Raw genomic sequence first — 461,373 nt, 5'->3', positions numbered from 1 at the left:
TGGCACGGTGAAATGGATATGTCGATTGCAATCCGTACTTGTGTTATCCGAGATAAAAAAGTCTATGTACAGGCTGGAGCAGGTCTGGTTGCGGACTCAAATCCTGAATCTGAATGGAATGAAACGCAAATAAAAGCTCGCGCAGTGATCAAAGCGGTTGAATTATCATCAAACGGATTGATTTTATGAGTTTTTAGCGGTTTTTTTAAAAAAACCGCTTGCATCGTTTGGAAGTTTTGCTAAACTGCACACCGTTCCGATACGAAACGTACGAAACACTAAGAAGAGCCGGCATAGCTCAGTTGGTAGAGCAACTGACTTGTAATCAGTAGGTCCACAGTTCGAATCCGTGTGCCGGCACCATCTTAAAGGTGTGTAGTTGTGAAGTAAAGAACAACACTGAAATAAGTGTGATATGGTGAGATTCCCGAGCGGTCAAAGGGGGCGGACTGTAACTCCGCTACGAAAGTTTCGAAGGTTCGAATCCTTCTCTCACCACCATTAACTTCGATTGAAGTGGTATATATACCAACACAGTGCGGGAGTAGCTCAGTTGGTAGAGCGGCAGCCTTCCAAGCTGCATGTCGCGAGTTCGATCCTCGTCTCCCGCTCCATCGAAGGATAATCGCTCTTATAGCTCAGTGGTAGAGCACTCCCTTGGTAAGGGAGAGGTCTCGAGTTCAAATCTCGATAAGAGCTCCAGATACAGTTTAGTAGGTTTTCTACAAAGATTTAAAAAGCAGGCTTATTAGTCTGCTTTTCAAGTATTGGGTGTTTGATTTTTTTTGGCGATATGTCGATGCTGGGTTTTTGCTCAGAATTGTGTTCGACGTAAACGAGGACTATAAACATGGCTAAGGCTAAGTTTGAACGTAATAAGCCACACGTAAACGTGGGCACAATCGGTCACGTTGACCATGGTAAAACAACTTTAACTGCTGCGATTGCAACTATTTGTGCAAAAACTTACGGCGGTGAAGCGAAAGATTACTCACAAATCGACTCAGCACCTGAAGAAAAAGCACGTGGTATTACAATTAATACTTCACACGTAGAATACGATTCACCAATTCGTCACTACGCGCACGTTGACTGCCCGGGCCACGCCGATTACGTTAAAAACATGATTACTGGTGCTGCTCAGATGGACGGCGCGATCCTTGTGTGTGCTGCGACTGACGGTCCAATGCCACAAACTCGTGAACACATCCTTCTTTCTCGTCAGGTTGGTGTACCTTACATCATCGTATTCTTGAACAAGTGTGACCTTGTTGATGATGAAGAATTACTTGAATTAGTAGAAATGGAAGTTCGTGAACTTCTTTCTACTTATGACTTCCCAGGTGATGACACTCCAGTTATCCGTGGTTCTGCGCTTAAAGCGTTGGAAGGTGATGCTGGTCAATATGGCGAGCCTTCAGTTCTTGCTCTTGTTGAAGCGCTTGACTCTTACATCCCAGAACCAGAACGTGCTATCGACAAAGCATTCTTAATGCCAATCGAAGACGTATTCTCAATTTCTGGTCGTGGTACTGTAGTAACAGGCCGTGTAGAAGCTGGTATCGTTAAAGTTGGTGAAGAAGTAGAGATCGTTGGTATTAAAGATACAGTTAAAACAACTGTAACTGGCGTAGAAATGTTCCGTAAACTTCTTGACGAAGGCCGTGCAGGTGAGAACTGTGGTATCTTACTTCGTGGTACTAAGCGTGAAGACGTACAACGTGGTCAAGTACTTGCTAAACCAGGTACAATCAAGCCGCACACTAAATTCGACGCAGAAGTATACGTACTTTCTAAAGAAGAAGGTGGTCGTCACACTCCATTCTTAAATGGTTACCGTCCACAGTTCTACTTCCGTACAACTGACGTAACTGGTGCAATCCAATTACAAGACGGCGTTGAAATGGTTATGCCAGGCGACAACGTTGAAATGTCAGTAGAATTAATCCACCCAATCGCAATGGACCCAGGTCTACGTTTTGCGATCCGTGAAGGTGGTCGTACTGTAGGTGCTGGTGTTGTTGCGAAAGTAACTGCATAAGCATATTATAGTGACGGATTACGTCTCAGGTTGAGGGCTTTGGCTCTCAACTTGCATTATAGGTCAGTAGTTCAATTGGTAGAGCGTCGGTCTCCAAAACCGAATGTTGGGGGTTCGAGTCCCTCCTGACCTGCCATATTTTGAAATAAAAAGCTTGATGCTGGCTTAGTTGTTCATATAATAAGTCGCGAGTTCTACGACGAGTACAAAAATGTCGAATGATAAATCGCGTGACGCATTGAGCGACGCGCCAATTCCTCAAAGAAATAATTCTGCTGAAGTTGTTCGTTCTGGTTCGCCTCTAGACATTGTTCTATGGGTGATTGCAATAGCATTGTTGCTTTTAGCTACCATGGTGAATCAGCACTTACCAGCGTATTGGGCGCCTGCAAATAATGTTTGGGTGCGCGTTGGGGCAATTTTTGCTTGTATCGTTGTGGCTTTAGGTTTATTATACGCCACCCATCAAGGTAAAGGCTTCGTTCGTTTGCTAAAAGATGCACGAGTCGAATTGCGTCGAGTAACTTGGCCAACAAAACAAGAAACAGTCACTACTTCGTGGCAGGTTCTATTGGTTGTAGTTGTGGCATCACTGGTTTTATGGTGCTTTGACTATGGTTTGGGTTGGTTAATTAAGTTGATTATCGGGTAAAAGAGCTATGAAACGTTGGTACATTATTCATGCCTACTCTGGCTATGAAAAACAAGTGTTGCGTTCACTTACAGAACGAATCCAGCGTAGCGCTGTTGCTGATAGCTTTGGTGATGTCCTTGTTCCTACCGAAGAAGTGGTGGAAATGAAGGATGGTAAGAAACGTAAATCTGAGCGTAAATTCTTTCCTGGCTATGTGTTAGTCGAAATGGAAATGAATGATGATACTTGGCATATTGTTAAAGAATGTCCAAAGGTTCTAGGTTTTATCGGTGGTACACCTGAAAAACCAGCACCAATCACTCAGCGTGAAGCAGATGCGATTCTTGCGCGTGTACGTAATACTGGTGAAGCACCACGTCCTAAAACGATGTTTGAGCCAGGTGAAGAATTACTTGTTATTGACGGTCCATTCACAGACTTTAAAGGTGTGGTGGAAGAAGTTCAATACGATAAGTCACGTTTAACGTTGACGATTAATGTATTTAATCGACCAACTCAGGTTGAACTCGAATTTCGCCAAGTCGAAAAAACGATTTAATCTTAATTGGTTGAAAAGCGCCCGATTTTATCGGGCATTGTTGTTGTAACAGTAGTGTTGCGTAAAGATTGGGGAGCCTAGCGGCGTTTGTACCCAGAGGTATTTTAAAATGGCTAAGAAGATTGACGGCTATATCAAGCTGCAAGTTCCAGCTGGTAAAGCAAATCCATCTCCACCAATTGGTCCTGCGTTAGGTCAACGTGGTGTAAACATCATGGCATTCTGTAAAGAATTCAATGCTGCTACACAAAAAGTTGAACCAGGTCTTCCAATTCCTGTAGTGATTACTGTGTACAACGACAAGTCGTTCACATTCATCATGAAAACTCCTCCAGCTTCTATTCTTCTTAAGAAAGCAGCTGGTATTCAAAAGGGTTCATCTGTACCAAACAAAACTAAAGTTGGTAAGTTGACTCGTGCTCAGTTAGAAGAAATTGCGACTACTAAAGAGCCAGATTTAACTGGTGCTGATTTAGACGCACGTGTTCGTACCATCGCTGGTTCTGCACGTTCTATGGGCTTGGAAGTGGAGCTATAAGACATGGCAAAGTTAACTAAACGTCAAAAAGCCATTGCTGCTGCTGTTGAAGCAAACAAAGTTTACACTTTGGAAGAAGCGGTACAAGTTCTTAACAGCCTACCTGCTGCAAAGTTCAAAGAATCTTTGGACGTAGCTGTAAACTTGGGTGTAGATCCACGTAAATCTGATCAGGTTGTTCGTGGCGCAACTACATTACCTGCAGGTACTGGTAAAACTGTACGTGTAGCTGTATTTGCTCAAGGCGCTCAAGCAGAAGCTGCTAAAGAAGCTGGTGCTGATGTTGTAGGTTTTGATGACCTTGCTGAAAGCATCCAAGGTGGAAACCTTGACTTTGATGTTGTAATCGCTGCTCCTGACGCTATGCGTGTTGTTGGTAAGCTCGGTACAATTCTTGGTCCACGTGGTTTAATGCCAAACCCTAAAGTTGGTACTGTAACTCCTGATGTAGCGAATGCTGTTAAAAACGCTAAATCTGGTCAGGCTCGTTACCGTGTAGACAAAGCGGGTATTATCCATGCTGCGATCGGTCAATTAGGCTTTGATGCTGCTGCTATCCGTCAAAACGTTGAAACCTTAGTTGCTGACTTGAAAAAGTTAAAACCTGCGACTTCTAAAGGTGTATACATCAAAAAGATCACTTTGAGCTCAACTATGGGTCCTGGTCTTACTGTGGATGTAAACAACGTTTCTAACTAAGTTTAGACTTAGTAAAGAATTTTAAAGTCCTGATAGAGGACAGAGCCTAAATAGAAATATTTTTCTATTAGGTTGGGGGAGGCTAAAGCCTTATCCCTTACTCATCAGGCGGACTTTGAATTGATAAATGAGAATTTATCAGCGTCAAAGACCTCAGGCGAGAAGATGTTGTTTTCGAATAGCACTTTTCTTAATAAAACAGCCTGCGTAGACGCGGTGGTGTGATTTGTTCCTCCTCCGCGTGTAAGTCGAAAGGCTTACGAATTGGGAGTGTGCCCAGTGGGTACATAAATCACCTTAGGAGGTTTTACAATGGCTCTTCTTATTGAAGACAAAAAACAGATCGTTGCGGAAGTAAGTGAAGTTGCTTCTAAGGCGTTTGCAGCCGTTGTTGCTGACTACCAAGGCTTAAGCGTAGAGCAATTAACAACACTTCGTGTTGAAGCTCGTAAGTTAGGTGTTTCTACACGTATTGTACGTAACACTTTGGCTAAACGCGCACTTCAAGATACTCAATTCAATATCTTGAACGACAACCTTGTTGGTCCAACAATTCTAGGTTTTTCAACTTCTGAAGATGACATGGGTGCAGCTGCACGTTTGTTCGAAGAATTTGCTAAAACTAACAAAGCATTTGAGTTAAAAGCTGCTGCATTTGACGGCAAAGTTTATCAAGGTGCTGACGTTAGCGTAATTGCAAACCTTCCGAACCAAGAGAAAGCTCTTACTATGCTTGCCTCTGTCCTTCAAGCTCCTATTTCGAAATTGGGTCGCCTTATTACAGCGCTCAAAGAGAAAAACGAGTCAGAAGCTGCTTAATCAATTTTACACACCATTCAATATCCATTTGGAGTTATTCTCATGGCTTTAACTAACGAAGAAATCTTAAACGCAGTTGCTGAAAAAACTGTTCTTGAACTTGTTGAATTAATTTCTGCTTTCGAAGAGAAATTCAACGTTTCAGCTGCAGCTGTTGCTGTTGCTGCTCCAGCTGGTGGCGCTGCTGCTGCTGCTGAAGAACAATCTGAATTCAACGTTGAGTTGACTTCTTTCGGTGCTAACAAAGTAGCTGTAATTAAAGCAGTTCGTGAAGCAACTGGCCTTGGTCTTAAAGAAGCTAAAGACCTAGTTGAAGGCGCTCCTCAAGTTCTTAAAGAAGGCGTTTCTAAAGAAGAAGGCGAAGAACTTAAGAAGAAACTTGAAGAAGCTGGTGCTACAGTTACACTTAAGTAATTGTAAAAGGAGTCGGTTTTTAAATCGGCTCCATAAAATGGCTGATGGCTCTTGGGTCATCAGCCTTTTTGCGTTACAATAATCGGCTCGATTTTTGTAAGTTTTGTTTGATTTTTGAGAAAATCAAAATAAAACAAGAAATTTCAAATGTTTACCAATATTTTTCTTTTTTAAAAATATTGTTAAGCGTTTTTATACCACTAAAAATTGCAGCATTTGTAAACAGTGGTGGCCATATCGGCCTGCGTAATTCCTTCTGAGCCCGTTCTGCAGGCGGGCTTAGTTTACTTTCCGAGGACTCCAGATGGCATACTCATATACCGAAAAGAAACGGATCCGTAAGAATTTTGGTAAATTGCCCCAAGTAATGGATGCACCGTACTTACTATCGATTCAGGTCGATTCGTACAGAACATTCTTGCAAGATGGCAAAACTCCAAAAAACCGCGAAGATATCGGTCTCCAAGCCGCATTTCGTTCAGTTTTTCCTATCGAAAGTTATTCTGGCAATGCTGCTTTAGAATTTGTTGAGTATAGCCTTGGTAAACCTGAGTTCGATGTACGCGAATGTATTCTTCGTGGTTCGACTTATGCGGCACCAATGCGCGTTAAAATTCGTTTGATTATTAAAGATCGCGAAACTAAATCAATTAAAGACGTACGAGAACAAGAAGTCTATATGGGTGAAATTCCACTCATGACTGAAAACGGTACATTTGTCATTAATGGTACTGAGCGTGTAATCGTATCTCAATTACATCGTTCACCAGGCGTTTTCTTTGATCACGATAAAGGTAAAACCCACTCAAGTGGTAAAGTGTTGTATTCAGCACGTATCATTCCTTACCGTGGTTCATGGTTAGACTTTGAATTTGATGCGAAAGACTTAGTTTACGTACGTATTGACCGTCGTCGTAAATTACTTGCTACTGTTGTATTACGTGCACTAGGTTATAACAACGAACAAATCTTGAATTTGTTCTATGAAAAAGTACCTGTGTATCTTGATATGGGCAGTTACCAGATTGACCTAGTCCCTGAACGTTTACGTGGGGAAATGGCGCAATTTGATATTGCTGACAATGACGGTAAGGTTATTGTTGAGCAAGGTAAACGTATTAATGCTCGTCACGTACGTCAAATGGAAGCTGCTGGTTTAACAAAACTTTCAGTTCCAGATGAATACTTATATGAGCGTATTACTGCTGAAAATATTACTTTACGTGATGGTGAAGTAATTGCTGCTAACACTTTGTTAAGCCATGAAGTTATGGTGAAACTAGCAGAAGGTGGTGTTAAACAGTTCAATATCTTGTTTACGAACGATATTGACCGTGGTTCGTTTGTTGCTGACACATTACGTGCAGATACAACAGCTGGCCGTGAAGAAGCATTAGTTGAAATTTATAAAGTAATGCGTCCAGGCGAGCCGCCAACAAAAGAAGCTGCTGAAAACTTATTCAATAACTTATTCTTCTCTTCTGAGCGTTATGACTTATCTCCAGTAGGTCGTATGAAGTTCAACCGTCGTTTGGGGCGTCCATACGAAGTTGGTACTGACCAGAAGTCACGTGAAGTAGAAGGTATTTTATCGCACGAAGATATCATTGATGTATTACGTACATTAGTTGAAATCCGTAACGGTAAAGGTGAAGTCGACGATATCGATCACTTGGGTAACCGTCGTGTACGTTCTGTTGGTGAAATGACTGAGAACCAATTCCGTGTTGGTTTGGTTCGTGTTGAACGTGCTGTTAAAGAGCGTTTAAGCCAAGCAGAAACAGATAACTTGTCTCCGCAAGATCTAATTAACGCTAAACCAGTTGCAGCTGCAATCAAAGAATTCTTTGGTTCAAGCCAGTTATCTCAGTTCATGGACCAAAACAACCCATTATCTGAGATTACGCACAAGCGTCGTGTATCAGCGCTTGGGCCTGGTGGTTTAACACGTGAACGTGCGGGCTTTGAGGTACGTGACGTACATCAAACTCACTATGGTCGTGTATGTCCAATTGAAACGCCGGAAGGTCCAAACATTGGTTTGATCAACTCGCTTTCTGTGTATGCAAAAGCAAATGACTTCGGTTTCTTGGAAACACCTTACCGTAAAGTGGTAGATGGTCGAGTAACTGATGCAGTTGAATACCTATCTGCGATTGAAGAAGTGGGCACTGTTATTGCACAGGCCGATTCTGCAGTAGATAAAGATGGCAACTTAACAGAAGAGTTTGTTTCTGTTCGTCATCAAGGTGAATTCGTACGTATGCCACCAGAAAAAGTGACGCATATGGACGTTTCTGCTCAGCAGGTTGTATCTGTTGCTGCATCTCTTATTCCATTCCTTGAACACGATGACGCGAACCGTGCGCTTATGGGTTCAAACATGCAACGTCAGGCAGTTCCTACTCTACGTGCGGATAAACCGCTTGTAGGTACAGGTATGGAAGCAAACGTTGCACGTGACTCTGGTGTGTGTGTGATCGCAAACCGTGGTGGTGCAATTGAATACGTAGACGCTTCTCGTATCGTTATTCGTGTAAACGAAGATGAAATGATTGCTGGTGAGGCTGGTGTAGATATCTACAACCTCATTAAATATACGCGTTCTAACCAGAACACTTGTATCAACCAAAATATTATCGTGAATTTAGGCGACAAAGTTGCTCGCGGTGATATCTTGGCAGACGGTCCGTCTACAGATATGGGCGAGCTTGCGCTTGGTCAAAACATGCGTGTTGCTTTCATGACTTGGAACGGCTACAACTATGAAGACTCGATCTTATTATCTGAGCGAGTACTTCAAGAAGACCGTTTAACTTCTATTCATATTCAAGAATTATCTTGTGTAGCGCGTGATACTAAGTTAGGTGCAGAAGAAATTACTGCCGATATTCCTAACGTTGGTGAAGCTGCACTTTCTAAACTTGATGAATCAGGTATCGTTTATATCGGTGCTGAAGTTACAGCAGGCGACATCCTTGTTGGTAAAGTAACCCCTAAAGGTGAAACTCAGTTAACTCCTGAAGAAAAATTGCTTCGCGCAATCTTTGGTGAGAAAGCAGCTGATGTTAAAGATTCATCTTTACGTGTTCCATCTGGTACAAAAGGTACAGTTATCGATGTTCAAGTCTTCACTCGTGATGGCTTAGAGAAAGATGATCGTGCATTAGCTATCGAAAAAGCACAGCTTGATGCTTACCGTAAAGACTTGAAAGAAGAATACAAGATCTTTGAAGAAGCAGCTCGTGAGCGTGTAATTCGTTTGCTTAAAGGCCAAGAGTCTAATGGCGGTGGTTCAACTAAACGTGGTGACAAACTCGTTGAAGAAGTGTTATCAGGTTTAGAGCTTGTTGATTTACTTGAAATCCAACCAGCAGATGAAGCAATTGCTGAGCGTTTAACTCAAATTCAAGTGTTCTTAAAAGAAAAGAGCGCAGAAATTGATGAGAAATTCGCTGAGAAGAAACGTAAGCTTGCAACAGGTGATGAATTAACAACTGGTGTATTGAAAGTTGTTAAAGTTTACTTAGCTGTTAAACGTCGTATTCAGCCTGGTGATAAGATGGCTGGTCGTCACGGTAACAAAGGTGTTGTATCTAACATCCTACCTGTTGAGGACATGCCACACGATGCTAATGGTGTGCCAGTAGATATCGTATTGAACCCGCTGGGTGTACCATCTCGTATGAACGTGGGTCAGATTCTTGAGACTCACTTAGGGATGGCGGCTAAAGGGCTTGGTGATAAAATCGAGAAAATGTTGAAAGAACAACGTACAGTTTTAGAACTGCGTGAATTCTTAGACAAGATTTATAACAAAGTCGGTGGTGAGCAAGAAGATCTTGATAGCTTAACTGATGATGAAATCTTAGCACTTTCAGGCAACTTGCGTGCTGGTGTGCCTTTAGCTACTCCTGTATTCGATGGTGCTGAAGAAAGTCAAATTAAAGACTTACTTGAGTTAGCTGGTATTTCACGTACAGGTCAAACAGTATTGTATGATGGCCGTACAGGTGAACAGTTTGATCGTCCTGTAACTGTAGGTTACATGTACATGCTCAAATTGAACCACTTGGTTGACGACAAGATGCATGCGCGTTCAACTGGTTCTTACTCTCTTGTTACACAGCAACCGCTTGGTGGTAAAGCACAATTCGGTGGTCAACGTTTCGGTGAGATGGAGGTCTGGGCACTTGAAGCTTACGGCGCAGCATATACTCTCCAAGAGATGTTAACTGTTAAGTCGGATGACGTTGAAGGTCGTACACGCATCTATAAGAATATTGTAGATGGTAACCATTATATGGATCCGGGTATGCCTGAATCGTTCAACGTATTGACCAAAGAGATCCGTTCTTTAGGTATCAACATTGAACTGAAAAATGGTGATTAAGTCTTAAGACTCACGATTTTTTAGGTAAAAACAATATTTGTGACCCAGTCGGGTAAGCGTTGCTTCCCGACACACGGAGAAAAAAATTGAAAGACTTGCTCGATATCATGCGTAAGAAAACGGACTCAGATGGTCATGCACCAATTGAGTTTGACCGTATCCGTATTGGTCTTGCGTCACCAGAAATGATTAAGTCATGGTCTCATGGTGAAGTTAAAAAACCTGAGACAATTAACTACCGTACTTTTAAACCAGAACGTGACGGTTTGTTCTGTGCCAAAATCTTTGGTCCAGTAAAAGATTACGAATGCTTGTGTGGTAAATACAAGCGTATGAAATACAAAGGCGTCATTTGTGAAAAATGTGGCGTTGAAGTAACTACAGCGAAAGTTCGTCGTGAACGTATGGGTCACATTGAGCTTGCTTCTCCAGTTGCACATATCTGGTTCTTAAAATCGTTACCGAGCCGTATCGGTTTATTACTTGATATGACACTACGTGATATCGAACGTGTATTGTATTTCGAATCATACGTTGTAACTGACCCTGGTATGACTCCGTTTGAAAAGTATCAACTTTTAACAGACGAAGAATACTTCAATGCACTTGAAGAGCACGGTGATGAATTCACTGCGAAAATGGGTGCAGAAGCGGTTCAGGACTTGTTGAAAGATATCGATCTTGAAGCTGAAATCGCACGTTTACGTGAAGAAATCCCTCAAACAACTTCTGAAACGAAGTTGAAAAAGGCGTCTAAGCGCTTGAAATTGATGGAAGCATTCAAAGATTCAAACAACAAGCCAGAATGGATGGTGATGAATGTACTTCCTGTACTTCCACCTGACTTACGTCCATTAGTTCCACTTGAAGGTGGTCGTTTTGCGACTTCTGACTTGAACGATTTATATCGTCGTGTCATTAATCGTAACAACCGTTTGAAGCGTCTTCTTGACCTTGCTGCTCCAGATATCATCGTACGTAACGAAAAACGTATGTTACAAGAGTCTGTAGACGCATTGCTTGATAACGGTCGTCGTGGTCGTGCGATTACTGGTTCTAACAAACGTCCATTAAAATCTTTGGCAGATATGATCAAAGGTAAACAAGGTCGTTTCCGTCAGAACTTATTAGGTAAGCGTGTTGACTATTCTGGTCGTTCGGTAATTACTGTAGGTCCTACTTTACGTCTTCACCAATGTGGTCTTCCGAAGAAAATGGCACTTGAATTATTCAAGCCATTTATTTTCGCGAAGCTACAAGCTTCGGGTCAGGCGACTACCATTAAAGCTGCGAAGAAAATGGTTGAGCGTGAAACTCCGGAAGTTTGGGACGTTCTTGCTTCTGTAATTCGTCAACATCCAGTCATGTTGAACCGTGCGCCAACACTTCACCGTTTAGGTCTTCAAGCATTTGAACCTATTCTTATTGAAGGTAAGGCAATCCGTCTTCACCCACTCGTTTGTGCTGCGTTTAACGCCGACTTCGATGGTGACCAAATGGCGGTACACGTTCCATTGACACTTGAAGCACAGTTAGAAGCTCGTGCATTGATGATGTCAACAAACAACATCTTGTCACCAGCAAACGGTGAGCCGATCATCGTTCCTTCTCAGGACGTTGTCTTGGGTCTTTACTACATCACTCGTGATGCTGTAAATGCCAAAGGTGAAGGCATGGTGTTTGCGGATACTCACGAAGTAAACCGTGCGCTTGCTACTGGTCAGGTTGCGATCCATGCACGTGTTAAAGTACGTGTACATCAGACTGTGATCAATGAAAATGGTGAACGTGAACACGAAACTATTATTGTTGATACAACTCCTGGTCGTTGTTTGCTTTGGGAAATTGTTCCACAAGGCTTAAGCTTTGACATGATCAACCTTGAGATGACTAAAAAGAACATCTCTAAATTGATCAACTCTTGCTACCGTAAACTTGGTTTGAAAGATACAGTTATCTTTGCTGACCAATTAATGTACTTGGGCTTCCGTCAAGCGACTCGTTCAGGTGTATCTGTAGGTATGGAAGACATGCTCATTCCACCTACTAAGCACACTATTATTGATAAAGCAGAAACAGAAGTTCGTGAAATCGAACAACAGTTCGAACAAGGTTTCGTAACTGCTGGTGAGCGTTATAACAAAGTTGTCGATATCTGGGCGCGTACAAACGACCAAGTTGCGAAAGCAATGATGGATAACTTGTCTTATACACTTGTGAAAAACAAACAAGGTGAAGACGAGAAGCAAAAATCATTCAACAGCATCTATATGATGTCTGACTCTGGTGCCCGTGGTAGTGCGGCACAGATTCGTCAGCTTGCTGGTATGCGTGGTTTGATGGCAAAACCGGATGGCTCGATTATTGAGACTCCGATTAAAGCGAACTTCCGTGAAGGTTTAACAGTACTTCAGTACTTTATTTCAACACACGGTGCGCGTAAAGGTTTGGCCGATACAGCATTGAAAACTGCGAACTCTGGTTACTTGACTCGTCGTCTTGTAGACGTAGCGCAAGACTTGGTAATTACTGAACCTGACTGTGGTACAGCGGGTGGTTTAGTAATGACTCCATTCATTCAAGGTGGTGATGTCATCGAGCCATTACGTGACCGCGTATTAGGTCGTGTAACTGCTGAAGATGTACGTCGTGCATCTGATGATGAAGTTGTATTACCTCGTGGTACGTTAATTGACGAGAAAATCGCAGCTCAGCTTGAAGAAGCTGGTGTCGATGAAGTTAAAGTACGCTCTGTAATCGCATGTGAATCAACATTCGGTGTGTGTGCTCGTTGTTATGGTCGTGACCTTGCACGTGGTCACTTGGTGAACCCAGGTGAATCAGTAGGTGTAATGGCTGCACAATCAATTGGTGAGCCAGGTACACAGTTAACGATGCGTACGTTCCACGTTGGTGGTGCTGCGAGCCGAACTTCTGCTGCAAACAGTGTTCAAGTACGTAACAAAGGTACTGTACGTTTCCATAATGTGAAAACTGTACAACATGCAAAAGGCCATTTGGTTTCAGTTTCACGTTCAGGTGAAATTGGTATTGCCGATGATTTAGGTCGTGAGCGCGAGCGTTATAAACTTCCTTACGGTGCAAGCATCTTGTTGAAAGATGGTGAAGCTGTAGAAGCTGGCGGTATCGTAGCGACTTGGGATCCGCATACACATCCATTGGTAACAGAAGTTGCTGGTAAAGCGCGTTTCAGCCAAATCGCTGATGGCGTAACTGCAACATCGAAAACTGATGATGCAACTGGTATGACTACTGTTGAAATCTTGCCTGTAACAGCTCGTCCTGCTTCTGGTAAAGATTTACGTCCTGCAATCGTGTTGGATACAACAGATGGCGGCGAACAGTTCTACTTCTTGCCACAAAACACAATCGTAACTGTCCGTGATGGCGAAACGATCGGTGTGGGTGACGTTATTGGTCGTGTACCACAAGAAACATCACGTACTCGTGATATTACCGGTGGTCTTCCACGTGTAGCTGACTTGTTCGAAGCGCGTAAGCCAAAAGAGCATGCAATTCTTGCTGAAGTATCAGGTGTTGTAAGCTTTGGTAAAGAAACTAAAGGTAAAAACCGTTTAGTGATTACTCCTGATGATGGTTCTGAGATTTACGAAGAGTTGATTCCAAAATGGCGTCAAATCAACGTGTTCGAGGGCGAGCATGTGAACCGTGGTGAGACTATTTCTGATGGTCCACAAAACCCACATGACATCTTGCGTTTGAAAGGTGAAGTTGCGTTAACTAACTACATCGTGAACGAAGTACAAGACGTTTACCGTCTCCAAGGTGTAAAAATCAACGATAAGCACATTGAAGTTATCGTACGTCAAATGTTGCGTAAAGTTGATATCACTGATGGCGGTGATACAAGCTTCATTAAAGGCGAGCAAGTGGATTACATCCGCGTTGTTCAAGAGAACCAAGCTGTCTTGGCTCAGAACAAATTCCCTGCGAAGTTTGAACGTCAATTAATGGGTATTACTAAAGCATCGCTTTCTACTGACTCATTCATCTCTGCTGCATCGTTCCAGGAAACAACTCGTGTGTTAACTGAAGCGGCTGTAACAGGTAAAGAAGATGATTTACGTGGCTTGAAAGAAAACGTTGTAGTAGGTCGCTTGATCCCAGCAGGTACTGGTCTTGCATACCACTTAGAACGTCGTCGTCAAGAAGCAGAAGCTGCGGAACATGAGCTTCATAATGACTTCAGCGAAGTAGACCAAGCATTCAGCCAAGCATTAAACTCAGAACAATTCTAAGTTTAAACTGGCACTAGAAAAGGCACCTCAGGGTGCCTTTTTTATTGATCTTTATTTTTAACAATAAAAAGTTGTCATTACATAAACATATTAAAGAGTCATTAATTTATTACTTAAGCGGGATAAAAACTTCACAAAAATATATTAGGCTACCCGCTTATGAAGACTGGAGTATATCTAATGAAAAAAATGATGATGATTGTTAGTGTTGGCCTGATGTCAACAACTTTATTCGTTGGTTGCCAAAATGCTAGTCCAGAAAGTAAACGTATTGGTTCGGCAGCGATTGGTGGCGGTGCAGGCGGTGCGGTAGGGAAACATGTAGGCGGTAATATTGGTGCTGGCTTGGGAGCGGCACTCGGCGCAGGTGTTGCAGCTAACGCAAAAGGATCTAGCAGTAAAACAGTACGTAACAGTGCAATTGGTGCAGGTTTAGGTGCTGTTTTAGGTGGAGCTATCATCGGCGGCGATACTGGTGCTGCTACAGGTGGAGCACTTGGTGGTAGTGCAGGCGCGGCTTATGAAGAGAAGAAAGGAAAATACTAAAAGTATCCTTAATAAGATTTAAATTAAAGAAGCCTTTATATGAATAGAGGCTTCTTTTTTATAATTAAAATTTGGACGAATAAATAAAAAGAAGAGCTTTACAAAATATCTATCGATTAGGACAGACGAATAACACAATCTGATCAAATTCCTCATAAAAGAGGACTATTCTTTTCATTAGGACAAGTAGTAGTGAGTACGGTCATGAAAAAAACAATTGGATTAGTTTCTGCTTTAATGTTGTCTACACTTATGTTCACAGGCTGTCAAAATATGAGCCCATCTGACCAGCGTATTGGTGCAGCGGCAGCAGGTGGAGCACTTGGTGGTGGCTTAGGTAACCATGTCGGTGGTGGTATTGGTGCAGGTTTAGGTGCAGCAGTCGGTGCTGGTGTCGGTTCTAATACCCAAGGTGGTAGTAAACAAACAACGACCAAGAGCGCAATTGGTGCTGGTATTGGTTCTGTCGTAGGTAAAGCATTGATTGGTGGTGACTCTGGTGCTGCTATTGGTGGTGCAATCGGTGGTGGTGCTGGTGCAGCAATTGAAGAGAAAAAATAAAAGGTTTGCAGATTTATAAAATAAGCGCTAATAAGCGCTTATTTTTATTGAGGGAAAGGCTTAGCTTTTTTACGTCTGATATAAAGTGTTTTTTGAACCTCTGCAATTCTTACCCCGGATTCATCAAAGATATTTAGATGATAGGTTCTTAAAACAGGTGCGTAGTTTTCGGCAAGTTCACGAATTTGTTCAATTTCGGCTAAATCGACTCGAATATCTGCATGTACAGTACTGCGGCCAGGCGAAAGAAAATTAATTTCAGCAGCTTTATCCCAAACAATATATTTTGATCCGAGATGATGCATAAGAATCATCATATAAAATGGGTCAACCATTGAATAAAGACTTCCACCAAAATGTGTACCGACTAAATTTTGGTTTTTCCAAGTCAGCGGCATCTTTACACGCACATGGCAAAGTTCTAAATTCATGATTTCAATATAAATCCCTGCACCACGATAAGGGGGATAGTGATTAAATAGAAATTTTGAAATCGTAGGATTGTTCTGAAGTCTTCTTAAAATAGCCATAATAGTCAATTTTTTTTATTGCAACAGTATTCATACTAGATAAGTATCATCTTTTTTATATTGATGGCAATGCTCTATCCGACTAACGACATGATCGATTGAAAAACAAGATAGGAAATGATTATGCAGCCAAAAGTTCATACAGTAACAACAAGTGATCAACAAACGCTTTATGCTAAAGCATGGGGTGATGAAAAAAATATTCCCTTAGTCTTAGTACATGGCTATCCAGACAATCAAGAAGTATGGGAATCAATCATTGAGCATTTGATCAATGACTTCTACATTGTTACTTACGATGTGCGTGGAGCAGGTTTGTCATCTATACCAAAACGTATACGTGATTATCGTTTAGAGCGTTTATCTTTAGATTTACAAGAAGTGGTAGATGAGTTGTTACCGAATCGCCAATTCCATATGGCTGCACATGATTGGGGTTCTATTCAGTCTTGGGAATCGGTCACCGAGCCTAAGTTCAAAGGACGTTTATTATCATACACCACCATTTCTGGGCCGTGTCTTGATCATGCCGCTTTATTTTTGCGTGATAAATTTAAATCTTCGCCAGCCCAAATCTTAAAAATATTAACCAAATCTTGGTATATCGGGGCATTTCATCTTCCACTGCTCGCACCCACAGTATGGTCTCTTTTTAGTCCAGAAAAATGGGGTAAAATTCTTACTCAATTAGAAAGAAAAAATAATTTACCTTTAAATAATAATATTAATGCTGATGGTAAATATGGCATTAATTTATATCGTGCCAATTTTATTCCTCGCTTAACTGGCCCACGTCAACGTTATGCACAGTGCCCAGTAAAAGCAGTTATTTTAAAATATGATACGTTTGTGAGCCCTGAATACATCACTGAGGCTATGCCACAGTGGGTTGAAAATTTTGAATATGTAGAGCTTGAGGCAAATCACTGGGCCATTCTGAGTGAGCCTGAGAAAATAGCAACCCATGTTCGTGAATTTATTAAAGCTCAAGCTTAAGAATAGAATGACTGCATAAAACTGTTAATTCGGCGATATTTTCGGCTTCATAGATATGAATCTGCTAGAATATCGCCTTTTGTTTTGCTCTGAACTTATTCATGAATGCTGTCGTTATTGCGATTGCAGTGATGTTCTTATTATCACTGGCGCGCGTTTCTGTCGTACTGACTTTAGTGGTTTCTGCCATTGTGGGCGGGCTCGTAGCAGGTTTAAGCCTTTCTCAAACCGTTGAAGCTTTTAACGCTGGTCTTGGTGATGGTGCTGAAGTTGCACTTGCCTATGCAGTGTTAGGAGCATTTGCTCTGGCACTTTCAAAATCTGGATTACCTGATTTACTTGCCCATAAGCTGATTGGTTTATTGGGAATGGAAGCTGGAAAAAGCCGTCAGACTAAAGTGAAATATCTACTTTTAGGTATTTTATTAATTTCTGCTATTTTCTCTCAAAACCTTATTCCAGTTCATATTGCTTTTATTCCTGTATTGGTTCCGCCTCTATTAAAGGTAATGAACCATCTAAAATTAGACCGCCGAGCAGCAGCTTGTGTGCTTACGCTAGGGTTAGTAGGTACTTATATCTTTCTTCCAGTTGGATTCGGTGCAATTTTCCTTGAACAGATTTTAATGGGAAATATTAACAAGATTGGCGCGGCGTACGGCTTACATGTTGATCGGGCAATGATGCCAATTGGCATGGCTATTCCTGTTTTAGGTATGGTGTTAGGCACCTTGGTTGCGGTATTTATTAGTTATCGTAAACCAAGAATTTATGTCGATCGTGCAATTACCCCTGTGGCTACGATTGATTTAGATAAGCCTCTTCGCGCAACGACCCAAGTTGAAACAGCAGACTTAAAAGCAGACGCGGAAGAGCTAAAGCATGAAGCAGAGCAAGCACCAGTTATTGCAAAGAAAACGATCTTGATGGCATTACTTGCAATTGGCTTGACGCTTGCCGCGCAGCTGTATTCAGGTTCAATGATTTTGGGTGGTTTAGTCGGTTTTGCTGTTCTATCTACTGCCGGAATTTTCAAATGGCAAGATGCAGATGATGTCTTTGTACAAGGCATGCGAATGATGGCTTTAGTCGGTTTCATCATGATTTCTGCTGCCGGTTTCGCCTCGGTTATGACTCATACTGGTGATATTAATCAGTTAGTAAATGGGGTAGTCGAGATTATCGGAGATAACCGTGCACTTGCTGCTTTCTTAATGCTTTGTATTGGCTTATTTGTGACAATTGGTATTGGTTCATCTTTCTCAAGTGTTCCTGTATTAGCGGTTATTTATGTGCCTTTATGTGTGCAATTTGGTTTCTCTCCATTAGCAACGATTGCACTTATTGGTACAGCAGCAGCATTAGGTGATGCTGGATCACCAGCTTCTGACTCAACTTTAGGACCAACAGCTGGTTTGGGAGTAGATGGTCAACATGACCATATTTGGGATACAGTCGTCCCTACCTTTATTCACTTTAATATTCCGCTATTAATTTTTGGCTGGATTGCTGCCATGGTTTTATAGTTTTTTATAAAATATTAAAATATAAACCTTCTTAATCATAATCTTTAGATTTAAATTAAGAAGGTTTTTTATTGCTTAAATAAAACATGTATTTTAAATAAATTATATTAAAATACTCAGAATTGAAAGTATATTAAAATAGTTGGTAATATAAAATAATCTTGATTAATATGGTTGGAATTAAAGTCTATTAAAACGGTTGGTTAATATATAATTTTATTTAAAACAGTTATTTAAAAATAAATAATAAAATAATTTTATAATGAGTATTGCATGGTTTTAAAATAAATGTTTATTATAAATATAAATAAGGTTGGAGATATTAAAGTGCTCAAAAAAGCTTTGGTTATTGCATTAATGGGGGTTTCTTCTTTTACTTTTGCCGGTAACTGGCAAGTGAAATTTGGTGGCAGTTTTATTGCTCCCTCAGAAGATACAACAACACCTTTAGGTGTAGTAAAAGCAGATCAAGAATATGCATTTACACCATCGGTAGAATACTTTTTTGGTCAATCTCCATTTTCAGCAGAGTTATTATTAGCAACACCAGTTAATCATGATGTTTTGTTAGATGGTAAAAATGCGGCACGTATTAAACAGTTACCACCAACGATTACTGCTAAATATCATTTTAAAAACTCAACTCGTTTTACCCCATATATTGGTATCGGTGCAACAGCATTTATTCCTTGGGACGAGCAGGGTGTTGCAGACAAAGTAAAAGAAGATTTTGGTGTAGCAGGCCAAGTCGGTTTTAATTTCCAACCTGCTGATGCTAAAAACTGGGGTGTATTTGTAGACGTACGTTATGCTGATTTAAGTCCTGAAGTTACTTTAACAAATGGCGCTAAATTTGATCTAGATATTAATCCTTTTGTTTACACTCTAGGTTATAGCTATAAATTCTAAGCATAATAATAAATAGAAAAATATAATAATAAACCTAGACTCAGGCACCTCACATATATTTTATGTGAGGTTTTTTATACACTTTATTTGCACTAAAAAAAGCATAAAACAGACAGTTTTATACATATTTACTGCAAGTTTTTTTCTAAACTAATTTCTATTCATTACAAACATGGGAAGAAAAACATGAATAACAAATTAGCCATTTGTTTCGCACTTCTGAGCGGTATTGCTTTTACACAAAGTTCACAAGCTGCGAGTTTTTCGTGTGATGCTGCAAAAACGAAAACGGAAAAAAGTATTTGTAAAAATCGATCTTTAAATGATGCTGATGTAAAAATGGCAACAACGTATCAAATTGTCCTGCATGCTTTACCTATGGGTGGACGTGATAGTCAGAAAGATGCTCAATACCAATGGTTGAAAAAGCGAAATGCTTGTGCGGCTAGCGTAAGTTGTATTAGCAATGCTTATCAACAACGCCAAAAACAGTTAGACACGATATTGCAAGATAGAGTGTTAAGCCACGGTCCATTTTAATTAGAGTAAAAATTTTTAATATTCAGGATTGAAAAATTCTAGAAGTACTCCATTCATAAAGCATTCGAGAACAAACAGCTTCAAAATTTAAGGAGTGATTTATGAGTGAACAAGCATCACAAAATTATAGTTTCCAAGCAGAAGTTGCCCAGCTTTTACATTTAGTGACGCATTCTCTCTATTCTAACCCTGAGATTTTCTTACGTGAGCTTATCTCTAATGCATCAGATGCATGTGATAAGTTGCGTTTTGAAGGAATTAATCATCCTGAATATTATGAAAATGATCCGGACTTGCATGTACGAATCAGCTTAAATAAAGAAGATAAAACCTTAACAATTTCTGATAACGGTATTGGTTTAAGCCAACAAGAAGCAATTGATAACTTAGGTACGATTGCGAAGTCAGGTACTAAAGATTTCATGTCAAAATTGACGGGCGATCAAAAAGCAGATGCTCAATTGATCGGTCAATTTGGTGTTGGTTTTTATTCAGGCTTTATTGTTGCCGATAAAATTACGGTTGAATCACGCCGTGCGGGTCTAGATGCATCTGAAGGGGTGCGCTGGATTAGTGGCGGTACAGGTGAGTTTGAAGTTCAGCAAATTGATAAGGCTTCACGTGGTACCGACATTATTCTTCACTTACGTGATGATGCGCTTGATTATCTAGAGTCTTATAAAGTTAAGCAGATCGTTAATAAATACTCTGACCACATTAGCTTGCCAATTGAAATGCAAAAAGAAGTTTGGCAGGAAGAAGAGGTTGCTGAAGGGGAAGAGCCTAAAGGCGGCCAAATGGTCAAAACTGACGAGTGGGAAGCAATTAACTCGGCAAGTGCATTATGGACACGTAACAAGAGTGAAGTTACGGAAGAGCAATATGTTGAGTTCTATAAAAACTTAACGCATGACTTTGAAGCACCATTGGCTTGGGCACATAACCGTGTTGAAGGTAGTACTGAATATACGCAATTACTTTATATTCCAAGTAAAGCGCCACATGACATTTTTACGCGCGAAGCAAAAGCGGGAATTAAGCTATATGTAAAACGCGTCTTTATTATGGATGATGCGGATAATTTAATTCCAAACTATTTACGCTTTGTTCAAGGTGTTGTGGATAGTGCGGATTTACCGCTTAATGTTAGCCGTGAGTTGTTGCAAGAAAGTCGTGATGTCAAAACAATTCGTGAAGGTAATGCGCGCCGTGTATTAACTTTGCTTGATGGTTTAGCTAAATCAGAAGATGAAAAAGACCAAGAAAAATTCAAGACATTCTACAGTGAGTTTGGCTCAGTAATTAAAGAAGGCTTGGGTGAAGACTTTGGTAACCGCGAACGTATTTTAAAATTATTACGTTATGCGACATCGACAAATGATGAAGTTACGACTTCTTTTGCTGATTATAAGGCACGCATGAAAGAGGGCCAAAAAGCCATCTACTATGTGACTGCTGATAGCTTAGCGGCAGCGAAAAACTCACCACAGCTAGAGTTGTTCAAGAAAAAAGGCATTGAAGTATTATTAATGGCAGAGCGTGTTGACGAGTGGGCAATGAATTTTGTTCATGAGTTTGACGGTACGCCATTAAAGAATGTATCTAAAGGCGCGGTTGATTTAGGCGACTTGCAAGATGCGGAAGAGAAAAAAGCACTTGAGGAAGCAGCTGAACAGTTTAAGCCTGTTGTTGAGAAATTAAGTGACTCATTGAAGGCTAAAACTAAAGAAGTACGTGTAACGACGCGTCTAGTTGATTCTCCTGCGTGTTTAGTAACGAGCGAAGGTGAGTTATCTCCTCAACTCATTCGTATGCTGAAACAAGCAGGGCAAGCGGTGCCGGAAATTAAACCGATTTTAGAAATTAACCCTGAGCATCCTTTAGTGAAGAAACTTGATGGGTCAGAGCAGTTTGATGATTTGGCAAACGTGATTTTCGATCAGGCTGTCATTGCTGAAGGTGGTTTACCCGAAGACCCTGCTGCTTATGTAAAACGTATTAATAGCTTATTGCTGAAGTAATTTAGCTTAAAAAAAAGCCTCTGAATGTTCAGGGGCTTTTTTGTGGATAAAGAAAGAGTTATCCACAACTTGATGATATTTGGCTAAAAATTAGCTTCTAGATTCATTTGGACACTAAGCTGATGCTTAGAGTCATCATCAAGATGGTTAAAAAAATTAAGATCATTTTGCATAAAAATCCAATCTCTCCATATTGGTTGTCGCCATGAAATGTAGGGACCCCAACTATTGAGTCGGATATCATTTTTGGTGTAAATGCCACCGCTATACACACCGTAAGTCAGACTATTATCTTTTACAAATTCAAATTGCTGGAAAGTCCAGTTACCCCAGTTGTAATCTTCATTTTCACCCTTATTCACATTAAATTTGTTAGCAAAAAGGGTATTGTCTTGCATTTTCTGCGTTAAGTTTAGGGTAGTTTCAGAGTAATTTCGGCTAGTAGAGCCGTAACGAAAGATTTGTTCTGTATCAAAGCTAATGTTATGTCTCAAATTCCATTTCTTCTTTGCTAAAAATTGTACGTAGATATCACTATCTGAATTTGAGCCTAAATCAAGGTCATTTTCAAAAGGCATCCAAGTTGAAATGGTGGCCCAGCTCGCACTCAGTGGATTTGTGACCGAAACCTGGGTTGAGGAGTTCTTCTTCTTTCTTTTACCCAAAGCTTTATAAGTTTTTTCAGGCTGAGTCGCACGTTTCCATAACGTATCATTTCCGAATACAGCCATAAGCTCTTGAATTAAAGGAGCCTCAGATAAGCTATTATTTGGCTCTACTTCACAAGGAGAGAGTGAAAGTGATTGTTTTTTTACTTGAGCGAAACTTGTAGAAGAATAGGGGTAACGCCGTGACCTTTTATGTTTTAAAGAGTGATAAAAAAATTGAGAATGGGGAAGTAAAGCCAATACACCCAAACTATAAATACAAATGAAGATAGCCGATCTATTTTGAAATGAAAAAGAAGAAAATTGATTCATTTTTAAAGAGAAGGAATCAAAAATAAAAAATCAGAACAGTACTTTAGAAGGCTAAGCTTAAAATTTTATTTAAAAGTATTTTATGATTCATCACCTTGGATGAGGTTCCAAGGTGACGTTGGCTAGCTTAAAAAAGTGCTTCTAAGCGTAAGAAGGTGCTGACAAAATGATTGCGATCTTCGCGGTGGTCATTAAAGTAATTTACATCGCCTTGTACAAAGAACCATTCACGTAAAACGGGTTGACGCCATGAAACAAACGGACCCCAACTGTTTAAGCGTAAGTCATTGTCGTTGTAATAACCGCTTGTATAAATACCATAATTAAAACGGTTATTGGCAAAGAAACTGTGCTCACGGAAAGTTCTGTTTTCCCAAGCTAAATCATCGTCTTGATCATCAGCATAAGTTAAGCTGAACTGATTCGATAAAAACGGTTGATTTGGTCTGGCATGTGTAAGTTCAAGATTGGTACGTAAATAGTTTTCGCTGTCTATTCCATAACGATAAATTTGCTCAGCATAGAACTTAAAATCATTACGGAGTTGCCAATCTCTTGATGCTTTTAAACGAACATAAATATCGTCCCCAGAACGAATACCTAAGTCTGCATCGGTTTCAAAAGGCAGTTTTTTAGAGAAATTTGACCAACGTAAAGCAATCGAGCTGTTGTCATCTCGAGTTCGTTTACCATCTAATTTTTTGTTTGGATCTTGATTCGGGTTCTGATTAATATTGGCTGGACTGTTATTAAATTCATCATCTAAAGAGTCATCACCAAATACCACACTTAGACGTTTTTCTAGTGTAGGGAGCTTAATCTTACCGCGAATTCTGGGCTTAATTTCAAAGTTGTCGTATTCATTCCAATAGTTGTCGACCATTACCCGAATGGTTGCTGTTGCCGGTTTTTGTGGATCGACGTCGCCAAACCAATCATCAATTTTTTCAGAAGTACGATCGGCCCAATTACGAATTTTCTTTTGTTTACGGTCAACCCAAGTTTGATCTTCTGTTTGTTCGGTAGGTGGAACAATAGGTTGATTAGACTGCTCTGGAAAAATGGTTGGAGTTGCGTCCACCCAACGCGGTATTTTATCTAATACATTTTCATCTGTAGAGGCTTCGGTTTGTACTCCAGCTGAGGTATTCCCTACTTGTTGGTTTACAGAAGAAGAGGTGGTCTCTGCATGAGTGATGCATACTGAACCAAATCCAATTGTTAAAAGTGCAAAAAGCTGCCGGTACGGCATTACATGAAATGTTTTCATATCTATCTTTATGTTTTGTTGTTGTTTCCACTTTTGTTGATTTTTCTAATAAAATCAAGAGGGCGACACAAAAGTTAAGTAAATTTAACTTTTTTTACATATTTGAAATAAAGGAAAAAGTTTAAGCTATTAGCCATTATTTTTAGCCAAAAAAAATCCCCCATTACTGGAGGATGATAGATCAAGGAAACTTCAAATTCCGATCATTAAACACATAAAAAACAGAACATTACAGCGCGAATATTCTAAGCGGCAATAATAAACTGATTTTTGGCAATTGGGTAGTTCTTTTTTTAGAACGCTCTATTGCTAAAATGATGATAAAACATACGATTTGATCACATTTTTAAATGTGTTCATTTATTTCTGTGGAATATCACATGATTCATCAGTACAAACAGCTGCATCATCTTGCTCAACTTCTTCAGTATTTGCCTTGATTTGCGCTTTTTCTAAGACTTGTAAAAAGACTTCACGAGGTTGAGCGCCAGCAAGAGCAATTCTTTGATCAAATACAAAAAATGGTACACCAGTTACATTGAGCTGTTCACGTGCAATTTTTTCATCATGGCGGACAAAGTCAGCTAGTTCATTAGTATCTAATACATACTCAACTTCGGCATTATCAAGGCCAATACGTGATGCAATTTCTTCTACAACTTCACGCTCGCCAATTGCGAGGCCTTCAGTCATATAAGCATGAAAAAACGCTTCTTTAGCTTCATTACCTAAACCTTTGCTTTGAGCAAGGTGAATAATGCGGTGTGCATTGAAACTATTGCCCGAGTTCGCCTTTTGCCATTGGAAATCAATACCTTCAGAGGCAGCCATGGCCGCAATATTGCGTTCCATTTCTTCCATCTCTTCATAGGTACGGCCATATTTTTGAGCCAAACGTTCAGTATTTGAAGTGTCATGTTTTGCTGGCGCGTCAGGATCCAATTCAAAACTATGCCAGTGGATTTCAAGCTCAATACCGGCTTCAGCAGCTACATGTTCAAGACGTTTTTTGCCGATATAACAGAAAGGGCAAACTACATCAGACCAGACATCAACACGCATGGGAGAATCTCATAAATTTTAATTACCCATCATAATAGGGATGATGGATCAGGATTTAAAGCTTTGAGTAGCGAATACAGTGTTGCGTATTGTGAAATAAATGGCATATAAAGAAGAATAAGCTCTATTTTATAACTATAAAGAGCAAAACTATAAGAATGGAAATAGGAGGTGTGTATGCGCCGAGTTTTGATTGCGATTGCAAGTCTGATTGTTATCACAAGTATTATTTTTTTCACCTATCAACATATCAAACAGCAGCAGGCCAAAGACAGTAGTCAAATGTTTGATGTCGTCATGACTGAAAAAATGAATCAGCTTTATGAACAAGCGCAAGATTGGTCTAAACCTGTCCAGCTCGATATTCATGATAAACGTTTGGCAGGACACTATAAGCAAATTTCAGAATTTCTATTAAGTTATTGGATTCAAAATATTAACGCACGAAATGCATATTTAAGAGAACTCAAAGCAGCCAAATGGGACACTTTTTTAAATGTGGACCGGTTAGATCTTGATAAAAAGCAAAAATTTGTAGAAACCGAAAAGATGCTAGCTGATGTTCGTACAGCTTCGAATCAGTATCAAACTGAATATGAAAAAATTCATAAAACTTTCTTAGCCAAGGTTCAAGAATTATCTGTTGATGCAGAGATGAGGCAACTGCTCGAAATGAAATTGGGAACTCAGCAAAAAGCAGATCAAGACCATGCAATTTTTATCATTGAACTACAAATTTTGGATAAAGCGGAACAAATGTTTAAGCTTCTAAAAAATTATGAGTGGCAAAAGAAAGATCAGATGATTCTTTTTCATGAAAATGCTCAGGTCAAAAAGTTTAATGGGCTTTATCAAGACGTTCTGAAGCTGAATGCAAAAATTGAAAAAATTAAGAAAAGAAATGTAGCTTCACTCGAAGGAGATTTAAAAGAATAAGCAGAGTATGAGCATCAAGAATTATAGTTTGGTGTTCTCGGCTTTTCCTTTGGTTAAAAAAGATTGTAATAAACTTTGAGAAGTTTGTAGTTTGTTTAACTGCTCAGACACGTGCATGAGTTCAGTTTGTAGTTTTTCTTGAACTACTGAACACAGTGTAAATACACGTTCATCTAAATCAAAACAAGGTAGCAAGACCTGAATATCTTTTAAGTGCATGCCTGCATCATTTAATATTTTAATTTTCTTAATGTTTTCAATATCTTTTTGCGTATAGCTTCGATAGTTATTGCTCGCTCGATGAGGCTTTATAAGCCCTAAACTCTCGTAATAACGCAGCATTCGAGGGCTTACTTTTGTGAGCTCTGAAACTTTAGCTAAGTTCATAAAATGAGGTTGACCTTAACAGTGGTGTCATAGTTTAGCATGTTTTTATCTTTCAAAATGGTACTTGTTCCATGATGAGAAAACTCATTTTATTGGTGTTATTCGGACTAATAGCATTTGTTGCAAATGCCAAAACACTTGAACTTCAGGAGAAGAACATGCGTCAAATATTTGTGCTTCACGGTTACTCTGCTTCTATCGATGATCATTGGTTTCTAGATTTAAAACATCAAATAGAAGATGAACATACGACTGTTACCTTAATTCCATTTCCAGATTCTGAGAACCCTGATGTAGAGGCATGGCAGAAAGTTTTAGATCAACAGATCCCGAGTGTGGATGAAAATACCTATTTTGTTGCGCACAGTTTAGGGGTAATTACGTTACTGCACTTTTTGCAAAGACATCAGTATCAAAATATTGGAGGAATGATTTTAGTATCCGGATTCTCTGGTTTCATTTCAGATTCTTCTGTACTTAATAGTTATATAACGAAGAGTAAAGTCGATACAAATGACTTTAAGGGTATAAAGAAAAAGCTGGTGTATTTGTCCGATAATGATGATTTAGTTCCGCCAAAATTGACGATTGAATTGGCGAAAGAAATTGATGCGCCGTACATTACCGTTCCTAATGGCGGACACTTTTTAGGTAGAGAAGGTTATACGAAATTTCCGCAATTAGTTGATTCTTTAAAAGAGATGTTAGAGAGCAAATAAAATTTATAAGATAAATCGCACTCTATAATCTGAACACTTTTGTTCAAGTTGTAGAGTGTTTTATTAGAATACGGTTTTAATAAATAGAAGAACCCTACTATTACATTAAAAAATTTAATTATATTTACCGTTTATCTGAGCATTACTGAATCAAATTCGACTTTGTTGTAGCCTATTTATAGATACTTTTAATTTAATCATCATCTTTTAATTGGAATAGGATGACTGATTTTTGGAGCAAGTTATGAACTTTCTAAAACAATCAGCCTTCATTGCTGCATTTGCTTTTATGGGTTTACCGACTGTTCAAGCAGAAGAGGTGGCTACCTTACCTACAATTCGCGTTATGGCTGAATCTGAGCTACGTGAAGAGGTGGGCTTTGTACCTTTCCAAGAAGATAAAAAAGTGCGTCAGGCGCTACAACATCATGAGTATAAAACTCATTACGATATACAGAATGCTTTAGTCCCTGAAGGCATGACGACAGTAGATTATCAGCCAGTTATGGCACAGCCTGATTTATCTCAACTTTCTCCGTTCCTACAACAATACATTTTAGCGGTAGCGGGTGGGATACAGTCTTCTGATCCAACCAATGGTATTTTCGAAATGTTAAGACCATTGAACATTAACCGAAGTAACGTTGGTGCTTATCGTGATGGTACGATGAAAGTGAATATTGATGACCTCATAAATTTACGGAAGCAAATCGAAAGTGGATTAGCCGGCCGATAAAAAAATCCCCGCACTGAGCGGGGATTTTTTATCTTGGTGTTAATTAAACACGTTCGATCACTGTTGCAATACCTTGACCAAGGCCGATACACATGGTCGCAAGACCAATTTGAGTATCTTGTTGTTCCATTACGTTTAACAACGTAGTGGTGATACGTGCACCAGAACAGCCTAGTGGGTGACCAAGAGCAATCGCACCACCATTTAAGTTCACGATGTCTTGTTTGTCATAAAGACCTAAGCCTTTAAGAACAGACAAACCTTGTGCAGCAAATGCTTCATTTAACTCAACAGTCTGGATATCGGCAATTGATAAGCCAGCACGTTTAAGCGCTTTTTGAGTTGCTGGAACTGGACCGTAACCCATGATTGCTGCATCACAGCCTGCAACCGCCATAGAGCGGATCACGGCACGTGGTTTTAAACCTAATGCTTGTGCGCGTTCAGCAGACATAAGTAACATAGCAGAAGCACCATCAGATAAAGCTGAAGATGTAGCAGCAGTTACAGTACCGCCTTTAGGGTCAAATACAGGACGTAATGCTTTGAACGCTTCAAGGTTTGCATCTGGACGAATTACTTCGTCGATGTCGCAAAGGATTTTGAAGCCATTTGCATCGTGACCTTCAACACCAACGATTTCGTTTTTGAAACGGCCTTCTTGAGTTGCAGCCCAAGCACGGCGGTGAGATTCAACACCAAAAGCGTCTTGTTCTTCACGGCTAATGCCATTCATGCGACCTAACATTTCAGCAGTTAAGCCCATCATGTTAGATGCTTTTGCATAGTGTTTAGATGCTTCTGGGTTTAAGTCGATGCCGTGCATCATACCTACGTGACCCATGTGCTCTACACCACCAATAATGAAGATATCACCTTGGTTTGTTGCGATCTGTGCAGCAGCAGTATGAAGTGCTTGCATAGAAGAACCACAAAGACGGTTTACCGTTTGACCAGCAACAGTTTTTGGTAAGTCAGCCAATAAGCCGATGTTACGGCCAATGTTCATACCTTGTTCTAAAGTCTGGTTTACACAGCCCCAGATCAGGTCTTCAACTTCGTTTACATCAAACTGGTTACGAGCAACGAGTGCACGAACCAATTCAGCAGATAAGCTGTCAGCACGTACATTACGGAACATACCGTTTTTGGTTTTACCCATTGCAGAACGTACGCCATCAACGATGACAACGTCACGTGGATTTAAAGTAGCCATTCACGTTGCTCCTTAACCGTAGAATTTTTTGTTGTTAGCAGCCATGTCGCGCAACATTTGTGGCGCTTCATAAGCCTTACCTAAGTGTGCATATTTGTCGCAAAGTGCAACGTATTCAGCAACACCTGTTTGGTCGATATAACGACATGGACCACCACGGAATGGAGGGAAACCTACACCCATAATCATTGCCATGTCTGCTTCAGCAGCAGTAGCAACGATGTTGTCTTCTAAGCAACGAACTGTTTCGTTACAGAAAGCCAGCATCATGCGGTCAATGATTTCTTGGTTATCAAACTCGCGTTTTTCACCAGTAACGAAAGGAGCAATGATTTCATATGCTGTTGGATCAACAGTTTTTGCTTTCTTGCCTTTCTTATCGAGTTCGTATTTGTAGAAACCAACGTCATTCTTTTGACCAAGACGTTTAGCTTCGTACATTGCTTGGATTGAACCTTTGTAGTCTGGCTTCATACGGTCTGGGAAACCTTCAGCCATGACTTCTGCACCATGTACACCCGTGTCGATACCTACAACGTCGATGAGGTAAGCAGGACCCATTGGCCAGCCAAACTTAGACATTACATTGTCAACTTGTTGGAAGTCTGCGCCATCTTTTACAAGAAGGTCGAACGCACCAAAGTAAGGGAACAATACACGGTTAACCAAGAATCCTGGGCAGTCGTTTACAACGATCGGTGTTTTACCCATTTTTTGAGCAAGAACAACTGTAGTTGCAATCGCTTCTTCAGAAGTCTTTTCACCACGAATGACTTCTACAAGCGGCATCATGTGAACTGGGTTGAAGAAGTGCATACCAACGAAGTTTTCAGGACGTTGTAATGCTTTTGCTAAACGCGTGATTGAAATCGTAGAAGTATTAGAAGCAATAATCGTATTCTCACGAACATTCTTCTCAGTATCCGCAAGTACCATTTCTTTAACTTTTGGATTTTCTGTAACTGCTTCGATCACGATATCAACTTCTTTAAACTCATCGTAGCTTAAAGTAGGACGGATACGTGCAAGCGTTTCACCCATTTGCGCAGGTTTCATTTTCTTGCGTTCAACTTGCTTAGTTAACAAGCTGTTTGCTTCTTTCATACCTAGAGCAAGTTGTGGGTTACCAATATCTTTCATGATAATTGGTGTGCCTTTGCTTGCTGCTTGGTAAGCAATACCACCACCCATGATACCAGCGCCGAGTACAGCCGCTTGGTTTACAGGGTGAGCACCTTTTTCATGTTTTTTAGCAGTTTTCTTAACCACTTGGTCATTGAGGAATAAACCGATCAATGCACCAGCTTGTGGAGTAATAGCAGCTTTTGCAAAGCCTTCAGCTTCAGCTTTTAACGCTTCATCACGCGCAAGGCTTGCACCTGCTTGTAATGAATCAAGTAATAATTTTGGAGCAGGGTATTGAGCAGGATTTGCTTTAGCAAGTACTGCACCTTTTGCAGTATTGAACGCCATCATTTGTTCAAGTGGGTTCAATTTTACCGCTTCAAGCTTTTCTTGACGTTTTGCTTTCCAGTTTAAACGACCAGAAATTGCTTGCTTAACCAAGTCAGTCGCAGCTTCAATTAGTTTATCAGCAGCTACAACCGCATCTACAGCACCATCTTTTAGCGCAGCAGCCGGTTTCTTAGGAGCAGCCATCGCCATCCATTCAACTGCGTTGTCGATACCGATCAAACGGCTTAAACGTACGCTACCACCGAAACCTGGATAAATACCAAGTTTAATTTCCGGTAAGCCCACTTGTGCAGCTTCTGACATCACACGATAGTCACAAACTAAACACATTTCAAAACCGCCACCTAACGCCATACCGTTAATAGCAGCAACTTTTGGAATTTCTAAATCTTCAAAGCTATTGAAGATTTCGTGAACAGGCATAAGCCAGTCAACAATCGCTTTTTCGCCTTGTGCGAAGTTTTCACCAAATTCGGTAATGTCTGCCCCAACAATAAATGTTGATTTGCCCGAGGTAACAACTAAGCCTTTAATATCATTATTTGCTTTTACCGCAGCAATAGCAGCTTGGAAATCTTCAATTGTTGCACGGTTAAATTTATTGACCGACTCACCTTGTAAGTCAAAGCGGAATTCTGCAATTCCGTCCGAAAGCATTTGGACGGTAATGGCATTGCCAGCGTGGATCATGCCTGATCTCCTTAGTTTTGGAGGACTTCTAAGTTGATGTTATGAAGCGTGTGTACAGCTTCGGTACACATTTATGCTTCGCTAATCTTACGATAACTATATCTAAAAAAAACCTGACAAGTTGTATCAAGCCGTGACGCAAGGGTCATCTTATTTACTATTCAATTCATCTATATGAAATGCATAAAGGAAATCATAAAGATAGGAGTTAACTTAAGGCATTTGTTTTAATTTAATTTTTTCTTTATCAGGCATTCAAGTTATTAAATTTTTATAGCAAAACCATTCAGTTTTAAAAGTTAATTTTTTGTCAAAAATGTCAATTGTGAATAGGCTAGACTGTAAATCACAGTATAAATATTGATGAATTTTAAACCCCTTGAAGTTAGGGAAAAATACAGTATGTTTTAAATTTTTATTGAAACAATGCTGACTATTATTTGACTTAATTTTTTTACATTCGCTTTTTATAAGTCAATTTTGTTAAAATTTGCGCCAATTAAATAAACTTCCGGTTTCTCTCTCCTTAAACATAAGGCGAAGTTGCCCCTAATCTTTTGAAAGAGTAGCAATATGATTAAGTGGATCATATTAGCGATTTTTGTGATATCAGCATTGTATATCCAACATCGCGGCAAAGTGCGTCACTCGTTTTATCGTCAATTTTTTGACCATTCAACCTTGCTCGCACCGATTAACTTTTTAATGTACATCTTTTCAAAGGTGCCGAATCAACCTTATATCGATACACAGCATTTTAACGATTTAAAAGTGCTGGATGAGAATTGGGAAATGATTCGAGATGAAGCGAAAGCTTTATATGACCAAGGTGGGATTAAAGCCTCAAGTACTTACAATGACTTAGGTTTTAACTCATTCTTTAAAACAGGTTGGAAGCGTTTTTACCTCAAATGGTATGAATCGAGTCATCCGTCTGCTGCTGAGCTTTGCCCAAAAACTACAGCACTTCTTAAAACATTGCCGACAATTAAAGCAGCAATGTTTACCGAGCTTGCACCTGACAGCCGTTTGGTAAGACACCGTGATCCATATGCAGGTTCTTTGCGTTATCACTTAGGTCTAATTACACCAAATGATGACCGTTGTTTTATTGATGTCGATGGTGAAAGATACTCTTGGCGTGATGGTCAAAGTGTCGTGTTTGACGAAACTTATATTCACTATGCTGAAAATAAGACCGATCAAAACCGCATTATTTTCTTTGCAGACGTTGAACGTCCAATGAAAGTGAAATGGATGGAACGTTTCAACCATTGGTTTGGTCGCAAAGTCATGACTGCGGCAAGTTCACCGAATGAGACAGGTGACCAAACAGGCGGTTTAAATAAAGCTTTTGGTTATGTCTATCAAATTCGTATTAAAGCCAAGGCTTTAAAAGCTAAAAACCGTAAGTTGTATTACTTCTTAAAATGGGCCCTCATGCTTGGAATTTTCTTCCTGATTTTTGTTCGACCATACGTGTTTTAATTAAAGCGCCCGAAAGGGCGTTTTTTTATTGCATAGAGCAATTAAACACTTTTGTGACTCACTTCACAGTGATGGCAATTTGTTACAACTATTAAAAACCAATAGGCAATTTTGATTCTACAATGGCGCGGTTTTTTCGAAGACTGGTTAGCGGAAGTAGGTTTTAAAATGGCTCATGCTCATCACGCAGCTCATGCATATGTTCACCATATCAAAGTGAGAAAAGAAAATAGTTCTCAAGGCGATTTAAAAACTAAAGCGATGTTAAGCAAAGCGGCTTCGAAGACTGAAAAATCTAAACGATCTAAAAGCAAAAGCCATAAATCTGAAGATCAAAATATTAATTTGCATAACTTCTCAAGTAAGCTTGAAAGTATATCTGCCAATCATAGTAAAGAGAAATGCGCCAAAAATATTCGTATTGCTCTACAAGCGGCAGGGGCAGATGTATCAAAGCATCCTGTAGCTGCTTCCGACTGGGGACATACGCTGGAAAAAAACGGTTATAAAAAAATTAAACCTGCTTTTAATCGTCCACAAGAAGGCGATATTTATATTATTGAGCGAACAAGTGGTCATACTTATGGTCATATTGCAGGTTACACAGGCAATGGCTGGTTCTCGGATTTCCGTCAAAAAACCTATGCGGTCTATAAAGAAAAAGACGTGAAATATAGTTACTATCGTCTCGATTCTTAAGCGAGTACGACATAGTTTGTCGGGCCATATCCAAATCTGTTTCCAAATTTATGTTCTGGCACAGTAAAGCACTTGAAAAGTAGAAGTGAAAACATCACATTAGGTATTCAGTATTAAGCCATGCATGCCAATAGTGAATCAAAACGCTCGTCCCCATATTGAAAAAATTTTAGCCAACATGACCCAACTTCCAGGTGTTTACAAAATGCTAGGGAAGGAGGGCGAATTGTTATATGTCGGCAAAGCAAAAAACCTAAAAAATCGGGTGTCGAGTTATTTTGTTAAAAAGATTGAGCATCCTAAAACTCAAGCTTTAGTTGCACGAATTTATGATATTGAAACTTTGGTTACTCGTTCAGAAACTGAAGCTTTACTCCTAGAACAAAACTTAATTAAACAATATCGCCCGCCGTATAACATTATGCTGCGGGACGATAAGTCATATGTCTATATTTTTGTTTCGGCCGATAAGCCTTATCCTCGGCTTGCTAGTGGCCGCGGCAAAGGGAAGCACCAAATTGGTAAGTTTTTTGGGCCTTACCCAAGTGCTTATAGCGCACGTGATACATTACTGGTTTTGCAAAAACTTTTTAATGTACGTCAGTGTGAAAATAGCTATTTCTCACAGCGCAAGCGCCCATGTTTGCAATACCAGATCAAGCGGTGTTCAGCTCCTTGTGTAGGTCTGATTTCGCCCGAAGATTATAAAGAAGACGTTAATAATAGTATTCGCTTTTTGCAAGGTGATACCAAAGAGCTTAATCAAGAGCTCATTGCAAAAATGGAACAAGCGGCGGCTGAGCTCGAATTTGAAAAAGCTGTTTTTTACCGTGATCGTTTATCTTTATTGCGTGAAGTACAAGCCCTACAAGCCGTATTTAAGGTCAAAGGCGAAGCAGATATTCTGGCAATTGCATATCAAGCAGGCGTGACATGCGTGCAAATTATGTATGTACGCAATGGGCGAATGCTAGGTGGAAAAAGTTATTTCCCAGACATGCTAGGTGATGATCTTGGGCAAATGCTCAGTGACTTTATAGCGAACTTTTACTTTCAGGTTGCAGATGAAGTACCCAATGAACTCATTGTGAACATCGCATTGCCTGACTGTAAAGAATTAGAAGAAGCATTGGCGCAGCAGTTTGGGAAAAAAGTTCAGATTAAGAGTAATGTTCGAGAAACTCGTGCCGAGTGGCTAGAGTTAGCTGAAATGAACGTTCAGCATGCCATTAAAGGGCAGTTGAGTAATCATTTAGAACTTAATGAACGTTTCCATCAGTTAGAGCAAGTGGTGGGAAGACCTGTCGATCGTATTGAATGTTTTGATATTAGTCATACTATGGGTGAAGCTCCAATTGCTTCATGTGTCGTGTTTGACCAAGGCGGAGCGCGTAAGCGTGACTACCGCCAATTCGCGATTCAAGACATCACGGCAGGCGATGACTATGCTGCTATGCGACAAGCTTTAACACGCCGTTATAAAAAGGCCATATTGCCTGATTTACTGTTGATTGATGGTGGTAAAGGTCAACTCCATATGGCAATGGAAGTTATGCAAGAGCTTGGACTAGATGCTTTTATGGTGGGTGTATCCAAAGGTGAAGGGCGTAAACCCGGACTTGAAACTCTGCATTTTACTGATGGCACGAAAATCCAGTTACCAGAAGACCATAAAGCATTGCATTTAATTCAACAGGTGCGTGATGAGGCCCATCGTTTTGCGATTACTAAACATCGTGCTAAACGTGATAAACGCCGTAGTACCTCAGTTCTGGAAGCAATTCCAGGATTAGGACCAAAGCGTCGTCGAGATTTATTAACTCATTTTGGTGGGATTCAAGGTGTTTTAAAAGCATCTGAAAAAGAGCTCACTCTTGTGCCCGGTTTTGGTGAGATGATGGCGAGAACGATTTATAAAATTCTGCATGAATAAAGCTACGTTTCTATACTGAGTGACCAAATAGTTGGTATATAAGTAGAAGAATGACCATTCACATTCCCTTTAAAATGATGAAAGATGTTTCATCAAGAGTCAGAGTGCTTTAGGGAAGTGAATGTCATTACTGCAATTATTTGAAGAAATAAAACAAAAGGAATGGATTGAAATACCTGAAGGGTGGTTACAAGGGCGAACCGTTTTTGGTGGTCTTGTCGCTGGATTACTCATGCAAAAAGCCTGCTGCAATATTCAAGATCCAAATAAAAGATTATTAAGCTGTAATATTACTTTTGTGGGGCCTGTACAGCAGGGGCCTGCTAAATTGACTATTGAAATTTTAAGGGAAGGTAAGTCGGTCACTACGCTTGAAACCCGTTTATGGCAAGATGGGGCGGTACAAACCATTTTGGTTGCGAGCTTTGGTGTACCTCGTGCATCGAGTATTAATGTGCGGCAAGAACCTAGAGTTCCAGTTTATGCACCACCAGAAGATTTACAACCTATTCCTTTTGCTAGACAAATGCCAGAATGCTATCAACATTTTGATGTATGCTGGGCAGAAGGTCACTATCCTGTTACAGGAAGTCAGTATGCTGACTTTGGAGGATGGTCAAGGTTTTCTCCAGAGAAGCATGAAAATCGTCAAATGACTTTGCCAGATTTAATTGTTTTGATGGATATTTGGCCACCTGGTGTATTGCCGATGTTTAAGCAAGTTGCTCCTGCAAGTTCTTTAACTTGGCACATTACCTATGTCCATCCGTTTCAACATCAATTGTATGACTGGTTTAAATATAAAGTGGTAACTGAATATGCGGGTGAAGGTTATTCCACAGAAGCTGCCCATCTTTGGGACCAAAATGATCATTTAATTGCAATTTTACGGCAAACTGTTACGGTATTTACTTGAGCAGTCCACTTCCTCGATTCATATATTTCGTATAAAGTGGCTGTTACAGATAGATACAATATTGAAGAAAGTATTTTTGTCTGTTACAAGATGCTTGAAGACTTAATTGGCGGTGTTTATGACCACAGGGCGAATCCTGAATATCCCAAATATCCTAACGTTGGCGCGTATCGCGCTTATTCCTGTATTTTTGGTGATTGCGTATTGGCCGCCTGCAATGGGTATTGGTGAGCACGAAGGAAGTATGAGTCGTCATATTATCTTGACGGCTATTTTTGTGTTTGCTGCTATTACCGATTGGTTTGATGGCTATTTGGCACGAACTTTAAACCAGACTTCAGCATTTGGCCGTTTCTTAGATCCAGTTGCAGATAAGCTCATGGTGGCGGCTGCACTGATTGTTTTAGTACAGTGGAACCCAACCATTTCAATGGCTTTTGCAGCAATTGTGATTATTTCACGAGAAATTACAGTTTCTGCTTTACGTGAATGGATGGCTGAACTGGGTGCACGCACCAGTGTGGCAGTATCGACTGTAGGTAAATATAAAACAGCCTTTCAGATGATTGCCATTAGTGTGTTCTTACTCAATTGGGAACCTTTAGAAATGCTTGCCTATGCTTTGTTATATACAGCGGTCATTTTAACTTTATGGTCTATGTTTATTTATCTCAAAGCAGCTTGGCCTTATTTAAAGCAACCTTAAGTGCATATTGAATGATGAAGCCTTTCTACAATGAAAGGCTTTTTTATTTTTGAAGAGTGCAAGAATCGGGTCGTCACAAGACTTTGGCTACTTTAATGTAAGATATAAGTGCTAAGGAGGTGACACATGCAAATGCTTTCTTCTCGGCAATTTGCTGTAATTGCCACTGTAATTGAATATTTATATGAACATCTGGACCAGCAACCCAGTCTGGAGGATGTTGCGAGTCATATGAATTTAAGTTCAGGTTATATCCAACGTCAGTTTCAGGAATGGGTAGGGATCAGCCCTAAAAAATTCGTTCAATATATAAGTTTGCAGCAGGCCAAATATTATCTGTTGCAACAACGGAGTTTATTAGAAACTGCGTTAAATACGGGTTTATCTGGTACTGGTCGTTTACATGATCTGTTTATTCAGCTTGAAGGGATGACACCCGGTGAATATAAACAGCAGGGCGAAGGCGTTATTCTTAATTATTCGGTTGAGACAAGCCCATTTGGTGAGTTGTTGGTGGTCAGTAGTGAAAAAGGCATATGTTCTATTCGATTTATCGAAACTCACGAGAATATTGAACATCTCATTCAACAGTCTTTTCCGAAAGCTCAATTAAAAAATCAGTCACCGATTTGGCATCAACAAATTGCAAAGTGGTTTGAACAGGATTTTTCAGAACACTTACAGCAAAAACTTCCTCTTAATTTGGCTGGCACCCCATTTCAGCTACAAGTATGGGAAGCTTTGCTCACCATTCCAGAAGGGCAACTTCGGACTTACCAAGATATTGCAGAGCAAATTGGCAAGCCTAAAGCAGTTAGAGCCGTTGCTACCGCAATTGGACAAAATCCGATTGCATATTTGATTCCTTGCCATCGAGTGATCCGCGCAACAGGAATGGTCGGAGAATATCATTGGCAAAAAGGGCGTAAATTGGCATTGTTAGCTTGGGAGATGTCAAAGCAACACGGAGAAACTGTATGACCTTGGATTTATTTTCTCCAGAGCCTTGTGAGAATTTATTACCCTACGATGGTGAAGTTCAGGACTATGGTTGTATTTTAAGCCCTGAAGAAGCTGAACAATATTTTCACTATCTTTATCAACACCTCGCGTGGAAACATGACGAGGCTAAGTTGTATGGCAAGCACTTTATTACAGCTCGAAAAGTTGCATGGTATGGAGATGACTACTATCAATATAAATATTCGGGTGTCGCACGTGATTCTTTACCTTGGGACAAAGCACTTGCCAAACTAAAACAACAGGTAGAACAAATACTTTCAGAAAAATTTAATTCTTGTTTGGCAAATCTTTATGAAGATGGGACTCAAGGAATGGCTTGGCATAGTGACTCAGATGTGTCTTTGGCAAGAACAACCACAATCGCTTCTTTAAGCTTTGGTGCTACCCGAAAATTTTCTTTTAGACATATTCAAAGTAAAGAGAAAGTTGAATTGTGGCTACAGCCAGGCCAACTCATTGTGATGCGTGGTGAGACTCAACAATATTGGCAACACCGTTTAAATCGCTCAACAAAGATTTTACAACCGCGTATTAACCTTACTTTTCGGCAATTTCAGTTTTTATAACCTTCCTTAAAAAAGCGGGCAAGAAAAAAGCTCATGATGGCAGCATGAGCTTATTCCTCTGAGGGGGATGCTTCTATTGATGAGCTGCTGATGAAAAGAATCACCAATAGGAGCTAAAATCATAATATGAGAATATTGTGATATATTCAATGTTTTAAAGTGTAAGAAAAGTTTAAATTATCATAAGATGGAGTTTTAGATTTCACCTTTTTCAGATAATTCCATAAAACGTTGTTCAATAAGTGCTGCATTTTCTTGCAAAATTTCAATGAGCTTTTCAACATTTAAAAAATCAAAACGATTCTTAGAGGCGACTAAAGTCAAAGCTAAAGGTACTTCTTTGGTTGAAAATCGAACAGGAACGGCAAGACCTGAAACATTCGGATCAATCTCACCTTGTGAGAAATAGAACCCTTGTTTTTTAATTTTACGCATACGCTGAATAAAGCTTGGTTCATCTTCAGCAAAGCCTGATTGTTTTAATTCTTGCTGATAACGGTGGTAGTAGTCCTGCATTCGTTGTTTACTTAAATGCGAAACCATTGTTTTTGGAGATGATCCAACGTAAATCGGTCTTGGGCAACCTCGGCCATATGAAAGTAATTCAGTGTCTTTAAATATTTCATGATGTATGTCAATGCAATAGTCATCATTTAAATAAGTAAGCAAACAGCACAGTTCGGTACGTTCTACAATATTTCGCATAAACGGTGTGCTGATCTGAACCAGTGGGTCGGTTGTTCTAGAGATATAGTCAAGAACTGCAATTTTTGAGCCTAAGGTATAATCGCCAGAGGTCCCATTAATACGCTTTAATAGATCAGCCGATACTAGCTCTTTGAGGTAACGGTAACTCGTTGGTTTGGACAAGCCAAGTTCTTCGCAAATAATATCGACATTAATGATTGGACGCGAAACCGAAAATAGGTCCAGTACAGTTAAAATTTTGCCAAAACTTGAAATTGCCATAGTGTCTTGTTCGTATCCTTTAACAACGAGTCATCTTTGAGTTTTTATAACAGAAAAAAAGAAGATTTGTCTCAATTCTAAAATAAATGCTTGATGTGAGTATTTTACTCTGACAAAGAGAAAACTTCTCTGGGCTTATACATCATATACGATAATTAAAAAATATATCAAATTATCAAATAGAGATATTTTAGTTGACTAAAACACTTTATTTTGAAAAAATTGCCAAACAAAATATCTAATCGAGAAATTGGTCTGTTCTGGGCAGGTTTCTTGATACCTCTTCTTTCCAAAGCTTGGCCGTTTAAATAGCGCCCAAACTGAAATCATCTCGGCCAATCAGGCGAGATGTGGAAAAATCATTGTATTGAAGGATGCTCCTCATATCATTTGCTTTTAAGCAAATGGCAAAGTTGTGTTGTCTTTAGAAAGGCAATCAAACATTGAAGGGCATGCTCATCAGTTCAAATCTGTATTTGAGATGAGTTCATGTTATTAAAGCAAATACTGGCGTTCCGCCCGAGTAGGCTTGATCTGATCTTTGCCTTAAAAACATTTATTGCCGGAATGTTGGCACTATTTGTTTCTTTTGAATTAGATCTAATTAACCCGATGTGGTCGATTGGTACAGTCCTGATTATTGCCAATCCATATTCAGGAATGGTTTCCTCTAAATGTGTCTACCGAGTGGTAGGGACGATTGGTGGGGCTGTAATTGCCTTAACGCTAACGCCACATCTAATTAATACACCTTGGATATTTACCGTGGTGTTGTCGTTGTGGGTGGGGTTTGCGCTTTATGTGTCGCTACTCGATCGTACTCCACGTAGTTATGCTTTTATGCTGGCGGGTTATTCGACAGCCATGATCGTCTTCAATGCAATTACCTATATTGATCAATACAATATATTTGATATTGCTTTAGCTCGGGTCATAGAAATCTCGATTGGTGTAATTTCAAGTGCCGTGGTGTCTGCCACGATTCTTCCAATGCATATTGGTTCGGCAATTAAACAGCGGGTGATCAAAACCCTCAAAGATACAGAAAATCTGTTTGCTAATTTATTAACTACAGATTCGCAGCAAAACAATACTCAGCTTCTGGCTGCCATCACTCGTGACACCACCGATATTCATGCCTTGGCAGTACATTTGAGCTATGAAAAGGGCGAACTGCATGGTATGACCAAACCATTGCAAGAAATGCTTCATCAAATCTCAATGGTGGTGGCTAATCTGGTCGCTTTATCTGAGCGTATTAAGCAGCTTCAAGAACTTCGGTTTATCGAGACTCATGCAGATAAATTGCAGCAGCTTTCAGCTCATGTTGTTCAGTTTTTAGAGCAAAAAGATCTAATTGTTGATGAAAATATTTTGCAGTTGCCTGCTGAGTTTGAAAGCGACTTCACAAGTTTGATGGAGTCGGCTTCTACACATCAACAAGTTTTGGTTGCAGCTATGAAAATGGATGTGCGCCATTTCATTAGCAATGTGTTAGCCGTTAAAGTTTTGTGGCAGCGAATTCAGCAAGGTAATAAAGAAATTCCTGACAACATTACTCCAATGACCACCAAATATCCAAGTTTACACCGTGACCATGGTGTGGCGATACGTGGTGGTATTAGTGCAGTCCTTATTACTTTTATTGTGACTGGCGTCTGGATTGTGTCGGGGTGGAAAGCTGGATTTATGATGGCACAAATGGGTGCAGTAACGGCTTGTATTTTAACGGCCTTAGATAACCCGGTGCCAGTTTTGCGTATTTTTATCTGGGGCAGTATTGCTTCAGCAGTTTTAGTCTTCGTTTATGCATTTGGTATTTTCCCGCATGTCACCACATTTTGGGAACTTGGACTGGTTTTGTTGCCAATGTTCTTATTCGCAGTGTCGATGATGGCCAACCAAATGCTGATGCCGGTAGGTATGGTATTGGGTATTAATACCATGATGGGACTAAACTTGCACAATGCTTATAGCATGGATGCAGTGTCTTATCTTGATAGTTCATTCGCCATGATCTTAGGTGTTTTAGTATCTTTGATTGTCATTGACGTTGTTCGTGCCATGTCACCAGACACGAGTGCAAGCCGTATTTTAGCATTGCATTATCGTGCTATGCGACAAGCGATTTATCTACCGTATGGCCTAGATTTTAAAGTTCATCTACGCAGTATGCTGGATCGAATTGGGATTCTAAACAGCAAAATGGTGCAGTCCAACGAGATTAAAACCTCAATTCAACAAGCATTGATTGAGTCGAGTAGTATTGTCGATTTAAGCCGACTGCAAGAGTTAGCTAATCAGTTCCCTCAAACATCCGAACTCACTCAGCATATTGGTGATTTGCAACAAAATCTGGATGAGCTGTTTAGAGCCAAAGAAAATGACAGAAACGATACAACAGCCTTAGTAGAGAAAATCTACCGAGCGTTATTTGAATTAAAACAGCTTGCTTCCAATGTTGAAGATATGACTATGCGACAAAGATTACTCATTTCACTGAACAATATTGCTTATAGCATGTGTCATGTTTCATCAGATCAAATGAGTGAAAACAGCACCCTGAGAGGAGCCCCAGCAAATGGGTGAGTTTAATGTTTATGGTATTTATGTGCCTTCTTTGCTCGTTCAAGCACTCTTGGCATATATCTGTTTCCGAGGGTTAAGCCCTTTGACAAACAAGTTGATTGCAAAAGGCTGGATTGCTTTACCTAGTATTTTCAATTTGTGTTTTTACCTGTTACTACTTTTGGTAATACATCAAATTTTTGTTGGGGTCGGTGCGTAGAGATGTTTGCGAAATTAAAGATTGAGTTAGGTGAGTGAAATGAATCAGGTGGATTTGAAAAAAGTCATCCGTCCAGTAATTTTGATTGTCGCATTAATGGTGGCGGTCTATACCATTGTGCATTTGTGGAATTACTATAATGCGGCGCCGTGGACACGCGATGGTCGAGTTCGTGGTGACGTTATTCAAGTATCTTCGGATGTCGCAGGGCTTGTTACAGAAGTATTGGTTCAAGATAACCAGACTGTGAAAAAAGGTCAGGTGCTCTTTAAAATCGATGTTTCCCGCCGAGCTTTAGATGTAGAACAGGCAAAATCTGATTTAGCAAAAGCAAATGCAGCCTTTGCCCAAGCGCAAGCTGGTTTAGCACAAGCAAAAGCGAACCTAATTAAATCTGATACGAATATTAAATTAGCCGAGAAAAACGCAAGCCGCTATTCAAATCTTATGGATGGCGCCATTTCTAAACAAGAACAAGATCAAGTTTTCGCAACACGTGATCAATCCCATGCTGAACATGAGCAACTCCAAGCTGCCATTCAGCAAGCAGAAGCAACTGTTAAACAACAACAGGCTCTCATTGAGGCGGCTACGAGTAATTTGCATTTGGCCGAGCTTAATATGCATCGTGCTGCGGTGATTGCCCCAGCTGATGGTACTTTATCTAACTTTGATATGCGCCCAGGTAACTATGTTCAGGTCGGACAAGCTGTTGCAGCACTACTTGACCGTAAACAACTCTATGTGGTGGGTTATTTTGAAGAGACTAAATTAAACCGTATTCATGTAGGTGATCAGGCCAGTGTACAGTTAATGGGTGATAGCCAGAAAATTAAAGGCCATGTACAAGGTATTGCATCGGGTATTGAAGATCGTGAACGCTCAAGCAGCTCTAAACTTCTTGCTAATGTAAATCCAACGTTTAGCTGGGTTCGTTTAGCGCAGCGTGTGCCTGTGAAAATCGTATTAGATGAAACACCGAAAAACCAGCTTGCTTTCGTCTCTGGACGTACGGCAACTGTACATATTATCGAGAAATAAAAAGAGAAGTAGAAAAGGAAGGCTTTAGCCTTCCTTTTTTATTTTTACGGTGTTAAACCGACCGGATTTCGATACCAACTCTGGATGAGCAATGCTGCTGCAAAACTATCTGCCGAGAGTTTTTTGGCTCGACCTTGCTCTTGGTAGAAGCCTAGTTCTTCTCGTGCTTCACGTGTAGTTAAACGCTCATCTACCATCAACGTTTCTATGTTGGTTTGATGGCGTAAACGTCTTGCAAATTTGCGGGCACGTGTAGAGAGCTCTGACTCGCTATCATCCATATTTAAAGGCAAACCAACCAAAAATAAATCAGGTTGCCATTCTTTCACGATTTTTAATAGCTGATCCCAGTTTGGAATACCATCTTTCATCACAAAAAGAGGGAGGGGATTGGCACTTTCAATTGAAGACTGGCCAATCGCCATTCCCATTTTTTGAGTACCAAAGTCAAAAGCCATAATCGATTTTGATGGTGTCTCGGTCATTAAGCGTGTCCGATTTCAGAAGCTAACCACGCACGATCTACACCGATTTTTTTATAAGCTGCATCCCAACGGTCGTCGTAAGGTAGGTTAAAAATTAGATCCATATCGGCATCACAAATCAGCCAATCACCACGCGTAATCTCATCTTCTAACTGATTTTTGCTCCAGCTCGCATAGCCTAGAGCAATCTGATATCGACCGACGCCTTCATTATGGGCAATCGCATCCAGAATATCTTTACTGGTGGTAATACAAACATTTTCACCTACAGCAATAGATGAATGCCATGTTGGTTGTCCGGTATGAAGAACAAATCCAGCTTCGGGACGTAATGGGCCACCTTGTAAAACCGCATGTGGGTTTACATTGTCTGCTTCAATGTCGAGATCATTGAGTAATTCTTTAATTTGGATACCGGAAGGACGATTAATAATAATGCCTTGAGCACCTTCTTCATCATGACGGGCAAGATAAATTACAGTGTTTGCAAAAAAGTCATCTGCCATTTCTGGCGGGGCAATCAGACAACGGTGAGTCAGATATTGTTTGGTCACCTAAGCGGTTCTCCCTCAAAAAATGTCATTAGAGGGCCTCTCGACCCTTTTATCTATATAGGTTCTTTTTATCAACATACAAGAGTTAATCGGATTTCGCCAATCTTTTTCACTCATTTTCTTTATTAATTTGAAGAAGCCTGAAATTTAAGTTGGCGTAATTGTTTTGCATGTTGCAAGGTTGTTTCATTAATTTCAACACCGCCTGACATACGTGCTAACTCGAAAATGATTTGATTTTCGTCTAGTTCCACAATTGTACTGCTGGCTGGGTCAGTTTGTTGTTTCTTCACTAATAAATGCTGATCAGACTGTGCTGCAACTTGTGCTTGGTGCGTAATACATAAGAGCTGAACATGTTGGGCTAAATCGGCAAGTAAACGTCCCACAACTTCTGCGGTTCCACCACTAATCCCGACATCAATTTCATCAAACACCAACACTTCTGCTTCGGTTTTTTCAGCATTCATGACTTGCATAACTAATGCAATACGTGAAAGTTCTCCACCTGAAGCGACGCGTGCTAGTGGTTGTGGTGGAATACCTTTGTTGGCCGTAAATAGAAGCTGAATAAAACTTAAGCCTTCAGCGGTAGGTTGCTCTAATGGCTCAAACTTAAACTCGAAGTGTGCCTCCGGTAGTGCTAAAGGTTTAACCTGTTCAGTTAATTGTTTAGCAAGCGGAGCAGCAGCTTCACGACGAATATGGTCTAAATGCTGAGCTTTCTCTAAGAACTCTTCATGCGACTTTTCAACTTGTTCTGCCAATGTTTCTGGATCTTCAAGCTGATGTAGTTGCTCAAGCTCACTCTGCCAAGCTTCATATTCTTCTTTAAGTGTTTCCGGTTGAGTGCGGTATTTACGAGCCAAACGATGGAAAACTTCAAGTTTAGAGTTAAGTTCTTCCATTCGTTCAGGGTCAAAGCTTTGACGATCAATAAATTGACGCAAGTTTGCTGTTGCATCATCTATTTCACTTTGAGCATTGAGTAAAGAATTATAAATCTCAGAAAGTTGTTCGCTACGCCCCGCGTGAGACTCTAGACGGCGAATAATCGAAGACATTTCTTGAGTAATATTCTGCTCAGCTTCATCTAAAACATTTAAGCTATAGCTACAGTCTTGCATGATATGTTCATGATGACTTAGCCGATCAAACTCTTGCTCAATTTCTTTATAGTCGGTTTGAATGACCTCTTCGAGTTCTTCAATTTGATGTTCTAAAGTACCAATGCGTTGTAGACGAGTTGCTTGTGCATCTAGAGCCGCTTGGTGCAAACGAATGGTACGTTGCCATGTGCTGTAAGCTTCACGTACATCATTTGCTTCAGCATAAAAATTGTTATAACGGTCTAACCAATGCTTTGGATAAGGCGGTTCAAGAAGTTGTTGCTGACTATGTTGACTATAGAGTTGAACCAGCAAGCGTCCTAACTCTTTAAGTTCAGATAGGCTACTTGGACGTCCATTGACCCAAGCTTTGCTGCGTCCAGTTGCAAAAATAACACGACGTAAATGAATTTCCCCAGAATCATCATCTAGCTCGTGGTCTTGGAGCCATTTTGCTTCAGGACTATTATTTTGATAGGTAAAAACAGCGGTAATATCCGCTTTGTCCGAACCATAACGGACATAATTTGTATCTGTACGTTCCCCGAGGCAGGCAGAGAGTGCATCCAGTAATAATGATTTTCCGGCACCTGTTTCGCCTGTTAGAACATTAAATCCTTGTTCTATATCAATAGCCAAATGATCAGCTAATGCAAAATTAATTAAAGTTAAATGTGTGAGCATAAACGCATCCAACGCGCCAAATTATGGGTTAAAGATAGAGAAGTTTTGAATTTGCTACAAGTGATCTATTATTCTAACTGAAATTATAGAACAGCAAGATTGCGGATATTTACAATGAAAAAAACATTAAGCTTACCGAAACCACCAATAGGGATGATGAACCGCCATAAAAAAAACAACCCTGCGGAAATGAATAAAATTTTAAATCAGCATTTTAATGCATTTAAACAAGCCGCAGCACAAGGGAATTATGCCAAAGCTTATCAACATGTTAAACAAGCTGTTAGCTTAGTTCCTAAGCATCCAGGTGCCTTGTCAGATTTAGCTTATACCGAATTACGCTTAGGCCGTTATAACGATGCCTATCAACATTATTTACAAGCGATTCAGGCCAGTGGAGCTAACGTAAATACGAACTTATATGATGGACTTACAGAAGTTTGCCACCATTTAAATAAAAAAGAAGAAACGATTAAATTTGGGCGCTTGGCAATTGCAACTAAAAAAGAATTAGCGAAGAGCGAACCTATCTTATCGATTCCGGATCATGCACCACCTGAGTTTAGTGCAAATCCTCAAGAGAATATTATTGCTTTTTCATTATTTGGAGCGAACCCCCGTTATTGTGAAACCTCTATTTTAAATACTCAGCTTGCCAAACAGATTTATCCAGAATGGACATGTCGATTTTATGTCGATGAAAGTGTGCCAGTACTTGTACAACAGCGCTTAAAAGAGAAAGGTGCACAAGTCATCCAAGTTACAGATTCTCAGAAACAACTATCTGGCCTGTTTTGGCGCTTTTTGGTGATGGATGACCCGACAATTAAGCGTTTTTTGATACGAGATGCCGACTCTATTGTGTCGCATCGTGAAAAAGCGGCTGTAGATGCATGGCTCAAAAGTGATAAATGGTTTCACTTGATGCGAGATAATTATTCTCATACTGAGTTGGTTTTGGCTGGAATGTGGGCCGGATGTACGGGGATTTTTCATAATATTGAAGCACATATCAGAGATTATGTTGCCACCGGACGTTATCTGGATAACCGGGTGATGGATCAGCATTATTTGCGTTACTGTATTTGGCCGACCTTAAAACAAAGTGTGCTGATACACGACAGTCAGCAATTTGATCCGGAGGCTATCGATTTTCCAGCTTATGATCTGGCGTTAATGCAAAACGACAGTGAAAGTTTTCATGTAGGGATGAATGACGGTTCACCGGTAATTGCTACAGCAGTTGCTCATCCAACCGCGCAGAAAGTGTGTTGGATACTCCTAGATGAAAATCAGGTCGAAGTTTGCAGATACGATGCAATTGTGTCTACTAGTCGAAATATTGAGATTAACTTACCTCATGCTTTTGCCAAAAAAATTCAGGCAGAGCAGTGGAAATTACAAGTCTATCCGTATGAAAACTGATTGATTAGTTATTTAGGCACAATTAAACTACATTCATCATAATTTATATAAATACGGCATTATCTGGAGAGTGTGCATGAGTTCAACCCAATTTGATCATGTAACGGTCATCAAAAAATCAAACGTTTATTTTGGCGGAGCTTGTATTAGCCATACCGTGCAATTTGAAGATGGAACTAAAAAAACATTAGGTGTTATTTTGCCGACTGAGCAGGCTTTAACTTTTGAGACGCATGTTCCTGAGCGTATGGAAATTATTTCAGGCGAATGTCGCGTAACGATTGCGGACAGCACTGAAAGTGAGTTGTTCCGTGCAGGCCAATCATTTTATGTGCCTGGTAATAGTCTTTTTAAAATCGAAACTGATGAAGTCCTCGATTATGTGTGCCATTTAGAAGGCTAAGAAATTCCTATTCAAATCGGGTACACTATGTCCAAAGAAATCCTGTGAAGTTGGCTTTGCAGGATTTTTATTTTTTTGCTCAAACGTTGTTAGAGGTCATGCATGGCAAAACCGGAATATTATTATGGCGTTCATTCAGTGGAGTCATTGTTAGAACTTGAGCCGGAACGTGTGCTAACCCTGTTTACTTTAAAAGGACGGGATGACCAGCGTTTGCAAAAGATTTTGCAATTGGCAGAGCCTTTTGGAATCAGTGTACAAAAAGCAAGCCGTGATAGTCTCGAAAAGCTCGCAGGTCTACCATTTCATCAAGGTGTAGTTGCAGCAGTACGTCCGCATCCGACTTTAAATGAAAAAGATCTAGATCAGATTTTAGCTGAAACCCCAGATGCATTGTTATTGGCACTAGATCAGGTGACAGACCCGCACAACTTAGGGGCCTGCATTCGTACAGCCGCTGCAATGGGCGTGCAAGCAGTGATTGTGCCTCGTGATCGTTCGGCAAGCTTAACTCCCACAGCGCGTAAAGTTGCAGCGGGTGGAGCCGAAAAAGTTAAATTCATTCAAGTCACAAACTTGGCTCGTACATTAGCCCATTTGAAAGAGACGACTCATACGCGTGTGATTGGTACTATGCTTGATGAAAGTGCAATGCCAATTCAAAAATGTGACTTCTCCGGCCCAGTTGTGATTGTTATGGGAGCCGAAGATACAGGTTTGCGCCCAATTACACAGGCACAGTGTGACCATAAAGTTTATATTCCGATGTCTGGAAATTTACAAAGCCTCAATGTGAGCGTGGCAACGGGTATGGCACTTTATGAGGCTTGTCGTCAGCGTTCTGAGGTATAATCTAGCTGCCTTTCTAGTTTCTAAGCAGTCTTGATATGTCTCCCCGTAAGCAAGGTTATTTTTTTGTATTGGTGACCATGTGCATTTGGGGCGGGTTTACACTTTTTGCCCGTTTAAATGCACAGTGGCACATCAGTGCCTGGGACATTGCTGCACTGCGCTTTGCTATTGCTTTCCTAATTTTGATGCCTATTCTGATCTATAAGAAAGATCTCGCTTTTTTATGGAGTAAGCACGCCGTTATTTTGGCGCTCATTGGCGGGGTCATTTATTGTCTTACCGTCTACACAGCGTTTCTCTACGCGCCTGCTGCGCACGCTGCAATTTTTTTAAATGGTTGTATTCCTATTTGTACTGCAATTGCGGCATACATTTTATTTAGGCAACCATTTGATAAACATACATGGATTAGTCTGGCCATTATGATCACTGCCTTGGCTCTCATGAGCGTTTTGATGTTGCAAGGTAATGCTTCTGCTTTTGGCGTGGGGGATTTACTTCTTTTTATTAGTGCGATTTGGTGGGGCATTTTCACTGTATTACTTAAACAGTGGAAACTTTCCGCATGGCACTCTATGGCAAGTGTAGCGATTTGGTCTGCAATTATTTACTTACCCATCTATGCTTTATTTTTACCTAAACATTTCATGGAAGTCAGTCCTGTTCATCTAGCGATACAAGGCATTTTCCACGGTGTATTTGTCGTGATTATTGCGACATTAACCTATGTTGCAGCTATCCAAAGACTTGGTGCTTTCAAAACGGGAAGTATTGTTACTTTAGCGCCGTTTATTGCTGCCATTTTAGCTGTACCTTTACTTGGCGAGTCATTAAGCCCATCGATTGTTGTGGGCTTGGTCGGAATGGGAATTGGTGCCTTACAACCTTGGCGCTGGTTTCGACAAGATAGCTTGGCGCAAAAGATTCAGCAGCAAAATAAGCAAGATTAGTTTGTACGTTTCAAATAGCTTTGATGTAAAGGCTCTAATTGCTGATATAAATGCTCGAGTAGTCCGTCATTAAACACAATGTCATTGGCAAGTTCACGTTTGCGCTCGCGTGGCATTTGTGCGGCAATAATTTTCTGAATTTGTTCTTGGTTTTGCCCATCGCGTTGGCTTGCACGCTGTATTTGAGTTTGTTCACTCGCATCAACTAATAAGGTGTGGTTAACCAGCTCATGCTGGTTGGTTTCAAAAAGTAGTGGTGAAACTAAAATCACATACGGGCTTTTAGGGTTTTGTAGCTGTTGAATAATAGATTGGCGAATGGCTGGATGTGTGATTTTCTCAAGGGTCTGTCTTGCTTCAGGGTTTTGAAAAATATATTCACGTAAGGCACGACGGTCTAGATTGCCGTCGGATTGAAGCACCCAATCTCCAAAAGTTTGTTGAATTTTTTGAAGGGCAGGTTGGCCTTTTTCAACCACTTCGCGAGCAACAATGTCGGCATCGACGACTTGGATTCCTTGGGATTCAAACCATTGTGTTGCTGCAGATTTTCCACTGCCAATTCCACCTGTGATTCCCAGAATAAAAGCCATCTTAACCTCCCAAATAAATTTTCATAATCTGGTCACCCCATAAAAAGGCAACCCAACCCGCAATGGCAATATAGGGCCCAAAAGCAAAGGGCTGATTGTCATTACGTAACTTTAATAAAATGATGCCAATAATTGCACCTAGTAAAGATGACAATAGCACAATTAATGGCAGCATCAATGGCCCCATCCATGCGCCTAAGGCAGCAAGCAATTTAAAGTCGCCGTAGCCCATACCTTCTTTGCCTGTAATCACTTTAAATAAGTAATAAACAATCCAAAGGCATAAAAAACCGATTAAATATCCCCAAATAGCTGAGTTAGGCGAGGTATAAATATTAAAGGTGTTAATGCCTAAGCCGAGTGCAGCCAAAGGCAAGGTAAAACGGTCGGGGAGCAGCTGAGTATCAAAGTCTATAAATGTCAAAGCAATTAAGGTCCAAGTGAGTACTAACCCCCAAAGCATTTGTAGGGTTGGGCCAAACACCATGACGACTACCAATGAACATAGCATGGTGAGTAGTTCAACCGCTGGATAACGAATGCTAATAGGATGCTGGCAATGACCACATTTTCCTCTTAACATCAACCAGCTTATGACAGGAATATTTTGATACCAATGGATAGGTTGATGGCACTCTGGACATGATGAAGCAGGTTTACTTAATGTTAGTTTTTCATGCTCAATGATGGGTTGCTCAGGATTAAGCAACATTTGACATTCTTGCTGCCAATCTTGTTCCATCATTTTTGGGGTGCGATAAATCACCACATTCAAGAAGCTACCAATACATAGGCTCACGAGTGCAACTGCAATATAGAGTGCAGATAAGTTTTGAATAAAATACGCAATGATGTCTTGCATTATACAACTGAACCCATTTGGAAAATTGGAAGATACATAGCAATCACTAAACCGCCCACGAGCACCCCTAAAATTGCCATGATTAAAGGTTCCATCATAGAAGTTAAACCATCAACGGCATTATCCACTTCATTTTCATAGTAAGTGGCCACTTTATCGAGCATGCTGTCTAGTGCACCAGATTCTTCACCAATTGCGACCATTTGTATAGCCATCGATGGAAAACGATTTGAAACACGCATTGCAAATTGAAGTTGTTGGCCTGTGGCGACATCTTCACGAATTTTCATGACGGCTTGTTCATAAATAATATTGTTAGTAGCACCAGCAGTTGATTCAAGCGCATCAATGAGCGGGACACCTGCGGCAAACGTGGTGGCTAAAGTACGGCTATAGCGGGCAATAATCGCCTTATAAACCAGATCACCAAAGATAGGCAGTTTCAGGGTAAGTTTATCTAAGCCATCACGAAACTTTTTACTACGCTTTTTAGCTTCGAGAAATGCAGCAATAATTGTCCCAATCGCAATAATCATAATGAACCAGTATTCCTGCATCCATTTCGACATATTCACAACCATTTGGGTGAATGCAGGTAAATCTGCGCCAAAAGAAGAAAACAGATCTTGGAAGACGGGAACTACTTTAACCATCAAAATAATAGTAACAACCACAGCAACTACAATAACCGTTGCAGGATATTTCATAGCTTTTTTGATTTTCTGCTTAAGCAATTCACTTTTTTCTTTGTAAATTGCCACGCGGTCCAACATGGTTTCAAGTGCACCAGATTGTTCACCAGACTCTACAAGAGAACAAAACAAGTTATCGAAGTGTTGAGGATACTTTCTTAAAGCTGAAGCAAAGGTACTACCACCTTCAACTTCTCCTTTAATACCGAGTACTACCTCGCGCATAGCTGGGTTTTCTAGACCTTCTGCTACAATTTCAAAGCCTTGTACCAGTGGAACCCCGGCTTTCATCATTGTTGCAAGTTGACGGGTGAAAATCGTGATATCGAGTGTCGATACTTTCTTCTTGAATAAACCTTCAAGAATATTTTTACGCTTTTCCCGAATGTTACGGACAGTTACCCCTTGTTTGCGTAGGGTGACTTTGGCTAAGGCCATATTCTTAGCCGGAAGTTCTCCCTTAATTTTTACGCCCTTACGGTCAACCCCTTCATAAGCAAAAGTCGGCATCATTTGTGCCTTTTTGACAGTCATGAATTATCCTTATTTTTAAATTGTCTTTTATTCACTGGTCACGCGGTTGACTTCTTGTAAAGAAGTAACACCTTGCATGACTTTCTTTAATCCTGAACGACGCAGATTATTAAACCCCAGTTTTTCAGAAGCAGCAGCGATTTCTAAAGCATTGCCATCTTCCATAATAATCTTGGAAATTTCAGGTGTAACTTTCATTACCTCATAAATACCTACTCGACCTTTATAGCCTTCACGACACTCAGTACAACCGATAGGTTGGAAAACTTGAAAATCGGGATGAGTCAGATCTTGTTTGGTAAAGCCCATTTCTAATAGGCTCTGTTTAGGAATGTCAGCAGGTATTTTACACTGTGGGCATAGCCGACGTGCTAAACGCTGTGCAATAACCAAGTTGACTGATGTTGCGATATTAAAGGATGGAACACCCATATTGCGTAGGCGAGTCAATGTTTCTGGAGCACTATTGGTATGCAGTGTGGACATGACCATGTGACCAGTTTGTGCAGCCTTAATCGCAATTTCAGCCGTTTCTAAATCACGAATCTCACCGACCATAATAATGTCCGGATCTTGACGTAAAAATGATTTAAGTGCAGCAGAAAAAGTTAGACCTACTTTCGGGTTGACGTTAACCTGATTAATTCCTTCAAGGTTAATTTCAACTGGATCTTCGGCGGTGGAAATATTCGAACTTTCAGTATTTAAAATATTTAAGCCCGTATATAAAGATACCGTTTTACCGGAACCTGTAGGACCTGTAATTAAAAGCATGCCTTGTGGTTTATCCAGTGCTTCTAAAAAAAGAGCTTTCTGATCTTCTTCATATCCTAAAGCATCAATTCCGAGCATCGCGCTAGATGGATCGAGAATACGCAGAACCAGTTTTTCGCCAAACAAGGTTGGAAGTGAGTTCACACGAAAATCGATTGCTTTAGTTTTTGAGAGCTTAAGTTTGATACGACCATCTTGAGGCACCCGTTTTTCGGAAATGTCCATTTGAGACATGACTTTCAAACGTGAAGCTAAACGGTTAGCCAACTGTAAAGGCGGATTTGCAATCTGCCGTAATACACCATCGACTCGGTAACGAACCCGATATGATTTCTCATAGGGTTCAAAATGTAAGTCTGAAGCTCCCATACGAATCGCATCTATGAGTAATTTATTAATATATTTAACAATAGGTGCTTCATCGCCTTGAGGTGTTTCTTCCTCCTCTTCTTGTGAAGATGGAGCTTCAAGGTCTACATCAAGATCAAACTCTTCATCACTAAACTCGAAACTGCTTTCTTCGGTAAATTGCTGCGTCAGAATTTTCTCAAGCTTATGGTGCTCGACAATAACTGGCTCAACCATCAGCTTGCTATTGAAGCGAATCGCATCAATTGCTTCAATATTACTCGGATTGCTGGTCGCGACATATAAAATCTGTCCTCTTTGTATAAGAGGCAAGACCCGATGTTTTAAAATCAGTTTCTGGTCAACCAAATTTTTAGGAATTTGGCTGGTATCGTAAACATCCAGATCAAAATATGGTTCAGCAAATTCAATAGAAATAGTTTCAGCTAATAAAGAAGGGGAGAGATGAACCTCTTCAATTAGGTACGCAACCGTATCCCGTTTAGCTCTTTTTGCTGCATCTAACGCTGTTTGCATGGTCGCTGCCGACACATGTTTTTCTTCGACTAATCGTCGAAAAAACCCCGAAAATTTTGGAGATGTATGTATGACTGACATCTGCCTACCTATGCTCATATGTTTATAATTGGTATATAAAAAATTATACTTTTGTTATCTAAAATTACTACCTGAGAAAATGATGCTCTGGTCTTGGTCCATTCGCCAAAGCTTGAACTAGTCGAAGTTTTTATTCATTAATTTTTGAAAGATGATTCTTTAGATTCAATAAACTTTTATAACTGTTTTCAATGAGTAGAAAAGATATGGGTAAAGCCGTTAAAGAAAAGTATCTGAAATTTGTATAAATGCGTGTAGAATGTGCTGCATTTTTGATGAAAGGTGAGCCGTATGTCGGGTTCGACGATTACGCCTTGGGTAGTTGGCAACTGGAAAATGAACCCAATGCGTGCCAATGCCAAACAACTTATAGAAGAATTTAAACAACTATTGCAACAAGACCAAATTGCAGATGAAAACTGCCATGTAGGGGTTGCTCCGGTTTCTATTGCACTTGCAATGGTACAAACACAATTGCAAGATGCTGCAAGAACAGTATATACAGTTGCACAAGACGTATCACGTGTAGCAGGTACTGGTGCTTATACTGGCGAAGTCAGTGCAGAATTATTAAAAGATAGCCAAATTAACTTTGTATTGGTGGGTCATTCTGAACGCCGTGATATTTTTGGTGACAACGTTGAAATCTTGAAGGCGAAACTCCAAAATGCTTTAAATGCAGGCTTGACTGCCATTTATTGTGTTGGTGAAAGCCTCGAACAACGTGAACAAGGTTTGGCAGAGCAAGTTGTATTGCAACAAATTTGTGATATTGCTCCTGTAGTTACTGCTGAGCAGTGGCAAAAGCAAATTGTGATTGCCTATGAGCCAATCTGGGCAATTGGAACAGGTAAAACTGCTTCTCCACAAGATGCACAGGCAATGCATGCTAAGATTCGTGAAGGTTTAAGTCAGATTACCTCAGCGGGTTCAGACATTGCGATTTTATATGGCGGTAGTGTAAAAGCTGAAAATGCAGTCGAATTGGCAGCATGTCCAGATATTAATGGTGCGTTGGTAGGTGGTGCTTCACTAAATGCAGCATCTTTTTATCAAATTGTACAAGCCTTTGCACAAAGTAAATAACGAGGATAGGGTATGCACTCTTTTGTACTGATCGTACATATTATTTTAGCGGTACTGATGATTGCCTTGATTCTAGTGCAACACGGTAAAGGTGCTGATGCTGGTGCTTCTTTCGGCGGTGGCGGAGCTGCAACTGTATTCGGTGCGTCGGGTTCAGGTAACTTTCTTACTCGCCTTACTGCAGTTTTAACAGCCTTGTTTTTTGTGACGAGTTTAACTCTTGCTGTTTTTGCAAAAAAACAGACCACGGATGCATATAGCTTGAAAACTGTACAAACTACAGCACCTGTTCAAACGACATCGCCTGAAACTTCACCAAATGCACCAAAATCGAGTCAATAATTCGAAATAAGGCTTTCCTTTTGCAGTTGGAAGGACTAGAATGCGTCCCACAAGCTGCGGTGGTGGTGGAATTGGTAGACACGCTACCTTGAGGTGGTAGTGCCTTCGGGCGTGGGGGTTCAAGTCCCCCCTTCCGCACCAACTTTGAACCAGAAAGTTGAGTGCAAGCAGTTTATTGATGCGGGATGGAGCAGTCTGGTAGCTCGTCGGGCTCATAACCCGAAGGTCGTTGGTTCAAATCCAGCTCCCGCTACCAATTTGATTAAGGTGCAACTTAATCAAGCTAATATTGGATAAGTTTACATTGACTTTTTTCGATATTTGTATATAATTTTTGCACGTTGATGCGGGATGGAGCAGTCTGGTAGCTCGTCGGGCTCATAACCCGAAGGTCGTTGGTTCAAATCCAGCTCCCGCTACCAAGTTTCTTAAAAGAGGCTCACAGACAGGTGGGCCTTTTTGCACAGTGGACTATTGTTTTCTGTGCTAAATAGGGGCGATTAACGCCCTTTTTTATTGGTTATCGTATCGCTATCGTGTAGTGTCGACATCAATTGGTCAAATAGTCATGCTTCACTATAGTAGGTCTGTGTCGGTTAAAACAACCGATTGAATCGCACGAGAATGACGAGAGTAAATGAAATTATCAAATAAATCCCAAGCATTGCATGACTTAATTGTTCCTGCAGTGGAAGCATGTGGTGTAGACCTTTGGGGAATCGAGTTTCTTCCACAAGGTAAGCGTTCATTATTGCGTATTTATATCGATAAAGCGGTAAGTGAAGATGCTGAGCCAGTACTTAATGAAGATGGTGAAGTAGAACAAGGCCGTGGTATTGGTGTACAAGATTGTGTACGTGTAACACAACAAGTTGGCGCAATGTTGGATGTTCATGATCCAATTTCAGGTGAGTATTCATTAGAAGTTTCTTCACCGGGCTGGGATCGTCCTTTTTTCCAACTAGAACAGTTACAAGGCTACATCGGACAACAAATTGCTTTGCGTCTAATTGCAGCAGTAGAAAACCGTCGTAAATTTCAAGCAAAACTTATCGCAGTAGACCTTGAAAATGAAGAAATTCAGGTTGAAGTTGATGGGAAGCATGTGCTTGTAATCGACAGCAACAATATCGATAAAGCAAACTTGATCTATCAAGATTAAATTTATTAAATTTTATAAGAAATCGGTAGGTGACTTATGGGCCGCGAAATTCTTACCGTTGTTGAAACGGTTAGTAATGAAAAAGGTGTTAGTCGTGAAGCGATCTTCGAGGCTTTAGAACAAGCTCTAGTTGCTGCAACGAAGAAAAGATTTTACGAAGGTACGCATGCTGAAGAAGCTCAGCTTCGTGTAGAAATTGATCGTAAAACTGGTGATTACCGTACGTTCCGTCAATGGACTGTGGTCGCAGATGAAGATCATGAAATGCCAGCTTGCCAAGATGCAATTTCTGACGTTGATCCAGCTAAATGGTCAATTGGTGATGTACGTGAACTCGAAGTAGAATCTATTGAGTTTGGTCGTATCGCTGCACAAATTGCCAAGCAAGTTATCGTACAAAAAATTCGTGAAGCTGAGCGTGCTTTAGTTGCTGATGCATACGAGTCTAAAGTGGGTGAGTTAATTTACGGTGAAGTGAAAAAACAAACCAAAGATGGCTTCATTATCGACTTAGGCGACAACGCAGAAGCTTATCTTGCACGCGAAGAGATGATTCCAAAAGAAATTCTTCGTCCAAAACAACGTGTAAACGCTATTTTATATAATGTTAACCGTGAAGGTCGTGGCGCTCAGTTGTTGTTATCACGCGCTAAGCCTGAAATGTTAATCGCTTTAATGAAAAAAGAAATTCCTGAAATTTCTGAAGAAATTATTGAAATTAAAGCAGCGGCACGTCAACCGGGCGTTCGTGCTAAAATTGCAGTGAAAACAAATGATCACCGTATTGACCCTGTAGGTGCATGTATTGGTATGCGTGGTACGCGTATTCAAGCTGTACAACAAGAGTTGAATGGTGAACGTATTGATGTAGTGGTCTGGTCTGATGATCCGGCTCAATACATTGCTAGTGCATTAGAACCAGCGGATGTTTCAGGCATCGTGCTTGATGAAGATGCAAGAAGTGCCGACATTATTTTTGCAACCAGCGATCAATTAGCTCGCGCGATTGGCTCTCAAGGTCAAAACGTTCGCTTAGCTTCTGATTTAACTGGCTACAAACTCGACATGATGCTTGAAGAAGAGTATCGTGCTCGTCAGCAAAATGAAGCTCAGCAATATCTCGACATGTTTGTATCACGTCTCGATATTGAAGAAGATTTAGCAATGGCATTGGTGGAAATGGGCTTCACTTCTTTAGAAGAGATTGCTTATGTTCCTGCTGAAACTTTTGACGAAATTGAGCTTGATGCTGAATTGGTTGAGTTATTGCAAAGTCGTGCAAAAGAAGCAGCCCTTACTGATGCTTTGAAACAGCAAGAAAATATTCAAGAACCGAGCGCAGACCTTCTCACTATGGAAGGCATGACTTCTGAGATCGCTTACTCGCTTGCCGCTCGCGGTATTATTACTGTCGACGATTTGGCAGATCAGGCTACTGACGATATCTCTGATATTGAAGGTCTTGGTCATGAAAAAGCAGGTCAATTGATCATGAAAGCTCGCGAATCATGGTTTAACTAGGAGATGAAATATGACGGACAAGTCGATTAAAGAGTTAGCTCTCAGTGTAGGACGTCCTGTTGAGAAGCTCCTAGAACAGGCTCGTGAAGCAGGTTTGCCTCAACGTACAGCAGACGACATTATTACCACTGAACAACAGGATACTTTGGTCAATCATTTGAAAAAAGTTCATGGTCAGGAAAGTGGTAACACAGGAAAAATTGCGTTGAAACGTAAAACAACCAGTACCGCTAAAGTTGCAAGTACTTCAGGTAAAGCAAAAACAATTAACGTAGAAGTACGTAAAAAACAGGTTTTTGCTAAACCAAACCCTGAACAAATTGCAGCAGAAGCTAAAGCACGTGCAGAAGCAGAAGCGAAAGCACGTGTAGAACAGCAAACGCGTGAAACTGCCGAGCAAAAAGCGCGTCTTCAAACAGAGCAAAAAGCAAAAGCAACTTTAGATGCTATGCGTGCTGCTCATCAACAAGATAGTGCTGCACAGACAGCTCCAAAAGCTGCTGTTGTAGTGAAAAAGCGTGGTGGTGGCACAGTAAAACCTGCACCAAAACCAGCTGAAACTCCAGAACAGAAAAGAGCTCGTGAAGAGCAGTCAGCTCAGTTAAAAGCAACTGAAGAAGCTGCACGTCGTAAAGCGGCTGAAGAAGCTCAGCAACGTACACTTGAACAAATGCGCAAAATGGCGTCTAAGTATTCAAATGACGATGCTACTACGACAATTCGTGTGATTGATGATTCTCCACTTGCTTCAGGTCTAGTTGGCCAAGCTTATGAAGATTCATTTAAGCAAGAAGACCGTGAAATTAAACGCGGTGGCGCAACCACTAACCCACGTGCTGGTAAGAAAGGTGGTCGTCGTGGTCAAGAAGAGCAAAGCTTTGTTAACCATAACAAACGTGGTTTAAAATCAAGCCAGGCGAATAAGCATGGATTTGAAAAGCCAGTTAAAAAGCAAGTTTATGATGTAGAAATCGGTTCAAGCATTGTTGTTGCCGATCTTGCTCAAAAAATGGCAATTAAAGTACGTGAAGTTATCAAAACACTTATGAAAATGGGTGAATTGGTTAACCAAGATCAAGCTATTGATCAAGACACAGCGGCACTTGTTGTAGAAGAAATGGGCCACAACCCTGTTTTAGTTTCTGATACACAAGCGGAAGATAACTTGCTTGAAGCGGCTGAAGAAGCTCGTGGTGAGCAAACAACTCGTCCGCCAGTTGTTACCATTATGGGTCACGTTGACCATGGTAAAACATCATTACTTGACCGTATCCGTCGTTCGAAAGTGGCGGCTGGTGAAGCAGGTGGTATTACCCAGCATATTGGTGCATATCACGTTGAGACAGACAAAGGGATTATTACATTCCTTGATACACCAGGACATGCGGCATTTACTTCAATGCGTGCACGTGGTGCTAAAGCAACAGATATCGTTGTATTAGTTGTTGCAGCTGATGATGGTGTAATGCCACAAACTGCAGAAGCAATTGATCATGCTCGCGCAGCAGGAACTCCAATTATTGTTGCAATCAACAAAATGGATAAAGAATCTGCTGATCCAGACCGTGTGTTAAATGAATTAACAACGAAACAAATCGTTCCAGAAGAATGGGGTGGTGATGTTCCGATTGCTAAGGTTTCTGCACACAGCGGACAAGGTATTGATGAACTCCTTGATTTAATTCTTATTCAATCAGAATTGATGGAATTAAAAGCATCTGCTGAAGGTGCTGCGCAAGGTGTTGTTATTGAAGCACGTGTTGATAAAGGCCGTGGTGCGGTAACTTCTATTCTTGTTCAAAACGGTACATTAAACATTGGTGACCTTGTTCTTGCAGGTTCGTCTTATGGTCGTGTCCGTGCAATGTCTGATGAAAATGGTAAGCCAATTAAATCAGCAGGCCCATCTATTCCTGTAGAAATTCTGGGTCTTCCAGATGCTCCAATGGCAGGTGATGAAGTTCTTGTTGTAAATGACGAGAAGAAAGCGCGTGAAGTTGCCGATGCTCGTGCTGACCGTGAGCGTCAAAAACGTATTGATCGTCAAAGCGCAATGCGTCTTGAAAATATCATGTCGTCAATGGGCAAAAAAGATGTTCCTACAGTGAACGTTGTTTTGAAAACAGACGTACGTGGTACTTTAGAAGCATTGAATGCAGCTCTACATGAATTATCTACTGATGAAGTAAAAGTTCGTGTAATTAGTTCGGGTGTTGGTGCGATTACTGAGTCTGATGTGATTCTTGCTGAATCTTCAGAAGCTGTATTGTTAGGCTTTAACGTTCGTGCCGATACGACTGCTCGTCAGCGAAGTGACCAAGATGGTATCGATATTCGTTACTACAGCATCATTTATGAATTAATTGATGATGTGAAAGATGCTATGAGCGGTAAACTTGCTCCTGAACATCGTGAAACAATCTTGGGTGTTGCGGAAGTACGTGAAGTATTCCACTCAAGTAAGTTTGGTGCAGCAGCAGGTTGTATGGTACTTGAAGGCACATTACATCGTAATAAACCGATTCGCGTATTACGTGATGATGTTGTAATTTTCCAAGGTGAGCTTGAATCTCTTCGTCGTTATAAAGACGTTGTTGAAGAAGTTCGCGCAGGAATGGAATGTGGCCTTGCAGTTAAAGGTTATAAAGACATCAAACCACAAGATAAGATCGAAGTGTATGATGTTCAATTGATTAAACGGAGTCTTTAATGGCGGGTAGCCAACGCTTAAAGCGCATGGCGGATTCAGTACAACGTGAGTTGTCTGAGCTAATCCGTCAAGAGCTTAAAGATCCTCGCTTAGGTGGTCTAGTGACCATCTCTGCGGTGAAAGTCAGTGCGGATATGGGTTATGCTGAAGTTTATGTCACTGTTATGGGACGTGAACTAGGTGATGAGCAAAGTGAAGCTGCAAATAAAGAAACTTTAGATGTACTCAATAAAGCATCTGGTTTCTTGCGTCATGAATTGAGCCGTCGCATCAAGACTCGTATTACGCCTCGCTTGCGTTTCCATTACGATAAGACGAATGCATATGGTAACTATATGTTTGGTCTAATCGAAAAAGCGGTACAAGATTTACCAGAACGTAAGTCAGATGACGAAGAGTAATTAGAACTCAAAAATAAAAAAGCCACCTTCGGGTGGCTTTTTTATTGGCTCAATTTTTTATTCTTTAGGAGGTTCCATTGGCGGTTTATTTTGTGAGAAGCGTTGACCAATTTTGTAACGGTCCCAAGGGAGTGGGCGTTCAATTGCCTCAGGTACTTCACCACTCAGTGAGCGTAAACGTAAATGTAGCGCAGCTTGAGCGATCAAATTGGCTGAAACCGGTGCGGTAATAAAAGCTAGAAGGGTAATAAGTAATTCGGCGAAGCCAAAGCGACCTTGGAAAGCAAAAAAAATCATTGAAGCAATCAGGAAGCTTCCTAAGCCGAGCGTACTCGATTTAGTGGGTGCATGTAAGCGCATGAATAAGTCTGGTAAACGGACCATACCGATTGAGCCAACTAACATGAAGAAGGCACCGAAAACCAGAAAGACCGAAACAATAATTTCCATTGTAAATTGCATTTTGACCTCTCCTTAATCGATAACATGACCAGTTGTGAAGTAACGTGCTAAGGCGGCTGTAGATACGAAACCTAACATTGCAACCAGTAGAGCTCCTTCGAATAGTGAGGTCGTCATCCAATAAATGCCTAATACAACAATGAGACATGTTGCATTGAGGAAAAGCGTATCGAGTGCTAAAAGTCGGTCTACAATTGATGGGCCCATGACCAGTCTGAAAAGGCAAAGTAACATCGAGATTGTAATCGCAATCAAGCTAATACCTAGGGCATAGGGTAGGATTGTCATGCACTTGCCTCCGTTTTACTTTTGACATCAAAAATTTCCATCAGAGGAATTTCATAACGTTCTTTGATGTCTTGAATATCAGATTCGGTATTATCCGTGCTTAAAGCGTGAACCAGAATATCCCCGCGTTCCTGATCGATACCCGCAGAAACCGTACCTGGTGTTGTGGTAATGATCATCGCCAGTAAAGTATTGACCTGCTCATGTTCTGTTTCTAAAGGTACGCGATACCATTTAGGGTGTAAATTTTTAGTAGGTCCTAAAACAAGTTTCGCGACTTTAAAGTTAGAAATGACAATATCCCAAAGAACCACGAAGCATAGTTTAATCGCAGGTTTCCAGTGAATATGCGGTGTGCGTGTAATAAACGGTTTAACTAAACGAGGAATAATCAAGCCTAAAAGCATAGCAGTCAAAAGATCGCTTGCATCAAGACTATGCGCCAACATCAACCAAAATAAAATGATGAGAACGGAAACAAATGGATGTGGAAACCAGCGTTCAAGCAAATGTGATAACTGCATTGTTATGGCTCCATAGGTTTCAATTGACTTTCATCAACAATGGTAGGCGTTTGAAGTTTGTCCTGTTGCTGAATCTGCCGTTGTTTATATTCAGAAATATGCTCCCCATTGAGCGTATCTTTGGAAATAATATCTGGAACAAGATAAGCATTATGATCTTCAACCTCACCGCCGTATTTGGTTTCCGGTAAGTAAGCTGGATCATATGGCTGCACACTGATCACTTCGCCGTTTTTATCTACTTTAAGAATAGAGTGTTGGTAAAGCGCATGGTCTTGGATCTGCTCTGCGGTACTTAATGTGTAATGCTGAATTGGTGCAGCAAAGACAACATAAGCGATTAAACCAGCCAGTAATAGATAAATGACTTGATCATTACGTGGTGGTGCGCGTTCCGGTAAAGCACGATAAAGAATATAAGCAGGATGGATTGGGTCTTCCTCTGGAGGAGAGGCGCGCCAGAATAAGATAAAACCAACACGTGTAAGAGCAATAATACTTAATAAGCTCACAACAAGCACAACACCAATAATCCAACCTTGATAGCTAGCTTCAACTGTTGCTTGTAGGATAAATACTTTTCCAAGAAAACCACTAAAAGGTGGTAAACCTGCAAGCATCATAGCAATCAAGAAGTAAGTCAGCATAGCCGCTTTTTCTTGTTTGATTCTTGGGGCAACTTTTAAATGATCTTTAAAATCTCCACGTTGTGAAGTGATCCATCCACAAAATAAATAAAAAGCTGCTCCAATCAATGTACTGTGCACTAAGTAATATAAAGCCCCAGACCATGCCTGTGTATTAGACATGGCGATTGCTGTGAGCAAAGTACCAATTGAAGAAAGGACCATAAAGCCGACAAAGCGTCGTAAACGATCTGCCCCAATTGCGGCAATCACACCATAGAGTGAAGTAATTAAGCCAATAGGCAATAACCAGCTTTTTAAGATTTCTTGACTAAGTGCATCGTCAAATACTGTTCCATTTACACGTAAAATAGAATAGATCCCGACTTTGGTCATAATGGTGAAAATGGCAGCTACAGGTGTGCTCGCAACAGCATAAGTTTTTGGTAGCCAAAAACCGACAGGAAGCATCGCTGCTTTAATACCGAAAACAACAAAAAGAAGTAGGGCGCCCGCGACGGCTAATTTATGTTGATCCGCTTCAAGTGTCGGTATAAGGCGTGATACATCCGCCATATTGAGGCTACCCACACTGCCATAAATCATACCAAGCCCAATTAAGAAGAGGGCAGAGGCTAAAAGATTGATAATGACATAGTGAACGCCCAGCTGAAAACGAGGTTTGCCTTGCCCATGTAAAAGCAAAACATAGGATGCCATTAGCAGGATTTCAAAAAAGACGAAAAGGTTAAATAAGTCGCCTGTGAGGAATGCTCCACAGATCCCCATTAATAGGAAATGTACCATGGCATGAAAATAGCGACCACGGGTGTCCCAGTTATCACTTGCATACCATAAAACTGGTACTGCTAATGCGTAGGTCAATACCAACATAAAAGCCGAAAGGCGATCGAGTACAAGGACAATACCAAACGGTGCTGACCATTCACTGAGTTGATAAACAGTAATTTGACCTGTGCTGGCGTAGCTTAGATAAACAATTGCGGTAATTAATCCGGCAATTGCTGAGACAAGGCTAATGCCACGGCGCCATGGCTGACGCCAGTCATCTTTTAAAGCGCCTGCCCCAGGGTTGCCTAAGAGTAATAAGATAAAAGCAGTAAATGCTGGGATGAGAATGCTAAAAATAGGCGTGTGTTGTTGCCAAAAAGATAAAAAATCAAACATCACGGCTCATCCTCACGCGGGTCGTATGTTGGGGAAGCATCTTCTTTAGCATCAACATGATCACTACCTGATTCATAACGGCTACGCAGTGCCAGTTGTACAATAAAAGCGGTGGTTGCAAAACCGATCACAATGGCGGTTAATACGAGTGCTTGAGGAAGTGGATCGGTTATTTTTGTTGTTTCAGTTAAAATTGCTGGTGAGCTAATTTGTAATCGACCCATAGCGAATAAAAATAGGTTTACTGCGTAACCGATTACAGCCAATCCAAGCACAACCGGGAAGGTACGAGCACGTAAAATCAGATAAATACCTGTGGCAACAAGTAAACCAATAGCAGAAGCCAATAAGAATTCTAAACTGATCATGATGATTCCTCCCGATGTGGTACAGGACCGGACATACTCGAATGACGAGAGTCGCCTAATACAGAGATGAGCAACATTGTTGCGCCTACAACGGTGATATAAACACCCAAGTCAAAACTTGCAGCTGAAGCTAGATGTAGTTTGCCTAGGATTGGTAATTCAACATAGACATGAGCGCTAGTGAGGAACGGACGTAACCAGAACCATGCTGCTACACCAGTAAGACCTGCAATCGTTAATCCTGAGCCAATCCAGACTTCATACAGACGTCCTGACTTCGCTTTTAACAGTTGTTCCGCTTGATCTTGACCTAGTGCAATATATTGGATGATTAATGCCATTGAGGTGATAAGACCAGCAATGAAGCCACCGCCTGGATAGTTATGTCCTCGCATAAAGATATAGACACTGACGACAAGTGCTAGTGGTAATACCCAAGAGGCCGTAATACGGAACATAAGCGGAGATGGATTAAAACGGTAGGTAAGACCTTGGGTCATGGTTGTACCGTGTACACGCATACCATCCATTAAACAAAGTGCACCAATCGCAGCGATTCCTAATACTGTAATTTCACCAAAGGTATCGAAACCACGGAAGTCAACTAAAATGACATTTACAATATTTGAGCCACCACCAAGTGGTAAAGATTGTTGGGCAAAGAACCAAGAAATCGAATTATGATCACGGGTTAAAATGAGCCAAGCAATCCAGCCAATTCCTAAACCTCCAACAATGGCTAAAGCAGCATCTCTTAAACGTCTAGAGCGAAGAGATTCATACGGCGTAAGCTGTGGGAGTAAAGATAAACTCATTAATAAAAGAACAGTGGTTACTACATCTACCGTAATTTGAGTCAGTGCTAAATCTGGTGCTGACATGGTGACGAAAACCATGGTTACCACTAGGCCAATTGCACCACTAATGAGTACTGCCTTAATACGTTCATGGTGGAACCAGAGCATCATCCAGCAACCTGAGAATAAAGTCAGCCAAAGAATGACAGCAATCCATGGAGCATGGGTGAGTTCGCGTGTACCTGTGCTCAGCCCTTGATTGAGTAAAGGCATGGTGACCATGATGACGCTAAAAGCAATGATCCAGAACAAATAACTTTGCAATGAACCATTTTCAGTTTTTTGTTTGATTTTTCGGCTAGTAAGCAGCAGATGTTTTAAAAATAAATCAAATAAGATGCGGCCTTGTAATTTTCCTAGACGTGGGTCAAGGTCAATTTTACGAATCATACCGTCTTTTGCTAAAGCAAAATAGAAGAGCGTACCGCCAACCAAAGCAATAATACTCATCACCAGAGGAGCGTTAAATCCATGCCAAATTGCAAGGTGTGTACCTGCAAATTCTGGTTGCATTAAGCTTGCTCTCGTTACGCTATTTACCAAAGGCTCTACCAATAAAGAAGGTAGAATACCGACCAAGATACACAGCACAGCAAGAAGAATAGCAGGAGCACGCATACCGATTGGTGGCTCATGTGCATCTTTATTTGGCACTTGTTTACCAATTGGACCGTCAAAGAACACGCCATGCACTAAGCGAATTGAGTAACTTACTGCGAAGATACCAGCCAGAGTTGCAATAATGCTGGCAAAGATCATCGTTGAACCTGAAAGATTTGCCAATAGCTCGGTAAAGAACATCTCTTTTGAGATAAAGCCATTGGTGAGTGGTACACCTGCCATAGAGGCAGCGGTAATCATAGTGAGTGTGGCAGTGAAAGGAAGTAATTGCCAAATACCACTAAGTTTTCGAAGATCACGTGTGCCAGTTTCATGATCAATAATCCCTGCAAGCATAAACAGCGCTGCTTTAAATGTTGCATGGTTAATAATATGGAAAATAGCAGCAGCAACTGCTAAAGGGGAACCGATACCGAGTAAACAAACAATAAGCCCTAAATGACTAATGGTCGAATAGGCTAACAGTCCTTTTAAATCTTCTTTGAAAATGGCAAAACACGCTGCCATACAGAGTGTAAATAGGCCGACAAATGTAACGATATTATGATAAAGCGCAGCGCCTATAAAAATTGGAAGTAAGCGGGCAAGTAGAAAAATTCCCGCTTTTACCATAGTCGCAGAGTGCAGATAAGCAGACACTGGCGTTGGTGCAGCCATTGCGTTAGGTAACCAAAAATGGAATGGAAACTGAGCACTTTTCGTAAATGCGCCAAGTAAAATCAGCAATAACATTGGAGTAAAAAGTGTGTGGGCTTGGATCGCATCTTTCATGCCCATGATTTCACTAATTTCATAGGTTCCGGTAATTTGTCCTAATAGAACAAATCCACCTAGCATTGCTAAACCACCCATCCCTGTAATCGTGAGTGCCATGCGAGAGCCACGTTGAGCAGCCTCATAATGACTCCAATAACCCACTAACAAGAAAGATGAAATACTGGTGAGCTCCCAAAAGACTAATAAAATAATAAGATTATTAGAGAGCGAAATTCCCAGCATTGCTGCCATAAACAGCATGAGTAATGTATAGAGTTTACTTAAAGAATTTTTAGGGCCGAGATAATAATAGGCGTATATATAAATGAGTGTACCGATACCGGTAATAAGTAAGGAGAATAATAAACCAAGAGCATCGAGTCTGAAGCTTAGATTAATCCCTAATTGAGGTAGCCAATCCCAGCTTTGTTGAATGCTTGCACCACCAAGCACAGTTTTAGCTTGAGTCAGTAATAATCCGAAACTGGTTAAACTGACTCCAATTGCCCCTAAAGCCGTTACTCCACGCGAGAACCGTTGAAGCAATGAAACAAGGGTGGTGCCTAATATTAACGGTAATAAGATAATTATCGGTAGCACACTCGTATCCATATGTGATTTAGGTCGAAACCTAAAGGTGAAATTTTAATTTCAGAATAGATAGGAATTCAAAGAGAGTTCCAAAGCTTATTATTCCGAAAACCCAACCAAATTAGAAAATAAAGCGAGAAACAAGTTGTATTGCGCAACTTGAAGAATAAAAACGCAAAATGAAATTTATTGTACACTAAAAAAGCATTGAAAATCTGATGTTATTACATGTAGTAACAACATCTAGTTATTTTAATGCCTAAAAAACCTTACTCCACCATATATTTTGTGAGAGCAGTTTTTTGATTATAAAAAGACAGTCTAGGGATTATAAAATTCAAACCGAAGAGCTTTCTTCTGGGGTATCTCCCGCATGAATCATCTTTAATAATTCATTTTTTTGTTGTTCATTTAAACCCTGAATCTGCTGAAATAAAATTTCAATCTGTGCTGGTGCTGGCGTCGGATCTATTAAGCTTAAAGGCTGTGCATCTATATGTGGTGTTAATGGCTCGCTTCTTTGAAGTAAGATATAGATATGTTCAAGCTGTTGTTTGGTGGTGTTTAAATCAAGATGGCTAATTTTACCGTGCTCCAATTTTAGACATTGATAGGTTGAAGCATGTTCGAGTAACTCTTCACGACTTCCTGTTGCAATAATTTGTAGGCGTGGGAATGCTTGATGAAGTCGATTTAAGATCTCAGAGCAATGCGTTGAATCGAGCTGTGCATCAATCTGGTCAATGAGTAAAACGCCGTCTCCTTCAAGGCAAGGGTTTAAACTTAATGGATTGAGTAAACAGAGTCTGCGGGCTATATCGCCTACTAAAGCAATCCAAGTTTTTGTTGTATTTGAAAGCTGCTGAAAAGGTAAGGTTTGACCTTCATAATCAACCATAAGTTGCAACCGCGGCTGATATTGCAAATAGATATCTTTAAGCTCAGGTAAAACTATATTTAATGCGTTCTTGAGGGCGTAGAGATTGGGTGAAGTAAGCTGTTTAGGTTGCCCAGATAATTCTTTTTGAAGCTCATTTAATAATTCTGTGTGATCTTGCTGATCTGATTGCTTAGACCTAATCCGTTGTACGAGGTGAGCGGCTTGCGCATTTTCGATATCGCTGATTTCTCGTAACCATTCAAAAAAGCGCGTAAACGTTGTGAACGGTACTGGGCTAATGTCGTAGGCTGAAATAGCTTGGGTAATACCAGGCAAATTTTTATTCAAAAGATTGACTTCATTTACAAATCGCTCGGCTGGGTAGTAAGCGATTAAGGGAAGTCCTTGCAGTGGATCTTTTTTGGTCACTTGTTGATAAAGCGCCATGGTTTGATCAAGTTGCTGAGTTTCAACTTGACTCATTCCGATACCACTTGCATTTAAGGTTTTAAAAAGTTTCCAGCTACACAGCGAAGAGTCTACCTGCTGAGCAGAGGTACTTTCTGGTAAATGGCCAATTTCAGAAGGAATTTGGATGGTCACTTCGATTTTTGATTGGAGGCGCGACTGAGTAATGTCTTGATCAGGAGTGACAATTCCCGGACTGCGTAAATCTTTAAGACGAGCAGGCAACCAAGTTAAAGCATGGTAAGTATGTTTGAGCAACATACTTTTACCAGTTGCCTGCTCACCTAAAATTAAGGTGATTGGCTGTTTTTCATAATGAAAGTGTATTTTAAGGTCGTGAAACAGAGCAATATGTTTAAATTGGACAGATTCAAGTTTCATAGGCTCACCTAAGTATGAGCGCTTCAACCAACCGACTGACGAAGACTTAAAGGCGCCCTTAGTTTTAATTGTTGTATCAGATCATAAAGATGATGGATATTTAGACTTACTTTAGCACGAGTACAGGCAACGTACAGTAGTCTTAATTCTTCATCGGTAATCTTGTGCTCTAACCCATTAATTTTAAATTGATAGTCATCTTCAATATGAACGCGGTTCCATTCTAACCCTTTCGCTTTATGGGCTGTAGAGATGACATAGTCAGCTTGCTCAAGTGGTGTAATCTTTGCAAGTGCTTTTTTTAGTGGGTCTGTGCCATGATCATCGACCAGTTTTACTAATGGCTTAATGTCACTACCTTCATTGGTTTCACAGTATTCATGGACATCATGCCACGAATTAAACCATGCTAGTTCAGGCACATCCGTAACCCGTTTTCCTTGCTTTAAGAGGCTTGCAGCGTCTACAAAACGGTTTAGTTTTTGATGATCAGCTTGCAGACTCACTTTATCACCGTGAACTAAACCTGCTAATAAAAGCTCCATTGCCCGAGCATTGGTACGGCATAAAATCGCATCACGCATTTTGGTGTGTGGTTTATTTACGACGCTCGATTTCTGATTTGGATTGCCAAGTAGGGGAACAGTTTCATTTAAACCGCCCAACAATGCATTGGCAACATCGGCAATCGTTTCACCAAAACGAAAAGAAGTAGTGAGGCGAGACTCTGGCAGTGGCAATTGTTGCATCGCATTAATCGCACCACGCCACGCATAGATTTGCTGATGTGCATCGCCTACATAGATGACCTGAGTATTTTTCTGACGAAGCAAAATGCCTAACATTAAAGGGTCAGCATCTTGTGCTTCATCAAATAGTACATAATCGGCTGGGATGTTAGGTTCAGATAATGCCCAAAGTTTGAGGTAAATATCGTGACCAATTCCTGCCTGATGATTGGGATCGATTGACTCTAACCAACGACGTTCAACAGCAGGATAAAGATGGGTTTGAAGTGCAGTAATATCATCTGGATGTAACCAGTTTGGCGCCTGAATATGTCGAGGCGCGGGATATTGCGAACTGGTTGAACAGAAATAGCTCACTGCATTGGCGACAAGGCTCGCTAGGCGACTTGGCATCAAGACGTATTTTTCATAACGTCCACCCATCATGCGCCGTAAGGTAATCGGTTCTAGTCGATATTCTTTTGCGATAAAGCTTGGGCTTAAGCGAGGCAAGCGTAATTTATCAGTTACGCCACGCGGCACACTGCGAAACGCGAGTGAGTGAAAAGTACGGCAATCTACATTGCGATGAAATTTGTTTTGCGCTTCACCAGCAATAGCTTTGTTAAAAGCCAAATACATTCCACGCCTTTCAGGCATGGCATCACTAATCATTTGTAATGTAGTAGTTTTACCTGTACCCGCATAGGCAATCACTTTAAATGATTGCCCAAGACGTGCGTTATCTATGGCAATGGCTTGCTCATAGGTGGCTTTAGGTTTTTCGATATTCGACACTGAGTGATTTTAAACCTTGTTGCGGTTAGCTTTTTCAACTAAACCAGATAAACCCTGACGACGAGCTAATTCGTCAATAATAAGTTGTGGATTAAGATCGAAATAACCCAACATGACAATGCTATGGAACCACAAATCGGCAGTTTCATAAATCAAGTCATTTAAATTGCTTTCTGTATTTTGAGCAGCGTAGTCTTTGGCAGCGATAATCGTTTCTACGCTTTCTTCGCCGACTTTTTCTAAGATTTTATTGATGCCTTTTTTGTAGAGGCTTGCTACATATGAAGTATCAGCTTCTGCTTGCTTACGCTCTTGCATCAATTGCCCTAAGTGAGCAAGTACATCAACTTGTTCTGTCGTGTGAGCATGATCGTGGCTTTCAGTTTTGGCTTTGTCACCATAAATTGCATTAGGATCTTTTAATTGTGCATCGATAATTTCCCAGCCCTGTGGGGTAAGTTTACGGTAGAAACAAGACTCACGACCTGTATGGCACGCGATACCGCCGTGTTGTTCAACCTGTAACACAATGACGTCAGCATCACAGTCTAAACGAATTTCATGGACAGTTTGAAAGTGACCTGATTCTTCACCCTTGTGCCAAAGTTTTTGACGAGAGCGAGAGAAATAAACTGCCTGATTTTTTTCTGCTGTGAGCGCAAGTGATTCACGGTTCATCCACGCCACCATCAAAATACGTCCGGTTTGATGATGTTGAGCAATGGCAGGGATAAGACCTTGTTCGTTAAATTTTACTTCATCGAGCCATTGCGTGTTATTCATGAGGAATCACCAAAGAAATATGAACTATAAATTGATTTCAATCAGATGCTAAAAAATAGCTTGTATAGTGTACGGCATCAACGTCAGTTTTAGGAAAAATTCTTTGTCCTTTTTGTCTTTGTCAGCGTAATGAGTAGCTGGAATACGATTACTTTTAAAAGTCAGACAGAGATTCACTTTTTAAATTAAAAACACTGTTTTCTTTAGGCAATTGAGCTACTCGATCATAATCAAGTTGTTGAAATGGGCCAGTCTTTAAGCCTGAAATCGTGATCGCCATTTCTTTTCGAAAATAAGGGATTTGATACATCCAAGGGAAAACTAAATCTCTTAAACCTCCAGCCCACCAATGGTCAGATTGATAAAGTGGTGTTAGTAAACGACTGAGAAATTGATAAAACTGGGTAGATGAACGGCGAAGCTGGTGATAATGCTGCCAGAGTAGGGACCAATCAATATTTTGGTTCTTTTGAGCTTGTTGCAATGATTGAGAAAAAGCCCAAGCATCCAATAATGCCATATTAGCCCCTTGTCCTAATTGAGGGCTCATCGCATGAGCTGCATCTCCAATCACCCCAATTCGACCTTGGCCAAATTGACTCATGACTACATCACGGTAGTTTGCAGATAACCATTTAGGTTGCGTTTGACTGTTATATAAAATTTCTTTCAGCCATTCTGCAACTTTGGGCCAACGTTCTGAAACTTGCTTTAACCAAGTTTGTTTAGCCTGTTCATCTTGCAAAAAGCTTTGTAATTGTGGTGTAGGCAAGCTCCAAAAAACACTTGAAAAACGCTGATTAGGTTCAGTTGGAATTGCTCCTGTAGGAAGAATTCCCATCATAATTTTCGAGCGATCATAAAATTGATGCAGAATTTCAGAATCGAGCACTTGGCACTCAGGCACGATACTCCATGCCGCACCCCACGGGTAGGCTTGATCGACCTTTACCCATGCTTTAGGTCTTAATTGACTACGTGCACCGTTGGCAATAAGTACAGCATCAAAGCGAGCCTCAAACTTATGGTTTTGATGCATGCTGAATAGCCGAACTTCATTGGTATGTTCTTCAAAGCTTTCAACAGAGTGGTTCATACGCCAAGTAATTTGGTTTGAATATTCACTCAGCTTTTGTGTGAGCACATGACATAAAGTGGCACGGTGTATACCTAAACCATAAAGATTTGCCGATGCTTCATGATAATGACTGTTCACTAAAAGACGCTTATCTGGAAGTTGTCCTTCTAAGCCTGTGACTCTTGCACCTAATGTTAAGGCTTTATCGAGCACACCTAAATGTTCAAATACGGCTAAGCCCGCGGGTTGTAGCAATAAACCGGCACCGACCGGAGATAACTCATCAACTTGTTCAAAAATCGTAACGTTATTGCCTTCACGGGCAAGTAAAATCGCTGTGGCTAAACCTGCTGTACCAGCACCGATAATGGCAAAATGAGGCGTTTTCATTGTTTATTCTTTTGAAGCATTTATAGCTTCAATTTAGCAATGAACGAATAGTTGAGCTATAAATTTTTTAAAATTAAAGTTTTTCCATAAAAAAATCCCTCGCACTGGCAAGGGATTTAAAACTTATTTCAAGATGCGCCAAAGTGCTAATAAACTACTCAGTACAATGAGAATAATCGAGATAAACCAAGGGCTAATAATCGCAATGGTCAGTAAAATCAACATGCTACTACCGAACATCCAGCTACGGCGTTGTTGATGTTCCATTTGCAAACGAAGTTGTTGAATTTCACGTAACTGACGATCTTGCCAAGCAGACTGATTTTTTAAACCATTTAAGCTATCAATAATTAAACTTGGGAAATCTTGAGCACCTAAAAGCAGGTCAGGTAACTGCTGGCCGAGCTCTTTTACATTTTTGACTGGGTTCATGTTGGATTTAACCCATTCTGTCAAAATTGGTTTTGCCAATTTCCAGATGTCGAGCTGCGGATAAAGGTCAGTACCTAAGCCTTCTACATGCACTAAAGTTTTGAGTAGCAGCATGAGTTGTGGCGGAATTTCTAAATGGAAGCGTCGAGCAATATCCATAACTTGAATTAAGATACCCGCAAAATCAAGCTGATCCATTGGTTTAGACACCATTGGCCCAACAGTGCGGCGCATTTCACGTGCTAATGCGTCTTGATCTGTACCCGGTGGAATCCAGCCAGCTTGATGCACAATTTGAATAAGCTGCATAAAGTTGCTGTTCATCACAGCCAGCAACATGCGAGCAACTGTCATTTGGTCGTGTTTAGATAGCTCACCCATAATCGCACAGTCCAGTGCAATAAAGCGTGGATTGCTTGGGTTAATGGTTTCTACAAAGACGTTACCGGGGTGCATGTCGGCATGGAAAAAGTTATCGCGGAAGACTTGCGTAAAGAAAATGGTTAATCCTTTTTCTGCAAGTTGTGCGCGGTCCATGCCTAGACGGTCAAAGGTTGCTGTGTCTGAAATAGGCACACCTGTAATACGCTCAGCCACCATGACATCTTTTGTGTCCATGTACACTTCAGGCACATACATCATGGTTGAGCCAGTAAAGTAATGACGCATACGACGGGTGTTATCTGCCTCAATACTCAAGTCCAGCTCATTTAAAATGATCTGGCGGTAGTCTTGAATAATTTCGGTGAGATGCAATGCACGAGCAGCTTCAAGGCGGCTTTCTAGTGTGTTGCCTAACCATGCCAAAATTTCAAAATCTTGCAAAATTTGATTGCGAATGTCAGGGCGAGTCACTTTAACCACAACTTCGCGACCATCATGCAATGCAGCAGTATGAACTTGGGCAATTGATGCGGCAGCTAATGGCTGATCATCAAAGCGAGCAAACAATGTATTTACGTCAGCTTTTAACGAATCTTGAATACGCTGTTTGGCAACCTCTCCATCAAAAGGCTTTACTTGATCTTGAAGTAAAACCAGCTGAGCGAGTACCTCAGGTGGAATCAAGTCACGACGAGTAGAGAGTAATTGACCGAGCTTGATTGCAAGTGGTCCCATATCTTCTAAAGCTTCTTTGAGCTTTAAAGGGTTTTTACGTTCACGGCTCGACCATGCAGCTGGATGCATTTTAATAATATTTAATGCATGCTGAGCTTTAACTGGTAATTCATCCGCAGGGAACAACGTATCGAGTCTATAGTGCGCTGCAATACGCCAAAGTTCGAGTAAACGTGAAACGTGCGGAATCATATACAGTCTTACCTAGTCTTGAGAGGGTTGTAGTTGTGCATTGAGTTGCTGCAATCTTGCTTCTAGACGGTCAATGTCTTGATTAAGTTTGCGAGTGGCTTGAGTTAAGTCGTCCATTTCCCAGCGAGGGGCAAATAGGCCGCTATCTTCTTTTAATGCGTCTTCTGCAAAAAATAGATGACTTTGAAGAGAGCGTTTTAAATGTTTTGGTGCAAGTTGAATCTTGCCAATCTCGTGGGCGAGTTGAGGACCTACCCATCTAGATAAATGCGCAGCTAAATCGGGTTCAGCTTGCTGCATAATCTTTTGAATATCCTGTAGCAGGTGGTAGTCACCTTGCAATGGAATATTGCCAATCTGGTCTGGATCGCTGTCTAATAATTTAATCAGTTCAACGACATCTTTAACATGCAAAGTTGCAGTTGCTTCAGAAATTTTGAATTGGGCATCAAAAGGGCGCTGTTCAAAAATAGAAGGTTTTTCGCTGTGTCCTGTTGCAGTAGGTTCAAGACGTACTTTTTCTTGATCAAAGAATACATCGACAGAAAGCTGCGGACTATCAATTACAACACGCAACATTTTGCCCTGTAACTGATTAAGCTGAATGCGTGTAACCGCATCCAGATCGATCAGATGATGAATGATACGTTCGACTGCACCGAGTGCCAGAATCGACCACATATCGTTATCCCTTACAGTTTAAAGCCACGGTGAACGGCAACAATACCAGCAGTAAGGTTGTGATAGTCACAGTTCTGGAAGCCAGCATTTTCCATCATACCTTTTAAAGTACGTTGGTCTGGATGCATACGAATTGATTCAGCTAAATATTTATAACTTTCTGAATCATTGGCAACCAATTTACCCATAATCGGTAAAGCGGTGAATGAGTAGAGGTCATAAAGTTTTGAAAATGGCTCAAATACAGGCTTAGAAAACTCAAGAATGAGTAAACGACCACCTGGTTTTAATACACGGAACATAGACGCAAGTGCTGCATCTTTATCTGTCACGTTACGTAAGCCAAAACTAATGGTGACAAGGTCAAAGCTGTTGTCTGCAAAAGGCTCTAAAGTTTCTGCATTGGCAAGAACGAAATCAACATTGGTACAGCCCGCATCAATTAAACGGTCACGGCCAACATTAAGCATAGATTCGTTAATGTCCGAAAGTACGACATGGCCTTGTGGACCAACTTCACGGCTAAATACTTTTGCTAAGTCGCCTGTACCACCCGCAATATCCAACACGTGTTGACCACGGCGAACACCAGACATGTTAATTGCAAAACGCTTCCACAAACGGTGAATACCAAATGACATCAAGTCATTCATCAAGTCATATTTGCTTGCAACCGAGTGGAAAACTTCTGCTACTTTTTGTGCTTTATCTTCAGTTCTAACAGTTGAGTAACCAAAGTGTGTTGTTTCACCAACGTTGCCAGTATTACCAGCACCACGTGGTAAATTATATTTCGGTACAGAACCGTTAACAGGCGTATCTGTTAAGGTTTGCTGTAAAGTTTGTTGTTGCCCTTGAGGTGTACCTTGCGGTAAAGGTGAGCTTAGGAATGGGCTAACTTTGTCTGAACTTTGTGCCTGCTCAGTTGGAGATGTTGGCTTTTGGTTTTCGTTAGACATATTGTCTCTCCTAGACTCAAACTCAAGTGAAACGGAATAAGTTCTGCATGATGACAGATTTTGTCTATTTTTACAGGCATCATCATGCAAATATAATGAATAAAATCTCAACTTCGCGAGGTTGAGTTTTTCTATGTGCCGACCTTATCACACTCTAAACGGATTCGGATGCCCTGAATGTACATTTTCAATAATCTGGCGTTCTTTTTCAGTAAAAGTCTTAATAAAGGTCTCGGCTGATTTTAACGGTTTCATCGCACTAAAACCATCTTGAATGAAATCATACATCAATTCGAAGTGATATTTTTGGGCAATACCTTTACACATTTTAAAAGCAGTAAACATCATAAATGAGCGCATGTACTTATCGAGTGCTGCTCCTAAATCATCAAGGAGGGCAAGCTGTTGATAACGCGCTTCTGCTTGATCGAGCTTGATTAAGGTCAAACGCATAATCTCATCAGTGAGTGCGGTATCTGCCGGATAGTCCTCAAGAAGTTGCATTGCTACTTGCTCATCAAGTCGAGTGGCAAGTACAGCCAAACTTACCGATTTAGTGCCTGTTTTAATTGCATTTTCAGGTAAAACTTTTTCGGCTTTATGCGCATATTTCAAGAGGCGTTCAATTTGAGCTGCCAAGGCATCAAACTCTGGACCGCCATATAAACGATTTAAAAAATACTCTGACATGAGCTTGTGCGCTGGCAAATTAAAAAAGTCGTGATGCGTATCTTTCATCCGCTCTTTTAGCCATGTTTGTACATCTTGCAAACGTTGGGCAAGCACAGGATTATCGTGATAATTAAATGTTTTATATTGTTGTAAAAGATCATCAAAAGCAGCGAGTTTAGACATTTAAGGCTCTAATATTGGGCTATTTGCAAAAAATCATAAAAGGCATTGTAACCTTGTACTATGGCGAGTAGATGTAAAAAAAATGATTCATGCGTCAATTCTCAGGCAGATTTTTGTCGCAATGACATAATTTGTATAGCAATTCATCAATTAACCGCATAAGTTAAAGATCATCGAAATTAAACAATAAAAGATTAGAGCTGTGGATTATGAGTGAACAACAACCAAAATTTGAGATTCGTGATGAAGAACAGCTTTCAGTCGACTTGATTGAAGCACAATATGCGTTAAAAGAAAGCCGGGGAAAACCCAACGCTAAAAGCACACTCATTTTAATGAGTGGTATTGAACTGGCTGGAAAAGGCGAAGCCGTTAAGCAACTTCGTGAATGGCTAGATCCACGATATTTAAGAGTTAAAGCAGACGCGCCACGTGTGCTGACGGACAATGAGGCATTTTGGCAATCTTACTCAGCGTTTATTCCGACTGAAGGACAAATTGTGGTGATGTTCGGCAACTGGTATAGCGATTTATTAGTCACCGCGACACATGTTTCCGAACCTTTAGATGAAGCGCGCTTTGATGAATACATTGAAAATATGCGGGCATTTGAGCAAGATTTAAAAAATAACTATGTCGATGTTGTTAAAGTCTGGTTTGATCTTTCATGGAAGTCACTACAAAAACGTTTAGACAAAATAGACCCGTCAGAGCAACATTGGCATAAGCTTCATGGCCTAGACTGGCGTAATAAAAAACAATATGACACTTTGCAAAAGTTACGCCGTCGCTTTACCGACGATTGGTACATTATTGATGGTGAAGATGAAAAACAGCGTGATCAGTTTTTTGCTCAATACCTTTTACAACATATGCGTCAACTTCCAGAGCATGAAACCGAAGTTAAAGGAAAATGGCAGCAGGCTAAAATTCCAGAGAGTTTATTAAAACCTTCTAATGAACCACTTGAAAAAGCTGATTATAAAAAAGAGCTCGATAAACTGAGTAAGAAAATTGCTGATGCCATGCGTTTTGATAAACGCAATGTCGTGATTGCTTTTGAAGGTATGGATGCCGCCGGTAAAGGCGGGGCCATTAAGCGAATTGTTAAAAACTTAGACCCACGTGAATACGATATTCATTGTATTGGTGCACCTGAACGCTTTGAAGCTCGGCATCCTTACTTATGGCGCTTTTGGAACCGCATTAATGAAGCCGAAAAAATTACGATTTTTGACCGGACATGGTATGGGCGCGTACTCGTTGAACGTGTTGAAGGTTTTGCTTCGCCTTTAGAATGGCAGCGTGCTTATGATGAAATTAACCGCTTTGAAAAGGATTTATTTGATAGTCAAACGGTTGTAGTAAAAATTTGGCTGGCGATTAGTAAAGACGAACAAGAGCAGCGTTTTAAGGCCAGAGAAGAGACACCGCATAAACGTTTTAAAATTACCGCAGAAGATTGGCGTAATCGTGATAAGTGGGACGAGTATTTAAAAGCCGCCGCAGATATGTTTGAGCGGACCAGTACTGACTACGCACCTTGGTATATCGTCGCAACTGACGATAAATATACGGCGCGTCTGGAAGTATTAAGAGCAGTTTTAAAACAGCTGAGAGCAGATTAAGCTCTCAGCTAAAATACACATATTAATTTACAATTGTGCCACGGCTTTTTTGCTGAATACGTTTTGCAAGGTTATAACTGTCATTCAGATGAGTTTCTGCTATTTTTTTCATCATGAAATAACCTAAACTTGCTGCTACAATTTGTCCGCCTAGCGGTATAAATTTAGTTACCTGTTTTGTTACGATTTTGCCCAAAAAGCCGTTAAATGTTTTTTTAACAGTAGTACGTGCGACTACAAAACCTGAAAATTCAAAACCGCGTTTACGTAACTCGTCCCAATGAATGGTTTTAGTTTTTGGGTCATAAACGCTCACGTGTTCAGGTGCTAAACCAAAACGGGAATTGATATCTGGAATCAGGTGCGACAAAATTCCCAAATCTACCGCCACGTCAAAAAAAGGAATCGGTACAATTGCCGCTCCGGCTGAGACGTAAGCTCTTTTTTTGATGAGATCATGGCACTCATCGCGAATTTGTTCCAGATTTAGGCTAGGATCAATATAGTCAGGAATCTTGTCAATTTTCATAATGTCTACCTGTATAAGTTCTTGATGGCGTCATTCAAACCAAGTGAAAGTGACACCTTAAGTTAAATTATGCTGTGTTTAAACCAACGTGACATAGTCAGATTCAGTTGTATAGTAATGAATGTTTATGATTTTGTGCATAAATTATGCAAGCAGGATATGAAATAAATGGGGATCCATGTTATTCAAAGTCAACGTATTGATGTGTTGTTGCAAGGTGTATTGGCGTCTACATCTCAAGCTTCAACGCATCCATTACAGGTTTTGAAAACCCAACATTTTATTGTTCCAAGTCCTGCGGTCGAGCAGTGGCTGATACAAAAACTTGCAGAACAGCAAGGCATGAGTGCCAATTACCAGTTTCACCAACGGGTACGAGGTTTCCAATGGTTTGCCTATCAGCAAGTTTTAACTGCGCATAAAGAGCAGGTCCGTAAAGCGAACATCCCGCGTTTGATTTTTAAATGGCGGGTGCATCAGGCTTTACACGAATTTATTCAACCTGACACGATGAGCATCGACACGTCGCATCCATTACATTCTATTGTTCAGCGTATTTATGACAGCGCAGATCGACTCGAACAAGGCATAGATAAACAATTAAAAAAACAAAAAATGTTGTACTGGGTCGCTGAGCAGGTTGCCGATCTATTCAGCAACTATATGATTTATCGTGGACAGTGCCAGCGAGGTTGTGAAAATAGTTGCACCTGTCCGGAAAACTGGTTGTCTGCTTGGGGGCAGGGCCGATCACTAGATATTGAAAAATATATTGTACAAAAAGATGAAGAAGTGACTGCTTTTGCATTGCATCAAACGCAAGAGCTAGAACGTTGGCAGCGTTGGTTATGGCAACAACATTTTCATGATGACTTTTTGCAGATGCAGCAAATCGATGAGTTGTTTTGGCAAGAATTAGATCATCCGGACCGTAGTAAGCGTGCTATTTCAAGATTACCTAATCAAGTGGTGATCTTTACGTTGTTAGATTTACCGCCTAGCCAATTACAGTTTTTGCGCCGTTTAGGACAATACGTTGATGTGCTGATTTTGCATTATAACCCTTCACAAGAATATTGGGCCGATAGTGTCGATCCACTGTGGAAGCAACGTTATGACTTAGGGGTGAAAGAGCGGTTTATTGCGAAAAATCCGAAGGCTACAGACGCTGAAATTAGTGAGTTTTTTAATAAATTCACACTCAACTTTAATGCTGAAGCGCGTGAGTCTAGACATCCGCTTTTAACCAGATTGGGTAAGCAAGCCCGCGACCACTTTTCGCTATTATCAAATTTGTCTACGGGCGAAGAAGGTAAATGGGTGGATGCTTTTGTAGATGATTTTCCAGAAAGTTTACTCGGTAAAGTTCAGTCAGATATTTTACATTTGGTAGAACCGCAAGCGAAACAATATGAGCTTGCCCCAGATGATGACTCGATTCAGATTCATGTTTGTCATTCGACTTTACGTCAGCTTGAAGTATTAAAAGAGCAATTAATCTGTTGGTTGGCTAAACCGCATGAGCAGCCGCGCCGTCCAAACGATATTCTAGTTTTAGTTCCTAATTTGGCTGATATTGAGCCTCTAATTCGAAGTGTATTTCCCGCTACTGCTACTGAACAGGGTGTGCATTTGCCTGTGAAAATCGCAGGTGTTGCATCACTCGATGCACTTAATGCATGGCGTGCCGTAATTGGACGTATTCAACTGATGCAGGGGCGTTTTAGCTTTGATGATTTTGCTGACTGGTTAAGTTTGCATGCGACCCAGCAACGTTATGAACTTGAGTATGTTCAGGTTGAGCGAATTTTAAATTTACTTGCCGATGCGGGCTTTAAACGAGGGCTAGATGCAGAGCATCTCAAACGTAGTTTGTGTGAAGGGGATGATGATTATCGATATAGCTTTAAATTTGCCTTGGAGCGATTGGCCCTTGGCATTGCTGTGCCTGTACATGCAACGTTCAATCAGGTCTTGAGTTATGCCAAAGTTCAGCCCAGTGATTTTGAGTTGATTGGTACACTTATTGAGATTTATCAAGATTTGAATGAGCGCCGTGATTGGTTAACTCTACATGAACAAGGGAAAGTCTATACGGTTGAATATTGGCTTCAAGTGCTAGGCAAAGATATTGTTGAGTTTGAGCAGGTCGGTGTTGCAGCTTTAAAAGCTGTGCGGGAAATTGTTAAAAAACAAGAACGAATGTTGACACTCGCAAGCTATTACGCCGAGACAGAAACAGGAACTTTGCGCAAAATTACCTTGCCTCTGCCTTATATTATTGAAGAAATTCAACGGACTTTAGAAAGTCAAAGTGCACAAGCTGAACCGACAGGGCAGATTACCTTCGCCCAAATTGGACATATTCGACCGTTACCTTATCGCTTAAAGGTCATGTTAAATCTTGATGCAGGGCAATTTCCAAACCGTGATACCCACGTTCCATTTGATTTAATGGATGCACTACGCCAACAGTTAGGTGACCGATCTCGACTTGAAGATGATCAAGGCGCTTTTTTAGATGCTTTATTATTAGCCCAAGAAAATTTATGGCTGTTTTATAACGGCTTTGATGTGAACGATGGCGAAGTGCGTGAACCTTCAAGTATTCTTCAAGAGTTCCGTGAGCATCTTGCCTTAATTGTGAAAGCTGAAAATGATGCACCTGAAAATATAGTTGTTGAAGGGATTGAGATTCCTTCACAATTAAAACAACTCTATCACTTCCATGATTTACAGCCTTTTGACCCGAAAGGATTTACTGTAGAGAAACGTGTTATTCGTTATCAAGATCACTGGTTTAAAGTCGCTACACAAATTCAGCAAGTCTCAGGAAACCGTCAGCCTTGGGCGAACACGACCTATCCGCTACAAATACCTGACATCTTGGTTTTAGAAAGCCAGCAGTGGATACAAGATGTGACATTCCCAGCACGGTTATATTTGAAAACTTTAGGGGTAGAAAACTTAGGAAGTGTCGGAGTGCTCGACCAAAATGAACCTTTATTATTAGATGGTTTAGGGCGCTATACAATTCGATATTTTTTACAGCAATCTGAACAGCAAGCACAACCTGAAGTATTAATTGATCAGTTACCTGTAGGCAAAGTCAAATATAGCGCATGGCAACAAGGTGTGTTTGAGCAAGAATGTTTACTTGAACGCCTTCACCATTATGCACCAGCAGTGACACCAACGACTCAGCGTATTTGGCGAATTGCTAAACAGCTTCATATGAATATTACAGTTCCGAAGTCTGAAACTCGGGATTGGGTGAGTATGGAACCTTCAAGCGCTCGGGCAAAAAGACGCGCTAAAGTCTGGTTAGAATATCTGCTCTGGTTAGCTTACTTAAATGAGGGAAGTGCCGGGGCTGAAAAACGCCGTATTGTGGTTTTTAGTGATCAAACTGTGATTTGTAGTGGGGTTAGTTCTGAGCAAGCTCGGCAATATTTACAACCATGGTTTAAAATCTGGCGCCATGCACAGCAACAACCTTTGGTTCTACCAGCAGCCTTATTATTAAAGCCACTAGAAAAAGCTAAAGCATATCAGTGGGAAACAACAAATCAGACAGAAAAAGCAAAACTGGATGAGAAGAGCTATACAGAGCTGTTAAAATACTGGAATGAGACAGGGTCATTTACCACAATGGATATGACTCAAAATGAAGCTTGCAAGTTGCATCAAGACTGGAGCTTTATTTTGCAAGAACAAGATGCGCAAGCTTTGCTTCAACATGCTTGTGATGAGTTTGCGTATGATTTGTATCATCCGGTTTTTCAATTTCAACATTCGGAGTAAGGCATGAACTCAAGAGTACAGGTGTCTTATCAACCTATTATTGATATTGAATTTAGTGGCTTACACTTAATTGAAGCTTCGGCAGGTACAGGAAAAACCTATACCTTATCAAGTTTGATGGTCCGTATCTTTCTTGAAAAATACTTGCCTAGACAAGTCATTGCGACCACGTTTACCCGTGCTGCCGCTGCCGAGTTAAAAAGCCGTATTCGTGCACGTTTGGTTGAAACGTATCGTTATTTAGATGCCAAGCGTAGTTTTACAGAACAAGAATTACTTACGCAGGCAGAGCAAGAACCTGACTTATTACTCCAGCATATTCTAAAGCATTTTGCGACGCGTATTGCCTATGCGTGTGAACGTTTAAAACTGGTTATAGATCAATTAGACGAGTTATTTGTCGGGACACTCGATAGCTTTAGCCAAAAACTATTACGTGAGTTTGCTTTTGAGAGTGGCAAAATTGAACGCGCTCAAATTACCGATGATGCCAAAACTTATAGTCGGCAACTGATCCATGATGTACTGCGTGAATGGATACAGTCTCAACCTCAAACCGTGATTGATGCGTTGTATTTGGCAGGTGAGCTTAAGAGTGTTGATAGTTTTGTTAAACTGGTCGAAGACTCACTTAATTTTAGTTCGGCTCATTTTAAACTTCCCGAAAAACCAACCATTCAATTTGAACAACTTGCCCAGCTCAAACAATTAGCGACAGAAATTGATATCAGCCTTTTAGAAGCATATTACTTGCTTGATGGCGAACACTATAAACATGTGAGCGGGACAGTATTTAGAAATGGGACATTTAATAAACTATTTAGTGAATGTTTACCGCAGCTACTACAAGTTCTAAAGCAAAGTGACATTATTTTAGTTTTTGACGGGTCATTAGCCGCACAACGAGAACTTATTTTTAAGTTTTTAGGTCAACTTGCCGATCAAAAAGTTTTTAAGAAATGTCCTGCTGAAATCTCAGAGGGTTTCTATCAGCATCCCTGTATTCAGCAAATTCAGAAGCTCTTTGGTGTGCTGAAAAATTACGCCGAGCAGTTCGACCAGCTTCATATTTATTTAAAAGCCTATTTATGTGTAGAGGTTAAAAAACGCTTACCACAGGTTTTACAAAATAAAGGTGAAACTACTTTTTCTCAGCAAATTCGTACACTTTCTGAAGCTTTAAAAGGTGAGCAGGGGCAACGTTTTGCTGTATTTGTGCAGGCTCGATATCCCTTAATTTTAGTTGATGAATTTCAGGATACCAACCAAGATCAAGACGACATGCTGGCGAGCATTTGGCGCCATCCAGAGCGCTATAAAAAAGGTTGCATGATTATGGTGGGTGACCGTAAACAGGCGATTTACGGTTTCCGCGGTGGGGATATGCTCACCTTCTTAAATGCCTATAAAGATATTCAAGCCAAACATGGTCGTGAGTATAAGCTAATTCATAACCATCGTTCTGTTGCTGATCTGGTTGAAGTGGTCGATGCCTTATTTCAAAGGCAAATCGACTTTGGTGAAGAAGTTCAATATGACCCAATTCGAGCAGGAACTCGGCCTCATCCTGTATTGATTGAGCAGAACAATCATAATCCTCACCCTTTACGCTGGTTGATGCTCAAAGATAAAGAAACAGAGGCTCAGCAAGTTGCATGGAAGATTCGAGATCTACTTAACCAGTCACATGCTGGACAACTATATTTTCAAAAAGATGCTCAGACTCAAACCTTAAACGAAGATGATATTGCGGTATTGTCTCGTAATCATGATGGGCTGGATAAAGTTCAATTTGAGCTAGAACGTTTAGGAATTCGTGTTAACAGGCCATCAAAACGAAGTGTTTTCGATTGCTCGATTGCTCAAGACGTGGGGGCTTTGCTGACCGCCATACTTCATCCTTACGATGAGGCAAAAGTGAAGCGAGCTTTAATTAGCCGTCTATTTGCCATGGATTTAAAACAACTCTTGCAACTTGAGCAGACAGCCGAAGGGTTAAGCCAGTTTATGACTGGTTTTGACACGATTAGAGAGTTGTGGTCCGCTCAAGGCTTTTTAGTGGCATGGCAACAATGCCTCATCCAGTTTGATATATGGCAAAATTTGGTTGCAGCTCAAAGTAAAGATAATGAACGGGTTGTGGTGAACTTGCGTCATTTAACTGAAATTTTGAGTCAGCACAGTGAAAAATACTCAGGTGCTCAGAACCTTTATCACTGGTATCTCAAACAGTTACGTTCTCCTCTTGATCGTGATTGGGAATTAGAACGTAAATTATCGAGCGAAGCTGGTGTTCAGCTCATGACCATTCACCAGTCAAAAGGGCTGGAATTTAAGATTGTATTTTTATTAGGTGCAGATAAGCCCTTTCGAGAAAATAATAAAACACTTAATTTTTCAACCCAAGATATTGTCAAACCAGACTCAAACCAGACTTTGACTCAACGTGTCGTTGCGATTGCTGACAAAACTTATTTGAATGAGATTGAACTTAAGCAACATGAAGAGCGAGCACTCGCTGAACAAAATCGTCTTTGGTATGTCGCTTTAACGCGAGCAAGCCATCGCGTCTATGCTGTTTTACAAGATAGTGATGGTAAATCGGTATCAGGCCTCGCATTTTGGAAAAATAGAGCTGAACCTTTTCAACACCGTTGCTGTACGGATGAAATGGTTTTGGAACAGATTCCACAAGCAATTCATTTAGCCAAGCAAACCAGTGTTATTGAAATACAAGCAAAACGGTTTCCTGAACAACGTTTTTATTCGAGAGGGAAAACCAGTTTCAGTTACTTGGCACAGCATTTAAAACATAAGGCTGGCACAGATTTATTGGCCAGCCAGAGCAATGATGCTGTATTGGCAGAAGATGAGTTGGACTTAATTCATACTGCTGAAGCAATCAGTGCTCAGCCGATTGACTGGATCAAGAGTAACTTTCCTAGAGGAACACTTGCCGGTAATTTCTTGCATGAAATATTTGAACATATTGATTTTCAATGTTCAGATGACTGGGTCATAGAAATACGACGTCGTTTTAAAAATGACTATAGTAGCCTTTGGCAAGATTTACTCAGTAAATATAACGAGAGCTTCCCAGAAGAGGAAGATGCAGAAAATCTGCTTTACCAGTCAGTTGCAGAGTGGTTAAAAGATATTTTGCGAACACCGCTTTCTCAAGGCTTTCAATTAAACCAGCTCCAACAAGATCAGTATTTGTCAGAGTTTCCTTTTTATTTGGCACTCTCAGATCGGGTTTTAGCGATGACACGTATTCAGCAGCTTTTCGCTGAATATGGTTTGAATATGCCGGAGTTACTTGAGGCTCGATCAGCGCGTTACCTCAACGGTTCTATCGATTTGGTTTATTTTGATGGTCAGCGTTACCACATTGCCGATTATAAAAGTAATTACTTAGGGGATGATCTTGCAGATTATCGTAGCGACAGCATTGCCCAAAGCATGTCTTTAGCAAGTTACTGGCTACAAGCAGGTTTATATCTCGTTGCATTACATCGTTATTTGCAAGTCAAAATGCAGAATTACCAAATTGAACAACATTTGGGTGGGGCAACTTATCTTTATTTACGTGGTATGAATGGTGAAGCGGAGCAGGGGTACTATTATTGGGAACCTAGCGTCGAGTTTATTCTTCGTCTTGATGCCATTTTGGGGTATTTTGCTGAGGATAAAATAGCATGAAAAATGCTGATAAAATGCGTAATTTGAAGATTAACAAATACTTGACATGTGGATAAGCCTGTCTATAACCATGTGGACAAGCGTGTGGAAAACTAGGTGGATAAGTGTGTGGACAATCTAAATAGCTCTGAACAGGCCGATTTAAGCTGGTTAACAACGTGGAGTAACTTCTTAAATCAGGCTCCATTTACTGAACAATCGCAAGTGTCAGAAGCCACTTCTTACTTGCAGCAGCTTATTGAAGCGAGCTTGCAAGGCGATAGCTGTATCGATGTCAGTTCTGAGCAAATTGCCGCACTTGGTCAGCTTGTTATATCTGCTGATCAAGCAACTTCAAAAGTTGCGCCGTGCGTCTACGATGAGCAGGGGTTGGCATTATACCGATATTGGCACCTAGAGCAACGACTTGCAGAACAAATTTGTCGATTAAAGCAACAATTAATTCAACCCGTAGCTTGTGAAGACTATCTGGACCTACTCACCGATCCTCATCAACAGGCAGCTTTACAGATGGTTGCTCGGCAAAGCTTGAGTATTATTACGGGTGGGCCGGGTACAGGTAAGACTTATACACTGGCACGTATTATTGCTGTGCTGAGTCAGGCAATTCCGCATATTCGTGTGGCGATGGCCGCTCCAACGGGTAAAGCAGCACAGCGAATGCAAGAAGCTTTACAGAACTCGTTTAACGACCCTAAATTGCTTGAGTCTGGATTAGTTAGTGAAGAGCTAAGGAATCAGGGAACACAAACGATTCACCGATTATTAGGGATGGGACATAGCCAAACACCACGGTTTAATCAAAAACAGCCTTTGCCCTATGACGTAATTGTCGTGGATGAAGCTTCTATGCTGGATTTAAATCTAGCAACGTTATTATTTGAAGCTGTGCCCGAGTCTTGTCGAATTATCTTATTAGGAGATGCAAATCAGCTCGCTTCTGTTGATGTTGGGGCGGTTCTTGCAGATTTGCAGCAAATACAGGCATTGGCTGACAACAGAGTACAATTACAAACCAGTCGCCGTTTCGCTGAAGGGGCACTGATTGGGCAAGTTGCTAAATTTATTCAGGCGCAAACCCATCAACAAGATCATGTAGAAGTTTTGCAGAGATTTGAAGTTGATATTATTCAAGCCGCAGAATTAAAACCTATACTTCTACAAACAGATATGCCCGATGTGGTTCAGCTTGAATATTTACCAGAAGGGAATCAATTAGACCTAGATGTCTATTATCAAAAGCTCATGCTCGGTTTCCAAGGGTATGTACAAAGTCTAAAGAACTATTTACAAGAAGAGCGCTCGATTGAACAGGTTCAAAATGTAGTAAAAGCATTTGATGACTACCGTATTTTAACAGCTGTTCGTCATGGTCCGTTTGGGTTGCAGCAGTTAAACCAATATGCCCAGCGTTGGATACAGCAACAGTTATCAATCGTGACTGTCGGAGGGTGGTATGTGGGCCGTCCAGTAATGATGACTTATAACGATTATCAACTCGGTATTTCAAATGGAGACATTGGTTTGTGCTTTGAGCACAGAACTCAGCCACAGCAGTTTGAAGTATATTTTCCAAGTTTGAATAAATGGGTCGCTGCAAATCGATTGCCTAAAAGCATTCAAAGTGCTTTTGCCCTAACAATTCATAAATCGCAAGGGTCTGAATTTACACATACTGCTGTTGTTCTTGATCAGGCTGCAAAGAACTTATTAAGCCAAGAGCTTATTTACACTGCGATTACACGAGCTAAGAAAGTAGTCAGTCTTTTAGTTGACCAAGAGGCTTTAATACAGGCATTTACAGTTCGTACTACAAGAAAAAGTGGGTTAGTTCAAAAAGTTAATCGGTTAGTTCGTTAAGCCAAACTTAATATTTTTACACTTGTAAGAAAAAGCTTACATAGATTCGAGATATTTGCTGCTAGAGTACATCCCGTGTTTTTGAGATTATAAACGCACAACGAGCTTGGCAAGGAATGTCGGGCAAAATCGCACAATAATAACAACTTAAGTCGAGAGACTGCGAACTTACAATGAAGTAGGTGTATAAAGAGGAAACTTACAGCCGCTAAGCCTTGTAGTTTTGGGAGAGACTACAGGGCTTTTTTATATTCTAAATTTCACGGCCTTTCAAAAAGTATGACAAAACTTCGCTTTTAGCGTCATCTGCACGATGTTTTCTTGTAAAGATTTAAATCAATAATATCAATATATTTTTCTGTAATATGTTTTTAAAACAGGCATTTTTCCTGTGAATTGTTAAGTTAAATGTTATACAGAACTGTACGTTAAATGTTAAAAGGAGCCATTTGCCAAATATTAGACAGACCTGTACGTTTTTACTTACATGATGATAAGAAAAATACTACTTTTCTTCATAATTGGATATGTCACAATACATCACATAAGGAAATAGAAACAAAAACAACGGAAGTGAGTTAAAACAACAAGAAGGATGTGACTAGCATCTCACCAACGACAATAAAAACAGTAATAACACGATAAACAAAAACTACAGCGCCAAAAACCCAAGCAGAAATGCTTGGGTTTTTTATTTGCTTCTACACTAAGTCAGTCTCATGAGAGTCGCTACCAAATAAAGAACGGCGTTGATCTCTCGATATACGCGGACATTGTGCTGAGATTTGATAGAGAACTTTAGCTAAAGCAGGCAGGTGAGTACCCACTACAGATTTACCTGTTGTTAATAGGGAAACACTGATATCTCTTTCAGGGTCAGCCCAGCATAAGATATTAGAAAACCCTAAATGGCCAAATGCTTGTCCTGTCATTGGACCAAAAAGGCCGACAGGGTTGCTGCCTAACATTGGTCCTAAAGCATAGCGCATTGGAATTAATAACGTACGGTCAATATTAACGCCAGTAGTGGGAAGAGTCGCTCTGAAAATAGTTTTTTCACTGAAGATTTGCTGACCGCCATAGCTTCCACCACTTAAAAGCATTTCAAAGAAGCGGCCAGCTTGTTCTGCACTGGTGTAGATATTGCCGGCTGGGCAAATAGTGTCCATAAAGCGACTATCGTTCGTCACATCAACTGCAAGTTGCAAACCGCCACCTAAAACATGATTCAGATAATGATCGGTACCAAGGCGAGGGTGCAGACCTGTTGCACAGTTTAAGGCGACTTCTGAACGATATTCTGGTTTCAATCCATAGTTGAAATAAGGCATTCCCATCGGCTTTTCGATAGTTTGATGTACAAATTCACGTAAGTCTTGCCCAGTCACCCGTTCAATGACTTCTCCTAAAATGTAACCTGCCGTAACCGCATGATAGGCAAGATGATTGCCAGCGGGAGAAACAGGTCGAGCAGCATATAAACGTTTTAAAATTTCGTCTTTATCAAATAATAATTCTGGGGTGACATCGCCTTCAATATAGGGAATACCACCGCGATGTGCCAATAAATGAAAGATCGTTGCACGGCGCTTACCATTGACACCATATTCTGGAATGTAATAACTCACGGGGTCGAGCAAATTGATTTCACCTTTTTCATCTAATAGATGAATCAACATGGCTGTGATCATCTTCGATGCTGAAAATAGGCAAACAGGGGTATCTGGGGTTGCAATCAGCGCATTTTCTTGAAGACCTGCCGGAGAGTTCCCTTGGGCATATCCAATGCTTCTATTGAGCAAAATTTTACCTTGCCTGCGTAAACAGAAGGTAATGAGTGGATAGTTTCCGGTTTTATACAGTGCTTCTATACTTTTCCAGATTTTTTGAATCTGATGCTCACTCATTCCACCCTGTTCAGCAGCAACTTCGTCTTTTTGTCGAATGACTTGCTCAATATTGTCCGGTACTGGACAAGTGTTGGTTGAAAAAATTTTCACACGTCCCTCGCGCTTCTTTCTTTTTATTCAAGGCTAGTGTGCAGGGTTAAGGACCTGATGTCAGTGTCTAAAATGACAAGTTACTGAAAACTATTTTGCAATCCACCTATAGATACCTTAAAATAGGCGACTTGCTGTAGTGATGCACGGCAGTCAGTTGCCTCAACTGATTCATATCGTTTACTTTTTTAAGCATCTCGGAGAAATCGAATGGCTTTAACTAATGCAGACCGCGCAGAGATCATTGCTAAATTTGCTCGCGCTGAAAATGACACTGGTTCACCAGAAGTACAAGTAGCTTTATTGACTGCTCAAATCAATGATTTACAAGGTCACTTCAAAGCTCACAAACACGACCACCACAGCCGTCGTGGTTTGATCCGTATGGTTAACCAACGTCGTAAATTGCTCGACTACTTAAATGGTAAAGACCACGGTCGTTACACTGCTTTGATCGGTGCTTTAGGTTTACGTCGTTAATTCGATTTTCACTTTGTTTTCGCTATTTCGCATGTCGCAATGCTTTATCGCTGAAAAGAGAGTTTCACTTAATGTTAGGTTAAGTGATTTTTAGAAGGGGCGCTTGTGCGCTCCTTCTTTGCGTTTAACTTTTTTAAATAATTGATCTAGTGTGATGGCTTCTAAGCTTTGTCATTTATCTACCAATCGGTGTAGTCTGAATGCCAAACCTTAGGGGTCTCACTAGAATAAAATTAGGAAAATACAATACATGTCAATGTTTAATATCGTTCGTAAAGAATTCCAATTCGGTCAACATCAAGTCGTTTTAGAAACGGGTCGCGTTGCACGTCAAGCAAACACAGTTTTAATCACTATGGGTGGCGTAACTGTTTTAGTTGCAGTTGTTGCTCAACCTAAAGCAAAAGCGGGTCAAGACTTTTTCCCGTTAACAGTTAACTATCAAGAAAAACAATATGCAGCTGGTCGTATCCCTGGTGGTTACGGTAAGCGTGAAGGCCGTGCTTCTGAAGCTGAAACGTTAATTTCACGTCTTATTGACCGTCCAATTCGTCCGTTGTTCCCAGAAGGTTACTTCAACGAAATTCAAGTAACAGCAACTGTTGTTTCTTCTGACAAAACTATGGATGCTGACATTGCAGCAATGCTTGGTACATCAGCAGCATTGTCTATTGCCGGTACTCCTTTCCGTGGCCCAATTGGTGGTGCACGTGTTGGTTTAATCAACGGTGAATATGTTCTTAACCCGAACTTCGAACAGTTAAAAGAAAGTGACCTTGACCTTGTGGTTGCAGGTACAGAATCTGCTGTATTGATGGTTGAATCTGAAGCGAAAGAACTTTCAGAAGACCAAATGCTTGGTGCTGTGCTATTCGGTCATGACGAAATGCAAATTGCAATTCAAGCGATTAAAGAATTTGCTGCCGCTGCTGGTGCTGTTGAATCAACTTGGGTTGCTCCAACTAAAAACGAAGCGCTTCTTGAGCAATTAAAAGCAGCTTTCGAAGCTAAAATTTCTGAAGCATATACAATTGCGGTTAAACAAGACCGTTATGCAGCACTTGATGCACTTTATGCAGAAGCTGTAGCTCAGTTCGTTCCAGAAAATGACGAAACTGGTATTGCTGATGAAGTAAATGAATTATTCGAAGACCTTAAATACCGTACAGTACGTGACAACATCTTGTCAGGTAAGCCACGTATTGATGGTCGTGATACAAAAACTGTTCGTGGTATCGATGTTCAAGTTGGCGTATTAGACCGTGCACACGGTTCTGCATTATTTACACGTGGTGAAACTCAGGCGTTGGTAACAACAACTTTGGGTAATACACGTGATGCGTTAATGGTTGATACCCTTGCTGGTACTAAAACTGATAACTTCATGTTGCACTATAACTTCCCTGCATACTCTGTAGGTGAAACGGGCCGTGAATCTGGTCCTAAGCGTCGTGAAATTGGTCACGGTCGTTTAGCGCGTCGTGGTGTTCAAGCTGTTCTTCCTGCTGCTGACCGCTTCCCGTACGTGATTCGTATTGTATCTGATATTACTGAATCTAACGGTTCATCTTCAATGGCTTCTGTATGTGGTGCTTCATTATCACTTATGGATGCAGGTGTTCCGCTTAAAGCACCAGTTGCTGGTATTGCAATGGGCTTAGTGAAAGAAGGCGAGCGTTTCGCAGTACTTTCTGACATCTTGGGTGATGAAGATCACTTAGGTGATATGGACTTTAAAGTAGCAGGTTCTGCAAACGGTATTACTGCACTTCAAATGGACATCAAGATTGAAGGTATTACCGAAGAAATCATGGAAGTTGCATTAAACCAAGCATTTGCTGGTCGTATGCACATCCTCAATGAAATGAACAAAGTCATTTCACGTGCTCGTGCTGAAATCAGTGCTCATGCACCGACGTTTGAAGTAATTAACATTAACCCAGACAAGATCCGTGACGTTATTGGTAAAGGCGGCGCGACTATCCGTCAAATTACCGAAGAAACTAAAGCTGCAATTGATATCGAAGACAACGGTACAGTACGCGTATTTGGTGAAACTAAAGCTGCTGCTAAAGCTGCAATTGCTAAGATTCAAGCGATTACTGCTGAAGTTGAACCAGGTAAGATCTATGACGGTAAAGTAATCCGTATTGTAGAATTCGGTGCGTTTGTAAACATCATGCCGGGTACTGATGGTCTTCTTCACATTTCGCAAATTTCAAATGAACGTATTGCGAACGTAACTGATGTTCTTAAAGAAGGTCAGGAAGTGAAAGTACAGGTTGCTGATGTTGATAATCGTGGTCGTATCAAATTGACTATGAAAGACATTGAACAAGCATAATTGTTCTAGTGACATGAAAAAGTCCGCTTGATGCGGACTTTTTTTATGGCATGATGCAAGTAATACAAAAACAGATCATTGTGGTATGCAGGTTTATTACTTTTATCGCCATCAAGCTGACGGCTATGTCTTTTTAAGCCGTGAACAGCATAGTGAACATGTTCTGGAGTTTTTTTGGATTGATAGTGTCAGAACGGATGTGGTGAACCATAACGAAGAATGGCAACAAAAGATTCAACAGCTTTCAGGCGTGGTGATTAATGAATTTCATATGCGGGATATTGCCAATATTGAACATCCCTGTGCATTTGATACCCTTGAAGAATATGACCTGCTCATTTTTAAAAAGCTGGTTACACCTGATGATGAAATTAAACATGCTGAATCCCAAGATAGTGTTTTTGGATTAGCGACGACACCCATCAGTTTTATCTTGACGCCTGATGTACTGATTAGCGTGCGTGAGCAGGGCAATAAGTCGATTGAAAACTACATTCAACGTCTCGAAAATATTTTATGTAAAACTTTAGAAGAGCAAAATAAGACCCGTAAACTGCCAAATTCACCAGTCGATTTATCGTTGCGACTTTTAAATAGTATGGTAGATGGCTATCTTGATATTCGCTCACCATTGACCAGAAGGGTTGAGCATTGGCAGCAACAATTACTGCAGGGAAATCGCCGTTTCAAACAATGGCACCAACTATTTCATGAAAATATGGCCTTTCAACAGGTTGAAAATTTATGCGAAGAGCAAATCGAAACCTTACAAGAATTCCGAGATGAAATTGTAGAAAATTACCATCATGTAGTTGGTAGTCATATTCGTAATTCTCAAGATATTTTATTGGTCCGATTAAATGATTTGATGAGTCATGTTGAGCGTATCCAAAAACATACTTTGCGATTACGCAGCGCAATTCAATCAGCAATTGATTTGCATTTTTCAGCGATTGCAAACCAGACCAATGAAAACATGCGGATTTTGGCAATTATCACCGCAGTTTTTGCACCGCTTACCCTTTTAACAGGTATTTATGGAATGAACTTTGAGTTTATTCCTGGTCTTAAATCGCCAGTTGGTTTCTGGATAATGTTAGGGGTGATGCTACTGAGCACGATTTTGCTTTTGTACTATTTTTATCGACAACATCTAGTTGGGCGTGGTGAAAAAAGTGTGATTGATTTATTGGCTCAACAGCATCGTCAAAATCGGATGAATTTGTTTTGGTTTTTGGAATATGAACCGATTAAGCAGACTTTGAAGGAAGTGGAGAAGATTACTCGGTTAAAGTAATAGGAATTTTCAAAAATCAGTAAATTTGAGTTGTTAGTACTGCCTCAAATTTAAGGATGAATTAGATGTTTTTTGTATAGGCTTATCCTTACTTTTGACTGGGCAAAAGTAACAAAACCCTTTATTGGACTGACGGTACATCCATGTTACCGCAGTCCAAAAGGCGGCATCCCTGCCACCCATCACCTTAGTTTATGCATGTTTGAATGGTTATTTAGAAGAATAAAACTCAATGAAAATGCTTCAACTGTTTTCTAAGTTGTTGTACTTCATCAATCAAATCTAACATTACCGCAACTGCTGCTAAACTTGCGTCAAAGTCACGTTGCAGACGATAAGCTTTACGAGCACGTGCGACATCTTCGCCCATAAACTGATGTGCTTCAGGTGTGTTCTCGACTGATAAAATATCATATTCAATAAGCTGAAGAATCCAGTCAGGACTTTGGCCACAAGCTTGAGCAAATTGTTGTAGGTCAAATGTAGATTGTTCATCAACGACCTCTGCACTAAAGGTATGGCCGTCATATACAATTTCTCGATAGTGAATGGTTGTCATGATCTTGCTCCCTAATGAGATGAACGAGGTTCGAATGAAGCAAAGGCTTCTGCCAATTGCTGATACGCTTCTTTTTCTTTTTCAGAATTTGCAGGGGGGAATACAATATTTAAAATTAAATACAGATGCCCTGGCGTTTTATTTGGTATCCCTTTGTCTTTTAAACGTAGCTGTTGTCCTTGTTTTGCATTTTTAGGTAAATTGACATTTAAAGGCCCTGCTGGTGTTTTTACTTCAATACCTTGGCCTAATGCTGCTTCCCATGGAGTTACATCTACAGTCAAATACACATCACTGCCTTCGACATGAACACGGTCTGTATCTTTATACTGGATCTCAATATAAAGATCGCCGTTTGCACCACCGTTGATCCCACTTTGGCCTTGTCCAGTTAAGCGGATTTGCTGACCTTCTTTCATACCTTTTGGTATTTTGACTTGAAGTGTTTTGCGTTGAACTTCAGGCTCGCCATAAGCATTCATGGTTGGGATTTGCAGGGTAATCTGTTGGGTTGATCCGTGATAGGCAATATCAAGATCAACCTCTATGCTGGCATGTTGATCTTCACCGCGATAACTACGTTGTTGTCTTTGATATTGTTGTTGCCCACCGCCAAAGCCTGCACCAAAGCGACCAAATAAATCTTCAAAACCGCTAAAGTCTGCTTGCTCACCACCTGTAAAGCCTTGACGATAAAACTGTGCTCCATCAAAGCCTCCTTGTGCAGCACCTTGACCAAAATTATTAAAACCTTGAGGGTGATCTAACATCTGGTCATATTCGGCTTTTTTATCAGCATTACTTAATGTGTCATAAGCAACATTAATCGCCTGCATCTTTTCTTCTGCATCTTTTTCTTTGCTGATGTCTGGATGATATTTACGGGCTAATTTTCGATAAGCTTTTTTAATTTCATCAGCAGAGGCTTTGCGTGTAACCCCTAATTCTTCATAATAATTTTTTGCCATAATGTTTTATCACGATGGTGTTGTTTATTTCATTATGAAACGATTTTTAGAGGTTTCAATAAGCTAGATTGTATAAGAGTTGTTCTATTACGAAATGAAATTAATAGGAAGAGGTATAGACAAATTAGCCCATACCTCTAATGAATTAGATAAAGCTCTGATACAAGCCATAAAGGGCAATCAGTAAAAGTAATACACCACATAGACCTAATATTTTGGGATATAAATGACTGTTAGAAAGACGGCGGAAAAAGATATAAACCAAAGATAAAGTGAGGAAGTCTAAAGCAATCCATGTCAGGGTAAGTATGGTTAAACTTAAATTTAACTGAGGGGTAATAGAGACGAATTGCGGAAAGAAAGCTGAGAAAAAGATAATATCTTTAGGGTTCGAAATACCGACGAGAAAGCCTTTTTTAAAGCCGCCATTTTGTGCGGAAACGGTTTGTATTGCTTCAGGGTGAGGAGCCTGAATCACTTCTTTGAGAATACTAAAACCCAAATAACCAATATATAGACAACCTAAAATCCGAATGATATTGAGATAACTATCATTAACACTCAGCACTCCTTTTAATACGAGTACTGAAATAAAAATTAAAATAAGCGAGGCTAAGTTCGTACCAAAAATTGTTTCAAGTGCTTTTTTATAGCCTCCTTTGAGTCCAGCGCTTGCAACTAAAATCATGACAGGACCAGGGGTCGCAATCATAATAACTACGCTAAAAATAAAGAGAAAATAATCAAAATAATTCATGGTATTTAGGCATCTTATTTATTGGGTTATAAAGTAGCCTTATATTATCCTATTTAAAATAACATATTGAAAATTATCATCAAAAAATACAGCTAAATAAAAAGGCGGTGTAACCGCCTTTTTATAAAGTTAAAATATTAACTTAAATGTTCACCAAATAATGCTAAAGCTTCTTCAGCGGTAAATGTGTATTGCGTATTACAGAACTGACAGTCCATACGAATCGGGTTCTGTTCTTCTAGGGTTTCATGAACAGCATCTACACCAATTTGAATCAGCGCATTTGCACAACGTTCTTTTGAACATGTACAACCAAATTTTAATGCTTCAATTTCTGGTAAACGAACTTCTTCTTCGTTATATAAACGATATAAGATTTCGTTGGCATCTAAATTGGTAAGCTCTTCAGCTTTTAATGTTTCAGTTAACATCGTCAAACGTGGCCATAAATCTTCATCGACCAAGTTTTGCTCTTCTTCATCATGACGTGGTAAGAGTTGAATCAGTAAACCACCAGAACGCTTATCTGTACTTGCCAACACAATGCGCGTTGGAATTTGTGCAGACAAATCGTAATACTGCATCAAGCAACCCGCTAAAGTCACTTGATCAAGCGGTACAATCCCTTGATAACGTTCGCCAAACTCCGGTTCAATATTAATAAATAAAACTGGGTTAACGAGAGCGCCAAGAACTGTACTGCTGTCTGTTGCTTCAGCAAAGCGAGGGTCGGTTTCATAGTCCGCTAGAGCACGAACCTCCCCTAAATGGTTACATTCAGCCATCGCCCATTTGAAGGTGCCGCTAGCCTGGATTTGCAAGCTGATACGGCCTTTGATTTTTAGTGTACTTGCAAGTAATGCAGTCGCACTCAACATTTCACCTAGCAGAATTTTAACAGCAGGCATATAGTCACGTTGAGCTAAGATAGTTTGTAGGGCTTCTTCTAGATGAACTACTTCTCCACGTACTGGAAAGTTCTCTATATAAAAGCGTTGGCGTAAATCAGACATAATATTCTCCAGGGCCCTAAGCAGAGTATAACTATTTCGTTTTAATCAAGCTTAGGAAATGCAGCGAAGCCGCAAGCCGGACAGGGGGCAGCTTTGTGCCCATTGTCCAATTATTTAGGCAATGTGAATAAGTCCTTAATATAGCCATTTTCTGAAATCTCAAGTTATTCTAGATGATCTCTTGTAATGTCGATGCGATTTGGTTGTAAATGACGCTTTAAATTAACATCATGTTTTGATGTAGCTTGTTGCTGCGCATCACTTTCAAACAAATGTTCAAGCTCGGCTAAGGCATTACGATGTGTTTCAAAAATCTTCTGTTCATCAGTATAAATACTTTGCTGCTGTATGAGCAATTTCTCATCATAATCCCGAAAGATTTCGATATTGTTATAGGCTTGTTCATCAGAGATACCGAGTTCTCGCAAGGCACGATAAGCCATTCCTAATGAAGATAAATACGTCTCACGCCAAATATATTCAACACCTAAATCTCTTAAAAGATGGACATGATGGCGGTCACGCGCGCGAGCTAATAGCTTTAAGTGGGGATAATTTAATCTAAGATGACGCGCGACATTCATGGAGTCTTCAACATCATCAATCGCTAAAATAAATACCTTTGCTTTTTCAATACCGGCAGAACGCAGTAAATCCGGTTGGGTCACATCGCCATAATAGAGCTTACCGCCGTATCGACGAACGAAGTCCACTTGCTGAAGATTGTTATCGATGGCAGTAAAACCTAAATGTTGCAGGCGAGCAATACGCGCGATAATTTGTCCAAATCGTCCAAAACCAGCAATGATAATCGGGTTATCCTGCTGAGGAATTTCATCGTACTCAGGTGGACGTTCTTTATTAAATAGAGGAATGACCTGAGTTGCCATAATCCAGTAAATCACTGGGGTAAGGACCATCGACAACGTTACAATAAGGGTCACTGGCTCTAATAGAGCCTGAGTTAAAATCTTCTCACTTTTTGCAAGACTCAAAATGACAAAAGCAAATTCACCACCTTGAGCTAAACAAGTCCCAAGAAGCAGACTATTGTTCCAACTGTATTTTTTATAGCGAGCAATCGCAGTCAATATCAGCGTTTTGATGAGTAATAAACCGACTGCGCCACCAATAATAAGCAATGGCATATCAATCAGTAGTGACAGCTGGGTGGTCATACCCACAGTCATAAAGAATAAGCCAAGTAGTAAACCTTTAAACGGTGCAATACTTGCTTCAACTTCGTGACGGAACTCTGAATCTGCTAATAATACGCCTGTGAGGAAAGCGCCTAATGTGGTGCTAATTCCTAATGTATCCATCAGCAAGACAACAGCAAGAATAATAAATAATCCTACTGCTGTAATAAGTTCAGTCGCTCCACTTTTAGCAACAAAGCGAAAGAAGGGACGCATTACATAGCGGCTAAACAGAAACAGGCCAGTAAAGGTTGCAATAATAGCTGCAAAATAAGCGACGCCATGATGGGTTGATTCTGTTCCTGCCAAGAGTGGAATGATGGCAAGTAAGGGAATAGCTGCTATATCTTGAAAGAGTAAAATGGAAAAAGACTGCTGACCATAAGTCGTATTGAGTTGCTGTTTTTCAGTCAGAAGCTGTAATACAAAAGCGGTAGAAGACAGCGCAAGGGCAAAACCAATCACAAAGCTGACAGAAAGCTGCTGTTGAAACAGTAATAGTATGATCAACATAAGAATGCCCCCGCTAATGAGGACTTGTAGACTTCCCATCACAAAAATAGAGTCACGCATTTCCCACAAACGTTGTGGGCGTAACTCTAAGCCGATTAAGAACATCAATAAGATGACACCGAATTCGGCAAGTTCCATAATCGCTTCCGGGTCATGTGCAATATTTAAAACACTAGGACCCAGAAGTATTCCTGTAAATAAATAACCTAAAACTGTTGCTATCCCTAGGCGTTTGCCAAGAGGGACTAAAATCAGAGAAGCTCCAAGAAAAATTGTTGCTTGCAGTAGGAATGACATTCATTGCCTCGAATGTATTAGTCTCTTTTAAGTTTAAAGCCAAAAAGGCTTCTTCACACCATGATATTCAAATCATCTAATTAAATTCTTGCGGATCAACATCAATTGATAGTCTGAGTTGATGCTGACGCGGTGCATTAACCAATTGTGACCACCATTGTCTTAAGTAAAAATGTAGGCGAGCACGGTCAGCAGATAAAATTACCATGTGGGCACGGTAGCGTCCTGCTTTACGCTCCATAGGGGCTGGAATTGGTCCCCAAATATCAACAATGTCACCTGCAATTTGGCGTAATTGTTCCGCCGCTTCATTTAAGAAATGTAAGGTGTAGTCGCGATCTTTGGACTCTGCACGTATCAGTACGGCATAACGATAAGGCGGCAGCAATGCGACTTTACGTTCTGCAAGCGTCTGTTTGGCAACCGCCCGATAATCTTTTTCAATGAGAGTCGTTAGTAAAGGGTGATCGGGTCTTAGGGTTTGTAAATAAACATGGCCTTTATGTTCGCCACGGCCTGCACGTCCAGCGACTTGTACAATCAACTGCGCAGTACGTTCTGGCGCACGAATATCGACACTCAGTAAGCCCGCATCAATATCTAAAATAGCAACTAAGGTGACGTGTGGAAAATGATGGCCTTTTGCCAACATTTGAGTGCCGAGCAAAATTGTTGGTTTGTTTTGATGAATACGGTCATAGATTTTTTGCCAGCTACCCACACGACTTGTGCTGTCACGGTCAACTCGAATTACTTCATGTTCGGGAAATAATTCTTGTAAGTGTTCTTCGACCTTAGCTGTCCCTGCTCCTAGGGTTTTTAAACTCTTTTGCTGACATTCAGGGCAATGGTCTGGCAAGCGATGAACGGTACCACAGTGGTGGCAATGTAAGTAAGAATAAGGCTGAGTATGTAAAGTAAAATGCGCATCGCAATGTGGACAATTTGCTTGCCAGCCACAGCTTTCACACACCAGTACAGGTGCATAGCCACGACGGTTTAAAAAGATTAAAACCTGTTCTTTTCTGGCTAGGGTATTTTTAATCTGTTCGATTAAAGGTTGGCTAATGCCATGCTGTTTTTTGACAATTTTAAGGTCAATCAAATGCATTTTAGGTAAGAGCGCATGGCCTGCACGTTGGTTAAGTTGCAGTGCAGTTAATTTGCCAGTTTCGACCAAATAATAACTATCGATGCTCGGTGTTGCTGAACCTAAAATAACAGGGCAGTTTTGCAAGTGACCTCGATAAAGTGCGACATCACGTGCATGGTAGCGGAAGCCTTCTTGCTGTTTATAAGACAGATCATGTTCTTCATCTAAAATGATTAAACCTAAACGTGGCAGTGGTGTATAGATCGCAGAGCGTGTCCCTAAAATAATAGATGCTTTACCAGTTTGTGCCTGTTGCCATGCTTGTAAACGTTTAGAGTCATTTAAGCCAGAGTGCAAGAGAGCAATATCACAATTAAAACGAGACTTAAACCGAGAAATGGTTTGAGGGGTTAAACCAATTTCAGGAACCAAAACCAATACTTGCTTACCTTGCTTTAGCACTTCGTGCATGATGTGCAGATAAACTTCAGTTTTACCACTTCCAGTTAAACCATCTAACAAGAAGGCTTGGTACTGATGTTGCGCGTTTATGACGTGCTGGGTTGCCTTCTTTTGGTCTTCATTGAGTGTGAGCGGCATTTGTGCCAATTGAACAGGTGCGGGGCTAAAGTCGTGCGGTTCAAGTGTGCAATCTACTAGCCCTTTCTTTTGAAGCGCTTTAAGGGTAGCCGTTTCTACACCACTTAAATTGAGAATATTTTCTGTAGTTCCGGCAGGGTGTAACTTTAAAATCTGATAAGCATCTTGTTGCTTTACCGAGCGTTTAAGAAGTGCTTCAACATTATCGCAGGGTGTGATTTTCCAAAGATGAAACAAAACATCCATCGGTTTGCCCTGACGCAATAATGCAGGTAGGGCGGTTTGCATGACCTCACCAATTGGAAATTGGTAATACTGGGCTGACCATGTCAATAAACTTAAAACTTGTTCATCTAAAATAGGCTCATCATCTAAAAGTTCAGAAATGGCTTTAAGTTGAAAGGTGCCTGTAAATGGTTCATTTGGGTTCACTTTTTCAGTAATGATACCAATCAGGTTTTGGCGTCCAAATGAAATAGCGACGCGTGAGCCTACGCGGGCCCGTTCATATTGTGCTTGGGTGAGTGTATAGTCAAAAGTGTCGTACAGATGCACAGGTACGGCTACACGCACACGATAAACAACTGAATCAGGCTTTGGCGTTATGGTCATAGAGGCTCATTTCGTCAATTTTAAAAAACGGCATAGCGTCGTGAAGAGGACTTGGGTATTCTACACAGGCTATAGAACGAATATGAATGATTGCGTAGCATAGATGCAACAGCAGCGACTATTATTTTTGGAAAATTAGAACATTACCATGCCTGCATATCAATTTACTGCCATTGATGCTTCAGGGAAGCAGCAAAAAGGGGTGCTTGAGGGAGACTCAGCGCGCCAGATTCGCCAACAATTACGCGATAAAGCATGGACTCCCATTAGTGTCGATCCTGTTGAACAAAAAGATAAACATCAGAGTCAGGGGTTATTCCAAAAAAAGTTTAGTGCTTATGATTTGGCGCTCATGACCAGACAACTTTCCGTTTTGGTTGCAGCTGCTATTCCACTTGAGGAAGCCCTACGCGCAGTGAGTAGGCAAAGCGAAAAAACACATGTACAAAATCTTTTATTATCTGTGCGTTCCCGAGTCTTAGAAGGCCATTCACTCGCACAAGGTATGCAACAATCTGGACGGTTTCCAGACCTTTATATTGCTACGGTTGCTGCGGGGGAGCGTTCGGGGCATTTAGATCTCATTTTAGATCAGCTCTCGGATTACACTGAAAACCGCTTTGCCATGCAAAAGAAAGTTCAAGGCGCCATGATTTATCCCATCATTTTAATGCTGATGTCTTTTGGTATTGTGATGGGCTTAATGACTTATGTGGTGCCAGAGATTGTAAAAACTTTTGATCAAAATAAAGATGCTCTCCCGTGGATTACCGTCGCTTTAATGAAAGCCAGCGATTTTATTCGACATGCTTGGGTGTTTATTATTCTTTTTACAGTGGTGGGTGTTATCGCATTCGTTCGGTTTTTAAAAACCACTGCTGGACATTATGCTTTTGATCGATTAACACTCAAATTGCCATTATTCGGTAAACTGTCACGTGGTATTAATGCTGCACGCTTTGCTAGTACCTTATCTATTTTGACCCGTTCAGGTGTCCCTTTGGTCGATGCCTTAAAAATTGGTGCGGCAGTAACCAATAACTGGGTTATCCGCGATTCAATTGTCCACGCGGCTGAGCGTGTGACAGAGGGCGGTAACTTAGGTACACAGCTTGAGCGCAGTGGTTATTTCCCACCAATGATGGTACAAATGATTCGTAGTGGTGAGGCATCAGGCGAACTGGACCGCATGTTAGAACGAGCATCGACCATGCAAGACCGTGAGGTGACGACATTTATTTCCACCTTACTGGCATTACTTGAACCGCTTATGCTGGTTTTAATGGCAAGCATTGTACTGGTTATTGTAATCGCGGTTATGCTGCCAATCGTAAATATGAACAATATGATTTAATAACTTTGATATTAGAGATAATGATGAAAGTAAAAAATATTCAAAGCGAAACACCGATGGAACAACATAGTGAATCTGCGGTTTCAAATCAGTTTGAGCCAATGTGCCATTCCGAGCAGAGTTCTCCATCTTGCGTTCGGACAAAGCTTCGCTTTGTTAATCCTCACTCAGGCTTTACCCTCATTGAAGTGATGGTCGTGATTGTAATTTTAGGCGTGTTAGCTGCTTTAATCGTACCAAATGTCATGGGGCGTAGTGAAAAAGCTAAAATTGATACGACTCAAATTGCATTAAAGGGTGTGGCGGGTGCTTTAGATCAGTACAAGCTTGATAACGGCCATTTCCCAACTATGCAAGAAGGTGGGCTAGATGCTTTGGTTAACCAACCTGCTACAGCGAAAAACTGGATGCCGGGTGGTTATGTAAAAGGTGGTTATCCTAAAGACAGCTGGAAAAATGATATTCAATATGTCATTCCTGGGGCAGATGGGCGAGCTTTTGATTTGTACTCATTTGGAGCAGATGGCAAAGAAGGGGGTGAGGGTAATGATGCAGATATTTATTACCAACCTTAATTAAAATGTAATGGAGATTATCAATTCAGTTAAACAGTTAAAATGATAATACGAATTGATAATCTCTCTCAATCAGGAAAATATAATAAATAATTGAAAATTATAAAATTAAATTAATATTAATATTTGAGATTTATAATAAGAATTATTCCCATATTTAATAGTTACAAGAAAGTTAAAATGTTGAGGAAAATAAGCTATATATTTAAATAAAAGCTTTGCATAATAAATAAAAAGCACTTTATTCAATTAAAAGGAGAGATTAAATGAAAGCATTTCTCATATTAGATGAACTGACTCAGTTTCATTGGGTAATGCTCAAGTCTGTCCTATTGATTTTGGGTTTATTGCCGATTGCTGAAGTTTCATTAAAGTTATGGATGAGTACCGAGGGAAGTAGTCAAATCATGATTGGCTTCTTTGCATTAAGTATTGTGAGCGCATGGTTAATGGTGAGCTTCTTTACCGCATTAAAAGCGAGTGTTTGGCAAGCTAAACAAATATCTACTCAATATGAGCAATTACTTTTTAAAGCTTACCGTTATGTACCCATGGTCTTTTTATCGAGTTTAGTTGCTTATTTATCTTTGCAGTTATCGATCGCTTTTTAATGATAATTTAAAACTAAATTTTTAAATAAAACGTAGACTGAAGATCTACGTTTTATTTTTTAACTGGACTTAAAAATAGGGTGTTTCTTCATTTGTACATATTATATGCTTCAAATCAGCAATTTAAGAAAATGAGAAATATGAAATGGATCAAATCGAGTGGAATGATTTTTTAAAAGTAGAGCTTCGCGTTGGTAAAATTATTCAAGCTGAGGTTTTTGAAAAGGCGCGTAAACCTGCTTATATTTTGCATGTAGATTTTGGTGAAGAATTGGGTGTACGTAAATCAAGTGCGCAGATTACTAAGCTCTATCAGCCACAAGATTTGGTGGGTAAATTAGTTGTTGCCGTAGTGAATTTCCCTAAAAAACAAATCGGACCTATCCAGTCGGAATGTTTAGTGACAGGGTTTCATAATGCAGATGGTGATGTAGCACTTTGTATCCCAGAGTTTGAAGTACCTCTGGGTACAAAGTTATTGTGATTTAGCGGCGGGATTTAAAAGAAACGTCAACTTTACGTGGACGATATACCCAGCCTAGAACGAGCAGTAATACTGCAAATCCTAACACTGGATAATCACCTAAACGGTTATAAAGCGTTTGACCTTGCATAGCAGGTAAGTCACCTCTTAAGACAAACTCTTTATCGATTGGTGCTTGTTCAGTGATATGACCATTTTGATCAATAAACGCTGTTACACCAGTGTTGGTTGCACGAATAAACCAACGGCCATTTTCTTTCGCGCGCATTTGCACCATTTGCAAATGTTGCCATGGGCCCGCAGTACCCGTGAACCAAGCATCATTCGAGACAGTAACTAAGAAGTCACTGTCCTCTGCATTACGTCTTGTTAGGTTCGGATAAGCCACTTCATAACAAATTGCAGCAGCAAGTGCATGCCCTTTAATTAAGAGGGGTTTCTGGTCACTCTCACCACGTGTAAAACCGCTCATGCTAATATCATTTTGCATGGCTGGTAATACCCACGAGAGTAAACCTGAAAGAGGAATATATTCACCAAATGGAACAAGACGCTGCTTTTTATAGAGTCCACTTGAGTCACTGCCAGAAGCCATAATACTGTTGTAATACAGCGGGCTACCAACTTGATGTGATTTTTCGAAATCCCAATAAGGAATGCCAGTTACCCAAGCTGTATGGTTCTTTTTCGCTTGTGCATCCATTGCATCCAAAAATGGTTCAATATCAGTTTGGAAAAGTGGAATTGAAGACTCAGGCCATACAATCAGGTCACGACCCCATTCAGATTGAGTTAAACCAGCATAAATTTCTAATGTTCTAACTTGATATTCAGTTAACCATTTTAAATCTTGTGGAATATTACCTTGAATGAGTGAAACGCTAAGCGGTTTGGCATCTTTAGGTTTTACAAACTGTATGTATGATGCTCCCCATGCACCTAAAATCAATAGGGCAGATGGGATAATCCAGAAAATACGCTTGCGTAGAACTTCAACTAAAGCACATGCTAATACAATGACCACGAAGGAAATTGCATAAATACCAAATAGCGGTGCATAACCATCGAGTAAACGCTCGGTAAAAGCATAACCTACAAACAGCCATGGGAAACCTGTAAATACCCAAGTTTTTGCCCACTCGAAAACAATCCAAAGCGGCGCAAAAGTTAGTGGTGTTTCAGGGAAGAATCGTCGGTAAACCCATGTCTGAAATGCCGTAAATAAGCCCATCACAAGGGCCATAACAGCAATCATACACACGCTTAGAAAAGCATTGGTATCGCCATATACATGGATGGAAGTATAGAGCCAGAAAGCGCCTACAAACCATAAACCAAAGCCGTAGCTCCAACCAATAGCAAAGGCTTGTTTAGCTGAGCGCTTATGTAGTGTTGCATAGAGTAGGGCCGGAGATAAAATTGCCAACCACCACCAATAATAAGGTGCCAGTGAAAAACTGAATACGGCACCTGAAAATAAAGCAATGAGTAAAGGAAAAATTAAAGGAAGCTGTTTTTGTTGTTGCGAAGAATCTAACAGCTTTTCAAAGTATGCTCTCATTGACGTACAGCTCGAATCAGATGAATAGTGCGGGCATCTGCTTCAACGATTGTAAATAACCAATTTCCAAGCTCAACAGTTTGACCTTGTAAATCACTTACCAGACCAATCTCTTGAAGCAATAAACCGCCGACAGTTTCTACTTCATCGTCAGAAAAATCAGCATCTAAAACAGTATTGAAATGTTCGATTGGTGTAAGTGCTTGCACCATCCATGCATTTGCTACCGTATGGTCATTGTCAGGAACAATGTACTGAGCATCTTCATCAACCGTGTCGTGCTCATCTTCAATTTCGCCAACGATCTCTTCAAGAATATCTTCAAGCGTAACAAGACCTGCTGTTGAGCCATATTCATCAATCACAATCGCAATGTGAGTTTGAGTATGTTTCAACATACGTAAGACCTGATCGGAACGTGCACTTTCAGGAACAAATAAAGGTTGGCGCATAAGAACTCGAATATCAACTTTGGTATTCGGCTCAGTTAGAAACGGCAACAAATCTTTTGCGAGCAAAATCCCGACAACATTGTCAGGCTGATCGGCAGAGAAGACTGGAAAGCGTGAGTGAGCAGACTCAACCAGTACATCAAGAATATCAAGTAATTGATCATCTTCTTGCAAACTGATCATTGCTGTTCGTGGCGTCATGACTTCACGAATTTTTGTAGCTGGAAGGTCAAGAACGCCTTCAAGCATAGCAACGGTATCTGGTTCTAAAAAGCGGCGTGAATTTTGGACTAATTTTAATAATTCATCACGGGTTTCTGGCGCTGTACCTAACCATTTTCGTAAGCCTCGCATTCCCCACGACGGACTTGGTTCCTCTTGCATGATCTTTCCTAAAGACTCAATGTATCAAATGAATATACAGATCATACCGAAGAAAAGATGCTTATGCATCTATAAAACAAGCTAAAAGACAAAACGTATATTGTTATGTAAAAGCCAGTTACAGTTAACAGCTCAGTAATTTGTTTATGCTAAAATGTGAAAATTCTATTTGTTCGAGTTTGTTATGTCAGAGCAACCCATTTCACCTACTGTACAACTCAATACGCGTGGATTACGTTGTCCGGAACCTGTGATGATGTTGCATCAAGCCATCCGCAAATCTAAATCTGGGGATGTGGTTGAAGTGTTCGCAACAGATAATTCGACTTCGTGGGATATTCCTAAATTTTGTATGCATTTAGGCCATGAGTTGCTTTTGCAAGAAGAACGCTTAGATGAAAACGGTCATAAAGAATTTCATTACTTAGTAAAGAAAGGGTAAGGTTTTCTAGATTAAAAAAGCCCCGAATAATCGGGGCTTTTTACTATTACATATTAGGATATGAGACACGACTAGCAAAGCAACGCTTTGCCGTGTCGCAAGGAATTACATATTAGGATAATTCGGACCACCACCACCTTCAGGCGTTACCCATGTGATGTTCTGAGATGGGTCTTTAATATCACAAGTCTTACAGTGAACACAGTTCGCTGCGTTAATCTGGAAACGTTTAGAGCCATCATCATTTTCCATGATTTCGTAAACACCAGCAGGACAATAGCGCTGTGCAGGCTCATCCCATTTCGGTAAGTTTACATTCACTGGAATTGAAGGATCTGTAAGCTTCAAGTGAGCTGGCTGGTTTTCTTCATGTACAGTGTTTGAGATAAACACAGAAGATAAACGGTCAAATGTAAGCTTGCCATCTGGTTTTGGATAGTTTGGCTTAAAGCTGGTTGCATCAACAGTTTTCAATGCAGCGAAGTCTTGCTTCAAGTCATGTAAAGTGAATGGTACTTTAAAGACATTCTGGTCGATAAAGTTAAATGCACCACCCATCCATTGACCAAATTTATGCATTGCTGGGCCAAAGTTACGAGAGTTATAAAGCTCTTCTTTTAACCAGCTGTTGTTAAATTTTTCAGTGTATGAAGTCAATTCTTTAACGAATAAATCTTCGCCTTCAGTAACACGTGCAATCGCAAGATCACCGCCTTTTTCTACACCGGCAGCAATGGCTTCAAATACAGCTTCACCACATAACATGCCTGATTTCATGGCAGTGTGTGAGCCTTTGATTTTTGCAAAGTTTAAGAAACCTGCATCATCACCAATTAAGCATCCACCTGGGAAAGTTAGTTTAGGCAATGAGTTGAAACCGCCTTTCACTACCGCACGTGCGCCGTAAGAAATACGCTTACCACCTTCTAAATACTGTTTAATCAGTGGGTGAGTTTTCCAGCGCTGCATTTCCATAAATGGATACATGTGTGGATTTTCATAAGATAAGTCCACGATCATACCCAAAGTCACTTGGTTGTTTTCAGCGTGATATAACCACCAACCACCAGAAGAAGCTGTTTCCGCTAAAGGCCAGCCTGCACCGTGCATCACTAAGCCCGGCTTATGTTTTGCTGGATCAATTTCCCAAAGCTCTTTAATCCCGATACCGTAATGTTGAGGATCAGCATCTTTATCAAGGTTGTATTTCGCAATCAGGCGTTTACCTAAGTGACCACGGCAACCTTCAGCAAAGAGGGTATATTTAGCGTGAAGTTCATAACCTGGGGTAAAGTTATGCGTTGGTTCGCCGTCTTTACCAACACCCATGTCGCCAGTTTGAATCCCTTTCACAGTACCGTCTTCATGGTAAAGCACTTCAGATGCAGCAAAGCCAGGGAAGATCGAAACTTCTAGCTCTTCAGCTTTTTGACCTAACCAACGAACCACGTTACCTAACGAGATAACGTAGTTACCGTCGTTGTGCATGGTTTTAGGAACCATCCAGTGTGGTACTTCTTTTGATGTGGTGTCTGAAAGTAAGAAGAATGTTTTGTCTTCAGTTACAGGTACGTTTAAAGGCGCGCCTTCATCTTTCCAGTTCGGGAAAAGTTCATTGATGGCACGTGGCTCAAGCACAGCACCAGACAAGATATGCGCACCTACTTCAGAGCCTTTTTCAACTACACAAACAGAAAGATCGGGTAAGTTTTTTTCAATCGCTAATTGACGGATCTTAATCGCAGCAGACAGACCGGCAGGTCCTGCACCTACGATGACAACGTCAAACTCCATCGATTCACGTTCGATGTGTTCCATGTAGGACTCCTCAATACTTAAAGGTGGCAACCGTCATATTCAGAAAATTCGGTGCTGCCGTGAGTGTTTTAATCCATAGGCGCAAATATGCTATTGTGCCTTTTATCGTTTGGGCTAGTATAGTTTTAAACCATGATCTAGCCAATTGGCTGAGTCGTAACATTTTTTCGTCAGCAAGGCATAAACTATGGTAAATCAAAATAATTCACCATCGGATATGGGAAAAATACCGTTATCTGATGATAAAAACTTAATGAACATTGCACAATACTTAAAAGGTGTACAGCAAAGTCACAAAAGGTCAATTCCACCTTTAGAGCAGTGGCATCCAAAGCATTGCGGCAAAATGGATTTGACGGTGAAATCCAATGGAGAATGGTGGCACGAAGGTCAATTAATCAAGCGCCAAGCTCTATTAGATCTGTTTACCAAAGTCCTATGGAAAGAAGAGGGTAAATTCTACCTGAAAACCCCTGTAGAACAAATTGAAATCGAAGTTGAAGATGAACCTTTATTAGTCAATCAGGCAGATCAGGTCGAAATTTCAGGTGAGCAGTTTTTACAACTGACCACTACCAATCAAGATGTGATTTTAGTTGATGCAGAACATCCAATTTTTATGCGGGAATATGCAGGGGAGTTACGTCCTTATGTGCATGTGCGTTTTGGAATTAATGCGCTGATTCAACGTCAGGCTTTCTATCATTTGGTGAACTATGGAACCCTGATTGAAAACGATAAAGGTGAAACCATTTTAGAGCTAAAAAGTGGTAATTTGCTCTTGCAATTAGGCACTTGAGGTTTAAGCTTTAGGGAGTGAAATTTTCTGACACTTCAGTACAGCTATGACCGCCATACAACCTTTATTTTCCGAGCTAGAACCTATGCCTAAAGCATCAGCCGATGCCCCAATTGGTATTTTTGATTCGGGAATTGGAGGAATGTCAGTTGCAGCAGAAATTGCCAAATATTTGCCAAACGAACGTATTGTGTATTATGCCGATACTGCCTATGTTCCTTATGGTCCACGCTCTGATGAAGAAATCAGGGAACTCACGGCTCGAGCAGTCGATTGGCTATATCGTCAAGGCTGTAAAATTGCAGTCGTAGCCTGCAATACAGCTTCCGCTTTTAGCCTTGATCATTTACGTGAGCATTATGGAGAACACTTTCCAATTGTGGGATTGGTTCCAGCATTAAAACCTGCTGTATTACAGACACGTTCTAAAGTGGTTGCTGTGTTGGCGACACCTGCAACTTTTCGGGGCCAACTCATTAAAGATGTGGTCGAGAAGTTTGCGGTTCCGGCAGGTGTTAAAGTGATGACTTTAACCAGCCTTGAACTTGTTCCTTGTGTCGAGGCAGGTCAGCAAATGGGTGAGACATGTTTAAAGGCATTAAAAGAAGTTTTACAGCCTGCTGCTGAGCAAGGTGCCGACTATTTAGTGCTCGGTTGCACGCATTATCCTTTCTTAAATCAAGCAATTCATCATCTTTTTGATAACCAATTCACACTGGTTGATTCTGGGTTGGCAGTTGCCCGACAAACAGCCCGTATTTTAATAAAAAATGAGTTATTATGTGACCAAATAGGTCAGAATGTTGCACGTATTGAATGTTATGTCAGCGGTAATAATGCTGAGGCACTGCAACCTGTTTTACAACATATGATTCCACAAGAGTTAACTTGGACACTTCATAATCTGAACTGATCGTTTAGCATCATTTAGAAAATAGTGTTTTTTAGATTTATTATTTTATTTGGGGCGGTTCATGATCTTGGCTGTTATTAAGTCACGGACAGGTCATGGGGCGAAAGGGTATTGTTATGCTCGATACACGCTATCAGATTTTTATTTCAACATCCGGCCGCGACATGCAGCCAGAGCGGATGGTTTTGTCTCAAACCTTGGTCGGGATGGGTTTCTTTGCTTGGGGACTGGAACATCGAACACCCCTCACCACTACACTTGCACGTCGACAAATTGATGAATGTGATTATGTAATCCTGCTTTTAGGAAGTCAGTATGGAGAACAGTCGATTTCTGGGGTGAGTTATTTATCTTTAGAATATGAATATGCATTAAGTCAGGCTAAACCCATTATTGTGTTGATGCATGAGCAACCTGAAAGTCGTGAAATACATTTACAAGAAACCCATCCACAGCTTAAAGATAAATTTCTCGCATTTAGAAAAAAGTTATTACTTGATGCGAATCATATTTTTTACTTTAAAAGCCTTCGTGACTTAGAGCTAGCTGTCCGTTTAAATATGCCTTTACTGATTGAACAACATATGGGGCAAGGTTGGATTCCTGCTCATCAAGCTCAACACTTAGAAGATGAAATTAAGCTATTAAAAAGTAAAATTTTGCAGTTAGAGCAACAGTTGGTAGAGTCATCAGCTCAAGTCAATGAAGTTGCTCCTCAAGATGTTTTTGCATTTGAATATCAAATTCAAGCATTTCAGGATGGCAACTTTAAAGAGCTTAAACGACAGAGGCAAATGACGTGGTCTCAGTTACTAAGCATATTGGCAAAGCAGTTTGAAACACCGATGCCAGAAGAGAGCTTTGGAACTTGTCTCAATGAATATCTCAATCATGCTGGGCTAGAAGATGCTCGTCAGGAGCTACCAAGGGCACATGCTGTTGCCTGTGCTCAGATTAACCATAAGGCATTGTTCCGGATTAAAAAGCAAATGCGATCGCAAGGCTGGATTGTTCCAACTCAAACTGAACAATCCTATAACTTATGGAAAGTTACAGCTAGAGCTCAAAAGATATTACTTAGCTATAAATGGAGCCATCGGGGTACTCGATTAAAAGCTTAGAGCGATTCAATTTATATATAACAATAAAAGCTGTTACATTAATGTCATAAGATGAACTGAAAGGCATTTACACATGTCGTTTGAACAAAAACCGAAAGTTACTGTCATTTTAGCGAATTTAGGTACACCGGATGAGGCGACTGTGCCTGCGGTGCGCCGTTTTTTAAAGCAGTTTTTATCTGATTCACGCGTGATTGAAATACCAAAATTTATTTGGTGGATTATTTTAAATCTGTTTGTTTTACCTTTTCGACCGAAAAGAGTAGCGCATGCCTATGCTTCGGTATGGTCAGCAGACTCGCCAATGCGTGAAATTGTGTTTGAACAAACCAAACGTGTGCAGGCTTATTTACAGCAAGAAAATAATCAGTTTGATTTAACCGTGATACCAGCAATGACCTATGGTAATCCGGGTATTGATGCAGTATTAGAAAAACTGGCGTCTAACCCGCAAGAGCATGTCATTCTACTGCCTTTGTTTCCTCAATATTCTGCGACTTCTACAGCGCCGTTATACGATGCGTTTGCGAAGTGGATTCCGGCCCAGCGAAACTTGCCGGGTCTAACGATTATTAAAGACTATTATCAACATCCCATGTTTATTCAGGCATTGGCAGAAAGTGTTTTAGCTTACCAAGAGCAACATGGGAAACCTGAAAAACTGTTGATGTCATTTCATGGTATTCCACAGCCTTATGCAGATAAAGGCGACCCTTATGCAGATCGTTGTCGTATTACCGCAAAGTTAGTCGCTGAAGCTTTGCATTTAAAAGATGATGAATGGGCAATTAGTTTCCAATCACGCTTTGGAAAACAAGAGTGGGTTAAACCTTATACTGATCAGCTTTTACAAGATTGGGCGAAGCAGGGTGTTAAGTCTGTTCAGGTATTAAGCCCAGCTTTTTCTGCCGACTGTTTAGAGACACTTGAAGAATTAGCCATTCAAAATGCTGAGTTGTTTCAAGAGGCGGGCGGTGGTAGCTATGCTTATATTCCTGCTTTAAATAGCGATCAAGCTCACATTGATTTGCTTGCAGGGTTAGTTCAGGCTAATCTTGATGCCCTTACTTATACCTTAGCCCACCGTTAATTGCGTTTTAGCCAGAGGTCCTTATGCTGCAAGTCAAAATTGTTCCAGTTACTGCATTTGCCCAAAACTGTTCCCTTGTTTGGGACAGTGAAACCAAAGAAGCAGTTTTGATTGATGCGGGTGGTGACGCTTCGGTTTTGAAAGAAGAAGTAGAAGCCTTAGGTTTAAAAGTGAAAGCTCTTTGGCTCACTCACGGACATTTAGACCATGCTGGAGCGGTAGGAGAGCTTGCTAAAGAATGGAATGTTCCTGTTATTGGGCCGCATAAAGAAGATCAGTTCTGGCTAGACATGATTCAAGAAGTTTCAGCACGTTATGGCTTTCCAATTCCACAGCCAGTAAAAGTCGATCAATGGCTTGAAGGCGGTGAAGTGCTAAAACTGGGTGAAGATGAGTTTGAGGTGCGTTTTGCGCCAGGTCATACACCAGGACATGTCATTTTTTATAATAAAAACCATGGTTTACTTTGGACAGGTGATGTCCTGTTTAAAGGATCGATTGGAAGAACAGACTTCCCGCGTGGAAACCATGAACAACTGATTGAATCGATTAAACGTGAGTGTTTTAGTTTGCCAGATGATACTCAGTTTATTTCAGGACATGGTCCGATGAGTACCATTGGCTATGAAAAACAATTTAACCCATTTGTCGCGGGCAAAGCAGGTTAATCCTCGTAATCATCTTCATTTTGACTACCCTTGTCATGCTGAGGCGCATCTTGGGTAGGCAGTTTATATTCATCGTTTGCCCACGCCCCTAAATCAATTAATTTACAGCGCTCTGAACAAAACGGACGAAATTCATTACCTTCCCAAACACTTGGTTCACCACAATGTGGGCAGGGGAATGTACGTGGCATAAAGCAATATCCTCAAAGTGAAGAGAAATAGATTAGGCAAAAGTCAGGTGACTTGTTAGACTTATGCCGATTTTTATTTAGTTTGATGTGATTATGCAGATTCGTCAATTTCAAGCACAACGTATGCAAGCGCCTCGCGATTTTACCCCAATTGAAAATACCCCGATTTGTGTAGAAATTGGAGCAGGCAAGGGTAAACATGCTTTGCTATTTAGCGGGCAACAGCCACAGCACACGTTGTATGCAATTGAACGAACCCGAGAAAAATTCTTGGCAATGCAAAAACAGCATGGTCTGGAACCAAGAGATAACTTAATCCCTGTGCATGCAGATGCTTTACCGTGGGTGGTACATGCTTTGTACCCCGCCCAAGTTGAACATTTCTTTATTCTCTACCCAAACCCAGAACCGCATAATCCAGCACAGCGCTGGTTGAATATGCCATTTTTTGAGTTCTTAATCTCACGCTTGCAAACAGGTGGAACCATTACTCTGGCAAGTAATATCCCTGAATATATTGAAGAAGCAGAACAACAATTAATTAATGTCTGGAAACTGCCTTATCAAAAAGAAAAAATTGCTCAAACATCTGCACGTACTCATTTTGAAATTAAGTATTTAGAACGTGGCGAGCTTTGCCAGCAGCTCATTATGACCAAGCCTGAAGGTTATAAAACTCGATTTGATGCGTTTGCACCACTGCAAGGGCAAACACATGGCGAATAAGCGGGTTGCCATTATCGGTGCTGGTCCGGCTGGTTTAATGGCGGCTGAGGTACTGAGTCAGTATGCTTATGAAATTGATGTCTATGAACAAAAGCCTTCAGCGGCACGTAAGTTTCTGATGGCAGGTAAAACTGGGTTAAACATCTCGCACGCCGAACCTTTAGCACAGTTCATTGAACGTTATGATCATGCAGAATGGCTTAAACCTTGGGTGGAAAAATGGGATGCAGTCTGGATTCAAAGCTGGATGAAAAATCTGGGAATAGAATCCTACGTTGGCACCTCAGGTCGCATTTTTCCTGTCGAAATGAAAGCGGCTCCTCTATTACGTGCTTGGCTAAAACGTTTGGCAGAACAGCAAGTTAAATTCTTTTATCGTCATCGTTGTATTAATTTACAAGGTACAACAGTAACTTTAGAAAGTCAGAATAATCAAAGCAGCGAGACTTTTACCCAGCAATACGATGCAGTCGTGTTGGCTTGCGGGGCGGTGTCGTGGTCACAATTGGGTAGTGATGGCGCTTGGCAACAATGGATAGATCAATCCAATATTGAACCTTTTCAAGCGAGTAATGCCGGGGTATTGCACGCTTGGTCTACTTTTATGGAAAGCTGTTTTGGTGAACCTTTAAAGCGTATCAATGCGTGGGTTGAGCCTAGCCAAGTTACACATGGCGATATTGTGATTACTCACTATGGGTTAGAAAGTGGTGTTATTTATAAACTGGGACGTGTCTTACGAGAACAGCAAAAACAAGGAAAAAGCTTAAATCTGTTTTTAGATCTATTGCCTGATGTAGAGCTTTCACAGTTAATTAAAAAATTGCAGGCTAGCAAAAAACAATCGCTCACTAATATCTGGCGTAAAGCTGGCTTAGATACAGCTAAGATTAACTTAGTCAGAGAAGTGGTTGATAAAGCACTATGGAACCAACCCAATGTTATGGCTCAGCAAATCAAAGCACTTCAAATTAAGCTAGAAGGGTTTAGACCTATTGAGGAAGCGATTAGCTGTGCTGGTGGTGTTAAGCAGAATGCATTAACTGAAAACTTAGAGTTTAAACAAACTTCAGGGGTATTTTGCTGTGGCGAAATGCTGGATTGGGATGCTCCTACAGGCGGATATTTGCTTACAGCATGCTTTGCTACAGGGCGAGCGGCTGGTGAAGGCGTACATTCATTCCTAGAGAAATAACGGCTTGATTTGGTGCTATGTTTGATATGTGAAAAGTGGTAATTTTGAACAATCAATAAAAATAGGATTTACGAGATCATGTCTCAAGCATCACCAGTCTATCAGGGAAGTTGTTTATGTCAGGGTATTCGCTATGAAATTAAAGGCGATATCGGAGATATTATTCAATGTCATTGTCAACGCTGCCGAAAAGCCAATGGAACAGCATTTGCCACGAATGCTCCTGTTAAAAGTACAGATTTTAAAATTACCCAAGGTGAAGACCTAGTCAAAAAATTTGCGGTGAATGGTGTGTACCGCTGGTTCTGTAGCGAGTGTGGTTCACCGCTTATTAGCTCGCGTGATGCGCAGCCTGAATTGTATCGTTTAAGAATTGGGACGCTTGATACACCGCTCGATCAAAAGCCGACAATGCATATTTTTGCTGCCTCTAAGGCAGAGTGGGAATGTATTCAGGATGATTTACCGCAATATGATGAACGCCCATGATTTTAAAAAGTATGTTTTAATCAAATTTTAGATGATTTAATATACTTAAAACGGGGAGATGGCATTCCTCCTCTGAAAAACCGCCGGATTGGCTAATGATGCCTACGTTACCCTCATGTATTTATATCGCTGGGTACGTAGGTTATTGCGTACTCTGCTTATTTTTGGAGTACGCTGTGTCATATTTCCCTTCATTATTTTTTGCTCTTTTAGCGTCTATCTAAAGGGGTGGTCTTATGTATTACTCTCTACTTTCAATTGCTTTAGGTTCGGTTCTAGGGGCATGGTTGCGTTGGTTTTTAGGTTTAAAACTCAACCCAATTTATCCACAAATTCCACTTGGTACTGTCACTGTTAATTTAGTCGGTGGCTTTATTATTGGTTTTGCGATTGCCTATTTTTCTCAAAGTGATTTAAGTCCTAACTATAAACTTTTTGTGATTACTGGTTTTTGTGGTGCTTTAACTACCTTTTCAACGTTCTCCATTGAGATTGTGACTTTATTACAAAGTGGCAAATTGGGAATGGCGATGTTGGGGATTTCTATTCATTTGATTGGATCGTTAATTTTTACGTGTTTGGGGTTGGCGACTTATTATTGGGTAGCAGGACATTGAGTGTTTGTTTTGGTTGAAATGTTTACTGCTGAGTCTTTTCAATAAAGTTTTATGTCTGGGTTAGCCGTCGGCTCGACCTACTTTTGTTTTGGCAAAAGTAGGCAAAACCATTTTCATCAACAGAACCTGTTATCTGTTTACAATTATCAGATATGTCGCAAAAACATTATATTGCTGATTTGAGTCAGGCTGTTGATGACTTCCCGAGTATCGAATATAAGAGATAGATCAAATAATTTAATTAATAATTAGTCATTTACTATCGTGATAGACGGCATGGATGCCGTCGTTTCGCTGTGCTACATGGATGTAGCATCAGCGGAACAAAGGTTTTTGTCACTTTTGCCCTCAAAAGTGAGGCATTGCCTATTAACAGACTTTAGAAAATCTCATAATTTGAGGCTGTGCTAAAAAAATGATTAAGCTTTTTCAGTTAAAGCCTGACCTTCAAACTTCACGCCATCCCAACCATTTTGCATAAACTGACGAATGTTTTGATGATCAGTTCCCTCAGGGGTCGCCAATACAGATGCGTAGTGTTCTGCAAACAAACTCAAAGTTTGTGCTTGGTCTAAACCTTGTAACTTAGCAAAAGAGAAAACTTTCGCACTGCCTTGATTTTCAGTTGCAGCGTTATGCTGTGCGCCATTTTGAAAAGCTGTTGGAGTATGTTGGTAACGTGCTTCAATATGAGCTAAAACGTCTGAAAATTTTGCTGTGCCTGCTTGTAATTGGGCAAGTAACTCTTGTGCCATTATCTTAAATTTCCTATCAAATGAGGGTTTAAGCATAGCATCGAATAGCAACTTTGAAAGCTCGAAGAATACAAAAAAATAATGAGTTGTGGGAAAAATAAGAAGCGTTTTTAGACAAGTTGTGGATAAGTTCTCTTTTATACACAGTTTAAAAATGATCGAAAAAATGCATATAAAAAAAGAAGCCTAAGTGGAGGAGATAGTCTTAGGCTTCCAATGATTTAAGTGTATTAGTCAAATCTTAACGTAAGATTAACTCTTACGATTAAAGCGAGCGAAGCGTTTATTAAAGCTTGCTACGCGGCCTTCGTTACTTGCTTGACGTACTTCACCTGTGTAGAAAGGGTGAGATGCACTTGAAATATCAAGGGTTACATAAGGATAGACTTTTCCTTGATATTCTTTGGTTTGTTTAGGCTGAAGAGTACTACCAATTAAGAAATACACGTCTGCATTGGTGTCATGAAATAACACTTGTTGATAAGCAGGATGAATATCTTTACGCATGAGAGATTGTCCTAAATTATTTTTGATTAAAGAAATGTTATAACATAACAATTAAAAAGTCAATGTAACCCCTAAAAGGCTACATTGATCAGTAAATTAAGTTAGTTGGAAGCAGGAATAAGCTCTTCAAATAAATCGTTCAGATTGTCATGTACTTTTAAGTGAATCAGATTCCAGTAATGCCCTGAAATGGTTCTGTTAACCATTAAAGTATCTGGAGATGGTTTAAATACATCCCAATACTTCAAAGATTTTTTCACAAGTAACATGCCATCATGGTGCGATGAGTTCTCGGCAAAATCATAAGTGGTGGTAAGCGGGCGTAATAACACTTCAATCCAGAGTTTATATAGATCAGTCGGGAATTTACCTTTTTCAGAAATTGAATGTAGCTCAAGTAACTCAGTTTCAATCAAATCAATATTTTCATGGCGAGCTGCATTTACTAAACGTTTAAAGCTATACACAATTTCATTTGAAAGTGTTTTAACACTGCCATAGTCATAAATAATGACACTACCGTCTTGGCGGAAGGCAAAGTTACCCGGGTGAGGGTCACAGTGAAAACGTTTTAAAAAGAACATTTCCTGACCTAAAGCACGAATCAGGCGACGTCCAATCGTATTGCGAATTTCAATAGGCCATGCACTGGCAGTTTCAATACTGTCACCTTGTTCGAGACTCAAAGTTAAAATACGCCGCGAAGAATAATCTTTATAAACGGTCGGGATGATGATTTTGTCATCTAACTGGCTATGAAAGGTTTTAAAAACTTCAAGGTTTTGAGCCTCGATTTCATAGTTAAGCTCTGCCGAAAGACTATCTTGAATTTCTGCAAAAAGCTGATCTTGTAGTTTTTTATCAATTTTAAGTACGCCCATTAAACGCAGTGCCAAACGTACTTGTTTTAAGTCACTTTCACAGGCTTCATCAACACCCGGATATTGAACCTTAACTACAACTTGCTCACCGCTAGGCAGCACAGCTTTATGAACTTGGCCAATTGAAGCAGCTGCAAAAGGTTCTTGATCAAAAGATTTAAAGGCAACATTCAGCGGTTTTCCAAGTTCACGTTCAACTTGTTGCTGAATGGCAGCAAAAGGCATGGCTGGGGCTTGGCGTTGTAGTTTTGAAATTGCTTTAGCGACTTCGGGCGGGAAAATATCTTTATATTGCGACGCAATTTGACCGACTTTCATGACGGCACCTTTCATTTCGCCTAAGGTGTCGGCAATTTGCAAACCAATATCCTGAAATAGCTTGGTTTTTGAAGCCAGCTTTTGTTCTTCGTCTGCGGTCAAGTTTCGAATCGAGTTAGAAACGGTTTTCGTTGCAATGCTCGCGGTCATTCCTGCAAGTTTCATAAATCTTTTGCCGGGTGAACTTGCATTCTTTGCCATATCTTCGATACCTCATTGACTACAACATAATATTGCCTAGTTTTGATCATAGGTGACTAAGCTTAAAAAGCCTATATGAAATTGTTTATCTCATGTAAGAAAATTTTCGAAAAACAAAATGTTATTTTTATAGTAAAAAATATGAAAAGCTTTTGAAAATTCATTTCATAAACAAAGCTTTAATATCTATAAAGGGGCTGTTTTTTTGGTGCTAATGTGAATGGCAGGTTAAATAAGAAATAGAGACAATAAAAGTTATGACAAGTTTAAGTTCAGCCCATGGGCGGTCTCAGGCGGTTCCTTTATCTGTGTTTGAGCAGTCAAAAGATGCGCATATTATTCGTTCTGATGAAGAAGCAATTGAGGTTGCCAAACTTCTTGCCCAGGAGTTTGCACAAGAAGCATCTGAGCGAGACAGAGAGCGCCGTTTACCCTTAAATGAAATTCAACAGTTCTCACAAAGTGGTTTATGGGCCATTACGGTCCCTAAGCAATTTGGTGGCGCACAAGTTAAATATCGAACCTTGGCTGAGGTCATCAAAACAATTGCGAGCGTTGATCCATCTCTTGCACAACTGCCTCAAAATCATTTGGCTTTTATTGAACATTTACGTCTTGATGCGAAACCTGAACAACAACAGTTCTTCTTTAATTTGGTGCTAAGAGGAATTCGTTTTGGTAATGCCTTTTCGGAAAAACATAGCAAAACGGTTGCTGACCTCACTACGACCTTACGAAAGACCGAGCATGGTTATGAAATTAATGGGAAGAAATTCTTTGCAACAGGCGCTTTACTGGCACATTGGGTTCCAATTGTCGCTGTAAATGAACAGGGGCAGCCTTATGCGGCGCTAGTTCCTCGGGAAACTTCAGGGGTGAATATTATTAATGACTGGTCTGGTTTTGGGCAACGAACCACGGCTAGTGGTACGGTAGAGTTAAATCAAGTTCCCGTACGTGAAGAATATCTAATTCCGATTTATCAGGCTTTTGAACGTCCTACTCCAGCAGGTGCAATTTCACAATTTATTCAAGCTGCTGTCGATGCAGGTATTGCACGTGGCGCAATTGAAGAAACAATTCACTATGTCAAAAATCATAGTCGTGCATGGGTCGATTCAGGTTTGGAAAAAGCGAGTGATGACCCTTACACAATTGCAAATATTGGTGATTTAAAAATAAAACTGCGTGCAGCAGAAGCGGTATTAGATTTAGCAGGAGATGCGATTGATCAGGCAATTGCCGACACAACAGAAGAGCATGTAAACCAAGCGACATTATTGGTTGCTGAAGCAAAAGTCTTAACCACAGAAATTGCGATTTTAGCAGCGAATAAGCTTTTTGAGTTGTCTGGAACACGATCGACCTTGTCAGAGCTTAATCTGGACCGCCATTGGCGTAATGCTCGCACTCACACCTTGCATGATCCAGTGCGTTGGAAATATCACATTGTCGGTAATTATTACCTCAATGGCATCTATCCACCTCGTCATGCATGGAGCTAAAGTGAAGAAAAAATAAGATTAGGAGAATAAAGATGACAGTTACCCAAATTGAATTAGAAGAATTGTCTGTCGGCGCCGATTATGAAAAGGTCGCAAGTAGATTTCGTCCAGTTTTTGAAAAAATTGCTCAAGGTGCAATTCAACGTGAAAAAGAACGAATCTTGCCTTTTGAACCGATTCAGTGGTTAAAAGAACTCAAATTAGGTGCAGTACGGGTACCGCGTAAATATGGTGGAGATGGGGTGTCATTGCCGCAACTTTTCCAGCTTCTAGCAGAATTGGCGCAAGCAGACTCGAATATTGTGCAAGCTTTACGTGGACACTTCGCTTTTGTTGAAGACCGTTTAGTTGCCCATAAAGAGCATTCGCAGGAGGTTTGGTTTCAGCGTTTTGTGCAAGGTGATTTAGTCGGAAATGCATGGACAGAAATTGGAAATGTACAAATTGGTGATGTCGTTACACGAGTAACCAAAGATGCTTCGGGTAACTTGGTGGTGAATGGTGAAAAGTACTATTCGACAGGAAGTATTTTTGCTGACTGGATCGATTTATTTGCCTACGATGAAGTGAATGACCGTCATGTAATTGCTGCTATTTATCGTCATGAATCAGGTGTGAGCGTGATTGATGATTGGGATGGCTTTGGTCAAAAGACAACGGGCAGTGGCACTTTAAAAGTGCATCAGGTTCACTTGCCAGCTTCGCACCTCATTCCATTTGATCAACGTTTTAAATATCAAACTGCTTTTTATCAGGTTGTCCACCTTGCAACTTTAACAGGGATTGCGCATGCCGCAGTCGAAACTTTTAGCCAAGAAATACGAGAGCGAAAGCGTATTTTTAGTCATGGTAATGGTGACCTTGTTCGTCATGATCCACAAGTTTTACAGGTGGTGGGTAAAGCCTCTGCTCAAGCCTATGCAAGTTTAGCAATTACGATTAAAACGGCGGAAGCATTACAAAAGGCTTATGAAAGCTACTTTAGCGACTTAGAAGTAAAAGAGTATCAGTTTAATGTGGATGCAGAGCTTGAGTCAGCCCAAGGGCAGGTGGTGATTTCTAATTTAGTACTGGATTTAACCAGCCAGTTATTTAATGCTTTAGGTGCATCAGCAAGTAGTCAGGTTAAACAACTCGACCGTTTCTGGCGTAACGCACGCACGGTATCTTCGCATAATCCACTCATCTATAAAGAAAAGGTGATTGGAGATTGGGAAGTAAACCGTACCGATTTACCTTTTGTCTGGCAAATTGGAGCAAGCCCGCGGGCCAAGTCTGCATAAAATAAAAAAAAGCCGATGAATAATCGGCTTTTTTATTAGGTTTTGCTTAAACGTTTGGTATTCAAATAAAGCCTTGAAAGTAATAAAACACAAGCAATACTTAAACCAATAATTAAACCTAGCCACACGCCAGCTACACCCCAATGGGTATAACGTGCTAAATAAAGTCCGATAGGGAAAGCAATTACCCAGTACGCCATGAGTGTAATCCACATCGGTGCTTGCGTATCTTGCATACCTCTTAAACAGCCTGCCGCGCTGACTTGTAATGCATCCATTAACTGATAAGCCATGGCAAACCAGAGTAAATACATCGCAACAGGGAATACGGTTAAGTCTTGAGTGTACACCGAGACAATTTGTTCACGACCTAAGGCAATAAAAGACATAGTCAATAAAGCAAAAAATATGGCTGTGCTTAGACCAATCTTTTGTACTTGGTACATGGAAGCCCAATTTTTTTCACCATAATACGTTCCCACACGAATGGTTAAGGCTATGGCAAGTGAAAGTGGAATCATAAACAGCACTGAAGTCACTGAAATTGCAACTTGATGCGCTGCAATAAAGACTTCACCCAATGGACTAAGCACCAATGCGCCTGTACTGAAAATACTCACTTCAAAGAACACGGCTAAACCGATTGGTAGGCCAAGCTGTAAAATTCTTTTAACCCAAGTCAGGTTAATTTTATCGAATCTGCTAAAAATAGAGGTATTTCGATAAGCCGAAGCTTTATAAATATAGCCAGCTAACGTAATCAGCATGAGCCACTGTAAAATGGATGTTGCAAAACCGCAGCCTGCGCTACCTAAAGCAGGTATTGGCCCCAACCCATGCATAAAAATCATGTTAAGAGGGATTAAAACTACTAAGGCCAGTAAGCTAATTACCGTTACAGGACGTGGATGGCCTAATGCCTCCGAATAACCGCGTAGAGCTGCATACATGGTCACTGCTGGCATACCCAAGCCAATGGCATGTAAAAATAAACTTGCTTTAGGTTGTAAGCTTTCAGGAACACCAAACACATGCAAGAAAAATGGCATAAGCTGCAAAATGAGCATTGCCAGTACACCTAAAATGACAGCAACCCACAATGATTGACGAACAATGACAGGAATTTGTTCTGTATTTCTTGCACCCTTTGCTTCAGCGACCAATGGTGTGGTTGCAATCATGATGCCACTGAACAGGAGCATGACTGGAATCCATAAACCGACCCCTACAGCAATTGCAGCTAAATCGGTTGCAGATAAATGCCCAGCCATAATAGTGTCAATTAACCCGAATCCTGCTTGAGCAAACTGGGTAATTAAAATCGGTAGCATTAAGTGGAAGAGTTGTTTTAGTTCAGACCGAAAAGATGTGACATTCGACACAAAAGGTACTCTTTTTAAATATAAAAATGAAGCTAACGTTGCAAAGTAAGTACCACACCAACAAAGATGATGACTCCACCAAGAAACCGTTGCCATGTAACAGGTGTTTTTTCTGTACCTAACCAGCCAAAATGATCAAGTAACATAGAAATAACGATTTGCCCAAAAACGACTAGCCCTGTAAAGGTTAAAAAACCAAGTTTAGGTGCAGTATAAATGCTCATGCTAATTGCATAAACCCCAAGGAATCCTCCTGTCCAAAGAAGCCATGGAATATTGGATATTTCACTTAAACTAGGTTTCTCGGCACTTTGAAAGAAAACCATAACTGCTAAAACAATAGTACCGATGAAAAATGATAATAATGCCGCTTGTAATGGTGAATGTAACTGCTCACGAAGCTGAGCATTAATTGCGGTTTGAAAAGCCATGGCAACACCGATTCCCAAGGCTAAGGGTAAAAATAGGAAAAGTTGACTAGAGAATTTCATCATTTTTATCAATATTTAAGATTATTTAAATTTAGTCTAAAGCAATTAAGGTATGTTTTCATAAGCCCATTGATGCAGTCATGTTAAAATAGAAATATTGTGTAAATTGGACCTGCTCCTTGGCCGTATTAAACCCTGCTTCTATTCCTTTATCTTTATATATTCATATGCCTTGGTGTGTGCGTAAATGTCCATATTGCGACTTTAACTCGCATGCGGTGCCTGATGGTGCGCTTTCGTCAGAGCTTGAGCAAACTTATTTAAAAGCATTGGTGGCCGACTTTGAAACTCAAATCGAGATGGCACAAGGGCGTTCAATTCACAGTGTATTTATTGGTGGCGGAACACCTTCACTCATTTCTGCCAAAGGCTATGCATGGCTGTTTGAACAGCTTAAGTCACGGCTTAACTTTGAAGATGGCTGTGAAATTACCTTAGAGGCTAACCCGGGAACACTAGAACATGACCCGTTTGCAGGCTATTTAGACGCGGGCATTAATCGTTTATCCATTGGCGTACAAACTTTTAATACTGATCACTTGCAAAAGCTTGGACGTATTCATTCAGCAAACAATGCTATGGATGCAATTGAGCAAGCAAGACAAGCAGGCTTTAAGCGAGTTAATGTCGATTTGATGCATGGCTTGCCAGAACAAACACTCGAGCAAGCACTTTATGATTTAAAAGTCGCTGTAGAGCAGGGGGCGACACATATCAGTTGGTATCAACTCACCATTGAGCCAAATACGGTATTTTTCCGTACTCAACCTGTTTTACCTCAGGATGAAGTGCTAGAAGACATTCAAGAGCAAGGTGAAGCTTATCTAAAAGCCAATGGTTTTATAAACTATGAAGTATCGGCTTGGCGTAAAGAGCAGCCTTCAGCCCATAATTTGAATTATTGGGAGTTTGGGGATTATCTTGCGATTGGGGCAGGTGCACATGGCAAAGTGACACGACCGGATGGTGTGTATCGTTTCCAAAAGACTCGTTTGCCAAAAGACTATTTAGCTAAGGTTCCAGCTGAACATTTGCAAATGAAAAAGATTGAGGCAGAAGAGCTACCTTTTGAGTTTATGATGAATGCTTTACGTCTAAATGATGGTGTAAAAGCTGAGTTATATGAACAGCGTACGGGCTTAAGCCTAGATCATTTAAATGAGGTACTCACTTCACTACGAGCTAGAAAGCTTTTGGTAGAGGATAGTTCTCGTTTAGCTTGTACAGAGCAAGGACATATTTTCTTGAACTCCGTGCTTGAAGAGTTTTTATAATAAAACAAAGTAAAAGCCGCATTATCAAATGCGGCTTTTTGATTTTAGCGAGTAGTATAGCCACCATTTGCAAAAATCGTCTGACCCGTAATCCACCAACCATCGGTTACCAAAAAGCGGACTAAAGGTTCGATATCTTCAATTTTGGTAAGTCCACCTAAAGCTGAAGCTGATTTATGGTAAGCGACTGCTTCGGCAGATTCCTGACCATAAAAGAACGGTGTATCCATTGGGCCAGGTGCAACAGCAGTCACAGAAATCTGGCGATTACCAAATTCTTTTGATGCAGCGCGAGTGTAATGTTCAACAGGCGCTTTTAAACCTTCATAGGTTGAATAGAGCCCAGTGTAGGCTGCAAGAAGAGAAGTCACGATTGAACAGATCTTTCCGCTGTCATTTAAATGACGTCCAGCGGATTGAATAAAATAAATAGGCAATTTTTGAGTTGATATCGCTCATGCTATCAAACTCTTGTTCTGTGGTAGCTAAAAACGATTTTTTTAAAACCTTTCCAACGGTATTAATCGCAATGTCTATTCCATCAAAATGCTGTTTAGTGTCTAAGAAGAGCTTTTCGATATTATTAATATCCGTTAGGTCTGCTTGAATTAAAACAGCATCTGCACCCAATGCTTTAACTTCTGCGAGCGTTTGCTCTGCATCTGCCTGAGTTTCAGCACTGTTGTAGTGAATTGCAATTTTTGCACCTTGCTCTGCAAACTTACGGCTAATGAGTCCACCTAAGTTTTTTGCACCGCCTGTAATCAATACAACTTTATTTTTAAGGGTATGAGTTGTCATGATGATTGTTCCTATGATGACTTGTTTTAATGTGTTTTAGTCTAGATTGGAGGTAATTTTTGATCAATTATGCTAGTTTGGTTTAACTATTCAGAAAATACGAACAATTAAATGGATCGGTTGCAACAATTTTTTATTTTTACAGAAGTCGCTAAACGACAAAGCTTTAGTGAAGTGGCAAATCAGCTTGATTTACCTCGCTCTACAGTGACGAGTGCCATTCAACAGCTAGAAACTCACTATGGAGTACGCTTATTTCATCGGACTACGCGTAAAGTCAGCCTTACTCAAGATGGACAAAGAATATTGCCCGAATGCCAAAACCTGTTATTTGATTATGAACAGCTCGAACAGTTAATACAGACACAAAAGCAGCATTATCGTGGCACGCTAAAAATTTCAATGCCCAGTCGAATCGTGCATCAAGTGATTATTCCTGAACTTCCCGATTTTTATAGCCGCTATCCAGATATTCATTTACAACTTCATAGCTCTGATGACATGACTGACTTAATTGAGAAAGGAATTGATTGTGTTGTTCGGGTAGGGCAGCTAGAGAGTAGTAGTTTAATTGCAAAATTTGTTGGTAACTTGATTATGGTGAACTGTGCAAGTGCTGACTATCTAGACCAATATGGCATTCCTGAACAATTAGAAGATCTATCTCAGCACAAACTTATTAACTATGCAGGAGCGTTAGGAGAGAAACAGGGCGTATTTTTATATCAAAATGGAACTGTGATGATGGATAGTGCTTTAAGCGTAAATAATACGGAAGCCTATATTGCAGCAGCTAGTGCAGGTTTAGGAATTATTCAACTTCCATATTACGATGTTCAGGACAAAATTGAGCAGGGAACTTTAGTTGAAGTGTTGAGTACCTACACGGCTCAATCATTACCACTTAATATTCTATATCCGAACCGAAGTTATATTCCTAAACGTTTGGAAATCTTTATGGAATGGGTTCGAGATGTTCTTTATAAGAAATGTATCGTCATCTTTTAGTCATAAAACTAAAATACATTAACAATAAAAAAAGCCTCTCGAACTGAGAGGCTTTTTAGAATTTGGTGGGTCGTCCGCGACTCGAACGCGGGACCAACGGATTAAAAGTCCGCTGCTCTACCAACTGAGCTAACGACCCAAATAGGTTCAAAACAGATAAGTGGTGGGTCGTCCGCGACTCGAACGCGGGACCAACGGATTAAAAGTCCGCTGCTCTACCAACTGAGCTAACGACCCGTATCGTTTTGATGTCGCGTATTTTAGCAAGTTATTCAACTAACACAAGAGGAAATTTAAAAACATTTGCATGATTGCCTATAAAAAGCACGATTTCCTCTTATTTAGCTAAAAAATGAACTAAAAACGGTATTTATACGCCTGAATGTTGTCAAAAATTTCACTTGTGATGTCACAGTAACTGCTTTCACCAGGCAATAATGCAAGTAAACGTTCAGAAGTTTTGCTTGGATTAAACGCATCTTCCTTCAATTTGTTCTTTTGGTACTTAAAAGTACCTGTGGTTTCAACTTTAGCTTGTATACGTAAAAACACTGGTACCGCGTAAGTAGGTAAGCATTTTTTAAATACAGTCACCATTTCTGTTAAATCAGTGTCATTTAACTCGGCACCATCAGCTAGTGTGATTGCTGCCATACCTGCACGACCATTAGTATTTGGAATTTCTACGCCATAGACGACAGCTTCAGCGATCTTGTCATATTCACACACCATGTTTTCAACTTCGGTGGTAGATACATTTTCGCCTTTCCAGCGGAAGGTATCACCTAAGCGGTCAACAAACTGAGCATGACGGAAACCAATATTACGAACAAGATCACCTGTGTTGAAATATGAGTCACCTTTTTTAAAGACATCTTGCATAATCACAGATTTATTCTTTTCTGGGTCGGTATAACCGTCAAATGGAGAGCGACTGGTAATTTTTCCTACCAATAAACCGACTTCGCCTGCTTTAACTTTCTTACACCAGCCATTCTTATCGCGTATCGGTTCGTTTTTCTCTTTATCAAACTCAATGATAGCGTATGGCGTAGGGGAGAAGCCTACTGTGTTGTCAAAGTTGAAAATATTACTAAAGCCAACGTTGCCTTCACTTGAAGCATAAAGCTCTAGAACTTCCTGGACACCAAAACGTTGTTTGAATTTATCCCAGATGTTTGGACGCATACCATTACCAATCATTTTGGTTACACGGTGAGCACGGTCAAGCTCTGTAGTTGGAGCATCCATCAAGTAACGGCAAAGTTCACCTACGTAGCCGATTGCAGACGCATTAAACTTCTGTACATCTTTCCAGAATGCACTGGTTGAATATTTACGACGGATGGCAAGGGTAGCGCTTCCTGCAATCACACCACACCAGCAAACAACCACGCCTGTTGCATGATATAGCGGCAAAGTGACATACATCACATCATCTGGACCAAGATTTAAAATATGGCCGTAAGTACCGTAGGCGAGTGTCCAACGACTATGTTTAAAAATAACTGCTTTTGGTAAGCCCGTTGTACCCGAAGTATAAATATAAAACAGACCATCATTTCCATGAACAGAATGTGTGGTCGATGGATTGAATTTCGGGAATTGATCAATTTCTATTGCAAGATTGGCATAACCTTGAGGCGCAGTTCCCGCATCTTGACGCGTTGCCTGATCTGCAAACCAATGAAAACGGTCTTGAGGAACGTTTAAGTCTTGACGAATTTCATCAATTGCAGCACGGACTTCTTCACCTGCAATCACTGCAATTGGTTTTACAAGATTGATGCTATGAGCGAGGACTTTACCGACTTGAGATGTGTTCACAAGCGCAATAGTCACCCCAATTTTAGCTAAACCCACAATAGTAGCAATGAGCTCTGAACGGTTCTCAACCATTACGGCAATCACGTCACCTTTACGTGCGCCGAGAGATAAATAATAGTGAGAAATCTGGTTAGCCCATTCATTTAAAGCTTCGTATGAGTAACTTTGATCTTCAAATAATAAAGCAGTACCTTTTGGATTTCGCTTAACAGCTTTCTCAAAAGCTACGCCTAATCCAGTTGGTGTATTTGCTGTTCTTAAATAAGCCTGTTTAAGACCATTCAGGATATGGGGTACTTTGGGAATAAAGCTAGGAAGTCTAGTGGCAACATCCCCAAGCGTAATGATATCGGTCTGTGTTGTCTGGCTCATATCAATCCTATTTATTTTTCGATCAATCCAAAAAAGGTTGCGTTGGCAAAAGTACAGTATTTTTCATGGTTCACCATGCTTTTAAAACTTTTCTTCTAGTGCAATCAACCTAATTGGTTAAAAATAACAAAAAAAACCTAGTCATCGAAATGACTAGGTTTATTTAAATTAGCTGCAATTGAGCAAATGATTTACTCAGCTACAGGATTTGCTTTCTTTGGTGGACGGCCACGAGGGCGACGAGGACGACTTGGTTTGTCCTTATCAGCTTTAGAATCTTCTGACTCACTTTCCGCAGGAGCTTCAGTTGGCTCTACAGCCTGTTCTGTAGCTGCTTTGGCTTTTGCAGTTGCTTTTGGCTGTTTCGCAACCGGAGCTTCAACTACAGTTGTCGCTGGTGTTTCTTCTACGCTAGCTGCAGCCTCAGTTTCCTGATCAAGCTCAAGCGGTTGCTGTTTTGATTCAACAGGCGCTTGTGTTTCAGCAGTAGGAGCAACAACAGTTTCTTCTACAGTCGACGCTACAGGAGCAGCTTCTTCTGGTGCAGAATGTTGTTGCTTAACTTGCTCAAAAGCCTGTTCAGCAGCAAGTTTCGCTAAACGACGACGCTCACGCGGATCATTAGCAACACGCGGTGTTGCCTCTTTTGGTGGCGTTAACGGAAGTACTGGCGCAGGTTCTGCTTCTTGTGAAGGCTTGTTGCTTGGAAGCTCAGCATCACGAGTAACAGGCTTTTTATCTTCAGTTTCAGCTGCGACTTCGGTTACTAGAGTACTTGCATATTGCTCTGCAAATTTCTGCAATGCACGATTGAATGTTGGAACTAAACCAAACTGTTCAATCAATACTGTACAGTCTTCACCGTAAACATGACGGATCAAGCTACCAATCGTATATTGCGCCAACGTTGGAATTTGCGATGGGGCAATTGATGGTGTAACAGCTTTAGCTCGTTTTGCGTTGCGTTGTTCACGGCGACGCATACGAGGATCATTACTCGCACGTTGAATTTGCGGTTGAGTTTTCTCAACCTTTGGTTGAGGAGCTTCTGCTTCAGCAGTTACTGTCTCTTCCACAGCAGCAACAGGCGCTGGAGCTGGCTCTTGAACAACTTCAACAACAGGTGCTTTTTCAGTACGTTCAAGAGGTTGCTCAGGCGTTAAAGCAATAATTTCGCTTTGTGCTTGATCAAGATTGATGACTAAGGCTGTATTCATGACTTCATGCTGTGGAGCATCAATCAAATCAACCTTAATTTGTTTTTCATCAACAACTGCTGGTGCTGGCGTATTTTGATTTTCATTTAATACGCTTGGATCGCGGTGGCGATTCGGACGGTTTGGACGTTGTTGATTATTACGGTCACGACGTGGCACAGCATGCTCAGCTTGTTGACCATCATTTTGATGTTGGGCATGTGGCTGATCTTGTTGTTGACGCTTTTGTTGACGTTTTAATTCACGTTGCTCTTGGCGTGATAACTGTACAACCTCTTCATGAACCTGCTGTTGTTGTGGTTCTTGATTATGGTGGTGCTGATGTTGTTCACGTTGCTCTTTGTGCTTACGTTTTTTGTTGTTTGGACGCTGCTGTTGTACTTTATCGTCTTTCTCAACATTCTCACGTGCTTCCTGTTTAACAGGAGATTGAGAAATATAAGCATTGTTAGATGGAGCCGAAGTAACTTCAGCAACTGCTGGTGCTGTAACCTGGCCAAACTGTCCACGGCTAACAGCGCCTGTATTCACCATTTGTTCAATTGCCGCAGCAGCATTTTGTGCTGAGCGAGATTGATCAACTGTTTGAGCTTGTTTTTGAACAAAAAGATTTTCTAACCATGCACATGGGCTTGCTGCTTTTTGAGTGCTTGCCTGAGCAACAGCAGGTTGAGCTGCTTGATTTACTTTCTTTTGGTTAGCTGCGTTGTTGGCAGCAGGGGTTGCATGAGTATGGCCATGATCAGCTTCTTCTAAATGCCATTCAGAAGATTCATAACCTAACTCTTTTTCACTTGAACGAGTTGCTTCAGTACGTTCGTAGCTAGATGGTGCAAATCCATCTGGATTGTACTGAATTTCGTAGTGAGGTGTTTCTAAGTGTGGGTGAGGTAAAACAGTCACACGAACACTAGAAGTTTGTTCTAAATAAACAAGGCTATGACGTTTTTCATTGAGTAAAAACGCTGCAATTTCAACAGGTACTTCTACTTGTACTTCACCATGACGTTCACGAAGCGCGATCTCTTCTACTTTACGCATAATAGAAAGTGAAAGTGAGCGTAAGTCACGAACCATGCCTGTACCATGACAGCGAGGGCACACATAACCTGTTGCTTCTTCAAGAGATGGACGTAAACGTTGACGGCTCATTTCCATTAAGCCAAAACGAGAGAGTTGGCCAAACTGAATACGTGCGCGATCGCTTTGTGTTGCTTCACGAAGTTTTGCTTCAACCATGCGTTGGTTGCGCTCTTTAGTCATATCGATGAAGTCGATTACAACTAAACCACCAATGTCACGAAGACGAAGTTGGCGAGCAATTTCTTCTGCTGCTTCTAAGTTCGTGTTTAGTGCAGTTTCTTCAACGTCATGTCCACGAGTCGATTTCGCAGAGTTAATGTCGATTGAAACTAAAGCTTCGGTCTGGTCAATCACGATTGAACCGCCAGAAGGAAGTTTTACTTCACGTTCATAAGCAGTTTGAATTTGGCTTTCAATACCAAAATGAGCAAACAATGGCTCGTTTAAAGTATAAGTTTTGAGTTTGTCTAATTGACGTGGCATCACTGCTTTAACAAAGTTATAAGCTTCGTTATAAGCCTGTTCGCTATCAATTAAAATTTCTGCAACATCATCACGTAAATAATCGCGGATAGCACGAGTAACAACGCCAGCTTCTTGATGAACCAGCATTGGAGATGGACCAGAGCTCGCTGTGCCTTGGATTTGTGTCCAAAGGTCAAGCAAATGCTGTAAGTCTAACTGTAATTCTTCTTGGGTACGGCCAATACCAGCGGTACGTACAATAACGCTCATACCACGCGGTAAATTTAAAGAAGCTAGAATTTCTTTTAGCTCTTCACGTACAGAACCTGAAATTTGACGACTAATACCGCCGCCTTTCGGGTTGTTTGGCATAAGAACCAAATAACGTCCTGCAAGTGAAATAAAGGTAGAAAGGGCAGCGCCTTTATTGCCACGTTCTTCTTTTTCGACTTGAACAAGTAATTCAGTACCTTCAGTGATAAGTTCACGAATGTTTGAAGTTTGTCGTGGGTCTGCTTGGAAATAACTGTTAGCAATTTCGCGCATAGACAAGAAGCCTTGACGGCCTGCGCCGTATTCAACAAAAACAGCTTCTAAAGATGGTTCTACGCGGGTTACATGGCCTTTATAGATATTGGATTTTTTCTGTTCTCGGGTACGATTCTCTAAATCAAAATCGTAAAGACGATTACCAGTGATAAGTGCAACGCGGACTTCTTCTGCGTGAGTTGCATTAATCAACATACGTTTCATGGGTGTGACACCTAATAGTGACCCACACAAACATATCGCACAAACTTAAAGGTTCTGAACGAACATCGAACATGACGGATCATTTCCCAGATCTCAAAATATTTGTGGTCTGAGTCATCTGTTACCGGCTACATTTAGCCTTAGCTTCGATTCTCGTCTGTGATGTAGGCAATACTGCTTCAACCTTTAAATCAGACTTCCTTAGTGCTTCACTGGCGGGTGAGCGGTGCATTGGTTAATGACTTTCACTGTCATTGGGCGCGAAGTGACTTCTTTTTGGAAGTTTGATACGGAATGCTCATCGTATCGGTGCTTTCGGCAGTTCCAATGCATCAACGCTTTAGCCTGAAGGCAACATTAAGGAGCGATTTGTCTGATGTGTATCAGTTTACGTTCCATAACCAACTAGAGTTGGTAACATATTTTTTTGAACAAACTGAATTAAACGCAACAGTTTGTCATTTTGCCGATATAATAAGCCTTCGGCGTCGGCATAATTCTTTAGGACCAATCCGAGCTGGTGATGAAAGCATCATTTTGATTGAGGTTTCAATCAGGGAAATTCCCTATTAGATGTTCACTTACGGCGGTATCCGTGCGCTGACTATATCAAACCTTGCAGCATCTGCCTATGGGCTAAGCTTAGATTTCTTGTGAAAAAACTAAGCTAATCGGTCATTTATTAATCAAATTTAGCAAAATTTCAGGTTTAAATATCAGTATGAATTCTACACAGCAATGGCAAAGTGTCACTTGGTTTGAGGTGGATGAACATCAAGCAGGACAGCGAATTGATAATTTCCTGTTTTCGCGTTTAAAGGGTGTACCTAAGAGTCGTATTTATCGTTTGATTCGTGAAGGTCAGGTTCGAGTAAATAAAAAACGTATTAAAGCTGAGACCAAATTAGAGATTGGAGATCAGATTCGTGTTGCACCTATTCGCTATGAACAAAAGGATGAAACAGCCGCTCCTGTGAGTGACAGTGTAGCACAAGGCCTACTCAGCCGTGTGGTCTATGAAGATGAAGGTCTGTTAGTCATCAATAAACCATCAGGTATTGCCGTACATGGTGGTAGTGGTGTGGCGTATGGTTTGATTGAGGCTCTACGTGCAGCAACAGGTAAAAAATACTTAGAACTAATTCACCGTATTGACCGTGATACTTCTGGTCTGGTCATGATTAGCAAGAAACGTAGTACTTTAAAGCTGCTACAAGATATGTTGCGTGAGCACAAAATTCGTAAGACTTATGCAGCAATTGTAAAAGGTCAGGTGAGTCTGGATAAACAACTCATTGATGCTCCTTTATTTCGTTATGAGTTAGCCAATGGCGAGCGTCGTGTACGTGTATCTAAAGAAGGTAAACCGAGTAAAACGGAATGGGTGGTTGCAGAGCGCTTTAAAAATGCGACTTTGGTTCATGCCTCACCTTTGTCAGGCCGTACCCATCAGATCCGTGTACATGGTTTAAGTATTGGACATCCGTTGTTGGGTGATGATAAATATGGACACACCACTGAGTACGCAGGTCCGCAAGCACGGCGTTTATGTTTACACGCGATGCGTTTAGATATTCCAGGTTATCCACCGATTGAAGCGCCGTTACCAGAAGACATGACCCAGTTATTAAAGGCTTTGAGAGTAGCAAAATGAGTCTGAAAACCGAATTAGTTATTTTTGACTGGGATGGAACTTTATATAACTCTGTTGGCCAGATTGTTGCTAGCTTACAACATGCAGCAGAGCAACATGAATTACCTCTAAGTGATGAAGCAGCAAAAAGTATTATTGGGTTAGGCTTGCCAGAGGTGATGCAGACCTTATTTCCAGAAGCGCCGGAGTTGCATGAATCGATCTTAAAAGCATATGGCGATCACTATATTGCTAATTCTACGGATGATGCATGGTTTGACGGTGTTGCTGAGCTATTACATGACTTAAAAGCGCAAGGTTTAAAACTTGCTGTAGCAACGGGTAAAAACCGTCGTGGTTTAGACCGTGTGATTGCAAAAACACAGAGTACTCATCTTTTTGACGTTACTCGAGCAGCCAATGAAACCCGTTCGAAACCAGATCCACTGATGTTGCAAGAAATTTTGACTGTAACAGGAGTGAGTGTTGAACAGGCGGTCATGATTGGTGACAGTAGTTATGACCTTGAGATGGCACAGCGTTTGGGTATGCCGCGTATCGGGGTAGGCTATGGGGTGCATTCGGTTGAAGTTCTGCAAAAGTTTCAACCTTTAACGATTGCTAAAGATGTACAGGAGCTTCATCGCTTTTTAAGAGAATATGCGCAATTATCTACTGTAGATGTCGCTTAATTTAAAAGATTTCAAAGAGGGAATGTGTTCCCTCTTAATCTAAGTTAAATAACAAAATAATAAGAAGAGAAAAAATGAGCCGTTCAATTCGCCTATTAAATCTTTTACAACAGCTTCGTGAAGCCCGTTACCCCATCACAGCGCAAGTCTTGGCTGAGCGCCTAGAAATTAGCGTTCGAAGTGTCTATCGAGATATTGATAGCTTACGTGAGCAAGGTGTAAGAATTGAGGCATCGGCAGGCCTTGGGTTTCAGCTTAAAGAAGACATTTTATTGCCGCCCATAACATTTAATGAAGATGAGGCAGAAGCTTTATTTTTAGCTTTAGAATGGTTGAAAGAAGTTCCTGATCAATCACTAAAATCTGCTGCGGTTTCAATTTATTCAAAACTTTATGCAGTCTTACCTAAACATCGAAAATATTTGCTTGATGATATGACCTTAGGGGTTGCCCATTATTGGTATCCTGTTGATGAAACGCTGGTAGCGCAAGTGCGTATAGCCATTCGTAATCAAGTAAAAATAAAAGTAGATTATTGTGATGAGCAAAACCGTTTGAGTGAACGTTCGCTTTGGCCTTTTGCTTTGGGATATTTAAACGGTAAAGTGGTACTCGCTGCTTGGTGTGAATTACGTCAGGCATTCCGCCACTTTCGAATCGATCGGATTCATCAGCTTCATATTAGCCAAGATAGTTATCCCGAATTTAAAAAGCTTCTGTTCCAAAAATGGTGGAAACAGGAAATGCAAAACGCTACTGACAAAAATTGACAAAGCCCAATTGTAAACTAGGAACTACGATAAACAAGGAGTGATAAGAATGAGCCTTAAACTTTATACTAACAAAGAGTCGCGTGGTGTCGTTATTGACTGGCTTTTAGTCGAGCTCGGTGTTGAATGTGAACGAATTGAAGTTGCATACAAGACCGAAATGAAATCCCCTGAATATCTAAAACTTAATCCTTTTGGAAAAGTGCCGGTATTGGTAGATGGCGATGTGGTTATTTATGAGTTAGGCGCAATCTGTGCTTATTTAGCTGATAAGTTTTCTGAAAAAGGTTTGGCACCTGCTTTAGATGATCCAAAACGCGGTTTGTACTATCGTTGGTTATTTGTGATGGCAGGTCCTTGGGAAGCTGCTGGTGTTGATAAAGCTTTAGGAATAGAAGTATCGCCTGATCAAAAGATGTTTGTTGGCTATGGCGATTACAATGATGCTTATCAAGCTTTAGTGCAAGGTTTGAGTGAAGCGAACCCGTATGTATGTGGCGAACAATTTACCGCAGCAGATGTAAGTGTTGGCGCCATGCTTTTATGGCAATTAAAAATGAAAACGATTGAATCACATCCGGCTATTACACGTTATGTTGAAACGATTAAACAGCGTGAAGGCTTAAAACAAAGCACTATGGGCCAACTGTTGTAAACGTACTATTCTTAAAAGTCACCCAAAAGGGTGGCTTTTTGTTGTTTGAATAAAGGTTTTAGTTGGTAAGAAAACCCGCAGCCACATTAATACAGATCGCTAAAATGGTAGTATTAAATCCAAAAGACAACACTGCGTGAAATAAGTTTAAAAGGCGCATATGTTTGGTGGTAATTGATACATCGGCAGTTTGTGCAGATGTACCAATAATATAACTAAAATATAGAAAATCAGGATAAGTGGGGTGTTGTGTTCCCGGGAAATCTAACCCTCCATTTTCCTCATTTCTAGACAAAGCCATATAAAAATCATGGGCATAATGTAAGGCAAAAACGGTATGCATAAAAAGCCATGCAGAAACAATGGTGAGTAAAGCTAAAGCCACATGACCTAACTTTGCAGAACTGTCAGAAGGGAGTTGTGATAGTTGAATTAGAATCGCAACCAGACACATGGTTAAGGCCAATAAAACTATCAACATAATGACCCATTTGCTTTCATCTTGTTTTTTAGCTTGCTGTTGCATTTGTGAATGATCGGCACTTTTCATGAGTTGCCAAACATGGAGTAAATAAATGCTAACCGAAGCATTCCAACTGACTAATAAAATAGTTGACCATTTCCATGAAGTTAACCATGTCAAAATACTAGCTGTAATCACTCCCATCAATAAAGCAATAAAGAAATGAGGGCGGTTTTGTACACTACGTCCAAGATGTTGAAATATACCAACCATTTTTTCCTTATCTCCTTTTATTACGTAATACATATATTATTTTTTATTGAATGGTGAAAATAATATCCAGTTTTATATAGATTTTATTTCACTTTCTTTCACTTATATATTATGAGATGTGTGCTTTTACTCAAATGGTAAAATAGAACAATAATCAAGATTAGACTGTTTATAAAAAGTATAAAATAAATAGAATGAATATTTATTTATACTTTTTTATAAAGATAGCCTTATTAATAATGAAATTATTTTTGATAATTAAGCGTGATTTAAGTTTTTATCGAGATGAAATACTTTAGTGAGTTGATCAATAAATTTTTGCACGCCTATAGATTGTGAGTTTTTACGGTAATTTACAAATAAATCAAGTGTCGGCAACTCAACGTCAAGTGGACGAACGACCGTATTTTTGATTCCTAAAGGTGCCACGTAGGCGGGTAAAATTGTACAACCTAATCCAGAGCCAAGAGAGTTAATATTGAAGAGCATACTGTCTGCTTTTTGAACAATATTGAGGTCGATATTGTGAGTCTTAGCGAAGTCTAAAATCGTGTTGTGTAATGTTTGTGATTGTTCGGCAGCGGGAATAATAAAATCAATGCCTTGTAAAGCATGTACGGGAATTCTTTCGTATTGAGCAAGCGGATGATTTTTAGGAAGCAAGAAAATTAAGGGTTCAGTTAAAACAAATTGGCTTTGGATTTCATCACTATCTGTGTTTTCACGGGTAAATGTAATGTCTAATTCACCTTTTTTTAAGGCTTTAAGCTGTTCGGTATTGTTTAAGTTAGATAATTCAATAGTAAGGTCGGGGTGTTGTAGTCGTAGATTAGGAAGAACGTAAGGGAAAATTTTCATTTCTGCGATGGGGACGAAACCGATACGTAAGAGTTGCTGTTTCGCCTTTGAAACCTGCCGTGCCATAGCAACCGCTTTTTCGGCTTGAGCGAGGGTGAGCCGAGCATGCTCTAAAAATACTTCACCTTCTTCGGTTAACTCAACTTTGCGTTTTGTGCGGTTTAAAAGTCGTACACCGACATCTTCTTCTAAATCTTTAATTTGCTGGCTAAGGGAGGGTTGTGCAGTGAAAAGTTTAAGAGCGGCTTTACTAAAATTTAATTCTTCAGCAACGGTAATGAAATATCGGAGATGGCGTAGTTCCATAAGACTAATCCAAAAAATGTCTTACTATGATTTAAGTGAAGTATAAAGCATAAATAGATATAGCGTGAAGGTGCTTTAGGTATTTATAAAATAAATGGAATTTTAATTTTCATTAAAGATTTAATATAGGGGACTAGGCTTTAATAATTCATAAAATATATTATTGATTAGTCAACAAATACATTATCTTTACTTAATCAAAGAATTTTTTAAATGTTTTGAATATTCATTTAAGAAATTCTCATAATATGCAAAAACGAGAATAATATAATATTTTTATAACTTGTAGGCCGTCTAAATCTACTGAACTGTAATTGTTACTAAATATATTATTTTTTGTTGAGTAAACTAATTCAAAGTTAAAAAATGGAAGCGATAAAAAGGAAACAGTACGGTTCTATGGTGGCTTTAGGCATTCTCTAATTGTTATGTTATACAATAGGTCTTAATAAGAATGGTAATTACTGACGCATAAACCCAACACATCTATGTATTTTTTATGGCACTCTAATTCGACTTAGGTTGGCTGTGTCCACGGTAAAAAGGATATTTATATGATAAATAAGTGTAAGTGCCATAGCTTAATTTCTTTTAATCGTTAAGATAGAAACCTGAACACATCCATTCTGCTGATGCTAAAACATAGAAAAGCCCATGAAAGACAAGCCGACATTAACATATCAATTGCCGACTCAGTCCTGTTGGACGCATACATGGATAAAACCTCCTTTTTGTCATCCCGAGTCTGGGCATGAAACGGATACACGTTTTTATAATCAACAGGCTAAATCACCTGCACGTGGTTCAAAAGAGTTATTGCGTTGGTTAGTTACGCGTGAGTCTTTTACATGGAAAGTAGATATTCAAAGTGAATATGAAACCCGCATAAATACGGCTGTAGCATTGCCACAAAATCGACCTCAAGCAGATTTAGATGATTGGCAAGTTTGGTTTGTTGGGCATGCAACTGTGCTGATTCAGATCGGACCTTATAACTTTATTACTGACCCAGTGTGGTGTGATTATGCTAGTCCCTCCCAAGGACGTGGACCGCGCCGTGTATGCCCTGCAGGTTTTGCACTAGAGCAATTACCGACAATTCATGGTGTTCTACTCAGCCATAATCATTATGATCATATGGATTTGGCTACGCTTGAATGGCTACACAAAAAATTCGCAATGCCAATTTACACTGGACTCGGGAATGGGTTTTACCTACCAAAAGAATTTCATGTGATTGAAATGGATTGGTGGCAAGAAATTCCCTATCACGAATTAAGAATAATCTATACACCTGCACAGCATGGTTCAGGTCGTGGTTTACGTGACCAGAATAAAGCACTCTGGGGTGGCTTTTCGGTTGTAGCTAAAACAGGCCATTGTTTCTTTGCGGGTGATACCGGTTATGCGGGGCACTTTAAGCAAATTCATGCTCGTTATGGTGCACCACGTGTAGCCTTACTTCCAATAGGTGCGTATGAGCCTCGTGAATTGATGAGCTATGTACATATGAATCCACAAGATGCGCTACATGCACACTTTGATTTACAAGCTCATCGTTCTGTTGCGATTCATTATCGGACTTTCCAGTTGACTGATGAAGACCGAGAAGATCCAGAGCATGCTCTAGGTCAAGCAATTAAAGCCTCTTCAAAGCTTGCTAATCCTTTTTATTGCATTCGGGAAGGGCATAAACTGACTGTCTAAAACTTAATATTTGATATGAAAAAAGCCAGTTCAATTTGAACTGGCTTTTTATTATTTTGACAAAATTATGCTAAGTCAAAACGGTCAAGATTCATAACTTTAGTCCATGCAGCAACAAAGTCTTGAACAAATTTTTCTTTACCATCTGCTTGAGCATAAACTTCGGCCAATGCACGTAAGATTGAGTTTGAACCGAAGACTAAATCATTACGTGTTGCAGTAAATTTGACTGCGCCTGTTTTACGGTCTTTGCCTTCAAATACTTCGCTTGTTGAATCAACAGGTGCCCATACAGTGGACATGTCGAGTAAGTTTGTAAAGAAGTCTGTGCTGAGTACACCAACTTGCTGAGTGAATACACCGTGTTGTGAACCATCCCAGTTAGTGCCCAGTACACGTAAACCACCAATCAATGCTGTTAACTCTGGTGCAGTCAAAGTCAATTTTTGTGCTTTATCAATTAATAATGCCTCAGTTGATGCGCTGACGCCGTCTTTTTTCCAGTTTCTAAAACCATCGGCAAGGCCGAGAAGTAATTGGAAAGATTCGACATCAGTTTGACTTTGTAATGCATCAACACGACCTGCGGCAAATGGAACGCTAATATTGAAACCTGCCGCTTGAGCAGCTTGCTCTACGCCAACGTTACCTGCAAGCACAATTAAGTCAGCTAATGACAGTTGAGTTGAGGCTTTGAGTTCTTCAATTTTAGTTAAAGTCTCAACAGCTTTTTTGTTTACTTCCCATTCACGTTGTGGCGATAAAGCAATACGTGCGCCGTTTGCACCGCCACGCTTGTCTCCACCACGGAAAGTTGACGCTGAAGCCCAGCCAAGAGAAACCAACTCACCAGCAGATAGCCCTAGTGCAACGATTTTTGCTTTTGCATCATCAATGCTAGCAGAAGACGGAATCGTGTTAGCAGCCGGTAATGGGTCTTGCCAAATTAAATCTTCAGCCGGAACTTCAGGACCTAAATAACGTGCTTTTGGTCCCATATCACGGTGAGTTAATTTGTACCACGCACGGGCAAAAGCATTGGCAAAGGCTTGTGGATCGTTAAGGAAACGACGAGAGATCTTTTCAAACTCAGGATCAAAACGTAAGGTCAAATCTGTAGTAAGCATTGTTGGCTTACGTTTAACTGATGGGTCGAATGGATCTGGGATGATTGCCTCAGCATCTGCTGCTACCCATTGAATTGCACCAGCAGGGGAGCGTTCTTGTACCCACTCGTATTTGAATAGGTTTTCAAAGAAGTAGTTGCTCCATTGGGTTGGCGTTTGTGACCAAATGACTTCTAAGCCTGAAGTGATCGCATCTTTACCAACACCAGTACCAAAACTGTTTGACCAACCAAAGCCCATTTGTTCAATTGACGCTCCCTCAGGATCAGCCTGAACATGGTCAGCAGAGCCAGCACCGTGGGTTTTACCTAAGGTATGACCGCCTGCGATCAAGGCAACAATTTCTTCATCATCCATTGCCATATTGCCGAAAGTCGCGCGAATAAATGGCGCAGCTGATTTTGGATCACCGCTGGCTTGTGGACCTTCAGGGTTTACATAGATTAGACCCATTTCAGTTGCAGCGAGATTACTGCCTTCTAAAGCTTCTGAGTTACGATGAGCTAACCATTCTTTCTCATCACCCCAGTTTACGTCGTTGTCTGGTTCCCAAACATCTTCACGGCCTGCGCCAAAACCGAAGGTGCGGAAGCCCGAAGACTCAAGTGCGATGTTTCCAGCAAGAATAAATAAATCTGCCCACGATATTTTTTGACCGTATTTTTGTTTAACTGGCCATAATAAGCGGCGTGCTTTATCTAGGCTTGCATTGTCAGGCCAACTATTTAAAGGTGCAAACCGTTGTTGACCACGACCAGCACCACCACGGCCATCACCCATACGATAGGTGCCGGCAGCGTGCCATGCTAAACGGATAAATAAGCCTGTATAATTTCCCCAATCGGCTGGCCACCAATCTTGAGAATCGGTTAACACATTTTTGATATCAGCTTTGAGTGCATAATAGTCGAGTTTTTTAAACTCTTTACGGTAATCAAAATCTTTACTGAGTGGATTAGAGCGTTCTGAATGTTGATTCAGTAAATCAACGCGTAGTTGTTTTGGCCACCAGTGTAAACTAGGCGTGCCACCACCGACCGTTACCTCTGGTTTTGATTTATGGCCTGAAAAAGGACATTTTGATTCGTCTGACATGGTTATATTCTCTCTGGGTAATAATTATTGAGCTCTTAGTAAAAATGTTAGGGCTCATTTTCCTGGACTTCTGGTTTAAAAACTCATGTTTATCAAATAAAGAAATGAGTGAACAAATGGTGAGAGAAATTGTTTGAAAAGTCTTTTCACTAAGATGTCAGCCCATTATTTTTTATTTAATAATGCATCAGATTCCTTTAATTGTTATTCCTCCAATTTACTGCATGAAGGTTAAAAAACAAGAGGAAGAATAAGATGAAACCTGTGAATAACGATGCATAGAATTACCTCTTCGATTGTTGGAACAACGTAAGATCTTTTAATAACGCTCTTTAAATATACTAGGAGTCGGAGTCTTATTTTTCAAATGGATTAAACTGTCAATATTGATTTGAAAAACCGATTATATGTTTGTTTAAAAGGTTTGAACGGGATAAATATTGAAAAAGAAATTTTTTATATTTAGTTGTAGTAGAAGCTATCTTAAACAAAATAAAGGAGAGCATTGCTCCCCTTTATCGTTTATATATTAAACATTTACGATTCGATTCGATTTGACCATATCAGCTAGGCCATGCGTTTTAAAGTAGTACTCAAGCCAGCTTTTTACAATGAGTGGATTATTCATTTTCATGACATCATCCAGTAACTTTTGTGCATCTGTCATCGGAACATGACAAATTGCTTTTCGTACTCGCAAAATGTTACTCGAACTCATTGAAAGGGTATTAAAGCCCATCGCCATGAGCAAAATTGCCGATAATGGATCACCCGCCATCTCACCACAAATACTGATAGGTTTTTTATATTCATGGCATTCTTTAACTAAGCGAGTTAGCGCACGTAGAATGGATGGATGGAAGTGTGAGTAAACGTTGGCCACATGTGGATTATTACGGTCAACCGCAAGTAAATACTGTGTTAAGTCATTTGAACCGACCGAGAAGAAATCGACGAGTTCAGCAAACTCATCAATTTGTAGCAGTACGCTTGGAACCTCAACCATAATGCCAATTTTCGGCTTGGTAATTTTAACTTGCTCTTCTTCTTGCACCGCAATCCAGTCACGTTCAAGCAAATAAAGTACTTCTTCGACTTCACTCACTGTAGTGACCATTGGTAATAAAATATGCAGATTATTTAAACCAATGCTGGCTTTGAGCATGGCGCGAATTTGTGAAGAAAAAATCTCAGGATGATCAAGAGTGAAACGAATACCACGCCAGCCTAATGCCGAGTTTTCTTCTTCAATACTGAAATACGGCAAGTCTTTATCTGCACCGATATCTAGAGTTCGCATCACCACTGGTTTGTTGGCAAAGTGACTCAACTGTTGACGATAGATTGCACGTTGTTCTTCTTCACCCGGGAAACGTTCCCGTAACATGAAGGGAATTTCACTTCGGTATAGACCTACACCTTGAGCACCGCGTTGTACACCACGTACTACGTCAATCATGAGGCCCGTATTTACATAAAGCTGAACAGACACACCATCTGGAGTAATCGCTTCTTTGGTCTCATATTGTTTGAGATCTTTTGCAATCTGTTCATCTTCTTTTTGAATTTCTTTATAACGTTGGCGTAAACGACGTGGAGGATTAACGAAAACACGGCCCTGATAGGCATCCACGATCATTTCCGCATCATCAAGTGTATTAACAGGCAGTTCGGTTACACCAACTACGGTTGGAATACCTAAGGCACGAGCCACAATCACCATATGTGAGTTGGCTGCACCTTCTGATGTCACAATCGCTGCGATATTATCTACCGGTAGTTCTACGAGCGCAGCAGTACTAATTTCTTCGCCAATTAAAATACTATCTGGGCTGAGTTCACGGTGGCTAGAGTCTTCTTCTTGTAAACACGCTAAAATACGCCGACCTAAATCTTTAAGGTCAGAAACTCGTTCACGAAGATAATCATCTTCCATTTGTGCAAATAGGGCAGTGTGCTTTTCAATGACACGACGTACTGCACCTTGTGCCCAATGTCCATCACGGATGAGTTCTTTAATTTCTGCTGGTAAAGCATTTTCATCTAGCATTCTTAAGAAAACACTAAATAAAGCGCGCTCTTCAGCCATTAAAGAATCATGCATTTTTTCATCCAAAGAGCGAATCTCTGAACGAACTGATGAAATGGCTTGATCTAAAATTCGAAGTTCATCACTAATATCTTCTGCTTCACGATCGGGTACAGAACCCAAATCAGCAGGTGGATATAAAATAATAGCGCGACCTAAAGCAACACCGCCTGCACCTGAAGCACCTTGGAAGGTTTTATAAGCAGGGCCATTACTTGGTTTGCGAAATACATCAATATTTCCAACTGCATGAGCATGAGCAATTACGCCAGAAAGCTGAGCACAGAGCGTAACTAAAAAGGACTCGGCTGCTTCGCTAAAATCTTGAGGAAGTTTGTTTTGGACAACCAAAACACCCATAACCTTTCGGCGATACATGACAGGTACGCCAAGGAATGAGTTATAAATTTCTTCGCCTGTTTCAGGTAAATACAAGAAACGCTCATGTTTTGGTGCATTGTCAAGGTTAACAATTTCTTCACGCTGCCCGACCAGACCGACCAAGCCTTCACCAAGTTGCAAAGATACGTGGCCTACAGATTCTGGATTTAAGCCTTTAGAGGCCATCAATACATAGCGCTGGTTGCGTTCATCGAGTAAATAAATAGAGCAAACATCCACTTTCATGGCTTCAGCAACCTGATTGACCATGATGTCTAACGATTCATGCAAACTGACGGACGCATTAACCTCTTGGACAATGCGCCGTAGAGTGTCGAGTTGCATGTTTGACATGGATGTATACTCCAGTATTTTTTTAGACTATGAATGTATTTATAACAGCACTTTTAATAAAAATCATTTGCTAGATAAATGATTTTTAGGGTAATTGTTGCATCGGCAACTGTGTACACAACTCCACCATGGCTTTACGATAAACATCACGCTTGAAGTTCACCACTTGGCCAAGAGGATACCAATAGCTGACCCACTGCCATTCATCGAATTCGGGCGGGTCGGAGAGGTTTAACTGAATATTTTTTGCAGGCGCAGTTAACTTCAGTAAAAACCATTTTTGTTTCTGTCCGATACATACGGGGTCAGAGTCTGACCGAATGTACCGATGTGGCAAACGATAACGCAGCCATCCTTTGGTTTGCGCAATAATCTGGACATGTTCGGGCAATAAGCCGATTTCTTCTCTCAGTTCTCGAAAAAGTGCCTGTTCAGGGGTTTCTCCAAACTGGATGCCTCCTTGTGGAAATTGCCAAGCATTGTGACCAATGCGCTTTGCCCATAAAACCTGTCCATCATCGTTTGCCAAAATGATCCCGACATTCGGTCGGAAACCTTCTGAATCGATCATTTGGCTACCTAAATATTGTCTATATCGTTGACTTTAATCGCGGGGACAAACACTTTTTTATGTCCAGCTCGAAAAGATCAAAGTAAAATGTTTAAATTGCTACGATCTTAACGAATTTCTATCGACTAGCGGAGATAGATTTACATTTTTTTTCTTAAATTTCAGTTTAAACGAGAATTTTCATGAAACTGGCGTTGTTTGATTTAGACCATACCTTGTTAAATACCGATTCAGACCATTCTTGGGGTGAATTTTTAGTCAATGAAGGTTTGGTTGATCCGGTTCATCATCGTCAGATGAATGATAAATTTTATGAAGATTACAAAGCAGGGCAACTTGACCCATATGCTTATAATGAATTCGTTTTTGGCTTTTTAACCCAGCATGACAATAATTACTTAACAGAACTCCACCAATTGTTCATGCAAAAAGTGATTCGCCCGCAAATGCGTCCAAAAGGTTTTGCTGCAATCAAAAAACATCAGGATTTAGGGCATACGATTGTCGGAATTACTGCAACAAGTGATTTTATTACTGCACCAATTTTCCGTGAATTTGGGATTACTGAAATTTTAGCGACCAATGCTGAAGTGGCTGACGGAAAATATACTGGGAAAGTTGCTGGTTTAGCGTGTTATCAAAAAGGCAAGCTTGCACGTCTAGATGCGTGGTTGGAAGGTCGTAGCGTGTCTGAGTCTTGGGCTTATTCCGATTCAATCAATGACCGTTTTTTACTTGAATATGCAACGCATGCAATTGCTGTAAATCCTGATGATCGCCTTGAAAAACTGGCTCAAGAAAATAAATGGGAAATTCAGGACTGGTCAATTTCACAGGCATGATATTCCTCAAGATTTGAATCGCTTTTGCAGCATTGAGAGCAAGGGCGATTGAAATCGGTCATGATGATGAGTGAGGATATGATGGATAATCAGAATGAGACCGAAGAAAAGAAAACCCGTAGAGGTAACTTTTTTGAACAAATAGGTGAAGAACTGATTAATGGTTTCCTCACAGTTCTTGGTGAAGTTTTTATTTACATTGTTTTTCTATTATTTTCAGGTACTTTGATTGGCATCATTGTTGCCGCAATTTTCTTTGGTTGGGGCATACTATTTTTGCTGCTGCCTTTTGCTTTTTTGATTTATATCCTTTTTTAAAAATATATTCGTTAATTCAATTATTCCTTATTCCTGCATCATTTTAATCAGTTCCTGCATGGCTCTAGATTGAGTACGTGCAGGATGCCACACCATGCCTAATTGACGATTCATCTCAACATTTAAATCAAGCTGCTGCATATCTTGATTCAGCAAAGTTTTTGGTAAAACTGACCAACCTAAACCAATCGACACCAACATGCGAATAGACTCAAGAGGGTTATTGCTCATGGTGATTTTTGGTTTGAGCCCTTGTTTTTCAAACTCAGCTAAAGTGATTTGAGCAGTGTAAGTTTGTGCAGCTGGTAATAAGCTTGGATATTCAATTAAATCTTGTAAGGTGAGATTCTTTTTTTGAGCCAGTGGATGAAATGGAGCGGCAACAAAGACTAAAGGATCATTCCAGATTGTAATGTAGTTAAGACGCTCATCACCTGAAGGTGGAAGCGTTAAAAATGCTAGCTCTAAATCACCAGCAAGTACTTGTTCATGCGCTTGCTCTGAATCAACAAAATGTACATCTAAGGTGACTTGAGGAAATTGCTGAACAAAGTGTTTAAGTGGTGCAGGTAAATGATGCAAACCAATATGATGACTCGTACCGACTTTTAAGCGGCCTTGCACCTGAGTTTGTTCATGGCTAAGCGTATGGTGAATATCACCCAGCTCATTGAGCCAGTTTTTAACTTTAGGTAATAATGAGTGTGCAGCATGGGTTGCTTGAACACCTCGGCCTGCGGACTCAAAGAGTTTTACGCCAAAATATTCTTCTAAGCTATGAATCCGTTTGGTAACAGCAGGTTGAGTAATAAATAACTGATCTGCTGCCACAGAGATAGACCCTGTTTCCATAACTTTTACAAAAGCTTCAAAGGCTGCAAGATTCATAATACAACTCAACTTGGAATAGAAAAATCGAGAGGCTAAAGTTGCCAAGCCAAAATCGTATCATGCTTGCAGCGAATCGAGTGAGAAAGTTGTGAATTACCGCACTAATCTTAGTCTAAGCCGCTGTTTCTTTTTCAGCTAAGGCTGATACGTGGCGATCTTTAGCTGCCCATACTTTTTCATGGAAGAAAAAGGCAAAAGCTTGTACGGTTGGTTCAAGCATACTTAATGTTAAAGCCATCCAGATATTACCTGTTACAAAGTATGCGACTAGCATCGCTACACTAATATGCATAATGTAATAGCTTAAGGTTTTCTTTAAGGTACGTTGATTATTTATAACGAATTTTTGAATATTAGCCATGATCATTCTCTTTAGCCACTTTAGATATTTTTAGTATAGAGAGTAGAGTATAAGATTAAAAATTGATTATGCAAATGATAATCATTAACAAAAGCGATTTATTAAATATGATGTATCTCAAAAGGATTATGATTAATTCCAAAAAGTTTTCTAATTTATAAAAATGATAAATTAGATTTATGTGAAACTCTGGCTATAATCGAAGAAAGATTAGAATTACCCAGTCCAATGGAGCAAGACGACATGGCAGGCAAAACTTTATATGACAAATTGTGGGATGACCACGTTGTTTCACAGCGTGATGATGGCTCATGTTTACTTTATATTGACCGTCATTTATTGCATGAAGTGACTAGTCCACAAGCATTTGAAGGTTTGCAACTTGCGGGTCGTCAACCATGGCGTTTAAGTGCAAACGTTGCGACACCGGACCACAACGTTCCAACATCTAAAAAAGAACGTGACCAAGGTATTGCCGGTATTGAAGATGATACATCTCGTATTCAAGTTCAAACCTTAGATGACAACTGTAAAGCTTTCAATATCGTTGAATTTAGCATCAATGATATTCGTCAAGGTATTGTGCATGTGGTTGGACCCGAACAGGGCTTAACCTTGCCGGGCATGACAGTTGTATGTGGTGATTCACATACAGCAACTCACGGTGCTTTCGGTTGCTTGGCGCATGGTATTGGAACATCTGAAGTTGAACATGTGTTAGCAACACAATGTTTGATCCAGAAAAAATCTAAAAATATGTTAGTACGTGTAGATGGCGTATTGGGCAAGGGTGTAACGCCAAAAGATGTGGTGTTAGCAATCATTGCTAAAATTGGTACTGCTGGTGGTACAGGCTATGCAATCGAGTTCGGTGGTCAAGTGTTCCGTGATATGTCGATTGAAGGACGTATGACGGTATGTAACATGGCAATTGAAGCCGGTGCCCGTGTTGGTATGGTTGCAGTTGATGACAAAACTATTGAATATGTGAAAGGCCGTAGCTACGCACCAAAAGGCGAGCAATGGGAACAAGCCGTTGCTTACTGGAACACATTGCATTCAGATGACGATGCTGTGTTTGATGCCGTAGTTGAGTTAAATGGCGCGGAAATCGAACCACAAGTATCTTGGGGAACTTCACCTGAGATGGTTATTCCGGTCACTGAAGCTGTACCAACTTTAGAACAAGCGAAAGATGATGTTCAGCGTAATGACTGGACACGTGCTTATCAATATATGGGTTTAAATGCAGGACAGGCATTAGGTGATATTCAACTTGATCGTGTCTTTATCGGTTCTTGTACCAACTCTCGTATTGAAGATATCCGTGCTGCAGCTGAGGTAGTTAAGGGCCGTAAGGTAGCTTCTACCATTAAGCAAGCTATGATTGTTCCGGGGTCTGGTTTAGTTAAACAACAGGCAGAAAAAGAAGGCTTAGATAAAATCTTCTTGGAAGCTGGCTTTGAATGGCGTGAACCAGGTTGTTCAATGTGTTTAGCAATGAATGCAGATAAGTTACAACCGGGCGAACACTGTGCATCGACCTCTAATCGTAACTTTGAAGGCCGTCAAGGCAATGGCGGTCGCACTCACTTAGTGAGCCCGGCAATGGCGGCAGCGGCTGCAATCGCTGGTCACTTCGTTGATGTTCGTTCATTTTAATTCGGTCTGGAGCAAACCATGAAAGCTTATACAGTTGAACAAGGTATCGTTGCACCATTAGATCGTGCCAATGTTGATACAGATTTAATTATTCCAAAACAGTTTTTGAAATCAATCAAACGTACAGGTTTTGGCGACAACTTATTTGACGAGCTTCGTTATTTAGACGAAGGTTATCCGGGACAAGACAATTCAATACGTCCAAAAAATCCGGATTTCGTTTTAAATCAGCCTCGCTATCAAGGCGCAACCGTTTTAATTGCTCGTACTAACTTTGGTTGTGGTTCAAGCCGTGAGCACGCGCCTTGGGCATTAAACGAATATGGTTTCCGTACTGTTATTGCGCCAAGCTTTGCTGATATTTTCTTTAATAACTGTTTCAAAAATGGCATGTTACCTGTCATTTTGTCAGAAGAAATTGTTGATCAGTTATTTAAAGAATGCGCTGCCAATGATGGATATCAATTAACAATTGATTTAGCAGCTCAAGAAGTACGTACGCCAACAGGTGGAGCTTTTAAATTTGAAGTTGATCCATTTCGTAAGCATTGCCTGTTAAATGGTTTGGATGATATTGGTTTAACTCTTCAAAATGCGGATGCAATTCGCGCCTATGAAGAAAAAACTAAACAAGTTCGTCCTTGGGTATTCCAAGAGTTAAATTAACCTTTTGGTACATTTTAAACATAGCCATGGCGTAGCGTTCAAACTCTTGCTAACATGCTAAAGCATAAAAACACCTTAGAATTATGCACTAGATGAGGATTGGGCTTGAACAATGAAGAGGAACGTTACTCATAGCTTTTTGTTGAGCCTGTGCGCAATAACACTCAGTGCTTGTCAAAGCACTTACAATGTAGTGGATACTGTCCGTATTAAGCAGGCTGAACAAGAAAATTTGGGGCAGAATGCAGCAATATATTGTTCGGGCGCGAAGAGTTGTGAATTTGAACGACTAAATGATATTACTGTAGTAGATGCGCAAACACGAAGAATTAGTAATCAGGCAATTCATCAAGGAATTGTGAGATTACAAGGTTCAGTGCTTAGCGAAACTAACAGCTTATATTTATCTGTGCCTGCTAAACAATATGAAGTGGTGATCCGTTTCTATCCGATTTCTCCAGATCGGGCTGAAACAATTCATGTTATTCACCAATTTAATGCCAACCATCGCTATACATTTAAAATGTACCGAGACAAAACTAACCGTTCGGGTAGTTTGCTGAATGTTTCTGTACCAGATCCATTATGTGTTGACTTAGAACAAGATGAGCATGTAGTTCGCCGTTTTTGTCGACCATTTGATGTTACAACGGGACTAGGTGAATTCCTCGAACAGAAAAAACTAACACCGCGGTAGTTGTAACGCTGCTTGTCTTTGGAAAATGGAAAAAGTTCATGTCTAAACAGATTTTAATTTTAGCTGGTGATGGTATTGGTCCTGAAATTGTTGGGGCGGCAGAAAAAGTATTAAATACAGTAAATGAAAAATTTAATTTATCGTTAACTTGGGAACATGGCTTACTAGGCGGCGCGGCAATTGATGCACATGGCGAACCCTATCCAGCTGTAACGAGTGAACAGGCAAAAAAAGCAGATGCAATTTTATTGGGTGCGGTAGGCGGACCAAAATGGGACACCATTGAGCGCTCTATTCGTCCTGAACGTGGTCTGTTAAAAATTCGTAGTGAACTTAACTTGTTTGCTAACTTGCGCCCAGCGATTTTATATCCACAATTAGCAGATGCTTCTAGCTTAAAACCTGAAATTGTTGCGGGCTTGGATATTTTAATTGTTCGTGAATTGACTGGCGGGATCTATTTCGGTCAGCCACGTGGTATTCGTGAACTCGAAAACGGTGAGAAACAAGGCTATAACACTGACGTTTATTCTGAAAGTGAAATTAAACGCATTGCAAAAGTGGCTTTTGAACTTGCAGGATTACGTGGTGGTAAGGTTTGTTCGGTAGATAAAGCCAACGTTTTAGAAGTAACAGAGCTTTGGAAGCAAACAGTTACTGACTTACACCAAGCGAATTATTCAAACATTCAGCTTTCACATATGTATGTTGATAATGCTGCAATGCAACTTGTGCGTGCGCCTAAACAGTTTGACGTAATCGTAACGGGTAACTTATTTGGCGATATTTTATCTGATGAAGCAGCAATGCTTACAGGTTCAATCGGTATGTTGCCATCTGCATCATTGGATGAAAATGGCAAAGGTATGTATGAGCCTTGCCATGGTTCTGCACCTGATATCGCGGGTCAGAATGTGGCGAACCCATTGGCAACAATTCTTTCAGTTGCAATGATGCTTCGCTATACATTCCGTGAAGAAGCTGCTGCAAAAGCAATTGAAGATGCAGTAGGTCAAGTACTTGATCAAGGCTTACGTACAGCGGATATTATGTCTGAAGGCATGACAAAAGTTGGTACAGCTGAGATGGGTGAGGCAGTTGTCGCTGCTCTTGCTTAAAAGCTTTTTATAAAAAACGCAGCTCAACGCTGCGTTTTTTTGTGCCTATGTTTTAGCAGGCTTTACCTTCATATTGAATAGACTCGGCAATATCATTCTTAAGCTGAAAAATAACTTTGCAGTTGAAATTCAAATCATAAGAATTGCCACTCAAATTACCTGATTGTATGGGAACAGAACCGCCTCTCATATCGACATTACTCACCATAGGGATTGGGATGCTTAACGGACGTAAAATCGTATAGATGAGCTGGTTGGATGTTTTTTGTGGAGTGCTAGCGACTTGAAAACCAAGACTACGTAAATTGATATCTTGTTGAATGCTAGCCGATGATTTGCCTAGAAAGCCCTTTAAATATTCCTGTAAATCTACAGATTGGTGTAGGTGGCTAGCACAACCGTTAAGATAAATCATTATGAAAGTCAGTAAGCCAATTTGGCATCGGGTATATATGTTCATTTTTCTCACTATATAAAATTATATTTATTATTAAAGAACAATAGGTTGTATTTACAAACTTGTAAAGTAAAAAAGGAGGATTATGATAAATGGAAGGTAAATTTGTCTTTCGATTTATCATTACATTCGTACCACTTTAAAAATAATTTCATAGAAAACTTAAGGAAGAAAAAGATAAGAAAAATAGTTTTTGCTTTTTTATGCAGCTTTGGAATGACTTCGGTCTATGCAGATAATTGTGATAGTGCCCGCAATACTTACGATGATATCTACTGTACAAATAAAATTTATGCGAGCGCTGATGCAGATTTGAATAAGAATTATCAAGCATTGCGCGTAAAGTTAAACACCGCGCAGAAAAATATTCTTAAGAAGTCTCAACTTGCATGGATACGTCAACGTGATGCCGAGTGTACAGATTCAAATAGGAATAGCGTAGACGTGCAATGTCGTTTACAGACAAAGCAGGAAAGAAACCATTGGCTGCAAGAAAGATTGCGTGAATGCCAAACGGTAGGATGTAAAACCAGTCGCTTAAATGAATAAATGACGCAATAAAAAAGCCACATCATAAAGTGGCTTTTTTGCATTCACTAATTAGCGAGCACGGTACGTAATACGACCTTTAGTTAAGTCATATGGAGTCATTTCGACTTTTACACTGTCGCCAGTAAGAATACGAATATAGTGTTTACGCATTTTACCAGAAATGTGTGCAATAACTTCGTGACCGTTTTCAAGACGTACACGGAACATCGTATTAGGAAGCGTTTCGGTGACAACGCCTTCGAACTCAATGAGTTCCTCTTTATTGGCCATAGCCTACCTGATGATCAAATTGGAAAGGCGCAAATTATAGTCAATTTTTTTAAAAAAAACAAGATAGACACACTTCTGCTAAAGCATCTGGTTAAACTATGACTAATCAAAAAAGATGTAATTTTTTTCACAAAAGCTGAGTAATTCTGTTGTCAGTTTGGTCAATCAACGCTAATCTAAAATCATAGTTATTAGGGACTGTTAATTGCATAAAGGTCAACAGCCCTAAATATCAATGAAGTATCTACATGGAAGGGCACTGCGTGGGTCAGCTAACAGATGCATCAGTTGTATTACGCTTTGGCTATCAAGCGATTCGTCGTGCGGGATTGCCAACAGAAGAAATATTAACCAAAGCGGGAGTTGCTTTAAATCAGGTCGATACCAATGCACGTACACCGTTAAGTGCACAGTATGCCTTTTGGACTGCCGCTCAGGAAGTCAGTAAAGATCCAGACATCGGTCTGCATTTAGGTGAGCATTTGCCTTTGTATCGAGGGCAGGTGATTGAACATCTATTTATTAGTAGTGAAACCTTTGGTGAAGGCTTAAAACGAGCTTTAGCTTATCAACGACTCATTAGTGATGCATTTGATGCAAAACTGGTAGTTGAAGAAGGACGTTGTTATTTAACCAATGGCGAACAGATTGGCGCTGACAATCTAGTCAACCGTCATTTTTCCGAATGTGCAATTTCAGGCATACTTAGATTCTTTAAATTCATTACCGAAGGACAATTTCATCCTATCTTCATCGATTTTAATTTTAGTGAAGGTGCTTCTGAGGATGAATATTTCCGTGTATTCGGCTGCCCAGTTAGCTTAGGTCAGAAAGAGACACGTTTATATTTTGACCCTGCTATTTTAGATTTCCAGCTTTGGCAAGCAGAGCCTGAGTTGTTGCAATTGCATGAGCAGCTCGCAATTGAAAAATTGCAGGAACTGGCCCGTTATGATTTGGTGGGTGAAGTTCGCCGTGCGATCGGTTCAACACTGGAAAGCGGAGAAACTACGTTGGAAACGGTGGCTGCTCAGTTGAATATTACTCCGCGTCGCTTACGTACTCAGCTCAGTGAAGCAAATACCAGTTTTCAACAAATACTTTCTGACTATCGTTGCCGTTTGGCTAAAAAGCTTTTGGCAAATACCAACGAGAGTGTTGAGCGTATTGTGTATTTAACTGGTTTCTCTGAACCAAGTACGTTCTATCGTGCTTTTAAACGTTGGACAAATGAGACACCAGTTGAGTACCGTAAGCGTAAACAACACCGGTAGAAACAACATACAGCATTGGGCTAAGCTTACTCAGGTAAGTTTAGCCAATGTGGCCCAAGCGGTGGCTGCGGTAAATCAAACTGCTCAGGATAATTACACTGAATAAAATAAAGACCATCGGGTGGGGCAGTTACACCAGCTGCTTTACGATCCTGTGCCGCAAACATCGCATCGATATGATCAATTTCATACATACCTTGACCAATTTCGAGTAAGCAACCGACAATATTGCGTACCATATGATGTAAAAAACCATCTGCTTGAATATCTAGAACCAAATAGCGTCCATGTTCAAATAAACGGCAATGCGTTACATGTCGTACAGGCTGGTTTGACTGACATGCTGCTGCGCGAAAAGTTTCAAAGTTATGCGTTCCTTCAAACTTACTGGCAGCTTCAATCATCTTTTTCACATCTAGCTTTTGGTAAATGTGAGTAACTTGTTTGTGTAATAGTGCTGGGCGATGGGGCGCGTTATAGATGATATAGCGGTAACGTCGTGCAGTCGCTTTAAAACGCGCATGAAAACTTTCATCCATCAGTTTAATCCACTGAATGGAAATATCTTTAGGCAATTGGCTGTTTGCCCCTCTTAACCATCCTGTTTCTGGACGAATAGCGTTCGTATCAAAGTGTGCCACCATATTTGTTGCATGTACTCCAGCGTCAGTACGACCCGCACCGTGAAGTGCAATAGGCTCATCTGCAATTTTGCTAAGTACACGCTCAATCGTTTCCTGAACGCTGGCAACGCCTGGCTGTTGTGTTTGCCAACCTCGGTATTGAACTCCGCTAAATTCAATACCGACCGCATAACGTTGCATGGCTTTACCTCTGTTTAATGCAAATTTTCGTTCCAATGACTTAGCCATTGTTCTGGAGTTGGGTATTTTAAATAGATTTGAAGTGCTTTTGCATAGAGATCTGCATGACTATTAGCATCACTAATGACGATTTTTGCAGTTTTCGCCCATGCACTAATCGCATAACGTTGATCAATACCACCAAAAGTTACTTGGGTTGCCAAAATTGGAACACAACCATGAGCATACAGTTCATCTAATGTTGCGAGTAATTCTTGGTTTACCGCAATATTACCCGTACCAAAACCTTGTAACACTAAAAAGTGCGGAGGGGCTGGAAGTAAGTGACGTAATTGCTGAACTAAGTACTCTGTTGCAATCGGTTGCATCATCCAGTTTAAAATCTGGAATGAAGCTGCTCGTTCAATTTGGGTGTCTTGTACGATCAATTCATTTTGCTGGGGCGCAAACTCAACTTCACTACTTAAGCCTGAAAAAGCATCGAGTTCAGTCGTATGCGTTTTTAATGCAGTTTGTGCGTGGAATACTTGATGGTGGAATGCGAGATAAGCACCCACAGGTAGAGAAATCACTTGTTCTAATGCAAGGTATAAGTTCTCAATTGCATCAGTAAATTCACGAGTATTGTCACCTTGAATATTAAGTAACGGGTATTGGCTACCAGTAATTACAATATGACAGCTTTGGCCTAAAAAGCGGGCTAGGGTTGCAGCTGCATAACTGAGCGTGTCTGTACCATGAATAACAACGAAATGTTGATAACCTTCAAGTTGTAGTTGTTGTATGCGTTGAATTAGACGTAACCAATCAGGTGCTGTACATGCACTGCTATCAACAATATTGGGCGCAGCGAAGCAGTCAACTGTTAAGTGTGGGGGAATTACTTTTTCAAGTTGAGGTAGGAATTGGTCATAAGGCATAGGAGCTAAAGGTTCACCAATGCAACCAAAAGTACCACCCATATAAAATAAGGCTATTTTTTTCATATTTTTGCAGGCATAAAAAAGCAGTCATCTCTGACTGCTTATGGTAAATCGAACAGTTCTAAGAAGCTATGCGATTAAGTAGGTTTTTCGCGCGTTGTTGTTGTTCTGTGTTGAATTTTTGCTCATTACTTGCCAATAACGCTTGAGCTGCTGGATAAGCACCTAACTTGATGTATTGCTCTGCAAGTTTTAGATCAAGTTCATTTTCATCTAACTGTTTTAATTCTGGAAAAGCTTCTAAAAGAGGGTCTTGAGTTTGAGCTGGAGTAGTCTCTTCACCTAATAAATTTATATGATTTTGAGTGTCAATCTCTGATGTTGTGATTAAGGTAGGTTCATCTAAAGAAAACTCAAGAGGTGCTATTGAAATTGGTTCTAATGGAGCTTGTTCTACCAATTTAAGCTCATCTAACGATGAGGTCTGCTCATGAGTTTTTAGCTCCGAATTTGCAGGATTTAATTCAAGATTAAAATCCAAAACATTCGTATTGTTCTCTTGGTGTGCTGGTATTTCTACTACTTGAGCTTTTTCCTCAGGTTCATGCAGTGGTGCTAAATCAAAAGAAAAATCTAAGTCAGCCAAATCATTTGTTTGTTGAGATGATGGTAACTCCGATTCTTGGGTCGGTTGGCTGCCACTTTCTGTAGTCGTGGTTTGTTCGAATGAAAAGTTAAACTCTAAAGGTTCAACTTCAACAGCAGGTTCTTGCTTTACAGGGGTATAGTCTTGCTGCAAGTCATCAAAAGAAGCTTCAGAAGAACTTGCTGTTAACTGGTCAAACTGAGCTGTTGTGTCAGCTTTATTTTTTGGCTCTTGGGATATTTGAGCTTGAGGAAAATCGATGGCATCAGGTTGTCTTGAGGACTCATACTCTTTTTGTTTGGCTTCTGCTTGAATGGCTATTTCATTGAGTGACAAACTGCGAATATGGCCAATCAGTTGAGTTATTGCAAACTCATCTTTTTGTGCAATATGAATCTCAAGCAGCAATAAATAAAGTTCATGTTGTGTATTATCTTTTTTTAGCGCCTGATTGACTTGAGCTTCAGCTGCTGAGAATTGTCTTTCTTGAATAAGTAGCTGAATTTTTTGACGTACAGCATCCGGAACAGGGCTGCTTTGTGGAGTAGAGGGAATGAGTTCTTCAACCACATTGACTTTACTTTTTTCACGCGAGTTTTTACTTGTTTTAGAGTTCGCTTTTTTATTGGTTTTTCTACTTACCGTTTTAGGGGAGTTAGCCTCTTGCTTCTGGCTATTTTCGCGTTTTTTTAAAATGACAGCGACCACGAGCAATATGATGAACGGAATCACATATAACATTACTTTCCCCTTAAAAAATAAATATTTGCAATATAAAGCGAGCTAACTCTAATTTTAACTTAATGTTTTTGCTTATGAGTCTGTTGCTGTGCTTGTAACTGCTGTTGTAACTCTGCCAAACGTGCATTCAAAATTTGAATACGTTGGTCTTTTAAACGTAAAGTTTGATTTAGTTTGGTTACATTCCTTTGTAATGTAACGGTTTTTTCTCGTGTTGTCATAACTTTTACTGCTAACTCAGTATTGTTTTGACCCTGTTGTGTGCTCTTCTTAGCAGTTCCATGTGTAGAATTTTGGCTGTTTTCAGCCACAATACTCATTTCAGCTTGCTGTAAACGATATTTTGCCTTGCTAGAAGTTGATTTTGCAGTGTGTGCTATGTCTGTTTTTGGCTTGTTTTGCTGAGGTTTAGCAGGAGAGTGTGCTAGATTAAGCGCAATTCCTTGACGTAAACGATTTACATCACCCTGAATAAAAGCATGTCTGTTTTGAGCTTGAATATCATGCATGACTTTCGCAACAGGTTGTTTAGTTTTTGCTGCGATACGATTAGCAATGCTCCATAAAGACTCGTTGCGCTGTACTACATATTTACCTGATGTTGCTGGGCCTTTGTAGGGACTTAGAGTCTGTTTCTTGGCAGGGTTTTGGTTAAGCGTCTTTTGAGGCGTAGATTTCTTTTGCGCTGTTAGTTTGTTGACTGGAGTTTTTGGTGAATTGTTTGTGGCTGTTTTGGCGCTGGTTGGTTTAATCTGATTTACTGATGCTACCTGATCAGAAGTAGTATTTGCTGTAACTTGTTGAGCAACCTGACTAGAAGAGTTTTCGCTGGATGTATTGGATGAGTTGGTATTTATAGCTGGAGCAGTTCCAGAGCTAATGTTAAGGCTATGTTCACCATTCGAATCAGTTGTCGCTGGAGCCGAAGTTGTTGATGTATAACGGGTACTTTCTGGCAGATTTAGAGCAATATCTTTTTCATTAACAATAAACTGAGGTGATAAAGTACTTTCGTTATTTTCATTCTTTTTTATAGAAGAAGGTTTAATTACGGTTTTAATATGCTGTAAACGGGTGGCAGAGCCTTCGCTAATTTTTACTACAATATTCAGTTCAGGATCAATCACAGGGCGAGATGAGGTAATAACAATAACTCCTGAGCCTTGGCCATTTTGGCGTGTATAAAAATTAAGATTTCCGGGCGGCTGATGAGTCACTCCTAACGCGCTTAAATCTTCAGGAGTTGCCAAACTGACTTGTAAAGTAGCGTTGGGATCAGCTTGTTGGAAATTCATTTCGGCATATAACAAATCGCCAGGTGCGGACTGTATTTGTATAGGGTCTAATGTAATCGCATAAATAGAAGGCGAAGACATAATGGTGAAAATGGCAATTTTTAATTTGTTATAAACAGTCATCTCAATCCATGACCTAATAAGTCGTAAAGTCGTTCAAAATTATACAATAATGAAATGTAAATAAATTGTAAAATTTTCACAAACCAGTTACGAAAAAGCCGATCTAATGTGATCGGCTTTTTATTTTGACTGAATAATTCAAATCAAATTATGAGCTTTTATATTCAACTAAGATACGTAACATACGACGTAAAGGCTCAGCAGCACCCCAGAGTAACTGATCACCCACTGTAAATGCACCTAGATATTCTTTACCCATGTTGAGTTTACGTAGACGACCTACAGGCACAGTTAAAGTACCAGTTACAGCAACAGGTGTAAGGTCGGTCATAGACGCTTCACGAGTGTTTGGTACAACTTTCGCCCATTGGTTTGAAGTACGAATCATGTCTTCAATTTCATCAAGTGGTACATCTTTTTTCAACTTGATTGTAAGTGCTTGAGAGTGACAACGCATTGCACCAATACGAACACAGTGACCGTCAATAGGAACAATTTGTGAGTTACCCAAGATCTTGTTGGTTTCAACTTGACCTTTCCACTCTTCTTTTGATTGACCGTTTTCAAGTTGTTTATCAATGTAAGGAATCAATGAACCCGCTAATGGCACACCAAAGTTAGCAGATGGGAAACCTTCACCACGTTGTAACTCAGCAACTTGACGATCAATATCCAAAATTGCAGATTTAGGATCATCTAACAATGTTTTGGTATTGTTATATAAGTAGCCCATACCAGTAATTAGCTCACGCATGTTTTGTGCGCCAGCGCCTGATGCTGCTTGATAAGTCATAGCAGTCATCCACTCCACCAAATTATTTTGGAAAAGTGAACCTACACCCATCAACATAAGTGATACTGTACAGTTGCCACCTACGAAAGTTTTGGTGCCGTTAACCAAGCCGTCTTTAATCACGTTAAGGTTTACTGGGTCAAGAACGATGATTGCATCATCTGACATACGTAAAGTAGAGGCTGCATCAATCCAGTAGCCATCCCAACCAGTTGCTTTTAACTGTGGGAAAACTTCAGACGTATAGTCACCACCTTGACAGGTAATAATGACATCCATTTGCTTCAGACTATTAATGTCTGTAGCTTCCATAAGTGCTGGGGCAGTCTTACCACCAAATGAAGGAGCTTCACCACCTGCATTACTGGTAGAGAAATAGAATGGCTCAATATGAGCAAAATCATTCTCTTCAACCATACGTTGCATAAGGACGGAACCGACCATCCCGCGCCAACCGACCAGACCTACTTTCATGTCATTTTGCCTCGGTGCGTTAAAATTGTTAGGGGGAGTTGAGTGTATCAAAAGTGTCCACAACTGCAAGCGTTACAGAAACAAAACACCATCTTTATTGAGTAGAATATCTTGTTTATGTTACATACAAAATTGATAAAGATGACAAAAACTTTAAAAAACAAATCATCTTAAAAGAGAAAATTCAATGATTTATATCGAAGTTCTAGCTGGTCTGGTGATTTGGTTGAGTTTCTGGTCACTTATTCCTCGTGATGAGTGGTGGTTTCGTGGTGCCGATTTTCCTCGTTTGCAGATTCTATTTGTTGGTTTGTTAGCCTTTATTGGAATGCTGTTTTGGCCTACCGAATGGAACCTCTGGCGTGAAATAGTTCTGGCTTTGCTTATTGCCGCCCTTGCTTACCAACTTAAAATGGTTTTGCCCTATACCTTGTTTTGGAAAAAACAGGTTAAACAGGTGAGGCCGTCTCAATTAGATCCGCAAAAGCAGATTTCATTAATCGTATCAAATGTTCTTACTCCTAATGATAAATATCATTTACTTCTTGAGCATATCCAGACATTAAAACCTGATTTATTACTTACACTGGAAAGTGATAAGACATGGGAGAATGCTTTAAAAGAGATTGAAGGCGACTATCCTTATCGTGTTCCTGTGCCTTTAGATAACCTCTACGGCATGCATTTGTATAGTCGTTTACCTTTATCAAATACCGAAGTTAAATTTATTCTCAGTGATGAAATTCCCTCTATTCATACCACTGTGTCTTTACGATCCGGTATGCCGGTTCAACTCTATTGTTTACATCCGAAACCACCTAGTCCGACTGAGGCGAAAGATTCGACTTTACGTGATGCAGAACTTTTAATTGTAGGTGACCAAATTAAAGATCTTGATGAAAGTTGTATAGTGATGGGGGATTTAAACGATGTAGCATGGTCGCGTACTACGCGTCTATTTCAGCGAATTAGTGGATTACTTGATCCGCGAGTTGGCCGACATTTCATTAATACTTTTCATGCAGACTATCCGTTACTGCGTTGGTCTTTAGACCATATTTTCCATAGTACTGATTTTGGTTTGGTTAAAATGCAGCGTTTGCCTCATATCGGATCTGATCATTTCCCTGTCTATGTGGTTTTGCAGACTGGACGAATATTTGAACTTATTCAAGAAGAGCTTGAGCAAACTCAAAATGATGAAGAGGAGGCGCAAAGTGCCATCCAAGAAGGGATTGCCAAAGCAGAAGCAGAAGAGAAAATAGTGACTGATAAAATTGCACAGCCTTATAAATAAAAAGAATATAAAAATCGATGTAAGCAATATCGTACAAAGATTTGAGTCTAGGGCGAATAGGCAGATAGTTATAAAAACCTTATTCTATATTCATCGGCACATGGAAACGGGAATGGATAGTCCCACGTAAGGATACACGAAGCTGATATGGAATAGCATCACGGATCAGATGTTGGAACGGACACGATAAAAATAATTATTAACCTGAAAGCACAACCTCATTTACCCGAGTTTTGCAGGACGCAGAACTCGGGTTGATATTTTTATATACCTTATTTAATTCTGTGTAAATAAAATAAAAAATTTTGAGCTCATCTTAATTTTTAAAGCTATCTCATACTAGGTAAATACTCACATTTTTTGATAAAAATTTGTGCAATTTTTAATGAAAAAAGATACAAAATTTTTTTTTATTAAGCTTCTGTTTTTATAGATTATTGATGAATAAATATAGGCTTTGATCTATTTAAGGATAAATTGGGGTTGTTTAATTAATAAATCTCAATAGAATGTGCCGATCGTTGACATGTTGGATCGTCAACAGGCATTGTTGTTTATCTCGCCGGATCGGCGAGTTGTGATTTGTTTGTGCATTTAAATTTCTGTTTGGAAATTACTGTACATATTGAGGTTTCACTCTTAGTTAGTGGTCTTCTCCCTCTCATATTTGATACTTTGCGGTGCATAAGGATTGTCTTATGAAGAATTTTAAATTTAGCCTTGCATGGCAAATTTTAATTGCTTTAATCCTAGGGATAGTTGTCGGGGCTGTTTTACATAACCAGCCTGAAATCAAAGACAGTATTGTGAATAATGTTCTTAACCCATTGGGTAAGATCTTTATTAGCCTGATTAAAATGATTGTTATTCCAATCGTTTTCTCTACCTTAATTTTAGGTATTGCAGGTGTTGGCAGTACGAAAAGTTTAGGGCGACTTGGTTTTAAAACCATTCTCTATTTTGAAATTATTACGACTATTGCTATTTTGGTTGGCTTGGTTGCAGCAAATATCTTCCATCCGGGCTCAGGCATTGATATGTCTCAGTTGGTACAGTCGGATATTTCTCAGTACAAGCATACAACTGAAGAAGTTCAGTCTCAGTCACATGGTCTTATTCAAACAATATTATCGCTTATCCCAACGAACATTATTAGTTCGATGGCACATGGCGAAATGTTACCTGTGATTTTCTTTGCTGTGCTATTTGGTATCGGTTTATCTTCTTTACCAGCAACGACAAAAGACCCATTATTGAACGTGTTTCATGCAGTTTCAGAAACGATGTTCCGCGTAACGCATATCATTATGAAGTATGCGCCTGTGGGGGTGTTTGGTTTAATCGCTGTAACTGTTGCAAACTTCGGTTTTGCTTCACTTATCCCTTTAGGCAAATTAGTCGTGTTGGTATACGGTGCGATTTTATTCTTTGCTTTAGTGGTGCTTGGTTTAACTGCAAAAATGTTCGGTATCAATATCTTTATCTTGTTTAAGATTTTGAAAGATGAATTGATTTTAGCTTATTCAACTGCAAGCTCGGAAACAGTTTTACCGCGTATTATGCAAAAAATGGAAGCTTACGGTGCGCCAAAAGCGATTTCCAGTTTTGTGATTCCAACAGGTTATTCATTTAACCTTGATGGTTCTACGCTGTACCAAAGTATCGCAGCAATCTTTATTGCACAGCTTTACGGTATTGAAATGTCAATCAGCCAACAAGTTATTTTGGTTGTAACATTAATGATTACTTCTAAAGGTATTGCTGGTGTTCCTGGCGTATCATTTGTTGTGTTATTAGCGACATTAGGTAGTGTGGGTATTCCTGTTGAAGGCTTAGCATTTATTGCTGGTGTTGACCGTATTATGGATATGGCTCGTACTGCGCTGAACGTTGTCGGTAACGCGCTTGCTGTACTTGTAATCAGTAAATGGGAAAAGCAATACGACTCTGAAAAAGCTGCTGCTTATGAAGCATCTCTTAAATAAGAGAGAAGTTTTTTAGTCGAAAAAAACCCGCGAAGATCGCGGGTTTTTTATTGGGTTATTTTAAAACGCGTTGGTAGAGTTCTAGTGTTTGGTCACACATGTCTTTTAAGCTAAACATCGTGACAGGAGCAACGACTTGCGGTTGTTCAATATGTTTTTTTACAGTCTCTATTAAAGCTTTTTCATTTTCTGCTTCAACAAGACCTTGCGGATAGACGTTCGATAAAATCTCGGCAACACCTCCACGGTTCCAGCCAATCACTGGCGTACCGACTGAAAGCGCTTCTAATGCTGTTCTACCGAATGTTTCTGCCTGATTGGATAGAGAGAGCACAATATCGCTAAAAGCCAGCCATTCGCGAATATCAGAGCGATGGCCTACAAAGGTGATTTTATCAGTAAGTCCTTTGCTTTGAATGGTGCTTTGCAGTTCGTTTAAGTAAGCTTGCTTTTTGGCATCAGCCCCACCGACAACAACTGCATGTAGCTGAGGATATTGCGTCTGAAGTTGCTGCATCAGTTCAATTAAACTTTCATGTCCTTTTAAACGCGTAATACGACCAGGTAAGCAAAGTAAAAACTTATTTTCAAGCTCAGGGAAATCATTAAAAACTTGATTGAACCATTGTGCTGAAGGTTGGTAATTATGCGGAAAAGCGGTAGGGTCAATGCCTCGATAAATCCGCACAATATCTTGTGGTGGGCAGTTTTTATAATGGTCAGTGATGTACTTAACCACACTGTCAGAAACAGCAATGACTTTTTCAGCTTGAGTCATAATCGCACTATAACGATTAACTGAATAAAAGCCATGTACCGTGCTAATGAGGTGAGGGCGTTTGTTTGCTGGTATTTTTCTCAAAGCGAAGTGAGTAAGCCAAGCTGGTACACGAGAGCGTACATGTACAATATCGGGTTGATGCTGTTCAATCAGCTGACGTAATGGACGGATTTGCCATAAGCTCGACAATGATTTTTTATGGATAGGCAGTGTTAAATGAATAGAACCTTCAGCTTCGAGCTGGGACACTAGACGTCCGCCATTTGAAACAACCAAAGATTGATGGCCTTGTGCAACCAGTGCACGTGCAATTTCTAGTGTGCCGCGTTCTACGCCACCGCTATTAAGTTCAGGGAGAAGTTGCATCACTTTCATTGTTTTTTGCCTTATACGTACATAAAAGATGGATCATCCACAGATACATCATCTCAAACTAAATCATTATCCAGAGTTTACTATCGTGATAGCGACATGGATGTCGCTGTTGCGCTGTGTTACAAGGATGTAACATCAGCGGAACAAAGGATTTTTGCTTACTTTTTATCCCTAAAAAGTAAGGTCTGCCTATTCGAAATTATTTGAATATCACTATAAATCGAGGCTGTGCCTATTACTAATCTAAAATTATTACAGCCTTATCTTAATAAATTTCCTCATATCCCTCAGGACGTGTTTTAAAGCGACGATGGAACCACATATATTGAGTTGGTGCGATACGAAGCTGATTTTCAATAATCTTATTCACACGTGTTGCATCATCAACTTCATCTTCACTTGGCATATTGTCGACCGCAGGTTCAATCAAGATATGATATTTAGGGTTTTGTACATCGCCTTGACGATAAAAATATAAAGGAACTGCGACTGCCTTCGAGATTTTTAATAAACGTCGGTGAGCAGTCACTGTAGCAGCTGGTACACCAAAAAATGGTGCCATAACGCCTTGCTTGAGTCCGAAGTCTTGATCAGGGCTATACCAAATTGCATCACCATCTTTAAGATGACGAATTAAACCACGCATATCATCATGATCGATTTGTGCTTTATAAATGGTGCCACGGCAACGATAAATCAGCATATCGAGCAATGGGTTGTTTTGAGGTCGATAGACGACATCTGGCTCGAAATATTGAGCGCACACATAACCCCCTGCATCAAGAAGCGTACTATGAGTTCCCAATAATAAAACGCCTTTGCCCTGAGCTTGAGCATTGGTAATGTGTTCTAAACCTTCAATGGTGACACGGTTTTTAAACCAGTAAGGCTTATACCATGCATTTAATGTCTCAAAAATACCAAGCATCATATCTACAAAAACTTGCTTAGCTTGTTGCTGTACTTTTTCGGCTGACCATTCGGGAAAGCAGACTTCTAAATTACGAATAGTCGTTTTTCGGCGAGATTTTAAATATTTCCAAGCAAGATTTGCTAAGCCATGAGCCAGACGCCATTGAATTGCCCATGGCAAAATAGCCAAAAGCATTAAAAAAACAATGGCAATCCAAATACCCCAATATTTAGGCAATAAAAAGGACCATTGAAATTCACCGGGCGTATAAGTCTGCTTTTGGCTCATAGCGATATAAAGAATTCAAAATTAAAACTGGCAAAAGTGTATCACGAACTGAATTTATCGTCGTAATACACTGTTGAATTGAGCGGTTAAGATGAAGAAGTAAAGCGCGGTTATCGACGATTTTCTAAAAGAATGCGAACTGCAAGTCCAGCTAACACTGTTCCCATAAGCCAGCGTTGTATATTTGCCCAAAGAGGCTTCTGTTGAAGAAAAAGAGCAATGCTACCCGCAGAAAGCACAATCAGCGCATTTACTGAAACGCTGACAAAAATTTGAATAGTGCCGAGTTGAATAGATTGCCATAAAATACTGCCTTGTTGTGGGTGAATAAACTGTGGCAATAACGATAGATACATAATCGCAATTTTAGGATTAAGTAGATTTGTAGCAAAACCCATTAAAAATAGTTTAGCTGGAGAATCTACTGATAACTGCTTTACATCAAAAATAGGGGATGCATTAGGGCGTAGAGCTTTCCATGCTAACCAGAGTAAATAAATGGCTCCGGCAATGCGTATAGTGTCATAAGCATAAGGGACTGCGATAATAAGCGCTGTGATCCCGAAAGAAGCGCAAAGCATATAAAATATGAAGCCAACGCCGACACCAGCAAGTGAAATAAATCCCGCCGTTTTTCCTTGGCAAATTGAACGAGAAATAAGGTAAATCATGTTTGGGCCAGGGGTAAGCACCATCGCCAAGCAGATTAATCCGAATGCTAAAATTTGAGAAAGATCTAGCATGAAAAACTACTCGAATATTATTATATGGGTAGATATAACATAATTATTTTTATAAGTCTTATATTCAAACAGAGCGATATTTTAAACGATTAAGCCTAACCAAATTTAATCACTCATCACGTGTTTTTTATAGATTTTTGTGCTTTCAAAATTTATATATTCTAAAAAAAGCCCCCTTAATTTCAGGAGGCTTTTTTGTTATTTAACTCGTAGGAAAGAACGCAAATTAATTTCCTTTGCTCATTTGTTCAAGTTCATCCCAACGTTCTAATTTTTCAAGTAATACTTCTTCAATTTCTGCTAGGCGTTGACTTGCTTTAGTTGCTTCATCGGCATTACTGACAAACCATGAACCATCTGCAAGTTTGTCAGATAGCTCTGCTTGTTCAATTTCGAGTTTTTCGATTTCCGCAGGAAGTTGCTCAAGTTCACGTTGGTCTTTATAACTCAGTTTGACCTTTTTAACGTTACTTTGTGCTGCGGCTTTTTCAGCTTCGGCTTTTGCCTGAGCTTTTTTAACGTCAGACTTTTGGTCTACGACTTTATCATCTGGACGTTGCTGTAAATAGTCTTGGTAGCCACCAATGTACTCTGCAATATTGCCTTTACCATCAAAGACCCAAGTTGATGTTACGACGTTGTCCATAAATGCACGGTCATGCGAAATGAGCAACAAAGTGCCTTTATATTCAGAAAGCATCTCTTCAAGAAGCTCTAGAGTCACCATATCCAAGTCATTGGTTGGTTCGTCCATCACAATCAGGTTCGATGGTTTAAGCAGTAATTTAGCAAGCAAGATACGGTTACGCTCACCACCAGAAAGAGCTTTTACCGGTGTGCGTGCGCGTTCAGGTGAGAACAAGAAATCTTGTAAATAGCTGTAGATATGACGGCGGTTACCATTTACATCAACAAAGTCAGAACCTTCTGAAACGTTTGCCATTACTGTTTTTTCAAGGTCTAAGGCATTACGTAATTGATCAAAATAAGCAACTTCTAACTGTGTACCTGTCTTAACAGAGCCACCGTGCTCGATTTCACCTAAAATGGCTTTAATTAAGGTGGTTTTACCGACACCGTTATCACCTACTAGGCCAATACGGTCACCACGCATGACAAGTATAGAGAAATCTTTAATAAGCGGTTTATCATCATAAGATACGCTTAAGTGCTCAATATCAAATACCAATTTACCAGAGCGATTTGCTTCTTGAGTCGCCATGCTCACTTTGCCTTGTTGTGAACGGCGGGCTTTCGATTCTTCACGTAAAGCTTTTAAGGCACGCACACGACCTTCATTACGGGTACGGCGAGCTTTAATCCCTTGGCGAATCCAAGCTTCTTCTTCAGCTAATTTTTTATCAAATAAAGCATTTTGTTTCTCTTCTGCTTCCATTTGCTGAGCTTTAAGCTCCAAATAGCGTGAATAGTTACCTTCATAGCCACGTAAGATGCCACGATCAAGTTCAACAATACGAGTTGCAATACTGTCTACAAAAGAGCGGTCATGCGAAATAAATAGAAGTGTTAAATTATTTTGATCGAGTAGGAATTTTTCTAACCATTCAATACTTTCAACATCTAGATGGTTCGTCGGTTCGTCTAGAAGTAATACGTCCGGTTGTGTCAAAAGAGCACGAGCGAGTAAAACACGGCGTTTACGTCCACCTGAAAGATCTGCCAAATCCGCATTTGGGTCGAGTCCCATTTTACTTAATAGGGCATTGACCTTATTTTCGAGTGCCCAGCCGTCTAGTTGGTCGAGCTTGTGCTGTAGGTTCCCCATACGGTCACACGCTTCCATGTCGCCAAGCATACAAGCATCAGTTGCTTCATGATAAGCTCTGAGTACTTCGGCAGCTTCTCCTGCACCATCAGCCACAATGTCAGCAACTTTGCCAGAATCCATTGGAACGTCTTGGGCTAACATTGAAACTGTTAAACCATTTTGAATGGAAACTTCACCAGAATCTGGTAATAGGCTTCCCTCGATCAGTTTAAGTAAAGTAGACTTACCTTCACCATTACGACCAATTAAACAGACTCGTTCGCCACGTTCTAGATTAAAGTTCGCGCCATCGAGCAGGGCAGGTCCGCCAAAAGCAAGTTGGACATCCCTTAGGGTAATATAGGCCATAATGTTTTCCAGAATCTCAAATGAGGATTTAAATGACTAAACCACCATATCATGATGATCAAGCGTCATTTTCCGCACCCATTGAAGATTTGCAAGTGCGAATTACATTTTTGGATGATTTAGTTGAACAATTAAATCAACAACTCGCTATTCAGACTCAGGAAATAGCTGATTTGAAAAAACAAATGCAATTTCTTTATCAACGTGTGGAATCTTCGGATTTATCAGAAGGTATTGCACCTTTTGATCCATTAACGAATAAACCTCCTCACTATTAATAAAAAGGCAAGTTCGATACTTGCCTTTTTATTTGGGAATATTATTAATTTTGCTTAAAAACCCTGTAAGACAATTTTCCCTTTTGTTGTACCACTTTCAATTTGCTGATGAACTCGTTTTAAATTTTCAGCATTAATAGGGCTTAAAACCTCCGTCACGGTCGTCTTAATTTTCCCTTTATCCACTAGCTTGCTGACCTCATTTAATAGTTCACTTTGTTTTGCCATATCTTCGGTGTGGTACATTGAACGTGTGAACATAAATTCCCAATGCACAGATACGGACTTCGATTTAAACGGTTTAATATCTAACTGTTCTGGATCATCAATAAGTCCGAAACGGCCTTGTGGTGCAATCAACTCTACGATATCTGTTAAATGTCGGTCTGTTTGAGTAGTCGAGAACACATATAAAGGTGCCGTTAAATCTAATTGCTTGATTTGGGCTGCTAAAGGCTCACGATGATCTAGTACATGGTCAGCACCAAGTTGTTTTACCCATTCTTGAGTTTCTGGGCGGGAAGCTGTCGCAATAATTGTTAAGTTAGTTAACTGTTTAAGAAGCTGAATAGTGATTGAACCTACACCACCCGCTCCACCAATGACTAATATTGATGTTTTTTCTGGTGCGTTCTTTGGAACTTGCAGGCGATCAAATAGCATTTCCCACGCTGTGATTGCAGTTAAAGGGAGAGCTGCCGCCTCGGTTGCTTCTAAAGTTTTTGGTTTATGACCCACAATGCGTTCATCAACAAGCTGTAATTCACTATTACTGCCTTGGCGATTAAGAGCACCTGCATACCAAACAACATCGCCAATCTTAAATTGAGTAACTTTGTCTCCAATCGCTTCAACAATACCTACTGCGTCCCAGCCAAGCGTTTTCCACTGATTATTCTCAGGGCTTACATTCTTGCGGATTTTAGTATCGACCGGATTTACTGAAACAGCTTGGACACGAACAAGTAGATCATGGTCTTCTGCAACGGGAGTGTCGAGTTCAATATCCACGAGTGCCTCTGGTGATGTAATAGGCCCCGCTTTTTGATATGCCACAGCTTTCATAATGATGATTCCTCTTGTTGAGAGTTTGATCATAACGTAAGCTTTAAAAGAGTGACTACAGACAAATAACGCTCATAGTGTCAAAAAGGATACTGTAAAATGGCAAAAGCAAGACATTCAAGTTTTGACTGTTCCCCGGGATGTGCCGTTGAGGCCGCGATTAGCTTGATTGATGGAAAATGGAAATGCGTCATTCTTTGGCATTTATTTAATGAAGGTACCTTAAGATTTAACGAAATTCGAAAGCGTGTTCCGAGCATTACTCAAAGAATGCTGACAAATCAGCTACGTGAATTGGAGCAAGATGGCATTATTCATCGAGAAGTCTATCCTCAGGTACCGCCTAAAGTGGAATACTGCCTGACTGATTTGGGACAAAGTCTTGAGAAAATTCTATTTGCTTTAAAACAGTGGGGTGATGCTCACATTGACCAATTTGGAAAGCTGACACTTATTGATGGCCATTCGAATCCTTAATGATATTTGAGTCAGCTCATCGCAATTTATGCTGTGAAATCTCGATATTTTGAGCCTTGCCATCTTATCGGGCATTATTTTTATGTTGAAACTTGCGTTTTCTGGTCAGCTTATGCAACTCTAATAAAAGAGATTAATAGGTTTTGCTATGGACAATATGGGAATTTGGGTTACCGTTATCATTGTTCTTTTCGTACTAGGCTCCATTTTTGGTTTAAGAGTGAGCCCACGTGAAAAGGCACTTGGTATTATGCGTGATAAAGCTCGTAAAATGGGTTTACACCCACGTGTAATCGTTGCACCTGAATGGACACATGTCCCAATGGCGACTGAAAAGCGTGCCAGCATGGTTGCTTATTATAGTGTATTGATTCCCGATGCTCGTTTATCTTTAATGCGTGCTCGCGTTATAGACGGCAAATTAAAAGTGGTTCAGGGCGATGAGAAATTTAATGATTCTCCCATTGCATTAAAAGGGATTTATGCTATTGATATGCAGGCAAACTGTGTAGGGCTTTATTGGGATGAGGAATCAGACCTGAGAGCAACACAATTAGATGAGATGAAGGCTTATCTGTTGAACTTGGCTAAAGCCTGATTTTTAAATTTATTGGTATAGGAATAACATTTTATATGGCGAATACCTCGCGCTCTGCATCTCAAAGCACAGCATCTACTGCACCTGCTGCACATAAACGTGCCTTAGTGATTGTGGAGTCGCCTGCCAAAGCGAAAACCATCAATAAATATCTGGGTTCGCAATACATTGTAAAGTCTTCTGTAGGTCACGTACGTGATTTGCCAACAGGTGGCAGCAAATCAACTGAGAAAAAGCCGGCTGCCCGGACGAAACTCACTGAAGCAGAAAAAGAACAAAAAGCTAGTCAGGCTTTAGTTAATCGTATGGGGGTTGATCCTGAACATGGTTGGGAAGCTCATTACGAAGTTCTGCCAGGTAAGGAAAATGTTGTTGCTGAACTAAAGAAACTCGCCAAAGATGCTGATGCAATCTATCTCGCAACGGACTTGGATAGAGAAGGGGAAGCTATTGCTTGGCATCTAAGAGAAGTTATTGGTGGTGACGACAGTCGTTATCACCGCGTGGTATTTAACGAAATTACTAAAAATGCCATTCAAGAAGCATTTAAACAGCCAACACGTCTAGATTTAAACCGAGTTAACGCTCAGCAAGCACGTCGTTTCTTAGACCGTGTTGTTGGCTTTATGGTTTCGCCATTACTTTGGGAAAAGATTGCCCGTGGTTTGTCAGCTGGTCGTGTGCAGTCTGTAGCGGTGAAACTGGTTGTAGAGCGTGAAAGAGAAATTCGTGCTTTTATTCCAGAAGAATACTGGCAAGTTTTTGCAGACACGCAAGCCAAGAAAGATGACATTCGTCTTGAAGCAGTTAAGCAAGCTGGTAAAACCCTTAAACTGAAAAATAAAGCTGAAACTGATGCTCTATTAGATGTTTTAAAAGGTGCTGAATATAAAGTTGCACAGCGTGAAGATAAACCGACTAAGGTGAATCCAAGTGCACCTTATATCACTTCAACGTTGCAACAGGCTGCAAGTACTCGTTTAGGTTTTTCTGTAAAGAAAACCATGATGCTGGCGCAGCGTTTATATGAAGCAGGTTTTATTACCTATATGCGTACTGACTCAACGTTTTTGAGTGATGACGCAGTAAGCATGGTACGTGCTCATATTGAAAGCCAATTTGGTGAGAAGTATTTACCTGCGAAGCCAAACCGCTATGGTAACAAAGCGGGTGCTCAAGAAGCCCATGAAGCAATTCGTCCGTCAAATGTTGCGCTTACAGGTGATCAACTTGCGGGTGTGGAGCGTGATGCTCAACGTTTGTATGATTTGATTTGGCGTCAGTTTGTTGCATGTCAAATGACTCCAGCAGAATATTTATCTTCAACTTTAACGGTTGAAGCTGCAAATGTTGAATTAAAAGCAAAAGGCCGTACGCTTGTATTTGATGGCTTTACACGAGTTCGTGGTGCCAATAAGTCTGATGACGATATTATTTTGCCTGCAATTAAAGTTGGTGAAATCTTAAAATTAGAAAAGTTAGACCCAAGTCAGCACTTTACTAAACCTCCTGCACGTTTTACTGAGGCTTCTTTGGTTAAAGAACTCGAAAAACGTAGTATTGGTCGTCCTTCGACTTATGCAGCGATTATTTCTACGATTCAAGAACGTGGCTACGTTAAGTTAGAAAACCGTCGTCTTTTCGCCGAAAAAATGGGTGAAATTGTGACGGATCGTCTGGATGAAAGTTTCAATAACTTGATGAACTATGCATTTACGGCGGACCTTGAAGGACAGCTCGATAAAGTTGCAACAGGTGAGCGTAACTGGAAAGAGTTACTAGATACATTCTATGGTGACTTTAAAAAACGTCTTACCAATGCTCAAGGCGAGCATGGAATGCGTCGTAACCAGCCGGTTGAAGTACCAGCTGTACATTGTCCCGAATGTTCACGTCCAATGCAGATTCGTACAGGTACAACAGGCGTATTCTTAGGTTGCTCTGGCTATAACTTACCGCCTAAAGAGCGTTGTAAAGGTACTTTGAATTTAACACCTGTTGAGTCCTTAGCGGCCCTATCTGATGATGATGGTGCTGAAACCGCAGACTTGATGTCAAAACATCGCTGTGCGAAATGTGGCACAGCCATGGACAGCTATGTTATTGATGGTGGTCGTAAACTGCACGTATGTGGTAACAACCCTGACTGTGATGGTTTTGAGCTTGAAGAAGGTGAGTTCAAGATTAAAGGCTACGATGGTCCAACCATTCCGTGTGATAAATGTGATGGTGAGATGCAGCTTAAAACTGGTCGTTTTGGCCCGTATTTCGCTTGTACAAGCTGTGACAATACTCGTAAAGTCTTGAAAAGTGGTCAACCTGCGCCTCCACGTGTAGAACCGATCAAGATGGAACATTTACGCTCAACGAAGCATGATGACTATTTTGTGTTGCGTGATGGTGCGGCAGGCTTATTCTTGGCTGCAAGTAAATTCCCGAAAATTCGTGAAACTCGTGCGCCAAAAGTTGCGGAATTACGTAGCGTTGCAGCCCAGCTTGATCCTAAATATCAATTTATTTTACAAGCACCAGATGTAGACCCTGAAGGCAATCCGACAGTTGTGAAATTCAGTCGTAAGAATCAATCACAATATGTTGGCTCGGAAACCCCAGAAGGCAAACAAACTAAATGGAGCCTAATTTATCAAAATGGTAAATGGGTTGAAGGCTAATTAAGTCCACAATAAAAAATGCTAGCTCAGCTAGCATTTTTTATATCTAAAACAATAAAAGAAAATTTTAATTTTATGGGGAAAAAGAATGTGGAAAAACATTCGAGTTTTATGTTTGTTAATTATTTTATTGATTGTTGCTGTTCAGGCATGGCGAGATCAAAACCAAGATTGGGATCAACCTATTGTTGTCGTTTTACATCCTATTAACGCCGATGGTTTACAGACATCACAGAGCTATATCCATCAATTGCAAAACACTGATTTTGAAAAAATAAAAACCTATTTAGAGCAGTGGTCACAACATTATCGTGGTCAATCAGGGAACTTTATAATTCGTTTAGGGCAACCGTTACAACAACGACCTCCTGAGGTTCCTCAGAATGGCAATATCTTTCATGTAATGTGGTGGAGTTTAAAGTTTCGTTTTTATGCATGGCGGTATCAACAACCTGAAGATAAGGGGGCATCACTCAAACTTTACTTAAATTATTACGACCCAAATTATCAAAAAGTTTTGATCCATTCGACTGCTTTAGAAAAAGGTCGTATTGGTAGTGTGAATTTATTTGCGTCCAAAACACAAGCCTCACAAAATCAGGTCGTGATTGTTCATGAGCTATTACATGGCTTTGGAGCACAAGACAAATATGATTTACAAACAGGACAACCACTTTATCCTTTAGGTTATGCGCAACCTGAAAAAGTGCCTTTATATCCACAAATTGACGCTGAAATTATGGGTGGTCGAACACCGTTATCTGAGCAGAGCAGTAAAATGCCGAATGGTTTACATGAAACAATCATAGGTTTACCTACAGCCCAAGAAATTGGCTGGGTGAAATAAAACTGTGGATAAATACTGCTTTATCCACATCAATTGTTAAGAAACGATGCAGATTTTATACAGACAAAAAATGTGAAGTGCATCACTATTATTGGGTAGATGAAATTCTAATACCTGATAATAAGAGTAGCCATGATGAAAACTGTCGGTAATGATTTGGTACGTAATCAGTTACATGCTGATCGTAAGTGGTATTTGATATTAGGCTTTGTGCTTATTGGCTTTGGTCTGATTTTATTTAGTTCATTACCATTTGCGACCTTTTCTGTCGTTTTTTTATTTGGAATACTCATGATGGTCGGAGGTGTTTTACATCTTGTCGCGGCTATGAGTGTTTTTAAAGGTGCTAGTCGATGGTTATGGGCACTTTTTGGCATACTTTATTTAATGGCTGGTTATTACGCTTTTTCTACTCCTGTCACCACAGCAGTGGTTTTGACGAGTTTATTATCTATAGCACTGATTATTGCCGGGGCTATACGTACAGTAAATGCGATTTTACTTAAGCCAATTACTGGATGGGGCTGGACCCTATTTTCAGGGTTATTAACGCTCGCTACCGGTATTTTAATTTTAGTTTCCAAAGATTCGCCTTTTTGGGTGTTAGGAATGTTCCTTGCTATTGATATCTTATTTCAAGGAATTAATTTTCTAGGTTTGGCTTCAGCGATTAAGCATCTGCCATCTAGTTCAAAAACAGTATCTTAAATAAAAATACTGTATCAAAGAGTACTTTAGGTGCTCTTTTTTGTTTTTAGGATGGCAGACGCATCTGTTGCCTCGGTCTGTTAAACTATGTCTTGGTGTTTTAGCGATATGTGTTATGAGTCTTGCAAAATTAATTAATGAACTGAATGCTCAGCAAAAAAAAGCAGCCACGACGACTGCTCAGAACTGTTTAGTTTTGGCGGGTGCTGGTTGTGGCAAGACAAAGACTATTGTTGCTCGTGCCGCTTATTTAATTGATCAAGGCTTGCCAGCAAACCAAATCCAGATTTTAACTTTTACTCGACGTGCTGCGAGTGAAATTGTTGCAAGAGTCGAGCAGCATGTAGGAGCACATGCAAAAGGCTTAAGAGCTTCGACTTTTCATACTTTTTGTATGTATTTGCTGCGCCGTAACCCACAAGCTTTTGGTTTAAATCAATTTAGTATTATTGATCGTGATGATCAGTTGCTGATGTTTCGCTTATTAAGAGGTAAAGACAAAGATAACGTTTTACCTAAAGCGGCAGAGCTGTGCGATTTGTATTCTTTTGCTCGAAATACTCAAACCAAACTTTCTGAAGCACTGCTTAAGCAACTTCCAGAAGCCTACGAGCACAAGGCACAAATTGCTGAGTTGATGAAAACTTATGAGCAACGTAAGAAAGAGCGTAATTTTTTAGATTACGACGATATCTTGTCGATTGTGGCGGTGCATTTACAAAACTCAGAAGCGCTCACCAATTGGGTGGCAGGCTTCTGTCAGGCATTGCTAGTTGATGAAATGCAAGATACAAACCCTTTGCAATGGGCTTTGTTGCAACCCTTAATTGGTAAAGTGAAGTTATTTTGTGTGGGTGATGATGCGCAGTCCATTTATGGCTTTCGTGGCGCCGACTTTGAAAATATTCATTCTTTTAAAGAGCGAATACCTGATGCAGAAGTACTTACACTGGCTTTAAATTACCGCTCGACCCAAGAAATTCTAGATTTATCGAACTGGCTGTTGGCACATAGCCCAATTGATTATCAAAAACAGCTACAAGCACATCGTGGCCAAGGGCAAAAGCCACAGCTACATTTGTTTGGTAATGAGTTTGAAGAAGCAAACTGGATTGCACAAGATTTAATAACGCGCCATCAACAAGGTGCAAACTGGCATGACCATATGGTTTTGGTACGTTCTGGCTATAGTGCCCGATATCTAGAAGGGGCTTTTATTGCTGCTGAAATACCTTATCGCTTTATTGGTGGAGTAAAACTTCTTGAGTCGGCCCATGTAAAAGATGTACTAAGCCTGCTACGTATTGTGAGCAACCCTCACGATGATTTGGCTTGGATGCGGTTTTTAACCTTATGGGATGGAATTGGTGATGTTGGAGCGAGTAAGTTAGCCCAAGAGCTAATGGGAATTGCTGATGTTGAAGAACGCTGTCAACGACTTGAACGCCATGGCAAGGTCCCTTTACAAGCAATTTTAATTTTAAAACAGTTAGATGTACTACAGCAGCATGTTGAAGCAAGTATTGGCTTAGCTCTTGATGCTTTAGGCGAGCAGCTAGAGCAAAATTATAAAACTAAAGACTGGTCACGCCGTTTAAAAGACTTTGATTTGGTTAAGCAACTTGCGCGTAAGCATGCATCGTTGGGTGAATTCCTTGAAGAATATGTGCTTGAACCTATTTCAGTTTCTGAAATTGAAAAAGCTGCTGATCAAGATTTAGTGACTCTAATTACGATTCATTCAGCTAAGGGGGCCGAACAGAAAGTTTGTTATGTACCTCATGTATCACCAAATCAATATCCTTATGCAAGAGCACAGGGTGATTTTGCTGATGTTGAGGAAGAACGCCGTGTGCTGTATGTGGCCTTAACACGTGCTGAAAATGAATTAATCTTGACGAAACAAAATCTTAATACGTGGTCACAAGACACGTATGACGAGCAAGGTCGTAAAGTCGAGAGTTATTTCTTAAATGATTTACCTACACATTTAGTTCAAGCAAAGATACATAGACAAGTACCTCAGCAATTTACTAAAAAACAATGGAACAGATCTCCTGCAGTAAATTTAGGTTTTGGTATCGATCTGGACTAAACTACTGTATAAGACGCTGTGATTACTTAAATGTATATTGGCCCTCCCTTTTATTGCCAATTAAGGTTAGAAAATGAAGATATTAGTTCGTAATTTAGATCGTGCTGTAAGTGAAGCTGAAGTTTTAGAGTTGTTTAAGGCATATGGTAAAGTTGATACATGTGTTCTTGTGACTGATAAAGACACAGGTAAATCGAAAGGCTTTGGTTTTGTTGAAATGCCTAATCCACGTGAAGCGATTAAGGCAATTAAAGGCTTAAATACGCTAAAAGTTAAAGGCTATGGAATTCGAGTTAAAGCAGCCGAAGAATAAGTTTTTCTTATGAAAAGACAATTTTTAGCCCTTTCGATTGTAACGCCAAATGGTACTCGTATCGCTCAAGGTATAAAAACACTTGAGGTACGTTCATGGACACCTACACAGTTACCAGTGAAAGATCTATTAATTGTCGAAAACCACAACTTTCTGAACAAAGATATTGATGAAGAAGAAGGAGTTGCTGTCGCTTTAGTTGATGTCGACTCTGTTCATAGTTGGCGAAATGATGAAATTGAGTCAGCATGTGCATCTGCTTGGAGTGAAGGGTATTTTGCTTGGGTTTTAAGTAATGTTCGCCCTTTAAGGCAGCCAGTAAAAATTTTAGCTAAACGTAAAATTTATCAAGTTGAGCTGGATTTACCATAAATAACGTTGATTTTATCAATGGAGTCGTTAAGCTAAGAATAGCTATTGCAATGGCGATTTTAGAACAGGAAAGTTTAGTTATGTCACGTGTTGCTCGTTATCATGCCGATCGTACCAATCAGAAGCTCTATTTCGCACGTCTAGCGTGTCAACAGGCAGAGCAGACCGATCATGTACAGCAGGTACAAGCTTATCGTGAAACAGCCGTATTTCATTTACATGGCGCAATGTTAGCGTTCTTACAAGAATTGGTACGTTATTACCGTTTAAATGATTTGCAACCTACTTTAAAATCTATTGAGGAACATATGGCGGCAAAAGGGCAGGTTTCTCCTGAAGTGTCCGTTTTGCAGCAATTGGCAAAAGATGGTTTTGTTGCGGAGTTAAAACGTGCTTATCGTATGTGCCAATACGCCCCAGAACCAAAAGAACCGACTCCAGAAGAAGAAACTTCTTCTAATCTCATTATTAAAGTGACACAAGGTCCTCAGTCTTGGTTGCCAGATGTTAAAATCTTGCGTGAATGGCACCGAGAATTAAGCCATTTAATTGATGGTTTTCGTAATGAAATGGTCGAGTTCTAAAATTAAACTGCCTAGATGCTTGAAATTTAGACTAGGTGTGCCTATATAAATAAGACAAGAGAAGCAAAGTGCAAGGGTGCTTTGCCACCATGTTGAAACATGGAGGAAGTATATGTCTATACAGCAATTGAAAGAGTTATTTGGAAATCAAGAAGCAGTGTTGGAATTGGTTCAACTCGAAGGTGGTGAACTCGCCTTGCGTAATGCAGGTTCTGAAAATGAACCCTTGGTTAAAATTCAATTTAGCGATGAAGTCAAAGCAATCTTGGGTGAGCAGACTCCAGTTGTTGCTCAGCATATGATTCAGGCTGCATTGTTTGGACTGCTAGAGAAGCAGGTAAACGAGTGGCAGGCTGAGGTATTAGACGAACAGCCTAAATTCTTGAGTTAAAAAAAGCGTACTTTTAAGTACGCTTTTTATATGGGTTAATGAATTGTTGACTGATGGGCAAGCTCGATCTGATTTAATATATGGTGACTCATATTCTTTGCCATTTCTTCTTTTGCATAGAACACTTCGCCAATATTTTCTTCACGGATAATTGCTGCTTCTTCTTTGCTTTCTGCGCAAATTAATACCTGAATTTGAGGATTTAATTGCTTGGCAATGCTCACAATACGGTGGATATCTAAAATATCCATAGGGGAGATCACCAAGAGTCGTGCATGCATGATATGTGCTTGAATTAAAACGCTCGGTTCGGTAGCAACACCGCTCACCGCAGCAATATTTGCCTGACGTAGTTTTTCTACGATTTCACGATTTTCTTCTGCAATAACGACCTTAATATTCTCATTAATTAGATTTTCAGTGATGCGTCGTCCCACACCGCCATATCCAACAATCACGACCTGATCACGTAAGTAAGCTTGATCAACTTCATCGGGTAACATAGCTAATGGGTCACCACTACGTTCAAGAAGTCGGGCTAAGTGAGAACGCTCGCGAATCCAGCGTTGTACAGGCTCAATAGCTGAGAAGATGAACGAGTTGAGCGTAATTGAGAATAAAGCGCCTGCTAGAATCAGGTTTTGAGCTTCTAAGCTTAATAATCCTAAAGAAACACCCAAGGTCGCCAAAATAAATGAAAACTCACCAATTTGTGCAAGGCTTGCCCCGACTGTTAAAGCTGTATTGATTGGATAGCGGAAAAATAAAACCAATGCCATTGCAGCAAGTGTCTTACCCACCATAATAATCGCAATAACAGCTAAAATATGTAGTGGGCTCTCAACAAGAATGTGTGGATCAAACAGCATGCCCACAGAAACGAAAAATAAAATCGAGAAAATTTCACGTAGTGGGAGAGTCTCTTCCTCAGCACGATGACTAAAGTCTGATTCTTTAACAACCATGCCCGCAAAGAAAGCTCCTAATGCCATTGAAACCCCAAAGATGGCATATGAACCATAGGCAATTGAAACGGCAGCAGCGACGACGGTCAGCGTAAATAGCTCTCTTGAGCCTAAACGTGCAACGAACTGCATAATAATAGGTACTACACGTTTACCTACTATGAGCATAAAGGCAATAAAGCCAATCACCTTTAATAAGGTTATCCCAAGGGTTAACCAGATATTACCATCTGCACCTGCTGGTGCTTTGCCACCGAGTAAAACTGCTGTAGCAGGAAGGAGTACTAAAACCAGTACCATCACTAAGTCTTCCACTAACAGCCAGCCTACAGCAATTTTGCCGTTAACTGAATCTAAAAGCCCACGGTCTCCTAAAGCTTTTAATAGTACAACCGTACTCGCACACGACAGACTTAAACCAAAAACAAGTGCTGAACCAAAACTCCAGCCCCATAGCATTGAAACCCCAATACCCAGTAAGGTTGCAACAGCGATCTGTAAAATTGCGCCTGGTAAGGCAATGCGTCGAACTTGCAATAAATCTTTTAATGAAAAGTGCATCCCTACACCAAACATCAGGAACATGACCCCGAGTTCTGCAAGCTGGTTAGCAAGATGAATATCTGCTTCTACACCTGGTGTATTTGGGCTAATAATAATTCCGGCAATTAAATAGCCGATAAGAGGAGGGAGTCGTAATCGGGCTGCAAGGTAGCCAAAAATGAGGGCAACACCGAAACCAACAGCAAGTAAAATAATTAAATCTACGTCATGCGGCACTAAAAACTCCTTTTACGTGAGTTAGGCTAAAGACAAGCATAAAAAATGCCAAGGCGGAATATAGATAAAGTTTAACAAAAAGGTAGGTATAAAAAAAATGCAAAAAAAACGACTTCATAAAGAAGTCGTTTTTTTCGAGGCTAAAATTATTTGATTTTAGCTTCTTTGAAAATCACGTGTTGACGGATTTTTGGATCAAATTTTTTGATTTCCATTTTTTCCGGCATAGTACGTTTGTTTTTAGTCGTGGTATAGAAGTAACCTGTACCAGCTGAAGAAACGAGGCGAATCTTATCACGCATTGCTCAGACTCCTTAGATCTTTTGACCTTGAGCACGAAGGTCTGCAACAACCTTTTCGATACCCAATTTGTCAATAATACGCATACCTTTAGTGGTTAAACGAAGACGTACAAAACGTTTTTCGCTTTCTAACCAGAAACGGTGGTGGTGCAGGTTCGGCTCGAACCGGCGCTTGGTTTTGTTGTTGGCGTGTGAGACGTTGTTACCAACGACTGGACGCTTGCCGGTAACTTGGCAAACCTTAGACATGGTGTAACTCCATTGATTCAGCCAACAGCAAATCTGTGGCCAGTCATACTAAATGTAAACGGATGAATTCATTCAAGGGGCGTTTTATACCAAAAATACGATTAAAAGACAAGCGAAATTGGTAAAAACGAGGCATGATTTAGTATAACAGATCATGCCTTGATCAGTTAGCGCAACAAGGTTTTCGAAATGAAACGATGAATAGGCTTATTGAACGGTGGAAGAATGTATTTAAGGCTATAAAGTTTTGGATTTGACATCACCGAACGCTCATGAGAAAGGCTAAAAAAGCCCTCTGGCCCGTGATATTTACCCATACCTGATGCGCCAATTCCGCCGAAAGGTAAATCATCTTGTGCAACATGAGTAATTACCATGTTAATTCCGAAATGCCCTGAATGGGTGTGCTGTGCAATATAGTCAGCACGTGCTTGATCATAGTCAAAATAATACATTGCTAAAGGGCGCGGACGACTATTAATAAACTCGATGACTTCTTCTATTTGGTCATATTCTAAAATCGGCAGAATAGGCCCGAAGATTTCATTTTGCATAATATCCATTGCAGTTGTCACACCAGTGACTAAAGTCGGTGCAATTTTACGGACATCATCTAAAATTTCATTTTGCGGGTTAATTTCAACAATACGTGCACCTTGATCGCGGGCGTTTTCGAGATAGCCTTGAATCCGGTTGTACTGTTTATCATTAATAATAGAAGTATAGTCTTGGTTGTTGCGGAAATGAGGGTACATTCCAGCCACAATCAATTTAAAGTTTTCAATGAACTCGGCAGTTTTGCCGCGTGGTAAGAAAATATGATCTGGTGCAACACAAGTTTGTCCCGCATTCCATAATTTTCCTACAGCGATACGCTGAGCTACATCTTTCATGTCCATTGACGCATGCACAAGGGCAGGAGATTTTCCACCTAACTCAAGAATCACGGGAACAAGGTTTTGAGCTGCAGCTGCCATTACTGTTTTACCAACAGAAGTTGAGCCTGTGAAAATCATTTTGTCAAAAGGCAAATGACTAAAAGCATCTGAGATAACGCCACCACCATTCACCACAGCCACTAATTCTTGTGGAAATGCTTCAGCTAGTGCACTTTCAAGGACTCGTCCAAAGTTTGGCGAAGCGCTAGAGATTTTGATCATTGCATGGTTGCCTGCAGCTAACGCACAGATCAAAGGCCCAACTGAAAGCAATAATGGGTAGTTCCAAGGTGTAATAATACCAATCACACCCATAGGTTGATATTGTACCCAACCTTTTGCAGGCTGATGTAATACACTAATATGGCGTTTTGATGGCTTCATCCATGCAGTTAGATGTTTACTGTAATACTTAATTTGCTCCAAACTGGTGAGTAGCTCACCAATTTTTGTTTCCATAACTGCACGATTGCCATAATCAAGGTTAATTGCTTCGGCAATCTGATCTTGATATTTTACCAAGACTCTTTTAAGACGAGCTAAACGATCAATACGCTCTTTAGCAGTGGGTACCGGATGGCGTAGGTAAGCCAGCTTTTGTTGTTCAAGCAAATCATGTAAATGCTTAACATCATAAGGAAGCTGAGTCTCTGGATTTGTTTTTGTTTGACTGTTCATCGGTACTTACCAAATATATTGATATACTTATTTTTTAGAGTAAATACTCTAAATAGTCAAGTCAGTTTATGTGTTCAAGTCTTAACCATGTGAATTATTAAAGGTTATTAAAATGTCTCAACCTAAAGCTCTGAAGACAAAGGACCGGATTTTACAAATCAGTTTGCAGCTTTTTAATGAGCGAGGTGAACGGTCGGTTACAACCAATCATATTGCTGCGGAGTTAGGTATTAGTCCTGGAAATTTGTATTATCATTTTCGGAATAAGCATGAAATCATTAAGGAATTAATGTACCAATATCAGGTTGAGACTCTGGACATGCTTTCTTTACCTGAAGACAGACCACTAACGACCAATGATAAAATCAACTATTTTCAAGTGTTAAGTGGTCAACTCTGGAGTTACCGTTTTATTCATCGTGATGTTTATCATTTAGTTGAAAGTAACGAAGACTTTAAAAAGATTTATCCGCGTTTTGCGGGGCAGGTAATGCAGCAAGGGCAAAAAATTTATCAAGCCTTTGTCGATGCCGGTCTTATGAAAATGACACCATCTGAAATTGAAGCGCTCATTATTAACTTATGGATTGTATTAACGAATTGGACAAACTTTTTATATATGTCTGGCCATATCAGTGACAATAACCATTTAGAAGAAAGATGGGTTTGGCAAGCTTTACGTCAAATGGTTTTTCTTGAAGGGCCTTATCTTATGGGAGAAAGTCGAGAGACTTACGAGCAGTTGCTTGAGTCATTAGGGCCTTCTGATCTATTTGCCAGCTTGTCGTCCTTAAAAGATGAATAGTTGTGCTTGCTTATTTAGAGCGCTAGAATACTCGGCTTATTAAAAATTTGACTCAATTAAGTGATATTAACCAAATGAATATGACCACTGCCAATACAGCCCGTTTACTGATTACTTGTGAAGACAAGCCTGGGATCGTACAGGCTGTATCGAGCTTTTTGTACCATCAGGGTGCAAACATTACCGCGCTTGATCAGTATGCGACGGAAGCTCAGGGCGGACGTTATTTCATGCGTGTGGAATTTGAACTTGATCATTTACAGTCACGTAAAGACGCATTAATTCAAACATTTGCTGCGAACGTTGCTGAGCGTTATAGCATGCAATGGCGCCTTGCTTTCGTAAACGATATTAAAAAGGTTGGTATTTTAGTTTCTAAAGTCGACCATGCTTTACTTGAGTTATTGTGGCGTCATGCGCGTGGGTCGTTACCTTGTGAAATTACGCATGTGATTTCAAACCATGAAGACTTACGTGAATCTGTTGAGAACTTCGGTATTCCATTTACAGTAATCAAAGTCACTAAAGACAATAAAGCTGAAGCTTATGCGCAAATTGATGAAATGATGCAAGGCAACGATTTATTGGTTCTTGCACGTTACATGCAAATTCTAAGCGAAGATTTTGTTGCGAAATGGGAAATGAAAATCATCAATATCCATCATTCTTTCTTGCCAGCTTTCGTGGGTGCTAACCCATATAAGCAAGCTTATGAAAAAGGTGTGAAGTTGATTGGTGCGACAGCTCACTATGTGACTGCTGACCTAGACCAAGGCCCAATTATTGAGCAAGACGTTGAGCGTGTAAGCCACGACTATAATGTTGAGCAATTACGTGAGTTAGGTGAAGACGTAGAGCGTAATGTGTTGGCTCGCGCAGTAAAATGGCATTTGGAAGACCGTATTATTGTAGATGGTAATAAGACTGTTGTTTTTTAAACAACACTTACTTTAAAAAACACGCTTCTTGCGTGTTTTTTTATATCAAAAATATTATTGAAATGATATAACGTAACAAATTTAAGTAGATGTATGTTAGGATTTGGTCTATTCACAGTGAAATTAGTCTAACTATATAAGTGAGAGTAAATACATTGTGAATAAGAGATTCCATTTCATGTAACTATGAGAAAACAAAAGCAAAGACACTCAACTGATACAAAGGAGCAATCTTGAGCAAATGTTTTTCTCAAAAAATAGTTGCAAATGAAAACACTTCTCATTTATTATTGTGGCACTTTATTGTTCTATCCGATGTTTGAAATCGTTTCTGTAAATAGAAATCTGAAATCATCATCCATTAGGTAATTAGATTCTTATGAGTCAATCTTCCGCAGCCTTAAACTCTCCCAATCCGATGAAAAAGAAAGTCATCACGGCACTAATTGCGGTTGCAATTGGTCATATCGGGGTTTTATGGGCAGTTAGCCATATTAAGCCTGCTGAATTAAAGCCAATCGATAAGAAGCCTTTACAGGTACGTTTCGTAAAAATTCAAGAGCAACCAAAACCACTACCTCCTAAACCAAAGGAACCGCCTAAAAAGCCGGAACCTAAAAAAGAGGTAAAAGAAGTTAAAGTTGTTGAAAAGCCTGTGACACCACCGAAAAAAGTGGAAAAAATTCAACAGGTGAAAAAAGCTGAAACACCAAAAGAGACAGTAAAGACAGAACCTAAAGTTGAAACCAAAGTAGTGACGACAACGACAACTGTTACTGAAAAAGTTGTAGAAAAACCGAAGCCAGTGGTACAAGAAGCGCCTAAAGCTCAACCTGCTCCAGATCCATCACCAAAACGAGTTTCAATTGGTGGCTCGGGGGTACAGTGGAGTCGTTCACCACGTTTAACAGTTTCTCCAAAAGATTTACAAGGCGAAGCACGTTCTGTTGTCGTACTCATTGAAGCCGATGAAAAAGGCAAAATTATTAATGTACGAGTGACTAGAAGTAGTGGTATTTCTAGCCTAGACGACAAAGTTGTCCGTGCTGTTCGCGGTGCGAAATTTAAACCTTATATGGAAAATGGTGTTGCTTATCCAATTAGAGCAGAGCAACCCTTTGATTTAACCCCTTAAATGAATTTGAGTCCCAACGGCTAACCTTAATCAGGAGTTCAATATGAACTTTTCAATCTATTGGCAACATGCAGATGCAGTGAGTAAAACCCTGTATTTCATCTTATTGGCAATGTCGATTGCTACCTGGACAGTTTTCATCTTACGTTTGATGGGGACTCGCCAGCTAAAACAACAAGCTTATGCTCAACTTTCTCAGGCTATCTCTTCGCTAAAAGCAAAGTTACAACCTTTGAGTTTTGAACAGCGTAAAGCGGTTGCAGAGCAGGCATTACTTCGTCAGATTTCTGCTGAAAAAGCCAATGCTGATAAAGGTATTTCGGTTTTAGGAACGATTGCTTCAATTGCACCATTCGTAGGTTTGTTTGGTACTGTTTGGGGTATTTTCCATGCGCTGGTTGCGGTAGGTAAAAGCGGACAAGCAGGTTTGGCTCAAGTGGCTACACCAGTAGGTGAAGCACTTATTATGACGGGTCTTGGTCTTGCAGTGGCGATTCCTGCGGTATTGGCTTATAACATCTGTGTACGTGCAAATCGTGGTCTTGCTCATGACTTACAAGATCAAGCGCATAGCTTGTTAATTGACACGATGTTGCAGCAAGACTCAACTGTAAAGTCTGATGTTAAAACTGCACAGCAAAGTTATGTTGGAGGTCAAGCTTAATGGCTTTTCAATTGGGTGAAGACCACGATAGTGGCATGAATGAGATGAACCTCATTCCGCTAATCGACATTATGTTGGTGTTAATGATCATTTTTTTGGTCACAGCAACAGTTGCCAACCCATCGATTCCATTAACGCTTCCTAAAACAACTGCTGAAATTATTGATCCACCACCAAAAGCAATTACGATTAGTATCAATGCAAATGGTGAAGTGGCTTGGGATACTCAAGTAATTAGCCTAGATGAGCTTCAAAAACGTTTTCAAGAAGCAGGTCAAGGTGATGTGAAACCAACAGTTCAACTTCGTGCTGATAAAGAGTCGAAGTACGATACTGTTGCTCAGGTAATGTCTCGCGCCAGTGAAGCCGGACTGAGCGATATTGCCTTTGTAAGTGAAAACTAAAATTTAGTTTACTTAATAAAAAAGCAACCACTTTGGTTGCTTTTTTATTGTTCTGATTTATTGATCTTTCATCAGATGCTGGAATTTACTATATAGCTTAAGCAGCTTAGGTGGAATCGCAAAGTTGCAATAACCTTGTGAAGGATTCTTTGCATAGTAGTTCTGATGATATTCTTCTGCCGGATAGAAGGTCGGGACAGGAGACAGCTCAGTCACAATATCAAGATCGTCATTTTTTAGAGTCTGAATCGTGTGTTCCGCTGCCTGCTTCTGCTCTTCATTATAATAGTAAATAACAGAGCGGTATTGTGTGCCGATATCATTACCTTGGCGATTTAAAGTCGTTGGATCGTGAGTCGCAAAGAACACGTCGAGTAACTGGGAGTAAGTTACTTGCGCTTCATCAAAGTCGACTAAGATCACCTCAGCGTGCTGGGTGTCTCCTTGACATACTTCTTCGTAGGTAGGATTAGTTGTGTGGCCACCTGCATAACCACTAGTTACTTTTTCTACACCGCGTATTTGTAAAAATACAGCTTCGACGCACCAAAAACAGCCGCCGCCAAATAATGCCTGTTGCATTGTTTTTCCCTCTATTTCCTGCCTATTACAATAGGGTTTATGTATTTAAAATACAAAGTAAAGCATGTATAAAAAAGTAAAGAAAAGTGCATTACTTATTTCATTTAGCTTTAGGTAAACCTTGTCGAACGATTTGAGAGAAGTGTTGACTACTCTGATCTGAAAGCTGTTCAAAATTTTCAGTACGTGGGTTGATATGCGCAATTTGATACCACTGTTTTAAACTGATATTTTGATTGAGTGCTTTAAGGTCATATAAATAATTAGGTAAGTAACCTGAAGCGATTAAACGATAATCTTTAGGAAGTTCATAGGGGTTAATCGCTTGAACCATATCAAAAATTAAAGTTGTACAGTTACTCGTAAGCGTGTTGTACCACCTCGGTTCTGCACGTAGCTCATCCGATTTCTTAAGATATTCTAAAAATAGCGCTTTTTGCTCGCTACGTGGCATATTGACTGGGAAATTATAAACTTGCTCTTTACGGATGTTGCTACGCGTATAGACAATATCTTTTTCATCAGAAGCAATTAAGCTAAGTTCATATTTTCTAAAAAAACCACCAATTGCTGAAAACTCTTCAGTTTTTTCTTTGCGAATCTCTATTGAGAAGACTAAAGGTTGCTGATTCTTAAATTCGAAGCTCACCAGTGTGTGAGCAATTTGTGGTCCCATCCAGTAAGAGGTAATGATGTTTATGCCATTTAATTGCTTAAGATCAAATGTTCGGGTTTCCCATCGCACATCATAAGTTCCATCAGGATGCCAGTTGAAGTTACGAACATTGTGTAAAGTGATTACATCGCCGTGCTTTTCATAGCTCAGCATATTGGCAACTTCTGGGTTCCAGTCGCGATCTTGACGTGCAGTAATGGAAAAATACCAAACAAGAGAGCAGGCAAACGCTAAAAGATAAATCAGGATATCGGTACGGCGGCTAATAATATGACCTTCAACATATAAGCCCGCCATACTCAGTGCAAAAGCAATCCAGATACCGATGAGTATGCGGCTGCCTAACCATCCAAAAGGTTGTTGAACCCAGAGTGCTACACATACCCAAATACTAGAGAACACAATAAACAGCGTGAATAGACTATGTAGCAGCCCAAAAAGTAGAGCAATAATAAATTCACGTGTTCCGATATTGTGCATAGGTATCCATAAAATTATTTTTTATAAGTGGCAAATTCGAATGAAGTTCCTGATTTTTCATCAACTTGCTGTTCACTCGCAATTTTATGAAATTCACTCGGTATTGTTGGATAATGTGCATCACCTTGCACATCTAAGTCAACATGAGTGAGTTCAAGACGGTCTGCAATTGATAAAGTTTGCTTGAATATCTCACCGCCACCAATGATGAACAATGCTTGTTTTTCAGTATTTTTTACATCTTCTAAAGCTGCGTTTAAAGCATCTTCAATTGAGTATGCAACCTTAACACCGTCAAATTGCCAGTTAATATCACGGGTAATTACCCAGTTCACACGGTTTGGTAGAGCACGGCCCATAGACTCAAGTGTTTTGCGGCCCATTACGACCACACCGCCTTGGGTGATTTCTTTAAAGTGTTTTAAGTCGGCAGAAATATGCCATGGCAACGCATTGCCTTTACCAATACAGTGATTCTTGTCCATTGCCACAACGTGGACAACTTCTACATTTTGCCATGCCATAATCTTTATTCTCTAAACCGTAATCTAATGAAATTTAAGCCGTCGTTATACTGCAACTGGTGCTTTAATTGCAGGGTGTGATTCATAACCTACAATTTCAATATCTTCAAATTTGAAATCAAACAAATCAGTTATTTCTGGGTTTAGTTTCAATTGGCACAGTGGTAAAGGCTCACGTGTCAATTGAAGTTTAGCTTGTTCAAAATGGTTGGCATAAAGATGCGTATCACCACCAGTCCAGACAAAATCACCAACACCTAAACCACATACTTGAGCAATCATATGGGTGAGTAGGGCATAACTCGCGATGTTAAAAGGTACGCCTAAGAATACATCGGCACTACGTTGATAAAGCTGGCATGACAACTTATTGTCTTGTACAAAAAATTGGAAGAGCGTATGGCAAGGTGGTAATGCAACTTGTCCCGCTTCATTTGGGTTCCAGCCAGAAACAATTAAACGGCGTGAATTTGGGTTGGTTTTAATTTCATTAATTAACCATTTAATCTGGTCAAAACCATCTTGGTTATAAGTACCATCCGCCTTTTTTGTTGCACCGAAATTACGCCATTGATGACCATAAACAGGCCCAAGCTCATGTTCTGGGCGGCCAAAACGAGCAGTTTGTTCTGCTGTTGCCCATTCGTCCCAAATTGAAACTTTATTATCTTTTAGATATTGGACGTTGGTGTCGCCTTTTAAAAACCAAAGTAACTCAATCACGATAGAACGGAAATGAACTTTTTTTGTGGTGAGTAAAGGAAAACCTTTAGAGAGATCAAAACGCATTTGATGACCAAATACAGAACGGGTTCCTGTGCCTGTACGGTCGCCTTTGTCACCGCCATTATCAAGGATATGTTGTAGTAGGTCTAAATATGCACGCATAACACTCTCGAGTTCGGATTAATTCCATCAAATAAAAGGGGGAGATAGCTCAATGATAAATAAATACTCAAATATAAATACTCGAATATATAAATACTCAAAGATGATACCTGTTGTAGCTCAAGATGAAAATCTAAAAATAGTTCTATGGCATTTCAAGAGGCGTAATTATTCAAAACGCTTGGCACGATTTTGATAAATTGAAACAAGAAAAAATCCAACCAGTACAAAGCCTAGAGCTTGTATCGTTGCGATCCAATTGTGTTGAGGTGGCAGCACCCACATCACAATAGCAACAATAATGAGAGGATAAATTTTAAGTAGAAACTGAAAGTTAGATTTATGTGAGCTACGATCTGAAATCTTTGTTTTTAAATATTGTCCGAAGTGAAGTCCAAAACCTAACACAAGACTAAGGATTGTATAGGTCGGCGATAAGGGCTGAGCTTGATTGGCTGCATAAATGGCAACACAAACCACAATAATAAAGATAAGTTTGATGTGGCGCGGAGCGTTGTACCAATAAGCCAACATATATCAAGCCTATTTATTAAAAAGTGATTGAGGTGAAAAGATAAAAGCTGCAAGTGCCATGAAAGCAATTCCTTGAACACCCCAGACCAGCAAGTTCGGCATTGTTTTAACAAAGATAAGTGCAAATAACAGTGCGATAGGGATCCAAGTCAGCAGGCGGTAAAGCAAGCCAGTCGGATTTTTTTGAGCAAAATGTAATTTAAAATAACGGCAGATTAAAAAGATAACACCCGTTCCAGTAAACATGAGAATCGTATCTAATGGCAAAGGCTGGTATTGATATAGTCCAATACAAATAGCCAAAGTAATAATTAAAATCACTAATTTTTTAAATGTTGGGACTTGTGTGTCAAACCAGAATTCCAGCATGGCATATCTTCATTTTTGGGAGAGTAAAACTGTAGCATAAAAAAGAAAAGAGGAGCCGAAACTCCTCTGATTTATCATATTAACTGTTCTTTTGTGGACCCCAGTCATAAATTTTCTTTTGATAGGCATACCACATCATCCAAAGGCCAATCAGCAACATTGGAACGGTGAGGATTTGTCCTTTAGTCATCCAGCCAAATAGAATAAAACCTTGGTCCGCATCGGGTTGACGGAAGAATTCCATCACAAAGCGCGCAACGCCATAACCCATTAAGAATAAAGCAGAAACTGCCATACGTGGACGTGGTTTTGAACTAAACCACCACAAGATAATAAATAGGATTAAGCCTTCACAAATTGCTTGATAAATTTGTGATGGATGGCGTACCAGTTGTAATGGATCAGTTGGGAATATCATACCAAATGGGTAATTAGGATCAGTTACCGCACGGCCGTATAACTCTCCGCCAATGAAGTTACCAAAGCGTCCAAACATTAGGCCAGTTGGTACACATGGCGCAATAAAGTCGAGGGTTTGGAACCATGTTTTTTGGTACTTTTTACACCAAAATAACATCGCAATCATGACGCCTAAAAAGCCGCCGTGGAAACTCATACCACCTGTCCAGACTTGAAAGAGCCAAATCGGGTTTTCAAGGAATTTATCAAACTCATAGAAAAGGACATAGCCGACACGACCGCCCAGAACGACACCTAAGGCACCATAAAACACCAGATCGGAAACCATGTCCGATGTCCAGCCATCACGCTGTTTGGCACGGTAGGAAGCAAGCCCCCAAGCACATAAAAATGCCAATAAATACATGAGTCCATACCAATGAACTTGAAGAGGTCCTAGATGTATTGCGACCGGATCGATATTAGGATAGGTCAGCATTGCTGCTCCTTGATCTTACGTTTTGACAGATTGTAGCGGAATGATGTGAAAAATGTTGTACATTCAATGTGTAAAGATAGGGAATAAGAAAAGATGTGTATTGTCGCTTTAGCATGGCATGTTCTGGATGATATGCCCTTGTGTCTTATGTCAAATCGGGATGAGTTCTATCATCGACCAACCGCATTATTGCATCAATGGGATCATACGCCGATTATTGCAGGGCAAGACTTACAGTCGGGCGGTACTTGGATGGGAATAACACCTCAAGGTCGATGGGCTGTGTTAACCAATTTTCGTGATGGACGAGATCAAAAGTCATATGAAACTTCTCGGGGCCATTTGGTTCAGGCTTTTTTAGAATCTGATTTATTGCCAATTCGATTTGCTCAACAATTAGAACAACAGCAACAGAATTTTGCTGGCTTTAATTTGTTTATGGGAAATGCGGATCAAGCGGTTTATATGAGTAACCGTGGTGAAGCGCCGCAAGTCTTAGCTAACGGTGTTTACGTGGTTTCGAATGGCTTGATGTCTGAACATTGGGAGAAAACTAAACATTTACGAACACGCTTTACGCAAGAGTTTTTGCCTATGCTTCAGCACCAAACGGAAGAGTTAACTTTACAGCATGCGGCGTGGGATATTCTTGAAGATGAGCGTAAAGTTACGACAGCATTACTACCCAATACAGGCATCCAGCCAGAAATGGAGGAGTTGTTATCCTCAACCTTTATTCAAAGTCCTGTGTATGGAACACGTTGCTCAAACTTTCTAAGAATGACCAATAATAAATGGCTTTGGTTGGAAAAGACCCAACAAGGCGAGCATAGTGGACAAATCGTTCAGCAACAGGTTCTCTTAAATCGATGATAATAAAAATGCCGATCAATTGACCGGCATTTTTAATTACTTAAGAATTAACCCGCGATCACACCGCCATCTTTACGGGTAATCACCACAGTTGCTGAACGTGGACGTGCAGTTTTATTGCTTGGATCTTTCTGGGTTGCAGGCCAGTTACTGTCTGGTGTCGAGTAACTTTTCGAGTCTTCACCAGGGTGTTGAACATTAATAAAGATTGCTTTGTGGTCAGGTGTCATGGCAATGCCTGTAATTTCACATTGCTTTGGTCCAACCAAGAAACGGCGTAGTGTTGAGTCTGTAACTTTAGCACCGACTAGCGTTTGTTGGCCATTTGACGTAGTTGCAGTACCACCATCACCAATTTGGCCTGGTAGTGCAGCAAGCATCATACAGTTAGTAACATCGGTGTAAGCACCATCATCTGTCTGAATCCAAAGTACGCCACGTGGGTCAAACCACATCCCGTCTGGAGATGACAAATCATTATTGTCGGTTAGGCCAGACAAGTTGATGTTTGAAGCCATCGATGCTTCTGCACCAAACAGATAAATATCCCACTTGAAGGTTTCGGCAGTGGTTTTGTCATCAGTTTCTTTAAAGCGGATAATGTGACCGTTAATGTTACCCTTTTGCTCTTTAGTGCCGTTGTAGAGGTCTGTGTAGTTACGTGGGTTTACAGCATCGGTCGCGTAATCTTTACCACGATTTGAGTTGTTGGTTAGGGTGACATAGACTTCGCCGTTTACTGGGTTAACCGTACACCATTCTGGACGGTCCATTTTTGTAGCACCGACTGCATCACCTGCCAAACGTGCAAATGTGGCAACGTCTGCTTGAGATTTAAATGGGTAAGTCGAATTACTTTCATTTAAGCCATTTTTACCATATGCAAGCTCAATCCATTGACCTGTACCATCGTTATTAAATTTGGCAACATACAATTTACCCGCGTTCATATATTTGTCGCCAGCTGTATAGCCACGATTTACATCTTTGGCATCCCACACTGCGGTAGAGACAAACTTATAGATGTACTCACCGCGAGAATCATCACCCATATAAAACGCTAATGGCTGACCTACTACAGCACGGCAAGCACTATCTTCATGTGCAAAACGACCTAATGAGGTACGTTTAACTGGATTTTGACGTCCATCAAATGGATCAATCTCAACCATCCACCCGAATGTATTTGGACCGTTACGATAATCTTGGGTAGCTTGTGCAGTTTTTACATCAGCATTCCAGCGATCATACAAGTCTTGTGACTCTACTTGACCAATTGCTGTTTCCCAGCCGTAACGTGAACTTGTGCCTAAATAAATTTGGCGCCCTTGTTCATCAACGTTAGGGATGAACTCACCATTTTTATCTTTTAAGTAAATGATATTGCCATCTTTATCTTTTTTAGGAGCACCTTTTTCATCTTTCTCATACAAATAAGGTTCATCTTTTTTAACACCTAAACCATAACGTTTTAATGCAATTTTTTCTGCATCTGTACGTGCATATTCATCACTACCTGAACGTTGGAAATAACCAATAAAGTTTTCTTCAGTAGTTAAGTATGTGCCCCAAGGCGTATAACCATTACCGCAGTTATTATGAGTGCCACGTGTTTGACGTCCAGCAGGTGAGAAGCGAGTTGCAAGCAAGCCAGAACCAGCTGCTGCACCTGCAAACTCCATAACTGTAGAAGCGGTAATACGACGATTAAAAATAGAGTTTTTATCAATTGTTACTTTTTGAGTTGCTGCATCTTTTTTGATGTGAACAATAGAAACCCCATGTGCATTGGTTTCACGAATGACTTCATCTTCAGGGCGGCGTCCATCAACTTTTGTTGGGCCTTTGGGGTGAAGGAACGTTTGGTTGATATATTCGTGATTCATCACCAATAAGCCTTCAGCTGAAATACTTTCATCAAAGTTTTTTGTTGAAGTATTTAAACCAAAGAAATGCATGCCGTCATGACAATCCCCTGAACGGAACTGGAAGCTTGGGCCTGATGGAATATTATTGTCATCCCAATCTCCAACTCTTGGGTTGATTGAATCACCCAAAGCATAAATGACATTCGCTTCATAACCTTCAGGTACAGTCACAATATCGTTATGGTTTTTCGCAACTGCGGTAAAAGTTAATTTTTCTGGTTTTTTATTTGGATCTACTGGTGTAGTCTCACCATTGTTTGAACCTGAGTCATCGTCACTATCATTACAGCCTGTTAAGGTAGAGGCTAAAGTTAGTGCTACCGCACCGCTTGCTGCTTTTGTAATTAAACTACGGCGACTGATGTGTTGTTCTAAAATGTCGCGAAAGTGGGTATTGTCAGAAGTATTATTGTCCAGTTCTTGGTCTTCATGATATGGCGTCAGCTCTGTCATGGGAAATTCCTAAGTAAATAAAGAGATTGTTCTAAAATTCTTCATGAGCTTAGTTTGTGAATGTGACGAGGCTTTGACGTTTTGATGATAAGTTAATGAAATGTTCTATAATTTTTTTCATAAAAAGTGAAAGTCGACTGTAAAAAACATTAAAGCTGACCTTGGCCAGCTTTAATACTTAAAGATGTTATGAAAAATTATTTGGTTGTAACAGAAGGGGCAATTGGGTCTGCTGTAATATAGCCGACGTTTGCGCTATAACCATTATTATAATTTTGGTTAATTAATGCTTTTACATCATCAGGTACACTGCTGCTATCGCCTGGGTGTTGGAAGTTGCTCATGATGTAAGTCCAACCATTAATTGAATCTACAGCATGTAAACCTGTTGACTCTGCACCTGCTGGTGTAGAAAGCAGTCGTGTTAACTCTTTAGTATCTACATTGTATGCCCACAAGAAGTTATTCACGTGGTTACCCGAGTCTTCACCAATAAATAATGTACGTAAAGTTTCAGAGAACTTCAGGTTGTCTGGGCTAGCAACTTTGTCTGGGTGAGCTGTATTACCTAAGCTATCTTTCTCAGAAAGATCTTCACCCATTAACAACATATATGAATAAAGAGGAACCCATTCGCTATTGATTGCGCTGCCTTCATTATCTGTAAAGCTTTTACCTAATTTGTGTGCAAGCACGCCACCAGCAGTAATCTTTTTAGAGAATCCTACATTATGTTCCGCAACATAACCTTTACCGCCAACAACCATTGAATCTTGAATATTAGCTAAAGCAGAGTACGCAATTTTATCTTTAATATTTACGTTAGTACCTTCCATCTTGGTGAACGCCATACTTGCACCTTTTAACGCTGCATAGCGATGTGTTTCCAAGAAAGCGGCCGCTTTTTCCATGCCTGGTTTAAGTTTTACCCAAAGCTGTTTCTTTGCCAAAGTGATTTCAGTGTAACTAGCATCATTTGGATTGGTTGTTAAACTTTCCATGATGTCAGTTGATTTAATTCCACCAGCAACTAAATCTTCAATTTCTTTACTTGTCGCGTGACCAAGTTTGATCCATTGAATGCTGGCTTGTGATGTTTCAGTTAGCGTATTGATGTATTTAGCAACATAGAGCGTACCTGCCGATAAATCTTTTTCTTTATCAGCAACGAACATGAAGAAACCACCGTTGGTGTAGTCATCACCCATGAGCGCTGTACGGTTGTCTGGCATAACATGAATAAGTTCATGAGAAATACGACCTAAACAATAATGCTTTTTAATACTACCAGTACCATCTAGGTTAACCGTTACTTCTGGCAAATGACCATAGTTATATGGGTTTGCTTTAGTTTCATCACCAAAGAAGTATTTCCCAAGATATTTTGGATCTGTACCACCAATGCCTTGATTGAATGCATCCGGCTCATATTCTTCACTCGATAAGTGAGTGTTCCAAGGCGATAAACTTGCACCACAAGTGATCCATAAGCCATGAACAGGAGCAGTGTCAACATTGAAGTATTTTTTTAGCTCTAAGTGACCTGTTTTCGGGTCTTGATCTAAAGTCAAAATTGCGATTGGAGATGGTAGTTGACCGTAAGTGTCACCGCCTGCTTGGTCTTTAGAGTTATATTCAAATTGAACAACGTGGAACACAGGGTTTGCTACGCCTTCAACTTTTGCACCTTCTAATTGAATTAAAGACGAACCATCTGGACAGTCAGAAAAGAACTGACGCTCTTTACCAGCAACCGATTTATCCATAATTGGATTGCCATTAACATCAAAATAACCACCCGCGATAATAGTTCCACCACCGTGCTTTGGTACGCTATCACCTGTTTTAAAGAAGGGTTTATAAGCAAGTTGGTATTCAGTACTGGTTGAGTTTTCCCAGTCAATTTTTAATTTAGAATTCACTAAAGTCGTTGCGCGATCTGCTGCAGTCGTAGGCGCCGACATTGCTGTGAATTTTGCATTTTTTAATTTACTTGGTTGCGGTGTTGGTGTGATTACAGAACTATCATCACTATCATTACAACCTGCTAACGTTGCTGCCGTAGCCATCGCACCTAATGGAAGGAAAGGAATCCCCGAAAACCATTTTAAAACTTCGCGACGTGTTGGGTGGTTAGAAGCAGTTGTCATAATAAATCCGTAAATTTTGTGGGTATATTTGTTGAGTTGATTCTATGGATTAAAAATGACACTTTTCTTACATTTTTAAGTCACTTTGAAGACAGTTTATTGCTTTGTAGATTAAAAAGTGCTCTACATAAAAAAGCCTGAACTTCGAGGTTCAGGCTTTTTCTTAAAAACTATTTTATTCGGCAGAATGAGTTTTTCTTTTCTCAAGAATTTTACCGAAGAGCAGACCAAGCTCAAAAAGCAACCACATGGGAATTGCTAACATCACCATTGAAATAGCGTCTGGTGGGGTAATAAACATTGCAACGAAAAAGCATCCTACAATAATAAAACGTCTTTTTTCAGCAAGACTTTTTGTATTTACGACACCAATTAAAATAAGCAAGAGAGTCGCGATTGGAATTTCAAAAGTCAGTCCAAACACTAAAAATAACTTTAAGCAGAAGCTTAGATAGCTATTAATATCGGTCATCGGTGCAACAGTTTCAGGCGATACACTAATAAAGAAATGCAAAATTGCCGGAAGGGTAATGTAATATGCAAAAGCAACGCCCGCATAAAACAAGACAATACTACCGATGAGTAATGGCAGGGCTAAATGGCGTTCTTTTTGATATAGCGCCGGACGAACAAATGACCATATTTCATAAAGAATAAATGGCATTGCCAGTACAAGCGCGACAAATAAATTGAGTTTAAAAGGTGCCATAAATGTTGCAGTGACATCGGTTGCAATCATTGAGGAGGAGGTCGGGAGTTGCAGCCTTAAAGGTTCGGATAATAATTGGTAAGTATTATTTCTAAAGGGTAATAAGCAAAAGAATAAAAATAAGGTTACCCCGACAATTCTAAATAAATGGCGTCTTAAAACAACCAAATGGCTCATGATTGGCATTTGGTCTAAATTTTCCTGACTATTTACAGTGGTTGAAGGCAGTTGGTTCATACGGCAATCTTCAATTTAACAGGTGATGTCTCTGAAATATCAGTTGATGATGTGAAAGGCACAAATTTTTCCACATATGGAACTTTATAATGGCCTGTTATAGGAAGACATATCCGAATAGGTTGAGGCATCTTTTTAACTGCCTCAGTCTTATCTATATTTTCAGAAATATTTTGTTTTTGGATTTCTTCAAGTTGTTGTTGAACTTTTCGTTCTAGTGCTTCAATGCGGTTGAGCTCTTCTTGCATTTCTTTTCGAAACTCAGAAAGACGCAACTCTTGATCAATCTCATTTTGCAAATTGGTAATATAACGTTTTAGGCGAACATACCATCGGCCAGCAAAACGTGCAGCTTCCGGTAGTTTATCTGGACCTAAAACTAAAATTGCAATAATTGCAAAGCAGAGTAGCTCTGTCATTCCTACATCAAGCATGGTCGAAAACCTTTAGCTTTTTACTGATGTGCTGTCAGGAGTTTTGACTTGGGCATCAATTGTACGTGGCGTATTAAGCGTTGCAGTTTCGTCTTCTTCACGAACTGATTTTTTAAAGTCTTTTACTGCACCACCAACATCTTTACCGATATTTTTTAATTTAGATGTACCGAATAATAAAATAACGACAATTGCAAAAATAACGACATGCCAAATAGATAAACCAGCCATGATCTTATACCTCTTTTCAGTTTGCTTTATATCAACAGGTTGCCATGACAGGAATGTGACACTTATATGTCATTTTTAAGACAGTGAATGAGGGATAAAGCCTAAAAAGATAATTTTCATAGAGATATTATCTGATTTTTAATTTATAGGCACGCCGTTATCGGGCGCTTAAATTACTTGAAATGGAAAGCACATTTCACTTTGAAAAGGTGTAGCATAACAAGCTGTTTTTAATGAGCAAGAGGAGAGAGCATGGCGCTACTACTGCCTGTATTGGCATTTATCACAGGACTTTTACTTGCCCAGACTTCCCTTGCCGAAACCATAAAACCTATTCTTTCAGCTTGGCTTGCTCGCTTACTGATTCCGGTTGTGATTATTTACAACATGGTATTTTATCAACCGGGTAGTTTGAGTTTAATGCTCTTTAGCTTCGGTTCAGCATTTCTTATTTTCTTTGCATATTTAGCTTTATTTAAAGACAGATTATTAGCGCTTTGCGTGAGTTATACCAACATGGGCTGGCTTGGTTTTCCTTTTGCCATGGCTTTATTTGGTCCTGATGCTACGGCTCCAATTGTTGCGCTATATATTGGGATGTCTCTTTTTGGAAATGCATGGGCTGTTACGGCCGTCACCACCGCACCACAAAGTAAGCTCAGCATATTAAAAAAGGTTTTAACTTCACCACCGTGTATTTCAATCTTTTGTGCACTTTTGCTCAGGTTATTAGGGGCTCAACATCTCGAGCATCCCGCCATACATTGGGTATATGAGGTTGCCAAGTTCGCAATGACTTTTGCTGGCATGTGTGTATTGGGAATGTGGCTGCGTCGTACTCGAGTACATTTAAAAGACTTAATTTATAGTACGAAAGCTCAAGCATTTAAAGTTGCCTGTGGGGTTGTACTTTGCGGCTTAACTTATAGGTTTCTACCGATTCCAAATATTTCTCAGCAAATTGGAGTGATGTTTTTAATGTTTTGTTTGCCGCCAGCAGCCAATATTGTAGCACTAGAAACTCATTATCAAGGAACGGGTAGATCTGCGGCTTATATCGCTTCTGGGACGATTGTGAGTTGTGTGTGTATTGCGATTTATGCTGTGTTTTTACACTTGTTCGTCTAATTAATTACTTAATTCTAAGTTTCCTACACTTACTTGTGCGAAGGCGGCATGGATGCCGCCAGTTAGACTGTGGTACAAGGAAGTACCATCAGTCTAACAAAAGATTTTTGCTTACTTTTCATCTTTGAAAAGTAAGAGTTGCCTATACGAAGCCGAATACTCTCTAACGTGGTATTCAAAGGCTATATGGAAAGAAACTTTATACTAAGCTCTCTCTGAATAACTGCATCGCTTGCCCACGATGACTAATCTTATTCTTATCTTCTTTAGAAAGTTCAGCGCTAGATACTTGTAGCTCAGGCAACCAGAACAATGGGTCATAGCCAAAGCCATTTTCACCGCGTGCAGCTTCTAAAATTTCGCCGTGCCAGATGCCTTGGAAAATTTGTGGTAAAGGATCTTCAGCATGTGTCACTAAAGCAAGTACGCATACAAACATACCTTCAATTACTTCACCATTTTTACGGTAGGGTAAAAGGTCATTTAATAATTTCGCATTATTTGCTGCATCGTCACCATGTTCTCCAGCATAGCGTGCTGAATAAATACCAGGTGCGCCGCCTAAGACTGGTACACAAATACCAGAGTCGTCAGCCATAGCAGGCTTCCCTGAAATTTTAGAAGCATGACGCGCTTTAATAATTGCATTTTCAATAAAGCTTAAGCCGTCTTCGATTGCATCAGGAATATTAAGGCGACCTTGAGGAATAATTTCTACTGGTAACTTGAGCTGTTCAAAAAGTTTTTCAAACTCTGCGACTTTACCTTTGTTATTGCTGGCAAGAACTAAACTGCCCTGATCAAACCAATGTGGGGTAGACATAATAAAACCAAACTTTATAGCTAATATCGAACATCAGTTATGTTACGTGTTTTTTAAGAGGGGATATAGAGATAAACAAATAGAATATAAATGAGAATATCCTAATAAACTAAAACCACCTTGTAGAGCATACAAGGTGGTTTTAGTCGAGTAAGGTTTTTTACGGATGAACCGTTATTATTGTGCTTGAATCCATTTGTCCGCACGGTCACGTGCTGTACGGATTTGTTCTTGAGTTAAGTTTGCTGCAAGAGCAGTTTTCTTACCTTCAGATAGGCTAATCACTTTATTGTCGAGCATGCCATCACGAGTTGAAAGCTCATACCACTGGTAAGCACCCACGTAGTTTTTCTTTTGCTCTTCCATCATCGCGAGGTTATAGCTTGCACGGTTATCGCCATTGCTTGCTGCTTTTTCAAAGTATTTACGAGCCATAGACTCATCTTTTTTAACACCAATACCGTCGGCATACATACGGCCTACATTGAGTTGTGCTGGTGATAAACCTTGGTCAGCTGCTGCTTTAAACCATGCGAAAGCTTGCTTCTCGTCTTTTGCTACATCTTTACCATATTGGTAGTGTGTACCAAGGTAAAATTGCGCGCCTGCTTGACCAGCTTTTGCTGCTTTTTGAAGATCATTAATCCCCATTGTTGAAAAACGTGCAGCCTGACTCGCAACCGATTGTGGCTGGGCGATATAATCTGCATGAGCCTGCATACTTAGCAGTCCTGCAAATAGTGTGCTAAATAATGTCTTTTTCATAGTGCACTCACTCGATAAATAGCGACTTCACCAAACAAATTCGGAACATGTTTGCTTAACAGGCTTCCCTGCTGATTTCCATTGACGGCGAGTCGATTAATAATTTGTATCTGATTTTCAGCACATAGTGCTTCAAAATCTTTAAATGTACATAAATGAATATTGGGGGTGTTATACCACATATATGGTAGAGCATCCGATACAGGCATCATTCCTTTTAATGCAAGAAAAGAGCGAGTCTTCCAATGCGCAAAGTTTGGAAAAGTAATAATGGCCTGTTTACCCACACGCACCATGTCTCTTAATAAAACATCGGGTGCATCTACGGCTTGCAAAGCTTGTGCCATAACCACATAGTCAAATGACTGGTCAGCAAAGCGGCTTAAGCCGAGATTCAAATCTTGTTGAATAATATTTAACCCGCGACTGACGGCAATTGCAATCTTTTCTTGATCAATTTCTAAACCATAAGCACGAATTTGATGCTTTTGGCTCATATGAGCGAGTAATTCACCGTCACCACACCCTAAATCGAGTACGCTTGAGCCGGGTTTAATCCACTTTTCTGCCAGTTGTTGATCAATACGCATTAGCTTGCCTCCAGTGATGTCGATTTTAAGTGTTCTTCACCGCCTAAGAAAGCGCGCATGGTTTTGACATACAGTGGAATAGGGAATAAGAACGAGTCATGACCTTGCTCAGTATCAATATCTAAGTAACTTACAGGCTTATGATTAGTAATAAGTGCATCTACAATTTCTTGTGAACGGCTTGGTGCAAAACGCCAGTCAGTGGTAAACGAGACTATCAAGAACTGACATTTGGTTTTGCCCATTGCTTCAGTTAATGAGTGACCGTACTCACGTGATGGGTCAAAATAATCTAAAGCTTTGGTCATGATAAGGTAGGTATTGGCATCAAAGTTACGGCTGAACTGTTCGCCTTGATAACGAAGATAGCTTTCGACCTGAAATTCGACATCAAAACCATACATAAATTTGCCAGATTTTAAATCACGGCCAAATTTTTGTTTCATGGCTTCTTCTGAAAGATAGGTGATATGACCGACCATGCGAGCCAAAATTAGTCCGCGTTTCGGGTAACTATCATTTTCTAAATAACGACCATGATGGAAATCTGGATCAGATAAAATCGACTGACGCGCAACTTCGTTAAATGCAATATTTTGTGCTGAAAGCTTTGGTGCACTGGCAATAATCACACACTTTTGTAGACGGTCAGGATAATCGACTGACCATTGTAGGGCTTGCATGCCCCCTAATGACCCACCAACCACTGCATACCAGACGTTTACACCTAAACGGTCAGAAAGCATGGCCTGAGTTTTAACCCAGTCGCGCACCGTTACTAACGGAAAATCCGGTCCATAAGGACGGTTATCATTTTCAGGATTTGGTGATGTTGGACCAGTTGAGCCACTACATCCACCAATATTATTGAGCGAAACTACAAAAAACTTATTTGTATCGATTGCCTTACCCGGGCCAATACAGCTATCCCACCATCCAGCTTTTTTATCATCTTCATGGTGATAACCAGCCGCATGATGATGTCCGGAAAGAGCATGACAGATTAAAATGGCATTTGATTGATCTGCATTTAAAGTGCCGTAAGTTTCAACCATTAATTCAAAACGAGGCAAAACACGCCCACATTCAAGATGTAATGGTTCTTCAAATTGGAACTTTTGCGGAGTGACTAACCCCACTGAATCAGCTGGAAAAGACACGGGAACATTTCGCCTTTTAAATCTTTCAGGAATAAAAAGAAAGGATACCAAGCTAGGTATCCTTTCCAAAGTCTTTTTTTTAATTAAACAGCAGCGGCAACCACCTGATCTGTACTTAAAACACCTTGATCAATCAAACGGTTGGTACATGCGATAATTGCTTCAATGGATGAGGTGACTGTATTGTCATGAACACCGGCACCAAATGAACCTTTACCTGTACCTTTTACTTGAAGCTCAATTAAGGTTAATGCTTTCGCATTTGCACCTGAACTAATACTACGTTCTTCATAGTTCAATACGTCAATTGGTAATTGAAGTGCATTTAAGAACGCAGAGATTGGTCCATTACCTTCACCACGAAGTTGTTGTGTTTCACCTTCGACATCCACATCAAGTTCGATAATCTGAGTACCGTTAATATCAGATAACTTGTAGTTCTTGACTGTGTAATGATGGTTTTTCACATCAACATAAGTGTCTTTAAATAATGTCCAGATTTCTTTGGCATTAATTTCAGTACCGTTCTCATCAGCATATTGTTGAACAACTTGGCTGAATTCGATTTGTAAACGACGCGGCAATACAACGTTGTAGTTCGATTCTAATAAGTATGCAATACCACCTTTACCAGACTGGCTGTTTACACGAATTACAGCATCATAGTCGCGGCCCAAATCTTTCGGGTCGATTGGTAAGTAAGGCATATCCCAGACTTCTTCGTTTTTCTGATACTCGAAGCCTTTTTTGATTGCATCCTGATGTGAACCAGAGAATGCAGTAAATACCAAGTCACCTGCATATGGATGACGAGGGTGTACCGGTAAGCCAGTACATTCTTCAACCGTTGCAATCACTTCATTAATGTTAGAAAAATCTAACTCAGGCGCTACGCCTTGGGTGTACATGTTCAACGCAATTGCTGCAACGTCAACGTTACCTGTACGTTCACCATTACCAAAAACACAGCCTTCTACACGGTCAGCACCTGCCATAATGGCAAGTTCTGAGGCAGCAATACCACAGCCGCGGTCATTGTGGCAGTGAACAGAAATGATCACGCCGTCACGACGTGCCAAATTACGATGCATCCATTCAATTTGGTCTGCATAAACATTTGGTGTAGAAACTTCTACAGTCGCAGGTAAGTTTAAAATCACTTTATGGTCAGGACGTGCATCCCAGATTTCTGTGACGGCATCACAGACATCTTTAGCGACTTCTAATTCAGTTGCAGAGAAACACTCTGGGCTGTACTGGAAAATCCAGTCAGTTTGAGGATACTGTGCAGCATACTCTTTAACTTTTTGAGCAGCATTAATTGCTAATTGTTTTGCACCATTAACATCTACGTTCAACACCTTTTGACGGAAGGTTGGAGAGTTCGAGTTATAAATATGCACAATTGCGCGTTTAGCACCTGCCAAAGATTCAAACGTACGTTCAATTAAATGGTCACGTGCTTGAACCAAAACTTCAATGTATACATCATCAGGAATATGATTTTCTTCGATCAACATACGAGTAAAATCGAAGTCAATTTGTGATGCAGAAGGGAAACCGATTTCAATATGTTTAAAACCGATTTTCACAAGCATTTTGAACATTTTGAATTTTTGTTCCATGTTCATCGGTTCAAAAATTGCTTGGTTACCGTCACGTAAATCGGTACTCATCCAGATTGGCGCTTTTGTAATTTCTTTATTCGGCCATTGGCGATCTGGTAAATCCACACGTTGGTACATACGGCGGTATTTTTTGCTAGGGTCAGCCAACATCATGAGAAAACTCCTTGTCTCGTAGCGCGGTTGCTCTGGATATATTTAAAAGGCAACGTCTCTACTTAATATATGGTATCTAATTCAGAAAAATTAAAGGTAATTTTGAAGTGCTGCTTTAAAAAGCAGACAAAATTTTTATACGCGCGCTTGGCGCAGCATCAGGAGTTGCAGATGATGTCTTGCTTGAGTAGGCTGGGCAAACAAGTAATTCGTTTTCATCTCTAGACCGTAGAATAATAAGTTTGATGGTTTGCGGGTAATCTTGATATTTAGATATATCACATCTAAACAATGATTACACCTTGTGCAAAATTCTTATCATAATTTTAGTTAAGTTGTTTAGAAAATAATTTTCTAATTTTGCGCTGTTTTATTTTTTATGGAAAATTATTTTCATATTTTTGCCTTTTTAGGGTAAAAAAGATTATTAAGTCTTAAAAAGGCAAAAATAAATAGTGTTACAGTTCTGACCACATACGAATTAAATTATGATAAATGTTGGTGAGCTTCATGACTTCTGGGTAGTTATCGCCGTGTGATTTGCGTAGTTCTCGAATGCTCTCATCAAGATTAAATAAGAGATGGCGTTTACTATCGTCTCGAACCAGACTTTGTACCCAGAAAAAAGAAGCAAAACGAGTACCAGAGGTAATACTGCTGACTTCATGTAGGCTGGTAGAAGGGTAGAGCACCACATCACCTGCGGGCAATTTGACTTCGTGATAACCATAAGTGTCTTCAATAACGAGGTCACCACCTTCATATTCATCAGGTTCACTTAAAAATAAGGTACATGATAAATCGGTGCGTAGCTGTTCAGAAGTTCCACGAATAAGACGAATTGAGTTATCTACATGGAAACCAAAGCTTTCATGTTCATCATAACGATTAAAAAGCGGTGGAATAATTTTATGAGGTAAGGCTGCGGCCTGAAACACAGGATTTTGCCAAATTGCTTTGATGACAATCTCACTTAAATGGTGGGTAAGTGGATCTTGTTCTGAAAGTTGCTGATTTCTTTTAACAGAAGCAGACAAGGTGCCGGCAGTCACTTTTCCACCTACCCAATTGGCTTCTTCCATGAGCTTACGAAACTCGGCAACTTGCTCTTTGCTTAAAACATTGGGGATATGATGAATCACAGCAAACACCTTTTATATAGAGACTTCATTTGTAAAAATAGCCTCGTGATGAGGCTATTTTATATGAATTTCAATTAATTCCATAAATAATTTATGGAATTTAAACTTAGTATTTAAAGTTAATCGCTAAGACAGCATTACGGCCATTACCTTCAAACGCGTAGTGAGCTGCATGTGCACTAGTGAAATAACGCTTATCCGAGATATTGTTGATGTTAAACTGTAAATTTACGTTCTTGTTCACGTCGTATTTAGCCATAGCATTATAAATGGTATAGGTTGGCAAATATTTCGGAGCAGTTGTATTTACGAAAACTTGATCACGATATTCAACACCAGCACCTAAAGTCAATTGAGGCATTACTCTGTAAGTAGACCATAAGGTAGCACTATTTTTCGCTACAAATGGTAATGGTTTACCTTCTTGAGCAACTGCATTGTATGCCGCTTCAGTGATTTCGCTATCTAAATAGCTATAGCCTGTAGAAACATCCCATTTGTCGGTAATTTTTCCGTTCAAACTAATCTCAAAACCGTCAACTTTACTTTTACCTGCATTGGCAGTCGTATTTGGGTCGATTTGGATGCGAGTATTTTGCTTTTCAGTACGGAAAATAGCTGCTGTTAAGTTTGCACGGTTATTAAATAAATCCCATTTTGTACCTAATTCAAAGGTACGTGCTTCTTCTGGCTTAAGGGCATTTGCACTCGCACTTGCGCTACCTGAATCGCTAATAGAATCTGAACCAGTATCACCTTCAGCAAGTACACCTACCGGGTTTGCTGATGTAGCGTAGCTTAAATAAATACTACCATCTTCGGTTGGTTTGAAAACTAGACCAGCTTGGTAAGAGAAGTAATCTGTATCGCTTTCTAATTTATCACCAGTTTTATGAGGAGTACGTCCACCTACGTCCTTATTATATTTTTTCTCAGTTTCGAACTTATCCCAACGAACACCTAAGTTAAGTAACCATTGTGGATTAAATTCAATACTATCTAAAGCATAAACCCCTACATTATGACTGCGTGTCGTAGATTGCGCTTTAATTGCTCCACGTGTGTCATAGAAGGCGCCGTTTCCTGGGTTATTTAAACTCGTACACCAGCCATTTGAAGCAGCCGCAGCTGAATTACAGTTTTGAATATTACTGTCTAAAATAGTCGATGTAGTTTCACCAGCAGCATTAGTAAAGGTATATACGCCTTGGTCAGTTTCTTGGAAGCTCCACTCAGTACCAACATTAAAAGAGTGTTTTAAGCTACCTGTATTGAATTTACCTTTTAAAGAAAGCTGGTCGCTATAAGCATCACTATCTAAGATACGGCTTAACGCACGGCGAGCGATTGTACCTCTATAAATATTACCCTTAGAGTCATCAGCATTCGTATAAACATAATCAGATTTAGACTTGTTATAGGTTGCTACATTCGACAAAGTAAGGTTTTCATTAAAGTCGTGTTCTAACTTAAACGTACCAATGTGATTTTCTCGTTTATCGAAATCACGTGCTTTCCAGCCATAGTAGGTGCCAGCTTTTACATCAACAGGTTTACCATCACCAGGTGTTACAATAACCCCAACTGGAGGCTTTGCTGGGTTTGCATTGTTAAATGGAATACCTGCATCTGGTTCATCATTACTACGTAAATAGTAGTAGCTTAGTGTTCCACGTGTCGCTGTATCTAGCCCAAATGCAAGACTTGATGCAATACCGGCACGAGCATATTCGGCACCGTTACTTTGACCAGCTTTTTCATTTTCGTGGCCCATAATCACAACACGACCAGCAATGCCATTCCCAAAGTCTTTGTTAGCATCAAGCTGGATATGACGATAATTATCAGTCCCGCCTTGAACACTGCCTTGGTATACGTCGCCTTCATGAGCAACTTTAGGAATTAAATTAATACTTCCACCAACGCTACCACCGCCACCAAGAGCAGACGAAGAGCCTTTAATCACTTCAACTTGTTCGATGGCAAACATATCGCGGTTTTGAGATGTTGTATTACGAACACCATCAACATAAATAGAAGACTGACCGCTATAACCACGAATATAAGGCATATCGGTAAATGGTGTACCACCTTCACCTGCACCTAAAGTAATGCCTGGCTCATAGCGTAAAGCTTCGAGAAGGGTATTAGAGTTTGTATCTTTAATTAATTTTTGAGAAAGAATAGAGACTGATTTTGGTGTGTCTTTGAGAGGAGCTACGAATTTAGCATTTGCTGATTGATCTACTTTTAATGATTCTTCTTGAGTCGCTTGAGTATGAATCGTTGGTAATTGTGAAACTGCTTCTTGTGCCATAGCTGTTGTTGCAATCATTGATAGCGATGAGGCTATTGCAGATGAAACAATTTTTTTACGTGTTCTAATCAAAGACATGACTTCAGGACTCTAAAGCTAAAAGGTTATGCGAATAATAATAATTCTTATTTATATGTGTAGTTTGTGTTAATTGGATTTGCCAATTGAATTATGAAGTGAAAATGAATAATTAAATGGTGAATTGTACTTTTATGTAGCTAATCTACTGATTATTAGTCATTGTTTGTTAAAGCGATTAAAATCAAACTTTAATTGTAATTTTAGATTTATAAAGAATAGCTAAAAAATTAGTTTTACTTAAGGCTTTATGAAAAATATTTAAAGAATCATAAAATTACTGTGAAATTTCTTGGAAAAATAGCATTCACTTATAGGAACTGATCGGTTAATTTTGTATATCTGGAAAGTTGTCATATAATACAGCACTTTTTTAAAAACTGTTCCTACTAACTAATTTTTATCGAGGAAGCCATGCAAGTAACGACTGAAGCGGTTTCGGGCGTTGCCCGTCGTTTAAATGTGTCTGTACCGACGAGCCGTATTAACGAGCAATTTGAAGCTCGTTTGAAGCGCACTGCCAAAACTGTGAAGATCAACGGCTTCCGTCCAGGTAAAGTACCTGAAAACGTTGTTCGTCGCGAATACGGTGCAAGCATTTATCAAGAAGTTGTGAATGACATCATTCGTGATAGCGTTTTTGAAGCAATTCAACAAGAAAAAATCAATGCGGTAGGTATGCCGAACATTGAGAAAGTTGAACATAAAGAAGACGCTTTAGTTTTTGAAGCAACTGTAGAAGTTTATCCAGAAGTTGCTGTACAAGCATTCGATACTTTAGAAGTTGAACGTAAATCAGCTGAAATCAAAGACGCTGACGTTGACGCTATGATCGAAAACTTGCAAAAACAACGTCAAACTTGGGCTGTAACCAAGGGCATGGCGAAGAAAGACATGCAAGTGACTTTTGACTTTGAAGGCACTATTGATGGTGAGAAGTTCGAAGGCGGTTCTGCTGAAGACTTTAAACTTGTGTTAGGTTCAGGTCGTATGATCCCTGGCTTCGAAGACGGCATCATCGGCATGAAAGCTGGTGAAGAGAAAGTCATTGACGTTACTTTCCCAGAGGATTACCAAGCTGAAAACTTGGCTGGTAAAGCAGCTCAGTTCAAAATCACTGTGAAGCAAGTTGAGAAATCAAAACTTCCAGAAATTGATGCTGAATTCTTAAAAATCTTCGGTGTAACTGAAGAAGAAGGCATTGAGAAGTTAAAAGCTGACGTTCGTAAGAATATGGAACGTGAAGTTCGCAATGGTTTACGTAACCAAGTTAAACAAGCTGCTTTTGATGCACTTGTTGCTGCGAACGAAGTTGAAGTTCCAAGTGCAATGGTTGCTCAAGAAATTGACCGTCAACGTCAACAAATGGTTCAACAGTTCACTCAACAATTTGGTGGTGCAGGCGCGCAATCTTTTGATAAGAGCATGCTTCCTGACGAATTGTTCAAAGAACAAGCAGAGCGTTCTGTTAAGCTTGGCGTATTGGTAAGCAAAGTTTTAGCTGATGCTAAACTTGAAGTTGATCAAGCTCGCGTTGATGCTTACATTGACGACATGGCTTCTTCTTACGAAGATCCAACTGAAGTGATCGAATACTTCAAAAATGATGCTCAACAACGTGCTCAAATCGAAGCAGTTGTATTAGAAGATCAAGTTGTTGATCACATCTTAGCTGGTGCTAAAGTGACTGACAAAGCTGTATCTTATGATGACTTATTGAAAGAACAACAAGCTCGCCGTATGGGCTAATCTTTTAAGAAGTCAGAAAAAGGCGCCTCGGGCGCCTTTTTTGTTTTTCTTTATGTGGTCAATTTGAGTGCGACATTAAGTACTTAGGTATAAATAATATAATATTTCAGTGCGAACCTTTTGCAATTTGAGAAATTATCCCGCATATTGTTGCCATAGGTTAAGTCACAAAAAATTTAGGAATAAATAACGTATGTATGTTCCAACAATTGAAAATGCTTTAGTTCCTGTTGTGGTTGAACAATCTTCTCGCGGCGAACGTTCTTTTGATATTTATTCACGACTTTTACGTGAGCGCGTCATTTTTCTGACAGGTGAAGTTGAAGACAATATGGCAAATTTAATCGTTGCCCAAATGTTGTTTTTAGAAGCTGAAAATCCTGATAAAGATATCCACCTTTATATCAACTCTCCAGGTGGATCTGTGACAGCAGGTATGGCTATTTATGACACGATGCAGTTTATTAAACCTGATGTCGTGACATATTGTATGGGCCAAGCTGCTTCAATGGGTGCATTCTTATTAAATGCGGGTGCTAAAGGCAAACGTTATTGTTTAGAAAATGCCCGTGTCATGATTCATCAACCATTGGGTGGTTTCCGTGGTCAAGCATCGGATATTGAAATCCATGCGCGTGAAATTCTCTTTATTAAAGAACGTTTGAACCGCTTAATGGCAGAGCACAGTGGTCAAGACTATGAAACCGTTGCTCGTGATACTGACCGTGATAACTTTATGACAGCTCAAGCTGCTAAAGAATATGGTCTGGTTGATCAGGTGTTAAGCAAGCGTCCATAAGGACCTTTTATATAAATAACTTGAGATGTTGAAAAAGATCTCCATTTAGTTATTTATGCAGTGCATCTTGCCCTAATATTTAAGATTCTATTTGTGGAGTGAATATGTCCGAACATCCTCAAGGACAAAAACATTGTTCATTTTGCGGTAAAACGCAGTCTGAAGTCGGGAAACTGATTGCGGGTGAGGACGCATATATTTGTAATGAATGTGTGGATGTCTGCTTAGACCTCGTACAAACCAGCCAGCAGGTTGAAGCAGGTGACTGGGCGAGTAAGGCATTGCCAAAACCACATGAAATACGTGCTGCGCTTGATCAATATGTTATTGGTCAAGATCTTGCCAAAAAGACACTCTCTGTTGCGGTTTATAATCATTATAAACGTTTAAAAGTTGGTCATAATGGCCATGTGTCTAAAGAAGTAGAAATTGCTAAAAGTAACATTCTACTGATTGGACCAACTGGTTCAGGTAAAACTTTACTTGCGCAAACATTAGCTCGCCTTTTAGATGTTCCATTTGCAATGGCAGATGCAACAACATTAACCGAAGCAGGTTATGTGGGTGAAGATGTTGAAAATATTGTACAAAAGCTTTTGCAAAAAGCAGACTACGATGTAGAAAAAGCTCAGAAGGGCATTATCTATATCGACGAAATTGACAAGATTACTCGTAAATCTGAAAACCCGTCAATTACGCGTGATGTGTCTGGTGAAGGTGTACAACAAGCATTATTAAAAATGATTGAAGGTACTGTTGCTTCGATTCCTCCTCAAGGTGGTCGTAAGCATCCACAGCAAGAGTTTATCCAAATCGATACCTCAAATATCTTATTTATTTGTGGTGGTGCATTTTCTGGTTTGGAAAAAATTGTACAACAGCGTCAAGAGAAAGGCGGCATTGGTTTTACTGCTGACGTTAAAAACAAAGATGAAACCAAAAAACTTGCTGAATTGTTCCGTCAAGTTGAGCCAACCGACTTAGTGAAATTTGGTTTAATTCCAGAGTTCATTGGTCGTTTACCCGTGATTGCGACGCTTGAAGAACTAGATGAAGAAGCTCTAATGCAAATTTTGACTGAGCCAAAAAATGCATTAACTCGTCAGTATCAATATCTTTTCACTATGGAAAATGTTGATCTGATCTTTGAAGATTCTGCATTGCGTGCTGTTGCTAAAAAAGCGCTTGAACGTAATACGGGTGCGCGTGGTCTGCGTTCTATTATGGAGAATGTACTGCTTGAAACTATGTACGATTTACCAAGTCGTACAGATGTTGGAACAGTCATCATTAACGAAGCAGTCATTAATGGTGAAGCAGAGCCTGTTTATCAAGCTGAGCGCCAGCCTAAAGAAGCTGCAACGCATGAAAGTGTTGCTAAGGCAGATTTAAAGGTTATTGATTCGAAGTCTGCATAGATTTCATTCATCTAAAAAGCATGAATTGCGCTAGTGATTCATGCTTTTTTTGTTTTCAATTTATATGGGTAGTGTTAATCTTAAAAATACAAAATACGCATAGTTTTGCGTTGTAAAAAATAAATCAAAAACAAAACGCTTTGAGGGATGCCATGCGTTATTTAATCGTATCTTTGTGCTGTGCCGGACTGTTTGTAGGCTGTCAAAGTTCATCTCATTTAGAAAAAAATCCGAGTGAATTGACCGCGACTCTACCTAAAGTTGATGTTGAAAAAGAACCTGGTTTATTAGATCAATATCATTTAGGCGGTTTTACTGTGGGAGGGTGGGTCAATCAAAAGTTAGGCCAGACATTTGCTCCAATCAAACCACAAAATGAACAAGCTGCTGTAGTTTATTTATATCGACCAGACACGAAATGGAATCGTCAGGAAATCGCAGCGATTAATCTCTTTGTGAATGGTAAGCGCATTCCGAGTCTATTACATAATCATTATTACTGGATTGAGTTACCCGCAGGAACCTATCGTCTTTCTGCGAGTCGCCCTTTACTTGGTATCCATTTCCAAGAACCAAAATATATTGATATCACTGTTGAGTCGGGAACGTCTTATTATTTGAAATATGACGAAGAAAATAAAATGGACCGAAGCGAACATACGGGCCCATTTATGTTAATGCAAGACAACATTGGACGTAGAGAGATAGCATTTACCGAGCTTAAATCTTCTAGCTACAATTTTGTGGCTGAAGATGCTTCAGGAAAAATACGCAATAAACCACAAGAATTAAAGCCAGCCAAATATGATGAAAAATCAGATGTACATCTGATTAAGCCATTTAAATTATGGAATCCTTTAACTTGGTAATGAGCTAAAAAAGATAAAGAAAAGTTAAGACTTTTCTTTATCTTTCATTAATGGAGCAATAATTTTAAGCATCTCTTCTTGCATATGATCTCGTGCTTTAGGGTCATTAAATGTCTGCTGTCCCAATTCCATCATATATTCTGAAATTTGCCCCATAATCTGTACGTTCTTACGCGTAATTGATTGGCCTTCTGGGGTTTTTAAAAATTTCAGATTAGCCTGAATTTCCTCTTCAGTATAAGTCTTAAGGTAAATATCCTGTAAGGCTTGAGTAGTTTTAGGATTGCTAATGAGCTGATTGCTCGAATCTTTTAAGAGTGAACCTAACTTCTTCGCGGCCTCTTTTTCTTTTGGGCCTAAAGTTTTAATACCCGTGATATTACTAACGATCTGTTCTGCTTGTTGATCGTAGTAAGGTGTTAATTCATTAATTGATTCTTTAAGCAGATAATCAATCTGGCTCATTTGCATGAGTTCTTTAACTGAACTTAACTTGGCAGGAGAAGCAAATAAGCTTGTGGTGATACAGCTTAGACAGAGGCTGATTGAAAGATTTTTAAGAAGAGGGCGAATAGTCATGAAATGACCTATATTCAATATATGGCGAGTGGGTACTTTCATTAATAGCACAGATTGACGAAGTAATTGTTACAATTCTTTTCAGATTTTAAAATAAAAAAAGAATGCATAAAAAAAGCACCGAATTCGGTGCTTTTCTTGATTAGCCAGCGGCTGCATCGACTACTGGAATTTTACCAATTTTCGCTTGCCAGATTTTTGGAGCTACTGCGTGAATTGAAGTACCGTTTACATCAACTGCAACAGAAACTGGCATATCTTCAACTACGAATTTGTAGATTGCTTCCATACCTAAGTCTGCAAACGCAACAACTTCAGCTTCACGAACAGCTTTCGATACGAGGTAAGCTGCACCACCAACTGCCATTAAGTAAGTTGCTTTGTTGTCTTTGATTGCTTCAATTGCTGTAGGACCACGGTCAGCTTTACCGATCATACCAAATAGGCCAGTATGTTCTAATACTTTACGTGTGAATTTATCCATACGTGTTGCAGTTGTAGGACCAGCAGGACCAACAACTTCATCACCTACTGGATCAACTGGGCCAACGTAGTAAATAAACTTACCTTTAAGATCAACTGGTAATTCTTCACCGTTATCGATCATTTCAACCATACGTTTGTGCGCAGCATCACGACCTGTGTACATTGTTCCACTAAGAAGTAATGTATCACCCGGTTTCCAAGAATCCATTTCTTCTTGAGTAATGGTATCAAGGTTTACACGTTTAGACTGTGAAGAGTCCCAAGTTACAGAAGGGTAGTCTTCAAGTTTTGGTGCTTGGATATGAGCTACACCTGTACCATCAAGCTGGAAGTGAGCATGACGAGTAGCAGCACAGTTAGGAATCATACCTACTGGTTTACCAGCAGCATGACATGGGTAATCTTTGATTTTAATATCAAGAACAGTCGTTAAACCGCCTAGGCCTTGAGCACCAATACCAAGTGCGTTTACTTTTTCAAAGATTTCGATACGAAGTTCTTCGATCTTGTTCTCTGGTCCACGGCGAAGTAATTCGTCCATGTTGATTTCTTCCATGAGCGCTTCTTTAGCAAGCATCATGGCTTTTTCAGCAGTACCACCAATACCAATACCGAGCATACCAGGAGGACACCAGCCTGCACCCATAGTTGGAACAGTTTTAAGTACCCAGTCAACAATCGAGTCAGATGGGTTAAGCATCGCGAGTTTAGATTTGTTTTCTGAACCGCCACCTTTAGCAGCAACAGTAATATCTACTTTATTACCCGGTACGAGTTTGTAGTGGATTACAGCAGGGGTATTATCTTTTGTGTTTTTACGACCAAATGCAGGGTCAGCAAGTACAGATGCACGAAGAACGTTGCTGTTTTCAAGGTAACCTTGGCGAACACCTTCATTTACCGCATCGTCTAAGCTCATTGTTAAATCAAATTTAACATCTAAGCCCACTTCAAGGAAAACGTTAACAATACCAGTATCTTGGCAAATTGGACGATGACCTTCCGCACACATGCGAGAGTTAATTAGAATCTGTGCAATTGCATCCTTTGCGGCTTTGTTTTCTTCGCGATCATAAGCACGGCTCATCGCTTGGATAAAGTCTTGCGGGTGATAGTACGAAATAAACTGTAGGGCGTCCTTGATCGATGTAATCAAGTCATCTTGTTTGATAATCGTTGTCATACCAGAAAATCTCTTGAGCGGGCTGTTAGCTAGCGGGCTAAATTATATGACAAAAAGACAGCGTTGTGGGAGATTGGTTGATCTTTTGACCGAAAGTCGCATAAGAACATATTGATGTGATTTAAATGCCAGAAATCGGAAAATTATTTATTTTTGAGTGATTAAAATAAAAAAAGCCATCTGAGCGGACATCAAATGGCGAGAGGTAGTAAAAGTTAATTATATTAATTATTTGGCAGCGGCTTGCTGTTCTGCCTGAATTGCTGTTAACGCAATGGTAAATACGATGTCATCTACCAATGCTCCACGAGATAAGTCATTGACTGGTTTGTTGAGACCTTGCAGCATTGGTCCAACGCTCACAACATTTGCAGCACGCTGTACCGCTTTGTAAGTGGTATTACCCGTATTTAAATCTGGGAAAATAAATACATTGGCACGGCCAGCAACGCGTGAGTCCGGTGCCTTTTGACGTCCCACACTTTCAACTGAAGCTGCATCGTATTGAAGTGGGCCATCAATCAGTAAATCAGGGCGGCGTTGCTGAGCAATTTGAGTTGCTTGCTGTACTTTCTCTACATCAGCGCCTGTTCCAGAAGTACCAGTTGAGTAGCTGATCATAGCAATACGCGGGTCAATTCCAAATGCTTTCGCTGAGTCAGCCGATTGAATTGCAATTTCAGCCAATTGTTCTGCTGTAGGGTCTGGGTTAATCGCACAGTCGCCATATACATAAACTTCATCTGGCAAAAGCATAAAGAATATAGATGAAACAAGTGAATATTCAGGTGCTGTCTTGATGAGCTGGAATGCTGGGCGGACTGTATTTGCTGTGGTATGTACCGCACCTGAAACTAAACCATCCACATGATCTAGGGCTAACATCATAGTGCCAAGCACTACAGTATCTTGAAGCTGTTCTTTAGCTTGTAATTCGTTGAGTTTACCTTTACGTAGCTCAACCATTGGTGCAACGTATTGATCACGAATGCTATCAGGATCAACAATTGCCAATTCGGCAGGTAGTTCAATACCGCGTGCTTTTGCAACATCGTGCACAGCATCGGGCTTAGCTAACAAAATACAGTCAGCAATACCACGTGCCTGACAAATTGCTGCAGCTTGAATGGTGCGTGGTTCATCACCTTCAGGTAGCACAATCCGTTTTTTCGCTGCAATCGATTTTTGTACCAGTTCATGACGGAAAGCCGATGGCGACAGGCGAGGGGTAGTGGCATTGTTGCTATGCTGCTTAAGCCATTCAACATCAATATGACTTGAAACAAATCGGGTCACTTGCTCAGCACGTTCGGTATCGTCAGTTGGAATTTCATTACCAAAATTAGACAGGCGCTGTGCGGTTTCAAGTGTATTTAAACGGGTATGTAAAATTGGCAAACCTTGTTTAATTGCACTTTGACAAAACTCTAAAAGTTCTGGTGCTGGCGCTTCTCTTTCGGTAAGAACTAAACCAGCCAGAGGAATACCATTGCTGGTTGCCAAACTACTTGCAAGTAAAACATCTGTACGCTCAGATGCACTAATAATCAATTCGCCTGCAATAAACTTATTCAGTTCATATTCAATGCTTGAAGCAATTAAACTCGAATGCAAAATACGACGTGTTTTAGCTTCGCCTTGATGTACCCATTGCCCATCAATGACATTTGCAATATCAAGTGTTCTTGGTACGCTTAGTGTGTTACTAAATGGGACTAAACCAATGATTGGTAAATCGCTAGAGCCGAAATAACGATTATATTTTTGCAGTTCGCTCGTAAATTTTGCGATTTCTTCGGTTGGTCGTAACGATGGATCAAACGCAACAGGAATTTGTGCTGTTTCTTCGGTTAATCCACGGGTACGCATAAACAGTACGCCAGCAGTACGATTTGACGCTGCACCACCAAATTGACGTAAATGCGCATCTACTTTTTCTGCAGCTTTTTTCGGATTTTGAATATCTGCTGTACTGACCAATACGACTTCTGCATCAAGTGCTTGTGCAAGACTGGCGTTGAGCTCACTGGCGAAGTGGTCTTGTCCGTTTGGTAATAAACCTTCCACAATAATGACATCATGGTCTGCTGCAATGCTGCGATGGAGACTAACCGCTTCTTCAAGTAATTCATCTACTTCGCCAGCGGCAATAAGCTGAGTTAACTTTTCATGCGAAATAGATTGAACGGTTTTACTTTGAAATAAATGACCAAATAATGAAGTGGTTCGGTCAAGATGCTCTTGATCTTCTTGAGAAAATGGTTTTAAAAAGCCTGCTTTAATCCCGTTACAATCAAGTGCGTAAATCATGCCTAAGCAGGCAGAGGTTAAGCCAACCCCTTCGCCTGTAGGAATCAATAAAATTGTATTCATATAAACCTATAAATAAACGAATATCGAGTTTTAGCTAAGCTCTAATTAAGCAAGGCTTGCTACAGATGCTGTATTTTCTGCTGCCTCAACAACTTGACGAGTTTCTTTGGCAATACGGCCTTCTTCATCTGTAGGAATGACCCAAATTTGAGGCCCTGTTCCATTGTCGATTCGTCCTTCAGTGCCACGTTTTAGGTTGTTGTTTTGATCTTTATCAAGCTGCAAACCAAAATGAGGTAAATACGCTAAGGTTTTTTCACGAATATAGGCTGAGTTCTCACCAATACCACCAGTGAAGATTAAGCCGTCTAATGTTGGTAAACCACAGCTTAAGGCTGCAAGTGATTTTGCAAGGCGATAGCTAAAGACTTCGATTGCAAGAGCGGCATCTTCATTGCCATTTTCGGCAGCTTCAATCACTGTGCGCATGTCATTAGATAGTTGTGATAAGCCTAGTAAGCCACTTTCGTTATTTAAAACCTTATCAATTTTTGCTAAGTCCCAACCGAGGTTTTTCGCAAGGAAGCTATGTAAGCTTGGATCAACGTCACCACTACGCGTCCCCATCACCACACCTTCAAGTGGAGTAAGGCCCATAGAGGTGTCAACACTTTGTCCATTCCATACTGCGCAAGTTGAACTACCATTTCCTAGATGGGCTGTTAACCATCCACCTTTTTTCAGGTTACCTGCCAGCTCACTCGCTTTATCAGACACATAAGCATGGCTTGTACCATGGAAGCCATAACGGCGGACGTTGTGGTCAGTATATAAAAACTTAGGAATTGCATAACGATATGCATGCGGTGGCATGGTTTGATGAAATGCTGTGTCGAATACAGCAACTTGAGGTAATTCAGGAAATAGGCGTACAGTTGCGTCAATACCAATTAAATGTGCTGGGTTATGAAGTGGTGCTAAAGGTGTCGCAGCACGAATACGTTCAATAATTTCAGGAGTGAGTAATTCTGCTTTGGTTAAGCTACCGCCGTGTACGACACGGTGACCGATTGCTTGCGGTTTATAGTTAGCAAGACGTGCAAGTAAAGTTTCTAAAGCTTTGGCATGGTCAGCATAAGGAATTGAAAGTTCAAGTGGTTCACCACCGACTGTAATCCCCTTAATACGAGCATCAGCTGCCCCTAAGTTTTCTGCTAACCCGTAAATACGGTCTTCACGACGCTCTGAAACTAGTGCGTATTTAATTGATGAAGAGCCGCAATTGATAACTAATACTGATGTAGCCACGTTGAAATACCCAAGTCCTGATTTAAAATAGTTTTCCTAACTTCCTGTTCAAGATGTATTATTTTTTGATACAGATTGAACGGGCTATCATGTTTTAACATGTGTTGTTTTTCTGTCCAAGATAGACTTTAGCCCATTAGACTTAAGCACTATCGACCATCAAATTATTTATAACTAATATTCGGTCAGTATAAAACTTAACCATGTGTTTCTTGTTTCTTTATATACGTAGAAACGAGTTTTTTGTTTATATTTATGAAGAATAAATTCAAATAAAATAGGGCAAGTAAATGCTAAGGACCAATCGTTTATTGAATAGGTGGATTATCTCTTTAAATTAAATTTTAAGCATATATTACAAATAATATACGTAAGTGAAATTAAGTTTGAATCAAATTTAAGAGAATTAAAAACTACTAGATATAGTTTTATAAGTGCTAAGAATTAGTATGAAAAGACCATTATCTATATATGGTTGAATGTATTTCATTATATTGATATTGCGATAATTTTACCGTATTTTTTAAGATTTGGTTTGCGTGTAAATATACCTAAATATTAATAAGTATTTTGTCTAAAATATAAGCTTGCTGGGCCTTTAAAGCTTGTGCTGAGGCTATTACAGCTATATTGATTGGGGTTGCATGTCGCTTTTTGCCTGAATAATATTGTTCATTCTTTTTCAAATGATTATAAGAAATATATCATTTGGTCTATTTTTATATTCCGGCTTATCCGGTTGTACAGGAGCGTCCAGCATGGACTTGCCGAACCCTATATTGGCAAAAGTTACCGAGCGTGTAATCGCACGTAGTCAAAAAACTCGTTCTGCATATTTACAACGTATTGAACATGCACAAGGCAAATTTCCTGCTCGTGGAGCACTTTCATGTGCCAATCTGGCTCATGGTTTTGCCAGCATGGACGATAATGAAAAATTAATTATTAAAGTAGGTCGTGAGCCAAATATTGGCATCGTATCTTCATATAACGAAATGCTTTCGGCACATGCACCTTATAAAACATTTCCGGATTTAATTAAAACAGCTGCTCGTGAGAATGGTGGCGTGGCACAGTTTGCAGGTGGTGTCCCTGCGATGTGTGACGGTATTACCCAAGGTAATGCTGGTATGGAACTGTCATTGTTTTCTCGTGAAACTATTGCGATGAGTACCGCAATTGCGTTGTCTCATAACATGTTTGACGCAGCACTGTGTCTAGGTGTTTGCGACAAGATTGTGCCAGGCTTACTGATTGGTGCTTTGCAGTTTGGTTATTTGCCTACTATTTTTGTGCCAGCCGGCCCAATGACCAGTGGGTTATCTAACGATGAGAAAGCTAAAATTCGTCAGCAATTTGCAACGGGTCAGGTTGGCAGAGATGCTTTGCTAGAAGCTGAGTCAGCTGCTTATCACGGACAAGGGACTTGTACTTTTTACGGTACAGCCAACAGTAACCAGATGCTAATGGAAGTCATGGGCTTACATTTGCCAAGTGCCGCATTTGTACATCCTCACACACCATTACGTGATGCACTTACCGCAGAAGCTGCGATTCGTGTACTGGATTTAACAGTTGAGCGCGGAAACTATACGCCGATTGGTCATGTGATTGATGAAAAAGCCATTATCAATGGCATCGTGGCATTGCTCGCGACCGGTGGTTCAACCAACCATACTTTGCATCTGATTGCGATTGCACGTGCTGCTGGCATCTTAATTGACTGGGACGACTTTGATGAGTTGTCTGCTGTTGTTCCATTGCTTGCAAAAATCTATCCAAATGGTAAGGCTGATGTAAACCATTTCCAAGCTGCGGGTGGGGTAGCTTTCCTCATTCGTAACTTACTTGAAGCTGGTTTATTGCATAACGACGTAACCACAGTGGCTGGTAAAGGCTTGCACCATTACACCAAAGAACCAAAACTGATTGATGGCAAGTTGACTTGGGTTGATGGTGTGGTTCAGAGTCTTGATGACAAAGTTTTACGTAGTATTGATGCGCCGTTTCAACCAGATGGTGGCTTGCGCTTAATGCAAGGCCGTCTTGGCCGTGGCGTAATCAAGATTTCTGCTGTTGCGCCAGAACATCGTAAAGTTAAAGCACCAGCAATTGTGTTTGATTCACAAGAAGCGGTGCAAGCTGCGTTTGATCGTGGTGAGTTACACCGAGACTTTATTGCAGTTGTTCGTTTCCAAGGTGCTCGTGCAAATGGTATGCCTGAATTGCATCGTTTGACGCCTGTGTTAGGTGTTTTACAAGATCAAGGTTTCCACGTGGCTTTAGTGACTGATGGTCGTATGTCTGGTGCTTCAGGTAAAGTTCCTGCGGTGATTCATTTATCTCCAGAAGCCTTATTAAATGGGCCGATTGCTAAAGTTCAAACAGGGGATATGTTAATCATTGATGCTGAGGCTGGCGTGCTCGATGTTGAAATAGATGACGATGTATGGCGGTCACGACCTGTTGCACAGCCAGAACATCAGGCAGAAAACGAAGTTGGCTTTGGCCGTGAATTATTTGGTGTTTTCCGTGCTGCTGCTGCGCCAGCTGAACATGGGGCATCTGTATTTGGTGCATTGGTTGGTGAAAATTCACCAGAGCAGATTTGAATCAAAGGAACTGAAAAATAATGATTAAAATTGAAGATATCGTCAAATTAGGACCAGTCATTCCCGTATTGGCATTTGATTCTGCTGAGCAAGGTGAGGATGTATCACGTGCTTTACATGCAGGTGGTGTAAAAGTCCTTGAGATTACGTTACGTACCGCTGCTGGTCTTGCTGCTATTGAGCGTGCAAGCCAGTTGGCAGATGATATTGTGGTCGGTGTAGGTACGATTACTAAACCAGAACATTGCGCTCAAGCTAAAAAAGCAGGTGCTCAATTTGGTGTATCTCCTGGTTTAACTAAAGATTTACATTTGGCTGCACAAGATGCTGGCTTACCTCTGTTGCCTGGTGTGATGACACCAAGTGACCTGATTCAGGCAATTGAATTGGGTTATGACATTGTAAAGTTCTTCCCCGCTCAACAGGCAGGTGGCGTTGAGATGCTAAAAGCATTTTATGGTCCATTTCCAAACTTACGCTTTTGTCCGACTGGCGGAATTACTGCAGAGTCAGCACCGGATTTCTTAAAGCAACCTAACGTGGTTTGTGTAGGTGGTTCATGGTTAACACCTAAAGCTACTGTAGCTGCACAAGACTGGGCTGAAATTACTCGCTTGGCACAAATTGCGAGTCAGTTGAGAGCACTGTAGATGTAGTCGATATTTATAAAAAATGAAGTGCATTTTATGTGCTTTAAAGGCTGTATTGATGTGACCAGTTTGTGCTGGTCACACCTAAATATAAAAAGTTAATGTCTTAACAGTAGGAATTACTGTGGTTGAAGACCTTTGTTTAGGCAGTGTGCCTAAATAATTATTCCAAGGAGAAGTGTCCCATGGAGACGGTTCAGGGTGGCATGTTACTGATCTACACTGTAATCGCGATTATTGCTTTAGTGGTCATGATCGCGAAGTTTAGAATTTATCCATTTCTGGTTCTCATTATTGTTTCACTTGGTTTAGCTTTAGCTGTTGGCATGCCAATGGGCGATATTGTTAAGTCATATGAAGCTGGTACTGGTAAAACCCTAGGCCACCTTGCGATTGTAATCGCATTAGGAACGATGCTCGGCAAAATGATGGCTGAGTCGGGTGGCGCTGAGCGAATAGCGATTACTCTAATTAAATGGTTTGGTGAGAAAAATATTCACTGGGCCATGATGTTTATTGCCCTTATTGTTGGGCTTCCCGTATTTTTCGAAGTTGGTTTCGTTCTACTCATTCCAATTGCATTCAACATTGCGAAGCGAACAGGCAAATCCTTACTGGTCGTGGGTTTGCCAATGGTTGCAGGCTTGTCGGTTGTGCATGGCTTAATTCCACCACATCCAGCTGCATTGTTGGCAGTACAGGCTTATCATGCTGATATCGGTAAAACGATTGCTTATAGTTTGATAGTGGGTGTGCCAACAGCTATTGTCGCTGGGCCATTGTATGCACTTTGGATCAATAAATACGTCAAATTGCCTGAAAATAATCCTTTAGCAAAGCAGTTTGTTGAAGCAGATGCTAGTAAGACACGTGAATTACCAAGTTTTGGTATTACCTTATTTACGATCATGTTGCCGGTTGTATTGATGTTGATCGGTAGCTGGGCAGATCTTTTCTTTGCACCACAAACTTTCGCAAACGACTTGCTACGTTTCATCGGTACTTCTGATATTGCATTGCTCATTGCAGTATTGGTCAGCTTTATTACTTTCGGTACGATGCAGGGCTTTAACCGTGAACAAATTGAAAAATTCTGTGGCGGATGTTTAGCTTCTATTGCTGGGATTATGTTGATTGTAGGTGCTGGTGGTGGTTTTGGCGGCATTTTGCGTGACACCGGTATTTCTAATGAGATTGTTTCTACAGCTTTGAAGGCAAATTTATCGCCGTTATTGTTGGGCTGGTTCGTTGCGGCATTAATTCGTTTGGCAACAGGGTCGGCAACGGTTGCCATGGCTACAGCTTGTAGCATTGTAGCTCCAATTGCAGCAACAGCAGGTGTTGCGGTTAGACCAGAACTTTTGGTACTTGCCACAGGTTCAGGTTCATTAGTTTTCTCACATGTAAATGACGCAGGATTCTGGTTAATCAAAGAATATTTTGGTATGACAGTAGGTCAGACACTCAAGACTTGGTCAGTATTAGAAACGATCATTTCGGTGTTGGGTTTATCTTTCACGCTACTGCTTAGCACTATTTTATAATTAAAGGTGAGTAATCCATGATTGTGATTGCAATGGGTGTCTGTGGAACAGGTAAAACCCTAATTGGTGAATTGTTATCAGAGCGTTTGGCTTGTGAGTTCCTTGATGGCGATACGCTTCATTCAGCTGCAAATAAAAGTAAGATGAGTCAAGGCATTCCCTTAACTGATGAAGACCGCTTGCCATGGTTACAAGCAATTCGTCAGGTCATTGAAACCAAACAGAGAGATGGTGAAACGGCTGTATTTACATGCTCATCTTTAAAGCGGATGTATCGCGATATTTTAAGAGGGCAGGACCAGAATGTTAAGTTTGTCTACTTAAAAGGTTCTTATGAGTTATTACAGCAACGACTTGCAGAAAGATCAGGTCATTTTTTTGACCCAGCGTTGCTACAAACACAGCTAGACACATTAGAGGAACCTGATGTGAATGAAGCAATTGCTATTGATATTGCTCTCACACCAGAACAGATCATTGAACAAGTCATCCAAAAGCTAGGGGTGACTGATAGTGTGTGTCGGGGGTAAATTCATCTAGAAAATTTATCAATGCTTTAAGATATTCACCTTGTGGTTAACGGTTCAAGCAAGGTGAGTACGGATAATAATAGTGATATTGACCCGAATAAAACCTAATTACAGTGGAAAGTTCGGGAATATATAAAAGACATACGAATAATAAGGTATTAAGAAGAATGAATCAGTTAAATAATCTACAGCATAAATTCCCAGTAGTGGACAGTATTCCTGAAAGTGTGCGTCTACCCTCCCAAATTCATCAGCGTGTCTCATTAGTGGATGGTGAATTGAAGCTATGGGCTGGTGCTACCAAGAAAACATTATCTCCAATCTGGATTCAGCAGCCTGACGGTAGCCTACAGCAAGTTGAACTTGGTAGTTATCCAGTCATGGGTGAAAAAGAAAGCGATGAAGCACTAGAAGCAGCGGTACGAGCTTACAATAATGGTCGTGGCGAATGGCCAATGATGAAGGTGAGTGAGCGCATTGCCTGCATGCAAAATTTTATTCAGCGCATGGTAGAGCAACGAGATCTGATTATTAAGTTGATCATGTGGGAAATTGGCAAAAGCTTGGCGGATTCAGAAAAAGAGTTTGACCGTACAATTACCTACATGCGTCAAACGATTGATGCTTTGAAAGATTTGGATAATGCCAACTCTCGCTTTGTCATGGCTGAAGGTACGATTGGTCAAATCCGTCGTACTCCACTAGGTGTCGTGCTGTGTATGGGACCATACAATTACCCGCTGAACGAAACCTTTGCGACTCTGATCCCGGCCATGCTGATGGGTAATACCATCATTTTTAAACCACCTCAATTTGGGACCTTGTTGTTTGAACCGTTACTTGAAGCATTCCGCGATTCATTTCCAAAAGGTGTGATCAATACCATTTATGCACCAGGCTCTCTAGTGGTACCCCATCTACTGGCATCTGGGCAAATTAATGTACTGGCGCTGATTGGTTCTAGTAAAGTAGCTGATCATTTGAAGAAGCAACATCCTAAATCTCACCGTCTGCGTGCGATTTTGGGGCTGGATGCGAAGAATGCAGCCATTATTCTGCCAGATGCCGACTTGGATCTAACAGTGAAAGAGTGTTTGTTGGGTGCATTGTCGTTTAATGGTCAGCGTTGTACAGCACTCAAAATGTTGATGGTACATCGCTCAATAGCCGATGAGTTTGTTAACCGCTTAACGGCTGAACTGGCTAAACTTAAAGTGGGGATGCCTTGGGAAAAAGGTGTGTTTATTACTCCGTTACCAGGTATGCATCGTACGACCTACATGACTGAAGTCATTGAAGATGCTGTGGCTAAAGGGGCAAAAGTAGTTAATCCGGAAGGCGGTGAATTCTGCAAAACGATGTTCTATCCAGCCGTAGTTTATCCAGTGACTGAGGGGATGAGGCTGTATCGCGAAGAACAGTTTGGTCCAGTGATACCAGTTTCTGTTTATGACGACATTGAAACTGTGCTGGACTATGTCACTACTTCTGATCATGGTCAGCAGGTGAGTATTTTTGGTAGCGACCCTGAGCAAATTGGTCACTTGGTTGATCCGCTGGTTCATCAGGTCTGTCGTGTGAACATCAACTGTCAATGTCAGCGCGGCCCTGATGTGTTCCCATTTGGTGGTCGTAAAGATTCTGCGGAAGGTACATTGTCAGTGCATGATGCGCTTCGAGCATTCTCGATCCGTTCAATGATTGCTGCTAAACAGACAGATGACAGTAAGGGCATGTTGGCTTCTATGGTGTCTGAGCACTATTCTAAATTTGTGAATACGGACTTTATTTTCTAATAAATATATGAATAAAAACCAGCTTGCGGGCTGGTTTTTTATAGTGACTCATAACTTGAGTAATAAAAACGCCTGAAATTGATCAGGCGTTTTTATTTGAACTAATAGATTTAATTATTGGCGAATTTGTCCGTCACCTAACACAATCCATTTTTGTGAAGTTAAGCCTTCTAAACCAACTGGGCCGCGGGCATGGATTTTATCGGTGGAGATACCAATTTCAGCACCTAAGCCATATTCGAAACCATCAGCAAAACGAGTTGATGCATTAATTACGACTGAGCTTGAATCTACACGAGCCAAGAACTGACGAGCTAAAGTGTAGTTTTCAGTCACAATTGCATCGGTATGATGTGAACCATATTTGTTGATATGGTCAATTGCTTCATCAATCCCGCTCACTACTTTAACTGCAAGAATTGGCCCTAAATATTCGGTGTACCAATCTTCTTCTGTCGCAGGTTTTACAGAGGCACCCAAAATGCGGCGTGTTTCTGGACAGCCACGTAACTCAACTTGTTTTTCTGCATACAGTTCAGCAATGTGCGGTAAGAAAACGTCTGCAATTTTTTCATCAACCAGCAAGGTTTCCATCGCATTACAAACGCCATAACGATGTGTTTTGGCATTTAAAGTAATTGGTAATGCTTTTTGCAGGTCTGCCTGCGCTTCAACGAATACGTGGCAGTTACCATCAAGATGTTTAATGACAGGAATACGAGCTTCATTGGTTACGCGCTCAATTAAGCTTTTGCCACCACGTGGAACAATGACATCTACATATTCAGCCATGGTAATAAGCTGACCAACAGCTGCACGGTCAGTGGTTTCAATGACTTGTACTGAATGTTCAGGTAAACCAGCAACTTTTAAGCCATGTTTAATCGCTTCTGCGATTGCTTTATTTGACTCAAGTGCTTCTGAACCACCACGTAAAATAATGGCATTGCCTGATTTAATCGCTAAAGATGCAGCTTCAAGGGTTACGTTTGGACGTGATTCGTAAATCATACCAACGACACCTAAAGGTACACGCATTTTTCCAATTTGAATGCCTGTGGGGCGATATGCAAGATCAGTAATTTCCCCAATAGGATCGACAAGTGCAATCACGTCTTTTAAACCTTGCAACATGCCTTTAATGCGTGCAGGTGTAAGCTCAAGACGATCAAGCAGGGCGCTGTCGAGCTGGTTGCTACGACCTTTATCCATGTCGATTTGATTCGCTGCCAAAATAGCTGCCTGATTATTTTCTAAAGCAGTATAAATAGCAGAGAGCGCATGATTTTTTAGTGAGGTAGAAGCACTTGTGAGGACACGAGAAGCCTCGCGTGCTTGTTGCCCAACTTTTTGCATATATTGTTCAATTGAATCTTGCATAGCATTTTTTAATCATTTACCAATGACTACGATAGTAGCAGTCAAATGCGGAACAATGAATGGCTTTTTTTCAAAAATGTGACCGCTATAAAAAAACATTTAAATATTTTGCAAACTATTAGCGGCTTAAACAGGATGAGCGGTCAATTCAGCGATTGCGTATATTTCAGACAATTGTTTAGAATGTTATTGTGCAATACAAACAAATACAAATTTTAAAGATTTGTGCATAAAAGATTACGTGTTCAAGAAGGAACTCTTGCAGCATAAAAAAATTACAGCAAGGAGGAAGCAAGGATATGAATTCCATTATTCAAATGGATTCGGAGATCAACCAAGCTTATGCCGGTTTTGGCTTTTTCGATATCTACCATAGAGATAGTTTTAAACGACCTGCTCGTACAACATGGATTGACGGCTGGAAAATTGAATATATGGCAATTGCCGATCCAAAAACGATTCACAATACGCCAATTGTGATTGTGGGCGGTGCTTTCCAGAATTTTAATTCTTATAAATATTGTGTTGAACAATTATTTGAAAGTGGTCCGGTTATTTTAATCGATTTACCTTCGATGGGTGCAAATCAGCAAATTACCAATCGCGACACAGGAGTATCTGCAGGTACTTTAGAGCTGCCTGATTTATCTGAAATGTTAGGACGTTGGTTAGATATCGTTGGAATACAAAAAGTTTCTGTCATGGGAATGTCCTTGGGCTCAGTCATTGCCTCTTGTTTTGCTCATCACCGCCCAGATTTGATGGATCGTATGATCTTGATGGGTGTCATGCAAAAGACTCGTAAAAGTTGGCGAATGATTTTGGAAGAGTCGCTCAAACTCATGCAAGAAAACCGCATGGAAGAGTTTGGGCAAGCTGTAATTTTGTATTTAGTTAACCATGCAAAATTAGATAAAACCCGTATGTCACCGACAGCCAAGAAATTATTTTTTAGGCAAATGGCTGAGTTTACGGGTACTGAGCGAGAACGTTATGAGATTAACTGTAATCGTCTTTTGCGTTTAACGGATGTGCCTATTCCAGAGTGCAAAACGTTGGTTGCAGCAGGGCAATACGACAGTTTTACTTTGCCTCATGAAAATGCGAACTTTGCGTTGCAATGCCCAGATATGGAATTTGCATTGATCGCAAATGCAGATCATGTACCGCAGCTCCAGCGTCGTAAAGAAACCATGAGTTTGTTCACTTCATTTTTGAAAGGTGAATCTATCCAGCATCTGGATGGTATTATTCCTATGACGCGTGAACAAATGCAAAACATGGAACGCCGTGGGGAAGAGCGAGTTCGAGTTTTGCAGCCAAATACTCAACTGACTCACCGAGAGAGTGATGTGCAAGTACCTGTGACAATTGTTGATGTCACATTCTTTGGTATGTATTTAAAAATTGGTGATGTTTCGCAGCTTGATTTTGTGAATGATCATCCACGTGATTTGGCACTGCATTTAGAAGATGAAGAAGGTCATTTTGCAATTGAGTGCTTGATTTTTGAAAGTACCGAGCAGGGTATTCGAGCTTTATTTAAACATGGTAGTTTTGAACTTGCTGATCGTTTAAGCCGTTTTATTGCTCGTCAAAAACAAGCAGTTTAATCATGATAGTTATAGATGGAAGCTCGTTTACGTCGAGCTTCCATTTTTTATATTTATTATTTTATTTGCGCGTGAATAGTCCAGACCAAATCACCCAAATGTTGCTCATGAGCATCAGAGGAAATTTGTCCAAAGAAAATTTGTGGTTGTTTCACATTCACCTGTTGAAACTCCGTGTCTTTAAAAAAGTCCTTAACCTCTTGTGGGCTTTTAAAATGAAAGCTAAAAGAGCTTCTAGACATGAGTTTAAGTAACTTACTGCTGTTCCAGATAATGCTCGCAAGTTTGTTTTTAACTGGTTCAGGGTATAGGTCAGTTAAATAATGAAACTTTTTAAAAGACGAACCATAGTGCGCAATTGATTGAATCAGTTGTTTTAATAAATCTTTATCAAAATAGTTAATCAGGCCTTCACTAATTACCACCAGAGGGCGGTTTGGGTCAAATACTTCAAATGCTTGTGCAAAAGCTTCTGTAAATAAATCAACTGATAAAACTTCAGGTGCATTTTTTTCAATTTGCTGTAATGCATTTTGTTTGGTTTGTGCCATATCGGGTAAATCAAGCTCTCGATAGGTAATCGAAGGGTAATGCTGTCTAAACCACCAGCCACGTGGCGATAACCCACATGCTATTTCTAAAACTTGTAGATCAGGATTTTCTTGAATGAGTTGTTCTAAGTGATGATCAAGCATGGTGTGGCGTTGTTTGAGTGTCGTACGCATGCTACCGCCGACATATTTCTCAGCCCAAGATTCTATTGGATGAACCAAATACGCTAGTGATTTACCTTTGGTTGTGGCAAGTGCTTCATGAGAAATCCCCATTTGATACCAGATATACCCCGTATAGTGGGCAGTAAAAGAGATGTGGCGGTGTTTTGAAAGTTGTTGTGTCATTCGTCCTGAACTCGATTTATTGTTTTTGTGTGGTTTGACTGATGATCGAGACCATCAGTCAAATATAGGTTTGACTCAATTTAGATCGAATTCTTAAACTCTTCAATGGCGGTTTTGACAGCTTGCCACTCATTTCCAAGCGATAAAGTTTCACCAATCTGAATTTGTGGAATTTTTCCACGCATGCGTTCTAAACGTTCTTGGTTTGGTAGCTCTAAATCTGTAATACCTTCAAGTGCTGTGCAGGCTGCACTTCGGTCATTACACACGAGTCCCATATCACAACCAGCTGCTAGAGCGGCTTGAATACGTGCATCTGCACCGCCTGCTACGCAAGCAGCCTGCATGCTTAAGTCATCAGAGAAAAGTACGCCATTAAACTTCAAGCGATTACGGAGAACTTCTTGAATCCAGAAAGGGGAAAAACCTGCCGGATTTGGGTCAACTTGATCATAAATCACATGTGCTGGCATGAGCGCATCAAGCTGAGGCATAAGCTTAATGAAGCTTTGCATATCATGGTTATAAATTTCATCATAGCTACGGCTGTCGATTGCAGCTGCTACATGAGAGTCAGCTTTTACAGAACCGTGGCCTGGGAAGTGTTTGCCCGTGTTTGCCATTCCAGCTTTTTTCATGCCTTGCATAAACGCGCCAGCAAGTGGTGCGATATCCTCAATATTTTTAGAGAAACCACGGTCGCCAATCACGTCACTAATTGCATTAAGATCTAAAACGGGTGCAAAACTAAAATCGATACCGACAGCAAGTACTTCGGTTGCCATGAGCCAGCCACATTTTTCAGCCAGCTCAAGTGCTTTTTGAGGTTGGGTTAAATACAACTCTCCGAAACGGCCCATAGCTGGTAATAGAGTGAAACCTGATTTTAGGCGCTGAACTCGACCACCTTCTTGGTCGACAGCAATCAAAATATCGGGACGAATTTGACGCATATGGTCGGTTAAAGCACGCACTTGTTGTGGAGATTCAATATTTCGTGCAAATAAAATCATGCCACCGACTTGCGGAGCGCGTAATAGTTCAATATCTTCTTGAGTAAGTTCTGTGCCGGCGATATCCAGCATCAATGCGCCAATCATATTGGTTCCATTTGAATTTTGATTGAAAAACAATAAGCGAATTTTGCAATGTTTTGCTACATTTTGTCAGTACAGAATATGATAAAACTACACGGTATAAACAATTTAGTTGGTTAAGATTTTGAATCTGCTTAGTTCATATCGAAAACAGAGCGTGTAAGATAGGAACACCCAAGGAAGTATTAAAAATTTATGAAACTTCAAACTATAGCTTGTGCAGTAGCGATCGCGACTGGCGGTTTATTCTTCTCTCATACGATGAATGAAGCGAGAGCAGCAACCAATACTGCTGCGGTTTCTCAATCAATCCAGCCAACGCAAGAACAAGCTTTGGTAGCTCGCCAGCTGGCAACTTTAGTTGATCGCCAACATTATTTAAATATGCGTCTGGATGCGACGACATCAAATCGTATTCTCGATATGTATTTAGATAGTCTTGATCCAGATCACTCACTATTTTTAGACGCTGAAGTTCAAAATTATAAAAAACTCTATGGTTCAAATTTTGGTGCTTCATTAAAAGCGGGGAATTTAACTGGACCGTTTGCAATTCATCAGCAATATCGTGAACGCTTAAAACAGTTTTATGAGTTCATGCTAGCTGAATTGAAACAACAGCAAAATTTAAAACAGCCAAATAGTTATATTGAAGTTGATCGTGAAAAAGCACCGTATTTTAAAACGACAGCTGAGCAACAAAATCATTGGCGTAAAATGTTGGTTTCACAGTTAATTAACTTAACCATTAGCCGTGAAGAAGAGCAGGCGAAACAAAAAGCGCTTAAAGAAAATCCTTCACTTGCTAACGGTCAGGACTTAACTGGCCCAGAAGATTTAACGCCAGCTCAAACGTTAACTAAACGTTATACACGTCAGCTTGAAAGAATTAGTCGTGTGAAAAGCGATGACGTCTTGGACAAAACATTAAATGCAATGTTGGCGACCTATGATCCGCATAGTAACTATTATCCGCCAATTGATGCGATCGAACTAAATCGCCAAACCACCTTACAACTCGAAGGTATTGGTGTGTCGATTCGTCCAGAACGCGGCAACGAAGATTACACCAAGATTGAAACTATTGTAGAGGGTGGTCCTGCAAGTAAGTCTGGTCAAGTGAAATCAGGAGATCGAATCATTGGCGTCGCTCAAGAGGGCGAGAAAATGGTTGATGTGATTGGTTGGACAAGTTCTGAAATTGTTGGACTCATTCGTGGTAAACGCGGAACAAAAGTCACATTAAAACTTCTTGGTGCCGGTGCATCAATGAGTCAAGCACGTAATGTGACTTTAGTGCGTGATGTGATTCAAGAAGAAGATGCTGGCGTTCGTTCACGCACAGTTGAAGTAACACGTGATGGTAAAAAGCATGTGTTGGGTGTAATTGAAATTCCATCATTCTATTTTGACTACCGTTCACGTCGTGCAGGTCAACAATACCGTTCAGTTTCTGAAGATACTGCAAATGCTTTCGAAGCACTAAAAGCGAAGAAAGTAGAAGGGATTATTATTGATTTACGTAATGACCCAGGTGGTTCATTAGAAGAAGTTGCACGCATGTTGGGGCAGGTGATTAAGTCTGGTCCGGTTGTACAAATTCGTGATGGTAATGGCAACGTAAGTGTTTTTGAAGACAATGATGGCGGCCAACAAATTTATACAGGTCCACTCGCTGTATTGGTGAACTTGGCGTCGGCTTCAGCAAGTGAGATTTACTCTGCTGCCATTCAAGACTATGAGCGCGGTATTATTATTGGTAGTACAACAACTGGTAAGGGTACAGCTCAGGTACAACTTGATACTCTTGCATACGGTCAAGCGACTTTAACTCAGCGTAAGTTCTATCGTATTACGGGTGGTAGTACACAAAATAAAGGTGTAGTGCCAGACATTAAACTCGTCGATATCTATAACGAAGAGTTTGGTGAACGTAAATCGAAGAATGCGTTGAAGTGGGACACAATTCCTACTGCACCATTTAAGCGTGAAGGTTCTGTTCAGCCTTATGTGACAAAGTTGTCTCAATTCTCTGAACAACGTGTTGGTAATGATGCTCAGTTTAAATATCTAAATAAGCGTACTGCGATTGCTAAGGTAACAAGTGAGCAAAAACAAGTGGTACTTGATATTGATAAGCGCCGTGCTGAATTACTTGGTTTAGAAAAACAAACTTTAGATGCAGAAAATGAACGCCGTGCTGCAACTGGTCAAAAGCCTTTTGCAAATTGGGAAAGCTATCAAGCTTCATTGGATGCTCTAGCTGAATCTCGCGCTAAAATGAAAGCATCACAACGTCCTGCATTACCAGAAGAAGAAACTTTTGTGACTGAAGCCGCAAATGTACTTATGGATTATGCAAAATTGCAAAATCGCTAAATATTACTAGGTCTTAAGAGAAAAGCATGCTGTTATCAGTGTGCTTTTTTTATTTTTCATGTCAGTAAACTGTCATGCATTTATCATCAAATTGTCAAAAAAACTGCTTAATCTTTAAGCATGAAAATAAATACATTGATGGATGGCGCTATGCAAAGTTCATACGCGACAGCACTATTAAAACAACAGCAACTTCCTGAAAGCTTCCAATTCTTTTTTAAACAAAAGCAACTATCTAATACGCATTCATTGCATGATTTAGTGCGTCCACGTTTAAAAATTGCAATTGTTACTGAAACTTGGCCACCTGAAATCAATGGTGTGGCACTTTCATTATTGCAATTATGCCAAGGTTTACAGAAACAGGGGCATAAGATTTTATTGATTCGCCCAGAGCAAAAAGCGAAATGCCAAGACTTTACGCCAGAGCAAGAGTGTCTGGTGATGTCGCAGGCGATTCCAAAATATCCGACTTTACAGTTTGGTTGGCCACAATATTTAAAAGTATCGAAAGCTTTTGAAAAATTTGTGCCCGATGTCGTTCACATTGTGACTGAAGGGCCGTTAGGCTTAACAGCCATGCAAGCTGCTAAAGCAAAAGCTATTCCAATTTCGAGTGGCTTTCATTCCCCATTCCAAGATTTTAGCCGATTCTTCGATTTGGCTTTTTTAGTCAAACCAATTCAAAAATACCTTTGCTGGTTTCATAACAATACGCAAGTGACCTGTGTGCCGAGTAAAGATACACAAGAAGCATTACGCGGTTTTGGTATTACTTGCCCGCTGGTTGTGGTTGGGCGTGGCGTAGATTCAACAAGATTTTCACCGAAGCATCGCTCTGAAAATTTGCGAAAACAATGGGATGCTGATGAGAATACTCGCGTTATGCTTTACGTGGGGCGCTTATCTCCCGAAAAAGAAGTGCAAGTGCTCATTGAAAGTTATACCAACCTACAAAACATTCAGCCACATAAAACTAAATTAGTTATTGTGGGAGATGGTCCAGATTTTACTCGGTTAAAGTCACTACCTGCAGCGAAGGATGTTATCTTTACTGGAAGTCTGAGAGGGCAAGATTTGGCAGCCGCCTACGCGAGTGCAGATGTATTCGTTTTTGCGAGCCAAGTTGAAACGTTTGGTAACGTAGTTTTAGAGGCGATGGCAAGCGGTTTACCAGTTATCGCGTATGATTATGCATGTGCACATCAATATTTAGCCCATGGTGTGAATGGCTGGTTAAGCCCACTTGGACAAATAAACCACTTTATACAACAAATTTATCAGCTTCCTTCAGTACAACAACTTAGAGAAATGGGCATACAAGCCTGTCATAAAGTACAGCAAAGCGGTTGGCAACTTCCGGTTCAGCAATTGGAGCAGGCATTTTATCAGGTAGTGAAGGAGCCCTCGTTGGACTTCACCTAAGTATCCTAAGATAGGAGAATGACCATGAAACTTAAGAATGCAAAAATAAAAATACTCGATTTAGATTTGAGAGGCTGTTTATATCTTAATAATTTCTCTCACTCACAGCGTGTTGCCCTTTTTTTCAAAATTATCAGTCGTGTTGGTGATGGTCCATTTTGGTATCTGATGCTGGCAATCGTGTGGGGAATGCAAGGCATCACCTATAGCTTGCAAATCATCTACTTGTTATTAGGTGGTTCGGTCGGAACAGCAATCTACAAATTTTTAAAACATAAAACAACGCGACCGCGTCCTTATCAGGTGCATCAGGTGATTGTACTCGGTGAAAGACCACTTGATCACTTTAGCTTTCCATCGGGTCATACGCTTCATGCGGTTATGGTGACGATTGTGTTGGGTTACATCCAGCCAGTTTTGCTTGCAGCTATGTTCCCATTTATGGTGCTGGTCGCTTTGTCTCGGATGGTGCTGGGCCTTCATTACCCAAGTGATGTAATCGTAGGCGCCCTAATTGGTGCAGCAGTCGCTGCGATGATTATTTTTATAGCGCCATTAATGAACATCGCTTTATAGGCATCGGTAATTTTTATCAGCTTAAGCTATCGATTAGGTTTGTGGATTTGCTAAAGTACACAGTTCGTGATTTAGCAGATTAAACAGATAGGAGCCGCTATGGGCTTACGTTGGACAGATACGATTGATATTGCCATTGAATTGTCAGAAGCACATCCAGAAGTTGATCCGCAATGGATCCGTTTTACCGATTTACATGCATGGGTGTGCGCATTACCAGACTTCAGTGATGACCCAAATAAATCGACAGAAGGATTGCTAGAAGGCATTCAGATGGCCTGGATAGACGAAGTTCGCTAAAAACAGTAGAAAAAATCGCAACTTTTACACATTCAAAGCTGATTATTGCCTATGACATCGGTATAATGCGGCAAATTTTTTAATGTTTAAATTTTAAAATAAAGGAGCCACTCATGGCTATTGAACGTACTTTGTCTATCGTAAAACCTGATGCCGTGTCTAAAAACCACATCGGTGATATTTTTGCTCGTTTTGAAAAAGCGGGTTTAAAAATTGTTGCGACTAAAATGAAACACCTTTCTCAAGCTGATGCTGAAGGTTTCTATGCTGAGCATAAAGAACGTGGTTTCTTTGGTGACTTAGTTGCATTCATGACTTCTGGTCCAGTTGTAGTATCTGTTCTTGAAGGCGAAAATGCAGTTCTTGCACACCGTGAAATCTTAGGTGCTACAAACCCTAAAGAAGCTGCTCCTGGTACGATTCGTGCTGACTTCGCTGTAAGCATCGACGAAAATGCTGCTCACGGTTCTGACTCAGTTGCTTCTGCAGAGCGTGAAATTGCTTACTTCTTTGCTGACAACGAGATCTGCCCACGCACTCGTTAATCGAAAGCATTCAAACCAGATAAGTGGTATACTACTTATCTGGTTTTTTTATTCTCTCAAGAGAATATTGTTTGATTCTTGAACAATATCTTCAGTTTTTTGACATGGTTTAGGTAAATACACATGAGTTCTGCAGTGGTCGTTTCATCTGAAAATCTTGATGGACAGCAGCAATCTTCGTCCACGCCGGTAATCCCTGCTGCCGAAAATAAAGTGAATTTGCTCGGCATGTCTCGTCCTGAGTTAGAAAAATTCTTTGAAGATATTGGTGAGAAGAAGTTTCGTGCCGGACAGGTCATGAAATGGATACATCAATACTTTGTCACTGATTTTGCTGAAATGACCAATATTTCAGGTAAATTACGTGCAAAGCTTGAACAGATTTGTGAAATTAAAGCACCTGAAGTGGTTCACCGTCATTATTCAAAAGATGGTACACGTAAGTGGGTGTTTCGCGTAGGTGAGGGTGCAGGTTCTTTAGTTGAAACTGTATTAATTCCTGCCGAAGATAAAACTGGATTACGTAAAACACTTTGTATTTCTTCTCAAGTGGGCTGCGCATTAGATTGCTCGTTTTGTTCGACAGGTAAACAAGGTTTCCAACGTGATTTAACGCCAGATGAAATTATTGGGCAACTCTGGATGGCAAACTATTCTTATATGGAAGAAGTGCCTGTTGCCGAGCGTGAGCGTTCAGTGACCAATGTCGTGATGATGGGTATGGGTGAGCCACTGCTCAACTATGATGCCGTATTAAGCTCAATGCAGATCATGCTTGATGACTTTGCTTATGGCATGTCAAAACGTCGTGTGACTTTATCAACGTCAGGTGTTGTGCCAAAAATTGACCAGCTTGCGAAAGATATTGATGTGGCTTTAGCAATTTCCTTGCATGCGCCAAACGATGAGTTACGTAATGAGCTTGTGCCAATTAATAAAAAATATCCATTGGCTCAGTTAATTGCAGCATGTCAGCGCTATATTGCCAAAGACGGTAATGAAAGTACGCGTAAACATGTGACCATCGAATATGTGATGTTAGAGGGCGTAAATGATCAGCCTGAACATGCACAGCAAATGATTAAATTATTAAAAAATTTACCAAGTAAAATTAACTTGATCCCATTTAACCCATTCCCGCATGCACCATATGGTCGCTCAAGCCGAAATCGTATTATCTCGTTCCAAAAAACTTTGTCTGATGCCGGATTTGTGTGTACGATTCGTCAAACACGTGGTGATGATATTGATGCTGCATGTGGACAGCTAGTGGGTCAGGTGGCTGATAGAACCCGCCGTGCTGAACAGTGGCAGAAAAAAGTGACACAGCGTCAAGAGATTTTGCGTACACAAGGATAAATTGAGGGCAGGCTTTGAGTATTCCAAAGTTAAAAACGGTCTTATGTATGGGGATTGCAGTTGCATTTCTGGCAAGTGGTTGCCAGACAACGCATACGCAAAAAAAAGACCCAGAAAAAGCAGTAAAAGTGCGTACACAACTTGCTGCTGAACATATCCGTTCTGGTGACTTGGACTCAGCAAAGCGAGCTCTTGATCAAGCTTTAAGTGTAGATAGCCGTGATGCAACAGCAAACATGATGATGGGGATTTTGCTACAGCAAGAAGGTAGCAAAACCAACTTAGAAAAAGCAGAACATTATTTTAAACGAGCAATTTCATCTGAACCGGATAATGCTCAAGCACATAATAATTATGGTACTTATTTATACCAAATGGAGCGTTATAATGAGGCGATTGAGCAATTCCGTATTGCTGGCGCAACATTAGGTTATGACCAACGCTATCAGGCATTAGAAAATCTGGGGCGTATTTATTTAAAATTGGGTGATGTTGTGAATGCTGAAAAAACATTCAAACAAGCACTCCTTGCTAACCGCGACTCTTATATTTCAATGTTAGAGTTAGCGGAAATTTTTTATTTGCAGCAGCAGATTCCGGCTGCTACACAAATGTATGAGCAATATGTTCATACAGTGGGGCAGAAAAATCAGGGTGCAAGAGCACTTTGGATTGGTGTAAGAGTGGCTCGAGCCAATGCGGATAAAATGGGAACGCAAGCGTTAGTAAACCAATTACGTGCCTTGTTCCCGGAAAGTCCAGAATATCAACGTTATTTGCAATTACAGTATAGTACTGAGGCCGTATGGAAATAAATCCTAATTCACAGCAGCCAACTGGCTCAAGCTTACCGACTTCTGCTTTAGGAAATATTCAACGTCCTGGTGAGTATTTACGTCAAATTCGAGTTGCTCAGAATAAAGAGTTAGGGCAAGTTTCTTCAGATTTAAATATGCCGGTTAAGACTCTGACCGCTTTAGAGCAAGATGATTATAAGTCATTGCCAGAAGCGACTTTTATTAAGGGTTATTACCGTTCATATGCGAAATATTTAAATACAGATGCGACGGCGATTATTCAGCGCTTCGATGAGATTTATGCAAATGATACGGGCCTTTTACCAAATCATGCTTTAAATAACTCGCCAATTAAAATCATGGGCAAACTCCCAGGTTCTAATAGCGATCGTAATAAGAAATGGTTAAAACGTGCACTGCTTGCTGTTGTAATTCTTGCTGTTGTGTCATTACTTGTTATGGGTATCCAAAAATGGACTTCAAAGAAAGACGATGCAGATTTACCTAAAGTAAATCAATCGAATGTTGAAGTTTTACCTATGCAGGGAAGTACCACCTCAACAGTGGGTGACCAATTAGTGTTAAACTTTAACCGACCAACTTCTGTTCATATTGTTGATGCAACAGGTAAAGTTTTGGCGACAGGTCGTCAGTCATCAACTTTAAGCTTAAATGGTGAGTCTCCATTCCAGATTCGTCTTGATGATGCAACAGCTGTGTCATTAAGTCTAAACCAAGAACAGATTTCATTGTCTCCATATACGGTAAACGGTAAAGCAGAATTCCGTTTATCCCGCTAATACCATGAGTTGAGCGATACAATGATAGAGAACCCAATTAAACGTCGACCAACACGTAAAATCCGTGTTGGTTCGGTGTATGTCGGTGGCGATGCACCTATTAGTGTGCAAAGTATGACAAATACCGAAACTTGCGATGTCGATGCAACCGTGGCTCAAATTGAGCGTTGTGTTGATGCAGGTGCTGATATTATGCGTGTTTCGGTCCCATCTATGGAGGCTGCTGAAGCATTTGGTGCAATTCGCAAGCGCGTTTCAGTACCTTTGGTTGCAGATATTCACTTTGACCATAGAATTGCCTTAGCTGTTGCAGATTATGGTGCAGACTGTTTACGTATTAACCCTGGTAATATCGGATCAGATCAGAAAGTTCGTGAAGTCGTTGCAGCGGCACGTCATCATGGCATTTCTATGCGTATTGGGGTCAATGCGGGTTCTCTAGAAAAAGATTTGCAAAAGAAATATGGCGAGCCTACCGGACAAGCACTTCTTGAATCAGCTTTACGTCATATTGAGATTTTAGATCGTCTTGACTTCCATGAGTTTAAAGTTAGTGTAAAAGCCTCAAATGTGTTTTTAACCATGGATGCTTACCGCTTGCTTTCTCAGCAAATTGATAATCCATTACATTTAGGCGTAACTGAAGCAGGTATTTACCGTACAGGTACTGTGAAATCAGCGATTGCCCTTGGTGGATTGTTGATGGAAGGTATTGGCGATACGATGCGTATTTCGCTCGCTGCCGAACCGGAAGATGAAATCAAGATTGGTTTTGATATTTTAAAATCACTTGGGCTTCGTTCTAACGGGATTAACTTTATTGCTTGCCCGAGTTGTTCACGCCAAGAATTTAATGTTATTCAGGTGATGCAAGCGTTGGAAGAACGTTTAGAAGATATTCGTACTCCAATGGATGTGTCGGTAATTGGCTGTAAGGTAAACGGTCCGGGTGAAGCAAAAGAAGCTGATATCGGAGTTGTTGGGGCTGCGCCTCGTTCATTGGTTTATCGCAATGGTGAAAAAAGCCATCTAATCGATACCGATCAATTGGTTGATGAAATCGAAACAATGGTTCGTCAACGTGTCCAAGAGCTTGAAGAAGCTAAATCTAAAGAAATTATTCGTAGTTCATCATGAGTTCAATCGTCGCAATCAAAGGTTTTAATGACATCTTGCCAACGCAAACAGTAGCGTGGAGACGTCTCGAGCAACATTTAGCATCTTTAATGGATGCTTATGGATATCAACAAATTCGTTTGCCGATCGTTGAACAAACGGGGTTGTTTAAACGTGCTATTGGTGATGCTACCGATATTGTCGAAAAAGAAATGTATACCTTTTTCGATAAAGGCAATCCACCAGAGTCATTAACCTTACGTCCGGAAGGTACGGCAGGTTGTGTTCGTGCTTTAGTTGAACATAACTTGTTGCGCGGTGCGACGCCACGCGTGTGGTATATGGGACCTATGTTCCGTTATGAGAAGCCACAAAAAGGACGTTATCGTCAGTTCCACCAGTTTGGCGTGGAAACTTTCGGTGTTGCGACTCCTGATATTGATGCTGAATTGATTATGTTAACTGCTCGTTTATGGAAACGTATGGGCGTTGCAGATAAAGTTCAGCTTGAATTAAATACTTTGGGCGAAACTGATGAGCGTACAGAGTACCGTAATGCTTTAGTTGCGTTTTTAAACGAGCATAAAGATGCGTTGGATGAAGACTCACAGCGTCGTTTAACAACAAATCCATTACGTATTTTGGATTCTAAAATTGAATCTACCCAGAAAATTCTGGAAAATGCGCCAAAATTACATGACTTCTTAAAAGAAGAAAGTTTAGATCATTTTAAGCAGTTACAAGACTATTTGACTGCTGCTGGCATCCAATTTGTCATTAATCAGAAGTTGGTGCGTGGTCTAGATTATTACAATAAGACTGTTTTTGAGTGGACAACTACTGCTTTAGGTTCGCAAGGTACTGTATGTGCTGGCGGTCGCTACGATGGTTTAGTTGGTCAGCTAAAAGGTAAGCCAGATCAATCTGTACCTGCTGTTGGTTTTGCGATGGGTATGGAGCGTTTATTGCTTCTACTTGAACAGGTTGAACAGGCAGAAGTTATTCGTGATTGCGAAGTCTTCTTGGTTGCAGAACCTGCTTATCAAACCAAAGCTTTGATTCTAGCGGAACAATTACGTGACCAGTTAGAAGCTGCAAATAGCAGTATTCGAATCAAAACAGGTTCGCAAGGTAGCATGAAGAGTCAGATGAAAAAAGCTGATCAGGCTGGGGCTGTTTACGCCATGATTTTGGGTGAGCGTGAATGGGAAGCGCAGCAACTTGCTATCAAAGAGTTGGCAACAGCTGAGCAGTCACAAGTTGCACTGGCTGACCTTGTACCATTCTTAATTGAAAAATTTACAAAATAAACTGAAACATCTGGAAAAGGACAATCACATGAGCTTAAGTGATGATGAACAATTCGACAGCTTAAAGTCGTTCGCAAAAAAATATGGTTCTGCCATCATTAGCGGGATTCTCATTGCATTGATTGCCTTTTTTGGGTGGGAATATTGGCAAAAAAGAAATCTTGCAAGCAGCCAAGTAGAAACTGCAAAAGTACAGCAGTTAATGGATGAGGCAAATGCGAGTGCCGATAATCCTAATGCTTTAACTTCGGTAACTGCATCGGCAGATAAGATCGTAAAAGATGATATCGATTCTGTTCAGGCCATACAGACTCAGTTTGTGTTAGCAAAATTAGCCTATGAAAAACAGGACTATGCAGCTGCTGAAAAAGCGTTGAAGAAAGTTGAAAATTCAAAAGTCAAAGATGAAGGTTTGATTCAAGTTGTAAAATTGCGTTTAGCAGATGCACAATTGGCGCAAAACAAATATGATGAAGCACTAAAAACCTTGTCTGGTAATGTCGATCCTGCGTTTAAAGCAACAGTAGAAGAGTTACGTGGTGATATCTTTGTTGCCAAGAAAGATATTGATTCTGCTAAAAAAGCGTATCAAGCTGCATGGGATTCGTTACTGGAACGTAAACAAGAGCGACAAATTTTACAAATTAAACTCGAAAGTGTTGGCGTTTTAGTTGAAGATCCACAGATTGAGCGCCCAATTTTGGAAACACAGGTGGAAGAGTCTTAATGAATCAGAAATTCAAACTGCCTTTGGCAATTGCAATCGCATCGGCTGTACTGGTGGGATGTTCTAGCAACAAAGTAAAAGAAGCAAAACCAAATCCACTACCGAAATTGACTGAGTCGAAAAAGACTCTAGTACCGGTGTTTTCGCGCAGTGTTTCTTCTACTGATAAGGCAGATCCGTTACGTTTGCAGCTTGATGCAAGTGAAGGCGTAGTTTTTACGCTTGATCCAAAAGGTGAAGTTGCCGCATATCGTGGTAAACAACGCCTTTGGGAGAAAAAAGTCAGCAAATTAGGCTTAAGCTCTGGTGTTGAAGCTGCTGAAGGAATTGTTGTTGTTGGTAATAGTAAAGGTCAACTGTTTGCATTAGATCAGGCAACAGGTGAGCAGAAGTGGACAGCACAGTTATCTGGTGCACTATTAAGTCCTTCTTTAGTTCAGTCTGGACGTGTTATTACCGTTGCTAATGATGGTACTGTGTTTGCTCATGATGCTGCTTCAGGTCAACAAGTTTGGGCGTATAAATTACCAAATGTTCAATTTAGTTTACGTGGACAGGCATCACCAGTGAGTCTTGATCCGCGTACTGTATTAATTGCATCTGCGAATGCATATGTTTATGCAATTGATACCATTAGTGGTATTCCGCGTTTCCAGCGCCGTGTTGCGGTAAGTGAAGGTCGTTCTGATATTCAACGTTTAATTGATATTGATGGTGATCCTACTGTTGCTGGACAGTTTATGGTAACGACTAGTTTCCAAGGACAAGTGACCGTAACTGACCTAGCTTCTCAACGTGTAGTTTGGAGTGAAGACTCAAGCAGCACGAAGCGTCCAGAAGTGTATGACAATAAAGTATTTGTTTCTTCTACGGATGGTAAGTTAACGGCTTATGATTTAACGACAGGCGAACAGATTTGGCAAAATGATAGTTTGTTAAACCGCCATTTAAGTAACCCGGTTGTGTTGGGATCAGACCTTATTGTTGGTGATTTAGATGGAGTATTACATCTTGTTGATCCGGCAACAGGTAAGCTAATTGGTCGTTCAAAAACAAGTGGTGAGGTCAATACATTACGTGTTATTGAGAACCAACTTTACGTTTCGACCAGAAAAGGCGATTTAAGTATTTGGCAGAATCGTTAATTTCGTTTGCTTGTGCTAAAATAGCCGCTTAACAAATTACGCTGTTAAAAAATATCGGGGTGTTTGAATTAAATCAGTTCAAAGCCCCGTCTTTTATTATGGTCATATCTGACCTTAAAATATATCTCCTGTATTGTTTCTAATGCTCATGCCATGAGATATGGCTGGTCTTGAATTAAGGTTATTGTATGAAACCCGTTATTGCGCTCATTGGTCGTCCGAATGTCGGAAAATCAACGTTATTTAACCAGATTACCAAGAGTCGTGATGCACTTGTAGCCGACTTCGCGGGCCTGACTCGTGACCGTAAATATGGTGATGCGACTTATCAAAATAAGTCTTTCATTGTCGTTGATACTGGCGGTATTGGTGAGAGTGAAGGCGGTATTGATAACTACATGGCCGAGCAGTCAAAAACAGCGATCAACGAAGCAGATATTATTATTTTTGTGGTTGATGCTCGTGCTGGATTGTTAGCTTCTGATGAGCAAATTGCTCGTGAACTACGTACTTTAGGCAAGAAAATTTATCTTGTTGCGAACAAGGTAGATGGTGTTCATGCTGAAGCAGCTTTAGTTGAGTTCTATAAACTTGGTATGGGTGAACCATTACAAGTTGCCGCTAGCCATGGTCGTGGCGTACAACAAATGCTGGAAGACGTACTTGCTGAAGTTCCAGAAGATGAAAACCCTGAAGAACATGACAAAGATACTGGCTTACGTTTGGCAATTATTGGTCGTCCTAACGTTGGTAAGTCAACACTAGTCAACCGTTTGCTTGGTGAAGACCGTGTGGTGGCATTTGACCAACCAGGTACAACTCGTGACTCGATTTACATTCCATTTGAACGTGAAGGCCGTAAATACACCTTAATTGATACAGCAGGTGTGCGTCGTAAAGGTAAAGTTGATGAAATGATTGAGAAGTTCTCAATTGTTAAGACTTTGCAAGCCATGAAAGATGCACATGTTGTCGTGGTTGTAGTCGATGCGCGTGAAGGTATTGTTGAGCAAGACTTGCATTTAATTGGCTATGCGCTTGAAGCTGGTCGTGCCATGGTTATTGCCATCAATAAATGGGATAACATGTCTGAATACGACCGCAAGCAATGTAAGCTTGATGTTGAACGTCGTTTTGACTTTATTCCATGGGCAAAAATCCATTTAATTTCTGCTTTACATGGAACTGGGGTGGGTGATTTATATCCTTCTATCCACCGTGCTTATGAGTCTGCAAACTTAAAAGTATCACCAGCTAAATTGACTCAAATTTTGAGTGATGCGACAGAAGCTCATCAACCACCAATGATTAGCGGTCGTCGTATTAAAATGCGTTATGCGCATATGGGTGGACAGAACCCACCGACTATTGTGATCCATGGTAATAAGGTTGATAAGACACCTGCCGATTATCGTCGTTACTTAGAAAACGTGTTCCGTAAAGTATATAAACTTGAAGGTACGCCAGTTCGTATTGACTTTAAAACTTCTGAAAACCCATTTGAAGGTCGTAAGAGTCAGGTTGATGAACGTACTGCTGCACGTCGCCGTCGCTATATTCAGAAATTTAAAAAAGCAGAGAAAAAATTTAACCGTTAAGTTTTTTTCTGTTCAAAAACCCAAAGTTTTCTTTGGGTTTTTTTTGCAAATAAATGAGCTAGTCCGAAGAGTTATGAAAAAGTGTGAGTAATAAACGTAATTTTTTGTAAATTTTATAACGAATGCTATAATCAGCATCTTTATAAAATAATTTATATTTCGACAGAATAACGCGGCTTAGGGTTCATTTTTTAGCATGGTAACATTACATCTTGCTCAGCTTATATTTACACATGCTCAGCCCTCCTATACGGCGCTCGACTGCATCCCGGCTATGCAGCGTAGACGTTTATCACCATTGGCTAAACTTGCTTTAAATAGTGCGATCGGCGCATTAGACGGTAATAAGGCCGATTATATTGTTTGGGTATCAAAATATGGTGATGAGGCCAAAACGTTAAATATCTTGCAAGATGTTTTAAATGATCAAACCCCATCGCCTACACAATTTTCAACGTCTGTTCATAATGCAATTTCTGGTCTCTATTCAATTTTATGTCAGGATGATACTCCCTCTACAAGCTTAAGCTGTTCATGGACTGAGGGTTTGATTGAGGCTTATGCACTTTTAAAGTCAATGCCTGAGATTAAGCGAGTCTTAGTCGTCGCTTATGATGAACCATTACCTAGTATTTATACTGAGGCAATCAATTTTCCTGCCTATGCGATGGCCGCTGTCGTTACTTTAGAGCAACCTAATTTACAAATTACTGCGTGGACGCATATAGATGAAGCAGATGCTCCTGCTTTTGCTCATTTTTGGCAGGATGCTGACCAGTTAACATCTGCATTTGGGTGGAACAAATGCTAAATCTTAAAAATCTCAAGCAAAAAAGTAATTATTGCTGGCGTGTGGCTGCTACTGGTTTTAGCTTTGCCAGTTTTGGGCTAGGCGGTATGGCCATTGCCTCAGTGATTGCACCCGTACTCAATGCAACCACTTCTGATCCACAAAAGCGGCAGCAACGTGCGCAAAATGTGATTAAGCATAGTTTTAAAGGCTTTACCGACATGATGGTCAAACTTGGCATTATGACGTATTCGGTAGAAGGGTTAGAAAAGCTACAAAATAGTCGCCAAGAGCTGGTGATTGCCAATCATCCGACTTTGATTGATGTTGTAGTACTAATTGGTATGATGCAGCAGGCTAATTGTGTCGTGAAGCAATCTCTTTGGTCGAACCCATTTACTAAAGGACCGGTACAAAGCGCAGGTTATATTTTAAATGCAGGTTCTCAGCAGTTTGTAGAAGACTGTGTAAAGCGTCTAAAAGAAAACAATGCGGCTTCTCTTTTAATTTTTCCGGAAGGAACGCGCACTGAAAAAGGGATGACCCTAAACGAGTTTCAGCGAGGCGCAGCCAATATTGCCATTCGTGCAAATGTACCAATTCGCCCAGTAATTATTACTTGTACACCATCTACGTTAACCAAGAATGAAAAATGGTATCACGTACCATCTCAACCGTTCCATATTGAGGTTAAGGTGTTAGATGCAGTACAGGTATCAGATCTGTTAGATGATTTAACAGTAGGACCTAAACAAGTTCGTCAGTTAAGTCGTAGTTTTTATAAAATTTTTGAAGAAGAGTTATCTTGAAATGAGCAATCTTGCTGATGAACTAAAGCAAATGATTATTGATGTTCTAGCACTAGAAGATATTACTATTGCCGATATTGATACAGAAGCTCCATTATTTGGAGAAGGTCTAGGATTAGACTCAATTGACGCACTTGAGTTGGGACTGGCTTTGAAAAAGCGTTACAACATTCATTTAAATGCAGAGTCGGATGAAACCAAACAGCATTTTAAGTCAATCCAGAGCTTGGTTGCTTTAGTTGAAGCACAACAGAAGTCATAAGGAGCGTGATGATGTTATCTCAAGAGCAAGTACTAACTAAACTCCGCGAATGGATGGAAGATTTGTTTGAAATTGAACCGGAGTCTGTTCAACTCGATTCGAACCTTTATTCTGATCTTGATGTAGACAGCATTGATGCGGTCGATTTAGTTGTAAAAATTAAAGAGTTAACAGGCAAGCAAGTAAAGCCTGAAGACTTTAAAAATGTGAGAACCGTGCTTGATGTGGTGACGGTTATTCAGAATATGACTGCTGAATGAAGTTTGTTCTTAAAGGGATAATGACGGCACTTTTTGTGCTGTATCCCTTTATTGTGGGCTGGAGTTTGACGCATGGCCAATTTGTCTGGGTGAGTGCTTTACTCATCGGGTTGGGTGTGATCAGACTTTTTAGCAAAGGCAACTCGTTATTATGGCCATTAACGAGTTTTGCTATCGTTTGCGGCGGTCTAAGTTTATTGTTACATGACCATGCTTGGCTAAAGTTATATCCAGTGGGTATGAGTTTAGGCGCATTAATTATTTTTGCGCTGACACTGATTAAGCCGCCATCTATGATTGAACGCTTTGCCCGACTCGTTGAACCTGATTTACCTGATTCTGGGGTGCAGTGGACCAGACAGGTGACTAAAGTTTGGTGTGTTTTCTTTTTTTGTAATGCACTGATTGCTTTAAGCACTGTGCTTTTTACCTCAACTCAGGTTTGGGTCATTTATAATGGCTTTATTTCTTATGTGCTGATGGGCATTTTGTTCCTTGGTGAATTTATTTTGCGCAAGCGACATCAGCGTTTGCATTCTTCAAATCATTAATTAAAAACTATGTATTGCCATTTTCAGAAATTCATCGATTCAGCTCAGCCACTTTGTATAGACAGTGCTCTGCACTCGACCAGTTTTAATTACTTTTGGCAGGATGTGGCCTTACAAGCTACTGCAATTGCTCAAATGGAAAATCTAACTTGGGCTTTATGGGAAGCAGATAGCTATGAATTTCTGGTTTTATTCTTTGCTGCTTTGCTAGCGAAAAAACAAATACTTTTACCACCAAATCGGGTACGTGAACTAGAACAAGATTTTGCAGCACAGCAGATTTATTTTTTAAAGCGCCAAAATACTGAAAAAGTTGTTCCTTTATCTTTAACCTTAGACGATACTTTTTTAGAGCAGGCGCAACTCTATTTTTATACATCAGGTTCAACTGGTGAACCTAAAAAAATCCCAAGAACACTCAAACAATTACTCAACGAAGTTCAAGGGTTGAGTCAGAGCTTTAGTTTTGATGAACATGCAATTGCGATTGCAACTGTTAGTCATCAACATATTTATGGATTACTGTTTAAATTACTGCTACCACTTGCTACTGGTCGAAGTTTTTATGCGCCTCAAATGGCATTCCCAGAAGATGTGGTACAAGCTCAAAAACAATTAGAAACGTTGGGATTAAGCAATTATTTGATATCGAGTCCTGCATTATTAAAACGCTGGACAACCGATGTCGTTTTGCAACACTGTCAAATGGTCTTTAGCTCTGGTGGCAAGCTAGACAGTGGTATTCGTCCTTACTTAAACCGTCCGATTATTGAAGTTTTGGGAAGTTCGGAAACTGGTGGTATTGCCCATCGTGCTAAAGATGAAGATGCTTGGACTGCGTTTAGTAATGTGGCTATTCGTATTGAAGACCAACAGCTCATCGTAAAAAGTAACCATGCCTTTGAGAATGACTGGATTATTACAGGTGATGGCGCAGCATGGACAGATGCAACATGTCAGACCTTTACGCTGATGGGACGTACAGATCGAATTGTAAAACTTGAAGAAAAGCGATTGAGTCTAGACGCGATTGAACAAAGTATTCAGGCTTTAGAGGTTGTAAAACATTGTCATGTACTTGTATTTGAACATGAGCAACGCCAAATGTTGGGTTGTATTGTTGTTCTGACAGGACAAGCTCGTGAGCAGTTACAACAGCATGGTAAGTCAGCTTTTGTCAGCCATTTAAAACAACAGTTGAAAGATAGCTTGGAAACGATTGCGATTCCACGTCAATGGCGTTTCCTCAGCCAGTTACCACAAAATACTCAGTCCAAACTCAATAAAAACTATTTGAAAACTCTATTTAAGCCTATGTTACAACCCGTGGTGCTGTCCCAGTCTCAAAATTCAGATGACTATATTTGGGAGTTAGAATTTCCACCTGAATTAGCGTGTTTTAAAGGGCATTTTCCAACGCAACCGATTTATCCTGGAGTTGGGCAGATCGGTTTTTTACAACATTTTGCTAAATCAATTTGGTCTGATTTGAGCTGGTGTCAGGGATATGAGCAGTTAAAATTCCAAAACCTGATTCGTCCTTATGCTGTGGTACAACTTAAGCTTGCTCGAAAAGAGCATAAAGTAATTTTTGAACTACGTGATTCAGAACAGATTCTGGCTTCAGGGCGACTATTATTTGCTTTGCAAACAGAAGCAGAGGGTTAAAAATGCAGACCAACTACGGCTTTGTTGTTCCCGTTTATAATCATCCACATTATTTAGCAGATTTGATTGCTTATCTGGATAGTTTCCATTTACCGATTGTGTTGGTCAATGATGGCAGTGATGCTGCATGTAGCCAAATTTTAAAAGCATTGGCAGAGCAATACTCCCAAATTCATCTTATTGAACATGAGGTAAATAAGGGTAAGGGGCAAGCCGTAATGACTGGTTTACGTGTAGCTTATGAGCTTGGGTTAAGTCATGCATTACAACTCGATTCGGATGGTCAACACTGCTGGGATGACATTCCAAAATTTATTGAGCAGTCTCAGCAACATCCCGATGCGATGGTGATTGGTCAGCCATACTTTGATGCCTCTATTCCTAAAAAGCGCTTATATGGCCGTTACATTACCCATTTTTGGGTCTGGTTAAACAGTTTGTCTTTTGAAATTAAAGACAGTATGTGCGGATTTCGTGTGTATCCGCTCGCGAGCACGATAAGGGTTTTAAATAGTGCTAAATTCCAGCCACGTATGGGTTTTGATAGTGAAATTTTAGTACGTTTAAAATGGGAAAATACCTCTTTTATTAATGTACCAACACCTGTGGTTTATCCAGAGCAGGGAATTTCTCATTTTCATGCTTGGCGAGATAACTTAGGGCTAAGCAAAGCGCATGCAACTTTATTTATGGGCATGCTGATTCGCTTACCGAAGCTATTAAAACAAAAGCTGCAAGGTTAATTATGACAGATTCAGCTTCACCAAAATGGAACGACATTAAAGAGCGAGGCGGTATGTTGCCCCTCATGCTGATGTTGTGGTTTTACCGTTTTGGTGGACGTTGGTTATGCAAGTTGGTGATGTACTTCGTCATTATGTGGTATTGGTTATTTGCTGCCACAGCAAGACAGGCTTCCTTACTTTATTTACAAAAACTGCATCATTTTGCTGGATCACAGACTCCCTTTAGCCACCAACCAAATTGGACAAATAGCTACGCGCATTTCATGCAATTTGGCGAATGTATTTTAGATAAGATTGAGGGTTGGCTAGGCAATATTCCAGAGCAGGAGCTACAAGTTTTTGGACATGAAAACTTCTCTCAGCATTATCAAAAAGGTGCTCTGATTGTTGTCTCTCACTTCGGCAATATTGAATTGCTTCGAGCAATTAAGTCAGAGCATCCACAGAAAATTAATGTGCTGGTTTACCAAAAGCACGCGACCAAATTTAATGAGTTTTTGAAAAAAATAAATGATAAGGCAGATGTGTGTCTTTTATCAGTTGATGAGCTGGGTATTGAAACCGCAATGCTACTGCAAGACAAGATGCAACAAGGTGAGTGGGTCATTGTGGCGGCAGATCGAGTACCTGTGCAGTCAGATCGTGTTCAGCAAATTGATTTTTTAGGGGAGCCTGCATCCTTCCCTCAAGGTGCATGGATTTTAGCAAATTTACTCAAAGTACCTGTTATTGCAGTGTTTTGTTATCGAGTGCAACAGCAGTTTCAAGTGCATATTCATTCAATTGCCGAGCAGGTAAATTTACCGCGTGCTCACCGTATTGAAAGTATGCAAACCATCACTAAAACATACGTTGCCGTTCTAGAACAGCATTGTCTGCGTGCCCCTTATCAATGGTTTAATTTTTATAATTTTTGGACGAAATAACATGCGTGTGTTAACCGTAGGTGAACAGCCAATGAGTATTGAAGATGTCGTTTCTGTAGCCAGAGGCGAATGTCAGGTTGCTTTACCTGAAACGTCTGAGTGGCGTGAACTGATTCAAAAAGGCGCTGATTTTCTCGATCAGATTCTTGAAGAAGAAGGGGTTATCTACGGGGTGACTACGGGTTATGGTGACTCATGTTTGGTTGAAGTGCCGTTGCATCAGGTTAATGAACTACCGCTGCATCTTTCACGTTTTCATGGCTGTGGTTTAGGTGAAAATTTAGATGTCATCACTGCACGTGCAGTAGTCGTAACGCGTTTATGTTCGTTAGCTCGTGGTTATTCAGGTGTATCGATAGCACTACTTGAGCGTCTGGTGTGGCTACTCAACGAAAATGTGATTCCAGTCATTCCATCTGAAGGTTCAGTCGGGGCAAGCGGTGACTTAACGCCGTTGTCTTACATTGCGGGAACATTAGTCGGTGAGCGTGATGTCTATGTTAATGGACAAATTGTTCCTGTTGCTCAAGTTTATGCTGAAAAGAATATGCAGCCTTTAACGCTCAGACCTAAAGAAGGTTTGGCGCTCATGAATGGCACAGCGGTGATGACAGCGATTGCTTGTTTGAACTATAAAAAAGCAGAGCAGATCGCACTCGCAAGTACTTTAATTACTGCCTTAAATGTATTGGCGCTAGAGGGTAATCCGAGTCATTTTGATGAAGTACTGTTTGCACAAAAACCCCATCCAGGGCAGCAGCAAATAGCAAAGCAATTACGTGAATGGCTGAATAGTGAAGTACAAACGGCACACCAAAGTCCACGCTTGCAAGACCGTTATTCATTACGCTGTGCGCCGCATATTATTGGGGTGTTTGAAGACTCAAAAGTATGGTTACGTCAGTTTATTGAAAATGAGCTGAATTCAAGTAACGACAATCCATTGATTGATCCAGTAGGCATGCGTGTGTTGCATGGCGGTCATTTTTACGGTGGGCATATTGCACAGGCAATGGATAGCTTAAAAATTATGATTGCCAATATTGCTGATTTGATGGACAGACAAATTGCACAGCTAGTCGATCATAAAATGAACCATGGTTTGCCACGTAATTTAACAGGTGCGACAGCTGAACGTTTACCACTCAATCATGGCTTTAAAGCCGTACAAATCGGGGTATCAGCGTGGACAGCTGAAGCCTTAAAAAATACTTTGGCAGCTTCAATTTTTTCACGTTCAACCGAATGTCATAACCAAGATAAAGTTAGCATGGGAACCATTGCTGCACGTGATGCGAGCCGAGTAATTACCTTGACCCAGCAAGTCATTGCAGCACTTTGCTGCGCGAGTGTGCAGGCGATTCATTTGAAAGGTTTAACGGCACAGCTCAGTCCGACATTGCAGGCATTTATGCAATGGACCTTACAAAGCTTTGCATTTGTCGAAGAAGACCGACCATTACAAACCGAATTACAACAGATTGTTGATCGTTTAGACCAACTTGAATTGTTTAATCAACCAGAATTTATGGGATAAGGTGAGCCAATGCATGCAGATGTAATCATTGAAATTCCATTTCATGATGTCGATACCATGAATGTGGTTTGGCATGGACACTATTTAAAATACTTTGAGATTGCGCGCTGCAAATTGCTCGATCAATTTCATTACAACTATATGCAGATGAAAGAATCAGGCTATGCATGGCCTGTGATTGAAAGCCATGTTCGCTATGCATACGGTATTGAGTTTGAACAAAAGATCCGGGTTCGGGCCATTTTAAAAGAATGGGAAAACCGCTTAAAAATTGATTATTTGATTTTTGATGCTGAATCTGGGAAACGTTTAACCAAAGGTTATACCACACAGGTGGCGGTGAATATTGAAGCCCGTGAAATGTGTTTCCAGTCACCTCAAGTTTTGTTTGATCGTTTGAATGCGTGGTCTGAGTTTCAACCGAAGAGGAATGCGTGATGTCTCAATTCATCAAAACTTTAGGTTTAGGTGCTGCTGTTTGGATGAGTAGTTTAAGTGCGGTCTATGCAGCGTCCACACAGATCACTCAAATTTTTCAGCAATTGTCACAGTCTCCTACGGTTCGTGCTGATTTCGAACAGCAAAAAAAATTGCCATCTTTGAATAAAACTTTTGTATCGAACGGCTCATTGTTGTTCTCAAAATTTTATGGTGTGGCATGGCAAATCAAACGACCCGTACAAGCAGATTTGATCGTTACCCCAACCAAGTTGGTACAGAAAACTCAGCGTACATTTAGCCAAATACAGGTTGATCAATCGCCATATAGTTCGGTCGCGACTTTATTCTTACAGCTCATGTCTGGTAATGAACAGGCTTTGGCAAAGAATTTTAATGTGGTAAGTGCGACTTATAGTCCAGCGGGTTGGAGCATGAGCTTAACCCCGAAAAGTAGCTTTTTTAAAAAGTTATTTGTGCGTGTTGATGCTCAAGGTCAACAGTACGTCAACCAAATCGTGATTACCGAGAAAGCGAATAATTTAACGACTATTCGCTTTAGTCACCAGACTTCTCAACCGACGACTTTAACGGCTGCTGAGTATGCGCTTTTCCAACTGGCAAAATAAGTTTACCGCGCTTTGGTTAATTGCTCTGCTGTTCATTGCAGTGGGGCTTGGCGTGACGTGGTTGAATAAAGATATTCATATTCAAACCAATATTTTTGCGTTGTTGCCTAAAGTACAGCAAGACCCAGAACTTGCACGTACTCAGCAGTACATGAATGAGCAACTTAACAATAAAGTATTTGTGGTGGTAGATGCCAAAGATGAGGCTGCGATACAACAAGCGACTCATTTCTTAACAGCGCAAGCGAAGCAAAGTGCGCTATGGCAGCCACTCAAACCACAGCTAGATTTTGATCAGTTTGCAAAACAGTTGTATCAACATCGAGCAGGTTTGTTGAGTGCTCAAGATCAGGCCTTATTGCAAAAAAAGGATTATGCTGCGCTGACTGAACAAAGTCTGATGCAGATGATGAGTCCAGGCATGCCTGTCACTGCTGAGTCACTCAAGCAAGACCCATTATTATTGTTCCCCCGTTATGCCATGCAGTTGGCAACTCCGTCACAACAAGATATTGAAATGGAGCAGGGTTTTGCCACAATTCATCATGAGCAAGGTATCTCTCGGCTTTTCGTATTACAGTTGACGCAAAGCCCATACAATATTGATTATCAAGAACAGACCTCTACTTGGATTGAGCAAACTAAGCAAAAGTTAGCTGCAATGGGATTAAAATCTCATTGGACTGGAACTATTTTATTTTCAAATTTTGGGACGCAATCGGCTAAACAGGAAATCTCAACCATTGGTGTTGGCTCGACACTGGGCTTAATTTTTCTGGTTTGGTTCGGCTTTCGCTCACTGCGACCTTTGGCGACCGAGTTTATTGCAGTTTCGACTGGAAGCTTTGTGGCGTTTGCGGTCACACATTGGGTGTTTGGTGAAATTCACTTAATGACATTAGTGTTTGGTGCAAGTCTGATCGGCGTCTGTGTCGACTTTTCATTTTATTTTATGGCGATGCAATCGCAGCATAGAAAGCTTGGTGGTTTTCAAATTTTAAAACCGCTATTACCAAGTTTGTTTATGGGCTTAATGACCACATTGGTTGCTTACATCTTTTTGAGTTTTACTCCGTTTCCTGGGTTTAAGCAGATTGCAGTCTTTTCAATTGTAGGATTAACTGCGGCGTGGATCAGTAGTGTACTGCTATTACCAAGATTACCTGCACTCAATGCCCAGCCTGCAATAAAAGCACTGTCGTGGATTGGTCAAGCACGCTTATGGTTTCAACAGCGAAACACAGTTCGTTATGGCTTGATTGCAATCATTTTAGCAGTAGGTACGGCGAGTCTTTTCTATCTTAAAAGTAACGATGATATTCGTAATTTACAAGGTATGGACGCGAGCTTAAAACAGCAGGACCAAGCGGTTCGTGAGCAATTTGGCCAGCAACAAAGTAGTGATTATTTTGTGGTGCGTGCAGCATCGGCAAATGAAATGCAGCAACAAGAGCAGCGACTGATTGGACACTTGCAACAGTTACAATCACAAGGGAAAATCAATGCATTTCAAGCTTTGGGTCAATGGATTCCACCATTGGCAGAGCAGCAAAATAATCTACAATTATTAAGAAATATTCCAAAAGCGACTTTGCAGCAATATGCACAAAGCATGGGACTAAATGTTAATGATGTTTTACAGTGGCAACAGCAACTGGCAGCACAACCGTTATTAGATTTTGCTGTATTTAAAGATCACCCGTTAGCTTTTCTACAACCTCAAGCCAATGAACGATTAGTGATGGTGACAGGGGCAAAACAGCCTGACGTGTTAAAGCAGCTTCAGAATGATCACATACATTTCCAGCAACCGATCACCGAAATGTCGCAAATGTTTGCTGAACATCGAGTGCAGGCTCAACATCTTCTGATTTATGCATTAATTGGTCTGGCGATTGGTTTAGCACTTATTTATGGACTAAGTTCGATTGTGCCATTGGTTCTGCCAGTCAGTTTGGCTTTACTAAGCACTTTTGCTGTTCAGGCATGGCTAGGTGTCGAGATTAACCTGTTTAGTATTATGGCGACTTTCCTGATTATTGGGATTGGCGTCGACTATGCAATTTTCTACCGACATGGACATGATCACCCGCAAGTAGTTGGAATGGCATTATTTTTATGTATGATGTCGACTTTACTTGGCTTTGGATTACTTTCATTTAGCCATACTTATGCAATTCATTGTTTTGGTTTAACGGTTTTATTCGGGGTTATTTTCTCGTTTATCTATGCGACTTTGTTAACCCCCGCAGATGAAAAACATATCGTGAATTTACAAGACCATTCATAATTTGAATAAATTAAAAAGGAAGTTGTGCTATGAGCACTATAGAAAAAATTGACGTTGTGATTATTGGGGCTGGGCCATCAGGTAGTTCTGCTGCTGCACTTCTTCGAAAAAAGGGCTATACCGTTACGGTCATCGAAAAACAGCATTTTCCTCGTTTTTCGATTGGTGAATCATTGCTACCGCAGTCTATGGCATTTTTAGAAGAGGCTGGTTTATTAGAAACAGTCCGTGAGCATGTTGAACAATATGCTTTTCAATTCAAAAATGGAGCAGCTTTTTTACGAGGCAAACAGCGTAGCTTTTATGACTTTACAGAAAAATTTACCGATGGTCCGGGCACAACTTGGCAAGTTCGCCGTGCAGATTTTGACAATTTGCTAGCAAAGCAGGCTCAAGCTTATGGTGCTGATATACGCTTTGGACATGAGGTTTTAGATGTTGATGTAGCATCTGAACAGCCTGTACTTACAGTAATTGATGAAAAACAACAACGTTATCAAATTCAAACTAAATTCTTGTTAGATGCGAGTGGTTTTGGGCGGATTTTGCCAAAGTTATTAGATTTAGAGAGCCCATCAAATTTTCCAGTACGACGTGCACTGTTTACCCATATTGAAGATGGTATTACAGATGACCCTGAATTTGACCGTAATAAAATTTTAATTACTGTTCATGAAAAAGATCATCGTGCATGGTATTGGCTGATTCCATTTGCAGATGGACGGGCTTCTTTTGGTATCGTTGCAGAACAAGATTTTTTTGACAAATACACGGTCGAAAATGCTGAAGATAACGAACCTGAGGCAATGTTTAAGCGTATTTTGGCTGATGAAACAAGCTTGTCACATGTACTACGTCAAGCTAAGTTTGATAAACCAGTGCGTACCTTGGTGGGCTACTCAGCGAATGTAAAACACTTGGCAGGCCAAAACTATGCGCTATTAGGTAATGCGGGTGAGTTTTTGGACCCTGTATTTTCATCAGGTGTGACGATTGCTCTTAAATCTTCAAGTTTGGCTGTTCCTTTGGTTGAAAGAGTTTTACAAGGTGAGCAAGTCGACTGGTTACAAGAATATGAAAAACCATTACGCCGTGGTATTCAGGTATTTCGTGCTTATGTTGAATCATGGTACGAAGGTGAGTTCCAAGATGTGGTGTTTTCGCAAAATCAGAATGAAGGCATTCGCCGTATGATTTCTTCATTATTGGCTGGTTATGCGTGGGATGAAAAAAATCCAATCCATAAAAATGCCAAACGTAGACTCAGCACTTTGGCAGAATATTGTCGTGAAGGCTTGGCGCAAGAACAGGTACTTGAGGGATAACATGCAACGTAAATGGGCAACGATATTACTCAGTAGCTTTATATTTTTAAATGGTTGTCAGGTCATGCCACATGCTAAAGGGCTGCAAAGTCCACTGTGGCAAGCTCAGACTTATCAAAGGCAAGATCAGGTTGAGGTTCAGTGGAAGCAGCAAAGTTTTAGCTTCTTGCTATATCAACAGCAAAAGGGTGCTGTACTGGATATGGTCGCTTTAAGCCTGACAGGCCAGCAATTATTTAAGTTACAGTTTGATGGGCATCGGGTTCATGTTGAACAGCGTATTGATCAAATGCGTTTATTGCCTTTTGAGTTTGTGGTGCGTGACCTTTTGTTTGCGACATACCCTCAGTTTTCACATTTAGGACAGCAAGCCGTAGAGATTAAACAAGAAGCAGACAAGCAGGTTGTTTATATTGAAAAGCAGCCTGTGTTGCAGCTTAAACAAGGGCAAGGAAGCATTGAATTGATTAATGAACAAGTCCTTTATACCATGACGCTGAGTTCGATTGAGAACACTTTGCAGACAGAAGAAAGTCCTACGCCATGAAACATTTACCTTCAGAAAATCCAGCCCCAATGGTAGTAGGCATACAATTTAGCGTTGGTTTATCTGCATTAGGCTGTGAACTTAATCAAATCAAACAAGCATTACAACAGCCCGAGCAAACCTTGAGTTTGCGAGATGATTTAATTGCTGATCGTGATGTTTGGGTGGGGCAATATACGCATCCATTATGTTCGAGCGTACCTGATGCTTTACAGTCTGTAGATTCACGTAATCTACGTTTTGCATTAACCGCATTAGCCGAAATTGAATCAGAGTTAAAAGCCTATACAGCATCTTTTGAAAATAAAAGTTTGGCCATTGTAGTGGGCACATCTACTTCTGGTATTGCAGATAATGAATTATTACTTAAGCAATATTTTCAAGGGCAAACCGATCTATCGATATCTCATTATCCTCAAGAAATGAGCTGTTTAGCGAAAGCATTACAGCAGTACTTAGGATGGGAAGGGCCCGCCTATACTATTTCGACAGCTTGTTCTTCAAGCGCTAAAGCATTAGCGGCGGGGCAGCGATTACTTCACGCAGATTTAGCAGATGTTGTGCTGGTGGGTGGCGTCGACACCTTGTGCAAGTTGACCCTAAATGGATTTAATAGTTTAGAAAGTTTATCTGAACATATTTGCCAACCCTGCGGCGTAAACCGTGATGGTATTAATATTGGTGAAGCTGCTGCGTTTTTTGTACTAAGTAAAGAACAAGCACCTGTCATGTTAATGGGAGCGGGTGAATCTATGGATGCATGGCACATTTCAGCCCCGCACCCTGAAGGTAAAGGTGCCGCTTTAGCTATGCAACGTGCATTAGATATGGCACATATTTCCGCTCAAGAGGTGGGTTATATCAACTTGCACGGAACAGCAACTCCACAAAATGACGCAATGGAAATTAAGGCTGTACGACAAGTTTTTGGCGATTACCCAGTGGCTTTAAGTAGTACAAAACATAAAACTGGACATTGCCTCGGTGCAGCGGGTGCCATCGAAACTTTTATTTGTGAACAGATTCTAAAGGATCAAAGTTGGTTGCCTTTACATCAAAATGTTGAGGTTGATCCAGATTTGGCTGACCAAAACTATGTGCAAGATGCTGAACTAAAACAATCCATTCGCTATGTCATGAGTAATTCTTTCGCTTTTGGGGGAAGTAATATTAGTCTTGTTTTTGGAGTGAAGCCCTAATGAAACTAGATGCAATTCAATATATTCCTCATGAACAGCCGATGGTATTTATTGACCATTTAACCGAGGTTGCAGAAGGGCGAGCGCAAGCAGAACTCACGATTACGCCAGAGCTCATGTTTTGTGAAGAAGAAGGTTTGCCGACATGGGCAAGTATTGAAATTATGGCACAAACCATTAGTGCTTATTCAGGCTGGCAAGGTGAGCAGTCAAAACAAACGCCAAAAGTCGGTTTTTTATTGGGAACGCGTAAATTACATTTACCCATTCCTTATTTCGCTTTGGGTTCACGATTGATCATTCAAATAGAGCAACAATATTTTCATGAAGGACTTGGGCAATTTTCCTGTGAAATTCAATATGCTGAACACCGCATTCAGGCAATGTTAAGTGTATTTGAACCTACAGACACACCATTTGAATAACCACAAAGAATTAGGAATACATTGTGACAAGACGAATTTTAGTAACGGGTTCAAGTCGAGGAATTGGGAAAGCGATTGCATTACAACTTGCAAAGGCTGGTTTTGATGTGACTGTACATGCACGTTCGCGTCAGGCAGAGGCTGAGCAAGTTGTCCAAGAGATTCAAGCCTTAGGTCAAAATAGTCATTATTTAATGTTTGATGTAACTGAACGCCAGGCGGTTCAACAAATTTTAGAACAAGATGTAGAACAGCATGGCGCTTTCTATGGCGTTGTATTGAATGCAGGTCTTACCCATGATGGTGCTTTTCCAGCACTCACCGATCAAGACTGGGATGAAGTGATTTCGACGTCTTTAGATGGTTTTTATAATGTTTTAAAACCGCTCATCATGCCAATGATTCACTTACGCAAAGGTGGCCGTATTGTCACTTTATCTTCTGTGTCTGGAATTATGGGGAACCGCGGTCAGGTCAACTATAGTGCTGCAAAAGCAGGATTGATTGGTGCGACCAAGGCTTTGGCACTCGAATTGGCTAAACGAAAAATTACCGTGAACTGTGTTGCACCTGGGCTCATTGAGACCGAAATGGTGACAGATGAAGTTAAAGAACATGCGCTAAAAATGATTCCGTTGCAACGCATGGGACAGGTCGATGAAGTGGCGAGCGTAGTGAAATTCTTATGTTCAGATGAAGCCTCTTATGTAACTCGACAGGTGATCTCTGTGAATGGAGGACTCATCTGATGAAGCGTGTGGTTGTGACAGGAATGGCAGGAATTACCTCTTTAGGTGAAACTGCTGATGACATCTTTGCACGATTTGAAGCTGCTAAAAGCGGTATTCGTTACATGCCCGAGTGGGAGCAATATGTTGACCTTCGGACCAAGCTTGCTGGACCTGTAGAATCTTTTCATATTCCAAAACATTTTAACCGTAAAGTCACCCGCGGGATGGGGCGTGTAGCGCTTATGTCGGTGGTTTGTGCCGAAACTGCTTTACAAAATGCTGGTTTGCTTGGACATGAAATTTTATCTAGTGGCGAAGCGGGTGTTGCCTTTGGTTCTTCCGCGGGTAGTGTAGATGCCGTGGGTGAGTTTGCTAGCATGTTGCTTCATCAGAGCATGAGTAAGATCAATGCAACCACTTATATTCGTATGATGGCCCACACAAGTGCCGTGAACATGACCGTATATTTTGGTCTTAAAGGCTTAACTTTACCTACCTCAAGTGCCTGTACCTCTGGTTCTATGGCGATTGGGCAAGCCTATGAAGCCATTAAATATGGCAAACAACAGGTCATGATTGCGGGTGGTGCAGAGGAACTCAGTGCGGCAGGGGCAGCAGTTTTTGATGTATTGTTCGCGACCAGTGGAATGAATGACCAACCAGAAAAAACACCGCGTCCATTTGATGCTAAACGAGATGGATTGGTGATTGGTGAAGGCGCAGGCTGTTTAATTTTAGAAGAATATGAGCATGCCAAAGCCCGCGGTGCCCATATTTATGCAGAGGTGATTGGCTATGGTAGCAATACTGATGGCCAACACGTTACTCGTCCTGAGTCAGAAATGATGGGGCGTTGTATGGAATTAGCGCTTAAAGATGCCTCTGTAGAAGCTAAAGATATTGCCTATGTAAATGCTCATGGGACTTCAACAGATCAGGGGGATGTAGCGGAGAGTCAAGCTACTGCAAAAGTTTTAGGCTATAAACCAATCAGCTCTTTAAAGAGTTATTTTGGACATACGCTGGGGGCGTGTGGAGCTATTGAAGCTTGGCTAAGCATCGAAATGATGAATCGTGGCCGTTTTATTCCAACTTTAAATCTAGATGAAATCGACCCACTATGTGGTGAACTGGATTATATCGTTCAGCAGCCGAGAAATTTGGATGCTGACATTATTATGAGCAATAACTTTGCTTTTGGCGGAATTAATACTTCGCTTATTTTTAAACGTGTTAAACAATAAGGAACACAACAATGTTAAATAAAAAACTTTTATTTGTAGCAATGCTAAGTGCGGGTTTTACTGCCACTGTTCAGGCTGGAGATGAAGTACATCAGTTAAATTTTAAAGAAGCTGTAGACCGTGCGGTTGCAGATGGGACGCTGGATGGTTCGGTAAAGTTTTATTTAAAAGGTACAAAGTCTGGTGGTAAAGTTATTCAAAAAGATGCGGTAACCAATAAAAAGACCAATGGTTTTGGTAAGTCGGCAGCAACGTCTTGTGACTGGGTTTTACGTTCAGCACTGATCCAAATGCAAAACAATGCTAAAGCACAAGGGGCAAACGCCGTGACCAATATTGTGAGCTATTTTAAAGCCAATGAAACCACAAGTACCACAACTTACGATTGCTATAAAGGTGCCATGATGGCGGGTGTTGCATTAAAAGGCGATGTAGTTAAATTCTAATCATTTAAAGTAAGGTCGAGATAATGTCTAAGCGTAAAATTGAAGTCTACACACAGGCATTATCTCAGCTTCTTTTAAAATCGAAACAAGATTTCCCCGACTTCCGTACATTTAATCATTATAAAAAACAACAAATACAGAGTGTCAGAAATAGACTGATTGCAGAGAAACTACAACTCAATTCAACGGAATTGGAGTTTGCCAAGCATGAACATGGTAAACCTTATTTGTTAAATCATAATTTGCATTTTAATCATTCACATAGCCAACAATTCTACGCTTTAGCCATGAGTGAACAGGTTAAAAATATTGGTGTAGATGTTGAGGAGCTTGATCGAAATGTACGTTTAGATGCATTAGCAAAACATGCTTTTCATCCCGATGAATATGCAACGTGGCTAAGTTTAGACCAAGATAGAGAATATTGGTTCAAAGTCTGGACCACTAAAGAAGCGGTTCTAAAAGCATCAGGACTAGGCATACGTTTAGATTTAAATACATTAAATACTCAAGCGCACCCTACAGACCAAGGGGGAATCTGTTCTCATCCACTGAATGGTACATTTGCTTATCAGAATTTTATTGTTGGCAATATGATGTTAACCGTGGCGTGGCGTTCAGAGTTATCTTGCCGAGGTTTCCAGTTTCCATCTATTCAGCTTCATTCACTTGATCGTTAATAAGTGAAATAGCGTACATAAAAAAAACCGCGTATTACGCGGTTTTTTTACTAAAAGGAAAAGCTAAAATTAAGCTTGGCCTTCAACAGCAGCAGCTTGAGCACGTTGCATGTTCGCTTCAAACTCTGCATCAAAGTTGATTGGAGTAAGAAGTAACTGTGGGAAGCTACCTTTAGTGACTAAATCATTTACAGCTTCACGCAAGAACGGGAACAAAATATTTGGGCAATATGCGCCTAAAATATAAGGTAAACGCTCTTCTTCAATATTATCGATCAAGAAAATACCTGATTGAGTTACATCTACAATGAACGCTGTTTCGTTGTCGTTATCAGCTTGTACCACAACTTTTAAAGAAACTTCAAAGTGAGTCGGGTCAATCTTTTCTGCAGCAGAAGAAAGATTGATATTAAGTTCAGGTTGCCATTGTTTAGTGAAAACCTGCGCCCCAGGAACCTCAAAAGAAATATCTTTTGTATAAATACGCTCTAAAGCTAATTGTGGTTGAACTTGTTGTTCTTCGCTCATTGTTTTTTCCTTAATATGGATGCGATGTTAAGCCAATAATTCGTCGAGTTTACCTTCACGCTCTAAAGCATAAAGTTGGTCAAAACCACCGATAAACTGATCGTTAATGAAAATTTGTGGGACAGTACGATGATTTGTGCGTTGCATTAATTCAACACGTAATTCGGGTGCTTCAACAGAAAGATTTACTTCTTTATAAGCAACACCTTTACGCTCAAGTAACTGTTTAGCACGAACGCAATACGGGCATACAGAAGTTGAGTAAACAATGACGTTTGCAGCCATGATAATTCTCCTTAAGCTTTTGGTTTGCTTTTAACAAGAGGTAAGCCTTGTGCTTTCCAGTTACTGATACCACCATCAAGACGATAGCTATCGTGGTGAGCAACTTTTTGCAAAGCACTTCCAGCAACTTGCCCCAAGTTGCAAATAAATACCAATGGACGGTCACTTGCTTTTAATTCTTCAGCATGACTTGCAATTTGGCTATACGGAATATTGCGACTACCGCTAATATGACCTTCGCGGAAATCTTTGCTATCGCGTAAGTCAATTAAAAGCGCATTTTTCGCTTTCACTAAAATACCAAGCGACTGTGGAGAAATTTTACGACCGTTACGTTGACCTTCAAAAATGAAGAACAACACGATCAAGACTCCGAGCGTACCAAACAAAATGGGGTGATTCCCCATAAACTCTAACCAGCGTTCCACAAGTCACCTAAAAAAATTAAAAACAAAATTGACCTAGAGTATAGCGTATATAGATGGTGATCAAAATCACCACTTCAAGGGCAAATAGGGCAGAAAATCAGTTTTTTTGCTGTGCTTCTTGAATCTCGTCGATTAAACGCAAAAAGCTATCTAGACGTCGCGGCAAAATTTCACCAGCTTCGACTGCATGTTTTAAGCCACAATTCTTTTCATGAGTGTGCGTGCAATTACGGAATTGGCAAGAACCCAGATGCGCTGCAATATCTGGAAAGCCCATACGAATTTTATCTAAATCGAGATGCCAAAGCCCAAACTCACGAATTCCCGGAGAATCAATTAAGGCACCATTTTTACCGAAGTTGATTAAGCGCGTAGAGGTTGTTGTGTGTTGTCCAAGTGCAGAGTTTTCAGAAATAACATTGGTTTTTTGCTCTGCATCTGGAATGAGCACGTTAATTAAAGAACTTTTTCCTACGCCTGATTGCCCTACAAATGCTACAGTTTCACCATCTAAACGTTCAGATAAAGCAGAGATATCACCTTTTTTAGACTGACAAATCATCACCTCATAACCCAAAGTTTTATATTCTTCTAATAGAGTGAGAATTGGGTCATTTTCAGTGAGTAAATCAGATTTATTGAGGACCAAAAGAGCAGGAATATTAGCGTCTGCACAAGCAACTAAATATCGATCGATTAGTGTTGGAGCTGGTTCAGGCAGTGGTGAAAATACAATCACAATCAAACTGATGTTTGCAGCCACTGGTTTAACTTTGTGATAGCGGTCAGGACGAGTGAGTAAAGAGGTGCGCGGGTGAATGGCTGTAATAATACCTAAACCCGTATTTGGGTCAGCTTGCCATTTAACACGATCGCCAGTGACCAATAACTCAAGGTTAGTTCGAGTATGACAGCGCCAAACACTATTGAGTTCGATCGGTTTCCAGAATGGTTCTGGTTCTCCTTCGGCAACTTGTGGTTTTTCTGGGTGATGCTCAGGTACAGAGAGGGCTTGTACTTCAAGTTGACGACCGTAGTGTTGTACAACGAGTCCGTCCAGATCCTGTGAAGTATCGATCTCTTCTTGGCGAGTTTTATGCTGTTTTTCAATACGACGTTGCTGTTGTTCAGTTAAACGACGCTTACGAATTAAAGCCATTCATATCCCAAAAAAACCATTGTTTGAAGACCGCAAAAATAGCATGAAGCAGCTATAGAATTACAGCGCGGAAGCAAGAAATTTGCTACTATTGATGTTTTTACGGCATTTTAGAACGTACATTCATGAGCAGTACTTTAAATACACGATTAATTTGGATTGATCTGGAAATGACCGGATTAGATACCGATAATGACCAAATTATTGAAATCGCAACAATTATTACAGATGATCATTTAAATGTACTTGCCGAAGGTCCAGTTTTGGCTATTCATCAACCTGATCGTATTTTAAATGCAATGGATGAATGGAACACTCGTCAACATGGGCAGTCTGGCCTGATTGAACGAGTTCGACGCAGTAAATTAACAGCTCGTGATGCTGAGTTACAAACTTTAGAATTCCTAAAAAAATGGGTTAATCCAAAAGTTTCACCAATGTGCGGTAACTCAATCTGTCAGGACCGCCGTTTCTTACACCGTCTTATGCCTGAACTAGAGCAGTATTTCCACTATCGTAATCTTGATGTATCTACGGTAAAAGAACTTTCAAAACGCTGGCGTCCTGAAATCATGAGCGGTTTGAAAAAGAATGCATCGCATTTGGCAATGGATGATATTCGTGACTCGATTTCCGAGTTGAAATATTACCGTGAATACTTCTTTATCATGAACACTGACGGTAAAGATTAATAACCTTACCAGAGTGATATGAAAGGGAGGCTATTGCCTCCTTTTTTATTATTTAAGGGCCTTGTTACAATAATGCCGATCGCCTGATTTGGCTTTCATATTCATTTTGCTTAAAATGATGTTTTAAATTTTTATTATAAAAAGAGAGCATTTATGCAAAGTAATAACCCGATATTGACCCGTGTTGAAACGGTCAGTGACTATAGTCAACCGATGACTGTGCAAGGTGCGATTCAAAAATCTGTAATGTTGACAGTCATTGCTGCTGCGGTGGGTGTCGCTTTATTTTTCTATGCAGCCTTTACTGCAAATGTTGGTATTGCTTACGCGGCTTCAATTGTAGGTGCAATTGGGGGCTTGGTTTTAGCTTTAATTACAACGTTTAAACCAACGACTGCGCCAACATTGGCAATTCCGTATGCCTTATTTGAAGGGGCTTTTTTAGGTGGTATTTCCTTTACTTTCCAGTTGAAGTACCCAGGTGTACCTCTTCAGGCTTTATTAGCGACCTTTGTCACCACTTTGGTGATGTTTGGTCTATATAAATTCCAAATTATTCGCGCAACTGAAAAGTTCAAGTCAGTTGTAATCTCTGCATCTTTGGCGATCTTTATTGTATTTATTGTGCAGATGGTTATGCGTTTAGCATTTGGTTCAAGTGTTCCTTATATTTTTGAAAGCAACTGGTTAGGTATTGGTTTTGCTGCATTTGTTGCAGTGATTGCTTCACTTAACCTGATTTTAGATTTTGATTTAATTGAAACTAATGCAGCATATCGTGCGCCAAAATTCATGGAATGGTTGTGTGGTATCGCATTACTTGCAACTTTAGTGTGGATGTATATTTCTTTCTTACGCTTACTTGGCTTATTGTCTGACGACTAAGATTGAATTCATCTAGAAGTCGCTCCTCATCAGGAGCGATTTTTTTTCGTGCGATTTTTGAAAAAAGATGCATTATGCAATTTCGAAAACCGCCGAATATTGGCATTATGCTTGAAATTGTTTTGAGTGAGATCGGCATGACACAAGGACTTTTAGCAGGTAAGCGCTTTTTGATTGCAGGCGTTGCTAGTAAATTATCAATTGCTTTTGGTATTGCCCAAGCATTACACCGTGAAGGTGCAGAGCTTGCGTTTACTTATCCAAACGAAAAATTAAAAAAACGTGTGGATGAATTTGCTGAGCAATTCGGTTCTAAGCTTGTGTTTCCATGTGATGTTGCTGTTGATGCTGAAATTGATAATGCATTTGCAGAACTTGCAAAACATTGGGATGGTGTAGACGGTGTTGTACACTCAATTGGCTTTGCACCTGCACATACACTTGACGGTGATTTCACTGACGTGACTGACCGTGAAGGTTTTAAAGTTGCTCATGACATCAGCGCATACAGCTTTGTTGCAATGGCACGTGCTGCAAAACCTTTATTACAAGCTCGCCAAGGTTGTTTATTAACTTTGACTTACCAAGGTTCTGAGCGCGTTATGCCTAACTACAACGTAATGGGTATGGCAAAAGCTTCTTTAGAAGCTGGTGTTCGTTACTTGGCATCAAGCTTAGGTGTTGATGGTATCCGTGTAAACGCGATTTCTGCGGGTCCAATCCGTACTTTAGCTGCTTCTGGTATTAAATCTTTCCGTAAAATGTTAGATGCCAATGAAAAAGTTGCGCCGTTAAAGCGTAATGTAACTATTGAAGAAGTAGGTAACGCAGCGTTGTTCCTATGCTCACCTTGGGCTTCAGGTATTACTGGCGAAATTCTATATGTAGATGCTGGTTTCAATACTGTAGGTATGAGCCAATCTATGATGGATGATGAATAAGTTTTAAAATTTATTCAGCCATAAAAAAGCCGTAGTTGAAGGACTACGGCTTTTTTAATTGGTACAGGTTATTGCGGCAGTTCTTTTACAGGTGAACCACCTAAAGCTTGCATGAGAGTGACATACGCGTTGTATTGGCTTTGCTTGGTTTCAACGAGGCTTAAGCGCGCAGTACGAGTGGTTTGCTGTGCATCAAGAAGTGTTTTTAATGCAACAGCACCATAACGGTAGCGGACTTCAGTTAAACGTTCGGTTTTTTCTGCAAGTTCAACATTACGTTCTTGTAACGCTACTTGCTTGTCGAGTTCTGTACGACTCGATAAAGCATTTTCTACATCAGCAAAAGCCTGATAAAGCGTTTGGCGATATTGAATAATCGCTTTCTCATAATCCAGATTGCTAATCGCGATATCTTTTTTCATATCGTTATATTGCAAAAATGGTAAGCTCAAACTTGCACCTAAAGTTAGAGCAGGGTTACGTAACAACTCCGTTAATGATGTGCTGCTTGAACCTAAACTACTGGTTAAGCTAATCGAAGGGTAGTAGCTTGCTTTGGTTGCATCTTTAGTTGCTAATGCTTTTCTTAAGCGTAGCTCACTTGCTTGCAAATCAGGGCGGCGCGATAAAATATCGGCGGGTAAGCCAGCCCCAATTGCAGGTAGAGCGGTGCGTGGTAAACGTTTTGGCTCTTGAATATTTAATTGTTGCAATGGTTCATGCAATAACACTGCGATGGCTGTGCGTGTTTCAACTAGTTGTTGTTCAATTTGGCTTAAGCTTGCTTTTTGGCTTTGCACTGATTGTTCTGCTTGAGTCAGATCTACACCTGAAACGGCACCAGCTTTATATTGAATTTGAACCAAGTCATAAAGCTTTTGAGACGTTGCTAGGCTTTGCTGAGCAGTCGCATAACGTTCATTTAAATAACCCAGTTGCCAATAGAGTTTGGCAGTGGTTGCAATTAAGCTTTGTCCAGTAGCTTGTAAGTCTTGTTCGGTTGCTAAAGCTTCCCATTTACTTGCTTCGGTTTGGCGTGCAAGCTTGCCAAACAAGTCAAGCTCATAGCTTACTCCAGCGCTCATTGAAAGACCTTTAGCACTGTCATCTCCCGAATTTAAATCGAAAGAATGTCCTGTAGAAACACTAGAACTGGTACGCAAGCCTTGTTTGTTTGCCGTTAGATCAGCTTGTAAACGAGCTTGCTTTAAGGCAATACCTGCAACTGCTAAATCACTGTTACGTTCTAATACATTGCTCACAAGCTGATTGAGCTGCGCATCGTTAAAAAGGGTCCACCAACGATCAGAGTATTGATCGGCAGACATGGTTTTTGTTTTTGCTGTGTCATATTGAAAGCTACCCGGAACTTGTACCGCAGGTGCTTCATAAGGTGTTTTTACTACAGCTGCACATCCTACAAGAGAACCTGTGAGAAGAAGTGCTGTGCTGAGTTTAGCCATAGAGAAAGACATGCAATTTTCCTTATTCTCGAGATAGTGCGGCAACAGGGTCAAGTTTCGCGGCATTCTTAGCTGGTAAGAAACCAAAAACGACACCAATCAGTGTTGAACAGACAAATGCTGCAATAATAGAAGTGCTTGAATAAGCCACGCTAAAGTTACCGCCAGCAAATTTATTAATAAGTTGCCCAAGGCCAAGCGATAGTAAGACGCCAAGCACGCCACCAATTAAACACACCAAAATTGCTTCAATCAGGAATTGCTGCAAAATATCACTTTGACGAGCACCTACGGCCATACGTACACCAATTTCTTGAGTACGTTCGGTCACCGAAACCAACATAATATTCATGACCCCGATACCACCAACAACCAATGAAATTACGGCAATTGCTGAAACTAGAAGCGTCATTGTGCTAGTCGTTTTCTCAATGGTTTGACGGATACTGTCACTGTTCATGGTGAAAATATCTTGTGCACCATGGCGCTGGGTTAATAAGTTAACGATGGCATTTTCTGCGGCAGCAGTTGAATATTTATCATTAATACGAACCACGATATTACGTACATTCGACTGACCCAACATACGGCTCATTACGGTTGTATAAGGCATATAGACATTTAGAGTGTCATCTGAGCCCATACCGCTTGTCTGCGGTTCTACAACACCAATAATACGAGCAGGTACACTACCGAGCAGTACCACTTGACCGATTGGGTTGGTACCGTCACTAAAAAATTGTTTTTGAGTATTAGTATCAATGACTACATCTTGTGAGCGATCACGAACACTACGTTGGTCAAAAGTTTGCCCATCTTTAAAGACCAAACCTTTTACATCGAAATAATCATTACTCACACCATTAATGGTCGCATTTGCTTCATTTTGTTGGTAACGCATAGTTTTGGATGTACTAACCATTGGACTGACCGCACTGACATAAGGCTGAGTCATTAACGCATCAGCATCGGCAGGAACCAAAGTCTTAAAACTTGCAGTTTTTGAGTTGTCACCAAAACCACGGCCCTGAAATACCGTAATTGTATTTGTTCCGAGACTACTAATATTGCTTAAAATTTGCTGTTGAGAGCCTTTACCTAAAGCGACCACTGTAACAACAGACGCAATACCAATAATGATCCCAAGCATGGTTAAAAAAGTACGCATGCGATGGGCATTCATAGACAGTAAAGCCATTTGAAAGGCTTCTGATAAACGGTCTAAAGTAGAACGCCATGCAGAAATACTTTTGCCTTTCTTCTGTTTACCTTGTAAAGCAGGAGCGGCATCAGGATCAGATTTGATCGGTTCAGCTGCTTGATCTGGAACGTTAGGACGATCACTAATAATTTCTCCGTCACTAATCTCGATAATACGAGTCGCATTTTTTGCAACTTGCATATCATGAGTGACTAAAATAATAGTGTGACCTGCGGCATTGAGTTCACGCAAAATACGCATCACCTCAACACCACTATGAGAGTCGAGTGCTCCTGTCGGTTCATCTGCCAGAATAACGTCACCGCCATTCATGAGTGCACGGGCAATAGACACACGTTGCTGCTGACCACCAGAAAGTTGGCTTGGCCTATTGAGTGTTTTAGTACCTAAACCTAATTCGGTCAGTAGAGCTGTGGCGCGTTGTTTACGTTCAGAAGGGGTAACCCCTGCATAAACAGCGGGAACTTCAACGTTACCTTCAGCAGATAAGTCACCAAGTAAATGGTAGCGCTGGAAAATAAAACCAAAATATTCACGGCGTAGTCGAGCGAGCTGATCAGGCTCAAGTTTACCCGTTTCTTGCCCATTAACCTTATAACTACCACTCGTAGGTCGGTCCAAACAACCCAAAATATTCATGAGGGTCGATTTACCAGAACCAGACTGGCCGACAATGGCAACCAGTTCACCTTCATAGATAGTTAGGTCAATGCCTTTTAAAATTTGTATCGTGCTTTCGCCAGCAGGGAATTCCCGGACCAGATTGCTGACTTCAAGCAAAGCTTGTTTTGTCATGCTTACATTCCCATTGGGCCACGGCGACGGTTATTACCACTATTTGCAGAAGCAGCAGAAGTATCTGAGCTATCAGCAATTACAACTTGGTCACCTTGTTTTAATCCAGCAAGAACTTGCGCATTTACCCGGTTATTAATACCCACCAAAATTTGAGTCGGTTTGGTTGTACCATCTGCTTGTAAAATACGTACTACGCTTAGCGTTGCTTTACCTTGTTCAACCAGTTGTTTTTGTTCAGCAGTTAAATTTAAGCGTTCTAAACGAGCACCATTACCTTGATGTTTGCGTTCTGTACTTGGGGTAGAACTTGCTTTCTCAGATGACTGACCGGATTTTCTTTGACCAGAAAATTGTTTAGTACTTAAAGCAGAAGATGGAACCAATAAAGCATTTTTAGCTGAATTTAATACGATATAAACTTGTGCAGTCATATCAATACGCAGTTTACCATCGGTATTTGGCACATCGAATAAGGCATTATAGTAGACAGCCGAACTGGTCGTTGAACTTGTATTACTTGTTGATTCGCTCGAAATTGAGTCAGGAGCAGGCTCAATCTGGCGTAATGTTGCATAGCGTTTGGTGTCATCGCCTAGAGTTGTAAAGTAGACCTGTTGCCCTTTTTCAACTTTCATAATGTCAGCTTCACTGACTTGTGCCTTAATCGTCATGTTTTGTAGTTTTGCAATTTTAACGATGGTCGGTGCACTTTGGTTTGCGTTTACGGTTTGGCCTTCTTCGGTCACAATCGCGACTACCGTTCCATCAGTTGGAGCAACAATACGTGTATAACCAATATTGGTTTGAGCCGTAGATTTTGTCACTTTGGCAGATTCGATTTGTGCATCTAATGCTTTAATTTGCGCCTGAGCTGTTTTATAGCTTGCCTCAGCCGATTCTAAATCTGCACGCGGCGTTGCATCTTGCGCATACATTTGTTGCTGACGGCGGTATTCAAGTTGTTTCTCATTTAAAGATGCAACTTGTTGAAGACGCTGTGCTTCTAAATTTTTAATGTTTGCATCAGAAGTTTTTAGGCTGTTTTCTTGGGTTGTTGAGTCAATTTGAGCAATAAGTTGACCTTGCTTAACTTGATCACCCAACTGCACATACATCTTTTTAACCTGACCAGATACCTGCGCACCTACGCTAATGAGTTTGGTTGCATCAAGTGTACCTGTCGCAAGTACATTATTTTCAATATCCCCACGCGTCACCTCAGCAGTAATATATTGAGGCTGTTGCTGTTTAGGTTTTAAAAACTTCCAAGCTAATACAGCAATAATTGCTATACAGACGATGATAATAACAAGTTTGATTGGCTTTATTTTTGGCATGGTGAGAGGTCGAAAAGTTTAAAATTTAATTGAGTATAAAAGCGAAATGAGGATAAAACGTGAATTTTTATGATAATTCAAGAATGAAGAAAAATGATTCGGCCGAATTACTGTATAAATAATGTTTTTCCACATAATTCAGCAATCGCTTGCTGCATTAAATGTTGGGCATTTTCATTTGACATTCCTTTAATTGCCGCATCAATTTGCAATAGAAGGGTAGACCAGCCTAAAAATTGTTGAGGATTTAATCTTCTTAACGCTTGTTGATATAAGCTGACTTTGGTTTTCCAGATGCCAAGTTGTAAGGCATTATGGGGCTGCTCAAATAATTGCATCAATAAACGCATTTCTTTACTTAAAGTCCATAAAATCAGACTTTCTGGTTCGCCAGCAGCAATTAAATATTGAAAAATTTTAATGGATTGAGCGAGATTACCTTCTAATAAGGCATCGCTTAAATCGTAAGTGGTGTAACGAGATTGATCTTGTAGACAAGCATATAACTGTTCAATTTGAATCAGTTGTTGGTCTGGAAAAGTGTCTCTTACACGCATCAAGCTATTTTTAGCTGCAAGCAAGTTGTGCTCGTGATGTTGCATGAGCCATTGCCAAGCGTCATTGTCGAGTTGAATTTCAAGTTTTTCTGCTTCAACAGATAAAATTCTTTGACGGTCTTGCGGATAGTTTGCGGTTAGGGCAACGACAACACCATTTGCTTCAACAACTTGGAAAAAAGCAGACTTTAAACTACTACTATCTTGCTTAGGTAAAACAATTAAAAGTAGGTTAGTTTCATTATGCTGGATATAACTTTTAAGTTGTTTTAATCCATTTGCATCAGGTTTTATATTGCCATGTACTTCAATTGCGAGCTGCTGAGAAAATAAAGATAAGCTGTTAAGTGCATTAAAAACATTTTTCCAGTCGCTCACGCTACTAATATCATAGCGCTGTCTTTCAACTTCTTGTTGTTGCCAACTTTTACGAAAAGTATCTAATAAATTTTGTTCCAGCAAAGGTTCTTGGCCGTGTAAAATCCACGCACCCCGTGCTTCCGGAATGCGTTTCAAGGCTTGTAAATAGTCAATTTTCATTGCTGGTAAAAAATAAAGATTAAGGCTGAGCTTTTGGTAAACGGTTTGCTGAAATCTGACGAGTAATTTGCTGTGCAATGTCATCAATCACAATACGCTGCAAATAAGATTCTTGCTGATTTTCGGTATTAACCGTTGCAAGATCATATTGATAACTACGAGATGCAGTTAACGAACGTGGTTCTGTAATTTTATTACCCTGACGGTCTTCAATCTGGAAGGTTACAGTTAAACGTAATAATACTTCCGTTAATTTACCGTTTAAAAGCTGACGACGTGGAGTGTACTCTAAAACACGGAGTACGTAAGCATCGTTATCATTGCTGAGTTGAACACCATTTGCAGCTAAATATACTTTTAACTGCGTTTCCAAGTCATCAGTTTTTGCTGGTAACTCAAGGCTTAATTTTTTATAAACAAGCGGAGTTGCAGTCGGGTTGCTTCCTTTTAAATGAAAGCCACACCCGACTAAGCCTGCACTAAGGCCTAAGGTCAAAACAACAGCGGCTAAACGTTTGGCAAAGTGCATGCTTGATCCTCTCATTAATAACTTTAATTAAACCACGAGGTTAACTAATTTATTTGGAACCACAATTTCTTTCTTTGTTGGTCCTGTTAAGAATTGTTGAACTTCTGGTAAAGCTTTAGCTTGAGCTAATAGATCTTCTTTAGAAATATCAACAGAAACTTCAAGTTTACCGCGAAGTTTACCGTTAACCTGTACAACAATCGTTTGGGTATTGCGAGTTAATGCAGCAGCATCGACTTCGGGGAATGTTGCCTCTGTCACATCTGTACCAAACTGAGCCAATAATGTTTGACTTAAATGTGGTGCAAATGGAGCAAGTAAAGTTAACAGTGTGGTAATCGCTTCACGTTCTACAGCAACGTCGTTGTCGTCTTTTGCTTCAAACTTATTGCTTGCATTTAACAATTCCATCAAAGCAGCAATTGCAGTGTTGAATGCATGGCGACGTTCAATGTCATCACTTACTTTTTGAATAGTTTCGTGAGTCTTACGACGTAAATCTTGAGCATCTTTAGATAAGTTAGCTGCATCAATCGTAGAGGTTTGGTTACCTTTTTCAAGGAAGCTTGCTACAAGACGCCATACACGTTTCAAGAAACGATTTGCTCCTTCAACACCTGCATCAGACCATTCTAAAGATTGATCTGGTGGAGCAGCAAACATCATGAATACACGTGCTGTATCTGCGCCGTATTGATCAATAATCGCTTGTGGGTCAATACCGTTATTTTTCGACTTAGACATTTTTTCTTGTCCGCCGATAATCACTTCTTGACCGTCACCTGAATATTTCGCAGAAATGATGCGACCTTTTTCGTCACGCTCTAATTCGATGTCAGCAGGGTTAAACCAAGTTTTCTTACCATTTTCTGCTTCACGATAGAATGTATCTGCAAGTACCATGCCTTGAGTTAACAAGTTGGTAAATGGTTCATTACCTTGTACGACACCTTCATCACGCATTAATTTGTGGAAGAAACGTGCATAAAGTAAGTGAAGAATCGCGTGCTCAACACCACCAATGTATTGGTTTACAGGAAGCCAGTTTTGAGCTGCTTCAGGTTTAACCATACCACCAGTAAAGTCTGGAGAAGCATAGCGTGCGTAGTACCAAGATGACTCTACAAATGTATCTAAAGTATCTGTTTCACGGCGTGCATCGCCACCACAGCAAGGACATTTAGTTTCATAGAATTCAGGCATTTTATTTAATGGGTTACCTGAACCATCTGGAACAACGTCAGTTGGTAATACAACCGGAAGCTGGTCTTCTGGAACTGTGACTTGACCACAAGTATCACAGTTAATCATTGGAATTGGACAACCCCAGTAACGTTGACGAGAAACACCCCAGTCACGTAAACGGAATTGAACTTTAGAATTTGCTAAACCTTGTGGTTCTAATTTTGCAAGGAATGCATCGAAAGCAGCTTGGAACTCTAAACCGTCAAACTCACCTGAATTAACAAGTTTACCTTCTTTAGAACCGTACCATTCTTGCCATTCAGTTGCAGAGTAGTCTGCATCGTCAGCACCTTTGGCATCAATCACTTGTTTAATTGGCAAATTGAATTTGTTGGCAAATTCAAAATCACGTTCGTCATGTGCCGGTACAGCCATGACTGCGCCAGAACCATAAGACATTAATACGTAGTTTGCGATCCAGACAGGAAGCTCTTCACCAGTTACAGGGTGCTTTACAAACAAACCTGTTGCCATGCCTTTTTTCTCGGCTGTTGCCAAGTCCGCTTCTGCAACTGAACCCATGCGGCATTCTTCAATAAATGCAGCCAATTCAGGGTTGTTTTCAGCAGCTTTAAGCGCAAGAGGGTGTTCTGCCGCAACAGCAACATAAGTCACACCCATAAGCGTGTCAGCACGTGTTGTATAAACAGTTAAGCCATCAGCATAAATTTCGGTATTGGCAGATGGGAAAGTAATTTCCATGCCTGTAGAGCGACCAATCCAGTTACGTTGCATGGTCAACACTTGTTGAGGCCAGCCGTCCTGTAAAGTGTCAAGATCGTCTAGTAATTCTTGTGCATAGTCCGTAATACGGAAGTAGTACATTGGAATATCGCGTTTTTCGACCAATGCACCTGAGCGCCAGCCACGACCATTTTCAACTTGCTCGTTTGCTAAAACTGTTTGATCAACCGGATCCCAGTTTACTGTTGAAAGCTTGCGGTAGATGAGGCCTTTTTTATAAAGCTGAACAAATAACCATTGTTCCCAGTGATAATACTCTGGTGTACAAGTTGCAAATTCGCGATCCCAGTCTACAGATAGACCTAATTTTTTTAATTGGTCACGCATGTAGGCAATGTTTTCAAATGTCCATTTTGCCGGAGCAACTTTATGGGCAATTGCAGCGTTTTCCGCCGGTAAACCGAATGCATCCCAACCCATTGGTTGTAATACAGTTTCACCTTTTAAACGGTAAAAACGGCTAATCACATCACCAATTGTATAGTTACGCACATGCCCCATATGCAGCTTGCCACTTGGGTAAGGAAACATTGACAGGATGTAGCGATGTTTACCTTCGACAGTGTCGGCAACTTTAAAGACTTTACGATTTTCCCAATCTTGTTGAACTGATGGTTCAATCGTGTTTGCTTGATATTCGGGGTCAATGTGAGAAATAGTCATAGACGTAAGCTATACAACAAAAATTGATATTAAAGATTGTTGCACAGCATAGCGCAAAATCGACAAAAATGCAGTTTTGGGATGGATTTATTTTCCGTTAAAAATTAAACAGGAATAAACCTGAAAAAAGTAGGGCAGACATAAAAAAAGAAAAGTGGAAAAATCAAATAAGATGAAAAAATAGTCAGTTAAAAAATAATCATAGAAAAGTGTTTCTTTAATCTTGACTTTAGTGAATTAAACAACAAAAATGCTTCCTTTAGTTTTATATGCGATTATTTGATCACCCTTCGAATAACCGTCATGTTTTGTAATAGACATTCTCTCTAGCCGAGAGATTGATTTTACTTAAAGTATGTATATCCAGACATGCTTTATTAATGTTAAAAAAGCTTATACGGCTGAAAAACAGAAATTTTTCTATTGCAACGAAAACTAGACAATATGTGTGCTATAACAGTGCAGACAATTCAATGAATGAAACACTATTTGTGCCTTCCATAAATAGTGATAAAGATTTTAGGGTGAATCACGTTGGAACTTTTATCTGGTGGTGAAATGCTCGTTCGTGCTCTTGCGGACGAAGGCGTTGAACATGTTTTTGGTTATCCAGGCGGCGCTGTATTACATATTTATGATGCGCTATTTCAACAAGACAAAATTAATCATTACCTCGTACGTCATGAACAAGCTGCTGGTCATATGGCAGATGCTTACTCGCGTGCTACAGGTAAGACTGGCGTAGTACTGGTCACTTCTGGACCTGGCGCAACTAATACTGTGACTCCAATTGCAACAGCTTATATGGACTCAATCCCAATGGTGATTTTGTCTGGCCAGGTTGCATCACATCTTATTGGTGAAGACGCTTTCCAAGAAACTGACATGGTAGGTATTTCACGTCCGATCGTGAAACATAGTTTCCAAGTTCGTCACGCAAGTGAAATTCCTGCAATTATCAAAAAAGCATTTTATATCGCATCAAGTGGTCGTCCTGGCCCTGTTGTCGTCGATATTCCGAAAGATGCGACTAATCCTGCAGAAAAATTTGCGTACGAATATCCTGAAAAAGTGAAGATGCGTTCTTATCAGCCACCTTCACGTGGTCATTCTGGTCAAATTCGTAAAGCGATTGATGAGCTTTTAAGTGCAAAACGTCCTGTAATTTATACGGGTGGTGGTGTTGTTCAAGGTAATGCATCAGCATTATTGACTGAACTTGCTCATTTACTCGGTTACCCAGTGACTAACACACTTATGGGCCTTGGTGGCTTCCCTGGTGATGATCCACAGTTCATTGGCATGTTAGGTATGCATGGGACTTATGAAGCAAATATGACTATGCATAATGCTGATGTCATTCTTGCTGTAGGTGCTCGTTTTGATGACCGAGTAACTAATAATCCTGCAAAATTCTGTTTGAATGCCAAAGTTATTCATATTGATATTGATCCGGCGAGCATTTCAAAAACAATTATGGCGCACATTCCAATTGTAGGGGCAGTTGAGCCTGTACTTCAGGAAATGTTGACGCAATTGAAACAATTGAATGTGTCTAAGCCAAACCCTGAAGCAATTGCTGCATGGTGGGATCAAATTAATGAATGGCGTAAAGTCCATGGCTTGAAGTTCGAAACACCGACTGATGGCACAATGAAGCCACAGCAAGTTGTTGAAGCTTTATATAAAGCGACCAATGGTGATGCCATCATTACTTCAGATGTGGGTCAACACCAAATGTTTGGTGCGTTGTACTACAAGTACAAACGTCCTCGTCAATGGATTAACTCAGGCGGTTTGGGCACCATGGGCGTAGGTTTACCTTATGCAATGGCGGCAAAGCTTGCTTTCCCTGATCAACAAGTGGTTTGTATTACTGGTGAAGCTTCAATACAAATGTGTATTCAAGAGCTTTCAACCTGTAAGCAATACGGTATGAACGTGAAGATCTTATGCTTGAATAACCGTGCTTTAGGTATGGTTAAACAGTGGCAAGATATGAACTATGAAGGCCGTCACTCAAGCTCATATGTTGAATCATTGCCTGATTTTGGCAAATTGATGGAAGCTTATGGTCATGTGGGTATTCAGATTGATCATGCTGATGAACTAGAGTCAAAGCTTGCTGAAGCAATGGCTATTAATGATAAGTGTGTATTCATTAACGTCATGGTTGATCGCACGGAACATGTTTATCCAATGCTGATCGCAGGTCAGTCTATGAAGGATATGTGGTTAGGTAAAGGGGAGCGTACATAATGAGACATATTATTTCTGTACTCGTTGAAAACGAAGCTGGTGCGCTTTCTCGTTTGGTGGGTTTATTCAGTCAACGTAACTACAACATTGAGACGTTGAATGTAGCTCCAACCGAAGACCCTACGTTATCACGTTTGACGTTAACCACTTATGGTGATGACCATAAGATTGAACAGATTACAAAGCAGCTCAACAAACTTGTTGAAGTTGTAAAAGTAGTAGATTTATCAGAAGGTTCGCACATTGAGCGTGAACTGATGTTGATTAAAGTAAAAGCGTTAGGTGCTTCACGTGCTGAAATTAAGCGTACAGCGGATATTTTCCGTGCGCAAATTGTAGACGTGACCCCAACTACCTATACCATTCAAATAGCAGGGACAACTGAAAAATTAGATGGTTTTATCGATGCGCTTGCAGAAAACACTATTCTAGAAGTCGTTCGTTCAGGTGTATCTGGTATCGCCCGTGGCGAAAAAGTATTAGCCATTTAATTTTTTAAAAAGTATTTTAGCGGAGAACACAAATGCAAATTTTTTACGATAAAGACTGTGACTTATCAATCATCCAAGGCAAGAAAGTAGCGATTATTGGTTACGGTTCTCAAGGTCATGCTCATGCACTTAACCTTAAAGACTCAGGCGTAGACGTAACTGTAGGTTTACGTGCAGGTTCAGCTTCTTGGAAGAAAGCTGAAAATGCTGGTCTTAAAGTTGCAGAAGTTCCTGCTGCAGTTAAGCAAGCTGACCTCGTAATGATTTTGACTCCAGATGAATTCCAATCACAACTTTACCGTGACGTGATTGAGCCAAACATCAAAGAAGGTGCAACTTTAGCATTTGCTCATGGTTTCTCAATTCTTTATAACCAAGTTGTTCCACGTAAAGACTTAGATGTAATCATGGTTGCTCCTAAAGCACCTGGTCACACAGTTCGTTCTGAATACCAACGTGGTTCAGGTGTTCCTGATCTAATCGCAATTCATCAAGATGCTTCTGGTAATGCACGTAACGTTGCTCTTTCTTATGCTTCTGGCGTAGGTGGCGGCCGTACAGGTATTATCGAAACTTCATTCCGTGAAGAAACTGAAACTGACTTATTCGGTGAGCAAGCAGTTCTTTGTGGTGGTGCAGTTGAACTTGTGAAAATGGGCTTCGAAACTTTAGTTGAAGCTGGTTATGCACCTGAAATGGCTTACTTCGAATGTTTACACGAGCTTAAATTGATCGTTGACTTAATGTTCGAAGGTGGTATCGCTGACATGAACTACTCAGTATCTAACAATGCTGAGTACGGTGAATATGTAACGGGTACTGAAGTAATCAACGAGCAGTCTCGTGAAGCGATGCGTAATGCATTAAAACGTATTCAATCTGGCGAATACGCGAAGATGTTCATTCAAGAGGGTGCATTAAATTACCCATCTATGACTGCTCGTCGTCGTCAAAATGCTGCACATGGTATTGAAGTAACTGGTAATAAGTTACGTGCAATGATGCCATGGATCCAAGCAAACAAAATCGTAGATAAAGAAAAGAACTAATTTTCCTTTTCTAATGCTTCAAAAGAACCCTGCTTAAAGCAGGGTTCTTTATTTATATTATTTTTTTATTTGAATGCTACAATTGTGATTAGGTCGTCTTGAATAGATTAAATAAATTCTATATTTTTCATATAATTGGCTGCTTGGTTTTTATTTACTTTATTGATTTATAAAGTAAAAAATACTTGACCAAAAGATAGATAATGTTATTGTTTATAACTGACTGAATAAGTCAAATTTACTAAAATTTCTTTAACATGTTTAATTGTATTTTGGGCAATGAGTTGAACAAAATAAAAAAAAGTATTGAATAATCATGGAAGTCCAATATGGGTCATGTTGATTACGATAGCACAATGATCGTCGGCTCTTTTATTGCAGCTGGCCTCACTTGCTATATTGTAATTTCCATGGAGCAGCTAATATTCAAGCAACTCTATAAAAAGTTTGAATCCTTAATTTTATTCATTAATGGATTGCTACTCGCTTTAGCAATTAGTATTGTTCATATTGTTGGCATACAAGCTTATCATCTGTTTGATACAGCCAACTCGAATATTCCTTTAATTGTCATTTCTTATGCCATTAGTGCATTGTTATCTTGCATTGCGATGTGGTTGACTTCACGTTTTACACTTCCTTTATTTAGACTCATTTTGAGTTCGATTATTATGGGAATTGGAATTTCAGCTTCATATTACATTAGCATGTTGGGCTGGAATATTAATGTTTATAAAAAAGATTACACTTCGTTCTTACTCTTATTTTCTGTATTAATTGCAATGAGTGGTTCGGGGTTAGCGTTTTTACTCGCCTATAAATTAAAAGATACCGAACGATATCGCTTAACCTTAAAAATCGCATTTTCGATAATGATGACCTTAAGCATCATGGGGATGCACTATACTGCTCTTATTGCGACGAATATTACTGATAAATTTATTAGCCAATATCAGGCTGAACATGACTTATTACTATTTACAATTATTCTAGTCACCTGTTTGGTACTCGTAGCAAGTTTTATTGTGGCAATGTTAGAACAACGCCTCATGCAACAAAATTTAGAATTGCGCAAAGCAAATAAAGAATTAGCTAATTTATCTATACAAGACAATTTAACCAAGCTGCCAAATCGCCTTTATTTAGTTGATTATGCTGAAGTATTGCTTTCAGATCATCGATATAAAGATCAAAAAATTGCTTTTTTATATATTGATTTAGACCGTTTTAAATCAGTGAATGATGCATTTGGGCATCATGTAGGTGACCAACTCCTCATTCAAATGGCAAATCGTTTACACTGGCAACTCAATGAGAAATGTAAACTACTTAGAATTGGTGGCGATGAGTTTTTGCTTATTGCAGAAAATACCAATGCAGATGAAGCTGTTGTGTTGGCCGAGAAAGTTTTACAGTTGATTCAGGAAAGTTATCAGATTTCTGGTAAAGAAATTAATATTTCTGCGAGTTTAGGAGTAGCACTCTTTCCTGAGCATGGACAAAATGTTCAAGACTTACTCATGAACGCTGATGCCGCGATGCTCATGTCTAAAGAGCAGGGCCGGAATACTTACACCATTTTCAGTTATTCAACTCATCAACAAGAAACAAGAAGCCAGTCAAAACTGATCAATGATCTTTATAAAGCCGTAGAAGAAAAGCAATTCATCTTATATTACCAACCAAAATTTAATACGAATCTTGAAGTGTGCGGCGTGGAAGCATTAATCCGTTGGAATCATCCAGCTTTAGGAATACTCACCCCACATATGTTCATAGAGGGTGCAGAAAAAACAGGTTTGATCATTCCAATGGGATATTGGGCACTTGAACAAGCTTGCCTGCAAATTCAGGAATGGGAACGCAGTAATACGCCATTTTATCCAGTTGCAGTGAATCTGTCGGCACTGCAATTTGAAAATAAAAAGTTATTTAGTACACTCGAAGCATTGTTAAAAAAATATCAAATTCAACCTCATCACTTAATTGTTGAGATTACTGAATCAACAGCAATGCGGCATATTGATTTAAGTATTCGAGCCTGTGAGCGACTGCGAGACATGGGCATTCGAGTTGCAATTGACGACTTTGGAACTGGGCATTCGAGTTTCTTGTATTTAAAAGATTTACCAGTAGATGAATTGAAAATTGATCGCGGCTTTATTGTCGATTTAAAGCCAGGTTCTAAAGAAGAAGTGATTCTAGAAAGTATTATTCATTTAGCTAAAAAGTTGGGTTTAACCGTAACTGCCGAAGGAGTAGAAACTCAACAGCAGGTTGAGATTTTGACTCGTTTAGGTTGTCAGCAATTTCAGGGTTATTTATTAGGTATGCCTGTTCAGGTTGATCAGCTCATTGAGACCCAAGGCGCCCATTTCGCTTAATCTTTTCTATATCGGTTTTTAAACCTCAAATTTGCTTTTAAATTTTTCTTTAAAGAACAATTAATTAAAATAAATTTATCTTTTAAAAGCACACCTATATATTTGTATTAATAAATAGTAGTAGTTTCTCGATTGGTTGAGTATTTTACATATAATAATTTATGAATGTATACTGTAAGTATAAAGTAATACTAATAAATTAATGTTTGTATTTTATAAAATATAAGAGGTGAAAAGGATTATTATAAAGTATTGTGAAGTTTATATAATAATTAGAATTAATGAAGATGGGACTAAATAAAATTATTCATTTTTATAAAATATAAATATATTAATTTTTTGGAGTTGAATAGATTTTTTGGTGGAGTTGGAGAGTAGACTCCACCGAAATAAAAATAACTTCTATTTTTATTAAAATATAAAATTTTAATTAATTTATAAATTAAATAGTTGCACAATCTCGGATTGTTTCAAACTCAATAATTTTATTTATATAAGACCATGTTTCTTCGGGATTAATCTTTTCTTTGTTTATAGTGCCATCAATAATAATTCCATCTACAATGTTAAGAAAAAGTCCTGTTAGAATTTTCGTATTTTCAACCTCCAACTCTGAAAGGGCTGAAAAAACTAATGCGTAAATCCACTCTCGGTACTCATTAATTTGATGTTTGATAGAAGGATATAATTGCATGACTTCGATAGTCGCTTTCTTAAATAAGCAGCCATTAAAGTCATATGTGTTGATCCATTCGATATACCAAGTAAAGATTTTTTTTAGTCTAAGTAAGGGGTTGTTAATGTTGTTAATTTTTTCCAACATTGAATCTTGGATTTCTAAATTTCTTTTATAAAGACATTCTTCAATTAAGACTTCTTTAGAAGAAAAGTATTTATAAAAAGTCATTTTTGCAACGCCAGATTCAGCAATAATACGATCAACACCAATAGACGTATAGCTTTTTTGGTTAAAGAGGGAGGTAGCTGTTCTTATAATAGTTTCTCTTTTTGACATTGGTTTCCCCGTCGCGGATGTTTTTTGATTAACTTTGCTATTGTAAAGTGTAGAAGCTTAAATAAAACTTATTTTATAGTATTTAAAAAATTATATTTATTCAATAGCTTGGTTAATTTAAAAAACAACATATTATATATTTGGTTTGCAATAGTTTACTTTTTTAAATATTATTAATTAATCCGTTGATTTGTTGAGATAATAAACATAGTATCAACTTGTTAAGCATAGGTGAGCGGAATTTATTTTAGCAATTGAATGCATAATTGAAATAAAGGGAAAACCTATAACTTAACTATAAGAACAACTTTCTACTGAGAATCATTATGTTAAAAAAATTTGAAGACTTTAATAATCCAAGAGAGAAAGCATTGCAGGGGATGAAAAACAGTATCCCTGCAAAACAATGGGATGAAAATTTACAATTTCTTCAACAGTTAAGAAAAACAATTGCAGATTTGCCGGTTTGTAAGCATCCTGCAATCGAGTTATTAAACAGTGGATATCTGGATAAGACAACGTTGACGCATATTCATTTAGAATATCGCCATGCGATTGTGCAGATTTTTACTGATGCTCTATTACAAGCACAGTTTTTAACAAAACAATTGGAACCTAAACTCCATTCAGGAGCCAAAATGTTTCCAAGGGTGTTATTAAGTTTAAATATACTTGATGAATTCGGTTTTCGTCCTGGACTCGATAAAGATAATTACTATTTGGGCAACCCTGAATACGCTCATTATCCTTTATATGAGGATCTACTTAATGATTATGGTTTAACTGAGCTTGACCGTCGTAATTATAAGCCGTCAAAATTTGCAGATCAGGTGAGATCATTCTTAGAGTCTTCTTATGATAGTTATATCAAGGTCGTAGCATTATTGGCCGTTGCAGAGGAAGAAGTCATTCTTTTTAGCCCACCATTGCGTCAAGCAACCAAATTCGTAAATATCGATGTTGAAGGTGGTGGCTATTACCATGTACATGGTGTATCTACTGATGAAACATCTGAGGCTGCTGATGATGACCATCAAGATGACCTTTGGTTTGCATTAGCGCAAGCGATTACAAAAGATGATTATGAGAGCTTAACCAAGCTATGTATTGATTACTGTGCTTTATGGAATGAGTTCTGGGATGCACAAATTGCAGATGTTCAATTTATTGAAGAAAAGAAACTGGCATAACAATTCTATTAAGTTTTAACAAAGCCCATCTATCAACAGGTGGGTTTTTTTAATTGAAAAGATCTAAAAAGCTTATGAGTAGCTCTTGGCTTATCAACAATCATTAAACAGTTCTATAAATCTGCTACAATTACGCCAATTTTTATTTTGATCGACTTTAGGTCTTTGGCACTGCAATCTCCGCAGTAGGTGTATTTCATGAGTTTTAAAGATGAGTTAGCGGCACAGGTTGCTCAACGCCGCACATTTGCCATCATTTCCCACCCCGATGCCGGTAAAACCACCATGACAGAAAAATTACTGTTATGGGGTAAAGCAATTCAGGTTGCAGGGATGGTAAAAAGCCGTAAATCTGATCGCGCAGCTACATCTGACTGGATGGAAATGGAAAAAGAGCGTGGAATTTCGATTACCACGTCTGTCATGCAGTTTCCTTATAAAGGTCACACCATTAACTTACTTGATACACCGGGACATGAAGACTTCTCTGAAGATACTTATCGTACCCTAACAGCAGTTGACTCTGCATTAATGGTGATTGATGGTGCAAAAGGTGTCGAAGAACGCACCATCAAATTGATGGAAGTTTGTCGTATGCGTGACACTCCTATCATTTCGTTCGTAAACAAGATGGACCGTGAGATTCGTGAACCACTTGAGTTACTCGATGAAATTGAAAATGTCCTTAATATTCGCTGTGTACCTATTACATGGCCATTAGGGATGGGACGTGATTTTGCTGGTGTATACAATATTCTTGAAAATAAATTGTATGTTTACAAAGCAGGTTTTGGTTCAACCATTACAGATATTGAAGTGCGCGATGGTTATGACCATGCAGATATCCGTGAAAAAGTCGGTGAGCTGGCTTGGGCATCTTTTGAAGAGTCACTTGAACTTGTACAAATGGCGAATGAACCTTTAGACCGCGAATTATTTTTACAAGGTAAACAAACTCCAGTTCTATTCGGTACAGCGTTAGGTAACTTCGGTGTTGACCATGTATTAGATGCATTTATGAATTGGGCACCAGAACCTAAAGCACATCCAACACAAGAGCGTGTTGTTGATGCGAAAGAAGAAGGGTTTTCTGGTTTCGTCTTTAAGATTCAAGCAAATATGGACCCGAAACACCGTGACCGTATTGCCTTTATGCGTATCTGTTCAGGTAAATACGAGAAAGGTTTAAAAATGAATCACGTACGTATCGGTAAAGATGTACGTATTAGTGATGCATTGACATTCCTTGCGGGTGAGCGTGAGCACTTAGAAGAAGCGTGGCCAGGTGATATTATTGGTTTACATAACCATGGCACAATTCAAATTGGTGATACTTTCACAAGTGGTGAAGATCTGCATTTTACAGGTATTCCTCACTTCGCACCGGAGATGTTCCGTCGTGTGCGTTTGAAAGATCCATTAAAGTCAAAACAATTGCAAAAAGGTTTGAAAGAGTTGTCTGAAGAAGGCGCAACTCAGGTATTTATGCCACAAATTAGCAATGATTTGATTGTGGGTGCAGTGGGGGTGCTTCAGTTTGATGTCGTTGCTTACCGTTTGAAAGAAGAATATAAAGTTGACTGTGTTTATGAGCCTGTAAGTGTTAATACAGTTCGCTGGATTCATTGTGATGATGACAAGATTCTCAATGAATTTAAGAAAAAAGCGCATGATCAGCTTTCTATCGATGGTGGCGGTCACTTAACTTATCTTGCACCAAGTCGTGTGAACTTACAGATTATGCAAGAGCGTTGGCCTGATATTCAGTTCCGTAATACACGTGAACACTAATCTTTAAGATTTGACAGACAGCTTCGAAAAGAAGCTGTTTTGTTTTGAAAAATAAGAAAGGATGATGAAATGAATTTGAATAGAAAGACAGTTATTGCACTTTTAGTTGCAGTAATCATATTAATTTTGGCGATTTGTCTTTTTGTCTGGAAAAGCACTCAGTCTTCATCATCCTCTCAGGTCAAATCAGCTTCTACCCAAACTCAAAATATAGAGAAAGCTGAGGTACTCCCATTTCTTAACTTACAACAAGTAAAAGCTGACTATGCTTTGCCATTTTGTGAGAAGAAAAATTGTATTGATGTCGATATTCAAACAATAAAGACTCAAGATGCATGGCTAAATGACTGGATCGCAAAAAGTCAGGCCAAAGTGATTCAAGACCAAATTGATTTGAAAAAAGACTTGAGTTTGCAGCAGGCTATTAATGCCTATGTTAAAAAGTCGGATGAATGGCAAGATAAATACTCAAAGAATCGAGCTTATGAATTGCATCTTCATACCCGTATTGCATCGCAGCGTAACCAATACGTTTTATTGCAATTAGGGCTTGATACCAAGCAAGAAGAGCTCACAATTAAAGATCGTTATTACTTTTTTGTAGCCGACCGGAAACTACATAAAAGCTTAACTTTGTTAGATGTTTTAAAAAAGGATCAACAAACAGCTGTGCATCAAATGGTGCAAGTGGCATATCAAGACTGGTTAAAAAAGCAGACTGCTGAAATTAAAAAAGAAGCACCAAAAACTTTATATTGGGGACAGGCAGATTGGTTCTTTGATGGTGAAGGTGTTGGCTTACATTATCAGGCTAACCAGATTACTAAAGAGGCGCCACAGCTAGATATTTATTTATCTAAAGAACAGACCAAAAAAATATTACAACCCGAGGTTTATGAACAAATGTTTTAAGATGGTAGCAGAATTTGCAACCTCTATTTATATGCGCTAATTTCTTAGAAAGGTATAGCGTAATCTCCTTAGAATAAAAGGCAAAATATGATGTTATCTTCTAAAGCTTCACTGCGATTAACTTTGATTGCTTCTGCTATATTTTTGGTAGCATGCCAACCTAAAGCTGACCCTAAGGATTCTCAAGAGCAGCAGAAATCAGCTGTTCAAGAACAAAAGCCAATAGAGTTGACTTTGAAAGGTGAAACAATTCCTAGTAAGGTGGTTTTACCTGATTGCGATGGCAAAAATTGTCCGGAATTTACGGTAGAACGTTTACAGAGTAATTTTCCTTTTATTGACAAAATTATAGATCAGCAAATCTTAAATACATTAAATCAAATTTTAGAAATTGCTGAACCTGATGCTAAGGGCACACAAACAGAACAAAAAATAGAAGCTTCGGCGGCTGCGGGTGCAGAGCAAAAAGATAGCTTTGATGCGCAGGTACAACGTTATGCGAACTCATTTATCGATCTAGATAATGAGCTAAAAGCTTTAAGTAGTAATCATCAGATCAATCTCTTAGTTAAACCTAAGATTTTGCAAGCTCAAGGCAAAGTTGTCACTGTGGTGCTTAATAGTAGTAGTTATCTAGGTGGTGCTCATGGCTCCGCTGCACAGCATTACTATAATTTCGATTTAAAAGAGCAAAAACAGATTGAGCTTGAAGAATTGTTGCGCCCACAGAAAAAATCTGCATTGGAAAAGTTAGCACATGAAGCCTTTAAGACTTGGGTAACTGATTCTAAACTTGCTGATAATGTTGCTGACTATGAACAAGCATGGCCATTTAAGTTATCTAATAACTTCTTGTTGGGTGAGCAAGGTTTAATTCTTCAATACGGTGAGTATGAAATTGGACCATACGTGGTTGGACTCCCTCGATTAGTCATTCCTTATGCTCAATTACAAGATGTATTGAAAGAAGACTATTTGCCACAGCCTAAAGCTAAACCTGCTTCGGCACCAGTTGCAAAAAGTGCTGGCTAATGCATCTGTTTGATACACATACCCATTTTGATGTTGCCGATTTTGATGAAGATCGGCAGCAATTAGCGCTTAATGCTAAAAAAGCGGGTGTAGATGCATTAGTCTTAATTGGCTTTTTACAGTCACGCTTTGATGATTTGGTACAGACTCATCATCTGTTAAAAAGCTGGGAAAATGTACCAACTTCATATTTAGCACCCGGTTTACATCCGTTTTATATTGAGCAGCACCAACCAGACCATCTTTCTAACCTTGAGCAAATTTTGCAGCAACAGGACTGTGTGGCTGTGGGTGAAATTGGCTTAGATACTTTCTTAAAAGAACATAAGCAACCAGATGTATATGCCAAGCAAAAACAATATTTTGCTCACCAGTTAGAGCTGGCAACCCAATATCAAAAACCAGTGTTACTCCACATTCGAAAAGCGCATGGTGATGTGCTTGCTATATTAAAAGCTCAAAAATTTAAATTGGGCGGAATTGCTCATGCATTTAGTGGTGGGGTAGAAGAGGCAAAGGGACTTATTAAGCTTGGTTTTAAAATTGGTGTGACGGGGCAGATCACCAACCCGAATGCGAAAAAACTTCATACGGTTGTGCAGGCTATAGGTGCAGAGCATTTGGTGATTGAAACAGATTGTCCAGATATGACACCGCTTTGCTGTCAAACCTCAACAGAACAGCGTACTCGTAATACCCCTGTTAATTTGCCGTATGTTTTACAAAGTTTGGCTGAAAATTTAAATATGCCAGAGTCAGATTTGGCTGAGTTGCTGTGGAAAAACTCTCTCACCGCACTGAAATTATCGTAATAAAAATCAAAGATTAAAAATATTAACTAAAACAAAACACAGTGATTAAAAAAGAAGCTTAAAGTAAGAAAACAACATGTAAAAACGTGAAAAATAACATTGCCAGACATGGGAGGATAACCCAATGGCTAAGTATAGCAATATCAATAGTTTTAATGCTTTACAGACGCTAACAGTAGGTTCCAGCAATTATCAGATTTTTAGCTTAGCCCAAGCAGAGAAAACGCTAGGGGATATTGCCAAACTGCCGAAATCTTTAAAAGTATTATTGGAAAACTTATTACGGTTTGAAGATCAACATAGCGTCAAAACTGAACACATCCATGCTTTAGCAGAATGGCTAAAAACCCGCACCTCAGATCAAGAAATTCAATATCGACCTGCAAGGGTTTTAATGCAAGATTTTACGGGCGTACCTGCTGTGGTTGATTTAGCTGCAATGCGAGCAGCGATGGCGCAAGCGGGTGGCGACCCTGAAAAAATTAATCCATTATCTCCCGTTGATTTGGTGATTGACCACTCTGTAATGGTTGATTATTTTGCCGATGATCAGGCTTTTGAAGAAAACGTACAAATCGAGATGCAGCGTAATGGTGAGCGATATCAATTTTTACGTTGGGGGCAGTCTGCATTTAATAACTTTAGTGTAGTGCCACCAGGTACGGGTATTTGCCATCAGGTCAATTTAGAATATTTGGCTCAAGCGGTGTGGCTAGGCGAAGATAATGGCCAGACTTTTGCTTTTCCAGATACTTTAGTGGGTACAGACTCACATACCACCATGATTAATGGTTTAGGTGTTTTAGGTTGGGGAGTAGGAGGAATTGAGGCCGAAGCAGCTATGCTGGGCCAACCTATCTCGATGCTGATTCCTGAAGTCATTGGTTTTAAGCTCACAGGAAAACTACCAGAAGGCATTACGGCAACTGATTTGGTGCTGACCATTACTCAAATGCTTCGTCAAAAAGGTGTCGTGGGTAAATTTGTAGAGTTCTATGGAGACGGCTTAGCTGATTTACCACTTGCTGACCGTGCAACTATTGCCAATATGGCACCAGAATATGGTGCGACTTGTGGTTTCTTCCCAATTGATGAAGTGACATTAGGATATTTAAAATTAACTGGTCGTCAAAGTGATCGTATTGCATTGGTTGAAGCGTATAGCAAAGCACAAGGCTTATGGCGAAATGCTGGTGATGAACCTGTTTTTACAGATACCTTAAGTCTTGATATGAATACAGTTCAGGCAAGTTTGGCAGGCCCAAAACGCCCACAAGACCGAGTGCTTTTATCAGAAGTACCAAAAACGTTTAATGCGCTGATGGAGTTAACTTTAAAACCAGCCAAAGAAGCTAAAGAGCGTTTAGAAAATGAAGGCGGTGGCGGTACTGCTGTCGAGGCAAAAAAAGCAAATATTCAACATGAAAGTCCTTCTTGCGTGATTGAAGGACAAACTTATCCATTAAATCATGGTGATGTTGTTATTTCAGCCATCACATCTTGTACCAATACTTCTAACCCGAGTGTAATGCTGGCGGCGGGATTACTTGCTAAAAAAGCCATTGAAAAAGGTTTGCAACGGAAACCATGGGTGAAAAGCTCTCTTGCACCGGGTTCTAAGGTTGTTACAGATTATTTATTGGCTGCAGGCCTTACCCCATATTTAGATGAGTTGGGCTATAACTTGGTGGGATATGGTTGTACAACCTGTATTGGTAACTCAGGGCCATTACCTGAACCGGTTGAAGACGCAATTCAATGCCATGATTTGAATGTTGCATCTGTACTTTCTGGTAACCGTAACTTTGAAGGACGCGTACACCCATTGGTTAAAACAAACTGGCTTGCTTCGCCACCTTTGGTCGTCGCTTATGGTTTGGTGGGTAATATCCGTACCGATTTGACTACGCAACCTATAGGGCAAGGTAAAGATGGGCAACCTGTTTATTTAAAAGATATCTGGCCAAGTCAGGCAGAAATTGATGCTGTCTTACAGAAAGTAAATACAGAGATGTTCCATAAAGAATATGCTGCGGTGTTTGATGGTGATGAAAGCTGGCAATCAATTCAGATTCCAAAAAGTAAAACTTATGAATGGGCTGATGATTCGACTTATATCCGCCATCCGCCATTCTTTGAAGGCATTGGCGAACCACCAAAACCAATTAAAAATATTGAACAGGCACGTGTTTTAGCAGTGCTCGGTGACTCGGTAACGACTGACCATATTTCACCGGCAGGCAATATTAAAAAAGACAGTCCGGCAGGTCGATATTTACAAGAGCAAGGTGTTGAGCCAAAAGACTTTAACTCCTATGGTTCTCGACGTGGTAATCATGAAGTCATGATGCGCGGAACCTTTGCCAACATTCGTATTAAAAACGAGATGCTTGGTGGTGAAGAGGGTGGTAATACCATTCATGTGCCAAGTGGTGAGAAGCTTGCCATTTATGATGCGGCGATGCGTTACCAACAAGAACATACACCGCTTGTGATCATTGCTGGTAAAGAATATGGAACTGGTTCTTCACGTGACTGGGCTGCCAAAGGTACGAACTTACTAGGTGTAAAAGCTGTCATTGCTGAAAGTTTTGAACGTATTCACCGTTCTAACTTGGTGGGTATGGGGGTGTTGCCATTACAGTTTATTGATGGGCAAACGCGACAATCTCTCAACTTAACTGGTCATGAGGTGATATCAATTCGAGGTTTGTCAGATGGGATTGAACCTCATCAAATTCTTGAAGTTGATGTAAAAGGGCCAAATGGAGTCGCCAGCCATTTTAATGTGTTATGTCGAATTGATACGTTAAATGAGGTCGAGTACTTTAAAGCGGGTGGTATTTTGCATTATGTGCTACGGAATTTGATTGCTTCATAAATTGGCTAAGTTTGCACAGCTTTGTAATGGGAGTGCTTTGGCTAAAGTTGACTATATAGGCGTATCCTTACTTTTTAAGGATAAAAAGTAACAAAAATCCTTTGTCGGGCTGACGGTATATCCTTATACCGCAGCCCAACTGAGCAGCATCCATGCTGCCTGTCACACTAGTAAACAATAGTTTAAATCTTAAGCCGTATAATTTGATTAATAATGATAAGGCTCGTCGTGAGTTTAAATATCACCATCTCAAGTTTTCTTTGATCTAAAATACACTTTCTTCTAAAAAGCAGTAAAATACCTCCCGTGTTTTATATCCTCAAAGAGTAGCAATGACCGATCTTCCACAAGATGAATATGACCGCCGTTTTGCAGGTGTAGCGAAAGTTTATGGTGATTCATCGTTCCAGCACTATGAAAAAAGTCATGTGATGGTGATTGGGATTGGTGGTGTTGGTAGTTGGGCGGTAGAAGCTTTGGCACGCACGGGTATTGGTGAGATTACTTTAGTCGATATGGATGTGGTTGCGGCATCAAATGTGAATCGTCAGTTGCCTGCGATGACATCAACTCTAGGCTGTGAAAAAGTTGAGATTATGGCGGAGCGTTGTCGCCAAATTAACCCACGTATTAAAGTTAATATTATTGATGACTTTTTAACCCCTGAGAATGTCACCGAGATTTTAAATCCTGTACCCGATATTATCTTGGACTGTATTGATGACGTTAAAGCGAAATTGGCTTTAATGCTTCATTGTCGTTTTAATAAAATTCCTTTGATTGTTTCGGGTGGAGCAGGTGGTAAACTCGATCCCCTTAAAATCCGTGTGGCTGATTTATCAAAAACAGAACAGGACCCGATGTTAGCGAAGCTCCGTAGTCAGCTTCGTGCTCGAGGTATTTGTAAAAAGCCAAAAGAGAAATTTGGAATTACCTGTATTTACTCAATTGATAACCCATTTTCTAGTGCTGATGTCTGCCCATCGGCAGGGTTACGCTGTGGTGGATATGGTTCGGCGGTAGTGGTGACGTCAAGCTTTGCGATGATTGCTGTGGCTGAAGTTTTGAAGAAACTCGATTTAAAAAAAGCGTAATTAAAATCTTAAAAAGGCATGCGCTTATGTGAGTGCATGCCTTTTGTTTTTTTGAGTAAAGTTAAAATTGATTTAATCATATAACTCTATGTTGTCGTGTTGGGGCTGTGTTGGGAGCTGTTGATCATAAAATTTAAAGCACCATAACATTAGAACAATAGCGGTGAAGATGGCTAAACCTTTTAAATACTTCATGAATAATTCAATCAAGTGAATGGTCTTGATAAAATTCTAGCGAAGGAAATCTATCTAATCTAATATAGAAAATAGACTTAATGATCTAATTTTGAGATAGAAATGCTCACATTAAAACAATTCCAATATTTTATAAAAATCGTTGAAGAAGGAAGTTTTACTGCGGCTTCTGAAAAGCTATTCATAGCTCAGTCTGCTTTAAGTCGGCAAATTAAACTATTAGAAGAAGAAATTGATTTTAAATTATTTGATCGTACTGATAAGAAAGTGAAACTGACGACAGCGGGAGAGGTCTTCTATAAAAAAATAAAAGATAATATGCATTATTTAAATGAGATCATTGGCGTTTCTAAGAATATTGCAGAAGGAAAAAATCGCCAGATTAAAATTGCTCACTCGAGCAGTATTGTTATGGATGATAAAAAGGTTCAAATATTAAAAGAAATTAGCTTAAAGCGGAAAATTAACTTTGAGATAAACACGTTGTCATCTGAGCATCAGGTTTTGGCTTTACTGAATGGGGAGATTGATATTGGTTTAATTAGACCACCAGTTCGGCATACATTAGAAGACGTCAATGTTATTAAATTATATGAAGAACCTTTAATGGTGGCCGTGCACATTGATCATACTAAATTTACAAATAAAGAGAAGTTAGAAGTCCAAGATTTAAAAGAGGAATACTTTGTTTCTACACCACATTCTAAAAGAGGTGGATTAAGCTATTTAGTTTCAAATCTATGTTTAGCCGCAGGATTTACTCCACAAAAAGCCCCAATTCAGTCACGTAAGATTTCACAGTTACAACTTGTGGCTGCAAATATTGGTGTAAGTATTGTGCCTAAAGAGTTTCAGCAGATCTTGCCTGTTCAGGTAAAACTATTGCCTTTAACCGATCAGCTATCACTTTCAGAAGTAGTTTTGGTTTATAGAAAAGATCATGATGAAATAATTCAGTATTGTACCGAACGCATTCAACAAGTTTTTCAATTTTAGGAAATTGATTAGGCAGCTAATCTATAATAAGTATAAGTAACATTATCGTCTTTATAGACATCATAACTACTTTGTTTGAAGTCAGAAACCCACTCACTTCCTGTATACCCAGCGATATGTCCATAAACATGGTTGCGGGTTCGGTGAATGATGTAAATATCACCTTCCTGAGGTTCATCGAAGGCTGGATCAATTTCTTTATAGCCAATCTTTTTAAGGGTATCACCCCAATCTGAAGCTGCAATTGGATGGTTTTCAACATCGGCACCAGCAGATTCGAGCGCAAGACGGATGCTGCGTGCGCATCTCGCTTTACTGCGTCTAGATGTAATACTTTCTAATTTTTCTACGAACTTTTCTACATCAATGGGAGGGTTGGTTGAGGTTTGCGTTTGATGATTATTGGGTTTCATGGTGAAAGGATAAGGGAGGCTGGGTGTGCTGTGCGATACAACAATGGCTGCCTGATTTGAATCCTGATACATGTAATTATCAGCTACTTGTCCGTCATAAATAATCATCGTGAAATCTCTACCGTGCTACCCATGTCCATATTAAAAAAATCACCACCTACCTGTGGCGTTCAGAGATACTAATAGGCGTACCTTAAAAGTTTTGTTTATGTTATGTAATAACGTATCTTTTTTCCAGAGGCGTGTGCTTTGAAATGAAAAGATGCTCATCAAAAGGTTTATTAAAAATAGTAAAACTTAAATTATTGATATTATTATGAATAAATAATAAATCAGAACTTAAATTTGAATATTTTGCTTCAACATTTGCGAATATACTCAAAATCTAAGTCGCTGATTTAAAATGCCACATTTTCTTACAATTTAAGAAGTCATCACCAACTTAAACTTGCTGCTCTTTTAAATATTCTTCAGTGCGAATCATGGCTGCTTGCATGTTTTGAATCGCATTTTCAACGTCAGCTAAAGTTTTTGCATTTCCGCCACTTAGCGCTTGCCGCCATTTACGAGCGCCTGGCAAGTTTTGGAATAAACCTAAAATATGACGTGTAATGATTGAAAGAGGGGCACCTTCAGCCATACGTTGTTCAATATAAGGCAACATTTGTTCCATAATATCGAATCGATCTGGTGCTTCTAAATTCCAAAGTTGGCCGAGCTCAGCAAGTAGGTAAGGGTTATGGTAGGCTTCACGGCCAATCATGACACCATCAACATGCTGTAAATGTGTTTGAGTTTCGGCAAACGTTTTTATTCCACCGTTAATTTCAATGGTGAGATGTGGGCGCTCTTGCTTTAAACGATATACATCTTCATAGCGTAAAGGTGGTACTTCTCGGTTTTCTTTCGGAGATAAACCTTTCAAAATAGCAATACGGGCATGTACAACGAAATAAGTACAACCTGTTGCCGCGACAGTATCTACGAAATGTAGCATTTCTTCGTAAGACTGCATGTCATCAATACCGATACGATGCTTTACCGTTACTGGAATCTTTACTGCCTTTTGCATGGTATGAATACATTCAGCAACCAAGTCTGGCTCTGCCATTAAACATGCGCCGATTTTATTGTTCTGTACGCGGTCACTTGGACAGCCTACATTCAGGTTAACTTCATCGTAACCCCAGTCTTCGGCCATTTTTGTGCAAGTGGCAAGCTCTTGTGGGTTTGAGCCGCCAAGTTGTAATACGATAGGGTGTTCTTGTACGTTGTAGTCCAAATGGCGTTTAGCATCGCCAAATAGGATTGCGCCTGTAGTGACCATTTCGGTATAGAGCACAACGTTTGGGTTAAACAACCGTGCAAAGAATCGGTAATCCTTTGTAGTCCAGTCCATCATAGGTGCGACAGAAATACGAGGTTGTAACGATTGAAGTGATTGCATAACCAATAGACCCAAAAGTCGCTAAATTAATGAAAGGGCAGCATTATACGGGGTTTGGCCCTGAATCGACAGTGGCTTTTAACCGAGTAATTTATAACCACCCTTGTGTTAAATATAGAAAGATGATTTTTAACAAATTACTTTAGCGCTAAGGCATTTGCTTTTTTTGTAAGAAAGCATCAATCACGCTAAATAAAATACAAAATACAACGAGGCCTACACCTGCAATGCATGTCATAGTCCATCCACCACGATTCCATGCAAAAATCCCTAATGCCGAACCACCAGCTCCTCCAATAAAGTAAGTGGTCATATAAATAGCATTAATACGAGATTTGGCATCTGGACGTAAACGGAAAATAATGCTCTGGTTACTGGTGTGTACCAGCGCAAGTGCCAATTGAATTAGAGCAAAACCAATAACATAAGCTGAAAGTAGAGTTTGTCCGAAATAGAAACAAATCCAACTTACCAAAAACAGCCCACAGCCCATCCAAGTGAGGAGGCGTGTATATCCTTGGTCGGCATATTTACCAATATAACGTGTAGATAAAGCACCAAAGATACCGACTAACGGGACTAGTCCGATAAATAGATCAGGTAAATGATGTGCCGAGGTGAGAAGTAACGCGATGGTGGAATATAGAATACTCACTGCTGCAAAGGCGAAAGCACCTGTAAGTGCTCTTAATAATAGTCGCTTTTCCTCTTTTAAAAGCTGAGCCATGGAAACAAAGATTTGCCCATAGTTCATTTTCATGCGCATGACATAAGGCAGGCGACTTTTTAAGGTATAGGCCAACAGAAGCATTAACACACCACTGACTACATAAACTACTTTCCAATGAAAAAGGTTGGAAAATAAGCCTGCCAGACTGGTAGAGAGTAAAATCCCGACCAATAAGCCACTCATTAAAAAGCCAATAATTTCGCCTGTTTTTTCAGGTTTTACGGTCATTGTGGCAAGTGGAATAAGCACTTGAGCTGCAACAGAAAATAAGCCCGCTAAAATTGTACCAATCCATAGCATGGGCAAGTTAACAGCAAAAGCAGATGTAAATAGACCAATTGCGCAAAGCACCATCAAAAACGGAATAGCTTTAGCTTTATTAACAATATCACCCATCGGAACAATAAAGAGTAGGCCGAGGGCATAAGACACCTGAGCGAATGTCACTGTTAAAGCGGCTTGTGCTTGAGTTACAGCAAAATCTTGCTGAATAGAGTGAATCAGCGGCTGACAATAATAATTCACACCTGCACATAAGCCACATGCTGCTGCCATCAACCAAAGCAAAGGTTTATTTTGACTGATATCTTCAGGGGTAGACATGATGTTCTCTCAGTTTTATTGGGTGTATGCCGTTGCTTCAATTTCAATGAGCATATGTTCTAGTGCAAGGCGCGGCACAGGAATGAGTGTACAGGCAGGAAAAGGATGATTTTTCCATAAATTTTGCATAATTTTAATCAAAATTTGATGTTTTTCGACCGAATGGTCAACAACTAAAACTCTTAACACGGCAATGTTGTTAAGCTCTGCATTGGCGGCTTTTAAAGCATGTTGAATATTATCAAAAACTTGGTTCGCTTGTTCTTCAAAATTTGAGCTTAATTCCCCTTTGGAATTTTCGCCGCCTTGACCAGCCACATGAATAATATTCTTAAAGTTTTTTACCACAGCAACATGGCTATAACCATTTGAGGTAGGATCATATAACGTTGATGGATTTATGATTTTAAAAGCTTCTTGACTCATGGGAACTCAACCGTTCATTAAAATTTAGATGAGTATCCAACCTCAACTTAAGTTGAGGTCAAGAGAATTTAATGTTTCAGTCTTTTCTTTCTTAATGTAATCATCATTACACCTACAATATTCAGTAGGCAGCCGACCCATTGCCATATATTTAGGTGTTCATTTAAAAAAGCCACGGCAAGTAAAATTGTTAAAACTGGTCCAATCGAAGCGATCATTGCTGATTGAGAGGCACCTAGCCGTTCAATGCTTTGCATGAGCATAACGGTGGGTAACACGGTAACTAAAAAGCCTAAGCCAATCCCATACCAAATCACGCTAGAGGGGAGTTGTAATAGAAGTTGAATAGGATGAGGTGTGCTTAATACATAGTGAGTTAATGTGCCGACACAAGCCACAGTTAGAGCTAACCCTGTGAAATTCCAAGAACCAAACTTCTTAATGAGAGGGGGTGTTAGTAATAAATAGCCGGCGAAAGCTACAGCACTTGCAAATACAAAACTTGTTCCTAACCAGAAGTTGCCCTGAATTGGTGCGTTGTTGTGCTCCTGAAGCATAACCAGCACCGTTCCACCATAACTAAGAAAAATGGCAAATAAACTTTTTACATCTAATTTTTGTTTGTAGAGTAGACTCGAAACAATGACGGTGAGAGTAGGGTATAAAAATAGAATAATTCGTTCTAGAGAGGCGCTAATAAACATAAGACCCATGAAATCGAGCCAACTTGCAAAGTAGTAGCCTAATAGACCAGCAAAAATTAAAATTAGCCAATCCTTCTTTTTTATGCCCTGATTATGATGCCTGTTAAACCAGCAAATTAATAGAAAGAACGGTAAAGCGCTTAACATGCGTAAAGCCATCAGGACTGTACCGTCGACTAATGGAGAAAGGGCATAAGTCTGTTTAATAAAGATTGCTTTGGTACTGAATAAAAACGCAGAGCAAAGCGCAAAAAAAGACCCGATTTGAAACGATGATAAAGAAATTTTCATATACAGGACTGTATAAGAGAGACTATTGTCTGTAAAAAAAGAAAAATCTTCCTATGTTACACCTCAAATCAAATATCGTGAATCATTAGTTCAAAATATGGGTATTTATTAAATAAATATTGGGTGGTATTTTAAAAAAGTTCAATTAGAATCCAAATTCTGTACAAAGAATACACATGGGGGAAACATTGCAGCTTGCAATGTTTTTGACAATGAGAAATTAGCTTGAGGAACGCTCATGCAGATCGGAATCCCAACCGAAACTGTCGTCGGTGAAAATCGTGTAGCTGCTACGCCAGAGACAGTAAAGAAGTTGATTAGCGCTGGTCATAGCGTTGTGATTGAACGTGGTGCTGGTGTAAAGGCTGCGTACATTGACAGTGCTTATGAACAGGTCGGTGCAACCATTACGGATGATGCCTATACGGGTAGTCAAATTATTTTGAAAGTTCGCGCTCCACAGGGCGGGGAAATTCAGAAACTTGCAGCAAATACCGCTGTTGTAGCAATGTTTGATCCTTATCGTAATACCGAGCTAGATCAGTTTGCGAATCAACAAGTGTCTGCTTTTGCTCTAGAACTGCTTCCTCGTACGCTTTCTCGTGCACAAAACATGGATGTGTTGTCTTCTCAAGCAAACTTGGCTGGTTATAAATCAGTTTTACTTGCTGCTGCTGAATATCAACGCATGTTCCCAATGCTTATGACTGCTGCGGGTACTGTAAAACCTGCACGTGTTGTAATCATGGGTGTCGGTGTTGCCGGTCTACAGGCGATTGCAACTGCAAAACGTTTAGGTGCAATTGTTGAAGCGACTGACTTGCGTCCTACAGCAAAAGATCAAGTTGAGTCTTTAGGTGGTAAGTGGTTAGACGTACCAATGTCTGAAGAAGAGCAACAACGTGCAGCGGATGCCGCTAAAAATGGTTATGGATGGATGCCGGGTGAGCAGTACATCAAAGACCAGGCTGCGATTGTAGATAAAGCTGTTTCTAACGCAGACATCGTGATTACTACTGCATTGCTACCAGGTCGTGATGCGCCACGTCTGATTAAAGCTGAAACTGTTGCCAAGATGAAACCGGGCTCTGTCATTTTAGATATGGCAGTTGAAACTGGTGGTAACGTTGAAGGCTCTAAAGTGGGTGAGACTGTATTTACTGAAAATGGCGTGAAAATTTTGGGTGTTCCAAATATTCCGGCCACTGTAGCAACAGAAGCTTCTGCATTGTATGCGCGTAACGTTTTTAATTTCGTAGAGACTTTATTCGACAAAGAGAAAAACTTTGCGATTAATCAAGAAGACGAGATCCAAAAAGCCCTATTGGTCACTCATGGCGGTCAAGTACTGCTTAAGCGTGGTTAAGGAGATTTCTCATGGTTGAAACTATTACAATTTTCGTCCTTGCCATCTTCGTAGGTTATTACGTGGTTTGGGGCGTTACGCCAGCTTTACATACGCCACTTATGGCAGTAACCAATGCGCTGTCATCTATTATTGTGGTGGGTGCGATGTTGCAAACTGTGGGGCTGCCAGTTTTAGGTGTAGATGCTAACGTTGCATTTCAAAGTGTGAATGTGGTGAGCGTACTCGGTGCGATTGCAGTATTTTTGGCAAGCATTAATATTTTCGGTGGCTTCGCAGTAACTGCACGCATGCTGGAAATGTTCAAGCCTAAGCAAAAGAAATAAGAGGGCTTTGACATGGAATTTATTCAAGCAAATGCAAACTGGTTATACCTTGTTGGCGCAATTCTCTTTATCTTGACGCTTCGTGGCTTGTCTGGTCCTAAAACAGCAATTCAAGGTAACCGTTACGGTATGATCGCAATGGCGATTGCTGTGGTAACGACTTTCTTTGTTGCTAATAATCCAGTGATCTGGATGATCGTTGGGGCAATGGTGCTCGGTGCAATCGTAGGTATTGCACGTGCTCGTACCGTACCAATGACACAAATGCCAGAAACTGTTGCGCTTATGCACTCATTGGTTGGTTTGGCTGCTGTTCTCATTGCAATTGCTGCAATTTTACATAACAACCAACTTACTGAACTATTCGCTCAAAATGAAGCGGCTTTAATAGCTGCTGGCGTGCAACATGCACACATGAGTAAGGTTCACTTGTTTGAATTGTTTGTTGGCTGTTTCGTAGGTGCGATTACCTTTACTGCATCTGTGTTTGCATACGGTAAATTGGCTGCGAAAAAATGGGCTAAAACAATTTCTGGTGCGTGGGTTAAACCTGTTCAAGCGCTTATCTTTATTGCGATGTTGGCTTGTGGTTTCTATTTCTTCACGACTGGCAACATGACTGCATTTTGGGCAATGACAGCACTTGCACTTGCATTTGGTTGGGTTTGGATTGCGCCAGTAGGCGGTGGTGATATGCCTGTGGTGGTATCGCTTCTTAACTCATTCTCTGGTTGGGCTGCGGCAGGTATTGGTTTTACACTTGAAAACAACATGTTGATCGTTGCAGGTTCGCTTGTAGGTTCTTCTGGTGCGATTCTGTCGTACATCATGTGTAAAGCAATGAACCGTTCGATCATCAATGTATTGTTTGGTGGGGCAATGGGCGGTGCAGCAGTTGCATCTGCAGATAAAGGTGAACAAGTTCAACGTAACCACCGTTCAGGTTCTGCTGATGATGCTGGCTTCTTGATGTCAAATGCTGACAGCGTTGTGATTGTACCGGGTTATGGTATGGCGCAAGGTCGTGCACAAAATGCTGTAAAAGAGTTGTGTGAAATTCTAAAAGAGCAAGGTGTTCGCGTTCGTTTCGCCATCCATCCGGTTGCGGGTCGTATGCCTGGTCATATGAACGTATTGCTTGCTGAAGCAGATGTAGCATATGAAGACATCTTGGAAATGGACGAGATTAATTCAGACTTCCCTGCAACTGACGTAGTACTTGTTATTGGTGCAAACGACGTTGTTAACCCTGCTGCAAAAGATGATCCAAGCTCGCCGATTTATGGTATGCCGATTCTTGAAGCTCATAAAGCGCGTACAATCATGGTGATTAAGCGTTCTATGGCAACAGGTTATGCTGGTCTAGACAATGATTTGTTCTATAACGAAAAAACAATGATGATCTTTGGTGATGCCAAGAAAGTTGTTGAAGATATGACGAAAGCAATTAACGGTACAGGCCACTAAGTTGCTTTGAAATAAAAAACCACCTTCGGGTGGTTTTTTATTTGGCTCTACTTTTAAAGAAATTTTTCTACAAGATCCATAGACTGTTGATACAGGTCACGTGCCAGTTGCTGATTTTTAGCATGTGAGGATTTCCAGTCTGGCATATGTGCACTGACATATTCGCCGTTGCGGTTTTGCCATGCATCTCCAGTTGCCATTTCTGTAATGAGCTTTGCTGGAACTGAGGTTGGAACCAAGCCTAATTTCATCGCTGCATAAACCGGTTTTGGTAATTCACGATAAATATCAGAAGCAACACCGCCGGGGTGTAATGCATTATTGGTAATTGAACTTTCTGCGAGTTGCTCTGCTAATGCATTGCTAAACAGTAAATTTGCAAGTTTTGATTGCCCATAATAGAACAGGGGGTTGTAAAAACCTTCTGCACGAAATTTATTGGGTTTAATTGAGCCAACCCAATGAGCAATAGATGCAAGATGGATAATGCGTGCTTTTGGAGATTGTTTTAAAACTGGAAGTAATTTTTGAGTGAGTAAAAAATGGCCTAAATAATTAACCCCAAATTGTTGCTCAAAACCCTCTGTGGTTAGTTGCTTTGTTTTAGAAAATAAGCCTGCATTATTAATGAGTATGTCAAGGCTGCCATAGCGATCAGCAATTTCATCTGCTGCTTTTTGGGTTAACTCAAGACTATTTAAATCGAGGGAAACTAAATCGACTTGGCCTTGATTAAGTGAACGTAGCTTGTTTTGTGCCTCTTGTGCTTTTTGTGGATTTCGACAAGCCAAAATCACATGTTGTCCTTGTTTAACAAGTTGTTCTGCTGTGGCAAAACCAATCCCTGTGTTGGCGCCTGTAATTAATATCTTCACTTTCTGTACTCCGGTTATGCTATTTATTGGTGAGAACTTTAAGAATTTGTATAGTGCTGCAAATTTGACAATTTGTCATGTCAAATTTGGTTGTAAGTGATGATTGGTTTTCTTAAGAGTAAAGGTGGGTTTTTTAAAAGGGTCTAAATTGTTATTAGAGAAACAAAAAAGCGGCTCAAAAGAGCCGCTTTTTTTAAAAGCAAAATTTTAAGCAACCGACTCTGGAGCGGTACGCCATAAGCTTTCTAAATCATAGAATTTACGAGCTGTTGGTAGCATTACATGTACTACAACAAAGCCGAGATCAATTAAGATCCATTCTGCATCTCGTTCACCTTCAACACCAATCGGGCGGAAACCGGCTTTACGAGCTTCTTCTGCAACATTGTCAGCAAGTGCTTTGACATGGCGAGTAGAAGTACCACTTGCAATTACAATAGCATCAGCGACATTGCTAATTGAGCTAACATCTAACTGGAGAATATCTTTTGCTTTTACATCAACTAAAGCGTCGTGGACGACTTTGAGACAAGCTTGTACGTCTTTATTTGAGGTATTCATTGCGAAATCGTGAGAATTAGACACGCTGGGCGATGGTTCTAAATTCATATAGGGTATATTTTCCTGACAATTACTCACTATCTAATATAGTGGTTTTTACACTAAATTTCAAACAGAAGTCGTAACAGTTTATATATTTACATCATCAGAAAAGTATTTTTTCTTCCATGTAAACGACTGATTTGAACCATTTTCAGGTTTATATTCTGCTGCAATGTAGTTCTGATATGAGCTTTGCTTTAACCAAGAAAAAATTTGTTCATATGGGATTTGAGCTGTATCAGGTTCATGGCGGCCCGGGCAGTCTGCAAATTGAATATGTCCAATTAAGTTAATATTCTCTTGTAAACCTTCAAGCACATCTTCACCCATCATTGCCATGTGATAGCAGTCATACTGCATTTTGAGAGCAGGGTGGTTGACCGCTTCTAGCATCTCTTGTGCTTGTGCAATGTTTTGCACTAAAAAGCGTGGCATATCAGTGCCGTTAATCATTTCGAAAACAGGCTCTATACCGTGTTCACCGAGTAAATTGCAGGCAAGTTTTAGGTTAGCTGCTAACGTTTTTAAACAAGGAAGCAAGTCTGCATCAAGCGGTTGTTTACCCGCTAAAATATTAACACGAGGAACGTTTAAAGCGGTGGCATAACGAATAGCCAATTCTAATGCTTCATGAAAAGCTGCTTCTTGGCCGGGTATGCCTGCTAAACCATTCCCACCTTGCATAAGGTCACCAGCAGGTACATTAATTAAGCAAAGGCTGAGATTGTAGCGTTCGAGTTGAGTTTGAATATCTTCAATCGTCAATTCATAGGGGAATTGAATTTCTACATATTCAAAGCCCTGTGCATGAGCCAGAGCGAAGCGTTCAATTAAAGGAACTTCGGTAAAAATCATGGATAAATTGACTGCAAGACGACCCATACTCAAACTCCGTTTATTTTTGCTCTACTAATTGAATCATAGTAGCTAAATCTTTCTCGGCAAAGCCATTTTTTTGGTGAGTTTGTAGCTGTAATAGAGCTTTTTGTGCAACGGGGATGTCTAAATTAACATTGTTAGCCAATGTTACTGCGTTGTTAAGATCCTTAGATAATGTTTGAACTTTCCACTGAATAGGCTCAAATGTATGAGTTGCCATGCGTGGGGTTAGAATTTGAAAGGGTTTAGAGTCTGCAAATCCGCCTGCTAAGGCTGGAGCGAGTAAAGTTGTATCTACACCCGCTCGGTCTGCAAGCGCGACAGCCTCTGCAATAAGCGCGCTGTTGGCTGCGACGATGAGTTGATTACAAATTTTGGTGGCTTGACCAGTTCCTGTGTCTCCCATGCGTGTTACACGTTGAGATAGAACATTATAAATAGGCGTTAACTCTGTAATTGTTTGAGCATCACCGCCTGCAAAAATGACAAGTGTGCCTTGTTCTGCCCCAGCTGTTCCTCCCGACACAGGAGAATCAATCCAAGTAACCTCATGCTTGGCAGCATCTTGAGCAAGTGTTTTTGTTACAGCAACAGATAAGCTTGAGAAATCAACAATCACCTGTTTAGCTTTTAAGTGAGGTTGAATTTGCTCGAATACACTTTGTACGGCTTTGTCATCTGCGAGACAAGTTAAAATAACAGGATATTCGCCAATATTTATAAGATCTAAAGGCTGTGCGCCGATATCAATCAGTTCTTCACATGCAGAAGAGGTCCGGTTCCAAACAGCAACTTGAAAACCTGCCTGAATAAGACGGGTTGCCATGCGGCTTCCCATCAACCCTATACCTAAAAAAGCAATAGGGATGTTGCGATCAAAATTCATAATCTAAGCTCTTTATTTATATTGGCGTGGTAAAAAATTAACTTCCGGATGTTTGTCTTTTTTACGAGCAAGCTTGCTATTTTTACCAAGTAATAATTTAAGTTGCCAGATTTTTTCTAAACGTAATGATTTTTCTGGTTGGTGCTCCATCGCATCAAGTACACGTTTTGCCGCAGTGAGCGCATCTGGTGAGCGCTGTAACATTTCAGCTGCAATTTCATTTGCTTTCTCTAGTGGAGCGTCGCTTAAATGAGTGACAAGACCAATTTCTTTTGCATAATTTCCATCGAAAACACGAGCGGTTAAGGTGAGTTCTTTTGCAAGGTCAACGCCAATTAAACCTTTCAATGAACGAGTAAGTCCCATATCTGGAACTAAGCCCCAACGACTTTCCATAATCGACATTTTAGTGTCAGGGTGAGAAATCCGAATGTCGGCTGCTAAGGCAAGTTGCATGCCTGCGCCAAAACAGTATCCTTCTAGTGCCGCAATCACAGGTACAGGTAAATTTTGCCAAATAAGAAATGCTTTTTGAAATAGGCTTTGGCCTGGTTTTACAAGCTCCCAAATGGCAAAAGCAGAATTTTTTGGATTGTTTAGGTCGGATAAATCAATTCCGGCGCTAAAAACTTGTGCTTCACCTGTCAAAATCACACAGCGAATATCACGGTCCTTTTTAATGGCTTTTGCTGTTGAAACAAGTTCTTTTAATAAGGCAAAACTCATGGCATTGCGTTTGTCAGGACGGTTTAAATATACCGTTGCAATGCCATTATTCTTTTCAATACGTAAGAGTGCCATGAGATTTCCGCTTCTTTTTTTATAGATAAGCGGAGCATAACATGGCTGTAATTTGGAAACATGACAGCCCAGTCATGTCTGTTTTGTAGATATATTAGTCAGGAATCACCAAGATTTGATGAGCTGCACTTTCTACTTCTTTTACAACAAGTCCTAACTCGTCGAAGCGTCTCATCACTTCTTCAATGAAGCCTTCATCTGCTATACGGCGTTCTTTACGTAGTGTTGAAATAAATTGCTCAAAGTCACCTGTCACTTGTTGTAGCTTTGGAGTACCTACATAGCGAGTAGCGCCATAAAGACGATGTAAAACATGCTCAAGTTGAGGGAAGTCTTCAAGCTCAATAAGTTGCTGCATTTCATCTAGCTCAGTTGGGAAACTATCAACTAACATTTTAAGTAAGTCTTGAGCTAAATCTTCTTTATTTGCTGCAAGCTGCAAGCTTTGTTGCCAGTTTAAAATTTGCGGATCTAAAGCTTCTGCAACGACATGATGGTCTTTCTCTAGTGCTTTTGCCGCAAAGTTGTTTTTAGTCCATTGCGTTAAAATCTGGATAATTTGTTCCATTTGAATTGGCTTGGTGACATAGTCATTCATGCCGACTTTGAGAAGTTTTTGCTTTTCATCAGCAAGGGCATGGGCTGTTAATGCAATAATTGGAAGCTGCATTTCACCGTCTAAAGTTGACTCTAGCGAACGAATAGCGCGAGTGGTATCAATCCCTGACATAACAGGCATTTGAATATCCATGAACACTAAATCAAATGGTTTGAGCTTTTGATCGATTCGCTCTTGGATGAGGTTTAAGGCTTCTTGGCCGCTGAGTGCTTTAGTTGTTCTAACGTTGAGTTCACCTAGCAGAGCTTCTAAGACAATTAAGTTAGGTAAGTGATCGTCGACCGCCAGAATGTGTAAACCCTGCCCATTAAAGTCTTGTTGTTCCTCTTCAAAAATAGGTTGATCATTTAATAATTGAATGAGTCCGCTTCGGCTTAATGGTTGATAGAGAGGGCGAGCACGATATTCATTGAGCATATTTGGCTCAAGCGTCATTTGATAGCCATAAACTGCCAAATTACCTTGATAGCGGCTGCGAATTTCTTTTAATAAGGCTTCAGTGTCACCACTGTGGTCAACAATAAGCCATGTATTATCTTTTTGATCAAGATGTTTTAAGCGACTAAATAAATCCAGAATCGATTGTGTCTCGATGTGAGGAACATGATAGTTTTCAAGGTAGTAACGTAAAACACTTGCGGTAGCAGGGTGCGCAAGATAAGACACCACTTGTAAATGCTCAAAGTGTGGATGTTCAATCTCGTAATCTTCATCTACCACAAATTGTGCGGTAAACCAGAACGTAGAGCCTTTTTCTGTTGGGGCACGTTCTTGGTTGTCTTCAAAGCCAATTTGACCATGCATGAGATGAACAAGCTGTTTCGAAATAGCTAGACCTAAACCTGTACCGCCAAATTGACGTGTAACGGATGCATCACCTTGCGAGAATGATTCAAATAGTTTTTTACGGTCTGTACCGCTTAAACCAATACCACTGTCTTGCACACTAAAATGAAGTAGGCATTGTCCAATATCATCATGTTCCATACGAACACGAACAATAATTTCGCCGTCTGGAGTGAACTTAATCGCATTCGAAATCAAGTTAGTCAGAATTTGTTTAAAGCGTAAAGCGTCACCAATCACTTGTTGTGGAATGTTGTCGGCATAGTAAAAAGCCATAGCAATATGCTTTTGGGCAGCCAGTGGAGACAACATATCCATGACATCAAAGACAGCTTCTTCTAAATCAAACGGTGCTGTTTCTAGCTCTAATTTACCTGCATCAATTTTTGAAAAATCTAATACATCATTAATTAATGCCAATAAATGGGCTGATGACTTGCGAATAGTTTGTAGGTAAAGATTTTGTTCGTTATTTAGGTTTTGTTGACGAAGTAATAAATGAATAAAGCCATCAATACTATTTAGAGGGGTTCGAAGCTCATGACTAATATTGGCAAGGAAAACTGATTTGGCTTGGTTCGATGAAATCGCTTGGTCACGTGCTTGACGATAGGTAATATTTTGAACTTCTAAAGTATCTAAAGTTCTACGTAAATCTTCTTCGGTTTGTTCAGTATGTTCTTTTAACTCTAAAAAGCTAAAGTGTAATCGTTTAACGACATTTGCAATATCTCGCTGTAATAGGCGTAATTCACCAGTACTATTAATCACCATGTGCTGGTCTAGTGTGTCAGCATTTAAACGTTGCAACTGCATGCGAATTTCATACATCGGCGCAATCCAGCGACGTGAATAAAAATTCAAACAAAGTAAAAGTAAGAGTAAGGTCATTAACCCAGTAATGACGAGGGCGATCAGAATACGGTAACGAGCCAGTTCTAGTGGCTGATTATCCATTTCAATAACAAGCCAAACAGGGGCTTTTCCAGGCGCGTCGCTAATCCGTTGTCCATAAATATTATTGTGATTATAAGAGATTGGCCCAAAAAAATTATTGTTTTGTTTGAAGTTCGGCCAGTAGCGATTGTCGCGATAACCGATACTTAAATAGGTCTGACCATTACTGTCAATTAAAGCAGCACGTTTTAGATTTTTCTCACTAAACATGCTTTGCATGATGTGCTGGGCGTGATCATATTCATCGGGCTCTAGTTCAACCAGATTATATAAGTCGATCGCGATTTGATTATAGCGAGCTAAGATTGCAGAGGCATGATGTAGCTGTTGTTGTTTTACTGAATGTGAGGTTTCAGTTAAAACCAGAAAAGCACCAACGCACGTTAAAATCATAATAGGCACAAAAATCAGAGCAATTAATTGCCCATATGCATGATTCAGACGTAAGCGTTTCGATAAGGTTTTATTGAAATTAGACATGGCTACATCAGATTTATCTCTCTGTACGGCATCTTATCACGCTTTATTTTAAAACAGACGGCATTTTATAAATGACCGAGCTTTAATCGCTTTTATGAAAAAGCATATTGAAATGGGTGCAGTACCAAGCATTTTTTCATACAATAGGCCCACCTCGATATAGGTGTTGATCATGAGTAATACACAACCTGATTTTTTAGCCGACGAATTTTTGTTAGATCACTATGTAGGTAACACACCTCTAGTCCGTTTGCAGCGCTTGGCGTGTCACACGCAGGCAACGGTTTTAGCAAAATTGGAAGGTAATAATCCGGCAGGTTCTGTAAAAGACCGTCCAGCATATAACATGATTATGCAGGCAGAAAAACGTGGTCAAATTAAGCCAGGAGATACCTTAATTGAGGCAACAAGTGGAAACACGGGTATTGCTTTGGCAATGGTGGCTGCAATGCGTGGCTATAAAATGAAATTAATCATGCCAGGGAATTCAAGTCAGGAGCGTAAGGATGCAATGCGTGCTTATGGCGCAGAATTGATTGAAGCACCGAATATGGAAGCTGCACGAGATATGGCTTTGCAAATGCAAGCTGAAGGTCTAGGTCTGGTCCTTAATCAATTTGGCAATCCAGATAATGTCGAAGCCCATTACCTGACCACTGGCCCTGAAATTTGGAAGCAAACAGGTGGGAAGATTACTCATTTCGTGAGTTCAATGGGTACAACCGGTACCATCATGGGAATTTCAAAATATTTAAAAGAACAAAACCCAGATATTCAAATTATTGGTTTACAGCCTTCTGAAGGTTCAAATATTGCTGGTATTCGCCGTTGGCCACAAGAATATTTACCTACGATTTTCGATCCAAAGCGTGTTGATAAAATTATGGATATTCCGCAAATTGAAGCGGAAAAAACGGCTCGCCGTTTAGCACGTCAGGAAGGAATTAGTGCAGGTACATCTTCTGGTGGGGCAGTGTGGGCTTCAGTAAAAATTGCAGAAGAAAATCCGGATGCTGTTATTGTTTGCATTATCTGTGATCGTGGTGATCGCTACTTATCTACAGGACTGTTTTCAGTACAGGACGATAACTCATAATTGAGAGAAATCATGCGTTTCCCTACCTTAGTTTTTGATATTGAAACTTTAACTGATTTAAAAGCGGGAGCGCATTTATATCATCTTGATTTACCTGAGACCGATGTAGAGCAAGCGCTCACAAAAATCCGTCGCCAAGAATCTGGCATGGATTTTCAGCGTTTGCCTTTACATGAAATCGTTTGTATTTCTGGTTTATGGGTGGATGAGTCTGGTTTTAGATTATTTTCTTTTAGTCGAGAACAATATTCTGAAGCAGAAATTTTGCAGAAATTTTTATCTATTTTTGATAAGCGCCATCCGACTTTAGTGAGTTGGAATGGCTCACAATTTGATTTACCTGTCATTCTGTTTCGCGCGATGTATCACGGGCTTTCTGCACCGGGTCTATTTGATCAAGGTGAAATTGATAGCCAAAAGCGTTTTAATAATTATCAAAACCGTTATCACCATCGCCACATCGATTTAATGGATGTGATGGCAATGTTTAATGGTCGTAATTTTCAAAAGCTTGATGATATTGCCTGTATTTTAGGTTTGCCGGGTAAGCGTGGTGAGTCGGGTTATCATGTGCCTGAATATGTCCGTACGCAGCAGTGGTTAAAATTGACTAGCTATTGTGAAGGGGATGTGCTCAATACGTGGTTTATTTATTTGCGTTGGTTAGTGCTAAAAGGCCAATTGAATGCAGATGAACATAACCACTGGATCAGTTCGAGTATTGAATATTTACAGGCTATCCCTCAGCAGGCTGATTTTCTTGAAGTATGGGAACGTACTTCAAAACATACTGAATTTACTTCTCACTATTTTAATTCTTCAGATTTTTAGGTTCATCCTTTGAAACAACAAGCCAAATCTCGCAACCTCCAACAGCCCGAATATATTTTTCAGGTTGAAACACTTTCTCATGAGGGGCGGGGAATTGCGCATTATGGTTCTCATCCTGAGCATCCTGCAGATAAGCATGGTAAGAAAGTTTTTATTCGCTATGCATTGCCCGGAGAAACTGTAAAGGCACGAATTACCCATCAAGCGAAGCGCCTTGAAGAGGCAGAGATGTTGCAGTTGTTAGGAGAGCCTTCAGCACATCGTATTGAGGCAATTTGCCCTCATTATGGTGTTTGTGGTGGCTGTAGCATGCAGCATATCCATCCTGATGAACAAATTCGTTTAAAGCAAAATGTACTCCAGTCACATTTACAGCATTTTGCAGGTATTCAACCTGAACAATGGCTAGAACCGATTCGATCTTTACAAAGTGATTATCGTCGTCGTGCTCGAATAGGCGTGCGCTATCTGCCAAAACCAGATCGATTAATTATGGGGTTTCGAGAACATCACAGTAATCGTCTAACTTCGATCCATAGCTGTAGTGTTTTGGATAAAAATTTATCAAATAGTCTGCCTGAGTTACGTACTTTACTCCAAAGTCTAAAAGGCAAAGCACACATTGGTCATGTAGAATTAGCAAAAGGTGATAATGAAGTTTCTTTATTGGTTCGTCATGTAGAAAAATTAAACAATTCTGATGTCAACCAATTAAAGCAATTTGCGTTACACAAAGGCTGGCAGTTGTATTTGCAACCTAAAGGTCCAGAAAGCATTCATCGTGTTGATGATGAGCAAGGTGCTTTACGTTTACATTATGCTTTAGAAAGATTTAATGTAAATTTTGCTTTTTCGCCATTGGATTTTACTCAGGTCAATGCCACAGTAAATGAACAGATGGTTCAATTGGCATGTGAATTGCTTCAATTGCAACTAGGTGAAAAAGTACTTGATCTATTTTGCGGTTTGGGCAATTTCTCACTTCCGTTAGCACGATGTGTTGGTGAAAGTGGGCAGGTTGTCGGTGTTGAAGGGAGTGAGGAAATGGTGGAGCGAGCAACAGCTAATGCAAAATGCAATAGTTTGGTGCAGGCGACCTTCTTTTCACAAGATTTAACAAAAGATTTTTCGCATCATTCTTGGGCGAATCAAGGATTTGATGCATTATTGATTGATCCTCCTCGTGCTGGTGCATATGAAATTATGCAGTATGTATCAAATTTTGGAGCAAAAAGAATCGTTTATGTATCATGTAATCCAGCTACACTGGCAAGGGATGCGGGTGTTTTGGTCCAATATGGTTACCAGTTAAAAAAAGCAGCGGTGATGGACATGTTTACACATACCGAACATGTTGAATCCATTGCACTATTTGAAAAAATTCAAGAGATAAACGATTAAAAACATGAGTTACATATTGAGGAGAATGGTATGGTCACAGTACGTGAACAGTTACCTGAACAACTAACTGAGTTGTCCGAGGAAACGACTGTAGAGCATGCCGCCGAAACGCAAATCGGTTTAGCCTCATGGTTGGATCGGGTGCGTGAAATATTAGACGGGGCGAAGCTTGAACAGCTTGAGCAGGTTGCTCATTTAACCCTGCAAAAAGAGTTAGACTCAACGGTTAATCATCGTTCAAATACTTTCGCTACAGGCGTTGGAATGGCTGACATTCTGGCGCATCTCCATGTAGATGAAGATACTCTATCGGCAGCAATGCTCTATCGTAGTGTGCGTGAAGACATTACCGATATAGAAGAAGTAAAACAGAAATTCGGAGAGCAAGTTTATAACCTTGTCAAAGGTACTTTGGCGATGGGTAAACTCTCAGAACTCATTGAGAAAAATAAACGGTTAGAAGATCATTTTAATAATAATCAGCGAGAACATTTAAGCGGCATTTATAAAATGCTGATTTCAGTGACCGAAGATGTTCGTGTTGTTTTAATTAAACTTGCTGAACGTACCTATTCTCTACGAGAGTTGGCAAATTCCTCTCGCGAACGCCAAGAACGTGTAGCACGTGAAATTCTTACTATTTATTCACCTTTGGCACATCGACTCGGTATTGCTCAGCTTAAATGGGAACTTGAAGATCTAGCATTTCGTTATTTGGCTCCAGACCGCTATAAAGAAATTGCTTCATTACTCAATGAAAAGCGTTTAGAGCGTGAGCATTATATTCAGTTCGTCATTGATCGTTTGAAAAATGAGTTAGCGTCTTACGGCATTGAAGCTGAAATTACAGGTCGTGCAAAACACATTTATTCGATTTATCGAAAAATGAAGAGCAAAAACCTGAGCTTCGACCAACTTTATGACATTCGTGCTTTGCGTGTATTGGTCAATAGTGTGCCAGAGTGTTATCACTCTTTAGGTATCGTACATCAAATCTGGCGCCATATTCCGCATCAGTTTGATGACTATATTACCAACCCAAAAGCAAATGGTTATCGCTCATTACATACTGCTGTAATTGCTGAAAATAAATCTCTTGAAGTACAAATTCGTACTCATGAAATGCATGATGAAGCAGAGTTAGGTGTTTGTTCGCACTTTAACTATAAAGAAGGTTCAAAGAATACTGACCATTCTTTTAACCATCGTTTGCATTCATTGCGTGCTGTTTTAGAGCACTATCAAGAACGTAATGACACGACAGTACATCAAAACGAAGATGAAACTGAAGGCTTTGAACAGTTACAAGACTTTGAAGGCTTTGAGAAAATTTATGTTTTTAGTCGTGATGGCGATATTAAAGAGTTGCCGCGCGGTTCAACAGTTTTAGATTTTGCCTATCACGTGCATACAGAAGTAGGGAACAAGTGTTATGCGGCGCGTGTCAACCAGCGTTACGTACCACTTACCTATACTTTAAAAACGGGTGAACAGGTTGAAATTTTAACTAAAAAAGATCGTGAACCAAACCGTGACTGGTTGGTGAACTCTTTAGGTTATATTAAAACCTCTCGTGCACGTGACAAGCTGCGTCATTGGTTTAGACAGCAAGACCGTAGTAAAAATCTTGAAGTAGGCCGAGAACTCCTTAATAAAGAGTTAGCTCGTCTAGCGATTCATCCAAAAAGTATCGACCTAAACGATTATTCGTCACACTTTAATGTGAAAACGGGCGATGACATTTTAGTAAGTCTGGTTAGTGGTGATATTAGCTTACATGCCTTGATTAATCAGGTGAATCGCCAAATGCATCTAGATCAGGATGAGCCTGAGCTAGTACTTAAACCAACATTAAATCCGCGTGCAAGCCATACGCTATCAGCACATGGAATTTTAATTGATGGTTTAGATAATGTAGAGCTTCACATTGCTCAATGTTGTCAGCCGGTGCATGGTGAATCAATCGCTGGATATATTACTTTGAATCGTGGTGTTAGCATCCATAAAGTCATTTGTTCAGACTATCAACGTATGATTAAGCAAGAGCCAGAGCGTGCTGTTGAAGCTGATTGGGAAATGCAGCCAACACGTGGTCAAAGCGTTCAGATTGTGGTGGAAGCTTATGATCGTCGTGGCCTGCTTAAAGACCTAACTCAAGTGATTTTCTCTGACCAAATCAATATTCGGCAGGTCAATACAATTTCTGAGGCAGATGGTATTGCTAATATGAAGTTGCTCATTGAGGTTAAAGGTTTAGCACAGCTTTCTCGTTTATTGGCTCGCTTAGAGCAGCAACCAGGAATTATTAGTGCGCGACGTATGATTCAAGGCGTTTAATAAATTGAGTAAAAAGGCTGTCAAATGACAGCCTTTTTTTATTGCAAATTACTTTCTCGATAAATAAATATTGGTAAGTCGATTTAAAAACTGAGGGCTTAATGTTGAGAGCTGATAAAGCAGTTTGGTTTTTATGCCAACCGGAGTGTGAGTAGGTGTCCAAAAGTGAGCTTTTTTCTCTACAAGCGTAAACACCTGCTGAGCAATATCATTTGGGGTTAAATCTATTCCCATATTTTGAATGGTGCCTGCATCCATATTGTTAACCATTGCGGTTTGTACAAATAGCGGCATTACATCTAAAACACGAATACCATATTTTTTCCATTCCACATCCAAACCTTCGGTAATTCCGCGAACTGCAAATTTACTCGCTGAATAAGAGATTAAATCAGCTTGCCCATAAATTGCAGAGGCTGAAGAAAGGTTGATGACGCGTGCAAAAGACGCTTGTTTTAAATAGGGTAGAGCAGCATGACAGCCATTGATGACGCCATTTACATTAATATTTATTGTTCTTTGATGAGCTTTAATATCAGTTGTTTCAAATGCTCCAGAATATAAAATACCGGCATTATTGACCAAAATATTAAGTTCGCCAGCCCATTCGGTAAATTCTTTTAATATGTGTTGCCACTGGCTGTAATCACTTACATCTAGGTAGCCGGCACAAGCATTTGGCCCTAAGGTATTTGCTAGTTCTTGAGCAAGCGATTCATTAATATCATAAATGCCCACTGTATATCCTTGTTTGTAGAATACCCGTGCAATTTCAGCCCCAATACCTTGAGCAGCGCCACTAATCAGAATACTGTATCCCATATTTTTTCTCTTTCTCAGTACAATAGTGCGACTGATTTAATCGCTTTGATTTTGATCATAGCAAATTAAAATCTTAGTTTTACTGACCGACTTTTTAAACTTGAGGGTTACCATGGATAAATTGCTTAAAATTATGCAAGAGTTACGTGAAAAATGTCCGTGGGATCAAGAGCAAACCCCAATGTCACTGACTAAATATGCGATTGAAGAGGCATATGAAGTTGAGGCGGCGATTCGTCAAGGCGATATGAATGAAATCCGAAATGAGCTAGGCGATTTGTTATTACAAGTTGTATTTCAATCACAGATGTTTAGCGAGCAAGGTGCTTTTAACTTTCAAGATGTTGTTGATGCAATCAGTGAAAAGTTAATTCGTCGCCATCCCCATGTTTTTCAGGTAGATCAATTTAATAACTTAACCCCAGAACAAGTCAGTGAGCTTTGGAAAAAAATTAAACAGCAAGAAAAACAAGGAAAACCACAATCAAGGTTGGATGAAATTAAACATGGACCAGCTCTATTACAGGCACAAGAAATACAAGCAAATGTTGCTAAGGTTGGGTTTGATTTTGAAACAGTAGAAGATGCTTATGAAAAACTAGAAGAAGAATTGGATGAGTTTAAGCAGGCATTAAAAAATAAAAATATTGATGAAATTCAAGATGAATTTGGAGATTGCCTGTTTTCATTAGTCAATGTTGGCCGTAAACTTGCGATTTCAAGTGAATCTTCACTTTTATCAACAATACATAAGTTTAGAAGTCGTTTTGCTTTTATTGAAGATCAAGCGCAAAAACAGCAAAGAACATTAGAAGACATGACTTTGTCTGAAATGGATGAATTGTGGAATCAGGCAAAGCGGCAGTTAAAGTTAGGGGAAAAAACACATGCAGTTCAGCATGAATCTTTGGAAGAATAAACACTATATTTTCATTGCTTTATTTTGGAGCCTGATTTCATCAAACTTTGTTCACGCTCAATCTTTTGATCAAAATTTTAAGGAATGGAAGGCGAAGCAACAGATGTATGATCAGAAGTTGAACATGCAACACGCCTCTCATTCTAATGTTTCAAAAAGCTCAGCTATGTCTGATTCGTCAGGACAAATTCGCTTGAATCAAGCCAGTATTGATGAGCTTCAAAAGCTAAAAGGTATTGGTGAGAAAAAGGCTCAAGCGATTGTAGAATACCGTCAAAAGAATGGTGGCTTTAAAAATATTGATGAATTTAAAAATGTAAAAGGCATTGGTCCAGCCATTTTTGAAAAGAATAAAGCGCGTTTGACTTTATAAATTATCTGTCTGTCAATTGTCATTTCATGCGCAAACTACAGAGAATCAAATTGCCCTTTGTGTGCGTTAGAGCTATGATTAGCGACAACTTGTTATTTACGTCCTGACGTAGGAGACAGCGTCTTTTGCAAACCTTGCGAGCGTCAAAATGTGGTTTGTCCACAGCCCAACTTCCTTCTTCGATTTTAGATGTGATCGATAGCCTGACCAAAGCAGGCTATGAAGCTTATATTGTTGGGGGTGGTGTCCGTGATTTAATGCTAGGGCTCAATCCTAAAGATTTCGATGCAGTCACTAATGCAACACCTTCCCAAATTAAAGAAGTTTTTGGTCGACGTTGTCGAATCATTGGCCGTCGATTTGAATTAGCACATGTCTATTCAGGGCGTGAGCTTATTGAAGTTGCAACTTTCCGTGCTCCTCCTAAAAAAGCAGTCACCAGTGCCTCGGGCATGATTTTACGTGACAATAACTGGGGAACCATCGAACAAGACTTTGCTCGCCGTGACTTTTCTATCAATACGCTATATTACCAACCGCGTAAGAGTATTGTGCTCGATTTCTGCAAAGCGATTGATGATGTAAAAAATAAAACTCTACGTTTATTAGGTGATCCAGCACAGCGTTTTGAAGAAGACCCAGTGCGTATGCTGCGAACTTTACGTTTTGCAGCCAAATTAAATTTCAAAATTGATTCAAATATTCTCGATATATTTGATGTAGGGATGACGCAGTTACTGCGTGATGTTTCTCCGCATCGTTTATATGATGAATCGCAGAAGCTTTTTACAATGGGGCATCTGGCACGTGTTTTGCCAATGTTGATTGAGTTTGGAGTCTGGAAACAACTCTTTGCAGATATTCAGCCGAACCTTACACCATTTATTTTAAGAGCAGCAAAGAATACAGATCAACGTATTCAAGTTGGTAAAACAATTAATCCGGCATTTTTCTATGCGGTCTTATTGTGGCAACCATTTTTAGAACGTTGTGAATTTTATTTATCTAAAGGTGTTGTACCCGCTGAAGCACGTGCACAGGCAGGTTTAGATGTATTAAAGCGTCAGGCAACACGCACAGTGATTCCTCGTTTTGCAGAAACTTTTATTCGTGAAGTTTGGGAAATGCAGACTCGTTTGCTTAATCCAAAACCACAGCAAATAGAAGCATTGGCAGGACATGCACGTTTCCGTGCTGGTTTTGACTTCTTGTTACTTCGTGAAAAGTCGGGTGATGACACGACACAAGGAATGGGAAGCTGGTGGGAAGCCTACCAAGAAATGTCGAATGACGAAAAAGAAGCTGCGATTAGCCAGTACAATCGCCAGAAAGCTAAAAGTCGTCGTAAAGCTGCTACCGAATCTGTTGAAAACAATAAAGTTGAAACGGAAATCGAGCCTTTGGTTGATGTTCCGGAACCACGTAGTCGTCGTGGGAAAAAAGAACGTACTCGACAAGACCAATCGATGGGGCGTTTTATTGAAAAAGCCACTGCTTCAGACGCAGGCGGGACGATGAATGATCATCCGATTTTGAAGCGTAAGCGAGTACAACGCGATTTAAGCCAAGTGATTTTTGGGCCAACGCAATGACAACGAAGACTTATATTGGTTTAGGTAGTAATTTGGGCGATTCGCGCCAAATTTTATCTGAAGCCATTGCTAAGCTTAAAACTTTAGGTGCGGTGAAAGTTTCTAGACTTTATCAAAGCCCACCTATGGGGCCTCAAGATCAACCAAATTATTTAAATGCTGTAGCCGAGTTACATACAGATCTCACGCCTTTAGATTTATTAGATCAGTTGCAGCGATTTGAGCAAGAAGCTGGTCGTGTGCGTCTTCGTCGTTGGGGCGAGCGTACTTTAGATCTGGATTTGCTGATATATGGCAATGAAAAAATTCAAAATGAGCGCTTAACAGTGCCGCACATTGGAATTTTAGAACGAGATTTCGTTGTAATTCCTTTATTAGATTTAGATGCTGATTTACATATTGATGATCAGCCACTTAAAAATTTAGAACTCTTACAGCAGCCAACGCTGACTGTACTTGCTGATGAGTCTTGGGCTTAAAGTCTGACTTATTACGTTCTGCAAACTCCTGTAGAGGATACCATCATGATTAGTCTAAGTGACTTAAGAAAATTTAAAGCCGAAGGACGTAAGTTCTCTTGCCTAACTTGTTACGATGCGAGTATGGCAAAAGCAATGGAACTTGCTGAAATTGATACTATCTTAATTGGTGATTCTCTTGGAATGGCAATTCAAGGTCGTGACTCAACTTTACCTGTAACTGTTGAAGACATGGCTTATCATACGGCAGCAGTTCGTCGTGGTAACCAACATGCCTTGATTATGACTGACTTGCCATTTATGAGTTATGCGACTTTAAATGATGCTTTGCAAAACGCAAGAACAGTCATGCAAGCTGGCGCTCAAATGATCAAAATTGAAGGCGGTGCATGGTTAAGTGAGACCGTACAGGTTTTAACCCGTAATGGCGTACCTGTTTGCGTACATTTAGGCTTAACTCCTCAATCTGTACACGTATTTGGTGGATATAAATTACAAGCTAAAACACGTGAAGCAGCAGATCAGCTTATTGCCGACTGTACAGCTGTGGTTGAGGCTGGCGCAGCAGTTCTATTGCTTGAATGTGTACCTGCTCAGTTGGGACAAGAAATTGCTGAACTATTCCCGAATACGCCTGTAATTGGTATTGGTGCGGGTAATGCGACTGATGGTCAGGTACTTGTAGTACAAGACATGCTGGGTTTAACTTTTGGTCGAGTTGCGCGTTTTGTTCGTAACTTTATGAAAGAACAATCTGGTGAAACTGCCATTTTAGATGCATTTAAAGCTTTTCACGCTGCTGTGCAGGATCAATCATTCCCTGCCAAAGAACATACTTTCCACGTTGAGCTGTAATTCATGAAAACAGAAACCACCATACAAGGTCTTGCAGCGTCTTTAAACCCTGCTAGAGCTGCGCGTAAAATTATTGGTTTTGTCCCAACTATGGGAAATCTACATGAAGGACATCTCACACTTGTTCGTGAAGCGAAAAAGTTATGTGATGTTGTCGTTGTTAGCATCTTTGTAAATCCAACTCAATTTGGGCCGGGTGAAGATTTTGATAACTATCCTCGTACTTTAGAGCAAGATAGTCGTCTATTGGCCGATGTCGGCTGTGACATTATTTTTGCGCCATCGGTTGATCAAATGTACGGTACTCAGCCTCGCTTAACCAACATAAGTGTCAGCCAAATTACGGATGCTTTATGTGGTAGCTCGCGTCCAGGTCATTTTGATGGCGTAGCGTTGGTGGTCACTAAGCTTTTTAATATTGTGCAGCCTAATTATGCTTTCTTTGGTCAAAAAGATTATCAACAGTTAGCAGTGATTCGTCAGTTTGTACAAGACTTAAATATCCCTTTAGAAGTCATTGGCGTGCCAATTGTTCGTGCAGCAGATGGCTTAGCCCTTAGCTCAAGAAATGGTTATTTAAGCCCTGAACAACGTCAAGTCGCTCCGGTTATTTATCAAAGTTTAAAGCAAGCTGAACAGCAGTTACATCAAGGTAAAGATCTACAACAAGTTTTAGAAGATATTAAAACTCAGTTGACAGATAATGGCTTTGTTGTGGATTATGTCGAAGCTCGTCAGTCAAATCTGTTACCTGCTACTCAGTTTGATCGCGATATTGTGTTGTTTGTCGCGGCAAAATTGGGTGCAACTCGTTTGATTGATAATTTAGAAGTTGCCTTTACACCCCAATAAACAGATCAAAGGACAGCCATGCCATGAAGCGTATACTTATCGTGACAGGACAGTCTGGTTCAGGAAAATCTTCAGCTCTCCAAGTATTAGAAGATTTGGGCTATTACTGTATTGATAATTTGCCTTTGGCATTGCTGCCTGAAATTGTGGCAAAGCTAGATCATGAAAATAACCTAGAGCAATTGGCATTAGGTGTGGATGTTCGAAGTACTCGTGCAGACATGCAAGAGTTTGATCATGTTTTTGAGCAACTACAAAAACATGGCACGGTTGATGTGATTTATCTCACTACCCAAGATCAGGACTTGATTGCACGTTTTAGTGCATCACGTCGTCCACATCCATTGGCTAATCGTTTTAAAAGTCTGTTGCAATGTATCCATGAAGAAAAGCAGTTGCTGCTCCCAATTCAGTTCCGTGCCACGGTTCATATTGATACAACAGATAAAAGTGTTCATGATTTAAAGCATATTTTACTGTCTAAATTGGGCCAGTCAGATAAGCTTATTGTCATATTGCAGTCATTTGGATATAAACATGGCATTCCTTTAGATGCTGATTATGTTTTTGATGTACGGCATTTACCAAATCCGCATTGGGATTTAGAATTAAGACGTTTTTCTGGTTTGGATGAGCCAGTAAGGCTATTTTTAGAAGCAAGTCCGCAAGCAAACGAAATGTTTGACGATATTCTTCACTTCTTAAAAAAATGGCTTCCAGCATTTGCTGAAGGACATCGTCACTATATGACGATTTCTATTGGTTGCACTGGGGGCCAACATCGTTCCGTTTATATCGTAGATAGACTAAAACAAGCACTTGAGGCAGAATGGTCTGTTCAGGTCTTACACAGAGAAATGAAGCACTGGTCATGATAGACACAACTGTTGATGTAATTAATAAACTCGGTTTACATGCTCGTGCATCAGGAAAACTGATAGAGGTCACTACAAAATTTCGTTCGTCGATCCAAATTGGAAAAGGCGATCATTTAGTAGATGCAAAAAATATTATGTCTTTGCTGATGTTAGGTGCAGGTAAAGGGACCACTTTGCGATTGGTCATTGATGGTACCGACGAAGAGCAAGCATTAAATGAAGTACAGGCGTTATTCGCCGCAAAATTTTATGAGGCAGATTAATCGTGGCACGTCGTCCCCAACGTTATACTGAAGAAGATTTTGGCTCTTTAGAAGGACGTGCAAGTAAGACAGAACAGAAAAAAGCAGTTCAACGTATGGCTGCTTTAGGCGAGCAGTTAGCACAACTTTCTATTAAACAGATTCAAAAACTCCCAGTAGATGAACGTTTAATTGATGCGTTAATGGAAGTACAGAACATTAGTTCTTTTGAAGCTCGTCGTCGTCAGTTTCAACGTATTGGTAAATTATTGCGCAATGAAGATGAGACCGTTATTTTGTCTTATTTAACTCCGCAGCAAGGCGCAAAAAAGCAGGCTCAATTGATGCGTTGGGTTGATCGTATGATCGAACAAGGCGATCCTGCAATTAATGAATTTAGCAAAATTTATAATGCCTCAGAGCGTCACACATTGCGTCAGCATGTGTTGAGAATCAAGCGTGATAAAAGTCAAGAAGTGAGTGAAGCAGAGCTTGAAGCATCAAAAGGTAAATTTGTTAACTATGTGCAGCAAATTGCCCTATTGTCTGATCAAGGCTAATTGCTCTTCAATAGTAAAAAAGCGACGCCTTGAGCGTCGCTTTTTTATTTATATATTTTCAGCTCGTTCTTTTGCCCATTCGCGCAAAATGAATTTCTGTAATTTACCTGTCGATGTTTTTGGAATTTCAGTAATAACCACATCTTTAGGTACTTTAAAGCGCGCTAACTCTTTTTGGCAATGTGCAATAATTTCTTCAGGTGTTGCCGTAGCACCCATCTTTAACTCAATAAACGCACAGGGTACTTCTTGCCAACGCGCATCGGGTTTAGCAACAACTGCAGCGGTTAAAACAGCAGGATGTTTATATAAAACATCTTCTACTTCTAAAGATGAAATATTTTCTCCACCAGAAATAATGATGTCTTTTGAACGATCAGTAATTTTTGCATAACCATCTGGATGACAAACAGCTAAGTCGCCGGTATGGAACCATCCACCTGCAAATGCTTCTTGAGTTGCTTGAGGATTCTTTAAATAACCTTTCATGACAATATTGCCACGGAACATAATTTCTCCCATGGTTTGTCCATCATTCGGGACAGGCTGCATTGTTTCGGGATCTAACACACGCATACTATCTTGTAATGGGTAGGGTACACCTTGGCGCGAATGAAGCTGGGCTTGTTCAGCAATTGATAGCTCATTCCATCCAGATTGCGAAGCACATAAAGCAGAAGGCCCATAAGTTTCTGTTAGGCCATATACGTGGTTTACGTTAATCCCCATGTTACGCATGCCTTCAATAATGGCAACAGGAGGAGCTGCTCCAGCCACCATAACTTCAACATGATGATCAAAGCTGGTTTGTTTTTCTTTAGGTAAATTAAGAATCATTGAAAGAACAATAGGTGCACCACAGAAATAATCAACTTTATGTGCGGCAATCAATTGCATGACTAATTCTGGATCGACTTTGCGTAAACAAATATTAGTTCCACCACTTGCTGCTATGCTCCATACAAAACACCAGCCATTACAATGAAAGAGCGGCAGTGTCCATAAGTACACAGCACGCGGTTTCATTCCGCAAGCGAGAATATTACTTGCAGCATTAAGATAAGCCCCACGATGATGATAGACCACACCTTTAGGATTGCCTGTAGTTCCTGAGGTGTAATTTAAGCTAATCGCATCCCATTCATCTTCTGGTAAATGCCAAGAGAAGTTAATGTCGCCTTGAGCGATCCATTCTTCATATTCAAAAGAACCTAAAAACTGGTTTTCACCTTCGTATTCTGTATCAGCTACATCAATCACAATAATGTGTTGGTTAGGAATCAGTGAGAGGGCTTCTCTTGCCAAATTTACAAATTCAGGGTCAACCAACAGTACTTTACTTTCTGCATGTTCCAACATGAAAGCGATTGTTTTTGCATCTAAACGTGTATTGAGGGTGTTGAGTACCGCACCAGCCATAGGAACTGCAAAATGCGCTTCAATCATGGCTGGAATATTTGGCAATAAGACAGATACAGTATCATTTTTTTCAATTCCCAATTGCTTGAGCTGAGATGCAAATTGGCAACAACGTTGGTAGGTTTCTTTCCATGAAATTTGGCGCTTACCATGAATAATCGAAGCTTGATCTGGATAAATATAAGCTGCACGCTCTAAGTAGCGTAGAGGTGATAACGCAACAAAGTTTGCCGGTGTACGCGGTAACTCATCATAAGCACTAACCATGTGAAACAACTCCGTGTTCTATTTTTAATTCATTCTTTGAAAATATGATTTAATATTCATCAAAGCATTTATGCTTTAGTCTTAAAGGGCGATACCTTCCAGTCAAAAAATGAGCAAAAATGCTATTTTCTTCATCTTAAACCACTTGTGCTAAATATATTTAAAAATCGCCCCAATATATTTTTTAAGTCATTTATTGCTGTTTACCTGATAAGCAAAATGTATTTATGATTTTATGGGCTCAAAGGTTTTCACATTGCTTGAACAAGTGTAAAATCTTTCAGGTTTTTTAACTTTGATTTACACCGTTTTTATATTTTGAGGTTCGCCTCGATCATAATCTCGCGGTGAAATGCTCCTTCGTATAGGGCATCACTCCTTAAGGATTTTTTTATGCCAATTATCACATTGCCAAATGGCGATCAAAAGAGTTTTGATCACGCTGTATCTGTTATGGAAGTTGCCCAAAGTATCGGGCCTGGTCTAGCAAAAAATACTGTTGCTGGCCGTGTAAATGATCGCTTAGTTGATGCATGTGACTTAATTACCGAAGATTCGACCTTACAAATTATCACTCCAAAAGATGAGGAAGGTCTTGAAATTATTCGCCATTCTTGTGCACACCTTGTAGGGCATGCTGTGAAACAGCTTTTCCCTGAAGCCAAGATGGTGATTGGTCCAGTCATTGAAGAAGGTTTTTACTACGACATCTGGATGCCACGTCCTTTTACATTAGACGATATGGCAGCTATCGAAGAGCGCATGAAAAAGCTCATCGATCAAGATTACGATGTCGTTAAAAAAATGACACCACGTGATGAAGTTATTGCTGAATTTACTGCGCGTGGCGAAGAATACAAATTACGCTTGATTGCAGACATGCCTGAAGAAACACAAATGGGCTTGTACTACCATCAAGATTATTTGGATATGTGTCGTGGTCCACACGTACCGAATACCAAATTCTTAAAATCATTCAAGCTCACTAAAATCTCTGGTGCATACTGGCGTGGTGATGCGAAGAACGAACAGCTTCAACGTATTTATGGTACAGCTTGGGCAGACAAGAAACAGCTCGCTGCCTACATCAAGCGTATCGAAGAAGCTGAAAAGCGTGACCATCGTAAAATTGGTAAAGCTTTAGACTTGTTCCATATGCAAGAAGAAGCACCGGGTATGGTGTTCTGGCATCCAAATGGCTGGACTATTTACCAAGTACTTGAACAATACATGCGTAAAGTTCAGCAAGACAATGGTTACCTTGAGATTAAGACACCACAAATCGTAGACTTTACATTGTGGGAAAAATCAGGTCATGCGGCGAACTACGCAGACAACATGTTTACGACTCATTCTGAAAATCGTAACTATGCGGTTAAGCCAATGAACTGCCCATGTCACGTGCAAGTTTTTAATCAAGGTTTGAAGTCTTACCGTGATTTACCAATTCGTTTGGCTGAGTTCGGTTCTTGTCATCGTAACGAACCATCAGGTTCTTTACACGGTATTATGCGTGTACGTGGCTTTACACAAGATGACGCCCATATCTTCTGTACTAAAGAACAGATCGGTCAGGAAGTTGCAGACTTTATTAAACTGACTTTAGATGTTTATAAAGATTTTGGCTTTGAAGAAGTGCAAATGAAACTTTCTACACGTCCAGAAAAACGTGTGGGTGATGATGCACTTTGGGATATGGCTGAAAAATCTTTAGCAGATGCTTTAGATGCAGCGGGTCTAGAATGGGAATTACAACCAGGCGAAGGCGCGTTCTACGGTCCGAAAATTGAATTCTCATTGAAAGACTGTCTCGGACGTGTATGGCAATGTGGTACTATTCAGTGTGACTTCAACTTACCAGAACGTTTAGATGCGTCTTATGTGACTGAAGACAATGATCGTGATCAGCCTGTAATGTTGCATCGTGCAATTCTTGGCAGTTTTGAGCGTTTTATTGGTATACTAATTGAACACTACGCTGGTTTCATGCCACCTTGGTTGTCGCCGTTACAAGCATGTGTCATGAATATTACGGATTCTCAAGCTGAAGCTTGTGAGAACGTCGTAGCAAAACTCAAAGAAAATGGCCTTCGTGCTATTTCTGACTTGAGAAATGAAAAAATCGGATTTAAGATTCGTGAGCGTACTCTAGAGCGTATTCCTTACCTGTTAGTTCTTGGTGACCGAGAGGTTGAAGAAGGTACAGTGAATGTGCGTACCCGCTCAGGAAAAAATTTAGGTACTATGTCAGTAGATGCATTCATTGACTTAGTGAAGTCTGCCGTCGCCGAACGTGGCCGGTATATTGTGGAGTAAGAAAGATTAAACAGCCTGACCGTAACCAACAACAAGGTGCAAAAAGCAACCGTCCAGCAATTAACGACGAGATCCGTGCAAAAGAAGTACGCCTCGTTGGTGCTGACGGTGAGCAAAAAGGAATTGTTTCATTAAATGAAGCACTGCGCGCTGCTGAAGAGGCAGATCTTGACCTAGTTGAGATCGTTGCAAACGCCGAGCCGCCTGTTTGTAAAATTATGGATTACAACAAGCACTTGTTTGACCTTAAGCAGAAGCAAAAAGATGCGAAGAAAAAACAGCATCAAGTGCAAGTGAAGGAAATCAAACTGCGCCCTGCAACTGATGTTGGTGATTATCAAGTTAAGCTTCGTGCTATTTTGAAATTCCTTGAAGAAGGAAACAAAGTGAAAATCACTTTACGTTTCCGTGGTCGTGAAATGGCTCACCAACAACTTGGCTTAGCTCAATTACAAAAGATTGAAGCTGATGTTGCTGAGTTTGGGGTTGTGGAACAAGCACCTAAAATGGAAGGCCGTCAAATGGGTATGTTACTTGGACCGAAAAAGAAAAAGTAATACTCAAAAAAAGCACTGCAAAAGCAGTGCTTTTTTATAACCTTATCATAATAAAAAAAGATGATTTAACTTTTATCTATTCAGTTTGATTTAAGACAGTTGCTATATTTTGAAAGAAATTCAATTCTTGAATTTTATGTATTTTTTAGTGTTGGAAATCTCATCGTCCCTCTTAAAACATGCTATAACGCAAGACGCAGTCATGATAACGATGAATAGGAAAATAGAATGATTGATCTATATTATTGGGGAACTCCCAATGGACATAAAATCACAATTGCCTTAGAAGAAATGGGGCTGGATTACACTCTTTACCCAATCAATATTTTAGAAAATGATCAATTTCAACCAGATTTTCTGAGAATTTCTCCCAATAATAAAATTCCTGCGATTGTTGACCAAGATGGACCTCGTGGTGAGCCAATTTCAATATTTGAATCAGGCGCTATCTTGCAATATTTAGGTCGGAAAACCGGATTATTTTATCCAACTGATGAGCAAGAGCGAGTTGAAGTTGAACAATGGCTCATGTGGCAAATGGGTGGACTAGGACCTATGCTTGGGCAGAATCATCATTTCAATCGTTTTGCCCCAGCAAAAATCCCATACGCGATCGAACGTTATGTAAATGAGACTAAACGTTTATATGGCGTATTAAACAAACAGCTTATTGGTCAGAAGTTTGTTGCTGGTGAATACTCGATTGCTGACATGGCAATTTTACCTTGGATCTTGCGCTATGAATGGCAGGGTATTCAATTAGAAGATTATCCTTATGTACAAGAATATGTTGTACGTTTAACGGCACGTCCTGCGGTACAAAAAGCATTGTCTATTAAAGTAGCCTGATTTTTGTCTGGATTTAATAAATGTTTAAAGCAAAAAATTATTTGGTGTAATGAGTTGTGCTAAGTTACTTTTTGCTGTTCTTGAGCGCTTTTGGCGCAGCGACATTGTTGCCTTTGCAGTCCGAAGCGGTCTTGGCAACCTTGTTGCTAAAAGATCAACATGCGGCTGTGCTATTAATAAGTGTTGCTACTCTAGGTAATGTGTTAGGTTCTTGCGTAAATTGGTGGCTAGGCCTAAAAATAGAGCAATTTAAACATCGTAAGTGGTTTCCGGTTTCTGAAAAGCGTTTAGAACAAGCTCAACGTTTTTATCATAAGTATGGTTTTTATTCTCTGCTTTTAAGTTGGACACCTGTGATTGGAGACCCAATTACTTTAGTTGCGGGTTTACTCAAAGAAAATTTTTGGCGTTTTTTAATTATCGTTTTGATTGCTAAAGCGGGGCGCTATATCTTTATTTATTGGGTAATTACGGATTTTATTTAAAATAAAAGCATCCGAAGATGCTTAAATTAAAACGAATTTATTAGTCTTCTGAGCTTTTTGTAATATCGACTTTAAATAAATCATTGGTTTTTAGCCAACAGAAAGTAACGACGACTAAAGTCATGCAACCACCAAAAATAGTTGCTGTAATCGTTCCCAAATATTTTGCTGCCAAACCTGACTCAAATGCACCAAGCTCATTACTTGATGAGACGAACATCCCGTTTACAGCAGCAACGCGACCACGCATATTTTCTGGCGGGAAAATTTGCAAAATAGTTTGTCTAACCACAACTGAAATACTGTCACAAGCGCCCGTCATTGCCAGTGCAAATAGAGACAACCACATATTTTTCGAGAAAGCGAATAAAATAGTGAATACTCCAAAACCAGCTACGGCAAGTAACATGTTACGCCATGCATGCTGAGTTGGTGGGAAGCGAGTCAAAGCAATCATAGTGACGAGAGCGCCAATAGAGGGTGCAGCACGTAAATATCCAAGTCCTTCTGGACCAACTTTTAAGATATCTTCTGCGAAAATTGGCAGTAATGCGATGACCCCACCAAATAAAACAGAAGCTAAATCAAGAGAAATCGCCCAAAGAACAATTTTAGTTTTCCAGATAAAGCGGAAACCATCCCCTAAACTCTCTAAAACATTTGCAGTTTCAATTTTAGGAAAACTACGCTTATGCAGTAAATTAATTAATATAAAACAAATGCCCAGTAACGCAGCAACACTAAATAGGCTTGTTTCTCGGCCTAAATAGGCCAGCATAAAACCACCAAGCATAGGCCCAATAATTACACCACTTTGCCAACCAATTGTCGTCCATGTTGCACCATTTGCATACAGCTCACGGGGAATTAAAAATGGCTTTAAAGACGTTGCAGAAGGATTATAAAAACCACGAATTGTACCCAAACCAAAAATGACTGCATAAATCCCCCAAGAAAGAAAATTTACGCTGATATGTCCTAAGCCATGTAAATGGAAAAGTAACCATAAAATTAAAGGAAGAGGAACCGAGAAAAATAAACAGATTTTCATAATAATCTGTTTATTAAACCTATCTGCAAAATAGCCACCCCAAAGGGAAAGGGCAATAAAAGGAATGGCTTCTGCAAGTCCGATTAAACCTAGAGTCAGTGGGTCTTTGGTGATTTGATATAGTGAATAGGCAACAATAATTTCTTGAATCAGAATTGCTAATGTTAAGCAAAATTGATTAATGGTAACAATTGAGAAATCTCTATAGCGTAAGGCGGCAAATGCATCATGTTTCTGCATTGGGAATATCGTATGTTGATAATTTGATCGTATTATAAATGGAAAAAAGTATAGGTGCTTTATTTATTATTGATATGGCTGCCATAGTTGAAAATCGAGAAAGTCTTTCTTTGCCCTCATAAAACAGTAACTAATAGTTTTAATTTTAGTCAGCATGCTATAAAATACGCGCTTCCTTACCTGCAGGTCGATTTTGCAATGGTGCAATCGCGCCGAACAGGTGCCTAAAAGAGGTTACTATGGCTAAGTTAAAAACTCGCCGTGGTGCAGCTAAACGCTTCAAAGCGACTGCAAACGGTTTTAAGCGTAAACAAGCGTTCAAGCGCCACATCTTGACCAAAAAATCTGCTAAACGTATCCGTCAATTACGCGGCTGTGTAATGGTTCATGTTTCTGACATGAATTCAGTTCGTCGTATGTGCCCATACATCTAAGGAGATTATAAATGGCTCGTGTAAAACGTGGTGTAGTGGCTCATCGTCGTCACAAAAAAATTCTTGCTCGCGCTAAAGGTTACTATGGTGCTCGTTCACGCGTTTACCGCGTAGCGTTCCAAGCGGTAATCAAAGCTGGTCAATACGCTTACCGTGACCGCCGTCAAAAGAAACGTCAATTTCGTGCTCTATGGATTGCGCGTATCAATGCTGGTGCTCGTCAAAACGGTTTGTCTTACAGCCGTATGATCGATGGCTTGAAAAAAGCTCAAGTGATCATCGACCGTCGCGTATTAGCTGACATCGCTATGCATGATGCAGTAGCATTTGCTGCTTTGGCTGAAAAAGCTAAAGGCGCATTAGCTGCATAAGCTTAGAGATTCAAAGAAAGACCGCTTTTTAGCGGTCTTTTTTATTATCAGGAATATTATATTTTTCAGATAGTGTCGTAGACAGCTCTTGTACTCTAGAATTAGCTTGTGTGCATTGTTGCTTTAAGTCTATATTGATGGCATTTAAAGCGGTATTTGTTAATTCGTTCTGAAAATATTGCATACATATTTGATTACGTTCTAAATAAAGTTTCTTTAAAGATAGGCCTTGTTCTGTTTTAATGTCTAACTGCGCTAGATTTGTATTATCTTCTTTTAATAGACTAATTCTCATTTCATTAAGTTCTTGTTTAAGTTTTTTTGTTTTATCCAATTGCTTTTGTAATAATTCAAAATTTTCTTTTATTAATTGTGTTTTATTATTAAGTGGTGAAAATATAAAATCGTTAATCTTGGAGTTATTTTCAGACCATTGTTGAGCTAAGGCTGAATACTTGGGGTGCTCTTGATTTTCAATGGACTGTAATTGCTTTAATTCTTGTTGAATCTGACTCAGTGTAAATTCTATTACAGGGAAATTAACGGAACTTTTTTCTTGGTTTGAAATACTTTGTTGTGCGTATGCGTTAATGGAACATAATGCAATGAGCGTTAGGAGTAATCTTTTATATATCATTTTCATATATTCCTGTGGTTAAAGCCCAAAATAATAAGCCAAAGCACAAATAATAATGGTTAAAATAATGAGTTTAATAACGCCTGAACCAGTGCCTTTATGGTGGTGAGATTTCAAATGTTGTGGATTTTCATTTGATTGCTCAAATGGAGATGACTTAACTACAGGTACCATCTGTGCAGTCTGATAATGGTTGGCAACCTTTACAATAAGCTTGGCAAATAAATCATCAGTTTTTTGTGTAAAGTTTCTTAAATTGATGAGTTGCTCTTGATCTAGTTCTTCTCCTAAAGGATCATTTGCAAGGCGTTTTTTTTGTTCTAAATAATCAACTAATGCTTGTGTACGAGACAAAAGTTGATGGGCATAATCTGCGGGATAACTCTCAGGAATTAGGGCAAGTTTTGGCTTTAAGCTTTTAATATTTGTTCCATCAAAAAGAGTATTTTGAAGTTCTGGTTCCTCAAAGCCTGTCGCATATTTGCTACGGAATAATTCACTCTCCATAAAGTCGGCTATTTCTTGCCATGGTGGATTTTTTAGATCAGCTTCAATTTTTTTTGATAATTTCTCATTTAATTCAAAACGCCAGAATGTCTCTAGGCGTAATTCACAGGTTTGTGAAGAAGGAGCTTCGAACTCGTTATCATTGTTATACCATTCGGCAAGTTCATGGCCAAAAATCCATGCAAACTTCTTATCATTTTGATGACTCACAATAAAATGAGTATAGGGTAAGAGTTCGACGTTACTGTTTGGATTTTGCTCTTCATTGAGAAGGCTTGATAAATGTAGGCTAAGCTTGAGGGCGCCTTGTTTTTTTAATGCTTCTAGCCAAACTTGGAAATGTTGAGCCAATAAATGCTGTGAAGTTAAGTCACGAAACTGAAAACTATGATGGTCGAAAATATGATGTTGTCGCCATTGGTTAAAGCTTAAATTCTGACGGAGGTATTCATTACCATATGTCACAAGCGTAAGTTGTTGTTTCCAAATCTGATTAAGCGCCATAATAGTTGATCTCATTGACGATGCTATTATCTTATACGTTTTATCTTTTTGTTGCCTAATACATTTTTCATGATGGATAAACTTCATCAATTCTATGAAAAACTGTTAGAATGCAGTGTTTTATTATATTTTTTAAATTTGTTGCTTTGAGAGTTAATATGTCACTGGAAGCCCTGACCACAGAAGCGCTTGCTGCCATTGCAGCAGCTCAAGACCTTGTTGCACTTGATCAGGTACGTGTGCAATTTACAGGGAAAAAAAGCCAGCTTGCAGAACAATCGAAAGCATTAGGGAAAATGGACCCTGAAGAACGCAAAGTACAAGGTGCTGCGATTCATGCTATTCGAGAAACAATTAATACTGCATTAACAGAACGTCAAACGGCATTACAACAGGCAGCACTTGCACAAAAGCTAGCAAGTGAAACGATTGATATTACATTGCCGGGCCGTGGTCAACGTATTGGTACAATCCATCCTGTTACTCAGGTACAAGAGCGAATTTGTCAGTTCTTCACTAAAGCTGGCTTTACTGTTGCGACTGGTCCAGAAGTTGAAGATGACTATCACAATTTTGAAGCATTAAATATTCCTGGTCACCATCCAGCACGTGCTATGCACGATACATTCTACTTTGATGCTACTCACTTATTACGTACGCATACCTCTGGGGTGCAGATTCGTACAATGGAAACAAGTGAGCCACCGATTCGTATCGTATGTCCAGGCCGTGTTTACCGTTGTGATTCAGATCAAACGCATTCGCCAATGTTCCATCAGATTGAAGGTTTATACGTTGCTGAGAACACGAGCTTTGCTGAATTAAAAGGTTTATTGATTAACCTGCTTAATGAATTTTTTGAAAAAGATTTAAAGGTTCGTTTCCGTCCATCTTATTTCCCATTTACTGAGCCAAGTGCAGAAGTAGATATTATGGATGAACGTGGCCGTTGGTTAGAGGTTTTAGGCTGTGGCATGGTACATCCAAATGTATTACGTGCTGCGGGTATTGATCCTGATAAATACAAAGGCTTTGCTTTTGGTTTAGGGGTAGAGCGTTTTGCAATGTTGCGTTATGGCATTAATGACTTACGTATGTTCTACCAAAATGATGTGCGTTTCTTACGCCAATTTGCCTAACAGTTTTTCAGGATTAAAAAAGGTTTATAAAGATGAAGATTAGCGAAAATTGGCTACGTACGTGGGTTAACCCGGCAATTGATAGCGAGACATTGTCTGATCAGTTGACTATGCTTGGTCTTGAAGTGGATGAACTCGCGCCTGTTGCAAAGCCATTTACTGGTGTCGTGGTTGGTGAAGTTTTAACAGTTGAGCAGCATCCAGATGCAGATCGTTTGCGTGTAACAACAGTGAATATTGGTTCAGGTGAGCCTTTACAAATCGTATGTGGTGCACCGAATGTTCGTGCTGGCATGAAAGCTCCAGTTGCAACGATTGGTGCTGTATTACCCGGCGATTTTAAAATCAAAAAAGGTAAACTTCGCGGAGTTGAGTCACAAGGCATGCTTTGTGGGGCTTCTGAAATTGATCTTGAAGATAAAATTGATGGTTTGCTTGAGTTACCTGCCGATGCTCCGGTAGGGGTAAACATTCGTGAATATCTAAAACTTGATGATAACGTTATCGATATCAGTATTACACCAAACCGTGGTGATTGTTTCAGTATTCGTGGAATTGCACGTGAAATTGCAGTGATTAACCAACTGCAAACGAATGAGCCTGAAATCAAATCGGTTGATGCGACAATCGCTGATGAGAAAAAAGTAGTCATCAGCACAGATGGTGCTCCACGCTACTTAGGACGTGTAGTTAAAAACGTTAATGTAAAAGCTGCAACACCAGAGTGGATGGAACAGGCTTTAGCACGTTCAGGAATTCGTACTCATAGTATTTTAGTTGATGTAACCAACTACGTCCTCATGGAATTGGGGCAGCCAATGCATGCTTTCGATTTAGCTAAAATCGAAGGAACTGTACAAGTTCGTCAAGCTAAGCCGCAGGAAAAACTACAGCTTTTAAATGATCAAGAAGTTGAATTACAAGAAGATATAATGGTTATTGCTGATGACCAGAAAGCTTTAGCAATTGCCGGAATTATGGGTGGTCTAGCATCTAGTGTAACCGATGATACAACTGACATTTTCTTAGAAAGTGCTTTCTTTGCGCCACTTGCTATTGCTGGACGTGCTCGCCGTTTTGGTTTACACACAGATTCTTCGCAGCGTTATGAACGTGGTGTGGATTTTGAATTACCGTTAATTGCAATGAATCGTGCTTCTCAGCTTATTCAAGAATTGGCGGGCGGTGAGTTTGGCCCAATTACTGTAGCTGAAAAAACTGATCTACTTCCTAAACGTGAAGCAATTGACCTTAAGCAGGCTCAGGTAGACCAATTATTAGGATATCAAGTCGCGGGTGAGTTCATTGCGGATGCCTTAACTCAATTAGGCTGTAAAGTAACTGTTAAAGCTGAAGGTGAGTGGAGTGTAATCCCTCCATCACATCGCTATGATATGGCTATTTATCAAGACATAATTGAAGAAGTAGCGCGTATTGATGGTTATGACAATATCCAAATTAGTTTACCAACTATGGATGTTAAATTAGCTAAATACCAAGACCGCTTTGAAATTGCAGAGTTACGTCAAACTATCGTAAGTTTAGGTTATCAAGAAGCAATTAGCTTTAGCTTTGCCGATGCAAAACTTGAAAAGCAATTAAACCCACAAGTAAATCCATTAATGCTAGCAAATCCAATTTCAAGTGATTTGGCTGCGATGCGTAGTACTTTGCTTTCAAGTTTAATTCCTTGCGTACAATATAATCTTAACCGTCAGCAAAGCCGTGTTCGCTTCTTTGAATTAGGGCTACGTTTCGATTATCAAAATGCTAAAAGTATTGAAGATCTAAAACAGATTCCAACTTTAGCTTTGGTTGCAGTAGGTTCACAACAACCAGAATCTTGGCATGTTAAGCCGCAGCCAATGGATTTCTTCGACTTCAAAGGAGAGATTGAAGAGATTTTAGCTGCTGGTCGTGTCAAAGTTGAATATGTGCGTTCAGAGCGTGCATGGTTGCATCCAGGACAGTCTGCTGAAATTTTAGTTGATGGACAATCAATTGGTTACTTAGGCCGTCTGCATCCATCTTTAGAAAATGAGTTAGACTTGAGCACAACTTGGGTTGCTGAACTTGATCAAACTGCCGTTTTGCAATCTTATGTATCTAATTTTACAGAATTATCACGTTTTCCTTCGATCAGACGTGATATTGCTCTTTTAATCTCTGATAATATAAATGTTAGAGATATTCAGCAGTTAATCGAAAAAACTGGTGGAGAGCTTTTAGACTCTACATGGTTATTCGATGTGTATACGGGGCAGGGTGTCGAAGAAGGTAAACGCTCATTAGCGTTTGCGTTATTATGGCAACATCCTTCACGTACGCTTGAAGATGCTGAAATTAAATCTGGTATGGACAATATAATCCACGTGTTGGAAAACACTTATCAAGCGACATTGAGGGCCTCATGACAGCATTAACTAAAGCAGACATGGCTGATCATTTAAGTGAGTTAACCAGCTTAAATCGCCGTGAAGCAAAACAAATGGTCGAGTTGTTCTTCGACGAAATTAGCCAAGCGCTTATTGCAGGAGAGCAAGTTAAGCTTTCTGGTTTTGGTAATTTCGAATTAAGAGATAAACGCGAACGTCCTGGACGTAATCCTAAAACAGGCGAGGAAATTCCGATTTCTGCGCGCCGTGTGGTTACTTTCAGAGCGGGTCAGAAGTTTAGACAACGCGTTGGAAATGAGCAGATCGATTGATCTGCTTTTTTTTATATTTATATTTTGGATAGCTTTATATAATTTTATTTGGCAGCAATATAGGGCTATTTAATATTGGAAAATCAAAAATTAGATGTAAAAAAAGAGGACAAAATGTCCTCTTTTTTATCTAATCTAGAATATAGATTAGTGTGCAGCAGAAGCAGCAGCAACGTCAGAAGCAGCAGCAGCAACGTCAGAAGCAGCAGCAGCAGTTTCAGAAGCAGCAGCGTCAACAGCTACAGCAGCTTCAGAAGCAGCAGCAGTAGCTTCAGAAGCAGCAGCTACAGCTTCAGAAGCAGCAGCAGGAGCTTCTTCTTTCTTAGAACAACCAACGAAAGCTAAAGTAGCAGCAACAGCAGCAGCAACAGCGAATTTTTTGAATAACATGGCATCACTCTCACAAAAAAGATTTGAGATTAAAAAAACCTAAGTTGGACTGTTTTGCTTTTATTATTCCTAAAACGTAGCTAGGTAACAACGCATGGAGCAGTCTAACTGGTCTGCCGCTATGCTATCACTGCAAATGTCGAAATACTACTGTCGCTTGTCAAAAAAACGTATGAAAAAGAGAAAAACAGACTGTTTTTTAACAGAAAAAAACAATTAACTGACTACTATATATTGGAAAAGGTAGAGATAAGTTACTAAAAAGAATCAACTTTTTTATATAAAAATATTTATTATCAAAAGCTTATAAATAATTTTACATAAAAATCAACGAAATGTATTTTTGTGTAAAGCTTGTCAACCAAATAAAAAACCACTCAAAAGAGTGGCTTTTATTAAGGTTTGATCAATTAAGTTGAAGCTTTACGTTTCATTTGATCAAAGAAATCATCGTTTGTTTTGGTTTCTTTCATACGGTCAAGTAAGAATTCCATTGCTGCCAACTCATCCATAGGATGGAGGAGCTTGCGAAGAATCCATACTTTACGTAATTTATCTTCATCCATTAAACGTTCTTCACGACGGGTGCCTGACTTCTTGATATTCATGGCAGGGAAGACGCGTTTTTCAGCAATACGGCGATCAAGCGTAATCTCTTGGTTACCTGTACCTTTGAACTCTTCATAAATGACGTCATCCATTTTACTGCCTGTTTCAATCAAAGCAGTTGAGATGATCGTGAGTGAACCGCCTTCCTCAATATTACGTGCAGCACCGAAGAAGCGCTTAGGACGTTCTAATGCATGAGCATCCACACCGCCCGTTAACACTTTACCTGATGACGGGATAACGGTGTTGTAAGCACGTGCAAGACGGGTAATAGAGTCAAGAAGAATCACAACATCTTTTTTATGTTCAACAAGACGTTTAGCTTTTTCAATAACCATTTCTGCAACTTGTACATGGCGAGCTGGAGCTTCATCAAATGTTGAGGCAATAACTTCACCGCGAACAGTACGTTCCATTTCAGTTACTTCTTCTGGACGTTCATCAATGAGTAGAACGATCAGAAATACTTCTGGATTGTTTCTAACAATCGATTGAGCAATATTTTGAAGTAACATTGTTTTACCCGCTTTAGGCGGAGCAACAATAATAGAACGTTGGCCTTTACCAATTGGCGCAACTAAATCAACAACACGAGCAGTTAAATCTTCTGTCGTACCATTACCTAATTCCATAACCAATTGTTCGGTTGGGAAAAGGGGAGTTAAGTTTTCAAATAAAATTTTATTTCGAGAATTTTCTGGCGTGTCGTAGTTAATCTGGTTAACTTTGAGCAACGCAAAATAACGCTCACCTTCTTTTGGAGGGCGAATAGTACCTGTGATGGTATCACCTGTACGCAAGTTAAAGCGTCGGATTTGTGAAGGACTCACATAAATATCATCCGGACCTGCTAAATACGAACCTGCGGCAGAGCGCAAAAAACCAAAACCATCAGAGAGAATTTCGAGAACGCCGTCACCAAAAATTTCTTCGCCATTCATCGCATGGCGTTTCAAAATGGCAAAGATAATATCTTGCTTTCTGTTACGAGCCATACCTTCCAGGCCCATAAATTCAGCAATTTTAATTAGTTCGCCGATTGGTTTTTTCTTGAGTTCAGTTAAATTCATAAGGGTCAGAATTAGGAAAGAGTAGAGTGTGGTTTAAAAAGAAGAAAAATCGCTCGCATACAAAAAAGATTATCGCAATTGTATTTACACAATAACAATTCAGAAGTCTGATTAATTGTTTCGAAGAGAAATGTGAAAAAACAATTTCTGTTGCCGAGTGGCGATCTTTATGTTTGTGTCTTGTAAGAAGCCGGACGAAGATGATTCCCTTCAGTGCCTCTTGAGCATGCAATATAAGCCAGCCTAGCTAATTTGTCAATTTATAGCCGAAAAAAATACGCTATAAAAAAGTATAGCGTATTTTCTTTTTTAGCATTTTGACTTAAACGTTTTCATCAATAAAGCTAACAAGTTTAGAGCGAGGTACAGCACCAATTTGTTGAGCTACAACTTCACCATTTTTGAAAAGTAATAAAGCAGGAATATTGCGGATGTTGTATTTCACCGCAGTATCTTCGCAAGAAGTCACGTCAACTTTAACAATTTTTACTTTACCAGCATATTCGCTTGATAAGTCTTCAAGAACAGGTGCGATCGCTTTACAAGGTGCACACCATCCTGCCCAGAAGTCTACAAGTACAGGTGTTTCAGAATCTAAAACATCTGCTTGGAAGTTATCATCAGTTGTATTTACAATAGTCGCAGACATGGTACGGCTCCAATTTTTAGAAAAAAGTGCTATTACAGGAGAAAATGATCTCTATCAGTATTACATAGCTACTTAGTTCAATGTAAGGGTTTGATGCTATTATTCAAGGCTTATCTAAATTTGTCTAATGGATGCTCACGATATTCATCATCGACTTGTACAATCAACTTATAAATAGAAAAATTTAAATCACAGCTAATTGTTGATGAAAATGGCTTTTCAATTGCATTCTTGTGAATTACTCTAGGCGTGAATTGTTATGGGTTTAGTTCAATAATGTCTGACTTTCTGATTGATGAAGAATTACTTGCCGCCATAGATATGGGGTCGAACAGTTTTCACCTTGCAATTGCACGGGTAGATCATGGTGAAGTTAAAAAAGTTGCTTCGATGTCAGAAAAAGTACAGCTTGCAGCTGGTTTAGATGAGAATAAAAACCTAACGGAAGCCGCTCAGCAACGGGGCCTAGCATGTTTGGCCCGTTTTGTTGGGAGGTTAAGTTCTGTTCAAGCAAATCGTTTAAGAATTGTGGCGACCAATGCCTTGCGTCAGGCAAAAAATGGTCATGAATTTATTCAAAAAGCGGCAGAAATTTTACCTAAACCTATTGAAATTATTGCAGGGCGAGAAGAAGCACGTCTGATTTATCTTGGCGTATCACATACCATGGCAAATGGTGGACGACGTTTAGTTGTAGATATTGGTGGGGGTTCTACCGAATTTATTATTGGTGAAGAGTTTGAGCCTATTTACACTGAGTCATTGCAAATGGGATGCGTGGCTTATACAAAAGCCTACTTTGCTGATGGTGAAATTACACAAAAAGCTTTTGATAAAGCAGTAGTTGCCGCCCGTAAAGAACTTTCAGCTATTGCAACAACTTATAAAATGGAAGGTTGGGATACTGTTGTTGGTTCTAGTGGAACTATTAAAGCTTGCCGCCAAATTATGGTGAATATGGGCTTAAGCGATGAACAAGAAAACGTTACTCGAGAAGGGTTGTATAAACTCAAAGATAAATTACTTAAGTTTAAAAATATTTCTGAAATTGATTTTGAAGGACTTCGAGAAGACCGACGAGCAGTTTTGCCAGCCGGATTGGCAATTTTGTACGCAGTTTTTGAAGTTTTAGAAATTGATCGTTTGGCATATTCTGATGGTGCATTACGTGAAGGCGTCATGTATGACCTATTAGGTCGTTTTAAACATGAAGATATCCGCGATCGCAGTGTACAGGCCTTAATGGGACGTTATAACGCTGATCCAAAACAAGCAGAAAGAGTTGTAAATACAGCACAACAATTATTTGATGGTGTTGCAGAGTCGCTTAATTTAACGAGTGAAGACAGTGACTTACTGCGTCGAGCTGCCTATTTGCACGAAATTGGTTTAGCGATTAGTCATGGTGGGTATCACCGCCATGGTGCTTATTTATTGCAGCATTCTGATATTCCTGGTTTCTCACAAATTGATCAAAATCATCTTTCACATTTAGTTGCGCACCACCGTCGTAAATTACGAAATGATGTAAAAAATGAAATTTTGAAGGCTGGTGGTCATAAATTACTTTATCTATGTTTATTACTTCGCCTAGCAGTTTTACTCAACCATAGTCGCAGTGATCAGATGCTTCCTGCCATTGAACTAACCATCATAAATGATCAACAATGGCAGCTTAGTGTTTCTGGTGATGCCAAACAATGGCCATTGTTAGTTGCCGACTTGCATGATGAGCAAGAGCAGTTTAAGCATTGGGACATTGAATTGAATATTCAGTCGGAAAAATTTATCGATTAAAGGGATAATATTCGACCTATGAAAAAAGCTACTCAGTCCAAAGCGTGGACAACGGTTCAAATTGCACGTCATCCTGATCGTCCGCAATTTCTAGATTATGTCGGTGAAATCTTTACAGAGTTTGATGCCTTGCATGGTGATCGTTTGTTTGGTGACGATGGTGCGATGGTAGGTGGTCTTGCTCGTTTTGATGGTCAGCCTGTGATGGTCATTGGACAACACCGTGGTCGTAGTACCCGTGAAAAATTAAAGCACAACTTCGGTATGGCTAACCCAGAAGGTTACCGTAAATCTCAACGCCTATTAGATATGGCTGAGCGTTTTAATCTTCCGGTTTTCACCTTTATTGATACGATGGGTGCTTACCCAGGTGTAGGTGCTGAAGAGCGTGGACAAGCTGAAGCAATCGCAACGAGTCTTGCTCAACTTTCAAGTTTGAAAGTTCCTGTTGTTGCAACAGTACTTGGTGAAGGTGGTTCTGGTGGTGCTTTAGGTATTGGTGTTGCTGACCGAGTAATTATGTTGTCGCATAGTATTTATTCTGTGATTTCACCAGAAGGCTGTGCATCTATTTTGTGGAAAACTGCTGAAAAAGCGGCTCAAGCAAGTGAAGCTTTAGGTTTGACAGCAGATAAACTACAATCTCTAGGTATTGTTGAATATGTAGTAGATGAAGGTGAAGGGGCTCATTTAGACCCTGAGCAAGTCATGCAAAACCTAAAAGTAGTTTTGAAGCAAGCTTTGGAAGAGTTGCTACCAATGGATGCAAATGAACGATGCGAAGCACGTTATCAACGTTTAATGAAGTTTGGCAGCGAAAATTTAGGCATCACGTCTTAAAACAGGCTCAAGAGTTTTTAGAAAATAATACTTTTCTTATCGGATGTAGTGGCGGCATGGATTCAATGCTGCTGCTACATTTGATGTCTCAAATTTTCCCTCAAAAGATCCGAGTAATTTACATAGATCATCAACTGCAATCAAAAAGTGCAGAGTGGGGAAAACTCGTTGCTAAACAGGCTACGAGTTTAAATATTCCTTATATTATTCAGAAAGTTCAAGTTACCGACGGTAATTTGGAAGCTCAAGCACGTCAGGCACGCTATCAAGCTTATCGGCAACATTTGCAGGCCAATGAAATTTTAGTGCTTGCTCATCATCAGCAAGACCAAGCTGAAACAGTGATGTTACGGTTATTATCGGGTGCAGGTGTTGATGGGCTAGCTGCTATGCAGTCTATTGATCATCGTGTAGATATGACAATTTGGCGACCCTTTTTAGATTTAACCCGTGAGCAAATTGTCGAGTGGACTACTCAGCTTGAGATTGAGCATGTAGTTGATCCTACAAATTATGATATCCATTATGATCGGGCATGGTCGCGTGAAGAACTTTGGCCATTTTTACAAAACCGATTTCCAAAAATGCAGCAAGCCCTTAGTCGTACCAGCTATTTGATGCAAGACGCTTCTGAAATTTTAGAAGAAGTTTTAAAAGTTGATCTGCAAAATTGTGGTACGGACGAATGTTTGGATTTAACTCAGCTATTAAAATTATCCTATGCACGTCAGCGTCAATTACTTTCGTTTTGGATGAAAGGTGAGGGGCAATATCGACCTGCATTTGAAATGGTTGAGCGTTTAAAAAATGAAGTAATTGATTCAAAGTCTGATGCACAGGCGGCATTACACTGGAACCAGTTTTATTATGTTCGTTATCAACATCATCTTTATAGGTTGAGTAAACACATTTATCTTGCTGAAAAATTAAATCCAGTTGAAACCGAGACAGAGCATTATTTCCAAATGGGGGAAATAGTGCATTGTGCTTCAGGATATTTTCAAATTACACAAACAAATATGGGTTTATCTTCATCTTTATTAAAGAAAAATTTAAAAATAATTCGACGCCAAGGTGGTGAAAAAGTCCATTTATATGGTCGCGTTGGGCAATGGCCATTAAAAAAAGCAATTCAAGAAGCACATATTTTGCCTTGGCTTCGTCATACAATTCAAATATTAGTCATAGATAATGTTATGCTTGGGGTTTTTACACCGAAAGGATTTTGGTTGGCTCAGTCTCCGTATTGTGAGCAAGGAGGATGGCAACCAGATTTAATTTCTTATTCTTGTAATCTGGTAAATGGCGAATATGGTTATGACAAGTGCAGTAAATAGTAATATCTGTTTTATTGGTGGTGGTAATATGGCCCAAGCTTTGATTGGCGGGCTTATTTCAAGAGGTTTACCGCCAACACGTATTACCGTTTCAGATCCTGTTGAGCAAATCCGCCAACTATTGCAAGAAAAAGAAGTCCATGTGACACAAGATAATGTGGCTGCAATTCAAAATGCTGATGTTGTTGTACTGGCAGTAAAACCACAAGTTTTGGCGACTGTTTTACGTCCTTTAAAAGGTCTGTTATCAGATAAATTGGTCATTTCAATTATTGCTGGTGCTGAAATTCAAACGATATCAAACTTAATTGATAGCAATCGAATTGTTCGAGTAATGCCAAATACGCCGGCTCTAGTTCAAACTGGTGCGCATGGTATCTATGCAAATGAGGTAGTTGGTACTTCTGATCGTGAATTAACAAGTCAGATTTTAGCAGCCACAGGTTTAACAATTTGGGTAAACTCCGAAGCTCAAATTGATGCGGTAACAGCGGTTTCTGGCTCAGGTCCTGCATATTTCTTTTATCTCATGGAAAGTATGATTCGTGCGGGTAAAAACTTAGGACTTGACGAGAAAGTTGCAACTGCGTTGACTCTTCAAACGGCATTAGGTGCAGCTCAAATGGCAATTACCAGTTCAAATACTCCTTCTGAACTACGTAAGAACGTGACGTCACCAAATGGTACAACTCAAGCTGCACTTGAAGTTTTTGACCGTGCACAAATCTCCCAAAATATTCAATCTGCATTGGCTGCTGCACAGAAGCGTAGTCAAGAATTGGCTCAAGAATTGAGTGACAGTGCGAAATAGCTTAAATAGGATAAGACAACTATGGGTGCAAATTCTGCGCTAATTTTTGGAATTTTAATTAATGTCGCGATTTTATTGGTCTTTTTCCGTTTTTTAATGCAATTGGCGGCAGTAAGTCCTTATAATCCTGTGGTTTTATCGACCGTAAAGGCGACTAAAATTGTTGATATTTTTGGCCGAATTTTTCCGACGGTCGCAAAAGGCCGATTTAATTTGGCTGCGTTGGTTCTTTTAATTATTTTATATTTACTGAAAATTTTCGGTGTGATGTATCTTTCTGGTTCTATGCCAAATAGTCCGGTTCATTTAGTGATACTGACTTTTGTGACAATGATTCAGGACTTAATTCGTTTCTGCCGTTATTTAATTTTTGCAACAATCATTTTGAGTTGGGTGGTTATGTTCACTCAATCACGTTCACCTTATATTGAAGTAATTCAAGATTTGGCTGAACCTTTACTCGCGCCATTCCGTCGTATATTGCCTAATATGGGAATGATTGACTTATCTCCAATTTTAGCGTTTTTAGCGCTTTATATTGCCGAGATCCTCATGAATGAAGTGGCTAAAGTTCTTTTAACTGGACTTTAAGTTAACGCAAGAAAAAAGGGCTGTATTTCACAGCCCTTTTTTATTTTTGCTAATTAATGAGCATCATCCCAATTTAGCCCTTGTCCAACTTCAACAAGTAAAGGTACAGAAATTTCTACAACAGATTCCATGACAGTTGCGATTTGTTTGGAGAGTTCTTCGGCAATGTTTTGATCTGCTTCAAATACTAATTCATCGTGTACTTGAAGAAGTAACTTCGCTTGATCTTTTGGCAAGATTTTATCAACTGCAATCATTGCAAGTTTAATAATATCAGCCGCACTACCTTGTAAAGGGGCATTGATCGCAGCACGTTCAGCAGCTTTACGCACCATCACATTTCGTGCATCAATATCAGGCGTATAAAGACGACGACCCAATATGGTTTCAACAAAGCCTTGCTCTGATGCAACTTGACGTGTGCGTTGCATATATTCATAGATGCCAGGATAGCGTTGGAAATATTGCTTAATATAGTTTTGCGATTCTTGACGTGTAAAGCCTAATTGACGAATCAAACCAAACTCAGACATACCATAAAGTAGGCCAAAGTTAACGGCTTTCGCTTGACGGCGTTGGTCATTGGTCACATCTTCGATATCAATATCCAATACTTCGGCAGCAGTACGGCGGTGAACATCTTGCCCATGCTGGAACGCATGCACTAACGCTTCATCTTGAGAAAAATGAGCCATTAAACGTAATTCAATTTGCGAGTAATCGGCAGCCAATAGTACTCGGCCTTCCGGTGCAATGAATGCTTTACGAATTTGACGGCCAATTTGTCTACGAATCGGAATATTTTGTAGGTTAGGATCAGAAGAGGAGAGACGGCCTGTCGCTGTCAGTGCTTGGTGATAGCTCGTATGTACGCGATGCGTGTCGTTATGAGATTGCTCAACTAGACGATCGGTATAGGTACTTTTTAGCTTTGCTAAACCACGATGCTCTAAAATAATTTCCGCTAAAGGATGTTCAATTTTTTCTAAAACACTTTCACTAGTGCTGTATTGCCCAGTTGCAGTTTTTTTGCCGCCTTTGATTCCTAATTTATCAAATAGTATTTCGCCTACTTGTTTAGGTGAAGCAATATTAAAAGTTTCATCTGCAATTTCCATAGCCTGATTTTCGAGGCCCTCCATGGTTTTTGCAAATTCAACGCTTAATTTATCTAAGAATGCATGGTCTAGACGAATACCATCTTCTTCCATACCCGATAAAATACGGGCAACTGGCATTTCGATGTTATATAAAATGTTTTCTAGCTCTGGAAAGGGCTTAAGTTTGTTTGAAAGCACTTCATACAAACGATAAGTCACATGCGCATCTTCTGCGGCATAATGAGCAGCAACTTCAATCTCAATTTGATTGAAAGTCTTTTGTTTAGCGCCCTTACCAGCAATTTGTTCAAAGGTGGTGGTTAAGTGGCTTAAGTAGACACGAGCTACATCATCCATGCCGTGACGAGTCGCTGCTGCATTTAAAACATAAGATGCCAGCATGCTATCGAAATACCAGCCTTTAAGTTCTATACCATGATTGGCAAAAATATGAGCATCATATTTAAGATGATGACCGATTTTTTTAATTGCTTCATTTTCTAGCACAGGCTTAATTTGAGCCAGAATTTGATTACGATCTAGTTGCTGCGGTGCATTTTCATAATTATGTGCTAAAGGAACATAGTAGGCATCTTGTGCATCGAAGGCGATTGAAAAACCAACCATCTCGGCAATACGGTAGTCCAGACTTGTAGTTTCTGTATCAATAGCAAAATGATCGGCATTTTGCATACGTTGCCAAAGTTGATCCCATGCTTCTTGCGTTAGAACCGTATGGTAATTTGCAGTCCCAAGCTGGTCATCTTGACTGGTTAAGCTTGCTTGATCTTCAGTTTCTATAGATTCAGCTGGTTTAACTTCATTTTGAACAATAGTTTGTGAAGCTTGTTGTTTATAGCTTGAGCTATTTGGATTGTTTGGATGATCAAGTGACTGTAACTGATTTCTAAATTCAAGCTCAGTATACAAATTACGTAGAGCCTCTACGTTTGGATCAGTAAGCTTTAACTCATGCCAGTCGAGTTCTAAAGGAAGATCACAAACAATGCTGGCTAACTGGTGATCAAGCTTAATATTGTCTAAATTATCTTTAATATTTTGGCTAATCTTGCCTTTAAGTTGATCTGCATTGGCAATGATATTGTCTAAAGTGCCATATTCAGTCAGTAACTTTGCTGCTGTTTTTGCACCTACGCCAGGCACGCCCATAATGCCATCAGATGCATCGCCCATGAGTGTTAAGTAGTCGATAATTTGATTTGGCCAAACACCAAATTTTTCAAATACACCGTCCGTGTCGAGTACGCGATCTTTAAAACTATCTTCAAGTTTTACATGATCATTGACGAGCTGAGCCATGTCTTTATCTCCGGTTGAGATAAGTACATGATGGCCTTCGAGTACGGCACGTTTTGCAAGTGTACCGATAATGTCATCTGCCTCTGCGCCCGGCAGACTATATAAAGGGATACCTTGCGCTTTAATCAATGCATGCAAATATGGAATCTGCTGTGACAATTCTTCCGGCATGGTTGGACGATCACCTTTATAAATAGGTGAAAGTTTATGACGGAAAGTAGGCTCAGGTGTATCAAAAATGACAGCCATATGTGTTGGCTGCATGCGGCGCATTAGTTTTTGAATGGCAGAAATTGCCCCACGTATTGCATTGGTATGTAACCCTGTAGAGGTCGTCAATGGTGGTAATGCATGATATGCACGAAATAAAAAATAGGACCCATCAACCAAGACAAATGGTGGCATTGAACAATTCCTTAATCTGAATTACGGGTATTTTACGTGAAAACGGCTATGAATGCAGGTTTATGATTTTTGCAGTATTTTGTATGTATAAATATACGCTTGTATTGCCTTGAAGTAAGATGACCTGTAATGAAGGTGTCATATTGCTAAGCCCATGTATAAAAAAGACAAACAGGGAATGATCATCGTTTTGATCGCTTTGACTTTGTTTTTAGCCATTTCAATTGGTTTTAAATTTCAGAGTGCCGTTGTTGCTTTATCTATTGCACTTACTGTCATACTAGTTCAATTACTGTCAAATTTGCATCAGCGTTTAACTCATTTAGAACAGCAGTTTTCTCAGCAGAAAACGCCACTTTATTCTATTCATATGCAAAGAACAGTGATTTATGCAGCTGCTTTGGTTGCATTAGTTGCTTATATAAATCATTGGATGTGGATTGCTGGTGGGGCTTTACTGGTTTTATTATTATGTTTAATTCAAACCATCAGCGCATTTCATACTCGACTGTTGTACCTTGAATCAGCAAAACAAACTGTTCATGCAAATGAGACCATACAATCTGAAGTTATAAATCCAGCGCTAGAGCAGGTTGGTCTTAACAATACTGACATGCTATTCCCTGCCGAAACGGTAACTTTCAATCAAACAGAACAACCGATTCCTGTAAAAACCGCATGGTGGCAACCAGCTGTAGATTGGATGATTCATGGCAATCCAATTTTAAGGGTTGCTGTTGCTGTACTTATGGTTGGGGTGGTGTTGTTATTACGTTTTGCAAGTGAGCACTGGCAATTGAGTTTGGGTGTAAAACTTGGTTTTATTGCCATTGCCGGAGGTGTATTAACAGCATTTGGATATACCTTGCAAAAGAAAAACCAGCTTTTTGCTGTGGCCTTGCAGGGTGTAGGACTTGCTGTGGTATTCCTAACACTTGTGTTCTCACATCATTTTGGTGTAATCGCCAACTTAACTACAGCGAGTATTCTGTTTGCGATTTTATTAGCTATTACGGTATTTCTGAGTTTAAAGCAACAAGCCATTTATTTAGCAATTTTAGCACTTGGTATGGCTTACGCGGCTCCTTTAGTTATTCCGCAATACCGCCCAGATGTAGTCTTCCTATTTAGCTATTATCTTGTTATTAACTTAGCAGTTGCTGCGGTTAATTTTATTCAGCCTTGGAAAATCTTAAATCAAATTGCTTTCTTTGCCACCATGTTTATTGGTGGTAGTGCAATCGCATTTTATGCAGAACCAACAAAATTTGACACACTAGACTGGATCTTATGGCTCCATATCGCATTGTTTATTTGGCTCAGTGTCCGTTATAGCCAAAATATATCTCGAGTTTCAGCACATGAAAAACAAGAGGGCATTCGGTTACCCCCACTGTTAGATGTGGGGCTTATTTTTAGTGTGCCTGTACTGGGCTTTACACTTCATGCCTATTTAGTACATGAGTCTACTCAAGCATTGACGATTGGTGCTGCTGTATTGGCTGGTACATATGCGCTATTAACTTTTTGGATTAAAAAGACTCATGCTCCGCTTTCTGTGCTTGCAAAAAGCTTTTTCATCCTCGCGGTTGCTTTTTTTGCTCTAATTTTTCCACTTGCAAAAGGAGCGCACTGGACAGCAATTGGTTGGGTAGCTCAAGGTACAGCTTTAATTGTGTGGGGAGTAACTGAACGCTACCGTTTAAGCCGATATATTGGTGTAGTTTTAGTTTTACTCAGTTCTCTTGCACTGTTTTATCAGGTTTGGGCAAATGAAGAGTTCCCAACGCTAAGCACGAGCATCTATGCAATAGCTCAATTTATTTCTGCTTTCTATTTATTGCAATACAACAGTAAAGAGCAACGCTATTTTAGTGCCAGCATGATTAGTGGCATTTTCTTATGTTTAGGCATGTATGCGGGCGCCGTAGCAGGTATAGAAATAATGACATGGCATCATCATGGTTTAAGTCCATATTTGATGTTTGCTGTAGTTCTAATCGCAATATTTAGTCTGGTCGTACACTATAAACTTCGTGTGCAATGGCAAAGTTTGCAGTTAATTTTAATTAGCCTTTTACTGTTGTTGATTTTGGGTGAAGCCTTTACGAGTCAAGTATTCAGTGTGTTTAAATGGCCGAGTATATTGCAACAGGGTACTTTCCTTGTGAGTACTATTCTTCTTAGTGCTTTGTTTATTATGGCTCAACCGCATTCAGATGAGTCAGGATACTTGAAAATCTGGGGTGGTTTAAGCTGGTTCGCATTAGCGATAGTGGGTTTGGCAGTCTTCCCACAAATGCCAATTGTTGCTTTGGCTTGTGTACCCGTGGTTTACTCAATCTGGGCGTATAAATCCCATAAGACTATATTGTTACATCAAATTCCAGTTTGGTGTTTAAGCCTACTTTGGTTATTGGTCGTGAGTATTGATCGCCATTCTGCCGAATATCTTTATTTTGTTCCTTTGATTAACTTAACTGACTTCCTTTCAATTTCAGTATTGGCTGGTCTACTCTTTATTATTTATCAACATGCTTTTGATCAAGATAAATCACTGGAGTGGACTTTTAAAATCACAACCATTCTAGTGGGGTTGTTGGTGTTTAGTAGTGTGGTGGTTAGAGGCCTGCACTATTACTGGGCAACTCCATTGTGGAGTGCTTCAATTTGGACAAATGGTGTGGTGCAGTTAAGCTTGACATTACTTTGGGTCATTTTGGCATTTGTATTAACTACATTCTCAAGTCGAAAAATGATTCGTCAACTCTGGTTTGTTGGTGCTGCACTTTTAGGAATTGTCGTATTAAAGCTGATTTTGCTTGATCTATCACAAAGTGCGACATTAACTCGGGTCATCTCATTTATTGGAGCGGGTGGGGTAATGTTGATTATTGCTTATCTTGCGCCATTACCACCGTCTTCTGTACAGAAGAATCAAGAGCCTAAGCTTTAGGCTCTCGTTTTAACTCTTTTTGATTACTGTATTGATCAATATCATCTTCACCGAAAACAGTAGATGGTCGATCGATTAAGCCCATTTTCGGTACAGGAATTTCAATTTGATTATCCAAAAAGCCATTTCGGATACGTTCTTGCATTTCATCTCGAACTTTTAAGGAATTTTCTTGTCGGCACCACATCGTAAATAAAAGTTCAATCGATGATTCCCTGAATGCGGTAACCGTAACCGCAGGTTTTGGGTCATCTAACACGAGTGGATAGTGAGCTGCGACATTAAGTAGAACTTCGCGAACTTTTATAATGTCTTCATGGAAGTTAATTGCGAGTGTAATTGGTATACGCCGTATTGGATATTTAGATAAGTTGTGTACAGGGGCGCGAATAAGCTGTTCGTTTGGTAAACGAATATAAACATTGTCGAGTGTAAGTAATTTTACCGAAAGCAAATCAATTGAGATGACTTCACCTTCAATTGTATTCCCACGAATGAGGGTGATCTGGATGGTATCGCCGACTTCAAAAGAACCTTCCCCAATCAAGAATAAACCACTAATTAAGTTACTAGCAGAGGTTTGCGATGCGAAACCGAGTGCTACGGTTAGAATCCCTGCTGCGCCAAGGAATACACTAAGTTTGAACCCAGCTTCTTTTAAACTCGTCATAATGAAGAGTAAGAAAATAAAATAAAAAATACCGCGACGCCATACCAAGCGTTGATGAGCATTAAAACGTGAACCAATAGTTCTAATAAAGGTATTTGAAATAATACGAGCAAGAACAAAACCAATGAAACAAAGCACAACGCCGACTAAAATTTCACTAATACGTTCGGTATTGATATTGGTAAATATGCTTGTGAGGCTATCAGCGATATCCTTAGGAATACTTGTATCAGCCATATAAACCTCTTAAAAGAATGAATCAAACATATTAAATAATGCTCCACCAGGTGAACGTGGTGGATGGACATAAGTCACTTCACCAGCAAGAGGAGGCGTTCGGTTTTCAATACGAATGCGTGCGGGGCGGTCAGAGCCTTCATAGTAAACTTTGATTTGAGAAGTCCACAAACGTCTTGTACTTTCACTATAAAAAAGAGGGAGGGCTGTAACTGGTACATTCATGCGATCAAAGCGTAATTGATGATTACTGGTGTTGTGAAAGTCGATAGGGGTAACAGCACGAAATGCGCGTGGTGTTAATAGATTCAAATCGGTACGCCCATCTACCGACGTGGCATAACAGATTTCACCTTGCTGGGCATTTGGACCGAACCACGTATCCTTAGGTTGAATGACAGGAATCTCAAATAAAGGCTCATGCTGACTTTCAACTAAACCTGCAATCCATAATGGCGTACTTATATATAAAGTCCCACGTTGACCTGCTGGAATATAGATGGGATCAACGGGTTTAATGACCACAGAACGATCTGCCAGACGTGGCATAAGTAAAAATTCTGGATTGGTCTTTCGAAACATATAACGTTCTACTTGAACATTATGCGGGAAAGCAAAATGTGGATCGGCAAGTGGGTGCCAATCTTGCTCATTATCGTCTTGAAGAGCAGGTCGATAATATTCGATACGCCATTCTTTTATGCCACGTGTTAAACGAAAAAGCATTGAACCGAATTGCCATGCTTTGGACTGATTAATTTCAAAGTTCTGTTCTCCCCACCATTTTAAAGAATTCTGGGGGCGAGGCTGATATTCATTATTTTCAAACAAGACGTAAAATTCCTCTACCGAGTTGTTAAACAGACTTCACGCTGTAATCTGCTTAGAGTACACTCAAAATCATCTTACTCATCATTATAAATTGTGATGCAAATATTGAAACAAATACAAGTTCCATATAGTTTTGCCAAGCGTCATGGTGTTTTATTTCGTTATGACGGTGATCAGGTATTTATTATTAGACGTCAAAATACTGAAAAAATTGCATTGCAGGAAGCAAGACGCATCTTGGGTAAGCCAGCTCATTATCAATTATGTACTGAACAAGAATTTAATGCGCTCTTGAGTACGAGCTATGCAGGTGATACAGGGGAATCACAACAAGTTGCAGCAGGTTTAGAAGATCATCCAGATTTATTAAGTTTGGCCGATCAGGTTCCTGAAACAGAAGACTTAATGGATCAGGAAGATGATGCTCCTATTGTCCGTCTTATTAATGCATTACTTTCAGAGGCAATTCGGGTAGGGGCTTCAGATATTCATATTGAAGCTTTTGAAAAGAAACTATCTGTACGATTACGTGTAGATGGTCAACTACGTGAGATTGTACAGCCACGCCGTGAGCTGGCACCTTTATTGGTCTCGCGTATTAAAGTCATGGCGAAGCTTGATATTGCTGAAAAACGTGTACCACAAGATGGGCGTATTTCTTTACGCCTTGCTGGCCGTGAAGTAGATGTCCGTGTTTCAACGTTGCCATCGTCACATGGTGAAAGGGTGGTTATGCGTTTGCTTGATAAACAGGCAGGCCGCTTAAACATGACACATTTGGGCTTAATGGCTAATGACTATGAGCGTTTAACTCAATTGGTGCATCGTCCTCACGGCATTATTTTGGTCACTGGGCCTACGGGTTCGGGGAAAACAACGACCTTATATGCAGCTTTATCTGATTTAAATGACAATACTCGAAATATCTTAACTGCTGAAGATCCAATCGAATATCAACTTGAGGGTATTGGTCAAACACAAGTGAACACCAAAGTGGATATGACATTTGCCCGAGCTTTAAAGGCAATGTTACGTCAAGATCCTGATGTGGTGATGGTAGGGGAGATCCGTGATCTGGAAACGGCTGAAATTGCAGTTCAAGCCTCTTTAACAGGTCATTTGGTTTTATCAACGCTGCATACCAATACCGCTATTGGTGCAGTTACCCGACTTAAAGATATGGGGATTGAACCATTCTTATTATCAAGCTCTTTAATTGGGGTGATTGCTCAACGTTTGGTTCGTACTTTATGTCCACATTGTATGACTTGGCGTGAAGCCGATACTTTTGAGAAACAGGTTTTCCAGCATATTCATAATGAACCGTTGTTGCAGTTACCTGAGGCTAAAGGATGCGATCATTGCTCACATTTAGGTTTCAATGGGCGTACAGCCATTTATGAAATCGTACCTGTTGATGAACCTATGCGCCGTCTGATTCATGGTAACGCAGCTGAATATGAATTAGAAAATCATGCTCGTGAGTATTCAGGCTCTATTCGTGATGATGGTTTACGCAAAGTACTTGCAGGTAAAACTACTCTCGAAGAAGTGCTTCGTGTAACTAATGAAGCAAGTGAAGCATAATATGTAAGATGAAAAAATGCCCGACTTGATTCGGGCATTTTTTTAGTATCAAAACTTATTCAGTCACAATATTAAAGTTCACATCAATATTGTTGCGAGTTGCATTTGAGTATGGGCAAACAATGTGAGCAGCTGCAACTAACTTTTCAGCTTCTTCACGGTCCATACCAACTAAGTAAACATTTAAAGTCGCTTCGATGCTAAAACCTGTAGGAATTGGTCCAATACCTACTTCACCTTCTACATAAGCATCTTTACTAATATTAAATTTATCGCGATTTGCAACAAATTTTAGAGCACCTAAAAAGCACGCTGAATAACCAGCTGCAAATAATTGCTCTGGATTCGTTACAGCGCCACCAGCGCCGCCCATCTCTTTAGGTACACCAAGCTGTACATCTAATACGCCGTCTGATGAAGTCGCACGGCCATCACGACCACCGGTTGCTTTAGCTTTTGCACGATAAACAACTTTTTCTAATGACATCGTTTTTATTCCTAAAATAAATTGAATACAAATATATCGTACACGACTTAAATATTTTGACAAGTATATTTTTAAAAAAAATTGCTGTTTATTTGACTAGATTTGTACGGAGTTTAGTAAGTTGATCTTTGAGGCCCAATAGTGTTGTCATATCACATGAACTTGCTTCTAGTACACCTGCTGGGATCTCCATTGCTTGATCTTTTAATTTTTTCCCTTCATCACTCAGCGTAATAATAACTTGTCTTTCATCTTGAGATGAACGGGTACGATGAAGTAAATTTTGGGCTTCTAACTTTTTCAAGATAGGGGTGAGGGTAGATGATTCTAAAAAAAGTTTTGCTCCAATTTCCGAAACAGTGACTTTATCTTGCTCCCATAACACCAACATCACTAAATATTGAGGATAGGTAATACCCAAAGGTGCTAGAAGTTTTCTATAGAGCTGATTAAGCGCTAAATTTGTTGAATAAATGAGGAAACATAATTGATTCTCAAGCTTTAAGTTTTGACAGTCTTGGTCCATATATTCCTCAAAGAAAATAATACTACTTTTGTAGTATATCGCTTTCTATTCAGTTTCTTAAATGTTCATCCGAATAGTTTATGAATAAAACAAATGAGGGTACATAAAAAATGGAATAATTAGATCAATTATTCCATAAGAAAAAATATTTTAGATCACTGTATTTACCACAAATCTGCAATCTTTTTCATTAATCGAGCACGATATTTAGCGGTAGGATTATTTGCGTTACGTTGTTGCTCTTGTTCATAAAAGTCTTGCCATGCAGTAATCATTTCAAGAGTAGTTCCTTGTTTTTTAATCATAGAAACATCTGCAGGCTGAATATTTTCTAAACGTTGTCTTGCACCTTCTGCGCCTGTACCCCATCCAATTATTCTTTGGCCGAATGCAGGTAACGGAATATTTTTAGGTGTTGCTGGAAGAATATCTGAACTGAGTTGTGCCGTAGGTGAAACGAAATGGTTCGTTGTCCCAAACTCTGCATAACAATGAATATTTGCCCCCAAGCAAAAAAAGCTAAATAAGTATTTCCACATGAATAATTAAACTTTTAATATTGAATCAATTTACGGTGTGTCATTAGAGGCATTGAAGAGCGGACGAGTTCTTGTGCTGCTAGATCAAAAGGTACAGTGATTAAACCATTCCCTTCATATCCAACCATGCTTAAAATTTGACCACGACTATCTGTTGCCCCAGAGTGTCCCCAAGTTTGTCGTTTTTCACCATGCCAGCCCTGTTGTGCTGCACCTAAAACGTAACATTGGCTATCCATTGCCCGAGCCTGTAGCAAAAGCTGCCAGTGCATTTGTCCAGTTGTATAGGTAAACGCAGCAGGAGCAGTAAGTATATGAGCGCCTTGTTGTCTCAGGGTGAGAGCAAGCTCTGGAAAACGTAAGTCATAACATACCATTAAGCCGATATTGCCAAAAGGAGTAGATGTGACTACTACGTCTGTCCCGGGTTCAAAGAAACGAGACTCCTGATAACCACCGACAGCATCACCCACTTGTACATCAAATAAATGGATCTTGTCATAACGTGCTTCTGTACGCTCAGGGCTAATACAAAGACTAACAGTTCGGACTCGACCATCTTGAATGGTGGAACCATCTGGACGAAATGGGCATGGTAAAGTACCGGCTATAATCCAGATTTGATATTGATGTGCTAGTTTCTCAAGCCTTTGCTGAATAGACTCAAACTGCTCAGCTGTTTCACGCTGTTTCCCAGCAGCAAAACATACAAAGTTTTCAGGGAAAACAATTAAGCTGGCATTTTGCGCCTTACTTTGTTGAATCAAAGACTCAATGACTTGAAAATTATTTTCAATATCATCTTGAGAGTTCATTTGAGCAACAGAAACAAGGGTCATATTCTAGTCCGGCTTAATAGGAGAAATCAGGCATTTTGCTTGTCAGATACCTGTTCAAGCGTATCTTGTTCTTTCTGTAACTGCTTCACAAGTGGCTCAAACATGTTCTGATTATTTGCATTGAGTTTCATCAATGTCTTATGTGCATCCAGAACCGTTCTTAGCATTGCATTATGAGTGATTTGTTCATCAGTTAACGTTAATGTGCAAACGTTAGGATCGCCACAATAATTCAAAATGACAAAAACCTGCCCTAGCCCCATACTGTTGGCTAAGGTTGTGATATCTGGATTGGTAGATAGCATCACAGCTTGAATATGATGAGTTTGTTTAAGCTTTAAACCTAGCTTAGCCAGGATGCCTAATACTGTACTATCAATAAATGTTGTTTGGGTTAAATCAACGATTGCACCAACAACATTCTCTTGCTGTTCAATTCTGTTTAAAAGTTTGTCTAGACTTATACAAGAATGGGCTCGCACTTCACCAATAAGTTTGAAAATATGCGTTCCATTTAAACTTGCATATTCAACATGACCTGTTGACATATAAATGCCATTTTCAGAGAAGGATAGAAAAATTATCACATAGTGCCATCTCAGACTCAAGAGTCCTTAAGTCGTATATTATGTAATTAATTGATTCGTAAATTAATTCATTCGACAAAGACTAAAGATGGCAATATCATCAGCCACATGATCAGGTGCTTGAAATGATTGATTTTGCAAATGATGAACCAATTGTTGGAACTGATCATTTAAACCACCATCAAAAGGTTCAAGTGCTCCATCTGAGCAAACGATAAAGCGGGATTGATGATTTAATGTACAAACATGCTCTTCAACTTCAAGTTCATCGGTTAAGCCTAATGGAAAACTACTTGTTGTTAGAATTTTGGGAGCTTGATTCGGTTCAAAAATGATAGGAGGAGGGTAGTGGCCCGCACTTGACCAGCGAAGCGTATGTGTTTCTAGGTTTAAAATACCCACCACAATCGTAATGTGCTTTTCAATATTCTCTTGAACCAACATTCCATTTAATTTTTTTATTAATTGTCTTGGGGTTTTTGAGCGACCATGGAAAGCTGCCATCCATGATGTTAATAAACTACTGGTTACACCATGTCCTGAAACATCGGCAAGATAAAATAAAACTTCTTTATCATTTAATTTCCAGTAGTCATACCAATCACCGGAAAGATAAGCTGAAGGCTGAAAGAAAGTTTCGACTTCATAATTTAATAAATCAATTGGATTAGGCAGTAATCGTTTTTGCAGTTCAGCAGCTGAAGGTAAATCACGACTATCTTGGTTACGCTTATATTGAGCATCAATTCTTGTTAATGCTTTATTTAAATCGTTAGGTAATTGATTCCATACCCAACCTGCAAGAGCACCGGCTTCCCATGCTTGAGCTAAAGCGCTCCCTTCATGTTCAAAAGCAATGACAATGGTGGGTAAATTCCATTTATAAGACAGAAAATCTTGTACATCTGCTATTGCAATGATGGTTGGATCATATAAATCTAAATCATCTATGTTAATGACTTGTAAGCCTGGCAGTTTATCCAAAGCTTGCTCTAAATAAGGGATAGAGCGTGTCGGTTTAATAAAATACATAGAAGATATGGTAGTCCTTTTATATGATCACTTTATTCATCATAGAGTATGTATGATCAAAATCAAGGTATTGCCGAACTCTTAATCCGAGCAATACCTTGATTTCATCTTTTAAGGGTTTTGATCCTCATCCGGGGTATCGTCTGAATCATCATCTATGAAAGATACATCAGCTGAGTCGCCTTTCTTCTCTGCAATTTGGAATGCTTTACGTTGGAGATATAAGTCTCGAATCATGGCATATTGATCACCCTGTAGGGTTTGATCTAAATCTAGATATTGAGCGCGAGTATCAACAGCTTGTAACATATTACTCGACCAATAAAGACCATCTTGATCTTCCATAATATATTTCTGTGGGCGAGCTTGAGCATCTACTGCTAAACCGAAACCATCACGCAAGGTACTCGGACCGAAAAAAGGTAACATCAGGAATGGGCCAGAAGGGACGCCATAGTAACCGAGGGTTACACCAAAATTCTCTTCCTCAGTCGGTAAACCTAAACGACTAGCAGGGTCAGCTAAACCAAGAGTCGTTAAAGTATTAATAGTAAATCGACCTAAAGTTTTTGCTGCACGACCTGGACGACCTTGAATAAGCTGGTTAACCGCATTCCAAGGTTCTCCAAGATTTTTACGGAATTGACGATAAGAGCCACGAACATCTTCTGGAGTTTTCTCTCTATATTGAACCGCAACTGGACGTAAAAAATTTCGATCCAACATATCGTTAAATGAATAAATTGGACGATTTAGTGATTGTAATGGGTCTTTTACAGGATCTGGTTGTGCTGCGTTCGCATTAATTTTTAAATCTTTAACTTTAATATTTTTTAAATCTTTAATAATTTGTGAGCGCGGATGAGCAGGTGCTGTTTCTTCTAGTGAGCTAGCATCAGAAGATTCACTTATAGTATTTTCTTGAGCATATATAGAGGTACAAACACCTACAGATAATACGCTGAGTAAAATTAAATTAGAATAATTCATATAATTCCTTAACCGCCAGCCAGGCTAATACTTAAATGTGCAGTTGGGTGGAGATATGCTTTAATACAAAACTGATAATCTATTATCAATGTAAAATTGATCAAATAATATAGATAAAATGCTAAAAAGCCTAAAAATTAGCCAAGTGATAATATTAAATTAAAAAAGGGGTTGCAAAGGGTTTTTAATGGTCTATAATGCACATCCATCGGCGGTGATGCAGATAGAAACTTGTTGAAAAACAGTTACTTGTGATTAAGTTGATTGCTTTAAGTGATGAATTTGATGAGAAGTTGGTTTTGAAGATAAGTTTTAAAAATATCGAAATTACCTGTTGACTTTTAAGAGATTAAGAGTAATATAGCCGACCTAGCTTGCTGGTGACGAACCAGGAAGAAGATCATTAAGAGAATTGAAGAACAACTTGTGTGGATTTTTACTGGTTGATTAATCGAAATAATTTTCATTGATTGATTGGTTTAAATTACTCGAAGTTTATTTGAGCGAAATTTAAGTCAGTAATTGATGAGCCAGAATTGGTACCTTGTCTTTAAATAAGGTACAAAATGATTTTAACTGAAGAGTTTGATCATGGCTCAGATTGAACGCTGGCGGCAGGCTTAACACATGCAAGTCGAGCGGAGAGAGGTAGCTTGCTACTGATCTTAGCGGCGGACGGGTGAGTAATGCTTAGGAATCTGCCTATTAGTGGGGGACAACATTTCGAAAGGAATGCTAATACCGCATACGTCCTACGGGAGAAAGCAGGGGATCTTCGGACCTTGCGCTAATAGATGAGCCTAAGTCGGATTAGCTAGTTGGTGGGGTAAAGGCCTACCAAGGCGACGATCTGTAGCGGGTCTGAGAGGATGATCCGCCACACTGGGACTGAGACACGGCCCAGACTCCTACGGGAGGCAGCAGTGGGGAATATTGGACAATGGGCGCAAGCCTGATCCAGCCATGCCGCGTGTGTGAAGAAGGCCTTATGGTTGTAAAGCACTTTAAGCGAGGAGGAGGCTACTGAAGTTAATACCTTCAGATAGTGGACGTTACTCGCAGAATAAGCACCGGCTAACTCTGTGCCAGCAGCCGCGGTAATACAGAGGGTGCAAGCGTTAATCGGATTTACTGGGCGTAAAGCGCGCGTAGGCGGCTAATTAAGTCAAATGTGAAATCCCCGAGCTTAACTTGGGAATTGCATTCGATACTGGTTAGCTAGAGTGTGGGAGAGGATGGTAGAATTCCAGGTGTAGCGGTGAAATGCGTAGAGATCTGGAGGAATACCGATGGCGAAGGCAGCCATCTGGCCTAACACTGACGCTGAGGTGCGAAAGCATGGGGAGCAAACAGGATTAGATACCCTGGTAGTCCATGCCGTAAACGATGTCTACTAGCCGTTGGGGCCTTTGAGGCTTTAGTGGCGCAGCTAACGCGATAAGTAGACCGCCTGGGGAGTACGGTCGCAAGACTAAAACTCAAATGAATTGACGGGGGCCCGCACAAGCGGTGGAGCATGTGGTTTAATTCGATGCAACGCGAAGAACCTTACCTGGCCTTGACATAGTAAGAACTTTCCAGAGATGGATTGGTGCCTTCGGGAACTTACATACAGGTGCTGCATGGCTGTCGTCAGCTCGTGTCGTGAGATGTTGGGTTAAGTCCCGCAACGAGCGCAACCCTTTTCCTTATTTGCCAGCGAGTAATGTCGGGAACTTTAAGGATACTGCCAGTGACAAACTGGAGGAAGGCGGGGACGACGTCAAGTCATCATGGCCCTTACGGCCAGGGCTACACACGTGCTACAATGGTCGGTACAAAGGGTTGCTACCTAGCGATAGGATGCTAATCTCAAAAAGCCGATCGTAGTCCGGATTGGAGTCTGCAACTCGACTCCATGAAGTCGGAATCGCTAGTAATCGCGGATCAGAATGCCGCGGTGAATACGTTCCCGGGCCTTGTACACACCGCCCGTCACACCATGGGAGTTTGTTGCACCAGAAGTAGCTAGCCTAACTGCAAAGAGGGCGGTTACCACGGTGTGGCCGATGACTGGGGTGAAGTCGTAACAAGGTAGCCGTAGGGGAACCTGCGGCTGGATCACCTCCTTAACGAAAGATTGACGATTGGTAAGAATCCACAACAAGTTGTTCTTCATAGATGTATCTGAGGGTCTGTAGCTCAGTTGGTTAGAGCACACGCTTGATAAGCGTGGGGTCACAAGTTCAAGTCTTGTCAGACCCACCATGACTTTGACTGGTTAAAGTTATAGATAAAAGATACATGACTGATGATGTAAGCTGGGGACTTAGCTTAGTTGGTAGAGCGCCTGCTTTGCACGCAGGAGGTCAGGAGTTCGACTCTCCTAGTCTCCACCAGAACTTAAGAGAAGTTCGGATTACAGAAATTAGTAAATAGAGATTATATGATCTTGGTTTATTAACTTCTGTGATTTAAATATCACGGTATTAAGCATGACCTGACGAAGGCATGTTTATTCATTAACAGATTGGCAAAATTGAGTCTGAAATAAATTGTTCACTCAAGAGTTTAGATTAAGCAATTAATCTGAATGAATTGAGAACTAGCAAATTAACTGAATCAAGCGTTTTGGTATATGAATTTAGATTGAAGCTGTACAGTGTTTAAGTACACAGACAACAGATAGTAGCGATGAAGAATCGCACGGACAACACTCACTTGTAGGTGTTGACGACTGTTTGGGGTTGTATAGTCAAGTAATTAAGTGCATGTGGTGGATGCCTTGGCAGTCAGAGGCGATGAAAGACGTAATAGCCTGCGATAAGCTCCGGGGAGGCGGCAAATATCCTTTGATCCGGAGATTTCTGAATGGGGAAACCCACCTACTTTAAGGTAGGTATTGCAACATGAATACATAGTGTTGCAAGGCGAACGAGGGGAAGTGAAACATCTCAGTACCCTTAGGAAAAGAAATCAATTGAGATTCCCTCAGTAGCGGCGAGCGAACGGGGATCAGCCCATTAAGTTATGTGTGTTTTAGTGGAACGCTCTGGGAAGTGCGAACGTAGAGGGTGATATTCCCGTACACGAAAGGGCACACATAATGATGACGAGTAGGGCGAGGCACGTGAAACCTTGTCTGAATATGGGGGGACCATCCTCCAAGGCTAAATACTCCTGACTGACCGATAGTGAACCAGTACCGTGAGGGAAAGGCGAAAAGAACCCCTGTGAGGGGAGTGAAATAGATCCTGAAACCGCATGCATACAAGCAGTGGGAGCACCTTCGTGGTGTGACTGCGTACCTTTTGTATAATGGGTCAGCGACTTATATTCAGTAGCAAGGTTAACCGTATAGGGGAGCCGTAGGGAAACCGAGTCTTAATAGGGCGTTTAGTTGCTGGGTATAGACCCGAAACCAGGCGATCTATCCATGAGCAGGTTGAAGGTTGGGTAACACTAACTGGAGGACCGAACCCACTGTCGTTGAAAAGCCAGGGGATGACTTGTGGATAGGGGTGAAAGGCTAATCAAGCCTGGTGATAGCTGGTTCTCCCCGAAAGCTATTTAGGTAGCGCCTCGGACGAATACCATAGGGGGTAGAGCACTGTTTCGGCTAGGGGGTCATCCCGACTTACCAAACCGATGCAAACTCCGAATACCTATGAGTACTATCCGGGAGACAGACTGCGGGTGCTAACGTCCGTAGTCAAGAGGAAAACAATCCAGACCGCCAGCTAAGGCCCCAAAATCATAGTTAAGTGGGAAACGATGTGGGAAGGCATAGACAGCTAGGAGGTTGGCTTAGAAGCAGCCACCCTTTAAAGAAAGCGTAATAGCTCACTAGTCGAGTCGGCCTGCGCGGAAGATGTAACGGGGCTAAAACTATGTGCCGAAGCTGCGGATTTGACATTAGTCAAGTGGTAGGGGAGCGTTCTGTAAGCCGATGAAGGTGTATTGAGAAGTATGCTGGAGGTATCAGAAGTGCGAATGCTGACGTGAGTAACGACAAAACGGGTGAAAAACCCGTTCGCCGAAAGACCAAGGGTTCCAGTCCAACGTTAATCGGGGCTGGGTGAGTCGACCCCTAAGGCGAGGCCGAAAGGCGTAGTCGATGGGAAATTGGTTAATATTCCAATACTTCTGTGTAATGCGATGAGAGGACGGAGAAGGTTAAGTCAGCCTGGCGTTGGTTGTCCAGGTGGAAGGATGTAGGTATGTATCTTAGGCAAATCCGGGGTACTCTATACTGAGATCCGATAGCAAGCTGTACTTGTACAGCGAAGTGGCTGATACCATGCTTCCAGGAAAAGTCTCTAAGCTTCAGTTACACAGGAATCGTACCCGAAACCGACACAGGTGGTCAGGTCGAGTAGACCAAGGCGCTTGAGAGAACTCTGCTGAAGGAACTAGGCAAAATGGTACCGTAACTTCGGGAGAAGGTACGCTGTTGTTGGTGATGGAACTTGCTTCCTGAGCTGACGACAGCCGCAGAAACCAGGCCGCTGCAACTGTTTATTAAAAACATAGCACTCTGCAAACACGAAAGTGGACGTATAGGGTGTGATGCCTGCCCGGTGCTGGAAGGTTAATTGATGGGGTTAGCGTAAGCGAAGCTCTTGATCGAAGCCCCAGTAAACGGCGGCCGTAACTATAACGGTCCTAAGGTAGCGAAATTCCTTGTCGGGTAAGTTCCGACCTGCACGAATGGCATAATGATGGCGGCGCTGTCTCCAGCAGAGGCTCAGTGAAATCGAAATCGCTGTGAAGATGCAGTGTACCCGCGGCTAGACGGAAAGACCCCGTGAACCTTTACTGCAGCTTGACACTGAACTTTGACCTTACTTGTGTAGGATAGGTGGGAGGCTTTGAAGTTGGAACGCTAGTTCCAATGGAGCCGTCCTTGAAATACCACCCTGGTAATGTTGAGGTTCTAACTCTGTCCCGTTATCCGGGACGAGGACCGTGTCTGGTGGGTAGTTTGACTGGGGCGGTCTCCTCCTAAAGAGTAACGGAGGAGTACGAAGGTGCGCTCAGCGTGGTCGGAAATCACGCGTAGAGTATAAAGGCAAAAGCGCGCTTAACTGCGAGACCCACAAGTCGAGCAGGTACGAAAGTAGGTCTTAGTGATCCGGTGGTTCTGTATGGAAGGGCCATCGCTCAACGGATAAAAGGTACTCTGGGGATAACAGGCTGATACCGCCCAAGAGTTCATATCGACGGCGGTGTTTGGCACCTCGATGTCGGCTCATCTCATCCTGGGGCTGAAGCAGGTCCCAAGGGTATGGCTGTTCGCCATTTAAAGAGGTACGCGAGCTGGGTTTAGAACGTCGTGAGACAGTTCGGTCCCTATCTACCGTGGGCGCTGGAAATTTGAGAGGATCTGCTCCTAGTACGAGAGGACCAGAGTGGACGAACCTCTGGTGTACCGGTTGTGACGCCAGTCGCATCGCCGGGTAGCTATGTTCGGAAGGGATAACCGCTGAAAGCATCTAAGCGGGAAGCCTACCTCAAGATAAGATTTCCCTAGGAATTTATTCCTCTAAAGAGCCGTTCGAGACTAGGACGTTGATAGGTTGGATGTGGAAGCATAGTGATATGTGAAGCTGACCAATACTAATTGCTCGTGAGGCTTGACTATACAACACCCAAGCAGTTGTATATGAAGCATCAATCGATTCATAAACATGCAAAGCAACTTGATTTAGTTAAACGCTTAGCTAAAATGAACAGATAAAGTCAGATTCAATCAGCCCGTCTGTAAAGATTTGGAAAACGCAACGTATCACCATGTGAATAAAACGAAGCAAGTATCCATACCAGTTGTGCTGGCGACCATAGCAAGAGTGAACCACCTGATCCCTTCCCGAACTCAGAAGTGAAACCTCTTAGCGCTGATGGTAGTGTGGGGTTACCCATGTGAGAGTAAGTCATCGCCAGCTCATTATTCTAAACACCCCCGACTCAATGGTCAGGGGTGTTTTTTTATGCCTATAAGATATTAAAAATCTAAATTAGATTTATGGATTTAAATCTTTAAATTCAATAAAAAAACTATAGATAGAAAGAGCATTTAATTAAAAAAATTAGAAAAGGGCTAACTCTTTTTAATTAAATTTTTCATAAAGAGTTGTGTCTACTTTCTTTGGAATTAAGTTTGATAGAATTAATTTAATAAGATTATTTTTATAATTGGAAAAATCTATTTTTTCTTCTAGAAAATTCAGTTGGATATGTATAACAAATGGAGACTATATGTTATAAATATTGAATAGGCATGATTTTTGCTTGTTTAATGGAAACTAAAATATATGAAATTATCTGTTGGATTGAAAGTTGCGAATTCTTTATCGTTAACACCTCAATTGCAGCAGGCGATTCGTTTATTACAACTCTCTAGTTTAGAGCTAGAACAGGAAATTCAGATTCAATTAGATAGTAATCCTTTACTTGAAAAAATAGAAGAAGAGTCATTAACGGAAAGTCTGTCTACATTAGAAAGTAAAGAATCAGATGATTTGACAACTGAACTAAATGCAAACCATTTGCCTGATGATTTGCCAGTCGATACCGATTGGGATGATGTTTATACACATCAATCAACGGCTTTAGCTACTCCAGAATTTGAAGAGCGCGAGGATAATCGTCAAGTTCAATTATCTCTAAAGGAACATATTTTAGAGCAAGTTAATCTTTTGCATTTCTCTAAAATAGATCAATTAATTGCTTATTGTATCGTTGATGCATTAGATGATAAAGGGTTCTTAGATGCTGAAATAGAAGAAATAATTTTAGCAGCACAACAATTGTTAAATGAAATGGATATTGAGGAAGAAATTGAAGAGGATGAAGTTCTAGTTGTTTTGAAGCATATTCAACGTCTTGATCCATTAGGGATTGGTTCACGCAATTTAGCGGAATGCTTAAAGGTACAGCTCGAATTTCTACCAAAAGATGTTGAGTACTTAAGCGAGGCAAAAAGCTTATTGCAGCATTATGAGCTTTTAATAGCAAATGACCTAAATAAGCTACTCAAACAAACAGGCCTAACGAGAGACCAACTAAAATTTGCAATCGACCTTTTAAAGACATTAAAACCATATCCTGGTATGGATTTTGATAAGCAAGAATCTGATTATCAAATTCCAGATGTAGTCGTTTCAAAAAAAGATTTACATTGGCAGGTTCAGCTAAACCCAGATGTACTTCCTAAATTACGAATTAATTCTTTTTACTCGAGTATGATTCGTAGAGCAGATCAGAGCGAGGATAATTTATATTTACGTAATCAAATGCTTGAGGCGAAAAATTTTATTAAAAGTATTGATGAAAGGCATAAAACATTATTAAAAGTAGCTTCTTGTATTGTGGAGCATCAAAAAGCCTTTTTGGAGATAGGTCCTGAGGCAATGAAGCCGCTTGTTCTTCGAGATGTGGCGGAAGAGGTTGAATTGCATGAATCTACAGTTTCTCGGGTCACTACAAATAAGTATATGCTTACGCCTCGTGGTCTGTTTGAGTTGAAATATTTTTTCTCTAGCCATGTAGGAACAACTGCGGGGGGAGAGGCTTCTTCTACTGCGATTCGTGCAATGATCAAGAAACTGGTTGCAAATGAAAATCCACGTAAGCCTTTGTCAGATAATGTAATTGCTACATTATTAAAGGAGGAGGGAATTGAAGTGGCTCGAAGAACGGTTGCAAAATATCGAGAATCGTTACATATTCCTTCGTCGTCTGAGAGAAAAGTCTTGATCTGAATTTTGAAGTATGACTATTCTAGGAATTCATTATGACGAAATAATGAAATTTCATTTTCACCAAGAGAGTAACTAAAATGGTTTAATTGTCCCAAGTTTTCTTTTTGATAGCATTAAATCGTTTTGGTTCTTCTTTAGATAACCTAAAAAAGGTGAGGGATAGAATTATGCAAATAACGATTCGTGGACATCATTTAGCAATTACACCAGCTATAGAAGAAAATATTAAATCAAAATTTAATCAGTTAACGAAACATCTAGATCAGGTGAATAGTATGCAGATTAAATTAACAAAAGATCATCAAATTGATAAGCGCTCTCATAAAGGTAGTTCAAACCATGTTGCAGAGGCTATTGTAAGGTTGCCGGGAATTGAGTTGTTTGCTCAGGCAACTGCTGATGACATGTATACTTCAATTAAAAAGCTGACTGAAAAATTAAAAAAACAATTATTAAAATATCGGAAAATGCAGTGTACTTATTCGCAAGTTACTGTTTCTGCTTAATAAGTTTTATATAATTGAGAGAGGCTTGAAAGATAGCCTCTTTTTTATTGATAAAATATAAACACGTACTGAATTCTTTGAAAAAGTTATAGTAAAATACTTCGTTTTACACCTTAGGTTGTGTCAGAGGTCTTTGCAATGAATAGTGAACAGCTCACTCAAATTTTAAAAGAAGCTTTCCCTGAAGCGGAAGTAGCGGTGAGCGGACAGGCCGGAAAATTTGACCTCCGTATTGTGGATGATCAATTTGACGGTAAGCGTACTGTTGCTCGCCAACAATTAGTTTATGCACCATTAAATACTTATATTGCAAGTGGCGAAGTTCACGCGGTAACAATTCGTGCAATGACCAAAGATGAATGGCGTAAAGCAAGCCTTTTCGGAGCTTAAATATTAATGGATAAATTTTTAATTACGGGTGGTGTTAAGCTCGAAGGGGAAGTGCGCATTTCTGGTGCTAAAAATGCGGCTTTACCATTACTTGCTGCAACTATTCTTGCAGACTCACCAATTACGATTACCAACGTTCCAAATCTTAAAGATGTAAATACTTTGGTTAAGTTGATTGGTGGATTAGGGGTTACAATCGGCTATGAAAATGACACAGTAAAAGCTGATACCTCTACTTTAGATAATCAGTTTGCTCCTTATGAATTGGTAAAAACAATGCGTGCCTCAATTTTGGTTTTAGGGCCATTATTAGCACGCTATGGTAATGCGAAGGTTTCTTTACCAGGTGGTTGCGCAATTGGATCACGTCCAGTTGACCAGCATTTAAAAGCCTTAGAAGCTTTAGGTGCACATATTGAAGTTGAAAATGGTTATGTCCATGCTTCAGTTGACGGTCGTTTAAAAGGTGGCGAAGTTGTTTTCGATATGGTTACCGTTGGCGGTACCGAAAACATCTTGATGGCTGCTGCACTGGCTGATGGTGTTACAACTATTCGTAATGCAGCTCGTGAACCTGAGATTACTGACCTTGCTCAAATGCTCATTAAAATGGGTGCTAAGATTGAAGGTATTGATACCGATACTTTAGTTGTAACTGGAGTAGAAAGTTTGCACGGCTGTGAATATGCTGTTGTAGCTGATCGTATCGAAACAGGTTCTTATTTAGCAGCTGCTGCAATTACGGGTGGTCGTGTCAAAACTACTCATACTGACCCAGCATTACTTGAATCTGTTTTGGATAAGTTTGAAGAAATGGGTGCTGAAGTCACTCGTGGCGATGACTGGATCGAACTTGATATGTTAGGCAAACGCCCTAAAGCTGTAAGTTTTAGAACTTTGCCCCATCCAGAGTTTCCAACAGATATGCAAGCTCAGCTTATGGCTGTAAATGCTATCGGTCGTGGATTTGCAACGATTTCTGAAACAATTTTTGAAAATCGTTTTATGCATGTTCCTGAGTTGTCACGCATGGGGGCTAATATTCAGGTCGAAGGTCATGACGCAATCGTAACTGGAGTAGAAACTTTACAGGCAGCGCCTGTAATGGCAACTGATTTGCGTGCTTCATTCTCTTTAGTTTTGGCAGCTTTAGTTGCAGAGGGAGATACCTTAATCGATCGTATCTACCATATTGACCGTGGTTATGAGCATGTCGAAGAGAAACTTCAAGGTTTAGGTGCCAAAATTAAGCGAGTAAGTTAATGAATGATGTAAGAAACGATGATCCTAATTTTGATGTGATGGGCAATTTTGATCATGGTTTGACCTTGGCACTTAGTAAAGGGCGTATCTTAAAAGAGACGTTACCTTTGCTAGCTACAGCGGGCATTAATTTGCTGGAAGATCCGGAAAAGTCCCGTAAACTGATTTTTCCTACTACGCATAAGCAAGTACGTATTTTGATTTTACGTGCATCTGATGTGCCTACCTATGTAGAAAATGGCGCAGCAGATCTAGGTGTAGCAGGTAAAGATGTGTTGATGGAACATGGTGCTCAGCATGTATATGAGCTACTTGACCTGAAAATCGCTAAGTGTAAATTAATGACTGCTGGTAAAGTGGGAATGGAGCGTCCAAAAGGCCGTTTAAAAATTGCCACGAAATATGTCAATCTTACACGTCAGTATTATGCAAGCTTAGGTGAGCAAGTTGATGTAATTAAACTCTATGGTTCTATGGAGTTAGCGCCTTTGGTCGGGTTGGGTGATTACATTGTGGATGTGGTCGATACTGGTAATACGCTCAGAGCGAATGGTCTTGAACCATTAGAGGAAATTTGCAAAGTTTCTTCACGTTTAATTGTGAATAAAGCTAGTTTTAAACGTAAGCAGACTCTATTAAATCCAATCATTTCACAGCTTGAGCAAGCCGTTCAATCACGTTAAAAGCAATTTCCCATCATGCTTTTGTGATAGTTGCTTCAGATGATGCCCACAAGCGCTTAGAAAAAGAGTAAACTTGGTTTTTCTTTTTCGCCTTGTGGGTAAATTGATGCGACGTTTATCGACTCAAGATCAGAACTTCAAACAGGTTTTTGCTGAGCTTTTAGCATTTGAAACCGTAAATGATCTTAATTTAGTGCAAACAGTAGATCAAATTATTGCTGATGTTCGTCAGCATGGTGATGATCATGTTTTAAAGCTCACTCAACAGTTCGATCGACATCCAGCGCATCAATTCTCAGATTTAGAATTATCTCAACAACAACTTAAAACTGCTTTTGATAATTTAAATCCAGAAATTCGCGATGCTCTTCAGTTAGCAGCAGCTCGTATTCGTACATTTCATGAAGCTCAGAAACAAGATAGCTGGACTTATATAGATGATTTGGGCAATACCTTAGGGCAAAAAGTGACACCTCTAGACCGTGTAGGTATTTATGTGCCAGGTGGTTTAGCATCTTATCCATCTTCAGTTTTAATGAATGCTGTACCAGCCCATGTTGCGGGTGTACCTGAAATTATTATGGTTGTTCCAGCACCGAATGGTGAACTAAATCCATTGGTCCTTGCGGCAGCTTACCTTGCTGGGGTTAGTCGAGTATTCACCATTGGTGGGGCACAGGCTGTAGCAGCTTTGGCTTATGGAACACAGACGATTCCACCTGTAGATAAAATTACTGGTCCAGGGAATCGTTTTGTAGCAGCTGCTAAGCGTGCTGTATTTGGCCAAGTCGGCATTGATATGATTGCTGGACCTTCTGAAATTTTAGTATATGCAGAAGGCGAGAATAATGCAGATTGGTTAGCTATGGATGTTTTATCTCAAGCTGAACATGACACAGTTGCTCAAGCTATTTTTATTACTCCAGATGAAGCTTTGCTTAATGCAGTCGAGTTGGCAATTGAAAAGCATTTAAATGAATTGCCAAAGGCAGATATTGCTCGAACTTCGATTGAAAACCGTGGTGCTTTGGTATTAGTCAAAGACCGTGCAGAAGCAATTGAATTGATTAATCAGGTTGCACCAGAGCATTTAGAACTTTGCTTAGATGATGCTGAAGCCATGAGCGAACATATTCGTCATGCTGGAGCAATTTTCATGGGACGTTATACACCTGAAGCAATTGGTGACTATTGTGCAGGTCCAAACCATGTATTGCCAACTTCTGGAACAGCTCGTTTTTCTTCTCCTTTAGGCGTTTATGATTTCCAAAAGCGTTCGAGCTTGATTATGTGTTCGAAAGATGGGGTTAAAACGTTAGCTAAAACAGCCGACATATTAGCTGTCCAAGAGAACTTGGATGCCCATGCACGCTCAGCTCGCTATCGTTATCAATAAGTTTATAAACCTTGTAGTTTTTTAATTATTACTCAGGGCTGTTTTTCAGCCCTTTTTTGAGATAAGACCATGACTTTATCTACAGCACAAATGCGCTTTTGGAGTCCAGAAGTTCGTGAATTGGAGCCTTATGTTCCGGGTGAGCAGCCTAAAATTCAGAATTTATTGAAACTCAATACGAATGAAAATCCATATCCTCCTTCACCAAAAGTAGTTGAAGCAGTTCAAGCTGTTTTAACTCAACAAGCTGATGCATTGCGTTTATATCCAGATCCAGATGCAACAGCATTAAAGCAAGCAATTGCTAAACAACAGAATATTGAAGTATCTCAAGTTTTCGTTGGTAATGGCTCAGATGAAGTACTTGCTCATATTTTTAAAGCATTTTTTCTTCAAGATGAACCGATTCTGTATCCAGATATCACTTATAGTTTTTATCCAGTTTATAGTCAGTTCTTTGGAACAAAAACTAAAGAACTTCCACTCAATGAGAATTTTGAGATAGACGTTAAGGATTATGTGCAACCAAATGGGGGAGTTATTATTACGAACCCTAATGCACCAACAAGTATTGCCCTCGGCTTGCAAGAAATTGAACAAATCTTAAAAGCGAATCCAAATCGAGTGGTTGTGATTGATGAAGCTTATGTTGATTTTGGTGCAGAATCCGCTGTTAGTTTGGTAAACCGCTATGAGAATTTGGTGGTGTGCCAAACAACTTCAAAATCTCGGTCTCTTGCGGGTTTACGCGTTGGCTTCGCGATTGCTCAGCCTCATTTAATTGCAGCTCTTGAAGCTGTCAAAAATAGTTTTAATTCATATCCTATTGACCGTTTTGCAATTGCAGCAGCTGTAGCTTCTTTTGAAGATCAAGCTTATTTTGAAGAGCAATGCCAGAAAGTTATTTCTAGTCGTGAAAAGCTAGTAGATGATTTAACCACTTTAGGTTTTAAAGTTTTGCCATCTAAAGCGAACTTTATTTTTGCTTCACATTCATTGCATGATGCAGGCCAACTTGCACAGCAATTACGTGAGCAGGGCATTATTGTGCGCTATTTCAATAAGCCGCGTATTAATCAATTCTTACGGATTACAGTAGGAACTGATGAGCAAAATGAGCGTTTAGTACAAACATTAAAACAAGATATTCTCTAAATTTTACTCTGCTGTGCTGTTCATTAGGTTCAGCATAGCAGAGACTTTATCAAGACTCTCTTGATATTCTGCTTCAGCATTTGATGCAATTGTAATGCCCCCACCAGCCCATAAAGAAAGCTGATTTTGATATTGTTGAAAACTACGGATAAGAATATTCCAGCGGCCTGTTCCATCAAAATTGAAATAGCCCAATGTCCCGCAATATGCACCTCTTGCTGCTTCCTCTAACTCTTCAATAATCTGCATTGCCCGAATTTTCGGAGCACCTGTGATTGATCCTCCAGGTAAGGCAGAGAGCAGCATTTGCATAGGATTAACATCATCTTTAAGGGTCGCAACAATCTCGCTTACCATATGATGTACTTGATTGAAACTTTCAATCTCAAATAGTTTTGTTGTTTTTACTGATCCAGTATTGGCATAAATGCTCAAATCATTACGTAATAAATCAACGATCATGACATTCTCTGCCTGATCTTTTTGAGAGTTTTTTAAGGTTTGTTTTGAAATAAAATCTTTTTCTACATTTTTATAGCGAGGCATTGTTCCTTTAATAGGTCTTGTCTTAATTTGTTTACTTTGGTTGAACTCAATAAAAAGCTCCGGGGAACAACTTAATAATTCAAAATTATCTAATTTTAAATATCCTGCATATGGCGCATTAGTAAGACTCCATAAATCTGTTGCTTTATTTAATAAAGATCCTTTGAAATCAGCTTTAAATTCTTGGGTTAAATTAATTTGATAGCAATCACCAGCTTTAATATATTCTTGTATTTTATAAAAAGCTTCAAAATATTGTTTTTTAGACCACCTTGGCTGAATAGTAGTTTTTAATTCAAATATATTTTTAGAATGATTAGAAATAGAATTCTCTATTCTATTTTCAATATATGAGAATAGCTCAAGTGCATCTGGTTCGTCACTAAAAAAATACCAATCATTATCTATATATTTTAAAAAAGAACGATATTGACCTAAAAATAAAGAGGGCTGTATATGGTTCTGTATGTCAATAAACTGATGAGCAGAAAAATCATAACTGATAAAACCAATATACCCCCCTGTAAAACTTGTTGTAGCGTTAATATTTACTTGTGAATTATTCTCTTTGAATTGGGTAAAGTCTATTAAGTGATTTAATTTTGATATATTTCTATATTCATTAAAATTTTGTTGTTGAAACTCTAGATAACTTTCATCTTGAAAAAGAATATATTTTTGAGGAAGAAGTCCAATAATTGGATTGTTATTGTCATTTAAATAAACAAGCCCAGTTAACCCTTGTAACTTTTTTAAAATATCGGCAGCATTTTTACCATGTAAAGAGATTTTTTTCTTTAACTGAGACATTTTTAAACAGGGTGGTGGTTAATGAGAGAACATAGTTTACTACAAGTCATAGTTCATCAGGAGGAAGACTTTTATACGGGAAACTTTTTGCTGATAAAACCAGCACAATTACAGCTTAAGATTTTATATGTTTATGAGCATTTATGAAGTAAAACCTAAGGTGTACCGTTTGTCGGGTAATTGGCAAAAAATGCACAACACTAGTTGAACAAAAAGTAACGTACATGTAATTTAGTAATTGCTAAGCAAAACTACTCAAGGATTGGAAGTTTCGGTTGCCATATAAAGAAAAATGCGACTTGAGACAATGAGAGTGGTTAAAGTCAAAAAATAAATGCTCTTGGGAGAGTGCTCAATGAAAATGTTCACTAAACTTGCTTTAGTTTCTTCTTTAGCTATCAGTGCAAATGCAATGGCAATGCAGTCAATGGACGATGCTGCGCTTAGTGCTGCTACAGGTCAAGATGGTATTAATATTGGTATCGCTTTAGGTTCTGGCGGTATTTCTATCGATAAATTAATTGTTCATGATAATGATGGTTTAGATCCGGCTACAGGTATTACGGGTGCTGCAGCAACTGCGGGTGCGATTGTAGTAAGCGGAGTAACTGTTAAACAAGTTGATGCGACAACAAACTTGTTAGACCTTAAAATTGATAGCGTTGGTGCTTCAGGTACAAATGGCGCATTTTTAAACGTTGCTGCAAATGTCGGTGCGGTTGATGTACATGTGGGTTCTATTGGTGTGGGTACTTCTGGGACACTAAATACAACTACTGCTGTACGTGGTATTACTGAAACGGCTCCAACTGAAATTATCTCTGGTTTAGATTTATCTTTAGGTGCGATTTCAGCCAACGTACAATTAGGTTCTACTCCACAAGGTGCAATGATCAAAGTAAACTCTGCTTTAAAAGGTGGTTTAACTTTATCTAACTTTGGTATTAACGACGCTGCAGGTGGCGGTCAAATTGTTCTTGATAAAGTTATGGTTCGTGGCGCAGGTAATACAACTGGTGATTTAGATGTTGATGCTAATATTTCAGTTGTACCAACTGGCTTGAAAATCCAAAATAATAGTGCTCAAGGTATGAATGTTTATGTACAAGGCGTACATTTGGGTTCTAATACTGCCGCTTCAATTGGTGATGTTGAAATCCAAGGTTTAAATGTAGGGACTTCTACAATTACAATCTCAGGCCACTAATCTGAGTATTTAATTAAAAAGCGCGTTTAACACGCGCTTTTTTAATTTATTAATTACCTAATTTTATTATATATAAAAATATTTTTATTGATCAAAATAAGTTATTAAATTTAAGAATTAAATTAAATTAAGTATAAAAGTCTCTCTATTTTTATAAAACTAAACGTTCATCAAAAAAAAGTAAAAAAAGGCTGTTTTTTTCAAAAAAAAAAGGTATCTTCAACACACAGGGATGTAGAGCTATTGCTCTAAGAATAAAATGAATAAGGCCGGTTAGGCCACCATTTAGAACAAGTGCTTATGTTAGAGATTGCTTTAGGCTCAGCATTGATATATTACTTTGCGACAGAAGCCTTCGAAATAGAAAAAAAGCCACCGGGAACTGTTTATTATACAGAGACCGCCGATTCACGTAATTTATCTTTTCGCCGTAATCATATTGAACCAGTTCAAATTAAACCAGCTGTAGAAGATCAGTTTCGAGGTATTGTTCGACAAGCATATGATTATAGCTGTGGTTCAGCCGCTCTTACGACACTTTTAAATGGTTATGTGGGCACTAGTTTGACTGAACAGCAGACCATGAGCGGCTTACTACAGTATGGCGAATATCAACGTATTATTGAGCGTCGAAGTTTCTCTTTACTTGATATGAAGCGCTTTGTAACTGCTATTGGTTTAGAAAGTGGGGGGTACCGTGGAGAATTTTCGGATTTAGTTAATCTTGGACAGCCCGCAATTGTTCCAATTTCTTATGCTGGTTTTAAGCATTTTGTCGTATATAAAGCTTATAAAGATGGACGTGTATATGTTGCTGACCCAGCATTAGGGAATATCAGCTTTGATGAAAATCGTTTTAAAGAGGTTTGGGATAATAATACATTATTTGTTATTTCTGTTCCTGAACCGCAGCGTAAAGACTTATTGGCTCTAAAAGATTCAGATATGCGTCATGTGGAAGATGCGACTGTTAACCGTTATGCCTTTGTGGATGTGCAATATCCAACATTCAATTATGACCGTTTAGCAAATAAAGCATCAACCATGCGCCGGGTACTAGATAAAGACCCAAATTCTGCAACTTATAATCAGCCAATTGAAACATATATGCGTCTTTACTATAAGCGTAAATAATCAAATATGAATTGAGTAAAATAAATACATTAGGTGGGAATAAACATGAATAATCAATGGATGAAGATGAGTGTATTGGCATTAAGTATAAGTGCCATTACGGGTACACTTTATGCAGATGATCAAGTTGCACAACAAGCAGATGTACAAAATACTACAGCTGTTTCTGAAGCGAGTACAACAGCAGAAGTAACTCCAGCCACAGATTCAGCCCAAGAAGTGAGTACGACTCCAGCCACAGACGTTGTAACTACTGAACCTGCTTCTACACCTGCAAATACTGGAGCTGATCAAGCCGCAACTGCCTTACAGAAGAAAGAAGGTGATGCGACTCAAGAAACAAATTTGCAAGAAGTATTTACTTCAAATGAGCGTCAATATTCATTGATTAAAAGAGGCGTATTCTCAGCTTATTACGATCTCGATTATACCTATTACCGTGATACTCGAATTGATTTAGCTTTAGCTGATAATTCTTCTCAACTCAACCGTTTACGTATTGAAGAAGATGCGAACCATACTTTAACGAATAGTTTTACTGTTCAATATGGTGTATTGGACAACTTAACATTATCTGCAACCGTTCCTTTCGTTGCGAAGTCTGAAATTGTTCGAGATACAACTGCAGCTGGTTTGGGGGATATTTCTTTAGGGGCACGCTGGGAACCTTTCCCATTAAAGCAAGGCCGTTTGCCATTGGTATTATTTGGTAACCTATCAACAAAAACTGGCGATAGTCCTTATGAAATTGGTTTAGATGAGCTTTCAACTGGTAAGGGTTATTACTCTGTTGGGGTGGGAGCAAGTACCCGTAAATATATCGATCCAGTTGTGTTGTTTGCATCGGCATCTGCCAATTATGGTTTTAAAGAAACGGGTTTAAATCAGGCACGAGGTTCGAGGACGTTAACTTCTTTTGACCCAGGCATTAGTGGCGGTTTTTCATTCGGTTTTGCTTATTCATTTAACTATGACGTGTCTTTAACCATGTCATATCAACAAAGTTTCAACATGGATGCAGAATTCCAGTTCGAGAACGGTGAGGCATATAAGTCGCCAGACCAAAGTAGTGCAATGTTGTCTTTTGCTTTAGGTGTACGTGTTTCACCTGAAACAATCGTTAATGGTACGGTAGGGATTGGTTTAACTGAAGATGCACCAGATGTTTCGCTTGGTTTGTCTTTCCCACTAGATTTCATAGGCTTTGGCAAAAAAACCAAATAAGGAGATATGCAGGTGAAATATCCTAAATTATGTCCTTTAACGGCGGCAATTGTTATCTCCGGTTTTTCTAGCTTTGCCAATGCTCAATTAGGACAAAACCTAGCTGTTGATATTCGTTCACTTTCGATGGGGAATGCAGTAACTGCAGATCCCCCGGGTATTAGTGCAGTTCACTTTAACCCAGCAGCTTTAGCAAAAATTGATGGGTTACAGACAGATGTACAAGGAATTCTAGCGAACTTTGATATTCAACGTGAGTTCTCGGCACCTCCCGGTTATAACGTTTTTGGCTACTCAGATGACCCTCTTGTTTGTAATGATGGTCCAGAAGTTACAGCCAATATTTGTACTGATTTTAAAGGGCCTGTACGTGGTGATGTTGAATATGCCAGCTTATATGTACCGATTCTAAAAAAAATGGTTGATCTGGGAGCTGGTTATCCACTAGCTGCCCCAACTGCAGGAATTGCTTATAAACCTCCTGGCTCAAAGTTGACCTATGCTACAGCAATTTATGCACCTTTAATTGCAGGTTTTGGCGCTGAAAATGGTAATGCTGGAAACTTCATGGGACAGCAGGTGGCTGTTGAGCGAATTACTTATTTGTCTCCATCTTTTGGCTATCAAGTAAATGATCATTTATCGATCGGTGCTTCGGTTGGTATGTCTTATAACGCTCTTGCTATGAAAACTGATTTGCGTTTTCCCAATGATATGATTGGGGTATTGCGTATGGTTGATGATGTAGTATGTGGGCCGTTTAAAGACAATAACGATATGATCACTAATCTATTGTTATTTGGTTTATGTAATACTCAAGAAGGGATGGACCCTTTTAAAAAAATGGGTTCGCTGCAAGTTTCTATGGAGCAGTCTTTAAGCCCAAGTTATAACTTGGGGTTAATGTGGGAACCAACGGACGATTTTGGCTTCGGTATGGTTTACCAAAGCGCGGCTAAAATGCGTATGAAAGGGAAATACCTGATTAATAATGCTAAGGCTCCTCAAGAATTAATTAAAGGCTTAAACTCCTCAGCTACAGGTCAGGTTCTGGCCGCTATTCTCGGTTTACCGGGAAATGTACCAAACTCTGAGTCTGGTTTGGCCGCGATGGACTTAGAATATCCTGCACACTTTCAGGCAGGGATTAAATATAAAATATTCCCTGATTTGCAAGTTAATTTTGACGTGGGTTGGACAGACTATTCGGCATGGGATAAGTTCAAATTTGAATTTGATCGACAGATTACCTTACTCAAAGTTGCCAAACTTTTATCAAATGATGTGACAGATGCTTCATTAGGATTACCTTTAAAGTTTACTTCACCATGGAGTTGGGGTATTGGTTTAGAGTATTCGGCAACAGATCGTTTGAAGTTACGTGCGGGTTATGAACCTCGTGCTAGTGCTATTCCCAATGATAAACGCAACACTATGATTCCAATTAATAATGCACAATTATTTGGTTTGGGTATTGGATATCGTTTTGATGCAGATACAGATTTGGATCTTTCAGTTGGTTTCTTACGTAGCCGCGATAATATTCCAGCAGGGACTAGTACCTTATCTAACAAAACAGGAGTTGATAATATCCTGTTAAACCCTTATGCCGGTTTGGATGTTAAAACCAATACCAAAGTTACAGTACTCGGGTTAAATTATAGAACAAAATGGTAAAATTAAATTGCAAACGGATGTCTCGACCTAGATTTGCTATTGCGATTTTTTTTGTTGCAATAGCAAGTGTTTCTGTATCTTACGCAGACGGTTTTTATACGATTATTGGTCCTGATGGTCGACCAATGATTGTTCCGAGTAAAAGGGTGGAACAAACTGTTGCACCGTCTAAAGTATTAACACATCCAGAGATAAAGGCGACTCGTCCAGAACAACAAGTATTGCCAGAAACATCTTTAAAATCAAAAGACTTGCCTAAATTAATTAAAAAGTCTTCCAATACTGCACCAACTGCACCAACTGCACCAACTGCACCAACTGCACCAACTGCACCAACTGCACCAACTGCACCAACTGCACCAACTGCACCAACTGCACCAACTGCACCAACTATCTCGATAAATAAACAATCTACAGTTTCAAAACAAGCAAAACTCAGTAAAGAAAAAACAGAAGTTATTGATCAAAAGTCCACTTTAGAAACTAGTAAAGAAAAAACATTAATCAAGGATTCTGTTTCCCAACAAAAGATTGAAGAAAAAGTAGAATCGAATTCAGTTCAAACCTTGTCTAAGAATGTCGTTACTTCATCAACACCGGTAGCACCAAAAAAGGATGAGACGAAGTACACTACAATTGATGGTGTGGAATACGTCAATAACGAATATTTAGAGAATCAAGAGTTTAATCTAGAAGGGAAAAAACGTTTTTATATTATGCCTGACGGTTTAGGTCGTACTGAATCTATTGAGCGTAAAAAAGGCGTCGGTCAATCTATCCTTGATAACGTATTACATCGATCTCATGAAGACCAGATCTCTTCTGTGGTATTAGCTCCTACGTATGTGAGACTATCGCACAAAGAGTTGGCAAGCACTTTTGAAAACGATTTGTGTTTTATTAATGGCTATAAAAAATCAATTAAAAAACTGACCCAAAATAAAGAAGTGGGGTTATGGCCGAGAAAACCTCTTAAAGAAAAGTTTGAATACGAAGTCGTAAAAATAGATTCTTCTATTAAGAATATACAAGTGGCTTCTTATGCTACAACAAATGACAAGCCTACATATTATTGGCCTCTTGCAGTTTTCTTAGATGAAAAAGGTTGTGTCTTGGAAGGTGCTAGCGGTTTTAAAAGTAAGTCTTATCCTGCGACGATTTTACAACATGCCTCAATTTCAGGTGTTTTACAGGTACCAGAACGTACACATTATATTATGTTAACGCCTTTATCTTCGGCTGTAGATATGCCGGATCAAGAGCTATCTAATCAGGGACAAATTAAAATTTCGGTATTACGTTAAAAATAAATAGGAATGATGATGAGTAAAAATTTTTTATTACCTTTTGCATTATCCACATTGGCAATTGTATTAAATGGTTGCGGTGGTGGTGGCTCAACAATTAATGAAGATCCGACTCAGGGTGGAGGTGAGATTCCAACCACTAATTTGGATTGTAAAGCTGCTAATATTTCAGATGAGTCTTGTTTAAACTTTGAATTAAATTATCCAGTTGCTGGATTGAATTTTGATTGTAGTTTATCACCGAATCAGCATTATATTACTAAATTGGTGGGTAACTCGGTTGGTGGTGCTTGTAGTATCAGTAGTAGTAAATCTGATGAAACAATTACGCTTTATCTACAAGGTAGTAATACCCACAAGATTGCGTTAGGTACGATAAAACTCGATACATTAGGAAAATACGGAACAACACATTTAACAGTTTTGGACATGGCAACAGCATTAACTGGCCAACCTCCAGCTTCAATGAGTAGTTCTGATCCAACGATTAAAGTGGCAATCGCTTTAGTTAAGTTATTCCAAAGTATTGGCGTTGAACGTCGCGATAATGTGGTGGGAGATTTACAACCAACCCAATTTACTCAAGATAAGAAAAACCTGTTGACGAGTTTGACACAAGATATAACCGCAACAGAATGGAAAAATGGACAATATGCAACTCTTCTCAAACCTTGGTTAGATGTAAGCAAAGTGTCTGATGCACAAGCTTATGCACTTGTAGTTCAAGTAACGAACTTAGCAAATGCTGCATTATTCCAGGCAACTGAAGCAACTTATGCAGGATTTGCAGATCCTGTAAGTTCACCGCTTCCACTGGGTTTTTATGGCTGTAATCAGGCATTAGTAGATTGCTTTAATAAATCTACTACTAATTTACGTCATATGATGGCTAATATGTTCATGCTGACTGACCGTGAAGGTTATGCAATGGGATATGGTCTGCAATGGCGCGGTGATGCTACTTTCTATAAAGATGATAAAGGAAACGTGACTGGTGTTGCTCCACCAGTTTTATTGTGGACCAAAGCAAAACCAATGCAAATGCTGGTTGCTACCCAACAAAATGGCTGGCTCAACCCAATTTCAAAAGATATTCAATCGACTCAGCCATTACGTTTGAGCGTTGATAGCAATGCGAATAATGATTTGCAAATCTATCAAGGTAAGTTTATGAACGATTATGCTGTTGCGGGTAGTGAAGGTTTTTATAAGCAATTAACACGTTCAACAACAGGGAATATTCAGCATTATGGTTTATGGCGACAAACAGTAGGCACAGAAAACTATAAGGGTTCACTTGATATTATTAAAGCTAATCCAATTAGTTATCTTGGAAAAGAAATCTTTAAGACAGCAGCTAATGTGAGTTCTGGTCAACGTTATGTCTTCCCATTATATGCAACCTTAACATTCAGATTTGATACGACAGGGATAGCTCCTATCGATTTAGGTATTGTTGTTAATGAAAAGGGTGATATTCGTACGGATATTAAACCAAATGCAACTGCAACAGATATGTCTGGTCAATGTGCAACAGTAGCAGACAATAGCTTAATTGATAGTAATGGAGTACAACAATATAGACTTGGTACTACTGGAGGAACGCAGTCATCTGAAAATGATAGCTCTATTCCTGTTCGTATGATTTTATCACACCCTCAGTTAGGTAACCTTAATGGGATTTTGATGGGACTTAACTCTGTAATCAAACCAGATTCTGACCCAGAAGATAAGATAGATGACTCAATTTCAGTGGGTGGCGCTAAGATTAACCTCTATAATCTATTAGCAGGTCAAAACAGCAGTAGTAGTATTAATTTAAGTGATTATGACAACAAGACTGCGCGTTGGGTTAATCTGTATGCTTTCTATCAAGCTGTCTATAATAATATTAAGGATATTAGTCCCGCACCAACAGATGAAGAAAAAGCATTAGCACAACGTATTACTGGAACCGTGTCAATTAAACTTGCCGATCAGTCTATTCCAGCTTGTAAAGCAATTAAAACTAAGTCTTAAAAATAAAAGGTAAATAAAAAAGACCGCTAAAGCGGTCTTTTTTATTATCTAATTGATTAACCTGTATGGTCTAAACGAGTCCCCAAAGTTTCAAGATGGGTTGGGAACACTTGTTTTTTACGGTCTTCAAAATAATGTCTTAAAGTGTGTTCAACACTAGGGAAGGCTAGTTCTCCCCATGGAATTTCATGCTCTTCAAACAGACGACTCTCGATGCTTTCTTCACCTGCACCAAAAATGCCATCTTTCAGCTGTGCTTTGAATAGAACATAAATTTGACCAATACGAGGAATATTGTACATGCAATAAAGTTGTTCTATTTCTATCTCCGCTTCTGCTTCTTCACGAGTTTCACGTGCTGCGCCTTGTTCCATGGTTTCGAACAATTCCATATACCCGGCAGGTAATGTCCACAAGCCATAACGAGGTTCAATCGCACGACGACAGAGTAATACTTTGTCTTCCCATAACGCTAAGGCACCGCAGATTACTTTGGGATTTTCATAGTGAATATTTCCACAATGAGTACAAACACGGCGTACTTTATGATCACCTAAAGGAATTTTTTGTTCGGTTTTATGCCCACACGCTACACAGAAACTCATAATTATCATCGAGTATAGAGATGCCTCAGCATAACTGAATTTTTAGACTTACGCATCAACTCTATTCCCTAAGTTTGATTTTCAGATATGATGCAAAGAGAGACAGAATAATAGGTGAAAGGTATGGAAGAGCACTTGCTAACACAAAAGTTACAGCAAAGATTGCGCTTTTCCACCCGCATACAAGAAGCACAAGCAGCAGTACTCATTGCAATTACGAATGAGAATAATCCAAAGGTACTGCTTACACGCCGTTCAATACATATGAACAACCATGCGGGGGAAGTTTCTTTTCCGGGTGGAAAGCGTGATCCTAGTGATACCAGTAATATTGTTGTAGCGTTAAGAGAAGCTCAGGAAGAGACAGCTTTAAATCCGTTTGATGTACAGTTGTTAGGTGATTTGCCGATGCAGCGTGCAAGAAGCGGTTTGTCTGTAAAACCAATCGTTGGGCTTATTCCTCCAGAGGTGACTTTAATACCTCAGCCTACCGAAATTGATCGAATTTTCTTTGTCCCGTTACAGCAACTTATCGAGACGCGTCCGACACCCTATGAAGTACGGTATGCTCATCAGTCTTTATATTTTCCAAGCCTACAGATTGATAATGAAATTATCTGGGGTTTAACTGCTCGTATGTTAGTTGCGCTGTTTAAATATGGATTAGGTTATCAAAAAGATTGGCCATTTTTACTTAACTCACCAACCTTTGGAATGCCAAAGTTTTCTCATAAAAAATAAAGATCAGGATTGATAAATTATGATGTATAGCTATCAAGGCCAACACCCAAAAGCCTTACATGAGCCATGGGATGGTTGGGTTGCTCCAACTGCAACGCTTATTGGGCAGGTAGAACTAGGCCGTCAGGTCAGTATTTGGTTTGGTGCAGTAGTGCGTGCTGATAACTGTGTCGTTCGAATTGGTAATTTTTCTAATATTCAAGAAAATTCTGTACTACATACCGATGCTGGACTTGAGTTAAATATTGGTGAATATGTCACGGTCGGTCATAAAGTCATGCTGCATGGTTGTACGATTGGTGATAATAGTTTGATTGGTATGAACGCCGTAATTTTAAATCGGGCTGTGATTGGTAAAAATTGTATTATCGGTGCTAATGCTTTAATTCCTGAAGGGAAGGTGATTCCAGATAATTCAGTGGTGATGGGCTCACCTGGCAAAATTGTCAAAACTTTAGATGAAGATGGCGCTGCAAAAATACGATTGAGTGCATTGCATTATGCTGAACACTTTAAGAACTATGCAGATTTAAAAGAATTCCACTTTTAAAATTTGAGTAAGATATGTTCTGTGCCAAGCACAAGCTTGGCATTTTTATTTAGACAGAGAACAACTCGCCTATCAGAGCCGAGTGGGGTATCATAACCCTCGTTTTTAATCTGATTTAATACTAAGGTTGTGCATGAAATTGCTGGCGTTGGAAACTGCAAACGAGCAGTGTTCTATTTCATTAGTCGATGAAACCCAAGAACTGTTTTTTCAACTCGATACGCGGGCGAAAGCACAAACCCAGACCATTTTGCCCATGATCGAGCAGGGGCTACAAGAAACAGGTCTTGAGGTTGCTGGTTTAGATGCAATTGCCTTTAGCCGTGGGCCAGGTTCTTTTAGTGGTGTCCGAATTAATGCAGCTGTGACTCAGGCATTAGCATGGTCACAAGATTTACCAGTCATTCCAGTTTCTACTTTACAAGCTTTAGCTCAAGCGGCATATCGACTTGAAGGTTTGCAACAAGTGACTGCGGTTCTTGATGCGCGTATGAATGAAGTTTATATCGCAAGTTTTGTTCTAAATGAACAAGGTATCATGCAGTGTATTGATGAAGAAAAATTAATGGGCTATGAGCCAGCAGCTGTTTACGCAAAGCATTGCTTAATTGGTTCGGGCGCAAAACTACTTCAAGCTGATGCAGAGCATCAAACAATCACCGCAACTGCACAAGATATTGCTTCGATTGCACGTGTTTATGCAGCGCAAAAGCAATGGGTTGATGCCGAACATGCTTTGCCAGTTTATTTACGTGATGATGCATGGAAAAAGATAGCGGATCAGGGTAAAGCAAAATAAAGGCTAATCATGCACATATATTTTGAAATAGATTTTCAAGAACAAGCACAGCACTACCAAGCTGTGCTTTATTCTAGAGGTGTGACTGTCGATTTGCAGTTAGTTGAAAAACTGAATGCACGTTTTTTACGTTTAAATCCTGAGTTGGCACTGTGTGTAGATGAAAATGGATTATGGCTATCTGCAAATGGCATGAAAATGCAGCCTGATTGGAAAGCTGAAATTCCCCGTTTAAAACGTGCAAGTCTTAAATCAGAAATGATTGCCCGTGCTTGTCAGTTAGGTGAAAAACCCATACTTGTTGATGCTACAGCAGGCTTAGGCCACGATAGCTTGCTCATGGCTTATCTAGGCGCACAAATACAATTGGTTGAACGCCATCCAATTTTATTTACCTTACTTGAAGATGCAAAAGCACAAGCTGAACAAGATAGCTTTTTAAGCCAGTTTATGGATCGGATTCAACTGATCTTTGCTGATTCTGCAACTTATTTACAACAGTTACAGCAGGAAGCCCAAACGGTTGATGTGGTGTATTTAGATCCGATGTTTCCGCAGCGTGATCAAAACCATCAAGCAATCAAAAAACAAGCTCAAGTCAAAAAACAGATGCAGCTTTTACATCTTCTTTTACCCGAAGATGGTGAAATGGATTTAGGGGATAATTTGCTGGTTTTGGCGCAGAAAGTTGCTAAACGTGTGGTTGTTAAACGGCCACGTCATGCTATTTTTTTGGCAAATCAAGAGCCAGCTCATCAATGGCAAGGAGATGCTTGTCGTTTTGATGCGTATTTTCAGTAGGCTTATGTAAGGTTAGGTTTTATTGCTTGAATAATGCACAAATATATGTGATATAGTTCAAAAGCATGATTGCTAAAATTCTTAGCAGGCATACACTTAAGATGCCTGTCAAAAACGAAATTTTTGAAAACCTTCTATGATTGATCTTAAACCCTCCATTAACTTTTGGCATGATTTTAAAAGCAACCAAATTGCCGGAATGTGGCTGTTTTTGGGGTCAAGACGTTCTTTACAGATAGTGCATCCATCTATCCTTCAGCTCATCGTTTGGGGGATTTTAGGAGGGTGTACCAACTCTCTTTATAGTTGGCTTGTGGCGGGTCAAATCGGTGATTTTAATTCACAAGGTTTAATTGGTTATGCACTTTGGCCATTCATTGCTTTAATTGTTGGTATTTTCTTATCACAGCGAACCAATCAACCTCGCTTAATGCTAGTACCTGCTTTATTGTGGTTGGTTCTAGATACGAATATCTTATTAATCCAATGTTTAATTCAATATTTAGGTTCTAACGGTTATCTCAACTTTATTCCCGATGCTATTTATAACGGAATATTGCCGAGCTTATTTGTAGCTTTGTTTGTATGGCAAAGTTTAGCGGTAATTTGGGTTTTCTCACGTGAACTCAAGTGGCCTTGGTGGGAACGTGCACTGGTTATGGTTGCGACTATTGCAACGATGGTGGTGTGGCAACTTTCTGTAAAAGACCAACCGATTTGGAAGGTAGAAGATTCTGCTCCAACGTTTGCTGAAGATGCTTTTTATGCGCAAAGTAAACTATTAAATGATTCTTTAGAGCAAGTCCAATATGGTGAACTTGCTAAGAGTCATTGGTATTTTTTAGGTGTTGCTGGCGATAGTTATCAAGACGTTTTTAAATCGGAAGTGGTCCGTATTAAAGAACAGTTTGATACACGCTTTGGAACAATTGGGCGCTCAATGATGCTGGTCAATAATCCAGACACCCGCACAGAAATTCCGATTGCATCTAAAACAAGTATCGAGTTAGCCCTACGCCGTATGGGCCAGCAAATGAACCGTGATAGTGATGTGCTATTTCTATATATGACTTCACACGGTGAACAAAATCATTTTGAAATTGAAAATGCACCACTAGATTTAGGACAAGTCGATCCGAAATGGTTGCGAGAAACACTTGATAAATCTGGTATTCGCTGGCGTGTGATCGTTATCTCAGCCTGCTATTCAGGAAGTTTTATTCCTGCTTTACAGTCTCCAGATACTTTAATTATTACTGCTTCAGCTGCTGATAAAACTTCTTTTGGGTGTAATAACGAAGCTGACTATACCTATTTTGGTCGAGCTTTCTTTGATTTGGCGATGCGAGAGCAATCGTCGATGAAAGATTCGTTTAACACAGCTAAGCAAACAGTTACCAAGTGGGAAGTGGCTCAAGGTGTTGAACCTTCAGAGCCTCAGTGGATGATCGGTAAAAATATGGAACTTATGCTACCTCAGTTGGAAAAGTATCTATTTCCTCAACAAAATACGGGTAGTGTAGATATTGCTCAAACAAAAACAGAGGCTAAAAACGATGCAACTCCTGCAAAAAAACCGCTGCTTTGAGGGCGAGCAGCGTATATACCAATTTGAATCTTCTTATTTAAAAGGATCAGCTAAGTTTGGTGTTTATTTGCCACCGGCAGCTTTAGAAGGTAAAGCTTGCTCAACTTTATTTTACTTAGCTGGTTTAACGTGTACTGAAGAAACCTTTGCCATAAAAGCGCATGCACAGCATATGGCAGCACAACTAAGCCTCATACTGATTACACCTGATACTTCTCCTCGTGGAGAACAAGTCGCAGCAGGGGATCATTGGGATATTGGGCAAGGCGCGGGCTTTTATATTAATGCAACACAAGCACCTTGGTCTGAGCATTATCAAATGGAAAGTTATTTAATAGATGAGTTATATCCACTCATTTTAAAAAGCTTTCCTGTAAATGCTCAACAAGTCGGTATCTTTGGGCACTCAATGGGTGGTCACGGTGCATTAACTTTAGCGTTTAAATATCCAGAAAAGTTTAAGTCAGTATCTGCTTTTGCTCCGATCTGTGCACCAACTGAATGTGCATGGGGAGACAAAGCCTTTAGCCATTATTTGGGTGCAGACCGCGAAAGCTGGTTGGCTCATGATGCTACAGCGTTGGTCTCAAAAAATGGGGCAGTATTTGACGAAATTTTGGTTGATCAGGGCTTAGATGACCAATTTTATGAACAACTTCACCCTGAAAAATTTAAGCAAGCATGTTTAAAAGCGGGACAGCCTTTAACTTTAAGACAACATGCTGGTTATGACCATGGCTATTACTTTATTCAAACCTTTATGGATGAGCACTTACAGTTTCATGCAATCCAGTTAGAAAAGGTCGGCGGCTAATTAGTGCAGCCATTCCACCTGAAATTCTTGTTGAGCCATACGGTTTAGATGATCAAGGACAACTTTTTCTAAGTGGTCGTGGGCATCTAATTGGCTATCAATCGCAACATTTAACTGCTCTGTTTCTGGTGCAAGTGTAATCGTTGCTGTAGGCATTAAGATTTTAAAGTCTTGTTCAGTTTCTTGTACTTCGAACTTGTGTTTCCAATGATTAACCAGACGTTTTGCAATGCGTTTTCCATCGTTTGTTAATAGATAAGTTGTGCTTTTCATTATCAATCCTCACATTGGTTTAATGTACCTTAACAAATTCGTTTAGACGTTAGCATTCTATTGTTGCAACGTTACGTTTCAAGTTTGAAATGTTGTCATTTAAACAAGGAAGCGCGGGCCAAGTAGTTTCTTTTTTGTTATAATTTTAAGCCTCTCCTTAAATTTTTAGCCAGGTCATTCACCTATGTCCAAGCCCTACTTAATTGCTCCTTCTATTTTATCTGCCGATTTTGCTCGTTTAGGCGAAGATGTAGACAAAGTGTTAGCCGCAGGTGCCGATGTAGTACATTTTGATGTGATGGATAATCACTACGTTCCAAATTTAACTTTTGGTGCAGGTGTATGTAAGGCTTTAAAAAATTATGGGATTACAGCGCCAGTTGATGTGCACCTAATGGTATCTCCAGTTGACCGAATTATTGGAGACTTTTTGGAAGCTGGTGCAGATATTATTACATTCCACCCAGAAGCATCTCACCACATTGATCGTTCACTACAGTTGATTAAGTCTGGTGGTGCTAAAGCAGGCTTAGTTTTCAACCCAGCAACGCCATTGCACTATCTTGATTATGTACTTGATAAAGTTGACCAAATTTTATTAATGAGTGTAAACCCTGGTTTTGGTGGACAAAAGTTCATTCCAATGACTTTAGAAAAATTACGTGAAGCTCGTAAAATCATTGATGCGAGTGGTCGTGATATTCGTTTAGAAGTTGATGGTGGTGTTGGTCCTGCAAATATCCGTGAAATTGCAGAAGCTGGGGCAGATATGTTTGTTGCCGGTTCAGCAATTTTTGGTCAACCAGATTATAAAGTTGTGATTGATCAAATGCGTGCAGAACTTGCAAAAGTAGGTAGCGTAGACGCTTAAAAAAGATATTCATCTGAGAATAAGCTTGTGGATAACTTTGTTTATAACTGTATGGATAACTGTGTTGATAACCGTATGGATAAGATGTTGGTAAAATAAACAAAATTAGATCAACCGTTTATTCTCTAGACAAAAATGATGAAAAAAGAACGTTTTGGCGTTCTTTTTTTATGCTCGCTGTATATTTTATTATCTGGTTTTTTATTAAGCTTTACTAAAAAATAACCTGTGTAAAAAACGAGATGGCTCTGTGTAAAACTTTTTGTGAATAGTTCAGTATAAAACTGTAAAAGTGTCATGAAAAATAAAGCTAAATTTGTTTTAATAAGATTTTAGTCAGAGATTTAGATAATTAATGTCGATAAAAATTTTAGCGGTAGATATGGATGGGACTTTTCTTAATTCTAAGAAGCAGTACAACAAAACACGTTTTTTAAATCAGTACGAACAATTAAAACGAAATAATATTCATTTTGTGGTCGCAAGTGGAAACCAACTCGCAAAGCTTATTACCTATTTCCCAGAAATTAGTCATGAAATTACTTTTATTGCAGAAAATGGTGCGCACGTTGTAGATGCAGGACAAGAGTTAGCATTTGCTCATTTAAGCCAGCAACAGTTTATTGAAATTTTAAAAGCGATTGACTCTACATATATTTCTAAAATGGTCATTTGTGGGAAACAAAGTGCTTATGTACATCGCAGTATGAACGCAGAGGACTATGCCAAAGTCGCTCGATATTTTGAAAAGCTGGCAGTTGTAGATGACTTTTATGCACTAGATGACTTGGTATGTAAAATTACTTTTACTGCCGATGAGAATGAAAGCTTTACGATTTTTGAACATTTCCAGAAGCAAAGTTTTGTGAAAGATAAAGTCTTAGTACCTGTTTCAAGTGGTTTTAATTTTATTGATTTAATCCTTCCAGACCAACATAAAGCCCATGGTTTAAAGCTATTACTACAAAAATGGCAGGTTGAACCTGATCAAGTAGTCGCGATTGGTGATAACAATAATGATATTCAGATGATTAAAGCTGTGGGGTATGGGTTTGCAGTTGAAAATGCAGTAGAAGCTTTAAAAGCTGTAGCTCCTTATGCAACTGTAAGTAACGAGCAAGAGGGGGCATTACATGTAATTGATTTAGTGCTTCAGCACCAAACACCATTTTCTTAATCATTTAAAAACAAACAGTTAAGAATGAAAATTGTATCTGTTTTAAAACTTGGTTATGCTAATGGAGTTAAGATTAACCGTCGGTTCTAGGCAATAAGCTCTAATGACTCTACAACACTTACGCAAGTATGCTTGGTTTGTGTTCCTAATGACTTTGGTCATTGGGTGGAGTGGTGTGTCTATTGCTCAGACGCCGATGCAGCATGATCTTCATACAATGCCGTGTCATAGTGAAAAAAATTCGCATAAGAATATGCATGTTCAAACAGATGATCAGACTATATGTCATCAAAATATGACACAGTCTCTTAACTCGCATGGTGAGCATTGTCAGGACTGTAACCCAGTTCATTGTCAGATTGTGAATCTGGCATTACAGCAAGCATTACCGGATCTTGAATCACAATTCATTCCTATTTCCTCTCAATTTAGCAGTATTTATCAGGCTCAGCATTTAGCCGGATACTGGCAAGAGATTTTACGCCCACCTAAAGCTTAATCCTTACTTACTTATTTTTTTAATTAAAAAGGATTACAGCAATGTCTCATAAAACAATTAGCAGCCTCGTCGCTGTATTTGGTCTATTGGTTTCCCCATGGACTCTTGCCGCAATTAAGGAATATCACCTGAATATTAATGAACAGCAGGTGAATATTACGGGTCAACCGTTAAAGCGAATTACAGTAAATGGAAAATTTACAGCCCCACTTCTTGAGTTTGAGGAAGGAGATGAGGCTGTGATTCATGTTCATAATCAATTAAAGAATCAAGATACGTCTTTACACTGGCATGGGGTGTTACTGCCAGGGTTAATGGATGGCGTACCGGGTTTCAATGGTTTTAAAGGAATCGCGCCAAACGGAGATTTTGTTTACCGCTTTAAGGTGAAACAAAACGGCACCTATTGGTATCACGCCCATAGTAAAGGCCAAGAGCAAGATGGTTTATATGGCCCGCTCGTGATTTATCCGAAAGGAAAAATACCCGTAGCTGCACATGAAAAAACTGATCGTGATTATGTGGTGATGCTTTCAGATTTTCATAACTCTTCTAGCGATAGCATTATGAAGAATTTGAAAAAATCTGCGGAGTATTATCAAAACCGCCGTGAAACCGTATCGGATGTTTTAAAGCAAGTTAAAGCACAAGGCTTAAAAGCAACTTGGCAAGATCGTTCGATGTGGAATCAGATGCGAATGTTAAAAACCGATATGTCTGATGTGACGGGCTATACCTTCTTAGTCAATGGTAAGACACCAGAGCAGAATTGGACAGGTAACTTTAAAGCTGGCGAGAAAGTTCGATTACGATTTATTAATGCATCGGCAATGTCATTCTTTGACGTTAAAATTCCAAATTTGAAAATGACAGTTGTAAGTACAGACGGGCAGCCAGTTAAGCCTGTGGCAATTGATGAGTTTCGTATTGGTACCGCCGAAACTTACGATGTCATTGTAGAACCTAAACAGCCAAATTATCAGATTGAAGCAGAGTCTATTGACCGCAGTGGTTTTGCCATCGGTACTTTGCATAATGAAAATACTCAGGCGGTTGGCCCAATTCAAATGCCAGAGCCACGTCCACGCGCTTTATTGACTATGGACGATATGGGCATGAACCATGGTGATGGGGCGAGTGATAAACATGCTGGCCATCAAATGAACATGCAACATGACATGTCGACTATGCCTGAAATGAAAAAAGAGGCGGGCCAGACTAATCATGATCATGCAATGATGAGCAGGGATCATGACATGAAAAATATGTCATCTGAAGAACATGATCATTCTATGATGCAAATGAAGCACGACATGTCAGCGATGCCTGAGATGAAGCATGATATGCCGGCAATGCCATCGGGTGAGCATGACCACGCTATGATGAATATGAATCATGAGATGCCGACTCAATCTGAGAATAAGCCTAAAAAGAATGAACCAGTTTATGGCTGGGCAAATGCTTCAACGCCAGCGGGTATGAAAGCACTGCAATATAGCGATTTGCAGTCTTTAAGTCCTCAACCAGATACACGTGCGCCAGAGCGAGAGTTAGTCATTCGTTTAGGCGGCAACATGGAGCGTTATATCTGGACTATTAATGGCAAGAAGTTTAGCGAAGCTGCGCCATTGCAAGTTAAATATGGTGAGCGTATCCGCTTGAAGTTTGTGAATGACAGCATGATGGCGCATCCAATGCATTTACATGGCATGTTCATGCAATTGGAAAATGGTCAGCAAGCTGAAAACTTACCAAATAAACATACCATTATTGTTCCGCCAGGAAAGACCGTTACTGCGTTGCTGACAGCCGATGCCTTAGGAGAATGGGCGATTCATTGCCATCTGCTCTATCACATGAGTGCAGGCATGATGAATAAATTAATTGTTGCTCAAGTCAACGATGAGCAACAACCCGCTCAGACCCAGCCAACTGTTCAATCTGAAAATGAGAAAGGAGCTAGTCATGCGCATCACTAAGTTATTTTCTCAAATGATATGTTGCGGTGTTTTCTCTGGTGTATCGGTTCTTGCTTTGGCACAAGAACCCTTAACACATGATCATTTACGTGAACATGGTGGACAGATCTATCAAGCAACAAAAATTGATACTGGCTGGACTCAAAATGAAGAAGGAGAAGGCAGCTTTTCTTCTGAATTAGAAACTTGGGTGGGAACTGATGAAAATAAATTATTCATCAAAGCTCATGTTGAAAAAGCCGAGTCGGAAGATGCTAATTACGGCAGTTCAGTACTTTACAGTCGAAATGTAGCCGATTATTGGGATGTACAGGCTGGAGTAAACTATGAGCGTTCGCAGAGAGAAGATGAAAAGCAAGATCGCTGGGCTGGTGTAGTCGGTTTACATGGCATGGCACCTTACTTTTTTGAAACCGATGCTTATCTTTATGCAGGTGAAGATCAGCTATGGAAGTTAAGTTTAGAAACGGAAAGGGACTTACTCTTTACCCAAAAGTTAATTGGTAAACCTTACTTAAAAGCAGATGTTATTTTGCAAGATGAATCTCGCTATGCAAGTAAAACAGGGTTATCAAATTTACAAGTTGGTTTTCAAACCCGTTATGAAATCAACAAAAAAGTGATGCCGTTTGTTGATGTTGGTTACGGCTATGAAAAAGGTTTAAAACAAACTGCTTGGCAAACTGGAACCGACTCAGAACATGGCTGGTATTATGGAGCAGGGTTAACACTTAAGTTCTAATTGCCGAACAAAAAATAAGCTTAATGACATGCCATTGGTTTATACTAATGGCATTGTTTTTTGTGTCAGTTATGGTGCACAGATGGCTTTAGAAAAACAACAGAATCAAATACATTTAAGTAAAACTAGTTCTAACTGCGGGTGCTCAAGCGTACCGTCTCAGGAGTATTCTACTCCTAGTGAACCTGTGACTAAAAAGAGTCAATGGGTAAGTTATTATCATATTCCTCGTATGGATTGTGCAGCCGAAGAGCAAATGGTGAGGATGGCTTTGGCCTCTTACGCTGACGATATCCAAGAGCTTCATTTTGACTTACCAGCACGACATTTGGCGATTTATCACAGTGTTCAAGCTGAAATGATTACTCAAAGTCTACAGCGTTTAGGGCTAGGGGCCGAACTACAACAAACACAGCCACATTATGAACCCGTTGAAAAACCGAAAAAGGTTCGAGCCAGTTCTTCAAGTAATGCAGCACAAAAGCAAGTTTTACAATGGTTGCTACTGATTAATGGGGTCATGTTTGTCATTGAGTTGATGGCAGGCATTATTGCTTCATCGACAGGTTTAATTGCTGACTCGCTTGATATGTTTGCCGATGCTGCAATTTATGGCATTGCTTTATTTGTGGTAGGTAAAAATCTAAATGCACAATTAAAGGCTGCGCATCTTTCTGGATGGTTTCAGTTCGCTTTAGCCATGCTTGTGTTAATCGATGTATTGCGCCGTTTTATGTATGGTAGTGAACCTGTTTCAATTCTCATGATTTTAATTGGCGGATTAGCGCTTGCAGCCAATATTAGTTGCCTTTATTTAATGAGAGACCATAAGGAGAGTGGGGCACATATGAAGGCGAGTTATATCTTTTCTGCAAATGATGTCATCGTAAACTTAGGTGTCATTGTTGCAGGAATATTGGTTGCCATGACAGGCTCTCGTTATCCTGATTTGATTATTGGATTAATTATTGTTTTGTTTGTCTTAAATGGTGCACGAAAAATTTTACAGTTAAAAAGTGAATAAGATTCTCTAAGACAGGCGAGCTTTAGATAGGGTTTGCCTTCATTTTTTATTTTAAAGTAAACTGAGTCCTCACATAAAGGAGGAACGACCTCCCCCATAATGGGTAATCATGTCGGGACGACCTGACACTATAAAAATTAGTGAATGTTATGGCTTGGGCTATTTTAATTTTAGCAGGTGTATTTGAAATCATTTGGGCATATTCTATGAAAATGTCCGAAGGTTTTACCCGTTTAACCCCTAGTATTATTACCGTAGTTTTTATGATTTTGAGTGTAATTCTACTTTCAATTTCAATGAAAACTTTACCCCTTGGCACTGCCTATACGGTTTGGACAGGAATTGGCGCAATCGGGTCATTTTTAGTCGGTATTTTCTTTCTTCATGAGCCTATTGGCGCTATGCGAATGATTGCCGCTGTCTTGATTGTGTCAGGTTTGGTTTTAATGAAAATTTCATCGCCGTCCTAAGAGAATAAACTATGTTGCTGTCTTATAAGTATATCAATTCGCCTGTTGGGCAATTAAAGCTAGTTGCGAATGAAAATGCTTTGGTGGCAGTACTTTGGGACAATGAAAATCCAAAACGTGTTCGGCTGGCCGAGCTGGTCGAACAACTTGAACATCCCGTTTTATTAAAGACCGAACAACAATTAGAAGAATATTTTGAAGGTAAGCGGCGTGAGTTTACATTGCCACTAGATTTTGAAGGGACTGCATTTCAAAAGCTGGTCTGGTCTGCTTTACTGACCATCCCTTATGGCGAAACAAGAAGTTATAAAGATATAGCTGTTCAAATTGGAAATGAAAAAGCGGTGAGAGCAGTGGGCGCGGCAAATGGCAAAAACCCGATTTCAATTATTGCACCTTGTCACCGAGTCATTGGTGCGGGTGGTGCTTTAGTGGGTTTTGCTGGCGGGCTTGATAAGAAAGATATTTTATTAAAACTAGAGCAACAATGAGCCGTTTTTGCGCTCGATTTTTTTAGACTTTTCTACTAAGCTGTCAATTATGATATTTCATAAGGCTGGTGCTTTACTGCATCACTTTTTTGAAATATTGATCTTATTCAACAAACTTTGGATGTTCTAAAAATGGCTGTCGGTGACGTAACAATGCCACAAATGCATGTGGTAAAAGGTGTAAAAATTGGCTCAACAGAAGCATATGTACGTTACCAAAACCGACGAGATTTAGTCATTTTTGAGTTTGCAGAAGGTTCAAATGTTGCTGGTGTATTTACTCAAAATGCATTTTGTGCAGCGCCTGTTCATGTCTCTAAAGCCCATCTTGCCGAAGGTAACCCTCGTTATTTAGTGATTAATACGGGTAATGCCAATGCGGGAACTGGGCCTACGGGGTTGAAAAATGCTCAGGATACTTGTGCGAAGTTAGCAGAGCTTGCTGGAGTAAACAGTTTTGAAGTTCTTCCATTTTCTACGGGTGTGATTGGTGAGCAGCTTCCAATGGAGCGTTTACTTGCTGGTTTGCAGCCGGCGTTAAATACTTTGCAAGACACGGCTTGGAATGATGCTGCATCTGGCATCATGACGACAGACACCGTACCTAAAGGTGCATCTGAACAATTTGAACTTGATGGTATGACTTATACCATGACAGGTATTAGTAAAGGCGCTGGAATGATTCGCCCGAACATGGCAACCATGTTGAGCTTTGTGGCAACAGACGCACCTATTCGCCGTGATTTAGTACAAAAGCTATTAAAGACTACGGTTGAGCATTCATTTAACCGTATTACGATTGATGGCGATACCTCAACAAATGACTCTTGTATTTTTGTGGCAACTGGTCAGGCGGGTGGCGCTGAAATTACATCGGAAAGCGATGCACGCTACGCTAAAGTGTTAGAAGTACTTGCTCGTGTAATGAATCGTTTAGCACAGTTAATTGTCCGTGATGGTGAAGGCGCGACGAAGTTTATTACTGTGGCTGTAGAAGGCGGCGCAAATACTCAAGAATGTTGTGACATTGCTTATAGCATTGCGCATTCACCACTGGTCAAAACTGCACTTTTTGCATCGGACCCGAACTGGGGGCGTATTTTAGCTGCAATTGGCTATGCAGGAGTTAAAGACTTAGATGTGTCTAAAATTCAAGTATGGTTAGACGACGTACAAATCTGTAAAGACGGCGGTGCAGCTGAGGACTATACCGAAGAGGCGGGCGCGCGTGTTATGGCTCAAACCGAAATTACCATTCGTGTTGATTTAGGACGTGGTCAGGCCAAAGACACGGTATATACCTGTGACTTATCTTACGACTATGTCAAAATTAATGCTGATTACCGTTCTTAAATATCAGTTATAATCAAGCCTCGACAAAGAGGCTTTTTTATTAGCCCCATCTTTTGATATTAAATGATTCAATCCGTAAATCATTTAAGCAGTAACGTTATATGCGAGCAGGTATGCCAGCATGAAGGATAGAGAAGACGTTTTATGAGTGATGCGACTTTAATTGCCAACGATGCAAAAAACATTGTACAAGCGCATTTAGACCGTTTAGGTGAGCCAAAAGACAATCGCTTAAGTGAAGAAGCAAAACAGCAAAAGTTTGCACAGATCGAAGCAGAGCTCAAAAAACGTGATGCTGTCCTTGTTGCTCATTATTATTGCGACCCTGAAGTACAAGAACTTGCCGAAAAAACTGGTGGATGCGTTTCTGACTCTTTAGAAATGGCCCGTTTCGGACGAGATCATGCTGCCTCAACACTGGTTGTGGCCGGTGTTAAGTTTATGGGAGAAACAGCAAAAATTCTGTCTCCTGAAAAAACAATTTTAATGCCGACACTTGAAGCAACCTGTTCACTTGATTTGGGCTGTCCTGTCGATGAGTTCACGGCATTTTGTGATCAGCACCCTGACCACACTGTAGTTGTTTATGCTAATACATCGGCTGCTGTTAAAGCACGTGCAGATTGGGTCGTGACATCAAGCTGTGCGGTTGAAATTGTTGAGCATCTAGACAGCTTAGGTGAAAAAATTATTTGGGCACCAGATCAGCACTTAGGTCGCTATATTCAGAAGAAAACTGGTGCAGATATGTTGCTTTGGGATGGCGCATGTATTGTGCATGAAGAATTCCGTGCGCGTGGTATTGCCAACATGAAAGCACTGTATCCAGACGCTGCTGTATTGGTACATCCTGAGTCACCAGAGTCAGTTGTAGAAATTGCGGACGCGGTAGGTAGTACGTCTCAACTCATTAAAGCTGCGCAGACTTTGCCAAACGAAAGACTCATTGTGGCAACAGACCGCGGTATTTTCTACAAAATGCAGCAAGCTGTACCGAATAAGATTTTAGTTGAAGCGCCAACAGCGGGTGAGGGGGCAACTTGTCGTTCATGTGCGCACTGTCCGTGGATGGCAATGAATGAACTTGACGGAATTTTAGAAGTTTTACAAAAAGGTGATCAGGAAATACACGTCGATCCAGCGCTTGCTGAACGTGCCAAAATGCCTTTAGATCGAATGTTAGCCTTTAGTGCATCGTTAAAACGTTAAAAAACCTCAAAATGCTTGTTAAATATACATTTGATAAGGATTTTTAACTTTTTTTGAGAATAGGTGTTGACGTCTGAGGGCGTCGCGCCTAGAATGCACACCGTACCGCACGATGTGCGATACAGCAAAAGCTGAGATAGATCGGAGCATAGCACAGCCTGGTAGTGCACCTGGTTTGGGACCAGGGGGTCGTAGGTTCGAATCCTACTGCTCCGACCACTTAAAATAATATTTTAAGATCGGCGAAGTATCGCATGATAAGCATCATCGGTTAAGCGCCTGTAGCTCAGTTGGATAGAGCATCCGCCTTCTAAGCGGATGGTCACAGGTTCGAATCCTGTCAGGCGCGCCATTCGGTAGCTTGGTACATAGAACTTATTTGATGGTGGATGTAGCTCAGTTGGTAGAGCCCTGGATTGTGATTCCAGTTGTCGCGGGTTCGAATCCCGTCATTCACCCCAATTTCGGAGCATAGCACAGCCTGGTAGTGCACCTGGTTTGGGACCAGGGGGTCGTAGGTTCGAATCCTACTGCTCCGACCATATTTAAAAGCGTTCAAGCTTTCTAAAATATCCCAAATATTAAAATCATTTCTTCTAGTCTTACAGATAGAAGGGATTTTTTTGTTTTCTAGTTCGAAATTTTAATTCATACATACTCCAATCTTTGAATTTCTTTATATAAGCTCTGTTCTCTGTTCTCTGTTCTCTGTTCTCTGTTCTCTGTTCTCTGTTCTCTGTTCTCTGTTCTCTGTTCTCTGTTCTCTGTTCTCTGTTCTCTGTTCTCTGTTCTCTGTTCTCTGTTATTGATATTTTTGCCTTAACTCATCTTTTTCTTGTTCTGATAAGAATGCGATCTTTAGTCCATTTTCTTGAGCTGTATAAATTTGCTCAGGACTTAAACCAGCTAAAGGGGCAGCAGTTAAATACTCATGTTGTATCTCAATGCCTTCTACCGCAGGGTCATCTGTATTAATAGTGGCAAGCACACCATGTTCTAAAAAAGTCTTTAATGGATGTTCTGCTAGTGAGGGTACTGTATTGGTTTGAATGTTTGAAGTGAGGCAAGATTCAATACCAATCTCATGTTTAGCCAAATAATCTAAAAGTTTTAAATCTTGAACTGCTTTAACACCATGTCCAATTCGTTCAGCACCTAATTCTTCAATAGCTTGCCAAATACTTTCAGGACCAGCAGCTTCGCCTGCATGTACTGTAATATGCCAACCTGCATCACGTGCTCTTTTAAAGTGATCAATAAATAAATTACCCGGAAAACCAAGCTCATCTCCAGCGAGATCCAACGCTTTAATATCATTTTTATGGGCGAGTAGAGCATTTAACTCTTTTTCGCAGGCTTCTTGACCAAAAGTACGGCTCATAATGCCAATTAAATTCGCTTTTACCCCGTAAGCTTGACTGCCTTCTTTCACACCAGCAATAACTGCTTCGACAACACCTTCAAGGGGGAGTTGATGTGTCATTCCCATATAACCTGGTGAAAAACGCAGCTCTACATAATCTAGATCTTGCTGTGCTGCATCTTGCATGTTTTCAAAAGCAATACGTTTGCAGGCATCTAGGCTCGCTAATACCTTTACGCCCCAATCGAGCTTTGATAAGAAACTTAATAAGTCAGGTTGGTTATCCATCACTTGTACATGCGGGCGTAAAGATTCAATGTCGTAGGCAGGTAAATCTAAATTGTATTGTTGCCCCAAGTCTAAAATGGTTTGAATGCGGATGTTGCCATCAAGATGACGGTGTATATCTGTAAGCGGAAGGGTTTTTGTAATCATAGATTTCTTCTTATCTGTTTGTATTAATTCATCATGCCTGTTTAAGACTGCTGATAAAAGTTTGGTTTTGCTATGTTTTTGTGAAAAGCGTTGAGTTGAGTTTTTTGAACTTACTATATTTGTATAAGTTTTAATTTTGATGACATTGTTCTGGCCTAAGAAGACAACGCAGTCTGTGTAAGATACGAGCATCAAGATTTTTATTGTTTTTAATTTCGCTGAGCCTGTTTTTTGTTGACTCTTTAAGAGTGGATTGGCTGAAGAATGGTCATTGGTATTTTGCCTTTTAGTTGTAAAGATGAATAAAGGCTTGCTAAAGACCAAACTGATAAAGCGATTAATTTATCTGTAGAAATCTATTTCTGGCAAGTAAATGAAAAAGAAGAAATAGGAAGCGCTCAAATGAAGTCGGTACTTTGTCATCAAGCAAAATTACAAGTGGTGGACCAACCGAACTTAACGCCTGCAAAAGGGCAGGTGTTATTGGAAGTGGTGCGATGTGGAATTTGTGGCTCTGATTTACATATGCAGCATCACTGCGACCACATGCATGATCTGGCAGCACGTGTCGGGTTTAATGGTTTAGCCAAGTCTACAGACCCATTTGTACTAGGACATGAGTTCTGTGGCAAGGTTTTAGACTACGGCCCAAAAACACGTCACAAATTTAAAGCCGATACACTTGTTTGCGCAATGCCGCTTTTAAATGTAGATCAGCATGGGTACTTGTCTACAGGGCTTTCTCCAAATGCTTCCGGTGGTTATGCCGAGCAAGTATTGGCCCAATCGAGCTTGATGTTTGAAGTACCCAATGGCTTGGATGCTGATAGCGCCGCCATGACTGAACCTATGGCGGTTGCATTGCATGCCGTTCGCCGTAGCCGTGTGAAAACCAGTGAGCCTGCTATTGTGATTGGCTGCGGACCTGTTGGGCTAGGCGTTATATTAATGCTTAAAGCTGCGGGAGTTAAAACCGTGGTTGCCAGTGACTTTTCACCAAACCGTCGTAAGCTTGCCGAGCAATGTGGTGCTGATATTGTAGTAGACCCTAAAGAGACATCGCCATTTGCCAACTGGAAAGAATTTGGTTTGCTTGGCAATGTTTCAGACGCGATTAATATGGGTATGGGGCTGTTTGATAAGTTGCAAGCGACACGCTTACCTTGGTGGCATGGATGGCGCATGATTGATAAGTTAGGTGCTCTGCCAAAACGTCCTGTTATTTTTGAGTGTGTGGGTGTACCGGGTGTTTTAAAGCAAATTATTGAAGGTGCACCTTTATTTTCCCGAATTGTTGGGGTGGGGGTATGCATGCAAAGTGACAAAATAGAACCCGCACTTGCAATTAATAAAGAGTTAGAAATTCAGTTTGTGTTGGGATATACACCGCTTGAGTTTAGAGATGCGCTGCATATGATTGCAGAAGGTAAGGTGAATTGCTCACCGCTCATTACCGGTGTCGTTGGTTTAGAGGGGGTTACGAGTGCATTTGAAGCATTACGTGACCCTGAACAACATGCCAAAATCTTGATTGACCCTAAACTTAGCGGTTCAGATATTCAATTGATGAGTCATTAATTCAAAGTCATTTATGCTTAACTAAAAAGATTGTGATCTCATCAATTACAATCTTTTTTTATGTGTATAGAACGCACAAAGTGACTCAGCTAATTTGAATTGCTCTTTAGTTGTTCTAACTCTTGGTAAATCCACTCAACAAATTTTTGAATAGTCGGTGAGATGTCTTGGCTTGAGTGAATGAGATAGTACTTTCGGCTGCCTTTTAGTTTTTTATTAGAAACAATCACCAGTTCTTTTTTTTGTAGTTCAGATTCAATCAACATTTGCGGAATTAAAGCCATACCCATGTCATGACTGGCGGCAACGGCAAGCATTGAAAATAACTCATGGCGCTGTCCATCAAAAGGTTTAGGGTGCTGCATGTGATGAGTCAGAAACCATTCTTGCCAAATGCTAGGCCGAGTGGTTTGTTGTAGTAGGGGAATTTTTAGCAAATCCTCGCAGCTTAAATCATAGGTATTTTCATTGATCATCACCGCATCTGGAAAATACTTTTCGATCAACCTTGGTGAGCACACAGGTACAATTTCTTCATCCATTAAATAATGTGCTTGTATGCCGGGCCAGTGGTCAATTTGCTGTTGCGTACCTGCAAAAATCGCAGCATCAAAAATGTTATCGTTAAATAAAAAAGGCTTGGTGCTGGTTTCTAAATGAACGGTAATTTCAGGATACTTTTGATTTAAAAGATGAAGTTTGGGTAACAGCCAGCGCGTTGCAAAGGTAGGAACGACGCCTAATTTTAGAGTTCCGCCTAAACCTTTGTGAGAAATCACATCGGCCGTACATTTCTCTAACCCCAATAAATAGGGCTTAATACTTTTGAAATATTGTTGTCCTGCAATGGTCAGCTCAACACCATGTCGAGTACGAATAAATAATTCAACTCCTAAGAAGTCTTCTAACTGCTGAATTTGGCGAGAGACTGCGCTTTGGGTAATGCATAACTCTTGCGCAGCATAGGTATAACTTAGATGTTTTGCTGCACTTTCAAAGCAAATCAGGCCCTGAATAGACGGGATGCTTCTTCGCATAGATAAATCCTTTTATTTGTCGTCATATTTCGAAAAAGCATATGACCTAAATGCAGATATCAAAGTTTAGTATAAAAATAAGCCATTTTTAATGAAATACAATGAATTAAATATCTAAATTTAACGCGTCTTGTTTTAAATATGCGTAAGTTGCATATCTGCATGAACATTTATCGTTTGATTACTGCATTTTTCACGCATAACATCGAGTTAAAGAAAGAAGATTAAATCAAGCAGAGGATGCGATGAATCACATGGTGACAACAAAAAAAGCAAAAGTTCAATTTAACTGGCAAGACCCATTTTTAATTGAGCAGCAGCTTACCGAAGATGAACGCATGATTCGTGATGCGGCTCATGCCTATTGCCAAGAACGACTGCAACCCCGTGTACTTGAACAATTCCGTCATGAAAAAACAGATCCGTCTATTTTTCGTGAAATGGGAGAGCTTGGTTTACTTGGTCCAACCATTCCTGAGCAATATGGCGGCGCGGGTTTAAACTATGTGAGTTATGGTTTGGTTGCGCGTGAAATTGAATATGTCGATTCGGGCTACCGCTCTATGGCGAGCGTGCAAAGCTCATTGGTGATGGTCCCAATTAATGAATTTGGTACCGAAGAGCAAAAGCAGAAGTACTTACCTAAACTAGCTACGGGTGAATACATTGGCTGTTTCGGTTTGACTGAACCTGACCATGGCTCAGACCCGGGCAGTATGATTACCCGCGCTAAAAAAGTTGACGGTGGTTACCGTTTAACTGGCGCAAAAATGTGGATTACCAATAGCCCAATTGCTGACGTATTTGTCGTCTGGGCAAAAGAAGTTTCTGCTGAAGGCAATGTTGGTGATATTCGCGGTTTCATTTTAGAAAAGGGTTGGGAAGGTCTATCTGCACCAGCAATTTATGGCAAGGTCGGTTTACGTGCCTCGATTACAGGTGAAATCGTGATGGATAACGTATTTGTACCTGAAGAGAACGCGTTCCCTGAAATTCGAGGTTTAAAAGGCCCATTTACCTGTCTAAATAGCGCCCGTTATGGCATTGCATGGGGCGCTATGGGTGCTGCTGAGTTCTGCTGGCATACCGCACATCAATACACCATGGACCGTAAACAATTTGGCCGTCCGTTGGCTGCAAATCAGTTAATTCAAAAGAAACTGGCAGATATGCAAACTGAAATTGCATTAGGCTTGCAAGTGGCGTTACGTTTTGGCCGTATGAAAGATGAAGGCATTGCATCAGTTGAAGGCACATCCCTAATTAAGCGTAATAACTGTGGGAAAGCGCTTGATATTGCTCGTATGGCACGTGACATGATGGGTGGAAACGGTATTAGTGACGAATTCGGCGTAGCACGCCATTTGGTTAACCTTGAAGTCGTAAATACCTATGAAGGCACACATGACGTTCATGCTTTAATTTTAGGCCGTGCACAAACAGGCATCGCGGCATTTAGTAACTAACTCATTCATTTTTAAAGGATCGAGGTGTTCTTTCGAGAGCACCTTTAGGGATTTTTACGCAAAAATTTATGGAAAATGACAAGATTCATCGTAAGGATACTCATGTAAAGATGTGCCTCTGTGTACTTAAAACCAAATGTAAGATGATGAAAATATAGAAGATTAAGTCATACAGAAAACATAAGTAGGCTACCGATGACTCATTTGGGAAAATGAGGAACTAAAGATGAACAATGACGTTCAAATAATATCGAAAGAGTTGAGAACTACATTTCCAAGTAACCTTGGAACATATGAAAAGATCGGCCCTCATACATGGAAATGGGCGTTGTTATTTGCCTATTTTGCGATGGTGGTCGATGGCATTGATATTATGCTGCTGTCTTATAGCTTGACCAGTTTAAAGGCAGAGTTTGGTTTAAGTACCTTTCAAGCAGGTGCCTTAGGTAGTGCTTCTTTGGCTGGGATGGGTATTGGCGGTATTTTGGGTGGTTGGGCATGTGACAAGTTTGGCCGTGTACGAACGATTGCTAACTCGGTAACCTTCTTTTCGGTAGCGACTTGCTTATTGGGTTTTACGCAAAGCTTCGAGCAATTTATGGCTTTACGTTTTATTGGTGCTTTAGGAATTGGAGCACTCTATATGGCATGTAATACCTTAATGGCTGAATATGTGCCAACCACTTACCGTACAACGGTCTTGGGTACGCTACAGACGGGTCAGACCGTAGGATATATTGCCGCGACGTTGTTAGCAGGGGCGATTATTCCAGATCATGGCTGGCGCGTTTTATTCTTCCTGACTGTAGTACCTGCTTTCGTTAATATTTTCCTGCAACGATTTGTGCCGGAGCCAAAATCTTGGCAGCTCACCAAAATTGAAAGCTTGCAAGGCAACAAACAGTCTAAAGAAATAGCTGTAGCTGAAAAGCCCAAGAGTGGCAGTATCTACAAACAAATTTTTAATAACTTTAAGCACCGTAAAATGTTTTTGTTGTGGATGACCACAGCATTCTTCTTGCAGTTCGGCTATTACGGCATTAACAACTGGATGCCAAGTTATTTAGAAACAGAAGTGCATATGAACTTTAAAAACTTAACCAGTTATATGGTGGGTTCATATACAGCAATGATTCTAGGCAAAATTTTAGCAGGTTATCTTGCTGACAAATTTAACCGCCGTGCTGTTTTTGTGTTTGGAACAATTGCCAGCGCCGTGTTTTTGCCAATCATTATTTTCTTCAATACCCCTGACAACATTTTGTATTTATTAATCACTTTTGGCTTCTTATATGGCATTCCATACGGTGTGAATGCGACTTATATGGCTGAAAGTTTTTCAACTGATGTGCGCGGAACAGCCATTGGCGGTGCTTATAACATTGGTCGTGTCGGGGCAGCGATTGCACCAGCTACCATTGGTTTCTTGGCGTCGGGTGGTACGTTTACCATGGCTTTTATTGTGATGGGCGCTGCGTATTTTGTAGCGGGTGTATTGCCGGGCTTATTTATTAAAGATCGTCAGTACGATCCGCAAAAACAATCATAAACAATGACATGAAGGTATTGAGTACCTTCTAAAAAGATAAGGGTATCGTTATGGGTGCATTACAAGGAATTCGGGTTTTAGATTTAAGTCGTGTACTTGCGGGACCATGGTGCGGGCAAATCTTGGCAGACCTTGGCGCGGAAGTGATTAAAATTGAACGTCCTCGAGTAGGTGATGACACCCGTATGTGGGGACCACCATGGATGCCCGACCAAGACGGAAACATGACCCGTGAATCTGGTTATTTCCAGTGTACTAACCGCAATAAATATTCGGTTGCAGTGGACATTACCACACCTGAAGGTCAGGCTTTAATTTATGAAATTGCCAAAACTGCCGATGTCGTTATTGAAAATTACAAAACAGGGTCTTTGGCTAAATATGGCTTGGACTATGCGTCATTAAGCGAGCTCAACCCAAATATTGTGTATTGCTCCATTACTGGGTTTGGACAGGACGGACCTCGTGCAGAAGAACCTGGCTATGATTTTATTATTCAGGGTATGTCTGGCTTAATGAGCATTACTGGTGAGCCTGATGATGTGGCAGGTGGTGGTGCGCAAAAGGTTGGCGTGGCTGTTGTAGATATTCAAACTGGATTGTATTCAACTATTGCCATTCAGGCAGCTTTGATTGCACGCTCGCACACGGGACGTGGTCAATATATTGATATGTCACTCCTTGATGTGCAGGTCGCGGCACTGGCAAATCAGGGAATGAACTATTTAGCTTTGGGTAAAGCACCACAGCGCATGGGTAATCAACATCCGAGTATCGTGCCGTATCAGACTTTTAAGGCTAAAGATAAAGAATTTATTATTGCTTGTGGTAACGATAAACAGTTTAAAGATTTATGTATTGCGATTGGCTATCCAGAACTGCTCGAAAATGAAAAGTTTGTGCGCAACCAAGACCGCGTAAAATATCGAAATGAACTGATTCCTTTATTGTCGGAACACTTTTTGCGAAAAACTGCCAAAGAATGGGTCGACATGATTCATGCCTTAAAAGTACCTGTAGGTGTTATCAACTCTGTTGAAGATGCTTTGGCTGAACCACAAATCGTACATCGCAATTTGGTGGTGAATATTCCTCATCGTTTAAATGAAAACTTCCAAACGATTGGTTCACCAATCAAACTGTCTGATACTCCGGTCGAATATCATCATGCACCGCCAGAGCTTGGTGAACATACTACTCAAATCTTATCGAGATTTAAAACAGCAGATGAACTGGCCGCCTTAAAGGAAAAGGGCATTATTGATGGAAAAATTGCTTAATTAAAATCTCATTTATTTAATTGCAGCTCTAGGGCTGCAATTATAAATTTTGGTTAATATTAAATAATTGGTTAATCGAATTTTTCATATTTATGGCAAGTGTTTCATCGAAACCATCGACTAAAAAGCGGCTAATGAGCCCTTCAATCACTGTATAGATCAACTCAGATAAAGCTTCACCATTTGGCATATTACAGTTTGCGGCGATGAGTTCTTTAATCCATTGTTTATGGGCTTTTGAAATCGAAATGATGTCTTGATCATCTTGGTTAGATTCAGCAACAGCTCTTACAAATAAACAGCCCTTAAAGAAATCTTGTCTAAACCAATGGGTGTGCCAATCCAGAATCTTATTGATGGCTTCTAACCCCGTTGCATCTCCCACATAGCCCAAAAGGCTTTGCTTAAACCGTTCATCACGAGCAACGAGCACAGACTTAACCAGTTGATTTTTATTTTTATAGTAGGTGTACATCGTGGTTTTAGAGCAGCCGGATTCATCGCGAATCAGGTCGACGCCAACTCCGACAAAACTATTTTCATTAAATAACTTCTCGGCTGTATCTAATATTTTTAAGGCAGATTTAGACATAAAACTTTTCCAAAAAATAAAATAGTACAGATCTGTACTATTTGGAATTTTATCTATATGCTTTTTAAAAAGCAATGTCTGTTTAAGGAAAAAAACCATGTTCTCGATCTTTTATGGCAAAGAAAAACTGGCTTCATCGCCTACTAAAATTGATATTTTACGAAGTCTTATTGGGGGGACGGTCAGTATTTTTATACTTTTGTGGTTGAGCAAGCTCACACACAATATATTTATCATGGCACCGTTTGGCGCGACCTGTGTATTGCTCTATACCGTGTCTCAGTCACCTTTGGCGCAGCCGAGAAATATTATATTTGGGCATCTTATTTCGGCTTTTGTAGGTTTATTTTTTCTAAAATTTGTTGGTGTTTCCATTTTTACAATTGCTTTATCAGTGGGCTGTGCTATTGCGCTCATGCAAGTGTTTAAATGCATTCATCCACCTGCTGGGGCTAATCCTCTGGTTATTTTACTCACCGCGAGTAGCATACATTACGAGTGGAGCTTTTTAATTTTCCCTGTTTTAGTAGGTGCTGTGTCTTTAGTTTTGGTGGCGATGCTCATTAATAATATTAAAGCGAGTAGCAAGTGGCCGATGTATGGTTTGGGAATTTTAAATAGTAAAAAGTAGAAAAAGCATGAAGTGTTTTGAGCTGAGAAATAATAAAAGTATTCACTACACCAAGGTAGTGAATACTCTTGAGTGTAATTATGATTTTTTAGAAATACGTTCTTCGATGGCAAATTTGAGCAAAGAAGCACTGCGGTAAAAACCATGTGCGAACTTTCCAAATGGCATAGTAATGAAGAATGTCATGACTGTAGCTAAATGGAAAATCAGTAAAAGTGCCATGTAAGGGGTATTACGAAATGCCATGAGTGCTAGCCCTGAAGCGCTAACGATAAGTAGAAGGAAAATAAAGCCTCGATCTACAGGTTTTTGCTCACGGTCACCATGCAACGGATGACGTTTAAGATTTAAATAGAGTAAGCCAGATGGTCCGACAACTAAGCCGATTCCACCCAAAGTTCCTAAAATGACAGGCAAGCTTAGGTAAGGATAAGGTGCATGTAGGTCAAGAAAATAATGATATAACGTCGCTACACCTGTAGCTGCAAAGCAGAGCATAAAGCCATAAAACGTCAGGTGATGGAACACACGGCGGATTTGTGTGTAACGGTCATCTTGTTCATTACAGCCTTTGCCATGTCCACCATCTAAATATTTAAGCGTTAAAACATTTTGAGAGGCTTGAATAAGGTCGGGTTTTTCAACTTTGCCGTGAATAACTTTAGACGTCTGTCTCCAAAATTTACTAATTCCAATGCCGAGCAAAACAATCGCAACTGTAAAGGTCGCTCCAAAAAGTAGAGCTAAAAAGTTATGCGGGAAAATTGCATAGAAATTACCTTGGTAGCCTGCAAACAGGTCAGTGCCTTTGTACCACACCACAGCTAACATGCATAAAAAGAAAATAGCTGATAATGCTGAGACAAAAGGAATACCAACCGATTTATAAAGTCGACCTAAAGGTTGAGGTGTAGCAAATTCTTGGTAAGTTTCTAAACGTACTTGCGCCATCGCTTTAGGAATGTTTACCCCAAACTCATGCGGTGGGGCATATTGGCAAGCGTGTAAACACGCACCACAGTTATGACAGAGGTTTGCGAGGTAATGAATATCGGCTTGATTAAACTCAAGACGTTTGGTCATGGCCGCAAATACAGCACAAAATGACTCACAGTAGCGACAAGCATTACAAATTTGTAAGGCTCTTTGAACTTCCTGCTCATGGTCAGAGAGCTGAACAACTGGAATTAGGGCTTTAGTACTAGCATTCATGTTCAACTCCTTGTGAAAGTGCATAGTGGGCTGCATTTTTTCCGGCAATGCGTCCAAACGTCGTTCCGATCGACATACCGACACCTGCGGTATAACCCTGACCAAGTACGTTACCTGCCATCATTTCACCTGCGACAAATAGGTTGTGGCTTGGCTTGTTGTTAAAACGCACAGCAGCATCGTCTTCGACTTTTAAACCTAAATAGGTAAAGGTAATGCCGGGTTTAAGGGCATAGGCATAGAAAGGTGGTTGATCGAGAGGAACGGCCCAATGAGTTTTGTTGGGAACAATATTTTCGGTGGTGCAGTCATCTAAAACGGTATGGTTAAAGGTGCCTTGCACACAGGCTTGATTAAATTCTTCTACGGTGTGGCATAAGATTTTGACATCTAGCCCGATTTTTTCGGCTAACTCTTGAATGCTATTTGCTTTTACGCCAGAAAATACAGGTGGCATAAAGCGACCAATCGCTTTTGAATCAATAATCGAATAAGCAATTTGCTGTGGCTGTTTGGCAACAAGACGGCCCCAAATGGCATAACGCTTTGGCCAGAAGTCTTCACCTTCGTCATAAAAACGTTCGGCTTTATTATTGACCACAATACCTAATGAAACGCAGTCAATTCGTGTACAAATACCGCCGTCATATAATGGTGCGCGTGCATCTACGGCGACACAATGTGATTGTGATGGGTCACCAATAATATCGGCGCCTTGATCTATCATAAATTTAAGCAAGTTGCCTTGATTAAAGCGGGTACCACGAATAATGAAGTTATCGGCAGGCCATTCGCCGTTCTCATTTTGTCCCCATGCTTCTCTTAACCATTCCAGATTTGACTCAAAACCGCCTGCGGCCAATACACAGCTTTTCGCTTTAAATACACGACCATCTTCCGCAATTGCAGCTTCAAAATGTCCTTGATTTAACTTTAGATCTTTAATTTTTGTGTTGTATAAAATCTCAATGCCAAGTTCTTGGGCACTACGGTAATACGCATTAATAAGAGCTTTACCGCCACCCATAAAAAAGGCATTGGTACGTGCAACATGCAAAGCACCCGATAGTGGCGGCTGAAAATTCACGCCATGTTTACGCATCCAGTCACGGCAGGTCGCCGTGCTACGAATAACCAGACGAGCTAAATGTTCATTGGTTTTGCCCGCAGTCACTTTAAGTAGGTCTTGCCAATATTCTTCTTCGGGGTAGGCATCGACTAATACATCTTGAGGAGCATCATGCATGCAACGGAGGTTACGAGTGTGTTGGGAGTTACCACCACGCCACTCTTTGGGCGCTGCTTCTATTATCAGTACAGAAGCACCACTTTCTTTTGCTGTGAGCGCGGCACATAGTGCGGCATTCCCACCACCAATTACAATCACATCATGCATGGATTTCTCCCTTTCTCAGCTAGGGCTAATGTAGCTTCAAAAGGGAAGATGAAGTGAGAGGCTAGGCTTGAATGGGTGTTTAGTAAAAATAAACACTAATGGCTTAAGTGTTTATGAGTTCCGCACCGGGCCAGCGCTTTTCATTAATCAAGTTTGCTACACAGGCACGAATCACCACTTTCGTGGCTAAGGTGGCAGGTGAGAGCTCTTCTTCAGAGAGACTAATTAAATAATTAATGCGGTCAATGGCAGGTTCTACAACGCGTAGCAAACATAAGTCTTGCCGCGAGTTTAACGATGCACCCGCAGGTTGAATGGTTGCCATTTCGAGTTGGCTTATACTTTCCATTAACAAATGCAGCCCATCAATTTCATAGGCCACTTTAAGTTGATGAATTTTCTGTTCAAGCAATAAACGCAGTCCATGTCGTTGGCTCGGTAAAATCAGGGGAAGTTCTTTAAACTGTGAATGGCTAATAGTTTGACTGTCTATACAGCTTTCAAGATGGTACTGACTCAGCACTTCTTTAGGCGAGATTAAAAACATCTGTTCTTTGACTAAAGGTTGTATAGCCCATTGTGGGTCGACATCGTCACTAAAGATGATCGCGACATCGAGCTGTCTTGCATTAACTAAAGCTTTTAAGTCACCCGATAAGCCTTCGATTAAACGGACTTTAATGTCGGGGTAACGATTTCTCATGAGTTTTAAAAAGTGCGTGCCTATAACAGCCGCCACACTGGGTGAAAAACCGACGGTAACATGTCCACTTAAACGTGAAGAGTGTGCAGAGTCTACGGCATGGTCTAAGTGCCTAAGCGCTAATTGAACCTGTTGAAAAAAAGCTAAACCTGCAGGGGTAGGAACCGTACCCAGAGCAGTGCGTTGTAAAAGGCGAATAGAAAGCTCACTTTCTAATTTTGAGATTTGCTGACTTAATGCAGAAGTTCCAATATCGAGATTTTTTGCAGCTTTACCCAAGCTTCCTGACTCGATCACCGCAATAAAATACTTTAATTGTTTGAGTTCCACGGCAAATACTACATTGTCCTTTATTGGTTATTCTACACTGGTTTATCGCTATACATTTTGTTCTATTCCGCTGAGTAAACCAGCAACAGAGTAAAGGCAACATCACCTCAAGACGTTGCCTTTTAGAGCTTTTATTGTTTAACCTGCTCAAGACCCTGTTCTTCAATAATTTGTGTTGCTTGAGGTGATTTCACAAATTTGATGAGTTCTTTTGCAACTTTTGCATGTTCCGAGTTTTTACCAATGCCCGCTGCAAATACAGTGACTTTTTGGTAAGGCGCAGGAATTGGACCGACTAAATCAACTTGACCATATTGGCCGGTAAAAGGTTTGATTTCACTAATTTGTTGGAACCCAATATCAAACTGACCTTCAGCAATACGTTTTGCAACGCGGTCACCAACCACTTTTTCTGCTTTACCAGCAATCACTTTGTATTCGACAGGTGGGAAGCTTGGGAAAACATCTTTTTCAAGATGCGTACCGCTGGCACTTGCTGAATAGCCGATGTGCTTGGCATTTAATAAAACCTTTTCGAATTTTGCCGCAGAGCTAATATCCGGTTTTTGCGCACCTTTAGGCACAGCCATGCCAATGCTTGAATTCACTAAAGCGCTTTGTGAATTTGGGTCTACATAACCTTTTTCTGCAAGCTTGTTCAGTTCAGGAGCTGCCAGTACCACCATGTCAAAACGTTCACCGCGGTCGAGTCGATTTGGAATTGCAGTTGGCGACGCGCCCATGGATGAACCAGACGAAAGATGAACCGTGTGACCAGTTTGCTTTTCAAATATTGGAATGAGTTTTTCCATAGATGAATAGAAACCGCCTGAGCTAATCACTTCGAGCGTATCTGCGTTAGCAAAAGTTGAGCTTAAGCCTGCACCAGCTAAGCAAATGGTCATGAAGATAGGGGACTTTTTCATAATGCCTCACTTTAGTTGCGAGAGAGCACAGTACGGAGACTGAAAATCTGCCGTACTGTTCATTAAAATTTCAGATTAAAGTGTGAGTTTTTAAGCGCTGACTTTTGCAGGTTCAGTAATTGCATCAGGTTTGTTCTGTTTAGAACCGCGACATAGATATAAACTTGAGATGAGGCTACATACCGCAGCAAGCATTAACCAGAAAGCGGGTGTACTTGGGTTGCCAGTATTTTCGACAAGGAAGGTACAAGCCATTGGGGTCATACCACCAAAAATAGCGGCTGCCAGACTGAACGCTAAAGAGAAGCCGACGGTACGCACACGTTTTGGCATTACTTCGGCAAGTGTTGCGACCATGGTGCCGTTGTACATACCAAAGAAGAATGAGAAGTAAGCAAGCGTAATTAGAAGATTTGTAAAACTGATATCGCTGACTAACCAGCTTAAAACTGGATAACTTGTAAAGAGAGCAAGTGTGGTAATACCGACTAAAACAGGACGACGACCAATTTTGTCTGAAAGTAAGCCCCCCATTGGTAACCAGAAGAAATTAGACAAGCCAACAAACACAGTTGCTAAAAGGCTATCTGTTACTGACATTTCTAAAGTACGTTTTGCATACACTGTGGTGTAAACCGTAATGAAATAGAACGTGGTTGTGGTCATGGCACTCATCATCATGCCCGCAAGTACGATGCGCCAGTTACTCACTAGTGTGCTGAAAATTTCTTTTGAAGATGGATGAGTCTTTTGTGCCTTAAAGTCTTCAGTTTCTTCTAAAGTACGGCGGAACAAGAAGATTAAAGGAATAATCAAACAACCAATTAAGAACGGAATACGCCAGCCCCATTCACCTACTTGAGCATGAGTTAAAATGGTGTTGAGCCAGTAGCCAAGCAATGCTGCAAATACAACAGCAATTTGTTGGCTGCCAGACTGCCAGCTGGTAATAAATCCACGGTTTTTATCTGTTGCAATTTCAGCGAGATAAATCGATACACCGCCAGATTCAACACCTGCCGAGAAGCCTTGTAGTAGACGTCCAATCACCACCAAAATTGGTGCGATAATACCAATGGTCTCGTAACCCGGTACAAAGGTAATAAAGATGGTTCCGATTGCCATAAGGCTTAAAGTTACAATAAGGCCTTTACGTCGACCCACTCGATCTACATAAGCACCTAAAAAAATAGCGCCAAGAGGACGCATAAGAAAGCCCGCAGCAAATACGGTAAATGTCATCATTAACGAGACATATTCATTTTCGGAGTGGAAAAATTTTGCTGCAATATAAGTGGCATAGAAACCAAAAAGAAAAAAATCGTACTGTTCTAAAAAGTTGCCACTCGTTACATTTAATATTTTTTTAAAAGTAGCCCTACGGTTATTCACGACATCCATTGGAGACCTCCTTGGCCTGACAAAATGGAAACATTCACGATTTTCAATGTTTGGACTTAAATCCGCTCATTCAATAAACCAATCTATAAGTAGGCTAGAGAAGAGAATTAGTAAGGTCCTTTAGAGAAAATGTGATGCCTTGTTTCCAGTTCAAACTACACATCTATAATTCGATAAACAGAAATCCACTTATCATTCGAAAGAAAATGTAATCTCAAACAGAAGGAGGGAGTGAGAGGGCAAAATTAATTAGGTCTTTAATAAAATTAATGACCCTTTATAGAATAATTTCAGAACACGGCCAAATTTGGTTTTGAATTAGCTCTTTTACACAGGCTTTAATTGCCGACTTTGCAGCGAGTGCAGCAGGTGATAATTCTTCTTCGGCAAGGCTGACTAAATAATTAATACGCTCAACCTCAGGATCAATTAACTTCAATAATTGCAGCTTGTGTTTGTATTCTTGCAAGCAAGCACTTCCGGGCCGAACACTGGCAAGGTCAAGGTGAATCAAGCTGTCCATAAGTAAGTGTAAGCCATCAATTTCATAGACGACATTAAGCTGTCCAATCTTGTGTTCAAGCAGTTTTCGTAAGCTATGGCGCTGACGTGGCAACACTAAAGGAATATCACCAATTTGCTGCGACTGAATAATTCCACTTTTGATGCACTCGGCAAGACCGTATTTCTCAAGTACTTCTTTTCGTGCCATTAAGTACATTTGCTCGCGTACCAAAGGTTGTATTGACCACTGTTTATCAATTTCATTGGTAAAAATAATGGCGATATCAAGTTGACGCGAGTTAATCGACTGAATCAGATTGCCCGAAAGTGTTTCCACAATCTCTAGGCGAATGTCTGGATATCGTTCAGACATTAGTTTCATTAAAGGGATGCCAATTAAAGCGGTAATGGTTGGTGGAAAGCCAAGGCTAACATGGCCTGACAGCCGTGCCGAATGCGCAGCATCTATGGCAAAGTTCACTTGACGTAAAATAAGCTGAGAGTGCTTTAAAAAGGCCAGACCTGCGGGTGTTGGGGTCACACCAAAAGCATTACGCTGCAATAAGCGAATACTTAACTCTTGTTCGAGTTTACTAATCTGCTGACTAATGGCCGAAGCACCCACATCGAGTTTTTGAGCAGCTTTACCAATACTGCCTGATTCAACGACCGTCAAAAAATACTTTATTTGCTTGATTTCCATAATAAATGTATTCGCTCATCATCCTTGATTTGTAGAGGTATGAAGGATTGGGAAATCTATCATGCACTTTAATATTAACAGCAATAAACACAAATGTTTCTTAAAAAAATTGCTCTGCATTTTAAAAACTTGAGTACTTTTTATTGTGATTAAAAAGATAATACTCGGGTTGCAGCTACACAAACCCTAATTTTTCAATATGGCATCCATAGTCAAAGATTTGGCGTTTGGAGCTAAGCAGAACTTTAAAAATCTACCTAAAGTGAGGAATCAAAATAAGAAATATCCAGGATGGATTTATGAATTTTGTTGTGAATAAAAAAATATTTATTTTAGGAATAACTTCAATTTGCACAAGCACCTTACATGCCGCAGCATTTGATAAAACAGGACAATCCATATCGGCTTTTTTACAACCGGGCAATTATTTTGAAGCAAATTTAGGAATTACAGATACCGATTTAAGTGGTGCAGAGTCGGGCACTAACCCTTCACATCATTCCATTTCAGATATCGCCAACACAGATTATCGACCTACAGCGGCCTTAAAACTTCAGTTGGCACCGCAGTATTCATTTGGTCTACTTTACGATCAGCCTTTTGGTGCCGACACAGAATATTCAGGTCTGAATGGTTTTGTCGCAACGTCAAAAGACACGGTGATGTTACCCGGCATTACCACCGCAGGGCTTGCCAATGCTACTTCTGGTCAAGTGCCTACAGGAAATGCAAAATCAGAATTTGATATACAGAATTTAAGCTTTATCTTGGGATATCAACCCACAAAAAACTGGAATCTGTATGCTGGGCCCGTCTATCAGACCTTTAAAAGTCAGGTTGAATTAAGAGGCAATGTATTTAGTCTTTACAACGGTTATGACTTTCATACCAAAACTGTAGGTGACTTGGGGTGGCTAGCAGGGCTTGCCTATCAGATTCCTGAAAAAGCTGTGAAAGTGTCATTAACTTACCGCTCAGCCATTACTCATAAAGTAAACGCGACTGAAAATGCTCCACTTATTGATATGTTAAGCACGCAGCAAGGTCGTGATTTAGTAAATCAGCACCTAGATTATATGATTTCTATTGGACAAATGACCGAGCAGAAAAAAGCTTATTTAAATCGTATTGTTGCCGAGTTACCAAATGTAGAAGAGTCAGGCACAACCAAGTTTAAATCTCCAGATTCAGTCAATTTAGAGTTTCAAACAGGCCTTCGTCAGGGGACTTTATTGTTCGGGAGTGTGCGCTGGGTAAATTGGAGTGATCTTGCTCTACAGCCTTACCGCTTTGGTGAAATCTCAAAAGTTGTTGGTGGATTATCGACTCCAAGCCGCCCAGAAGGTTTCAACTTGGTTCGTTATTACGATGATCAATGGTCTCTTAATTTAGGGTTAGGGCAACGCTTTTCACCTAAATGGTTAGGCTCGGTGTCAGTCGGTTGGGACTCGGGAGTAGGTGATAAGGTCTCGACGGGTGGGCCAAGCAAAGGGTATTACAACTTAGGCGTGGGTGCTCAATATAGCCCAACATCGCAATATTTTATTTCAGGTGGCGTGAAGTATTACTGGTTAGGCGATGCAAAAGCTCAGCTTGGCGCACAGGCGGGTAGTGACTATTATGTGGGTGAGTTTAAGGATAATCACTCAGTCAGCTATGGCTTAAAAATTGGATATAAATTTTAAAATTAAATCATATATTTATAAGGTTTTTACTATATGAATAAAATCATCAAAAACAGTCTATTTTTAGGTTTGTCGACTTTTATTGCAGGTTATGGAACGGTTCTGCATGCAGAAGCAAGTCCGACAACTTTACCCGCGGTTTCTCAAAAAGCGTTAACGATTATTGATGGGCAAACAGAGTGGTTAAATAAGGTCTATAAAGACATTCATGAACACCCTGAACTCGGGTTTATGGAAACGCGAACCTCTGCCATTGTTGCCAAAGAGCTTAAGTCATTAGGTTTTGACGTTAAAACGGGAATAGCCAAAACAGGTGTGGTCGGCATTTTAAAAAACGGTGAGGGGCCAACGGTCATGTACCGTGCCGATATGGATGCCAACACAGTTCAAGAAGCCACAGGTTTACCCTACGCAAGTAAAGTACGGGTAAAACTCGATGATGGAACCGAAACACCTGTAGCACATATGTGTGGTCATGATGCCCATGTGACATGGATGCTGAGTATGGCAAAAACCCTAGTTGCTTTAAAAAAGGAATGGAGCGGAACAATTATTTTAGTCGCGCAACCTGCTGAAGAACCGGTAACAGGCGCAAAAGCTATGGTGAGCGATGGTTTATGGACCAAATATAACTTACCGAAACCTGATTATTTCTTTGCAGTTCACACTACCCCTGCACCTGTGGGAACGGTAATTAATGCACCGGGTCCACGAATGGCAGGAACCGATCAACTTGATATTCTATTTAAAGGGGTGGGTGGACATGGGTCACTTCCATATTTAACCAAGAACCCGATTAGCATGGCGGCCAATGCCATTACCCAATATCAAACCATTATGGGTAACGCAGTAAATACTCAGCAACCTGCTGCTTTATCTATTGGGTCAGTTCAAGCTGGAAATTCAAATAACGTGATTCCTTCAACCGCGTTAGTCAAAATGAATATGCGCTGGTTTGACCCGAAAGTGCGTGAAACCATGTTAAATAATATTAAGCTCATGAGTGAAGGCGCGGCCCAAATGCAGGGGATGGGTAAAGATCAATTGCCTACTCTAACGCTCAAAGGTTCAACCAACCCAGTCATTAATAACAAAGAGTTTTCCGCGCGTTTAAATGGGCCGTTAAAAGCATTGTTAGGTGATAAGCAAGTTTTAACCGACTTTCCTCCATTTATGGGTTCAGAAGATGTACACCATTTGTTAGGTGACCAAAAAGACATTCCTTTTAACTTTATGTTTATTGGTGTGGCGGACCCAGTTGTATTTGCCAATGCAGTAAAACAAGGAAAACCTGTGCCTTATATTCCACATAGTCCTAACTACATTGTGGACTTAAAGGCGTTGCCAGTGGGAGCCAAAGTCACAACTGTTTCTATGTTAGAGCTGCTCACTAAGAAGTAAATTGACCATAAAAAAGATGCATTTATATGCATCTTTTTTTGCTTAAAGTTTTAAAAAACTAAGAGCAAGCCAGATGTTTTTCTCGATAGTGGACGGGTGATAAATTAGTCCAGCGGCGGAACGCACGTGTAAAGCTACTCACGTCGGTAAAGCCAAGAATATAAGCAATCTCAGTAATATTATGGCTTGAGTTTTTAATATATGACAATGCAAGTTCGTGGCGAGTCTGATCTAGTAACTCACTATAAGAAGTATTTTCGGCAGAAAGTTTGCGTTGCAGACTCCGTATACTTAAGCCCAGACTTTTCGCAACGTCTTGTTGTTGAAAATCACCCGTCGATAATTTTTCAATAAGTTTCACTTTCACCCGCGCCAATATATTTTCTTTATCGAATCGAGCCAGATAACGATTAATAATCTCATCATATTCTTGGGTGAGGGTTGGATTTGCACCTTCTAGTGGCTGTTCAATGGTAGCTGTATCAAACACAATCATGTCTTTAGGTGCATTAAACACGATCGGGGCTTTTAAAATACTTGTAAACGTTTCCAGATCTTCAGGTTCCGAACGCCTTAACTCAATGCGTAACGGTGAAAAAACAGATCCTTGCAAGGCACGACTTGAGCGAATAAAAACGGAAATAAACGCATCTATTGATTCGGGCTGAACTTCGTCGGGAACATGAATAACGAAATAATGGTTATTTCCTTGACCATAAAACTCTAGCTCTGGAATATCTGTTACCACACGAAAATAGCGAATAATTCTTAAGAACATTTCTTTTAGGGTAGTGCTGGTAATCAGTGAATGCCCTAACACATGAAAAGTATTTTGGTTGACTTGGCTGGCAACTTTAAGGCCAAAACATGAATCTTGAGTTTTCTGAACTGCTAATTTCCATAAATTTGCTGTTTGTTTTAATGAATAACGTGCATCAGGATTACCGAGAGCCTGAATATCTAAACCCGCTTGTTCTAATAAAGATTGACTATCAACACCGGCTTTTTCGAGCGCTTTTTGAATCGCTTTCACCCAGCTAGCCAGTGCCGTTGCTGTCTGTGGCATGTTATGTCCTATAACTTGTGACTCATATTCCTGTGAACAGTATAAAAGATTTCAAAACTAAAAAATCTTTTGTTTGTTTTGAATCTATCTATTTTGGCATCCATAGCCAATAGATTGGCGTTTCGAGCTAAGCACACCTAAAGCGATCTAAATAAAGTAGGGACATGAAAAAACTGAGGAATAACGGATGACCTACATTTATAAAAATCCTGCCGGAATGGCCGATAGCGAAAAAACAGAATATATTAAAAAAGTAGTAACTGCAGAAGGTGTGGCTTTACGCAAACGCCATCCTATTTTGAACCATCAAAATGCCATTGGAGCGATGATTTTATTGATATCTTTGGTGGGCATGATCACGGCTGCCATGCTCTATATCAATCATCAACTTTCAGCTTGGTTTGCAATTCCGATTATTGCTTTTTTTGCATCCTTAACTCATGAGTTAGAGCACGATTTGATTCACTGGATGTATTTTAGAAAAAAGCCATGGGCACATCATTTAATGATGGGCTTAGTCTGGTTAGCTCGACCAAGTACCATTAACCCGTGGAAACGCCGCGAACTGCACTTTAACCATCATAAAAACTCAGGTACTGAAGTCGATTTAGAAGAAAGAGCTTTAACCAATGGCGAAAAGTGGAATATACGCCGACTTATCGCGATTGGTGATAATGGTTTTGCAGTTTTGCTACGCATTATTGCTGCAAATAATTGGGCGGTTAGAAAGGTCATTTTTAAACGTGCTTTTTTAGCTTATTTCCCGCTTGGTATTATTCACTGGTCATTGTGGTATATCTTTTTAGGATTTCACGCAATTGACGCAGTTTCGGGGGGGCAAATGCACCAATTGCTTGGTCGGCGACCACTTTAAATATCATGCATGTGATTAATATTCTGACTGTGGTTTGGATTGCACCAAATGTGCTGCGTACCTTCTGCTTACATTTTGTGACCAGCAATATGCATTACTACGGAGACGTCGAATTGGGCAATGTCATTCAACAAACTCAGGTATTAACACCGTGGTGGATGACTCCGTTCCAACTGTTTTGCTTTAACTTTGGCTCAACGCATGCCATCCATCATTTTGTAGTGAAAGAACCATTCTACATTCGCCAAATGACTGCGCCAGTTGCCCATAAAGTCATGCGTGATATGGGTGTACGGTTCAACGATGTCGGTACTTTTAAAAGAGCAAACCGCTGGAACGTAAATGATTTGTCAGAATCAAAAAGTTAAGAAATAGCTGTTTATCTCATTCAAATGGACTAAGTTCTCTATGAAGAAATTGGTCCATTTATCATTTCTAAGCCCCTAAAATAGCGAGATTTCTTTATTTCTATAAGAAGAAAATGGAAAGCAAATAAATAAATGAAAACCCTAAACATGAATTTCACTCAGTTTTGAATGAGACTAAATCATTTTTATTCATGTTGTGATTGCGGTATAAATCTATCCATGCTCTGAAGCGCTCCAGTTATTCACTTTGATAAGACCATAAGGCACAAATCTGACAAGTCTGGAGAGTTTAAAAAGAGCAAAAGATTTTTTTAGGTTTATCTCAGAAATTAGGGTACTGATCACAATGAGTAAAGAATTTACATTTACGATTAAGAGTATTTGTTTCGATGAGAACTATCGTCCAGCAGACAATACACGTATTACAACCAACTTTGCTAACTTGGCAAGAGGGATGAGCCGCGAAGAAAATTTGCGCAATACATTGCAGATGATCGACAATCGTTTCAATGCCTTAGCTCATTGGGACAACCCTAAAGGCGACCGCTATGGCGTTGAACTTGAAATCATTTCAGTTGAAATGAACATTGATGCCGAAAACCGTGCAAGCGGACTTCCTCTCATCGAAATATTGAAAACCAATATTGTTGATAAGAAAACCAATGAACGCATCGAAGGTATTGTAGGCAATAACTTCTCGTCTTATGTACGTGACTATGACTTTAGTGTGCTTTTGTTAGATCACAACAAAAACAAGTCGACTTTTAGCACGCCAGAAAAGTTTGGTGAATTGCACGGTAATTTGTTTAAGAGCTTTATTAACTCTGAAACTTACAAAGCCAACTTTAAAAAGGCACCTGTGATTTGCTTAAGCGTTTCGACGACTAAAGAGTACCACCGTACTGAAAACGAACATCCAGTTTTGGGCGTGGAATACAAGCAAGAAGACTATTCACTCACTGATGAATATTTCCAAAAAATGGGCTTAAAAGTTCGCTACTTCATGCCGCCAAATAGCGTTGCGCCATTAGCGTTCTATTTTACTGGCGATTTGCTGAGTGATTACACCAACCTTGAGTTGATTAGTACCATTAGTACGATGGAAACCTTCCAAAAGATTTACCGTCCTGAAATTTACAACGCAAATTCAGTGGCTGGAAAATCTTATCAACCAAGCTTGAAACACGAAGATTATTCACTTACTCGAATTGTGTATGACCGTGAAGAACGTAGCCGTTTGGCTATTGAGCAGGGGAAGTTTGTTGAAGAGCAATTTATCAAACCATACCAAGCGATTCTTGAGCAGTGGTCTGCTAATTACGCTCCTAATTAATCAACATACGGGTCATTGATCATGAAAAAATTATTACCAACTTCAACTGCTGGCAGCTTACCTAAACCGTCTTGGCTTGCAGAACCTGAAAAGCTTTGGTCGCCTTGGAAACTTGAAAACGAAGGCTTAGCCGAAGGTAAAAAAGACGCGTTACGTTTGGCATTGCACGAACAACAACTTGCAGGCATCGACATCGTGAGCGATGGCGAACAAACTCGCCAACACTTTGTGACGACATTTATTGAACACTTAAATGGCGTAGATTTTGAGAAGCGCGAAACTGTTCGTATTCGTGACCGTTACGATGCAAGCGTACCGTCTGTGGTAGGTGCAGTGTCTCGTCAAAAGCCTGTGTTTGTTGAAGATGCGAAGTTTTTACGTCAGCAAACCAATCAACCAATTAAGTGGGCATTACCTGGCCCAATGACCATGATTGATACGCTTTACGATGGTCACTACAAGAGCCGTGAAAAACTTGCTTGGGAATTTGCCAAAATCTTGAACCAAGAAGCGCGTGAGCTAGAAGCTGCTGGTGTAGATATTATTCAGTTTGACGAACCTGCATTTAACGTCTTCTTTGACGAAGTAAATGACTGGGGCATCGCGACTTTAGAGCGTGCAATTGAAGGTCTAAAATGTGAAACTGCGGTCCACATTTGCTACGGTTACGGCATTAAAGCCAACACTGACTGGAAAAAGACACTCGGTTCAGAATGGCGCCAGTACGAAGAAGCTTTCCCGAAACTTCAAACGTCGAACATTGATATCATCTCGTTAGAATGTCACAACTCACATGTGCCTATCGATTTACTCGAACTTATTCGCGGTAAAAAAGTCATGGTCGGCGCAATTGATGTTGCATCTAACCAGATCGAAACACCAGAAGAAGTGGCTAACACATTGCGTAAAGCGCTTCAGTTTGTAGACTCTGACAAGCTTTACCCTTGCACAAACTGCGGTATGGCGCCTCTTTCACGTGAAGTGGCACGTGGCAAGTTAAATGCTTTAAGTGCAGGTGCAGAAATCGTTCGTCGAGAACTGACTGGTTATGATCTTACTGCTTAATATTTACCAATAAGTGGTATAAAGGGTTACTTTTTTTGATGGCAGTTGATAATCAAACAAGTAACCCTCATTTTACTTACTACATGTCGCTCTAATTAGATCGCATGTCGATAGTACCTTCCTGATGGAGTTGGGCGGTATAGCAAACACACAGGACAAGGTACGGTTCAATTTAGGAATAATGTCATGGTTCAAGCAACAGACTTTAGAAATGCAATGTCTTTACTCACAAGTGCAGTTAGTGTTGTGACTACGGCAGGCATGTCTGGCCGTTTTGGATTTACTGCCTCTGCTGTTTGTAGTGTGACTGACACACCACCGACATTATTGGTCTGTATGAACCAATCTGCGAGTTCGCATGCACATTTCCTAGATAACAAAATCTTAACTGTGAATGTGTTAGGCGCACAGCACGAACATATTTCAAAAGCATTTTCATCTAAGCTCACACCAGAAGAGCGCTTTAAACATGGCGCATGGATAGAGTTAGAAACGGGTTCACCTGTGTTGGATGATGCGTTGGTCAGTTTCGATTGTGAGATTGAGCAAATTCAACAAGTCGGCACACATACGATTTTTATATGTCCGATTGTGGCGATTAAACAAAGCCAACATGACCAAAGTTTGGTTTATTTTAACCGTGCTTATCACCAAGTGGGGCAGACTGAGACTGTCTAATCTCACTCGTTTTGTTGTCTTACATTAAAAGTTAAAAGATAGAAATCAATAAGCACGGATCGCTTCTGCTTAGTTTTGAAAATACAATTAAATATAATATCTTAAATAATAATTAAGTTAATCTAATGAAAAATAATAAGAAATTTAATCACTTGGCATAAAAGCTACATTGACACTCACCAACTCTCAGATTATCCTTTGCGTGCTGGCCTACATTGCCAGCTGGCTTTGACAGGCCAGAACCTAAGTACATTGAAAAAATTTATTTTTTTAATGTAGACTCGTTCGTCCCCTTTTTTGTTGCGGTAGGACGGAAGGGGGACACCCTCGGGTGTGCTGATTCTTAGGTTCAGTCTGTCAACCCTCTTTCGTTCTACCACCATTATTTGACAGTAATGCGGTAGGACTTCTTTTACCTAAGGAGTCGCTCATGCGCAACATTTCTATTTTGTTGGCAACCATTGCCAAATCTTTTATTCCTATATCGTTTAGCAAATCTTTAGAACTTTTTAATTAAATAAAAGTTTTAACGTATTAGCTCGTCACGACTAAAAAATCATATCAACAACAAAATTTGAGATGTGCCAAGCACTGTCTTACGGCTTTGCTGTGCCTTTTTTCTCCCAAAAAGAGCACAGGCTTTTATCTCATTTAGAAACAATAAGAATTTATAACGGTAAAACGATGCCAACTTTAGAAATATCTTCCAAAAAATTACAGGTGGTTCAAACCGCCATCCAACTCTTTACCACGCATGGATTCCATAATGCAGGTGTAGACCTGATTATCAAAAAATCCAAAATTCAAAAAGCCACGTTTTATAACTACTTTCACTCGAAAGAACGCCTTGTTGAAATGTGTTTAATCTTTCAAAAAAGCCGACTCAAAGAAGAAGTTTTGGCAATTGTCTATTCACACCGCTACCCAACCGCAGCCGATAAACTCAAAGAAATTGTCCGTTTACATGTCGATGTAAATAGCCTTTACCATCTTTTGTTTAAAGCTATTTTTGAAATAAAACAGCTTTATCCAACGGCTTATCGCATGGCTGTTGAATATCGAAAATGGCTACTCCGAGAGCTTTTTGATCTGGTCTTTAGTCTGGAAACCTATGCATTTAACCCTGATGCCAACATGGTTTTAAACTTAATTGATGGCTTGATGCTACAAGTTTTAAGCTCTAACAGTTTGAATGAACGGGATGTGGTTTTGGAGAGGTTTTGAGCGAGGGAAACTGAGGCTAAAAGTTTGAAATTGAATTTTTATGATAGGGTGCCTGATTAGCTAAAGTGAAGAGAGTAGCGCTTAATTAATCAGTTTAGTCTTGGGTAAAATGGCAGTATGCTATTGAAAGAGAAAATTAATTAGCCCGAAATATTGGGAAAAGTCTGGAATCGAAAAATGATAAGGAAAAACACCAAGATCGGTGATGTATTTATAGTTAAGTTAGATAATGATGAGAAAAAATATTTTCAATTAATTGCTTTTGATTTAACTCAACTTAATAGTGATGTGATCAGAAGCTTTAAAAAATTATACCCATTGGAAGCTGATATTGATTTATTGGAAATCGTAAACGGTGAAGTAGAGTTTTATGCTCACTGTGTGACTAAGTTTGGATTGAAAATGAATTTATGGGAAAAAGTTGGAAATATTAGAGAGGTTGGTGATATTTCTAATATTCTTTTTCGGGATACGCATGACTATGGAGCAAAAGTGGGGGCAGAGAAGATTAAAGTATCTAACAATTGGTATGTATGGCATATAAATGATGAAGACTTTACTCGTGTAGGGAGGTTAGAGGGAGAAAATCGTAAGGCAGAAATTGGTGTAGTTGTGAATCCTTACGATATTGTTGAGCGTATAAAAACAGGAAAATACGATTTTGTATATCCTGATTTTGAGTAGCAATTATAAATATTAATTTACCTGAATTTATTATAAATTAAATTTAAGTATAGTCCAAAAAAGGATAATTTTAGTTATTGAAGTTTAAGGAAAACTTCTTGATAAAAATGTAAATTTAATAATTTATTTAGTAAGTGTTATAATTAAAAATAAATTATTTTAATTAGTATTATTAAAAATATTTAGCTTTAAATTATAAGATAAATTCTTATTTTTTTATATTTTTAGGTTATCTTATTTTGAATAATTTTGGTTAATTTGTGTTTGAATTGGAAAGTATTTTAAGTCGAGGAAGATAGTATTTTGTTTTTTTTAATTTTGGGGACATAAGTGTTGAATATTTTGTTGATTCTAGGGGGGAGTAAAATAGATTCTACTTATATAGTAAGGGGTGATAAATGGCGGCATGACTGATACTGCAGGAGTACATCTAATTAATTATAAAATTTTTTGGTGGATTTTAAGATTTTATATTATAACTTGTCCTAAGTAATGATGAAGGGATATTCTGATGAATGAAAAAAGTAGTTTGGATTAAATTTAAAATAAATTATGATTATCTCCAATATGTAAATTAGATAGAAAACTAAATTGGATATAATTTAATGAACTAATTATTTGAAATAATTTAAAAATAATTCAATCTTTTTTATATTTTAAAACTTGAATTATTTGTATAAATAAATATAATTTATATCAACATTAGATAATCTTTTAAAACTTACAGAAAGAGTTATGAAAAAAAAGAAGAGTGTAAATTTATCCAAAGCGAAAGCTGCATTTAGACGAGATATCGCACAAGGAAAGGATCCTATAAGCACATTAAGTGATTTAAGAAAGAAAAATTCTATAGGTGAGTATAGTGATAGTATTTCAAATTTTCAACTATTTGGTCATTTTGCTGCTAAAAGTTTATTCAGACTAGGGCCCAATACACCAAATAAATTGGTTGTTAATAATTTTCCTCTAGAGCCGTTATCTTTATTTAACGAACTACACTGGTCTGTTTATTGGTTATCTAATCAATCGGAAAAATTAAATTTATATCTAGCTACAAGATCAAAATTACAAAGTTTAATTTTAGATAGTCAATTTAAGGAAGCAATATTTATACTTGATAATTTTATTGAAGAAAATGGTTGGAGTTTATGGGCAGTTGAACTCAGATGCATTCTAGAACAAAAAACAAATGGAATGGAAGGATTAGCAAAATGGTTAGAACCATTACAAAAATCTTCGATCAATACTTTAAATGAATTGTTATATGAAGTTTTTAGTGATCGTTGTGATGAAACATTTTCATTTTATGCTTTCTATTCTAAGTGTAAAAACTCATTTCCTCGTTTGTCTAATTCACCTCCTTGGGTAATACCGTATTTAGAATATCATGCTGTTGGTGAAGTAAAAAAATCAAGAGAAGACTTACCAAAAATATTATCACGAGAGATTACTTCATCGCTTATAGATTATTATGAGATACTAATTGATACTTTGGTTTGTATTGCTCATGAGGAAGGTTTTGAAGATTTAAAAAAAACAGCATATTATGTTATTAATAAATTTCTAAGTTATGGTATAGATGACCATAGGTTGGATAAGATGAAGTTTCTATTTTCAGATATAAATGATATTAATTTAGAAATTTATAACGGTAATAATTCAGATCAAGATTTGATTAAGTCATTGTGTTTTTCTAAAAATGAAAATGAAAATGAAAATGAAAATGAATTATCTAGTTTGATTATAAAGTTGATTAATGAATGTAAAGAGTTAGGAAATACTGCTCAAAACGAGATTGAGCAATTAATAAAAATAGGTATTAGCTTTAAAAATTTAGATTTTGGTCAGGCTGTTATGAATGCAGTTTGCCATTTTATAAATAATAGTATTAAATTTAGATTGCCTGTTAATATTTTAATTTGTAATAAAGGTTTTAAAATAGAAGATATTACATATTACCCATTTTTGATCGGTGTTGAAATATTAAAGAAAAACTTTAGTGATAGTAATGATCCTTTAATAAATAGTTTAATTAATATTTCAGAAGATCGTTTTGATGATTTGTTCGTCACCGATAATGTTTTATTTTTATGGGTAGCTAATTATTTATATGAAATAAAGCAATTTGATAAACTTAATTTAATATTGAATAACCTCGAAAAGTTTGGTGGTTTTTGGAGAAGAGAAGTTGCTAAATTTAGATTTGTTGTTTTAAATGATAATAATCAGACTCTAGATGCTATAGATTTAATCAATGAATGGCTAATAATAAATTCTAGATATATTAATGAGTTTGAGGTTGTAAAATTATTTGAAAATAAAAAATGGAAGGATTTCCGTAGTTTAGATCCAATTAAAGTTGGTTTAATTTCACATAATGCATATCAAGCTACAGATATTGCTTCTATCGGTTATATATGTAAAATGGCTTGCCGTTCTATACTTATAAATGGAATAAGAGAAAATATTAATAAAATTTTCGAAGAAAATAAAAATAGTAAGAAACAGGTAATAAACTTTTTTTCAAATGTATGGGTAGATGAGAATTTGTCCTTATGTGAAAAATTTGAGTCAACTGAAAATGTAAGACAAGAACGTATTGAAATACTTCAATTATTACTTCAATGGGATTCAGAAAATTCTGCTATATATACTGATGAAATTAAAGACTTAACTTTTGATCAAACTTTACAGAAAGGGTTACGCCAGATTGATCAAACAAGAGTATTTGTGAATGAATCTGTAATCAGCAGATGGGCTGAATCTGAACTTCTACAAGATTATAATAGATGGTTAAAATTAAAAGATGCTCCAAACGGAATTCGTATTATTGATGATATTATTGGGCAATATTCTGTAGATGTAAGAAACAGAGAGCTTTTAATTGAAACTACAAATGGAAAACCAAATTTATCTTCAGCTTTACTCATTGAAATTATAGATAGATTATATAAAAGATTTTTAAGTGATCCTACTGATGGATTAGATTGTTATTTAAGTTTAAGAATCAGACACGGTAGTTTACGAGGTACGGTATTTGGCCCTTTAGAGGAAGAGCGTTTATTATATCTTTCTACCGATTTATCTAAAGATGAGTTCTATAGGAGGTGGGAAAATGTAATTGATTTTAATAAAGTTAATGTAAATGAAGTTCTTATCTTACTTGGAAATTTTTCTACTGAAATTAAAATTTTAGTTGATGAACTAGTTAATGATTTTGTGCAAATTCTTTCAGCAGAAAAGCCTAAAGCTGCATTTAAATATGTTTTAACTCCAGAATCTTTACGATCATTTAATAGTTTTTTAAATGACTCTCCTATTTCTTTTTCATCTTTCTTATCAACATGTTATTTTATATTTTGGAAACTAGTAGAGTTAGGGTTGAAAGATCTTAATAGTTATATATCAAATGATTTTAAACAAAAAATTAAACAGCAATTTGATGATTTAATTGAAAAATTAAGGATATTAAATAATAAGTCGTCCTTATTACCGATAATTTCCACTTTACAATCTGTTTCGACAGCTACTCAAACACAGTGTGATGTAATTTCAGATTGGTTTCGATTACCTTCTCATGTTGAAGATGAAGATGAAGATTTTCAGTTACCTGATGCAATAGATATTGCTCAAGAGGCGACACGCAATGTTTATCGAGCTTTAGATGCGCATTTTGTGCATCTAAATACACCAAAAATTCCTTTGACCACTTCTGCTTTAGCTGTTTTAACAGATTGTTTATTCGTAATTTTTGAAAATGCTTGGAAGCATTCAGGCTTAGGGACATCATTGGAATTTATAGACATAGAAACTTGCCATGATAAGGATAAGAATCTATTAACTTTCATTGTTTATAGTAATTTATCATGTGAAAGAAAAAATGTTTTAAATTCAGCTGAATTGCAAAGATTAAGATCCAAATATGTAGGCAAATTACCTGTTGATTTAGTTAGCAGAGAAGGTGGGTCTGGTTTTGCAAAATTAGCTCGCTTAGTTAGATTTGTAGATCCATTAAAATGCTCCGCTCCTTTCGATTTCGGTATTGAAGATAATCGTTGGTTTGTCCGTGTGACAGTACAATTATATGAGCGCGAAGGAAGATTTGAAGCATATGAATGAAAAAAAGATAGTTCTAGTTATTGAAGATGATAAGCCTAAACAGAACTCAATATTATCTTTTCTTAAAGGTATATTGAATGAGAATATTGAAATTCGCTGTGTTGAGTCACTTTCAAGTGCTATATCGGAATTATCTTCACATAGTATTTTGTTAGCTGTAGTTGATATGTCAATTCCTACCTTTGATATAGCTAAAGATCGAAGAGGAGGTGGAAAACCTCAGGGTTTTGGAGGAGCCGATGTTCTACGTTTTATAGATTCTGAAACGATTAATACTTACAGTGTTGTTATAACTCAATATGAAGAATTTACTTTACCTCAAACAGATAAAAAGCATGACCCCAGAGGGTTGGAAGAAATATTGAGTCAGGAGTTAGATGAAAGATTTCTAGGAGTTATACATTACACTGGGCAATATGGTCCTTGGCAATCAAGTTTAACAAAAGTTTTAATAAACCTTAAATTAATGGTTAATAAGTAATGCAAGTTTTGCTAATAGATGACGACGAGTCAAAGATAAATAGATTGAAAGATTTTTTAATTAGCCAAAAAATTAATGAGAAAAATATTCTAATTTCTAGAGATGCAGCAGATGCTCGTAAGAAATTAGCAATTTATAACATTGATTTAATGCTTTTAGATGTCTTATTACCTGTTAGGCAAGGTGCAAAAGCATCTGGTGAGCACAGCATTGAGCTTTTAAGGCAAATTGTAGAGGATGGTGTTTTTCCAGCTCCTAAAAATATTATTGGTATTACTGCTAGTGAGGAAGCTTTAAAACAATTTAACTCGGAGTTCCGAGGTGTTGTGACTCAAGTTTTACATATTTCTCCTGAATTTGATGACTGGAAGCAAATATTACATAATTTTATTGAATATCTTAAACGTGTTGAAGTATCCAAAAAGTCTTTTGAATATGATGTAGTTGTTTTAAATGCATTAAGAAAGCCTGAATTAGAAGCAGTTTATAATACATGGGATTTGACTTTAAGTGACGAATGTTTAGTTGGTAGTAATATTGCTTGTAGAAAAGGAATAATGTCAATTGCAGGAAGAGAACTTAAGGTTGCCTGTGCTCATTTAAGTCAAATGGGACCAATTGCTGCTACACATACAACTGAATATATTTTAAATTTATTTAAACCACGTATTCTAATTATGACAGGTATTTGTGGCGGATTTTCAGATAGTGTTGAACTAGGCGATGTTGTTATTGCGGATAAAAGTTGGGATTGGCAGGCGGGGAAATGGGTAGAAGACTGGTCGTTGTTATCAGCTTTAGACCCTAAAGATGCTAGTTCAGAACTGGTTACAATTGCCAGAACTATAGATTCTGATATGCAAAATTTTTATCAAGAATATACCAAATATAGGCCAGAAAAAACTCCTAAATTAGTTACAGGGCCTATGGTTACGGGTAGTTCTGTTGTGGCTTCTCAAGATATTCAAAAAGTTTTTAAGTCTCAACACCGAAAGATGTGTGCGATCGACATGGAGTGTTATGGTTTATACTATAGTTGTGCTAATCATGCTGGTTTAAAGACTAAATTTATTTGTATTAAGTCAGTATCGGATTTAGCTGATAGAGAGAAGGCTGATAACTTTCATGAGTATTGTAGTTATATGAGTGCAAGGGTTGGCATGAAGCTAGTAGAAAAATATTTTTTGAGTATTTAATTTTTATGAAAATGAATACTTACCTTAATACTCAAATTTTGAAATTAAAACTATAATCAATAACTTTTCATTTAGTATAAAAATAGAGCTGAATAGCTCTATTTTTATACTTTTAATATAAGAAATCGAATTTTTATAAAATTTTACATAAGCTATTTTCCAATAGAATGTGTTTAAAGTTACTAGCTTATCCTACCGCTAGTTTACTAGTCAGCAGTTGTCTGTATATTAAAAAAGATTCTTTTTATATAGTCTAAGCTTACGGCCAATTTATGCACGGATCGTGCAACGCAAAAGAGTATTCGGTTAACAACTTCTATAAAGAACTCTCATACTCCACATACCCATCTTCAATTGCAGGAATAATCTCTACAAACTCAAAGTAGGGCACTGTACAAAACTCAGAGTCTCGAATCGCATCAATCACAAAATAATAATCTTGCAGAGATGACGTCTCAAACACAGCAATATCACTGGCTTTAGTGCTAAACGCTTCAACGTCATACCAGCGCACTTTTACAGTCGGGTACTTCTCAAAAATAGGTTCAAGCTTTTGTGCACTAAACTCAGCCCGCTTTTCACGAGCTAAAGCCAACCAAGCAGGCAAAGCTCTTAAATGAATAAAAAAAGTATAGTTTCTAGACATAACCACTCCATGACTGGGCCGAGTTGTAGTTCAACTGAAAAGACAGCATTTGCTTGTCATATCAATATGACTCAGTCAGTATATGAGTGATTACTCACATTAAATACTCGCATTTCGGCCCATGTCAGAAACCCTCCCAGACCCACGTAAACGCCCGCGTCAAGCACGCTCAGTGGCTACCTTTGAAGCAATTCTAGAGGCAGCTGCTCGCATTTTAGAGTCGTTATGCTTTGCTGGATTTAACACAAATGCTGTAGCTGAACTTGCTGGTGTAAGCATTGGGAGCCTATATCAATACTTTCCATCTAAAGATGCTTTAATCGTCGAGTTAATTCGACGTGAGCGTGCCAAGCTTTCAAATCATATCGTTGAAGCCATACAGCAACATGACGCCACAGACTTAAAAGAAAAATTAAAACTCATTATACAAGCCGCTGTGCAACATCAATTGAGCCGCCCACAGTTGGCACGAACCTTAGAATTTGCTTCTGAACTCATTGGCAAAGACATTGAGGAAAGTGAGCATCAGCACGAGCTTGAAACCATAATTTCTGATCTGTTTAAACGTTCTGGCGTTTCACATGCGCAGACAGCCGCACAAGATGTGATTGCATTAAGCAAAGGAATGATTAACGCAGCAGGCATAGTAGGGGAAAGTGATTTAAATCATTTACAACAGCGAGTTGAAAAGGCTGTATTTGGTTATTTAGATTTATATTAAAAATTATTGATTTTTCTATAAAATAGTATTTTTTATTTTACTAAATAATTATATTTTTATTGGGGAACTTATGAAAGATGAAATTATGAGCAAAGCAGAAGTAAGCGCATTTACTTCGCTTTTTTTAGGTTTGGTAGGTTACTCTATTTTTATGTTTTATCTCCTTGCTAAAAGAAGTAAAGGAATAAATTACTTTGATGATTTATCTTCTTTTAATTTTAACGTGTCATATTTAATTTGTTTTCTCATTTTTATATTTAGCAAAGTTTTTAAGGAAAATAATTATATAGCTAATTTTATGCCACTTTTAATAGGCATCCTTTTATCTGTGATGTTCTTTATTGTAGTTTTATAGTTGGGGATAGTTGTGATTTATAAACTTAAAATATGTATCTCTGCTGAGGTGGTTGATCCATTTTTTTCATTATATTCGTATATTTATAAAAAATTTGTTCTTATTCTTACCTTAAGTTTTTGTCTAATTGTAATACTTTGTGCTCTTAACCCAAGTATAGTTTTTACCCCTAAAAAAGAGAGCTTTGTTGTTTATGAACCTGAATTTCATATCAAACATGGGCGTATGACATCATTAATAATAAAAGATAATTATAAAAAAAATACTATTAATTGTGCATATTTTAGAAATGAGAGTGGTTCATTTTGTGAATTATATAAGCCTAGAAAAATACTTAAAGTTGAGGGAGGTTTTTTCCCTAATTCATCATTGCTTTTTAAAAATAGGTATATTGTAGTCACTAGAATTCGTTTTGAAGATAAAAAAGGGAGTGTAATTAATTTCTCAACAAGTGAAGAAAAAATTGCTTCTTGGTGGAATTGGGTTATGTTCCCCACCTTATTGATTAGGTATTTAATTTTAATCTGGTTAGTGGTGGTTGTTTCAATATTACTTTTAAAAGCTTTCAAATATCCGAATAAAAGTTAATTGCTGTTTTGTAGAAATTTAAATATTTTCAAAATGTTATAGTTTATATGGGCTTAAGCAAACTTTTAAAAATTATTCCTCAATAAAAAACACCTTCCAAACTCAAGATTTGAAAGGTGCTCTTATAGGGGTTATATCTTTACGAACACATTAGACAGTTGGTAAAGCATGTAAAAGTTGGTCAGTTAACTGATTCACTGTGTTAAGTGAAATCGTATGAATCAAACTACCGCCTGTTGGATCAGGCTCACCAACAGCAATACCTTGATTTGAACCTACCGAGCTGAGGATATTTCCTAAAATATCTTCTACATCTATAGAATTACTATTGTCTGAGTCGCCATAGTTAATGCTAATTAAGCCATCTAGGCCACCCAGTAAACCACCGTCGCCGCTGTCAACACCACCAATAATCGTGGTGATTGAACCCAATAAGCCACCGTTTTCAGTGACTAGGCCATCACCTACAATATGCTGAATAATGGTAGATGCCGTTGAACCATTGGTAATAAGGGTATCAATTACACCAGTAATCGAGCCACTTGCACCCTCAAGGTCAGCGCCTGCAAGGTCAGAAATAGCCTCAAGTGTACCGTTAACACTATCGCGTGAAGTCTCGAAAAGTAGTTTTCCAAGGTCGGCAAAATCACCTACAGGATGCTCTGCATCTGGGAATACACCAATAATTGTGTCGGCAATCGTATCAATACCTGTGTTAATCAAACCTGTTTTTAGACTCTCTAAATTTTGTAGAACGTCGATACCGCTTTGAATAATACCTGTAATTGGATTATCGCCCAGATCACCACCAATACCGCCAATTCCACCGATAATGCCAGTAATCGGGCTTAGAATGTCGCCATCACCACCAATTCCACCGATGATGCCAGTAATTGGGCTTAAGATATCTCCATCACCGCCAATACCACCAATAACGCCAGTAATCGGACCTAAGATATCGCCTGTACCTTCACCACCAATAAATGAGAAAGAGTTGCCTAATACATTAATTGGTGTGGTGATAGGAGCAGTAACATCAACATCATCGCCATTACCGTTGCCAATACCGTAATTATGTTCGCCGTTACCTGATGAAATGCCATTTAATAAGCCATCACCAGAGCCGTTGCCTGAGTCACCAGAACCAATCACACCACCTGAAGTGTTGCCGTTATTGGTTGTGTCGTTGTCATTGACTGTATTTGAAGTAGTTGTCGGTGAAATATTGATAGAGTCAGTCGAAGAGCCACCTATCCCTGATAAAGCATTACCTAAAATGTTCAAGCCACCAGTAAATGGAAGCGTAAAGTCTGCATCGTCACCATTTCCGTTACCAATACCATAGTTATGTTCGCCATTACCAGACGCTGCACCATTAAGTAAACCATCGCCAGAGCCATTACCAGAATCACCAATGAGGCCGCCCGAATTAGCATTATCAATAGTGTCGTTATCATTGACTGTGTTAGTCGTTGTGGTTGGTGCAATATTTACCGAGTCACTAGATGAGCTACCAAAGCCTGAAATCGAGTTTCCAGAAAAGTTGAGTACGCCAGTCAGTGGGAATGTGAAGTCTGCGTCATCACCATTTCCGTTACCAATGCCATAGTTATGTTCGCCATTGCCAGAAGCAGCGCCATTAAGTAGGCCATCACCAGAACCATTTCCAGAACTTCCGCCAACAAGTGCACCGCCATCATTGCCATTATCAGTCACGTCATTGTCATTAACCGTGTTGGTGCTTGTGGTTGGGGCAGTATTAATCGAACTGGAAGATGAATTGCCAATGAGCGAGAAAGAGTTACCAGAGAAATTCAAAACACCAGTAATTGGGGCAGTGATATCAGCATCATCACCGTTGCCATTACCAATACCGAAGTTTTGTTCGCCGTTGCCAGAAGCCGCACCGTTTAATAGTCCATCGCCAGAGCCATTTCCTGAACTACCGCCAGTTCCGCCACCGTTTCCATTATCAATAGTGTCGTTGTCATTGACCGTATTTGAAGTCGTTGTTGGGGCTGTGTTGACTGAACTTGATGAAGAATCACCAATTAAAGTAAATGAATTTCCAGATAAGTTCAGAACACCGGTAATTGGGGCAGTAATATCAACATCGTCGCCGTTACCATTGCCAATACCATAGTTGTGTTCACCATTACCCGAAGCTGGGCCATTGCCCGCGCCATCACCAGAACCATTGCCGGAGCTGCCAAGTGCACTCACGCCACTATCACCATTGCCGTTATCAGTGGTGTCATTGTCATTAACCGTATTTGAAGTGGTGGTTGGTGAGGTATTCACTGAACTCGCAGATGAGTTGCCAATTAAAGTAATTGAATTACCAGAAAGGTTGAGGGGAATAGTAATGGGCGCGGTAATGCTTGCATCATCAGCAATACCATTTCCGATTCCGTAATTATGTTCTCCGTTTCCAGAAGCAATTCCATTGAGCAGGCCATCACCAGAACCATTGCCTGCACCCGAGCCATTACCGTTATCGGTGGTGTCGTTGTCATTGACTGTGTTCGATGTATTGGTCGAAGAGTTGTTGACCGAGCTTGAAGATGAATCACCAATTAAAGTAATTGAGTTACCCGCAAGATTAATTGGAATTGAAAGTGGGGCAGTAATGCTTGCGTCATCAGCAATGCCATTACCAATCCCAAAATTTTGTTCGCCATTACCTGAAGCGATGCCATTTAATAGGCCATCGCCAGAGCCATTGCCTGCACCGCCGCCAACTGTAGAGCCATTACCATTAATAGTAGTGTCGTTGTCGTTAACATTATTTGAAGTAGTTGTTGGAGAAGTATTGACTGAACTTGAAGATGAGTTGCCTATGAGTGTAATTGAATTACCAGAGAGGTTGAGGGGAATGGTAATTGGGGCAGTAATACTGGCGTCATCACCAATTCCATTTCCAATACCGTAGTTATGTTCTCCATTACCTGAGGCTGCGCCATTTAATAGCCCATCTCCAGAGCCATTACCTAAATTATTGCTTGTGTTACTGTTTTCAGGAAGTGGGATAATATTAGTAATCGAAGATAAAATACTTTTAATAAACATAATCTATTTCCATGTGATTTGTTTGAGACGTTTTTATTACTATTGTTTTATTATGTGCGTTAAACCACATAATTGAGAAAGAGTATTTAATTTTTTGCTATTTGGTGTCAAGTTGTGTAATGGGTCACTGCTAATACCAAAAATTTTTAAATATATTCAAAATCAACTAAATAAAAAATACGTATATTTTTGATAACATTTTTAAACACAAAAGAGAGGTGAGTTAATAAAAATATTTTAAGAATAAAATAATATATTTATTTTTAAAATATAGACTAAATATGATTTATCTTATTGAAATAAAATAATTTTATTAAATAGCTGAATTTTTTATTTTTATAAACTATTGTTTTTTATATTAGTTTTATATTGAGTGTTTAATTTAATAATATTAATTTAAATAATTTTAATGACTTAAATAATACGGCTGGGCTTTGTAATATTTTTAATTAATTATCTTTTTTAATTTGTAAAATAAACGTATTGATAGGAGCTGTTGTAATAATAATTTGGTATATGTACGCCGTCGGCTGAGATTTCCTTCGTTTAAAAGCTAAATTGGGTCAGCCGACACCCTAATTTAAAGAATTAAAAAAATCTTTTTTTAAAACAAGAGAATTTCTATATTTATAAAATATTCTTATATTTATATTATTTGTTTTTAAAATCATAAAATATATTTTAATGGTTTGAGTATTAATCTGAATTTATTGAAATTAAATAATTTTAATAATAAAAAAGCCACTCGAGTAGAGCGGCTTTTCGATTTGATAAGTTAGACTTACCAGCTTAACGCACCACCAGTCTGGTAGTCTGTTACGCGAGTTTCGAAGAAGTTCTTCTCTTTACGTAAGTCCATCATCTCAGACATCCACGCAAATGGGTTCGTTACACCAGCAAATTGCTCTGGTAAACCTAACTGAGATAAACGGCGGTTACAGATGAATTTCAAGTATTCTTCCATCATGCTTGCGTTCATACCCAATACACCGCGTGGCATTGTGTCACGTGCATATTCGATTTCAAGCATTGTACCTTCAACAATCATTTGAACCACTTCTTGTTGGAACTCAGCAGTCCAAAGGTGTGGGTTCTCAATCTTGATTTGGTTAATCATGTCGATACCAAAGTTCAAGTGCATCGATTCATCACGCAAGATGTATTGGAACTGCTCAGCAACACCGTTCATCTTGTTACGACGGCCCATACTCAAAATTTGAGTAAAGCCACAGTAGAAGAAGATCCCTTCAAGTACACAGTAGAATGCGATCAGGTTACGAAGTAAACGCTGGTCGTTTTCAGGTGTGCCTGTGTGGAAATTAGGGTCAGTTAAAGATTGCGTGTATTTCAAGCCCCAAGCTGCTTTACGTGCAACAGATGGAATCTCGCGGTACATGTTAAAGACTTCGCCTTCGTCCATACCTAAAGATTCGATACAGTATTGGTAAGCGTGAGTGTGAATTGCTTCTTCAAATGCTTGACGCAAGATGTACTGACGGCATTCAGGGTTAGTAATATGACGGTAAATCGCCAATACCAAGTTGTTTGCAACCAAAGAGTCCGCAGTCGAGAAGAAACCTAAAGAACGCATAACAATAGTACGCTCATCTTCGGTCAAGCCATTTTCAGACTTCCAAAGCGCGATGTCGTGGTTCATGTTAACTTCTTGAGGCATCCAGTGGTTTGCACACCCGTCAAGATATTTCTGCCAAGCCCACTCATATTTAAATGGAACAAGTTGGTTCAAGTCCGCACGACAGTTAATCATTGCTTTGTCGTCAACTTGAACACGTTGAGCACCCATTTCTAGCTCTTCAAGGCCAGGGGCAACGTCTAAATGTTCTAAGGCTTGAGCGGCTCTAGCCACTGTATCGGAGGCAACTGTTGGTCGCACGGAATGGGTTCCAGCGGATTGTGGAGCTGCCACGCTCGGCGATGATGGCTGCGCAGTAGATACATTCTGCGAATCTGACGCTTTTTCCGATTGGACGGGCGCAGACTTGTGTTCAGGTGCAGTCGGTTTTTGCGAATCATCTTCAAAATCGTCCCAACTAAGGATAGACATATGGTTTCCTCAATAATTATGATTCCACATTAACCCTTAATGAAAAAACAGAAAGATTGTGGAACTTATATGCTTTAAAACTTCCTCTATTGTAGTTTTGATATTGAAATTTTGATAGGGAAGAAAGTCCTCAGTTGGATAAAATTAATTAAGATCTTGTGTACTTGTTTGTTTTTTGAAGGATTTTATTTGCGTTTATTTGTATTGAAAATTTCAATTAAATCAATATCTTGTTTTTGATTTTTCCTACACAGAAACCCCGATAAAAATCGAGGTTCCTTTCATTTTTAAATAAAGCTATTTGGGGATATTTTCAACAACCGTAGTGCTTGGTCGACGACGAGCTTCACTAACAGTAATAAATTGTCCTGTACGAGCATCTCGTCCAACTTGAAATGTGTTAGATGGGCTAGTTGAAGGTAGGGTTTCAACAGTAGTTGTTGATGGTCTTCTTCGAGCCTCATTAACTGTAATAAATTGTCCTGTACGGGCATCTCTGCCAATTTTTGTAGCCATAAACTTATCCTTATGAATAGAATTAAATTCAGGTTAAATTGACGATGGCTTTAAACTAGTTCAGAATATTCCCTAGCTGTTTCGTAAGAATAGTCATCGCCCAAAAGATAACCTTATGTCTTTTGGGAAAAGGGAAGCATCGTTGACGCGGTGTTTCCCTTTCTCATTTTGGATATTTAAAGAGTAATTTCTTGTCCATAACCAAAAGAAATAATTCATTAACTTTAAAATTATTTATTTTGCTTACGTTGCTGCTTACGTATTTTGAGAAATGCATAAATCATTGGAATATAAAAAAATAAAAAGGCTAAAATCAGTACAAATACTCCTAACTCATAGTTATGACTTAAATTGGACATAATCTTAGCCTTCTTTTTTATTTATCGAATTTATCGTTGTGATAATGGTTATTAGTGATGTGGTAAACATTTTTCGTATTATTGGAGTTATTACGATTTCCAATATTCGTAAAATTTACACAGATCTTATAACTGACCATCGTAATCAACGCGACTATTAACCCGATAAAGATACTTGTAATGTCTATCATAATCATCATTCAAGTGATGATTTGACTATCTACTGACTGTACAACATCCTCGATAGCCAAATCGACTATTTATGAGATCACTTAGTGATAAGTGATCTCTACGGATAAGTTGTCTACTCAGTGATTACTGGCAAGCTTCACAATCAGGGTTATCGATTGAACAAGCCATTGGTACTGGAGCTGCTTGAGTAAAGCCTTCTTCTTCAACCGCTGCTTCTGGTTTCTTCGCTTCTACAACAGGGGCAGCAACCGCCGCTGCTTCAACAGTCGCAGGTTTAACTGCGTTTAAAGCACCTGTGTTGATTGTAGATTTTTCAGCAGAAGTTGCACCTAAAGCTCGGAGGTAATAAGTCGTCTTAAGGCCACGTAACCATGCCATCTTGTAAGTGATGTCAAGTTTCTTACCGTTTGCACCAGAGATGTAAAGGTTAAGCGACTGAGCTTGATCAATCCATTTTTGACGGCGTGATGCAGCATCAACGATCCAACGTGTATCCACTTCAAACGCAGTAGCAAAGATTGCTTTTAATTCTTCAGGAATACGAGCAATTTTTTGTACTGAACCTTCAAAGTGTTTAAGGTCATTCACCATTACTGTGTCCCAAAGACCACGTTCTTTTAATGCACGAACAAGGTATGGGTTAATAACAGTGAACTCACCAGACAAGTTAGATTTCACATATAAGTTTTGGAATGTTGGCTCAATAGACTGAGAAACACCACAAATGTTAGAGATAGTTGCAGTTGGAGCAATTGCCATCACGTTTGAGTTACGCATACCGTCTTTTTGAACTTTGGCACGTAAAGTGTCCCAGTCTAAACGTTGAGTACGGTCAACTTCGAACATGCGCTCTGGACGAGATTTCGCAACAATTTCTAAAGAGTCGATTGGAAGGATACCTTGATCCCACAATGAACCTTTGAATGTTGAGTAAGCACCACGTTCAACAGCCAAGTTGCTTGAAGTTTCAATCGCGTAGTAGCTAATTACTTCCATTGATTCATCAGCAAAATCAACAGCAGCGTCTGAACCGTAAGCAATACCCATTTCATATAGAGCATCTTGGAAGCCCATGATACCCATACCCACAGGGCGGTGTTTCAAGTTAGAGTTTTTCGCTTGTGGTACAGCGTAGTAGTTAATGTCGATCACGTTGTCGAGCATACGTACTGCTGTTTTAATAGTGCGAGCTAATTTCTCACGGTCTAACACACCACCTTGAACGTGTTGTACAAGGTTGATCGAACCTAAGTTACATACTGCAATTTCGTCTTGATTTGTGTTCAAGGTAATTTCAGTACATAAGTTAGATGAGTGAACTACGCCAACATGTTGTTGTGGTGAACGTAAGTTACATACATCTTTGAATGTGATCCACGGGTGACCAGTTTCAAACAACATAGAAAGCATTTTGCGCCATAAATCTTTAGCACGTACTTTCTTATGTAGCATGTTAGTTTCTTTCGCTACAGACTCATAGTAAGCATAACGCTCAGCAAATTCAGCACCAGTTAAGTCGTGCAAGTCTGGAGTTTCAGAAGGAGTAAATAATGTCCATTCACCATCTTCAAATACACGTTGCATAAACAAATCTGGAACCCAGTTCGCAGTGTTCATGTCGTGAGTACGGCGACGGTCATCACCCGTGTTTTTACGAAGCTCTAAGAACTCTTCGATGTCTAAGTGCCAAGTTTCTAAGTATGCACAAACGGCACCTTTACGCTTACCACCTTGGTTTACTGCAACAGCTGTATCGTTCGCAACTTTCAAGAATGGAACAACACCCTGAGACTTACCGTTTGTACCTTTAATATAAGAGTTCAAGGCACGTACAGGTGTCCAGTCATTACCTAAACCGCCAGCCCATTTAGAAAGCATCGCGTTGTCACGCATTGCGCCATAAATGTCATAAAGGTCATCGCCAATTGTTGTTAAGTAACAACTTGAAAGCTGTGGACGTAATGTACCTGAGTTAAACAGGGTAGGCGTAGAAGCCATGTAGTCGAAGCTAGACAATAAGTTATAGAACTCAATTGCACGTTCTTCTTTATCTTGCTCATTGAGTGCAAGACCCATCGACACACGCATGAAGAATAATTGTGGTAATTCGAAGCGAACGCCGTTTGAGTGAATGAAGTAACGGTCAAATAAAGTCTGTAAACCTAAATAGGTAAACTGATTAGAACGTTCTGGCTGAATTGCTGCTGATAATTTTTCTAAGTCGAAGTCAAGCAAGTCAGGTGAAAGCAAATCAAGCTCAACACCTTTTTTCAAGAATGCTTCAAGTGCATTGTTTTCAGGTGTATCTGTTGATAAGCCTAAGAACGTTAAACCAGTGCTCACTAATTCGTTACAAAGCAAACGTGCAGTCACGTAAGTGTAGTTTGGTTCTTGTTCAATACGGGTACGTGTTGCCATCATCATTGTTGTGGCAATATCACTTTCTTTTACGCCGTTATATAAGTTTTTAACGGTTTCATCCACAATGGCTTGAACGTCAATACCTTCCAAACCTTCAGCTGCCTTAGAAACAGTTGCTTGCAATGCACTTAAATCAAGTGGCTGAAGCTGACCGTTTTTGTCGGTAACTTGTAAAGTAGGGTGGTGGTTTGAGTTCGTTTGCTGACGAGCGCTAGCACGTTGTTCACGGTAAATCACATAAGCGCGGGCAACCTTTTGTTCCCCAGTACGCATTAAAGCAAGTTCTACTTGATCTTGAATTTCTTCAATATGGATCGTACCGCCCGATGGTAAACGGCGAGTAAAAGTATTTAAGACCATTTCCGTCAACTGGGTAATACGGTCGTGAATACGGCTAGAATCCGAACTCTGTTGACCTTCCACAGCAAGAAAAGCTTTACCAATCGCAACTGAAATTTTCTCTGCATCAAATGCAGCAACATCTCCAGTGCGTTTAATCACCTGAATTTGACCGGGAGTCGAAGTAATTACGCTCATGCCAGCATAGCTCCATTGTCACTTTTGTTATGTTCATAGACCGTTTGAACCGAGCAAAAAACATGCCACGATATTTGAGGGATAAACACAAGACTTAGTAGTTAAAGTTTATTTTCAACACAAGATACGGGATTTTTCATAGCAGATCAATCTTGACTTTTTAGTAATTTTTTATCTGTATGATTTGATGGGAGATAGCATAGCAAAGCTGTTAAAAAACACTTATAGATAAGTTTGTGGATAACTCAAAAAACAAACACTTAAATAAATTTAAACTAAACAGAGAAATAATTTGTTTAATATTCATACATTGGAAATATGAATAGAATATGAAATTTAATAACAATAAATAAATCTTAAAAACACGTGAAAATTCAAAGGCTAATAAAATGCAACAAAATACGATTGTCATGTATCAGTTTGGTGAACGCCTACTTGTTTACAATGTAAACGTGTGTATATTGCAAATGATAAACGAATGTATCTGCAAGATTTTTAAGATGCATGAAACGAGATTTATAGGGGCAATGATATGAGCCAAGAAGAAAAGTTACCAAAGATTCTGATCGTTGAAGATGATGAGCGCTTAGCGCGTTTAACTCAAGAATATTTAATTCGCAATGGTTTAGAAGTTGGTGTAGAAACTGATGGTAACCGTGCAATTCGTCGTATTATCAGTGAACAACCAGATCTAGTGGTCTTGGATGTCATGTTGCCGGGTGCCGATGGCTTAACTGTTTGCCGTGAAGTTCGTCCACATTACCATCAACCGATTCTTATGTTGACTGCACGTACAGAAGATATGGATCAGGTACTTGGTTTAGAAATGGGCGCAGATGACTATGTCGCTAAACCGGTTCAACCACGTGTTCTTTTAGCGCGTATCCGTGCACTCTTACGTCGCACAGACAAAACTGTAGAAGATGAAGTTGCGCAGCGTATCGAGTTTGATGACCTTGTCATCGACAATGGCGGTCGTTCTGTAACGCTAAATGGTGAACTTGTTGACTTCACTAGCGCAGAATATGACCTATTATGGTTGCTTGCATCAAATGCTGGTCGTATCTTATCGCGTGAAGATATCTTCGAACGTTTACGTGGTATCGAATACGATGGTCAGGACCGTTCAATCGATGTCCGTATTTCACGTATTCGTCCAAAAATTGGCGATGATCCTGAAAATCCAAAGCGTATTAAAACAGTACGTAGTAAAGGTTACTTGTTCGTTAAAGAAACCAACGGGTTATAAGGTCGGAATAAACTTCCTATAAGGTTGATCGAGTGTTTAAACACAGTATATTCCTGCGAATTTATGCGGGACTGGTAATTCTTGTTGTTTTGGTTGCTGTATTTGGTTATTTGCTTGTACAAATCATCAATTATCAACGGGCACAAGAATACCGAGAATCTTTAACTGATGGTATTTCTTATGTCATTAGTGAAGGGGTGGCTCGACAACCGGGGAAGCAACAGAAAATAGACTGGGTTTCAGACGCATCAGATTTATTGGAACTCCCAATTTACTATACTGATGCAAGCAAGGTTGAGTTATCTCGTACTGAGAAAAAACGAATCGAAGCTCAAAAATCTGTTGTTCGTTACGATGCCAGTAATAGTATTGCGTATATCATTATTGGCTTGCGTGACGACCCACAGCATTATCTATCTATAAAAGTCGACAAAATTAGTGAGCGCCAAATGAAGGCTCTCCCTATTTTTGTACTTGATTATCTAATGTTTTATCCGGGGCAAGAACAAGAATATCTTGCCAAGATTCAAAAACATTTCTCTTATCCAATTAATATCTACAATATTCAAGACGTTAATTTGGACTCTGAGCAAATTGGTCGTTTACGCCAAGATCAAAGCGTTATGTTGTACAAAGATAGTGCAACAGTTCGCGGTACAACCATTTCAATCGTATCTCCAATTCCGAATCATCCTACACAGGTTCTCGTGCTTGGTCCGGTGCCGATGTTTAACTGGATGCCTTTGCAGCTTTCAGCAGGGATTACCTTATTTAGCTTATTCTTGTTGAGTCTAGGTGTTTATGGGTTGATCTTGCCGCTAGAGCGTAAAATTCGCCAAGTGCGTTATGCATTAAACCGTATGAAGTCTGGTGATTTGTCATTGCGTGTTCCTATTGAAGGAAGTGACGAAATGGCAAACTTGGCATCAAGTTATAACAACATGTCTGATCATATTCAGCGTTTAATTGAGGCTCAGCGTGAGTTAATGAGGGCAGTATCTCATGAGCTTAGAACGCCTGTGGCTCGTATTCGCTTTGGTACAGAAATGCTGGCTGAAGAAGATGATTACAATCATCGTATGCATCAGGTCGATATGATTGATAAAGATATTGAAGCACTCAATACTTTAATTGATGAAATCATGACTTATGCAAAACTAGAGCAGGGTACACCTTCACTAGATTTCGATGAAATTACTTTATTTGATGTGTTGGATCAGGTTGCTGTCGAAACTGAAGCTTTAAAAACGCAAAAAGAAATTGAACTGGTGGCTCCTCCTCTTTATGTAAAAGTAGATGCAGAGCGTCGTTATTTACATCGTGTTGTTCAAAACTTGGTAGGTAACGCGGTTCGTTATTGCGATAATAAAGTTCGAATTACTGGTGGCATTCATAGCGATGGCATGGCCTTTGTGTGTGTTGAAGATGATGGTGCCGGTATTCCTGAACAAGACCGTCAAAGAGTATTTGAAGCTTTTGCCCGTCTAGATGATAGCCGTACTCGTGCGTCGGGTGGTTATGGTTTAGGATTGTCTATTGTAAGTCGTATTGCGTATTGGTTTGGTGGTGAAATTAAAGTCGATGAAAGCCCAAGCTTGGGTGGCGCTCGCTTTATCATGACATGGCCAGCAAAACGCTTTAAACAGCCTCCTTTAAAAGCCAATAAAAAAGCACCTTCATAAGGTGCTTTTTTATTGAGCTATTTATAGTCGAGTTGCATCTGGTTCCAAAATAGGTTTTCCGCTTCTTAAGCTGGTTAACGCATCGGAATTAAAGTCGATCAGTAACGAATTATTCTTTGCATCAATCTGGTATTTTTGAATAAGAGGTTGGTCTCCATTAATTGTTTCTATTTTATATTCATCGGCAATATGCAAAATACCTTCTAGGTTTGTTGTAGTTGATGCAAAATCCTGTCTAAATATTTCATAGACATCCCGCAAGTCAAAAATTGCATTATTAGCATCTGGATGTTTGTGAATATAGCTTTCTATATGTCGCACAAGTAGCTGTGCAAACAAGTAGTAATTTGGTTTGTGCGTATATTCTAGAGTCATGCATTTTTCTCCTTATTATCTGTTATTAGCATACATGGCAAAACACAGCTTATTGTATAAAATTCATTACACTAGATGATGAAATGAAAAAATTATAAAGAGATAAACACCCGATTACGTCCTTGGCGTTTTGCTTGATATAAAGCGTCATCTGCTTCTTTAAACAAACTCTCAATTGCTCTATGGGACGATGGGGAATATAAACTTATACCAATACTCACCTGTATGAAAATGGGTAATTTTCCATAAATATAAATAGGTTGTTGGCTAATTTTAATTCGGATTTGTTCTGCCAGTTCAAAAGCACTTTCCTTGCTGGTATCTGCAATAAAAATCGCAAATTCTTCACCGCCCAAGCGGCCTAACAAATCATGAGGATGCAAAATATTTTGTATCGTGGTGACACAAGTCTGTAGCGCCCGATCACCGATTTGATGACCGTAGTTGTCGTTGACTTGTTTGAAATGGTCGACATCCAACATGAAAAAAGCTGAGGTTTTATTTTCTTTTTGTACCTTTTCTTGAAGTAATCTGACCGACTGTAAAAACTGGCGTCGTGTAAGACTAGAGGTCAGCTCGTCATGTGCAATTGCATGTTGAAGCTTCTGAATTAATTCTGAATGTAAAACACTGATACTTGAAACTGTCAGAGGGGCAATCGTCATCATGATTAACCCTATACGAATTGAGATCGTATTGCTGAAATACTCATTCGGGTAGAGCAAAAGGTAATGTCCGGAAACATGATAAATAATATAGGCGCTGGTGAGGCTCGTAATGAGTGCGACAACAATAGGTTTATATCGAATAGCGCACCAGATGAGCGCAGCAATGGGGTAGAGTAGCGAACCGGGACCAGAGTCATAATAACTGGCTGCGATGGAAATCAGAACAGCCCCAAAAGGTAAAAGGTCGGTTGCCTGTAACCCACGACTTCTCGAAAAGTAATGCTTTACCTGACTATATTGAGGTAGGTTCAATATGATGGGTAAAAGAAGCAAGGCATTTTGCAATTCAGAAGTGAACCAATAACCGAATTCATCCAACAAGCCTCCCAGCATAAATTTAGTATTAAACATAGGCACGAAAGTTGCTGCGAATAATCCACCTACTACGCTACCGACTCCGCATAGAGCAAATAAAAAGAGGTAAGAATAGCCTCGGTAGGCTGCTTTAATATGCTGATTAAAAAACATATAGAGCGCAAACGTAGTAACAACATAAAGAAAATTTGAAGTTGTTAAAACGAGTGTGAGAGCAAAGGGCGTGCCTTGAAATAGATCGGCAATGACATAGCCGCTATATGCACCTAAAAATGTGCTTAGTCGACGTGTGTTCGGGAAGCGAATGAGCAAGCCAAGTAAAACCGAGTTGGCAGGCCAAAAAAACGCGAGAAAACTTAAAGGGCGAGATGCGATGCCAATGAAACAACATACTGCAATAATGATGCTAAACAGGAGAAAATATTTAAAAAAGGAGAAAGGTGAAAATTCACGAAGTGAGTATGGCATCAGCTGCCCTTAATGATAAATACTCTTATCTAAGAGTAATAAAATATTATGCATGATTAAACATTCATCATAATTCAGAGGAGAAGTTGAATACAATAAAAAACAAACTAATATTATAAAAAAGTAAGTTATTAAAACTTAATAGTCGATGAACTGTGTAAATATTCTAAAATTAAAAAATGAAAAAAATCATCATAAATAAAGAAACTATTAAATAAACCGATTATGTGCGGTGAAACCCCCCTTACAACACATAGATGAATAGTTTTGTTGGGAAAATCATCCGAAAGACTAAGACGCTTCAACTAGCATGGGAAATTAGAAATCAGGTACAATTGGCGGGATTAATTTTGTGTTTGGTGTATTTGAAGGCCAATACATACATTCTTTGTTAAATAAATAGGCCTGCCAGGAGTTATCCCCGCATGAGTGCCATTACTCCATACGACTGGGCGATTATCGCCTTCGTGATCGGCGTTACATTTCTTTGCGTCTTTATGCTCACAGTTCCCTTACTTCTCGGGGGAAAATCGTGGGGACGTGCTAAGCAAGAGCAGTTTGAATCAGGTGTCGTGAGTGCTGGTGGCGCTCGCATTCGCCTGTCTGCAAAGTTTTATTTAGTCGCAATTTTCTTTGTTGTCTTCGACTTAGAGGCTCTTTACCTCTATGCATGGTCTACTTCTGTGCGTGAAGTAGGGTGGTTGGGATATACCACTGTTGTGATCTTTGTCGTTGATTTATTGATTGCGCTTGTTTATGCCTTCTCTGTAGGTGCTCTAAGTTGGTCGCCAGCAGATCGCCGTAAATCAGCAGGTGAGGCGATTAAAATCGGTTCACCAACAATGAACATTGCTGAAATTACACGCTTTAATTCTATTGAAGAGCTCGTAACTGACCCTACAGGCCAGATTCCAGCTCAATCATCAGGTCGTGTTAAGTCAAAAACTACACCTGCATTGTCATCTGAAAAGGAGTAAGTCGGGATGAAATATACTCTGACCCGCGCGAATCCGGATGCTGATCAATACCCATTGCAAGAACGTCAAATTGTGACGGATCCGCTTGAAGAGGAAGTGAATAAAAACGTATTCATGACTCGTTTAGAGGATGTCTTGCATACAGCAGTAAACTGGGGACGTAAAAACTCCTTGTGGCCATTTAACTTTGGTACCTCATGTTGTTACGTCGAATATGCAACGACCTTAACAGGTGTGCATGACTTGTCACGTTTCGGTGCAGAGGTTATCCGTGCTTCACCTCGTCAGGCTGACTTGATGATTGTTGCAGGGACCTGTTTCGTAAAAATGGCACCAGTTATTCAGCGTCTTTATGAACAGATGTTAGAGCCTAAATGGGTCATTTCGATGGGTGCTTGTGCAAACTCTGGAGGTATGTACGACATCTATTCAGTAGTACAAGGTGTAGACAAAATTATTCCTGTTGACGTGTACGTCCCAGGTTGTCCGCCTCGTCCTGAAGCATTAATTCAAGCTTTAATGCTTTTACAAGACCAGATTCAATTAGAGCGACGCCCGCTTTCTGCCGTGATCGGTGATGATCTTCAGCCAGTGTATAAGCCAAAGATGATGCCAGAACGTGACCGTAAGAATGCACAGCGTATTGCCGTTAAAAACTTACGCTCTATGGATGAGATTAAATAATTTTTTGACGGTGCTTTGACATATCTAACTGATATGTTCATCGAGAAAATTGACAGAATTTGTATTAAATAGGAAGCCAAGCCAATGGCTGAAACTGACATTGCTATGCCAGAGTCAACAGCAGTTGATTCACGCCCAGCATTTGCAATCGTAGAAGAGCTCAAAACCAAATTTGGTGAGAACTTTTACGTGCAGGCGACTTTTGAAGAGTTTCCAACAGTCTGGGTTGAGCGCGCACGCGTGCAAGAAGTCCTTATGTTCCTACGTAAAGTGGAACGTCCGTATGTAATGCTATTTGACTTATCTGCGATGGATGAACGTTTACGTGTTCATCGTGATGGTTTACCAGCATCTGACTTCACTGTGTTCTATCATTTATTATCGCTTGAGCGTAATAGTGACATTCGTATCAAGGTTGCCTTGAACGAAAATGATCTTAACATTCCGACAGCGACAAATATCTGGCCAAATGCCAACTGGTATGAACGTGAAGCTTACGATATGTTCGGTATCAATTTCGAAGGGCATCCAATGCTCCGTCGTATTTTGTTGCCAACGTATTGGGAAGGTCATCCGCTTCGCAAAGAATACTCAGCACGTGCGACAGAATATACGCCGTACATGCAAGACAAAGCGAAACAAGACTTTGAACAAGAGCACTTACGTTTTGTGCCGGAAGACTGGGGTCTTAAGCGTGGTAACGCTGATGAAGACTTTATGTTCTTGAACTTGGGTCCTAACCATCCATCTGCACATGGTGCGTTCCGTGTTGTATTGCAGTTAGATGGCGAAGAAGTGAAGGACTGTGTACCTGATATTGGTTATCACCACCGTGGTGTGGAAAAGATGGCTGAACGTCAAACATGGCATTCTTTCATTCCTTATACTGACCGTGTTGACTACTTAGGTGGTTGTGCTCAAAACATGCCGTATGTGATGGCTGTCGAGCAAATGGCTGGTATTAAAGTTCCTGAACGTGCGCAAGTGATTCGTGTCATGTTGAACGAATTGTTCCGTATCAATAACCACTTATTATTCTGTGGTACGGCAATTCAGGATGCCGGTGGTATGACACCAGTATTCTATATGTTCGCAGACCGTCAAAAAGTTTACGACATTGTTGAAGCAATCACGGGTTACCGTATGCATCCAGCATGGTTCCGTATTGGCGGTACAGCACACGATCTTCCAAACAACTGGCAAAAGCTTGTTAAAGAATTGCTAGAGTGGATGCCTAAACGCTTAAACGAATACTACACAGCAGCATTGAAAAACTCTGTGTTTATTGGTCGTACGCGTAATGTTGCACAATACGATGCCAAATCTGCACTCGCATGGGGTGTAACTGGTACTGGTTTACGCGCAACAGGTATCGATTTTGATGTACGTAAATATCGTCCATACAGCGGCTATGAAAACTTCGATTTTGATGTGCCGGTTGAGTATGAAGGCGATGCTTATGCACGTGTGCTTGTTCACTTCCGTGAAATTACCGAGTCGCTAAAAATTATTCAACAGTGCTTGGATAACATGCCTTCTGGTCCATACAAAGCGGATCATCCATTGGCTGTTCCACCACCGAAAGATAAGACATTACAAGATATTGAAACCTTGATTACGCACTTCTTGAGCGTTTCATGGGGTCCTGTCATGCCAGCGGGCGAGTCATCATTTATGACTGAAGTGGTTAAAGGTGCAAGTACTTACTACTTGACTTCAGATAAAGCGACCATGAGTTATCGTACTCGTATTCGTACACCGACGTTTACTCACTTACAGCAAATGCCGTCAGTGATTAACGGAAGTTTAGTATCTGACTTAATCATTTATCTGGCGACCATTGACGTGGTTATGGCTGACGTGGATCGCTAAGAGGTAACACATAATGATGATTTTGACTGATAAAAAACCACGTGTGAATGTTGAAGGGATTTTGACTGCAGAAGAAATCCACGATATCGAACATCACATTGGTCACTATCCATACCCTCGTGCAGCCTCTTTGGATGCATTGAAATGCGTACAGCGCCGTAATGGTTGGGTAGATGACGCTCAGATGAATGCTATCGCACAGTTGTTGTCGATGAGCGTTGCTGATTTGGAAGGTGTCGCAACATTTTACAACCGTATCTATCGCCATCCGGTAGGTCGTCATGTGATTTTGCTTTGTGACTCAATTGCTTGCTTCTTGATGGGTGCAGAAACACTTGCTGAAGCATTCCAGCGCGAATTAGGAATTCAGTATGGTCAAACGACACCAGATGGTCGTTTTACGCTGCTTCCAATTTGCTGCCTAGGCAACTGCGACAAAGGCCCAACTTTAATGATTGATGAAGATACTCACGGTTTAGTCGAAGTGACATCAATTAAACAGTTATTGGAGAAGTATGTATGAATACTGAACCAAAACCAATTTATGGCGACGGTAATCCAGAAACTCATCCGCTCACTTGGCGTTTAAGCAAACAAGAAGCGGTGCGTAGTGCTGATGATTACGAAGCACTTGAAGGTTATGCAGGCTTTAAAAAAGCATTAGGCATGAAACCTGCTGAAGTGTTAGACGTCATTAAAGCTGCAACTGTAAAAGGTCGTGGTGGTGCGGGTTTCCCAGCGGGTATTAAATGGTCATTGATGGCACCAAATGATGGTGGTCCACGTTACTTGATCTGTAATGCCGACGAAATGGAACCGGGTACCTTTAAAGACCGTTTGTTGATGGAAAAACTTCCACATCAATTGATCGAAGGCATGTTAATTGCGGGTTATACCTTAGAAGCAACTCAAGGTTATATCTTTATCCGTGGTGAATACATCGAGGCTGCTCAATATCTAAATGAAGCGTTAGAACAGATTCGTGCTAAAGGTTATTTGGGCGAAAATATCTTAGGTTCTGGCTGGAATTTTGATCTGCATGTACATACGGGTGCAGGGCGTTATATCTGTGGTGAAGAAACTGCATTGATTAACTCGCTTGAAGGCCGTCGTGCTAACCCTCGTACTAAGCCACCGTTCCCGCAAGTTGCAGGGGCATGGGGCCGTCCGACGATTGTGAACAACGTTGAAACTTATAACAACTTGCCAGCAATCATGCTTCGTGGACCAGAGTGGTATATCGGTTTATCAGCTGGTAAATCAAAAGATCCAGGCACTAAAATTTATGGTGCATCAGGTAAAGTTAAATTCCCTGGTCTTTGGGAATTGCCGTTTGGTACAACTGCACGTGAAGTCATTGAAGATCATGCAGGTGGTATGCGTGAGGGCTTAAAGCTCAAAGCATGGTTGCCAGGTGGTGCTTCAACTGACTTTTTACCAGCAGATACCATTGATTTACCAATGGATGCGGACACGATTATGAAAGCAGGTTCTCGTTTGGGAACATGTTTGTTAATGGTGGTAGACGAAACTCAATGTATGGTATCGCTCACTCGTAACTTAGAAGAGTTCTTTGCGCGTGAATCATGTGGTTTCTGTACACCGTGCCGTGATGGTTTGCCATGGGCTGTTAAAGCGCTTAAAGCACTTGAAGCAGGCGAAGGTAAGAAAGAAGATATCGACCATTTACAAGAACTAACTCGTAAATTATGGATTGGTAAAACTTTCTGTGCCCACGCACCAGGTGCGATGGAGCCGCTTATGGGCGCACTCAAACATTTCCGTGGTGAGTTTGAAGCGAAAGTGACGAATCGTCCTGTCGTGCAAACCAGCAACGTAGAACAAGCTTAAGGAATTCGACTATGGCTACAATTCATGTCGATGGAAAATCGTATGAAGTCAACGGCTCGGAAAACTTGCTACAAGCATGTTTGAGTCTGGGCATCGACATCCCATATTTTTGTTGGCATCCATCCTTAGGTTCGGTTGGTTCTTGCCGTCAATGTGCTGTTACGCAATATGCGAATCCAGAAGATACGCGTGGTCGTTTGGTCATGTCTTGCATGACACCAGCATCTGACAATACCTATATCTCAATTGAAGACAAAGAAGCAACGGATTTCCGTGCATCTATTGTTGAATTTTTGATGACCAACCATCCGCACGACTGTCCAGTTTGTGAAGAGGGTGGTCACTGTCATTTACAAGATATGACTGTAATGACAGGTCATGACCGTCGTCGCTATCGTTTTACAAAACGTACGCATTACAACCAAGAACTCGGCTCATTCATTGCACATGAAATGAACCGCTGTATTGCTTGTTACCGTTGTGTTCGTTACTACAAAGACTATGCAGGCGGTACAGATTTTGGTGTCTATGCCAATGCATCTCGTGTTTACTTTGGTCGTCCAGAATCAGGTACTTTAGAGTCTGAATTCTCTGGTAACTTGACTGAAGTATGTCCAACAGGTGTATTCACTGATAAGACTCATTCAGAGCGTTATAACCGTAAGTGGGACATGCAGTATGCACCAAGCGTGTGTCAAGGCTGTTCTTCTGGCTGTAACATTTCTCCGGGTGAACGCTATGGTGAAATTCGTCGTGTAGAAAACCGTTTTAATGGTTCGGTTAACCAATACTTCCTTTGTGACAAAGGTCGTTTTGGTACAGGTTATGTCAACCGTGCAGACCGTCCACGTCAGCCTCAGTTCCGTAATGGCGAAACTGTTGCAACTGTTTCTGTCGATCAAGCTCTCGATCAAGCGATTGCGAAGCTTCAAGGCAAAAAAGTTTTGGGTATTGGTTCTCCTCGTGCAAGCTTGGAATCAAATTACGCATTACGTGAGCTTGTAGGTCAGGCAAATTACTCAACTGGTATTGCACAAAAAGAGCAAAAGCTTGTTGAACTTGCTGCATCTATCATGCAAACCGAGGGTATTTACAACCCGAACATGCGTGAAATTGAAAGCTATGATGCTGTTCTGATCTTAGGTGAAGACCTAACTCAAACTGCACCTCGCATGGCATTGTCTGTTCGCCAAGCTGCGAAAAACAAAGCACGCGAAATGGCTGCAAAAACACGTACACCAGATTGGTTGGCTGAGCCTGTACAACGTATTGGTCAAGAAGCAAAATCTCCGGTTTACATTTTAGCTGCAACTCAAACTCGTCTTGCTGACATTGCAACTGGTGAAGTTGTTGCTTCTCCAAATGACATCGCGCGTTTAGGCTTTGCAGTTGCTGCGGCAGTAAGTGGTGAAGTTGTAAGTGGTTTAGATGAAGATGCAAAAGCATTTGCTCAAACCATTGCCGACACTCTAAAAGCAGCAAACAAACCATTAATTATTGCGGGTACAAGCTTGCAAGATGCTTCTATTATGGAAGCTGCTGCACAGTTAACTCAGAACTTAGGTTCTAAAGCTGGTTTAAGTCTTGTAGTTCCTGAAGTGAACTCTATGGGCTTGGCATTGTTTGGTGGTTTAAGCCTTGAACAAGCATTTGCTCAAGACTACGACACACTGGTTATTGTTGAAAATGACTTGTTCCGTCGTTTACCTGCTGCACAAGTAAAAGCTGCATTAGACAAAGCTGAAACAGTAATTGTGCTTGATCACAGTGAAACTGAAACTGTGAAACAGGCTGATATCGTTCTTTCAGCAGCAAGCTTTGCAGAGGGTGACGGTACTGTTGTAAGCCAAGAAGGTCGTGCACAGCGCTTCTATCAAGTTTACGATCCAAGTTACTACAAACCTGAATATGCAATTAAAGAATCATGGCGCTGGTTACATGCCATTGAAACTGGCATTAAAGGTAAAGCTGTAGATTGGACATTGCTTGACGATGTAATTGAGAGCATCGTGAAAAATGTACCAGTACTCGAAGCTATCCAAGATGTAGCACCAGATGCGGGTTACCGTGTACATGGCTTGAAAATCGCGCGTGAACCACGTCGTTATTCGGGTCGTACAGCAATGCGTGCGCCGTTATCGGTTCATGAGCCTAAACAGCCTACCGATCCAGATTCAGCATTAACATTCTCAATGGAAGGTTATGTTGGCCCGCAAAAAGCATCATCATTAGTACCATTTGCATGGGCTCCAGGTTGGAACTCTCCACAATCTTGGAACAAATACCAAGATGAAGTCGGTGGTCACTTAAAAGGTGGTGATTCGGGTGTTCGTTTATTCGATCGCTTGGCAAAACGCCCTGCACGTAGCTATGTTGCTCCAGTGCCGGTTGTTGCAAACCCTGAAAGTTTCCGCTTAGTACCAATGCATCATATTTTTGGTTCTGGTGAATTCACGATTAAAACACCTGCAATGGAAACTCGTATTCCTGAAGCTGTGTTTGCAGTGGGCGAACAAGATGCAACTCGTTTGAACCTTCAAGAAGGTCAACGCATTACGGTAAAAGCAGGCGAAACGACTGTGAGCTTGCCGGTACAAGTAATTGAATATTTACCTACAGGTTATATTGGTTACCCAGTTGGTTTAGCACCAATGGTGTCACTAGCTGAGCCTGTTTCAGTGGCTTTAGGAGTGTAATTCATGAATCAAGAAATTATACGTCAAACGCCACTTTGGGCTGAGAACTGGCCGATTGCTTACGCTGTCGTTCAAGCAGTTGTGATTTTGCTTGTTGTAGTTTTAGTTGCAGCGTTGATGTCTTTTATTGAGCGTCGTTTACTTGCTTGGTGGCAAGACCGTTATGGTCCAAACCGTGTTGGTCCTGGTGGTATGTTCCAGATCGTTGCCGACATGCTCAAGATCATGTTCAAAGAAGACTGGACACCAAAATTTGCTGACAAACTTACATTCCGTTTAGCACCAGCTGTTGCAATGGCAACAGCGGTTCTTTCATTCATGGTAATCCCGGTGAGTCCTTCACTGGGTGTTGCCGACATGAGTATCGGTTTGCTGTTCTTTATGGCAATGGCTGGTATTGCTGTCTATGCAGTATTGTTTGGTGGCTGGGCTTCAAATAACAAATACTCATTGCTTGGTGGTTTACGTTCGGCTGCTCAAACCATTTCTTATGAAGTGTTCTTGGGTATCTCATTGATGGGTGTGGTTGCAATTGCAGGCTCATTTAACCTTCGTGAAATTGTTGAAGCACAACGCGATGTTTGGTTCGTTATTCCACAATTCTTAGGTTTCTTGATTTTTGTGGTTGCTGGTGTTGCGGTAACTCACCGTCATCCATTTGACCAACCAGAAGCAGAACAAGAATTGGCTGAAGGTTACCATGTTGAATATGGTGGTATGAAATGGGGTATGTTCTTCGTTGCTGAATATGTCAACGTGGTACTGATCTCTGCATTGATCGTGACTTTATTCTTCGGTGGCTGGTTAGCACCATTCAATTTAGAAATTCCATTTGTTCCGCCAGTATTCTGGTTTGTGATTAAAACAGCATTCTTTGTAATGATGTTTGTTTTGGCACGTGGTTCTTTAATGCGTCCACGTTATGACCAAGTCATGAACTTTGGTTGGAAAATTTGTTTGCCATTGGCGTTGGTCAACTTGTTAGTGACTGGTGCTGTGATTCTGATGAATCAGGCCTAGGACAGCAGGGAGTACAAAATGTATAAATTTCTAGCTGGATTTGGATCAATTGTACGTACGTTACTTATGGTATTTAGCCATGCAACGCGTAAACGTGACACGATTTTATATCCAGAAGTTCCGGCTGAACAGATTGTGCCGCCACGCTTTCGTGGTCGTATCGTATTAACGCGTGACCCTGATGGGGAAGAGCGTTGCGTAGCATGTAACCTATGTGCGGTTGCATGTCCAGTTGGCTGTATTTCATTACAAAAAGCAGAAACAGAAGATGGTCGTTGGTATCCGGAGTTTTTCCGTATCAACTTCTCACGTTGTATTTTCTGCGGTATGTGTGAAGAAGCATGTCCAACAACTGCGATTCAGCTCACACCAGACTTCGAGTTAGGCGAATACGTACGTCAAGATCTTGTTTATGAGAAAGAAAACTTACTCATTTCAGGTCCGGGCAAATACCCAGACTACAACTTCTACCGTGTAACGGGTATGGCGATTAACGGTAAAGAGAAAGGTCAAGCACAAAAAGAAAGTGCACCAATCGATGTACGGAGTCTATTACCATGATGTGGCCGTTTTATTTGATGGCACTCGTGGCCATCGTTTCTACGGTTCGTGTAGTGACTAACACGAACCCTGTACACGCTTTACTTAGTCTAATTGTTTCATTGCTTGCTGTTGCTGGCATTTTCATGATCGTGGGGGCGCCTTTTGCAGGTGCTCTTGAAATCATCGTCTATGCCGGAGCGATTATGGTTCTGTTTGTCTTCGTGGTGATGATGTTGAATTTAGGTCAACACACCGTTGAACAAGAACGTAAATGGCTTTCTTCAGATGCTTGGGCATATCCAGCACTCATGAGTTTTTTACTCGGCTTGCTTTTAGTTTGGATGCTTGGTGGTGAATACACTACTATTTCAGCACCGCTTGGGGCACAAGTGATTGGACCAAAAGTCGTTGGTCAAGCACTCTTTACTCACTACTTATTATTGGTTGAAGTTGCCGCGATGTTATTGCTAGCAGCCCTTGTTGCAGCATACCACTTAGGTAAACGTGAACCAGGTGCAGAAGAGGAAAAAGAATAATGGGCCAGATTCCTTTAGAACATGGTTTGATTGTTGCAACCATCCTTTTTGCACTCGGTTTTTACGGTGTAATGGTGCGACGTAACCTATTATTTATGTTAATGAGCCTTGAGATCATGATGAATGCTGCAGCATTGGCATTTGTTCTTGCGGGTAGCGTATGGGCACAACCAGATGGACAAGTAATGTTCATCCTGATTTTGACCCTTGCAGCAGCAGAGGCATGTATCGGTCTTGCGATTGTCCTTCAGTTCTATCATCGCTTCCATCATTTGGATGTGGATGCTGCTAGTGAGATGCGCGGATGAGTTATTTATATCTAACAGTATTATTTCCGCTAATCGGTTTTATTTTATTGGCGGCGGGACGAGACAAACTCTCTGAAAACATTGCAGCAGTAATTGGTGTAGGTTCTGTAGGTTTATCTGCATTATTTGCACTTATTGCTGGAATGGCATTTACCACGAGTGGTCAGCAAGTTTTTGTTCAAAACTTGTGGACATGGTTCAATGTTGGCGGTTTTGCCCCTGGCATTAGCTTACATCTAGACGGCTTATCTTTACTCATGATGGGCATGATCACGGGTGTTGGTTTCTTAATCCACATCTTTGCGTCATGGTACATGCGTGGTGAAGAGGGCTATGCGCGTTTCTTCTCTTATTTTAACCTGTTCGTTGCGAGCATGCTTGTGCTTGTATTGGGTGACAACTTGGCGTTGTTATTCTTGGGTTGGGAAGGTGTAGGTCTTTGCTCTTACTTGCTGATCGGTTTCTATTATGCAAACCCTGCAAATGGTTGGGCAGCGATCAAAGCATTTACAGTGACCCGCGTTGGTGACGTATTCTTGCTTATTGCTTTATTCTTGCTTTACCAACAATTTGGTACGCTAAATACTCAGTACATCGTTGAACACGCAGCAGAAGTAATGACGAAGAGCTCGTCACTTACCATCTGGACTGCATTAATGTTGTTCTTAGGTGCGGCTGGTAAATCTGCTCAAATTCCATTGCAAACATGGTTGGCAGATGCGATGGCAGGTCCAACACCTGTTTCTGCATTGATCCACGCTGCAACAATGGTAACGGCTGGTGTGTACTTATGCTGTCGTCTATTCAGCGTATTTGAACTTGCTCCTGAAGTGATGCAATTCATTTCAGTAACTGGCGCAGTAACTTTGTTAGTTGCAGGTTTTGCTGCACTCGTTCAAACAGATATCAAACGTATCTTGGCTTACTCAACAATGAGTCAGCTTGGTTATATGTTTATGGCTGTAGGTGCGGAAGCTTATCAAGCTGGCTTGTTCCACATGTTGGCTCACGCATTCTTTAAGGCATTATTATTCTTGTCTTCTGGTGCGGTTATTCTGGCTTACCATCACGAGCAAAACAT

410 protein-coding genes, 16 tRNA genes, 3 rRNA genes, 5 pseudogenes and 1 riboswitch (2 of these 435 only partly in view) are annotated in these 461,373 nt (G+C 40.0%); of the genes and pseudogenes, 270 read left to right on the top strand and 164 right to left on the bottom strand.

The window, feature by feature from the left end; genetic code table 11:
• From trpE to SOI81_RS15970, 17 genes are all read left to right on the top strand, one after another.
• On the top strand, window positions 1-189 hold the final stretch of the coding sequence (gene trpE / locus SOI81_RS16050; RefSeq protein ID WP_239975931.1) for an anthranilate synthase component I. The gene continues 1,305 nt to the left of window position 1, outside the view; the window shows 189 of its 1,494 coding nt (coding positions 1,306-1,494); its start codon lies beyond the left edge, outside the window; its stop codon occupies window positions 187-189.
• Between the two features lie 98 nt (window positions 190-287).
• Window positions 288-363, top strand: a tRNA-Thr gene (locus SOI81_RS16045).
• Between the two features lie 54 nt (window positions 364-417).
• Window positions 418-501: transfer RNA gene (locus SOI81_RS16040), tRNA-Tyr, on the top strand.
• 37 nt (window positions 502-538) lie between these two features.
• A tRNA-Gly gene (locus SOI81_RS16035) sits at window positions 539-614 on the top strand.
• A 13-nt stretch (window positions 615-627) separates the two neighbouring features.
• Window positions 628-702 (top strand) — tRNA-Thr (locus SOI81_RS16030).
• A gap of 148 nt (window positions 703-850) precedes the next feature.
• Window positions 851-2,041 (top strand): elongation factor Tu, encoded by a 1,191-nt coding sequence (tuf, locus tag SOI81_RS16025; protein ID WP_016142009.1) that lies wholly within the window; start codon window positions 851-853, stop codon window positions 2,039-2,041.
• Between the two features lie 60 nt (window positions 2,042-2,101).
• Window positions 2,102-2,177 (top strand) — tRNA-Trp (locus SOI81_RS16020).
• Between the two features lie 75 nt (window positions 2,178-2,252).
• Window positions 2,253-2,693, top strand: a complete 441-nt coding sequence (gene secE / locus SOI81_RS16015; RefSeq protein WP_002114837.1) for a preprotein translocase subunit SecE — start codon at window positions 2,253-2,255, stop codon at window positions 2,691-2,693.
• Between the two features lie 7 nt (window positions 2,694-2,700).
• A complete protein-coding gene (gene nusG, locus SOI81_RS16010) occupies window positions 2,701-3,234 on the top strand; it encodes a transcription termination/antitermination protein NusG (protein WP_016142418.1) in 534 nt (177 codons plus the stop codon).
• A 109-nt stretch (window positions 3,235-3,343) separates the two neighbouring features.
• Window positions 3,344-3,772, top strand: a complete 429-nt coding sequence (gene rplK / locus SOI81_RS16005) for a 50S ribosomal protein L11 (protein ID WP_001074682.1) — start codon at window positions 3,344-3,346, stop codon at window positions 3,770-3,772.
• Window positions 3,773-3,775: 3 nt separating this feature from the next.
• Window positions 3,776-4,471, top strand: a complete 696-nt coding sequence (rplA, locus tag SOI81_RS16000) for a 50S ribosomal protein L1 (RefSeq protein WP_005065788.1) — start codon at window positions 3,776-3,778, stop codon at window positions 4,469-4,471.
• A gap of 312 nt (window positions 4,472-4,783) precedes the next feature.
• On the top strand, window positions 4,784-5,290 hold the full coding sequence (gene rplJ / locus SOI81_RS15995) for a 50S ribosomal protein L10 (RefSeq protein ID WP_016142417.1): 507 nt from the start codon (window positions 4,784-4,786) through the stop codon (window positions 5,288-5,290).
• Window positions 5,291-5,332: 42 nt separating this feature from the next.
• On the top strand, window positions 5,333-5,704 hold the full coding sequence (gene rplL, locus SOI81_RS15990) for a 50S ribosomal protein L7/L12 (RefSeq protein ID WP_001229360.1): 372 nt from the start codon (window positions 5,333-5,335) through the stop codon (window positions 5,702-5,704).
• Window positions 5,705-6,008: 304 nt separating this feature from the next.
• Window positions 6,009-10,097, top strand: coding sequence for a DNA-directed RNA polymerase subunit beta (gene rpoB, locus SOI81_RS15985; RefSeq protein WP_016142416.1), 4,089 nt, complete (start codon window positions 6,009-6,011; stop codon window positions 10,095-10,097).
• An 86-nt stretch (window positions 10,098-10,183) separates the two neighbouring features.
• Complete coding sequence (gene rpoC / locus SOI81_RS15980) at window positions 10,184-14,377, top strand: DNA-directed RNA polymerase subunit beta' (protein WP_025470394.1); 4,194 nt, start codon at window positions 10,184-10,186, stop codon at window positions 14,375-14,377.
• Window positions 14,378-14,557: 180 nt separating this feature from the next.
• Complete coding sequence (locus tag SOI81_RS15975) at window positions 14,558-14,923, top strand: DNA transfer protein p32 (RefSeq protein WP_224992403.1); 366 nt, start codon at window positions 14,558-14,560, stop codon at window positions 14,921-14,923.
• 204 nt (window positions 14,924-15,127) lie between these two features.
• The gene (locus SOI81_RS15970) at window positions 15,128-15,484 is read left to right on the top strand and encodes a DNA transfer protein p32 (RefSeq protein WP_224992402.1); all 357 of its coding nucleotides are present in this window, start codon (window positions 15,128-15,130) and stop codon (window positions 15,482-15,484) included.
• Between the two features lie 44 nt (window positions 15,485-15,528).
• Here SOI81_RS15970 and SOI81_RS15965 read toward each other — a convergent pair whose 3' ends face one another.
• Window positions 15,529-16,014 carry a DUF4442 domain-containing protein gene (locus tag SOI81_RS15965; protein ID WP_104080675.1) on the bottom strand — a complete coding sequence of 162 codons (486 nt, stop codon included), beginning with the start codon at window positions 16,012-16,014 and terminating at the stop codon, window positions 15,529-15,531.
• Window positions 16,015-16,131: 117 nt separating this feature from the next.
• On the opposite strand from SOI81_RS15965, the gene SOI81_RS15960 reads away from it, so the two are divergent.
• The 5 genes from SOI81_RS15960 (at window position 16,132) to htpG (ending at window position 22,006) form a co-directional block, all read left to right on the top strand.
• Complete coding sequence (locus tag SOI81_RS15960) at window positions 16,132-17,010, top strand: alpha/beta fold hydrolase (RefSeq protein WP_239977152.1); 879 nt, start codon at window positions 16,132-16,134, stop codon at window positions 17,008-17,010.
• A gap of 101 nt (window positions 17,011-17,111) precedes the next feature.
• Window positions 17,112-18,536: a Na+/H+ antiporter family protein gene (locus SOI81_RS15955; RefSeq protein ID WP_224992399.1), complete on the top strand. Its 1,425-nt coding sequence runs from the start codon at window positions 17,112-17,114 to the stop codon at window positions 18,534-18,536.
• A 327-nt stretch (window positions 18,537-18,863) separates the two neighbouring features.
• Window positions 18,864-19,445 carry an OmpW/AlkL family protein gene (locus tag SOI81_RS15950; protein WP_239974980.1) on the top strand — a complete coding sequence of 194 codons (582 nt, stop codon included), beginning with the start codon at window positions 18,864-18,866 and terminating at the stop codon, window positions 19,443-19,445.
• Window positions 19,446-19,631: 186 nt separating this feature from the next.
• A complete protein-coding gene (locus SOI81_RS15945; protein ID WP_239974978.1) occupies window positions 19,632-19,985 on the top strand; it encodes a lysozyme inhibitor LprI family protein in 354 nt (117 codons plus the stop codon).
• Between the two features lie 101 nt (window positions 19,986-20,086).
• A complete protein-coding gene (gene htpG / locus SOI81_RS15940; RefSeq protein WP_016142407.1) occupies window positions 20,087-22,006 on the top strand; it encodes a molecular chaperone HtpG in 1,920 nt (639 codons plus the stop codon).
• A gap of 83 nt (window positions 22,007-22,089) precedes the next feature.
• On the opposite strand, the gene SOI81_RS15935 is transcribed toward htpG, so the two are convergent.
• From SOI81_RS15935 to dsb, 3 genes are all read right to left on the bottom strand, one after another.
• Window positions 22,090-22,986, bottom strand: coding sequence for a selenocysteine synthase (locus SOI81_RS15935; RefSeq protein ID WP_239974976.1), 897 nt, complete (start codon window positions 22,984-22,986; stop codon window positions 22,090-22,092).
• Window positions 22,987-23,113: 127 nt separating this feature from the next.
• A complete protein-coding gene (locus SOI81_RS15930; protein WP_224992395.1) occupies window positions 23,114-24,256 on the bottom strand; it encodes a hypothetical protein in 1,143 nt (380 codons plus the stop codon).
• Between the two features lie 360 nt (window positions 24,257-24,616).
• Entirely contained in the window at window positions 24,617-25,318 is a 702-nt protein-coding gene (dsb, locus tag SOI81_RS15925) for a DsbA family oxidoreductase (RefSeq protein ID WP_239974974.1), read from the bottom strand.
• Between the two features lie 177 nt (window positions 25,319-25,495).
• On the opposite strand from dsb, the gene SOI81_RS15920 reads away from it, so the two are divergent.
• Window positions 25,496-26,254 (top strand): hypothetical protein, encoded by a 759-nt coding sequence (locus SOI81_RS15920; protein WP_239974972.1) that lies wholly within the window; start codon window positions 25,496-25,498, stop codon window positions 26,252-26,254.
• Between the two features lie 21 nt (window positions 26,255-26,275).
• Here the strand turns inward: SOI81_RS15920 and hmrR are convergent, their stop codons facing one another.
• Window positions 26,276-26,641 (bottom strand): MerR family transcriptional regulator, encoded by a 366-nt coding sequence (gene hmrR / locus SOI81_RS15915; RefSeq protein WP_239974970.1) that lies wholly within the window; start codon window positions 26,639-26,641, stop codon window positions 26,276-26,278.
• A gap of 71 nt (window positions 26,642-26,712) precedes the next feature.
• Between hmrR and SOI81_RS15910 the strand changes: the two genes are divergently transcribed.
• Both SOI81_RS15910 and SOI81_RS15905 read left to right on the top strand, forming a co-directional pair.
• Window positions 26,713-27,360: an RBBP9/YdeN family alpha/beta hydrolase gene (locus tag SOI81_RS15910; RefSeq protein ID WP_239974968.1), complete on the top strand. Its 648-nt coding sequence runs from the start codon at window positions 26,713-26,715 to the stop codon at window positions 27,358-27,360.
• 244 nt (window positions 27,361-27,604) lie between these two features.
• On the top strand, window positions 27,605-28,096 hold the full coding sequence (locus tag SOI81_RS15905; protein ID WP_239974966.1) for a hypothetical protein: 492 nt from the start codon (window positions 27,605-27,607) through the stop codon (window positions 28,094-28,096).
• Window positions 28,097-28,139: 43 nt separating this feature from the next.
• Here SOI81_RS15905 and fadA read toward each other — a convergent pair whose 3' ends face one another.
• From fadA to SOI81_RS15890, 3 genes and pseudogenes are all read right to left on the bottom strand, one after another.
• Window positions 28,140-29,312, bottom strand: coding sequence for an acetyl-CoA C-acyltransferase FadA (gene fadA / locus SOI81_RS15900; protein ID WP_016142399.1), 1,173 nt, complete (start codon window positions 29,310-29,312; stop codon window positions 28,140-28,142).
• A 12-nt stretch (window positions 29,313-29,324) separates the two neighbouring features.
• A complete protein-coding gene (fadB, locus tag SOI81_RS15895; RefSeq protein WP_239974964.1) occupies window positions 29,325-31,478 on the bottom strand; it encodes a fatty acid oxidation complex subunit alpha FadB in 2,154 nt (717 codons plus the stop codon).
• A gap of 150 nt (window positions 31,479-31,628) precedes the next feature.
• A pseudogene (locus SOI81_RS15890) lies at window positions 31,629-31,733 on the bottom strand (hypothetical protein).
• Window positions 31,734-32,051: 318 nt separating this feature from the next.
• On the opposite strand from SOI81_RS15890, the gene lpxO reads away from it, so the two are divergent.
• The 7 genes from lpxO (at window position 32,052) to SOI81_RS15850 (ending at window position 38,809) form a co-directional block, all read left to right on the top strand.
• Window positions 32,052-32,966: a lipid A hydroxylase LpxO gene (gene lpxO / locus SOI81_RS15885; RefSeq protein WP_320540992.1), complete on the top strand. Its 915-nt coding sequence runs from the start codon at window positions 32,052-32,054 to the stop codon at window positions 32,964-32,966.
• Window positions 32,967-33,134: 168 nt separating this feature from the next.
• A complete protein-coding gene (locus tag SOI81_RS15880) occupies window positions 33,135-33,665 on the top strand; it encodes a CHAP domain-containing protein (RefSeq protein WP_320540991.1) in 531 nt (176 codons plus the stop codon).
• 133 nt (window positions 33,666-33,798) lie between these two features.
• Complete coding sequence (uvrC, locus tag SOI81_RS15875) at window positions 33,799-35,598, top strand: excinuclease ABC subunit UvrC (protein ID WP_320541592.1); 1,800 nt, start codon at window positions 33,799-33,801, stop codon at window positions 35,596-35,598.
• Window positions 35,599-35,719: 121 nt separating this feature from the next.
• The gene (locus SOI81_RS15870) at window positions 35,720-36,514 is read left to right on the top strand and encodes a thioesterase family protein (RefSeq protein ID WP_320540990.1); all 795 of its coding nucleotides are present in this window, start codon (window positions 35,720-35,722) and stop codon (window positions 36,512-36,514) included.
• A 118-nt stretch (window positions 36,515-36,632) separates the two neighbouring features.
• On the top strand, window positions 36,633-37,220 hold the full coding sequence (pgsA, locus tag SOI81_RS15865; protein WP_016142390.1) for a CDP-diacylglycerol--glycerol-3-phosphate 3-phosphatidyltransferase: 588 nt from the start codon (window positions 36,633-36,635) through the stop codon (window positions 37,218-37,220).
• Between the two features lie 126 nt (window positions 37,221-37,346).
• On the top strand, window positions 37,347-38,201 hold the full coding sequence (locus SOI81_RS15855; protein ID WP_414017391.1) for a methylated-DNA--[protein]-cysteine S-methyltransferase: 855 nt from the start codon (window positions 37,347-37,349) through the stop codon (window positions 38,199-38,201).
• Window positions 38,198-38,809: an alpha-ketoglutarate-dependent dioxygenase AlkB family protein gene (locus SOI81_RS15850; protein ID WP_016144153.1), complete on the top strand. Its 612-nt coding sequence runs from the start codon at window positions 38,198-38,200 to the stop codon at window positions 38,807-38,809. The genes SOI81_RS15855 and SOI81_RS15850 overlap by 4 nt, the downstream gene beginning before the upstream one ends.
• Window positions 38,810-39,004: 195 nt before the next feature.
• Here the strand turns inward: SOI81_RS15850 and SOI81_RS15845 are convergent, their stop codons facing one another.
• Window positions 39,005-39,778, bottom strand: coding sequence for an IclR family transcriptional regulator (locus tag SOI81_RS15845; RefSeq protein ID WP_016142387.1), 774 nt, complete (start codon window positions 39,776-39,778; stop codon window positions 39,005-39,007).
• Window positions 39,779-40,145: 367 nt separating this feature from the next.
• On the opposite strand from SOI81_RS15845, the pseudogene SOI81_RS15840 reads away from it, so the two are divergent.
• The 4 genes and pseudogenes from SOI81_RS15840 to ydhJ all read left to right on the top strand — a co-directional run bounded on the left by SOI81_RS15840 (window position 40,146) and on the right by ydhJ (window position 43,607).
• Window positions 40,146-40,277 (top strand): annotated as a pseudogene (locus tag SOI81_RS15840) (hypothetical protein).
• Entirely contained in the window at window positions 40,268-42,367 is a 2,100-nt protein-coding gene (locus SOI81_RS15835; protein WP_320540989.1) for an FUSC family protein, read from the top strand. Before SOI81_RS15840 ends, SOI81_RS15835 begins: the two are co-directional and overlap by 10 nt.
• Window positions 42,360-42,566 carry a DUF1656 domain-containing protein gene (locus tag SOI81_RS15830; protein WP_032054272.1) on the top strand — a complete coding sequence of 69 codons (207 nt, stop codon included), beginning with the start codon at window positions 42,360-42,362 and terminating at the stop codon, window positions 42,564-42,566. Before SOI81_RS15835 ends, SOI81_RS15830 begins: the two co-directional genes overlap by 8 nt.
• 39 nt (window positions 42,567-42,605) lie before the next feature.
• Window positions 42,606-43,607 carry an HlyD family secretion protein gene (gene ydhJ / locus SOI81_RS15825; protein WP_002114928.1) on the top strand — a complete coding sequence of 334 codons (1,002 nt, stop codon included), beginning with the start codon at window positions 42,606-42,608 and terminating at the stop codon, window positions 43,605-43,607.
• Window positions 43,608-43,651: 44 nt separating this feature from the next.
• Here ydhJ and ruvX read toward each other — a convergent pair whose 3' ends face one another.
• The 3 genes from ruvX to recN all read right to left on the bottom strand — a co-directional run bounded on the left by ruvX (window position 43,652) and on the right by recN (window position 46,439).
• Window positions 43,652-44,092 carry a Holliday junction resolvase RuvX gene (gene ruvX, locus SOI81_RS15820; RefSeq protein ID WP_016142383.1) on the bottom strand — a complete coding sequence of 147 codons (441 nt, stop codon included), beginning with the start codon at window positions 44,090-44,092 and terminating at the stop codon, window positions 43,652-43,654.
• Entirely contained in the window at window positions 44,092-44,646 is a 555-nt protein-coding gene (locus tag SOI81_RS15815) for a YqgE/AlgH family protein (protein WP_003654562.1), read from the bottom strand. The genes ruvX and SOI81_RS15815 overlap by 1 nt, the downstream gene beginning before the upstream one ends.
• A 125-nt stretch (window positions 44,647-44,771) precedes the next feature.
• Window positions 44,772-46,439, bottom strand: a complete 1,668-nt coding sequence (recN, locus tag SOI81_RS15810; protein WP_016142382.1) for a DNA repair protein RecN — start codon at window positions 46,437-46,439, stop codon at window positions 44,772-44,774.
• A 114-nt stretch (window positions 46,440-46,553) separates the two neighbouring features.
• Between recN and SOI81_RS15805 the strand changes: the two genes are divergently transcribed.
• From SOI81_RS15805 to SOI81_RS15790, 4 genes are all read left to right on the top strand, one after another.
• The gene (locus SOI81_RS15805) at window positions 46,554-47,864 is read left to right on the top strand and encodes a tetratricopeptide repeat protein (RefSeq protein ID WP_320540988.1); all 1,311 of its coding nucleotides are present in this window, start codon (window positions 46,554-46,556) and stop codon (window positions 47,862-47,864) included.
• A gap of 76 nt (window positions 47,865-47,940) precedes the next feature.
• Window positions 47,941-48,267: a pyrimidine/purine nucleoside phosphorylase gene (locus SOI81_RS15800; protein ID WP_004795031.1), complete on the top strand. Its 327-nt coding sequence runs from the start codon at window positions 47,941-47,943 to the stop codon at window positions 48,265-48,267.
• Between the two features lie 102 nt (window positions 48,268-48,369).
• Window positions 48,370-49,119 carry a 23S rRNA (guanosine(2251)-2'-O)-methyltransferase RlmB gene (gene rlmB, locus SOI81_RS15795; protein ID WP_005079348.1) on the top strand — a complete coding sequence of 250 codons (750 nt, stop codon included), beginning with the start codon at window positions 48,370-48,372 and terminating at the stop codon, window positions 49,117-49,119.
• A gap of 35 nt (window positions 49,120-49,154) precedes the next feature.
• Entirely contained in the window at window positions 49,155-50,069 is a 915-nt protein-coding gene (locus tag SOI81_RS15790; RefSeq protein WP_016142379.1) for a DMT family transporter, read from the top strand.
• Here the strand turns inward: SOI81_RS15790 and coaE are convergent.
• From coaE to pilB, 4 genes are read right to left on the bottom strand one after another with little or no spacing between them, the layout of a single operon-like run.
• Entirely contained in the window at window positions 50,066-50,662 is a 597-nt protein-coding gene (coaE, locus tag SOI81_RS15785; RefSeq protein ID WP_062849621.1) for a dephospho-CoA kinase, read from the bottom strand. The genes SOI81_RS15790 and coaE overlap by 4 nt on opposite strands.
• A 1-nt stretch (window position 50,663) precedes the next feature.
• Entirely contained in the window at window positions 50,664-51,524 is an 861-nt protein-coding gene (locus tag SOI81_RS15780; protein ID WP_320540987.1) for an A24 family peptidase, read from the bottom strand.
• Window positions 51,524-52,750 carry a type II secretion system F family protein gene (gene pilC / locus SOI81_RS15775; RefSeq protein ID WP_320540986.1) on the bottom strand — a complete coding sequence of 409 codons (1,227 nt, stop codon included), beginning with the start codon at window positions 52,748-52,750 and terminating at the stop codon, window positions 51,524-51,526. Before pilC ends, SOI81_RS15780 begins: the two co-directional genes overlap by 1 nt.
• 27 nt (window positions 52,751-52,777) lie before the next feature.
• A complete protein-coding gene (gene pilB / locus SOI81_RS15770) occupies window positions 52,778-54,490 on the bottom strand; it encodes a type IV-A pilus assembly ATPase PilB (RefSeq protein WP_320540985.1) in 1,713 nt (570 codons plus the stop codon).
• A gap of 291 nt (window positions 54,491-54,781) precedes the next feature.
• Here pilB and tpiA point away from each other — a divergent pair, with 291 nt between their 5' ends.
• The 9 genes from tpiA (at window position 54,782) to rbfA (ending at window position 61,712) form a co-directional block, all read left to right on the top strand.
• Window positions 54,782-55,576, top strand: a complete 795-nt coding sequence (gene tpiA, locus SOI81_RS15765; RefSeq protein WP_016142374.1) for a triose-phosphate isomerase — start codon at window positions 54,782-54,784, stop codon at window positions 55,574-55,576.
• Between the two features lie 12 nt (window positions 55,577-55,588).
• Window positions 55,589-55,918, top strand: a complete 330-nt coding sequence (gene secG / locus SOI81_RS15760; RefSeq protein ID WP_016142373.1) for a preprotein translocase subunit SecG — start codon at window positions 55,589-55,591, stop codon at window positions 55,916-55,918.
• Between the two features lie 56 nt (window positions 55,919-55,974).
• Window positions 55,975-56,059: transfer RNA gene (locus SOI81_RS15755), tRNA-Leu, on the top strand.
• Between the two features lie 38 nt (window positions 56,060-56,097).
• Window positions 56,098-56,174, top strand: a tRNA-Met gene (locus tag SOI81_RS15750).
• An 89-nt stretch (window positions 56,175-56,263) separates the two neighbouring features.
• Window positions 56,264-56,340, top strand: a tRNA-Met gene (locus SOI81_RS15745).
• 215 nt (window positions 56,341-56,555) lie between these two features.
• Window positions 56,556-57,080 (top strand): ribosome maturation factor RimP, encoded by a 525-nt coding sequence (rimP, locus tag SOI81_RS15740; RefSeq protein WP_016142372.1) that lies wholly within the window; start codon window positions 56,556-56,558, stop codon window positions 57,078-57,080.
• A gap of 36 nt (window positions 57,081-57,116) precedes the next feature.
• A complete protein-coding gene (gene nusA / locus SOI81_RS15735; protein ID WP_002115134.1) occupies window positions 57,117-58,601 on the top strand; it encodes a transcription termination factor NusA in 1,485 nt (494 codons plus the stop codon).
• Between the two features lie 10 nt (window positions 58,602-58,611).
• Window positions 58,612-61,311: a translation initiation factor IF-2 gene (gene infB, locus SOI81_RS15730; protein WP_016142370.1), complete on the top strand. Its 2,700-nt coding sequence runs from the start codon at window positions 58,612-58,614 to the stop codon at window positions 61,309-61,311.
• Window positions 61,311-61,712 (top strand): ribosome-binding factor A, encoded by a 402-nt coding sequence (gene rbfA / locus SOI81_RS15725; protein ID WP_016142369.1) that lies wholly within the window; start codon window positions 61,311-61,313, stop codon window positions 61,710-61,712. Before infB ends, rbfA begins: the two co-directional genes overlap by 1 nt.
• A 57-nt stretch (window positions 61,713-61,769) precedes the next feature.
• On the opposite strand, the gene phaG is transcribed toward rbfA, so the two are convergent.
• The 14 genes from phaG to SOI81_RS15655 all read right to left on the bottom strand — a co-directional run bounded on the left by phaG (window position 61,770) and on the right by SOI81_RS15655 (window position 77,737).
• Window positions 61,770-62,174, bottom strand: a complete 405-nt coding sequence (phaG, locus tag SOI81_RS15720) for a Na+/H+ antiporter subunit G (RefSeq protein WP_005065884.1) — start codon at window positions 62,172-62,174, stop codon at window positions 61,770-61,772.
• A gap of 12 nt (window positions 62,175-62,186) precedes the next feature.
• Window positions 62,187-62,462, bottom strand: coding sequence for a monovalent cation/H+ antiporter subunit F (locus SOI81_RS15715; protein WP_016142368.1), 276 nt, complete (start codon window positions 62,460-62,462; stop codon window positions 62,187-62,189).
• Window positions 62,459-62,986 carry a Na+/H+ antiporter subunit E gene (gene phaE / locus SOI81_RS15710; RefSeq protein WP_016142367.1) on the bottom strand — a complete coding sequence of 176 codons (528 nt, stop codon included), beginning with the start codon at window positions 62,984-62,986 and terminating at the stop codon, window positions 62,459-62,461. The genes SOI81_RS15715 and phaE overlap by 4 nt, the downstream gene beginning before the upstream one ends.
• Before the next feature lie 2 nt (window positions 62,987-62,988).
• A complete protein-coding gene (gene phaD, locus SOI81_RS15705; RefSeq protein WP_016142366.1) occupies window positions 62,989-64,800 on the bottom strand; it encodes a monovalent cation/H+ antiporter subunit D in 1,812 nt (603 codons plus the stop codon).
• A complete protein-coding gene (phaC, locus tag SOI81_RS15700) occupies window positions 64,800-65,168 on the bottom strand; it encodes a Na+/H+ antiporter subunit C (protein WP_002115033.1) in 369 nt (122 codons plus the stop codon). The genes phaD and phaC overlap by 1 nt, the downstream gene beginning before the upstream one ends.
• On the bottom strand, window positions 65,165-68,014 hold the full coding sequence (phaAB, locus tag SOI81_RS15695; protein WP_239974943.1) for a monovalent cation/H+ antiporter subunit A: 2,850 nt from the start codon (window positions 68,012-68,014) through the stop codon (window positions 65,165-65,167). The genes phaC and phaAB overlap by 4 nt, the downstream gene beginning before the upstream one ends.
• A 316-nt stretch (window positions 68,015-68,330) precedes the next feature.
• Complete coding sequence (locus SOI81_RS15690; RefSeq protein WP_239974941.1) at window positions 68,331-69,722, bottom strand: AAA family ATPase; 1,392 nt, start codon at window positions 69,720-69,722, stop codon at window positions 68,331-68,333.
• 23 nt (window positions 69,723-69,745) lie between these two features.
• Window positions 69,746-71,248: a UvrD-helicase domain-containing protein gene (locus tag SOI81_RS15685; RefSeq protein ID WP_016144176.1), complete on the bottom strand. Its 1,503-nt coding sequence runs from the start codon at window positions 71,246-71,248 to the stop codon at window positions 69,746-69,748.
• Window positions 71,249-71,257: 9 nt separating this feature from the next.
• Window positions 71,258-72,031 carry a bifunctional phosphoribosyl-AMP cyclohydrolase/phosphoribosyl-ATP diphosphatase HisIE gene (gene hisIE / locus SOI81_RS15680; protein ID WP_320540984.1) on the bottom strand — a complete coding sequence of 258 codons (774 nt, stop codon included), beginning with the start codon at window positions 72,029-72,031 and terminating at the stop codon, window positions 71,258-71,260.
• A 154-nt stretch (window positions 72,032-72,185) separates the two neighbouring features.
• Complete coding sequence (locus tag SOI81_RS15675) at window positions 72,186-73,499, bottom strand: NAD(P)/FAD-dependent oxidoreductase (protein ID WP_320540983.1); 1,314 nt, start codon at window positions 73,497-73,499, stop codon at window positions 72,186-72,188.
• Between the two features lie 123 nt (window positions 73,500-73,622).
• Window positions 73,623-75,242 (bottom strand): ABC1 kinase family protein, encoded by a 1,620-nt coding sequence (ubiB, locus tag SOI81_RS15670; RefSeq protein WP_320540982.1) that lies wholly within the window; start codon window positions 75,240-75,242, stop codon window positions 73,623-73,625.
• A 12-nt stretch (window positions 75,243-75,254) separates the two neighbouring features.
• Window positions 75,255-75,923 (bottom strand): hypothetical protein, encoded by a 669-nt coding sequence (locus SOI81_RS15665; RefSeq protein ID WP_320540981.1) that lies wholly within the window; start codon window positions 75,921-75,923, stop codon window positions 75,255-75,257.
• Window positions 75,924-75,934: 11 nt separating this feature from the next.
• Window positions 75,935-76,882: a bifunctional demethylmenaquinone methyltransferase/2-methoxy-6-polyprenyl-1,4-benzoquinol methylase UbiE gene (gene ubiE / locus SOI81_RS15660; RefSeq protein WP_002114829.1), complete on the bottom strand. Its 948-nt coding sequence runs from the start codon at window positions 76,880-76,882 to the stop codon at window positions 75,935-75,937.
• 147 nt (window positions 76,883-77,029) lie between these two features.
• Entirely contained in the window at window positions 77,030-77,737 is a 708-nt protein-coding gene (locus SOI81_RS15655; protein WP_320540980.1) for an FFLEELY motif protein, read from the bottom strand.
• 209 nt (window positions 77,738-77,946) lie between these two features.
• On the opposite strand from SOI81_RS15655, the gene SOI81_RS15650 reads away from it, so the two are divergent.
• Window positions 77,947-79,365: a phosphate--AMP phosphotransferase gene (locus SOI81_RS15650; protein WP_320540979.1), complete on the top strand. Its 1,419-nt coding sequence runs from the start codon at window positions 77,947-77,949 to the stop codon at window positions 79,363-79,365.
• Between the two features lie 22 nt (window positions 79,366-79,387).
• Here the strand turns inward: SOI81_RS15650 and SOI81_RS15645 are convergent, their stop codons facing one another.
• Complete coding sequence (locus SOI81_RS15645) at window positions 79,388-79,894, bottom strand: hypothetical protein (RefSeq protein ID WP_016142355.1); 507 nt, start codon at window positions 79,892-79,894, stop codon at window positions 79,388-79,390.
• A 168-nt stretch (window positions 79,895-80,062) separates the two neighbouring features.
• Between SOI81_RS15645 and SOI81_RS15640 the strand changes: the two genes are divergently transcribed.
• The 3 genes from SOI81_RS15640 (at window position 80,063) to recD (ending at window position 89,260) form a co-directional block, all read left to right on the top strand.
• Window positions 80,063-83,698, top strand: a complete 3,636-nt coding sequence (locus SOI81_RS15640) for an exodeoxyribonuclease V subunit gamma (protein WP_320540978.1) — start codon at window positions 80,063-80,065, stop codon at window positions 83,696-83,698.
• A 3-nt stretch (window positions 83,699-83,701) separates the two neighbouring features.
• A complete protein-coding gene (recB, locus tag SOI81_RS15635; protein ID WP_320540977.1) occupies window positions 83,702-87,400 on the top strand; it encodes a UvrD-helicase domain-containing protein in 3,699 nt (1,232 codons plus the stop codon).
• Between the two features lie 108 nt (window positions 87,401-87,508).
• Window positions 87,509-89,260 carry an exodeoxyribonuclease V subunit alpha gene (gene recD, locus SOI81_RS15630; RefSeq protein WP_320540976.1) on the top strand — a complete coding sequence of 584 codons (1,752 nt, stop codon included), beginning with the start codon at window positions 87,509-87,511 and terminating at the stop codon, window positions 89,258-89,260.
• Window positions 89,261-89,961: 701 nt separating this feature from the next.
• Here recD and yfeW read toward each other — a convergent pair.
• Window positions 89,962-91,260, bottom strand: a complete 1,299-nt coding sequence (gene yfeW, locus SOI81_RS15625; RefSeq protein ID WP_320540975.1) for a serine hydrolase — start codon at window positions 91,258-91,260, stop codon at window positions 89,962-89,964.
• A 210-nt stretch (window positions 91,261-91,470) separates the two neighbouring features.
• Here yfeW and rpsO point away from each other — a divergent pair, with 210 nt between their 5' ends.
• The 3 genes from rpsO to SOI81_RS15610 all read left to right on the top strand — a co-directional run bounded on the left by rpsO (window position 91,471) and on the right by SOI81_RS15610 (window position 95,381).
• Complete coding sequence (gene rpsO, locus SOI81_RS15620; protein ID WP_002114951.1) at window positions 91,471-91,740, top strand: 30S ribosomal protein S15; 270 nt, start codon at window positions 91,471-91,473, stop codon at window positions 91,738-91,740.
• Window positions 91,741-91,996: 256 nt separating this feature from the next.
• Complete coding sequence (gene pnp, locus SOI81_RS15615; protein WP_171067952.1) at window positions 91,997-94,084, top strand: polyribonucleotide nucleotidyltransferase; 2,088 nt, start codon at window positions 91,997-91,999, stop codon at window positions 94,082-94,084.
• Window positions 94,085-94,169: 85 nt separating this feature from the next.
• Window positions 94,170-95,381 carry a magnesium transporter CorA family protein gene (locus SOI81_RS15610; RefSeq protein ID WP_016142349.1) on the top strand — a complete coding sequence of 404 codons (1,212 nt, stop codon included), beginning with the start codon at window positions 94,170-94,172 and terminating at the stop codon, window positions 95,379-95,381.
• A 229-nt stretch (window positions 95,382-95,610) separates the two neighbouring features.
• Here the strand turns inward: SOI81_RS15610 and SOI81_RS15605 are convergent, their stop codons facing one another.
• From SOI81_RS15605 to priA, 6 genes are all read right to left on the bottom strand, one after another.
• Complete coding sequence (locus SOI81_RS15605; protein WP_002114963.1) at window positions 95,611-95,940, bottom strand: chaperone modulator CbpM; 330 nt, start codon at window positions 95,938-95,940, stop codon at window positions 95,611-95,613.
• Window positions 95,941-95,951: 11 nt separating this feature from the next.
• Window positions 95,952-96,908 carry a DnaJ C-terminal domain-containing protein gene (gene cbpA, locus SOI81_RS15600; RefSeq protein WP_206223834.1) on the bottom strand — a complete coding sequence of 319 codons (957 nt, stop codon included), beginning with the start codon at window positions 96,906-96,908 and terminating at the stop codon, window positions 95,952-95,954.
• A gap of 145 nt (window positions 96,909-97,053) precedes the next feature.
• Complete coding sequence (locus tag SOI81_RS15595; protein WP_320540974.1) at window positions 97,054-97,665, bottom strand: LysE family translocator; 612 nt, start codon at window positions 97,663-97,665, stop codon at window positions 97,054-97,056.
• Window positions 97,666-97,802: 137 nt separating this feature from the next.
• Window positions 97,803-98,678 (bottom strand): Hsp33 family molecular chaperone HslO, encoded by an 876-nt coding sequence (gene hslO / locus SOI81_RS15590; RefSeq protein ID WP_016142345.1) that lies wholly within the window; start codon window positions 98,676-98,678, stop codon window positions 97,803-97,805.
• A 164-nt stretch (window positions 98,679-98,842) separates the two neighbouring features.
• Window positions 98,843-100,687 (bottom strand): monovalent cation:proton antiporter-2 (CPA2) family protein, encoded by a 1,845-nt coding sequence (gene kefB, locus SOI81_RS15585; protein WP_016142344.1) that lies wholly within the window; start codon window positions 100,685-100,687, stop codon window positions 98,843-98,845.
• Between the two features lie 76 nt (window positions 100,688-100,763).
• Window positions 100,764-102,992, bottom strand: a complete 2,229-nt coding sequence (gene priA, locus SOI81_RS15580) for a primosomal protein N' (protein ID WP_320540973.1) — start codon at window positions 102,990-102,992, stop codon at window positions 100,764-100,766.
• Window positions 102,993-103,140: 148 nt separating this feature from the next.
• On the opposite strand from priA, the gene gspF reads away from it, so the two are divergent.
• From gspF to csaA, 4 genes are all read left to right on the top strand, one after another.
• Window positions 103,141-104,346, top strand: a complete 1,206-nt coding sequence (gspF, locus tag SOI81_RS15575) for a type II secretion system inner membrane protein GspF (RefSeq protein ID WP_320540972.1) — start codon at window positions 103,141-103,143, stop codon at window positions 104,344-104,346.
• Between the two features lie 23 nt (window positions 104,347-104,369).
• A complete protein-coding gene (gspG, locus tag SOI81_RS15570) occupies window positions 104,370-104,921 on the top strand; it encodes a type II secretion system major pseudopilin GspG (RefSeq protein WP_320139741.1) in 552 nt (183 codons plus the stop codon).
• Window positions 104,922-105,187: 266 nt separating this feature from the next.
• Window positions 105,188-105,532 (top strand): hypothetical protein, encoded by a 345-nt coding sequence (locus SOI81_RS15565; protein WP_016142340.1) that lies wholly within the window; start codon window positions 105,188-105,190, stop codon window positions 105,530-105,532.
• Window positions 105,533-105,677: 145 nt separating this feature from the next.
• On the top strand, window positions 105,678-106,016 hold the full coding sequence (gene csaA, locus SOI81_RS15560) for a tRNA-binding protein (protein WP_320540971.1): 339 nt from the start codon (window positions 105,678-105,680) through the stop codon (window positions 106,014-106,016).
• Between the two features lies 1 nt (window position 106,017).
• Here csaA and lnt read toward each other — a convergent pair whose 3' ends face one another.
• Together lnt and corC are read right to left on the bottom strand one after the other, a co-directional pair.
• The gene (gene lnt / locus SOI81_RS15555; RefSeq protein ID WP_320540970.1) at window positions 106,018-107,577 is read right to left on the bottom strand and encodes an apolipoprotein N-acyltransferase; all 1,560 of its coding nucleotides are present in this window, start codon (window positions 107,575-107,577) and stop codon (window positions 106,018-106,020) included.
• Window positions 107,574-108,413, bottom strand: coding sequence for an HlyC/CorC family transporter (corC, locus tag SOI81_RS15550; protein WP_002114976.1), 840 nt, complete (start codon window positions 108,411-108,413; stop codon window positions 107,574-107,576). Before corC ends, lnt begins: the two co-directional genes overlap by 4 nt.
• Before the next feature lie 184 nt (window positions 108,414-108,597).
• Here corC and tusA point away from each other — a divergent pair, with 184 nt between their 5' ends.
• Entirely contained in the window at window positions 108,598-108,855 is a 258-nt protein-coding gene (gene tusA / locus SOI81_RS15545) for a sulfurtransferase TusA (protein WP_002053527.1), read from the top strand.
• A gap of 105 nt (window positions 108,856-108,960) precedes the next feature.
• Here tusA and etfD read toward each other — a convergent pair whose 3' ends face one another.
• Complete coding sequence (gene etfD, locus SOI81_RS15540) at window positions 108,961-110,673, bottom strand: electron transfer flavoprotein-ubiquinone oxidoreductase (RefSeq protein ID WP_016142337.1); 1,713 nt, start codon at window positions 110,671-110,673, stop codon at window positions 108,961-108,963.
• Between the two features lie 187 nt (window positions 110,674-110,860).
• On the opposite strand from etfD, the gene SOI81_RS15535 reads away from it, so the two are divergent.
• The 5 genes from SOI81_RS15535 (at window position 110,861) to ycbL (ending at window position 115,264) form a co-directional block, all read left to right on the top strand.
• Complete coding sequence (locus SOI81_RS15535) at window positions 110,861-111,472, top strand: DUF1285 domain-containing protein (protein ID WP_002114653.1); 612 nt, start codon at window positions 110,861-110,863, stop codon at window positions 111,470-111,472.
• A gap of 46 nt (window positions 111,473-111,518) precedes the next feature.
• A complete protein-coding gene (murI, locus tag SOI81_RS15530) occupies window positions 111,519-112,385 on the top strand; it encodes a glutamate racemase (protein WP_025470392.1) in 867 nt (288 codons plus the stop codon).
• A 116-nt stretch (window positions 112,386-112,501) separates the two neighbouring features.
• Window positions 112,502-113,506: a DUF4062 domain-containing protein gene (locus SOI81_RS15525; RefSeq protein ID WP_025470391.1), complete on the top strand. Its 1,005-nt coding sequence runs from the start codon at window positions 112,502-112,504 to the stop codon at window positions 113,504-113,506.
• A 73-nt stretch (window positions 113,507-113,579) separates the two neighbouring features.
• Complete coding sequence (hemH, locus tag SOI81_RS15520; RefSeq protein WP_239974925.1) at window positions 113,580-114,596, top strand: ferrochelatase; 1,017 nt, start codon at window positions 113,580-113,582, stop codon at window positions 114,594-114,596.
• Between the two features lie 23 nt (window positions 114,597-114,619).
• Window positions 114,620-115,264 (top strand): MBL fold metallo-hydrolase, encoded by a 645-nt coding sequence (gene ycbL / locus SOI81_RS15515; protein ID WP_016142333.1) that lies wholly within the window; start codon window positions 114,620-114,622, stop codon window positions 115,262-115,264.
• Here the strand turns inward: ycbL and SOI81_RS15510 are convergent.
• Window positions 115,261-115,455, bottom strand: coding sequence for a DNA gyrase inhibitor YacG (locus tag SOI81_RS15510; RefSeq protein WP_239974923.1), 195 nt, complete (start codon window positions 115,453-115,455; stop codon window positions 115,261-115,263). The two genes, ycbL and SOI81_RS15510, sit on opposite strands and share 4 nt — an antisense overlap.
• Before the next feature lie 87 nt (window positions 115,456-115,542).
• Between SOI81_RS15510 and SOI81_RS15505 the strand changes: the two genes are divergently transcribed.
• From SOI81_RS15505 to crcB, 4 genes are all read left to right on the top strand, one after another.
• Window positions 115,543-116,181, top strand: a complete 639-nt coding sequence (locus SOI81_RS15505) for a tRNA (guanine-N(7)-)-methyltransferase (protein ID WP_239974921.1) — start codon at window positions 115,543-115,545, stop codon at window positions 116,179-116,181.
• Entirely contained in the window at window positions 116,171-117,376 is a 1,206-nt protein-coding gene (locus tag SOI81_RS15500; RefSeq protein ID WP_239974919.1) for a TIGR03862 family flavoprotein, read from the top strand. Before SOI81_RS15505 ends, SOI81_RS15500 begins: the two co-directional genes overlap by 11 nt.
• Window positions 117,377-117,454: 78 nt before the next feature.
• Window positions 117,455-117,865 (top strand): GFA family protein, encoded by a 411-nt coding sequence (locus SOI81_RS15495; protein WP_057105398.1) that lies wholly within the window; start codon window positions 117,455-117,457, stop codon window positions 117,863-117,865.
• Between the two features lie 45 nt (window positions 117,866-117,910).
• Window positions 117,911-117,977: riboswitch (Fluoride riboswitch) on the top strand.
• Window positions 117,978-118,101: 124 nt separating this feature from the next.
• Entirely contained in the window at window positions 118,102-118,482 is a 381-nt protein-coding gene (gene crcB, locus SOI81_RS15490; RefSeq protein ID WP_057105397.1) for a fluoride efflux transporter CrcB, read from the top strand.
• A 419-nt stretch (window positions 118,483-118,901) separates the two neighbouring features.
• Here the strand turns inward: crcB and SOI81_RS15485 are convergent, their stop codons facing one another.
• The 3 genes from SOI81_RS15485 to SOI81_RS15475 all read right to left on the bottom strand — a co-directional run bounded on the left by SOI81_RS15485 (window position 118,902) and on the right by SOI81_RS15475 (window position 121,144).
• On the bottom strand, window positions 118,902-119,237 hold the full coding sequence (locus SOI81_RS15485; protein ID WP_057077264.1) for a HopJ type III effector protein: 336 nt from the start codon (window positions 119,235-119,237) through the stop codon (window positions 118,902-118,904).
• A 252-nt stretch (window positions 119,238-119,489) separates the two neighbouring features.
• Complete coding sequence (locus SOI81_RS15480) at window positions 119,490-119,744, bottom strand: type B 50S ribosomal protein L31 (protein ID WP_320540969.1); 255 nt, start codon at window positions 119,742-119,744, stop codon at window positions 119,490-119,492.
• Window positions 119,745-119,845: 101 nt separating this feature from the next.
• A complete protein-coding gene (locus SOI81_RS15475; protein WP_057105395.1) occupies window positions 119,846-121,144 on the bottom strand; it encodes an ABC1 kinase family protein in 1,299 nt (432 codons plus the stop codon).
• A 257-nt stretch (window positions 121,145-121,401) separates the two neighbouring features.
• Here SOI81_RS15475 and SOI81_RS15470 point away from each other — a divergent pair, with 257 nt between their 5' ends.
• Window positions 121,402-122,649: an SfnB family sulfur acquisition oxidoreductase gene (locus SOI81_RS15470; protein WP_320540968.1), complete on the top strand. Its 1,248-nt coding sequence runs from the start codon at window positions 121,402-121,404 to the stop codon at window positions 122,647-122,649.
• Window positions 122,650-122,681: 32 nt separating this feature from the next.
• Window positions 122,682-123,932, top strand: coding sequence for an acyl-CoA dehydrogenase family protein (locus tag SOI81_RS15465; RefSeq protein WP_057105393.1), 1,251 nt, complete (start codon window positions 122,682-122,684; stop codon window positions 123,930-123,932).
• A gap of 35 nt (window positions 123,933-123,967) precedes the next feature.
• Here the strand turns inward: SOI81_RS15465 and abeM are convergent, their stop codons facing one another.
• Window positions 123,968-125,314 carry a multidrug efflux MATE transporter AbeM gene (abeM, locus tag SOI81_RS15460; protein ID WP_016142323.1) on the bottom strand — a complete coding sequence of 449 codons (1,347 nt, stop codon included), beginning with the start codon at window positions 125,312-125,314 and terminating at the stop codon, window positions 123,968-123,970.
• Window positions 125,315-125,346: 32 nt separating this feature from the next.
• Window positions 125,347-125,808, bottom strand: coding sequence for a DMT family transporter (locus SOI81_RS15455; protein ID WP_016142322.1), 462 nt, complete (start codon window positions 125,806-125,808; stop codon window positions 125,347-125,349).
• Window positions 125,809-125,924: 116 nt separating this feature from the next.
• Between SOI81_RS15455 and hemW the strand changes: the two genes are divergently transcribed.
• Window positions 125,925-127,079 (top strand): radical SAM family heme chaperone HemW, encoded by a 1,155-nt coding sequence (gene hemW, locus SOI81_RS15450; RefSeq protein ID WP_239974918.1) that lies wholly within the window; start codon window positions 125,925-125,927, stop codon window positions 127,077-127,079.
• 44 nt (window positions 127,080-127,123) lie between these two features.
• On the opposite strand, the pseudogene SOI81_RS15445 reads toward hemW, so the two are convergent.
• A pseudogene (locus SOI81_RS15445) lies at window positions 127,124-127,880 on the bottom strand (SDR family oxidoreductase).
• A 111-nt stretch (window positions 127,881-127,991) separates the two neighbouring features.
• Between SOI81_RS15445 and SOI81_RS15440 the strand changes: the two are divergent.
• On the top strand, window positions 127,992-128,888 hold the full coding sequence (locus SOI81_RS15440; RefSeq protein ID WP_239974914.1) for a LysR family transcriptional regulator: 897 nt from the start codon (window positions 127,992-127,994) through the stop codon (window positions 128,886-128,888).
• A gap of 63 nt (window positions 128,889-128,951) precedes the next feature.
• On the opposite strand, the gene SOI81_RS15435 is transcribed toward SOI81_RS15440, so the two are convergent.
• The 4 genes from SOI81_RS15435 to rne all read right to left on the bottom strand — a co-directional run bounded on the left by SOI81_RS15435 (window position 128,952) and on the right by rne (window position 134,605).
• A tRNA-Lys gene (locus tag SOI81_RS15435) sits at window positions 128,952-129,027 on the bottom strand.
• Between the two features lie 22 nt (window positions 129,028-129,049).
• A tRNA-Lys gene (locus SOI81_RS15430) sits at window positions 129,050-129,125 on the bottom strand.
• A 120-nt stretch (window positions 129,126-129,245) separates the two neighbouring features.
• A complete protein-coding gene (locus tag SOI81_RS15425) occupies window positions 129,246-131,087 on the bottom strand; it encodes a long-chain-acyl-CoA synthetase (protein WP_239974913.1) in 1,842 nt (613 codons plus the stop codon).
• Window positions 131,088-131,278: 191 nt separating this feature from the next.
• Entirely contained in the window at window positions 131,279-134,605 is a 3,327-nt protein-coding gene (rne, locus tag SOI81_RS15420; RefSeq protein ID WP_320540967.1) for an Rne/Rng family ribonuclease, read from the bottom strand.
• A gap of 721 nt (window positions 134,606-135,326) precedes the next feature.
• On the opposite strand from rne, the gene SOI81_RS15415 reads away from it, so the two are divergent.
• The 4 genes from SOI81_RS15415 to SOI81_RS15400 all read left to right on the top strand — a co-directional run bounded on the left by SOI81_RS15415 (window position 135,327) and on the right by SOI81_RS15400 (window position 138,355).
• The gene (locus tag SOI81_RS15415) at window positions 135,327-136,259 is read left to right on the top strand and encodes an RluA family pseudouridine synthase (RefSeq protein ID WP_239974909.1); all 933 of its coding nucleotides are present in this window, start codon (window positions 135,327-135,329) and stop codon (window positions 136,257-136,259) included.
• Window positions 136,256-136,930, top strand: a complete 675-nt coding sequence (ppaX, locus tag SOI81_RS15410) for an HAD-IA family hydrolase (protein ID WP_239974907.1) — start codon at window positions 136,256-136,258, stop codon at window positions 136,928-136,930. Before SOI81_RS15415 ends, ppaX begins: the two co-directional genes overlap by 4 nt.
• 74 nt (window positions 136,931-137,004) lie before the next feature.
• Window positions 137,005-137,700 carry a helix-turn-helix transcriptional regulator gene (locus tag SOI81_RS15405; protein ID WP_016142314.1) on the top strand — a complete coding sequence of 232 codons (696 nt, stop codon included), beginning with the start codon at window positions 137,005-137,007 and terminating at the stop codon, window positions 137,698-137,700.
• 49 nt (window positions 137,701-137,749) lie between these two features.
• Window positions 137,750-138,355 carry a glutathione S-transferase family protein gene (locus tag SOI81_RS15400; RefSeq protein WP_239970103.1) on the top strand — a complete coding sequence of 202 codons (606 nt, stop codon included), beginning with the start codon at window positions 137,750-137,752 and terminating at the stop codon, window positions 138,353-138,355.
• 58 nt (window positions 138,356-138,413) lie between these two features.
• Here SOI81_RS15400 and SOI81_RS15395 read toward each other — a convergent pair whose 3' ends face one another.
• Together SOI81_RS15395 and hcaR are read right to left on the bottom strand one after the other, a co-directional pair.
• On the bottom strand, window positions 138,414-139,091 hold the full coding sequence (locus SOI81_RS15395; RefSeq protein ID WP_016142312.1) for a DUF1345 domain-containing protein: 678 nt from the start codon (window positions 139,089-139,091) through the stop codon (window positions 138,414-138,416).
• A gap of 258 nt (window positions 139,092-139,349) precedes the next feature.
• Window positions 139,350-140,255: a DNA-binding transcriptional regulator HcaR gene (hcaR, locus tag SOI81_RS15390; protein ID WP_262457092.1), complete on the bottom strand. Its 906-nt coding sequence runs from the start codon at window positions 140,253-140,255 to the stop codon at window positions 139,350-139,352.
• A gap of 654 nt (window positions 140,256-140,909) precedes the next feature.
• Here hcaR and SOI81_RS15385 point away from each other — a divergent pair.
• Window positions 140,910-141,962, top strand: a complete 1,053-nt coding sequence (locus SOI81_RS15385; protein ID WP_320540966.1) for an MBL fold metallo-hydrolase — start codon at window positions 140,910-140,912, stop codon at window positions 141,960-141,962.
• A 65-nt stretch (window positions 141,963-142,027) separates the two neighbouring features.
• Here SOI81_RS15385 and katG read toward each other — a convergent pair whose 3' ends face one another.
• The 3 genes from katG to nudH form a co-directional block, all read right to left on the bottom strand.
• Window positions 142,028-144,184 (bottom strand): catalase/peroxidase HPI, encoded by a 2,157-nt coding sequence (katG, locus tag SOI81_RS15380; RefSeq protein WP_239968248.1) that lies wholly within the window; start codon window positions 144,182-144,184, stop codon window positions 142,028-142,030.
• A 529-nt stretch (window positions 144,185-144,713) separates the two neighbouring features.
• Window positions 144,714-147,008 carry a phosphoenolpyruvate--protein phosphotransferase gene (ptsP, locus tag SOI81_RS15375; protein ID WP_016142308.1) on the bottom strand — a complete coding sequence of 765 codons (2,295 nt, stop codon included), beginning with the start codon at window positions 147,006-147,008 and terminating at the stop codon, window positions 144,714-144,716.
• An 85-nt stretch (window positions 147,009-147,093) separates the two neighbouring features.
• A complete protein-coding gene (nudH, locus tag SOI81_RS15370; RefSeq protein ID WP_000567255.1) occupies window positions 147,094-147,579 on the bottom strand; it encodes an RNA pyrophosphohydrolase in 486 nt (161 codons plus the stop codon).
• 182 nt (window positions 147,580-147,761) lie between these two features.
• On the opposite strand from nudH, the gene SOI81_RS15365 reads away from it, so the two are divergent.
• Both SOI81_RS15365 and SOI81_RS15360 read left to right on the top strand, forming a co-directional pair.
• A complete protein-coding gene (locus SOI81_RS15365; RefSeq protein WP_320540965.1) occupies window positions 147,762-148,421 on the top strand; it encodes an HAD family hydrolase in 660 nt (219 codons plus the stop codon).
• An 81-nt stretch (window positions 148,422-148,502) separates the two neighbouring features.
• The gene (locus SOI81_RS15360) at window positions 148,503-148,739 is read left to right on the top strand and encodes a hypothetical protein (protein ID WP_320541589.1); all 237 of its coding nucleotides are present in this window, start codon (window positions 148,503-148,505) and stop codon (window positions 148,737-148,739) included.
• Window positions 148,740-148,766: 27 nt separating this feature from the next.
• Here SOI81_RS15360 and SOI81_RS15355 read toward each other — a convergent pair whose 3' ends face one another.
• Window positions 148,767-149,627: a LysR family transcriptional regulator gene (locus SOI81_RS15355; protein ID WP_016142306.1), complete on the bottom strand. Its 861-nt coding sequence runs from the start codon at window positions 149,625-149,627 to the stop codon at window positions 148,767-148,769.
• Between the two features lie 115 nt (window positions 149,628-149,742).
• Window positions 149,743-149,997: a DUF2061 domain-containing protein gene (locus SOI81_RS15350; protein WP_025470388.1), complete on the bottom strand. Its 255-nt coding sequence runs from the start codon at window positions 149,995-149,997 to the stop codon at window positions 149,743-149,745.
• A gap of 237 nt (window positions 149,998-150,234) precedes the next feature.
• Here SOI81_RS15350 and leuC point away from each other — a divergent pair, with 237 nt between their 5' ends.
• From leuC to leuB, 4 genes are all read left to right on the top strand, one after another.
• Window positions 150,235-151,653 (top strand): 3-isopropylmalate dehydratase large subunit, encoded by a 1,419-nt coding sequence (gene leuC / locus SOI81_RS15345; protein WP_061874286.1) that lies wholly within the window; start codon window positions 150,235-150,237, stop codon window positions 151,651-151,653.
• A gap of 18 nt (window positions 151,654-151,671) precedes the next feature.
• Complete coding sequence (gene leuD / locus SOI81_RS15340) at window positions 151,672-152,319, top strand: 3-isopropylmalate dehydratase small subunit (RefSeq protein ID WP_320540964.1); 648 nt, start codon at window positions 151,672-151,674, stop codon at window positions 152,317-152,319.
• Window positions 152,320-152,431: 112 nt separating this feature from the next.
• Complete coding sequence (locus SOI81_RS15335) at window positions 152,432-153,016, top strand: hypothetical protein (RefSeq protein ID WP_016142302.1); 585 nt, start codon at window positions 152,432-152,434, stop codon at window positions 153,014-153,016.
• 38 nt (window positions 153,017-153,054) lie between these two features.
• Window positions 153,055-154,134 (top strand): 3-isopropylmalate dehydrogenase, encoded by a 1,080-nt coding sequence (gene leuB, locus SOI81_RS15330; RefSeq protein ID WP_239974899.1) that lies wholly within the window; start codon window positions 153,055-153,057, stop codon window positions 154,132-154,134.
• A 52-nt stretch (window positions 154,135-154,186) separates the two neighbouring features.
• On the opposite strand, the gene SOI81_RS15325 is transcribed toward leuB, so the two are convergent.
• Entirely contained in the window at window positions 154,187-154,594 is a 408-nt protein-coding gene (locus tag SOI81_RS15325; protein ID WP_320540963.1) for a hypothetical protein, read from the bottom strand.
• A gap of 213 nt (window positions 154,595-154,807) precedes the next feature.
• On the opposite strand from SOI81_RS15325, the gene SOI81_RS15320 reads away from it, so the two are divergent.
• Window positions 154,808-155,140, top strand: coding sequence for a lysozyme inhibitor LprI family protein (locus SOI81_RS15320; protein ID WP_320540962.1), 333 nt, complete (start codon window positions 154,808-154,810; stop codon window positions 155,138-155,140).
• Window positions 155,141-155,191: 51 nt separating this feature from the next.
• On the opposite strand, the gene infA is transcribed toward SOI81_RS15320, so the two are convergent.
• Window positions 155,192-155,413 (bottom strand): translation initiation factor IF-1, encoded by a 222-nt coding sequence (infA, locus tag SOI81_RS15315; protein WP_001284370.1) that lies wholly within the window; start codon window positions 155,411-155,413, stop codon window positions 155,192-155,194.
• 263 nt (window positions 155,414-155,676) lie between these two features.
• Here infA and SOI81_RS15310 point away from each other — a divergent pair, with 263 nt between their 5' ends.
• Window positions 155,677-156,687 (top strand): AraC family transcriptional regulator, encoded by a 1,011-nt coding sequence (locus SOI81_RS15310; protein ID WP_016142299.1) that lies wholly within the window; start codon window positions 155,677-155,679, stop codon window positions 156,685-156,687.
• A 26-nt stretch (window positions 156,688-156,713) separates the two neighbouring features.
• Here the strand turns inward: SOI81_RS15310 and truA are convergent, their stop codons facing one another.
• From truA to asd, 5 genes are all read right to left on the bottom strand, one after another.
• The gene (gene truA, locus SOI81_RS15305) at window positions 156,714-157,511 is read right to left on the bottom strand and encodes a tRNA pseudouridine(38-40) synthase TruA (RefSeq protein WP_016142298.1); all 798 of its coding nucleotides are present in this window, start codon (window positions 157,509-157,511) and stop codon (window positions 156,714-156,716) included.
• A gap of 14 nt (window positions 157,512-157,525) precedes the next feature.
• On the bottom strand, window positions 157,526-158,497 hold the full coding sequence (gene ansA, locus SOI81_RS15300) for an asparaginase (protein WP_239974897.1): 972 nt from the start codon (window positions 158,495-158,497) through the stop codon (window positions 157,526-157,528).
• Window positions 158,498-158,555: 58 nt separating this feature from the next.
• A complete protein-coding gene (locus SOI81_RS15295; protein WP_320540961.1) occupies window positions 158,556-159,821 on the bottom strand; it encodes a hypothetical protein in 1,266 nt (421 codons plus the stop codon).
• A 59-nt stretch (window positions 159,822-159,880) separates the two neighbouring features.
• The gene (locus SOI81_RS15290) at window positions 159,881-161,239 is read right to left on the bottom strand and encodes a FimV family protein (RefSeq protein ID WP_239974893.1); all 1,359 of its coding nucleotides are present in this window, start codon (window positions 161,237-161,239) and stop codon (window positions 159,881-159,883) included.
• Between the two features lie 148 nt (window positions 161,240-161,387).
• On the bottom strand, window positions 161,388-162,506 hold the full coding sequence (asd, locus tag SOI81_RS15285) for an aspartate-semialdehyde dehydrogenase (protein WP_016142294.1): 1,119 nt from the start codon (window positions 162,504-162,506) through the stop codon (window positions 161,388-161,390).
• Window positions 162,507-162,693: 187 nt separating this feature from the next.
• Between asd and SOI81_RS15280 the strand changes: the two genes are divergently transcribed.
• The gene (locus tag SOI81_RS15280) at window positions 162,694-163,803 is read left to right on the top strand and encodes an endonuclease/exonuclease/phosphatase family protein (protein WP_239974891.1); all 1,110 of its coding nucleotides are present in this window, start codon (window positions 162,694-162,696) and stop codon (window positions 163,801-163,803) included.
• 698 nt (window positions 163,804-164,501) lie between these two features.
• Window positions 164,502-165,788, top strand: a complete 1,287-nt coding sequence (gene gltP, locus SOI81_RS15275; protein WP_016142292.1) for a glutamate/aspartate:proton symporter GltP — start codon at window positions 164,502-164,504, stop codon at window positions 165,786-165,788.
• 55 nt (window positions 165,789-165,843) lie between these two features.
• Here gltP and lpsB read toward each other — a convergent pair whose 3' ends face one another.
• The 4 genes from lpsB to uup all read right to left on the bottom strand — a co-directional run bounded on the left by lpsB (window position 165,844) and on the right by uup (window position 171,025).
• On the bottom strand, window positions 165,844-166,944 hold the full coding sequence (gene lpsB / locus SOI81_RS15270; protein ID WP_320540960.1) for a glycosyltransferase family 4 protein: 1,101 nt from the start codon (window positions 166,942-166,944) through the stop codon (window positions 165,844-165,846).
• Window positions 166,945-167,209: 265 nt separating this feature from the next.
• Window positions 167,210-168,145 carry an LpxL/LpxP family Kdo(2)-lipid IV(A) lauroyl/palmitoleoyl acyltransferase gene (lpxL, locus tag SOI81_RS15265; protein ID WP_224992331.1) on the bottom strand — a complete coding sequence of 312 codons (936 nt, stop codon included), beginning with the start codon at window positions 168,143-168,145 and terminating at the stop codon, window positions 167,210-167,212.
• A 110-nt stretch (window positions 168,146-168,255) separates the two neighbouring features.
• Entirely contained in the window at window positions 168,256-168,888 is a 633-nt protein-coding gene (gene yahN, locus SOI81_RS15260; protein ID WP_262457080.1) for a LysE family translocator, read from the bottom strand.
• A gap of 226 nt (window positions 168,889-169,114) precedes the next feature.
• On the bottom strand, window positions 169,115-171,025 hold the full coding sequence (gene uup, locus SOI81_RS15255) for an ATP-binding cassette domain-containing protein (protein ID WP_320540959.1): 1,911 nt from the start codon (window positions 171,023-171,025) through the stop codon (window positions 169,115-169,117).
• 32 nt (window positions 171,026-171,057) lie between these two features.
• Between uup and SOI81_RS15250 the strand changes: the two genes are divergently transcribed.
• A complete protein-coding gene (locus SOI81_RS15250) occupies window positions 171,058-171,303 on the top strand; it encodes a SlyX family protein (protein WP_002115104.1) in 246 nt (81 codons plus the stop codon).
• 54 nt (window positions 171,304-171,357) lie between these two features.
• On the opposite strand, the gene SOI81_RS15245 is transcribed toward SOI81_RS15250, so the two are convergent.
• Entirely contained in the window at window positions 171,358-172,368 is a 1,011-nt protein-coding gene (locus SOI81_RS15245; RefSeq protein ID WP_320540958.1) for a zinc-binding alcohol dehydrogenase family protein, read from the bottom strand.
• A gap of 99 nt (window positions 172,369-172,467) precedes the next feature.
• Between SOI81_RS15245 and SOI81_RS15240 the strand changes: the two genes are divergently transcribed.
• The 10 genes from SOI81_RS15240 to SOI81_RS15195 all read left to right on the top strand — a co-directional run bounded on the left by SOI81_RS15240 (window position 172,468) and on the right by SOI81_RS15195 (window position 181,425).
• Window positions 172,468-172,845 carry a winged helix-turn-helix transcriptional regulator gene (locus SOI81_RS15240; protein ID WP_224992328.1) on the top strand — a complete coding sequence of 126 codons (378 nt, stop codon included), beginning with the start codon at window positions 172,468-172,470 and terminating at the stop codon, window positions 172,843-172,845.
• Between the two features lie 148 nt (window positions 172,846-172,993).
• On the top strand, window positions 172,994-173,443 hold the full coding sequence (locus tag SOI81_RS15235; RefSeq protein ID WP_004842579.1) for a hypothetical protein: 450 nt from the start codon (window positions 172,994-172,996) through the stop codon (window positions 173,441-173,443).
• A 35-nt stretch (window positions 173,444-173,478) separates the two neighbouring features.
• Complete coding sequence (gene topA, locus SOI81_RS15230; protein ID WP_002115027.1) at window positions 173,479-176,115, top strand: type I DNA topoisomerase; 2,637 nt, start codon at window positions 173,479-173,481, stop codon at window positions 176,113-176,115.
• 88 nt (window positions 176,116-176,203) lie between these two features.
• Window positions 176,204-176,962 (top strand): hypothetical protein, encoded by a 759-nt coding sequence (locus SOI81_RS15225; RefSeq protein WP_320540957.1) that lies wholly within the window; start codon window positions 176,204-176,206, stop codon window positions 176,960-176,962.
• Between the two features lie 135 nt (window positions 176,963-177,097).
• Window positions 177,098-177,670 (top strand): HdeD family acid-resistance protein, encoded by a 573-nt coding sequence (locus SOI81_RS15220; RefSeq protein WP_025470384.1) that lies wholly within the window; start codon window positions 177,098-177,100, stop codon window positions 177,668-177,670.
• A 115-nt stretch (window positions 177,671-177,785) separates the two neighbouring features.
• Entirely contained in the window at window positions 177,786-179,765 is a 1,980-nt protein-coding gene (pcrA, locus tag SOI81_RS15215; protein WP_320540956.1) for an ATP-dependent helicase, read from the top strand.
• Window positions 179,766-179,838: 73 nt separating this feature from the next.
• Window positions 179,839-180,078: an RNA recognition motif domain-containing protein gene (gene rbpD, locus SOI81_RS15210; protein ID WP_002115113.1), complete on the top strand. Its 240-nt coding sequence runs from the start codon at window positions 179,839-179,841 to the stop codon at window positions 180,076-180,078.
• 9 nt (window positions 180,079-180,087) lie between these two features.
• Window positions 180,088-180,450, top strand: coding sequence for an ASCH domain-containing protein (locus SOI81_RS15205; RefSeq protein WP_239974875.1), 363 nt, complete (start codon window positions 180,088-180,090; stop codon window positions 180,448-180,450).
• 80 nt (window positions 180,451-180,530) lie between these two features.
• Window positions 180,531-181,034, top strand: a complete 504-nt coding sequence (locus tag SOI81_RS15200; protein WP_016142283.1) for a DUF6586 family protein — start codon at window positions 180,531-180,533, stop codon at window positions 181,032-181,034.
• 112 nt (window positions 181,035-181,146) lie between these two features.
• On the top strand, window positions 181,147-181,425 hold the full coding sequence (locus SOI81_RS15195; protein WP_002114792.1) for a hypothetical protein: 279 nt from the start codon (window positions 181,147-181,149) through the stop codon (window positions 181,423-181,425).
• A 35-nt stretch (window positions 181,426-181,460) separates the two neighbouring features.
• Here the strand turns inward: SOI81_RS15195 and ybaL are convergent, their stop codons facing one another.
• The 4 genes from ybaL to calB all read right to left on the bottom strand — a co-directional run bounded on the left by ybaL (window position 181,461) and on the right by calB (window position 185,337).
• Window positions 181,461-183,170 (bottom strand): cation:proton antiporter, encoded by a 1,710-nt coding sequence (gene ybaL / locus SOI81_RS15190; RefSeq protein WP_224992324.1) that lies wholly within the window; start codon window positions 183,168-183,170, stop codon window positions 181,461-181,463.
• A 146-nt stretch (window positions 183,171-183,316) separates the two neighbouring features.
• The gene (gene rpmG / locus SOI81_RS15185) at window positions 183,317-183,472 is read right to left on the bottom strand and encodes a 50S ribosomal protein L33 (RefSeq protein WP_001205031.1); all 156 of its coding nucleotides are present in this window, start codon (window positions 183,470-183,472) and stop codon (window positions 183,317-183,319) included.
• A gap of 12 nt (window positions 183,473-183,484) precedes the next feature.
• Window positions 183,485-183,721: a 50S ribosomal protein L28 gene (gene rpmB, locus SOI81_RS15180; RefSeq protein ID WP_000048256.1), complete on the bottom strand. Its 237-nt coding sequence runs from the start codon at window positions 183,719-183,721 to the stop codon at window positions 183,485-183,487.
• Between the two features lie 167 nt (window positions 183,722-183,888).
• The gene (calB, locus tag SOI81_RS15175; protein WP_002115149.1) at window positions 183,889-185,337 is read right to left on the bottom strand and encodes a coniferyl aldehyde dehydrogenase; all 1,449 of its coding nucleotides are present in this window, start codon (window positions 185,335-185,337) and stop codon (window positions 183,889-183,891) included.
• Window positions 185,338-185,449: 112 nt separating this feature from the next.
• Here calB and SOI81_RS15170 point away from each other — a divergent pair, with 112 nt between their 5' ends.
• From SOI81_RS15170 to SOI81_RS15150, 5 genes are all read left to right on the top strand, one after another.
• Entirely contained in the window at window positions 185,450-186,142 is a 693-nt protein-coding gene (locus SOI81_RS15170; protein ID WP_016142281.1) for a TetR/AcrR family transcriptional regulator, read from the top strand.
• Window positions 186,143-186,216: 74 nt separating this feature from the next.
• The gene (purU, locus tag SOI81_RS15165; protein WP_016142280.1) at window positions 186,217-187,080 is read left to right on the top strand and encodes a formyltetrahydrofolate deformylase; all 864 of its coding nucleotides are present in this window, start codon (window positions 186,217-186,219) and stop codon (window positions 187,078-187,080) included.
• Window positions 187,081-187,459: 379 nt separating this feature from the next.
• The gene (locus tag SOI81_RS15160; protein ID WP_032054359.1) at window positions 187,460-188,215 is read left to right on the top strand and encodes an energy transducer TonB; all 756 of its coding nucleotides are present in this window, start codon (window positions 187,460-187,462) and stop codon (window positions 188,213-188,215) included.
• A 43-nt stretch (window positions 188,216-188,258) separates the two neighbouring features.
• The gene (exbB, locus tag SOI81_RS15155) at window positions 188,259-188,879 is read left to right on the top strand and encodes a MotA/TolQ/ExbB proton channel family protein (protein ID WP_016142278.1); all 621 of its coding nucleotides are present in this window, start codon (window positions 188,259-188,261) and stop codon (window positions 188,877-188,879) included.
• Window positions 188,879-189,283: an ExbD/TolR family protein gene (locus SOI81_RS15150; protein ID WP_000885432.1), complete on the top strand. Its 405-nt coding sequence runs from the start codon at window positions 188,879-188,881 to the stop codon at window positions 189,281-189,283. Before exbB ends, SOI81_RS15150 begins: the two co-directional genes overlap by 1 nt.
• A gap of 57 nt (window positions 189,284-189,340) precedes the next feature.
• On the opposite strand, the gene msrA is transcribed toward SOI81_RS15150, so the two are convergent.
• The 7 genes from msrA to lgt form a co-directional block, all read right to left on the bottom strand.
• On the bottom strand, window positions 189,341-189,865 hold the full coding sequence (gene msrA, locus SOI81_RS15145; RefSeq protein WP_239974874.1) for a peptide-methionine (S)-S-oxide reductase MsrA: 525 nt from the start codon (window positions 189,863-189,865) through the stop codon (window positions 189,341-189,343).
• A 100-nt stretch (window positions 189,866-189,965) separates the two neighbouring features.
• Window positions 189,966-191,021, bottom strand: coding sequence for a DUF4105 domain-containing protein (locus SOI81_RS15140; protein ID WP_239974872.1), 1,056 nt, complete (start codon window positions 191,019-191,021; stop codon window positions 189,966-189,968).
• Window positions 191,022-191,035: 14 nt separating this feature from the next.
• Window positions 191,036-191,545, bottom strand: a complete 510-nt coding sequence (folA, locus tag SOI81_RS15135; protein ID WP_032035374.1) for a dihydrofolate reductase — start codon at window positions 191,543-191,545, stop codon at window positions 191,036-191,038.
• A 45-nt stretch (window positions 191,546-191,590) separates the two neighbouring features.
• Window positions 191,591-192,433: a thymidylate synthase gene (gene thyA, locus SOI81_RS15130; RefSeq protein WP_016142275.1), complete on the bottom strand. Its 843-nt coding sequence runs from the start codon at window positions 192,431-192,433 to the stop codon at window positions 191,591-191,593.
• 168 nt (window positions 192,434-192,601) lie between these two features.
• Window positions 192,602-192,967, bottom strand: a complete 366-nt coding sequence (locus SOI81_RS15125) for a hypothetical protein (RefSeq protein ID WP_239974870.1) — start codon at window positions 192,965-192,967, stop codon at window positions 192,602-192,604.
• Window positions 192,968-192,976: 9 nt separating this feature from the next.
• A complete protein-coding gene (locus tag SOI81_RS15120) occupies window positions 192,977-193,336 on the bottom strand; it encodes a hypothetical protein (RefSeq protein WP_031947294.1) in 360 nt (119 codons plus the stop codon).
• Between the two features lie 79 nt (window positions 193,337-193,415).
• On the bottom strand, window positions 193,416-194,234 hold the full coding sequence (gene lgt / locus SOI81_RS15115) for a prolipoprotein diacylglyceryl transferase (protein WP_016142272.1): 819 nt from the start codon (window positions 194,232-194,234) through the stop codon (window positions 193,416-193,418).
• Window positions 194,235-194,327: 93 nt separating this feature from the next.
• On the opposite strand from lgt, the gene SOI81_RS15110 reads away from it, so the two are divergent.
• Complete coding sequence (locus SOI81_RS15110; RefSeq protein ID WP_239974868.1) at window positions 194,328-195,107, top strand: NRDE family protein; 780 nt, start codon at window positions 194,328-194,330, stop codon at window positions 195,105-195,107.
• Between the two features lie 47 nt (window positions 195,108-195,154).
• On the opposite strand, the gene SOI81_RS15105 is transcribed toward SOI81_RS15110, so the two are convergent.
• The 5 genes from SOI81_RS15105 to tatA all read right to left on the bottom strand — a co-directional run bounded on the left by SOI81_RS15105 (window position 195,155) and on the right by tatA (window position 201,249).
• A complete protein-coding gene (locus SOI81_RS15105; RefSeq protein WP_320540955.1) occupies window positions 195,155-197,488 on the bottom strand; it encodes a PhoX family phosphatase in 2,334 nt (777 codons plus the stop codon).
• Window positions 197,489-197,685: 197 nt separating this feature from the next.
• Window positions 197,686-199,638: a PhoX family protein gene (locus tag SOI81_RS15100; protein ID WP_239974866.1), complete on the bottom strand. Its 1,953-nt coding sequence runs from the start codon at window positions 199,636-199,638 to the stop codon at window positions 197,686-197,688.
• Between the two features lie 175 nt (window positions 199,639-199,813).
• Window positions 199,814-200,584, bottom strand: a complete 771-nt coding sequence (gene tatC / locus SOI81_RS15095) for a twin-arginine translocase subunit TatC (protein WP_016142268.1) — start codon at window positions 200,582-200,584, stop codon at window positions 199,814-199,816.
• On the bottom strand, window positions 200,581-201,018 hold the full coding sequence (gene tatB / locus SOI81_RS15090; RefSeq protein ID WP_171430375.1) for a Sec-independent protein translocase protein TatB: 438 nt from the start codon (window positions 201,016-201,018) through the stop codon (window positions 200,581-200,583). Before tatB ends, tatC begins: the two co-directional genes overlap by 4 nt.
• 12 nt (window positions 201,019-201,030) lie before the next feature.
• On the bottom strand, window positions 201,031-201,249 hold the full coding sequence (gene tatA, locus SOI81_RS15085; RefSeq protein WP_057105678.1) for a Sec-independent protein translocase subunit TatA: 219 nt from the start codon (window positions 201,247-201,249) through the stop codon (window positions 201,031-201,033).
• Window positions 201,250-201,501: 252 nt separating this feature from the next.
• Here tatA and SOI81_RS15080 point away from each other — a divergent pair, with 252 nt between their 5' ends.
• The gene (locus tag SOI81_RS15080) at window positions 201,502-202,377 is read left to right on the top strand and encodes an AEC family transporter (protein WP_239974864.1); all 876 of its coding nucleotides are present in this window, start codon (window positions 201,502-201,504) and stop codon (window positions 202,375-202,377) included.
• A gap of 199 nt (window positions 202,378-202,576) precedes the next feature.
• Here the strand turns inward: SOI81_RS15080 and rdgB are convergent, their stop codons facing one another.
• The 7 genes from rdgB to bfrD all read right to left on the bottom strand — a co-directional run bounded on the left by rdgB (window position 202,577) and on the right by bfrD (window position 211,033).
• A complete protein-coding gene (rdgB, locus tag SOI81_RS15075; protein WP_004794770.1) occupies window positions 202,577-203,200 on the bottom strand; it encodes an RdgB/HAM1 family non-canonical purine NTP pyrophosphatase in 624 nt (207 codons plus the stop codon).
• Between the two features lie 177 nt (window positions 203,201-203,377).
• Complete coding sequence (locus SOI81_RS15070) at window positions 203,378-203,965, bottom strand: tetratricopeptide repeat protein (RefSeq protein WP_017385717.1); 588 nt, start codon at window positions 203,963-203,965, stop codon at window positions 203,378-203,380.
• Entirely contained in the window at window positions 203,962-204,555 is a 594-nt protein-coding gene (metW, locus tag SOI81_RS15065) for a methionine biosynthesis protein MetW (RefSeq protein WP_001217230.1), read from the bottom strand. The genes SOI81_RS15070 and metW overlap by 4 nt, the downstream gene beginning before the upstream one ends.
• Window positions 204,555-205,715: a homoserine O-succinyltransferase MetX gene (gene metX, locus SOI81_RS15060; protein ID WP_239974862.1), complete on the bottom strand. Its 1,161-nt coding sequence runs from the start codon at window positions 205,713-205,715 to the stop codon at window positions 204,555-204,557. The genes metW and metX overlap by 1 nt, the downstream gene beginning before the upstream one ends.
• A gap of 83 nt (window positions 205,716-205,798) precedes the next feature.
• A complete protein-coding gene (leuA, locus tag SOI81_RS15055; RefSeq protein ID WP_182003078.1) occupies window positions 205,799-207,496 on the bottom strand; it encodes a 2-isopropylmalate synthase in 1,698 nt (565 codons plus the stop codon).
• Between the two features lie 458 nt (window positions 207,497-207,954).
• Window positions 207,955-208,638: a Fe2+-dependent dioxygenase gene (gene piuC / locus SOI81_RS15050; protein WP_239974861.1), complete on the bottom strand. Its 684-nt coding sequence runs from the start codon at window positions 208,636-208,638 to the stop codon at window positions 207,955-207,957.
• Between the two features lie 106 nt (window positions 208,639-208,744).
• Window positions 208,745-211,033, bottom strand: a complete 2,289-nt coding sequence (gene bfrD, locus SOI81_RS15045) for a TonB-dependent receptor (protein WP_239974859.1) — start codon at window positions 211,031-211,033, stop codon at window positions 208,745-208,747.
• Window positions 211,034-211,447: 414 nt separating this feature from the next.
• On the opposite strand from bfrD, the gene tig reads away from it, so the two are divergent.
• The 4 genes from tig to SOI81_RS15025 all read left to right on the top strand — a co-directional run bounded on the left by tig (window position 211,448) and on the right by SOI81_RS15025 (window position 215,868).
• Window positions 211,448-212,782, top strand: coding sequence for a trigger factor (tig, locus tag SOI81_RS15040; protein WP_016142259.1), 1,335 nt, complete (start codon window positions 211,448-211,450; stop codon window positions 212,780-212,782).
• Between the two features lie 193 nt (window positions 212,783-212,975).
• Window positions 212,976-213,581, top strand: coding sequence for an ATP-dependent Clp endopeptidase proteolytic subunit ClpP (gene clpP, locus SOI81_RS15035; RefSeq protein WP_002114870.1), 606 nt, complete (start codon window positions 212,976-212,978; stop codon window positions 213,579-213,581).
• A gap of 104 nt (window positions 213,582-213,685) precedes the next feature.
• The gene (gene clpX / locus SOI81_RS15030) at window positions 213,686-214,999 is read left to right on the top strand and encodes an ATP-dependent Clp protease ATP-binding subunit ClpX (RefSeq protein ID WP_002114726.1); all 1,314 of its coding nucleotides are present in this window, start codon (window positions 213,686-213,688) and stop codon (window positions 214,997-214,999) included.
• Between the two features lie 152 nt (window positions 215,000-215,151).
• Window positions 215,152-215,868 (top strand): DUF2846 domain-containing protein, encoded by a 717-nt coding sequence (locus SOI81_RS15025; protein ID WP_224992312.1) that lies wholly within the window; start codon window positions 215,152-215,154, stop codon window positions 215,866-215,868.
• A 24-nt stretch (window positions 215,869-215,892) separates the two neighbouring features.
• On the opposite strand, the gene SOI81_RS15020 is transcribed toward SOI81_RS15025, so the two are convergent.
• The 5 genes from SOI81_RS15020 to SOI81_RS15000 form a co-directional block, all read right to left on the bottom strand.
• A complete protein-coding gene (locus SOI81_RS15020) occupies window positions 215,893-216,447 on the bottom strand; it encodes a DUF2059 domain-containing protein (protein WP_016142257.1) in 555 nt (184 codons plus the stop codon).
• 142 nt (window positions 216,448-216,589) lie between these two features.
• Window positions 216,590-218,116: a fumarate hydratase gene (gene fumA / locus SOI81_RS15015; RefSeq protein ID WP_002115045.1), complete on the bottom strand. Its 1,527-nt coding sequence runs from the start codon at window positions 218,114-218,116 to the stop codon at window positions 216,590-216,592.
• A 228-nt stretch (window positions 218,117-218,344) separates the two neighbouring features.
• Window positions 218,345-220,489, bottom strand: coding sequence for a phosphate acetyltransferase (gene pta / locus SOI81_RS15010; protein WP_239968306.1), 2,145 nt, complete (start codon window positions 220,487-220,489; stop codon window positions 218,345-218,347).
• A 45-nt stretch (window positions 220,490-220,534) separates the two neighbouring features.
• On the bottom strand, window positions 220,535-221,737 hold the full coding sequence (gene ackA, locus SOI81_RS15005; RefSeq protein ID WP_182003074.1) for an acetate/propionate family kinase: 1,203 nt from the start codon (window positions 221,735-221,737) through the stop codon (window positions 220,535-220,537).
• The gene (locus tag SOI81_RS15000) at window positions 221,719-221,838 is read right to left on the bottom strand and encodes a hypothetical protein (protein WP_080649515.1); all 120 of its coding nucleotides are present in this window, start codon (window positions 221,836-221,838) and stop codon (window positions 221,719-221,721) included. The genes ackA and SOI81_RS15000 overlap by 19 nt, the downstream gene beginning before the upstream one ends.
• 657 nt (window positions 221,839-222,495) lie before the next feature.
• On the opposite strand from SOI81_RS15000, the gene edd reads away from it, so the two are divergent.
• From edd to gapN, 5 genes are all read left to right on the top strand, one after another.
• Window positions 222,496-224,349: a phosphogluconate dehydratase gene (gene edd, locus SOI81_RS14995; protein WP_239974857.1), complete on the top strand. Its 1,854-nt coding sequence runs from the start codon at window positions 222,496-222,498 to the stop codon at window positions 224,347-224,349.
• A gap of 20 nt (window positions 224,350-224,369) precedes the next feature.
• Window positions 224,370-224,999 (top strand): bifunctional 4-hydroxy-2-oxoglutarate aldolase/2-dehydro-3-deoxy-phosphogluconate aldolase, encoded by a 630-nt coding sequence (eda, locus tag SOI81_RS14990; protein WP_009390833.1) that lies wholly within the window; start codon window positions 224,370-224,372, stop codon window positions 224,997-224,999.
• A 185-nt stretch (window positions 225,000-225,184) separates the two neighbouring features.
• On the top strand, window positions 225,185-226,543 hold the full coding sequence (gene gntT, locus SOI81_RS14985; protein ID WP_016142252.1) for a gluconate:H+ symporter: 1,359 nt from the start codon (window positions 225,185-225,187) through the stop codon (window positions 226,541-226,543).
• A gap of 17 nt (window positions 226,544-226,560) precedes the next feature.
• On the top strand, window positions 226,561-227,073 hold the full coding sequence (idnK, locus tag SOI81_RS14980; RefSeq protein ID WP_009390752.1) for a gluconokinase: 513 nt from the start codon (window positions 226,561-226,563) through the stop codon (window positions 227,071-227,073).
• Window positions 227,074-227,240: 167 nt separating this feature from the next.
• Window positions 227,241-228,869 carry an NADP-dependent glyceraldehyde-3-phosphate dehydrogenase gene (gene gapN, locus SOI81_RS14975; protein WP_320540954.1) on the top strand — a complete coding sequence of 543 codons (1,629 nt, stop codon included), beginning with the start codon at window positions 227,241-227,243 and terminating at the stop codon, window positions 228,867-228,869.
• Window positions 228,870-228,983: 114 nt separating this feature from the next.
• Here the strand turns inward: gapN and proA are convergent, their stop codons facing one another.
• Window positions 228,984-230,249: a glutamate-5-semialdehyde dehydrogenase gene (gene proA, locus SOI81_RS14970; RefSeq protein WP_016142250.1), complete on the bottom strand. Its 1,266-nt coding sequence runs from the start codon at window positions 230,247-230,249 to the stop codon at window positions 228,984-228,986.
• Between the two features lie 299 nt (window positions 230,250-230,548).
• Between proA and SOI81_RS14965 the strand changes: the two genes are divergently transcribed.
• On the top strand, window positions 230,549-231,862 hold the full coding sequence (locus tag SOI81_RS14965) for an alpha/beta hydrolase (protein WP_320540953.1): 1,314 nt from the start codon (window positions 230,549-230,551) through the stop codon (window positions 231,860-231,862).
• A 56-nt stretch (window positions 231,863-231,918) separates the two neighbouring features.
• On the opposite strand, the gene SOI81_RS14960 is transcribed toward SOI81_RS14965, so the two are convergent.
• Window positions 231,919-232,761: a class I SAM-dependent methyltransferase gene (locus tag SOI81_RS14960; RefSeq protein WP_320540952.1), complete on the bottom strand. Its 843-nt coding sequence runs from the start codon at window positions 232,759-232,761 to the stop codon at window positions 231,919-231,921.
• Window positions 232,762-232,841: 80 nt separating this feature from the next.
• A complete protein-coding gene (nagZ, locus tag SOI81_RS14955) occupies window positions 232,842-233,861 on the bottom strand; it encodes a beta-N-acetylhexosaminidase (protein ID WP_239974848.1) in 1,020 nt (339 codons plus the stop codon).
• 192 nt (window positions 233,862-234,053) lie between these two features.
• On the opposite strand from nagZ, the gene prc reads away from it, so the two are divergent.
• The 33 genes from prc to ffp all read left to right on the top strand — a co-directional run bounded on the left by prc (window position 234,054) and on the right by ffp (window position 265,438).
• Window positions 234,054-236,237 carry a carboxy terminal-processing peptidase gene (prc, locus tag SOI81_RS14950; protein ID WP_016142246.1) on the top strand — a complete coding sequence of 728 codons (2,184 nt, stop codon included), beginning with the start codon at window positions 234,054-234,056 and terminating at the stop codon, window positions 236,235-236,237.
• Between the two features lie 138 nt (window positions 236,238-236,375).
• Complete coding sequence (locus tag SOI81_RS14945) at window positions 236,376-237,662, top strand: glycosyltransferase family 4 protein (RefSeq protein ID WP_239974993.1); 1,287 nt, start codon at window positions 236,376-236,378, stop codon at window positions 237,660-237,662.
• A gap of 24 nt (window positions 237,663-237,686) precedes the next feature.
• Complete coding sequence (locus SOI81_RS14940) at window positions 237,687-238,238, top strand: phosphatase PAP2 family protein (protein WP_316249979.1); 552 nt, start codon at window positions 237,687-237,689, stop codon at window positions 238,236-238,238.
• 99 nt (window positions 238,239-238,337) lie between these two features.
• Entirely contained in the window at window positions 238,338-238,538 is a 201-nt protein-coding gene (gene iscX, locus SOI81_RS14935; protein ID WP_004698764.1) for a Fe-S cluster assembly protein IscX, read from the top strand.
• A 113-nt stretch (window positions 238,539-238,651) separates the two neighbouring features.
• Complete coding sequence (ndk, locus tag SOI81_RS14930) at window positions 238,652-239,083, top strand: nucleoside-diphosphate kinase (protein ID WP_003654870.1); 432 nt, start codon at window positions 238,652-238,654, stop codon at window positions 239,081-239,083.
• A gap of 123 nt (window positions 239,084-239,206) precedes the next feature.
• Window positions 239,207-240,442: a 23S rRNA (adenine(2503)-C(2))-methyltransferase RlmN gene (rlmN, locus tag SOI81_RS14925; protein WP_002115097.1), complete on the top strand. Its 1,236-nt coding sequence runs from the start codon at window positions 239,207-239,209 to the stop codon at window positions 240,440-240,442.
• A gap of 14 nt (window positions 240,443-240,456) precedes the next feature.
• Window positions 240,457-241,257, top strand: coding sequence for a type IV pilus biogenesis/stability protein PilW (gene pilW, locus SOI81_RS14920; RefSeq protein WP_199936991.1), 801 nt, complete (start codon window positions 240,457-240,459; stop codon window positions 241,255-241,257).
• Window positions 241,248-242,039 carry a helix-turn-helix domain-containing protein gene (locus SOI81_RS14915; RefSeq protein WP_016142242.1) on the top strand — a complete coding sequence of 264 codons (792 nt, stop codon included), beginning with the start codon at window positions 241,248-241,250 and terminating at the stop codon, window positions 242,037-242,039. The genes pilW and SOI81_RS14915 overlap by 10 nt, the downstream gene beginning before the upstream one ends.
• 21 nt (window positions 242,040-242,060) lie before the next feature.
• Window positions 242,061-243,176, top strand: a complete 1,116-nt coding sequence (gene ispG, locus SOI81_RS14910) for a flavodoxin-dependent (E)-4-hydroxy-3-methylbut-2-enyl-diphosphate synthase (RefSeq protein WP_320540951.1) — start codon at window positions 242,061-242,063, stop codon at window positions 243,174-243,176.
• The gene (gene hisS / locus SOI81_RS14905) at window positions 243,173-244,465 is read left to right on the top strand and encodes a histidine--tRNA ligase (RefSeq protein WP_016142240.1); all 1,293 of its coding nucleotides are present in this window, start codon (window positions 243,173-243,175) and stop codon (window positions 244,463-244,465) included. The genes ispG and hisS overlap by 4 nt, the downstream gene beginning before the upstream one ends.
• A gap of 28 nt (window positions 244,466-244,493) precedes the next feature.
• A complete protein-coding gene (locus SOI81_RS14900; protein WP_016142239.1) occupies window positions 244,494-245,192 on the top strand; it encodes a YfgM family protein in 699 nt (232 codons plus the stop codon).
• The gene (gene bamB, locus SOI81_RS14895; RefSeq protein WP_224992301.1) at window positions 245,192-246,337 is read left to right on the top strand and encodes an outer membrane protein assembly factor BamB; all 1,146 of its coding nucleotides are present in this window, start codon (window positions 245,192-245,194) and stop codon (window positions 246,335-246,337) included. The genes SOI81_RS14900 and bamB overlap by 1 nt, the downstream gene beginning before the upstream one ends.
• Window positions 246,338-246,525: 188 nt before the next feature.
• Window positions 246,526-247,935, top strand: a complete 1,410-nt coding sequence (der, locus tag SOI81_RS14890) for a ribosome biogenesis GTPase Der (protein ID WP_005066184.1) — start codon at window positions 246,526-246,528, stop codon at window positions 247,933-247,935.
• Window positions 247,936-248,131: 196 nt separating this feature from the next.
• A complete protein-coding gene (locus SOI81_RS14885; protein WP_239974843.1) occupies window positions 248,132-248,746 on the top strand; it encodes a beta-ketoacyl synthase chain length factor in 615 nt (204 codons plus the stop codon).
• Entirely contained in the window at window positions 248,731-249,534 is an 804-nt protein-coding gene (locus SOI81_RS14880; RefSeq protein ID WP_081033665.1) for a lysophospholipid acyltransferase family protein, read from the top strand. Before SOI81_RS14885 ends, SOI81_RS14880 begins: the two co-directional genes overlap by 16 nt.
• A gap of 1 nt (window position 249,535) precedes the next feature.
• A complete protein-coding gene (locus SOI81_RS14875; protein ID WP_000067033.1) occupies window positions 249,536-249,796 on the top strand; it encodes a phosphopantetheine-binding protein in 261 nt (86 codons plus the stop codon).
• A gap of 5 nt (window positions 249,797-249,801) precedes the next feature.
• The gene (locus tag SOI81_RS14870; protein ID WP_080649511.1) at window positions 249,802-250,056 is read left to right on the top strand and encodes an acyl carrier protein; all 255 of its coding nucleotides are present in this window, start codon (window positions 249,802-249,804) and stop codon (window positions 250,054-250,056) included.
• On the top strand, window positions 250,053-250,607 hold the full coding sequence (locus tag SOI81_RS14865; protein ID WP_057105329.1) for a septation protein IspZ: 555 nt from the start codon (window positions 250,053-250,055) through the stop codon (window positions 250,605-250,607). Before SOI81_RS14870 ends, SOI81_RS14865 begins: the two co-directional genes overlap by 4 nt.
• 9 nt (window positions 250,608-250,616) lie before the next feature.
• Window positions 250,617-252,275: an AMP-binding protein gene (vraA, locus tag SOI81_RS14860; RefSeq protein ID WP_320540950.1), complete on the top strand. Its 1,659-nt coding sequence runs from the start codon at window positions 250,617-250,619 to the stop codon at window positions 252,273-252,275.
• Window positions 252,276-252,277: 2 nt separating this feature from the next.
• The gene (locus SOI81_RS14855; protein WP_262457048.1) at window positions 252,278-253,018 is read left to right on the top strand and encodes a glycosyltransferase family 2 protein; all 741 of its coding nucleotides are present in this window, start codon (window positions 252,278-252,280) and stop codon (window positions 253,016-253,018) included.
• 2 nt (window positions 253,019-253,020) lie between these two features.
• Complete coding sequence (locus SOI81_RS14850) at window positions 253,021-253,947, top strand: acyltransferase (protein WP_262457047.1); 927 nt, start codon at window positions 253,021-253,023, stop codon at window positions 253,945-253,947.
• 1 nt (window position 253,948) lies between these two features.
• A complete protein-coding gene (locus SOI81_RS14845) occupies window positions 253,949-255,484 on the top strand; it encodes an aromatic amino acid ammonia-lyase (RefSeq protein WP_320540949.1) in 1,536 nt (511 codons plus the stop codon).
• Between the two features lie 9 nt (window positions 255,485-255,493).
• Window positions 255,494-255,922 carry an acyl-CoA thioesterase gene (locus SOI81_RS14840; RefSeq protein WP_000542808.1) on the top strand — a complete coding sequence of 143 codons (429 nt, stop codon included), beginning with the start codon at window positions 255,494-255,496 and terminating at the stop codon, window positions 255,920-255,922.
• Window positions 255,922-256,551, top strand: a complete 630-nt coding sequence (locus tag SOI81_RS14835) for an outer membrane lipoprotein carrier protein LolA (protein ID WP_320540948.1) — start codon at window positions 255,922-255,924, stop codon at window positions 256,549-256,551. The genes SOI81_RS14840 and SOI81_RS14835 overlap by 1 nt, the downstream gene beginning before the upstream one ends.
• The gene (locus SOI81_RS14830; RefSeq protein WP_320540947.1) at window positions 256,526-258,841 is read left to right on the top strand and encodes a hypothetical protein; all 2,316 of its coding nucleotides are present in this window, start codon (window positions 256,526-256,528) and stop codon (window positions 258,839-258,841) included. Before SOI81_RS14835 ends, SOI81_RS14830 begins: the two co-directional genes overlap by 26 nt.
• A 29-nt stretch (window positions 258,842-258,870) precedes the next feature.
• Entirely contained in the window at window positions 258,871-260,166 is a 1,296-nt protein-coding gene (locus SOI81_RS14825; RefSeq protein ID WP_239974832.1) for an NAD(P)/FAD-dependent oxidoreductase, read from the top strand.
• 1 nt (window position 260,167) lies between these two features.
• The gene (locus SOI81_RS14820) at window positions 260,168-260,713 is read left to right on the top strand and encodes a DUF3261 domain-containing protein (protein ID WP_239974830.1); all 546 of its coding nucleotides are present in this window, start codon (window positions 260,168-260,170) and stop codon (window positions 260,711-260,713) included.
• Window positions 260,710-261,912, top strand: coding sequence for a beta-ketoacyl-[acyl-carrier-protein] synthase family protein (gene oxsM / locus SOI81_RS14815; RefSeq protein ID WP_239974829.1), 1,203 nt, complete (start codon window positions 260,710-260,712; stop codon window positions 261,910-261,912). Before SOI81_RS14820 ends, oxsM begins: the two co-directional genes overlap by 4 nt.
• On the top strand, window positions 261,912-262,337 hold the full coding sequence (locus SOI81_RS14810; RefSeq protein ID WP_239974828.1) for a 3-hydroxylacyl-ACP dehydratase: 426 nt from the start codon (window positions 261,912-261,914) through the stop codon (window positions 262,335-262,337). The genes oxsM and SOI81_RS14810 overlap by 1 nt, the downstream gene beginning before the upstream one ends.
• A gap of 23 nt (window positions 262,338-262,360) precedes the next feature.
• Window positions 262,361-263,086, top strand: a complete 726-nt coding sequence (gene fabG, locus SOI81_RS14805) for a 3-ketoacyl-ACP reductase FabG2 (RefSeq protein WP_224992288.1) — start codon at window positions 262,361-262,363, stop codon at window positions 263,084-263,086.
• The gene (fabF, locus tag SOI81_RS14800; protein WP_016142224.1) at window positions 263,086-264,312 is read left to right on the top strand and encodes a beta-ketoacyl-ACP synthase; all 1,227 of its coding nucleotides are present in this window, start codon (window positions 263,086-263,088) and stop codon (window positions 264,310-264,312) included. Before fabG ends, fabF begins: the two co-directional genes overlap by 1 nt.
• Window positions 264,313-264,323: 11 nt before the next feature.
• Window positions 264,324-264,758, top strand: coding sequence for a hypothetical protein (locus SOI81_RS14795; protein WP_057075728.1), 435 nt, complete (start codon window positions 264,324-264,326; stop codon window positions 264,756-264,758).
• Window positions 264,759-264,781: 23 nt separating this feature from the next.
• A complete protein-coding gene (ffp, locus tag SOI81_RS14790; protein WP_239968891.1) occupies window positions 264,782-265,438 on the top strand; it encodes a 4'-phosphopantetheinyl transferase family protein in 657 nt (218 codons plus the stop codon).
• Between the two features lie 69 nt (window positions 265,439-265,507).
• On the opposite strand, the gene secB is transcribed toward ffp, so the two are convergent.
• From secB to rsgA, 4 genes are all read right to left on the bottom strand, one after another.
• Entirely contained in the window at window positions 265,508-265,966 is a 459-nt protein-coding gene (gene secB / locus SOI81_RS14785) for a protein-export chaperone SecB (protein WP_002115005.1), read from the bottom strand.
• 27 nt (window positions 265,967-265,993) lie between these two features.
• Entirely contained in the window at window positions 265,994-266,251 is a 258-nt protein-coding gene (gene grxC / locus SOI81_RS14780) for a glutaredoxin 3 (protein WP_239974827.1), read from the bottom strand.
• Window positions 266,252-266,262: 11 nt separating this feature from the next.
• Complete coding sequence (gene yibN / locus SOI81_RS14775) at window positions 266,263-266,679, bottom strand: rhodanese-like domain-containing protein (protein ID WP_016142222.1); 417 nt, start codon at window positions 266,677-266,679, stop codon at window positions 266,263-266,265.
• 97 nt (window positions 266,680-266,776) lie between these two features.
• Window positions 266,777-267,838, bottom strand: coding sequence for a ribosome small subunit-dependent GTPase A (rsgA, locus tag SOI81_RS14770; protein ID WP_239974826.1), 1,062 nt, complete (start codon window positions 267,836-267,838; stop codon window positions 266,777-266,779).
• A 125-nt stretch (window positions 267,839-267,963) separates the two neighbouring features.
• Here rsgA and orn point away from each other — a divergent pair, with 125 nt between their 5' ends.
• From orn to fabI, 3 genes are all read left to right on the top strand, one after another.
• Window positions 267,964-268,530 carry an oligoribonuclease gene (gene orn, locus SOI81_RS14765; protein WP_000099436.1) on the top strand — a complete coding sequence of 189 codons (567 nt, stop codon included), beginning with the start codon at window positions 267,964-267,966 and terminating at the stop codon, window positions 268,528-268,530.
• Between the two features lie 153 nt (window positions 268,531-268,683).
• Window positions 268,684-269,415 (top strand): Bax inhibitor-1/YccA family membrane protein, encoded by a 732-nt coding sequence (locus SOI81_RS14760; RefSeq protein WP_004794670.1) that lies wholly within the window; start codon window positions 268,684-268,686, stop codon window positions 269,413-269,415.
• Between the two features lie 137 nt (window positions 269,416-269,552).
• Complete coding sequence (gene fabI / locus SOI81_RS14755) at window positions 269,553-270,356, top strand: enoyl-ACP reductase (RefSeq protein WP_031944198.1); 804 nt, start codon at window positions 269,553-269,555, stop codon at window positions 270,354-270,356.
• 68 nt (window positions 270,357-270,424) lie between these two features.
• On the opposite strand, the gene cmeC is transcribed toward fabI, so the two are convergent.
• The 6 genes from cmeC to leuS all read right to left on the bottom strand — a co-directional run bounded on the left by cmeC (window position 270,425) and on the right by leuS (window position 279,454).
• The gene (gene cmeC, locus SOI81_RS14750) at window positions 270,425-271,819 is read right to left on the bottom strand and encodes an efflux transporter outer membrane subunit (protein ID WP_239974989.1); all 1,395 of its coding nucleotides are present in this window, start codon (window positions 271,817-271,819) and stop codon (window positions 270,425-270,427) included.
• A 22-nt stretch (window positions 271,820-271,841) separates the two neighbouring features.
• Window positions 271,842-273,836 (bottom strand): MacB family efflux pump subunit, encoded by a 1,995-nt coding sequence (macB, locus tag SOI81_RS14745; protein ID WP_016142218.1) that lies wholly within the window; start codon window positions 273,834-273,836, stop codon window positions 271,842-271,844.
• A gap of 2 nt (window positions 273,837-273,838) precedes the next feature.
• Window positions 273,839-275,176, bottom strand: a complete 1,338-nt coding sequence (gene macA / locus SOI81_RS14740) for a MacA family efflux pump subunit (protein WP_239974824.1) — start codon at window positions 275,174-275,176, stop codon at window positions 273,839-273,841.
• 107 nt (window positions 275,177-275,283) lie between these two features.
• Window positions 275,284-276,273 (bottom strand): DNA polymerase III subunit delta, encoded by a 990-nt coding sequence (gene holA / locus SOI81_RS14735; RefSeq protein WP_224992285.1) that lies wholly within the window; start codon window positions 276,271-276,273, stop codon window positions 275,284-275,286.
• 19 nt (window positions 276,274-276,292) lie between these two features.
• Complete coding sequence (gene lptE, locus SOI81_RS14730; RefSeq protein WP_032054413.1) at window positions 276,293-276,802, bottom strand: LPS assembly lipoprotein LptE; 510 nt, start codon at window positions 276,800-276,802, stop codon at window positions 276,293-276,295.
• 27 nt (window positions 276,803-276,829) lie between these two features.
• Window positions 276,830-279,454 carry a leucine--tRNA ligase gene (leuS, locus tag SOI81_RS14725; RefSeq protein ID WP_320540946.1) on the bottom strand — a complete coding sequence of 875 codons (2,625 nt, stop codon included), beginning with the start codon at window positions 279,452-279,454 and terminating at the stop codon, window positions 276,830-276,832.
• A gap of 534 nt (window positions 279,455-279,988) precedes the next feature.
• On the opposite strand from leuS, the gene ilvI reads away from it, so the two are divergent.
• The 4 genes from ilvI to SOI81_RS14705 all read left to right on the top strand — a co-directional run bounded on the left by ilvI (window position 279,989) and on the right by SOI81_RS14705 (window position 285,637).
• Window positions 279,989-281,713 carry an acetolactate synthase 3 large subunit gene (gene ilvI, locus SOI81_RS14720; protein ID WP_016142213.1) on the top strand — a complete coding sequence of 575 codons (1,725 nt, stop codon included), beginning with the start codon at window positions 279,989-279,991 and terminating at the stop codon, window positions 281,711-281,713.
• Entirely contained in the window at window positions 281,713-282,204 is a 492-nt protein-coding gene (ilvN, locus tag SOI81_RS14715) for an acetolactate synthase small subunit (protein ID WP_001215920.1), read from the top strand. The genes ilvI and ilvN overlap by 1 nt, the downstream gene beginning before the upstream one ends.
• Before the next feature lie 32 nt (window positions 282,205-282,236).
• Window positions 282,237-283,253, top strand: a complete 1,017-nt coding sequence (ilvC, locus tag SOI81_RS14710) for a ketol-acid reductoisomerase (protein ID WP_057075715.1) — start codon at window positions 282,237-282,239, stop codon at window positions 283,251-283,253.
• Window positions 283,254-283,582: 329 nt separating this feature from the next.
• A complete protein-coding gene (locus SOI81_RS14705; RefSeq protein WP_239974821.1) occupies window positions 283,583-285,637 on the top strand; it encodes a GGDEF domain-containing phosphodiesterase in 2,055 nt (684 codons plus the stop codon).
• Window positions 285,638-286,079: 442 nt separating this feature from the next.
• On the opposite strand, the gene SOI81_RS14700 is transcribed toward SOI81_RS14705, so the two are convergent.
• Window positions 286,080-286,652, bottom strand: coding sequence for a TetR/AcrR family transcriptional regulator (locus SOI81_RS14700; protein WP_239974820.1), 573 nt, complete (start codon window positions 286,650-286,652; stop codon window positions 286,080-286,082).
• A gap of 326 nt (window positions 286,653-286,978) precedes the next feature.
• On the opposite strand from SOI81_RS14700, the gene SOI81_RS14695 reads away from it, so the two are divergent.
• The 7 genes from SOI81_RS14695 to SOI81_RS14665 all read left to right on the top strand — a co-directional run bounded on the left by SOI81_RS14695 (window position 286,979) and on the right by SOI81_RS14665 (window position 296,364).
• Window positions 286,979-287,842, top strand: coding sequence for a hypothetical protein (locus tag SOI81_RS14695; RefSeq protein WP_239974819.1), 864 nt, complete (start codon window positions 286,979-286,981; stop codon window positions 287,840-287,842).
• Between the two features lie 198 nt (window positions 287,843-288,040).
• On the top strand, window positions 288,041-289,633 hold the full coding sequence (gene prfC / locus SOI81_RS14690; RefSeq protein WP_016142208.1) for a peptide chain release factor 3: 1,593 nt from the start codon (window positions 288,041-288,043) through the stop codon (window positions 289,631-289,633).
• Between the two features lie 69 nt (window positions 289,634-289,702).
• Window positions 289,703-290,545 (top strand): hypothetical protein, encoded by an 843-nt coding sequence (locus tag SOI81_RS14685; RefSeq protein ID WP_320540945.1) that lies wholly within the window; start codon window positions 289,703-289,705, stop codon window positions 290,543-290,545.
• Between the two features lie 90 nt (window positions 290,546-290,635).
• Complete coding sequence (locus SOI81_RS14680) at window positions 290,636-291,577, top strand: RsiV family protein (RefSeq protein ID WP_320541588.1); 942 nt, start codon at window positions 290,636-290,638, stop codon at window positions 291,575-291,577.
• Window positions 291,577-292,389, top strand: a complete 813-nt coding sequence (locus SOI81_RS14675) for a TatD family hydrolase (protein WP_239974816.1) — start codon at window positions 291,577-291,579, stop codon at window positions 292,387-292,389. The genes SOI81_RS14680 and SOI81_RS14675 overlap by 1 nt, the downstream gene beginning before the upstream one ends.
• Window positions 292,390-292,513: 124 nt before the next feature.
• Window positions 292,514-295,270 carry an aconitate hydratase AcnA gene (gene acnA / locus SOI81_RS14670; protein WP_239974815.1) on the top strand — a complete coding sequence of 919 codons (2,757 nt, stop codon included), beginning with the start codon at window positions 292,514-292,516 and terminating at the stop codon, window positions 295,268-295,270.
• 332 nt (window positions 295,271-295,602) lie between these two features.
• Complete coding sequence (locus tag SOI81_RS14665; RefSeq protein WP_239974812.1) at window positions 295,603-296,364, top strand: ThiF family adenylyltransferase; 762 nt, start codon at window positions 295,603-295,605, stop codon at window positions 296,362-296,364.
• 72 nt (window positions 296,365-296,436) lie between these two features.
• Here the strand turns inward: SOI81_RS14665 and SOI81_RS14660 are convergent, their stop codons facing one another.
• Window positions 296,437-296,559 carry a hypothetical protein gene (locus tag SOI81_RS14660; RefSeq protein WP_224992276.1) on the bottom strand — a complete coding sequence of 41 codons (123 nt, stop codon included), beginning with the start codon at window positions 296,557-296,559 and terminating at the stop codon, window positions 296,437-296,439.
• A gap of 96 nt (window positions 296,560-296,655) precedes the next feature.
• Here SOI81_RS14660 and SOI81_RS14655 point away from each other — a divergent pair, with 96 nt between their 5' ends.
• Window positions 296,656-297,555: a LysR family transcriptional regulator gene (locus SOI81_RS14655; RefSeq protein ID WP_239974985.1), complete on the top strand. Its 900-nt coding sequence runs from the start codon at window positions 296,656-296,658 to the stop codon at window positions 297,553-297,555.
• Window positions 297,556-297,563: 8 nt separating this feature from the next.
• Here the strand turns inward: SOI81_RS14655 and SOI81_RS14650 are convergent, their stop codons facing one another.
• The 5 genes from SOI81_RS14650 to SOI81_RS14630 all read right to left on the bottom strand — a co-directional run bounded on the left by SOI81_RS14650 (window position 297,564) and on the right by SOI81_RS14630 (window position 302,169).
• On the bottom strand, window positions 297,564-298,076 hold the full coding sequence (locus SOI81_RS14650; RefSeq protein ID WP_016142201.1) for a hypothetical protein: 513 nt from the start codon (window positions 298,074-298,076) through the stop codon (window positions 297,564-297,566).
• 334 nt (window positions 298,077-298,410) lie between these two features.
• Entirely contained in the window at window positions 298,411-299,415 is a 1,005-nt protein-coding gene (gene dusA / locus SOI81_RS14645) for a tRNA dihydrouridine(20/20a) synthase DusA (RefSeq protein ID WP_239974811.1), read from the bottom strand.
• A gap of 148 nt (window positions 299,416-299,563) precedes the next feature.
• Complete coding sequence (locus tag SOI81_RS14640; RefSeq protein ID WP_239974809.1) at window positions 299,564-300,748, bottom strand: MFS transporter; 1,185 nt, start codon at window positions 300,746-300,748, stop codon at window positions 299,564-299,566.
• Window positions 300,749-300,763: 15 nt separating this feature from the next.
• Window positions 300,764-301,174, bottom strand: coding sequence for a RidA family protein (locus SOI81_RS14635; RefSeq protein ID WP_239974807.1), 411 nt, complete (start codon window positions 301,172-301,174; stop codon window positions 300,764-300,766).
• Window positions 301,175-301,242: 68 nt separating this feature from the next.
• Complete coding sequence (locus tag SOI81_RS14630; protein WP_239968415.1) at window positions 301,243-302,169, bottom strand: DMT family transporter; 927 nt, start codon at window positions 302,167-302,169, stop codon at window positions 301,243-301,245.
• 238 nt (window positions 302,170-302,407) lie between these two features.
• Between SOI81_RS14630 and SOI81_RS14625 the strand changes: the two genes are divergently transcribed.
• Genes SOI81_RS14625 through pntB form a run of 3 tightly spaced genes read left to right on the top strand, consistent with a single transcriptional unit; the run spans window position 302,408 to window position 305,328 of the window.
• A complete protein-coding gene (locus tag SOI81_RS14625) occupies window positions 302,408-303,535 on the top strand; it encodes a Re/Si-specific NAD(P)(+) transhydrogenase subunit alpha (RefSeq protein ID WP_002117245.1) in 1,128 nt (375 codons plus the stop codon).
• A gap of 11 nt (window positions 303,536-303,546) precedes the next feature.
• The gene (locus SOI81_RS14620) at window positions 303,547-303,861 is read left to right on the top strand and encodes a proton-translocating transhydrogenase family protein (protein ID WP_000230434.1); all 315 of its coding nucleotides are present in this window, start codon (window positions 303,547-303,549) and stop codon (window positions 303,859-303,861) included.
• A gap of 12 nt (window positions 303,862-303,873) precedes the next feature.
• Entirely contained in the window at window positions 303,874-305,328 is a 1,455-nt protein-coding gene (gene pntB, locus SOI81_RS14615) for an NAD(P)(+) transhydrogenase (Re/Si-specific) subunit beta (RefSeq protein ID WP_016142195.1), read from the top strand.
• Between the two features lie 53 nt (window positions 305,329-305,381).
• Here the strand turns inward: pntB and SOI81_RS14610 are convergent, their stop codons facing one another.
• The 6 genes from SOI81_RS14610 to barA form a co-directional block, all read right to left on the bottom strand.
• Window positions 305,382-306,203 (bottom strand): SDR family NAD(P)-dependent oxidoreductase, encoded by an 822-nt coding sequence (locus tag SOI81_RS14610; RefSeq protein ID WP_320540944.1) that lies wholly within the window; start codon window positions 306,201-306,203, stop codon window positions 305,382-305,384.
• A gap of 207 nt (window positions 306,204-306,410) precedes the next feature.
• A complete protein-coding gene (gene rsfS / locus SOI81_RS14605; protein ID WP_001047580.1) occupies window positions 306,411-306,812 on the bottom strand; it encodes a ribosome silencing factor in 402 nt (133 codons plus the stop codon).
• An 81-nt stretch (window positions 306,813-306,893) separates the two neighbouring features.
• A complete protein-coding gene (gene hyi / locus SOI81_RS14600; protein WP_262445647.1) occupies window positions 306,894-307,688 on the bottom strand; it encodes a hydroxypyruvate isomerase family protein in 795 nt (264 codons plus the stop codon).
• A 13-nt stretch (window positions 307,689-307,701) separates the two neighbouring features.
• Window positions 307,702-308,571 (bottom strand): NAD(P)-dependent oxidoreductase, encoded by an 870-nt coding sequence (gene glxR, locus SOI81_RS14595; RefSeq protein ID WP_320540943.1) that lies wholly within the window; start codon window positions 308,569-308,571, stop codon window positions 307,702-307,704.
• A gap of 12 nt (window positions 308,572-308,583) precedes the next feature.
• Window positions 308,584-309,372 (bottom strand): crotonase/enoyl-CoA hydratase family protein, encoded by a 789-nt coding sequence (locus tag SOI81_RS14590; protein WP_016142191.1) that lies wholly within the window; start codon window positions 309,370-309,372, stop codon window positions 308,584-308,586.
• Between the two features lie 94 nt (window positions 309,373-309,466).
• On the bottom strand, window positions 309,467-312,274 hold the full coding sequence (gene barA, locus SOI81_RS14585; RefSeq protein WP_239974802.1) for an ATP-binding protein: 2,808 nt from the start codon (window positions 312,272-312,274) through the stop codon (window positions 309,467-309,469).
• A gap of 172 nt (window positions 312,275-312,446) precedes the next feature.
• Between barA and cysM the strand changes: the two genes are divergently transcribed.
• The 4 genes from cysM to relA are packed head-to-tail and all read left to right on the top strand — an operon-like array spanning window position 312,447 to window position 317,939.
• Entirely contained in the window at window positions 312,447-313,370 is a 924-nt protein-coding gene (gene cysM / locus SOI81_RS14580; protein WP_016142189.1) for a cysteine synthase CysM, read from the top strand.
• Window positions 313,371-313,382: 12 nt separating this feature from the next.
• Window positions 313,383-314,201 (top strand): 3'-5' exonuclease, encoded by an 819-nt coding sequence (locus SOI81_RS14575; protein WP_320540942.1) that lies wholly within the window; start codon window positions 313,383-313,385, stop codon window positions 314,199-314,201.
• Window positions 314,202-314,210: 9 nt separating this feature from the next.
• Complete coding sequence (rlmD, locus tag SOI81_RS14570) at window positions 314,211-315,602, top strand: 23S rRNA (uracil(1939)-C(5))-methyltransferase RlmD (protein WP_320540941.1); 1,392 nt, start codon at window positions 314,211-314,213, stop codon at window positions 315,600-315,602.
• Between the two features lie 30 nt (window positions 315,603-315,632).
• Window positions 315,633-317,939, top strand: a complete 2,307-nt coding sequence (relA, locus tag SOI81_RS14565; protein WP_016142186.1) for a RelA/SpoT family protein — start codon at window positions 315,633-315,635, stop codon at window positions 317,937-317,939.
• Window positions 317,940-317,987: 48 nt separating this feature from the next.
• On the opposite strand, the gene SOI81_RS14560 is transcribed toward relA, so the two are convergent.
• Complete coding sequence (locus SOI81_RS14560; RefSeq protein WP_320540940.1) at window positions 317,988-318,761, bottom strand: SDR family oxidoreductase; 774 nt, start codon at window positions 318,759-318,761, stop codon at window positions 317,988-317,990.
• 112 nt (window positions 318,762-318,873) lie between these two features.
• On the opposite strand from SOI81_RS14560, the gene mazG reads away from it, so the two are divergent.
• The 9 genes from mazG (at window position 318,874) to yjgA (ending at window position 325,511) form a co-directional block, all read left to right on the top strand.
• Complete coding sequence (gene mazG / locus SOI81_RS14555; protein WP_320540939.1) at window positions 318,874-319,680, top strand: nucleoside triphosphate pyrophosphohydrolase; 807 nt, start codon at window positions 318,874-318,876, stop codon at window positions 319,678-319,680.
• Complete coding sequence (locus tag SOI81_RS14550) at window positions 319,649-320,053, top strand: ComEA family DNA-binding protein (protein ID WP_151748476.1); 405 nt, start codon at window positions 319,649-319,651, stop codon at window positions 320,051-320,053. The genes mazG and SOI81_RS14550 overlap by 32 nt, the downstream gene beginning before the upstream one ends.
• Before the next feature lie 125 nt (window positions 320,054-320,178).
• Entirely contained in the window at window positions 320,179-321,645 is a 1,467-nt protein-coding gene (gene pcnB, locus SOI81_RS14545) for a polynucleotide adenylyltransferase PcnB (RefSeq protein ID WP_239974795.1), read from the top strand.
• A complete protein-coding gene (gene folK, locus SOI81_RS14540) occupies window positions 321,642-322,124 on the top strand; it encodes a 2-amino-4-hydroxy-6-hydroxymethyldihydropteridine diphosphokinase (RefSeq protein WP_151748474.1) in 483 nt (160 codons plus the stop codon). Before pcnB ends, folK begins: the two co-directional genes overlap by 4 nt.
• A 45-nt stretch (window positions 322,125-322,169) precedes the next feature.
• Window positions 322,170-322,979, top strand: a complete 810-nt coding sequence (gene panB, locus SOI81_RS14535; protein ID WP_002117298.1) for a 3-methyl-2-oxobutanoate hydroxymethyltransferase — start codon at window positions 322,170-322,172, stop codon at window positions 322,977-322,979.
• 3 nt (window positions 322,980-322,982) lie between these two features.
• The gene (panC, locus tag SOI81_RS14530; RefSeq protein WP_239974793.1) at window positions 322,983-323,831 is read left to right on the top strand and encodes a pantoate--beta-alanine ligase; all 849 of its coding nucleotides are present in this window, start codon (window positions 322,983-322,985) and stop codon (window positions 323,829-323,831) included.
• Window positions 323,832-323,854: 23 nt separating this feature from the next.
• A complete protein-coding gene (gene rapZ / locus SOI81_RS14525; protein ID WP_002117179.1) occupies window positions 323,855-324,706 on the top strand; it encodes an RNase adapter RapZ in 852 nt (283 codons plus the stop codon).
• Window positions 324,703-324,972 (top strand): HPr family phosphocarrier protein, encoded by a 270-nt coding sequence (locus tag SOI81_RS14520; RefSeq protein ID WP_000567533.1) that lies wholly within the window; start codon window positions 324,703-324,705, stop codon window positions 324,970-324,972. The genes rapZ and SOI81_RS14520 overlap by 4 nt, the downstream gene beginning before the upstream one ends.
• A 2-nt stretch (window positions 324,973-324,974) precedes the next feature.
• Window positions 324,975-325,511 (top strand): ribosome biogenesis factor YjgA, encoded by a 537-nt coding sequence (gene yjgA / locus SOI81_RS14515; RefSeq protein ID WP_016142178.1) that lies wholly within the window; start codon window positions 324,975-324,977, stop codon window positions 325,509-325,511.
• A gap of 48 nt (window positions 325,512-325,559) precedes the next feature.
• On the opposite strand, the gene alkK is transcribed toward yjgA, so the two are convergent.
• The gene (alkK, locus tag SOI81_RS14510; RefSeq protein WP_320540938.1) at window positions 325,560-327,197 is read right to left on the bottom strand and encodes an acyl-CoA synthetase; all 1,638 of its coding nucleotides are present in this window, start codon (window positions 327,195-327,197) and stop codon (window positions 325,560-325,562) included.
• Window positions 327,198-327,590: 393 nt separating this feature from the next.
• Here alkK and thrS point away from each other — a divergent pair, with 393 nt between their 5' ends.
• The 4 genes from thrS (at window position 327,591) to SOI81_RS14490 (ending at window position 331,404) form a co-directional block, all read left to right on the top strand.
• Entirely contained in the window at window positions 327,591-329,513 is a 1,923-nt protein-coding gene (gene thrS, locus SOI81_RS14505) for a threonine--tRNA ligase (protein WP_016144362.1), read from the top strand.
• 5 nt (window positions 329,514-329,518) lie between these two features.
• The gene (gene infC, locus SOI81_RS14500) at window positions 329,519-330,070 is read left to right on the top strand and encodes a translation initiation factor IF-3 (protein WP_075383312.1); all 552 of its coding nucleotides are present in this window, start codon (window positions 329,519-329,521) and stop codon (window positions 330,068-330,070) included.
• Between the two features lie 228 nt (window positions 330,071-330,298).
• The gene (gene yfcG / locus SOI81_RS14495) at window positions 330,299-330,919 is read left to right on the top strand and encodes a glutathione S-transferase N-terminal domain-containing protein (protein ID WP_239974791.1); all 621 of its coding nucleotides are present in this window, start codon (window positions 330,299-330,301) and stop codon (window positions 330,917-330,919) included.
• A gap of 56 nt (window positions 330,920-330,975) precedes the next feature.
• A complete protein-coding gene (locus SOI81_RS14490; RefSeq protein WP_239974790.1) occupies window positions 330,976-331,404 on the top strand; it encodes a YqaA family protein in 429 nt (142 codons plus the stop codon).
• Window positions 331,405-331,444: 40 nt separating this feature from the next.
• Here the strand turns inward: SOI81_RS14490 and nreB are convergent, their stop codons facing one another.
• On the bottom strand, window positions 331,445-332,695 hold the full coding sequence (gene nreB / locus SOI81_RS14485; RefSeq protein ID WP_239974789.1) for a nickel resistance MFS transporter NreB: 1,251 nt from the start codon (window positions 332,693-332,695) through the stop codon (window positions 331,445-331,447).
• Between the two features lie 38 nt (window positions 332,696-332,733).
• On the opposite strand from nreB, the pseudogene SOI81_RS14480 reads away from it, so the two are divergent.
• The 3 genes and pseudogenes from SOI81_RS14480 (at window position 332,734) to rplT (ending at window position 333,500) form a co-directional block, all read left to right on the top strand.
• Window positions 332,734-332,923, top strand: a pseudogene (locus SOI81_RS14480) (hypothetical protein).
• Window positions 332,924-332,934: 11 nt separating this feature from the next.
• Window positions 332,935-333,129, top strand: coding sequence for a 50S ribosomal protein L35 (gene rpmI / locus SOI81_RS14475; RefSeq protein ID WP_002054552.1), 195 nt, complete (start codon window positions 332,935-332,937; stop codon window positions 333,127-333,129).
• Window positions 333,130-333,140: 11 nt separating this feature from the next.
• Window positions 333,141-333,500 (top strand): 50S ribosomal protein L20, encoded by a 360-nt coding sequence (gene rplT, locus SOI81_RS14470; protein WP_000124858.1) that lies wholly within the window; start codon window positions 333,141-333,143, stop codon window positions 333,498-333,500.
• Between the two features lie 28 nt (window positions 333,501-333,528).
• On the opposite strand, the gene SOI81_RS14465 is transcribed toward rplT, so the two are convergent.
• A complete protein-coding gene (locus tag SOI81_RS14465) occupies window positions 333,529-334,143 on the bottom strand; it encodes a hypothetical protein (RefSeq protein ID WP_236698547.1) in 615 nt (204 codons plus the stop codon).
• Window positions 334,144-334,155: 12 nt separating this feature from the next.
• The gene (locus SOI81_RS14460) at window positions 334,156-335,148 is read right to left on the bottom strand and encodes a hypothetical protein (protein WP_320541587.1); all 993 of its coding nucleotides are present in this window, start codon (window positions 335,146-335,148) and stop codon (window positions 334,156-334,158) included.
• Between the two features lie 158 nt (window positions 335,149-335,306).
• Between SOI81_RS14460 and pheS the strand changes: the two genes are divergently transcribed.
• The 3 genes from pheS to himA are packed head-to-tail and all read left to right on the top strand — an operon-like array spanning window position 335,307 to window position 338,994.
• Entirely contained in the window at window positions 335,307-336,287 is a 981-nt protein-coding gene (gene pheS, locus SOI81_RS14455) for a phenylalanine--tRNA ligase subunit alpha (RefSeq protein ID WP_320540937.1), read from the top strand.
• A gap of 32 nt (window positions 336,288-336,319) precedes the next feature.
• The gene (pheT, locus tag SOI81_RS14450) at window positions 336,320-338,701 is read left to right on the top strand and encodes a phenylalanine--tRNA ligase subunit beta (RefSeq protein ID WP_320540936.1); all 2,382 of its coding nucleotides are present in this window, start codon (window positions 336,320-336,322) and stop codon (window positions 338,699-338,701) included.
• The gene (gene himA, locus SOI81_RS14445) at window positions 338,698-338,994 is read left to right on the top strand and encodes an integration host factor subunit alpha (RefSeq protein WP_000126166.1); all 297 of its coding nucleotides are present in this window, start codon (window positions 338,698-338,700) and stop codon (window positions 338,992-338,994) included. The genes pheT and himA overlap by 4 nt, the downstream gene beginning before the upstream one ends.
• Window positions 338,995-339,141: 147 nt before the next feature.
• Here the strand turns inward: himA and SOI81_RS14440 are convergent, their stop codons facing one another.
• Entirely contained in the window at window positions 339,142-339,384 is a 243-nt protein-coding gene (locus tag SOI81_RS14440) for a hypothetical protein (protein ID WP_017387628.1), read from the bottom strand.
• 94 nt (window positions 339,385-339,478) lie between these two features.
• Here SOI81_RS14440 and SOI81_RS14435 point away from each other — a divergent pair, with 94 nt between their 5' ends.
• Window positions 339,479-339,604 carry a hypothetical protein gene (locus tag SOI81_RS14435; RefSeq protein WP_080649508.1) on the top strand — a complete coding sequence of 42 codons (126 nt, stop codon included), beginning with the start codon at window positions 339,479-339,481 and terminating at the stop codon, window positions 339,602-339,604.
• Window positions 339,605-339,794: 190 nt separating this feature from the next.
• Here SOI81_RS14435 and rho read toward each other — a convergent pair whose 3' ends face one another.
• Window positions 339,795-341,063 carry a transcription termination factor Rho gene (gene rho, locus SOI81_RS14430; protein WP_002117304.1) on the bottom strand — a complete coding sequence of 423 codons (1,269 nt, stop codon included), beginning with the start codon at window positions 341,061-341,063 and terminating at the stop codon, window positions 339,795-339,797.
• 322 nt (window positions 341,064-341,385) lie between these two features.
• A complete protein-coding gene (gene trxA / locus SOI81_RS14425; RefSeq protein WP_016142169.1) occupies window positions 341,386-341,712 on the bottom strand; it encodes a thioredoxin in 327 nt (108 codons plus the stop codon).
• 276 nt (window positions 341,713-341,988) lie between these two features.
• On the opposite strand from trxA, the gene ppx reads away from it, so the two are divergent.
• From ppx to SOI81_RS14400, 5 genes are read left to right on the top strand one after another with little or no spacing between them, the layout of a single operon-like run.
• Window positions 341,989-343,509, top strand: coding sequence for an exopolyphosphatase (gene ppx, locus SOI81_RS14420; RefSeq protein ID WP_239974785.1), 1,521 nt, complete (start codon window positions 341,989-341,991; stop codon window positions 343,507-343,509).
• 18 nt (window positions 343,510-343,527) lie between these two features.
• Window positions 343,528-344,349 carry an acetyl-CoA carboxylase carboxyltransferase subunit alpha gene (accA, locus tag SOI81_RS14415; protein ID WP_016142167.1) on the top strand — a complete coding sequence of 274 codons (822 nt, stop codon included), beginning with the start codon at window positions 343,528-343,530 and terminating at the stop codon, window positions 344,347-344,349.
• A gap of 56 nt (window positions 344,350-344,405) precedes the next feature.
• Window positions 344,406-345,686: a tRNA lysidine(34) synthetase TilS gene (gene tilS, locus SOI81_RS14410; RefSeq protein WP_320541586.1), complete on the top strand. Its 1,281-nt coding sequence runs from the start codon at window positions 344,406-344,408 to the stop codon at window positions 345,684-345,686.
• Complete coding sequence (proC, locus tag SOI81_RS14405) at window positions 345,661-346,497, top strand: pyrroline-5-carboxylate reductase (RefSeq protein ID WP_080649506.1); 837 nt, start codon at window positions 345,661-345,663, stop codon at window positions 346,495-346,497. The genes tilS and proC overlap by 26 nt, the downstream gene beginning before the upstream one ends.
• A 21-nt stretch (window positions 346,498-346,518) precedes the next feature.
• Entirely contained in the window at window positions 346,519-347,088 is a 570-nt protein-coding gene (locus SOI81_RS14400; RefSeq protein WP_016142164.1) for a YggT family protein, read from the top strand.
• 53 nt (window positions 347,089-347,141) lie between these two features.
• Here SOI81_RS14400 and polA read toward each other — a convergent pair whose 3' ends face one another.
• Window positions 347,142-349,913 carry a DNA polymerase I gene (polA, locus tag SOI81_RS14395; protein ID WP_320540935.1) on the bottom strand — a complete coding sequence of 924 codons (2,772 nt, stop codon included), beginning with the start codon at window positions 349,911-349,913 and terminating at the stop codon, window positions 347,142-347,144.
• A 154-nt stretch (window positions 349,914-350,067) separates the two neighbouring features.
• Between polA and SOI81_RS14390 the strand changes: the two genes are divergently transcribed.
• Window positions 350,068-352,869 (top strand): DUF2339 domain-containing protein, encoded by a 2,802-nt coding sequence (locus tag SOI81_RS14390; RefSeq protein ID WP_320540934.1) that lies wholly within the window; start codon window positions 350,068-350,070, stop codon window positions 352,867-352,869.
• Here SOI81_RS14390 and SOI81_RS14385 read toward each other — a convergent pair.
• Window positions 352,859-353,776 carry a mechanosensitive ion channel family protein gene (locus tag SOI81_RS14385; RefSeq protein WP_016142161.1) on the bottom strand — a complete coding sequence of 306 codons (918 nt, stop codon included), beginning with the start codon at window positions 353,774-353,776 and terminating at the stop codon, window positions 352,859-352,861. The genes SOI81_RS14390 and SOI81_RS14385 overlap by 11 nt on opposite strands.
• A 9-nt stretch (window positions 353,777-353,785) precedes the next feature.
• On the bottom strand, window positions 353,786-354,607 hold the full coding sequence (locus SOI81_RS14380; RefSeq protein WP_016142160.1) for a hypothetical protein: 822 nt from the start codon (window positions 354,605-354,607) through the stop codon (window positions 353,786-353,788).
• A 96-nt stretch (window positions 354,608-354,703) separates the two neighbouring features.
• On the opposite strand from SOI81_RS14380, the gene gspE reads away from it, so the two are divergent.
• Window positions 354,704-356,194, top strand: coding sequence for a type II secretion system ATPase GspE (gene gspE / locus SOI81_RS14375; RefSeq protein ID WP_016144379.1), 1,491 nt, complete (start codon window positions 354,704-354,706; stop codon window positions 356,192-356,194).
• A gap of 55 nt (window positions 356,195-356,249) precedes the next feature.
• On the opposite strand, the gene ohr is transcribed toward gspE, so the two are convergent.
• The 7 genes from ohr to SOI81_RS14340 all read right to left on the bottom strand — a co-directional run bounded on the left by ohr (window position 356,250) and on the right by SOI81_RS14340 (window position 361,194).
• Window positions 356,250-356,681, bottom strand: a complete 432-nt coding sequence (ohr, locus tag SOI81_RS14370; RefSeq protein WP_016142158.1) for an organic hydroperoxide resistance protein — start codon at window positions 356,679-356,681, stop codon at window positions 356,250-356,252.
• An 88-nt stretch (window positions 356,682-356,769) separates the two neighbouring features.
• A complete protein-coding gene (ohrR, locus tag SOI81_RS14365; protein WP_320540933.1) occupies window positions 356,770-357,207 on the bottom strand; it encodes a MarR family transcriptional regulator in 438 nt (145 codons plus the stop codon).
• A 164-nt stretch (window positions 357,208-357,371) separates the two neighbouring features.
• Window positions 357,372-357,746, bottom strand: coding sequence for a DUF4951 domain-containing protein (locus tag SOI81_RS14360; protein WP_016142156.1), 375 nt, complete (start codon window positions 357,744-357,746; stop codon window positions 357,372-357,374).
• Between the two features lie 14 nt (window positions 357,747-357,760).
• The gene (locus SOI81_RS14355; RefSeq protein ID WP_239974774.1) at window positions 357,761-358,585 is read right to left on the bottom strand and encodes a carbon-nitrogen hydrolase family protein; all 825 of its coding nucleotides are present in this window, start codon (window positions 358,583-358,585) and stop codon (window positions 357,761-357,763) included.
• Window positions 358,586-358,611: 26 nt separating this feature from the next.
• On the bottom strand, window positions 358,612-359,133 hold the full coding sequence (gene gigB, locus SOI81_RS14350; protein WP_002117273.1) for an anti-anti-sigma factor GigB: 522 nt from the start codon (window positions 359,131-359,133) through the stop codon (window positions 358,612-358,614).
• 102 nt (window positions 359,134-359,235) lie between these two features.
• The gene (gigA, locus tag SOI81_RS14345; protein WP_239968384.1) at window positions 359,236-360,204 is read right to left on the bottom strand and encodes an RsbU family protein phosphatase GigA; all 969 of its coding nucleotides are present in this window, start codon (window positions 360,202-360,204) and stop codon (window positions 359,236-359,238) included.
• 111 nt (window positions 360,205-360,315) lie between these two features.
• Window positions 360,316-361,194, bottom strand: a complete 879-nt coding sequence (locus SOI81_RS14340) for a VacJ family lipoprotein (protein ID WP_016142153.1) — start codon at window positions 361,192-361,194, stop codon at window positions 360,316-360,318.
• 573 nt (window positions 361,195-361,767) lie between these two features.
• Between SOI81_RS14340 and SOI81_RS14335 the strand changes: the two genes are divergently transcribed.
• From SOI81_RS14335 to hisC, 12 genes are all read left to right on the top strand, one after another.
• Window positions 361,768-363,305 (top strand): 16S ribosomal RNA (locus SOI81_RS14335).
• Between the two features lie 59 nt (window positions 363,306-363,364).
• A tRNA-Ile gene (locus tag SOI81_RS14330) sits at window positions 363,365-363,441 on the top strand.
• 55 nt (window positions 363,442-363,496) lie between these two features.
• A tRNA-Ala gene (locus SOI81_RS14325) sits at window positions 363,497-363,572 on the top strand.
• 354 nt (window positions 363,573-363,926) lie between these two features.
• Window positions 363,927-366,817: ribosomal RNA gene (locus SOI81_RS14320) — 23S ribosomal RNA — on the top strand.
• Between the two features lie 186 nt (window positions 366,818-367,003).
• Window positions 367,004-367,118, top strand: a 5S ribosomal RNA gene (rrf, locus tag SOI81_RS14315).
• The 16S, 23S and 5S rRNA genes sit together here with 2 tRNA genes alongside, the layout of an rRNA operon.
• A gap of 369 nt (window positions 367,119-367,487) precedes the next feature.
• Window positions 367,488-368,936, top strand: a complete 1,449-nt coding sequence (rpoN, locus tag SOI81_RS14310; protein WP_239976205.1) for an RNA polymerase factor sigma-54 — start codon at window positions 367,488-367,490, stop codon at window positions 368,934-368,936.
• 167 nt (window positions 368,937-369,103) lie between these two features.
• Window positions 369,104-369,442: a ribosome hibernation-promoting factor, HPF/YfiA family gene (gene hpf, locus SOI81_RS14305; RefSeq protein ID WP_016142151.1), complete on the top strand. Its 339-nt coding sequence runs from the start codon at window positions 369,104-369,106 to the stop codon at window positions 369,440-369,442.
• A 138-nt stretch (window positions 369,443-369,580) separates the two neighbouring features.
• Complete coding sequence (ibaG, locus tag SOI81_RS14300; RefSeq protein ID WP_002115399.1) at window positions 369,581-369,832, top strand: BolA family iron metabolism protein IbaG; 252 nt, start codon at window positions 369,581-369,583, stop codon at window positions 369,830-369,832.
• 6 nt (window positions 369,833-369,838) lie between these two features.
• Entirely contained in the window at window positions 369,839-371,095 is a 1,257-nt protein-coding gene (gene murA / locus SOI81_RS14295; RefSeq protein WP_239976204.1) for a UDP-N-acetylglucosamine 1-carboxyvinyltransferase, read from the top strand.
• Window positions 371,095-371,778: an ATP phosphoribosyltransferase gene (hisG, locus tag SOI81_RS14290; RefSeq protein ID WP_005071248.1), complete on the top strand. Its 684-nt coding sequence runs from the start codon at window positions 371,095-371,097 to the stop codon at window positions 371,776-371,778. The genes murA and hisG overlap by 1 nt, the downstream gene beginning before the upstream one ends.
• Window positions 371,779-371,884: 106 nt before the next feature.
• Window positions 371,885-373,174, top strand: coding sequence for a histidinol dehydrogenase (gene hisD / locus SOI81_RS14285; protein WP_061874034.1), 1,290 nt, complete (start codon window positions 371,885-371,887; stop codon window positions 373,172-373,174).
• A 69-nt stretch (window positions 373,175-373,243) separates the two neighbouring features.
• Window positions 373,244-374,329, top strand: a complete 1,086-nt coding sequence (gene hisC, locus SOI81_RS14280; RefSeq protein ID WP_239976203.1) for a histidinol-phosphate transaminase — start codon at window positions 373,244-373,246, stop codon at window positions 374,327-374,329.
• A gap of 3 nt (window positions 374,330-374,332) precedes the next feature.
• Here hisC and pabB read toward each other — a convergent pair whose 3' ends face one another.
• A complete protein-coding gene (gene pabB, locus SOI81_RS14275; RefSeq protein ID WP_239976202.1) occupies window positions 374,333-375,685 on the bottom strand; it encodes an anthranilate synthase component I family protein in 1,353 nt (450 codons plus the stop codon).
• A 355-nt stretch (window positions 375,686-376,040) separates the two neighbouring features.
• On the opposite strand from pabB, the gene SOI81_RS14270 reads away from it, so the two are divergent.
• From SOI81_RS14270 to SOI81_RS14245, 6 genes are all read left to right on the top strand, one after another.
• Window positions 376,041-376,892: a DUF6160 family protein gene (locus tag SOI81_RS14270; RefSeq protein ID WP_224993388.1), complete on the top strand. Its 852-nt coding sequence runs from the start codon at window positions 376,041-376,043 to the stop codon at window positions 376,890-376,892.
• Window positions 376,893-377,192: 300 nt separating this feature from the next.
• Entirely contained in the window at window positions 377,193-378,026 is an 834-nt protein-coding gene (locus tag SOI81_RS14265; RefSeq protein WP_016142144.1) for a C39 family peptidase, read from the top strand.
• Window positions 378,027-378,071: 45 nt separating this feature from the next.
• Window positions 378,072-379,250, top strand: a complete 1,179-nt coding sequence (locus SOI81_RS14260) for a hypothetical protein (RefSeq protein WP_224993384.1) — start codon at window positions 378,072-378,074, stop codon at window positions 379,248-379,250.
• A gap of 12 nt (window positions 379,251-379,262) precedes the next feature.
• Window positions 379,263-380,927 carry an OmpP1/FadL family transporter gene (locus tag SOI81_RS14255; RefSeq protein ID WP_016142142.1) on the top strand — a complete coding sequence of 555 codons (1,665 nt, stop codon included), beginning with the start codon at window positions 379,263-379,265 and terminating at the stop codon, window positions 380,925-380,927.
• Between the two features lie 17 nt (window positions 380,928-380,944).
• Window positions 380,945-382,231 carry a putative pilus assembly protein FilE gene (filE, locus tag SOI81_RS14250; RefSeq protein WP_320540932.1) on the top strand — a complete coding sequence of 429 codons (1,287 nt, stop codon included), beginning with the start codon at window positions 380,945-380,947 and terminating at the stop codon, window positions 382,229-382,231.
• Window positions 382,232-382,243: 12 nt separating this feature from the next.
• On the top strand, window positions 382,244-384,253 hold the full coding sequence (locus tag SOI81_RS14245) for a protein FilF (RefSeq protein ID WP_320540931.1): 2,010 nt from the start codon (window positions 382,244-382,246) through the stop codon (window positions 384,251-384,253).
• Between the two features lie 56 nt (window positions 384,254-384,309).
• Here SOI81_RS14245 and SOI81_RS14240 read toward each other — a convergent pair whose 3' ends face one another.
• Window positions 384,310-384,858 (bottom strand): NUDIX hydrolase, encoded by a 549-nt coding sequence (locus tag SOI81_RS14240; RefSeq protein WP_002115876.1) that lies wholly within the window; start codon window positions 384,856-384,858, stop codon window positions 384,310-384,312.
• Between the two features lie 114 nt (window positions 384,859-384,972).
• Between SOI81_RS14240 and nudL the strand changes: the two genes are divergently transcribed.
• The 6 genes from nudL (at window position 384,973) to fghA (ending at window position 390,151) form a co-directional block, all read left to right on the top strand.
• Window positions 384,973-385,599 carry a CoA pyrophosphatase gene (gene nudL / locus SOI81_RS14235; protein WP_080649504.1) on the top strand — a complete coding sequence of 209 codons (627 nt, stop codon included), beginning with the start codon at window positions 384,973-384,975 and terminating at the stop codon, window positions 385,597-385,599.
• 22 nt (window positions 385,600-385,621) lie between these two features.
• Window positions 385,622-386,149 carry a gamma carbonic anhydrase family protein gene (locus tag SOI81_RS14230; protein WP_080649728.1) on the top strand — a complete coding sequence of 176 codons (528 nt, stop codon included), beginning with the start codon at window positions 385,622-385,624 and terminating at the stop codon, window positions 386,147-386,149.
• A 133-nt stretch (window positions 386,150-386,282) separates the two neighbouring features.
• Window positions 386,283-386,948 (top strand): tRNA (adenosine(37)-N6)-threonylcarbamoyltransferase complex dimerization subunit type 1 TsaB, encoded by a 666-nt coding sequence (tsaB, locus tag SOI81_RS14225; RefSeq protein ID WP_239976199.1) that lies wholly within the window; start codon window positions 386,283-386,285, stop codon window positions 386,946-386,948.
• A gap of 9 nt (window positions 386,949-386,957) precedes the next feature.
• A complete protein-coding gene (locus SOI81_RS14220; RefSeq protein ID WP_320540930.1) occupies window positions 386,958-387,749 on the top strand; it encodes a class I SAM-dependent methyltransferase in 792 nt (263 codons plus the stop codon).
• Between the two features lie 136 nt (window positions 387,750-387,885).
• Window positions 387,886-389,337, top strand: a complete 1,452-nt coding sequence (locus SOI81_RS14215) for a C13 family peptidase (protein ID WP_005071224.1) — start codon at window positions 387,886-387,888, stop codon at window positions 389,335-389,337.
• Window positions 389,306-390,151 carry an S-formylglutathione hydrolase gene (fghA, locus tag SOI81_RS14210; protein ID WP_016142135.1) on the top strand — a complete coding sequence of 282 codons (846 nt, stop codon included), beginning with the start codon at window positions 389,306-389,308 and terminating at the stop codon, window positions 390,149-390,151. The genes SOI81_RS14215 and fghA overlap by 32 nt, the downstream gene beginning before the upstream one ends.
• Here the strand turns inward: fghA and SOI81_RS14205 are convergent, their stop codons facing one another.
• Complete coding sequence (locus tag SOI81_RS14205; RefSeq protein WP_239976197.1) at window positions 390,152-390,424, bottom strand: DUF2218 domain-containing protein; 273 nt, start codon at window positions 390,422-390,424, stop codon at window positions 390,152-390,154.
• A gap of 184 nt (window positions 390,425-390,608) precedes the next feature.
• On the opposite strand from SOI81_RS14205, the gene rpe reads away from it, so the two are divergent.
• The 14 genes from rpe to SOI81_RS14135 all read left to right on the top strand — a co-directional run bounded on the left by rpe (window position 390,609) and on the right by SOI81_RS14135 (window position 400,781).
• Window positions 390,609-391,295 (top strand): ribulose-phosphate 3-epimerase, encoded by a 687-nt coding sequence (gene rpe, locus SOI81_RS14200; protein WP_000043044.1) that lies wholly within the window; start codon window positions 390,609-390,611, stop codon window positions 391,293-391,295.
• Window positions 391,296-391,650: 355 nt separating this feature from the next.
• Window positions 391,651-392,472, top strand: coding sequence for a Cof-type HAD-IIB family hydrolase (supH, locus tag SOI81_RS14195; protein WP_239976196.1), 822 nt, complete (start codon window positions 391,651-391,653; stop codon window positions 392,470-392,472).
• Between the two features lie 103 nt (window positions 392,473-392,575).
• Window positions 392,576-392,971, top strand: coding sequence for a hypothetical protein (locus SOI81_RS14190; protein ID WP_239976195.1), 396 nt, complete (start codon window positions 392,576-392,578; stop codon window positions 392,969-392,971).
• A gap of 41 nt (window positions 392,972-393,012) precedes the next feature.
• On the top strand, window positions 393,013-394,950 hold the full coding sequence (gene pcoA / locus SOI81_RS14185; RefSeq protein ID WP_320540929.1) for a copper resistance system multicopper oxidase: 1,938 nt from the start codon (window positions 393,013-393,015) through the stop codon (window positions 394,948-394,950).
• A complete protein-coding gene (pcoB, locus tag SOI81_RS14180) occupies window positions 394,937-395,692 on the top strand; it encodes a copper resistance protein B (RefSeq protein ID WP_239976193.1) in 756 nt (251 codons plus the stop codon). Before pcoA ends, pcoB begins: the two co-directional genes overlap by 14 nt.
• 28 nt (window positions 395,693-395,720) lie before the next feature.
• Window positions 395,721-396,716, top strand: coding sequence for a cation transporter (locus SOI81_RS14175; RefSeq protein WP_320540928.1), 996 nt, complete (start codon window positions 395,721-395,723; stop codon window positions 396,714-396,716).
• Window positions 396,717-396,865: 149 nt separating this feature from the next.
• The gene (gene sugE, locus SOI81_RS14170) at window positions 396,866-397,186 is read left to right on the top strand and encodes a DMT family transporter (protein ID WP_057104785.1); all 321 of its coding nucleotides are present in this window, start codon (window positions 396,866-396,868) and stop codon (window positions 397,184-397,186) included.
• An 11-nt stretch (window positions 397,187-397,197) separates the two neighbouring features.
• The gene (ogt, locus tag SOI81_RS14165) at window positions 397,198-397,677 is read left to right on the top strand and encodes a methylated-DNA--[protein]-cysteine S-methyltransferase (RefSeq protein ID WP_016144407.1); all 480 of its coding nucleotides are present in this window, start codon (window positions 397,198-397,200) and stop codon (window positions 397,675-397,677) included.
• 132 nt (window positions 397,678-397,809) lie between these two features.
• On the top strand, window positions 397,810-399,030 hold the full coding sequence (argJ, locus tag SOI81_RS14160) for a bifunctional glutamate N-acetyltransferase/amino-acid acetyltransferase ArgJ (RefSeq protein WP_224993368.1): 1,221 nt from the start codon (window positions 397,810-397,812) through the stop codon (window positions 399,028-399,030).
• Window positions 399,031-399,174: 144 nt separating this feature from the next.
• A complete protein-coding gene (nadA, locus tag SOI81_RS14155; protein WP_002115913.1) occupies window positions 399,175-400,239 on the top strand; it encodes a quinolinate synthase NadA in 1,065 nt (354 codons plus the stop codon).
• Between the two features lie 142 nt (window positions 400,240-400,381).
• Window positions 400,382-400,458: transfer RNA gene (locus tag SOI81_RS14150), tRNA-Pro, on the top strand.
• Between the two features lie 56 nt (window positions 400,459-400,514).
• A tRNA-Arg gene (locus SOI81_RS14145) sits at window positions 400,515-400,591 on the top strand.
• Window positions 400,592-400,624: 33 nt separating this feature from the next.
• Window positions 400,625-400,700: transfer RNA gene (locus tag SOI81_RS14140), tRNA-His, on the top strand.
• Window positions 400,701-400,704: 4 nt separating this feature from the next.
• Window positions 400,705-400,781 (top strand) — tRNA-Pro (locus SOI81_RS14135).
• Between the two features lie 260 nt (window positions 400,782-401,041).
• Here the strand turns inward: SOI81_RS14135 and add are convergent.
• Window positions 401,042-402,037 carry an adenosine deaminase gene (gene add / locus SOI81_RS14130; protein ID WP_239976191.1) on the bottom strand — a complete coding sequence of 332 codons (996 nt, stop codon included), beginning with the start codon at window positions 402,035-402,037 and terminating at the stop codon, window positions 401,042-401,044.
• 402 nt (window positions 402,038-402,439) lie between these two features.
• On the opposite strand from add, the gene SOI81_RS14125 reads away from it, so the two are divergent.
• Entirely contained in the window at window positions 402,440-403,615 is a 1,176-nt protein-coding gene (locus tag SOI81_RS14125) for a zinc-binding dehydrogenase (protein ID WP_320540927.1), read from the top strand.
• A gap of 89 nt (window positions 403,616-403,704) precedes the next feature.
• Here SOI81_RS14125 and gcvA read toward each other — a convergent pair whose 3' ends face one another.
• The gene (gcvA, locus tag SOI81_RS14120) at window positions 403,705-404,652 is read right to left on the bottom strand and encodes a LysR substrate-binding domain-containing protein (protein ID WP_239976189.1); all 948 of its coding nucleotides are present in this window, start codon (window positions 404,650-404,652) and stop codon (window positions 403,705-403,707) included.
• Window positions 404,653-404,897: 245 nt separating this feature from the next.
• Between gcvA and gcdH the strand changes: the two genes are divergently transcribed.
• The 3 genes from gcdH (at window position 404,898) to SOI81_RS14105 (ending at window position 408,947) form a co-directional block, all read left to right on the top strand.
• The gene (gcdH, locus tag SOI81_RS14115) at window positions 404,898-406,118 is read left to right on the top strand and encodes an acyl-CoA dehydrogenase (protein ID WP_239976188.1); all 1,221 of its coding nucleotides are present in this window, start codon (window positions 404,898-404,900) and stop codon (window positions 406,116-406,118) included.
• 226 nt (window positions 406,119-406,344) lie between these two features.
• Window positions 406,345-407,667 (top strand): MFS transporter, encoded by a 1,323-nt coding sequence (locus SOI81_RS14110; RefSeq protein ID WP_239976187.1) that lies wholly within the window; start codon window positions 406,345-406,347, stop codon window positions 407,665-407,667.
• A gap of 50 nt (window positions 407,668-407,717) precedes the next feature.
• On the top strand, window positions 407,718-408,947 hold the full coding sequence (locus SOI81_RS14105) for a CaiB/BaiF CoA transferase family protein (protein ID WP_239976186.1): 1,230 nt from the start codon (window positions 407,718-407,720) through the stop codon (window positions 408,945-408,947).
• A 40-nt stretch (window positions 408,948-408,987) separates the two neighbouring features.
• Here the strand turns inward: SOI81_RS14105 and SOI81_RS14100 are convergent, their stop codons facing one another.
• The gene (locus SOI81_RS14100) at window positions 408,988-409,539 is read right to left on the bottom strand and encodes a TetR/AcrR family transcriptional regulator (RefSeq protein ID WP_239976185.1); all 552 of its coding nucleotides are present in this window, start codon (window positions 409,537-409,539) and stop codon (window positions 408,988-408,990) included.
• A 97-nt stretch (window positions 409,540-409,636) separates the two neighbouring features.
• On the opposite strand from SOI81_RS14100, the gene SOI81_RS14095 reads away from it, so the two are divergent.
• The gene (locus SOI81_RS14095; protein WP_239976184.1) at window positions 409,637-410,170 is read left to right on the top strand and encodes an HPP family protein; all 534 of its coding nucleotides are present in this window, start codon (window positions 409,637-409,639) and stop codon (window positions 410,168-410,170) included.
• A gap of 78 nt (window positions 410,171-410,248) precedes the next feature.
• Here the strand turns inward: SOI81_RS14095 and tcuB are convergent, their stop codons facing one another.
• The 6 genes from tcuB to SOI81_RS14065 form a co-directional block, all read right to left on the bottom strand.
• Window positions 410,249-411,382, bottom strand: a complete 1,134-nt coding sequence (gene tcuB / locus SOI81_RS14090; protein WP_239976183.1) for a tricarballylate utilization 4Fe-4S protein TcuB — start codon at window positions 411,380-411,382, stop codon at window positions 410,249-410,251.
• Window positions 411,372-412,778 carry an FAD-dependent tricarballylate dehydrogenase TcuA gene (gene tcuA, locus SOI81_RS14085; RefSeq protein ID WP_239976182.1) on the bottom strand — a complete coding sequence of 469 codons (1,407 nt, stop codon included), beginning with the start codon at window positions 412,776-412,778 and terminating at the stop codon, window positions 411,372-411,374. Before tcuA ends, tcuB begins: the two co-directional genes overlap by 11 nt.
• A gap of 103 nt (window positions 412,779-412,881) precedes the next feature.
• Window positions 412,882-413,811, bottom strand: a complete 930-nt coding sequence (locus SOI81_RS14080; protein WP_239976181.1) for a LysR family transcriptional regulator — start codon at window positions 413,809-413,811, stop codon at window positions 412,882-412,884.
• 131 nt (window positions 413,812-413,942) lie between these two features.
• The gene (locus SOI81_RS14075) at window positions 413,943-414,737 is read right to left on the bottom strand and encodes a substrate-binding domain-containing protein (RefSeq protein WP_239976180.1); all 795 of its coding nucleotides are present in this window, start codon (window positions 414,735-414,737) and stop codon (window positions 413,943-413,945) included.
• Between the two features lie 90 nt (window positions 414,738-414,827).
• Window positions 414,828-416,138, bottom strand: a complete 1,311-nt coding sequence (gene citA / locus SOI81_RS14070) for an MFS transporter (protein ID WP_016142114.1) — start codon at window positions 416,136-416,138, stop codon at window positions 414,828-414,830.
• Between the two features lie 277 nt (window positions 416,139-416,415).
• Entirely contained in the window at window positions 416,416-417,345 is a 930-nt protein-coding gene (locus SOI81_RS14065) for a LysR family transcriptional regulator (protein WP_320540926.1), read from the bottom strand.
• A gap of 299 nt (window positions 417,346-417,644) precedes the next feature.
• Here SOI81_RS14065 and SOI81_RS14060 point away from each other — a divergent pair, with 299 nt between their 5' ends.
• Both SOI81_RS14060 and hipO read left to right on the top strand, forming a co-directional pair.
• Window positions 417,645-419,030, top strand: coding sequence for a long-chain fatty acid transporter (locus SOI81_RS14060; RefSeq protein WP_320540925.1), 1,386 nt, complete (start codon window positions 417,645-417,647; stop codon window positions 419,028-419,030).
• A 33-nt stretch (window positions 419,031-419,063) separates the two neighbouring features.
• Window positions 419,064-420,431: an amidohydrolase gene (gene hipO / locus SOI81_RS14055; RefSeq protein ID WP_320540924.1), complete on the top strand. Its 1,368-nt coding sequence runs from the start codon at window positions 419,064-419,066 to the stop codon at window positions 420,429-420,431.
• A 58-nt stretch (window positions 420,432-420,489) separates the two neighbouring features.
• Here the strand turns inward: hipO and adiY are convergent, their stop codons facing one another.
• Window positions 420,490-421,497, bottom strand: coding sequence for an AraC family transcriptional regulator (gene adiY / locus SOI81_RS14050; protein WP_239976176.1), 1,008 nt, complete (start codon window positions 421,495-421,497; stop codon window positions 420,490-420,492).
• Window positions 421,498-421,714: 217 nt separating this feature from the next.
• Here adiY and SOI81_RS14045 point away from each other — a divergent pair.
• The 9 genes and pseudogenes from SOI81_RS14045 (at window position 421,715) to SOI81_RS14005 (ending at window position 433,519) form a co-directional block, all read left to right on the top strand.
• Window positions 421,715-422,739 (top strand): annotated as a pseudogene (locus tag SOI81_RS14045) (fatty acid desaturase).
• Between the two features lie 346 nt (window positions 422,740-423,085).
• Entirely contained in the window at window positions 423,086-424,072 is a 987-nt protein-coding gene (locus SOI81_RS14040; protein WP_016142103.1) for a DUF1852 domain-containing protein, read from the top strand.
• A gap of 21 nt (window positions 424,073-424,093) precedes the next feature.
• The gene (gene metE, locus SOI81_RS14035) at window positions 424,094-425,137 is read left to right on the top strand and encodes a methionine synthase (protein ID WP_032004310.1); all 1,044 of its coding nucleotides are present in this window, start codon (window positions 424,094-424,096) and stop codon (window positions 425,135-425,137) included.
• Between the two features lie 186 nt (window positions 425,138-425,323).
• Window positions 425,324-425,815 (top strand): flavin reductase, encoded by a 492-nt coding sequence (gene rutF / locus SOI81_RS14030; protein ID WP_016144435.1) that lies wholly within the window; start codon window positions 425,324-425,326, stop codon window positions 425,813-425,815.
• A 684-nt stretch (window positions 425,816-426,499) separates the two neighbouring features.
• Complete coding sequence (locus SOI81_RS14025; protein WP_239976175.1) at window positions 426,500-427,039, top strand: TetR/AcrR family transcriptional regulator; 540 nt, start codon at window positions 426,500-426,502, stop codon at window positions 427,037-427,039.
• A gap of 177 nt (window positions 427,040-427,216) precedes the next feature.
• Window positions 427,217-427,723, top strand: coding sequence for a hypothetical protein (locus tag SOI81_RS14020; RefSeq protein WP_239976174.1), 507 nt, complete (start codon window positions 427,217-427,219; stop codon window positions 427,721-427,723).
• Between the two features lie 735 nt (window positions 427,724-428,458).
• Window positions 428,459-431,842: a hypothetical protein gene (locus SOI81_RS14015; RefSeq protein ID WP_320540923.1), complete on the top strand. Its 3,384-nt coding sequence runs from the start codon at window positions 428,459-428,461 to the stop codon at window positions 431,840-431,842.
• Complete coding sequence (locus SOI81_RS14010) at window positions 431,835-432,323, top strand: hypothetical protein (protein ID WP_320540922.1); 489 nt, start codon at window positions 431,835-431,837, stop codon at window positions 432,321-432,323. Before SOI81_RS14015 ends, SOI81_RS14010 begins: the two co-directional genes overlap by 8 nt.
• Entirely contained in the window at window positions 432,323-433,519 is a 1,197-nt protein-coding gene (locus tag SOI81_RS14005) for a hypothetical protein (RefSeq protein ID WP_239977310.1), read from the top strand. Before SOI81_RS14010 ends, SOI81_RS14005 begins: the two co-directional genes overlap by 1 nt.
• A gap of 316 nt (window positions 433,520-433,835) precedes the next feature.
• Here SOI81_RS14005 and SOI81_RS14000 read toward each other — a convergent pair whose 3' ends face one another.
• A complete protein-coding gene (locus tag SOI81_RS14000; protein WP_239977308.1) occupies window positions 433,836-434,165 on the bottom strand; it encodes a darcynin family protein in 330 nt (109 codons plus the stop codon).
• A gap of 121 nt (window positions 434,166-434,286) precedes the next feature.
• Between SOI81_RS14000 and SOI81_RS13995 the strand changes: the two genes are divergently transcribed.
• The 3 genes from SOI81_RS13995 (at window position 434,287) to SOI81_RS13985 (ending at window position 435,829) form a co-directional block, all read left to right on the top strand.
• A complete protein-coding gene (locus SOI81_RS13995; protein ID WP_239977300.1) occupies window positions 434,287-434,886 on the top strand; it encodes a TetR/AcrR family transcriptional regulator in 600 nt (199 codons plus the stop codon).
• 70 nt (window positions 434,887-434,956) lie between these two features.
• Window positions 434,957-435,241, top strand: coding sequence for a hypothetical protein (locus SOI81_RS13990; protein ID WP_239977298.1), 285 nt, complete (start codon window positions 434,957-434,959; stop codon window positions 435,239-435,241).
• Window positions 435,242-435,253: 12 nt separating this feature from the next.
• On the top strand, window positions 435,254-435,829 hold the full coding sequence (locus tag SOI81_RS13985; protein ID WP_239977291.1) for a hypothetical protein: 576 nt from the start codon (window positions 435,254-435,256) through the stop codon (window positions 435,827-435,829).
• A 150-nt stretch (window positions 435,830-435,979) separates the two neighbouring features.
• Here SOI81_RS13985 and SOI81_RS13980 read toward each other — a convergent pair whose 3' ends face one another.
• The 5 genes from SOI81_RS13980 to nrdA all read right to left on the bottom strand — a co-directional run bounded on the left by SOI81_RS13980 (window position 435,980) and on the right by nrdA (window position 444,988).
• On the bottom strand, window positions 435,980-438,898 hold the full coding sequence (locus SOI81_RS13980; RefSeq protein WP_320540921.1) for a hypothetical protein: 2,919 nt from the start codon (window positions 438,896-438,898) through the stop codon (window positions 435,980-435,982).
• A gap of 781 nt (window positions 438,899-439,679) precedes the next feature.
• Window positions 439,680-440,963, bottom strand: coding sequence for a ribonucleotide-diphosphate reductase subunit beta (locus tag SOI81_RS13975; RefSeq protein WP_016142096.1), 1,284 nt, complete (start codon window positions 440,961-440,963; stop codon window positions 439,680-439,682).
• Between the two features lie 297 nt (window positions 440,964-441,260).
• Window positions 441,261-441,479, bottom strand: coding sequence for a hypothetical protein (locus SOI81_RS13970; protein ID WP_009393787.1), 219 nt, complete (start codon window positions 441,477-441,479; stop codon window positions 441,261-441,263).
• Window positions 441,480-441,709: 230 nt separating this feature from the next.
• Window positions 441,710-441,841, bottom strand: a complete 132-nt coding sequence (locus SOI81_RS13965; RefSeq protein ID WP_320541585.1) for a preprotein translocase subunit YajC — start codon at window positions 441,839-441,841, stop codon at window positions 441,710-441,712.
• A gap of 312 nt (window positions 441,842-442,153) precedes the next feature.
• A complete protein-coding gene (gene nrdA, locus SOI81_RS13960; RefSeq protein ID WP_002120003.1) occupies window positions 442,154-444,988 on the bottom strand; it encodes a ribonucleoside-diphosphate reductase subunit alpha in 2,835 nt (944 codons plus the stop codon).
• A gap of 353 nt (window positions 444,989-445,341) precedes the next feature.
• Here nrdA and SOI81_RS13955 point away from each other — a divergent pair, with 353 nt between their 5' ends.
• From SOI81_RS13955 to bfmS, 3 genes are read left to right on the top strand one after another with little or no spacing between them, the layout of a single operon-like run.
• Complete coding sequence (locus SOI81_RS13955; RefSeq protein ID WP_031945548.1) at window positions 445,342-445,524, top strand: hypothetical protein; 183 nt, start codon at window positions 445,342-445,344, stop codon at window positions 445,522-445,524.
• On the top strand, window positions 445,521-446,237 hold the full coding sequence (bfmR, locus tag SOI81_RS13950) for a response regulator transcription factor BfmR (RefSeq protein ID WP_000076440.1): 717 nt from the start codon (window positions 445,521-445,523) through the stop codon (window positions 446,235-446,237). The genes SOI81_RS13955 and bfmR overlap by 4 nt, the downstream gene beginning before the upstream one ends.
• A gap of 32 nt (window positions 446,238-446,269) precedes the next feature.
• The gene (gene bfmS, locus SOI81_RS13945; RefSeq protein ID WP_016142095.1) at window positions 446,270-447,919 is read left to right on the top strand and encodes a sensor histidine kinase BfmS; all 1,650 of its coding nucleotides are present in this window, start codon (window positions 446,270-446,272) and stop codon (window positions 447,917-447,919) included.
• Window positions 447,920-447,940: 21 nt separating this feature from the next.
• On the opposite strand, the gene SOI81_RS13940 is transcribed toward bfmS, so the two are convergent.
• Together SOI81_RS13940 and SOI81_RS13935 are read right to left on the bottom strand one after the other, a co-directional pair.
• On the bottom strand, window positions 447,941-448,294 hold the full coding sequence (locus tag SOI81_RS13940; protein ID WP_016142094.1) for a hypothetical protein: 354 nt from the start codon (window positions 448,292-448,294) through the stop codon (window positions 447,941-447,943).
• A gap of 92 nt (window positions 448,295-448,386) precedes the next feature.
• A complete protein-coding gene (locus tag SOI81_RS13935) occupies window positions 448,387-449,805 on the bottom strand; it encodes a diguanylate cyclase (protein ID WP_320540920.1) in 1,419 nt (472 codons plus the stop codon).
• 425 nt (window positions 449,806-450,230) lie between these two features.
• Here SOI81_RS13935 and ndhC point away from each other — a divergent pair, with 425 nt between their 5' ends.
• The 11 genes from ndhC to nuoL all read left to right on the top strand — a co-directional run.
• Window positions 450,231-450,782 carry an NADH-quinone oxidoreductase subunit A gene (ndhC, locus tag SOI81_RS13930; RefSeq protein ID WP_003653481.1) on the top strand — a complete coding sequence of 184 codons (552 nt, stop codon included), beginning with the start codon at window positions 450,231-450,233 and terminating at the stop codon, window positions 450,780-450,782.
• 6 nt (window positions 450,783-450,788) lie between these two features.
• Window positions 450,789-451,466: a NuoB/complex I 20 kDa subunit family protein gene (nuoB, locus tag SOI81_RS13925; protein WP_002050353.1), complete on the top strand. Its 678-nt coding sequence runs from the start codon at window positions 450,789-450,791 to the stop codon at window positions 451,464-451,466.
• Between the two features lie 84 nt (window positions 451,467-451,550).
• Window positions 451,551-453,338, top strand: coding sequence for an NADH-quinone oxidoreductase subunit C/D (gene nuoC, locus SOI81_RS13920; protein WP_002120052.1), 1,788 nt, complete (start codon window positions 451,551-451,553; stop codon window positions 453,336-453,338).
• Between the two features lie 13 nt (window positions 453,339-453,351).
• On the top strand, window positions 453,352-453,861 hold the full coding sequence (gene nuoE, locus SOI81_RS13915; protein WP_003653477.1) for an NADH-quinone oxidoreductase subunit NuoE: 510 nt from the start codon (window positions 453,352-453,354) through the stop codon (window positions 453,859-453,861).
• The gene (gene nuoF / locus SOI81_RS13910) at window positions 453,858-455,189 is read left to right on the top strand and encodes an NADH-quinone oxidoreductase subunit NuoF (protein ID WP_002120030.1); all 1,332 of its coding nucleotides are present in this window, start codon (window positions 453,858-453,860) and stop codon (window positions 455,187-455,189) included. The genes nuoE and nuoF overlap by 4 nt, the downstream gene beginning before the upstream one ends.
• A gap of 11 nt (window positions 455,190-455,200) precedes the next feature.
• Window positions 455,201-457,885: an NADH-quinone oxidoreductase subunit NuoG gene (gene nuoG / locus SOI81_RS13905; protein WP_016142092.1), complete on the top strand. Its 2,685-nt coding sequence runs from the start codon at window positions 455,201-455,203 to the stop codon at window positions 457,883-457,885.
• A 3-nt stretch (window positions 457,886-457,888) separates the two neighbouring features.
• Complete coding sequence (gene nuoH / locus SOI81_RS13900) at window positions 457,889-458,905, top strand: NADH-quinone oxidoreductase subunit NuoH (protein WP_004703499.1); 1,017 nt, start codon at window positions 457,889-457,891, stop codon at window positions 458,903-458,905.
• Window positions 458,906-458,923: 18 nt separating this feature from the next.
• Entirely contained in the window at window positions 458,924-459,466 is a 543-nt protein-coding gene (gene nuoI / locus SOI81_RS13895; RefSeq protein WP_002120012.1) for an NADH-quinone oxidoreductase subunit NuoI, read from the top strand.
• A complete protein-coding gene (nuoJ, locus tag SOI81_RS13890) occupies window positions 459,466-459,984 on the top strand; it encodes an NADH-quinone oxidoreductase subunit J (RefSeq protein ID WP_014205902.1) in 519 nt (172 codons plus the stop codon). Before nuoI ends, nuoJ begins: the two co-directional genes overlap by 1 nt.
• The gene (nuoK, locus tag SOI81_RS13885; protein ID WP_000529822.1) at window positions 459,984-460,292 is read left to right on the top strand and encodes an NADH-quinone oxidoreductase subunit NuoK; all 309 of its coding nucleotides are present in this window, start codon (window positions 459,984-459,986) and stop codon (window positions 460,290-460,292) included. The genes nuoJ and nuoK overlap by 1 nt, the downstream gene beginning before the upstream one ends.
• On the top strand, window positions 460,289-461,373 hold the 5' portion of the coding sequence (gene nuoL / locus SOI81_RS13880) for an NADH-quinone oxidoreductase subunit L (RefSeq protein WP_239975485.1). The gene runs 805 nt beyond the window's last position; only the first 1,085 of its 1,890 coding nucleotides appear in the window; its start codon is at window positions 460,289-460,291; its stop codon lies beyond the right edge, outside the window. Before nuoK ends, nuoL begins: the two co-directional genes overlap by 4 nt.

It is taken from the genome of Acinetobacter pittii (assembly GCF_034067285.1).
Lineage (GTDB): Bacteria > Pseudomonadota > Gammaproteobacteria > Pseudomonadales > Moraxellaceae > Acinetobacter > Acinetobacter pittii_E.
Note: the sequence above shows the minus strand (reverse complement) of the source record. Positions and strands in the feature narration are given on the sequence as shown.

Excerpts from the sequence above, each read along its gene's own strand:
- tuf (WP_016142009.1), top strand. The coding sequence starts at position 851 with ATGGCTAAGGCTAAGTTTGAACGTAATAAGCCACACGTAAACGTGGGC.
- secE (WP_002114837.1), top strand. The coding sequence starts at position 2,253 with ATGTCGAATGATAAATCGCGTGACGCATTGAGCGACGCGCCAATTCCT.
- nusG (WP_016142418.1), top strand. The coding sequence starts at position 2,701 with ATGAAACGTTGGTACATTATTCATGCCTACTCTGGCTATGAAAAACAA.
- rplK (WP_001074682.1), top strand. The coding sequence starts at position 3,344 with ATGGCTAAGAAGATTGACGGCTATATCAAGCTGCAAGTTCCAGCTGGT.
- rplA (WP_005065788.1), top strand. The coding sequence starts at position 3,776 with ATGGCAAAGTTAACTAAACGTCAAAAAGCCATTGCTGCTGCTGTTGAA.
- rplJ (WP_016142417.1), top strand. The coding sequence starts at position 4,784 with ATGGCTCTTCTTATTGAAGACAAAAAACAGATCGTTGCGGAAGTAAGT.
- rplL (WP_001229360.1), top strand. The coding sequence starts at position 5,333 with ATGGCTTTAACTAACGAAGAAATCTTAAACGCAGTTGCTGAAAAAACT.
- rpoB (WP_016142416.1), top strand. The coding sequence starts at position 6,009 with ATGGCATACTCATATACCGAAAAGAAACGGATCCGTAAGAATTTTGGT.
- SOI81_RS15975 (WP_224992403.1), top strand. The coding sequence starts at position 14,558 with ATGAAAAAAATGATGATGATTGTTAGTGTTGGCCTGATGTCAACAACT.
- SOI81_RS15970 (WP_224992402.1), top strand. The coding sequence starts at position 15,128 with ATGAAAAAAACAATTGGATTAGTTTCTGCTTTAATGTTGTCTACACTT.
- SOI81_RS15965 (WP_104080675.1), bottom strand. The coding sequence starts at position 16,014 with ATGGCTATTTTAAGAAGACTTCAGAACAATCCTACGATTTCAAAATTT.
- SOI81_RS15960 (WP_239977152.1), top strand. The coding sequence starts at position 16,132 with ATGATTATGCAGCCAAAAGTTCATACAGTAACAACAAGTGATCAACAA.
- SOI81_RS15955 (WP_224992399.1), top strand. The coding sequence starts at position 17,112 with ATGAATGCTGTCGTTATTGCGATTGCAGTGATGTTCTTATTATCACTG.
- SOI81_RS15945 (WP_239974978.1), top strand. The coding sequence starts at position 19,632 with ATGAATAACAAATTAGCCATTTGTTTCGCACTTCTGAGCGGTATTGCT.
- htpG (WP_016142407.1), top strand. The coding sequence starts at position 20,087 with ATGAGTGAACAAGCATCACAAAATTATAGTTTCCAAGCAGAAGTTGCC.
- SOI81_RS15935 (WP_239974976.1), bottom strand. The coding sequence starts at position 22,986 with ATGAATCAATTTTCTTCTTTTTCATTTCAAAATAGATCGGCTATCTTC.
- SOI81_RS15930 (WP_224992395.1), bottom strand. The coding sequence starts at position 24,256 with ATGAAAACATTTCATGTAATGCCGTACCGGCAGCTTTTTGCACTTTTA.
- dsb (WP_239974974.1), bottom strand. The coding sequence starts at position 25,318 with ATGCGTGTTGATGTCTGGTCTGATGTAGTTTGCCCTTTCTGTTATATC.
- SOI81_RS15920 (WP_239974972.1), top strand. The coding sequence starts at position 25,496 with ATGCGCCGAGTTTTGATTGCGATTGCAAGTCTGATTGTTATCACAAGT.
- hmrR (WP_239974970.1), bottom strand. The coding sequence starts at position 26,641 with ATGAACTTAGCTAAAGTTTCAGAGCTCACAAAAGTAAGCCCTCGAATG.
- SOI81_RS15910 (WP_239974968.1), top strand. The coding sequence starts at position 26,713 with ATGATGAGAAAACTCATTTTATTGGTGTTATTCGGACTAATAGCATTT.
- SOI81_RS15905 (WP_239974966.1), top strand. The coding sequence starts at position 27,605 with ATGAACTTTCTAAAACAATCAGCCTTCATTGCTGCATTTGCTTTTATG.
- fadA (WP_016142399.1), bottom strand. The coding sequence starts at position 29,312 with ATGGCTACTTTAAATCCACGTGACGTTGTCATCGTTGATGGCGTACGT.
- fadB (WP_239974964.1), bottom strand. The coding sequence starts at position 31,478 with ATGATCCACGCTGGCAATGCCATTACCGTCCAAATGCTTTCGGACGGA.
- lpxO (WP_320540992.1), top strand. The coding sequence starts at position 32,052 with ATGATTAAGTGGATCATATTAGCGATTTTTGTGATATCAGCATTGTAT.
- SOI81_RS15880 (WP_320540991.1), top strand. The coding sequence starts at position 33,135 with ATGGCTCATGCTCATCACGCAGCTCATGCATATGTTCACCATATCAAA.
- SOI81_RS15870 (WP_320540990.1), top strand. The coding sequence starts at position 35,720 with ATGTCATTACTGCAATTATTTGAAGAAATAAAACAAAAGGAATGGATT.
- pgsA (WP_016142390.1), top strand. The coding sequence starts at position 36,633 with ATGACCACAGGGCGAATCCTGAATATCCCAAATATCCTAACGTTGGCG.
- SOI81_RS15855 (WP_414017391.1), top strand. The coding sequence starts at position 37,347 with ATGCAAATGCTTTCTTCTCGGCAATTTGCTGTAATTGCCACTGTAATT.
- SOI81_RS15850 (WP_016144153.1), top strand. The coding sequence starts at position 38,198 with ATGACCTTGGATTTATTTTCTCCAGAGCCTTGTGAGAATTTATTACCC.
- SOI81_RS15845 (WP_016142387.1), bottom strand. The coding sequence starts at position 39,778 with ATGGCAATTTCAAGTTTTGGCAAAATTTTAACTGTACTGGACCTATTT.
- SOI81_RS15835 (WP_320540989.1), top strand. The coding sequence starts at position 40,268 with ATGTTATTAAAGCAAATACTGGCGTTCCGCCCGAGTAGGCTTGATCTG.
- SOI81_RS15830 (WP_032054272.1), top strand. The coding sequence starts at position 42,360 with ATGGGTGAGTTTAATGTTTATGGTATTTATGTGCCTTCTTTGCTCGTT.
- ydhJ (WP_002114928.1), top strand. The coding sequence starts at position 42,606 with ATGAATCAGGTGGATTTGAAAAAAGTCATCCGTCCAGTAATTTTGATT.
- ruvX (WP_016142383.1), bottom strand. The coding sequence starts at position 44,092 with ATGACCGAGACACCATCAAAATCGATTATGGCTTTTGACTTTGGTACT.
- recN (WP_016142382.1), bottom strand. The coding sequence starts at position 46,439 with ATGCTCACACATTTAACTTTAATTAATTTTGCATTAGCTGATCATTTG.
- SOI81_RS15805 (WP_320540988.1), top strand. The coding sequence starts at position 46,554 with ATGAAAAAAACATTAAGCTTACCGAAACCACCAATAGGGATGATGAAC.
- SOI81_RS15800 (WP_004795031.1), top strand. The coding sequence starts at position 47,941 with ATGAGTTCAACCCAATTTGATCATGTAACGGTCATCAAAAAATCAAAC.
- rlmB (WP_005079348.1), top strand. The coding sequence starts at position 48,370 with ATGGCAAAACCGGAATATTATTATGGCGTTCATTCAGTGGAGTCATTG.
- SOI81_RS15790 (WP_016142379.1), top strand. The coding sequence starts at position 49,155 with ATGTCTCCCCGTAAGCAAGGTTATTTTTTTGTATTGGTGACCATGTGC.
- coaE (WP_062849621.1), bottom strand. The coding sequence starts at position 50,662 with ATGGCTTTTATTCTGGGAATCACAGGTGGAATTGGCAGTGGAAAATCT.
- SOI81_RS15780 (WP_320540987.1), bottom strand. The coding sequence starts at position 51,524 with ATGCAAGACATCATTGCGTATTTTATTCAAAACTTATCTGCACTCTAT.
- pilC (WP_320540986.1), bottom strand. The coding sequence starts at position 52,750 with ATGACTGTCAAAAAGGCACAAATGATGCCGACTTTTGCTTATGAAGGG.
- pilB (WP_320540985.1), bottom strand. The coding sequence starts at position 54,490 with ATGTCAGTCATACATACATCTCCAAAATTTTCGGGGTTTTTTCGACGA.
- tpiA (WP_016142374.1), top strand. The coding sequence starts at position 54,782 with ATGTCGGGTTCGACGATTACGCCTTGGGTAGTTGGCAACTGGAAAATG.
- secG (WP_016142373.1), top strand. The coding sequence starts at position 55,589 with ATGCACTCTTTTGTACTGATCGTACATATTATTTTAGCGGTACTGATG.
- rimP (WP_016142372.1), top strand. The coding sequence starts at position 56,556 with ATGAAATTATCAAATAAATCCCAAGCATTGCATGACTTAATTGTTCCT.
- nusA (WP_002115134.1), top strand. The coding sequence starts at position 57,117 with ATGGGCCGCGAAATTCTTACCGTTGTTGAAACGGTTAGTAATGAAAAA.
- infB (WP_016142370.1), top strand. The coding sequence starts at position 58,612 with ATGACGGACAAGTCGATTAAAGAGTTAGCTCTCAGTGTAGGACGTCCT.
- rbfA (WP_016142369.1), top strand. The coding sequence starts at position 61,311 with ATGGCGGGTAGCCAACGCTTAAAGCGCATGGCGGATTCAGTACAACGT.
- phaG (WP_005065884.1), bottom strand. The coding sequence starts at position 62,174 with ATGCAATTTACAATGGAAATTATTGTTTCGGTCTTTCTGGTTTTCGGT.
- SOI81_RS15715 (WP_016142368.1), bottom strand. The coding sequence starts at position 62,462 with ATGACAATCCTACCCTATGCCCTAGGTATTAGCTTGATTGCGATTACA.
- phaE (WP_016142367.1), bottom strand. The coding sequence starts at position 62,986 with ATGCAGTTATCACATTTGCTTGAACGCTGGTTTCCACATCCATTTGTT.
- phaD (WP_016142366.1), bottom strand. The coding sequence starts at position 64,800 with ATGTTTGATTTTTTATCTTTTTGGCAACAACACACGCCTATTTTTAGC.
- phaC (WP_002115033.1), bottom strand. The coding sequence starts at position 65,168 with ATGATCAGTTTAGAATTCTTATTGGCTTCTGCTATTGGTTTACTTGTT.
- phaAB (WP_239974943.1), bottom strand. The coding sequence starts at position 68,014 with ATGGATACGAGTGTGCTACCGATAATTATCTTATTACCGTTAATATTA.
- SOI81_RS15690 (WP_239974941.1), bottom strand. The coding sequence starts at position 69,722 with ATGAAACTTGAATCTGTCCAATTTAAACATATTGCTCTGTTTCACGAC.
- hisIE (WP_320540984.1), bottom strand. The coding sequence starts at position 72,031 with ATGAATAACACGCAATGGCTCGATGAAGTAAAATTTAACGAACAAGGT.
- SOI81_RS15675 (WP_320540983.1), bottom strand. The coding sequence starts at position 73,499 with ATGAAAACGCCTCATTTTGCCATTATCGGTGCTGGTACAGCAGGTTTA.
- ubiB (WP_320540982.1), bottom strand. The coding sequence starts at position 75,242 with ATGATTCCGCACGTTTCACGTTTACTCGAACTTTGGCGTATTGCAGCG.
- SOI81_RS15665 (WP_320540981.1), bottom strand. The coding sequence starts at position 75,923 with ATGTGGTCGATTCTGGCACTCGGTGCAGTCGAACGTATCATTCATCAT.
- ubiE (WP_002114829.1), bottom strand. The coding sequence starts at position 76,882 with ATGTCTAACGAAAACCAAAAGCCAACATCTCCAACTGAGCAGGCACAA.
- SOI81_RS15655 (WP_320540980.1), bottom strand. The coding sequence starts at position 77,737 with ATGTCTAAACTCGCTGCTTTTGATGATCTTTTACAACAATATAAAACA.
- SOI81_RS15650 (WP_320540979.1), top strand. The coding sequence starts at position 77,947 with ATGAGTGAACAACAACCAAAATTTGAGATTCGTGATGAAGAACAGCTT.
- SOI81_RS15645 (WP_016142355.1), bottom strand. The coding sequence starts at position 79,894 with ATGAAAATTGACAAGATTCCTGACTATATTGATCCTAGCCTAAATCTG.
- SOI81_RS15640 (WP_320540978.1), top strand. The coding sequence starts at position 80,063 with ATGGGGATCCATGTTATTCAAAGTCAACGTATTGATGTGTTGTTGCAA.
- recB (WP_320540977.1), top strand. The coding sequence starts at position 83,702 with ATGAACTCAAGAGTACAGGTGTCTTATCAACCTATTATTGATATTGAA.
- rpsO (WP_002114951.1), top strand. The coding sequence starts at position 91,471 with ATGGCTTTAACTAATGCAGACCGCGCAGAGATCATTGCTAAATTTGCT.
- pnp (WP_171067952.1), top strand. The coding sequence starts at position 91,997 with ATGTTTAATATCGTTCGTAAAGAATTCCAATTCGGTCAACATCAAGTC.
- SOI81_RS15610 (WP_016142349.1), top strand. The coding sequence starts at position 94,170 with ATGCAGGTTTATTACTTTTATCGCCATCAAGCTGACGGCTATGTCTTT.
- SOI81_RS15605 (WP_002114963.1), bottom strand. The coding sequence starts at position 95,940 with ATGACAACCATTCACTATCGAGAAATTGTATATGACGGCCATACCTTT.
- cbpA (WP_206223834.1), bottom strand. The coding sequence starts at position 96,908 with ATGGCAAAAAATTATTATGAAGAATTAGGGGTTACACGCAAAGCCTCT.
- SOI81_RS15595 (WP_320540974.1), bottom strand. The coding sequence starts at position 97,665 with ATGAATTATTTTGATTATTTTCTCTTTATTTTTAGCGTAGTTATTATG.
- hslO (WP_016142345.1), bottom strand. The coding sequence starts at position 98,678 with ATGTCTGATTTACGCCAACGCTTTTATATAGAGAACTTTCCAGTACGT.
- kefB (WP_016142344.1), bottom strand. The coding sequence starts at position 100,687 with ATGTCATTCCTACTGCAAGCAACAATTTTTCTTGGAGCTTCTCTGATT.
- priA (WP_320540973.1), bottom strand. The coding sequence starts at position 102,992 with ATGACCATAACGCCAAAGCCTGATTCAGTTGTTTATCGTGTGCGTGTA.
- gspF (WP_320540972.1), top strand. The coding sequence starts at position 103,141 with ATGCCTGCATATCAATTTACTGCCATTGATGCTTCAGGGAAGCAGCAA.
- gspG (WP_320139741.1), top strand. The coding sequence starts at position 104,370 with ATGAAAGTAAAAAATATTCAAAGCGAAACACCGATGGAACAACATAGT.
- SOI81_RS15565 (WP_016142340.1), top strand. The coding sequence starts at position 105,188 with ATGAAAGCATTTCTCATATTAGATGAACTGACTCAGTTTCATTGGGTA.
- csaA (WP_320540971.1), top strand. The coding sequence starts at position 105,678 with ATGGATCAAATCGAGTGGAATGATTTTTTAAAAGTAGAGCTTCGCGTT.
- lnt (WP_320540970.1), bottom strand. The coding sequence starts at position 107,577 with ATGAGAGCATACTTTGAAAAGCTGTTAGATTCTTCGCAACAACAAAAA.
- corC (WP_002114976.1), bottom strand. The coding sequence starts at position 108,413 with ATGCAAGAGGAACCAAGTCCGTCGTGGGGAATGCGAGGCTTACGAAAA.
- tusA (WP_002053527.1), top strand. The coding sequence starts at position 108,598 with ATGTCAGAGCAACCCATTTCACCTACTGTACAACTCAATACGCGTGGA.
- etfD (WP_016142337.1), bottom strand. The coding sequence starts at position 110,673 with ATGGAACACATCGAACGTGAATCGATGGAGTTTGACGTTGTCATCGTA.
- SOI81_RS15535 (WP_002114653.1), top strand. The coding sequence starts at position 110,861 with ATGGTAAATCAAAATAATTCACCATCGGATATGGGAAAAATACCGTTA.
- murI (WP_025470392.1), top strand. The coding sequence starts at position 111,519 with ATGACCGCCATACAACCTTTATTTTCCGAGCTAGAACCTATGCCTAAA.
- SOI81_RS15525 (WP_025470391.1), top strand. The coding sequence starts at position 112,502 with ATGCTCGATACACGCTATCAGATTTTTATTTCAACATCCGGCCGCGAC.
- hemH (WP_239974925.1), top strand. The coding sequence starts at position 113,580 with ATGTCGTTTGAACAAAAACCGAAAGTTACTGTCATTTTAGCGAATTTA.
- ycbL (WP_016142333.1), top strand. The coding sequence starts at position 114,620 with ATGCTGCAAGTCAAAATTGTTCCAGTTACTGCATTTGCCCAAAACTGT.
- SOI81_RS15510 (WP_239974923.1), bottom strand. The coding sequence starts at position 115,455 with ATGCCACGTACATTCCCCTGCCCACATTGTGGTGAACCAAGTGTTTGG.
- SOI81_RS15500 (WP_239974919.1), top strand. The coding sequence starts at position 116,171 with ATGGCGAATAAGCGGGTTGCCATTATCGGTGCTGGTCCGGCTGGTTTA.
- SOI81_RS15495 (WP_057105398.1), top strand. The coding sequence starts at position 117,455 with ATGTCTCAAGCATCACCAGTCTATCAGGGAAGTTGTTTATGTCAGGGT.
- crcB (WP_057105397.1), top strand. The coding sequence starts at position 118,102 with ATGTATTACTCTCTACTTTCAATTGCTTTAGGTTCGGTTCTAGGGGCA.
- SOI81_RS15485 (WP_057077264.1), bottom strand. The coding sequence starts at position 119,237 with ATGGCACAAGAGTTACTTGCCCAATTACAAGCAGGCACAGCAAAATTT.
- SOI81_RS15480 (WP_320540969.1), bottom strand. The coding sequence starts at position 119,744 with ATGCGTAAAGATATTCATCCTGCTTATCAACAAGTGTTATTTCATGAC.
- SOI81_RS15475 (WP_057105395.1), bottom strand. The coding sequence starts at position 121,144 with ATGGCAAAGAATGCAAGTTCACCCGGCAAAAGATTTATGAAACTTGCA.
- SOI81_RS15470 (WP_320540968.1), top strand. The coding sequence starts at position 121,402 with ATGACAAGTTTAAGTTCAGCCCATGGGCGGTCTCAGGCGGTTCCTTTA.
- SOI81_RS15465 (WP_057105393.1), top strand. The coding sequence starts at position 122,682 with ATGACAGTTACCCAAATTGAATTAGAAGAATTGTCTGTCGGCGCCGAT.
- SOI81_RS15455 (WP_016142322.1), bottom strand. The coding sequence starts at position 125,808 with ATGATGAAATTCTCTAGTCAACTTTTCCTATTTTTACCCTTAGCCTTG.
- SOI81_RS15440 (WP_239974914.1), top strand. The coding sequence starts at position 127,992 with ATGGATCGGTTGCAACAATTTTTTATTTTTACAGAAGTCGCTAAACGA.
- SOI81_RS15425 (WP_239974913.1), bottom strand. The coding sequence starts at position 131,087 with ATGAGCCAGACAACACAGACCGATATCATTACGCTTGGGGATGTTGCC.
- rne (WP_320540967.1), bottom strand. The coding sequence starts at position 134,605 with ATGAAACGTATGTTGATTAATGCAACTCACGCAGAAGAAGTCCGCGTT.
- SOI81_RS15415 (WP_239974909.1), top strand. The coding sequence starts at position 135,327 with ATGAATTCTACACAGCAATGGCAAAGTGTCACTTGGTTTGAGGTGGAT.
- ppaX (WP_239974907.1), top strand. The coding sequence starts at position 136,256 with ATGAGTCTGAAAACCGAATTAGTTATTTTTGACTGGGATGGAACTTTA.
- SOI81_RS15405 (WP_016142314.1), top strand. The coding sequence starts at position 137,005 with ATGAGCCGTTCAATTCGCCTATTAAATCTTTTACAACAGCTTCGTGAA.
- SOI81_RS15400 (WP_239970103.1), top strand. The coding sequence starts at position 137,750 with ATGAGCCTTAAACTTTATACTAACAAAGAGTCGCGTGGTGTCGTTATT.
- SOI81_RS15395 (WP_016142312.1), bottom strand. The coding sequence starts at position 139,091 with ATGGTTGGTATATTTCAACATCTTGGACGTAGTGTACAAAACCGCCCT.
- hcaR (WP_262457092.1), bottom strand. The coding sequence starts at position 140,255 with ATGGAACTACGCCATCTCCGATATTTCATTACCGTTGCTGAAGAATTA.
- SOI81_RS15385 (WP_320540966.1), top strand. The coding sequence starts at position 140,910 with ATGAAAGACAAGCCGACATTAACATATCAATTGCCGACTCAGTCCTGT.
- katG (WP_239968248.1), bottom strand. The coding sequence starts at position 144,184 with ATGTCAGACGAATCAAAATGTCCTTTTTCAGGCCATAAATCAAAACCA.
- ptsP (WP_016142308.1), bottom strand. The coding sequence starts at position 147,008 with ATGTCAAACATGCAACTCGACACTCTACGGCGCATTGTCCAAGAGGTT.
- nudH (WP_000567255.1), bottom strand. The coding sequence starts at position 147,579 with ATGATCGATTCAGAAGGTTTCCGACCGAATGTCGGGATCATTTTGGCA.
- SOI81_RS15365 (WP_320540965.1), top strand. The coding sequence starts at position 147,762 with ATGAAACTGGCGTTGTTTGATTTAGACCATACCTTGTTAAATACCGAT.
- SOI81_RS15360 (WP_320541589.1), top strand. The coding sequence starts at position 148,503 with ATGGATAATCAGAATGAGACCGAAGAAAAGAAAACCCGTAGAGGTAAC.
- SOI81_RS15355 (WP_016142306.1), bottom strand. The coding sequence starts at position 149,627 with ATGAATCTTGCAGCCTTTGAAGCTTTTGTAAAAGTTATGGAAACAGGG.
- SOI81_RS15350 (WP_025470388.1), bottom strand. The coding sequence starts at position 149,997 with ATGATCATGGCTAATATTCAAAAATTCGTTATAAATAATCAACGTACC.
- leuC (WP_061874286.1), top strand. The coding sequence starts at position 150,235 with ATGGCAGGCAAAACTTTATATGACAAATTGTGGGATGACCACGTTGTT.
- leuD (WP_320540964.1), top strand. The coding sequence starts at position 151,672 with ATGAAAGCTTATACAGTTGAACAAGGTATCGTTGCACCATTAGATCGT.
- SOI81_RS15335 (WP_016142302.1), top strand. The coding sequence starts at position 152,432 with ATGAAGAGGAACGTTACTCATAGCTTTTTGTTGAGCCTGTGCGCAATA.
- leuB (WP_239974899.1), top strand. The coding sequence starts at position 153,055 with ATGTCTAAACAGATTTTAATTTTAGCTGGTGATGGTATTGGTCCTGAA.
- SOI81_RS15325 (WP_320540963.1), bottom strand. The coding sequence starts at position 154,594 with ATGAACATATATACCCGATGCCAAATTGGCTTACTGACTTTCATAATG.
- SOI81_RS15320 (WP_320540962.1), top strand. The coding sequence starts at position 154,808 with ATGACTTCGGTCTATGCAGATAATTGTGATAGTGCCCGCAATACTTAC.
- infA (WP_001284370.1), bottom strand. The coding sequence starts at position 155,413 with ATGGCCAATAAAGAGGAACTCATTGAGTTCGAAGGCGTTGTCACCGAA.
- truA (WP_016142298.1), bottom strand. The coding sequence starts at position 157,511 with ATGCAACGTTATGCGGTCGGTATTGAATTTAGCGGAGTTCAATACCGA.
- ansA (WP_239974897.1), bottom strand. The coding sequence starts at position 158,497 with ATGAAAAAAATAGCCTTATTTTATATGGGTGGTACTTTTGGTTGCATT.
- SOI81_RS15295 (WP_320540961.1), bottom strand. The coding sequence starts at position 159,821 with ATGTTATATGTGATTCCGTTCATCATATTGCTCGTGGTCGCTGTCATT.
- SOI81_RS15290 (WP_239974893.1), bottom strand. The coding sequence starts at position 161,239 with ATGACTGTTTATAACAAATTAAAAATTGCCATTTTCACCATTATGTCT.
- asd (WP_016142294.1), bottom strand. The coding sequence starts at position 162,506 with ATGAAAGTAGGTCTGGTCGGTTGGCGCGGGATGGTCGGTTCCGTCCTT.
- SOI81_RS15280 (WP_239974891.1), top strand. The coding sequence starts at position 162,694 with ATGATTTATATCGAAGTTCTAGCTGGTCTGGTGATTTGGTTGAGTTTC.
- gltP (WP_016142292.1), top strand. The coding sequence starts at position 164,502 with ATGAAGAATTTTAAATTTAGCCTTGCATGGCAAATTTTAATTGCTTTA.
- lpsB (WP_320540960.1), bottom strand. The coding sequence starts at position 166,944 with ATGAAAGTGATGCAACTTCTCCCTGAACTTAATAGCGGTGGCGTAGAA.
- lpxL (WP_224992331.1), bottom strand. The coding sequence starts at position 168,145 with ATGAGCCAAAAGCAGACTTATACGCCCGGTGAATTTCAATGGTCCTTT.
- yahN (WP_262457080.1), bottom strand. The coding sequence starts at position 168,888 with ATGCTAGATCTTTCTCAAATTTTAGCATTCGGATTAATCTGCTTGGCG.
- uup (WP_320540959.1), bottom strand. The coding sequence starts at position 171,025 with ATGGCCTATATTACCCTAAGGGATGTCCAACTTGCTTTTGGCGGACCT.
- SOI81_RS15250 (WP_002115104.1), top strand. The coding sequence starts at position 171,058 with ATGACTAAACCACCATATCATGATGATCAAGCGTCATTTTCCGCACCC.
- SOI81_RS15245 (WP_320540958.1), bottom strand. The coding sequence starts at position 172,368 with ATGAAAGCTGTGGCATATCAAAAAGCGGGGCCTATTACATCACCAGAG.
- SOI81_RS15240 (WP_224992328.1), top strand. The coding sequence starts at position 172,468 with ATGGCAAAAGCAAGACATTCAAGTTTTGACTGTTCCCCGGGATGTGCC.
- SOI81_RS15235 (WP_004842579.1), top strand. The coding sequence starts at position 172,994 with ATGGACAATATGGGAATTTGGGTTACCGTTATCATTGTTCTTTTCGTA.
- topA (WP_002115027.1), top strand. The coding sequence starts at position 173,479 with ATGGCGAATACCTCGCGCTCTGCATCTCAAAGCACAGCATCTACTGCA.
- SOI81_RS15225 (WP_320540957.1), top strand. The coding sequence starts at position 176,204 with ATGTGGAAAAACATTCGAGTTTTATGTTTGTTAATTATTTTATTGATT.
- SOI81_RS15220 (WP_025470384.1), top strand. The coding sequence starts at position 177,098 with ATGAAAACTGTCGGTAATGATTTGGTACGTAATCAGTTACATGCTGAT.
- pcrA (WP_320540956.1), top strand. The coding sequence starts at position 177,786 with ATGAGTCTTGCAAAATTAATTAATGAACTGAATGCTCAGCAAAAAAAA.
- rbpD (WP_002115113.1), top strand. The coding sequence starts at position 179,839 with ATGAAGATATTAGTTCGTAATTTAGATCGTGCTGTAAGTGAAGCTGAA.
- SOI81_RS15205 (WP_239974875.1), top strand. The coding sequence starts at position 180,088 with ATGAAAAGACAATTTTTAGCCCTTTCGATTGTAACGCCAAATGGTACT.
- SOI81_RS15200 (WP_016142283.1), top strand. The coding sequence starts at position 180,531 with ATGTCACGTGTTGCTCGTTATCATGCCGATCGTACCAATCAGAAGCTC.
- SOI81_RS15195 (WP_002114792.1), top strand. The coding sequence starts at position 181,147 with ATGTCTATACAGCAATTGAAAGAGTTATTTGGAAATCAAGAAGCAGTG.
- rpmG (WP_001205031.1), bottom strand. The coding sequence starts at position 183,472 with ATGCGTGATAAGATTCGCCTCGTTTCTTCAGCTGGTACAGGTTACTTC.
- rpmB (WP_000048256.1), bottom strand. The coding sequence starts at position 183,721 with ATGTCTAAGGTTTGCCAAGTTACCGGCAAGCGTCCAGTCGTTGGTAAC.
- calB (WP_002115149.1), bottom strand. The coding sequence starts at position 185,337 with ATGAACAGTCAAACAAAAACAAATCCAGAGACTCAGCTTCCTTATGAT.
- SOI81_RS15170 (WP_016142281.1), top strand. The coding sequence starts at position 185,450 with ATGTCTCAACCTAAAGCTCTGAAGACAAAGGACCGGATTTTACAAATC.
- purU (WP_016142280.1), top strand. The coding sequence starts at position 186,217 with ATGAATATGACCACTGCCAATACAGCCCGTTTACTGATTACTTGTGAA.
- SOI81_RS15160 (WP_032054359.1), top strand. The coding sequence starts at position 187,460 with ATGAGTCAATCTTCCGCAGCCTTAAACTCTCCCAATCCGATGAAAAAG.
- exbB (WP_016142278.1), top strand. The coding sequence starts at position 188,259 with ATGAACTTTTCAATCTATTGGCAACATGCAGATGCAGTGAGTAAAACC.
- SOI81_RS15150 (WP_000885432.1), top strand. The coding sequence starts at position 188,879 with ATGGCTTTTCAATTGGGTGAAGACCACGATAGTGGCATGAATGAGATG.
- msrA (WP_239974874.1), bottom strand. The coding sequence starts at position 189,865 with ATGCAACAGGCATTATTTGGCGGCGGCTGTTTTTGGTGCGTCGAAGCT.
- SOI81_RS15140 (WP_239974872.1), bottom strand. The coding sequence starts at position 191,021 with ATGCACAATATCGGAACACGTGAATTTATTATTGCTCTACTTTTTGGG.
- folA (WP_032035374.1), bottom strand. The coding sequence starts at position 191,545 with ATGGCATGGCAAAATGTAGAAGTTGTCCACGTTGTGGCAATGGACAAG.
- thyA (WP_016142275.1), bottom strand. The coding sequence starts at position 192,433 with ATGCGTGCATATTTAGACCTACTACAACATATCCTTGATAATGGCGGT.
- SOI81_RS15125 (WP_239974870.1), bottom strand. The coding sequence starts at position 192,967 with ATGTTGGCTTATTGGTACAACGCTCCGCGCCACATCAAACTTATCTTT.
- SOI81_RS15120 (WP_031947294.1), bottom strand. The coding sequence starts at position 193,336 with ATGCTGGAATTCTGGTTTGACACACAAGTCCCAACATTTAAAAAATTA.
- lgt (WP_016142272.1), bottom strand. The coding sequence starts at position 194,234 with ATGCTGACCTATCCTAATATCGATCCGGTCGCAATACATCTAGGACCT.
- SOI81_RS15110 (WP_239974868.1), top strand. The coding sequence starts at position 194,328 with ATGTGTATTGTCGCTTTAGCATGGCATGTTCTGGATGATATGCCCTTG.
- SOI81_RS15105 (WP_320540955.1), bottom strand. The coding sequence starts at position 197,488 with ATGACAGAGCTGACGCCATATCATGAAGACCAAGAACTGGACAATAAT.
- SOI81_RS15100 (WP_239974866.1), bottom strand. The coding sequence starts at position 199,638 with ATGACAACTGCTTCTAACCACCCAACACGTCGCGAAGTTTTAAAATGG.
- tatC (WP_016142268.1), bottom strand. The coding sequence starts at position 200,584 with ATGAACCAACTGCCTTCAACCACTGTAAATAGTCAGGAAAATTTAGAC.
- tatB (WP_171430375.1), bottom strand. The coding sequence starts at position 201,018 with ATGCTTGATGTAGGAATGACAGAGCTACTCTGCTTTGCAATTATTGCA.
- tatA (WP_057105678.1), bottom strand. The coding sequence starts at position 201,249 with ATGGCTGGTTTATCTATTTGGCATGTCGTTATTTTTGCAATTGTCGTT.
- SOI81_RS15080 (WP_239974864.1), top strand. The coding sequence starts at position 201,502 with ATGGCGCTACTACTGCCTGTATTGGCATTTATCACAGGACTTTTACTT.
- rdgB (WP_004794770.1), bottom strand. The coding sequence starts at position 203,200 with ATGTCTACCCCACATTGGTTTGATCAGGGCAGTTTAGTTCTTGCCAGC.
- SOI81_RS15070 (WP_017385717.1), bottom strand. The coding sequence starts at position 203,965 with ATGAAAAAGACATTATTTAGCACACTATTTGCAGGACTGCTAAGTATG.
- metW (WP_001217230.1), bottom strand. The coding sequence starts at position 204,555 with ATGCGTATTGATCAACAACTGGCAGAAAAGTGGATTAAACCCGGCTCA.
- leuA (WP_182003078.1), bottom strand. The coding sequence starts at position 207,496 with ATGATGTTGGCTGACCCTAGCAAAAAATACCGCCGTATGTACCAACGT.
- bfrD (WP_239974859.1), bottom strand. The coding sequence starts at position 211,033 with ATGTCTTTGATTAGAACACGTAAAAAAATTGTTTCATCTGCAATAGCC.
- tig (WP_016142259.1), top strand. The coding sequence starts at position 211,448 with ATGCAAGTAACGACTGAAGCGGTTTCGGGCGTTGCCCGTCGTTTAAAT.
- clpP (WP_002114870.1), top strand. The coding sequence starts at position 212,976 with ATGTATGTTCCAACAATTGAAAATGCTTTAGTTCCTGTTGTGGTTGAA.
- clpX (WP_002114726.1), top strand. The coding sequence starts at position 213,686 with ATGTCCGAACATCCTCAAGGACAAAAACATTGTTCATTTTGCGGTAAA.
- SOI81_RS15025 (WP_224992312.1), top strand. The coding sequence starts at position 215,152 with ATGCGTTATTTAATCGTATCTTTGTGCTGTGCCGGACTGTTTGTAGGC.
- SOI81_RS15020 (WP_016142257.1), bottom strand. The coding sequence starts at position 216,447 with ATGACTATTCGCCCTCTTCTTAAAAATCTTTCAATCAGCCTCTGTCTA.
- fumA (WP_002115045.1), bottom strand. The coding sequence starts at position 218,116 with ATGACAACGATTATCAAACAAGATGACTTGATTACATCGATCAAGGAC.
- pta (WP_239968306.1), bottom strand. The coding sequence starts at position 220,489 with ATGAATACAATTTTATTGATTCCTACAGGCGAAGGGGTTGGCTTAACC.
- SOI81_RS15000 (WP_080649515.1), bottom strand. The coding sequence starts at position 221,838 with ATGTTAAAACATGATAGCCCGTTCAATCTGTATCAAAAAATAATACAT.
- edd (WP_239974857.1), top strand. The coding sequence starts at position 222,496 with ATGGACTTGCCGAACCCTATATTGGCAAAAGTTACCGAGCGTGTAATC.
- eda (WP_009390833.1), top strand. The coding sequence starts at position 224,370 with ATGATTAAAATTGAAGATATCGTCAAATTAGGACCAGTCATTCCCGTA.
- gntT (WP_016142252.1), top strand. The coding sequence starts at position 225,185 with ATGGAGACGGTTCAGGGTGGCATGTTACTGATCTACACTGTAATCGCG.
- idnK (WP_009390752.1), top strand. The coding sequence starts at position 226,561 with ATGATTGTGATTGCAATGGGTGTCTGTGGAACAGGTAAAACCCTAATT.
- gapN (WP_320540954.1), top strand. The coding sequence starts at position 227,241 with ATGAATCAGTTAAATAATCTACAGCATAAATTCCCAGTAGTGGACAGT.
- proA (WP_016142250.1), bottom strand. The coding sequence starts at position 230,249 with ATGCAAGATTCAATTGAACAATATATGCAAAAAGTTGGGCAACAAGCA.
- SOI81_RS14965 (WP_320540953.1), top strand. The coding sequence starts at position 230,549 with ATGAATTCCATTATTCAAATGGATTCGGAGATCAACCAAGCTTATGCC.
- SOI81_RS14960 (WP_320540952.1), bottom strand. The coding sequence starts at position 232,761 with ATGACACAACAACTTTCAAAACACCGCCACATCTCTTTTACTGCCCAC.
- nagZ (WP_239974848.1), bottom strand. The coding sequence starts at position 233,861 with ATGATTGGCGCATTGATGCTGGATATCGCCGGCACAGAACTTACTCAA.
- prc (WP_016142246.1), top strand. The coding sequence starts at position 234,054 with ATGAAACTTCAAACTATAGCTTGTGCAGTAGCGATCGCGACTGGCGGT.
- SOI81_RS14945 (WP_239974993.1), top strand. The coding sequence starts at position 236,376 with ATGGATGGCGCTATGCAAAGTTCATACGCGACAGCACTATTAAAACAA.
- SOI81_RS14940 (WP_316249979.1), top strand. The coding sequence starts at position 237,687 with ATGAAACTTAAGAATGCAAAAATAAAAATACTCGATTTAGATTTGAGA.
- iscX (WP_004698764.1), top strand. The coding sequence starts at position 238,338 with ATGGGCTTACGTTGGACAGATACGATTGATATTGCCATTGAATTGTCA.
- ndk (WP_003654870.1), top strand. The coding sequence starts at position 238,652 with ATGGCTATTGAACGTACTTTGTCTATCGTAAAACCTGATGCCGTGTCT.
- rlmN (WP_002115097.1), top strand. The coding sequence starts at position 239,207 with ATGAGTTCTGCAGTGGTCGTTTCATCTGAAAATCTTGATGGACAGCAG.
- SOI81_RS14915 (WP_016142242.1), top strand. The coding sequence starts at position 241,248 with ATGGAAATAAATCCTAATTCACAGCAGCCAACTGGCTCAAGCTTACCG.
- ispG (WP_320540951.1), top strand. The coding sequence starts at position 242,061 with ATGATAGAGAACCCAATTAAACGTCGACCAACACGTAAAATCCGTGTT.
- hisS (WP_016142240.1), top strand. The coding sequence starts at position 243,173 with ATGAGTTCAATCGTCGCAATCAAAGGTTTTAATGACATCTTGCCAACG.
- SOI81_RS14900 (WP_016142239.1), top strand. The coding sequence starts at position 244,494 with ATGAGCTTAAGTGATGATGAACAATTCGACAGCTTAAAGTCGTTCGCA.
- bamB (WP_224992301.1), top strand. The coding sequence starts at position 245,192 with ATGAATCAGAAATTCAAACTGCCTTTGGCAATTGCAATCGCATCGGCT.
- der (WP_005066184.1), top strand. The coding sequence starts at position 246,526 with ATGAAACCCGTTATTGCGCTCATTGGTCGTCCGAATGTCGGAAAATCA.
- SOI81_RS14885 (WP_239974843.1), top strand. The coding sequence starts at position 248,132 with ATGGTAACATTACATCTTGCTCAGCTTATATTTACACATGCTCAGCCC.
- SOI81_RS14875 (WP_000067033.1), top strand. The coding sequence starts at position 249,536 with ATGAGCAATCTTGCTGATGAACTAAAGCAAATGATTATTGATGTTCTA.
- SOI81_RS14865 (WP_057105329.1), top strand. The coding sequence starts at position 250,053 with ATGAAGTTTGTTCTTAAAGGGATAATGACGGCACTTTTTGTGCTGTAT.
- vraA (WP_320540950.1), top strand. The coding sequence starts at position 250,617 with ATGTATTGCCATTTTCAGAAATTCATCGATTCAGCTCAGCCACTTTGT.
- SOI81_RS14855 (WP_262457048.1), top strand. The coding sequence starts at position 252,278 with ATGCAGACCAACTACGGCTTTGTTGTTCCCGTTTATAATCATCCACAT.
- SOI81_RS14850 (WP_262457047.1), top strand. The coding sequence starts at position 253,021 with ATGACAGATTCAGCTTCACCAAAATGGAACGACATTAAAGAGCGAGGC.
- SOI81_RS14845 (WP_320540949.1), top strand. The coding sequence starts at position 253,949 with ATGCGTGTGTTAACCGTAGGTGAACAGCCAATGAGTATTGAAGATGTC.
- SOI81_RS14840 (WP_000542808.1), top strand. The coding sequence starts at position 255,494 with ATGCATGCAGATGTAATCATTGAAATTCCATTTCATGATGTCGATACC.
- SOI81_RS14835 (WP_320540948.1), top strand. The coding sequence starts at position 255,922 with ATGTCTCAATTCATCAAAACTTTAGGTTTAGGTGCTGCTGTTTGGATG.
- SOI81_RS14830 (WP_320540947.1), top strand. The coding sequence starts at position 256,526 with ATGCGCTTTTCCAACTGGCAAAATAAGTTTACCGCGCTTTGGTTAATT.
- SOI81_RS14825 (WP_239974832.1), top strand. The coding sequence starts at position 258,871 with ATGAGCACTATAGAAAAAATTGACGTTGTGATTATTGGGGCTGGGCCA.
- SOI81_RS14820 (WP_239974830.1), top strand. The coding sequence starts at position 260,168 with ATGCAACGTAAATGGGCAACGATATTACTCAGTAGCTTTATATTTTTA.
- oxsM (WP_239974829.1), top strand. The coding sequence starts at position 260,710 with ATGAAACATTTACCTTCAGAAAATCCAGCCCCAATGGTAGTAGGCATA.
- SOI81_RS14810 (WP_239974828.1), top strand. The coding sequence starts at position 261,912 with ATGAAACTAGATGCAATTCAATATATTCCTCATGAACAGCCGATGGTA.
- fabF (WP_016142224.1), top strand. The coding sequence starts at position 263,086 with ATGAAGCGTGTGGTTGTGACAGGAATGGCAGGAATTACCTCTTTAGGT.
- SOI81_RS14795 (WP_057075728.1), top strand. The coding sequence starts at position 264,324 with ATGTTAAATAAAAAACTTTTATTTGTAGCAATGCTAAGTGCGGGTTTT.
- ffp (WP_239968891.1), top strand. The coding sequence starts at position 264,782 with ATGTCTAAGCGTAAAATTGAAGTCTACACACAGGCATTATCTCAGCTT.
- secB (WP_002115005.1), bottom strand. The coding sequence starts at position 265,966 with ATGAGCGAAGAACAACAAGTTCAACCACAATTAGCTTTAGAGCGTATT.
- grxC (WP_239974827.1), bottom strand. The coding sequence starts at position 266,251 with ATGGCTGCAAACGTCATTGTTTACTCAACTTCTGTATGCCCGTATTGC.
- rsgA (WP_239974826.1), bottom strand. The coding sequence starts at position 267,838 with ATGGCTTTAATTCGTAAGCGTCGTTTAACTGAACAACAGCAACGTCGT.
- orn (WP_000099436.1), top strand. The coding sequence starts at position 267,964 with ATGAGCAGTACTTTAAATACACGATTAATTTGGATTGATCTGGAAATG.
- SOI81_RS14760 (WP_004794670.1), top strand. The coding sequence starts at position 268,684 with ATGCAAAGTAATAACCCGATATTGACCCGTGTTGAAACGGTCAGTGAC.
- fabI (WP_031944198.1), top strand. The coding sequence starts at position 269,553 with ATGACACAAGGACTTTTAGCAGGTAAGCGCTTTTTGATTGCAGGCGTT.
- cmeC (WP_239974989.1), bottom strand. The coding sequence starts at position 271,819 with ATGGCTAAACTCAGCACAGCACTTCTTCTCACAGGTTCTCTTGTAGGA.
- macB (WP_016142218.1), bottom strand. The coding sequence starts at position 273,836 with ATGACAAAACAAGCTTTGCTTGAAGTCAGCAATCTGGTCCGGGAATTC.
- macA (WP_239974824.1), bottom strand. The coding sequence starts at position 275,176 with ATGCCAAAAATAAAGCCAATCAAACTTGTTATTATCATCGTCTGTATA.
- holA (WP_224992285.1), bottom strand. The coding sequence starts at position 276,273 with ATGAAAATTGACTATTTACAAGCCTTGAAACGCATTCCGGAAGCACGG.
- lptE (WP_032054413.1), bottom strand. The coding sequence starts at position 276,802 with ATGCACTTTGCCAAACGTTTAGCCGCTGTTGTTTTGACCTTAGGCCTT.
- leuS (WP_320540946.1), bottom strand. The coding sequence starts at position 279,454 with ATGACTATTTCTCACATTGACCCCGAATATCAAGCAAACACGATTGAA.
- ilvN (WP_001215920.1), top strand. The coding sequence starts at position 281,713 with ATGAGACATATTATTTCTGTACTCGTTGAAAACGAAGCTGGTGCGCTT.
- ilvC (WP_057075715.1), top strand. The coding sequence starts at position 282,237 with ATGCAAATTTTTTACGATAAAGACTGTGACTTATCAATCATCCAAGGC.
- SOI81_RS14705 (WP_239974821.1), top strand. The coding sequence starts at position 283,583 with ATGGGTCATGTTGATTACGATAGCACAATGATCGTCGGCTCTTTTATT.
- SOI81_RS14700 (WP_239974820.1), bottom strand. The coding sequence starts at position 286,652 with ATGTCAAAAAGAGAAACTATTATAAGAACAGCTACCTCCCTCTTTAAC.
- SOI81_RS14695 (WP_239974819.1), top strand. The coding sequence starts at position 286,979 with ATGTTAAAAAAATTTGAAGACTTTAATAATCCAAGAGAGAAAGCATTG.
- prfC (WP_016142208.1), top strand. The coding sequence starts at position 288,041 with ATGAGTTTTAAAGATGAGTTAGCGGCACAGGTTGCTCAACGCCGCACA.
- SOI81_RS14685 (WP_320540945.1), top strand. The coding sequence starts at position 289,703 with ATGAATTTGAATAGAAAGACAGTTATTGCACTTTTAGTTGCAGTAATC.
- SOI81_RS14680 (WP_320541588.1), top strand. The coding sequence starts at position 290,636 with ATGTTATCTTCTAAAGCTTCACTGCGATTAACTTTGATTGCTTCTGCT.
- SOI81_RS14675 (WP_239974816.1), top strand. The coding sequence starts at position 291,577 with ATGCATCTGTTTGATACACATACCCATTTTGATGTTGCCGATTTTGAT.
- acnA (WP_239974815.1), top strand. The coding sequence starts at position 292,514 with ATGGCTAAGTATAGCAATATCAATAGTTTTAATGCTTTACAGACGCTA.
- SOI81_RS14665 (WP_239974812.1), top strand. The coding sequence starts at position 295,603 with ATGACCGATCTTCCACAAGATGAATATGACCGCCGTTTTGCAGGTGTA.
- SOI81_RS14660 (WP_224992276.1), bottom strand. The coding sequence starts at position 296,559 with ATGAAGTATTTAAAAGGTTTAGCCATCTTCACCGCTATTGTTCTAATG.
- SOI81_RS14650 (WP_016142201.1), bottom strand. The coding sequence starts at position 298,076 with ATGATTATTTATGACGGACAAGTAGCTGATAATTACATGTATCAGGAT.
- dusA (WP_239974811.1), bottom strand. The coding sequence starts at position 299,415 with ATGCAATCACTTCAATCGTTACAACCTCGTATTTCTGTCGCACCTATG.
- SOI81_RS14640 (WP_239974809.1), bottom strand. The coding sequence starts at position 300,748 with ATGTCTACCCCTGAAGATATCAGTCAAAATAAACCTTTGCTTTGGTTG.
- SOI81_RS14635 (WP_239974807.1), bottom strand. The coding sequence starts at position 301,174 with ATGAGTCAAGAAGCTTTTAAAATCATAAATCCATCAACGTTATATGAT.
- SOI81_RS14630 (WP_239968415.1), bottom strand. The coding sequence starts at position 302,169 with ATGAAAATTTCTTTATCATCGTTTCAAATCGGGTCTTTTTTTGCGCTT.
- SOI81_RS14625 (WP_002117245.1), top strand. The coding sequence starts at position 302,408 with ATGCAGATCGGAATCCCAACCGAAACTGTCGTCGGTGAAAATCGTGTA.
- SOI81_RS14620 (WP_000230434.1), top strand. The coding sequence starts at position 303,547 with ATGGTTGAAACTATTACAATTTTCGTCCTTGCCATCTTCGTAGGTTAT.
- pntB (WP_016142195.1), top strand. The coding sequence starts at position 303,874 with ATGGAATTTATTCAAGCAAATGCAAACTGGTTATACCTTGTTGGCGCA.
- rsfS (WP_001047580.1), bottom strand. The coding sequence starts at position 306,812 with ATGAATTTAGAACCATCGCCCAGCGTGTCTAATTCTCACGATTTCGCA.
- hyi (WP_262445647.1), bottom strand. The coding sequence starts at position 307,688 with ATGGGTCGTCTTGCAGTCAATTTATCCATGATTTTTACCGAAGTTCCT.
- glxR (WP_320540943.1), bottom strand. The coding sequence starts at position 308,571 with ATGAATTTTGATCGCAACATCCCTATTGCTTTTTTAGGTATAGGGTTG.
- SOI81_RS14590 (WP_016142191.1), bottom strand. The coding sequence starts at position 309,372 with ATGGCACTCTTACGTATTGAAAAGAATAATGGCATTGCAACGGTATAT.
- barA (WP_239974802.1), bottom strand. The coding sequence starts at position 312,274 with ATGTCTAATTTCAATAAAACCTTATCGAAACGCTTACGTCTGAATCAT.
- cysM (WP_016142189.1), top strand. The coding sequence starts at position 312,447 with ATGAGTAATACACAACCTGATTTTTTAGCCGACGAATTTTTGTTAGAT.
- SOI81_RS14575 (WP_320540942.1), top strand. The coding sequence starts at position 313,383 with ATGCGTTTCCCTACCTTAGTTTTTGATATTGAAACTTTAACTGATTTA.
- relA (WP_016142186.1), top strand. The coding sequence starts at position 315,633 with ATGGTCACAGTACGTGAACAGTTACCTGAACAACTAACTGAGTTGTCC.
- SOI81_RS14560 (WP_320540940.1), bottom strand. The coding sequence starts at position 318,761 with ATGGGATACAGTATTCTGATTAGTGGCGCTGCTCAAGGTATTGGGGCT.
- mazG (WP_320540939.1), top strand. The coding sequence starts at position 318,874 with ATGGATAAATTGCTTAAAATTATGCAAGAGTTACGTGAAAAATGTCCG.
- SOI81_RS14550 (WP_151748476.1), top strand. The coding sequence starts at position 319,649 with ATGCAGTTCAGCATGAATCTTTGGAAGAATAAACACTATATTTTCATT.
- folK (WP_151748474.1), top strand. The coding sequence starts at position 321,642 with ATGACAACGAAGACTTATATTGGTTTAGGTAGTAATTTGGGCGATTCG.
- panB (WP_002117298.1), top strand. The coding sequence starts at position 322,170 with ATGATTAGTCTAAGTGACTTAAGAAAATTTAAAGCCGAAGGACGTAAG.
- panC (WP_239974793.1), top strand. The coding sequence starts at position 322,983 with ATGAAAACAGAAACCACCATACAAGGTCTTGCAGCGTCTTTAAACCCT.
- rapZ (WP_002117179.1), top strand. The coding sequence starts at position 323,855 with ATGAAGCGTATACTTATCGTGACAGGACAGTCTGGTTCAGGAAAATCT.
- SOI81_RS14520 (WP_000567533.1), top strand. The coding sequence starts at position 324,703 with ATGATAGACACAACTGTTGATGTAATTAATAAACTCGGTTTACATGCT.
- alkK (WP_320540938.1), bottom strand. The coding sequence starts at position 327,197 with ATGGTTAGTGCTTATGATGAGTTACCGCGTACACCGGCAAACTTTGTT.
- thrS (WP_016144362.1), top strand. The coding sequence starts at position 327,591 with ATGCCAATTATCACATTGCCAAATGGCGATCAAAAGAGTTTTGATCAC.
- yfcG (WP_239974791.1), top strand. The coding sequence starts at position 330,299 with ATGATTGATCTATATTATTGGGGAACTCCCAATGGACATAAAATCACA.
- nreB (WP_239974789.1), bottom strand. The coding sequence starts at position 332,695 with ATGCAGAAACATGATGCATTTGCCGCCTTACGCTATAGAGATTTCTCA.
- rpmI (WP_002054552.1), top strand. The coding sequence starts at position 332,935 with ATGGCTAAGTTAAAAACTCGCCGTGGTGCAGCTAAACGCTTCAAAGCG.
- rplT (WP_000124858.1), top strand. The coding sequence starts at position 333,141 with ATGGCTCGTGTAAAACGTGGTGTAGTGGCTCATCGTCGTCACAAAAAA.
- SOI81_RS14465 (WP_236698547.1), bottom strand. The coding sequence starts at position 334,143 with ATGAAAATGATATATAAAAGATTACTCCTAACGCTCATTGCATTATGT.
- SOI81_RS14460 (WP_320541587.1), bottom strand. The coding sequence starts at position 335,148 with ATGGCGCTTAATCAGATTTGGAAACAACAACTTACGCTTGTGACATAT.
- pheS (WP_320540937.1), top strand. The coding sequence starts at position 335,307 with ATGTCACTGGAAGCCCTGACCACAGAAGCGCTTGCTGCCATTGCAGCA.
- pheT (WP_320540936.1), top strand. The coding sequence starts at position 336,320 with ATGAAGATTAGCGAAAATTGGCTACGTACGTGGGTTAACCCGGCAATT.
- himA (WP_000126166.1), top strand. The coding sequence starts at position 338,698 with ATGACAGCATTAACTAAAGCAGACATGGCTGATCATTTAAGTGAGTTA.
- SOI81_RS14440 (WP_017387628.1), bottom strand. The coding sequence starts at position 339,384 with ATGTTATTCAAAAAATTCGCTGTTGCTGCTGCTGTTGCTGCTACTTTA.
- SOI81_RS14435 (WP_080649508.1), top strand. The coding sequence starts at position 339,479 with ATGGAGCAGTCTAACTGGTCTGCCGCTATGCTATCACTGCAAATGTCG.
- rho (WP_002117304.1), bottom strand. The coding sequence starts at position 341,063 with ATGAATTTAACTGAACTCAAGAAAAAACCAATCGGCGAACTAATTAAA.
- trxA (WP_016142169.1), bottom strand. The coding sequence starts at position 341,712 with ATGTCTGCGACTATTGTAAATACAACTGATGATAACTTCCAAGCAGAT.
- ppx (WP_239974785.1), top strand. The coding sequence starts at position 341,989 with ATGTCTGACTTTCTGATTGATGAAGAATTACTTGCCGCCATAGATATG.
- accA (WP_016142167.1), top strand. The coding sequence starts at position 343,528 with ATGAAAAAAGCTACTCAGTCCAAAGCGTGGACAACGGTTCAAATTGCA.
- tilS (WP_320541586.1), top strand. The coding sequence starts at position 344,406 with ATGGATTCAATGCTGCTGCTACATTTGATGTCTCAAATTTTCCCTCAA.
- proC (WP_080649506.1), top strand. The coding sequence starts at position 345,661 with ATGGTTATGACAAGTGCAGTAAATAGTAATATCTGTTTTATTGGTGGT.
- SOI81_RS14400 (WP_016142164.1), top strand. The coding sequence starts at position 346,519 with ATGGGTGCAAATTCTGCGCTAATTTTTGGAATTTTAATTAATGTCGCG.
- polA (WP_320540935.1), bottom strand. The coding sequence starts at position 349,913 with ATGCCACCATTTGTCTTGGTTGATGGGTCCTATTTTTTATTTCGTGCA.
- SOI81_RS14390 (WP_320540934.1), top strand. The coding sequence starts at position 350,068 with ATGTATAAAAAAGACAAACAGGGAATGATCATCGTTTTGATCGCTTTG.
- SOI81_RS14385 (WP_016142161.1), bottom strand. The coding sequence starts at position 353,776 with ATGGCTGATACAAGTATTCCTAAGGATATCGCTGATAGCCTCACAAGC.
- gspE (WP_016144379.1), top strand. The coding sequence starts at position 354,704 with ATGCAAATATTGAAACAAATACAAGTTCCATATAGTTTTGCCAAGCGT.
- ohr (WP_016142158.1), bottom strand. The coding sequence starts at position 356,681 with ATGTCATTAGAAAAAGTTGTTTATCGTGCAAAAGCTAAAGCAACCGGT.
- ohrR (WP_320540933.1), bottom strand. The coding sequence starts at position 357,207 with ATGGACCAAGACTGTCAAAACTTAAAGCTTGAGAATCAATTATGTTTC.
- SOI81_RS14360 (WP_016142156.1), bottom strand. The coding sequence starts at position 357,746 with ATGTGGAAATACTTATTTAGCTTTTTTTGCTTGGGGGCAAATATTCAT.
- SOI81_RS14355 (WP_239974774.1), bottom strand. The coding sequence starts at position 358,585 with ATGACCCTTGTTTCTGTTGCTCAAATGAACTCTCAAGATGATATTGAA.
- gigB (WP_002117273.1), bottom strand. The coding sequence starts at position 359,133 with ATGTCAACAGGTCATGTTGAATATGCAAGTTTAAATGGAACGCATATT.
- gigA (WP_239968384.1), bottom strand. The coding sequence starts at position 360,204 with ATGTATTTTATTAAACCGACACGCTCTATCCCTTATTTAGAGCAAGCT.
- SOI81_RS14340 (WP_016142153.1), bottom strand. The coding sequence starts at position 361,194 with ATGAATTATTCTAATTTAATTTTACTCAGCGTATTATCTGTAGGTGTT.
- rpoN (WP_239976205.1), top strand. The coding sequence starts at position 367,488 with ATGAAATTATCTGTTGGATTGAAAGTTGCGAATTCTTTATCGTTAACA.
- hpf (WP_016142151.1), top strand. The coding sequence starts at position 369,104 with ATGCAAATAACGATTCGTGGACATCATTTAGCAATTACACCAGCTATA.
- ibaG (WP_002115399.1), top strand. The coding sequence starts at position 369,581 with ATGAATAGTGAACAGCTCACTCAAATTTTAAAAGAAGCTTTCCCTGAA.
- murA (WP_239976204.1), top strand. The coding sequence starts at position 369,839 with ATGGATAAATTTTTAATTACGGGTGGTGTTAAGCTCGAAGGGGAAGTG.
- hisG (WP_005071248.1), top strand. The coding sequence starts at position 371,095 with ATGAATGATGTAAGAAACGATGATCCTAATTTTGATGTGATGGGCAAT.
- hisD (WP_061874034.1), top strand. The coding sequence starts at position 371,885 with ATGCGACGTTTATCGACTCAAGATCAGAACTTCAAACAGGTTTTTGCT.
- hisC (WP_239976203.1), top strand. The coding sequence starts at position 373,244 with ATGACTTTATCTACAGCACAAATGCGCTTTTGGAGTCCAGAAGTTCGT.
- pabB (WP_239976202.1), bottom strand. The coding sequence starts at position 375,685 with ATGTCTCAGTTAAAGAAAAAAATCTCTTTACATGGTAAAAATGCTGCC.
- SOI81_RS14270 (WP_224993388.1), top strand. The coding sequence starts at position 376,041 with ATGAAAATGTTCACTAAACTTGCTTTAGTTTCTTCTTTAGCTATCAGT.
- SOI81_RS14265 (WP_016142144.1), top strand. The coding sequence starts at position 377,193 with ATGTTAGAGATTGCTTTAGGCTCAGCATTGATATATTACTTTGCGACA.
- SOI81_RS14260 (WP_224993384.1), top strand. The coding sequence starts at position 378,072 with ATGAATAATCAATGGATGAAGATGAGTGTATTGGCATTAAGTATAAGT.
- filE (WP_320540932.1), top strand. The coding sequence starts at position 380,945 with ATGTCTCGACCTAGATTTGCTATTGCGATTTTTTTTGTTGCAATAGCA.
- SOI81_RS14245 (WP_320540931.1), top strand. The coding sequence starts at position 382,244 with ATGATGATGAGTAAAAATTTTTTATTACCTTTTGCATTATCCACATTG.
- SOI81_RS14240 (WP_002115876.1), bottom strand. The coding sequence starts at position 384,858 with ATGAGTTTCTGTGTAGCGTGTGGGCATAAAACCGAACAAAAAATTCCT.
- SOI81_RS14230 (WP_080649728.1), top strand. The coding sequence starts at position 385,622 with ATGTATAGCTATCAAGGCCAACACCCAAAAGCCTTACATGAGCCATGG.
- tsaB (WP_239976199.1), top strand. The coding sequence starts at position 386,283 with ATGAAATTGCTGGCGTTGGAAACTGCAAACGAGCAGTGTTCTATTTCA.
- SOI81_RS14220 (WP_320540930.1), top strand. The coding sequence starts at position 386,958 with ATGCACATATATTTTGAAATAGATTTTCAAGAACAAGCACAGCACTAC.
- SOI81_RS14215 (WP_005071224.1), top strand. The coding sequence starts at position 387,886 with ATGATTGATCTTAAACCCTCCATTAACTTTTGGCATGATTTTAAAAGC.
- fghA (WP_016142135.1), top strand. The coding sequence starts at position 389,306 with ATGCAACTCCTGCAAAAAAACCGCTGCTTTGAGGGCGAGCAGCGTATA.
- SOI81_RS14205 (WP_239976197.1), bottom strand. The coding sequence starts at position 390,424 with ATGAAAAGCACAACTTATCTATTAACAAACGATGGAAAACGCATTGCA.
- rpe (WP_000043044.1), top strand. The coding sequence starts at position 390,609 with ATGTCCAAGCCCTACTTAATTGCTCCTTCTATTTTATCTGCCGATTTT.
- supH (WP_239976196.1), top strand. The coding sequence starts at position 391,651 with ATGTCGATAAAAATTTTAGCGGTAGATATGGATGGGACTTTTCTTAAT.
- SOI81_RS14190 (WP_239976195.1), top strand. The coding sequence starts at position 392,576 with ATGACTCTACAACACTTACGCAAGTATGCTTGGTTTGTGTTCCTAATG.
- pcoA (WP_320540929.1), top strand. The coding sequence starts at position 393,013 with ATGTCTCATAAAACAATTAGCAGCCTCGTCGCTGTATTTGGTCTATTG.
- pcoB (WP_239976193.1), top strand. The coding sequence starts at position 394,937 with ATGCGCATCACTAAGTTATTTTCTCAAATGATATGTTGCGGTGTTTTC.
- SOI81_RS14175 (WP_320540928.1), top strand. The coding sequence starts at position 395,721 with ATGCCATTGGTTTATACTAATGGCATTGTTTTTTGTGTCAGTTATGGT.
- sugE (WP_057104785.1), top strand. The coding sequence starts at position 396,866 with ATGGCTTGGGCTATTTTAATTTTAGCAGGTGTATTTGAAATCATTTGG.
- ogt (WP_016144407.1), top strand. The coding sequence starts at position 397,198 with ATGTTGCTGTCTTATAAGTATATCAATTCGCCTGTTGGGCAATTAAAG.
- argJ (WP_224993368.1), top strand. The coding sequence starts at position 397,810 with ATGGCTGTCGGTGACGTAACAATGCCACAAATGCATGTGGTAAAAGGT.
- nadA (WP_002115913.1), top strand. The coding sequence starts at position 399,175 with ATGAGTGATGCGACTTTAATTGCCAACGATGCAAAAAACATTGTACAA.
- add (WP_239976191.1), bottom strand. The coding sequence starts at position 402,037 with ATGATTACAAAAACCCTTCCGCTTACAGATATACACCGTCATCTTGAT.
- SOI81_RS14125 (WP_320540927.1), top strand. The coding sequence starts at position 402,440 with ATGAAGTCGGTACTTTGTCATCAAGCAAAATTACAAGTGGTGGACCAA.
- gcvA (WP_239976189.1), bottom strand. The coding sequence starts at position 404,652 with ATGCGAAGAAGCATCCCGTCTATTCAGGGCCTGATTTGCTTTGAAAGT.
- gcdH (WP_239976188.1), top strand. The coding sequence starts at position 404,898 with ATGAATCACATGGTGACAACAAAAAAAGCAAAAGTTCAATTTAACTGG.
- SOI81_RS14110 (WP_239976187.1), top strand. The coding sequence starts at position 406,345 with ATGAACAATGACGTTCAAATAATATCGAAAGAGTTGAGAACTACATTT.
- SOI81_RS14105 (WP_239976186.1), top strand. The coding sequence starts at position 407,718 with ATGGGTGCATTACAAGGAATTCGGGTTTTAGATTTAAGTCGTGTACTT.
- SOI81_RS14100 (WP_239976185.1), bottom strand. The coding sequence starts at position 409,539 with ATGTCTAAATCTGCCTTAAAAATATTAGATACAGCCGAGAAGTTATTT.
- SOI81_RS14095 (WP_239976184.1), top strand. The coding sequence starts at position 409,637 with ATGTTCTCGATCTTTTATGGCAAAGAAAAACTGGCTTCATCGCCTACT.
- tcuB (WP_239976183.1), bottom strand. The coding sequence starts at position 411,382 with ATGAATGCTAGTACTAAAGCCCTAATTCCAGTTGTTCAGCTCTCTGAC.
- tcuA (WP_239976182.1), bottom strand. The coding sequence starts at position 412,778 with ATGCATGATGTGATTGTAATTGGTGGTGGGAATGCCGCACTATGTGCC.
- SOI81_RS14075 (WP_239976180.1), bottom strand. The coding sequence starts at position 414,737 with ATGAAAAAGTCCCCTATCTTCATGACCATTTGCTTAGCTGGTGCAGGC.
- citA (WP_016142114.1), bottom strand. The coding sequence starts at position 416,138 with ATGGATGTCGTGAATAACCGTAGGGCTACTTTTAAAAAAATATTAAAT.
- SOI81_RS14065 (WP_320540926.1), bottom strand. The coding sequence starts at position 417,345 with ATGGAAATCAAGCAAATAAAGTATTTTTTGACGGTCGTTGAATCAGGC.
- SOI81_RS14060 (WP_320540925.1), top strand. The coding sequence starts at position 417,645 with ATGAATTTTGTTGTGAATAAAAAAATATTTATTTTAGGAATAACTTCA.
- hipO (WP_320540924.1), top strand. The coding sequence starts at position 419,064 with ATGAATAAAATCATCAAAAACAGTCTATTTTTAGGTTTGTCGACTTTT.
- adiY (WP_239976176.1), bottom strand. The coding sequence starts at position 421,497 with ATGCCACAGACAGCAACGGCACTGGCTAGCTGGGTGAAAGCGATTCAA.
- SOI81_RS14040 (WP_016142103.1), top strand. The coding sequence starts at position 423,086 with ATGAGTAAAGAATTTACATTTACGATTAAGAGTATTTGTTTCGATGAG.
- metE (WP_032004310.1), top strand. The coding sequence starts at position 424,094 with ATGAAAAAATTATTACCAACTTCAACTGCTGGCAGCTTACCTAAACCG.
- rutF (WP_016144435.1), top strand. The coding sequence starts at position 425,324 with ATGGTTCAAGCAACAGACTTTAGAAATGCAATGTCTTTACTCACAAGT.
- SOI81_RS14025 (WP_239976175.1), top strand. The coding sequence starts at position 426,500 with ATGCCAACTTTAGAAATATCTTCCAAAAAATTACAGGTGGTTCAAACC.
- SOI81_RS14020 (WP_239976174.1), top strand. The coding sequence starts at position 427,217 with ATGATAAGGAAAAACACCAAGATCGGTGATGTATTTATAGTTAAGTTA.
- SOI81_RS14015 (WP_320540923.1), top strand. The coding sequence starts at position 428,459 with ATGAAAAAAAAGAAGAGTGTAAATTTATCCAAAGCGAAAGCTGCATTT.
- SOI81_RS14010 (WP_320540922.1), top strand. The coding sequence starts at position 431,835 with ATGAATGAAAAAAAGATAGTTCTAGTTATTGAAGATGATAAGCCTAAA.
- SOI81_RS14005 (WP_239977310.1), top strand. The coding sequence starts at position 432,323 with ATGCAAGTTTTGCTAATAGATGACGACGAGTCAAAGATAAATAGATTG.
- SOI81_RS14000 (WP_239977308.1), bottom strand. The coding sequence starts at position 434,165 with ATGTCTAGAAACTATACTTTTTTTATTCATTTAAGAGCTTTGCCTGCT.
- SOI81_RS13995 (WP_239977300.1), top strand. The coding sequence starts at position 434,287 with ATGTCAGAAACCCTCCCAGACCCACGTAAACGCCCGCGTCAAGCACGC.
- SOI81_RS13990 (WP_239977298.1), top strand. The coding sequence starts at position 434,957 with ATGAAAGATGAAATTATGAGCAAAGCAGAAGTAAGCGCATTTACTTCG.
- SOI81_RS13980 (WP_320540921.1), bottom strand. The coding sequence starts at position 438,898 with ATGTTTATTAAAAGTATTTTATCTTCGATTACTAATATTATCCCACTT.
- SOI81_RS13975 (WP_016142096.1), bottom strand. The coding sequence starts at position 440,963 with ATGTCTATCCTTAGTTGGGACGATTTTGAAGATGATTCGCAAAAACCG.
- SOI81_RS13970 (WP_009393787.1), bottom strand. The coding sequence starts at position 441,479 with ATGGCTACAAAAATTGGCAGAGATGCCCGTACAGGACAATTTATTACA.
- nrdA (WP_002120003.1), bottom strand. The coding sequence starts at position 444,988 with ATGAGCGTAATTACTTCGACTCCCGGTCAAATTCAGGTGATTAAACGC.
- bfmR (WP_000076440.1), top strand. The coding sequence starts at position 445,521 with ATGAGCCAAGAAGAAAAGTTACCAAAGATTCTGATCGTTGAAGATGAT.
- SOI81_RS13940 (WP_016142094.1), bottom strand. The coding sequence starts at position 448,294 with ATGACTCTAGAATATACGCACAAACCAAATTACTACTTGTTTGCACAG.
- SOI81_RS13935 (WP_320540920.1), bottom strand. The coding sequence starts at position 449,805 with ATGCCATACTCACTTCGTGAATTTTCACCTTTCTCCTTTTTTAAATAT.
- ndhC (WP_003653481.1), top strand. The coding sequence starts at position 450,231 with ATGAGTGCCATTACTCCATACGACTGGGCGATTATCGCCTTCGTGATC.
- nuoB (WP_002050353.1), top strand. The coding sequence starts at position 450,789 with ATGAAATATACTCTGACCCGCGCGAATCCGGATGCTGATCAATACCCA.
- nuoC (WP_002120052.1), top strand. The coding sequence starts at position 451,551 with ATGGCTGAAACTGACATTGCTATGCCAGAGTCAACAGCAGTTGATTCA.
- nuoE (WP_003653477.1), top strand. The coding sequence starts at position 453,352 with ATGATGATTTTGACTGATAAAAAACCACGTGTGAATGTTGAAGGGATT.
- nuoF (WP_002120030.1), top strand. The coding sequence starts at position 453,858 with ATGAATACTGAACCAAAACCAATTTATGGCGACGGTAATCCAGAAACT.
- nuoG (WP_016142092.1), top strand. The coding sequence starts at position 455,201 with ATGGCTACAATTCATGTCGATGGAAAATCGTATGAAGTCAACGGCTCG.
- nuoH (WP_004703499.1), top strand. The coding sequence starts at position 457,889 with ATGAATCAAGAAATTATACGTCAAACGCCACTTTGGGCTGAGAACTGG.
- nuoI (WP_002120012.1), top strand. The coding sequence starts at position 458,924 with ATGTATAAATTTCTAGCTGGATTTGGATCAATTGTACGTACGTTACTT.
- nuoJ (WP_014205902.1), top strand. The coding sequence starts at position 459,466 with ATGTGGCCGTTTTATTTGATGGCACTCGTGGCCATCGTTTCTACGGTT.
- nuoK (WP_000529822.1), top strand. The coding sequence starts at position 459,984 with ATGGGCCAGATTCCTTTAGAACATGGTTTGATTGTTGCAACCATCCTT.